The organism is Pelotomaculum schinkii, from assembly GCF_004369205.1.
In the GTDB taxonomy this organism is placed as follows: Bacteria; Bacillota; Desulfotomaculia; order Desulfotomaculales; family Pelotomaculaceae; genus Pelotomaculum_C; species Pelotomaculum_C schinkii.
The window spans coordinates 403700-865072 of record NZ_QFGA01000002.1 but is presented as its reverse complement, the minus strand read 5'-3'; the positions used below and the strand labels follow the sequence as shown (position 1 = coordinate 865072).

409 protein-coding genes, 1 tRNA gene, 9 pseudogenes, 4 CRISPR repeat arrays, 3 riboswitches and 3 other annotated features (2 of these 429 only partly in view) are annotated in these 461373 nt (G+C 48.4%); of the genes and pseudogenes, 333 read left to right on the top strand and 86 right to left on the bottom strand.

Features of this window, described 5'->3' with window-relative positions:
- Window positions 1-1193: the 3' portion of a long-chain-fatty-acid--CoA ligase gene (locus Psch_RS14970; RefSeq protein ID WP_190258649.1), read on the top strand. Its footprint begins 439 nt before the window's first position; 1193 of the gene's 1632 nt are visible here — the last part of the coding sequence; its start codon lies off the left edge, out of view; it ends in the stop codon at window positions 1191-1193.
- A 198-nt stretch (window positions 1194-1391) separates the two neighbouring features.
- Here the strand turns inward: Psch_RS14970 and Psch_RS14965 are convergent, their stop codons facing one another.
- Window positions 1392-2582 (bottom strand): M24 family metallopeptidase, encoded by a 1191-nt coding sequence (locus Psch_RS14965; RefSeq protein WP_134219569.1) that lies wholly within the window; start codon window positions 2580-2582, stop codon window positions 1392-1394.
- Window positions 2583-3001: 419 nt separating this feature from the next.
- Between Psch_RS14965 and Psch_RS14960 the strand changes: the two genes are divergently transcribed.
- The 3 genes from Psch_RS14960 to Psch_RS14950 are packed head-to-tail and all read left to right on the top strand — an operon-like array spanning window position 3002 to window position 5976.
- Window positions 3002-4093: a TRAP transporter substrate-binding protein gene (locus tag Psch_RS14960; RefSeq protein WP_243120728.1), complete on the top strand. Its 1092-nt coding sequence runs from the start codon at window positions 3002-3004 to the stop codon at window positions 4091-4093.
- Between the two features lie 20 nt (window positions 4094-4113).
- On the top strand, window positions 4114-4665 hold the full coding sequence (locus Psch_RS14955) for a TRAP transporter small permease (RefSeq protein ID WP_134219568.1): 552 nt from the start codon (window positions 4114-4116) through the stop codon (window positions 4663-4665).
- A 3-nt stretch (window positions 4666-4668) separates the two neighbouring features.
- On the top strand, window positions 4669-5976 hold the full coding sequence (locus Psch_RS14950) for a TRAP transporter large permease (RefSeq protein WP_190258648.1): 1308 nt from the start codon (window positions 4669-4671) through the stop codon (window positions 5974-5976).
- Window positions 5977-6355: 379 nt separating this feature from the next.
- On the opposite strand, the gene Psch_RS14945 is transcribed toward Psch_RS14950, so the two are convergent.
- A complete protein-coding gene (locus tag Psch_RS14945; protein WP_134220426.1) occupies window positions 6356-7477 on the bottom strand; it encodes an IS91 family transposase in 1122 nt (373 codons plus the stop codon).
- Entirely contained in the window at window positions 7474-8346 is an 873-nt protein-coding gene (locus Psch_RS14940; RefSeq protein WP_134220427.1) for a tyrosine-type recombinase/integrase, read from the bottom strand. Before Psch_RS14940 ends, Psch_RS14945 begins: the two co-directional genes overlap by 4 nt.
- A gap of 214 nt (window positions 8347-8560) precedes the next feature.
- Here Psch_RS14940 and Psch_RS14935 point away from each other — a divergent pair, with 214 nt between their 5' ends.
- Window positions 8561-10324: a vanadium-dependent haloperoxidase gene (locus Psch_RS14935; RefSeq protein ID WP_243124142.1), complete on the top strand. Its 1764-nt coding sequence runs from the start codon at window positions 8561-8563 to the stop codon at window positions 10322-10324.
- An 84-nt stretch (window positions 10325-10408) separates the two neighbouring features.
- On the opposite strand, the gene ald is transcribed toward Psch_RS14935, so the two are convergent.
- The 5 genes from ald to Psch_RS14910 all read right to left on the bottom strand — a co-directional run bounded on the left by ald (window position 10409) and on the right by Psch_RS14910 (window position 15422).
- On the bottom strand, window positions 10409-11536 hold the full coding sequence (ald, locus tag Psch_RS14930) for an alanine dehydrogenase (RefSeq protein ID WP_134219974.1): 1128 nt from the start codon (window positions 11534-11536) through the stop codon (window positions 10409-10411).
- 386 nt (window positions 11537-11922) lie between these two features.
- Window positions 11923-13512, bottom strand: coding sequence for a sigma 54-interacting transcriptional regulator (locus tag Psch_RS14925; protein WP_134219975.1), 1590 nt, complete (start codon window positions 13510-13512; stop codon window positions 11923-11925).
- Between the two features lie 109 nt (window positions 13513-13621).
- Window positions 13622-14536 (bottom strand): alpha/beta hydrolase, encoded by a 915-nt coding sequence (locus Psch_RS14920; RefSeq protein ID WP_134219976.1) that lies wholly within the window; start codon window positions 14534-14536, stop codon window positions 13622-13624.
- 188 nt (window positions 14537-14724) lie between these two features.
- A complete protein-coding gene (locus Psch_RS21725; RefSeq protein ID WP_427910112.1) occupies window positions 14725-14856 on the bottom strand; it encodes a helix-turn-helix domain-containing protein in 132 nt (43 codons plus the stop codon).
- Between the two features lie 44 nt (window positions 14857-14900).
- Window positions 14901-15422, bottom strand: a complete 522-nt coding sequence (locus Psch_RS14910; protein ID WP_134219977.1) for a hypothetical protein — start codon at window positions 15420-15422, stop codon at window positions 14901-14903.
- A gap of 448 nt (window positions 15423-15870) precedes the next feature.
- Here Psch_RS14910 and Psch_RS14905 point away from each other — a divergent pair, with 448 nt between their 5' ends.
- On the top strand, window positions 15871-17043 hold the full coding sequence (locus Psch_RS14905; protein ID WP_190258647.1) for a putative sulfate/molybdate transporter: 1173 nt from the start codon (window positions 15871-15873) through the stop codon (window positions 17041-17043).
- 172 nt (window positions 17044-17215) lie between these two features.
- Complete coding sequence (locus Psch_RS14900; protein WP_190258646.1) at window positions 17216-17839, top strand: 50S ribosomal protein L25; 624 nt, start codon at window positions 17216-17218, stop codon at window positions 17837-17839.
- Window positions 17840-18051: 212 nt separating this feature from the next.
- Here Psch_RS14900 and typA read toward each other — a convergent pair whose 3' ends face one another.
- Complete coding sequence (gene typA, locus Psch_RS14895; RefSeq protein ID WP_190258645.1) at window positions 18052-19878, bottom strand: translational GTPase TypA; 1827 nt, start codon at window positions 19876-19878, stop codon at window positions 18052-18054.
- Between the two features lie 516 nt (window positions 19879-20394).
- On the opposite strand from typA, the gene cas6 reads away from it, so the two are divergent.
- The 8 genes from cas6 to cas2 (Psch_RS14855) are packed head-to-tail and all read left to right on the top strand — an operon-like array spanning window position 20395 to window position 28602.
- Window positions 20395-21117, top strand: a complete 723-nt coding sequence (gene cas6, locus Psch_RS14890; protein ID WP_190258644.1) for a CRISPR-associated endoribonuclease Cas6 — start codon at window positions 20395-20397, stop codon at window positions 21115-21117.
- Window positions 21118-21129: 12 nt separating this feature from the next.
- The gene (gene cas8a1, locus Psch_RS14885) at window positions 21130-22872 is read left to right on the top strand and encodes a type I-B CRISPR-associated protein Cas8b1/Cst1 (protein WP_190258643.1); all 1743 of its coding nucleotides are present in this window, start codon (window positions 21130-21132) and stop codon (window positions 22870-22872) included.
- Between the two features lie 2 nt (window positions 22873-22874).
- Window positions 22875-23774, top strand: a complete 900-nt coding sequence (gene cas7i, locus Psch_RS14880; RefSeq protein ID WP_190258642.1) for a type I-B CRISPR-associated protein Cas7/Cst2/DevR — start codon at window positions 22875-22877, stop codon at window positions 23772-23774.
- On the top strand, window positions 23755-24531 hold the full coding sequence (gene cas5 / locus Psch_RS14875) for a CRISPR-associated protein Cas5 (protein WP_190258641.1): 777 nt from the start codon (window positions 23755-23757) through the stop codon (window positions 24529-24531). The genes cas7i and cas5 overlap by 20 nt, the downstream gene beginning before the upstream one ends.
- A gap of 11 nt (window positions 24532-24542) precedes the next feature.
- Entirely contained in the window at window positions 24543-26813 is a 2271-nt protein-coding gene (gene cas3, locus Psch_RS14870) for a CRISPR-associated helicase Cas3' (protein ID WP_190258640.1), read from the top strand.
- A gap of 9 nt (window positions 26814-26822) precedes the next feature.
- The gene (locus tag Psch_RS14865) at window positions 26823-27329 is read left to right on the top strand and encodes a CRISPR-associated protein Cas4 (protein WP_190258639.1); all 507 of its coding nucleotides are present in this window, start codon (window positions 26823-26825) and stop codon (window positions 27327-27329) included.
- Window positions 27326-28318: a type I-B CRISPR-associated endonuclease Cas1b gene (cas1b, locus tag Psch_RS14860; protein ID WP_190258638.1), complete on the top strand. Its 993-nt coding sequence runs from the start codon at window positions 27326-27328 to the stop codon at window positions 28316-28318. Before Psch_RS14865 ends, cas1b begins: the two co-directional genes overlap by 4 nt.
- Before the next feature lie 5 nt (window positions 28319-28323).
- Window positions 28324-28602, top strand: a complete 279-nt coding sequence (gene cas2 / locus Psch_RS14855) for a CRISPR-associated endonuclease Cas2 (protein ID WP_190258637.1) — start codon at window positions 28324-28326, stop codon at window positions 28600-28602.
- Between the two features lie 165 nt (window positions 28603-28767).
- Window positions 28768-31727: a CRISPR direct-repeat array (repeat unit 30 nt; unit sequence GTTGAGATTGAACCATAGTGGAATGTAAAT).
- Between the two features lie 331 nt (window positions 31728-32058).
- On the opposite strand, the gene Psch_RS14850 is transcribed toward cas2 (Psch_RS14855), so the two are convergent.
- Window positions 32059-33206 (bottom strand): IS3 family transposase gene (locus Psch_RS14850; protein WP_243123975.1). Its coding sequence is split into 2 segments (ribosomal slippage): window positions 32059-32954 and window positions 32954-33206, totalling 1149 coding nucleotides; the frame shifts between segments, so codons are not numbered across the junction.
- A gap of 117 nt (window positions 33207-33323) precedes the next feature.
- Window positions 33324-34005: a CRISPR direct-repeat array (repeat unit 30 nt; unit sequence GTTGAGATTGAACCATAGTGGAATGTAAAT).
- 22 nt (window positions 34006-34027) lie between these two features.
- Between Psch_RS14850 and Psch_RS21720 the strand changes: the two are divergent.
- The 3 genes and pseudogenes from Psch_RS21720 to Psch_RS14840 form a co-directional block, all read left to right on the top strand.
- Window positions 34028-34177: pseudogene (locus tag Psch_RS21720) on the top strand (DDE-type integrase/transposase/recombinase); the annotation flags it as partial.
- 575 nt (window positions 34178-34752) lie between these two features.
- On the top strand, window positions 34753-35136 hold the full coding sequence (locus tag Psch_RS14845; RefSeq protein WP_243124140.1) for a reverse transcriptase N-terminal domain-containing protein: 384 nt from the start codon (window positions 34753-34755) through the stop codon (window positions 35134-35136).
- Window positions 35137-35224: 88 nt separating this feature from the next.
- Entirely contained in the window at window positions 35225-35446 is a 222-nt protein-coding gene (locus Psch_RS14840) for a hypothetical protein (protein ID WP_134220457.1), read from the top strand.
- On the opposite strand, the gene Psch_RS14835 is transcribed toward Psch_RS14840, so the two are convergent.
- Both Psch_RS14835 and Psch_RS14830 read right to left on the bottom strand, forming a co-directional pair.
- Entirely contained in the window at window positions 35447-36337 is an 891-nt protein-coding gene (locus Psch_RS14835; RefSeq protein ID WP_134220456.1) for an IS3 family transposase, read from the bottom strand. It lies immediately after the preceding gene.
- 41 nt (window positions 36338-36378) lie between these two features.
- Entirely contained in the window at window positions 36379-36705 is a 327-nt protein-coding gene (locus Psch_RS14830) for a transposase (protein ID WP_134220455.1), read from the bottom strand.
- Window positions 36706-36731: 26 nt separating this feature from the next.
- On the opposite strand from Psch_RS14830, the gene Psch_RS14825 reads away from it, so the two are divergent.
- The 7 genes and pseudogenes from Psch_RS14825 to Psch_RS14800 all read left to right on the top strand — a co-directional run.
- Complete coding sequence (locus Psch_RS14825; protein ID WP_345789096.1) at window positions 36732-37508, top strand: reverse transcriptase domain-containing protein; 777 nt, start codon at window positions 36732-36734, stop codon at window positions 37506-37508.
- A 33-nt stretch (window positions 37509-37541) separates the two neighbouring features.
- Window positions 37542-38084, top strand: coding sequence for a DUF6431 domain-containing protein (locus Psch_RS14820; RefSeq protein ID WP_190258636.1), 543 nt, complete (start codon window positions 37542-37544; stop codon window positions 38082-38084).
- A gap of 144 nt (window positions 38085-38228) precedes the next feature.
- On the top strand, window positions 38229-39518 hold the full coding sequence (locus tag Psch_RS14815) for a DDE-type integrase/transposase/recombinase (protein WP_243120839.1): 1290 nt from the start codon (window positions 38229-38231) through the stop codon (window positions 39516-39518).
- The gene (locus Psch_RS14810; RefSeq protein ID WP_243124139.1) at window positions 39515-40318 is read left to right on the top strand and encodes an ExeA family protein; all 804 of its coding nucleotides are present in this window, start codon (window positions 39515-39517) and stop codon (window positions 40316-40318) included. The genes Psch_RS14815 and Psch_RS14810 overlap by 4 nt, the downstream gene beginning before the upstream one ends.
- 315 nt (window positions 40319-40633) lie before the next feature.
- Window positions 40634-40792, top strand: a pseudogene (locus Psch_RS21245) (group II intron maturase-specific domain-containing protein); the annotation flags it as partial.
- Between the two features lie 90 nt (window positions 40793-40882).
- Window positions 40883-41083, top strand: coding sequence for a hypothetical protein (locus Psch_RS21240; protein WP_243124171.1), 201 nt, complete (start codon window positions 40883-40885; stop codon window positions 41081-41083).
- A gap of 28 nt (window positions 41084-41111) precedes the next feature.
- Window positions 41112-41396: pseudogene (locus Psch_RS14800) on the top strand (IS3 family transposase); the annotation flags it as partial.
- A 245-nt stretch (window positions 41397-41641) separates the two neighbouring features.
- Window positions 41642-41996: a CRISPR direct-repeat array (repeat unit 30 nt; unit sequence GTTGAGATTGAACCATAGTGGAATGTAAAT).
- A gap of 9 nt (window positions 41997-42005) precedes the next feature.
- Here the strand turns inward: Psch_RS14800 and Psch_RS14795 are convergent.
- Both Psch_RS14795 and Psch_RS14790 read right to left on the bottom strand, forming a co-directional pair.
- Window positions 42006-42221 (bottom strand): type II toxin-antitoxin system HicA family toxin, encoded by a 216-nt coding sequence (locus tag Psch_RS14795; RefSeq protein ID WP_190258635.1) that lies wholly within the window; start codon window positions 42219-42221, stop codon window positions 42006-42008.
- A gap of 50 nt (window positions 42222-42271) precedes the next feature.
- A complete protein-coding gene (locus Psch_RS14790) occupies window positions 42272-42643 on the bottom strand; it encodes an exoribonuclease R (RefSeq protein ID WP_243124138.1) in 372 nt (123 codons plus the stop codon).
- A gap of 267 nt (window positions 42644-42910) precedes the next feature.
- Here Psch_RS14790 and Psch_RS14785 point away from each other — a divergent pair, with 267 nt between their 5' ends.
- On the top strand, window positions 42911-43090 hold the full coding sequence (locus tag Psch_RS14785; RefSeq protein WP_282432471.1) for a Dna2/Cas4 domain-containing protein: 180 nt from the start codon (window positions 42911-42913) through the stop codon (window positions 43088-43090).
- Window positions 43091-43103: 13 nt separating this feature from the next.
- On the opposite strand, the gene mntR is transcribed toward Psch_RS14785, so the two are convergent.
- Window positions 43104-43541, bottom strand: a complete 438-nt coding sequence (gene mntR / locus Psch_RS14780; protein ID WP_190258873.1) for a transcriptional regulator MntR — start codon at window positions 43539-43541, stop codon at window positions 43104-43106.
- 248 nt (window positions 43542-43789) lie between these two features.
- Here mntR and nifU point away from each other — a divergent pair, with 248 nt between their 5' ends.
- The 3 genes from nifU to Psch_RS14765 all read left to right on the top strand — a co-directional run bounded on the left by nifU (window position 43790) and on the right by Psch_RS14765 (window position 44864).
- Window positions 43790-44158: a Fe-S cluster assembly scaffold protein NifU gene (gene nifU / locus Psch_RS14775; protein WP_190258634.1), complete on the top strand. Its 369-nt coding sequence runs from the start codon at window positions 43790-43792 to the stop codon at window positions 44156-44158.
- Between the two features lie 60 nt (window positions 44159-44218).
- A complete protein-coding gene (locus Psch_RS14770) occupies window positions 44219-44404 on the top strand; it encodes a hypothetical protein (RefSeq protein WP_134219347.1) in 186 nt (61 codons plus the stop codon).
- Between the two features lie 85 nt (window positions 44405-44489).
- Window positions 44490-44864, top strand: coding sequence for a PaaI family thioesterase (locus tag Psch_RS14765; RefSeq protein ID WP_190258633.1), 375 nt, complete (start codon window positions 44490-44492; stop codon window positions 44862-44864).
- On the opposite strand, the gene Psch_RS14760 is transcribed toward Psch_RS14765, so the two are convergent.
- Window positions 44865-45215: a hypothetical protein gene (locus Psch_RS14760; protein ID WP_190258632.1), complete on the bottom strand. Its 351-nt coding sequence runs from the start codon at window positions 45213-45215 to the stop codon at window positions 44865-44867.
- Between the two features lie 174 nt (window positions 45216-45389).
- On the opposite strand from Psch_RS14760, the gene Psch_RS14755 reads away from it, so the two are divergent.
- The 21 genes from Psch_RS14755 to Psch_RS14660 all read left to right on the top strand — a co-directional run bounded on the left by Psch_RS14755 (window position 45390) and on the right by Psch_RS14660 (window position 73401).
- Window positions 45390-46628 (top strand): BaiN/RdsA family NAD(P)/FAD-dependent oxidoreductase, encoded by a 1239-nt coding sequence (locus tag Psch_RS14755; protein ID WP_190258631.1) that lies wholly within the window; start codon window positions 45390-45392, stop codon window positions 46626-46628.
- A gap of 437 nt (window positions 46629-47065) precedes the next feature.
- Window positions 47066-48064, top strand: a complete 999-nt coding sequence (locus Psch_RS14750) for a sodium:calcium antiporter (RefSeq protein WP_190258630.1) — start codon at window positions 47066-47068, stop codon at window positions 48062-48064.
- Window positions 48065-48146: 82 nt separating this feature from the next.
- On the top strand, window positions 48147-48989 hold the full coding sequence (gene htpX / locus Psch_RS14745; protein ID WP_190258629.1) for a zinc metalloprotease HtpX: 843 nt from the start codon (window positions 48147-48149) through the stop codon (window positions 48987-48989).
- Window positions 48990-49280: 291 nt separating this feature from the next.
- Window positions 49281-50174 carry a putative sporulation protein YtxC gene (gene ytxC, locus Psch_RS14740; RefSeq protein ID WP_243124136.1) on the top strand — a complete coding sequence of 298 codons (894 nt, stop codon included), beginning with the start codon at window positions 49281-49283 and terminating at the stop codon, window positions 50172-50174.
- A 108-nt stretch (window positions 50175-50282) separates the two neighbouring features.
- Window positions 50283-50500, top strand: a binding site (T-box leader).
- A 46-nt stretch (window positions 50501-50546) separates the two neighbouring features.
- Complete coding sequence (thrS, locus tag Psch_RS14735) at window positions 50547-52472, top strand: threonine--tRNA ligase (RefSeq protein WP_282432470.1); 1926 nt, start codon at window positions 50547-50549, stop codon at window positions 52470-52472.
- A 469-nt stretch (window positions 52473-52941) separates the two neighbouring features.
- Window positions 52942-53057 (top strand) — a sequence feature (ribosomal protein L20 leader region).
- A gap of 25 nt (window positions 53058-53082) precedes the next feature.
- Window positions 53083-53598: a translation initiation factor IF-3 gene (infC, locus tag Psch_RS14730; RefSeq protein ID WP_134219351.1), complete on the top strand. Its 516-nt coding sequence runs from the start codon at window positions 53083-53085 to the stop codon at window positions 53596-53598.
- 15 nt (window positions 53599-53613) lie between these two features.
- Window positions 53614-53805 (top strand): 50S ribosomal protein L35, encoded by a 192-nt coding sequence (gene rpmI, locus Psch_RS14725; protein ID WP_190258628.1) that lies wholly within the window; start codon window positions 53614-53616, stop codon window positions 53803-53805.
- A gap of 33 nt (window positions 53806-53838) precedes the next feature.
- Window positions 53839-54192, top strand: coding sequence for a 50S ribosomal protein L20 (gene rplT / locus Psch_RS14720; protein WP_190258627.1), 354 nt, complete (start codon window positions 53839-53841; stop codon window positions 54190-54192).
- 306 nt (window positions 54193-54498) lie between these two features.
- Window positions 54499-55296, top strand: a complete 798-nt coding sequence (locus tag Psch_RS14715; protein WP_190258626.1) for a TrmH family RNA methyltransferase — start codon at window positions 54499-54501, stop codon at window positions 55294-55296.
- A 138-nt stretch (window positions 55297-55434) separates the two neighbouring features.
- Window positions 55435-55527: a YqzL family protein gene (locus Psch_RS21540; RefSeq protein WP_345789085.1), complete on the top strand. Its 93-nt coding sequence runs from the start codon at window positions 55435-55437 to the stop codon at window positions 55525-55527.
- Window positions 55528-55568: 41 nt separating this feature from the next.
- Entirely contained in the window at window positions 55569-55769 is a 201-nt protein-coding gene (locus tag Psch_RS14710; protein ID WP_190258625.1) for a hypothetical protein, read from the top strand.
- Between the two features lie 126 nt (window positions 55770-55895).
- On the top strand, window positions 55896-56918 hold the full coding sequence (gene pheS / locus Psch_RS14705; protein ID WP_190258624.1) for a phenylalanine--tRNA ligase subunit alpha: 1023 nt from the start codon (window positions 55896-55898) through the stop codon (window positions 56916-56918).
- Window positions 56919-56958: 40 nt separating this feature from the next.
- Window positions 56959-59379: a phenylalanine--tRNA ligase subunit beta gene (pheT, locus tag Psch_RS14700; RefSeq protein ID WP_190258623.1), complete on the top strand. Its 2421-nt coding sequence runs from the start codon at window positions 56959-56961 to the stop codon at window positions 59377-59379.
- Window positions 59380-59564: 185 nt separating this feature from the next.
- Window positions 59565-59843 carry a cell division protein ZapA gene (locus tag Psch_RS14695; protein ID WP_190258622.1) on the top strand — a complete coding sequence of 93 codons (279 nt, stop codon included), beginning with the start codon at window positions 59565-59567 and terminating at the stop codon, window positions 59841-59843.
- A gap of 140 nt (window positions 59844-59983) precedes the next feature.
- Window positions 59984-61687 (top strand): DNA polymerase/3'-5' exonuclease PolX, encoded by a 1704-nt coding sequence (gene polX, locus Psch_RS14690; RefSeq protein ID WP_190258621.1) that lies wholly within the window; start codon window positions 59984-59986, stop codon window positions 61685-61687.
- A gap of 17 nt (window positions 61688-61704) precedes the next feature.
- On the top strand, window positions 61705-62313 hold the full coding sequence (locus Psch_RS14685; RefSeq protein ID WP_190258620.1) for a DNA-3-methyladenine glycosylase: 609 nt from the start codon (window positions 61705-61707) through the stop codon (window positions 62311-62313).
- Between the two features lie 169 nt (window positions 62314-62482).
- A complete protein-coding gene (locus Psch_RS14680; RefSeq protein ID WP_190258619.1) occupies window positions 62483-63445 on the top strand; it encodes a Nif3-like dinuclear metal center hexameric protein in 963 nt (320 codons plus the stop codon).
- Window positions 63446-66004: a U32 family peptidase gene (locus Psch_RS14675; protein WP_190258618.1), complete on the top strand. Its 2559-nt coding sequence runs from the start codon at window positions 63446-63448 to the stop codon at window positions 66002-66004.
- A gap of 186 nt (window positions 66005-66190) precedes the next feature.
- Complete coding sequence (locus tag Psch_RS14670) at window positions 66191-66568, top strand: YkvA family protein (RefSeq protein WP_190258617.1); 378 nt, start codon at window positions 66191-66193, stop codon at window positions 66566-66568.
- 9 nt (window positions 66569-66577) lie between these two features.
- Window positions 66578-68935, top strand: a complete 2358-nt coding sequence (locus Psch_RS14665) for an endonuclease MutS2 (RefSeq protein WP_190258616.1) — start codon at window positions 66578-66580, stop codon at window positions 68933-68935.
- Between the two features lie 545 nt (window positions 68936-69480).
- Window positions 69481-73401, top strand: a complete 3921-nt coding sequence (locus tag Psch_RS14660) for a choice-of-anchor Q domain-containing protein (protein ID WP_190258615.1) — start codon at window positions 69481-69483, stop codon at window positions 73399-73401.
- A 25-nt stretch (window positions 73402-73426) separates the two neighbouring features.
- Here the strand turns inward: Psch_RS14660 and Psch_RS14655 are convergent, their stop codons facing one another.
- Window positions 73427-73774, bottom strand: a complete 348-nt coding sequence (locus Psch_RS14655; protein WP_190258614.1) for a cupin domain-containing protein — start codon at window positions 73772-73774, stop codon at window positions 73427-73429.
- Between the two features lie 850 nt (window positions 73775-74624).
- Between Psch_RS14655 and ltrA the strand changes: the two genes are divergently transcribed.
- Window positions 74625-75893, top strand: a complete 1269-nt coding sequence (ltrA, locus tag Psch_RS14650) for a group II intron reverse transcriptase/maturase (protein ID WP_190258613.1) — start codon at window positions 74625-74627, stop codon at window positions 75891-75893.
- Window positions 75894-75994: 101 nt separating this feature from the next.
- Here the strand turns inward: ltrA and Psch_RS14645 are convergent, their stop codons facing one another.
- The 4 genes from Psch_RS14645 to Psch_RS14630 form a co-directional block, all read right to left on the bottom strand.
- Window positions 75995-76306, bottom strand: coding sequence for a carbohydrate-binding protein (locus Psch_RS14645; RefSeq protein WP_190258612.1), 312 nt, complete (start codon window positions 76304-76306; stop codon window positions 75995-75997).
- A gap of 246 nt (window positions 76307-76552) precedes the next feature.
- Window positions 76553-78835 carry a transglycosylase domain-containing protein gene (locus tag Psch_RS14640; RefSeq protein ID WP_190258611.1) on the bottom strand — a complete coding sequence of 761 codons (2283 nt, stop codon included), beginning with the start codon at window positions 78833-78835 and terminating at the stop codon, window positions 76553-76555.
- Window positions 78836-78968: 133 nt separating this feature from the next.
- Complete coding sequence (locus Psch_RS14635) at window positions 78969-79370, bottom strand: LysM peptidoglycan-binding domain-containing protein (protein WP_190258610.1); 402 nt, start codon at window positions 79368-79370, stop codon at window positions 78969-78971.
- Window positions 79371-79591: 221 nt separating this feature from the next.
- On the bottom strand, window positions 79592-80710 hold the full coding sequence (locus Psch_RS14630; RefSeq protein WP_190258609.1) for an Ig-like domain-containing protein: 1119 nt from the start codon (window positions 80708-80710) through the stop codon (window positions 79592-79594).
- Between the two features lie 463 nt (window positions 80711-81173).
- Between Psch_RS14630 and Psch_RS14625 the strand changes: the two genes are divergently transcribed.
- The 16 genes from Psch_RS14625 to Psch_RS14550 all read left to right on the top strand — a co-directional run bounded on the left by Psch_RS14625 (window position 81174) and on the right by Psch_RS14550 (window position 112096).
- Window positions 81174-86348: a fibronectin type III domain-containing protein gene (locus Psch_RS14625; protein WP_190258608.1), complete on the top strand. Its 5175-nt coding sequence runs from the start codon at window positions 81174-81176 to the stop codon at window positions 86346-86348.
- Window positions 86349-86596: 248 nt separating this feature from the next.
- Window positions 86597-94195 carry a fibronectin type III domain-containing protein gene (locus Psch_RS14620; RefSeq protein WP_190258607.1) on the top strand — a complete coding sequence of 2533 codons (7599 nt, stop codon included), beginning with the start codon at window positions 86597-86599 and terminating at the stop codon, window positions 94193-94195.
- 188 nt (window positions 94196-94383) lie between these two features.
- Window positions 94384-98682, top strand: coding sequence for an S-layer homology domain-containing protein (locus tag Psch_RS14615; RefSeq protein ID WP_190258606.1), 4299 nt, complete (start codon window positions 94384-94386; stop codon window positions 98680-98682).
- A 93-nt stretch (window positions 98683-98775) separates the two neighbouring features.
- A complete protein-coding gene (locus Psch_RS14610; RefSeq protein WP_190258605.1) occupies window positions 98776-99930 on the top strand; it encodes an S-layer homology domain-containing protein in 1155 nt (384 codons plus the stop codon).
- 193 nt (window positions 99931-100123) lie between these two features.
- Window positions 100124-100966, top strand: coding sequence for an energy-coupling factor transporter ATPase (locus tag Psch_RS14605; protein ID WP_243124133.1), 843 nt, complete (start codon window positions 100124-100126; stop codon window positions 100964-100966).
- Window positions 100939-101787, top strand: a complete 849-nt coding sequence (locus Psch_RS14600) for an energy-coupling factor transporter ATPase (protein WP_190258604.1) — start codon at window positions 100939-100941, stop codon at window positions 101785-101787. The genes Psch_RS14605 and Psch_RS14600 overlap by 28 nt, the downstream gene beginning before the upstream one ends.
- Complete coding sequence (locus tag Psch_RS14595) at window positions 101784-102623, top strand: energy-coupling factor transporter transmembrane component T family protein (protein ID WP_243120627.1); 840 nt, start codon at window positions 101784-101786, stop codon at window positions 102621-102623. Before Psch_RS14600 ends, Psch_RS14595 begins: the two co-directional genes overlap by 4 nt.
- 60 nt (window positions 102624-102683) lie before the next feature.
- The gene (locus Psch_RS14590) at window positions 102684-103526 is read left to right on the top strand and encodes a hypothetical protein (protein WP_134218934.1); all 843 of its coding nucleotides are present in this window, start codon (window positions 102684-102686) and stop codon (window positions 103524-103526) included.
- A 13-nt stretch (window positions 103527-103539) separates the two neighbouring features.
- Complete coding sequence (locus Psch_RS14585) at window positions 103540-103983, top strand: hypothetical protein (RefSeq protein WP_134218933.1); 444 nt, start codon at window positions 103540-103542, stop codon at window positions 103981-103983.
- 34 nt (window positions 103984-104017) lie between these two features.
- Complete coding sequence (locus Psch_RS14580) at window positions 104018-104599, top strand: hypothetical protein (protein WP_134218948.1); 582 nt, start codon at window positions 104018-104020, stop codon at window positions 104597-104599.
- 55 nt (window positions 104600-104654) lie between these two features.
- Complete coding sequence (locus Psch_RS14575; protein WP_134218932.1) at window positions 104655-105389, top strand: hypothetical protein; 735 nt, start codon at window positions 104655-104657, stop codon at window positions 105387-105389.
- Window position 105390: 1 nt separating this feature from the next.
- A complete protein-coding gene (locus Psch_RS14570) occupies window positions 105391-105654 on the top strand; it encodes a hypothetical protein (protein WP_243120626.1) in 264 nt (87 codons plus the stop codon).
- A gap of 74 nt (window positions 105655-105728) precedes the next feature.
- Window positions 105729-107717 (top strand): (Fe-S)-binding protein, encoded by a 1989-nt coding sequence (locus Psch_RS14565; RefSeq protein WP_190258603.1) that lies wholly within the window; start codon window positions 105729-105731, stop codon window positions 107715-107717.
- 362 nt (window positions 107718-108079) lie between these two features.
- Window positions 108080-110185: an acetate--CoA ligase alpha subunit gene (gene acs / locus Psch_RS14560; RefSeq protein WP_190258602.1), complete on the top strand. Its 2106-nt coding sequence runs from the start codon at window positions 108080-108082 to the stop codon at window positions 110183-110185.
- A 9-nt stretch (window positions 110186-110194) separates the two neighbouring features.
- Window positions 110195-111244, top strand: a complete 1050-nt coding sequence (locus tag Psch_RS14555; protein ID WP_190258601.1) for a phosphotransacetylase family protein — start codon at window positions 110195-110197, stop codon at window positions 111242-111244.
- 147 nt (window positions 111245-111391) lie between these two features.
- The gene (locus Psch_RS14550) at window positions 111392-112096 is read left to right on the top strand and encodes a FadR/GntR family transcriptional regulator (RefSeq protein WP_190258600.1); all 705 of its coding nucleotides are present in this window, start codon (window positions 111392-111394) and stop codon (window positions 112094-112096) included.
- 37 nt (window positions 112097-112133) lie between these two features.
- Here Psch_RS14550 and Psch_RS14545 read toward each other — a convergent pair whose 3' ends face one another.
- The 4 genes from Psch_RS14545 to Psch_RS14530 all read right to left on the bottom strand — a co-directional run bounded on the left by Psch_RS14545 (window position 112134) and on the right by Psch_RS14530 (window position 117900).
- The gene (locus Psch_RS14545; RefSeq protein WP_134218928.1) at window positions 112134-112631 is read right to left on the bottom strand and encodes a hypothetical protein; all 498 of its coding nucleotides are present in this window, start codon (window positions 112629-112631) and stop codon (window positions 112134-112136) included.
- Window positions 112632-112835: 204 nt separating this feature from the next.
- On the bottom strand, window positions 112836-113261 hold the full coding sequence (locus Psch_RS14540) for a hypothetical protein (protein ID WP_134218927.1): 426 nt from the start codon (window positions 113259-113261) through the stop codon (window positions 112836-112838).
- 681 nt (window positions 113262-113942) lie between these two features.
- Window positions 113943-115052 (bottom strand): DUF7986 domain-containing protein, encoded by a 1110-nt coding sequence (locus Psch_RS14535; RefSeq protein WP_190258599.1) that lies wholly within the window; start codon window positions 115050-115052, stop codon window positions 113943-113945.
- 91 nt (window positions 115053-115143) lie between these two features.
- Window positions 115144-117900 carry a PAS domain-containing protein gene (locus tag Psch_RS14530; RefSeq protein WP_190258598.1) on the bottom strand — a complete coding sequence of 919 codons (2757 nt, stop codon included), beginning with the start codon at window positions 117898-117900 and terminating at the stop codon, window positions 115144-115146.
- A gap of 581 nt (window positions 117901-118481) precedes the next feature.
- Here Psch_RS14530 and Psch_RS14525 point away from each other — a divergent pair.
- The 13 genes from Psch_RS14525 to Psch_RS14465 all read left to right on the top strand — a co-directional run bounded on the left by Psch_RS14525 (window position 118482) and on the right by Psch_RS14465 (window position 133793).
- The gene (locus Psch_RS14525) at window positions 118482-119777 is read left to right on the top strand and encodes a PucR family transcriptional regulator (protein ID WP_134218924.1); all 1296 of its coding nucleotides are present in this window, start codon (window positions 118482-118484) and stop codon (window positions 119775-119777) included.
- Window positions 119778-120027: 250 nt separating this feature from the next.
- Window positions 120028-120567: a PadR family transcriptional regulator gene (locus Psch_RS14520; RefSeq protein ID WP_134218923.1), complete on the top strand. Its 540-nt coding sequence runs from the start codon at window positions 120028-120030 to the stop codon at window positions 120565-120567.
- 175 nt (window positions 120568-120742) lie between these two features.
- A complete protein-coding gene (locus Psch_RS14515) occupies window positions 120743-121516 on the top strand; it encodes an electron transfer flavoprotein subunit beta/FixA family protein (RefSeq protein WP_134220449.1) in 774 nt (257 codons plus the stop codon).
- A gap of 15 nt (window positions 121517-121531) precedes the next feature.
- Window positions 121532-122521, top strand: a complete 990-nt coding sequence (locus tag Psch_RS14510) for an electron transfer flavoprotein subunit alpha/FixB family protein (protein WP_190258597.1) — start codon at window positions 121532-121534, stop codon at window positions 122519-122521.
- A gap of 14 nt (window positions 122522-122535) precedes the next feature.
- On the top strand, window positions 122536-122715 hold the full coding sequence (locus tag Psch_RS14505; RefSeq protein ID WP_134219028.1) for a hypothetical protein: 180 nt from the start codon (window positions 122536-122538) through the stop codon (window positions 122713-122715).
- 36 nt (window positions 122716-122751) lie between these two features.
- On the top strand, window positions 122752-123684 hold the full coding sequence (locus tag Psch_RS14500) for an AAA family ATPase (protein WP_243124132.1): 933 nt from the start codon (window positions 122752-122754) through the stop codon (window positions 123682-123684).
- The gene (locus Psch_RS14495; RefSeq protein ID WP_190258596.1) at window positions 123663-124646 is read left to right on the top strand and encodes a VWA domain-containing protein; all 984 of its coding nucleotides are present in this window, start codon (window positions 123663-123665) and stop codon (window positions 124644-124646) included. Before Psch_RS14500 ends, Psch_RS14495 begins: the two co-directional genes overlap by 22 nt.
- Window positions 124647-124679: 33 nt before the next feature.
- Window positions 124680-125243: a hypothetical protein gene (locus Psch_RS14490; protein WP_134219026.1), complete on the top strand. Its 564-nt coding sequence runs from the start codon at window positions 124680-124682 to the stop codon at window positions 125241-125243.
- A gap of 685 nt (window positions 125244-125928) precedes the next feature.
- Window positions 125929-127383 (top strand): FAD-binding oxidoreductase, encoded by a 1455-nt coding sequence (locus Psch_RS14485; protein WP_190258595.1) that lies wholly within the window; start codon window positions 125929-125931, stop codon window positions 127381-127383.
- 19 nt (window positions 127384-127402) lie between these two features.
- Window positions 127403-128779: a (Fe-S)-binding protein gene (locus tag Psch_RS14480; protein WP_134219025.1), complete on the top strand. Its 1377-nt coding sequence runs from the start codon at window positions 127403-127405 to the stop codon at window positions 128777-128779.
- A 12-nt stretch (window positions 128780-128791) separates the two neighbouring features.
- Window positions 128792-130399, top strand: a complete 1608-nt coding sequence (locus Psch_RS14475) for an FAD-binding oxidoreductase (RefSeq protein WP_190258594.1) — start codon at window positions 128792-128794, stop codon at window positions 130397-130399.
- A 150-nt stretch (window positions 130400-130549) separates the two neighbouring features.
- Window positions 130550-132073, top strand: a complete 1524-nt coding sequence (locus tag Psch_RS14470) for an acyl-CoA dehydrogenase family protein (RefSeq protein WP_190258593.1) — start codon at window positions 130550-130552, stop codon at window positions 132071-132073.
- 100 nt (window positions 132074-132173) lie between these two features.
- A complete protein-coding gene (locus tag Psch_RS14465) occupies window positions 132174-133793 on the top strand; it encodes a CoA-transferase (RefSeq protein WP_190258592.1) in 1620 nt (539 codons plus the stop codon).
- 1018 nt (window positions 133794-134811) lie between these two features.
- On the opposite strand, the gene Psch_RS14460 is transcribed toward Psch_RS14465, so the two are convergent.
- Window positions 134812-135090, bottom strand: a complete 279-nt coding sequence (locus tag Psch_RS14460) for a CC/Se motif family (seleno)protein (protein ID WP_190258591.1) — start codon at window positions 135088-135090, stop codon at window positions 134812-134814.
- Window positions 135091-135162: 72 nt separating this feature from the next.
- On the opposite strand from Psch_RS14460, the gene Psch_RS14455 reads away from it, so the two are divergent.
- From Psch_RS14455 to Psch_RS14430, 6 genes are all read left to right on the top strand, one after another.
- Entirely contained in the window at window positions 135163-135345 is a 183-nt protein-coding gene (locus tag Psch_RS14455) for a hypothetical protein (protein WP_190258590.1), read from the top strand.
- A gap of 460 nt (window positions 135346-135805) precedes the next feature.
- Window positions 135806-137446 (top strand): acyl-CoA dehydrogenase family protein, encoded by a 1641-nt coding sequence (locus Psch_RS14450; RefSeq protein WP_243124130.1) that lies wholly within the window; start codon window positions 135806-135808, stop codon window positions 137444-137446.
- 217 nt (window positions 137447-137663) lie between these two features.
- Entirely contained in the window at window positions 137664-138953 is a 1290-nt protein-coding gene (locus Psch_RS14445) for a PucR family transcriptional regulator (protein WP_190258589.1), read from the top strand.
- A 458-nt stretch (window positions 138954-139411) separates the two neighbouring features.
- Complete coding sequence (locus Psch_RS14440) at window positions 139412-140866, top strand: FAD-binding oxidoreductase (RefSeq protein WP_190258588.1); 1455 nt, start codon at window positions 139412-139414, stop codon at window positions 140864-140866.
- A 20-nt stretch (window positions 140867-140886) separates the two neighbouring features.
- On the top strand, window positions 140887-142215 hold the full coding sequence (locus Psch_RS14435) for a (Fe-S)-binding protein (RefSeq protein WP_190258587.1): 1329 nt from the start codon (window positions 140887-140889) through the stop codon (window positions 142213-142215).
- Between the two features lie 14 nt (window positions 142216-142229).
- The gene (locus Psch_RS14430) at window positions 142230-143849 is read left to right on the top strand and encodes an FAD-binding oxidoreductase (RefSeq protein ID WP_190258586.1); all 1620 of its coding nucleotides are present in this window, start codon (window positions 142230-142232) and stop codon (window positions 143847-143849) included.
- A 128-nt stretch (window positions 143850-143977) separates the two neighbouring features.
- Here Psch_RS14430 and Psch_RS14425 read toward each other — a convergent pair whose 3' ends face one another.
- Window positions 143978-145537, bottom strand: coding sequence for a malonate decarboxylase subunit alpha (locus tag Psch_RS14425; RefSeq protein ID WP_190258585.1), 1560 nt, complete (start codon window positions 145535-145537; stop codon window positions 143978-143980).
- Between the two features lie 85 nt (window positions 145538-145622).
- Between Psch_RS14425 and Psch_RS21715 the strand changes: the two are divergent.
- Window positions 145623-145883: pseudogene (locus Psch_RS21715) on the top strand (acyl CoA:acetate/3-ketoacid CoA transferase); the annotation flags it as partial.
- A 93-nt stretch (window positions 145884-145976) separates the two neighbouring features.
- Here the strand turns inward: Psch_RS21715 and Psch_RS14415 are convergent.
- The 3 genes from Psch_RS14415 to Psch_RS14405 form a co-directional block, all read right to left on the bottom strand.
- A complete protein-coding gene (locus Psch_RS14415; protein WP_190258583.1) occupies window positions 145977-147227 on the bottom strand; it encodes a cation:proton antiporter in 1251 nt (416 codons plus the stop codon).
- A 3-nt stretch (window positions 147228-147230) separates the two neighbouring features.
- Window positions 147231-147728: a cation:proton antiporter regulatory subunit gene (locus Psch_RS14410; protein ID WP_190258582.1), complete on the bottom strand. Its 498-nt coding sequence runs from the start codon at window positions 147726-147728 to the stop codon at window positions 147231-147233.
- 204 nt (window positions 147729-147932) lie between these two features.
- A complete protein-coding gene (locus Psch_RS14405; RefSeq protein WP_243124129.1) occupies window positions 147933-149354 on the bottom strand; it encodes an aldehyde dehydrogenase family protein in 1422 nt (473 codons plus the stop codon).
- 74 nt (window positions 149355-149428) lie between these two features.
- Window positions 149429-149548, bottom strand: a riboswitch (molybdenum cofactor riboswitch).
- A gap of 312 nt (window positions 149549-149860) precedes the next feature.
- Between Psch_RS14405 and Psch_RS14400 the strand changes: the two genes are divergently transcribed.
- From Psch_RS14400 to Psch_RS14375, 6 genes are all read left to right on the top strand, one after another.
- Entirely contained in the window at window positions 149861-150025 is a 165-nt protein-coding gene (locus Psch_RS14400) for a hypothetical protein (RefSeq protein WP_190258580.1), read from the top strand.
- Window positions 150026-150345: 320 nt separating this feature from the next.
- Window positions 150346-150813, top strand: a complete 468-nt coding sequence (locus Psch_RS14395; protein ID WP_190258579.1) for a hypothetical protein — start codon at window positions 150346-150348, stop codon at window positions 150811-150813.
- Window positions 150810-151466, top strand: coding sequence for an accessory gene regulator ArgB-like protein (locus tag Psch_RS14390; RefSeq protein WP_190258578.1), 657 nt, complete (start codon window positions 150810-150812; stop codon window positions 151464-151466). The genes Psch_RS14395 and Psch_RS14390 overlap by 4 nt, the downstream gene beginning before the upstream one ends.
- Window positions 151450-151581: a cyclic lactone autoinducer peptide gene (locus Psch_RS14385; RefSeq protein WP_190258577.1), complete on the top strand. Its 132-nt coding sequence runs from the start codon at window positions 151450-151452 to the stop codon at window positions 151579-151581. The genes Psch_RS14390 and Psch_RS14385 overlap by 17 nt, the downstream gene beginning before the upstream one ends.
- 62 nt (window positions 151582-151643) lie before the next feature.
- Entirely contained in the window at window positions 151644-153272 is a 1629-nt protein-coding gene (locus Psch_RS14380; protein ID WP_190258576.1) for an ATP-binding protein, read from the top strand.
- A 325-nt stretch (window positions 153273-153597) separates the two neighbouring features.
- Complete coding sequence (locus tag Psch_RS14375) at window positions 153598-154005, top strand: hypothetical protein (protein ID WP_190258575.1); 408 nt, start codon at window positions 153598-153600, stop codon at window positions 154003-154005.
- Between the two features lie 132 nt (window positions 154006-154137).
- Here Psch_RS14375 and Psch_RS14370 read toward each other — a convergent pair whose 3' ends face one another.
- The 4 genes from Psch_RS14370 to Psch_RS14360 form a co-directional block, all read right to left on the bottom strand.
- The gene (locus tag Psch_RS14370) at window positions 154138-154254 is read right to left on the bottom strand and encodes a toxin-antitoxin system HicB family antitoxin (RefSeq protein ID WP_345789095.1); all 117 of its coding nucleotides are present in this window, start codon (window positions 154252-154254) and stop codon (window positions 154138-154140) included.
- A 228-nt stretch (window positions 154255-154482) separates the two neighbouring features.
- Window positions 154483-154866 (bottom strand): GNAT family N-acetyltransferase, encoded by a 384-nt coding sequence (locus Psch_RS14365; RefSeq protein WP_190258574.1) that lies wholly within the window; start codon window positions 154864-154866, stop codon window positions 154483-154485.
- Between the two features lie 692 nt (window positions 154867-155558).
- Window positions 155559-155642: a putative holin-like toxin gene (locus Psch_RS21710; protein WP_427910111.1), complete on the bottom strand. Its 84-nt coding sequence runs from the start codon at window positions 155640-155642 to the stop codon at window positions 155559-155561.
- A gap of 250 nt (window positions 155643-155892) precedes the next feature.
- Window positions 155893-156831: a copper amine oxidase N-terminal domain-containing protein gene (locus Psch_RS14360; protein ID WP_190258573.1), complete on the bottom strand. Its 939-nt coding sequence runs from the start codon at window positions 156829-156831 to the stop codon at window positions 155893-155895.
- A gap of 114 nt (window positions 156832-156945) precedes the next feature.
- On the opposite strand from Psch_RS14360, the gene Psch_RS14355 reads away from it, so the two are divergent.
- Both Psch_RS14355 and Psch_RS14350 read left to right on the top strand, forming a co-directional pair.
- Window positions 156946-157122 (top strand): hypothetical protein, encoded by a 177-nt coding sequence (locus Psch_RS14355; RefSeq protein WP_190258572.1) that lies wholly within the window; start codon window positions 156946-156948, stop codon window positions 157120-157122.
- Between the two features lie 154 nt (window positions 157123-157276).
- Window positions 157277-157603, top strand: coding sequence for a hypothetical protein (locus tag Psch_RS14350; protein WP_190258571.1), 327 nt, complete (start codon window positions 157277-157279; stop codon window positions 157601-157603).
- A gap of 414 nt (window positions 157604-158017) precedes the next feature.
- Here Psch_RS14350 and Psch_RS14345 read toward each other — a convergent pair whose 3' ends face one another.
- The 3 genes and pseudogenes from Psch_RS14345 to Psch_RS14335 all read right to left on the bottom strand — a co-directional run.
- On the bottom strand, window positions 158018-158428 hold the full coding sequence (locus Psch_RS14345) for a type II toxin-antitoxin system HicB family antitoxin (RefSeq protein WP_190258570.1): 411 nt from the start codon (window positions 158426-158428) through the stop codon (window positions 158018-158020).
- Between the two features lie 63 nt (window positions 158429-158491).
- Window positions 158492-158626: pseudogene (locus Psch_RS21455) on the bottom strand (type II toxin-antitoxin system HicA family toxin); the annotation flags it as partial.
- A gap of 65 nt (window positions 158627-158691) precedes the next feature.
- Window positions 158692-159036 (bottom strand): annotated as a pseudogene (locus tag Psch_RS14335) (type II toxin-antitoxin system HicB family antitoxin); the annotation flags it as partial.
- 1072 nt (window positions 159037-160108) lie between these two features.
- Here Psch_RS14335 and istA point away from each other — a divergent pair.
- From istA to Psch_RS14320, 3 genes are all read left to right on the top strand, one after another.
- On the top strand, window positions 160109-161647 hold the full coding sequence (gene istA / locus Psch_RS14330; protein WP_134220420.1) for an IS21 family transposase: 1539 nt from the start codon (window positions 160109-160111) through the stop codon (window positions 161645-161647).
- Window positions 161641-162387, top strand: a complete 747-nt coding sequence (gene istB, locus Psch_RS14325; RefSeq protein WP_134220419.1) for an IS21-like element helper ATPase IstB — start codon at window positions 161641-161643, stop codon at window positions 162385-162387. Before istA ends, istB begins: the two co-directional genes overlap by 7 nt.
- A gap of 540 nt (window positions 162388-162927) precedes the next feature.
- Window positions 162928-163524: a DUF6338 family protein gene (locus tag Psch_RS14320; protein WP_190258569.1), complete on the top strand. Its 597-nt coding sequence runs from the start codon at window positions 162928-162930 to the stop codon at window positions 163522-163524.
- 577 nt (window positions 163525-164101) lie between these two features.
- Here the strand turns inward: Psch_RS14320 and Psch_RS14315 are convergent.
- From Psch_RS14315 to Psch_RS14305, 3 genes are read right to left on the bottom strand one after another with little or no spacing between them, the layout of a single operon-like run.
- Window positions 164102-164326, bottom strand: coding sequence for a type II toxin-antitoxin system HicA family toxin (locus tag Psch_RS14315; protein WP_190258568.1), 225 nt, complete (start codon window positions 164324-164326; stop codon window positions 164102-164104).
- Complete coding sequence (locus Psch_RS14310) at window positions 164323-164550, bottom strand: type II toxin-antitoxin system HicB family antitoxin (RefSeq protein ID WP_190258567.1); 228 nt, start codon at window positions 164548-164550, stop codon at window positions 164323-164325. The genes Psch_RS14315 and Psch_RS14310 overlap by 4 nt, the downstream gene beginning before the upstream one ends.
- Window positions 164513-164767, bottom strand: a complete 255-nt coding sequence (locus Psch_RS14305; RefSeq protein ID WP_190258566.1) for a helix-turn-helix domain-containing protein — start codon at window positions 164765-164767, stop codon at window positions 164513-164515. Before Psch_RS14305 ends, Psch_RS14310 begins: the two co-directional genes overlap by 38 nt.
- A 324-nt stretch (window positions 164768-165091) precedes the next feature.
- Between Psch_RS14305 and Psch_RS14300 the strand changes: the two genes are divergently transcribed.
- From Psch_RS14300 to Psch_RS14285, 4 genes are all read left to right on the top strand, one after another.
- Window positions 165092-165451, top strand: a complete 360-nt coding sequence (locus Psch_RS14300) for a hypothetical protein (RefSeq protein ID WP_190258565.1) — start codon at window positions 165092-165094, stop codon at window positions 165449-165451.
- 50 nt (window positions 165452-165501) lie between these two features.
- Window positions 165502-165726, top strand: coding sequence for a helix-turn-helix domain-containing protein (locus Psch_RS14295; protein ID WP_190258564.1), 225 nt, complete (start codon window positions 165502-165504; stop codon window positions 165724-165726).
- 271 nt (window positions 165727-165997) lie between these two features.
- Complete coding sequence (locus Psch_RS14290) at window positions 165998-166258, top strand: Arm DNA-binding domain-containing protein (RefSeq protein ID WP_190258563.1); 261 nt, start codon at window positions 165998-166000, stop codon at window positions 166256-166258.
- Between the two features lie 10 nt (window positions 166259-166268).
- Entirely contained in the window at window positions 166269-167156 is an 888-nt protein-coding gene (locus tag Psch_RS14285; RefSeq protein ID WP_190258866.1) for a tyrosine-type recombinase/integrase, read from the top strand.
- A 91-nt stretch (window positions 167157-167247) separates the two neighbouring features.
- Here the strand turns inward: Psch_RS14285 and Psch_RS14280 are convergent.
- Window positions 167248-167336, bottom strand: a tRNA-Leu gene (locus tag Psch_RS14280).
- 263 nt (window positions 167337-167599) lie between these two features.
- On the opposite strand from Psch_RS14280, the gene Psch_RS14275 reads away from it, so the two are divergent.
- Window positions 167600-170035, top strand: a complete 2436-nt coding sequence (locus tag Psch_RS14275; RefSeq protein WP_190258562.1) for a Lon protease family protein — start codon at window positions 167600-167602, stop codon at window positions 170033-170035.
- Window positions 170036-170141: 106 nt separating this feature from the next.
- Here Psch_RS14275 and Psch_RS14270 read toward each other — a convergent pair whose 3' ends face one another.
- The 3 genes from Psch_RS14270 to Psch_RS14260 all read right to left on the bottom strand — a co-directional run bounded on the left by Psch_RS14270 (window position 170142) and on the right by Psch_RS14260 (window position 171927).
- The gene (locus Psch_RS14270) at window positions 170142-170516 is read right to left on the bottom strand and encodes a hypothetical protein (RefSeq protein WP_190258561.1); all 375 of its coding nucleotides are present in this window, start codon (window positions 170514-170516) and stop codon (window positions 170142-170144) included.
- A 149-nt stretch (window positions 170517-170665) separates the two neighbouring features.
- The gene (locus tag Psch_RS14265; protein WP_190258560.1) at window positions 170666-171076 is read right to left on the bottom strand and encodes a universal stress protein; all 411 of its coding nucleotides are present in this window, start codon (window positions 171074-171076) and stop codon (window positions 170666-170668) included.
- A gap of 179 nt (window positions 171077-171255) precedes the next feature.
- Complete coding sequence (locus tag Psch_RS14260) at window positions 171256-171927, bottom strand: SanA/YdcF family protein (protein ID WP_190258559.1); 672 nt, start codon at window positions 171925-171927, stop codon at window positions 171256-171258.
- Window positions 171928-172099: 172 nt separating this feature from the next.
- On the opposite strand from Psch_RS14260, the gene Psch_RS14255 reads away from it, so the two are divergent.
- Together Psch_RS14255 and Psch_RS14250 are read left to right on the top strand one after the other, a co-directional pair.
- Complete coding sequence (locus Psch_RS14255) at window positions 172100-173245, top strand: trypsin-like peptidase domain-containing protein (RefSeq protein ID WP_243124128.1); 1146 nt, start codon at window positions 172100-172102, stop codon at window positions 173243-173245.
- Window positions 173246-173275: 30 nt separating this feature from the next.
- Window positions 173276-173806 carry a hypothetical protein gene (locus Psch_RS14250; RefSeq protein ID WP_190258558.1) on the top strand — a complete coding sequence of 177 codons (531 nt, stop codon included), beginning with the start codon at window positions 173276-173278 and terminating at the stop codon, window positions 173804-173806.
- Between the two features lie 480 nt (window positions 173807-174286).
- Here the strand turns inward: Psch_RS14250 and Psch_RS14245 are convergent, their stop codons facing one another.
- From Psch_RS14245 to Psch_RS14225, 5 genes are all read right to left on the bottom strand, one after another.
- Complete coding sequence (locus Psch_RS14245) at window positions 174287-175498, bottom strand: (Fe-S)-binding protein (protein WP_190258557.1); 1212 nt, start codon at window positions 175496-175498, stop codon at window positions 174287-174289.
- Complete coding sequence (locus Psch_RS14240; protein WP_243124127.1) at window positions 175491-176921, bottom strand: FAD-binding oxidoreductase; 1431 nt, start codon at window positions 176919-176921, stop codon at window positions 175491-175493. Before Psch_RS14240 ends, Psch_RS14245 begins: the two co-directional genes overlap by 8 nt.
- 323 nt (window positions 176922-177244) lie before the next feature.
- Window positions 177245-178585, bottom strand: a complete 1341-nt coding sequence (locus Psch_RS14235; protein WP_190258556.1) for a polysaccharide deacetylase family protein — start codon at window positions 178583-178585, stop codon at window positions 177245-177247.
- Between the two features lie 15 nt (window positions 178586-178600).
- Entirely contained in the window at window positions 178601-179794 is a 1194-nt protein-coding gene (locus Psch_RS14230; RefSeq protein WP_190258555.1) for an MFS transporter, read from the bottom strand.
- A 478-nt stretch (window positions 179795-180272) separates the two neighbouring features.
- Complete coding sequence (locus Psch_RS14225) at window positions 180273-180416, bottom strand: hypothetical protein (RefSeq protein ID WP_190258554.1); 144 nt, start codon at window positions 180414-180416, stop codon at window positions 180273-180275.
- Window positions 180417-180640: 224 nt separating this feature from the next.
- Here Psch_RS14225 and Psch_RS14220 point away from each other — a divergent pair, with 224 nt between their 5' ends.
- The 21 genes from Psch_RS14220 to murA all read left to right on the top strand — a co-directional run bounded on the left by Psch_RS14220 (window position 180641) and on the right by murA (window position 208342).
- Complete coding sequence (locus Psch_RS14220) at window positions 180641-180859, top strand: FeoA family protein (protein WP_190258553.1); 219 nt, start codon at window positions 180641-180643, stop codon at window positions 180857-180859.
- A 306-nt stretch (window positions 180860-181165) separates the two neighbouring features.
- Entirely contained in the window at window positions 181166-183112 is a 1947-nt protein-coding gene (feoB, locus tag Psch_RS14215) for a ferrous iron transport protein B (protein WP_243124126.1), read from the top strand.
- 111 nt (window positions 183113-183223) lie between these two features.
- Window positions 183224-184462: a D-alanyl-D-alanine carboxypeptidase family protein gene (locus Psch_RS14210; protein WP_190258552.1), complete on the top strand. Its 1239-nt coding sequence runs from the start codon at window positions 183224-183226 to the stop codon at window positions 184460-184462.
- Window positions 184463-184704: 242 nt separating this feature from the next.
- Window positions 184705-185151, top strand: coding sequence for a Fur family transcriptional regulator (locus Psch_RS14205; RefSeq protein ID WP_190258551.1), 447 nt, complete (start codon window positions 184705-184707; stop codon window positions 185149-185151).
- 89 nt (window positions 185152-185240) lie between these two features.
- The gene (locus Psch_RS14200) at window positions 185241-188051 is read left to right on the top strand and encodes a 1,4-alpha-glucan branching protein domain-containing protein (protein ID WP_190258550.1); all 2811 of its coding nucleotides are present in this window, start codon (window positions 185241-185243) and stop codon (window positions 188049-188051) included.
- A 269-nt stretch (window positions 188052-188320) separates the two neighbouring features.
- Window positions 188321-189211, top strand: a complete 891-nt coding sequence (locus Psch_RS14195) for a quinate 5-dehydrogenase (RefSeq protein ID WP_243124163.1) — start codon at window positions 188321-188323, stop codon at window positions 189209-189211.
- 880 nt (window positions 189212-190091) lie between these two features.
- The gene (locus Psch_RS14185) at window positions 190092-191171 is read left to right on the top strand and encodes a uroporphyrinogen decarboxylase/cobalamine-independent methonine synthase family protein (RefSeq protein ID WP_190258548.1); all 1080 of its coding nucleotides are present in this window, start codon (window positions 190092-190094) and stop codon (window positions 191169-191171) included.
- Between the two features lie 2 nt (window positions 191172-191173).
- Window positions 191174-191977: a histidinol-phosphatase HisJ family protein gene (locus tag Psch_RS14180; RefSeq protein WP_190258547.1), complete on the top strand. Its 804-nt coding sequence runs from the start codon at window positions 191174-191176 to the stop codon at window positions 191975-191977.
- Window positions 191978-192142: 165 nt separating this feature from the next.
- Entirely contained in the window at window positions 192143-192580 is a 438-nt protein-coding gene (gene mraZ, locus Psch_RS14175) for a division/cell wall cluster transcriptional repressor MraZ (protein WP_134216604.1), read from the top strand.
- Window positions 192581-192645: 65 nt separating this feature from the next.
- Window positions 192646-193581: a 16S rRNA (cytosine(1402)-N(4))-methyltransferase RsmH gene (rsmH, locus tag Psch_RS14170; RefSeq protein WP_190258546.1), complete on the top strand. Its 936-nt coding sequence runs from the start codon at window positions 192646-192648 to the stop codon at window positions 193579-193581.
- A gap of 77 nt (window positions 193582-193658) precedes the next feature.
- A complete protein-coding gene (gene ftsL2 / locus Psch_RS14165; RefSeq protein ID WP_190258545.1) occupies window positions 193659-194291 on the top strand; it encodes a cell division protein FtsL in 633 nt (210 codons plus the stop codon).
- On the top strand, window positions 194182-196305 hold the full coding sequence (locus tag Psch_RS14160; protein WP_190258544.1) for a stage V sporulation protein D: 2124 nt from the start codon (window positions 194182-194184) through the stop codon (window positions 196303-196305). Before ftsL2 ends, Psch_RS14160 begins: the two co-directional genes overlap by 110 nt.
- Before the next feature lie 181 nt (window positions 196306-196486).
- Complete coding sequence (locus tag Psch_RS14155; RefSeq protein WP_190258543.1) at window positions 196487-197971, top strand: UDP-N-acetylmuramoyl-L-alanyl-D-glutamate--2,6-diaminopimelate ligase; 1485 nt, start codon at window positions 196487-196489, stop codon at window positions 197969-197971.
- Between the two features lie 19 nt (window positions 197972-197990).
- A complete protein-coding gene (locus Psch_RS14150; RefSeq protein ID WP_190258542.1) occupies window positions 197991-199409 on the top strand; it encodes a UDP-N-acetylmuramoyl-tripeptide--D-alanyl-D-alanine ligase in 1419 nt (472 codons plus the stop codon).
- A gap of 14 nt (window positions 199410-199423) precedes the next feature.
- On the top strand, window positions 199424-200413 hold the full coding sequence (gene mraY / locus Psch_RS14145; RefSeq protein WP_243124124.1) for a phospho-N-acetylmuramoyl-pentapeptide-transferase: 990 nt from the start codon (window positions 199424-199426) through the stop codon (window positions 200411-200413).
- Between the two features lie 369 nt (window positions 200414-200782).
- Entirely contained in the window at window positions 200783-202138 is a 1356-nt protein-coding gene (gene murD, locus Psch_RS14140) for a UDP-N-acetylmuramoyl-L-alanine--D-glutamate ligase (protein ID WP_190258540.1), read from the top strand.
- 53 nt (window positions 202139-202191) lie between these two features.
- Window positions 202192-203295, top strand: a complete 1104-nt coding sequence (gene spoVE, locus Psch_RS14135) for a stage V sporulation protein E (RefSeq protein WP_134216596.1) — start codon at window positions 202192-202194, stop codon at window positions 203293-203295.
- 20 nt (window positions 203296-203315) lie between these two features.
- Window positions 203316-204425, top strand: a complete 1110-nt coding sequence (murG, locus tag Psch_RS14130) for an undecaprenyldiphospho-muramoylpentapeptide beta-N-acetylglucosaminyltransferase (protein WP_190258539.1) — start codon at window positions 203316-203318, stop codon at window positions 204423-204425.
- Window positions 204426-204778: 353 nt separating this feature from the next.
- Window positions 204779-206164, top strand: coding sequence for a UDP-N-acetylmuramate--L-alanine ligase (gene murC, locus Psch_RS14125; RefSeq protein ID WP_190258538.1), 1386 nt, complete (start codon window positions 204779-204781; stop codon window positions 206162-206164).
- Window positions 206157-207068 carry a UDP-N-acetylmuramate dehydrogenase gene (gene murB / locus Psch_RS14120; protein WP_190258537.1) on the top strand — a complete coding sequence of 304 codons (912 nt, stop codon included), beginning with the start codon at window positions 206157-206159 and terminating at the stop codon, window positions 207066-207068. Before murC ends, murB begins: the two co-directional genes overlap by 8 nt.
- A gap of 14 nt (window positions 207069-207082) precedes the next feature.
- Window positions 207083-208342, top strand: a complete 1260-nt coding sequence (gene murA / locus Psch_RS14115; RefSeq protein WP_190258536.1) for a UDP-N-acetylglucosamine 1-carboxyvinyltransferase — start codon at window positions 207083-207085, stop codon at window positions 208340-208342.
- A 107-nt stretch (window positions 208343-208449) separates the two neighbouring features.
- Here murA and Psch_RS21450 read toward each other — a convergent pair whose 3' ends face one another.
- The gene (locus tag Psch_RS21450; protein ID WP_282432469.1) at window positions 208450-208578 is read right to left on the bottom strand and encodes a hypothetical protein; all 129 of its coding nucleotides are present in this window, start codon (window positions 208576-208578) and stop codon (window positions 208450-208452) included.
- A gap of 391 nt (window positions 208579-208969) precedes the next feature.
- On the opposite strand from Psch_RS21450, the gene Psch_RS14110 reads away from it, so the two are divergent.
- From Psch_RS14110 to Psch_RS14045, 14 genes are all read left to right on the top strand, one after another.
- On the top strand, window positions 208970-209713 hold the full coding sequence (locus Psch_RS14110) for a cell division protein FtsQ/DivIB (RefSeq protein ID WP_190258535.1): 744 nt from the start codon (window positions 208970-208972) through the stop codon (window positions 209711-209713).
- A complete protein-coding gene (locus Psch_RS14105) occupies window positions 209706-210422 on the top strand; it encodes a DUF881 domain-containing protein (protein WP_345789084.1) in 717 nt (238 codons plus the stop codon). Before Psch_RS14110 ends, Psch_RS14105 begins: the two co-directional genes overlap by 8 nt.
- 12 nt (window positions 210423-210434) lie before the next feature.
- Window positions 210435-211127 (top strand): DUF881 domain-containing protein, encoded by a 693-nt coding sequence (locus tag Psch_RS14100; RefSeq protein WP_243124122.1) that lies wholly within the window; start codon window positions 210435-210437, stop codon window positions 211125-211127.
- Window positions 211128-211146: 19 nt separating this feature from the next.
- A complete protein-coding gene (locus Psch_RS14095) occupies window positions 211147-211488 on the top strand; it encodes a small basic family protein (RefSeq protein ID WP_190258860.1) in 342 nt (113 codons plus the stop codon).
- Between the two features lie 75 nt (window positions 211489-211563).
- Entirely contained in the window at window positions 211564-212709 is a 1146-nt protein-coding gene (locus Psch_RS14090) for a cell division protein FtsA (protein ID WP_190258534.1), read from the top strand.
- Between the two features lie 84 nt (window positions 212710-212793).
- The gene (gene ftsZ, locus Psch_RS14085; protein ID WP_190258533.1) at window positions 212794-213843 is read left to right on the top strand and encodes a cell division protein FtsZ; all 1050 of its coding nucleotides are present in this window, start codon (window positions 212794-212796) and stop codon (window positions 213841-213843) included.
- A 441-nt stretch (window positions 213844-214284) separates the two neighbouring features.
- A complete protein-coding gene (gene spoIIGA / locus Psch_RS14080) occupies window positions 214285-215202 on the top strand; it encodes a sigma-E processing peptidase SpoIIGA (RefSeq protein WP_190258532.1) in 918 nt (305 codons plus the stop codon).
- 74 nt (window positions 215203-215276) lie between these two features.
- Entirely contained in the window at window positions 215277-215984 is a 708-nt protein-coding gene (sigE, locus tag Psch_RS14075; protein WP_134216649.1) for an RNA polymerase sporulation sigma factor SigE, read from the top strand.
- Window positions 215985-216180: 196 nt separating this feature from the next.
- Window positions 216181-216954 carry an RNA polymerase sporulation sigma factor SigG gene (gene sigG, locus Psch_RS14070; RefSeq protein ID WP_134216587.1) on the top strand — a complete coding sequence of 258 codons (774 nt, stop codon included), beginning with the start codon at window positions 216181-216183 and terminating at the stop codon, window positions 216952-216954.
- A gap of 653 nt (window positions 216955-217607) precedes the next feature.
- Window positions 217608-217889, top strand: coding sequence for a YlmC/YmxH family sporulation protein (locus Psch_RS14065; RefSeq protein ID WP_134216586.1), 282 nt, complete (start codon window positions 217608-217610; stop codon window positions 217887-217889).
- A gap of 215 nt (window positions 217890-218104) precedes the next feature.
- Window positions 218105-218563 carry a transcriptional regulator NrdR gene (gene nrdR, locus Psch_RS14060; protein WP_134216648.1) on the top strand — a complete coding sequence of 153 codons (459 nt, stop codon included), beginning with the start codon at window positions 218105-218107 and terminating at the stop codon, window positions 218561-218563.
- 20 nt (window positions 218564-218583) lie between these two features.
- Window positions 218584-222009 carry an anaerobic ribonucleoside-triphosphate reductase gene (gene nrdD, locus Psch_RS14055; RefSeq protein ID WP_190258531.1) on the top strand — a complete coding sequence of 1142 codons (3426 nt, stop codon included), beginning with the start codon at window positions 218584-218586 and terminating at the stop codon, window positions 222007-222009.
- Window positions 222010-222105: 96 nt separating this feature from the next.
- Window positions 222106-222612 (top strand): anaerobic ribonucleoside-triphosphate reductase activating protein, encoded by a 507-nt coding sequence (gene nrdG / locus Psch_RS14050; protein ID WP_190258530.1) that lies wholly within the window; start codon window positions 222106-222108, stop codon window positions 222610-222612.
- 331 nt (window positions 222613-222943) lie between these two features.
- Window positions 222944-224059 (top strand): DUF7974 family protein, encoded by a 1116-nt coding sequence (locus tag Psch_RS14045; protein ID WP_190258529.1) that lies wholly within the window; start codon window positions 222944-222946, stop codon window positions 224057-224059.
- Between the two features lie 100 nt (window positions 224060-224159).
- Here the strand turns inward: Psch_RS14045 and Psch_RS14040 are convergent, their stop codons facing one another.
- A complete protein-coding gene (locus Psch_RS14040; RefSeq protein WP_134216583.1) occupies window positions 224160-224384 on the bottom strand; it encodes an FmdB family zinc ribbon protein in 225 nt (74 codons plus the stop codon).
- Window positions 224385-224571: 187 nt separating this feature from the next.
- On the opposite strand from Psch_RS14040, the gene Psch_RS14035 reads away from it, so the two are divergent.
- From Psch_RS14035 to Psch_RS13920, 24 genes are all read left to right on the top strand, one after another.
- Window positions 224572-226128 carry an MBL fold metallo-hydrolase RNA specificity domain-containing protein gene (locus Psch_RS14035; protein WP_190258528.1) on the top strand — a complete coding sequence of 519 codons (1557 nt, stop codon included), beginning with the start codon at window positions 224572-224574 and terminating at the stop codon, window positions 226126-226128.
- 25 nt (window positions 226129-226153) lie between these two features.
- A complete protein-coding gene (pgeF, locus tag Psch_RS14030) occupies window positions 226154-226963 on the top strand; it encodes a peptidoglycan editing factor PgeF (protein WP_243124120.1) in 810 nt (269 codons plus the stop codon).
- Window positions 226964-226992: 29 nt separating this feature from the next.
- Window positions 226993-227709, top strand: coding sequence for a response regulator (locus Psch_RS14025; protein ID WP_134216581.1), 717 nt, complete (start codon window positions 226993-226995; stop codon window positions 227707-227709).
- Window positions 227703-229097, top strand: a complete 1395-nt coding sequence (pnpS, locus tag Psch_RS14020) for a two-component system histidine kinase PnpS (protein ID WP_190258527.1) — start codon at window positions 227703-227705, stop codon at window positions 229095-229097. The genes Psch_RS14025 and pnpS overlap by 7 nt, the downstream gene beginning before the upstream one ends.
- A 167-nt stretch (window positions 229098-229264) precedes the next feature.
- On the top strand, window positions 229265-230224 hold the full coding sequence (locus Psch_RS14015; protein ID WP_190258526.1) for a biotin/lipoyl attachment domain-containing protein: 960 nt from the start codon (window positions 229265-229267) through the stop codon (window positions 230222-230224).
- Between the two features lie 62 nt (window positions 230225-230286).
- The gene (locus Psch_RS14010) at window positions 230287-230973 is read left to right on the top strand and encodes a YggS family pyridoxal phosphate-dependent enzyme (protein WP_190258525.1); all 687 of its coding nucleotides are present in this window, start codon (window positions 230287-230289) and stop codon (window positions 230971-230973) included.
- Between the two features lie 71 nt (window positions 230974-231044).
- Entirely contained in the window at window positions 231045-231470 is a 426-nt protein-coding gene (locus Psch_RS14005) for a cell division protein SepF (RefSeq protein WP_190258858.1), read from the top strand.
- Between the two features lie 21 nt (window positions 231471-231491).
- Window positions 231492-232322 (top strand): pyrroline-5-carboxylate reductase, encoded by an 831-nt coding sequence (proC, locus tag Psch_RS14000; protein ID WP_190258524.1) that lies wholly within the window; start codon window positions 231492-231494, stop codon window positions 232320-232322.
- A 12-nt stretch (window positions 232323-232334) separates the two neighbouring features.
- Entirely contained in the window at window positions 232335-232598 is a 264-nt protein-coding gene (locus Psch_RS13995) for a YggT family protein (RefSeq protein ID WP_134216576.1), read from the top strand.
- The gene (locus Psch_RS13990) at window positions 232547-233383 is read left to right on the top strand and encodes a YlmH family RNA-binding protein (protein ID WP_243124119.1); all 837 of its coding nucleotides are present in this window, start codon (window positions 232547-232549) and stop codon (window positions 233381-233383) included. The genes Psch_RS13995 and Psch_RS13990 overlap by 52 nt, the downstream gene beginning before the upstream one ends.
- Before the next feature lie 308 nt (window positions 233384-233691).
- Complete coding sequence (locus tag Psch_RS13985; RefSeq protein WP_190258522.1) at window positions 233692-234240, top strand: DivIVA domain-containing protein; 549 nt, start codon at window positions 233692-233694, stop codon at window positions 234238-234240.
- Between the two features lie 106 nt (window positions 234241-234346).
- The gene (locus Psch_RS13980) at window positions 234347-234970 is read left to right on the top strand and encodes an NUDIX hydrolase (RefSeq protein WP_190258521.1); all 624 of its coding nucleotides are present in this window, start codon (window positions 234347-234349) and stop codon (window positions 234968-234970) included.
- Window positions 234971-235007: 37 nt separating this feature from the next.
- On the top strand, window positions 235008-235850 hold the full coding sequence (locus Psch_RS13975; RefSeq protein WP_190258520.1) for a DUF2889 domain-containing protein: 843 nt from the start codon (window positions 235008-235010) through the stop codon (window positions 235848-235850).
- 1 nt (window position 235851) lies between these two features.
- A complete protein-coding gene (locus tag Psch_RS13970) occupies window positions 235852-236136 on the top strand; it encodes a DUF167 domain-containing protein (protein WP_190258519.1) in 285 nt (94 codons plus the stop codon).
- A gap of 372 nt (window positions 236137-236508) precedes the next feature.
- Window positions 236509-236750: a binding site (T-box leader), on the top strand.
- A gap of 69 nt (window positions 236751-236819) precedes the next feature.
- On the top strand, window positions 236820-239609 hold the full coding sequence (gene ileS / locus Psch_RS13965; protein WP_190258518.1) for an isoleucine--tRNA ligase: 2790 nt from the start codon (window positions 236820-236822) through the stop codon (window positions 239607-239609).
- 904 nt (window positions 239610-240513) lie between these two features.
- The gene (locus tag Psch_RS13960; protein WP_190258517.1) at window positions 240514-240993 is read left to right on the top strand and encodes a hypothetical protein; all 480 of its coding nucleotides are present in this window, start codon (window positions 240514-240516) and stop codon (window positions 240991-240993) included.
- A 5-nt stretch (window positions 240994-240998) separates the two neighbouring features.
- Complete coding sequence (locus Psch_RS13955; protein WP_134216568.1) at window positions 240999-241841, top strand: sensor histidine kinase; 843 nt, start codon at window positions 240999-241001, stop codon at window positions 241839-241841.
- The gene (locus Psch_RS13950) at window positions 241842-242462 is read left to right on the top strand and encodes an accessory gene regulator ArgB-like protein (protein ID WP_134216567.1); all 621 of its coding nucleotides are present in this window, start codon (window positions 241842-241844) and stop codon (window positions 242460-242462) included.
- 5 nt (window positions 242463-242467) lie between these two features.
- On the top strand, window positions 242468-242608 hold the full coding sequence (locus Psch_RS13945; RefSeq protein WP_134216566.1) for a cyclic lactone autoinducer peptide: 141 nt from the start codon (window positions 242468-242470) through the stop codon (window positions 242606-242608).
- Between the two features lie 5 nt (window positions 242609-242613).
- Window positions 242614-243339, top strand: a complete 726-nt coding sequence (locus Psch_RS13940) for a LytR/AlgR family response regulator transcription factor (RefSeq protein ID WP_134216565.1) — start codon at window positions 242614-242616, stop codon at window positions 243337-243339.
- Window positions 243340-243749: 410 nt separating this feature from the next.
- Complete coding sequence (locus Psch_RS13935) at window positions 243750-243902, top strand: hypothetical protein (RefSeq protein ID WP_190258516.1); 153 nt, start codon at window positions 243750-243752, stop codon at window positions 243900-243902.
- A 182-nt stretch (window positions 243903-244084) separates the two neighbouring features.
- Entirely contained in the window at window positions 244085-244387 is a 303-nt protein-coding gene (locus Psch_RS13930) for a hypothetical protein (protein WP_134216564.1), read from the top strand.
- Between the two features lies 1 nt (window position 244388).
- Complete coding sequence (locus Psch_RS13925; RefSeq protein WP_190258515.1) at window positions 244389-245792, top strand: B12-binding domain-containing radical SAM protein; 1404 nt, start codon at window positions 244389-244391, stop codon at window positions 245790-245792.
- A gap of 125 nt (window positions 245793-245917) precedes the next feature.
- Entirely contained in the window at window positions 245918-247363 is a 1446-nt protein-coding gene (locus tag Psch_RS13920; protein WP_134216562.1) for a PqqD family peptide modification chaperone, read from the top strand.
- Window positions 247364-247848: 485 nt separating this feature from the next.
- Here the strand turns inward: Psch_RS13920 and Psch_RS21230 are convergent.
- Window positions 247849-247986, bottom strand: a pseudogene (locus Psch_RS21230) (transposase); the annotation flags it as partial.
- A gap of 440 nt (window positions 247987-248426) precedes the next feature.
- Here Psch_RS21230 and Psch_RS13915 point away from each other — a divergent pair.
- The 4 genes from Psch_RS13915 to Psch_RS13900 all read left to right on the top strand — a co-directional run bounded on the left by Psch_RS13915 (window position 248427) and on the right by Psch_RS13900 (window position 253794).
- Window positions 248427-249323: a hypothetical protein gene (locus tag Psch_RS13915; RefSeq protein WP_134216561.1), complete on the top strand. Its 897-nt coding sequence runs from the start codon at window positions 248427-248429 to the stop codon at window positions 249321-249323.
- Between the two features lie 16 nt (window positions 249324-249339).
- On the top strand, window positions 249340-250668 hold the full coding sequence (locus Psch_RS13910) for a radical SAM/SPASM domain-containing protein (RefSeq protein WP_134216560.1): 1329 nt from the start codon (window positions 249340-249342) through the stop codon (window positions 250666-250668).
- A gap of 690 nt (window positions 250669-251358) precedes the next feature.
- Window positions 251359-251889, top strand: coding sequence for a helix-turn-helix domain-containing protein (locus Psch_RS13905; RefSeq protein ID WP_134216559.1), 531 nt, complete (start codon window positions 251359-251361; stop codon window positions 251887-251889).
- Between the two features lie 732 nt (window positions 251890-252621).
- Window positions 252622-253794, top strand: coding sequence for a TraB/GumN family protein (locus tag Psch_RS13900; RefSeq protein WP_134216558.1), 1173 nt, complete (start codon window positions 252622-252624; stop codon window positions 253792-253794).
- A 201-nt stretch (window positions 253795-253995) separates the two neighbouring features.
- Here the strand turns inward: Psch_RS13900 and Psch_RS13895 are convergent, their stop codons facing one another.
- Window positions 253996-254460, bottom strand: coding sequence for a DUF4070 domain-containing protein (locus Psch_RS13895; protein ID WP_134216557.1), 465 nt, complete (start codon window positions 254458-254460; stop codon window positions 253996-253998).
- Window positions 254461-255313: 853 nt separating this feature from the next.
- Here Psch_RS13895 and lspA point away from each other — a divergent pair.
- Both lspA and Psch_RS13885 read left to right on the top strand, forming a co-directional pair.
- Window positions 255314-255775, top strand: a complete 462-nt coding sequence (gene lspA / locus Psch_RS13890) for a signal peptidase II (RefSeq protein ID WP_134216556.1) — start codon at window positions 255314-255316, stop codon at window positions 255773-255775.
- Between the two features lie 8 nt (window positions 255776-255783).
- Window positions 255784-256716 (top strand): RluA family pseudouridine synthase, encoded by a 933-nt coding sequence (locus tag Psch_RS13885; protein ID WP_190258513.1) that lies wholly within the window; start codon window positions 255784-255786, stop codon window positions 256714-256716.
- Here Psch_RS13885 and Psch_RS13880 read toward each other — a convergent pair.
- On the bottom strand, window positions 256681-257091 hold the full coding sequence (locus tag Psch_RS13880) for a DUF441 domain-containing protein (RefSeq protein ID WP_243120406.1): 411 nt from the start codon (window positions 257089-257091) through the stop codon (window positions 256681-256683). The two genes, Psch_RS13885 and Psch_RS13880, sit on opposite strands and share 36 nt — an antisense overlap.
- 228 nt (window positions 257092-257319) lie before the next feature.
- Here Psch_RS13880 and tnpA point away from each other — a divergent pair, with 228 nt between their 5' ends.
- Together tnpA and Psch_RS13870 are read left to right on the top strand one after the other, a co-directional pair.
- Window positions 257320-257718 carry an IS200/IS605 family transposase gene (gene tnpA / locus Psch_RS13875; RefSeq protein WP_190258512.1) on the top strand — a complete coding sequence of 133 codons (399 nt, stop codon included), beginning with the start codon at window positions 257320-257322 and terminating at the stop codon, window positions 257716-257718.
- Window positions 257719-257722: 4 nt separating this feature from the next.
- On the top strand, window positions 257723-258820 hold the full coding sequence (locus tag Psch_RS13870; protein WP_190258511.1) for an RNA-guided endonuclease InsQ/TnpB family protein: 1098 nt from the start codon (window positions 257723-257725) through the stop codon (window positions 258818-258820).
- A gap of 706 nt (window positions 258821-259526) precedes the next feature.
- On the opposite strand, the gene comA is transcribed toward Psch_RS13870, so the two are convergent.
- Window positions 259527-260339, bottom strand: coding sequence for a phosphosulfolactate synthase (comA, locus tag Psch_RS13865; protein ID WP_190258510.1), 813 nt, complete (start codon window positions 260337-260339; stop codon window positions 259527-259529).
- Between the two features lie 230 nt (window positions 260340-260569).
- Between comA and Psch_RS13860 the strand changes: the two genes are divergently transcribed.
- The 19 genes from Psch_RS13860 (at window position 260570) to pyrE (ending at window position 281895) form a co-directional block, all read left to right on the top strand.
- Entirely contained in the window at window positions 260570-260839 is a 270-nt protein-coding gene (locus Psch_RS13860) for a YqhV family protein (RefSeq protein WP_190258509.1), read from the top strand.
- A 202-nt stretch (window positions 260840-261041) separates the two neighbouring features.
- Complete coding sequence (locus Psch_RS13855; protein ID WP_190258508.1) at window positions 261042-261365, top strand: transposase; 324 nt, start codon at window positions 261042-261044, stop codon at window positions 261363-261365.
- Between the two features lie 1737 nt (window positions 261366-263102).
- Window positions 263103-264701, top strand: a complete 1599-nt coding sequence (locus Psch_RS13850; protein WP_190258507.1) for an S-layer homology domain-containing protein — start codon at window positions 263103-263105, stop codon at window positions 264699-264701.
- A 425-nt stretch (window positions 264702-265126) separates the two neighbouring features.
- The gene (locus Psch_RS13845; protein ID WP_190258506.1) at window positions 265127-265321 is read left to right on the top strand and encodes a hypothetical protein; all 195 of its coding nucleotides are present in this window, start codon (window positions 265127-265129) and stop codon (window positions 265319-265321) included.
- Between the two features lie 233 nt (window positions 265322-265554).
- Window positions 265555-266100 (top strand): bifunctional pyr operon transcriptional regulator/uracil phosphoribosyltransferase PyrR, encoded by a 546-nt coding sequence (pyrR, locus tag Psch_RS13840; RefSeq protein WP_190258857.1) that lies wholly within the window; start codon window positions 265555-265557, stop codon window positions 266098-266100.
- Between the two features lie 131 nt (window positions 266101-266231).
- The gene (locus tag Psch_RS13835; protein ID WP_190258505.1) at window positions 266232-267170 is read left to right on the top strand and encodes an aspartate carbamoyltransferase catalytic subunit; all 939 of its coding nucleotides are present in this window, start codon (window positions 266232-266234) and stop codon (window positions 267168-267170) included.
- Entirely contained in the window at window positions 267154-268452 is a 1299-nt protein-coding gene (locus Psch_RS13830; RefSeq protein ID WP_190258504.1) for a dihydroorotase, read from the top strand. Before Psch_RS13835 ends, Psch_RS13830 begins: the two co-directional genes overlap by 17 nt.
- 105 nt (window positions 268453-268557) lie before the next feature.
- On the top strand, window positions 268558-269637 hold the full coding sequence (gene carA / locus Psch_RS13825; protein ID WP_190258503.1) for a glutamine-hydrolyzing carbamoyl-phosphate synthase small subunit: 1080 nt from the start codon (window positions 268558-268560) through the stop codon (window positions 269635-269637).
- Window position 269638: 1 nt separating this feature from the next.
- Window positions 269639-272851 carry a carbamoyl-phosphate synthase large subunit gene (gene carB / locus Psch_RS13820; RefSeq protein WP_190258502.1) on the top strand — a complete coding sequence of 1071 codons (3213 nt, stop codon included), beginning with the start codon at window positions 269639-269641 and terminating at the stop codon, window positions 272849-272851.
- 393 nt (window positions 272852-273244) lie between these two features.
- Complete coding sequence (locus tag Psch_RS13815; RefSeq protein WP_134216547.1) at window positions 273245-274072, top strand: dihydroorotate dehydrogenase electron transfer subunit; 828 nt, start codon at window positions 273245-273247, stop codon at window positions 274070-274072.
- Window positions 274069-275013, top strand: coding sequence for a dihydroorotate dehydrogenase (locus tag Psch_RS13810; RefSeq protein ID WP_134216546.1), 945 nt, complete (start codon window positions 274069-274071; stop codon window positions 275011-275013). Before Psch_RS13815 ends, Psch_RS13810 begins: the two co-directional genes overlap by 4 nt.
- A 183-nt stretch (window positions 275014-275196) precedes the next feature.
- Window positions 275197-275535, top strand: a complete 339-nt coding sequence (locus Psch_RS13805) for a diguanylate cyclase (RefSeq protein WP_243120399.1) — start codon at window positions 275197-275199, stop codon at window positions 275533-275535.
- 24 nt (window positions 275536-275559) lie between these two features.
- The gene (gene pyrF / locus Psch_RS13800) at window positions 275560-276282 is read left to right on the top strand and encodes an orotidine-5'-phosphate decarboxylase (RefSeq protein WP_134216545.1); all 723 of its coding nucleotides are present in this window, start codon (window positions 275560-275562) and stop codon (window positions 276280-276282) included.
- A 560-nt stretch (window positions 276283-276842) separates the two neighbouring features.
- A complete protein-coding gene (locus Psch_RS13795; protein ID WP_134216544.1) occupies window positions 276843-277331 on the top strand; it encodes a hypothetical protein in 489 nt (162 codons plus the stop codon).
- Window positions 277332-277337: 6 nt separating this feature from the next.
- Window positions 277338-277982 (top strand): accessory gene regulator ArgB-like protein, encoded by a 645-nt coding sequence (locus tag Psch_RS13790; protein WP_134216543.1) that lies wholly within the window; start codon window positions 277338-277340, stop codon window positions 277980-277982.
- Complete coding sequence (locus Psch_RS21705; protein WP_134216542.1) at window positions 277924-278103, top strand: AgrD family cyclic lactone autoinducer peptide; 180 nt, start codon at window positions 277924-277926, stop codon at window positions 278101-278103. Before Psch_RS13790 ends, Psch_RS21705 begins: the two co-directional genes overlap by 59 nt.
- Window positions 278104-278160: 57 nt before the next feature.
- Entirely contained in the window at window positions 278161-279879 is a 1719-nt protein-coding gene (locus Psch_RS13780; protein WP_134216541.1) for a bifunctional diguanylate cyclase/phosphohydrolase, read from the top strand.
- Between the two features lie 191 nt (window positions 279880-280070).
- Window positions 280071-281234 (top strand): metallophosphoesterase, encoded by a 1164-nt coding sequence (locus Psch_RS13775; RefSeq protein ID WP_190258500.1) that lies wholly within the window; start codon window positions 280071-280073, stop codon window positions 281232-281234.
- Between the two features lie 88 nt (window positions 281235-281322).
- A complete protein-coding gene (gene pyrE, locus Psch_RS13770; protein WP_134216540.1) occupies window positions 281323-281895 on the top strand; it encodes an orotate phosphoribosyltransferase in 573 nt (190 codons plus the stop codon).
- Between the two features lie 629 nt (window positions 281896-282524).
- Here the strand turns inward: pyrE and Psch_RS13765 are convergent.
- Window positions 282525-284318: an Rqc2 family fibronectin-binding protein gene (locus tag Psch_RS13765; RefSeq protein WP_134216539.1), complete on the bottom strand. Its 1794-nt coding sequence runs from the start codon at window positions 284316-284318 to the stop codon at window positions 282525-282527.
- A gap of 340 nt (window positions 284319-284658) precedes the next feature.
- Here Psch_RS13765 and Psch_RS13760 point away from each other — a divergent pair, with 340 nt between their 5' ends.
- The 9 genes from Psch_RS13760 to coaBC all read left to right on the top strand — a co-directional run bounded on the left by Psch_RS13760 (window position 284659) and on the right by coaBC (window position 292461).
- The gene (locus Psch_RS13760; protein WP_190258499.1) at window positions 284659-285114 is read left to right on the top strand and encodes a RidA family protein; all 456 of its coding nucleotides are present in this window, start codon (window positions 284659-284661) and stop codon (window positions 285112-285114) included.
- Between the two features lie 148 nt (window positions 285115-285262).
- Window positions 285263-286099, top strand: coding sequence for a diaminopimelate epimerase (gene dapF, locus Psch_RS13755; RefSeq protein WP_190258498.1), 837 nt, complete (start codon window positions 285263-285265; stop codon window positions 286097-286099).
- 222 nt (window positions 286100-286321) lie between these two features.
- On the top strand, window positions 286322-287500 hold the full coding sequence (locus Psch_RS13750; protein ID WP_190258497.1) for an LL-diaminopimelate aminotransferase: 1179 nt from the start codon (window positions 286322-286324) through the stop codon (window positions 287498-287500).
- 214 nt (window positions 287501-287714) lie between these two features.
- A complete protein-coding gene (locus Psch_RS13745; RefSeq protein WP_190258496.1) occupies window positions 287715-288908 on the top strand; it encodes a pyridoxal phosphate-dependent aminotransferase in 1194 nt (397 codons plus the stop codon).
- 251 nt (window positions 288909-289159) lie between these two features.
- Window positions 289160-290038, top strand: coding sequence for a YicC/YloC family endoribonuclease (locus Psch_RS13740; RefSeq protein WP_190258495.1), 879 nt, complete (start codon window positions 289160-289162; stop codon window positions 290036-290038).
- 31 nt (window positions 290039-290069) lie between these two features.
- A complete protein-coding gene (remA, locus tag Psch_RS13735) occupies window positions 290070-290345 on the top strand; it encodes an extracellular matrix/biofilm regulator RemA (RefSeq protein WP_190258494.1) in 276 nt (91 codons plus the stop codon).
- 17 nt (window positions 290346-290362) lie between these two features.
- Entirely contained in the window at window positions 290363-290977 is a 615-nt protein-coding gene (gene gmk, locus Psch_RS13730; RefSeq protein ID WP_190258493.1) for a guanylate kinase, read from the top strand.
- A gap of 25 nt (window positions 290978-291002) precedes the next feature.
- Window positions 291003-291209, top strand: a complete 207-nt coding sequence (rpoZ, locus tag Psch_RS13725) for a DNA-directed RNA polymerase subunit omega (RefSeq protein WP_190258492.1) — start codon at window positions 291003-291005, stop codon at window positions 291207-291209.
- Between the two features lie 49 nt (window positions 291210-291258).
- On the top strand, window positions 291259-292461 hold the full coding sequence (coaBC, locus tag Psch_RS13720) for a bifunctional phosphopantothenoylcysteine decarboxylase/phosphopantothenate--cysteine ligase CoaBC (RefSeq protein ID WP_190258491.1): 1203 nt from the start codon (window positions 291259-291261) through the stop codon (window positions 292459-292461).
- A 16-nt stretch (window positions 292462-292477) separates the two neighbouring features.
- Here coaBC and Psch_RS13715 read toward each other — a convergent pair whose 3' ends face one another.
- Window positions 292478-293605 (bottom strand): amidase domain-containing protein, encoded by a 1128-nt coding sequence (locus tag Psch_RS13715; RefSeq protein ID WP_190258490.1) that lies wholly within the window; start codon window positions 293603-293605, stop codon window positions 292478-292480.
- Window positions 293606-294029: 424 nt separating this feature from the next.
- On the opposite strand from Psch_RS13715, the gene priA reads away from it, so the two are divergent.
- The 18 genes from priA (at window position 294030) to Psch_RS13625 (ending at window position 313676) form a co-directional block, all read left to right on the top strand.
- A complete protein-coding gene (gene priA, locus Psch_RS13710) occupies window positions 294030-296276 on the top strand; it encodes a replication restart helicase PriA (RefSeq protein WP_190258489.1) in 2247 nt (748 codons plus the stop codon).
- A 14-nt stretch (window positions 296277-296290) separates the two neighbouring features.
- On the top strand, window positions 296291-296758 hold the full coding sequence (gene def / locus Psch_RS13705) for a peptide deformylase (RefSeq protein WP_190258488.1): 468 nt from the start codon (window positions 296291-296293) through the stop codon (window positions 296756-296758).
- A gap of 11 nt (window positions 296759-296769) precedes the next feature.
- Entirely contained in the window at window positions 296770-297705 is a 936-nt protein-coding gene (fmt, locus tag Psch_RS13700; protein WP_190258487.1) for a methionyl-tRNA formyltransferase, read from the top strand.
- A gap of 19 nt (window positions 297706-297724) precedes the next feature.
- Window positions 297725-298615, top strand: coding sequence for a DUF116 domain-containing protein (locus Psch_RS13695; protein ID WP_134216525.1), 891 nt, complete (start codon window positions 297725-297727; stop codon window positions 298613-298615).
- Entirely contained in the window at window positions 298563-299927 is a 1365-nt protein-coding gene (rsmB, locus tag Psch_RS13690; protein ID WP_190258486.1) for a 16S rRNA (cytosine(967)-C(5))-methyltransferase RsmB, read from the top strand. The genes Psch_RS13695 and rsmB overlap by 53 nt, the downstream gene beginning before the upstream one ends.
- A gap of 43 nt (window positions 299928-299970) precedes the next feature.
- Window positions 299971-301011: a dual-specificity RNA methyltransferase RlmN gene (rlmN, locus tag Psch_RS13685; protein ID WP_190258485.1), complete on the top strand. Its 1041-nt coding sequence runs from the start codon at window positions 299971-299973 to the stop codon at window positions 301009-301011.
- Between the two features lie 184 nt (window positions 301012-301195).
- The gene (locus Psch_RS13680) at window positions 301196-301957 is read left to right on the top strand and encodes an FHA domain-containing protein (protein ID WP_190258484.1); all 762 of its coding nucleotides are present in this window, start codon (window positions 301196-301198) and stop codon (window positions 301955-301957) included.
- 2 nt (window positions 301958-301959) lie between these two features.
- Entirely contained in the window at window positions 301960-302457 is a 498-nt protein-coding gene (locus Psch_RS13675; protein ID WP_190258483.1) for an FHA domain-containing protein, read from the top strand.
- On the top strand, window positions 302435-303148 hold the full coding sequence (locus Psch_RS13670) for a Stp1/IreP family PP2C-type Ser/Thr phosphatase (RefSeq protein ID WP_190258482.1): 714 nt from the start codon (window positions 302435-302437) through the stop codon (window positions 303146-303148). The genes Psch_RS13675 and Psch_RS13670 overlap by 23 nt, the downstream gene beginning before the upstream one ends.
- Before the next feature lie 99 nt (window positions 303149-303247).
- Entirely contained in the window at window positions 303248-304564 is a 1317-nt protein-coding gene (locus tag Psch_RS13665; RefSeq protein WP_190258481.1) for an FtsW/RodA/SpoVE family cell cycle protein, read from the top strand.
- Entirely contained in the window at window positions 304561-305955 is a 1395-nt protein-coding gene (locus tag Psch_RS13660; protein WP_190258480.1) for a peptidoglycan D,D-transpeptidase FtsI family protein, read from the top strand. Before Psch_RS13665 ends, Psch_RS13660 begins: the two co-directional genes overlap by 4 nt.
- A gap of 191 nt (window positions 305956-306146) precedes the next feature.
- A complete protein-coding gene (gene pknB / locus Psch_RS13655; RefSeq protein ID WP_190258479.1) occupies window positions 306147-308036 on the top strand; it encodes a Stk1 family PASTA domain-containing Ser/Thr kinase in 1890 nt (629 codons plus the stop codon).
- Window positions 308005-308913, top strand: a complete 909-nt coding sequence (gene rsgA, locus Psch_RS13650; protein WP_243124116.1) for a ribosome small subunit-dependent GTPase A — start codon at window positions 308005-308007, stop codon at window positions 308911-308913. The genes pknB and rsgA overlap by 32 nt, the downstream gene beginning before the upstream one ends.
- 2 nt (window positions 308914-308915) lie before the next feature.
- Window positions 308916-309581 (top strand): ribulose-phosphate 3-epimerase, encoded by a 666-nt coding sequence (gene rpe, locus Psch_RS13645; RefSeq protein ID WP_190258478.1) that lies wholly within the window; start codon window positions 308916-308918, stop codon window positions 309579-309581.
- The gene (locus tag Psch_RS13640) at window positions 309581-309706 is read left to right on the top strand and encodes an RCKP-type rubredoxin-like domain-containing protein (protein ID WP_190258477.1); all 126 of its coding nucleotides are present in this window, start codon (window positions 309581-309583) and stop codon (window positions 309704-309706) included. Before rpe ends, Psch_RS13640 begins: the two co-directional genes overlap by 1 nt.
- Before the next feature lie 138 nt (window positions 309707-309844).
- The gene (locus Psch_RS13635) at window positions 309845-311170 is read left to right on the top strand and encodes an AAA family ATPase (RefSeq protein WP_190258476.1); all 1326 of its coding nucleotides are present in this window, start codon (window positions 309845-309847) and stop codon (window positions 311168-311170) included.
- 329 nt (window positions 311171-311499) lie between these two features.
- Window positions 311500-312411, top strand: a complete 912-nt coding sequence (locus tag Psch_RS13630; RefSeq protein ID WP_190258475.1) for an LSm family protein — start codon at window positions 311500-311502, stop codon at window positions 312409-312411.
- A 2-nt stretch (window positions 312412-312413) separates the two neighbouring features.
- Complete coding sequence (locus Psch_RS13625) at window positions 312414-313676, top strand: radical SAM/SPASM domain-containing protein (RefSeq protein WP_190258474.1); 1263 nt, start codon at window positions 312414-312416, stop codon at window positions 313674-313676.
- Between the two features lie 61 nt (window positions 313677-313737).
- Here the strand turns inward: Psch_RS13625 and Psch_RS13620 are convergent, their stop codons facing one another.
- Window positions 313738-316125 (bottom strand): beta-propeller domain-containing protein, encoded by a 2388-nt coding sequence (locus Psch_RS13620; protein WP_190258473.1) that lies wholly within the window; start codon window positions 316123-316125, stop codon window positions 313738-313740.
- A gap of 189 nt (window positions 316126-316314) precedes the next feature.
- On the opposite strand from Psch_RS13620, the gene Psch_RS13615 reads away from it, so the two are divergent.
- The 5 genes from Psch_RS13615 (at window position 316315) to ribH (ending at window position 320564) form a co-directional block, all read left to right on the top strand.
- A complete protein-coding gene (locus Psch_RS13615) occupies window positions 316315-316731 on the top strand; it encodes a GntR family transcriptional regulator (protein WP_134216511.1) in 417 nt (138 codons plus the stop codon).
- A gap of 85 nt (window positions 316732-316816) precedes the next feature.
- Window positions 316817-316948, top strand: a riboswitch (FMN riboswitch).
- Between the two features lie 121 nt (window positions 316949-317069).
- Window positions 317070-318170, top strand: a complete 1101-nt coding sequence (ribD, locus tag Psch_RS13610) for a bifunctional diaminohydroxyphosphoribosylaminopyrimidine deaminase/5-amino-6-(5-phosphoribosylamino)uracil reductase RibD (protein ID WP_190258472.1) — start codon at window positions 317070-317072, stop codon at window positions 318168-318170.
- Window positions 318171-318172: 2 nt separating this feature from the next.
- A complete protein-coding gene (locus Psch_RS13605) occupies window positions 318173-318823 on the top strand; it encodes a riboflavin synthase (RefSeq protein WP_190258471.1) in 651 nt (216 codons plus the stop codon).
- A gap of 18 nt (window positions 318824-318841) precedes the next feature.
- Window positions 318842-320050 (top strand): bifunctional 3,4-dihydroxy-2-butanone-4-phosphate synthase/GTP cyclohydrolase II, encoded by a 1209-nt coding sequence (locus Psch_RS13600; protein WP_190258470.1) that lies wholly within the window; start codon window positions 318842-318844, stop codon window positions 320048-320050.
- A gap of 43 nt (window positions 320051-320093) precedes the next feature.
- Window positions 320094-320564 (top strand): 6,7-dimethyl-8-ribityllumazine synthase, encoded by a 471-nt coding sequence (gene ribH / locus Psch_RS13595; RefSeq protein WP_190258469.1) that lies wholly within the window; start codon window positions 320094-320096, stop codon window positions 320562-320564.
- 229 nt (window positions 320565-320793) lie between these two features.
- Here the strand turns inward: ribH and Psch_RS13590 are convergent, their stop codons facing one another.
- The 11 genes from Psch_RS13590 to Psch_RS13540 all read right to left on the bottom strand — a co-directional run bounded on the left by Psch_RS13590 (window position 320794) and on the right by Psch_RS13540 (window position 336507).
- Window positions 320794-321054 (bottom strand): hypothetical protein, encoded by a 261-nt coding sequence (locus tag Psch_RS13590; RefSeq protein WP_134216507.1) that lies wholly within the window; start codon window positions 321052-321054, stop codon window positions 320794-320796.
- Between the two features lie 218 nt (window positions 321055-321272).
- A complete protein-coding gene (locus tag Psch_RS13585) occupies window positions 321273-322250 on the bottom strand; it encodes a glycyl-radical enzyme activating protein (RefSeq protein ID WP_190258468.1) in 978 nt (325 codons plus the stop codon).
- 6 nt (window positions 322251-322256) lie between these two features.
- Window positions 322257-322670, bottom strand: coding sequence for a GlcG/HbpS family heme-binding protein (locus tag Psch_RS13580; RefSeq protein ID WP_190258467.1), 414 nt, complete (start codon window positions 322668-322670; stop codon window positions 322257-322259).
- Between the two features lie 266 nt (window positions 322671-322936).
- On the bottom strand, window positions 322937-325483 hold the full coding sequence (hpfG, locus tag Psch_RS13575) for a (2S)-3-sulfopropanediol dehydratase (protein ID WP_206663779.1): 2547 nt from the start codon (window positions 325481-325483) through the stop codon (window positions 322937-322939).
- A gap of 98 nt (window positions 325484-325581) precedes the next feature.
- Window positions 325582-325725 carry a hypothetical protein gene (locus tag Psch_RS13570; RefSeq protein WP_190258466.1) on the bottom strand — a complete coding sequence of 48 codons (144 nt, stop codon included), beginning with the start codon at window positions 325723-325725 and terminating at the stop codon, window positions 325582-325584.
- A 19-nt stretch (window positions 325726-325744) separates the two neighbouring features.
- Entirely contained in the window at window positions 325745-326140 is a 396-nt protein-coding gene (locus Psch_RS13565) for an iron-containing alcohol dehydrogenase (RefSeq protein ID WP_190258465.1), read from the bottom strand.
- 29 nt (window positions 326141-326169) lie between these two features.
- Complete coding sequence (gene hpfG / locus Psch_RS13560) at window positions 326170-328701, bottom strand: (2S)-3-sulfopropanediol dehydratase (RefSeq protein ID WP_190258464.1); 2532 nt, start codon at window positions 328699-328701, stop codon at window positions 326170-326172.
- Between the two features lie 305 nt (window positions 328702-329006).
- Entirely contained in the window at window positions 329007-330185 is a 1179-nt protein-coding gene (locus tag Psch_RS13555) for an MFS transporter (protein WP_190258463.1), read from the bottom strand.
- A 267-nt stretch (window positions 330186-330452) separates the two neighbouring features.
- Window positions 330453-332156, bottom strand: coding sequence for an aldehyde ferredoxin oxidoreductase family protein (locus Psch_RS13550; protein ID WP_190258462.1), 1704 nt, complete (start codon window positions 332154-332156; stop codon window positions 330453-330455).
- Window positions 332157-332521: 365 nt separating this feature from the next.
- Window positions 332522-333673 carry an iron-containing alcohol dehydrogenase gene (locus Psch_RS13545; protein ID WP_206663778.1) on the bottom strand — a complete coding sequence of 384 codons (1152 nt, stop codon included), beginning with the start codon at window positions 333671-333673 and terminating at the stop codon, window positions 332522-332524.
- A 776-nt stretch (window positions 333674-334449) separates the two neighbouring features.
- Window positions 334450-336507, bottom strand: a complete 2058-nt coding sequence (locus tag Psch_RS13540; protein WP_190258461.1) for a sigma-54 interaction domain-containing protein — start codon at window positions 336505-336507, stop codon at window positions 334450-334452.
- Window positions 336508-337165: 658 nt separating this feature from the next.
- Window positions 337166-337282: riboswitch (molybdenum cofactor riboswitch) on the top strand.
- Window positions 337283-337308: 26 nt separating this feature from the next.
- Between Psch_RS13540 and Psch_RS13535 the strand changes: the two genes are divergently transcribed.
- The 3 genes from Psch_RS13535 to Psch_RS13525 all read left to right on the top strand — a co-directional run bounded on the left by Psch_RS13535 (window position 337309) and on the right by Psch_RS13525 (window position 342777).
- Window positions 337309-340140: a molybdopterin-dependent aldehyde oxidoreductase gene (locus Psch_RS13535; RefSeq protein WP_190258460.1), complete on the top strand. Its 2832-nt coding sequence runs from the start codon at window positions 337309-337311 to the stop codon at window positions 340138-340140.
- Window positions 340141-340282: 142 nt separating this feature from the next.
- A complete protein-coding gene (locus Psch_RS13530; RefSeq protein WP_190258459.1) occupies window positions 340283-342577 on the top strand; it encodes a pyridine nucleotide-disulfide oxidoreductase/dicluster-binding protein in 2295 nt (764 codons plus the stop codon).
- Window positions 342574-342777: a DVU_1557 family redox protein gene (locus tag Psch_RS13525; RefSeq protein ID WP_190258458.1), complete on the top strand. Its 204-nt coding sequence runs from the start codon at window positions 342574-342576 to the stop codon at window positions 342775-342777. The genes Psch_RS13530 and Psch_RS13525 overlap by 4 nt, the downstream gene beginning before the upstream one ends.
- 596 nt (window positions 342778-343373) lie before the next feature.
- Here the strand turns inward: Psch_RS13525 and rpmB are convergent.
- Window positions 343374-343565 (bottom strand): 50S ribosomal protein L28, encoded by a 192-nt coding sequence (rpmB, locus tag Psch_RS13520; RefSeq protein WP_134219466.1) that lies wholly within the window; start codon window positions 343563-343565, stop codon window positions 343374-343376.
- A gap of 103 nt (window positions 343566-343668) precedes the next feature.
- Here rpmB and recG point away from each other — a divergent pair, with 103 nt between their 5' ends.
- From recG to Psch_RS13495, 5 genes and pseudogenes are all read left to right on the top strand, one after another.
- On the top strand, window positions 343669-345741 hold the full coding sequence (gene recG / locus Psch_RS13515; RefSeq protein ID WP_190258457.1) for an ATP-dependent DNA helicase RecG: 2073 nt from the start codon (window positions 343669-343671) through the stop codon (window positions 345739-345741).
- A gap of 44 nt (window positions 345742-345785) precedes the next feature.
- Window positions 345786-346673, top strand: coding sequence for a PhzF family phenazine biosynthesis protein (locus Psch_RS13510; RefSeq protein ID WP_190258456.1), 888 nt, complete (start codon window positions 345786-345788; stop codon window positions 346671-346673).
- Window positions 346674-346787: 114 nt separating this feature from the next.
- Window positions 346788-347435 carry an IS607 family transposase gene (locus Psch_RS13505; protein ID WP_190258455.1) on the top strand — a complete coding sequence of 216 codons (648 nt, stop codon included), beginning with the start codon at window positions 346788-346790 and terminating at the stop codon, window positions 347433-347435.
- On the top strand, window positions 347398-348870 hold the full coding sequence (locus tag Psch_RS13500) for a transposase (protein ID WP_190258454.1): 1473 nt from the start codon (window positions 347398-347400) through the stop codon (window positions 348868-348870). Before Psch_RS13505 ends, Psch_RS13500 begins: the two co-directional genes overlap by 38 nt.
- A 435-nt stretch (window positions 348871-349305) precedes the next feature.
- Window positions 349306-349593: pseudogene (locus Psch_RS13495) on the top strand (RtcB family protein); the annotation flags it as partial.
- Window positions 349594-349625: 32 nt separating this feature from the next.
- On the opposite strand, the gene Psch_RS13490 reads toward Psch_RS13495, so the two are convergent.
- Window positions 349626-350519: a DUF4349 domain-containing protein gene (locus tag Psch_RS13490; protein WP_190258453.1), complete on the bottom strand. Its 894-nt coding sequence runs from the start codon at window positions 350517-350519 to the stop codon at window positions 349626-349628.
- Window positions 350520-350760: 241 nt separating this feature from the next.
- On the opposite strand from Psch_RS13490, the gene Psch_RS13485 reads away from it, so the two are divergent.
- The 5 genes from Psch_RS13485 to Psch_RS13465 all read left to right on the top strand — a co-directional run bounded on the left by Psch_RS13485 (window position 350761) and on the right by Psch_RS13465 (window position 356909).
- A complete protein-coding gene (locus Psch_RS13485) occupies window positions 350761-352665 on the top strand; it encodes a tyrosine-type recombinase/integrase (protein ID WP_190258452.1) in 1905 nt (634 codons plus the stop codon).
- Window positions 352662-353636 carry a tyrosine-type recombinase/integrase gene (locus Psch_RS13480; protein WP_190258451.1) on the top strand — a complete coding sequence of 325 codons (975 nt, stop codon included), beginning with the start codon at window positions 352662-352664 and terminating at the stop codon, window positions 353634-353636. The genes Psch_RS13485 and Psch_RS13480 overlap by 4 nt, the downstream gene beginning before the upstream one ends.
- On the top strand, window positions 353626-354663 hold the full coding sequence (locus Psch_RS13475) for a tyrosine-type recombinase/integrase (protein ID WP_190258450.1): 1038 nt from the start codon (window positions 353626-353628) through the stop codon (window positions 354661-354663). Before Psch_RS13480 ends, Psch_RS13475 begins: the two co-directional genes overlap by 11 nt.
- Window positions 354664-354918: 255 nt before the next feature.
- On the top strand, window positions 354919-355791 hold the full coding sequence (locus Psch_RS13470) for a tyrosine-type recombinase/integrase (protein WP_190258449.1): 873 nt from the start codon (window positions 354919-354921) through the stop codon (window positions 355789-355791).
- Window positions 355788-356909 (top strand): IS91 family transposase, encoded by a 1122-nt coding sequence (locus Psch_RS13465; protein WP_190258448.1) that lies wholly within the window; start codon window positions 355788-355790, stop codon window positions 356907-356909. Before Psch_RS13470 ends, Psch_RS13465 begins: the two co-directional genes overlap by 4 nt.
- A gap of 418 nt (window positions 356910-357327) precedes the next feature.
- On the opposite strand, the gene Psch_RS13460 is transcribed toward Psch_RS13465, so the two are convergent.
- The gene (locus tag Psch_RS13460; RefSeq protein WP_190258447.1) at window positions 357328-358719 is read right to left on the bottom strand and encodes a sensor histidine kinase; all 1392 of its coding nucleotides are present in this window, start codon (window positions 358717-358719) and stop codon (window positions 357328-357330) included.
- Complete coding sequence (locus tag Psch_RS13455; RefSeq protein ID WP_190258446.1) at window positions 358716-359435, bottom strand: response regulator transcription factor; 720 nt, start codon at window positions 359433-359435, stop codon at window positions 358716-358718. The genes Psch_RS13460 and Psch_RS13455 overlap by 4 nt, the downstream gene beginning before the upstream one ends.
- A 148-nt stretch (window positions 359436-359583) precedes the next feature.
- On the opposite strand from Psch_RS13455, the gene Psch_RS13450 reads away from it, so the two are divergent.
- Genes Psch_RS13450 through Psch_RS13440 form a run of 3 tightly spaced genes read left to right on the top strand, consistent with a single transcriptional unit; the run spans window position 359584 to window position 361985 of the window.
- Window positions 359584-360498, top strand: coding sequence for an ABC transporter ATP-binding protein (locus tag Psch_RS13450; protein WP_190258445.1), 915 nt, complete (start codon window positions 359584-359586; stop codon window positions 360496-360498).
- The gene (locus Psch_RS13445; protein WP_190258444.1) at window positions 360495-361247 is read left to right on the top strand and encodes an ABC transporter permease; all 753 of its coding nucleotides are present in this window, start codon (window positions 360495-360497) and stop codon (window positions 361245-361247) included. The genes Psch_RS13450 and Psch_RS13445 overlap by 4 nt, the downstream gene beginning before the upstream one ends.
- Before the next feature lie 3 nt (window positions 361248-361250).
- Window positions 361251-361985 (top strand): ABC transporter permease, encoded by a 735-nt coding sequence (locus tag Psch_RS13440; protein WP_190258443.1) that lies wholly within the window; start codon window positions 361251-361253, stop codon window positions 361983-361985.
- A gap of 107 nt (window positions 361986-362092) precedes the next feature.
- Here the strand turns inward: Psch_RS13440 and Psch_RS13435 are convergent, their stop codons facing one another.
- Together Psch_RS13435 and Psch_RS13430 are read right to left on the bottom strand one after the other, a co-directional pair.
- Window positions 362093-364534, bottom strand: coding sequence for a M56 family metallopeptidase (locus Psch_RS13435; protein ID WP_190258442.1), 2442 nt, complete (start codon window positions 364532-364534; stop codon window positions 362093-362095).
- Entirely contained in the window at window positions 364531-364917 is a 387-nt protein-coding gene (locus Psch_RS13430) for a BlaI/MecI/CopY family transcriptional regulator (protein WP_190258441.1), read from the bottom strand. Before Psch_RS13430 ends, Psch_RS13435 begins: the two co-directional genes overlap by 4 nt.
- 489 nt (window positions 364918-365406) lie before the next feature.
- Between Psch_RS13430 and Psch_RS13425 the strand changes: the two genes are divergently transcribed.
- The 3 genes from Psch_RS13425 to Psch_RS13415 all read left to right on the top strand — a co-directional run bounded on the left by Psch_RS13425 (window position 365407) and on the right by Psch_RS13415 (window position 367667).
- Window positions 365407-365628, top strand: coding sequence for an ATP-binding cassette domain-containing protein (locus Psch_RS13425; protein ID WP_427910105.1), 222 nt, complete (start codon window positions 365407-365409; stop codon window positions 365626-365628).
- Window positions 365629-366126: 498 nt separating this feature from the next.
- The gene (locus tag Psch_RS13420) at window positions 366127-366606 is read left to right on the top strand and encodes an RNA polymerase sigma factor (protein ID WP_134219455.1); all 480 of its coding nucleotides are present in this window, start codon (window positions 366127-366129) and stop codon (window positions 366604-366606) included.
- On the top strand, window positions 366606-367667 hold the full coding sequence (locus Psch_RS13415; RefSeq protein WP_190258440.1) for a DUF4179 domain-containing protein: 1062 nt from the start codon (window positions 366606-366608) through the stop codon (window positions 367665-367667). Before Psch_RS13420 ends, Psch_RS13415 begins: the two co-directional genes overlap by 1 nt.
- 44 nt (window positions 367668-367711) lie before the next feature.
- Here the strand turns inward: Psch_RS13415 and Psch_RS13410 are convergent, their stop codons facing one another.
- Window positions 367712-368587 (bottom strand): DUF1848 family protein, encoded by an 876-nt coding sequence (locus Psch_RS13410; protein ID WP_190258439.1) that lies wholly within the window; start codon window positions 368585-368587, stop codon window positions 367712-367714.
- Between the two features lie 118 nt (window positions 368588-368705).
- Here Psch_RS13410 and Psch_RS13405 point away from each other — a divergent pair, with 118 nt between their 5' ends.
- The 3 genes from Psch_RS13405 to hepT all read left to right on the top strand — a co-directional run bounded on the left by Psch_RS13405 (window position 368706) and on the right by hepT (window position 370419).
- The gene (locus Psch_RS13405) at window positions 368706-369419 is read left to right on the top strand and encodes a DNA alkylation repair protein (RefSeq protein WP_190258438.1); all 714 of its coding nucleotides are present in this window, start codon (window positions 368706-368708) and stop codon (window positions 369417-369419) included.
- Between the two features lie 150 nt (window positions 369420-369569).
- Window positions 369570-370004 carry a type VII toxin-antitoxin system MntA family adenylyltransferase antitoxin gene (mntA, locus tag Psch_RS13400; protein WP_190258437.1) on the top strand — a complete coding sequence of 145 codons (435 nt, stop codon included), beginning with the start codon at window positions 369570-369572 and terminating at the stop codon, window positions 370002-370004.
- Window positions 369991-370419 carry a type VII toxin-antitoxin system HepT family RNase toxin gene (hepT, locus tag Psch_RS13395; protein ID WP_190258436.1) on the top strand — a complete coding sequence of 143 codons (429 nt, stop codon included), beginning with the start codon at window positions 369991-369993 and terminating at the stop codon, window positions 370417-370419. The genes mntA and hepT overlap by 14 nt, the downstream gene beginning before the upstream one ends.
- Before the next feature lie 97 nt (window positions 370420-370516).
- Here the strand turns inward: hepT and Psch_RS13390 are convergent, their stop codons facing one another.
- Window positions 370517-371053 (bottom strand): flavodoxin family protein, encoded by a 537-nt coding sequence (locus tag Psch_RS13390; RefSeq protein ID WP_190258435.1) that lies wholly within the window; start codon window positions 371051-371053, stop codon window positions 370517-370519.
- A 167-nt stretch (window positions 371054-371220) separates the two neighbouring features.
- On the opposite strand from Psch_RS13390, the gene Psch_RS13385 reads away from it, so the two are divergent.
- Complete coding sequence (locus Psch_RS13385) at window positions 371221-371937, top strand: site-2 protease family protein (RefSeq protein ID WP_190258434.1); 717 nt, start codon at window positions 371221-371223, stop codon at window positions 371935-371937.
- Window positions 371938-372134: 197 nt separating this feature from the next.
- Here Psch_RS13385 and Psch_RS13380 read toward each other — a convergent pair whose 3' ends face one another.
- Window positions 372135-372404 (bottom strand): hypothetical protein, encoded by a 270-nt coding sequence (locus Psch_RS13380; protein WP_190258433.1) that lies wholly within the window; start codon window positions 372402-372404, stop codon window positions 372135-372137.
- A gap of 41 nt (window positions 372405-372445) precedes the next feature.
- Between Psch_RS13380 and Psch_RS13375 the strand changes: the two genes are divergently transcribed.
- The 15 genes from Psch_RS13375 to Psch_RS13310 all read left to right on the top strand — a co-directional run bounded on the left by Psch_RS13375 (window position 372446) and on the right by Psch_RS13310 (window position 387828).
- The gene (locus tag Psch_RS13375; RefSeq protein ID WP_190258853.1) at window positions 372446-373048 is read left to right on the top strand and encodes a tyrosine-type recombinase/integrase; all 603 of its coding nucleotides are present in this window, start codon (window positions 372446-372448) and stop codon (window positions 373046-373048) included.
- 76 nt (window positions 373049-373124) lie between these two features.
- Window positions 373125-374024, top strand: coding sequence for an Rpn family recombination-promoting nuclease/putative transposase (locus Psch_RS13370; RefSeq protein WP_190258432.1), 900 nt, complete (start codon window positions 373125-373127; stop codon window positions 374022-374024).
- Between the two features lie 155 nt (window positions 374025-374179).
- Window positions 374180-374746 (top strand): IS607 family transposase, encoded by a 567-nt coding sequence (locus Psch_RS13365; protein WP_190258431.1) that lies wholly within the window; start codon window positions 374180-374182, stop codon window positions 374744-374746.
- Entirely contained in the window at window positions 374736-374915 is a 180-nt protein-coding gene (locus tag Psch_RS20985; RefSeq protein WP_206663777.1) for a helix-turn-helix domain-containing protein, read from the top strand. Before Psch_RS13365 ends, Psch_RS20985 begins: the two co-directional genes overlap by 11 nt.
- Window positions 374908-375804: an RNA-guided endonuclease InsQ/TnpB family protein gene (locus tag Psch_RS13360; protein WP_206663776.1), complete on the top strand. Its 897-nt coding sequence runs from the start codon at window positions 374908-374910 to the stop codon at window positions 375802-375804. The genes Psch_RS20985 and Psch_RS13360 overlap by 8 nt, the downstream gene beginning before the upstream one ends.
- Window positions 375805-376503: 699 nt before the next feature.
- Window positions 376504-377400 (top strand): LAPAL motif-containing putative phage structural protein, encoded by an 897-nt coding sequence (locus Psch_RS13355; RefSeq protein ID WP_190258430.1) that lies wholly within the window; start codon window positions 376504-376506, stop codon window positions 377398-377400.
- A 286-nt stretch (window positions 377401-377686) separates the two neighbouring features.
- Window positions 377687-379468, top strand: coding sequence for a DUF6119 family protein (locus Psch_RS13350; RefSeq protein ID WP_190258429.1), 1782 nt, complete (start codon window positions 377687-377689; stop codon window positions 379466-379468).
- 78 nt (window positions 379469-379546) lie between these two features.
- Window positions 379547-380077 carry a hypothetical protein gene (locus Psch_RS13345; protein ID WP_190258428.1) on the top strand — a complete coding sequence of 177 codons (531 nt, stop codon included), beginning with the start codon at window positions 379547-379549 and terminating at the stop codon, window positions 380075-380077.
- Between the two features lie 175 nt (window positions 380078-380252).
- Window positions 380253-382685 carry a transcriptional repressor LexA gene (gene lexA / locus Psch_RS13340; RefSeq protein ID WP_190258427.1) on the top strand — a complete coding sequence of 811 codons (2433 nt, stop codon included), beginning with the start codon at window positions 380253-380255 and terminating at the stop codon, window positions 382683-382685.
- An 85-nt stretch (window positions 382686-382770) separates the two neighbouring features.
- Window positions 382771-384243 (top strand): McrB family protein, encoded by a 1473-nt coding sequence (locus tag Psch_RS13335; protein WP_190258426.1) that lies wholly within the window; start codon window positions 382771-382773, stop codon window positions 384241-384243.
- A gap of 8 nt (window positions 384244-384251) precedes the next feature.
- A complete protein-coding gene (locus tag Psch_RS13330; RefSeq protein ID WP_205079628.1) occupies window positions 384252-385715 on the top strand; it encodes a 5-methylcytosine restriction system specificity protein McrC in 1464 nt (487 codons plus the stop codon).
- Between the two features lie 157 nt (window positions 385716-385872).
- The gene (locus Psch_RS13325) at window positions 385873-386211 is read left to right on the top strand and encodes a hypothetical protein (protein ID WP_190258425.1); all 339 of its coding nucleotides are present in this window, start codon (window positions 385873-385875) and stop codon (window positions 386209-386211) included.
- A 37-nt stretch (window positions 386212-386248) separates the two neighbouring features.
- A complete protein-coding gene (locus tag Psch_RS13320; protein ID WP_134220033.1) occupies window positions 386249-386947 on the top strand; it encodes a hypothetical protein in 699 nt (232 codons plus the stop codon).
- 22 nt (window positions 386948-386969) lie between these two features.
- Window positions 386970-387290: an ASCH domain-containing protein gene (locus Psch_RS13315; protein WP_243124113.1), complete on the top strand. Its 321-nt coding sequence runs from the start codon at window positions 386970-386972 to the stop codon at window positions 387288-387290.
- Window positions 387291-387507: 217 nt separating this feature from the next.
- Window positions 387508-387828, top strand: coding sequence for a nucleoside triphosphate pyrophosphohydrolase (locus tag Psch_RS13310; RefSeq protein WP_190258423.1), 321 nt, complete (start codon window positions 387508-387510; stop codon window positions 387826-387828).
- A gap of 152 nt (window positions 387829-387980) precedes the next feature.
- Here the strand turns inward: Psch_RS13310 and Psch_RS13305 are convergent, their stop codons facing one another.
- Window positions 387981-388112, bottom strand: a complete 132-nt coding sequence (locus tag Psch_RS13305) for an ATP-binding protein (RefSeq protein WP_427910104.1) — start codon at window positions 388110-388112, stop codon at window positions 387981-387983.
- Between the two features lie 200 nt (window positions 388113-388312).
- On the opposite strand from Psch_RS13305, the gene Psch_RS13300 reads away from it, so the two are divergent.
- From Psch_RS13300 to Psch_RS13290, 3 genes are all read left to right on the top strand, one after another.
- On the top strand, window positions 388313-388537 hold the full coding sequence (locus tag Psch_RS13300; RefSeq protein ID WP_134220030.1) for a DUF1659 domain-containing protein: 225 nt from the start codon (window positions 388313-388315) through the stop codon (window positions 388535-388537).
- Between the two features lie 41 nt (window positions 388538-388578).
- Complete coding sequence (locus Psch_RS13295; RefSeq protein ID WP_190258422.1) at window positions 388579-388809, top strand: DUF2922 domain-containing protein; 231 nt, start codon at window positions 388579-388581, stop codon at window positions 388807-388809.
- Between the two features lie 199 nt (window positions 388810-389008).
- The gene (locus Psch_RS13290) at window positions 389009-389191 is read left to right on the top strand and encodes a YvrJ family protein (RefSeq protein WP_134220029.1); all 183 of its coding nucleotides are present in this window, start codon (window positions 389009-389011) and stop codon (window positions 389189-389191) included.
- Between the two features lie 64 nt (window positions 389192-389255).
- On the opposite strand, the gene Psch_RS21445 is transcribed toward Psch_RS13290, so the two are convergent.
- Entirely contained in the window at window positions 389256-389384 is a 129-nt protein-coding gene (locus tag Psch_RS21445) for a hypothetical protein (protein ID WP_282432468.1), read from the bottom strand.
- A gap of 339 nt (window positions 389385-389723) precedes the next feature.
- Here Psch_RS21445 and Psch_RS13285 point away from each other — a divergent pair, with 339 nt between their 5' ends.
- From Psch_RS13285 to Psch_RS13265, 5 genes are all read left to right on the top strand, one after another.
- Window positions 389724-390113 (top strand): GntR family transcriptional regulator, encoded by a 390-nt coding sequence (locus tag Psch_RS13285; protein ID WP_190258421.1) that lies wholly within the window; start codon window positions 389724-389726, stop codon window positions 390111-390113.
- Window positions 390110-391012: an ABC transporter ATP-binding protein gene (locus tag Psch_RS13280; RefSeq protein ID WP_190258420.1), complete on the top strand. Its 903-nt coding sequence runs from the start codon at window positions 390110-390112 to the stop codon at window positions 391010-391012. The genes Psch_RS13285 and Psch_RS13280 overlap by 4 nt, the downstream gene beginning before the upstream one ends.
- Window positions 390999-391745 (top strand): hypothetical protein, encoded by a 747-nt coding sequence (locus Psch_RS13275; RefSeq protein WP_190258419.1) that lies wholly within the window; start codon window positions 390999-391001, stop codon window positions 391743-391745. The genes Psch_RS13280 and Psch_RS13275 overlap by 14 nt, the downstream gene beginning before the upstream one ends.
- Entirely contained in the window at window positions 391736-392443 is a 708-nt protein-coding gene (locus tag Psch_RS13270; protein ID WP_190258418.1) for a hypothetical protein, read from the top strand. Before Psch_RS13275 ends, Psch_RS13270 begins: the two co-directional genes overlap by 10 nt.
- 160 nt (window positions 392444-392603) lie before the next feature.
- On the top strand, window positions 392604-392786 hold the full coding sequence (locus Psch_RS13265) for a YvrJ family protein (RefSeq protein WP_190258417.1): 183 nt from the start codon (window positions 392604-392606) through the stop codon (window positions 392784-392786).
- A 24-nt stretch (window positions 392787-392810) separates the two neighbouring features.
- Here the strand turns inward: Psch_RS13265 and Psch_RS13260 are convergent, their stop codons facing one another.
- Both Psch_RS13260 and Psch_RS13255 read right to left on the bottom strand, forming a co-directional pair.
- Window positions 392811-393815, bottom strand: a complete 1005-nt coding sequence (locus Psch_RS13260; protein WP_190258416.1) for an ImmA/IrrE family metallo-endopeptidase — start codon at window positions 393813-393815, stop codon at window positions 392811-392813.
- Window positions 393790-394155, bottom strand: coding sequence for a helix-turn-helix domain-containing protein (locus Psch_RS13255; protein WP_190258415.1), 366 nt, complete (start codon window positions 394153-394155; stop codon window positions 393790-393792). Before Psch_RS13255 ends, Psch_RS13260 begins: the two co-directional genes overlap by 26 nt.
- A gap of 114 nt (window positions 394156-394269) precedes the next feature.
- Between Psch_RS13255 and Psch_RS13250 the strand changes: the two genes are divergently transcribed.
- From Psch_RS13250 to Psch_RS13025, 46 genes are all read left to right on the top strand, one after another.
- Complete coding sequence (locus Psch_RS13250; protein ID WP_243124112.1) at window positions 394270-394557, top strand: helix-turn-helix domain-containing protein; 288 nt, start codon at window positions 394270-394272, stop codon at window positions 394555-394557.
- A gap of 128 nt (window positions 394558-394685) precedes the next feature.
- Window positions 394686-395042, top strand: coding sequence for a DNA replication protein (locus tag Psch_RS13245; protein WP_190258414.1), 357 nt, complete (start codon window positions 394686-394688; stop codon window positions 395040-395042).
- A gap of 22 nt (window positions 395043-395064) precedes the next feature.
- Complete coding sequence (locus tag Psch_RS13240; RefSeq protein WP_190258413.1) at window positions 395065-395979, top strand: DnaD domain protein; 915 nt, start codon at window positions 395065-395067, stop codon at window positions 395977-395979.
- 11 nt (window positions 395980-395990) lie between these two features.
- On the top strand, window positions 395991-396440 hold the full coding sequence (locus tag Psch_RS13235; protein ID WP_190258412.1) for a RusA family crossover junction endodeoxyribonuclease: 450 nt from the start codon (window positions 395991-395993) through the stop codon (window positions 396438-396440).
- Window positions 396441-396541: 101 nt separating this feature from the next.
- Window positions 396542-396913, top strand: coding sequence for a hypothetical protein (locus Psch_RS21225; protein ID WP_243124111.1), 372 nt, complete (start codon window positions 396542-396544; stop codon window positions 396911-396913).
- Between the two features lie 545 nt (window positions 396914-397458).
- Window positions 397459-397608 (top strand): hypothetical protein, encoded by a 150-nt coding sequence (locus Psch_RS13225; protein WP_190258411.1) that lies wholly within the window; start codon window positions 397459-397461, stop codon window positions 397606-397608.
- 416 nt (window positions 397609-398024) lie between these two features.
- Window positions 398025-400487 (top strand): CRISPR-associated helicase Cas3', encoded by a 2463-nt coding sequence (cas3, locus tag Psch_RS13220; RefSeq protein WP_243124110.1) that lies wholly within the window; start codon window positions 398025-398027, stop codon window positions 400485-400487.
- A gap of 19 nt (window positions 400488-400506) precedes the next feature.
- Window positions 400507-401250, top strand: a complete 744-nt coding sequence (cas5c, locus tag Psch_RS13215) for a type I-C CRISPR-associated protein Cas5c (protein ID WP_190258410.1) — start codon at window positions 400507-400509, stop codon at window positions 401248-401250.
- On the top strand, window positions 401247-403352 hold the full coding sequence (gene cas8c, locus Psch_RS13210; RefSeq protein ID WP_190258409.1) for a type I-C CRISPR-associated protein Cas8c/Csd1: 2106 nt from the start codon (window positions 401247-401249) through the stop codon (window positions 403350-403352). The genes cas5c and cas8c overlap by 4 nt, the downstream gene beginning before the upstream one ends.
- Window positions 403349-404203: a type I-C CRISPR-associated protein Cas7/Csd2 gene (gene cas7c / locus Psch_RS13205; protein ID WP_190258408.1), complete on the top strand. Its 855-nt coding sequence runs from the start codon at window positions 403349-403351 to the stop codon at window positions 404201-404203. The genes cas8c and cas7c overlap by 4 nt, the downstream gene beginning before the upstream one ends.
- A gap of 32 nt (window positions 404204-404235) precedes the next feature.
- The gene (gene cas4, locus Psch_RS13200) at window positions 404236-404907 is read left to right on the top strand and encodes a CRISPR-associated protein Cas4 (protein ID WP_190258407.1); all 672 of its coding nucleotides are present in this window, start codon (window positions 404236-404238) and stop codon (window positions 404905-404907) included.
- Complete coding sequence (gene cas1c / locus Psch_RS13195) at window positions 404904-405935, top strand: type I-C CRISPR-associated endonuclease Cas1c (RefSeq protein ID WP_190258406.1); 1032 nt, start codon at window positions 404904-404906, stop codon at window positions 405933-405935. The genes cas4 and cas1c overlap by 4 nt, the downstream gene beginning before the upstream one ends.
- Window positions 405936-406213: 278 nt before the next feature.
- Window positions 406214-407827, top strand: a complete 1614-nt coding sequence (locus Psch_RS13190; RefSeq protein ID WP_190258405.1) for a ParB/RepB/Spo0J family partition protein — start codon at window positions 406214-406216, stop codon at window positions 407825-407827.
- 295 nt (window positions 407828-408122) lie between these two features.
- Entirely contained in the window at window positions 408123-408476 is a 354-nt protein-coding gene (locus Psch_RS13185; RefSeq protein WP_190258404.1) for a DUF7768 domain-containing protein, read from the top strand.
- Window positions 408469-409176: an antirestriction protein ArdA gene (locus tag Psch_RS13180; RefSeq protein WP_190258403.1), complete on the top strand. Its 708-nt coding sequence runs from the start codon at window positions 408469-408471 to the stop codon at window positions 409174-409176. Before Psch_RS13185 ends, Psch_RS13180 begins: the two co-directional genes overlap by 8 nt.
- A 50-nt stretch (window positions 409177-409226) precedes the next feature.
- Window positions 409227-410015: a DUF6674 family protein gene (locus Psch_RS13175; protein WP_190258402.1), complete on the top strand. Its 789-nt coding sequence runs from the start codon at window positions 409227-409229 to the stop codon at window positions 410013-410015.
- A gap of 75 nt (window positions 410016-410090) precedes the next feature.
- Window positions 410091-410564: a PcfB family protein gene (locus Psch_RS13170; protein ID WP_190258401.1), complete on the top strand. Its 474-nt coding sequence runs from the start codon at window positions 410091-410093 to the stop codon at window positions 410562-410564.
- Window positions 410551-412383, top strand: a complete 1833-nt coding sequence (locus Psch_RS13165) for a VirD4-like conjugal transfer protein, CD1115 family (RefSeq protein ID WP_190258400.1) — start codon at window positions 410551-410553, stop codon at window positions 412381-412383. The genes Psch_RS13170 and Psch_RS13165 overlap by 14 nt, the downstream gene beginning before the upstream one ends.
- Before the next feature lie 90 nt (window positions 412384-412473).
- Window positions 412474-412686: a Maff2 family mobile element protein gene (locus Psch_RS13160; RefSeq protein ID WP_190258399.1), complete on the top strand. Its 213-nt coding sequence runs from the start codon at window positions 412474-412476 to the stop codon at window positions 412684-412686.
- Window positions 412687-412697: 11 nt separating this feature from the next.
- Entirely contained in the window at window positions 412698-413564 is an 867-nt protein-coding gene (locus Psch_RS13155; RefSeq protein ID WP_190258398.1) for a VirB6/TrbL-like conjugal transfer protein, CD1112 family, read from the top strand.
- A gap of 48 nt (window positions 413565-413612) precedes the next feature.
- A complete protein-coding gene (locus tag Psch_RS13150) occupies window positions 413613-414083 on the top strand; it encodes a SpoVG family protein (RefSeq protein ID WP_190258397.1) in 471 nt (156 codons plus the stop codon).
- A gap of 52 nt (window positions 414084-414135) precedes the next feature.
- Window positions 414136-414531, top strand: coding sequence for a DUF7007 domain-containing protein (locus tag Psch_RS13145; RefSeq protein ID WP_190258396.1), 396 nt, complete (start codon window positions 414136-414138; stop codon window positions 414529-414531).
- 60 nt (window positions 414532-414591) lie between these two features.
- A complete protein-coding gene (gene cpaB / locus Psch_RS13140; protein ID WP_190258395.1) occupies window positions 414592-415305 on the top strand; it encodes a Flp pilus assembly protein CpaB in 714 nt (237 codons plus the stop codon).
- On the top strand, window positions 415295-416032 hold the full coding sequence (locus Psch_RS13135; RefSeq protein ID WP_190258394.1) for a P-loop NTPase family protein: 738 nt from the start codon (window positions 415295-415297) through the stop codon (window positions 416030-416032). The genes cpaB and Psch_RS13135 overlap by 11 nt, the downstream gene beginning before the upstream one ends.
- Complete coding sequence (locus tag Psch_RS13130) at window positions 416029-417417, top strand: ATPase, T2SS/T4P/T4SS family (RefSeq protein ID WP_190258393.1); 1389 nt, start codon at window positions 416029-416031, stop codon at window positions 417415-417417. Before Psch_RS13135 ends, Psch_RS13130 begins: the two co-directional genes overlap by 4 nt.
- The gene (locus tag Psch_RS13125) at window positions 417414-418328 is read left to right on the top strand and encodes a hypothetical protein (protein ID WP_190258392.1); all 915 of its coding nucleotides are present in this window, start codon (window positions 417414-417416) and stop codon (window positions 418326-418328) included. The genes Psch_RS13130 and Psch_RS13125 overlap by 4 nt, the downstream gene beginning before the upstream one ends.
- An 11-nt stretch (window positions 418329-418339) precedes the next feature.
- Complete coding sequence (locus Psch_RS21220; protein WP_243124109.1) at window positions 418340-419245, top strand: hypothetical protein; 906 nt, start codon at window positions 418340-418342, stop codon at window positions 419243-419245.
- Window positions 419246-419298: 53 nt separating this feature from the next.
- Window positions 419299-419550, top strand: a complete 252-nt coding sequence (locus Psch_RS13115) for a hypothetical protein (protein ID WP_243124108.1) — start codon at window positions 419299-419301, stop codon at window positions 419548-419550.
- 160 nt (window positions 419551-419710) lie between these two features.
- Window positions 419711-419920: a hypothetical protein gene (locus Psch_RS13110; RefSeq protein WP_190258391.1), complete on the top strand. Its 210-nt coding sequence runs from the start codon at window positions 419711-419713 to the stop codon at window positions 419918-419920.
- A gap of 115 nt (window positions 419921-420035) precedes the next feature.
- Window positions 420036-420245: a hypothetical protein gene (locus Psch_RS13105; protein ID WP_190240612.1), complete on the top strand. Its 210-nt coding sequence runs from the start codon at window positions 420036-420038 to the stop codon at window positions 420243-420245.
- A 118-nt stretch (window positions 420246-420363) separates the two neighbouring features.
- Window positions 420364-420573: a hypothetical protein gene (locus Psch_RS13100; protein ID WP_190240611.1), complete on the top strand. Its 210-nt coding sequence runs from the start codon at window positions 420364-420366 to the stop codon at window positions 420571-420573.
- A 40-nt stretch (window positions 420574-420613) separates the two neighbouring features.
- On the top strand, window positions 420614-421096 hold the full coding sequence (locus Psch_RS13095) for a DUF4320 family protein (RefSeq protein WP_190240610.1): 483 nt from the start codon (window positions 420614-420616) through the stop codon (window positions 421094-421096).
- 25 nt (window positions 421097-421121) lie between these two features.
- Entirely contained in the window at window positions 421122-421607 is a 486-nt protein-coding gene (locus Psch_RS13090) for a TadE/TadG family type IV pilus assembly protein (protein ID WP_190240609.1), read from the top strand.
- A complete protein-coding gene (locus tag Psch_RS21215; RefSeq protein WP_243124106.1) occupies window positions 421604-424720 on the top strand; it encodes a DUF8195 domain-containing protein in 3117 nt (1038 codons plus the stop codon). The genes Psch_RS13090 and Psch_RS21215 overlap by 4 nt, the downstream gene beginning before the upstream one ends.
- Window positions 424720-425130, top strand: a complete 411-nt coding sequence (locus Psch_RS13080) for a prepilin peptidase (RefSeq protein WP_282432467.1) — start codon at window positions 424720-424722, stop codon at window positions 425128-425130. The genes Psch_RS21215 and Psch_RS13080 overlap by 1 nt, the downstream gene beginning before the upstream one ends.
- A 36-nt stretch (window positions 425131-425166) precedes the next feature.
- Window positions 425167-425739, top strand: coding sequence for an MT-A70 family methyltransferase (locus Psch_RS13075; protein ID WP_427910103.1), 573 nt, complete (start codon window positions 425167-425169; stop codon window positions 425737-425739).
- Window positions 425740-425786: 47 nt separating this feature from the next.
- The gene (locus Psch_RS13070; protein ID WP_190240608.1) at window positions 425787-426176 is read left to right on the top strand and encodes a PrgI family protein; all 390 of its coding nucleotides are present in this window, start codon (window positions 425787-425789) and stop codon (window positions 426174-426176) included.
- Complete coding sequence (locus tag Psch_RS13065) at window positions 426130-428502, top strand: VirB4-like conjugal transfer ATPase, CD1110 family (RefSeq protein ID WP_427910102.1); 2373 nt, start codon at window positions 426130-426132, stop codon at window positions 428500-428502. The genes Psch_RS13070 and Psch_RS13065 overlap by 47 nt, the downstream gene beginning before the upstream one ends.
- 292 nt (window positions 428503-428794) lie before the next feature.
- Window positions 428795-430471 (top strand): C40 family peptidase, encoded by a 1677-nt coding sequence (locus Psch_RS13060; protein ID WP_427910110.1) that lies wholly within the window; start codon window positions 428795-428797, stop codon window positions 430469-430471.
- A 35-nt stretch (window positions 430472-430506) separates the two neighbouring features.
- On the top strand, window positions 430507-430776 hold the full coding sequence (locus Psch_RS13055; RefSeq protein ID WP_190240606.1) for a DUF4315 family protein: 270 nt from the start codon (window positions 430507-430509) through the stop codon (window positions 430774-430776).
- Complete coding sequence (locus Psch_RS13050) at window positions 430773-431432, top strand: DUF4366 domain-containing protein (protein ID WP_190240605.1); 660 nt, start codon at window positions 430773-430775, stop codon at window positions 431430-431432. The genes Psch_RS13055 and Psch_RS13050 overlap by 4 nt, the downstream gene beginning before the upstream one ends.
- On the top strand, window positions 431429-431638 hold the full coding sequence (locus Psch_RS13045) for a hypothetical protein (protein WP_190240604.1): 210 nt from the start codon (window positions 431429-431431) through the stop codon (window positions 431636-431638). The genes Psch_RS13050 and Psch_RS13045 overlap by 4 nt, the downstream gene beginning before the upstream one ends.
- 5 nt (window positions 431639-431643) lie before the next feature.
- A complete protein-coding gene (locus tag Psch_RS13040; protein ID WP_190240603.1) occupies window positions 431644-432027 on the top strand; it encodes a cysteine-rich VLP protein in 384 nt (127 codons plus the stop codon).
- Between the two features lie 137 nt (window positions 432028-432164).
- On the top strand, window positions 432165-432935 hold the full coding sequence (locus Psch_RS13035; protein WP_190240602.1) for a defense against restriction DarA-related protein: 771 nt from the start codon (window positions 432165-432167) through the stop codon (window positions 432933-432935).
- A 52-nt stretch (window positions 432936-432987) separates the two neighbouring features.
- A complete protein-coding gene (locus Psch_RS13030; protein WP_190240601.1) occupies window positions 432988-433173 on the top strand; it encodes a DUF4316 domain-containing protein in 186 nt (61 codons plus the stop codon).
- Window positions 433170-433517: a plasmid mobilization protein gene (locus Psch_RS13025; RefSeq protein ID WP_427910101.1), complete on the top strand. Its 348-nt coding sequence runs from the start codon at window positions 433170-433172 to the stop codon at window positions 433515-433517. The genes Psch_RS13030 and Psch_RS13025 overlap by 4 nt, the downstream gene beginning before the upstream one ends.
- Before the next feature lie 56 nt (window positions 433518-433573).
- On the opposite strand, the gene Psch_RS13020 is transcribed toward Psch_RS13025, so the two are convergent.
- Window positions 433574-433792, bottom strand: coding sequence for a hypothetical protein (locus Psch_RS13020; protein ID WP_190240600.1), 219 nt, complete (start codon window positions 433790-433792; stop codon window positions 433574-433576).
- A gap of 132 nt (window positions 433793-433924) precedes the next feature.
- Between Psch_RS13020 and Psch_RS13015 the strand changes: the two genes are divergently transcribed.
- The 9 genes from Psch_RS13015 to Psch_RS12975 all read left to right on the top strand — a co-directional run bounded on the left by Psch_RS13015 (window position 433925) and on the right by Psch_RS12975 (window position 444548).
- Window positions 433925-434146: a helix-turn-helix domain-containing protein gene (locus Psch_RS13015; protein WP_190240599.1), complete on the top strand. Its 222-nt coding sequence runs from the start codon at window positions 433925-433927 to the stop codon at window positions 434144-434146.
- 119 nt (window positions 434147-434265) lie between these two features.
- Window positions 434266-434559, top strand: coding sequence for a CD1845 family protein (locus Psch_RS13010; protein ID WP_190240598.1), 294 nt, complete (start codon window positions 434266-434268; stop codon window positions 434557-434559).
- A gap of 116 nt (window positions 434560-434675) precedes the next feature.
- Entirely contained in the window at window positions 434676-436088 is a 1413-nt protein-coding gene (locus Psch_RS13005) for a relaxase/mobilization nuclease domain-containing protein (protein ID WP_190240597.1), read from the top strand.
- Window positions 436089-436547: 459 nt separating this feature from the next.
- Window positions 436548-437120, top strand: a complete 573-nt coding sequence (locus Psch_RS13000; protein ID WP_190240596.1) for a TetR/AcrR family transcriptional regulator — start codon at window positions 436548-436550, stop codon at window positions 437118-437120.
- A complete protein-coding gene (locus tag Psch_RS12995) occupies window positions 437113-437772 on the top strand; it encodes a class I SAM-dependent methyltransferase (protein ID WP_190240595.1) in 660 nt (219 codons plus the stop codon). Before Psch_RS13000 ends, Psch_RS12995 begins: the two co-directional genes overlap by 8 nt.
- Before the next feature lie 8 nt (window positions 437773-437780).
- A complete protein-coding gene (locus Psch_RS12990; protein WP_190240594.1) occupies window positions 437781-438284 on the top strand; it encodes an AAA family ATPase in 504 nt (167 codons plus the stop codon).
- A gap of 804 nt (window positions 438285-439088) precedes the next feature.
- Complete coding sequence (gene cas2 / locus Psch_RS12985; protein ID WP_190258842.1) at window positions 439089-439382, top strand: CRISPR-associated endonuclease Cas2; 294 nt, start codon at window positions 439089-439091, stop codon at window positions 439380-439382.
- Between the two features lie 168 nt (window positions 439383-439550).
- Window positions 439551-442175: direct repeats of the CRISPR family, unit length 32 nt; unit sequence GTCGCTCCCTACATGGGAGCGTGGATTGAAAT.
- 12 nt (window positions 442176-442187) lie between these two features.
- A complete protein-coding gene (locus tag Psch_RS12980; RefSeq protein ID WP_427910100.1) occupies window positions 442188-443081 on the top strand; it encodes a cysteine desulfurase family protein in 894 nt (297 codons plus the stop codon).
- A gap of 444 nt (window positions 443082-443525) precedes the next feature.
- The gene (locus Psch_RS12975) at window positions 443526-444548 is read left to right on the top strand and encodes a hypothetical protein (RefSeq protein WP_190240592.1); all 1023 of its coding nucleotides are present in this window, start codon (window positions 443526-443528) and stop codon (window positions 444546-444548) included.
- 170 nt (window positions 444549-444718) lie between these two features.
- Here the strand turns inward: Psch_RS12975 and Psch_RS12970 are convergent, their stop codons facing one another.
- A complete protein-coding gene (locus Psch_RS12970) occupies window positions 444719-445963 on the bottom strand; it encodes an IS4 family transposase (RefSeq protein ID WP_190240591.1) in 1245 nt (414 codons plus the stop codon).
- A gap of 306 nt (window positions 445964-446269) precedes the next feature.
- Between Psch_RS12970 and Psch_RS12965 the strand changes: the two genes are divergently transcribed.
- The 9 genes and pseudogenes from Psch_RS12965 (at window position 446270) to Psch_RS12920 (ending at window position 459353) form a co-directional block, all read left to right on the top strand.
- The gene (locus Psch_RS12965) at window positions 446270-447295 is read left to right on the top strand and encodes an SIR2 family protein (RefSeq protein ID WP_190240590.1); all 1026 of its coding nucleotides are present in this window, start codon (window positions 446270-446272) and stop codon (window positions 447293-447295) included.
- A 13-nt stretch (window positions 447296-447308) separates the two neighbouring features.
- Window positions 447309-449018 (top strand): ATP-binding protein, encoded by a 1710-nt coding sequence (locus Psch_RS12960; RefSeq protein ID WP_190240589.1) that lies wholly within the window; start codon window positions 447309-447311, stop codon window positions 449016-449018.
- Window positions 449019-449103: 85 nt separating this feature from the next.
- Window positions 449104-449571, top strand: coding sequence for a helix-turn-helix domain-containing protein (locus Psch_RS12955; protein ID WP_190240588.1), 468 nt, complete (start codon window positions 449104-449106; stop codon window positions 449569-449571).
- Window positions 449572-449679: 108 nt separating this feature from the next.
- Window positions 449680-450177: pseudogene (locus Psch_RS21210) on the top strand (transposase).
- Between the two features lie 60 nt (window positions 450178-450237).
- A complete protein-coding gene (locus tag Psch_RS12940) occupies window positions 450238-451128 on the top strand; it encodes a hypothetical protein (protein ID WP_190240586.1) in 891 nt (296 codons plus the stop codon).
- A 132-nt stretch (window positions 451129-451260) separates the two neighbouring features.
- Window positions 451261-452118, top strand: a complete 858-nt coding sequence (locus Psch_RS12935; RefSeq protein ID WP_190240585.1) for an AAA family ATPase — start codon at window positions 451261-451263, stop codon at window positions 452116-452118.
- Window positions 452119-452284: 166 nt separating this feature from the next.
- A complete protein-coding gene (locus Psch_RS12930) occupies window positions 452285-455860 on the top strand; it encodes a TerB N-terminal domain-containing protein (protein WP_190240584.1) in 3576 nt (1191 codons plus the stop codon).
- Between the two features lie 2 nt (window positions 455861-455862).
- Window positions 455863-457182: an ATP-binding protein gene (locus Psch_RS12925; protein ID WP_190240583.1), complete on the top strand. Its 1320-nt coding sequence runs from the start codon at window positions 455863-455865 to the stop codon at window positions 457180-457182.
- Window positions 457179-459353, top strand: a complete 2175-nt coding sequence (locus Psch_RS12920; RefSeq protein WP_190240582.1) for a DEAD/DEAH box helicase — start codon at window positions 457179-457181, stop codon at window positions 459351-459353. The genes Psch_RS12925 and Psch_RS12920 overlap by 4 nt, the downstream gene beginning before the upstream one ends.
- Window positions 459354-459791: 438 nt before the next feature.
- On the opposite strand, the gene Psch_RS12915 is transcribed toward Psch_RS12920, so the two are convergent.
- Both Psch_RS12915 and Psch_RS12910 read right to left on the bottom strand, forming a co-directional pair.
- On the bottom strand, window positions 459792-460943 hold the full coding sequence (locus Psch_RS12915) for an IS91 family transposase (protein ID WP_190240581.1): 1152 nt from the start codon (window positions 460941-460943) through the stop codon (window positions 459792-459794).
- A protein-coding gene (locus Psch_RS12910; RefSeq protein WP_190240580.1) for a tyrosine-type recombinase/integrase crosses the window boundary here: on the bottom strand, window positions 460936-461373 show its 3' portion. The gene runs 429 nt beyond the window's last position; the window shows 438 of its 867 coding nt (coding positions 430-867); its start codon lies beyond the right edge, outside the window — the gene reads right to left on this strand; it ends in the stop codon at window positions 460936-460938. The genes Psch_RS12915 and Psch_RS12910 overlap by 8 nt, the downstream gene beginning before the upstream one ends.

The window sequence follows — 461373 nt, the reverse complement described above, 5'->3', positions numbered from 1 at the left end:
TAATCATCGTGCCTGACCCCGGAGCCGGCAGCAATTTGGAGAGTATGCCTGAGACATACGGATTTGATACGCTGTTAGCGGAAAGCGCAGACCTGGAACCGGATATCGTTGTCGAGCCGGAGGACCTCGCGGTGCTGCAGTATACGGGCGGGACTACCGGGATTCCCAAAGGCTGCATGATCACCCATGCCAATATGGCCGTCGCCGCGAAACAAGTCGGCATCTGGTATGGCGCCGGGATCCCCTCCGGCCAAATCCGGACCCTGGCCACCATCCCCCTGTATCACTCTTACGGCAGGGCTTGCAATATAGATTTGTCCCTTTTTTCAGCCGGGACCATAGTCCTGGTGACTCAGCCCACAACGGATAATATTCTGGCGGCAATCAATCAGCATCAGCCAAACATCTGGGCGGCGGTCCCCGCGATGATCCACGGTATTATTAACCACCCCGATACCGGCAAGTCAAAAATCAGGTCTGTAAAAGAAGTACTAAGCGGAGGGTCGCCCCTGGCCTTAGAGATTTTGAGGAAGTTTGAGGAACTGTCCGGGGCTCCTATTATTGAGGGGTTCGGCCTGTCCGAAGTCCCGTATGGGATTGCATACAACCCTGTCAATGGGGTCCACAAGCCTGGCAGTGTGGGTGTGCCCATGCCCAATGTAGATGTCCGTATCGTAGATGTGGAGACAGGGACAAAAGATATGCCGGCCGGTGAGCCTGGAGAAATGATTTTTAAGACACCGCAAGCAGTGTCCGGTTATTGGAATAACCCGGAAGAGACCGCCTGTGTCCTGCGGGATGGCTGGCTGTACACGGGAGATATTGGTTATATGGACGAGGATGGTTATATCTTTATTGTCGACAGGAAAAAAGATGTACTACTTTGCAGCGGCTTCAACGTATACCCCAGGGAGATTGATGAAGTTCTGTACACCAATCCCAAGGTCCTGGAGGCTTGCACAATAGGCGTTCCGGACGAAAAACGGGGTGAGACGGTCAAGTCATATGTGATCTTAAAGCCCGGCGAAAGCGCGACTGAGCAGGAACTGATTACTTACTGCCGGGAGCGGTTGGCTCCTTACAAGGCGCCGAAAATACTGGAATTTATCGGCCAGCTGCCGAGGACACCCCTGGGCAAGCCCGACCGCAAGGCTTTAAGGGTCCTAGATGAAGCAAAGCGAAAACAATCGTAGACACAAATGAGACAGGGGGCGTCCTCTGTCTCATTTTGCATAAAAATTTATGCTGGAAACTCAGCAATACAAGGTGCGATTTCAATCGCACACGGCGCGCAACGCCGCACTTGGGTATCTGATGTAACCACCTGCATTTTTTTAGGATTCAGAAATCCCAATTAAATTTGCGACAGAGAAACGTCTCCTGTCGTATCCTTACAGTATCTGAATTGCGTCGTCAAGCGCGGGGATGAACGGCTCCAGGCCGTTTTCCGTCACCAAAAAGGTGTCTTCAATGCCTACCGTTCCTTCATCCGGGAAGATGAACTTTGGTTCCAGCGCTATAGTCATGCCCGGCTGCATCTTGATCGAATAATTTCTGGCTATGACCGGCAGTTCGTCCAGTTCCAACCCGACCCCGTGTCCGATGAAACTAACACCATAGCCCATGAAATGTTGGGCAAAACCTGACTGCTCCGCCATGCCAATGGCAATATCATACAGGTCTTTGCCGTCAAGGCCGGGCTTTGCTTCTCTGGCAATCCTGCGTTTGATTTCGAGGGCGGTGTTATGGGCTTCCATCAATTTGTCAGATAATGGCCCGAAAGAATAAATCCTGGTATGGTCCACCATATACCCATTGAGAACAGGACCGTAATCAATCAGGATGGGTTCGTTGCGGCCGATTTTTTTATAGCCGGAGCCAATAGGTGAAGAAGAATTGACTCCACTGCCGCCGGTCGGCCCGTCAAAATAACTGGGATAGGCCGCGTTCCACCCCGACAAAATGTGGATGGAGAGCTCCTGGTTAAAGGCCCTTATGCGGGGGTACTGGTTTCCCCTGACTCTCAGGAACAGTTCAATTTTTCCCGACAGCTCTATTTCGGTCATGCCTTCTTCTATAAAATTAGGAATCTCTGCGAACATTTCAGCGGTCAGACTGGCGGCGTCTCTTAGACAGTCTATCTCATACGGGGTCTTAATCATCCTGATCTCTCGGATTACCCCCGACACATCAACAATTTCCAGCGGCTCAAGCATCTTTTTATACCTGGAAAAAAGATTGACCGGCAAAACATCCAACTCCATCCCTATTTTGCCATTGCCGGTGAGCATGCCGGCTATGTTGCTGCCAATATCTTTGAAGCTCCGCACGGCAATAATCTTTTCCAGGGCGCTATCCTCAAGCGCTCTTTCATAGCTTTTTCTGACCATCAAAAGAGGTTCTCCCTGGGTTGGAATCAAGAGATGGGCATCCTGGCAGGTGCCGCTGAAATAAAACAAGTCGGCTTTTTGCACGACCAGGGCTGCCTGAATACCGGCTTTACGCAGGCGTTCCTGGAATTTCCCAATCCTTTCGTAAAGTTCCTCCCTGGGTGTGCAGGAAGTTTGTTTTTGCTCAGTCATGTTGTGCCCTCCTGGTAAAAAGTTGTCCTGTAAGAAAGTATAAATCAAAAAAAAGGTTCTTGCAAAAATAATTGATTATGGTTAAATTTTAGTGGCTGAAGATAAAAGAAAGAAATTAATAACAAAAAAGATTTTGTTGCCGGAAGGAAATATTTTAAAGCTGCCGAATATCAATATTTATGTAGAACAGCTAGTATGGCAGAATGGTTAGGAACGGCAAGACAGTTAAGAAGTAGAACAGTAGGACGGTAGGTAAACGTGGGCGCGGGTTTACCGGGCATTTCCTTGTGGATGTGTCTGCAGTATTTTCGCTCTCAGGTATTGCTCCTATGGTTGAAGAGGGGCTTTATCGATCTTTGAACTAAACTCCTACGGGAGTTTTTTTGTTTTTCAAATAAGAAAAGGAGGTAATTTAAGAATTGAAAGGATTTTGTAGTTGGCATCATTGCAGGGAAGTGGTAAGGACGAAGAAAAAGCTATTATTCATATCGCTGTTATTGTTGATGGTTGTTGCTGTGACTGCTTGTTCGTCCACGGAGCAGGTTAAAAAACAAGGGACTGTAGAACTTAAACTGGCCCATTTCTTTCCCAGCACCCACCCGGCTGAAACACAGTTAATCCAACCCTGGGCAAAAGCCATTGAGGAAGCTACCGGCGGCCAGGTGATAGTAACCAGTTACCCCGGTGAAACCCTGCTCAAGGCGGATGGGATCTATGACGGGGTGGTCAGTAGTGTCGCTGACCTGGGTCTGTCCTGTTTCTCTTATACCCGCGGCCGTTTCCCGGTGCTTGAGGCTTTCGAATTGCCTGGTGTTATATATAACAACTCCAAGGTAGCAAGTTTGGTCGCCTGGGAAGGGGTTAAGCAAATCAACCCCAAAGAAATCCAGGATACCAAGCTCATGATGGTCTTTACCACCGGACCTGGCGACTTGTTTACAAAAGTGCCGGTTCGTAGCCTGCAAGACCTGCAGGGACTGGATGTGAGAGCTACCGGGTTGAGCGCTAAAACTCTCAAAGCATTAGGAGCAAATCCCGTGGCCATGCCCCAGTCCGAAGCCTATGAAGCCCTATCAAAAGGGGTCGTCAAGGGCAACCTTGGTCCCGTTGAGGTACTGCAGGGCTGGAAGAATGCCGAGGTCACCGAATACTTGACCAGGACGCCGTTTTTGTATAACACCCTGTTCTTTATCACCATGAACCTTGATAAGTGGAACTCCCTGTCCCCGGAGAACCAGGAGGCGATTGAAGAGGTCAATAAAAAGTACTTTGAAGAGGTGGCCGTCGGTTTATGGGACAAACAAAACGAAGCTGCCTTGAAATATGCCGTGCAAGAAAAGGGCATGAAAGAAATCAAGCTTTCGGAAGAAGAAGCAAACAAGTGGATAGCAGCCGTTAAACCGATCCAGGACGAGTTTGTCGCCGGTATGAATCAAAAGGGATTGCCGGGCCAGCAGGCTTTGGATACAGTGAAAGCGCTGGCCGAAAAGTACAATAAGGAATATAAATAAGGCTACCGGAGGTACTTCAAATGAACAAGTTTACAGGTTTGGTAACGGGACTGAGCCGGTTGCTGGACCAAATAGCCGGGTTGTGCCTGGTAGCGATCATGGCGCTGATTGTGGGCAATATCCTGCTGCGCGCTATCTTCAAAAGTCCCATTGTGGGAACTATTGATTATGTGACCTTTTTAACTGCAGTGATGATTGGGCTGTCTTTAGCCTACTGCGCGGTCCAGAGCGGCCACATCGCGGTGGATTTTGTGGTCGACCGCCTGCCGTTAAAAATGCAGGCGGCGGTAGATATGGTGACGGGTTTGCTGTCCTTGTCTTTCTGGGGCCTTTGTGTCTGGCAAACCGGTATTTACGCCAACAGGATGGCGGTTACCGGCGTAGCTTCCCCTACGACCCAGACGCCGGTCTATCCTTTCATCTATCTCGTCGACTTTGGCCTGCTGGCGCTTTCCCTGGTATTGCTGGTCAGGACAGTGGGGGCTTGCCGGAAGCTATTTTCGCCTTCTGCTGTGTCATTTGGTACGCCTAAGGTCAGGGCGATTGAAACTATACAGAAGGCGGCAAGTTGATAAATGAGTCCACTCAGCATTGGTTTACTCAGCATCATCGGTTTTTTTGGGCTTTTGATTTTACGTGTACCTATAGCCTATGCCATGGCCCTGGTGGGGTTTGCCGGGTTTGGTTACCTGGCCTCACCGGCTGCGGCCTTCAGCATGGTAACCAAGGAAGTCTACTCCACATTTTCTTCGTATTCGCTGGGCGTTATCGCCATGTTCGTCTGGATGGGGTTTTTGGCCTATTATTCAGGTATCGGCTCCAGGTTGTTTGTTTTTGCTTATAAATTGATCGGGCACTATCCAGGCGGTCTGGCCATAGCCACTCAGGCAGCCTGTGCTGTTTTTGGCGCCATCTGCGGTTCAAACACAGCTACGGCGGCGACCATCGGCGCCATTGCCTTGCCGGAGATGAAAAAGTACAAATATGATCCATCGCTGGCTACGGCCAGTGTCGCCGCCGGCGGAGTCCTGGGGGTCCTGATTCCGCCAAGTGTCATTTTTATCGTTTACGGCATGGCGACGGAACAATCCATCGGCAGGCTTTTTATCGCCGGTATAGTGCCCGGCATCCTCCTAATGCTGCTATACATGGGTGTCATCTATCTAGTGGCAGGCCGCAACCCGGCTCTGGCGCCTCCCGGCCCCAAAGCGGATTGGAAAGAAAAGTTAGAGGCGCTGCGCGGGGGACTGGGCGAGGTCCTGGTGATCTTTGCTGTCTCCATGGGCGGTCTGTTTGCCGGCTGGTTCACTCCTACGGAAGCGGGCGCTGTAGGCGCGGCAGGCGTCTTGGGTGTGGCTCTCCTGAAAAGGAGCATCACCCGGGAAGGTTTTCAAAAGTCTTTGATGGACGCTACGCGGACCACCGCCATGATTATGCTGCTGATAGCCGGGGCCATGATTTTCGGCCGCCTCATGGCGATCAGCAGGCTTCCCTTTGAGGTGGCGCAATGGGCCGGCGCCCTCCCCCTGCCGCCTTTTGCCGTGATGGCAATTATCTTGCTGATCTATTTGATTCTGGGATGTTTTATCGACGCGCTGGCCATGATTCTGCTGACCATACCCATCTTTTATCCTATTGCGATCAATACACTTGGCTACGACCCTATCTGGTTCGGAGTGATCATTGTTTTGGTGGTGGCCATGGGCGTCATTACACCGCCGGTGGGCATGAACGTTTATATTCTCAAAGGGATCGTTCCCGAGATACCCCTGGAAGTAATTTTTAAGGGTATATGGCCTTATCTGTGGGCGATCATCATATGTTTGGCTATATTACTGGTCTTCCCGCAGATTGTTACTTTTTTACCCAATATGGTTTCATAGTGAAAAAAATATGTTGTAAATACTGCCGGGTAGGTCCGCAATGACGGATTTACCCGGTTTTTTTACGGTTAAACGAACAGGTTTCATTTGTTATCATAATGAATAGCAAATTATCTGAAGCCCAAAAAAGAAACCCCATGTAAGCAGAGGCTACGTAGGGCTTCAGATAATTTGATTGAACGGAACCGCCGATGTCGGTAGGTGCTATGGGGAAAAAGGAACTGTATAAGTTGCAGAATTTCTGGCGCTAAAAGGGTTCCGATGTTATGGGGCGAAATCTCAGTCAAAGAACAGGGTCATTATTGGGAAATTCGCCTGTCGATGGGCATAGTTTCCCCCTCCCCCATAGAAGGGGCTTTTTTGTATAAGGAATTTGTTTTTACGGAAGAGGAGATGCGCGTATCATCATTCCTATTCTGCAGCAGGGACATTTACGAAATGTATCATTGAACTTGTCAATGAGGATTTCGAATAATGAACGCGGCTTAGAGAATATGCTAAAAGGTGTATTCGTAAGTTGCCGGCATAACTGTATCCGTTTGGTTTTCCCTCCGGAAGCCAAAAGTCCGTAGTGTCGTATCTTCCGGAATCCTCGAGGCAGTACATGGAGCATAAAGCGGCGGATAAATTCTTCGGCTGTAATAGTCATCTGCTTGACCTTGTTATGGTCGGCATAGTCCCGCCAACTAAATGTGACTTTATCATCTTGAAGCGCCAGAATCCGATTGTTGGAAATAGCCACGCGATGTGTGTAGCGGCTTAAATATTGAATCACCTTGCCGGTATTGCCGAAGGGCGGTTTGCAATAGGTTACCCAGTCCTTGTTATACAAATCCTGCAGAAAGAGGGCATATTCTCTCGAACTATTGAGTTTGTTCGTAGATTCATCGAAGCGTAATTGAGCCGCACGCATGAGAGCGAGAAATTTCCCCCGGAATTTCTTGGACAATACCTTAACCGGAATGAAGAACTTCTTGCGCGAGTTTTTCCAATGACCGGCGCTGGTCAACCCGCCGCCCGGTACAACACAATGGATGTGGGGATGATACAGAAGGTTCTGCCCCCATGTGTGGAGAATTGCGGTTACTCCGAGTTTGGCGCCGAGATATTTTGGATTTTGGCCTAACTCTAACAAGGTTTCCGAGACAGCTTTGAAGAATAAAGTGTACATCGTTTCCTGGTTCTGCCGGAATACCATATACAATTCGTTCGGCACCGTAAACACGACATGGAAATAGCCAATGTTAAGCAGGCAACGTTCCTGGCTTTCGATCCATTGTTCTTTGGCAAGCATTTGGCATTTGGGGCAATGTCTGTTTCGGCAGGAATTATAAGAGATACGTTGATGGCCACATTGGTCACATGTATCTATATGCCCGCCCAAAGCATGAGTCCGGCAGTTCAAGATAGCGCGATATGCCTTTATTTGAACGGTATTAAGCGGATGCTGGCGCAAGTATTCATCGCCATGTTCCCGAAAGATGTCCTGCACTTCAATCATAATGGGCAGTCCACAAACTTCTGAGGCATGTTGTCCGCCGGACTGGTTATTCCGTTCGTGGTGTTTGCCAGATGAAGATAGATCGTGGTTGAGGAAATGCTGGCGTGTCCGAGCAAAGCCTTTATTTGGAGTAGACTTAGCCCGTCCTCTAATAAGTGAGTGGCGAAACAGTGCCGAAGGGTATGCGGCGACACACTCTTTTGGATAGCTGTCTTGGCAAGCGCTTCTTTAATCGCTCGTGCTACTGCGCTTGTTGTGATATGCCCAACATTTTTGATTCCGGGAAAAATGTATCCATCTGAGCTTTTCGGGCGGTACTTGCGCCAATAGTCACGCAACGCGAATAAAGCGCTTTCGGGCAGAAGAGTATAGCGATCCTTTTGGCCTTTGCCGCCGCGCACCAAAACCCGCATGGATGCCGAATCAATATCCGTCGTTTTGAGACTGGCAAGTTCGCTGACTCGTAAGCCGGAACCGTACGCCATTAAGAGCAGGGCTTTGTGTTTGGCATTCGTTGTCTGGGAAATTAGTTCTGCAACTTCATTCCGCGTTAAAATCTCCGGTAGCTTCTTAGGCCGCTTAAGGCGTGGAATTTGTAGATAGTTCATCGTCCGGTTCAGCGTAACTGCGAAGAAGAAGCGAATGGAAGCACTGTAAACATTGACCGTGCCTGGCGATAATTTCTTTTCGACAATCAAGTGTCCCAGGAAACTTCGAACGTCCATTTCATTGAGCTTCTCGATAGGTTTTTTGAAGTGATTAAGGAAGATCCCAACATGAGTCGTATAGGAATCGAGTGTGTTTCTGGATAGCCCCCTAAGCTGGATGTCAGCTTTCAGGCGTTGCAGCGCCTGACGGTTAGTCATCATTAAATAAACAACCCCTTTGTTTGATATTGCGGACAGGCCGCATTCTCATTTTAAAGGGGTTGTTTTGTGTTAGCCATGACTTTTGTATCTACTATGAGCAGATCGGATCATTTCGCTTTGATACTATCTTGGGTTTCTATCCACCGCGGAGCGGTTTCGTTCAATATAAATTATGGCTAAATTAAAATAATATGGAATCTGGAGTGAGGCCAAAATGAGCGGTGATATTTTGTTGCCTGAGAAAAAAGAGGTTAATCAGGGGGCCGCGGCAGATTTGCAGTTAAACATGGAGGAACCGTGTGAGCTTGAGCCGGTTAGTGTGCGGAAACGTTGTCAAAAGGAGTGTCAAGTTCATCTGAATGCAGCTGAATTTGAAAAAAATCTTCCACATGTATTTTCCAATAAAAAAAAGGCTTGTCAGGGAGATACAGCAGACTTGAACTTAAACCTGGGGGATTCGTGTGATATTGGGCCGGAAAATACCCGGCAGCGCCGTCAATCTGCCTACCAAGTTCGTCTCAATGCAGCTGGATTTGAAAGGGATCTTCCACTTCCAGGCCATCCGTGTAATGGTGATGAATTGCTATATGTAAATAAGATTGGCAACTATTCTAAGGCCTTACCGCACAATCATCTGGGTGAGGTTAACCTCAATGCCTATCAAGCCTATATTGAGACATTAACCACCGGAGACCCGGCGGATTTTGCAACCATACCCTTGGGAGGCGTGGTCAAGCTTACCAATCCTCAGGCCGCTTATGCTTATGAGATGGCGGGACCTGATTCCCATCACTTGGGAACGGTTCCACCGCCGGCTTTCAGCAGCGCCTGGGAAGCCGGTGAGATGGCTGAAGTTTACTGGCAGGCCTTAACCCGTGATGTGCCTTTTACAGACTACGACACCAATCCGCTGACACTGGCGGCTGCTTCTGATTTATCGGGATTTTCAGATTTTAGGGGACCAAAAGCAGGTGGTTTGGTAACTCCGGGAACCCTGTTTCGCATGGATATCCCCGGAGACCTGGTGGGGCCTTATGTTTCTCAGTTTCTGTGGAAAAACATTCCCTACGGGGCTACGAGCATCACCCAGCGCTATCAAGTTCCTGTGGCCGGTGTGGACTACATGACCACGTATGCGGAATGGTTGAACATCCAGAACGGTCTGCCGCCGGCTGCAGCGATTCAATATGAGGGCACGCCCCGTTATATCCGCAATGGCCGCGATATGGGAGAATATCTGCACAAGGATTTCTCCTGTGAGGCTACACTTTCTGCTTGCTTAATCCTGCTCGGATTAGGAGTGAATGCCCTGGCCCCAACCAACCCTTATCTGCATTCTGATACCCAGGTTGGATTCAGCACTTTCGGCGCCCCGCATATTCTGGATTTTGTGATCCGGGTGTCGCGGGTAGCGCTGGAGGCCGCCTGGTTCCAGAAATTCCTGGTGCACCGCCGGCTCCGGCCCGAAGAATTCGGGGGCAGTGTGCAAAACCGACTGACAGGCGCCGCCTGCTATCCGATTAACCCGGAACTGCTCAATTCCCAGGCGGTTTCCGAGGTTTTCAACAAGTATGGCGTCTACCTGCTGCCACAGGCCTATCCGGAAGGCTGTCCAACTCATCCGGCTTATCCTTCCGGCCACGCCACTTATATCGGGGCCGGGGTGACGATGCTAAAGGCATTCTTCAAGGAGTCCTTTGTACTGCCCAATCCGGTTGTAGCCGGCCCGGACGGCCTCTCCCTGCTTCCTTACGAGGGACCGCCTTTAACAGTAGGCGGGGAATTGAACAAGCTGGCCGTCAATATTGCCATGGGCCGTGACTTCGCAGGCATACACTGGCGTACCGACGGGAGCGAGGGCCTCAAGCTGGGTGAAACAGTGGCGATCAGGATTCTGCAGGATTACAGGGATACCTACAATGAGGATTTTATCGGATTTTCATTCACCAAGTTTGACGGGACCACCATAATAATCTAAGTAATGGGCCGGGAGCCAAACGGCCAAAAAACGAGTCAGGGGACCGTCCCCTGACTCGTTTGCACTGACTCTCTATTCGATTATTCAACGGGCTGAATCTATAATCTGTGCCAAAGGTGTATACTCCAGATGCAAAGCCTCTGCAACTGCTTTACAAGTTAACATCCCGTGGATGACATTGACACCGAGGGCCAAGGCCTGATTTTCTTTAATCGCTCTCAGGTAGCCCTTGCCGGCTATTTCTAAAGCATAGCTCAGGGTGGCGTTGGTCAACGCGTAAGTGGAGGTCCGCGCTACAGCGCCCGGCATGTTGGCGACGGCATAATGGATAACTCCGTGCTTGATAAAGACGGGGTCGTCATGTGTTGTTTCCCTGTCAATCGTTTCAACAGAGCCGCCCTGGTCAATTGCTATGTCCACGATCACCGAACCGGGCTTCATTTGCTTAACCATTTCTTCAGTCACTATATGTGGCGCCCTGGCCCCAGGGACCAAAACAGCCGCTACCAGGAGATCGGCATATCTGACAGCTCTCTCAATATTGTAGCTATTGGAAATCAGGGTCGTAATCCTTCCGCCGAAAATATCGTCCAGGTAGCTTAGCCGTTCAGCGGATTTATCTATGACGGTAACCTGAGCGCCCATACCAACAGCTATTTTGATTGCATTGATACCTACCACGCCGCCGCCGATGATAACTACATCGGCGGCAGGCACTCCGGGAACCCCGCCTAACAGAATTCCTTTCCCTTCCGAATGCTTCTCTAAATAATGAGCGCCAATCTGTATCGCCATCCGTCCGGCGACTTCACTCATGGGAGTAAGCAACGGTAAAGAGCCGTTGTCCAGTTGGATGGTTTCATAAGCGATACCTACTACTTTTCTGTCCAACAGAGCCCTGGCTACCTCAGGTTCGGGAGCCAGGTGCAGGTAGGTGAAGAGTACTTGCCCTTCCTTAAAAAGATTGTATTCCGGGGGTTGCGGCTCTTTAACCTTCATAATCATGTCAGCCCCGGCAAAAACCTCTTTGGCAGTTGCAACAATTTCTGCACCGGCTTTAATATACTCCTCATTGCTGATTCCGCTGCCGGTTCCCGCCTGATCCTGAATCAACACCTGGTGGCCGGCCTTTACAAAAGCTGCTACACCGGCAGGGGTAATGGCTACCCTGTTTTCATTGTTTTTAATTTCCTTGGGTACTCCGATAATCATGTTGCCAACCTCCTTTGTTCTCCAGTACTATCCTTATAATGGGTGCTAATTCATTCGCGCATAACCCTACAGGAATGTAGGATATCATAAGCCCTTTAACTACTAATCAGTTTTTAGTGATTGATATCGTACCCACATTGATAATTCATCTTGCATTCGTGCTTCGATATATATGCTCAGTTACATTTTATTTTGCAAAAACGGTACCAGTTACATAGAGACAACAAAAAACCCCAAACTATATTGCTTGAGGTTGTTGCAGCATATGCTTGCCGAACTCCTATGTGGCAACATATCGTGACACTCTCAGGAGAACGTTCTTTTTTCCTGTTTATTTGCCATGGCAACTTTATTTGCCATGGCAAATAAAGTTGCCAGAGGGATTTTTATATAGGAGTTACCTTAAGTCCATACTTTTTTATTTTATTCATTATAGTTGTATGGGAAACCCCCAGGACTTTAGCTGTATGCCGGATACTCCCATATTTCAGAAGAGCTTGTTCAATAAATTGCTTTTCAAAGCCATCCACAGCGGTGTTAAGGGTGTCACTGTTCTCATCATTCCCCGGGAAGTGGGCCGGAGAAACGTCCTCTTTCTCACCAGCATAAGTGCGGTCTAAAATGATTTGTTCAGGTTTGATTTCCATATCCTGCGCCAAAATCATCGCCCGCTCCAGGATATTCTCCAATTCCCTCACGTTTCCAGGCCAATTATATTTATTCAGTTTATCCATAGCAGCGCTGGAAATTTTTTTTATGTTTTTACCTAAACGGTGGTTGAATTTTTGGATCAGGTTGTCGGTTAAAATTGGTATATCTTCTTTGCGCCGGCGTAATGGGGGAATATGAACAGGCACTACATTAAGGCGGTAGTACAGGTCCTCCCGGAAATCCCCGTTTGTGATCATATTCTCCAGATTACGGTTGGTTGCTGCAATCACCCGGACGTTGACGGTGTTCTCCACCCTGTCGCCGATCCGCCGTACCCGTCCTTCCTGTAAGACCCGGAGTAATTTAGCCTGCAGGTGGGTTGACATTTCCCCGATTTCATCCAACAAGATGGTACCGTTGTTGGCGAATTCAAATAGTCCTAATTTACCTTGCTTTTGTGCCCCGGTAAAGGCCCCCTCAACATAACCAAACAGTTCGCTTTCCAGCAGGCTATCAGGCAGGGCGGCGCAATTTACCGGCACGAAGGGTTTATTCCGCCGGCTGCTGGCCATGTGAATAGCGCGGGCAAATAATTCTTTCCCGGTGCCGCTTTCACCCCGAATCAAAACTGTGGAATTACCTTGCGCTACCTTCCGGGATAGAGTTAAGGCTTCCTTGAGAGGTAAACTTACTCCGAGAATGTCATCAAAGGTGGTCATAGCAGGCTTAGTCATGGAATAGACTAACTGCTTGACATCGGACATGTCTTTAATACAGGCTACCGCGCCGATAATATTTTCACCGTCGTCCTTTAAAGGCCTGGCCGTGCTGAGAAAGTTCAGGCGACCTTTTGGGGTGTTGATGCTGATTTCCAGGTGATTATATGGTTTACCGTCCTTGAGGCAGCGCAAAATTGGTACTTCAGAAGACAAAACCCCGGCGATGTTTCTCCCAAGAAGTTCAGCGGCAGTATACCGGAAGATTTCTTCTGCCACCGGATTGATACTGGTGATTATCCCATCTGCATCCACCGACAGGATCCCTTCGCTTACCGTGTCCAGGATCGCCTGGAGCTTTTTTTCTCTTTCCTCCGAAGGCATCATGGGTACCCGGTATATCTCTAAAACCCCCGGAATTCCGTTTAATTCATTCATTAATCCTGCCAGTTCGCTGGTTTCGATCTTCTCAATATGAACATAAAGACTGCCTGAACGGGTGATTTCAATGGACACAATATTCAAGCGCCAGGCAAAGATAACCCTGGATATGTCGAATACAAAGCCTACCCTGTCTTCAAAGCTGATCCACAGCCGGGGGTTATCCATTGTTTTCCCACCTCACCACAGGACGTTAAGAAAAAATTCTATACTCTCAACAGTTTGACCTTCAACTGAAACCGTACACATTGCAAAACCAACAGGGAATATGTTCCAGTTATCCTATTACGCTGCCGGTATGGGTATCGAAACGTTTTTGCACCCACCTGCCAACATTATCAATAGCCTGTTTAGCCTCGGACAAAACTGCAGCAAGGCTTTGAAATACGTGCCACATATTGTCCCATATTTCCAATGTAACATCAACACCGTCTTTTTTTGCGCGCTCGGCCAATCTGGTGGAATCGCTCAATAATGCCTCATGGTCGCCAACCTGAATAAATAACGCGGGCAATCCGGACAGGTCCTGGTTTATTGGTGATAAAATAGGTGGTTTAACAGTTAAGTGATCGATATAGAAGCTTGCCGCCATTTGTGAGCCTTTAAGGTGGGTTACCGGATCTAATTCTGCGCGACTGGTATAGGATTCACCATCAAAGTTGACCAGGTCTGTCCACGGAGAAAACATAAATGCGGCTGCCGGCAGTGGAGCGCCTGCATCGCGTAACGAAAGCAAGGTCATAACTGTTAGGGCGCCGCCTGCAGAATCCCCGCCTATGATAATATCCTTAGCCGGGATGCCGTTTTCGAGCAGCCACCGGTAGGCTGCCAGACAATCGTCATTAGCGGCAGGATACTTGTGCTCCGGCGCCAGACGGTATTCAACTAATAAAACTCTAACACCACTGGCTCTTGAAATAAAAGCTGCTAAATTACGATAAGTAGCACAGTCGCCACAATATAAACCACCGCCGTGGAAATATAGAATCACCTGTTTGCCGCCTTCAGGAACATTCGCCGCCTTAATCCACTCGCCGGGTAAATTCGCCACCATAACTTGCTCAACGATAGTGCCGGGGGGGAGTTCCGCCTGTTGTTTTAAAGATAGTTCATGGCGGATCTGTTCAACCGTATTTATTGAAGGGTCCATTTTTCTCATTGCTTTTATATAACGTTCTTTTATAGCTGACATAACTTTCCTCCAAAATACTTTTCTTAACAAGCCGTCAGGACAAAGCTTATATATCTAACTATAATCCCGGGCACTGCTAAAATAAAGCCCCAGGGGCAATCTCATTACCCTTAAAATAAAATGGTATATATTCTTGATATATACCATAAGCCACCACAGCGCATGGACACTGAAGGTTTTTTCTATTATTATTCTTCAATTTCTTCTGCCTTTTCAGTAGGCCATGTCCCATATATTCTTTCCATAGCAGTTCTGGACACAAGCCAGGTACCGCCGCTTTTACGGGCGGTAATTCTTCCTTGCTGGCAGGCCTTTTTCAGGCTGTCCGGGTGCAGTCTCCATAGCCGGGCCGCTTCAGGGGAGGTCAGGACTTTCCCAAGTCGGCCAATTCTACTTTCTGTGTTTCTGCACGGCCATATTCGCTGGCATGTTTTAGTAATTCCTGCATAACTTTGTCAGCCCAGGCAGGCGCGTTGTCGGCAGCATATTTTTCCGTGTATTTCTTCTCAAGCCTGTCGGCAATGTAAAAATTCCACTGCCGTAATTTATGGAGGGTAAGGTTTTCACCATCCAGATACCGTGTGAAGTCTTGCAGTTCCTCTTTTGTCAGGTATGATGAGATTACTTCCGCTTCGTCTGTGAAGTCCAAAGGATTGAACCAGGCCATCCTGGCGAGCTCAATCGCATTGCCGTTCCAAACAGCGCTGGAGGTGTTGTCTGCAGTGCTGGTGTGATGAATAAGGGTGCCATCGCTGTTCATTTTAAGCACCTGACAGATTTCGCTGTTTGCATTCAAACAACAGGCTTCATCATAAACTGCGGTTAGGGCGTCAAGAATGTTGTCACTTTCTTCTTCAATAATCTCCAGCCAGTTAATTTTTTCCATTTGACATGCTCCTTTTTACCCGTATTCGGGCTACTCAGCTATAGTATCATACCCGTTTTCGGGCGTCAACGCCTTTCTTAACTGTAATAAAATTTTCAACTGCACCATTGCCTAATAATCAATATAAATCATATGTCTTTTGATTAGCTCTTTGGAGACTAGCTCTTTTAGCTTGAAAAGCAGTGGTTGTTAATTTATTATTGATAAGACGGAAAAAAGTACGAACATTTTCTTTCCAATAGATGGTTTTACCGACGGTAATTATGAAGAAGTCATCTCAGCGCGCGATGAATTAGCCCGTTCGCTGAAAGAGTTGTTTAATTGTGAAGTTGTGACTGGATATGTTGATGTGGATAATAAAACAATGCTATTATAGGTAATTTTAATCAAATTCTGATATAATTAAAAAGTATCATAACACATGGCTGCAACTAGAGGAGCTATCGGAATGTTGGCCAATAACGTCAGTTCAGAAACAGTATCAAGCTTAGCCCAACCGCTGCGCAACCGCTTTGACCGTTCAGAATGGGCCGGCGCCTTTGGTGACCTGGGCACATTAATCCCCTTTGTGGTCGGCTATATAACGGTTATGAAACTTGACCCGCTTGGTGTTCTATTTACGTTTGGAATGCTTTTAATTCTATCAGGCTTTTATTATCGAACACCAATCCCTATTCAACCAATGAAAGCCATTGGCGGCGCAGTGATAACCCAGGCTGCTTCGATAACGCCGGGTATGCTATGGGGGGCAGGCCTGTTTACCGGTTTCTTCTGGCTGACCATGGGTCTTACAGGTGTTCTTGATGTTATATCCAGAATAACAACAAAACCATTGGTTAGGGGTATAGTTCTGGGTTTGGGCCTGTCCTTTATCATGGAAGGAATCCGGATGATGCAATCGGATTTCTTCATTGCTTTAATAGCTTTATTTATGACTTTTTTATTGTTAACCAGTAGACGTATACCTGCCATGTTTGCCTTAATAGTTTTTGGAGTGGCGGCGGCTATAATTAAAACGCCCGGCATTATCAATGAGCTGGCTGCTATGCACGTTAATTTTTCGTTGCCCCACCTGGCGTTGACACAAGTTTCCTGGCAGGACTTTATAAAAGGCACACTTATACTTGGCATCCCCCAGATCCCTTTAACTTTAGGTAATGCTGTCATTGCCATTACCGCCGAGAATAACAGGCTGTTTCCCCAACGCCCTATCACAGAAAGAAAAATGGCTATTTCAACGGGGATTATGAACCTTATTTCTCCCTTATTCGGTGGTATTCCCATGTGTCACGGCGCCGGGGGAATGGCCGGTCACGTGCGTTTTGGCGCTCATACCGGAGGCGCCCTGGTAATTCTGGGAACATTGCTGCTTGTTGCCGGAGTATTTTTCAGCAGTTCTTTTCTCGTGATTCTAAAGTTCTTTCCCTTAAGTGTACTTGGTGTAATTTTATTTTTTGCCGGACTGGAGTTAGCGGTCTCTGCCCGTGATGTAGGGCGGGAAAGAGAAGACTATTACATTTTGCTGGTCACGGCAGGTTTTGCAATTTGGAACATGGGCGCCGGGTTTCTCGCGGGTGTCTTAATGCAGGAATTGTTAAAAAGGAAAATTTTCAAAGTATGATCAAGCTGCTTAAGCCCTCCAGAGCCCGGAGGGCTTTAAAAATAGATTATGCCGGTGTATAAGTAGCCAGACGGCATATTACAGCAGTATAACGCAAGTTATGGGAAATGGTACGCCTTGACAAAACATGTCGGAAAGAGGGGATAATGGACAGAAGGGAGTCGTGAGAAAAATGGAAGCAATTAAATTGGACGCACAGGTTAGATTGGAAAAAAATAAGTTTCATAAACACAACTTGCGTAAAAACGGTTTTATCCCGGCGGTAATCTATGGGAAAAGCATGAAGAGCATGGCTATAGCGGTCAATACCAATGAGCTGCAGAAAATCCTGGGCCAGGCCGGTTCAAACGCCCTGATCCACATGAACGTAAAGCGGGACGGGGCAACTGAAGACCATCAGGTACTGGTTAAATCGGTACAGCGCGATGCGCTGCGCGGTACCTTGATCCACGCCGATTTCCACCAGGTTTCATTAAAAGACATGGTGACCGCCACCGTTCCCGTTCACCTGGCCGGCTCCGCGCCGGGGGTTTCTAAAGGCGGCATCCTGGCCCAACCGATGCGGGGGGTCGAGGTGGAATGCCTCGCCTCAAACATTCCCGACGCGATCACGGTCGATATCTCCAACCTGGATATCGGACAAGAAATTACCCTGGCGGACCTGGTTTTGCCGAACGGTGTGAAGGCAACCGGAGAAGGGCACGCCCATGTAGTTGCAATCTATACAACACGTGCCGCCGACGTTGAAGAGGAGGCCAAGGAAGAAGGAGAAGAATCCAAGGAGAAGGATGAATAGGCACAGGCTGCCTTTTAAAAATAAAGTATTTTACAGGGAAGCGCCGGCGGCAACATGCCACCGGCGCTTCCTTTTGGCCAACAAGCGGACTTGTCTTATGACTTCATAGAATTGCAGCACTATTAGATATGTACTAGCGTGGGCATGAAAAACCCTTCTTCCGGTTGGATGAAGGGTTCTCATTTATATCCCTGTTTTATAGTAGCGCCGCTTTACGCGGACTGGAAGTTTGCCTGGTTTCGTTTGCGGTCGTGCTTGCTCAGTATCCGCTTGCGCATGCGCAGGCTTTGCGGGGTTACTTCCAACAGTTCGTCCGTGCCGATGTATTCCAGAGCTTCTTCCAGGCTGAAATTCAGGGACTCCTCCAGGCGCAGGGCGGTCTCGGCGGTGCTGGAGCGCATGTTGGTCAGGTGCTTTTTCTTGCAGACGTTGACCTCCAAGTCCTGTTCGCGGGAATGCTCCCCTACAACCATGCCCTCGTAAACCTTGGTGCCGGGCGTAATAAACAGTATGCCGCGGTCCTGTACGTTGTGCAGGCCGTAAGTGTTGGCCTCACCGGATTCAAAGGCGATCAGCACGCCCTGGTAGCGCCCCCGGATGTCCCCTTTGTAGGGCTCATAACCCATGAAGATATGGCTCATCACCCCGTGGCCCCTGGTCTCGGTCAGCAGCTGCGAGCGGAAGCCGATTAAGCCCCGCGCCGGTATCTTGAATTCCAGCCGGAGCTGGTCCGGGCCAAGGGAGGTCATGTTAAGCATTTCCCCTTTCCTGGCCCCGGCGATTTCCATAACCGGGCCCATTTTTTCCTCAGGGATATCCACCATCAGGAGCTCCATGGGTTCCATCTTCTGGCCCGCTTCCCACCTGAAGATGACCTCCGGTTTCGACACCTGCAGTTCAAAACCTTCCCGCCGCATCGTCTCAATCAGGATCGACAGGTGCAGTTCACCTCGTCCGCACACCTCGAAGACGTCCGTGCTTCCGGTTTCCTCCACCCGGAGGCTTACGTTCTTCTCCATCTCTTTAAAGAGCCGGGCTCTCAGATGGCGTGAGGTTAAATATTTGCCTTCCTTGCCGGCGAAAGGACTGTCGTTGACCATGAAGCTCATCTTCAGGGTCGGTTCATCCACGGTGATGGGCTCCAACTGTTCCGGCTGGTCCTTATCGGCCACTGTTTCGCCGATCTTGATATCTTCCAGGCCGGAAAAAGCCACAATCTCACCGCAGACAGCCTCTGAAACCGTTACTCTTTCCAACCCTTCATAAGCGTAGAGCGTACCGATACGGCCCTGGCGCATGTTGCCGTCGTGGTCAAAAATATTTACCTGCTGGCCGGTTGCGATTTTACCGCGTTTGACGCAGCCGATGCCCATCCGTCCCACGAAGTTGTCATACTCGGTGTTGTTTATTAAAAGCTGCAACGGTCCATCGTCATCTCCGGCCGGAGCGGGAATGTATTTGATGATCCCCTCGAACAGCGGCTGCATGTTTTGCCCCGGTACGGCAGGGTCAGTGGTGGCCGTTCCTTCCTTGGCCGAAGTGTAAAAAAGGGGAAAGTCCAAATGTTCGTCGCCTGCTCCCAGGTCGATGAACAGGTCCAGCACCTCATCCACCACCTCTGATATGCGGGCGCCTTCCCGGTCGATCTTGTTGATGACCACAATGGGCTTTAAGTTTAGCTGCATAGCTTTGCGTAAAACAAACCGGGTCTGGGGCATGGCGCCGTCAAAGGCGTCTACCAGCAGCAGAACGCCGTCAACCATTTTTAGAACCCGCTCAACCTCTCCTCCGAAGTCGGAGTGACCCGGGGTATCCACTATATTAATCTTGATATCGCCGTAACGCACCGAGGTGTTTTTGGCCAGGATAGTGATGCCGCGTTCCTTTTCCAGGTCGTTGGAATCCATGACCCTCTCGGCCACGTGCTGGTTTTCCCTGAAGATACCGCTCTGTTTGAGCAGGGCGTCCACCAGGGTGGTCTTGCCGTGATCGACGTGGGCTATAATGGCGATATTTCTGAACATATTGTTGCCAGACATTTAAGTTAAATCCTCCTTCCAAACCCTATAAGTATATCAGGTTTGCGGAATGACCACAACTATAGAGGGAGTGATTAGTTGAATAACATATAGTTTTTGAAAGGTACAAGTGTGCTATTAGGAAACGTGGTTAAAATATTTTTCTCATTCTCCTCGATTACTGACAGAAGGCTGTCCTGCAATTCTGGTAATATTGTGGCAGCAAAGGCAAAATGCGATAATTGCTGTGATATAATAGGTTTATTGGTAGATAATTGGGAAACATACCTGGATTATAATTTGTCTTCTCAACTCTGGGATAAATCTAAACTTATCATCCGCTGGAGCGACATATGGTCGATACGGCAGCATGGCCCAGGCTCTGCTAACTGTGACAAGATAATTTCCTATCATAATAAAGAGTCATCATTTTTATTAATTAGTAAAAGAGGTGTTTGTATAGCAAATAATCATTGTTAGCGTCTAAAAGAGAAATATATTATTGAACCATTTTGGCTAAGCGGAGGAGGGATGAGTATGAGAATGAAGCTGCAATACGAATTGCAGAATTGTACCCTTGATTTGGATTACCGGAGAATGTTTTTAAGCTTTATAAAGAAGTCATTAGAAGAAAGTGATAATAAATTTTACCAGGAAATGTATGTAAGTAGCTTAAAAACAAAACGCTTTACTTTTTCTGTCCAGCTATACCGGGCTAAGTATATGGAGAATTCCGTCTTATTGGAGGAGCCAAAATTTGATGTTCTTCTTTCAACTGCTGATTACGGAATTTTCCTGAGGTTTTATAATGCTTTTCTAAGGCAGAAAAACATATCATTTCCAGTAAAACACGAGAATGTGATGAAGCTCTCAAAGATTTTCTTAGAAAATGAAATTACTATTACTTTAGAAGAGATGTTAATTTCATTGGCTAGTCCTCTGGTCGTCAGGGAACATATTAGGGAAACCAATAAGGACAACTATTATATCCATTCTGATGAAAAATTTCTTTCCTGCCTGAAAGCTATTATTAAAAATGATCTAGAAGGGCACGAACTTTTAACAGAAACCATGGTTGATGAACTGGAGGTTGAGTCTGTTGCCTGCAAATTTGTGCTGGTTAAGGCTTTCGGCTCAAGAATTCCGGCAAGCCTGGGCAAGTTTAGGCTCAAAGGGGACAAGCGGCTCTTGAAATATCTTTATGACTGTGGAATGGGGTCACGGCGGGGAGAAGGGTTTGGGATGTTCAGTTTAATGTAAGGAGGTGGAAGGATGAATGACTTTCTCAGGGTAGGTCTGCAAAATTTTCTGTATAATGCGGGCATTTTGGGCTTTATCGCGGTTTTAGATAAGGGGAAATGCAGCCATTACTATGAGATAAAGGGCTCCGATTTGTATATCGGTAAAGCATTGTTTTTAGATGATAATATTGATTTGGCCGTTATGTATTATGAGGCTTTACGGGAAAGATTTCAGGATGGAACTGTTTACCAGCGTATTGTTAATATGAATGACCAGCTGAAAAACAGCTCAATAGATGACGATTCTCTGGAAAAGTTAATGCAGGAGCTTAAAACATATCTGCAAAACAAAAGATATAAGTCCGGCTTTGAGATTGCTAAACAAAAAGGTGTTCAATATAACCCGTTGGAAGGTTTAAAAGCAATCAATGAGATGGAAAATGATGATGAAAAAATAAAAATGGCTATTGAAATTACAGATTACATTTTAAAATTCCCGGAGATATTTTGTTTTAAAGATATTGCAGAAATCAAAGTATCTAAGATATGGAACAATATTTCTTTTCTGTTACCTCATTACAAAATAAAAGATATGATTGACACCCATCGTAATGTATTTATCAAGCCGCTGAAAAACTGGATTAGTAAGTCGTATAAAGCAAAAGATTACTGCATTGAATGCGGAATATCCCTTCCCACCTCTCTCTCAAAAGGTTTGTCATGGTTAAATGATATGGGGGTGGATCATAAGAGGAAATACTCATATTTCTGGAACTTTAAACCTGATTCCTATTTATGTCCTCTCTGTGCCTTTATTTATTCCTGTACGCCTCTAGGTTTTTCCTATTCAGATTATAATGATGAGTGTGTATTTATTAACAATAGTGAAAGTATTGAAGCGCTTCAAAGAGACAATATTAGTGCAAAGAGTGACATTGATCATGAGGCTGAGAAGGAAAACATCGGCAGGCTGACATACCGGTTGATTAACAGGATTATAAATGAGCAATTACGACAGAAGCAAAAATATGAATTGAGCAATATACAGGTCATTATTAAACGACGGGATGGTCACTATGACATTAACTTGCTGTCTAGGACACACCTTAAGGTAATAAAAGAATGTGGAAAGGAGTTGGAGAGGTTAACGAAAGCCTATTTAACCATTTCCAACAAAAAAAAATCAAAGAGAAATTCAAACAAAAATTCAAAAAAGGACTCAAGTAAAGATCGATTGTACGTTTTTCAGGAATGTATTCGAAATTTGATTAATGGATATTACCAGTATGGCATTATTAATATGGCATTACGCAAGGGATTTTCCGATGGGGAAAACGTAGGATATGTCCGGCAACTACTTAAAGTTCAATTAGTTTCAAAAAAATATATAAAAGGGGGAAGCGCTATGGTTTCTGATGGGATGCTCTTTGCAGTTTCACAGGATGGAATACGCTTAAGGAAAAAATTTGAAAATAAAGACAAAAGTGACACCAAAAAGGATAGTGCAGACAATAAACTTAGAGGATTTGCCTATCAGTTGCTAAATGCGTTACAAGTGGGAGATTGTAATGGCTTCTTAAATATCGTAAGCCGTATATATATAGGTATGGGTGAGCCGATCCCCAATTTGTTTATGAAAATGCTTAATAATGAAGAAGCTTTTAAAAGTCTGGGATATGCCTATGTTTTAGGCTTGAAAGGTACAGCAGAAGAGTATAGCGCGGATAAACAGAAAAATAGTTATTCAGATGAAAATAGTAAGGAGGTTAAATAAACATGAAGTCAAAGGGATTAACATTATCAATGATATTTGAGGCGCAAAGCGGAAACTATGGCGAAGGTTTTGGCAATATCCAGGTGCTAAAAAAAATTTCCCGGGGTGACGGTGGGGTCTATAGCTATATCTCCAGACAAGCATTGCGTTATAACATCATCAACCAATTAGGTTGGGATAACACGCCGGTTGAAGGATCCGGAAGCGGTGACAAAAAGGTTGTTCAGTTTGCTCCAAGTACTAGAATATCCGATTATCCAGAGATTGATTTATTTGGCTATATGAAAACGGAGGAAGGCGAATACGGTATTAACCGTCCAGCAGTAGTACGCCTAAGTCACGCAATAGCCCTTGAAACTTATCATGCAGAAATGGATTATCTGACAAATATGGGCCTTGCTTTAAGAGGAAAAAACCTTGTTAACAGCATTTCTCAGAGTGAGATACACAAATCCTTTTATGCCTATACAATTACAATTGATTTAGACCGTGTGGGAAAAGATACCGACCAGGCAGGAGGAGTGACTGAAGAGATACCGGATGAAATAAAAGCTGCAAGAGTCGTGGACTTGCTAAAAACCGTCCAATTTCTTTACCGGGATATTAAAGGCCGCAGGGAAAATCTGGCGCCGGTATTTGCTATAGGGGGCGTTTACAACAGGAAAAATCCTTATTTTGAGGGCAGACTTAAGCTCAATAAATGCAGTCTGGATACTGATATCATCAAAGAAATGTTAAAGGATGAGGATGTCAAAGAAAATACATTAATTGGGTTATTAGACGGTATCCTGGACAATTCCGTTAAGATAAAAGCTGATCTTGCGCCGGTTGACATAAACAGCCTGTTCAATGCACTGATCAAGAAAGTTGAGGCGTATTACAATGAAAGCGGTAAAAATTAAGGCTTACGCAAGTTCAGCAAATTTTCGCAAGCCTTCCAGCTTTCAGATTAAAGAATCCTTTCCGCTACCGCCTTATTCAACAGTTATCGGCATGGTGCATACAGCGTGCGGTTACCGGCAATATGTACCCATGCGGGTTGCTGTGCAGGGAAGCTATGAATCTGTTGTGAATGATTTGTATACCCGGTATGAGTTTCTGGCTTTTGATAAAAATGATCTCAGCCGGCACAACCTGGTTATAGAAGACAACGGGCAAACCTTCGGGTTGTATTCTGTAAATAAAACCATCGTATCAAAGGGAAAAAAGGATTGGAAAAAATACGGTGTCAACAGAGGCACGGGCTATGTTGAGACACTAATAGGTTTAAAGCTGATTTTGCACATATGCCCTGACGAACAAGCCAGGATCGATGAGATATATAATGGTATCAAGTATCCGCAAACCTTTCTTGCCCTGGGCAGGCATGAAGATTTGCTGTGTATAGAAGATATTGCAATTGTTGAGATAACGGAACAGGATCATGATGTTATATTGGAACATGATTTATATATACCGGAACTTTATTTAGATAGATGGGATTACGATTTAAGACCAAAAGGTACTTTTTTTAAGCTGAATAAGGTGTTTGCAATTGACAGCAAAACTGGTGTGAGAAGGTGGGACAAGCCAATCAGAGCTTGCTACGCGGCACAGGGGAGCTCTCTTGAAAACCTGCTTCCCGTCGACAGCGAAGGAGATGTTGCTTTGATTATTTAGGGGGTCTTTAGATGGTCTTTTATGCTAAATCGGATGGCAAAACTACCATTGAAATGCATACCAGGGATTTGCTTAACCATCTCAGTAGATTTTTAAGCTGTTATCCTGCTGCCTTTGTAAATATAGACAGCAGGATAGCTGCTGCCATAAAAGTGGCTGCCCTATACCACGATCTAGGTAAAATCAATACAAGATTTCAGAACTCCATGTATAAAACAGCGTTGCTGCCGGATCTTTTGAAAGCTGCCTATAAAGAAAATCAGCTAGAGCAGATACCGCATGGTGTGTTGAGCCTGGCCTTTATGGATATACAGGAACTGAACAGGATGTTTGGAGAGGCAATAACCAAAGCTATCAGGCTGGCGGTCTGTTATCATCATGATAGAAAGTTAGTATACGAATTTAAAAACTATAAGACTTTGATATATGAAGTCATTGAAAAAGACCTGACAAGAAATGTTAAAGAACTGGATTTCACGCTGCTGGAATATCTGGTGCCCGTAAAAAGTGGTATTCTCAGGATGCCGGAGCCGGAGCGCATATCGGCTGAGCAGTGGCTGATTTATGCTATTATCAAAGGCATGCTGAACAGGCTGGATTATGCCGCCAGCAGCGGTCTGGAGGAAAATACTTTTGAAATTAAACACAATGATGGCGGGACAAACCTGCCTAAGCAAATACGTGCTAGATTTGCTCAAGAATTTAAGGCAGATTTAAATCAAGTCCAAAGATATATGCTGAATAATCGTGATAAAAACCTGGTCGTCAGGGCTTCTACTGGGATAGGCAAAACAGAAGGCGCCCTCTTATGGATTGGTGAGGACAAAGGTTTTTATACCCTTCCCCTTAAGGTGTCTATCAATGCGATCTATGACCGGATAGCTTCAGACTATAATTATAAAAATGTAAGGCTGCTCCATTCGGATGCTTTAACCAGGTATATTGACCAATCAGACAAAGATGGGGATACGGACCCGATGGTTTTATACAGCCAATCCCGTCTTTTCTCCAGTCCCCTCACCGTGTGTACAGTAGACCAGTTATTTCCCTTTGTTTTTAAACATAATGGCGGCGAACAATTGATTGCTACGCTGGCATACTCCAGGGTCGTTATTGATGAAATACAAATGTATTCCAGTGATATTGTTGCAGCGTTGGTATGCGGCTTGAAACTAATACAGGACGCAGGCGGTAGATTTGCTGTTATAACTGCCACCATGCCCGCAATTATAACAAATTTAATGAAGAATGAAGGGATTGACTTTACCTTGTCGGAGTCCTTCTTCCCTGAAAGTCCGGCCAGGCATTTTATGAGGCTTTACGATGGAGAGATTGATCTTGAGGCTATCAAAAGAGATGGCAAGGATAAAAAAGTGCTGGTGATAGTCAATACTGTTGGTAAAGCGCAGGAGTTGTATAGACAGTTAAAAGGCGAAAATGCAAGACTCTTGCATAGTCTTTTTATTAAGCGTCATCGTAAGATGCTGGAAGAGGCGATTATGAACTTTTCCAAATATGATGAAAAGGGTATCTGGATTACGACTCAGCTTGTTGAAGCCAGTCTGGATATTGATTTTGATGTGCTATACACGGAGATGTGTACCGGCGACAGTTTGCTTCAGCGTCTTGGCAGGTGTAACAGGCGGGGCAGGACAGTACCGGAAAAGCCGAATGTTTTTGTGTTCAATACAAAGAACGGGAGGCAAACGGGTAGTAATAAAGGCATCTATGACCGGGTTTTATATGATGTGTCGTGGGAGATGCTTAAGCCCTATGCGGACAGATTATTTGAGGAAAAAGAAAAGTTTGCATATGTAGATAGTATCTATGATGAGAATAAAAATAAGCAACTTATTGACAGCGGGTATTATAAGGATATTGTAAGAAAGCTGGAGGTGCTTAAAAACATCAAGCCCTTTGATAAGTCAAAAGAAAGAGTGCAAAACGAGTTCAGAGAAATTTTAAGCGTTACACTGATGCCGGATGCAGTCTATGAACAGCTTGGTGTGGCTGATAAATTGGATGAGTGGCAGGCGAGACTAAAAAAAGACAGCGGACTTGCAAATCATGATAAAATTAAATTGAAAAGTGATATACAGGACTATACTGTTAGCGTAAGTCTGAGTTACCGCAACGACAGAAGAGTTGACAAGGGTGCCGTTGAAATTATTTATCAAAATAGCGGTATTTTTAGAAGTATGAATGAGTATGAGTTTGATGAAGAGAGTTTGTTGGGTGTGGGCTTTGTCAAGGGAAAATTTAAGCCTGATAATAGTTTGTAGGTGCATAGTATGAAACGAAAGATCACCGGGATGATGTATGCTTATTTTCACTTATGTAAACGCAAGCTATGGTATTCAAGCTACAACATCGACATGGAACAGGACAATGAAAACGTACTCATTGGCCGTTTTATTGATGAGGGCAGCTATTCCAGAAAGGACAAACATCTATTGGTGGATGGCGTCATTAATATTGATTATATTGATAAAGGCATTATCCATGAGATTAAAAAAACAAAAAAGATGGATCAAATGGCGATAGCCCAGGCCAAGTATTATATTTATTATTTAAAGAAAATGAACATTGATGTCACCGAAGCAGTTATTGATTATCCCCTGTTGAAGGAAAAGCAAAAAGTTTTATGGAGTGATGCCGACGCACTGGAGATTGAACGGAATCTATTGGAAATAGAGGTTATTCTGGGGAGAGAATTTCCGCCTAACGATTATCAAAAAAAGTCAGTATGTCGGAAATGCGCTTTTTTTGATATTTGCTATATTGGGGGTGACTTATGAAGCAAGCCTATTACATTTTCTCAAATGGAATCCTTAAACGCAATGATAACACTTTGCAACTCGTTTACGAAGATGGTCAGAAAAAGGATATCCCTATTGAACGGGTTGACGAACTCTACATTTTAGGTGAAACGTCTGTCAATACCAAGCTCTTGGATTTTTTGGCTAAAAACAATATTTGTATTCATTTTTATAATTATTACGAGTATTATGTTGGCAGTTTTACACCGAGAGAAAGCTTGGTGTCAGGGAAGGTTTTGATCTGTCAGGTTCAGCACAATCAAGATCATGGAAAAAGGATGGCATTGGCTAAAGCGGTTATTCAAGCAGCTTCCTACAATATATATAGAAATATCAGATACTACAATAAACGGGGTAAAGACCTTGAAAGCCACATGGCAAGAATTGAAAATCTTCGTGACAGCATTAATTATTGTGAAAACATAGAGGAATTAATGGGTGTGGAAGGAAACATCCGTAAAATATATTATGATACATGGGAAACTATTATCAATCAGCAAATTGATTTTAGAAAAAGGGTTAAGCATCCCCCGGATAATATGATCAATTCCTTGATATCTTTCATAAATTCCCTGGTGTATACCAAAGTTCTAAGTGAAATTTATAAAACGCAATTAAATCCCACCGTCAGCTTCTTGCATGAACCAAGTACAAAAAGATTTTCACTGAGCCTTGATATTGCTGAAGTTTTTAAACCATTAATAGCGGACAGGCTGATTTTTACTTTGTTGAATAAGAATATGATTAATGAAAAATCCTTTGATGTGGATCAATATTATCTGAGGTTAAAGCCACAAGCATTAAAATTAATTACGAATGAGCTGGATCAGAAACTAAAGACAACTATAAAACACAGGGATTTAGGGCGGGATGTTTCTTATCAATACTTAATCCGGCTGGAGTTGTACAAGCTTATCAAGCATATCATTGGGGAAAAACCTTATCAGGGTTTTAAGATTTGGTGGTGATTGGTTTGTATGTCATACTGGTCTATGATATAAGTAATGAAGAAAACGGGCCGAAGACATGGCGCAGGGTTTTTAAAATTTGCAAGAAATATTTGACCCATATTCAGGACTCAGTATTTGAAGGAGAGCTTAGCGAGTCCCAAATATTTAAGCTAAAAGGCGAGTTAAAAAAACATTTACGCACTGATTTAGATTCATGCATTATTTTTAAGAGCAGGAATGAAAAATGGCTGGATAAAGAGTTTTGGGGAAGGGAGGACAATGCGACTAGTAATTTTCTATAAACATATATGCATGATTGTCTTATGTCGAACCTATATAGTGTAAAAATTCTGGTGGTTCGACATATAAATATTTGAAAAAAATGATATATCTTTAGCTGTAATGCATATTAAGTGTAAGATATACAAGATTTAATGCATATCCTGTATAATATACATTCTTTTCGGGTTGAGATTGAACCATAGTGGAATGTAAATGCAGATGGTTTGGGACGGTAGTTTTAAAGATGTTCGTTGAGATTGAACCATAGTGGAATGTAAATCCAGGGGTACTCATACATTTAGCACCATCACCAAAGTTGAGATTGAACCATAGTGGAATGTAAATTTGGTCTGCCGTATCGGACAAAAGAACGATGGTTCCGTTGAGATTGAACCATAGTGGAATGTAAATTGTCGATTTCCCCGTCACCTTCAACCTCATGATACCGTTGAGATTGAACCATAGTGGAATGTAAATCCGTAAGCTGCTGGATTGTCAGCCTGGTATTCTCCGTTGAGATTGAACCATAGTGGAATGTAAATGCCAGCTGATGAGGGAGCCCGCTATGAGATAGCTAGTTGAGATTGAACCATAGTGGAATGTAAATTAGATTGCTGCTGTTGCTGCATCCATTTTTTAACGTTGAGATTGAACCATAGTGGAATGTAAATGAAGGTATTTGGACTGAGGCGGTCGGGGCGCTTAAGTTGAGATTGAACCATAGTGGAATGTAAATTCGATTAGTGCCTTGATGATTTCCACCCGGAGCTCGTTGAGATTGAACCATAGTGGAATGTAAATGCAGAAAATTGAAGACATGATGGGGTACGCATACCGTTGAGATTGAACCATAGTGGAATGTAAATTAATACAAACCAGGCTGAGCGTTTGTGTCGCCGGTAGTTGAGATTGAACCATAGTGGAATGTAAATGGCAGCAAGTGGAGGCTGGCTGATTGGATAATTAGGTTGAGATTGAACCATAGTGGAATGTAAATGAAGAAATATTAAAGGTAACAGATAGGCTTATAACGTTGAGATTGAACCATAGTGGAATGTAAATTCGCTAATGGCAGCCTGGACGTTCCTGGAGGCGAGTTGAGATTGAACCATAGTGGAATGTAAATTTAGCATGGCAACCGGTGCTGCTGCCGGGCTTAAGTTGAGATTGAACCATAGTGGAATGTAAATACAGAACGCATGTACATGTTTGTAACGTAACTGAGTTGAGATTGAACCATAGTGGAATGTAAATTAGCTTGTGAAGTTTGCCGTCTCCGTCAGTGGCAGTTGAGATTGAACCATAGTGGAATGTAAATGAAAATATCTCCGTTGATTAACTTGCGAAGGAATGCGTTGAGATTGAACCATAGTGGAATGTAAATGATTTCACTGCGCTGCTGGTTAAATTGAATCTTTTGTTGAGATTGAACCATAGTGGAATGTAAATACATGTCAGCGTAAGATTAAGGCATCTCAGCGAAGTTGAGATTGAACCATAGTGGAATGTAAATCTTCCTGCTCAGTCTTCAACCCAGGCAGCGCCTTCAGTTGAGATTGAACCATAGTGGAATGTAAATGGAGAAATACGAGAAAAAGAAGCAGCAGTTGTTTGAGTTGAGATTGAACCATAGTGGAATGTAAATTTGCTGATCTCGGTTATCTCCGGCCGCCCCGGTATCTGTTGAGATTGAACCATAGTGGAATGTAAATTTGTCAACCACCAGCCGCAGGTGCGGCCTCTCTGGTTGAGATTGAACCATAGTGGAATGTAAATACACTTGAAAGATTGTACAATGATGGCAAACTGAGTTGAGATTGAACCATAGTGGAATGTAAATGGACCTATAAGGTTGACAACTTCCTCGTGCCCACGTTGAGATTGAACCATAGTGGAATGTAAATCCTTTATCGTATTGTGATTGAGGCTGGTCGCAATCCGTTGAGATTGAACCATAGTGGAATGTAAATCCTCTAAGCCCGTCAATAACCTCCCACTGAAAAGCGTTGAGATTGAACCATAGTGGAATGTAAATGCCCATACCTAGACCCAAGGCGTAGACGAATTTAGGTTGAGATTGAACCATAGTGGAATGTAAATGAATTTAGTGAAATAATTAAAAACCTCCCTGGTTTGTTGAGATTGAACCATAGTGGAATGTAAATTTGAATAAACCCATTATTTAGCACCTCCTTAATTAAGTTGAGATTGAACCATAGTGGAATGTAAATTGAACTGTTCTACCCCTATCTACCCTGTCAGCGTCGTTGAGATTGAACCATAGTGGAATGTAAATAAATAAAAATAATAATTGACAGTATATTATTAGTAAGTTGAGATTGAACCATAGTGGAATGTAAATCCTCATAAGAAAGCCCCTGACCGGAGCCTGCCAGGGTTGAGATTGAACCATAGTGGAATGTAAATTCCTTGCTTATTCTTTCAGAGCCTATCGGCACCCGTTGAGATTGAACCATAGTGGAATGTAAATTGTTGTCTATGAACAGGATAGATTTAACCGGAACATGTTGAGATTGAACCATAGTGGAATGTAAATTCGCCGTTAATGATTTTCGCGTTCATTAAGGTTTCGTTGAGATTGAACCATAGTGGAATGTAAATTGGTTTCGATGGGTTTTTCCTTGAGCTGGCGTTCAGTTGAGATTGAACCATAGTGGAATGTAAATATGCTTGAGCTCGCTCAACTCCAGATACAGCGGCCGGTTGAGATTGAACCATAGTGGAATGTAAATCTGTCCTTATGATTGACAGAGAGGAGGCGACATTAAGTTGAGATTGAACCATAGTGGAATGTAAATTCGCCACAGGGGAGAGCATGGCGCCCCTTTCACATAGTTGAGATTGAACCATAGTGGAATGTAAATTGGCCGCAAAAGGAGCAGCAGCCGAGGAAACTAAAGTTGAGATTGAACCATAGTGGAATGTAAATCTTAATATTCGTATGAGTATGTGGTATATTTGTTTGGTTGAGATTGAACCATAGTGGAATGTAAATCCTTTTATCGCCCACATGACGGCATCGCGTTGGTGGTTGAGATTGAACCATAGTGGAATGTAAATTAAATTATAGGCTAAACTTATCCACCTACTTTGAGTTGAGATTGAACCATAGTGGAATGTAAATTTCGACAAAATAGATTCTTCCAGCAAGGTCATATTGTGTTGAGATTGAACCATAGTGAGCTTGCCCCATTAAAATAGACATAGAAAATGGCGGATTATCTTCTGTTTTCACAGATTTTCAATTTTAGGCTGGGAATGAGGCTTAGCAAATTCTTTCTCATGTTCGACCAAGTATCGAATAAGAGCCGTGGCCGCCCTTGACATGGAGCCTCGCACCCGTGTTGCCAAGGACCAAGGGGCCAGTATCGCTTTGCTTATGGCCCTTGCCAATCAAGGCTAACACGGGCATTCTCCATGTAAAGGGTCTTCGCTTCGCTACGATGAACGGCCACTTACGCTGCTGTTTTAAAGGATTGTTCGTATTCGACTGGCGACATATATCCAAGGGCTGAATGCAGCCGAACCCGGTTGTAAAAGACTTCAATATATTCAAAGATGGCTTGACGGGCTTCAGCTCTTGTTTTAAATCGGGTACCATAAATCAGTTCCCTCTTCAGGGTTCCAAAAAACGATTCCATACAGGCGTTGTCATAACAATTACCTTTGCGGCTCATACTGGCGTTCATTTCGTAGTCCTTTAAAGCTTGCTGGTATTCATGACTGGCATATTGACTCCCGCGGTCTGAGTGATGAATAAGTCCTGCTGATGGCCGATACCGCCAAACTGCCTGTCTGAGAGCATCCAGGACCAACTGGCGAGTCATTGTACTGTCCATAGCCCAGCCCACAATCTTTCTTTGGAACAGGTCTTCAATAGCTGCAAGGTATAACCACCCTTCATCCGTTGCGACATATGTAATATCAGCAACCCAGACCTGATTAGGATGGCTGGCAGTAAAGTTCTGATTAACAATGTTTTCAGCAACCGGATAATGGTGCTTTGAGTTAGTGGTAGCCTTAAATTTTCTCCTTGTCTTGGCGGCTATATCGTTCTCCCGCATCAGGCGGGCCACCCGGTTCCGGCTGCAAGTAATGCCTTGTTTCTTCAAGGTCCTGGTTATTCTCGGACTACCATAAGTACCCCGGGAAATCTGATGAACCTTACGGATCTTTTTAATTAGTTCTTTATTCCGGATTTTTCGCCGGCTTTCCGGCCTTTTCAGCCAAGCATAGTAACCGCTTCGAGAGACTCCAAAAACCTGGCACATCTTCTCCACCCGAAATTTGAAGCGGTGCTGATTAATAAACTTATAAGCTATTTCTGGTGTCTTGCGAAGATGGCCGTGGCCTTTTTTAGAATGGCGTTTTCCTCTTGTAAATCAGCTATCATTTTTTTTAAACGCCTGGTTTCTGCGTCCTCTGGCAGTAGATTGCCGCTGCCTGGAAAAGCGTTTTCCTTATGTTCTTTATACTGACTAACCCATTTGTGCAGGGTGTTCTCATGGATACCGAGTTCTTTGGCCACCGTTGCCACGGATCGCCCCAACTCTACTACCAGGCGGACCGCTTCTTCTTTAAAATGCTTATCGTAACGTTTCATGATGGACACCTCCACTGGTTTTATTGTACCAGCCATTTACCGTGTCCATCAAATCGGGTCAGGTTTATAGTGGAATGTAAATATATTCACAGTGACGAGTATACACTTGAAGGATTAGTTGAGATTGAACCATAGTGGAATGTAAATACATTGAGGTCAAGGTGAATGGGGCTACTGTTACCTCCGTTGAGATTGAACCATAGTGGAATGTAAATTAGTTCCACTTAGATGGCATCATCTACCTCCATCAGTTGAGATTGAACCATAGTGGAATGTAAATTAATCATCAGAAACATAAATAGCCGCTGCACTACGTTGAGATTGAACCATAGTGGAATGTAAATATATATTCACCTTTTGGATAAGATACTGCCCTTGAGTTGAGATTGAACCATAGTGGAATGTAAATCTAGTAGAATTAATTTGGGCACCTTTCCTGTTTTGGTTGAGATTGAACCATAGTGGAATGTAAATGGGTACTGTAGCTACCACGACGAAAACCTGAGTTAGTTGAGATTGAACCATAGTGGAATGTAAATGCGAACTCCTGGCGCTATCCATGGCTAACTGGAAGTTGAGATTGAACCATAGTGGAATGTAAATTATCATGTCAAGCCCTTTTTGAAACTTTTTGTAGCAGTTGAGATTGAACCATAGTGGAATGTAAATACAAATGGAATGAGGTTCAGTTGTTAATCCATGGAGTTGAGATTGAACCATAGTGGAATGTAAATCCGTCGAACCGGTCGCTCTCTCAGAGGCTATCCTAGTTGAGATTGAACCATAGTGGAATGTAAATGTTGGTGAGATAGCTTCAACCGGTGTCGCCCTGGATGTTGAGATTGAACCATAAGATTGTTGGCTGGGCTATGGATAGCACCATGACCCGCAAGTTGGTCCTGGATGCCCTCAGACAGGCAGTTTGGCGGTATAAACCGTCAGCAGGATTGGTTCACCACTCTGACCGTGGGAGCCATGCGCGACAAGAAGTCGCTTGATATATTGCCGAAAGGCTACCCTATCCATTCGGGGTAACTCTATTGCGACTAGCGCAGATGGTAACGTCTGGGTTAGAAAGCTCGCAAGACAATGTGGAAATCCGAGTAGCCTAAAACTGGGATAACTGCTAGAGTAAGAGAGCTATGGAGAACGTAAAGTGAACCACTGTAGGAATCGTTACGCTGGAGGAAGCGAAATAGGCTGAAACGCTTCGACCAAAATGGTAAGGAGTCGAGCAACGGCTAACTGGCAAACCAATGCGAATGGATGAAGAACTCCCGGTTTAAAGGTGGCTCCTAAGGCTTTCACAATTATGTATCATGCGGAACTTGGTAACCCCTATATGCTCCTCACGAGAAACTGAAACGGATAATGAAATGAGGTATCTAACCGTAAGGAAAAGAAACGGCATAGAGGGCAGAAGAAAAGGATAAAAAGCAAACGCTACTTTTGTAATGAAAGAAGATAGGGGTTCAAGCTTTGCCCTAACCTGAAAGGGTGCTGACTTATCCTATGGTATTTCTTGGCAGGAAAGGACAGTAAGCTTATGAATTTTAGTAACTCAACGACGGATAAAACCGAGAGGCTAAAAGACAAAAAGACACTGGCTGCTCAATGGGAATCCATTGACTGGACGCGGGTGCAAAAAGATGTGAATAGGCTACAGACCAGAATTGCCAAGGCAACAGTGAAGGGCGACAAGAACAAAGTCAAAAGGTTACAATACTTACTAACCCATTCATTTTGTGCAAAATCCTATGCGGTAAAGAAAGTAACTTCGAACAAGGGGAAAAACACTTCTGGCATAGACAAAAAGTTATGGTCAACATCATCTTCAAAAATGAAAGCGGTGTTAACACTTTCAGATAAGCACTACCGGTTTAAACCCCTAATTTTAGAGTCTACTCCCCTTATTCTCTTGTTTACATAGAATTAATAAATATTGCTCACGGAACAGGAAAACCAATAAGCCTCAATTCATTTATTGTGAACAGCTAAGGCGACATGACTGGCAAGCCTTGACTCGCCGTGAGGTTGTCGAATCAGGGGCGGGCGAGGGTACGGTAGACGGTATCATTGATTATCTCGCCCGCCCCCGGTCTAGTATTCTGCCACGGCGGTCAAGGCCAAGCCGCTATGCGGTTGCCAGCCATGTCTGGGCCAAATGGTCAAGGCGAAACCTCTTAATTAAAGGGGAACAAGCTCTGGTCCCGGCATCCGGTATCTTAAGAGGCAATTAGCTAAACTCTAATGATAAAGGGTTTGAGTTCACCTGCACGCAGTCTCTGCCGGAATTCGTAAGGCGAAAAGTCATACAAGCTACCATGTATACGCCGTTCATTATAAAACTGAATGTATTCACTAACTATCTGATAGGCTTCTTGATATGATGAAAATTCGTACCGACTCAAACATTCTAACTCAAGTAAGGCGTGAAAAGACTCTATATGGGCATTTTTATTCGGTGTTTTAGGTGGAATCCGCTCATGTTCGACAGTAAATTTCACACAGGCCTCTTCGAACACATGGCTTATAAATTGGGGACCGTTATCGCTTCGGATGACTGGTCGGATATCAGTTTCAAAGAGCTGCCGTTTCCACAAAGCCCGTTGCAGGATCTGGGCGGCATGTTTCCCTTCACAAGATAGTCCCAGGTGGTAATCTACAATCATTCGGTCATAAACATCAATGAAGCTCATCAGGTAGAAAAAACGGTCTTCTTTAGCAACGTAGCAATACTTTAAGTCTACTTCCCATAGTTGATCAGAGACTGTAATCTGGCGATTGGCTGCCAAGCGTCTGGGGTGATTAACCTTAATCCGCCGCTGTGGCGCCAGTATATCTAGCTCTTTGCAAAGCCTGTAAACTTTTTTATGGTTAATTATCAGGTTGTGCTGCCGGCGCAGGCAAATAGCTAATTTCCGGTATCCGTAAGTACTTTCTTCCCCGGCAACCAGTTCCATCAACCATTCCTTGATTTGTTCATCACTTACCAGCTGCCGGTCCTTTGTCCAAGAATATATGGTGTTGGGCCTTCCGCTTCTTGGGCTATGTTTTTTGGAAGTCTGACTCTCTGATTTTTTTCGATGGTAGTAAGTTGCTTCAAGAACACCAACAATTTTCAATACCATTTTGCATGCATGTCCCCGAGCAATCCACTTGTTGGCTATTTCTATTCTGTCGGATAGCCCGGGCGAGTCTTTTTTACCAGGTCCCTAAGTATGGAAATCTCTAAATCTTTTTCACCAAGCAACTTCTTAAGAGTGTTATTTTCCTTTTCTATTTGCTTGAATTCCTGGGGTGATGGAATGTATGCCGCTACCTTTTTAGCATTTCCATCCGTTTCCTTCCAAGCTTTGTATTTAGATTCTTGAATCCAGCGGTATAATGATTTTTCACTAATTCCGTGCCGCTTGGCAACTGAAAGAGCATTACCGACTTCCTGGGCTTCTTTAACAAGCTGCTCTTTGAAATCCTGAGGATATCTTTTACGTTTCATCCATACCCCTCCGTTAATATTAGTTTATATTAATAAGGGGGTATGGCTCAAACTCAATTAAGGGGCTTAATAGCTACAAGGCCAAACCCCTTAGAAGAGTCTACATTGAAAAGAAAGGGAAAAATAAGAAACGACCGCTGGGAATTCCCACCATGTACGACAGAGCCATGCAGACATTGTATGCACTAGCGCTCGAACCAGTAGCCGAAACTACAGGAGACCATGTTTCTTTTGGTTTTCGTAAGGGAAGAAGTGCTAAAGATGCCTGTGAACAGATATTTTGTGTATTAGCAAGAAAGTGTTCCCCTGCCTGGATATTAGAAGGGGATATTAAAGGCTGCTTTGACAACATCAACCATGATTGGCTACAAGATAATATACCAATGGATAAAAGAATTATGAAGCAGTTCTCGAAGTCAGGATTCATATACCAAGGAAATCTCTTTCCTACGGTCTCAGGTTCGCCGCAAGGAGGAGCCATTTCCAGTCTTTATGCAAATATGACACTAGATGGTCTTGAAAAACTAATTCAGGATAAATACCATCGGAACTCAAAAGGTAAAGTAGAAAACCATTATCGAGCAAAAACCAAAGTAAATTTGGTGCGATATGCGGATGACTTCATCATTACTGCGAATACAAGAGAAATAGCGGAAGAACTCAAAGAGATAGTCGGTCAGTTCCTTGAAAATCGAGGATTAACTTTATCCTGTAATCTTGCTCGTAAAGTAGTCCTGGCAGGCAGGATTTTTTTGCACATTGATTATCTAAAAGATGATTCAGAACCCTCCCCAATCTGCTAAAATATTTGCAGTTTCTTTGGGGAGGTTATTATTTTGCAAATTCCTTGGAATCTACCTGTTAAGCTATCAATCTATGCCAAGGACAGATACTCAGTGGTCTTTCCCGTACTTATCAAGTGCCCTTGCTGCAATTCTGCAGTCAAGCTGAAACGGCACGGCTTCTATGAACGCAATGCACTAGCCAACAAACGATGTTACCGTATCAGCATCTGCCGGTACCTGTGTCCTGCCTGCTTAAAGACGGTATCTCTTTTGCCCTGGTTTCTTCTGCCTTACTTCCAACATAACCGTAATACCATATTAAAAAGCCTGCGGGAGAGTTTTAGAAAAACAACTGCTGCCGTTGGCCGCCAACTAGCCGCTTTTTACCATAAGCGCTTCTTAGCCAATACCCCCGCCATTGTCAGTGCTTTAAGAGAACAGCACTGGCGAGAGCGACTTCCTGCGGATAAAAACAAAGGGGCCATAAAGATAGTCCGCCGGTTAAACTTCACTCGGGCAAGTGAAACGACCTTGGCAGAGGTCAATAGTTTATCCAACCGGATCTTGGCTAACTTTATGGCAAGATCATTTTAACATCTCCCCTGGGGTATGCGGCAAGTATATTTTATCCACACAACTTTTGCATGGCGGTATATGGCCTTTTTACCATATAATTTTCACCGTGAGGTTAACCGGTTATCCTCCAATACATCTGTTGGAGGTGCTTTAAAAATGGCTTTGACCGAAGAGCAGAAAATGGAGGTGGCCCTTTTCCGTTTCGGCTTGATCGCTCCCTTGCTAAACAATCAAGTTGATAATCCGAAAGTCTACCTGGAGAAGGTTTCCGCCCTAGTCTATGACGTCCCCTACTACGGAAGAAAAGAGTTCTGTGACAAAACCTTTCGCCGTTGGCTTTTGGACTACCGCAAAGACAATCTGGAAGGGCTTAAGCCTCAAAACCGTAAAGACAAGGGACAGTCAAGAGTAATCAGCGAGGACCTTGCTGAGAAAATTATAGCTTTTAGGCATGAAAACCCAGGCTTGAGCGTTATGCTTCTTTACGACCAAATGGCCAAAGAAGGGCTAATCTTGCGCTCCGAGGTTTCTTACCATTCGGTCTACCGCTTTCTCAAGAAGAAAAATCTGGCCAAACCCCTGGCGGATAAAGTCGTGGTTAAGGACCGCAAGCGCTTTGCCTACGATGAGGTAAACCGGATGTGGCAGGGCGATATGATGACAGGCCCTTATGTCATAGTCAATGGTAAGAAGAAGCCTACTTATCTTTTTGCCTTTATTGATGACTGTTCCCGTTTGGTTACTTTCGCCCAGTTTTCTTTTGAACAAAATTTCGACGCCATGAAAAAAGTCTATATCGAAGCGGTTATTCGCCGGGGTATACCCAAGATTGTTTACCTGGACAACGGTAAGGTTTACCGCTCTCAATTATTTCACTGGGCCTGTGCCCAAATGGGTACCACGGTTTCCCATACCGAGCCTTTCGATGCACCCAGCAAGGGGAAAATCGAACGGATTTTTCGTACGGTAAGAGAACGTTTCCTGCCACTTCTGTCTTATCCGGTGACATCCCTGGATGAATTGAACCGTGCTTTTGGAAAATGGCTGGAGGAAGACTACCATCGACGTGTTCACTCATCCCTGGGTATGTCTCCCCTCGACAAGTACTTGAGCTTGGTAAACCAGGTTAAGTTCGCCCGGGAGCCGGATTTGGTCCGGGAGTTATTCTTAAAAAGGGAGTCCCGCCGGGTTCACAATGATGCCACCGTCTCTATCGGGGGTAGGCTCTTCGAAGTGCCGCCCGCTCTAATCGGCCAGAAGGTGGAGGTGCGGTTTGAACCAAACGACTTAAGCAAGATATTGATTTATGCTAATGACAAGTTTGTAGGTAAGGGTTTACCGGTTCAATTGGCGGATAACGCCAGAATGAAGCGCAACCGCAGTGAAAATGATATTTCTCCCCAGGTATTATCTTTTCATGAAGCCCTTTTAAAAAAGGAGAGTGGTAAATGATGTTTACCGCCTTCTACTCCCTTGCTGCCAGACCTTTTGCGAAAGATATCAAAGCAGAGGAGATGTACCTGTCATCTTCCCACCAGGAACTTCTGGCCCGGCTAAATTATCTAAAACACAGCCGTGGTATCGGCATGGTGGTGGGCGAACCCGGTTCCGGCAAAACTTCCGGTCTGCGTACTTTTGTGGTTTCCCTCAATCCCTCTCTCTACCGGGTGGCCTACTTCCCGCTTTCTACGGTTACTGTTACGGATTTCTACAGGGGGCTGGCTTTTAGCCTGGGTCTTGAACCTGCTTTCCGCAAAGTGGATTTGTTCAATCAAATTCAGGAGGCTATCCAAAACAACTATTCCGGCAAGAAAGTTGTTCCTGTTATTATTCTGGACGAACTGCAGTTGGCCAGTACGAAGTTTTTCAGTGACCTCCATTTGTTGTTCAATTTTTCGATGGACTCTGAAAACCCATTTGTATTGGTACTCTGTGGAATGCCTGCTCTGGCAATTAAAATGTCGTTGACCCATAACCAACCTTTAAATCAAAGGTTAATTATGCGCTACAAGATGGCTCCCTTGACAAAAGAGGAAACAAAAAATTACTTGGAGAACCATATGCGCCTAGCCGGCTCCAACTACCCGATCTTTTCAGACACTGCCGTAGAAGCTATTGCTACAGTGAGCCGGGGCTGGCCCCGCTTAATTAACAACCTTGCTACTACCAGCTTAATCTTTGGCTGTCAGAAGTTGCTTAAATATATTGATGAGGAGGCTGTGAGGCAGGCTGCTGTTGAATTAGGCATGTAACCATTATCCTATTTCGGGTCGGTCGTTGGCCGGCCTTTTCCTTAACTCATACATTTTGCAAAACATATATTGTGCAATTTTTAAGTTTTTCCAAACAAAAATTGTGCAAATTTTGCAGTTTGAATAGAAATTTTAAGCCTAATTATTGTGCAAATCGCTAGGACAAAGATTCTGCAAAATTACATTATCCGAAGAGAAAACAAGGATTACGCATATAGACGATGGATTCGACTTTCTTGGTTGGACATTTCGAAAGTTCAAGGGAAAATTAATTGTCAAACCATCAAAGAATTCCATCAAAACCCTGACAAAGAAATGTGCTTCTATCATCCTGAAAGAAGGAAAGGCAGATGTCAATCCGAACTCATCCGAAGGTTAAATCAAGTGATTAGAGGATGGACAAACTATCACAGACATGTTGTGGCAAGTCAAGCCTTTTCTTGCGTCAATAACACACTATATCTTTTATTACAACAATGGGCAAAACACCGACACCCAAACAAAAGTAAATGGTGGAGATTGAACAAATATTGGCATGAAAAGAATGGGAAAAGATGGTTGTTTATGACAGATGAGTACAGTCTTATCAACCTGAGAAGAATAAAGATCATCCGCCACCCTAAATTGCAGATTTCTAAAAATCCCTTTATACACGAAGAGTATTTCGTGAAAAGGAAAATGAAACTGAAATCACTGGTTGCCGCCAGAAATGGTGAAGAAATGCTTGAGCCGTATGAGCGGGAAACTCTCACGTACGGTTCTTAGACGAGGGAAAGGGAGCAATTCCTTTTCTTTAGTCGATTATGCCAGCCATGAATACCAGCAAGCTTTAAAGGACTACGAAATGAACGCCAGTATGAGCCGCAAAGGTAATTGTTATGACAACGCCTGTATGGAATCGTTCTTTGGAACCCTGAAGAGGGAACTGATTTATGGTACCCGATTTAAAACAAGAGCTGAAGCCCGTCAAGCCATCTTTGAATATATTGAAGTCTTTTACAACCGGGTTCGGCTGCATTCAGCCCTTGGATATATGTCGCCAGTCGAATACGAACAATCCTTTAAAACAGCAGCGTAAGTGGCCGTTCATCGTAGCGAAGCGAAGACCCTTTACATGGAGAATGCCCGTGTTAGCCTTGATTGGCAAGGGCCATAAGCAAAGCGATACTGGCCCCTTGGCCCTTGGCAACACGGGTGCGAGGCTCCATGTCAAGGGCGGCCACGGCTCTTTTTTCGAAATCCTATGAAAACAGGAGAAAACCCGCCATTTCCCGTGTCTATTTTAACGGGGCAAGCTCATTTCGTATGTCTTGCATGTCTGCGGTTGAGATTGAACCATAGTGGAATGTAAATCTGTATCTCCGGGTTACTCTCGCATTGCACCGGGTTGAGATTGAACCATAGTGGAATGTAAATAGGATTAAAACTAATCTCCAACTATGCAGAACTACTGTTGAGATTGAACCATAGTGGAATGTAAATCTGTGATAAGTTACATTATATACGTCGTAGTGTTCAGTTGAGATTGAACCATAGTGGAATGTAAATATCTATGATATGAAAGCGAGTGATATTTATGACAAAGTTGAGATTGAACCATAGTGGAATGTAAATCGGCTCGGTGAAGTAACCGACCACCCTGGTCATGGTTGAGATTGAACCATAGTGGAATGTAAATACCTAATTGTTACCAAAACTCTTCTTCCGTAACCCTTAGTTGCTGTTTTAAAATTTTCCGCCATAAGTTGTCCGGGAGCTCTTTACTAAGTGCATGGCTGACCCTTGTGCGAAGGATATCACCATTTGTCAGCACCTTTTCATAATACCAGTGGTCTGTGTCCCTGAGCAGAGTCCAGCCGTTGTTGTCGCAATATCGTTTTAAATCTGCAAATTTAGGAGGCATTTACTCTAGCTCCAGTAGAGATCTGATCTCACTGTCGTCGTTACAAAGCGTTACCCGCAAGACATATGGAAATGCCCTTTGCGGTTGGGCGCGTTTAAGAAGAGTTGGCTCCGGTCCAGGTAATCCCTGGCGTAAAGCTTTAGCTCCTTAGCTAGTTCATCAAGCGCAGCTTCCTTATTCGAAGCGTTAACAGCGATGTCTAACTCGTTTAAAGCAGCAGTGACAGAGCCGTCCTCTTCCGGCAAAATCTCCGGCTTAACGTGATAGGCTTGTAAAATATCCTGCTGCAATTCGCGCCGCAATACGATGACTTCTTCATTTTGACGCCGGTTGATAATAACCGGATGATATCTGTGCCAGACACCGTCATAGATTTCACTAAGTGTCTTTCGGGCATTAGTAAAACTAACTTCCGTCAGCATAGTCAATCTCCTTTCACCTCCAGCCTAACATAAAATGTACATTATGTACAAATTAAGATATGCTGGAATTGTTTAAAGTAATGCTCATTATTAAACAACGGGGATTTATTGCCGGTGTGCAAGGATTTCACTATGGCAGATGCGCTGACACTGTTACAAAAACAACCGGTAATACTACTTGGGTAACAATAGATGAATAAAGAACTGTTTGCAAAGTGGTGATTAGCTATTGATGATAACCAAGAACTGCTCGTTAGTGGCACCCTGGTGTGGTACTACTATATCTGCCCACGGGAGGTGTGGTTACATCGGTGCCAAATCATTCCCGACCAGGATGACACCAATGTTTCGCTGGGGCGTTTCATTCAGGATTACTCCTATCCCAGGGAACGTAAAGAGCTGGCTGTGAGGAACAGCAAAAGGGATGTTTTCAGGGGAAAAGAATAAATGGAAGTCCAGTTTACTCGGACTTCCATTTATTCTTTCTGTAGGTTTCAAATGCTTTGATTAAATCAGGTCTGTTTTTTAAGAATTGGACAAAATCGGCTATACACTCCAGGGTTTTAGTACTGATGGTATGCTCGATTTTTTCGGTTTCTTCAAGCACGTTTTCGGTTATTCCCAACAGCTTTAAAAAGTCTTCGATAATCTGATGCCGTTCCAGTAGGGCTTCGCCTATTTCCTTACCCTTATCGTTTAATAATACTATGCCGTATTTCTCATAATTGACAACCCCTGCGTCAGCAAGCTTTTGGACCATTTTGGTAGCGGAAGGAGGTTGCACGTTTAGGGCCGCCGCCAGGTCATGGATCCTGGTGAAACCAATATATTGGGACAACCGGTAAATCATTTCCAGGTAATCTTCCATGGATGCAGTCAGCAGGTCGTCTTTTTTCATATATTCACGAAAGGTGAAAAATCCTTTTTTCAATGGATCACCCGCTTTAGCTACAAAGGTTGTAAAGTATATATTCTAAAGGGTGAAAAAATAGACTTAATCTTTTCAATATGACCGTCATTTTTCGCTATTAGACTCTATGGCAGTCAGTTATTGACAATACCCGAGTGCCGTGCTACGATATGCCAAGACGGAAGGCTGTACAATTGGTATTTTTGAATTTCTTCATAAATGAGGGGGCCTCTATAATGTATACCGAGAAGGTAATCGACCATTTTACTAATCCGCGCAATGTGGGGGAAATCCCTGACGCTGACGGTATTGGAGATGTAGGGAACGCTGTTTGCGGCGATACCACGAAGATTACGATTAAGGTTGAAGACAATAGAATTAAAGACATCAAGTTTAAAACCTTTGGCTGCGGAGCCGCTATTGCCACCAGCAGCATGTTGACAGAAATGGTTATAGGGATGACTCTCGAGGAAGCCCTGCAGGTTGATGATGTAGCGGTAGCGGACATGCTCGGCGGGCTTCCGGAACAAAAAATGCATTGTTCCAACATGGCTGCCCATGCGCTGCACACCGCTATTGAAGATTACAAGAAAAAACAGGGTTAATGAGCCATCGGCCTGGAGGAATTTTGCAAATAATGTAGAAGTTCAAACCGGGTGATGAAATTGAAAAAAGTTGGAAAAAAAGAAGCTGCCAAATGGAGCTGGCCGGTTTGGGCGGTAATAGCTCTGGGTTTCATAGTTTTCGCCCTGCCCATTAACGAAAGGCTCAAGCTGTGGTTGATGGTGCCGCTGTATGGGTTGTTTATCTTTGTTTACTATAAATATGTCCATAAAAAGAGATCTTCATGAGAAGGTCTTTTTCTGGTAGAATGATGCGTGTATTTGGAAGGTGTGAGTTAAGACGAAAGACAGTTTTGAAACGGGCAGGGAACGCTTGGCCAAGGATGCCTTCGCCCGGCGCCTGGGAATTGAACTTATTGAGATGAAGGAAGGTTACGCCCGCGCTACCATGAAAGTTACCCCGGAGCTCTTAAACGGCGCCGGGGTTACGCACGGCAGCGCCGTATTCGGCCTGGCGGACCTGGTATTCGCGGCGGCCAGCAACTCGCACGGTCCCGTAGCGCTGGGCCTCAACGTGAACATACACTATCTAAAGGCCACTACCAGCGGCGCGTTGCTTACCGGAATTGCCCGCGAGGAAAACCAGACCAGGAAAACCGGCTTATACCGCCTGGAGGTAACGGATGAAAAGGGCGACCTGGTAGCGCTGGCGGAGGGTCTGGCCTACCGTCCGGGCTCCGGGAAGTGATTAAGCATCGACATGATCGTAGACGCGGGTTAGCTTGACTGTCCCTATGTGGTCAATCAACCCGCGTTCTTTCATTTTCAACCAGAAGGGCAGCGCCTCCTCATAGATCTCGTTTACCGTAATGGTCTTGAAGCGGGGCCGGAGCTGTCTTAGCGCCCCTTCACCAAGCCCTTTTCGTTTGTGGTTGTTGCCTATGGTCAGTACTCTAAGATCCAAATGGTTACCGTACTTGAAACCTATAATTTTGATACCCCAGCCAAACTTGTAGACTACAGCCAGCTTATCTCCAAAATATTTTTCCGTCTCCGTAACACCCTGGATCAGGTCGTACATCCCCAACCCTTCCCTCATTATTTTGATACCTATACATATTGTAACAAATGACACTGGATTAACAACGTACCAGGGATCTAATGCTCCGGTTTTATTTTGGTTGTATTGCAGCGTTTCTCCGGCATATTTTGTTTTTGCCGTTTTTGCGTTTATAATGAAAGAAAAAAATGGAACTTACCGGGGGTGAGGCCGGTGGAGTATGACCTGGTTGTTATAGGCGGCGGACCGGCCGGTATGTTGGGGGCGGCCACTGCTGCCAGAAGGGGTTTAAAGGTTGTTCTGCTGGAGAAGAATGACAGGCTAGGCAAAAAGCTGGCAATCACCGGCGGCGGCAGGTGCAATTTTACGAACGACAGCGACGGTGATGCTTTTAGCGGAAATATAGTTACGAACGGGAAATTCTTATACAGCGCTCTAAATGCTTTTGCCGGCCGCCATTTAGTGCAGCTCTTCAAGACTCTGGGCCTTCAAGCCAGGGTAGAGGCGGGCGGCAGGGTGTTTCCCGCCTCCGGCCAGTCCGGCGATGTTCTTAAAGCCCTGCAAAAACACCTTCAGGACAGCGGAGTGGAAGTCCGGTATAATTCCGGGGTGAGGCAGTTGCTGTCCAGGGACGGGCAGGCCGCCGGCGCCCTTCTGTCTGATAACAGCACGGTAAAAAGCCGGAGCGTGCTGGTTGCTACCGGTGGCGCCTCTTACCAACAGACCGGCTCAAGCGGGGACGGCTACCGGTTTGCCCGCCGGTTGGGGCACACCATTGTTGGACCACGGCCCGCTCTGGTGCCGCTGGTAGTACGGGATGGCTGGGTGCGGGAGTTGCAGGGGCTGGCTCTGGATCATGTGATGCTGCGCGTGGCCGCTGGCGGCCGGGCCAAAGCGGAGCAGTCCGGTGAGCTTCTTTTCACTCATTTCGGCCTGTCCGGTCCGGCAGTTTTAAACCTCAGCAGCTTTTTGACCAAACATTTCAGTTTTCCGTTGGACTTAATAATTGATTTAAAACCCGGTTGGCCGGGTGAACGGCTCAATAAGCTCCTGCAGGATCATTTACAGCAAAACCCGGCCAGGTCTCTGAAAAACACCCTGAGCGTTATTCTCCCTCAACGGCTGGCGCCGGTTATACCCGTCCTGGCGGGTGTTGACGGCGGCAGGCAGGGAGCCCAGGTGACCAGAGGCGAACGGGAGGAGCTGGTGAGCGCCCTGAAAAACCTGGCGGTGACAGTGACCGGTACCCGGTCGCTTAACGAGGCTATTGTGACAGGCGGCGGGGTTAGCGTCAAAGAAATCAACCCCTCCACGCTGGAGTCGAAAATAATCAGGGGGCTATATTTTGCCGGCGAGGTCATCGATGTAGACGCTTTGACTGGGGGCTTCAACCTGCAAATCGCTTTCTCCACCGGCTACTTGAGCGGGAGCAGTGCAGGCGCCGGGCGGTAGCGGACAGGGAAAGCATATACGCTGTATTGTCAATGTGGTTGCGAATTCATTTGCACATGACCCCCGAGAAAAGTAGTATTATAGTATATATAAGGATTAGTAGAAACCCCTTACTTGCAGTGCGAGTGTGATTTGAAATCGCACCCACATCAAGCCAATTCAGAATGAATGTTTTTGTTTGTAAACTATTTTATACCGTCTCGTTAAATACTTCTTGACTTGTCCTTAAAATGCGGCAATAATAGTGTATAGACAATCTTACCAGATACAAGGGGAGTAGCCACCGGGTTTATCCCGGAGCAGGGGTCGTCAGTACGGTGTTGGATAACACCCGGCTCTTGCGTCTGCAAAGGTATGGCAAGACCTTCGTAATTTTCAGCAGTGGAAATGCGGAGGTTTTTTTATTTTTAAATTTTGCAAAGGAGGTGTTAGCATAGATGGTTGTGAATATTATGGTGCTGGCTGCAGGTCTGTTGGCCATCTTGTTGGGGGCTAAAACCTTCACCAACGGGATCGAGTGGCTGGGTAAAAAGTTGAACCTGTCCGAAGGGGCTGTAGGGTCGGTGCTGGCGGCGATCGGCACGGCGCTGCCGGAAACCATGGTCCCGATCATCGCGATCCTGTTCGGCCCGGTCGGGAGCGCCCATGAGGTGGGTATTGGCGCTATTCTGGGAGCTCCGTTCATGCTCAGCACGCTGGCCTTCGGGGTAGTGGGGATCTCCAAGATGTTCTACTGCCGGGACGGAGGAAGCCGCTGTATAGACGTAAAAAGTTCCATATTAATGAGGGACCTGAAATATTTTATCTTCTTCTATAGCCTGGCGGTGGCGGCGGCCTTTTTGCCCATCCAGCCCCTAAAGATTATGGTAGCGGTTATTCTGCTCCTGGGGTACATTTTTTATGTTAAGATCACCCTCGGGGACGGGGACACTTTGTCCGAGCTGGATATTGATCCGCTGTATTTCTGGAAAAGAGAAGGGGAGCCGCCCCTTTGGGTGATGCTGTCCCAAATCGCGGTGAGCCTGGCGCTTATCGTCGTCGGCGCTGATTATTTCGTGGGAGCTCTGGGCAACCTGGCGACCAGCTTGATGGCTCCAGCCTTGATCCTGTCTCTGATAATCACACCGGTAGCTACCGAACTGCCGGAAAAATTCAACAGTGTGATCTGGGTAAAAGGGGGTAAAGATACCCTGGCTATGGGCAACATAACAGGAGCCATGGTTTTTCAGAGCACGATTATCCCCATCATCGGTATTTTATTTACCCCCTGGATAATTTCCCCCCTGGCCGCACTGAGCGCTGGCCTGGCGTTGTTATCAAGCCTGACGATTTTCCTTTTTGTCAAAAGGCAAAAAGAGCTGAAAGCCACAGTGATGTTTTACCCGGCAGCGATTTATGGGATATTTTTGCTTTTGGCCCTGACGGTGGTATTATAAAAGGAGGGAATGGACGTCTTCGGAACTTAATTGGTTAAAATGTTAGGAAACTGTTAAAACTTGAGATAAGGAGGCTTACTTAATGAATAACTTCAAGGTCTGGTTGATGATGGCAGGCCTTTCCGTCATCCTTGTACTAATCGGAAATGCAGTCGGAGGCAGTAACGGCGCCATGCTGTTCTTCCTTATTTCGCTGGGTATGAATTTTTTCAGCTACTATTACAGCGACAAAGTGGCTATTAAAATGACCCGCTCGCAGCCGGTTTCTGAGGAAGAGGTTCCGGAGCTTTACGCCATCGTGCGCCGGTTGACCCAGCGGGCCGGGCTGCCTATGCCCCGCATCTATATCACTCCTTCACCGCAGCCCAATGCTTTCGCCACAGGCAGGAACCCTGCTCATGCGGCGGTAGCCGTTACCGAGGGGCTTGTGCAAATACTAAACAAAACCGAACTGGAAGGTGTACTGGCTCACGAACTGGCCCATGTTAAAAACCGGGATGTCCTGGTAGGGACCATTGCCGCTACCTTTGCCGGGGCGATCTCCATGCTGGCCAACATCATCCAGTGGGGCGCCATCTTCGGCATGGGCCGCGATGACGAAGAAGGTGGAGGCAGCATGATCGGAGGGCTCCTGCTGGCCATTATCGCGCCCATCGCGGCTATGATCATCCAGATGGCCATTTCCCGCTCGCGGGAATACATGGCGGACGAGGACGGAGCCCGTTTTGCCGGTAATACCGGAGGCCTTGCCAACGCCCTTTTGAAGCTGGAAAGCGCGGCTCACAGGATCCCGATGCAGGTAAACCCGGCGGCATCGCACATGTTCATCGTCAACCCGCTTTCCGGCGCATCCATGGCCAGGCTCTTCAGCACCCACCCGCCCATCGAAGACAGAGTCAAACGGCTGAGCGAGTTGAGAGTCTAACGAATTCATTCGCACATAACCCCATAGAAATGCAGTATACATTACGCCCTACGCCCTACGGCTTACGCCTTACAGGTTTGTAGGGCAAATTTATCCGCACTTTCAGATCTTGAAATTTGTATGAATTTATAAGCCCCTTTTATATTAAGCCAAAATTTCTGGATTTCTTAAAATAATTTGCATGGCATAGGGGCCGTTCTTTCTGTCTATACTGAACCAGGAAGATTTAAAAAGCCGGCTGACCTGTTTTTCCGCGGCAACTGGTGTAGTAACAGGCAGGGAGTGATAATAGTGGCGCAGACCATATCCATCGGAGCCACGCAGCACATGGAGCTTTTTAAGGCCAAACTCGGCAGTCAGCTGAAGCTGTGTGAAGGACAAGGTCTGAAGGTGGACCTGGAAGAGTCTCCGGCTGGTAAATTCACCTTTCTCTCCTGCCGCATTGCTGGAGAGGCTCAGCGCGGGTCAAACGACGAGCATATCCAAACCCTTCTTAGGCAGCAACTGGCTGAAATAATTTCTGACGTCATTCTCAATCACTGGGAGGATGCCCTTTTAAAAGACATTATCCGGGAAAACTATTATTACTTTGGTGACGAAGAAAAGAAGCTTATTTTTGACTATTCGTTGCGCCACATCAACCGTGAGGGCAGGGAAGCCCAGAACACGCTCTATTGGCTGAGCCGGAAGAACCGTATTAATCAAAAAATCATAGATTTCTTAAACTATAATAACCGCATTATCGTCGACGGATTCATCCGTTTCAGGCTGAAGGAATACCTGGCCGAGCTGCGGGACGCCACCGAAAAAGCGGTTGACGAATTTTTAATGGAGAGGGAGTACCGTGAATTTATTCAGCTATTGCAGTATTTTGTAGAAGTTCAGGAACCGCGCATGGAAATGGTCCATTTGTGCATCTCTGAATCCGGCAGCTTCAAGCTTTTTGACGATAAAATGCAGCCGGTCCGGAGTGATTACATGGATGGTTTTTTTCTGGATATGCTGGAAAATGAACTAAACTACGAAGACCTCCTGATCAGCGCTCTGATCACCATCGCTCCCAGGAAAATAAACATCCACCGGGCCAGTAAAGAAAACCATAACGCGACGCTGGAAACGATTAAAAGTGTTTTTACCGGCCGGGTGAGCGAGTGTCCTGGTTGCGCTCTGTGTACAGAGCCTTGAATAAATGTCTGAAGCATTTCTTTCACAAGCCATTGGTCTTGAATTGAACCGATTTGCTTTTGTTGACAATGAAGGATTTAGCCAATATAATACTGTAAGAATAGTGATAAACGAGTGATGATAAGGACGAGTAAGTTTCACACCGGCCAAAGAGAGAAGGCGCCATAAGGCTGAAAGCGCCTTTGGATGCGGGTGGACTGAAAAACCACCTTGGAACTGCCGGCCGAACTGACGAGTAGGCCGCGACGGAGGCAACCGTTATCTGCGTGAGCGAGGAATTTGTATTTTCCTAACCAGGGTGGAACCGCGGAAATCCCGTCCCTGACTTTTTGTCAGGGGCGATTTTGTTTTTCATGAAAGGATGTGTTGGTTTTGGGTGAAGCCGGCAATATTAAAGTAACCCTGCCGGACGGCTCGGCCAGGGAGTACCAGGCGGGCACAACGCTTATGGATATTGCCAGGAGTATCAGCCAGCGTCTGGCCAAGGAAGCGCTGGTAGCCAGGGTGGACGGCCGGCTGGTCGACCTGGGGGCGCCATTGAACAGTGACGCCAACGTTGCATTTTTGACCTTTGAAGACGATGAGGGCAAACAGGTTTTCCGCCACAGCACGGCCCATGTCATGGCCGAGGCGGTGCAAAAGCTGTTCCCCGGCGTTAAGTTTGCTATCGGCCCGGCTATTGCCGACGGCTTTTATTACGACTTTGACACCAAGGAGCCCTTCAGTCCGGAAGATCTGGCCAAGATCGAAAAGGAAATGGAGGCCATTGTTAAGGCCGATAAGCCCTTTGAACGCTCCGAACTGACCAGGGCTGACGCGCTGGCTAAGTTCGGGGAGGCAGGCCAGGACTACAAGGTGGAACTGATTGAGGACCTGCCTGTGGATGTTGGCCTGTCCTGCTATCGCCAGGGTGATTTTACCGACCTCTGCATGGGGCCGCACGTGCCCTCGACCGGGCGCTTGAAATCCTTCAAGCTGATGAGCGTGGCAGGCGCTTACTGGCGGGGCAGCGAGAAAAACAAGATGCTCCAGCGGATTTACGGCACTTCTTTCCCCAAGAAATCCATGCTTGACGAGCACCTTTTCCGGCTCGAGGAAGCCAAGCGGCGTGACCACCGAAAAATCGGCGCGGAACTGGATCTTTTCAGCATTCATGACGAGGGTCCGGGCTTTCCGTTTTTCCATCCCAAGGGAATGATACTGCGCAACGAACTGGAGGACTTCTGGCGGCAGGAGCACAAAAAAAGGGGCTACCAGGAGATTCGCACGCCGATTATTTTGAACAGAGCCCTCTGGGAGCAGTCCGGGCACTGGGACCATTACCGCGATAATATGTATTTCACCAAGATCGACGAGGGTGATTTCGCTGTCAAGCCGATGAACTGCCCTGGCGGCATCCTGATTTACAAGAGCAAGCTGCACAGCTACCGTGAGCTTCCCATTCGCATGGGTGAACTGGGGCTGGTGCACCGGCACGAGCTTTCCGGCGCATTACACGGTTTGATGAGAGTCCGTTGCTTTACCCAGGACGACGCCCACATATTCATGCTTCCCTCCCAGGTTAAGGATGAGATCATCGGAGTCATCAACATGGAAGAAGATTTCTATAAGGTGTTCGGTTTCTCTTTTCAAGTGGAGCTTTCCACCAGGCCGGAAAAAGCCATGGGCTCCGAAGAAACCTGGGAGAAGGCCACCGGTGAGCTGCGGGACGCCCTGGAGGCCAGGGGCCTCGATTATAAGGTAAACGAGGGGGACGGCGCCTTCTACGGGCCGAAGATTGATTTTCACCTTAAAGATTCCCTGGGCCGCACCTGGCAATGCGGGACGATCCAGTTGGATTTCCAGATGCCGGAGGTGTTCGACCTTACCTATGTCGGTGAGGACGGCCAGAAGCACCGGCCGGTGATGATCCACAGGACGATATTCGGCAGTATTGAAAGGTTTATCGGCATTCTCACCGAACACTTCGCCGGAGCTTTTCCGGCCTGGCTGGCCCCTGTCCAGGCCCGTGTCCTGCCCATTACCGACCGCCACCTTGCGTACGCCCGTAAGGTTGTGGACAGCCTTGAGCAAAAGGGTATCCGGGTGGAGATGGACGCCCGCAACGAGAAAATCAACTATAAAATTCGCGAAGCCCAGGCGCAAAAAATTCCCTATATGCTGGTTGTCGGTGACAAGGAGGCCGAACAGGGAGCGGTGGCCGTCCGCCACCGCGGCCGTGGCGACCTTGGAGCCCTCCCGCTGAGCGAGTTCGAAGACAAACTGCTCAGTGAAATTAAAGAGAAGGTTAACGCCTAGAGTTCCGGTTAATTACCATAGTTATCCGTGCGCATGTTCTAAGTAAGGTGTGACACGGGGACGGGGTTCTTGTCAACTTTTATCCCCCAAGAGGAAGTTTTCGAAAAGGCTTGACTTGCGGGCAGGTGGTTTTCCGGAGCGAACGGAGCACTTGGATGCGTTCCTTAGCGCGTGCGTTGCTTGCAGAAAAGCTAAAATAGCGCGTAGCTACCAGGCTGCAGTCTGTTGATGCGGTCGATATGACGCCCTTCTTACTGAAATGTAGAATTGCAAAGTGAGCGGAGGATAACCACCTGACCACTACCCCAAAGGCTTTTCGAGAACGGCAGACAGAAGGACCGTCCCCTTGTCTAGCCTTGTCTACCGCCAAAGCGGTATGTGGAGCTGCTTTTCTAACTCTTGCAGTATTGGAGATAATTTCTTGACGTGCCAGGTGGGGTATGCTATAATACTTTCGTCCAATTGCACACTTACAAAGTAGAAGCCATCCGCTTCTCACCTTACGACGCTTGTATAGCAGTCCATAAGGTTCTTGATAGTTTAGATATTTAAGCGGGTGGATTTTGCCCGCTTTTTTATTTGGGTAAATTTTGATGGAGGTGAACCAGCTATTACAAAAGATTTCCGAATCAACGAGGAGATCAGGGCGAGGGAAGTCAGGGTTGTAGACAGCGAAGGGAACCAACTCGGCATAATGTCCGGCAGGGATGCCTTGCGACTCGCGGAGGAGAAGCAGCAGGATCTGGTTGAAATTGCCCCTGCCGCCAAACCCCCGGTTTGCAGGATTATGGATTTTGGGAAATATAAGTATGAACAGAGCAAGCGTGAGAAAGAGGCCAGGAAGAAACAAAAAATAATCAGCGTCAAGGAAATCAAGATGCGTCCCAATATTGAAGACCACGATTTTGAGGTCAAGGCCAAAAACGCGATCCGTTTTTTAAAGGATGGCGATAAAGTAAAGGCGACCGTTATCTTCCGCGGGCGCGAGATCGTCCATACCCAAATCGGACAGCAGCTGCTGAAAAGACTGGCGGAAGATTTAAAAGAGCTGAGCAATGTTGAAAGAGTGCCCAAGCTAGAAGGAAAAAACATGATTATGATCCTGGCGCCGAAGCAAGAAAACTAGAAGGGAGATGCAGCAATGCCTAAAATTAAGACCCACCGCGGTGCTGCGAAGCGTTTTAAAAAGACAGCCACCGGGTTGCTAAAAGGTTCTCATTCTTTTCACAGCCATATTCTCGGTAAAAAGAGCTCCAAGAGGAAACGCGGCCTGCGCAAATCAACAATTGTAAGCGCGGCCGATATGAACCGCCTGAAAAAGTTGATGCCTTAAATTCATAACGTTGTTAAACAGGAGGAATGTAATATGCCACGGGCTAAAAGCAGTGTGGTTTCACGTAATAGGCATAGAAAAATACTTAAGTTGGCCAAGGGTTACCGGGGCGCCAAAAGTAAACTTTACCGCGTAGCCAACCAACAGGTGATGAAGTCGCTGGTTTACGCTTACCGCGATCGCAGGGTGAAAAAGCGCGACTTTCGCAAGTTGTGGATAGCCAGGATTAACGCCGCTGCCAGGATGAACGGCATTTCCTACAGCCGCCTTATGAACGGCCTGAAACTGGCCGGTGTCGATATCAACCGCAAGATGCTTTCTGATATGGCCACTAATGACGCCCAGGCTTTCGGGCAATTGGTGGATATAGCCAAGGCAAAACTATAAGCAGGTAACGGGCATTATAGATTACCATGCTAAAGTTTTCCCATAAACTGTATTTTAGTGCAAGGTTGCTGTTCTTACGCAGACAACCTTCCCAGCAAGTCCCGGCATGGTATAATTACCATGCCTATTCTTTACCCGGGGTTGACAGGGGGACGGAGTTCTTGTCACCCTGTCAACAATCGCATAACGGCGCGTCAGCGCCGCACTTGGGCATCTAATGCAACTTTTGTGCGAATAAATTCACAGCTGCATTTTTTGGAAGCGATCTGTGTGTATTTTCAGAGATGGAGGAGAAGGTGGATCGGGATGTCGCCGGGTAAAAACAATCCGCATGTCAAATACCTGCGACGGCTGGGAGGGCGGCGCTTCAGGGACCAAGAGGGCAAGTTTCTGGTTGAAGGCATTCGTTTTGTTGAGGAAGCCCTTCATTCCACCTGGCCTGTGGAAATGCTGGTTTACTCCCAAAAAATTACGGAGGACGGGCGGGGCGAGAGACTCCTCAGCAATGCCTCCAACCGGAGGATAGCCCTGCTGGAGGTGGAGGAGCCACTGCTTAAGGAGTTGGCATTTACCGAGACACCCCAGGGAATCCTGGCGGTGGTTCGGCAGCGGAGCAACTCTCTGGAGGAACTGGCCGATACCGGTCAACCCGCCCTGCTGGCGCTGGTGGACGGGGTCCGTGACCCGGGCAACCTCGGCGCCATCATCAGGTCGGCGGATGCCGCGGGAGCAGACGGAGTCATTTTGCTGAAAGGCACTGCGGATATCTACAACCCCAAGACACTACGGGCAACGATGGGGTCGATTTTTCACCTGCCGGTGATACAGGGCTGCGCGGCAGAAGCGGTTATGGATTATCTCGAAGATCGAGGGATAAAAACTGTAGCCGGCGAACCCAGGGCGGCCAGAGCTGTCTACGAATGTGACCTGAGCGTGCCCTGCGCATTGGCTGTTGGGGGAGAAGCGGCTGGGGCTGGCGAGACCGTACTGGGCAGGGTGTCCGAGCTGGCTCGCATCCCGATGCCGGGCCGCGCCGAATCCCTGAATGTGGCAATTTCCGCCGCGATCCTTCTCTATGAAGCCGTAAGACAGCGACAAACGTAGTAAAATAGAGACTTTTCCACATTTTTAAGGAGCCGGACGGGGTTCGATTTTTCTGTAAACTTCCTTGTCATCAATTTTTGCTTATGGTATAATCAAACCCAAAAGGTCCCCAAAAAACTGAGGAAAGGTTGTGGTTAAATGCTTTTAACCGCCGAATTTTTTTGGAGGCTGTTTGAGGCAACCGGTTCGGTAAGGGCCTACATACTTTACAGGAGGTTAGCCGTTCACTAATTTTATAAAAATAGACGAATTGTGATGAAGGGGAAAAGTAGGTGGCCGGCGTTCTTCAGGGAAGGAGGGTCGATGGACTGGAAGCCCTCCCAGAATTGGGTCCATTGAAGTTCACCCCGGAACTGCAGCTGAACGTTTTACCAGTAGGTGTCGCCGGAGCTTCTACCGTTATCGGAAGACAGTATCGGGCGCGTCAAGCCCCGTACGGTATTGAGGGTTTATGCTCAGCGGGTATAAACTAGAGGGTGGTACCGCGGAAAAGAAATAATCCGTCCCTGTAGAGGGGGCGGTTTTTTTATTGTTAGGCAAAATTTGTTATTTTTATAGGATTCGTAATACATTTATATAGCAGCCAGGAGGTTTGTCATTTGGAAGAAAAGTTAAAAAGGCTTCATGAAGAGGCGCACAAGTCTCTGGCAGAAGCGCGAACCATGGATGAGTTGAATGAAATCAGAGTCAGAATACTGGGCAAGAAGGGTGAATTGACCCAGATTCTGCGCGGCATGGGAGGGTTAAGCTCCGAGGAAAGGCCCCGTATCGGCCAGGTGGCCAACGAGGTCAGGGATGCCATCGAAGGCGAGCTGGCGGTAAGGACTGCCGGTTTAAAGGAACTGCTCAAGGAGCAAAAACTGCGAGAAGAGGGGATCGATATTACCCTTCCCGGCACACCGGTGCTGCGCGGCCGTAAACACCCCCTGACTATTGTACGGGAAGAAATCCAGGACATATTTTTGGGCCTGGGCTTCAGTATTGCCGAAGGGCCCGAGGTTGAGACCGACTACTACAACTTTGAAGCCCTTAACCTGCCCAAAGATCACCCGGCACGGGATATGCAGGATACCTTCTTTATCAGCCCCGAAACTCTCTTGAGGACCCACACCTCGCCTGTCCAGGTGCGGACGATGGAGAAGACCGCGCCGGAGCTGCCGGTTAAAATCATAGTCCCGGGGAAGGTCTACCGCCGTGATGATGACGCCACCCACTCTCCCATGTTCAACCAGGTAGAGGGACTGGCAGTTGATCGCAGGATTACTTTCAGTGATTTGAAGGGTACCCTGGACCTTTTTGCCAGGCTTATGTTCGGCATGAAAACCAGGACCCGCTTCCGGCCCAGTTTTTTCCCGTTTACCGAGCCGAGCGCCGAGGTGGACATCTCCTGCGTGATTTGCGGCGGCGATGGCTGCCGGGTATGCTCCCATACCGGATGGCTGGAAATCCTGGGATCGGGTATGGTGCATCCACGCGTGCTGGAAGTGTCCGGTTATAATTCGGAGGAGGTTACCGGGTTTGCTTTCGGTATGGGGGTCGAGCGCATCACCATGCTGAAGTACGGCATTGACGATATGCGGCTGCTGTTTGATAATGATTTGAGATTCTTGCAGCAGTTCTAATAGATTGTCATTAATGATAACATGGGAGGTTAATAGCACTGTGCGTGTATCCTATAAATGGCTCCAGGAATTTGTAGAAATTGATATTACCCCGCAGGAACTGGCGGACCGCCTGACCCTGGCCGGGGTTACCGTGGAAGGCGTCACGGAACTTGGCGTCGGTATCAGCAATGTGATTACCGGACGTATCGAATCGATCAGCCCCCATCCCAATGCAGACAAGCTGGTTGTTACCAGTGTCGACACCGGTGGGGAGAAACGGCAGATAATTACCGCCGCCACCAACGTGCGGGAAGGGGACGTCATCCCGGTAGCGGTGGAAGGCGCCAGGCTGGCCAGCGGTTTGGTTATTAAAAAAGCTAAACTCAGGGGTGTTGAGTCCAGGGGGATGATGTGCTCCGGTCAGGAACTGGGGATCGACCCGAAGACAATGGTCGCCGAACAGGCCAACGGCATCATGATCCTGCCTCCGGGCACGCCCCTTGGAAAAGACGCGAAAGAAATACTGGGGCTGGATGACCATATCCTGGAACTGGACCTCACCCCCAACCGGGGCGACTGCTTATCGATGATCGGTGTGGCAAGGGAGGTAGCCGCCCTGCTGGGACGTCCCTTGCGCCTACCGCAGCCTTCTTTTAAGGAACTGCCGGAAAGCATTGAAGGGCAGGCGCGGGTGGATATTGAAGATACAGATCTGTGCCGCCGCTTCTGTGCCCGGCTGGTTAAAAACGTCAAGGTGGGGCCCTCTCCCCTGTGGATGCAGCAGCGCTTGCGCAACGCCGGTATCCGGCCCATCAGCAACATCGTGGATGTAACCAACTACGTCATGCTGGAACTGGGCCAGCCCATGCACGCCTTTGACTACAATCTGTTGAAGGACGGGCACATTATTGTGCGCCGGGGCCGAGCCGGGGAGAAAATGTTATCCTTAGACGGCAACGAACGTGTTCTTACACCCGACATGCTGGCGATCACGGACCCGTCCGGTCCGGTGGGTATCGCCGGGGTGATGGGGGGGCTGGCCACCGAGGTCACCGCCAAAACGGTCTCCGTACTGCTGGAGTCGGCCTTCTTCAACCCCATCAGCATACGTAAAACCTCAAAGGCCCTGGGGCTGCGGTCGGAAGCTTCACAGCGTTTCGAGAAGGGCATTGATATAGGAGGCTCAGCCAGGGCCGCCAACCGGGCGGCGCAGCTGATTACGGAGATGGAGGCGGGCGATGTTGTATCCGGCATTATCGACGTTTGCCCGGAACCCCTGCAGGAGAAAATCATATCTCTTAGGCCGGGCAGAGCCACCTATATCCTTGGTGTGGAGGTGCCAAAGGAGGAAGCTGCCGGAATACTGACCGGTCTGCAGTTTAAGGTCAGGGAATCCGGCGCTGATCTGCTGGTTACGGTACCCACCCACCGTGTTGATGTGAACCTGGAAATCGATCTGATTGAGGAGATTGCCCGTATGCACGGGTACGACCGGGTGCCGGGAACCCTCCCCTATGGCCAGTCCATTCAGGGCAAGCAGACCAGGGAACAGTCCCTTACCGCCGGGATCCGCAACAGCCTGGCCGGCGACGGGTTATATGAGGTCATGACCTATAGTTTCACCCACCCGAGGGTTCTGGAGCAAATGAATTTGCCTGCAGATAGTCCTTTTAGAGAAATGGTCAAACTGCAAAACCCCTTAAGCGAAGAGCATTCTGTTATGAGGACGATGATGCTGCCCGGTTTGCTTGAGACGCTGGCCAGGAACTTTAGCCGCCGGGTGCAAAACGGGGCCGTATTTGAAATCGGGCGTGTTTTTTACCCGCGGGAAGAGGGCTCCCTGCCGGAGGAGCGGCAGGTTTTGGCCGCCACCGCCATGGGCCGGACCGTGCCCGGGTGGAACGCGCCTGCGCGAGAACTCGATTTTTACCACCTAAAAGGCGTGCTGGAGAACCTCTTCGACTATTTGCGCACTGAGCCGGTCAATTTCCAGCCGGAGCTTGAAAACCCCAGTTTCCACCCGGGCAGGTCCGCCTGGTTGGAGGCCGGCGGTATCAGGTTGGGCGTTGTTGGTGAGCTTCACCCCGATGTCCTGGAGCAATTTGGGCTGCCGGACCGGGTGGTAGCCTTTGAACTGGACCTGGAGCAACTGCTTAAGGTATCCGGCCGGCCGTTCGTATACACTACCCTGCCCAGGTTCCCGGCGGTTGAGCGGGATATAGCGGTTTTAATCAAGCAGGGGACGCCGGCCGCGCAGGTTGTGGAAGCGATTCGCAGAGCGGGTGGCGAGCTGTTGCGATCGGTCTTTCTGTTTGACGTATACCGGGGCGGGCAGGTGCCCCAAGGCTATCAGAGCATGGCCTTCTCCCTGAGGTTCTATGCCGAGGACCGTACCCTTACCGATACCGAGGTTGCGGAAAGAACCGCTGCGATAGCCAATGCTCTGGCCCAAGGGTTCGGAGCCGAACTGCGCGCCTGAGAAATTCGAATAAAGAATTCAAACTTTGGGGCCTGCCGTTACGCAGGCCCTAAAGAATAATTACCCAGCATTTAAGCGACATTGTAGCGGTCGAAATGTTTCCAGGGTAGAAATATTATGGTCTGGTGCAGGAGAAAAAGGAAATATGGCGAAACTAAACATAAATTTTAACCTGGAGGATTACTATGGCTGGTCAGGAGTCCCGGGTGGAAGTCGAGATATTCGGTGAGTATTACACCCTGAAAGGGGACAGTTCACCTGAAGAATTGATCATGCTGGCTAATTACGTCAACCGCAAAATGAAGGCCCTGTCAGGACGCAATCCGCGGTTGAGCAGGATCCAGACGGCCGTTCTGGCTGCCCTCAACATCGCTGAGGAATTGAAAAGAATCCAGGAAGAACATGATAATCTGGTTAAAATTATTGAGCCTCCGGAAGAACATAACAAGAAAAAAAACTCATGAAAGCTTTCATGAGTTTTTGGTTTGACGGCTATATATAAATTAAGAGACCGCAAAACTCATGGGCCTCCTGCATGAGTTTTTTAATACTGCTTGCTTTTTCTGGAGATAATTATCTTAAGCGAGAAATGAGGCAGTCCTATATGCAAAACGAAGAAATAGCCTGGATATTTCACGAGCTGGCTGACCTTTTGGAACTCAAAGGGGAGGAATATTTTAAAATAAGGGCCTATCGCAACGCCTCCAGGATCCTGGCCGGTCTGGACGAGCCGGTTAAAGATGCCTGGAAGGGCGGCAGGTTGAACAAAATTCCCGGCATCGGCAAGAACATTGCCGCCAAAATCAATGAGCTATTGACAACGGGCAACCTGAAAAAATACCAGGAACTGCTGGAGGAATTCCCTCCCGGCCTGCTTGCGATTATTACCCTGCCGGGCCTTGGACCCAAAAAGGCCGGTATGATCAGAGAAAAGCTGGGCATAACCAGCCTGGAGGAGCTAGCTGCAGCCGCGCGGGAGAAGCGGTTGCGGAACCTGCCCGGGCTGGGCGTCAGGACCGAAGACGAGATTCTGAGAAATATTGAACTGCGCCAAAGTCAGGCCGGCCGCGCACTCTTGGATCTGGCCAGAAATATTGCCGCAGAACTCAAAGGCTATCTGGAACTGCTGCCCGGTGTTGCCAGAGTTGAGGCGGGCGGCAGTTTGCGGCGCTGGAAGGAAACAGTAGGGGATATCGACCTGGTAGTGGCGTCAGATGACCCCAATACCGTTATCGACAGCCTGGCCGGCCACTACAGGATTAGTCATATTTTGGAAAAAGGTTACGACGGGGCCAAGTTTCAAACCAAGTGGGGTATCGCCGTCGAACTGGAAATTGTGCCGGAAGAGGTCTTTACCCTGGCATTGTTCAGGAATACAGGCAGCCATGCCCATTTTGAAAAGCTGCAGGGTCTCTTTGAAAAAAAGGAAAACTCAGCGGCCGCCGCGCTGCTGGGCAGGAACCGGGGCGAGATGGCAGAGCAGGATATCTATGCCATGCTTGACCTTCAATACATACCGCCGGAACTCCGGGAAGACCGGGGGGAAGTTGAAGCGGCCCTGGAGAAGCGTTTGCCCGACCTGGTGAAACTTGAAGCGATCAAGGGGGACCTGCACGTTCACAGCACCTGGAGCGATGGTGTGGCGGATATCGAGCAACTGGCCGGCAGGGCCAAAGCCAAGGGTTACCAGTATATGGCGGTGACCGACCACTCCCGTTCCCTGCATATTGCCAGGGGTCTTTCCCTGGATAAGTTACACGAACAGCATGAGGTGATCCGGGAACTTAATAAGAAACAGGAGGATTTCCGGATACTCACCGGGATCGAGGTCGATATTCTGCCAAAGGGAGAGTTGGACTGCCCGGATGAGGTTTTAAAAGAAATTGACGTGGTGGTTGCCTCGGTACACAGCGCCTTTAAACAGGACCGGGAGACGATGACAGCCCGCCTGCTCTCCGCTATGGAGAACCGTAACGTGGACATCATCGGCCACCCAACCGGGCGCCTGCTGAACCAGCGTGAGGGATATGCCCTGGATTTGGAAAGAGTATTGGAGGCCGCTGCCGGTTATGGTACTATATTAGAGATTAACGCATCCCCCAACCGGCTTGACTTAAGCGATGTCAATGCGCGCCGCGCCAAGGAAAAGGGCATTAAGCTGGCCATCAATACCGACGCTCACGACCTGAAGAGGCTGGACGAAATGCCCTATGGGGTGGCCGTGGGACGCCGGGCCTGGCTGGAAGAAGAAGACGTGGTAAATACCATGCCGGCCGGGAAACTGCTCAAATACTTACGGAGAAGATGAGATGTATGGGTTAAACAATGGCGGGCCGTGAACCTGACCGGGACTACTTGAGAGGCGGCATCCTGCCCCGTTCTTTTTATGCCGGGGATACGGTTGACGTGGCCAGGAAACTCCTCGGGAACATCCTGGTCCATGAGACTCAGGATGGAGTAACCGCGGGAAAAATCGTTGAAACAGAAGCTTACATCCAGGGTGATCCCGCCTGTCACGCCTCCCGCGGCATGACTCCCCGCAACCGGGTGATGTTCGGCGCGCCCGGCCACGCTTACGTTTATTTTATTTACGGGCTGTACTACTGCTTTAACGCTGTAACCGCCCCGGCCGGGGTCGGAGAGGCGGTTTTAATACGCGCCCTGGAGCCTCTGCAGGGGATACAATTGATGCAAGCCAGGCGGAAGCGTGAACGGTTGAGGGATTTATGCAGCGGGCCGGCCAGATTGGTGCAGGCAATGGGAATTACCCGTGAGCACAACGGGGCCGATCTCACCTGGGGTCATCTATGTGTGTGCGGAGGGGCAGCCACGCCGGGTAAATTTGTAACCACAACCCGCATTGGAATTAAAGAGGGGGCGGAAATGCCCCTGAGATTTTACCTCGAGGGAAGCCCCTTTATATCCAGGAGGTAGAAATTAGATAAAAACGATTGAGCGCCCAGTTCCACACGCCGCTACCGCGGCGCCCGTATATAAGTGATGTAGGTGCGATTTTAATCGCACAGCGGCGCGTTAGCGCCGCACTTGGGTATCTAATATGACTTGTGTGCGAATGAATTCGCACCTAAGGAGGAAAATCAGTTTGAAGATCAAGGAGATTTACCAGCTGGCGGTTGAAAAGGGCATAGAGCAGGATCCACGTGCCAGGGAAACGGTAATGAAGCTGCTTGAAAAAGAAAGGAAGCTCTATGATGAGCTGAAGGAAGACGAAAAAAAGGAATTTGACCAGGATAAATTGTTTAACCCTTACGGTGATACCAGGCTCCTCTACGGAGACCCGGAGCGTGAGGTGACCAGGGTTCTCTCCGGGATCGATATGGAAACGGCGGAAGTGCTCCTGGCTGACAGGCTGAGTACCCGCGGGACCAAAATAGACCTGATTATCGCCCATCACCCGGAGGGCAAGGCCATGTCGGCGTTGTACCAGGTTATGTCCCTGCAGGAGGATGTGCTGGCCAAGTTCGGGGTGCCGATTAATGTCGCCGAGGGTATTATGGCCTCACGGATTAACGAGGTGAAGCTCGGCCTGATGCCGTTGAACCACAACCGCGCGGTGGACGCGGCAAGGCTTTTGGATATCCCCCTCATGTGCATCCACACGCCTGCGGACAACCATGTCAACACTCTTCTCCAGAATATGATGGATGAAAAGCAGCCGGAAACACTCGACGACGTGATCAAAATACTCAAGGAAATACCGGAGTATGCCGAGGCCGTCCAGTACAATGCCGGACCGGCCATCGTCCTGGGCAACAAGAAAAACAGGGCAGGTAAAATTATGGTGGACATGACCGGGGGCACCAGCGGCTCTGAGGACGCCTACGCCAAGCTGGCCACGGCTGGTGTCGGCACCCTGATCGTGATGCACATCGGTGAAAAACACCGTAAGGAAGCAGAGAAAAACCACATAAAAGTCATCATTGCCGGCCACATGGCCAGTGACTCACTTGGTCTGAACCTGGTGCTGGACCAACTGGTACGGCGTGGTGTCGAGGTGGTGCCCTGTGCCGGGTTATTGAGATACGAGCGGAAGGAGCAGCTGTAGATGCAGCGGAAGCCGGAGCTGCTGGCCCCGGCCGGTACCTGGGAGTCCCTGGTGGCTGCCGTGGAAAACGGCGCCGATGCCGTTTATCTGGGCGGCACGTTGTTTAACGCCAGGCAGTCCGCGGGAAATTTTGACCATGAGGAAATCGAGCGGGCTGTTTATTTTGCCCACGTCCGGGGAGTCAAGGTCTACGTTACCGTGAACATACTCCTGGATGAGCAGGAACTTCCTCAGGCTGTCCGGTTCCTGCATTTCCTCCAAAACTGCGGGGCGGACGCCGCCATTGTGCAGGACCTGGGCCTGGCAGGTCTGGCCCGAAAGGTAATTCCGGAACTCCCTGTCCATGCCAGCACCCAAATGACCATTCACAACCTGTCCGCGGCCCGTCTTTTAAAGGAGAATGGGATTAACCGGGTGGTGCTGGCCAGGGAGCTATCCCTTGATGAAATAAGTGAAATTGTCCGGCTTAGTGGTTTGGAAATCGAAGTTTTTGTACATGGCGCCCTCTGTGTCTGCTATTCCGGACAGTGCCTCATGTCCAGCCTGATTGGCGGCCGCAGCGGGAACAGGGGCCGCTGCGCCCAGCCCTGCCGGCTGAAATATGCCCTGGTTGATAAGGCGGGCCGGCCTCTGGCCGATCCGGCTCAGACCGGAGAATACCTTTTAAGTCCCCGTGACCTCAACATGAGCGGATATTTGCCGGATCTGGTCAAAGCCGGCGTTACCGCTTTAAAGATTGAGGGACGGATGAAAAGACCGGAATACGTCGCGACAGTAGTGCGAATTTACCGGGGACTGCTCGACCGGGCGGTATCGGGCGGCGATTTTTCTGTCAGTCCAGAGGCGGCCAGGCAGTTGGCCCAGGTTTTCAACCGGGAATTTACCACCGGCTATTTTTACGGGCGTCCGGGGCGAGAGTTGATGAGCTGGAAGCGCCCCAACAACCGGGGCGTCCGCTTGGGCAGGGTTAAGGGCTTTAACCGGCACAACCGCCTGGCGGAAGTGATCTTAGAAAGCCCGCTGCGGGTTGGTGACGGTATCGAAGTCTGGGTCAGTGATGGTGGAAGGGCGGTAGGAAAAGTCGGCCGCATCATGCTGGGCGGCAGGTCAGTTGAGCGTGCGCCCGGCAAAGCGGTAGTGCAGCTGGACATTAATGGCCGGGTTTTCCCGGGTGACCGGGTCTTCAAGACCCATGACGCCGATTTGATCGAGCGGGCCCGCGCCAGTTTTACTTCCCCTAGAGAAGTTAAGAAAATCCCGCTGGCGTTTACAGTTGCAGCCAGGGCCGGGGAACCGCTGCGGATACGGGTTCAAGACCCCGCGGGGTTTACCGGGGAGGCTGCTACGGTTTCCAAGGCAGCTGAGGCGGTGAACCGCCCGCTGACCTTGGCCTACCTGGAAAAGCAGCTGGACCGTCTGGGAAACACACCTTTTGGGTTGGGGTCTCTGGACTGCCGGTTGGACGGGCAGGTGATGGTTCCTGTTAGCGAGCTCAATGAAGCCCGGAGGGAGGCCCTGGCGCAGTTGGAGAGACGGCGGGCCGCGGGTTTAAAGGCTACGGTAGTGCCGGAAGATGTCTTCAACAGCCGCCTGTCGCAGGCGCTGGCACGGGATTTATCATCCGGCGGCGCTAACACAACCAGGACCGTGCTTTCCGTATCGGTCGGAGACCTGCCTTCGCTGCGCGCGGCGGTTAAGGCCGGGGCAGGGGAAGTGAACTTTGGTGGGGAGCAGTTCCGTTCCAAACCAATGCTTAGTATGGAGGATATTTATGCAGGTAGTGAGATTTGCCGGAAGTCGGGTATCCGGTTTATCCTCGCCTCTCCCCGGATCATGCGTGAACAAGAACTCGAAGACTTTTGCCGGTTGTTGGAAGGAGCTTCCGGGGAGTGTCTGGACGGTTTGCTTACCGGAAACCTGGGGTTAATACATAGAGCCGGGGAGATTACCGGAGTGCCGGTTTTCGCTGATTTTCCCCTGCATGTTTACAACCATGCCGCAGCCTTATTTTTGCAGGAAGCCGGTGTGGCCGGGCTGACCCTTTCCCCTGAGCTCACGCTGGAGCAGGTGAGGCGCCTGGTTCCGCTGTTGTCGGTTCCGGCGGAGGCCGTTGTGCACGGGGCGCTGCCCCTGATGGTGTCCGAGTACTGCGCTCCGGGCAGCCTCCTCGAAAACGGAAGCAGGGGGACGGTTCTTTTGCTTCCAAATGAAAAGACTTGCGGCGTATGCCGCCGCAATACTTTCGCTTTAAAGGATCGCAAGGGGGTAGTATTTCCGGTGGAGACGGACCGGCACTGCCGGATGCACATTTTTAACTCGCGTGACCTCTGCATGATTGAGGACCTCGCCGCCCTCAGGAGCGCAGGTGTCTCCGTATTGAGAATTGAGGCCGGACGGCAGGGACCCGATTACGTGCGGGACGTGGTGAAGTCATACCATACCGCTCTCGAGCTGCCTGCTTCGCAAATCCAGGAAAGAACGGCCGGCTTAAAGGATATGATGCTCAAGTACAGCCCGGCAGGTTTTACCAAGGGCCATTACTACCGTGGAGTTGATTAAAAAAACAGGTGACAAACAACATTTGTCACAAATTAGTTTTTTGACCTATGAGGAATGCAGTAAACCTACGCCCTACGCCTTACGACCTACGACTATTTACCGTAGGTGAAATCCGTTTTGCCCAGGAATCAAATCATGCAGCATGCATTGGGATTAGCAAAGAGGTTCTTATCCGGAGGGATATTCATGGATAGAGACAAAGCAAAATCATTGCTCATGGAGTTTATCACAGAAATCCCCAATTTTCTCAAACTGATGTACCGCCTGGTTAAAGATCCCCGTGTTTCAACCGCCGACAAGGCGATCCTGGGGGCTGCCATCGCCTACGTCTTTTCTCCGGTGGATCTGCTCCCTGATTTTATCCCGTTTTTAGGTCAGGTCGACGACGCTTACATCGTGGCCATTGCCCTGCAGAGGCTGTTGAATTCCGCAGGGGAGGACGTTATCAAGGAACACTGGGAAGGCAGTGCGGGGGCCATTGCTTCCCTGCAAAGCATTATTGAATCGGCTCTGTTCTTTTTGCCAAAGAATGTGGTGGAAAAACTTACTAAAAAAATCATTTAGGGTATGCATATGGAAAGAAAGACTTTGCAAAGGCTGGAATACCAAAAGATACTGGAACAGCTGGGCTCCTTTACCGGTTCTCCTTTAAGCCGTGAGCTGGTGATGGAACTGGAGCCGGTTGACGATCTGGCTGCAATCCTGGGGTGGCAGGCTGAGACCAGCGAGGGGCGGGAACTGCTGCGGCTGGATCCGACCGCGGAAATCGGCGGCTGGAAGGACATCAGGGTGCAACTAAAACGCGCCGGGAGCGGCGCCGTCCTCGAGCCGGGTGAATTGCTGGCGGTGGCGGATACGCTTTCGGCCGGCAGGGCTATAAAAGCTTTCCTGCAGGAAAAACAGGAGCGGTACCCCATCTTAAGCCGGCTGGCTGATTCCCTGGCCTCCCTGCCGGATCTGGAAAGACAAATAAAAAAGGCTATCCTGCCCGGTGGCGAGGTGGCTGACGGAGCTTCCGCCGAACTCGCTCAGGTGAGACGGAAAATTATGAACCATCAGCTCCAGATCAAGGAACATCTGGAACACGTCATTCGCTCTCCCAATTACCAGAAATACCTCCAGGACCCGATTGTGACGGTCCGGGAAGGGCGGTATGTGGTACCGGTCAAAATTGAATACCGCACCCAGGTGCCCGGTATCGTGCATGATCAGTCCGCCAGCGGCGCCACCCTGTTTATCGAACCGATGGCGGTGGTGGATAAAAATAACGAACTGCGCCGTCTGCTGCTGGTGGAAAAGCAGGAAGTCGCGCGAATACTTTCGGAGTTATCCGACGGTGTTTCCCGGCAGGTAGACAGTATATCCATATCCCTTGAAGCCCTGGGCGAGTTCGATTTTATTTTGGCCAAGGCCAGATACAGCCGGAAACTTGACGCCTGGGCGCCTGTGCTGCAGGGCGAGGCCTACATGGATATCAGACAGGGCAGGCATCCCCTGCTGAAGGACGAGGCAGTGCCGGTTAACCTCCGCCTGGGCGAGGATTTCGACACCCTGGTCATAACCGGTCCCAATACCGGCGGCAAAACAGTTACGTTGAAGACCGCGGGCCTTTTGGTCCTGATGGCCCAGTCGGGTTTGCACATTCCCGCCGGAGACGGCTCAAGGCTGGGGATTTTCAGGCAGGTCTTTGTTGATATCGGTGATGAGCAGAGCATTGAGCAAAGCTTAAGCACTTTTTCTTCACACATGACCAACATCGTAGACATCGTCCGGCGGGCCGGGCGTGACAGCCTGGTTATTCTGGACGAATTGGGGGCGGGGACAGATCCGACCGAAGGCGCGGCGTTGGCCCAGTCCATCCTGGAGAAGCTCCACGCCTCGGGGGCCAGGACCATCGCCACCACGCATGCCAGTGAGCTAAAGAACTTTGCCTATACCCGCGAACGGGTTGAAAATGCCAGCGTGGAATTTGACGCCGTAACCTTAAAGCCCACCTACCGCCTTTTAATCGGTAAGCCTGGCCGCAGCAACGCTTTTGAAATAGCGTCAAGGCTGGGGCTGCCGGACGAACTGGTGAAAAGGGCCAGAGAGTTCCTGACGGTAGAACAGGTCCGGATCGATGAATTGATGCGCAACCTGGAAAGGACGCAACAGGAGGCGGAGGCAGAGCGGGAAAAGGCGGTGCGCCTGTCGGAGGAAGCCAGGCTGCTGAAAGAGAAGTGCGAGAGGGCGGAAAACGAGCTCAAACAAAAGAAGGAGCAGATCCTGTCCAAAGCCGGGGAAGAAGCCAGGTTACTGGTCCGTGAGGCCAGACAGGAGGCCGAGGCCGCCATCAGGGAACTTAAAGATAAGATGGCCGCAGAGGCGGGCCACGCAAGAGAAAGCGCCATTCAGGAGGCCAGGGCCCGGCTTAAAAAAACCCAGGACCGGGTCAACCGGGCATCGCCTGAGAAAACAGCGGCAGGAGAGGCTCCGCGGCACTTAAGGCCGGGTGAGGAGGTATACCTGCCCAAATTCAACCAGAAGGGCTATGTGCTTAGCCCTCCTGGCCCAAATGGCGAGGTGCAGGTACAGGTGGGTATTATGAAGGTTAATGTACCGCTTAAAGATCTGCGCCGGGCAGAAAAGCCCGAACCACAAAAAGGTCAAAACAAAGTGGGTGGGGTGCTGCTGGACAAGGCCAGAGAGATATCATCCGAACTTGACTTGAGGGGCCTGTATGCGGACGAAGCCCTTTTATTGGTAGAAAAGTACCTTGATGACGCTTACCTGGCCGGCTTATCAAAGGTTTGCCTGATTCACGGCAAAGGTACCGGGTCGCTCAGGACGGCCATCCACAGGGAACTGAACGGACACCGCAGGGTGAAGTCTCTACGCCTTGGTGAACAGGGCGAAGGGGGCTACGGAGTCACGGTGGTGGAACTGGCCTGATATTAACTATTGTTTCTGTGGGTTCTCATAAAGTTTGAAAATGATTTACCCCTATCAGATTTGAGAACCGATAAAAGCATAGCTTGAGATGTCTCTTTTGTCACACTCAAAAATACTATTAACGGCTTTGAGCAGTGGCATGCCCGGATGGGCGCGCAGTTTAGAGTTCGTTTAGGTTGACAAGATAGTTAAAGAGAGAAAGAAATTTATTAGTAAAAGTTTGAAAAGAGCCTTTTTCCTCGTGAATAAGGCTCTTTTTTTAACAATTGTTTGGTATATATAACAGGTTCCAAAAGAGCGTAAGGTAAAATATTTTGGTTCTTCTCAGCATTTAGAACAAGATGTTTTTCAGCTTCAGCCTGAATCCATTTCTTCTTCCTTTTTAGTCAGTTGCGAATCCAGACAAGATTTTGTGAGAAATAGACACGATTTTACTAATTTTAGATAAGAATTATAGACATTTTTTCATAAGCTGGTAACCTTAAATAGCCAAAAAAGGGAGATGTGAATGTAAAGGTAAATAATTTCTTTAAGGAGAGTTAGGTATGAGAAAAAAATTAACCATGATACTTGTGGTGGTATTTGCTCTTTTGGTTTGTTCTGCCGGTACTATGGCCGCTAGCGAAGGGCGGATAATCTATGTGAATTGCAACGCCACCGGTGACAACACCGGATCCTCCTGGGTTAACGCCTTCACCAGCCTGCAGGCAGCGTTGGATGTTGCGCAGCCCGGTGACGAGATTTGGGTGGCTGCCGGGACATATAAACCGACCAGCGAATATGGCCTGGGTATTGGTGAGCGTGGCAAGCACTTCGAAATGAAGAACGGGGCGGGTATCTACGGTGGCTTTGCCGGGACGGAGAGCACGAGATCCGGGCGCGACTGGACTGCGCACTCGACCATCCTAAGCGGTGATATTGGTGTAGAGGGTAATGCCAGCGACAACTGTTATCACGTATTTTATCATCCGGCTGGTCTTGCCCTCAACCAAACCGCCGTACTGGATGGGTTCACTGTTACCGGAGGCGTTGCTAATAGCGGGTTAAATGAAAGTTCCCCCAATGTACACGGTGGCGGGATGTACAACTATAACAGCAGCCCCACGCTGACCAACGTGACCTTCAGCAAGAACTCCAGTCGTAGCGGCGGCGGTATATACAACTATAACAGCAGCCCAACACTGACCCACGTCACCTTCAACGGGAACAGTACCCATAGGCGTGGCGGCGGGATGTCCAACGATCATTACAGTAACCCAACGCTGACCAACGTCACCTTCAGTGGGAACAGTACTAGTGGCTCCGGCGACTACACTGTCTACGGCTTTGGCGGCGGGATGTACAATAATGATCACAGCAGCCCAACGCTGACCAACGTCACCTTCAGCGGGAACAGAGCCGGTGTCTACGGCGGCGGGATGTATAACAATGATTCCAGCAGCCCAACGCTGACCAACGTCACCTTCAGTGGGAACCACTCCGATTATGACGGTGGCGGGATGTCCAACAATAAGAACAGCAGCCCAAAACTGACTAGCGTCACCTTCAGCAACAACTCCGGTGGCTCCGGCGGCGGGATGTATAACTCTTCCAGCAGCCCAACGCTAACCAACGTCATCTTCAACAACAACTACAGTAGGGGCGGCGGTGGGATGTGGAACTCTTCCAGCAGCCCAACGCTGACCAACGTCACCTTCAGCGGGAACAACTCCAGTGGGTTCGGCGGTGGGATGACCAACTATTATTACAGCAGCCCAACGTTGACCAACGTGACCTTCAGCGGGAACAGTGCCAGTGGCTCCGGCGGCGGGATGTACAACTATGCCAGCAGTTCGAGGCTGACCAACTGCATCCTGTGGGGTAATAGCGGCATCCAAATCTACAATACAGATGACAGCAGCGCCACTGTCACTTACAGCGACATCCAGGGCGGTCATCCCGGGAACGGCAACATCGACGCCGACCCGCTGTTCGTGGGGCCCGGCAATTTAAGGTTGCAGGCCGGCTCGCCCTGCATTAACACAGGCAGCAACGACGCCGTAACTGTAACTTTCGACCTGGACGGCAACCCACGTATCGTGTCATTTAACGTAGACATGGGGGCATATGAGTTTTCAGAGCCTTTCCCGCCCGGTTCGCCCGCCTGGCCGTCCGGTAGCAGCCTGACTGCTGGCAATGTAACCCAGAACGGGCTGACCTTGACCTGGACTGCCGCCACGGATGACGTGGGTGTAACAAGCTACAAAATCTATAAGAACAACAACATATTGGATACTGTTAACTTGGATACTGTTGACGGCACACCCACACCCTACAACGTAACCGGCCTCACTTCAGGAACCCGGTATGTCTTCAAGGTGGAAGCAGGTGATGCTGAGGGCAACTGGAGCGCCACCGGTCCCAGTGTTACCGTAACCACTGCAGCCAGCAAACAAATAATCTATGTGAATTGCAACACCACCGGCGACAACACTGGAGCCTGCTGGAGTAACGCTTTCACCACCTTACAGGCAGCGTTAGATGTTGCGCAGCCCGGTGACGAGATTTGGGTGGCTGCGGGTACATATAAGCCGACCAGCGACTATGGCCTGGGTATTGGTGAGCGTGGCAAGCACTTCCAAATGAAGAACGGGGTGGGTATCTACGGTGGCTTTGCTGGAACAGAGAGCACGAGATCCGGGCGCGACCGGACTGCGCACCCGGCCATTCTAAGCGGTGATATTGGTGTAGAGGGTGATGCCAGCGACAACTGTCATCACGTATTTTATCATCCGGCTGGTTTAGCTCTGAACCAGACTGCCGTGCTGGATGGGTGCACTGTCACCGGAGGCAATGCTAATGGCGGGAACAGTGCCAGTTACACCGGCGGCGGGATGTACAACTTTTACAACAACAGCCCAATGCTGACCAACGTCACCTTTAGCGGGAACAGTGCCGTTTACGGCGGCGGGATGTCAAACTTTAACAGCAGCAGCCCGACGCTGATCAACGTCACCTTCAGCGGGAACTATGCCAGTAACCGTTCTGGCGGCGGGATGTGGAACGATAACAGCAGCCCAAAACTGACCAACGTCACCTTTAGCGGGAACAGTGCCGGTATCCACGGCGGCGGGATGTCCAACGATCATTACAGTAGCCCAACGCTGACCAACGTCACCTTCAGCGGTAACCACTCTGATTACGCCGGCGGCGGGATGGAGAACTTTGACAGCAGCCCGACGCTGACCAACGTCACCTTCAGCGGGAACACTGCCAGGAACTCCGGCGGCGGGATGTACAACCATAACAGCAGCCCGACGCTGAGCAACTGCATCCTGTGGGGTAATAGCGGCGCCCAAATCTACGATGGAAGTTTCAGCAACCCCACTGTCACTTACAGCGACATCCAGGGCGGTTATCCCGGGAACGGCAACATCGACGCCGACCCGTTATTCGTGGGACCCGGCAATTTAAGGCTGCAGGCAGATTCGCCTTGTATCAATGCCGGCACCAATGTCCCCTTCGAAGCCGGCGGAGTAGCCCAGGGCGTAACTACTGATTTGAACGGCAGCCCGCGCATCACCGGAGACAGGGTGGACATGGGGGCGTATGAGGCAGGAATTACTGATCTTATCAGCAATGTGATCAGCAAGTTTCAGAAATTGAGCGCTCAGCAGGTAAAAGACGCTCTGGCGATTGGCCAGAGGATCATCGAAAGCGACACAATACCGGATATCCTTAGCCCCGCTCAAAAAAGCCTGCTCAATAATTTGGGTCTGACCAATGCCCAGGTGAAAAGCGCTTATAACAGCGTAATAAGTCAACTGGACACTGAAGAAAAGATCAAAGATTTACAAAGTGGCGATTTAACGAAGTTGGCCAATTTTTTAAAAACGGTTGAAGGTAGTTTTGATCCAGGCTTGAGGAATACTCTTGAGGCAAAAGGTATTACTGTTTTTAAAGCAGTTAAGTTGACAATTGATATTGCTGCGTTGACCTTTGACCCCTTTAGTAATATACCTAAAGCAGATCTTGAGGCAATTCTCGAAGGTGATTTGGGAATAGCTTCTGAGACCGCGGCCAGCTACGGCTTAAATTGGGCCAATATTGAAGCGTTAAGGGATTCCCTGCGTCCTCCTGAGAAGCGTAAGCTTAAAGATATTCTCATTACCATTGGAAGCTTAAGCGATAGCGCCAACCTGAGCGGATTAACTTTAAGCGCAGGAACATTGGATCCAGTCTTTGCGCCAGACATCACCGAGTATACGGTTCTTGTGGGCAATGATGTTAGCGGGTTTACCGTCACCCCAACCACCGCTGACGCCAATGCTACGGTAGAGGTTGACAAAAAGACTGTACAAAGTGGGAATGCGTCCGAGACCATTTCTTTCAGCGGGAATGCCAGAAGGGTTAAAGTTACTGTTACGGTAACCGCACAAAGCGGCACTGAAAAAAAATACACCCTGATAGTACTCAAACCTAAGTAGAAGAGACACCTTATTACCTGAAGCTTTATTTATCGCCTTCTTCAGGTACGATGCAGATGAAGTCAAGCTCCTCGTTTGAGGTACTGCTGAACTGATGGAGTGAACCGGCGGGCACGTATGCAACCGAACCTTCTCCCAGGAGAGTCTCCTTACCGTCGACGAATAAAACCCCCTGCCCGCGCAGGATATAATTTATATGCGGCCAGGGATGGCTGTGGCGGGGCGACTTGCCGCCGTCTTTCAAAGAAAAAAGGCGCATAACCCAGCCTTCCCACCCCTCCTGTGGGCCGATCAAGGTCTTTTTGAAAGCATTTACCGCACCGGGGGCGTTAACTTTTATTTCTTCCAGGTTTTTGACGCTGCCAACGAACACGTTAGATTCCTCCCAAGACTTTTTTCTATTAATTCAGGGTACAAAAAAAAATCCCTGCAGGGGATTTAAATTTGTTTGTTATTAGGAAAAATAAAACCGGGACATGCCCGGTTTTGTTGCTGTTCACCCGGCATGTCTGCCGAGCCGATGGGTTGAGAGAAACCCTGTTACCTAACTAGCGGGAAGACAACCTGTAAGCAAGGGCACCACTGGTAACGGTGGGGTCCGGAGGAAGCCGACGGGGGAACTTGGAACATAGCGCAAGTGATACCGGAGTTGGCTCATCAGGTGGGTAACCTTGCAACAAGTGGGAAAGCCCGAAAGCTAGAAGACCTGGTGAGTTAGGACGGATGAGTTCAAGTTCAGGCAAGCAGACTTTACCGGGGAAGCCCTGTATCATCCTGATAAAACAGGTAAGCTCAAACAAGTGGAAACACAAGGAAGAGAAGACGTGGTGCAGGGTGGCAGATGAGTCCGTAGTAGCGAGAAACCCCCAGCCAATGAAGGCTGGTAACAGACTGGAGGAGAAAACTGAGGGGACATTGCACCTGGTTGCAATGAGGACTAAAGAGCCAAAAGCCTTTAGCACCTGCGAAGGGACGAAGACAAACCAAGGAATGCAAGCAACGTAAAGGTAGTGACGGTTCAAGTGAAGACAACCGCGGCTGAAATGCCAAGGGGTACGGTAGCACCGGGGATGACGAATTTGCTGGCGCAACCGACCGCACAGGACGGAGTAGTCCAAGGAGGCGAGGTATATTGCGAAAGCTAGAGAAGCCCGCAAATTGGACGAAGAAACCGGCAACCGGAACGAGAATGCGAAGGCGAGCATGGCGAAAGGGAGAGAATCATGCGGAAATGGTACAGTTTGAGAGACAAAGTGTATCAGATGGAGAACCTGAGAAAGTCATTTCAGGCGGTGAAGGCCAATAAGGGAGCCCCAGGAATGGATGGGGAGACTATTGAAGCCTTTGAAGCCGGGCTTTCGGAGAACCTCCAGAAGCTGCATGAAGAACTCAAAACCGGCACATACCAACCACAGCCGGTGAGAAGAACCTACATCGAAAAAGAGGACAAAAGCCTAAGACCATTAGGAATACCCGCGATCCGGGATAGAGTGGCGCAACAGGCCCTGAAAAACGTACTGGAGCCCATCTTCGACCCGGATTTCCATCCGTCAAGCTACGGGTACAGGCCGGGGAAATCCTGCCAGCATGCGATAGCCAAGGCGGAAAGGTTCATGAATAAATACGGACTCACATATGTTGCCGACATGGACCTGTCCAAATGCTTTGACACGCTGGACCATGAGTTAATAATCAGGGCAGTAAACAGGAAAGTCAGCGACGGGCAGATTCTGAAACTGGTGAGGCAGTTCCTGAAATCAGGAGTGATGGAAGAAGGAGTGGTAAAAGAGACGGAACTGGGCGCAGCCCAGGGCGGACCAATCTCCCCATTGCTTATGAACATCTACCTTGATGAATTTGACCAAAAGATGAAGGCAGCCGGGATACGAATAGTGCGTTATGCAGATGATATCCTGATTTTCGGAAAAAGCCGGAAACAGGTAGGTCAGTACATGGCCTGCGCCATAGAGATACTGGAAAAAGACCTGAAGCTAAAGGTGAACCGGGAAAAGACCTGCATAACCAGCGTACATCAAGGTGTGGCCTACTTGGGAGTTAACATATACGAAAAGTGGGTGGCCATACATCCAAAAAGAATCAAACGCTTCAAGGACAAGATCAAGAAACTGACCAAAAGGAATCAGGGAAAGAATCTGGAGAACGTCACAAAAGAACTTAATCCTGTATTGCGCGGTTGGGTTAACTATTTCAGGATAGCCAACTGCAAGGCATTGCTGGAGGATCTGATGGGCTGGATAAGAAGGCGGCTCCGGATGAAAAAGATGAAGGAATGGAAGTCATGGAAAGCGCTACACAAGCAGTTGCGCCGGATGGGATATCACGGAAATTTCGAGAAAATCTCTGTAACACTCTGGAGAAATTCAGCGAGCCCGTTAATCAGCATGGCGCTTCCAAACCGGTGGTTCGACACGCTTAAGCTGTTTGATATGACAAAGGTAAAAGTCGGGATTTTGCCTTGTTATTATGAATGATAACGACCGAGGTTTGTCAGGAGCCGTATACGAGGCCCGTACGTACGGTTCTGTGAGAGGGATAATGCTGCAGAGAATTACTGCAGCATTACCCTACTCGATTAGGTTATTCTGTAAGTCCAGTTGTTTCCGTTGTTATTGTCCCAGTTGTTGCCCGAATCCCGGAAACAAAAGGAAACGGTATTGTCTTCCATGTTGAAGCTCTTTTTCCAACCTTCCGGTGTACGCTGCATGCGGTAATCTTCCGTGACGCTCCAGTGCTTGGGGTCGCCAAAACCCGCATGAAGAAATACCTGGGTTGCTCCTGCCTTATTTAGCAGGCCGGTATAATAAACCGTAATGTCACTGGCTTGAGGGTTAAGGGCCTTTACCTGCACACCGCGTTGCTGGTCGGACCATCCCTGATTGTACACTTGTGTCACCTCCTGAATTTTATGATAGTTAGGGTTCGTTTATTATTCTAAACAGAATGCGACTTACTATGAGTACCTTAAAATGGCATCCGGTTCAAGCATTTCAAGTGAAATTGAAAATTGAGAGGCCTTTGTATACTGCATTTCTACGGGGTCAGGTGCGAATGAATTCGCACCTGCATTTTTAAGGTAGAAAAAAGCAAAACCCCCTTCGAAAGGGGTTTTGCTTTTTTCTTTTAAATTATTTTACTGGCTTTTATCTTTATCGCTTTGGTTCTCAGTCTGGTTGGTTTTGTTGGGTTTTGTAACCGGGATGGCCGGGTTGACCGGAGCTCCGGTCTGTTCCGGCGTAATACCCTGGCCGTGTATAGTGCAGGTCTCAGTAGGTACACGCTGGGCGTAATCCAGTACGGTGGCAGGGACCTGGTAGGGCAGTTTAATCAGTGGTTTGATAATCCGGTCAGGACAGTACTGGTTGGGGAGCTGCCCGCTGGCCGCGCAAACTTCCACAAAGACATGCACATTATCCTGCTCCGTTGGCACTGTTCCTTCAGCAAACAAGTCCGTTACCAAAGAGTCGGCAGGTGTGTTTGGCCCCGGCAAAAGACCGGACTTGCTGTCGACCGTTGCCGAGACCACCCCGGTCGGTGGGGTGAAGCCCTGGACCGGAAGGCCGCTTAAGGCTTTGCTCATAATTTCCTGCCAGATTTTGGCCGGATACATGCCGCCATAAGCCTGCTGCATGGATGTGGGAGTATCGTAGCCGATCCACACTGCCGCCGTAAGCTCGGGGGTATAACCAACAAACCAGATGTCCTTACCTTCGTCGGTGGTCCCGGTTTTACCCGCCGCCGGTCTCCCGATTTGGGCGCCGGTTCCGGTACCGCTCTGGATCACCGAGCGCAGCATGTCTGTAATCAGATAAGCGGTGGTAGCCTTCATGGCCGATCGCTGCTTGGAGACATGCTGATCGAGGATGATCCCGTCTGCTTTTTCAACTCTAATGATGGCGGTAGGCTCAATGTACACACCATGGTTGGCAAAAGCGCCATATGCAGCCGCCATCTGCAGCGGTGTCACCCCTTCATGCAGGCCGCCAAGCGCCATGCTGAGGCCGTGCACGTCCGGATCAAGATTTATGCCAAGCCCGGATGCAAACCGGACAGCATTATTAATCCCGGTGTCATTTAAAAGTTTTACGGCAACTATGTTCACTGAACGGGTAAGAGCCTCCCGCAGGGTTAGCAAGCCCCGGAAGACACCGTCAGAGTTGCGTGGCGAGTAGGAGCCATAGCTTACCGGGACATCGTCAACCACCGAGGCAGCCCCGCGTCCAAGGTATTCAATGGCCGGCCCGTAAGCGGCGATGGGTTTGAAAGCAGAACCCGGCTGGCGTGTTGTCTGGCTGGCCCGGTTCCAGGACCTCTTCTGGGTATGTTCCCGCCCACCCACCAGAGCAACGATATGACCGGTTTGAGGGTCGAGGACTACCACTGCCCCCTGGGGTTGCACGACACCGTTGGCGTCTGCGCTTGAGGAGGGGAAGTTGGAGGACCTGCTCATAGCTGCCTCGGCAATCAGCTGTATTTTAGGATCAAGGGAGGTGTATACCTTAAGACCTCCTTTGAATACCTCAGCCTCGCCGTACTTTTCAATCAGTTGTTCAGTTACGTAATCAAGAAAATATGGATACGGGTACTGTCGTTGGGAAACCTCATTGGTGTCCAGCTTCAGTTCCGTATCCTTGGCCTGGTTAGCTTGCTCTTGAGAGATAAAATTGTTCTTGACCATGCTGTTTAGTACAGCGTTACGCCTTGAAATAACGGTATTAATTTGTTTTTCTTTTTCCTGGCCTTCCAAAGTATAAATTTTAAATGGGTTGTAGGCGCTTGGCGCCTGAGGAAGTCCGGCCAGCAGGGCTCCCTCCTCAAGGGTAAGCTCGCTTACATCTTTACCAAAAAAGGTCTGGGCAGCGGCCTGAATGCCGTAGGCGCCTTCACCGAAGAATGTATTATTGAGATACATCTCCAAGATTTCATCCTTGGTGTAGCGCCTTTCCACCTGGAAGGCCAGGATAACTTCCTGGATTTTTCTCTTGACGGTTTGGTCAAGGGTCAGAAAAGAGACTTTGACCAGCTGCTGGGTAATGGTGCTGCCTCCCTCAACGATTTGCCTGGAGGTCAGATCGGACCAGGCGGCCCTGGCAATACCGCGGATGCTGATGCCGTGGTGTTGGTAGAAAGCCGGGTCTTCTATGGCCAAAAAGGCGTTCTTAACATTGTCGGGGATTTCCTCTAAATCAACCGGAACGCTGTTTTTAAGACCAACATTGGTAACCAGGTTGCCGTCCTTGTCGTAAATCATGGTGGAGGCGCCGGATTCCAGGGCGCCCGGGCTGATCACCGGCAAATCCCTGATACTGGTAAAGAGCACGGCCGCCAGCACGCAGCCGGCGCCTATGATGGCGATGCCCAGCAGAAGAAAAAAGAACCGTGAAAGTTTTAACTTCCTTTTTAACCTTCTTGCCAAGTCTTTGATCCTCCATTTAAACAATTTACTGAATTATAACATATCCTTAAGGGCATGTAATAAACAAATATTACCTGTTGGGTAAAGCAAAAAATAAGGCCTCCTGTGGAGGACCTTATCGGAAATTTTATCATCAAAAGGGGTCGAAGGGTGGAAAGTTGGGAGGCAAGTTCGGTTTTTGTATTGGGGTCACCGGCATCTGTGGTAAGGCTGCATAAGGCAGGGGAATGGTAATAATCTGACCGGGGTAAATCAAGTTGGGATTGGTAATTTGGGGATTGAACTGCAATAGCGCCCCCGGCGGGATATTATACCTTAATGCGATTGAAGTCAACGTATCTCCAGGCTGGATAATGTAAAGCGACCCCTTTGGTATGGGGCTTACACCTGCGATTGGAATATGGATAATCTGCCCGGGGTAGATGGCATTCGGATTTACAAGTATTGGGTTGACTCTGACAATGTCTTCAACAGTGACACCAAAGCGGGCCGCGATGGATGTTAACGTATCACCGGGCTGGATGACGTAGTCCATAAGGACACCTCCTTTTTCCCTATAATATTCTTCAGTGGTAGAAAGTGTAACCAGAAGGGACCCTGCTTTCAAAAAAGCCCTCCCTGACATCGTTCACGGTTACAAAGATATGGTCCCGGCGAGGAGAAGATCCGCCTGAAGATGGGCATAAAAAAAACGGCTCAAGATAACCTCGATTATCTGGCCTTGCTTGAGCTTCACCCTCCGGCGCCGCTCTCCATCTACGCAATCGATGAGCCGTCTTGTTCATCGGTACCGGTGATGTTGGCATTGCCGGTGGTGAAGGTGATAACTTTGTCGGTTCCCAACAGCTTTTGATTGGCGCCCTGAAGGTTTTCGGAGATGGTCAGGATATAGACAGTATTTCTATGTAAGCCGTGCCGGGGATGGATAATGATTTCCTTTTTCTTCTCGGAATTATCATTCGGTTCAGCCATGGTAACATCTATCTCAACGGGCTGCTTCTTGCTGCTTTCCATAGAAAAGCACTGCAGATTGTGGTTCCGCACCGCATTGGCAACGACGTTGCTGGAAAATGTCAGCCTGATATCGGTATTAACCGGAACATTCTCGTCGCCGGATGAGATATTGCTGCCGTCCAGTGTCAGTGAAAGATAAGGACTGCACAGTTTCTTGTTAAAGGGCGTGATGTCTATGATTTCGTACGTTGAAAATGTGATCGTGTGGTTTTCTTTCAGATATTTGTAGTTATTGGCTTGCAAGAGTTTGGATATGTTCAGCTTATACGCCCTTCCGTCAGTAAGCCGGATCTGGGGCCTAACAATAAAGGTTCTTTCAGCTCTCTGCCCAAGCATTTTTTTGTTTCCGGGTATGACATCGATAGGCACTTCTTTCATCCCGTCGTCAAACAGATGGAAGCCCGTCATATTCCTCTGTGTGCCGTCCGGGATCCGGTGATCCATGATGGCGGAAACATTGGCAGAGAAGACCAACTCAATTTCAAAACGATCCTGATCAGGGTGGTTAAGATTAATTGCCTGTAAGGTTAATGGGTTCTCACCAGCCGCGTGTCCCTGGGAAAGCGAGGCGATAAATAAATCAAGCGCATCAACCTGTTCGACCGGGAGTTTTCGTATATTGCCGACGATCCTGTTGATCTTCGGCGATTCAGGTTCACTCAACAACTCTTCACCGAGCAACTCGCCTAAACTCATCCCCAGCCCAAGTGATAGTTTCCTTAGAGTCTCAAGCGTCGGCTGCTTTTCTCCGGATTCAATTCTCCAGATAAACGACTGGCTTAGACCGGATTGTTTGGATAACTTGGATGTTGAAAGCATCTGGCGTTCTCTAATCTGTTTCAAGCGATTACCAAAGTTCATGGATGCAGGTCATCTCCCTAGTAAGGATTATGCCATAATTTCAGACAATAAACAATATTTGGTTGTCTGATTCGGTTGCTGCATTTATCAGAATATCTTATTGCTCATTTCATTACTAAACAAAAACATACATAACAAAATAAAATAATTTAATATGTAGTTTTTCATCATGTTAAATTATGCTATAATATATATTGCCTAAAGGCATATGGTTTTGATGCCCACAAGGATGGGCCGTGCAGCTCAATTTAAAATGACGAAAACATATATAACGAGACAAAAATACATCTAAGCATCTTCTTGCTGGATAGTTTGTTTTTTTGGGGGGGGGAAGCCGGGAACACAATTGCTGTACCAACGGGATATTAAAAGAAAGAGGGGGGATAAAAACGCCTTCAGATAAGGCTATTGTATTGGATAGTTAAGCAATTAATCATCAATTAAAAAGGAGGAACTAAGGCTAATGCGTTTTAAAGCAAAGTGTCGCGCCCTGTCCTGGCTGCTCACGGCATTGATGTTGCTATCGTCGTTCCTTAATATCATGCCGTTGACTGTAGCAGGCGCAGAAACGGATACAACTCCGCCCGCCTGGGAAAACGGTACGCTCAATGCCACCGCTGTGACTGATCAAAGCCTGACCCTGGACTGGTCCGGCGCCCAGGATGACACCGGGGTGACGGGCTACATAGTATATGAGAACAGCTCTGTGCTGACCATGGTGTATGGGGCCGATACCTGTGACGTCAGCGGCCTGCAGCCCGCAACATCCTACAATTTCGCAGTGCAGGCGCTGGATGCGGCCGGCAATGAAAGCGCAACCGGACCCGGCGTCACAGTAACAACAGCAACAGTTGCTTCGGGTTCAACAGATCAAACTGCACCCGCCTGGACTGACGGAGTGCTCGACACGGCCAATATAACAGCGACCGGCTTGACTCTGAATTGGTCAGGAGCAAGCGATGACACGGCTGTAACCGGTTATAAAGTCTATCAGGGGACAGAACTTTTAGTTGCGCTGGGGGATGTTGCAACTTATGACGTCAGTGGCCTGAGCGCTGCCAGCGCATATACCTTTACAGTACAAGCCCTGGATGCCGCCGGCAATGAAAGCAGTAACGGACCTACGGCCGCTGCAACAACTGCAACGACTGCAACAACAGCAGCAACACCTGAAAGCGATGCCACAGCGCCCGCATGGCCGTCCGACAGCACCTTGACAGCGAGTAATGTGGCTCAAAACAGTCTGACCCTGACTTGGACTGAGGCCACCGACAATGTGGGTGTGACGGGCTACGAAATATACCAGGACAATACGGTTCTGGCGACAGTCGATGGAAACACGTTGAATTACAATGTCACCGGGCTAACCGCCGGCACTCCATATAGCTTTAAAGTCGAAGCCGGTGATGCGGCGGGCAACTGGAGCAGCGGCGGCCCGTCTGCTGATGCGACTACAGCAGCTGCTGTAACCGCGGACACCAGAGTCACCGCTTATCTGGCTAGCATCAACAGCGATAACATTACTTCAACGAATATAGAAGCAATTGACAGCAGTGTATTGGCGCCGCTAAACCCCATTATTAAACTGAAGTTTGCCTATAATGTGATAGCTAACACTGCCCAGAATATCAACTGTATTACTTTGCTGGACAGCAGCGGCCAGCAGGTGCCAAACGTGAATGTATTTAGTTTGGGAGATACAAGTAATACACAAAATCCCGAGAAAACCAACTTATTTGTTCAACCCCAGACCCAGTTAACTCCCAACTCAACTTATAAGATTGTCGTATCACCGGACGTTACCTTTAAAAATGGAAGTACACTGGGTGAGCCTGCGGTGGAGATTCCCTTTACCACAGTGGCGGACATCCCTGACGTTGCTTTGACAAGCGCCTTGCTGTCCGGCCAGACATTAACTTTGACCGGACTACCTGATGGAGCCGAACTGGAATACCGGATTGTTACCGGCAGCACCTCCGGTGACTGGACTGCCCTGCCCTATACGGGAACGACGGCGGCAATTGACGCTGCTGCATTAAGCATCCTTACCGGAACCAGTCAGGTGGAAGTGCGGGTCAAAGGCGGGGATGGCGCAACAGCCAGCAAGACTGTCTTCCTGACCGAGGACGGGAACCAAGTGGAGATGCAAAACGGCGTTCCTCTTTGTTTTGAAGACAATGTCACCGTCACGGCGGAAAACCTTGATCCTGCTGCGACCAACCGGGTCAGTCTTAAGCGTACTGTGATCAATAGAAAGTATTTTATCACTCCAGTAGGGTTTGCTTATGAGTTTTATCTCCAGGGTACCGGAGACGGTAAGAAAGTAACCCTTACTTTCCCGGTGGACCCGAGCCTGGATATCAACAAGATGTCTGTATATACCGGGGATCTGCTGTACCTGACCCCGGACCGCAGTCAGGCTGATAATCACCTGATTAGTGTAACCGCCACCGATGTGCCGGAAGCGGGCGGGACTTTTGTCTATCAAGTCTTCTACGACAATACGGCACCCGGACCGGTGGCTTTTACAGCCCCTCCCACTGTTGATATCGAGAATTATAAAATTGTCTTCCCGCAGATCCAGTGCTATGACAATGATTGTATCAGTTATGTTGAAGTGTACCGGGACGGCAAAATGGTGGGTTACGTTGACGGCTCCGGAGGGTTCGGAAGCGCTACCTTCACAGACGCCGACTCCACTCTGCAGGTAGGTCAGACTTACGCCTACAATATGAAAGCCTATGACCCCATGGGCAATTGGAGCTGGTGTGCTAATAATGCAACCCCGGAGGATGAAGAGCCCAATCTCACAGGGGGCGTCAAAGTATTGTTCAGTTCAGACGCCGATGTGTTTGCCACGATTAGGCAACAGCTTGAAGATGGGACTATTCCCATTGTTTATGCGGACGGGGACAGTGCCGACCACGTGGTTACCGATATCCAACTGCCTTTTACGACGTCCGTGGATGAGCAAGTCCGTATTTGGTGGACTTCCAGTGATCCGGAAATTATTAAGATGTCATCTGCAGAATCTGCTAGGGTGATTAAAACAGCTGACGGTAGTGATAAAGTGGTAACCTTAACGGCAACGATAAAACGCGGTGAAGTAATTGATCCTGTCACTGTATCGAAACAGCTGCGGGTGACCTGGGAACCCTGGGCCAACGGGGTTATGCCTGTTCATACCTTGTCTGAACTCCAGTATGCTATAAATCGGGACAATATTCAGACGATTATTCTTAAAGATGGTTTTCCTGATTTTCCCAATAATGTCTTTGATGCCAAGGGCAAGACCCTTGTAGTGGAGCCATTTGCAGTTAATGCTATTAACAGCGCCGGTGTTAACATAATTATCAAAAATGCCGTGATTGACGCCAACCAGACCTCAGACCCAAGTTTATCCTCAAACCCGGTTTTAAACTATTCCTTTGTGGCTCTGGCGCAAAGCCGGTGCGGTTATAACTTCGAAAACGTGGAATTCAAGGGCGGGGAAAACCTGGACAGTTTCATCCTCTCCCACGGCGGCAGCCTCGTGCTTACCAATTGCCGCTTCGGCAGCACCAAAGTGGCGCCTGTCATCGTTACACAGGGTAATGCGGTCAATGAGCCAACGGGCATCAGGATTGAGAACTGTACCTTCGACGGCGCCGGCAAACCTGGCTATGGTGTACTCTACGATAAAATCGGAACCCTTACCGCTGTTAACAACACCATTACAGGATACCAGGGAACCATGACCAGCGGCGGACCTTCGGCGGGATTACTGATCACCCCGGGCCGTACTGCGACCCTGATCGGGAACAAGATCAGCAATTGTGATGACGGCATTTTAGTTCAAACCAAGTCGACAGCCAATACCGTCATCAATGGTGTAAAGATCACCGATGCGGCGTCTGCAGCGACTGCGGGAACAGCCTTGCTGACAAATAATGAACTGACCGCCGGCAGCGGACCGGTAGTTGTTGTCAACAACGTGGACAGTGTTTTCCATCCGGTGGTCTTGTATCAGGCGGCAACGGATGACCAGACTGCCTCCTCCCTGGGAGCGCCTGCCTGGGCGGCGAACAGTACCCTCACCGCCAGTGCCATTGATGAAACGGAACTGACTCTCACCTGGAGCGGAGCCAGTGATACCGTGGGCGTGACCGGATACCGGGTGTACCAGGGAGCTGACCTGATCGCTATAGTCAGTAATACTTCCTGCCATGTCACCGGCCTGCGGCCCGGTCAAACCTATCAGTTCAGAGTTGAAGCCGGCAATGCCGAGGGGAAATGGAGTCTGGACGGTCCTGTTACCACTGCTGCGACTCTGCCCAATACTCTCCCGGTCTGGCCGGAAGGCAGTAAGGTCACTGTAACTGCAGTAAACCCCAACAGTGTAATACTGAGTTGGACCCCGGCTACTGATAAAGAGGGGCTCCACGCCTATTGGATCGGTGTTAATGGTCAAAGGACAGCCCGCTGGACTGCACCGGGCTGCCTGGGCTGTGAAGTTAATGAATTACAACCGGATACCGAGTATACTTTCCAGATCTATGCTGAAGACGCGTTGAGCAGGTTGTATAGCCCCGGTCCCAGTGTAACCGCCAGAACAGCAGCCAGCTCCGCTATGAACTGGTCCATAAATAACAAAATTATTGTCAGCAACCTCAAAAGCACCAGTCTTACCTTGAATTGGGCGCAGCCCTGGCAAAGCGCCAGTTCAGGATTGCAATACAAACTGTACCAGAATGGCGAAGTATTGACTACTTTCACCTACGGCTACACCCTTCTTCCCTTTACCTGCCGCTACAATGTAACGGGACTGCAACCAGGGACGACTTACAACTTCAAGTTGGAGTTAATGGATACAGAGAATTCCGAAACCACAGATGGGCCCAGCATCTCCGTCACCACTCCGGCTCAGGGCAGCCAGAGCGGATACATCGGGCAGCCGGTGGATATCTATTTTCAGGGCGATACGGAATGGATGAATTCAATCAGTGACGTGCTCCTGGGAGTTCAGGGCGCCTGGCCGGATCTCGGTACTTCTGTTTTCAATCAGTGCACCATAACCCCGGGCCATATCCTGATTGCTGCCGGTGTGTTTGAAAACCCCAAGAATGATACGGTAGTGATCAGGGCCAACGGGTATCCGGATATTTTTGTCAACCAGATCATGGTTGCAGATTCCTCTTCAAAATTATTGGCGCCATCCCTGGCAGCTGCTGTTAATAACACCGTCGGCCTGTCAGTGAAGCTAACCTTTGCCGACAATGAAGCCTGGCGGGCGGCCATTACCGGCATAACCGTAGACGGTGCGGTTGTGGACAAGGCCAGGTACAGCGTCGCTGCCGGTGTCATCACCATTGATCCGAGTGTTTTTACTGCAGCTAAAGACTATGCAATCGTAGTAAACGCCACAGGTTATAACGACGCTGCGGTTACCCAAACCATGAAGGCATTAGCTAGCAATACCTGGGGTGATGTAAACAATGATGGTACAGTTAATATCCTGGATGTTGTGCAGGCAGTTAACTTCGCTTCAGGTAAGACAACTCCGACTGCGGCGCAGTTAAATGCTGCCGACCTCAATGGTGATGGTAATATCAATATCCTGGATGTGGTGCAGATGGTGAAAAAGGCTGTAGGAAATTGATGGCAGGATAAGCAACTTTGGTAAACCATTAAAAAATTGCAGGAAAAGGCATACCGCAGGGCAGGGGGGGGGATAGGTGATTCCCTTAATGGGTTAAACAATTTATTTCAAGGGAATAGACAACTCCCCCTGCGCGGCTTGCCTTCTTGTGATAGCAGGCGGCTCATAACTATGGATGACCGATAATTGATATTACGCAATCTATGTAAAAGAAGAAGCTATATCAATTTGCTGAAGGTGATTATTAAGTGAAAAACAAACATAAACCTCTTATTTTAATTGCCATCATGTTGTGTTTCCTGGTTGCGGCTGGCAGCATACCTGCTTTTGCGGCAGGGAACACAGTGGATGTGGTCAGCACTGTGGCCGGTACTGGAATTAACGGTTATGCAGGCGATGGCGGACCGGCTGTTAGTGCGCAAATATCGAGTGTTTACGGGCTGGCGGTTGACAGTGCAGGCAATATCTATATACCTGATCAATACAATCATCGAGTCCGCAAGATTGACACCGACGGCAATATCAGCACCGTAGCGGGTACCGGCAATTCCGGTTATTCAGGTGACGGCGGTTCAGCCCTGAATGCAGATCTGAAAGCTCCAACAGCGGTGGCGGTAGACAGCTCTGGAAACCTCTACATTGCCGGTTATAGAAGTTATCGAATTCGCAAAGTTGACGCCAGCGGCAACATTAGCACCGTGGTGGGTACCGGGAGTTCCGGTTATGCAGGCGATGATGGACCGGCTGTCAATGCGCAAATATCATCGTATGTTTACGGGCTGGCGGTAGACGGCGCAGGCAACCTCTATATTGCTGATAGTAACAACTACCGGATTCGCAAGGTAGATAACAACGGCAACATCAGCACTCTAGCGGGGACTGGAAGCAACGGTTATTCGGGCGATGGCGGGCCGGCTGTGAGTGCGCAAATATCGCAGGTTTATCAGCTGGCCGTAGATAGCGCAGGCAATCTTTACTTTGCAGATAGCCAAAATAACCGAATTCGCAAGGTGGATACCGCTGGTGTTATTAGCACCGTGGCAGGCAACGGCGCCGGTGGTTTTGGCGGCGACGGTGGTCCGGCTACCGCCGGGCAGCTAGATTATCCTCATGGAGTGACAGTGGACAGCGCAGGCAATATTTACATTGCCGATAGTAATAACCAGCGAATCCGTAAGGTGGACGCCAGCGGCAATATCAGTACTCTGGCAGGTAGTGGAACTTATGGTTTTTATGACGGACTGGCTACCGCCGCTGAATTTTTTTCACCGTATGGTGTGGCGATTGACGGGACCGGTAAACTTTATATTGCGGATAATAGCAACTATCGAATTCGCCTGGTTAAGTCTGTTGAATTTGATCCAACGATACCCAGTTGGCCGGACAGGACTTTCACTGTTTCGGACCTGACCGCCACCGGCCTGACTTTGAATTGGAACCCGGCGGCAGATGATGTGGCTGTCACCGGCTACAGGATTTATGAGGGCACAACTTTACTGACGCCTGACCTGGTAACTACGACCACTTACAATGTAAGCGGGCTTACGCAGAATACCAGTTACACCTTTACCGTTCAGGCGGTGGACGGGGATGGGCACGAAAGTCTCTACGGACCCAGGGTTTCGGCAACCACATTAGACGCCACTCCGCCCGCCTGGACCAGCGGCAGCCTCACGCAAACCGGGCTGGTTGCGGACAGCGTAACCCTGAACTGGAGCGTAGCAACCGACAACCAGAATCAACTAAAGGGCTACAAGCTCTACCAGGGCGCCACTTTATTGACGCCTGACCCGATCACGGCAACTGCTTATACTGTGAGCGGTCTCACTCCCGCTACCCAGTATACTTTTACCGTCCAGGCAGTGGATACGACCGGGAACGAGAGCACTGATGGCCCCAGTCTCACTTTGACCACCAATGCTTATGACGTGACCCCGCCCGCCTGGACCAATGGCAGCCTTACCACTGCCGATCTGGGCCCGCAGAGTGTGACGCTGAACTGGAGCGGGGCCTGGGATAACATCGGGGTGACAGGCTATAAGGTTAAGCTCTACCAGGGCAGTGATGCCAGTACTCTGGCGGATGAAACAACCGTTACCGATGCCAGCTGTACACTGCCGCTTTTTTCCGGTACGGATAACACTATAAAAGTGGAAGCGCTTGACGCCAATGGCAACGAAAGCAGTGACGGTCCCCAGGTAACTGTTACTACCCCGAAACTCAATCCCGGAAGCACTTACCCGATTTATACCGGCCGCCCGATGATCTATGAAGGTGGACTTGTCATCGACCTGTTGAACTTAAAAGTTCCTTCAGGTGCTACTATGACAGTTACCGAATACACACCGGATCCTGTCCCAGGTCTTAAAGTGGCTGGCAAATTTATACATGCGGAATTTACCGGTTTTGAGTTCAAAGGCGCGATGAAGATAACTTCCCCCCTGGTAGAGGGAGTAAACCCTGAAAAATGTACGGTTTACCCGCTTCAAGGAAAATGGGTCACCGGCATCGTTCCAGAGGTGCAAGGCAGCAATATAACCGGAACGGCGTATTATGATTACCGGTTTGTTAAAGACTTTGGCGTCTGGGAAGATACGCAAGCACCGGTGGGGTATGCCTTTGATACGCCTTCGATTTCGTCCGATAAAGTACGGCTTGACATTAAAGAGCCCAAAGCTGGTACAGATGTGTACCCGGACCCCGCCGGCATCGTTAGCTACAATATTTACCGTGATGATGTCCTGCTGGGTCATTACGATGTCAACAAAGATTATATCGGTAATTGGTGGTGGTATTTTAGTCCTGTAACTGCCCCAGGTTTCTATGATACCAGCGTTGAGGCAGGACATACCTATCGCTATAGCGCAGAAGTCATAGACTGGTTCGGCAATATATCGGCGAAGCTGCCGGAAATCAGTGTATACGTTCCGCTGGATGATGCCGATATCGTGGCAGCTATTAAGGCCATGGACCTGGTTACTTTTGCCGCTGGGGACAGCGCTGATAGCGTAACCCAGAACTTAAGTCGGAAGCAACAACCTTATTCCAACGCTACGGTAAGCTATACATCTTCAAATAGCGCAATTCTGGATCCTAACAGCTTCTATGTAACCAAACCGGCCGACGCTGATTCCGCTGATGTCACATTGACTGAAACCATCACATGTGGGTCAGTAACGGACACCAAGGTGTATAACTTAACCGTGCGCTGGACGGAGACCACCCCAGCCAGAACCTGGGACGAATTTAAAATCGCACTCGACAAGCCCCAGGTGAAAAACATCGTTCTGACTAATGCAATGATGGTAGGAGGCACATATGACTTCAAGGGTAAATCAATCTCGGCAAACTTTAGTGGTGAATATATCTTCTGGCCGGATTGGCAAAAGGGTCTAAACCTGGGCAACTTTACCTTTGACGGTAATGGAGTATCAACGATAAACAAATTTGCTTCTGTGCCCGACTACCTTTTCATTAACCTGGATAGCATTAATTTCCAGGGAATGGATAATTACGGTTATATTATTAATGCTGTCGAGAATAATACCACACAGCAATATGAAGTAGTTCTCAATAATTGCCAGGTTTCCAAAACGAAACAGTATGCCGTTTTTGCTACCGCTTCTACATTGGGAACACCTGGCACAGGCAAGAAGCTGACCATAACCAACAACACTTTTGCCTCGGGGGCCAATAACTGCATTGAGGCCGGTGTCGTGACTATAACCGGCAATACCTTTAATTCCCGGCTGGAAGCCGTTGCCGGCGCCACCCTCAACGGGGTTGCCATCACGGATGCAGCTTCAGCCCAGGCCGCGGCGCAAGCAGTGCTCGACGCCAACACATTTACAGGTTCTGACGCAGAAATCATCATCTATGATACGCAAAACAATATCCTGTACCAGTCAACAGCAGCGGCTGCTGCGCCCACCTGGCCGGATGGCAGCGGCCTGACGGCATCCAACGTTACCAGCAGTGAGTTGACCCTGACCTGGACCCCGGCCGCCGATGATACCGGGGTGACTTCCTATGCCATCTACCAGGGCACAACACAGATTGGCACGGTTGCAGGCGCCGTATACAGCTACAGCGTTACCGGCCTGTCGGCAAACACGACATACACCTTCACCGTGCAGGCGGGGAATGCCGCCGGCAACTGGAGCACTACCGGCCCGAGCACCTCGGTGACTACGGCTGCCGCTGCTTCATCCGATATCACCGCGCCCACCTGGCCGGATGGCAGCAGCCTGACGGCATCCAACGTCACCAGCAGTGAGCTGACCCTGACCTGGACCCCGGCCGCCGATGATACCGGAGTGACTTCTTATGCCCTCTGCCAGGACACAACACAGATTGGCACGGTCGCCGGCGCCGTATACAGCTACAGCGTTACCGGCCTGTCGGCAAACACGACATACACTTTCACCGTACAGGCAGGCGATGCCGCCGGCAACTGGAGCACTACCGGCCCGGCAACCACGGTATCCACGCTGTCGTCTAATACCGGTACGGCTCCGGTACTGACAGCCGGCAATGTCAGCGGCGTTGCCGGGGATGTGATTCAGGTGCCGGTTACTTTAACAAGTTCGGGTGAAGTAACCGGACTGCAGTTCGACATAAGCTATGACCATACCCAGCTGGTTTACCAGCAAACCAGCTTAGGAAGCCTTGCAAACGGCTTTTCCCTTATCACCAATCCGGTAGGTGATAGCTTAAGGGTGATCATCTACAACGGAAGCAACACACCTGTTCCCAGCGGCAGCGGCACGGTAGCGCAGCTGCAGTTCCAGGTTGCCGCAGGAGTGCAAACTGGACAAACAAGCACACTGGGGTTAAGCGGGGTAATTCTTTCCGATGCCCAGGGCCAACCTATTACGGCAACAGTGAACAACGGGCAATTCAGCGTACCCCAGCCTGCTGACACCGCAGCGCCCACCTGGGCAAGCGGCAGTTCGTTAACCACGAGCAATGTTACCCAGAGCGGCTTGACCCTGACCTGGAGCACCGCCACGGATAACGTGGATGTAACCGGGTACAAGGTCTATCAGAACGGTACGGTACTGGATACAGTGTACGGCAGTACCCTGACTTATGATGTTACCAGATTAAGCGCTGGCACTCAGTACTCCTTCACGGTGCAGGCGGGCGACGCCGCCGGCAACTGGAGCAGTGACGGCCCGGCTGCCACGGTATCCACATTGTCGCCTCCTGTTGGTACGGCTCCGGTGTTGACGGCTGGTAACGCCAGCGGCGGTGCCGGAGATGTGATTCAGATACCGGTCACCTTAACGAGTTCGGGTGAAGTAGCCGGACTGCAGTTTGATTTAAGCTATGACCATAACCAGTTGATTTACCAGCAAGCCAATACCGGGAGCCTGGCAAACGGCTTTACTGTTAGCGCCAACCTGGTAGGAGACAAATTAAGGGTAATCATCTACAGCACCAGCAACACACCTGTTCCCGGCGGCAGCGGCACGGTAGCGCAGCTGCAGTTCCAGGTTGCCGCAGGAGTGCAAGCCGGACAGACAAGCGCACTGGGATTAAGCGGGGTAATTCTCTCTGACGCCCAAGGCCAGTCCATTGCGGCAACAGTGAACAACGGTCAATTCAGCGTACCCCAGCCTGCGGACACCATGGAACCCACCTGGCCGGATGGCAGTACTCTGACGGCTGGCAATATAACCCAGACCGGACTGACTCTGACCTGGACCACCGCCACGGATAACGTCAGCGTAACCGGCTACAAGGTTTACCAGGGCGGTACGGAAGTGGCTGCAGTTGATGGTAACACCCTGACGTATAATGTTGCCGGTCTGACCGCCGGCGCCCAGTACACCTTCACCGTGCAGGCAGGCGACGCGGCAGGCAACTGGAGCACGGACGGCCCCAGCGTCACGGTGGCGACAAGCAATGCCGTAACGATTACTGATTCGAGTGTGACGATCACGGATGACGGCGCCAATAAAGATCTTGCCGTAACCGCGGATACACCGGCCGATGTCAAGATCACAGTACCTGCCAGTGTAACCGACGCGACGGTTAGCGTGTCGGCATTGCTCAACGCGCCTGTCGCAGGTACGGTAACCACAACAGCTTTACCGGCGCTGGACATAGCAGCCAATACTTCCGTCAGCGCCGACCCAGTGCAGGTAACCATTCCGGCAGGAGCCACCGTAAGCGCTCCCGAAGGGTGGAACGGCGCCATTCATATGCCGGCAGTTCGGTCTAACGGTTCCGTAACGGTAACACCGGACACCGGAAAAACTGCTACAGTCAACGCTGTCATAGAAATTGGCTATGGCGATGTGCCATTGACCTTCAATAAAGCTGTAAGGATCCTGATCCCAGGTCAGGCAGGCAAAGATGTTGGTTATAGCAGGGGAGGCGTGTTCACCAAAATAACCAACTTCCTGAGCTCTGACAGTCAGGAGGCGGGTGACGCTCTGACCTCGGGCGGTGATGGTAAGATTGACGCTGGTGATGATCTGGTGGTTTGGACCAAGCACTTTACCCAATTTGTCACTTACACCCAAACTGCGGTTGTGTCCGACACCACCGCGCCGAGTTGGAGCAGCGGCAGCCTGACGACTTCCAGCGTGAGCCGGACCAGGCTGACCTTGACCTGGAGCGGCGCCTCAGACAACGTCGCCGTGACCGGGTACAACGTTTACCGGGGAACCACCCTGCTGACCGCGAGCCCGGTTGCTGATACCAGCTACAATGTAACCGGTCTGAGCGCGGGCGCCCGGTATACCTTCAAGGTGCAGGCGGTAGACGCGGCCGGCAATGAGAGCGCGGATGGTCCCAGTGTCACCGTGACGACAACTAGTTACAGCGGCGGCGGTAGCTCAAGCACATCGAATACGGTTAACTCCACGACAGGAGCGGCAATTGTAACACCCAGTAAGGGTGGTACAATAAGCCTTGGTGATGAAGCTACTGTAGAAATTCCGGCAAACTCACTGCAGGGAACCAGTACTGTAGAAGTAAAAATACAGAAAGTAGACCAACCTCCCGAAGTGTCTGAAGGCTTCAAACTGGTTGGTAGTGTATACGAGTTCAGCGTAGACGGCCAGGACAACTACAGCTTTGCCAAGGATGTAACCTTAAAGTTTAGCTTCAACCCGGCGGACCTTGCTTCGGGCGAAACCCCGGCTGTCTACTATTATGACGAGACTGCAGCTAAGTGGGTGAGCCTTGGCGGAGCCGTGTCGGGCTCTACCATCACCGTGAAAGTTAACCACTTCACCAAATTCGCCGTACTCGCTGCTGTCAAACAGGAAGAAGAGACTACAGTCGCTAAGGATGATATCCCCGGCCAAGAGACTACGCTCACCCTGAATGATATTGCCGGTCACTGGGCTGCGGACAACATCAATAAGCTGGTTGCCCTCGGCGCCATTAACGGCTATTCTGACGGCAGCTTCAAGCCCGACAGCAACATCACCCGGGCCGAATTTGCCACTGTGCTGGTAAAAGCATTCAAGCTGACCCCCCAGAGCGGCAAAGTGTTTGCAGACACCGCCGGCCATTGGGCCAAGGATTACATTGCCACGGCAGTTTATTACGGAATTGCCGACGGGTACGATACCGATACTTTCGGGCCGGACGATTTGATTACCCGCGAGCAGATGGCGATGATGGTGGTCAAAGCCGCGAAGCTTCCCGTGGGAACTGATGAAACCACCTTCGCGGACAGCGCGGACATCTCCTGGTGGGCCAGGAGCGTCGTAGCCACGGCTGTCGAGAACGATGTTATCAAGGGGTACCCTGATAACACCTTTAACCCTCTGGGCAGCGCCACCAGGGCCGAAGCTGTCACTGTGATCGTCAACGCCCTCAAGTAACAAATTAGCTCAAAATCATGTATGAAGGCGCAGAGGGAATCCTATACGGATTTCCCTCTGCTGGTATATTAATAACTCGACAATAACTCGACAATAACTCGACGGTCAACCTATGAAACATGCTTTGGAGCAATAACAAACCTTGCAGAATTGGAGCTGAAATGATCTGTATTAAGGAGGGTAAGGCATTGAAAAACATCAGAAATAAAGCTATGGGCATACTGCTCTTCGCATTAATTTTACTTGCTTCATACATAGGCGTATTACAACCGGCTGAAATTGCGGCAAATGCTGGTACGGCTCCGGTACTGACAGCCGGCAATGTCAGCGGCGCTGCCGGGGATGTGATCCAGGTACCGGTTACTTTAACAAGTTCAGGTGAAGTAACCGGACTGCAATTTGACTTAAGCTATGACCATACCCAGTTGATTTACCAGCAAACCAGCGCAGGGAGCCTGGCAAGCGGCTTTTCCGTTATCACCAACCCGGTAGGTGATAACTTAAGGGTGATCATCTACAACGGGAGCAACACACCTGTTCCCGGCGGCAGCGGCACGGTAGCGCAGCTGCAGTTCCAGGTTGCCGCAGGAGTGCAAGCCGGACAGACAAGCGCACTGGGATTAAGCGGGGTAATTCTCTCTGACGCCCAGGGCCAGTCCGTTGCGGCAACAGTGAATAACGGGCAATTCAGCGTACCCCAGCCTGCGGATACCATGGATCCCACCTGGCCGGATGGCAGTACTCTGACAGCCGGCAGTGTAACCTCGACCGGCCTGACCCTGACCTGGACCCAGGCCACCGACGATACCGGCGTGACCTCTTATGCCATCTACAGGGATGGGACGAAAATTGGTACGGTCGACGGGGCCTTATACAGCTACAGCGTTACCGGCCTGTCGGCAAATACATCCTACACCTTCACCGTGCGGGCGGGGGATGCCGCCGGCAACTGGAGCACTGCCGGGCCGGGCACGGGCGCTACCACCCTGGTTGCTTCAGCCGGCCTGACGCCGGTCAGCGCCGCCACCGATCACCTGGGCAAGGAGGTCATTCTGCAGTTTGACCGGGCGATGGCCGATCCCAGTGGGACCCAAAACCAATTCACGGTTAATAACGGTACGACCTCAGACCCGGTCACAGGAGTGGCCCTGGGAGCTAATACCGACCAGATCGTGCTGTTCCTGGCCAACTCTGTCTCCAGCGCCGCTACCGTTACCCTGAGCTATGCCCCGGGCACGGTTACCGCAGCCGACGGGAGCGAGCTGCAGTCCCTCACCGTTCAGGCGGTAACCAATAACGTGCTGCCTGTCAGCTCAAGCATGGTAGGCTTCGATGGAAACGCGGTGGAGACATCCTACGATGCGACCGGCGCTGTCCTGAAGTACCGCTACGTCGACCCGGTGGACTACGACAACGTCCAGCTTGCCTGGTACTTTACCAACGGGTTCGCTAACCCCATGGTGAGCAACCTGAACAGCTATGTGAAGATCTACGAGAAAGACAGCGGCGCCCCGGTAACGCTCCCGAATCTCATGACCCAGCCCAACACTCCGAAGACGTATAACGGGCCGCTGGCGGCATACTACGGACAGACCATCAACGAGCAGGTGGTTACCGACTGGTACTTCTGGCAGATAGGAGGCAACTCTCCCCTCGGCCTCGACCTGGTGAGCCGCGCTCTCAAGCCTTCCACCACCTACATCGTGGAGATCGACAAGGGCTTTACCTTCAACAGCGGAAAGTCGACCGCCACCACCTATACCTTCGAGTTCACCACGACAGCGACCTCGCAGTACGCTCCGTCCTGGGCTGATGGCAGCAGCCTCACGGTCTCAAATCTCGGAGATACCAGCCTGACTTTAAGCTGGCCGGCCGCTCAGGATAACCACGGAGTGGCTTATAATGACACTTACAGTGGTCAGTACATTCCTAACATTAGTTATAACATCTACCAGAATGGTACTCTGCTGGCCACAGTTGACGGTAAGGCCACTTCCTATGATGTTTGCCGTCTTAGCCCTGACTCATCCTATAATTTCAAGGTGGAAGCCACTGATTTTGCTAATAATCATAGCCTGACTGATCTGCAGACTACGGCCAAAACGAATGAGCAGAGCCCTGCAGTACCTATCACCAGTCCAATTGTTACTATTGATGAGAGTGGCAGCAATAGGAATCTGGCGGTAACCGCCAGTACTCCCTCTTTCCAATTGACCGTGCCGGCCAGTGTAAGTAATGCCACCCTCGATCTATCTTCATTGCTGAATACCTCCGGTGTTACCACAGCTACCAGTGCATTACCGGCGATGGACATAGCTGCTTACACGGGTATTAGCAGTTCCGCGGTAGTTGTACGCGTACCTGCCGGGACCACCATCAGCGCTCCGGCTTCATCCAATTGGGACGGCACCATCAACGTGCCCGCAGTACAGCCCAACAACACCGTGACCGTAACCCCGGATACCGGGAAAACCGCCACAGTTAACGCGGTAATAGAAGTCGGCTTTGGTGACGTGCAGCTGACATTCAGCAATGCCGTCAGGATCCTCATTCCCGGCCAGGCCGGCAAGGATGCAGGTTACTACAGGAACGGGACATTTACTAAAATAACCAACGTCCTGACTTCCGACAGCCAGGACGTTGGTGACGCGCTGGAGCCGGGTACGGACGGCAAAATCGATGTTGATAATGATCTCGTAATCTGGACCAAACATTTCACCGGGTTTGTCACTTACACCCAAACTGCTGCGTCTAGCGGTGGCGACAGTGGTGGTAGCCACAGTGGCGGGTCTGATACACGGTCGCCTGAATGGCCGGACAATGCCGCGGTGACAGTCAGCAGAAATCAAACCGAAGCCACCCTGACCTGGCCGGCAGCCACGGACAACGTAGGTGTCGTCAACTACAGAATCAAACGTGACGGGGTAGTATTGGGCAGCGTAGACGGCAGTACGACCACATACACCGACACAGGGTTGCAACAGGGCACGAACACATATGTCTGGTCGGTTGAAGCGGTTGATGCGGCAGGCAACTGGAGTACGGCCATTACCGGACAGGGTTTGTCCGGACAAAATCCTTTGTCTTTCGTTGCCGCAAGCTCCACACTGACGACAGTCAACGGTGACAATTCCACCGACGACGGCCCCATAGAGGGGAGTACCACTGTGCCGGTGAACCCCACGGTCAGGCTTTACTTTGACCGGGGTGTGACGACCGATGCTGTCTGGAGCAACAACCAGCAATGTCTTACCATGCAGGACAGCACAGGCACAAAGGTACCCATAAATGTTTTCAAATTAGACTCTACAACAATTAACGATAACTTACACTATATCTTCATCACCCCGAAGAGCAATCTGACTTCCGGGAAAACGTACAAAATCATCATCAGCAAAAATTTGACGGCCAATAACGGACATACACTCGGCGAAAACAACGGAAACACGAACGAAGTCGTTACCTTCACTGTAGCGGCAAGCTCCGGCTCTCCCACTTCCGGTGGCAGTGGGATCTCTGTTACCACCAACGGCCCCACCTATACCAACGGGAGCGCCTCTGTTGACCCGGCTGTCGGGGCGACAGTCGGATTGGGCGACCTGGCCAGGGTAGTTATACCCGCCAATGCTCTACAAGAAACCGGCTCTGTTACGGTTGACATCAAGAAGGTAACCTCGCCGCCGGAAATTCCCGCAGGCTTTAAAGCGGTAAGCGACGTGTATGAGTTCAGCGTTGGAGACAAGACTGCCTATAGCTTTGCTGAAAAAGTTGCCCTGACGTTTGAATTCGACGCTTCCCAAATCGGATCGGACGGGGTACCGGCCGTATTTTACTACGACGAGTCCCAGGCAAAGTGGGTCAATATCGGGGGCACGGTGTCCGGTTCGACCATCACTGTGGAGGTGGAGCATTTCACCAAATATGCCGTGTTTGCCGTACCAAAGGCAGCGACCCCGGTTGTCACACCCACGCAGGAAACCTTGAATGACATCGAGGGCCACTGGGCTCAAAACAACATTGAAAAACTGGTGGCCTTAGGGGCTGTCAGCGGCTATCCCGACGGCAGCTTCAAGCCCGACGGTACCATCACCAGAGCAGAATTTGCCACCATACTTGTAAAGGCGTTCAAGCTTACCCCCAAAAGCGGTAAAGTCTTTGCGGACACCGCCGGTCACTGGGCCGAAGACAATATTGCTACGGCAGCAGCCAACGGAGTACTCAGCGGTTATGACGACAACACTTTTGGTCCGGACGACCTGATTACCCGCGAGCAGATGGCCATAATGGTTGTAAAAGCCGCGCGCTTAACCATGATCTCCGAAGGAACCTCTTTTGCGGATAACTCCGGTATATCCGAGTGGGCTAAAGGCGCTGTTGCCACGGTGGTAAAGAACGGGCTTATGAAAGGATACCCGGACAACACCTTCCAGCCCCTGGGCAGCGCTACCAGGGCGGAAGCGGTGACGGTGATCGTCAACGCACTGTAACCACCGCTAATAACTAGTTGTAAAGCACAAGGGAGGAGGAAATTTGCAGTTTTCCTCACTCCCTTGTGCGCCTGGGAAAGGAAGGTAAACGATATGTTAATCAGGAGCATTTCGTGTCGTTCCGGGCTGATTGTTGTAATGCTCATCACGCTCCTGCTGGGAGCTATACCCCTGGTTGCCTACGGAGAGAGCGGCACGGATCAAGGACAGGGCGCCGGTAGCGCCGCTCGAATGGCAAAACTGCTTGGATGTGAGCCGGCGGCTACTTTAATTAGCGACCAGGGTTCTAAAATGGAATATCAGTTTGACGATTTAATTGATTACAATCACGTGGAACTGGTCTGGTATTTTCCCTTCGGTTTTTTCAAAACCTTGGAAGCCAACCTGGAAAACAACGTGAAATTTTACAATAAACAAACCAGCCAGCCTGTTGTATTGCCTAATATAGTAACTGTGCCGATTACAGTTGACAATTACTACATGGAAGTTACCGACTGGTGGTTTAAAAGAATCACTGCGCACGCCCCGCTGGGGTTGACGCTCAAAAGCACCTCGCTTCAGCCGGCCACAACCTATGTTATTGAAATCGGTCCTGATTTTGAATTCAACAACGGGCTGAAGCTGGGGAAGACCTATACCTTTGCGTTTACTACCAAAGGAATAGACCCGGGCGGCACAACCACTTCCGTACCCTCTGATGAGCAAGCCACAAATCAAATGACGCCCGGCCAAACGCCAGGCTGTAGCGACATAGGCGGCCACTGGGCTGAAGCCGGCATTAAGCAGCTTGTTGCGGCAGGGATCATGAACGGCTACCCGGATAATACATTCAAACCGGATGATACAATCACACGGGCGGAATTTTGCGCCATACTGGTAAAGGCGCTCAAGCTGACCGGAGAGGCCGGTGCGGCCTTTGCCGATACCGGCGAGCACTGGGCTAAGGACTATATCGCCACCGCCGCCGCCAACGGTATCGTGCATGGTACAAGCGGGAATAATTTTGCGCCCGATGTTCCGGTCACCCGTGAACAAATGGCGCTCATGATCTGTCTGGCGAAAAAAATGACTGCGCTGGATAGCTGGCAAGACTTCAGCGATGCTGATCAGCTTTCCTACTGGGCTATGGACGCGGTGAAAACGGTTAGCGCGAAAAAGCTCATGTCGGGCTACCCGGATAACACCTTCCGGCCGCAAGACTTTGCCAGCCGGGCGGAAGCAGCAGCCGTTATTGTGAAATTATTGTAGTTGTCCATGTCGCTTACGCGGCGCCAGCATAAAACCAAAACTTGAGCCAATGTAGGCGCCATTTCAATCGCACAAAGGCGCGTTAACGCCGAACTTGTGGCAGCCAATGTAACATTTGTGCGAATGAATTCGCACCTGCATTTTGGGGTATCGCTTCGTATGCCGGACTAAAAGGGGGTGATGCGCTATCAGTTTGCAGGGGATTCAACTGCAAAATGTCACCAAAGAATATGCAAACAGCCAGGGTCAAAAAATTTGTGCTTTAAAGGCAGTTAATTTATCCATAAAACCCGGCGAGTTTATAGGCATAGCCGGAAAGAACGGCTCGGGTAAAACCACCCTTGCCCGTCTATTAAACGGTTTGCACCTTCCATCCACCGGCAGGGTTATAGTGAACGGCATGGACACCGGCCGGCGCCGGCAGATCAAGGAGATACGCCGCCAGGTGGCTATGGTTTTTCAAAATCCGGACAACCAGCTGGTAAGTCCGGTGATCGAGGAAGAAGTTGCCTTCGGGCCGGAGAATCTCGACCTGCCTGAGGAGGAGATCGAGCGCCGTGTTGACCAGGTCTTGCAGATTGTAGGACTGAGCGAACTGCGGCATACGTCGCCGCACATGCTGTCCGGGGGACAAAAGCAGCGGGTTGCCATAGCGGCAGCCCTGGCCATGCGGCCTGCTTACCTGGTTTTGGACGAACCGACTTCCATGCTGGACCAGACCGGCAGGCAGGGAATTCTTGACTACTTACGGGAGCTGAACAAGCGGCAGGGGATTACCATCATCCTGATCTCCCACAACATGGAAGACCTGGCCGGGGCGGCCCGTATGATCCTGCTGCAGGAAGGCAGTATTGTTTGTGACGCCCCTCCCTGGGAAGCTTTCAACCGGGAGGAAAAGAACCTTGACTTAAAGCCGCCGAATATCGTTCGCCTGGCTCAAATGCTTAGGAAGAGCGGTTACCTGCTGGATGAGCAAATCACCACTTTGGAGCAGATGGAGAACAGTATATGCCGGTTATTGAAATCAACAACTTAAGCTATGTATACAATAGCGGGACGTCAAATGAGAAGAAGGCTCTTGATAACATCACCCTGTCGGTGGAAAAAGGCGAATTTCTGGGGGTTGTCGGCGCCAACGGTTCCGGCAAGTCAACTTTAATTCAGCATTTTAACGGGCTTTTATCCCCGCAATCCGGAAGCATATCCGTATTGGGCATTGATCCGCGGGACAAGCACAACGGAGCGCAGCTATGGAAATCCGTGGGACTGGTGTTTCAATTCCCCGAACAGCAGATTTTTGAAGCGACAGTATTTGAAGAACTGGCCTATGGGCTAAACAACATGGAGTTGGACAAGGCGGAAATTCCGGTTCGGGTTAATGAAGCACTGGCAAGTGTGGGGCTTGTCCCTGAACAGGTGCGGGATCTGTCGCCGTTGTGCTTGAGCGGGGGGATGCGGCGTCGCATTGCAGTGGCCAGTATCCTGGCCATGAAGCCCGATATTCTGATCCTGGATGAACCGACGGCAGGCTTGGATCCAGAGGGCTGCGCCCATATTCTTACTACCGTCAAAAGATATCAGCAGGAACAGAAAGTGACCGTCATTATGGTTTCGCATTATATTAACGAACTAATTATCCTGGCAGATCGTGTCGCCCTGCTGGATCAAGGCCGCCTCAAGGCCTGGGGCCCGACCAGAAAGGTTCTGGAGCGGGATGAGCTGCCTTATGAGCACCTGTTGCTGCCTGACTATATGAAATTACTGCATAATTTAAAAAAGCGGGGGCTGCCGATAAACACAGGGGTGCTGACTGTAGAAGAAGCGGCCGGTGAAATCGACAGGTTGTTGAAAGCATGAAAATGATGAAAAGAATGAAGTTGGGAAAATACACGCCCGGTACCTCTATCATTCATCAATTGGACCCTCGGACCAAGCTCCTGGGGTGGCTGGCCATGGTTACCGCCATATTGGTTAGTTATAGCTGGCCGGTGCTCCTGCTCAACACAGGGTTGATTTTTGTGGTGATTTACCTGTCGAAAACAAGCCTGTCTTCGGTCTTGCACGGAATTAAATGGCTATGGATTATTTTTATCTGTAGTTTTCTGGCCCAGTGCATCTATACCCAGGGAGTTTCTCTATTCAGCCTGGGGCCGCTGACCGTGACTGTAGAAGGCGTATACCGGGGACTGTCAACATTTTTGCGCCTGCTCATTCTATTCTTGAGTTCCACCATCCTAACCATGACTACTTCACCAATGAAGCTGGCAGGAGGCCTGGAGGCTCTGTTTGCGCCTCTGGTCCGCCTGGGGGCGCCGGTAAATCAGTTTGCCATGCTGATTACGATTTCTCTGAGGTTTATACCCACCCTGCTGGAGGAAGCGGAGACCATCACCAGGTCCCAGAAGTCCCGCGGCGCGCCATTTACATCACCAAAGAAACTGGTGCGTTTGAAAACTTCTCTGGCGGTGCTCATACCTCTAGTGGTGAGTTCGCTGCAGCGGGCCACCGACCTGGCCGCGGCTATGGAAAGCAGGTGCTACACGGGCGGGCCGCACCACAGCCGGACCAGGAAACTGCGCTTTTGCCGCTGTGATCTGGCGGCGCTGCTCATAAGCATAACGGTAAGTATTTTACCGCTAATCTGTATCTATGGCATGGGCCTGCAGGTTCAGTCGCTTCAGAATTTACGTTAGGCCGGCCAGACGCTGGATGCAGCCGCCTGGCGCAAGACTACAGAAAAGGGAAGGAACATTATGAGGCATAGAAATACAGGGCAAAGAACGGGGTTGCTCATGCTGTTGCTCAGCGCCCTTTTGGTCGTGCTGCCTTTAGCCGCCTATGGCGATGGTGGCGACGGCTCGGGCAATACGCAAGGTGTGTTTAAGCCACTAAGTCTGGTGTCAGCCACCCTCGATGATGGAACCAGTGTTATAGACGCGGAGAATGTGTCGTTGAAGCCAAAGATCACCATGCATTTTGACAAGAATGTCGTTTATTTAATCTACTGGGAAAGAAATAAACGTTGTTTTCATCTTTATGATGAAAACGGCAATGAAAAAGCTCTTAATTTGAGTAAAATTGATGATACGGTGGATTTTTCCAAAAGGCAATATATCTGGGTGGAACCGGCAACAGCCCTTTCGCCGGGGACCAACTACAAGTTATATGTTGCTCCGGATTTGCTGGCCAAGAATGGGGGTTCCACGCTGTCCATGAGCACTAACAACCGGGGGGTAACGATCGAGTTTAAAACGGCCGGGGAGAAAAAGGCTAATAATACCGGGTCTGTCGTGTCTACGGGTAGTGCTCCCGCGGCAGCGGCTGCCGGCAGTGAAAGGCCGTCAGCTGATCAGGTCAAGGAGCAAAGCAATGCAACCGTTGAAGATACGGCCGAGTCCGGTGTCACAGTGGCCGCAAATCAAAACAATGAAGTGTCGCCAGGCGGGGCTGCGGCGCCCAGCGAGGCGGATACGGCCAAGGTTGCAGCTTTCGAGGAAGGACTGCGGGTGCAAAATGAGGTGGCTGTAGGCGCCGGGATTTTACTGGTTGGCTGGGTGGCTGTAGAAGTTTTAAGAAGAAAAAGAAAAAAGGGATAGCAAGGGGAGCGGCATGACTATTAACAAACGCGTCGGGATCGGGCTCCTGCTTCTTGTGCTGGTAGTCGGGGGCGCCTTTCTTTTTGAACAGCTCACCAAAGCGCAAGGCAGCCAAAACGGCAAACTTGTACCCGTCGTACAGTATGATAAAATCGCTGTTTATCTGGATGCCGGGGTGATCAGGCAGTTGGGTGAACAGGAACGGGAACTCAAGCAGAGCACGGGAAATTCTAATGAAGTATCACTTGGCTTTGTGCTTGGCTCAGCGGGGATTAGTGATTATAAATCCATCGAGGTGAGCGGGGTAGGCGACAGCGGGGAATTTACATTGAGCTCCAGGGAGATTGGGAGCATTGTCCTCTCTCCAAATAGCAACAGTACCTTTGCGATGATCAATAAGGCGGATGGAAACCGGGTCATGCTTAAAGAGGTCGCCAAATTTTATGTCGCCAATTAATTGAATTTGAAAAGAGGAAACAAACGTGGAAGACATGGAAAAAGAAAAGACGGCTGCTGATTTGAAAAACCCGGTGGACAACTTTATCTTTCACATAGGGCTGGCCGATGTGATCAGACTGACCATGTTCGGGACTTTAATCAGCGTCAGCAGGTTTGTGTTCCAACTCCCCATCGGGATACCGGGCCATACCAGCGTATACTGGATGGGCTTACTGATGTTGGGCAAGGGCTTAATCCCCAAATTCGGCGCCGGAGCCATCATGGGCATTATTTCCGGGATCCTGGCCATTGTTTTCGGTTTGGGTAAAGAAGGCCCCTTACTGGCTTTCAAGTGCATTGTACCGGGGGTGTTGCTGGATATCCTGGCGATTCTATTTTTGAACAAGCTGGAATCCATATGGGTGGGCGTTATCATCGGGGCCTTAATCAGCTGGTCCAAGCTGCTGGCCAGCATTGTTCTGGGCGTCATGCTTGATATCCCAATGGTGTTTCTGGCTATGGGCTTTGGTTATGCGACCTTGCTGCATGTCGTTTTTGGCGCTGCCGGAGGAGTTCTGGCAGCAGTGCTGATTAAGCGGTTAAAACCGCGTCTGGCCGCTTCCTGGCAAACCTGACCTTAACCGCGGCGCCAGGAATTATTATACTATCAAGAAGGGAACGGCGTGTGGAATGAAAATCTATGTAGGGATCGATGACACAGACAATATCGACCAGGGCGCGACCGGGATATCAGCTAAACATATCATCAAGATTATTGAAAATCAGCGCTGGGGAAGTTGTCAGGGCCTTACCCGCCATCAACTGCTCTTGCATCCGGAGATAGCCTATACTTCCCACAACAGCTCCATGTGCTTCACTGCTGATATTGAAGCCGCTTATCTGCAGCCGCTGATCGAAGAAGCCGGCAGATTTTTGGAACGGGATAGCGCGCCTGGTTCCGACCCCGGCCTTTGCGTAGTGGTAGAGGAACAGTTGCAGGATGCAGCGGGTCTGATCGCTTATGGTTATGAAACCAAGAAAAGGATCATGACCAAAGAAGAAGCCTACAGACTGGCAAGAAAGCTGGGTGTACACCTGTCTGAACACGGTGGTACGGGTATCGGCGTGATCGGGGCGCTGGCGGGAGTTGGCTTAAGAATGACCAATAATGACGGGCGCTTCCAGGGCCGGCTGAAACTCAAAGCCCCCGGAGCGATCATAAATGTGGCTGAGATTTTAAACAGCAGTTCTGTGGAAAGGGTACAGAGCCTGGACGGTTATATCCTGCACGATAATGAAGAGGTGCGACTGGGAAACAAATTAAAGACCGTACTGCTGGAAGGGAAACGTATCCTTCTGGTTTATCGCCGGGAAGACGGACTGGAGTGGGAAACCTGTACAACTGTTCACCTGGAGGATTATTGAGGTGATGGACATGGATTTTTGGAGTAAAAATGAAAGAGGCCAGGCGCAGTTCAATGGTGGCAGGCATGACTGGCTGCTGGCCGCCGGAATAGCGGGCAACTGCCCTCATTTTTTACTGGATGACGAGGACGAACTGGTGGCGGAGGAGGAAAGATCCTGCTACAACTGCCGGTTCAGGCGCTGGACCGATCGTTCCTTTATCTGCATGAAACGCCAAACAGTGGTGAATGTACAGAGCGATGAGTCGTCTACCCTGACGAAATGACTGCATTGTGAGGCCTGACCGGGTCGTTGTCCTGCATACGAATTCAGCTGGAACGTCAAATAAGGAATGATGTTATGGAAAGATATTTGTTCTTTTTCTTGATGTCCGGATCGTGCATGTATTTCTTTTATAAAATATACCGGCGTATTCGTTATATCCGCCTGGGCAGACCGGCGCAGCATACCGACCGGCCGCTTGAGCGCTTGAAATATTTTGCCGTTAACGTATTGGGTCAAAAGAAGATCCGCCGTTATCCGCTCTTTGGCTTATGCCACGCCTGCATCATGTACGGTTTTGTGATCCTGTTGCCGGGTATTCCCAACATGGCCGCCGAAAGGCTCTTTAACACCGGCATTCCTTTCGTGGGGAAAAACGCGCTGTATCTCTTTGTAAAAGATCTGTTTATCATATTGGTTATTGCCGGCATAACCGGCTGTCTCTTGCGGCGGATGATCAAAAAACCGGAATGGCTGAAAAATAACACCGAAGCTATTGGGCTTTTATTGCTCATTTTTACTATCGTCTTAACTGAAGCGCTGTATCACGGGACCAACCTGGCGTTGCAGTTAGGCGGCGGTAAGCTTTGGCCCGCTCCCCTGGCCGGAGCGCTCTCCGACTTTTTCGTTAATAAGCCGCCAGAGGTCATCGGGACGGCAGCGTCCATTTTCTGGTGGGCGCACTTCCTGGCCATTTTTTCTTTACTCTGGATTGTCCCCAACTCCAAGCACCTGCACCTGCTCTTTGCTCCTTTCAACACTTACTGGCACTCGCTGGAGCACAGGGGGGCGATTAAGCCAATCGAGCTGGAAGGTGCAACCGACGAGAAGGCCGGGGTCCATAAGATGGAGGACTTTACCTGGAAACAGCTTTTCGAGGCTTACACCTGCACGAAGTGCGGGCGCTGCAACGACCAGTGCCCGGCCCACCAGAGCGGCGAGCCGGTAAAGCCCAAGCCGCTGCAGGGCCGTTTCCGCAAGCACATCGAAGAGAGGGCGCCGCTTCTGCTTAAGCAGAAGTCCAGGCAGGACATCAAGCTGGCTGCTGCCGAACAGGCAATCTTAAAGAAGAATATCATCGGCGATGTCTATAAAAAAGATTTTATCTGGGGCTGCGCCATGTGCGGCAGCTGCGAGGAGGCCTGTCCGGTTTCTGTCGAGCATACTCCCAAGATTATTGCAATGCGGCGTCATCTGGTCCTGGCCAAAAAAGATTACTCTGACGAGATGCGGCAGTTTTTTAGCAACATCAAGTCGCACGGCAACCCCTGGGGAGTGGCCCGTCACGATAATAACTGCTGGTCGGCAAGCTCCGGCAACAAAGCGATAGCAGGCAGTAACCTCGCGGAGTATGTTTTTTTCGCAGGCTGCGCCGCTTCATTTGACCCAAAAGCCGGACGTGCAGCCGCAGCCCTGAACAATATGATGAGGAAGGCCGGATTATCTTTTACAACTCTTGGCGCAGACGAGTGGTGCTGTGGTGAAACAGCACGCAGGATGGGCCACGAAGCGCTCTTTCAGCAAATTGCAAAAAACAACATCAGAAAATGGAATCAATTGGGCGTCCGGAAGATTATCACCTCTTGCGCCCACTGCTATAATACTTTAAAAAATGAGTATCCCCAGTTCGGCGGTAATTGGGAAGTGATCCACCATTCCGTCTTACTGGCCGGTTTGTTAAAAGAAGGCAGGTTAAAGCCCACCAAAAACAACAATACGACGATAACCTACCATGATCCATGTTATCTCGGACGTTACAACGATGTCTACCGTGAGCCGCGCGAAATATTGAGGGCATTGCCCGGCGTCCGGCTGCTAGAGATGCAGCGCTCGGAGAACTGGTCGTTTTGCTGCGGGGCAGGCGGCGGCCGGTTCTGGACCAAGGCCGTGTCAGAAAACCTGATTGCTGCCGGCCGGGTACAGCAGGTGGTTGCTACCGGGGCATCCGTGCTGTGCACTGCCTGCCCATATTGCCAGATGCTGATGGAGGAGACGGCTGCCTGCCGGGGGATGCAGGAGCAAATTCAGGTCCTGGATATCGCCGAACTCCTGGAAATGGCCATGTAATCCGGCCGGTATGATTAATTCCATACTTTTAATATTCTCCTTACGGCTGGGGAAGAGAGGTCGCAGGAGCTGACATAAGTTATAATGTAGAAAACTTCAGAAAAAATTTGTATTGACTAGTTAGTTTAACTATGATTATACTTTGGATAATGATGGTCATACCACTATACCACTTTGGCCAAAAGTTTTTTAAAGGGGGTGCCATATGCCCCGTTGTTCTTTCAGTCACAACCACATGGTGAGCTAAGGCTGAAAAATAACGGGTTTTTCTAATACGACATCGTATTCCGGTGAGCACAAGACAGAATTTTTTATTTTGACAAAATATTTTTTTTTGCTGGAAAGGAATGTGACATAAAGCAGTGGCTGACTTAACAAGTTTTTTTCGACCCAATTCCGTAGCAGTTGTGGGGGCCTCTAAAACTCCCGGAAAAATCAGCAACGCGATTATGCGTAATATTATTTCCTCCGGTTATCAGGGTGCTATTTATCCCGTCAATCCAAGAGAGAGCGAAATAGAGGGACTTGCCTGCTACCCGTCGGTGGGCGCTATACCAGACTCGGTTGATATGGCAGTTATGGTCGTACCGGCGTCGAAGGTAGTGGCGGCAGCCCGTGAATGCGGTGAAAAAGGAGTCAAAACCCTGACCGTAATCACAGCCGGCTTCAAGGAAATCGGTAAAGAAGGGCTGGAGCTGGAAAAGAAACTGACTGAGATCTGTGAAGAGTTTAACATGCGTATGCTGGGACCCAACTGTGTTGGCGTGATGGATACACATACACCTATTAACGCCTCTTTTACCGCTGCAGCTCCGGTCAAGGGAGAAATCGCCTTTCTTTCCCAGAGCGGCGCTATCCTGCTGGCCATTTTGGACTGGAGCGCTACTGCCGGGCTCGGCTACAGTAAAGTGGTCAGTCTCGGGAACAAGGCCAACCTTTCCGAGATCGATTTTATCGAGGAAGCAGCGAATGATCCTTATACCAAGGTTATTCTGTGTTATTTAGAGGATATTGTGGATGGCGCCCGCTTCCTCAAAGTAGCAGGAGAGGCCGCCAAGAAAAAGCCTATTATCGTCCTGAAGTCCGGGGTCAGCCAGGCCGGAGCCCAGGCAGCTTCCTCTCACACCGGCGCTTTGGCCGGCAGCGATCTGGCCTATGACACCGCGTTTGAGCAGTGCGGGATCATCCGGGCTACTACCATGACCGAGCTTTTCGATCTGGCCATCGCATTTACAAAATCCCCCATTCCCGCTGGAGACAGGGTGGCTATCGTCACCAATTCCGGGGGACCGGGGATTATCGCTACAGACAATGTAGAGGACATGGGGCTCAAAATGGCCCGCTTCGACAAGAGTACCCTTGATGAATTCCGTACCAACCTGCCCAAAGAAGCCAACATCTATAACCCTGTTGATGTTCTGGGAGACGCCAGGACCGACCGTTACCAGTATGCCCTGAACAAGGTGCTGGATGACCCCAATGTCGACAGTGTCCTGGTCCTGATGTGCCCGACCGCCGTTACCGAACCGGTCGAAACTTCAAGGAGCATCGTGGAGGCCAGGGACGCACATCCGGATAAGCCAGTCTTCGCGGCCTACATGGGAGGACCTCTTCTTGCCGAAGGCGCGGGCATTCTGGCTGAAAACGGGATCCCTTGCTTCACCTTCCCTGAACCAGCCATTTTATGTATAAACGGCCTGAATAAATATAAACGGTACCTAGACACGGTGGACAGCAAGCAAGCGCGCGACCAATTGGAAGTCGACCAAAAGACGGTCAAGGCCATTTTTTATGACGTAACCAGGGAACGTCGCCTGAACCTGCTGAGCAGCGAGGCGTCCGCGGTAGCCGAGGCTTACGGTATTCCGGTCGCCCCTATCGTCCTGACTACCACTGCCGATGAGGCGGTGGCCGCTGCCAATGAGATGGGATATCCCGTGGTGCTCAAGGTGGCTTCGCCCAAAATTCTGCACAAATCCGACGTGGGCGGGGTGAAAGTGGGAATAAACTCCCCTGAGGAAGTCCAAAAGGCCTATCTGATGATTATGGAGAGTGTGCACCGCTACCTGCCCAAGGTCGTTGTGCATGGTATTGAGGTGCAAAAAATGATGCCCAAGGGAACAGAGCTGATTATCGGCATGACCAAGGATGTGCAGTTCGGCCCCCTGGTTGCTTTCGGATTGGGCGGGATCCACGTCAACCTCTTAAAGGATGTATCCTTCCGCCTTGCGTCCAGCCTGAACGATGAGAAAGTAGTTGGCGCAATGCTCTCAGAAACCAAAGCCTATACCCTCCTGAAGGGCTACCGTGGAGAGGCCCCGCGGGACATGGCGGCAGTGGTGGATGTAGTTAAGCGGGCAGCCAGGCTGGTCACAGATTTTCCCGAAATCACCGAGATGGACATCAACCCTGTGTTTGCTTATGAGAATGGTGTTTCAGCCCTGGATATTAAAATAACGATTTCTTGAGGTGATAGAATGAAAAGTCTATATATTATGGGCACACCGGGCAGCGGTAAAACGGTGGTTGCGCTGGGCCTGGCGCAGAAGTTGCAGCAGGAAGGCTACAGGGTGGGATATTTTAAACCGGTAGCCAACGGGCGCAACATGACCGGGAAAGTCGACCTGGATTCTGTTCTTATGAAGGAAGTACTACACTTGAATATCTCCCTGGAAAAAATCGCCCCCATTACCGCTAGCCCCTTTTACCTGAGCGCGCAGGCCTCTTTAAAAGATGGCCCGGCGGTCATTATGGATGCTTATGATGAGATAGCAAGCTTTTCAGATATTGTTATTATCGATGGGGCGCTGTCTATTGACATTTTGGCAAGTTACGGGCTGGACAGCGTCAGCCTGGCCAAAAAATTTGGTTCTAAAGCCCTCATGGTGCTTAAAATTGAAAACGATTACAGCCTTGACAACGCCATCTTTATGAATAAGCACCTGGCCCTGGCGGAAGTCCCCATTATGGGCACCATCTTCAGCAATGTACCAAGGCCGCTTTACGCCAAAACAGGAGGCGTATACAGCCCCATCCTGGAACAGGCCGGCTACAAGACCCTGGGGGTAATCCCCACCAGACCGGAAATTGCCTCACCCACGGTTGGCGAATACTTCGATATGCTGGGCGGTGAAATTTTAACCGGACACGAACGGCTTGACCTGCATGTGGAGGATATGGTTATCGGCGGCATGACCATGGCCAGCGCCCTGACCTATCTCAGGAGAGCCGCCAACAAGGCCGTTATCCTGGGCGGCGACCGGGCTGATTTGGCTCTGGCAGCTCTTGAGACCAGTACATCCGTTTTAATCCTTACAGGTGGATTGTACCCCGACGTTAAGGTTATTGCCAGGGCTGAGGAAATGGGGGTCCCCATTATTCTGGTTCACTATGACACATATACCACCGTCGAGAAAATGGGCCAGGTAAGCCGGCATATCCAGCCAACCGACAAGACCAGCATCGGAGTCGCGCTGGAGAATATTGTTACCCACTGTAACTGGGAGCATATTGTAAATAATTTATAGAAATGCTGTTCCGCGGTACTGCCCAATAGCTCACCAGCTAAGATGCCAGGCTGGCCTGTCCGGTCCAAAAGGAATGGTCAGCTCTGGCCCGTAGGCTTGATGCTAGTTTTGCATAGCGGCTGGATAACTATAGGAGGGACCAAGGTTATGCCTGTGGAGTTAAAGCCAATTAAGACCAAGAAAATATACGAGGAAATAATCTACCAGGTAAAAAAGCTGGTCACCGATGGAACCTTAAGGCCAGGGGATAAGCTCATGTCCGAAAGGGAAATGGCTGAACAACTTCAGGTTGGACGTTCGGCCGTAAGGGAGGCCTTTCGGGCTCTGGAGGCGTTGGGAATTATCGAAATAAGGCAGGGCGGCGGGACTTTTATCAGGGAGATCAGCACCCATTCGCTGGCGGAAGCGCTGGCGCTTACCTTGATGACCCAGAAGTACACCTCACGCGAACTGCTGGAGCTGAGGAAGATACTGGAAGTTGAGGCTGCCGGCCTGGCCTCGCTGCGGCATAGTAAAGAGGACCTGGTAAAAATGGAGGCGACCCTCAAGGAGATGTCTGAGGCCCTTCTAACAGGTGATTTGGGACAGCAGGCGGACTGGAATTTTCACTATGTGGTGGCGGAGGCCGCCCACAATTCCTTGCTGTTAAGGTTCATGGACTCAATTGCCGATACCAGGTGCAGGGTCCTGCAGGCAGCCCGGGAAGAGCTTTACCGTACGCCTGGCATGCCACAACAGCTGCTCAAAGATCACCACGCTATTTTTGAGGCAATCAGGGCAGGACGTGACAGGGATGCCAGGCGGGCCATGTACAAACACCTGGTCAGGGTGGAGAAGGCTACTTTAAATTGAAAGCCTTGTGACTTATCGCTGCGGTATTCGCAGGCCTTTAAGCCCTTTTTCCCCAGGGCTTGAGGACCGAAATAAAAACCACTATAATCAGCAGCAGTACCTGAATGCTGCCGAAGTAGTTGTTCATTTCCCGGAAATACAAATACTGAGCATTGTAGAGTGACTGGGCGCGTTCGGCATTCGCAATGGCGGTGGCGCCGTTGGTCCACGGTCCCAGCCAAAATGTGCCGAAAAGGATTTGGGCCACGGTGGCAACCCACTTGAAGATAACCCAATTAAACTTGAAGAATCCCCAGTTGGTAAAAAGGGAAAATAAAAGCCCGGTAATCAGGGAGCCTAAAGCGGCCGGGATGATGATGAAGTCATCGAGGAGTTTGACACAAGCGTTAACGGCATAAAGCTCATCTCCATTTGGAATATAGCCTTTGACCATGGTCAGGACCAGCATGGAGATCCCCGTACCTATCCAGGCGCAACAGAAGAAAAGATGGAATCCTTTCAGCCAGGCTTTACCCTTGACACCAAGTTTTTTCACTATGCCAACGCCTCCTTATGGATCCTTTCCATTATTATATTGCGAATGTAGGCGCCATTTCAATCGCACACGGCGCGCCAGCGCCGAACTTGTGGCAGCCAATGTTGCATTTGTCCAATGAATTTGCACCTACAATTAAAATTTAAACAAAAAGGAGCTTTAAGCTCCTTTTGTATGTTTACTTATATAGTGTGTAACTCAAGGTTAATGCAGTTTAGGCATAGGGTCGCCTGTCACATACAGCGCGTCAAGCATTTGCTTGAATAATTCTTCTGTGAGAGGCTTCCTCTGATCGAAAAACAACCAGCCTTTGCTTCTGGAATACAGCAGGGTGAAAGAACGCTTGTGGTTGGTAATGTCTACACGGCCTATTGACCCTATGGCAAACCTGCCCACGGGAATGATTTCTATAGGGGTTTGGTCTGTGGTAAGTATGAGCATCGGGGCCTGGTACTCTCCAACAGGTTCTTCAGATTTATTGACCATCAAATCAACAGCACTGAAGCTATCCTTTTGGGGATATGACGAAACCCACTGCTTAACCTGGCTAATCAGGCTATGAAGCGCTGCAATCCATTCCTCAATAATTCTTTGGTTGTTTACCCTAATCGTTTCATCGAGGTCAGACATGACGATCATCCTTTATATGATAATTTCGCGCCGGCCGGCGCCACATTATCATTATAAAAATAAACGCCAAGTTTGTCTATGCAGGGTTAATTGAAAAAGCTCTTGTTGATGAGGACAAACGCAGTCCACTTATCTTACCGCCAGAAGCAGCAGAATAAATATTAAAAAAAGGACAAAAGCGTCATTGCCTGGTAATCCAGTCAAGGCTCCCTCGGTTTTTAACCTTTGGCCCATAGCTTTAACCACCTTTTTATTTGCTAATATATGCTTTAATTAGTCATTTTGTGCAATATCAATAGTTCCACTCGATTTTTGCGAGCCTCAGGTATGGTTAGACATATATTTTTGAAAGGAAGGAACAATAGGTCTGGTGGGCCGGTAAGTCGCGCGCTGCTAAGCGCTTCATTGAAATAGTCTTGCCGGCCGGCCGACTAATAAAGGAAACGGGGTAGCTGCGCAATGGACAAAGAAGAGATAGACAGGTGGATGGAGTTAATCACACTGGTTAATGATCTCCCCATAGAAAAGCAAAAACCTTTTGCCGACCGCATTGAAGGTATGATCAGGGGTGAAGTCTAAACCGCTGACAACCTGGATAATGGAAAATACCGGTTAATCTTACGAGGCGATCACATCGCCTTGTTTTCGTTATAAGCATATATCTTGTCTCTAAGACCCCTGTTATATCATATTGAAAGGCAGTGTGGCGGGCTCCCATTTTTTCTTCAAGAAAGCTCCCTTGTGCTTTTCCATTAATTCATGAAAATCCTTGTCATTATCCCAGTTTGGTTTAGCAAACAAAGCTGCAAAAGCCTGCCGGGAACTCTCCGGGTATCTTTCAACCATTTTACGGAACGGCAATGTGGAGATGCTGTCACTCTCAAGGTAGCCCGTAATCACTTCCCTGTGCTCTTCATCCTCCAATAGACGCGGATTTTTAAAAGGCGCCATAAACGACTCAAAGCCGGGATAAAAGTTCAGGCCTTCCCTCTCGTCAAAAATTAAGCCAACGTTGTCATTACGAGTAAGGGCTTCAGGAAATTCCATCTTCGGCGCCGCAGCCGGATACTCGCTCTTTTTCTCCTCCGGCATGTTGTGCAGGGTTTTCTCAATATGATAGTGGTTGAAATTGTCAAATGCTTCGTCCAATTTGTGGCCGGGAAGTGTGATTAAATCGTCACCGAAATAAGAGATGAAACTATCTCTGTATTTCCTTTGTATTTCCCAGGCCTGATCATATTTCGCGGATGAATTGGACTGCGCTATTTTCGCAGCCAGGTCCTGCAGGGCCTTTTTATCGCCGGGAGGCAAAAGGTACATATTTCCGCTGAATAAATATATATCATCTAATGGAATAAGCCTCGACATAACCAGACCGCCGGGTTTTAAACGCTCCAGTGTCTCCGGACCCGTTATGGAGGCCGCGGTATATTCCTGCTGATCAACCAGGTTAAATAGCCTTACCGAATCAGCTTCCAGAGCTTTCACTTCAAAGATGCCTTCAAATGAGTCTTTCCAGCGCTCAAGGATTTGAATTTCCAGCCCGGATAATGCCCGGTGTTTTTTTATAAAGCGGTCGATCAGTGTATCGCCTTTTTGGAAGCGGAAGCAATGGATCAGCCAGTCGATGCCGTTTGCCATGACGTCTTCACGGAGCGCATGGTTTTTTGCGTATCTGGTCAGGATAATCGGTTTATACTTTTGCTCTCTTTTTTTATAATAATTTACTAGATCGCTTTTTAATTGTTGCGCGGTTGCAATGTGTTCCAAGGTTTCTTTTGCAAGTACCAATGACTATCGCCACCTCTCTAACTTGGGTTGCAAGTTCGGCTTTTATATATTTCTATTGGATATGTTAAGTTCCTTTTTCCTATATAAATATTCACATCTTAAACCTTACCGAGAAAGTGGTCCCGGTAGGCCCGGTCTCTACTTGGATGGTAGCATTGTGTCTGGCGGCAATACTGTAACACATTGCCAACCCCAGGCCGGTTCCATTGTCTTTAGTAGTGAAGAAGGGGGTTCCCAATTTTTCGAGGACGGCGGGTTCAATACCTTTTCCCGGGTCCCGCACTGCCAGGACTATGACGTTTTCGTCTTGGAATGTTTTTATTTTCATTTTCTGACCGGGGGACATGGCCTCGAAACCATTGCGTACCAGGTTGAGGATTAGCTGGCGGATCTCTTTGTCGTCCAGGGCTATTTCCGGTATAGCATTTAGTTCAAATTCAATGTGTTTATCAGCAACCATGCCGTCAGCCATAATTAATGGAGATAAAGCCTGTACGATATGGTTAAGGTTTTGGGCCTTTTGCACAACTGCTTTGTTTTTGGCGAGGGAAAGAAACTCTGTAATAATTGTATTGGCCCGGTCCAGTTCTTCTATCATAAGGTTCAGATGTTCCTTATATGGGGCAAACTCTTTTCTTGTGCAAAATATTTGTAAAAAACCACGTACACTTGTCATCGGGTTTCTTATTTCATGGCCGATACCCGCCGCCATTTCTCCTACCAGGTCCAGCCTGTCGAGACGTGCCATTTCCTTTTCAAACTGCATTTTTTCTGTGATGTCCCTGATCACAGCAAGAAAACACCTTTCACCACCGAGATATATTTCGTCTCCTGAAAAGAGGCCGGCTCTCTTCTCACCGGTTTTCGTGTGAAATACGAATTCCATATTATGTATTGGCCACTGGTCACTGGATTTAATAATATTTTCATATAGCGCTATGTTTTCATTTATGTACCTTTCGTAAATGGTATGGTTCAACAGCTCTTCACGCTTAAAACCCATTGTCCTCAACCAGCTTTCATTTGCGTCAATGAAACATTTTCTGGACAAGGATATGATTGCCTGAAGAACAGGGCTGGCATTAAAGGCTTTGTTAAAACGTTCTTCCGATGTGCGCAGGGCTTCCTCCACTTGCTTTTGTTGAGTAATGTCAAACATAATGCCCTGCACATAGAGGGGGCGGCCATCAAAGTCCCGGGTTATATTGGCTTCATCTTTCATCCATAAAACACTGCCGTCATGGGCAACCATTCGATATTCTGATTGAAAAGGCTTATTGTTTACATGGAAAAGGGACAGCTCAGCCAAGACCCGCTCCCGGTCATCCGGGTGCAGTTGTTTATGCCAGGTATCCGGTTCGGCCTCAAAATCTGCCTGAGTAAAACCAAGTATTCTTTCTATTTGAGGGCTTACGTATATAGTGGTGCTGGTTTTATCAAGCCGGGTGATATATGTTATCGCGGGAATTCGCTCTACCAGGGTCCGGTATTTTGTTTCTGACTCCTGTAATGCTTGTTCCGCCAGCTTACGCTTGGTTATATCATGCCCTACGGATTGGAACTCAACCAGATGGCCCTGTTCGTTAAATATCCCCCGGTTGGTCCAGTGCTGCCAGCGATTTTCACCCCAGGACATTAAAACATTCAGTTCAATAGTTGCAACAGGGTTTTTGGTATTAATGGTTGAAAAATGTTCTTCAAGTTGTTTCATGGCATTTACACCAATAAATGTCCTAAGATTGCTTCCTAGCAGTTCCTCTCGTTTTATGCCGAAGTAGCGACAGTAAGCTTCGTTAACAAAGGTTATAGTTCCCCCCGGCAGGTGACGGCAGATAAACTCGGTTTGGTCTTCAACTATGGCGCGATAGCGGGCTTCACTCATTTCCAGGTCTTCTTTTATTTGTTTGCTTTCGGTAATGTCAACCATTAATTCCAGCGCCAGCCTGGAGCCGTCCATATCATTGTAGGGATAGTCATAAACCTGGTACACCCTGCCGTCTAAACTGGTCCACTCCCATTCCACGGTGGTTTTAGTTTTAAGCACACTTAGTGTCGGGCAGTGTGAACAAGGTTTATTTTGTTTTCGATAGACTTCATAACAAGGTTTTCCTATGGAGTCGCCAAAACGCTCGCGGAAGTAAAGGTTGGCAAAAGATATCGAATAGTCTTTTGTGATCAGACAAACAAAGGCGGGCAGCCTGTCCAGTACGTAATAAAGCCTTTGCCTCTCGGCCTTCAGCGCTGACTCCGCCTGTTTATGCTTGGTAATATCCCGTATTGATTCGACAGCTCCTACGAGACTGCCATGTTTATCAAATAGCGGCGCCGCAACGCCCCACATAATGGATTCAATGCCGCTAAAGGGAAAACGGGAGTATTTTTCGGCAAATATTTTATTGTCCTGTCTATCGATATACATATATTTTTTTTCAATTTCCCGGTCATTCGAAAAAATGAGATCAATCAGGATTGGTTGTGGGCTTCCGTAAAAAGGTACAGCGTAAGCGTATTCACCTTTTCCCATAACAGCTTCTTTTGGCACGCCTGTCATTTCCGCAATGGCACGGTTCCAGGCGATAACTTTTTTATCCTGATCGATGACAAATGTCGCGTCGGGGAGAAATTCGATTATATCAAGAAGCCGCTGGTGGGCGGCGCGCAGCTTGTCCTCCGCAGGCTTGCGATCTGAAACAGCAGTCATAAAGGAATTAAAATACTTTATTTTTTCCTTGCAATCATATAACAATGACTCTGTTTGCTTGAGCTTGGTTCCCGTTTCTATAATATGCCGGCGCATTTCGACCAGTTCGTTGATAAGTTGTGCTTTTGGCTTGTTTTCATCTCTCATTCTTTAACCTCCATTCCGCCATTGGAGTAAATACCCAAAGTCAAGCAAGCTTCATTGTTTGACAATCACACCCCAATTACCTTCGGGAATTATGTCGAACCTTATTAGTTGAAAATTATTTTAAATGGATTAAAGATATTTAAGTATTAATTTGTATTATTGTTTTTTTAAAATAAACTCTAATGGATATTGTTTGTTTAACTTTATATAGCAAATTAATTGGTAATAGTACTATACTTTATAGTACTATATACTATATTGAAATTATTTATGGATACTATTTATTTTTTGTTCGGACTACTATATAATGTAATAAATTCAGTAATTATTAAACACAATAATAGTTCATTGTGGATAGATGTTATCCCGTCCAAATATTGTGAATTGAAAACTTCCCGAGCCAGTCCTATAAATAAAAATATTTTATAGAATGGATGCGGAGGTGTTCTTCACTAATACTCGTCCAAGTTGAAGACTTCAGAAGTGAAACCCCATAGTATGGTATCAATTGGGTTTAGACCATGTGACTTAAGGCTGTAACCTTTGTTTTTCTCACATGATTAACGTTGGGGGGTAAGCATATGTTGATGGCTAGAGATTTACTTCAGGCTGACGACGTTGATGTGGATTCACTTTACGACGAGTTTTTGCAAATAATAATTCACGGCGGTGGTTACAAGGGGATTGCCGATTTACTGGCACAGAAGCTTGAGGTAAGTGTCCTTATTGAGGATGAATTCTTCTTTGTGCAAGCGCGTTCTTTTTTTAATACCTCCACCTTTTCCAAAAAACAGAAGAAAAACGGAATTAAATATTGGAAGCCCCAGTATTTGGACCCAAGGATAATTGAATATGTACGCATGCTGCAAAATACTCTCCGGCCTGTGGTGATTCCAGAGTTGCCGGAGTACGGGATAACTTCAGCCAGACTGGTGTTTCCTGTGGTAATTAAAAATAAAATCAAGAAATACTTAAACATTTTTAAAAAAGATTTAAACTGGGAACAGATGAGAATTGCCAGAGCAGCGCTGCACAGCCTGGCGGTTATGGAAACCTGCCGCTATGCGCAAGTGGAACTGGAAGATAGAATTATGAAAAGTTTGGTCCTTGGCCTTATATCGGATAAAGATGAAGCAAGTAAAATTCATGGAGAAAAACAGGTCCTTGGTTTTGATCTGTCCCGGGAAGCTGTTTTTGCGGTTGTGCAAATTAAGGAGGCGCCGGGGAAATGGCAAATAGAAGAGGTTTTACGCAGCATAATCAGCGACCTTTATATAAATGCCAGCGCCATCGCCATTAATGATGAGCAGGCGGTGCTGCTGGTCCAACCATCGGAAGGCTACACGTTGGAATCAACGGTAGTGAATGAATCCCTTCAGGTGATATTTGAGGGCCTGAAGATGATTTTTTCCGGCTGTAAGGTTAAGATAGGTGTTGGACGCCAGTGCTTTAAGCCACGGGATTATAAGGTCGCTTATAACGAAGCCTGCCAGGCTCTCTCTTTTACGGGGCCCAAACAAGGGAGCGAAGAAGGCGTAATTTACTATCATTCTTTGAGGTTGATGGGAGTCCTGCTGCATCCGGTAAATGAGCAAACCTTGCCGGTATTTGTGCGTCTTATTTTGGGAAAACTGCACGATTATAGTATCGCCCATAATATCAACCTGATTGAGAGCCTGGAGTGTTATCTAAAGCACAATTGCTGTATCCAAAGTGCGGCGAGGGAGTTATTCATTCATCCCAACACTTTGAGGTACCGCCTGGAAAAGGCTGAAAAAGTATCCGGTCTTGACTTGGCGGACAATGATACAAAGCTGGAGCTTCAGCTGGCTATTAAGCTCTACAGGTATCAGGGAGATCTTCTCTGGAAGGTCTAACTTACAAATAATTAAAAGGTCCGGTTGTCCGAAAATCTGGCAGCCGGGCCTTTTTGTATGAAGTTAACAAAAACAAAGTATCTTTATGTGTAAGGTTTGTCAGAAGAGCTAATAGATTATATGAATTGTTTGCATTACAATTTATATATATAATGAAATGTCATGGTTTAACGCATTTCATAATAAGGTAAAAAAATCACAATAAAATGTCTTAAATAGGTAGTTAATAATATTATAGGGCGTATGAACAATGGAGCAATTATTATCGAATATAGAGGTTATTCTTCTCCATATTGTAAATGAAAAACCATCCTACGCCTATGAAATTGATAAGGCTATTGAATTGCGGGAAATGAAGAGATGGGTCAGGATCGGTGTGGCCTCTATCTATAGGGTGTTAATAAAGTTAGAAGAAAAAGGCTTGGTTTGCTCAAAAAATGAAAAAGAGGGTAAAATGCCTGAAAGGAAAAGGTATTATATTACAGATTCCGGCCGGGCGGCTTTGGTTGAAGTTTCGAAAAGACTGCTTTCTAATCTCGAATGGTATTACCTGGATCTTAATGTTGGGCTTGAAGCCTGCAATTTGCTGTCTCCAGGCGAAATAAACAGCTGTTTAAAAAAAAGGCTTGCGAAAGTTAGAGCAAACATACAAGGAATGAAAGAAATCTATACATCTGAGGAAGATCTCAAAAATAAGAAAAGAATCATTATTAAAAATCTAATTTATTTACGCGGAGCAGAAGAAAAAATTTTACAGGATGTTATACGAAAAATAGGTATCGATGAGTAAGCATTTGAACCATTTAAATAAATCAATATCGTTCAGTCTAAAAAGGTGTAAGCGTGGAAGAAAATTCCTTGTTTACGCCCTGTCTTGTTATGCTGGGCTCCTGGAATTGGAATAGGCGTTTGAAAATGATTGTGATAGGAATCACTTTTTTCGAGCTATGTCGAGGAGGAATAATATGAGGATTGCGGTTCTGATGAAACAAACTTTTGACACTGCGGCAATAATCAGTTTGGATGCCAGTGGGCAAATTGAGCGCCAGGGTGTCAACCTGATTATCAATCCCTACGACGAATTTGCCGTTGAAGAGGCTCTGCGGCTTAAGGAGAAGCACGGCGGGGAAGTTACAGTCATTTCGGCAGGAGCGCCGGAAACCCAGGACGCCATGCTCCAGGCCCTGGCCATGGGGGCCGATAAAGCAATACTGGTTACTGACGACAATATGGCCGGCAGCGACGAATATGCCGCCGCTCTGGTACTGTCCAAAGTACTGGGCGGCCTGGAGTTTGACCTGTTGCTGGCGGGCTGGCGCGCTGTTGATGATGGTTCCGCTCAAGTGGCGGTAAGAGTGGCCGAATTGCTTGGCTTGCCCCAGGTAAATGTTGTCACCAGGCTCACCATTGAGGACGCCAAAGCTGTTGCCACCAGGGATATTGAAGGCGGCAGCGAGGTCGTGGAGGTCCCCCTGCCGGCCTTGATTACCGCCCAAAAGGGCCTCAACGAGCCACGCTACCCTACCATGCGAGGGATCATGCAGGCCAAGAAAAAACCTTTCCAAAAGCTTTCTTTGTCCGAACTCGGCCTTGATGCCGCTCAAATCGCGCCAAAAGTGAAGGCGATTTCCTATTTCCTGCCCGCGCCCCGGGCCGCCTGCAAGCTTGTGCCCGGCGAAGCGCCGGAAGCCGCGCGTGAATTATGCCGTATCTTACGGGAAACAGCCAAAATTATCTAAGGAGGGAAAAGCCACATGGCAAAGGGTATCTGGATTTTTGCAGAGCACCGTGATGGAAAAATAAAAAAAGTAACCCTTGAACTGTTAAGCGCCGGCCGCAAGCTTGCAACAGAGACCGGTGAAGAAGTGAGCGCCCTCCTTTTCGGCAAAGGAGTTTCCGGTTTGGCTTCCACGCTGGCAGAATATGGCGCCGATAAAGTCTACCTGGCTGATGACGATATGCTGGCCCAATATACTACCGACGCCTACAGCAAGGCGCTGGGCGACCTGATTATGGAAAAAGAGCCTTCCGTGTTGTTGCTTGGCTGCACCGTGCTGGGCCGCGACCTGGCCGCCAGGGTGGCCCAGAAAGTAAAGACCTGTCTTATGTCCGATTGCACCGGCGTGGAACTGAGCGGCGGGCAGCTTGTCTTTGTGCGTCCGGTTTATGCCGGCAAGGCTTTCGTAAAGGCGGTATGCCCCGAGCTAAAGCCCGTGATGGCCACGGTTCGCCCCAATGTGCTCACTGCTGACGAGCCGCGGGCCGGGCGCGGCGCTGAAGTGGTAAATGTAGCTGTTCATCTGGAAAAAACAGACTTAAGGCAGGTTATCAAAGACGTTGTGATGCAGATTTCCACCCGTCCGGAACTGACCGAGGCCAATATTATCGTTTCCGGCGGCCGCGGTATGAAGGGGCCGGAAAACTATAAAATTCTGGAGGAACTGGCTGATGTCCTGGGTGCGGCGGTGGGCGCTTCCCGGGCCGCTGTCGACTCCGGCTGGATTCCCCAAAGCTTTCAGGTAGGCCAAACCGGCAAGACCGTTTCACCTGCCTTGTATATTGCCTGCGGTATTTCAGGCTCAACCATGCACCTGGCCGGGATGAGCTCATCCAAATGCATCGTGGCCATTAACAAGGATCCCGAGGCGGACATCTTTAAGGTAGCGGACTACGGCATCGTTGGCGATTTGTTTGAGGTGGTGCCTCTCCTCACTGAAGAGTGCAAAAAACTATTGGCGTCATGAAAGGGGTGAGTGGTATGTTGAAAGCCATTATTCTTGCTGCGCTATTGGGGATGTCGTTCCCGGTTGCAGGGCATATCTTAAGCCGCAGCATCACAAGTCAATGGCAGCGATTTGGCGTCTCGGTCATCTGCCTGTTTGTCTCCATCCTTGTTACTTACAGCATTGCCCTGATATTTCACTGGGGAGCATCTTAATTCACCTATAATATTGACAAAGGAGTTGATAAAAAATTGAATATCAGATTGGCTAAGTCAGCGGTCGATACTGTGGGCAAGACCGGCCAAACGGAGGGGCTGCAGCATTTGATCAGTCAAATGACGCCCCAGTCGCTAAAAGAAAGAATGTTAAAGGAATGTTCCTATATCTGCTCGGATGAAGAGGCATTCACTGTTTATATGGCGCTTGGGTTGGGCAAGCCTCTTTTGGTTGAAGGACCGCCTGGCAGCGGCAAAACAGAGGTAGCGAAAGTTTTGGCGACACTCCTGGATGCGGAGTTGATTCGCCTGCAGTGCTATGAAGGACTGGATGAGGGAAAAGCGCTGTATGAATGGAACTACCAAAAACAAATCCTTGATATCCAAAGAGGCGGCAAAAACGATGTCTTTGGGGCGGATTATTTACTCCCAAGACCTCTGCTGGCCGCCATTCAGGCTGAGAAAACCCCTGTTTTGCTTATTGATGAAATTGACAAAGTGGATCCGGAGTTTGAGGCTTTCCTTATGGAGATCCTTTCGGACTTTCAAGTATCAATACCGGAATTTGGTACCGTAAAGGCTGCGTCTCATCCCCCGGTAATATTAACTTCAAATGCTGTGAGAGACTTAGGTGACGCGCTGCGCAGAAGGTGTGTCTATTTATATATTGACTTTCCGACGATGAACCGGGAGGCTACCATCCTGATGCGCAAGGTTGATGGTCTTCGCCCTGCTTTAGCTCTGCAGATTGCCCGTACCATGCACTTGTTGCGGGTAGAGTTGCAGCTCTTAAAACCCCCGTCCATATCGGAAAGCCTGGACCTGGCCCAGTCTGCAGTAAATATCAAGTTGTCCGCCTTAGAACCTACGTTCCTGAATACATTGAACTCGCTCTTTTTAAAGACCAGGGAGGATCAAGAGTCGTTTAGGAAGAAAGGTGGCGGGAAATGGGTGTGCAAAAACCTCTAACTCTTGAAATTATCAGAGAGCAATGCCAGAACTACTGGGAATGGCTTGCAGCACTTTTCAGGTTGCCTGTTAAAAAACTACCCACTGATACCCAGAGGCTGAAGTCCGGCCCCGGCGGTGTTTTAGCAATACCTGCCGATGAGCCTGCCGTATATCAGGGCCGCAAGGGTACCAAACCCTTATCAGGAGAGGGGCTGGTCGTTAATACTGAACGAGTCAGCAGTGGGTATTTGACAGTTCAGGAAGACGAGATAACTGAAGATGACGTGCAAGATGCCAGAATCCAGATGCGTAAAATTGCGCAACGGCTGGTTTCTACGCTGTCCCGTAACCGCAGGCGCAGCAAAGTGAATGTGCAGATTGACTACAGGAGGTCTTTGCGACGTTCCATCCAAACGGGTGGAGTAATGATTGATCTTAAGTATAAAACCAGGGTTATTAAAAAACCCCGGCTCGTAATCATCCTGGACACTTCCGGTTCGATGCAGGTATGGATCAAGATGCTGATCCAACTAATTCAGGCGGTTGGCCTTGAGTTGTCGAAAAAGGAAATCTTTATCTTTGCCCAGGATCTTGAACATGTAACGAAAGATCTCGGGAAGACCTGGCAGGACACTGTCAGTGTCATGCAGTTAAGGGAAAACTGGGGCGGTACAACGAGTATTTACTATGCTCTAAAAACATTGCAGGAAGATCATCATGACAAGTTCTCACCTCAAACGGTTGTGCTCATGCTATCAGACCTGTTTACTTCAGAACCCGAGAAATCTTCTCTGGAAGTAAGAAAACTTTACCGCAAGACAAAAGCCTTCTATATCTTCCGCGTAGTTGTAGACGAGGAGGAGGATATGTCTTATTTTGATACCTATGTCCGTCCCTTTATCGGATCAGCTACAGGACTGTTTGATGTTAAAAACCTGGAGGGTATGGCCGAGGCGGTTAGAAGAGTGTGTATCAGGTAGTTCCCCAATTTTTATGAGAGAAGGTGCTTAAAATTGTCCTATGACCGTGAAATAGATATACCTTTTGACGTCTTGAGGCTTGATGATTATACTTATGTGGTGCCGCACGGCATTCCGATAAAAACCGAACCGCTGATTAAGGCTGGTGTCGACAGGATTTCACTGGCCAATAGAAATGTTACGGTTGGTCCAACAGACCCTGAGGATACAACTGAGGAATTTGCTTCTCATCCGCTATTTCCGGCCGATGAATATTTGTCGGTAAAAGCGAATCCACCAATGCTTACCAGGTTCTCCAATGACCTTTTGGATTTGCTGGGAATTACCATTGAAGTAATCTATGATTATTTTTCCGAGGCGAACCAGAGAATACTGAATGTGGAACCATCTCAACTCTCTATCTCCAAGGGCCGACTTATTATTGGTGAGATCCCTGCAGAGCCGATGATGATAATCTGGACCGGGGCTAGTTTTGCAGTTGTCCCAACTTCAACCAGGCTTGTTTCTCCGGAGGTGGCAGTTGAGGAAGTAGATGGTTCCATTGCAGGAGGCCAGTTTCGGTGTAAATATGGGATGCTTGACATAATCCGGAGATGAAAAGCTTATCGAATCGCGGGGAATGTGAAACCATATTTGTATGATAATAATACAAATAAATTACTTCGGATAGCCGTTAAGCCCCTGGTCAGTCAGGTTTATCCAACGAAATATACAGTCCGGCTGCCGTTATATCTGGCAGCCGGACTGTTTTGTATAGTGTTAACAAAAATAATTTCTGTTTATGCTTAAGGTTTGTCAAAAGAGTCAATAGATTGGGCGAACAACTGTAGATATAATTTAGTTGTAATAGTTCTCAAATGTACAAAGCGGGCAGTTAAACTAATACATCTAATACTACTATATATTATACTACAGCGCAATATTTTTTTGATAATTGAATATAGAAAAAGGATTATTTGAAAGCTGTTATTTTTTTCATGTATTACTATAATCAATATTAAAACTTAGTATTATATTACAGCCAATAATATAGCCTGTGAAATTGTTGCTAATTTGCGAAACGTAACTGTATTTGAAGAAAAGGAGGCTAGCGTGACGCAATGGTGAAAGGGGGAATGGAAGAAATCTAGCCAACTGAAAGTTTATGCAGCAAATTTAATAGGCAGTTATTTAAAACCCAGTTTGGTTTCCATTCAGTGAGAGGGCTTCTTGTAGAATGTTCTCAAAAACTGGTCTATGGGAATACATGGTTAAAGTTTTTTTATCTGAAAGGAGGAACAAAATGAGCATCAAGGACGCGTTAGCAAAGATTGTTGGGAAGGAGAACGTCAGCGACACAGTGGAAGACCTTCAACTGTATGCTAAAGATTTGAGTCTCCTTCCGTCAGGCATGGCAGACGCCGTGGTATGGCCTGGTAGCTCGGAAGAAGTAGGAAAGGTCGTTGCATACTGCAACGAAAATAACATCCCTGTAGTGCCCGTTAGTTCCCGGACACACTTGTACGGTTCCAGCATACCGAAACAGGGTGGCGTTGTTGTCGATATGAAGAGGATGAATAAAATCCTCGAGATTGACAAAGCCAACCGCTTGGCCAGGTTTGAAGCCGGTGTAACGTGGGGCCAGTACTGCGCTGCTTTGAAGGAACAGGGTATGCGGACTATTATGCCGCTGCTGCCCCGCCCGGACCGTTCAGTATTATCCGACACCTTGGACAGGGCTGTTCCGACGAATATCGTTTATGATTATGGTGAGCCGACCCAGTCGATGGAAGTTACCTGGGCTGACGGTTCCATCTTTAGAATGGGTTCTGCATCCGTTAACGGTTTCCCCGATTCAAAATCAAGAGGCGCCAATCCCTCCGGCCCAGGCCTTGACTTCTACCGTTTTATGCAGGGCTCCCAGGGCACCATGGGTATTGTCAACTGGATGAGCGCCAAGATTGAACACCAGACCAAAATAGACAAGATCTATTTTGCTCCGGTTACCGATCTGGAATATGCCAACAACTTCCTGCACAGGATCCTTCCGAGAAGGATTGGCCAGGAATGCCTCCTCCTCAACAACGTTGACCTCGCCGCAATCATTGCCGACAAGGCTGAGGATTTTGACGAACTCGCCGCCAAGCTCCCGCCGTGGACACTCATCCTGACCATCAGCGGCGTTATGAGAAGGCCGGAAGAAAAAATCGCCTACGAAGAAAAATTCCTCACTGAAGTTTTACGTGGTGAATTCACCGATATGCCGCTTTCTGATAAACTGCCCGGCTTCCCCGGCCTGGGAAGAAAACTTATGCCGATGCTTAGGTCTCCGTGGCCGGCAGATGTCAAGTACTGGAAGGATCGCTTAAGAGGCGGCGTCCAGGATATCTTCTACATCACCAGACCTGGCAAGGCAAAAGAACAAGTTGCGATTATGGATGCAATCGCCGCCAAGAACGGTTATCCCATCGCCGATATCGGCAAATACATCCAGCCGATCGAGCACAACCGTGCCGCCCAGGTTGAATTCAGCCTGTTCTACAACCCGGAAGACGAGCAGGAAAAAGCCATGGTTGCCAAGATCAACCGTGAAGCCGCAGCTGCTCTCATGAACGCCGGCGCTTTCTTCTCAAGGCCTTACGGCGAGATCGCTGACATGGTATACGACAAAGCTGCCAGCTACACCATGACCTTGAAGCGTGTTAAGAAAGTATTCGACCCCAACAATATTATGAATCCCGGAAACTTGTGTTTCTAAGGAGAAAGGAGGAAGAAACATGGCAAAATATGATCAGTTGGCGGGCCCTCATAATTTAGGAAAAGAAGCATCTGTAGTTGATAAACTAGGTGACCGCTATGATACGCCAAAAACGCCACTCACTTTTGATATTACCAACCTGAAGAATTTTGTCTATGACATGGAGCACTGCATTAAGTGCAAAGGGTGCTACTGGGTAGAGCATACCTACAACCCCGGCATGTCTTTCCCGGTCAGATGCGCCAGCAACCTCTGGAATGACTTTGACGCTTACGGCGCCATGGGCAAAATGAGAATCGGCCTGGCCATTGAAGAAGGCAGACTGCAATGGACGGACAAGCTCCTGGAAATCCTCTATGCCTGTACGCTGTGCGGAGCCTGTGACGTGGGTTGCAAACGTAACCTCGACCTGGAAATCGAGTTGTCCCTTGAGGCCCTGAGGGTCAAGGCTGTCAAAGACGGCGCCGCTCCTCTGCCGGCTCACAAGAAGGTCGTCGACAATATCGCCAAAAAGAATAACTATTTCGGGGCCACTGAAAGCAGAACCAAGTGGGTAACGAAAGACATCAAAGTTGCCGACAAGGCCGATGTCCTCTACTTTGTAGGGTGTTCTTCCGCCTATGTCAATCCCGCTATCGCACAGGCGACGGCGAAGATCTTCAACGCCACCGGCACTCCCTTCATGCTCTTGAAAGACGAGAAGTGCTGCGGCAACACTCCCTTCTCCATTGGTATGTTTGATGAAGCCAAGAAAATGGCCGAAGCCAACGTTGCTGCAGTGAAGGCCACAGGCGCTAAAACCCTGGTGACCAGCTGCGCTGAATGCTATCGTATGTGGAAGGTCGATTATCCGAAGATGCTCGACATCGCCACGGAAGACCTTGGCTTTGAAGTCCTGCACCTGATTGAATTTGCCGACAAAGCGCTGGCAGCAGGCAAGCTGAAGTTGACCAAACCGGTTGACGTGCGCTTCACCTACCATGACGCATGCAGCGTCAGCAGACTGTGCGACCCCTGGAAACCTTATAAGGGCGAACGCGGCTGGATGGGTATGATTTATCCCGGAATGCTGAGAAGGCGTGGCAGACAAGGCCTCTATGCGCAAACCCGCAACCTGTTGAATGCTATCCCCGGCGCTGACTTCACTGAAGCGATCAGGATCCGTGAGAATGCGTTCTGCTGCGGCGGCGGTCGTGGCACGAAAGAAGCTTATCCGGAATTCTCCAAATTTGCGGCCAACCATCGCTTGGAAGAGGTTAAAGCAGTTGGAGCCGAGGTTCTTGTATCCGCTTGCCCGTGGTGCAAGAGCAACTTTGCCCAGGTTGCCAAAGAAGACGGCGGCAGCGTGAAAGTTATGGATATAGCTGAGCTTATCGCTGCCTCAGTTGAAATATAAGGAGGTGTAACAATGAGCATCAATAGACAAGCATACAACGCTATTAAAGCGGTTGTGGGAGATAGGTATATTTCCGAAGATCCGGCTGTTATGGAAGGATACCGTTCAGGTCCGGCCGGCTATGAAAACGGTACCGGTTATGAGCGTGTTATGACCGTTCTGCCGCATGCTGTTTGTCTCCCCAAGAATACAGAAGAAATCTCGAAGGTCGTGAAAATCTGCGCCCGCTATGATGTACCGTACGTACCGTACTCAACAGGTTTCTATGGTCCCCGTACCCACTGCCACGTGGAAAACGAGCTGATTATCGACCTGAAGCGGACCAACCAGTTTGAATATGATGAGAAACACTTCTACTTTGATGTGGGCAGCGGCGTAACCCTGGCAGCCTGCCAGCAGGAAGCCCTGAACAAAGGCGCCTACTCCGTTATCGGCGGCGGCGGCGCACAGTGCTCGGCCATTTGTAACCTCATCGGTGACGGTTGGTCCCCCCTGAGCCACAGGATTGGTCTGCCGCACAGGCGTATCCTCGGCACCGAACTGGTTCTGCCCGAGGGCGACGTAGTGAAGATGGGTTCACTGGCAGTCATGGACGACCCGTTCTGGGGTGAGGGTCCCGGCCCCGACTTAAGAGGTCTGTTGAGAGGTTTCACCGGACTGCGCGGCTGCCTTGGTATTGTCAGCAAGATGGCGATCAAGACCCTGCCCTTCCAGCCTGAGAAGCTGGAGCCGAGCGGTATTGCTCCCAACACTGCCCTGGCCCTGCCGCCGCGGGTAAGATGGTTTAACTTCCTGATGCCCTCCAAGAAAGAACAGGTTGAGGCCATGTATCAAATTGGCCATGCTGAAATCGCCGCCGCATTGACGAAGGTTCCCAAGTTCTGGAGAGCTATCGCCAAGGCTGAGGACAAAGAAGAATTCTGGAAACTCTGGCTGGTTGAAAATGAAGAAAGCCTCAGGAACTTCTTCATCGTCAGGGTGCTGGTGGTAGGCTATACCTCTCAAGAAGATTTCGACTATCAGGTAAGAGTCTTAAACGACATTATGACGGAACTGGGCGGAACTCAGACTCGCACCAAGCCTTCAGACGAGTCCTGGATTAAAAACGCCGACTCGGCAGGCATGTGGCTCATGTGCGGTTCCTACGTATCAGTTGACTATATCATTGAATCTCTCACCCAGGCCACACAGCATGGTGAAACCTATGCCGAACTCAAGCGGAAATACACACCGCCGCTCATGCCGGACTTCGGCGATCCCGGTTGGTTCCAGGGCTTCGAAATGGGCCACCAGGGTTACTCCGAGTTCCTCATTTACTGGGACCATCGCGAAGACATCAAAGGTGTGGACCAGTTCTATGTAGACACCTCGAAGATGAACATCAAACACCGCTACTATACTTCATTGTTAGGACCTCACCAGCCGCTGTTCCTGACCGGACCGATGTATGGCCCGAACTATCACACCTGGCTTTTGAAGGTCAAGGAAGAATTCGACCCGCAATGGATCAGCCACCCGCCGGTGCCCCTTGCTCATGACGAATTTGTCAACAGGGCGCCGTGGATGCAGGAAATCAAAGATTGGGAAGTTCCGGAAGAACTGCCAATGCGTAAGTGGTAAGAATATAGTACGTTTAATTACCTGGGCTATTTTAACAATAGCCCAGGTAATTCTATAATGAGGTGATTCTCACATATAGTATTATCAGATATAGTAATATTCAGTATATTACTATCAAAATCCGGTATTTACATTAAAGGAGGTAGTAAAATGAAAGGATTTCCCTGGTGGACAGAAGAGCAATTAGCTTTTCAACAAGAGGTAAGAGCATTTTGTAACGAAATCGCGCCAATTGATGCGAGAACCAGATGGACCAGAGAATTTCCCTTTGAAATATATAAAGAGATAGGCAAAAGAGGCTACATCGGCGCTGCTATCCCCAAAGAGTACGGCGGCTTGGGACTGGGCGCGACAGGCGCCTGCATCCTGGCTGAAGAATTGCACACATTAATGCCGGGTATTGGCCGGATCGTCGTGGGCAATATGAACGGCGGCTTGCGGCAGATTATCGAAGCCGGTACGGAAGAACAGAAGAAGAGATTCCTGCCCGCTATCGCCAGCGGCGAAATTGGGGCTGTTGTTATCACTGAAATGACAGCCGGAACTGACGCTGCAGGAATAACCTTAACCGCCAAAAAAGAAGGAGATCATTACGTCCTGAACGGTAAAAAACGCTTTATCGTTGCAGCTGGTGTCGCTGATCGCTATTTTGTGTATGCCAGAACAAGCGATGCTCCGGAAGATTTCAAAAAGCGCCGTCACCTCACCGCTTTTGTGGTTAAAAAGGGCACACCCGGTTTCAGCTGCGAAAAGCTCAATGAGATTCTCGCGTTTGAGAACGTGCAGAATGGCTCCCTCGACTTTGATAACGTGATCGTCTCGGAAAAAGACAGGATCGGTGAAGAGGGTGAAGCCTGGAAGATAATGATGGCGGGACTTAATTTTGAGAGAACTGTAATTTCCGCCGGCACAATCGGCTGGCAGAGGCTTTTATTGAACAACGCCGTTCCTTATTCACAGCGGAGGGTCCAGTTCGGCAAAGCCACCATCGATATTCCCGCTAACCAGGACAAAATTGCCAATATCGTGACCAGGTTAAAGGTCTCGCGTATTGCAGTATACTACACGGCATACCTTTGGGATATGGAAGAGGATGTTACCATTGAAGCCAGTGCCGTTAAGGCCTATGGCGCTGAAATCACCCTGCAGTCGGCAAATGATGCCACGCAAATTATGGGAGGAGACGGTGTGAACCGCTTCTACCCGGTACAGAACGTCTTTGAAGTTTCCAAGACTGAGCACGTGGCCGGTGGTACCGTGGAAGCCTGCAGGCTGACCATATTCAGGTCTGCTCTTAAATTGATGGCGGAGGATATTCAGATGCCGCGCCGTGTCATCGACGAAAAACTGGGCGTTCCTGTGCCTGCAGTGGGACCTGTTGAGAAGAAACTGGCTGTGAGTGAAGATAATCTTCTGGCCGTATTGGCTGAAGACTACAAGATCAACCCCGGTTTGCATATGACGCTGGGCGATATCAAAGAATATATTGCCGCTGATGACGCTGCCCTGGAAAAAGCCATTGTCGCCCTGGAAGAAAAGGGCTATGTCATGGTATTGCGGAACAAAAAAGGCATCCAGCTTGTCAAGGCCACCTACGATGGCCTGAAAGTGGCGCATCCGAAGGAATACTACAGGTGGTTCCCGACTTGGGCAACTGAGGAGCGGGTATTCTAGAAAAGGCTTTATAAGGTTGCTTAGATGCAATAATCACATGTGATTATTGCATCTATCAGTAAAGATTTTTGAAAATTCAGTAAACGGAGGTTTGTGTATAATGTCAAAACCGAAATTTATCACGGCTAAGGAAGCCGCGTATTTGATCAATGATGGCGACAACATTGCAGTTGCCACATTTGGATGCTCCGGGACGCCGGAAGAAATTTTAATGGAAGTTGAAAAGAGATTTTTGGAGACCAGTCATCCCAAAAGCATCGGCTATACCCACGCGGCAGGCGGCGGGGGCTTTGCAGCTACTAAAGAAAATGGTTTTTGCCGGTGTGAAGACCATCTGGCGCATACCGGTTTGATGGAAAGATGGGTTTGCTCGCACTCTGCCTGCTCCGATTTCTTAACCGAGCAATTAATGAGTAATAAAATAGCAGGCTGGAACCTGCCCTTGGGTACCCTGTTACAGGTTTACAAGGAACAAGCCAGAGGCATGAAGGGCGCCTTGTCCCAATGCGGTCTTAACACCTTTGTCGACCCCCGTGTGGACGGCGGAGCAATCAACCAGTTAGCTAAAGACAGCAAAGAGCAATTTGTTGAGTACATCCCTGATTTCAGGGGAGAAGAAATACTGTTCTTCAAAGGCATGGACCTCAATGTCGGTTGGATGAGAGGAACCAAGGCCGACAAAAACGGCAACATCTCTACCGACAGAGAGCCCTACAATCTTGAAATGTTAACAATTGCCCAGGCTGTTAGGGCTAACGGCGGCAAGGTTTTTGTCCAGGTAGAAGAAGTCGTTGAAACCGGCACAATCCATCCCAAGATGGTTAAAGTTCCCGGAATCTATGTAGACTATATCGTTGTTGAGACGCAGCCGGAAAGACGCCTCAGCACTACAGGCGGAAAATATAATCCCGCATTCACAGGGGAAGCCAAGGTCGACGTATCAACCGGGGCAGATGTAATCCCGTTCGATGGAGTTAAAGTCGCATTAAGAAGAACTGCCATGGAAGTAACTCTTGGCGCAAAAGCCAACTTCGGTCTGGGTATGCCCCAGATGGTTGGCAGTATATTGGCTGAAGAGGGCATCAGCGGCGCCCTTACTCTGATTTCAGAATCAGGCGCAGTTGGCGGAGTACCCGCCGCAGGCATAAACTTCGGCGCTCACTACAATGTCGAATCCTTATCCGACCAGGGCGACCACTTCAACTTCTTCGACGGCGGCGGATTGGAGTTTGGCGCTTTCGGTTTGGGCGAAGTGGACCAAAATGGTGACTTGAATACAAGCTTAATGGGCGGCGTATTAAAGGGTGTAGGTGGATTTATGAACATTTGTGCTACATCCAGGCTCGCGGTATTTATAGGCACCTTTACTGCAGGCGGCATTAAAACACATATCGAGGACGGCAAGCTGGTTATAGACAAAGAAGGCAAGTTCAAGAAGTTCGTTAAAAAGATTCCACAGAACTCCTTCAGCTTGAAGCAAGCCGTGCATGACGGACACAAAATCCTGTATGTAACAGAAAGATGCGTATTCGTAGGGACTGCTCAGGGCCTGCTTCTGTCAGAAATAGCGCCTGGCATCGATCTGCAGACTCATATTTTGGATCAAATGGAATTCAAGCCGATCATCCCCGAAGGCGGTCCGAAATTGATGCCGGCTGAGCTGTTCCAGGAAAAATGGGGCGGCTTGAAGGCTTACCTGGAAGCTAAGGGTGCAATCTAAGAAGACGCATAAATATTTTTAAGCCTTAAGATTGTATTATTGAACTGGGGGCCACTTTATGAGAGACCCCCAGTTATCTTTAAAAAACGTTATCAGATAAAAAATTTCGGTGTTGGTAATGCCTATCTTGCATTTAAATAACTTCAGGAATTGCTTTAATGTAGAAATACTATAAAGCATAGCAAAATCCCTTAAAATATGGTAATATAATTGTGCCATACTCATTTCAGTATTTTTTGTGTAACCGCCTAAACATTAGGTGGTTTTTTTGTCTGCTCAGCAAGTTTGAAACGTATACGTTTCAAAAAAACTATTATAAAGACAAGTGGTATTAGAGGGAGGAAAATTAAAATATAGTGTAGAATATCATATATTACTAAGAAAGTAAAAAAGAAGGAGGGATGACTTAATGCTAAAGGTTGAGTTCACCGATGACGCCATGGATTATATCCTCCAAAAAAACGCCGACTCGATTACAGTGGATATGATGAATTTAGGCGGATGAGGAGGCAATTTCTGGGAACCTGCCGTGTCAGCAGGCAAACCGCTTTCTACTGCAAAGTACGATTTAGTGAATGCGAACGGGCTCGAAGTCTATATGTTTAAAGGCGCCGAAAGCGAACCGGATGGAATTAAAATATTCCTGGAAGTTGAGCCGAGTGCATTTAATTGGCTGCGCGTATCAGGGTTAGTATATGCACAAACTGATTTGGGATAAGTGTTGAGTAAGTGAGGAATAAGCCCGGCTTATTCCGGCCTGGCCGGAATAAAGCCGGGCTTACTTTTAACTTGGGGAGAAAAAGCTACTGGAGGTCGTGAGAACGGTCTCTTTTTAATTGAATGTTTAAATCGGAAAGGCGGACGGTTCTAAAAAGGGTAATGCGTAAAATTTTGTGGAGGCGATGCCTTGCAAGCACTCTTCCCTGGCTCAAAACGCAGAATTAAAGCGTATGCAATGCAATCAGGCTGCCGGCTCTTATATGTTAGATTTTTCTTTCCATTACTTTAACCCAGTTTGTCATAAACCAACCCCTGCTACATGCAGTCTTTGATTACCTTCTGCTACGGATATTGTAATCCCATCCGGTTCGGTTTCGGCGCCTTTAAAAATATAGACTTTAATCCCGTTTACAACTACTAAGTCGTAATTTTGAGGTGAAGTTGGTTTACCGTGTGATACGACAGGTTCATTGTATTGGCCCCCATAGTAAAATGACATCATATCTACGGTAATGGAATCGGCGTTTTTTTTGCGGATATAATCCTTAGCGTCATCGGTAAACTCAATCTTTATCATTTAGTCACCTTCATTCATATCTTAATTCTTACTTTCCTTAATTTATTATACAAGATCAACCCCGGCCTGCATATGACGCTGGGCGATAGCAAAGAATATATTGCCGCTGATGACGCCGCCCTGGAAAAAAAAGGCTATGTCATGGTCTTGCGGAACAAAAAGGACATCCAGCTTGTCAAGGTTACCTACTGGCCTGAAAGTGGCGCATCCGAAGGAATACCACAGGTGGTTCCCGACCTGGGCAACAGAGGATAGAATATTGGTAAAAGCGCAGAATATCGTATAAGAAGTACACGCAGGTTGTACTTAAAAGTCCTGTCCAGCTGACTCTGAGGACAGGACTTTTAAGTTGGTAAAGCCTGCCTGGCGCACCGTTTAAGATAAATTTAGACTTGATCTTTTAAATACACTACTATACAATTACTATTGTTAATAAAAGATCTATCTAGCCTTTGTAGATGTTGTTTGACCTGAACATCTTCTAAAATAGTATCATAGAAAGTGTTTTATTTAACATGCTTCTGTTTTTGAAATAGAGCTTTTTTTCTGCGGCAACTACTATAGGTGATACTAAAACCATTGATTATACTATCAACTATAGCAGTCATTCTAACCCCTGGGGAAATAACCAACTGTTTATCGAAAAGACTTCCCTAGAGTTAAATTAAGCAGCAAAGGGGGAAGGACAACAAGACCGTTACCGGGAGCGTAAGAGTTGGGGCTAAGGGATAACCTGGAAACGATCGACTTAAACCCCGGCCACATAGGAATACGCATTATCAATGGCAATCTGCAATCAATCACTATAATCTTAAAGGAGGAAAAAAATATGGATTTCTTTCCCTGGTGGAGTGAAGAGCACAAGCAGCTGGCAAAAGATGTAAAAGCATTTATGCAAAAGATCGCGGGTCGGGAAATGGAAACCAGATGGGCGAGAGAATTCCCCTTCGATTTATATGAAGAGTTTGGCAAAACAGGATTTACAGGCGCTGCCATCCCCAAGGAATATGGTGGAATGGGCCTGGGTTGCACAGGCGGTTGCATCGTGGCTGAGGAAGTTCACAGCTATAGTCCCGGTATGGGCAGGATCATCGTAGGAAATATGATGGGCGGCCTGATGCAGTTTCTTGACTTCGGTACGGAAGAACAAAAGAAAAAGTATCTGCCGCGTATCGCCCAAGGTGAGCTTGGGTGCGTTGCTATTACCGAGGTGACTGCCGGCACTGATGCTTCCGGCATGGAAGTGGAAGCAAAACTGGAAGGCGACCATTATGTCCTTAACGGCAAAAAGCGTTTTATCGTCGGTGCCGGCGTGGCGCAGCATTACATCGTGTATACGAGGACGAGCAGCAACCCTGAGGATATCAAAAAACACCGCCATCTCACCGCTTTTGTTGTTGAAAAAGGTACACCCGGTTTCTCCTCGGAAAGGATCAATGAGATCCTCGGGTTCGAGAATGTACAAAATGGTTCTCTGGATTTCGATAATGTAATCGTACCGGTGGAAAACAGGATTGGCCAGGAGGGTGAAGGCTGGAAAGTTTTGATGCACGGCCTCAATTTTGAAAGGACTCTGATTTCTGCTTCCGCCGTTGCCTGGCAGAGAATGTTGTTGCAGTATACTGTACCTTACTCTCAAAGACGGGTCCAGTTCGGCCGGCCTACCATCGATATCGCCGGCAACCAGACCAGGATCGCGGACATCATCTCGCGGCTCAAAACGACGCGTATATCTGTCTACTACACGGCATACCTTTGGGACCTTGGTAAGGACATTACGATTGAAGCCAGCATGGTCAAGGCCGTTGGCGCTGAAAACACATTTGCCTCAAGCTGTGACGCCACACAGGTTATGGGCGGTGACGGGGTAAACCGTTTCTACCCGATCCAGAACATTTTTGAAGTTGCCAAGACGGATTATATTGCAGGCGGTACTTTGGAAGCTTGCAGGCTGGTTATTTTCAGGTCCGGCCTCAAGCTGATGGCGGAAGACATGCAGATGCCGCGCCGGGTTATCAGCGAAAGGCTGGGTGTGCCGGTGCCGGCGGCAGGACCTGTTGAGAAGAAATTGGCTCTGAGCGAAGACAATGTTCTGGCCGTGTTGGGCGAAGACTACAGGGTCAACCAGGGTCTGCATATGACCCTGGGCGATATTAAGGAATACATTGAGGCTGATGACGAAGCTCTGGTCAAGGTACTAGACGCTCTGGAAGAACAGGGCCTGGTCATGACCTACCGGACCAAAAAAGGCGGGCTGCAGCTCGTCAAGGCCAACTACAAAGGCCTGAAGAAAGCCTATCCCAAGGAATACTACAGGTGGGCTCCGGAATTTGTAACCAAAGATAGAATGTTTTAGTGGCTCAATAACGTTTTAGCATACAATACCAGCATTTTGATGCGCAACTGTTTTACTGATAACCCTGTCTGGTTTCTGCCCCGGACAGGGTTATGTTTTTTTAAGCTTCAATGATATAATGACATTAACACGTATTGTTGGGTTTAGGAATTCCGTCGGCATCTTCTTAATGTCTTATGCGCATTTTGCACAAATAACATTGGGGGTAAACGAAATTATGGGGACAAAGTTGCTTAATCCCAACGATTTTGAAGTGGATGCGTTTTATGATCAATTTATGGAAATCATTGTGAATGGGCGAGGCTATCAAGGTATAGCTGATCTACTGGCCAAAAAGTGTCAGACGAGCATCCTTATCGAGGATGAATTTTTCCGTGTCCTTGCACGGTCTAATAATAATGAGACCACCTTTACACACATTAAGAAAAGAGAAGGGAAAAAATATTTAAAGCCTCAGCGTGTTGATCCGAGGATCATTAATTATGTCCACCTGGCGCAGAGTTCCGGACAGCCTATAGAATTACCGGAGCTGCCGGATTACGGGGTAACCTACCCCAGACAAATATTCCCTTTTGTAATAAAAAACAAAATTAAAGGATATCTACACGTATTTATAAAAGAATTAGACTGGAATCAAATGAGATTGATCAAAGCTGCGCTGCACAGCCTGGTCTTTTTGGTGACTCTGCGGCATGCGCAAGTGGAACTGAAAGATGAAATGAGGAGAACATTGATCCTCGGCCTTATCAATGATAAAGGCAAGGACGATATCATTCAATGGGAAAAAGGGATCCTCGGTCTGGATCTGTCCAGGGAGATGGTTTTGGCTGTCATCCAAATCAAAAATGCGACCGGACAGCAGCAAATAGAAGATGTTTTGTTTAGTATTACCAGTGACCTTGATCTGAATGCCAATGTAATCGCTGTTAATGATGAGCAAGCGGTACTGTTGGTTCAATCAACTGACGGAAGAAAACTGGAATCATCAGTTGTAACTGAGTACCTTCAGGTTATATTTGAAGCGCTCAAAATAACCTTTACGCAATGTAAGGTAAAAATAGGTGTAGGCCGCCAGTGTTTTTATCCGCGGGACTATAGGGTGGCCTTTGCCGAAGCCTGCAAGGTTATATCATTTACGGGCCCCCAACCGGGTACTGAAGAAGGCGTGTTTTACTATCATTCCCTGCGGCTGATGGGCATTCTGCCGCAGCCAGGCAACGATCAAACCCTGTCAGAGTTTGTACGGCGCATCATTGGAAAACTGTACGAGTATGGTGTTGAACATAATACAAACCTGATTGAAACCCTGGCCTGTTATTTGGAACAAGATTGCTGTATTCAAAGCGCGGCAAGGGAGCTGTTCATCCATCCAAGCACTCTTAGATACCGCCTGGAAAAAGCTGAAAAAATATCCGGCCTTGATTTGAAGGATAAAGATACAAAGCTTGAGCTCCTGTTGGCCATTAAGTTGTATCGATATTATGGAGAGACCCTGTTAAAGAGATAAATTCTCACCAAGTGAACGATTGTAAAAAAGGTCCGGCTGCCTTGATATGGGCAACCGGACCTTTTCGTATGAAGTGAAGAAAAACCAAGCTTTTTTCCGGCTCGGATTCCTCGGAAACGTGAATAGATTATAGTTTTTCATCCATTTATAATTTAATCAAATAAATAAGGGAGGCGCCTTACTGATATAAGAATTTGGGTGCTCGCAAAAAGGCCCCATATTTATAGAAGTGGTTATGACAATTTTCACAAACTACTATAACCTATAATAGATTACCCGATAATAGCATAGGGATTATTGGAACTTAAAAATCTTCTTATTCATCCCGGAGAGAATTAACCAACATCAAGGAATCTTCACTATTGGAGGTGGTTTTATGAAGATTGTGCTGTAAATTAACTATTAAAATTTCCATGGAGATCCACAATTAACGCTTTTTCAATTGAAAGGAGGACACCATGAGCATAAAGGACGAGTTGGAAAAGATTGTTGGTAAGGAGAACGTGAGCGACTTAAGGGATGACCTTCTGCAGTATGCACAGGATTTAAGTCTCCTGCCTGCCGGAATGGCCAATATTGTGGTGCAGCCCGAGTCATCGGAACAGGTCTCAGCGGTGGTGAAATGGGCCAACGAGAACAACGTTCCGGTGGTGCCGGTCAGTTCAAAGGTGCATTTCCATGGCAGTACTATACCCAAGCAGGGCGGAATCGTCATGGACCTTGGCAAAATGAACAAGATTATCGAAATTGACGTCTTTGACCGCCGGATTCGCATTGAACCTGGTGTAACCTGGGGGCAGTTGGCGCCGGAACTGGATAAGCAGGGGATGCGGATGGTTATGCCGCTTTGTCCGCATAAGGATCGTTCAGTCCTTACCGATTATCTCGAAAGGGAAGTGCCGACCAATACAGTTTATGAATATAACGAGCCCATGCAGGGTTTTGAAGTTGTCTGGCCCAACGGTGATATTTTTAGAGGCGGTTCAGCCAGCGTACACGGGTACCCCCAATCCAAAGCCCATGGTAGTAACCCCTCAGGCCCAGGCCTTGACTTCTACCGTTTAGTCCAGGGCGCACAGGGTACCATGGGTGCGTTAACCTGGTCAAACCTTAAAATCGAACACAAGCCGCAGATAGACAAAGTTCTTTTCGCGCCTATTACTGATTTGGCTCGCGGCCAGGAATTCCTTTATAGAATTCTACCGAGAAGAATTGGCGAGGAGGTCCTGCTGCTCAATAATGTTGATCTGGCCACGATTCTTGCCGATAAATGGCCCGATGATTTTGCAGCACTGCGGAAGGCCCTGCCGCCCTGGACCCTGGTAGTGGTCATTTGCGGCCTCGTGCGCCGCCCCGAAGAGAAAATAGCCTATGAAGAGAAATTCCTTAACGGGGTAATGAAGAATGAATTCAAGGATATTGCTCTTACCGATAACCTGCCCGGTTTCCCCGGGATCGGGAAAAAGCTTCTGCCTCTATTAAGAAATCCCTGGCCCAAGGAAGTATATTGGAAGAACCAGTGGAAAGGCGCTTCCCAGAGCCTCTTCTTCATCTGCAAGCCGAAAGCCACCCCGGCTTATGTGAAAACGGTCCAGGCTGTGGCTGTTAAGTACGGTTACAAACCTGAAGATCTCGGTGTGTACGTACAGCCCATCGAGCACAACAGGGCCTGCCAGTTGGAGTTCACCTTTTTCTATAATCCCGCAGATGCAAGCGAAAAGGCAAACATCGCCAACCTATACAAGGAAGCCGCAGCAGCTCTTATCAACGAAGGGGCTTATTTCACCAGGCCCTATGGCGTGCTGGCGCCAATGATGTACGAGCGGGCAGGCTCCTATACTTCATTATTGAAGCGGGTTAAGAAGATCTTTGACCCCAACAACATCATGAATCCCGGAAACTTGTGTTTCTAAGGAGAAAGGAGGAGAAAAATATGTCCAGAATTAACGAACTAAATAAAGAGCGCTATGATACACCAAAGGAAAAAGTAGCCCTGGATGTCAAAAACCTGAAAAACTTCAGATACGATATGGACCACTGCATCAAATGCAAGGGCGGTTATTGGGTAGATCATACCTATAGCCCGGGTATGAAATTCACCACCAGGTGTCCAAGCGGTGTGTGGAATGATTTTGAGGCCTACAATTGCGCAGGCAAAATGAGAATCGGTATTGCCCTGGATGAGGGGCAGCTGCCATGGTCGGATAAGCTGTTGGAGGTCCTTTACGCCTGCACGCTTTGCGGCGCTTGTGACGTGGGATGCAAGAGAAATCTCGACCTGGAGATAGGATTAACCCTTGAAGCAATGAGGGTCAAGGCCGTCAAGGATGGGGCCGGTCCCATGCCCGCCCATAAAAAAATTGCGCAAAATATCGAGAAAAGCCATAACCAGTTTGGCTCTCCACATGGTAACCGGGGCAAATGGCTTACCAAGGATATCAAAGTTGCCGAAAAAGCAGATGTACTTTATTTTGCCGGCTGCTCCGCTTCCTATACAAATCCGGAGATCGGTCAGGCGACCGCCAAAATTCTTAACGCCTCAGGTACTCCTTTCAGCTTGCTGCAGGACGAGTGGTGCTGCGGCAATACGCTGTACTCGGTGGGTATGATCGACGAAGCCACAGCAATTGCCAGGCGCAATGTGGAAGCAGTTAAGGCAGCCGACGCCAAAACCCTTCTCACCTCCTGCGCTGAGTGCTACCGGATGTGGAAAGTGGATTATCCGAAGATGCTGGGTATCTCTACCGATGACCTGGGCTTCAAAGTCGCGCACCTGTTGGAGTTTGCAGATGAGGCGTTTGCCGGCGGCAGCTTGAAGCCGGCCAAGAGTGTCAATCTCAATCTTACCTATCATGACGCCTGTGGCGTCAGCAGGCTCTGTGACCCGTGGACCCCGTGGTCCGGCGAGCGGGGCTGGATGGGCTGTATTGAACCAAGGCTGCACAGGCGGCGCGGTACGTCAGGGCTTTATGCGCAGCCGAGGAATATCCTGAAGGCCATTCCGGGGCTTAATTTAATCGAAATGCCGCGTTTAAGGGAAAACGCCTTCTGCTGTGGCGCAGGCCGCGGCACTAAAGAGGCCTTCCCTGATTTGGCCGGTTCCTCAGCCAGGGAACGTCTGGATGAAGTACGGGAAGTAGGAGCGGAAGCTCTTGTGGCAGCCTGTCCTTTCTGCAAGAACAATTTCTCGCAAGCCGCTAAAGCAAATGGTGAAAAACTGCAGGTACTGGATATATCTGAAGTCATCCTGGCTTCGTTATAAAGGAGGGTTAGAATATGGCCATCGTTAAAGAAGCGCTGCAAGCACTGGAAACTGTCGTTGGCGCAAAGTATCTTTCTGATGATCCGGTCATCATGGCCGCATACAAGTCCGGAGCTGGCGGCTACGAAGCTGGAGCCGGCTATGAGCGGGTAATGACAAAGTTGCCTGCCGCCGTAATTCTGCCAAGGACAACAGAAGACGTGCAGAAAATAGTGAAAATATGCAACCGTTACAAGGTGCCCTATGTGCCGTATTCAACAGGGTTCTACGGTCCACGCTCCCACTGCCACGAGGAAAATGAGCTAATCATCGACATGAAGAGGATGAAGGACTTTGAGTTCGATGACGCTCACTTTTATGCTACCATCCAGCCGGGTGTCGTTTTCTCACCCTTCCAGGAGGAATGCATGAAGCGCGGCGCTTACACTGTTGTCGGCGGCGGCGGCGCCCAGTGCTCGGTCATAGCCAACCTTATCAGTGACGGGTGGTCCCCATTAAGCTTGAGGGTGAGCCTGCCGATGCGGCGGATCCTGGGGCTTGAGCTGGTGCTGCCGGATGGGGAACTGGTCAAATTGGGTTCGTTGGCTGCAGGTGATGATGGTTTCTGGGGTGAAGGGATTGGCCCCGACCTGCGGGGTATTTTGAGAGGTTACACCGGTGTGCTGGGTTGTTTGGGCATAGTTACCAAAATGGCCGTTAAGGTCATGCCCTTCCAGGAAGAGAGGCTGGTTCCGGAAGGAATTTCACCCAGTACCGCGTTGACCCTGCCGGAGAAACGGGTCAAATGGATTAATTACCAGGTGCCCAGCAGAGAAGCAGAGAATAAGGCCATGTACGAAATAGGCAAGGCCATGGTAGGCGGCGCGGTTACCAAGGTACCTGTATTCTGGCGTGTAATTGCCAAGGCGGAAGACAAGGAAGAGTTTTGGGAATTATGGGATAAGGAGTCGCCTGAAACACTTAAGAATTTCCACCTGGTACGTGTATTGATTATCGGTTTCACCTCGGAAGACGATCTGGTATATCAAGAAAACGTACTGAATGATATTTTTATTAAGGAATTGGGCGGCAAGCCACGGCGCACCAAGCCTTCAGACGAGTCATGGATCAAGAACGCCGATTCGGCGGGTATGTGGCTCATGTGTGGATCTTATGTTTCAGTTGACTACATTCAGGAGTCCATCCCCCACGCTGAAACCCACGGTCCAACTTACGCGGAATTGAAGGCAAAGTATACGCCGCCCCTGATGCCGGATCATGGTGACCCGGGCTGGACCATGGTTTGCGAAGGCGGCCACATGGGTTACTCAGAGTATCTGATTTATTGGGATCAGCGCGAGGATACCCACCCCGTGGATCAATTCTACGTGGAAACATCTAAGATGAATATCAAACATGGATATTACACGTCATTACTGGGTTCCCACCAGCCCCTGTATTTGACCGGGCCCAAGTTAGGACCGAATTACCACGAGTGGATGCTGAAAATCAAGGCGGAACTTGACCCGCTATGGGTATGCCACCCGCCGGTTCCCCTCGGCACCGACGAGTTCGTAGAACGGGCGCCCTGGATGATGGAAATTAAGGATTGGGAAACACCAAAATATCCCGAGGAATGGCCCAATAAAAAGTAATAGTCAATTAGTGACAACTTGATAAGTAACTACAGTTATTGCCTGGGGGCCGGCAAAAGGCCCCCAGGATGCTCGTATCAACTAAATTTGAAATCAATATTCCTGCTAGTCAGACCAAAGACCTAACGCTATTCCTTGAATAGTTCAGGATCCATCAGTTTAGGACCGCCGTCAGGTATTATTAATTTAAACTCACACTGGTCAAGTATCTGTGTTTGAATATCTATACCCGGAGCAACCTCTTCAAGAACCATGCCTCTTTTATCTCGTCTTATTACGCATCTTTCTGTAATAAATACAATATCGTTGCCTTTTTTCAGCGATTCCTCAGCAACAAAAGTTGTCTTATCACATTTTTTGATAAACTTTTTGAATTTCCCTTCTTTTACAATTATCACTTTGCCATTTTCAATTTTGGTTTCTATCCCAACGGCTGTAAATGTGCCTATAAAGATCAAATGCTTTGATGACAAAGAAATATTAGCAAATCCGCCTACCCCGCCAATTTTTCCATTTAGATGACTCGTGTTTACATTACCTTTTTCATCGACCTCGCTCAATCCAAAAATTCCCGCGTCGAGGTTTCCTCCGTCAAATAAGCTGAAATGATCACCATGATCACATAAAGCTTCTACATTCCAGCTGCATCCGAAATCCTTTCCCAAGGCAGGGACTCCTCCTATGCATCCTGTTTCGGTAATCATTGTAACCATATCGCTTTGCCCCATTTCATTCAGGACATTTGGGATAGATGTTGGCATGCCAATTCCGAAATTTATTACGTATCCAGGTTTAAATTCCTTTATAGCTCTTCTGCACATAACTTTCACATCGTTTAACGGCATTGGCTTAATTTCTTCCAATTCGGCAATTGCTTCACCTGTGAATGCTGGATTATATCCATCTTTATTGCTTCTAATCCAGTTCTGCATAATTTCGTCAGGCTTTTCCGCAACCACAATATAATCAATATATATACCCGGAACCTTGACCATTCGAGGATGTATTTGATTGACTTCGACTATTTTTTCTACCTGACATATTACTATTCCACCGTTTGCTTTTACCGCCTGTGCTTGTGAAAGTAGTCCAATATTTATAGGCTCCTTTTCACAGCTTATATTTCCGTGTTTATCAGCCGTCGTAGCTCGCATGAGACCTATATTTAATTTGGGAAGCGTATAGTAAAGGTATTCTTCACCCATAAAATCAGGAACATATTTAACGAGATCTTCACCTTTATCTATTGTAAGTTGATTTAATTTACCGCCGTCATTTCTCGGATCCATAAATGTGCCAAGTCCAACCTTTGACATGGCGCCATTCATGCCTCTGCCGATCTCCCGGTACATCTGATAAAAAACTCCTAGCGGCAGCATCCAGCCCATAATTTTATTATCAGTTATTTTCTTTGCAAGATCCGGACATACACTCACGAATGATGAAATACTTTTCGTCATCATTCCTTCATGCAAATATTGAGATTCTGCAGTCGGTGAAGTAAAATTACCTCCTCCAGATGCTCTGATAGAGGTAATGTTCTTTGGATGTCCTTCACGTAAAAAACGTTCCTCTATAGCATCCACGATTTCCTGAGGCCATCCGGTAAGACCATCGACTCCTGTAACTATTACATCCCCGTCATTAATCAGATTTGCAGCTTCTTTTGAAGTTATTATTTGAGCCATATTATCACCCCTTTACATTTTCGGTTTTATTGTACCATTTTTTGTACTATTATTACACATCTTAATATGGACTATAGTAGCTTGTGAGCAGATTGCCTTCAGCGGGAAGTACGCGCAAAGTATTAACAAGCCTGCCATGTATATTACAGAACGGGCTGTATTTAAACTTGAAAAGGAAGGCATGACCCTAATCGAGATTGCGCCCGGCAGCGATCTGGAAAAAGACGTTTTGGCCCACATGGATATCAAACCGGTTCTATCACCTGATTTGAAGCTGATGCCGGAGGGAATATTTCAACCTGAATGGGGTCAATTAAAAGAAATAATCAACCAAAAGACCAGCTAAGGAGAAAGGACGACGATTCAGTCGTCCTTTCTGTGCGCGACGGGCAGTGCGCCTCCAACTGGACTTAAATATATAAGAGTTTCTCTTTATTTGTCAGTAACTTTCTGCGACTGCTTTCTTTTGTTTTTGCTTTGGTTTTTCTTTGTCTTTTAATGCGGGCCATCTGAATATTCGACTCAGGCTGATGTAGATCCACCTGGATTCCTTGGTCAACAAAGGTCCCAGCACTGCTAAAATAAGGACATAAAGAGCCGCAAAAGGTTGCAGGATAGGCAACAGACCTCCGGCCATGGCGAGTTTTGCTAAAATAATGGAGAACTCACCACGCGATGTTATGGTCAAGCCTACATTGGTAGAGGCCATATGGGAATATCCAGACATACGGCCGGCGATCATCCCGGAGGCAAAGTTGCCGGTTAATGTCAAGCCAACAGCCGCTAAAGCAGGCAAGACAGCCCCACCAAGAGCAAGGGGATCGATGCTGAGCCCAAAACTAAAGAAAAATATTGCCCCAAATAAGTCTCGAAAGGGAACCACAAGCTTATCAATCCGTTCCCGGTGCTCAGTCTCACCAAGTACCAGACCCACCAACAAGGCCCCGATAGCTTCTGCAACATGGATGGTTTCCGAGAACCCGGCAATGATTACAAGAATTGCAAACAACACCAGCATAAATACTTCATCAGAGGGAATATTTAATAATCTGTTTAACTGTGAGAGAAGCTTACGTCCCAGGAAGACAATTCCAATAATAAATCCCAGCGCCAGTCCTGCTGAAGCCAATACATTCATGGTAGACGTTGCCCCAGTTAAGACAAGGCCTGATACAACAGAAAGATAAACAGCTACAAAAACATCCTGAAACATCATAAGGCCAAGGATCATTTCTGTCTCCGGCCTAACCGTACGCTTTAAGTCAACAATCATTTTGGCAACGATGGCGCTTGACGAGATTGTTGTAATCCCTGCCACGATTAAGATTTCCTTAAACGGCCATCCCAGTAAAAAGGGCAACAGCAATCCGAGGGTCAGGTTGATTGCCATGTAAATAATTCCACCCCGAATAATGGAACGGCCCGCCTTTACCAGCCTTCCGACGGAGAACTCGAGTCCCAGGTGAAACAAAAGAAAGAGTATACCCAAACGTCCCAGGAATTCAATTAATGGAGCACTATCTATGAAGCGAAAATCAAGAACCCCAAAATGTGGCGTTTGTGGTCCAACAAGCATCCCGGCCAGTATTAACAACGGTACAATTGAAAACCGCAAGCGGGAGGATAATAGGCCGGCAAACGCAATAATGCCCAGGGCCAGCCCAACTTCAAAGAGCAAATGCTGCTCCACTACCTAAAGACTCCCGTGCTGGATTAAGTGTTTACAGGCTTTTACCTTTGCCCTCTCGCCCAATATCACCAGGGTTGCCCCTTCCCTGATTATTTGCTCCGGCCCGGGATTGATTATTTTGATCTGGTCACGTTTCACAATAGCAATAATAGTGGCGCCTGTTCTTTTGCGAATGCCCAAATCGCCGATCGTCATACCAGCCGATTTGGCGCCCGGCTCAACTTTGTACCATTCAATAAACATTTCATCAAAACACACATCAACCGATTCCAAATCCCTCGGCATATAGGACATGCCGCCGATAATACCTGCCACACGGCGGGCCTCGGCATCATCAAGTGTAACCATTGATATGCTTTCTTCGGGGTCATCGTTATCAAAATGATAGATTTCACGCCTTCCGTCATCGTGAATAACAACAACGAGCTTATCTCCACTGCGTGTATTGATTTGAAACTTTCGTCCGATTCCGGGAAGGTCTGACTCTCGAATTAAATCCATACTATCCCCCATTGGTATAATTGTATTTTATTCTTATTTTGTCTTATTTAAATTATACAATAAAACTATAGCTGAAGCACTTGTATTGTATATTTTGTCATGTACTGGTGAAGTAATCATAAAGAAATATTATAAGAAGCAAAACCCCGGCACTTTGGCCGGGTAGTTCTGGGACGGTTGGGTATATTCTTGCTGATGCCGGCACTAGAGTTTTATCACAACGACTTTTTCTTCAGTCATCTCCTCTATTGCATAACGAGGCCCCTCTTTACCTGTGCCGCTTTCCTTCCAGCCGCCATAGGGCATAAGGTCTGTACGGAAGGTAGAAACATCATTTATAATTACCCCGCCGGCTTCCAGTCCTTCAGCGCAACGGCATGCAATCTCAAGGGAATTAGTAAACACACCCGCTTGCAGTCCATAACGGGAATCATTGGCTAAAGCGATGGCTTCATCAATTGTATCATAGGCAATAATGCAGAAAACGGGGGCAAAAATCTCATTACAAACGCACTTCATTTCAGGAAGAACATTGGTTAATATGGTAGGTTCCAGGAACGGTCCGCGGCGGCGGCCGCCAATCAATATCTCGGCGCCTCCGGCAACGGCTTCATGAATCCATTCCTCAGCCCTTGCTGATTCATTTTCACTGATCATGGAACCTAAATCGTTGGCTGGCTCCAAAGGATCGCCGACTTTTAAGGTCCCGGTCAGGGAGACAGCCCGCCTGCAAAACGCATCATAAACCGGGCGGTGAACATATACCCGCTGCACGGATATACATACCTGCCCCGCGTTGGCAAAGGCAAAACGGACACAGGCCTCAGCCGCTGCGTTTATATCCGCGTCACTATGCACTATCGTGGGTGAGTTGGCGCCAAGTTCCAGGGAAATAGGCCTTAAGCCAACTGAAGTCTTAAGCTTTATCCCCACCTCAGAACTTCCTGTAAAACTATAGTAAGCAATACGCTTGTCTCTGGCCAGGGCGTCGCCGACCAAAGCGCCAGGCCCCATAACCATATTTAAGCAGCCTGCAGGCAAGCCGGCCTCCGCCATGATCTCGCACAATTTGGCCCCGATGATGGGAGTTGCACTGGCCGGCTTATAAACGACAGTATTTCCAGCTGCGATGGCCGGGCCAATTTTATGACAGGTAAGGTTGAGTGGAAAATTAAAGGGTGTAATGGCGCAGACCACCCCCCGGGGGACGCGTATGGTCCATGCCCGGCGGTTTTCATTGCCGGGAGAACCGGCGATAGGAACGATTTCTCCTTTGATCCGTTTGCTTTCTTCTGCGGAAATCAATAGCGTCTGGGAAGCGCGGGCAACTTCTCCCATTGCCTCTTTAATGTTTTTCCCAACCTCCTGAGAAATTATGGAGGCCAGTTCGCTTTGCCGGTCCATTAATAGTTCGCTTGCTTTTTTGAGTATCTCAAAGCGACTGTAAGGAGATAACTTCTTCGTCCTGGACGCTTCCAGCGCAGCGGCAACAGCAGCATCAACTTCCGCCGGTCCGGCTAAAAAAAACTCAGCTATAGCTTTACCGGTTGCCTTGTTTATTACTTTTTCCTTCTGCCTGGTAGTCATCCAGTTTCCATTGATAAATAAACAGACTTCTTGAACCACTATCCCAATCCTCCAACAAGTTTGAAATTTTTCTTGCAAAAACAAAAACCGCACGCACGTGCGGTAAAAAAGCATAGCAAAAAAAACATGCTCCTTTCCACACGGGAGGCTTGCCCGTTTCCAAGCAAACCCTATCGGTCCGGGACCATAGCGCTTCATACCTTAGGTCTCCGGACTCGGAGTAACAAAAAGTAAATTCTATGCATATTGAATAAAACCTTTATTCTGTCAAAACATTTATGCTGTAAACTTTTACCTTCTACCGCCCTTGTTTTGGTTCTGACCGACTGTAGTAAACTTAGGCCCGCCATTTGAGACGGTTTTTTCGCGGGATATCGCCTCGCTCTCCGGAGCGGGGCTTTTTGTGCTTTATGGTTATTATTCCAGGTTCTGTGGCCGGAGCTTTTTTCTTGGAATTATTAATGAATTACAATCGTATGTCATAGTATATTTTAAGACAAGGGTAGTCAGGAATTCATTTCAAAAAAAGGAGGGAGCATATACCGGTGGTAATTGGGAAGGAAAAAGAATACAACTGCCGCATAGAAATCGAAGATAGTATTGTTGTGATAATTTGCGGAGAAATTGAGACCGATCAATTGAAAAAATGCCTTAAAACAGTTGAAGAAACAGAGGCAATAAAAATATTAGCAAGTGAGGAAAAACAATAAACTTTGCCCCCTCTATGGAGGGGTTTTCCATCTGGCTGAGCGGGATAACCAATATCCCCCGGCGGATATTTCCACCATGAAACAATGTGTTTTGTTAGGGATCCGGATGAACCAATCCGGTTTTTTTTATTTTTATAGAAATATGGTATGGACAATCCAAAGAGACGTATAGAAACCAGTCAACTCATGAGGAGTGTATGGTCCCCGGAATAATGTCGAGATTTATCGAAATGTGTCTGAATATTTTAAGTTATATTGCTAGGTGATATCAGCTTTTTGTCGAAACAATAAGTAAGACGTCTTGTGAGTGAGGCAGACCCATGGACACAAAATTTGTTTGGTTTCTGCTGCAGGGCATCCCCGAAATGACTGGCACATTTGCCTTAGTGTTAGCTATTTTAAGGGTCCCGATCAGGTGGCTGCTTGTTATACCCACAGCAACTATCATTTGTATAGCCATATATCTAATTAGGACAGCCGGCGCGTCTTTTGGGGTGCACACGGCGTTCTTAATCCTTTCCATGGTTGTTCTATTGTGCAAAGCAACCAGATCAAAATTATCAAGTGTATTTATTGCTTCTTTTGTCACTGAAGCAATAGTAGCGACAGTTGAATCATTAAACAACATCATATTTTCACACTTTTTAGATTTAAATATAAGCACCCTGCCGGACACGAATTGGGTTCTGTGGAAAATGATTGGCTTCCCGCAGAATGTAGTTATAATTCTGCTCGCGATCTTGTACGCGAAGTTTAAAAGACCCAGGGAGGGTATGTGGAGAGTATGAGTTACATGGCCGTCAGCAGGCGCTTGGCAAGCTACTTGCGCGCGAAAACCGGCGCTTCCCAGGAAAAAGAAATGGTCCTGGCCTATGCCACCGACATCATCATCATCAACTCGCTAAACCTCTCCGCTATATTGCTGATCGGCTTTTTGCTGGGGATTTTACCGGCCACTATTGCCATCCTGGCCACTTTATTTTTATTCCGGCACACCGCCGGCGGCGCGCACTCCGACTCTCCCTGGCGGTGCGCTTTCATTACAATATTGTCGACTACCTTAATGTCTTTGGGCGCTATGTTTTTTCCCAAATACAGTCAAATTGGTCTTGATATCATCGCTTTACTTGCATTATTAATAGGTTTTACCGCGATCATTAAATTAGCTCCGGTTGACAACCCCGCCGCGCCGATTGTTTCACCGGTCAGACGGAAAAAACTTAAAATATACTCCCTGTTGGTTTTTTTGCTGGCTGCAGCAATCACGATCATATTGCGCGACAGTGTCTGGGAACACGCCAAAGTGGTACAGGCAAGCCTCGCTTTTTGTCTCATCTGGGTCAGTTTTATGTTGACCGGGCCTGGACATCAATTGATGAATTTTATTGACCGCACCTTTATTTTGAGACAAGGAGGTGAAAAAAATGAAGGGTTTGGCTAATAAGCTGTTTCTTTTGGCGGTAACGGTGATGACATTCCTCGCCGGGATAGCTTCCGCCAGCGCTTGTGGTTTTGGCCAATACCAGCCTGAAGTCCCTGAATCTCTCAGAAAATAATACATAAAAAGGGGTGGGCAGCCACCTCTTTTTATGATATCTGTTAAAGGGGTAATAGTTACATGACGGATATCAAAAAAACCAGGGAGTGGGAAATTTTTGAATATATTATCGGGGTTCAGATGGCCTGCATATTGATTTTTTTTATTTCCTTTTCTTTAGGCAAAAGCTTTAGCTCTATTTTAAATCTTTATTTTGCTCTTATTACAGGAACAATAGGTGTTGTGGCAGCTTTTTTGTATAAGTTTTTGGAAAGATTGTTAAATCAAAAGAAAATTCTATATATCAAAATAGCTTATGTTATTTTTCCCATTCTCGTTACCGCATTTGTCTTGCTGCAATTCCCGCACGACCCATACAGCAAACAGGTGGCAATACTGCTGCCTGTTATTGTGGCTGCCACCGTACTGGGCAAAAACGGCGGCCTGTTCATTGCTTTTTTGGGTTCCGCCTTCCTGACGTTGAGCAGCATGTTGTTCTATCACGAACCCGTTATAAAGGCATTTGAACAAAATCTTATTCTCATCAGCGTAATGTTTTTGATGGGCTGGTTTATCGGCAGCATCACCAATCTTGAAGCGGAGAGCCGGAAGCGGCTGCAGGAAAATTTGGACGAATTACAGGGAGAAATTGAAAGGCGTAAGTTTGCGGAGGAACAGACCTTTAAATTATCCCGCATTGTGGAACAGAGCCCGGCGATAATTGTATTAACGGATACAGATGGAAATATTGAATTTGTCAATCCGCAGTTTACCCGGGTTACCGGATATGCAAGTGAAGATATAACCGGTTTAAATATAAGCCGCCTGGGAAGTGAGCCCGCTGAATTTTATGAGCAGATATATGAAGAAGTACGGGAAGGGAAAGAATGGAGCGGTGAACTGCTTATCAAGAAAAAGAACTCCGATTCATTCTGGGAGCATACTTATTTTACTGCTTTTAAAAACGCCGATGGTATGACAACCAATTTCCTTAAGATATCAGAAGATATTACAGAAAAGAAGGGCTTGCAACTTGAGATGGCCCGTTTGGACAGATTAAACCTGGTGGGTGAAATGGCTGCGGCAATAGGCCACGAGGTCAGGAACCCAATGACAACGGTAAGGGGATTTTTACAGCTGCTTGGGAAAAAAGAACTTTACTCTGCGGACAAAGAATATTTCACACTGATGATGAATGAACTGGATCGGGCTAATTCGATTATAACCGAGTTTTTATCTCTGGCTAAAAATAAGGCGATAGAAAAAAAGATGAATAACCTTAATAGTATTATTAGTTCGATTGCTCCTTTACTGCAAGCCGATGCTACTAAAAGCGACTATAACGTTGTCTTCGAGCTGGCTGAAATTCCGGATATGTCTCTTGATGAAAAAGAAATAAAGCAAATCATCTTTAACCTTGTGCGCAACGGGATGGAGGCTATGGAACACCGGGGTACAATTACGATAAAAACTTACCAGGACGCGGGGGAAGTTGTTTTAGCAGTTCAGGATCAGGGTAAAGGGATCCCGGATGATATACTGCCAAAAATAGGAACACCGTTTTATACCACAAAGGAAACCGGCACAGGTCTAGGGTTGGCTGTTTGTTACAGCATTGCTGAACGTCATAATTCCAGGATTGAATTTAAGACAAGTCCTGACGGTACGCAATTTTTTGTCAGGTTTAAAGACTCCTGTGAAGCTGATTAGCCGCAGTTTTCGTATTTCTCGCTCGAGCTTTCTTTACATAATCTGGAGCTATGATCACGCCGGTTACAGGGAGCTCCCCAGAACCGGCATCCTACGCAATACACCTACTCAATTGGGGCGCTCCGCTGGAGTATATCCAGGGCAATCTTGGTCACTCAAAGCTCTAGATACCTCCAGGATATACGCCCAGGTAAGCTACTATTCAGGTGAAATAATTTTGCCGCCGGGAAGGCGGCAATTTTGCTAAATTTTCATATCCAAAAAGGCAGGTATAGTATAATGTAGTATTACCAACTTAAAATAAATTCTACGGGGTGCGCTAAACTTGGAAAAAGCTTTATTGATTTTGGTTAACGTCATAAATTACTTGCATGATTTTATAGTAAACATTTTTAGATTCCTGGGCTTCGGTTTAACAGATAAAGACCTTCATTTCTGGTTTGTTGGGATTATTGGCACAGCAATCTTTGTACTATCTGATCTAATTTTCAGGTATGTTACCAGATGGAGTATCTCAGTTATTTCTTTCATTTATACTTGTACGGTCCTGATAGTGGTCGTGTTTGGATTGGAAATTGAGCAAAAAATAACCGGAAGAGGCGCCATGGAATTTGCCGACATCGTTTCAGGACTATGGGGGTTTATAGCTATACTTAGCGTGTTTTTGGCGATAAAAGCAACACTCTATTTGACTAAGAAGTTCTACAAAAAATTCAGTAGTAAAGCGAGGTAGAGGTTGAAGCACAACCGACATCCATTGTGCCTGTGCTATACACCTAGTCTCTCTTTTAGAGCATCCTGTAGAACCTTGTTACAGCCCCTTTGTTTTGCAAAAAATAAAGGCGACCCTTTATGGCTCTCCTGCTTACTTAACCGGTTTAACCGGATGCCCGACACTGCGGGCCAATTGGTAGTTAATGTATTGATTGAGGCTGACGTTCTCCTCTTTGGCCTTAGCGACTAAAGTGCGGTGAAATGGGATTAACTAATTTTTTTGTAAGAAGGTGGAGGCAATGGGTCGGACTGCAAAACACAACTGGAAAACTATTCAAGGAGTTTTGTTAGGATGATTATGCGACCATATCGACCTATGCCCGCAAGCACAAGTTAAACCCGAACCAGGTCAGGAATGAGTTACAGAAGGATGGAATTTAATGGATTATTCTAAAGGTTTATTGGTTATCTAACTAATTTTGGAGCAGATGAAAAATCAAAAACGGTATACACCTTCAGCTTCACTATTAGATAATCTTCTTACAGTAAAGCCATTGTTTTCGTAAAATTTTATAATTCCTTCAAGTTCCTCACATTCATCAAAATATTCAAGAGATGATATATTGGGAACAATTATCGGAACAGAATTATGCCTTGTTCTAGTTATCTCTTTTAAGTAGTTAATCAGGAATGTACCTAAACCATGACGCCTAGGTTCAACAACAATAATCTCCTGCAGATTTACTTCAATACTAGACTCAGGGTTAGGTTTAGTATATTTTAAATATCCCATTTCATATTCACAATCATTATAACAAACTATTGTTACCAAGATATTACCATCAGCACGTCTTTCTCTTTTTGTTTCTCTTATGTGCATATGTAAATACCTCCAGTTTTTTGTTAATTATATCATTATAAAAGTGATTTAAGAACTGATAGAAGAAGGTGAGGTGATGGGCCGGACCGCAGCACATAATTGGTCAAAATTGTTCCTGGAGTACAACCAGGGTCGCTCCAGTGCTGCAAAAGCGGTATTAAATAGGCTCAATAAGGTTATGACGGGCGCCGAAAAAATCGACAATATTATATAAATGTTTATAGCTGAAAAAGGAAGTGCCGATGAGCGCATCCTTACCAAGGATGCGCTCATCCCCTGGTGTACATTGAAGCGGTTGGAGGAGAGCGCTTGAAATTTATGTTAATAAATGTTTAAATAGATGTAGGTCGATTCGGCGTCCTATAGGCGAGAAGTGCCGCAGAGAACTTCGTGCAGCGCGGTAACGCTCGCCAAGCCTCCGCCGCAAGGTGGGAAACCTCTGGCCTGAACTCCCTGGGAAGGCGGGCCAGACAGCCACAAGGTTGGAGCGTAACAATACGTTGCAAATAGCTGCCTATGATGATTTGAAACTTAGTAACAATATGTTGCAAAGTGTGGTATACTGAATTTAGAAAATGTGTAAAATTAAAAGAGGAACCATGTTGGTAGCATGGTTCCTCACAACAGCCGCTTTATGGGCGGTCGGCTTTAAGGTAGACGGAATAGACCGCTAACCTTTGCGATGGGGCGGTCTATTTCCTATTATGGAAAGAAAGTATCAAAACCACCAATGCTCCAAAGGAGATCATTAGTGTTAACGTTTGATATACTTCCATGGCACCACCTCCTTCCGGAGGGAATGCCGACCGCCCTGAGCCTTTCTGTTGTAAAATTATTATAACATAAGAGGAAATAATTAGGTAAAAAATTAACAGGTCATTATAAAGCACTCTCACCCGAGGGTGTTTTTTGTTTTACCGCTTATCGGGCGGCTATTTTGTTGCCGGAGGTGGGGGGGATTGGAGCAATGGATTATTCATATTACGCCCTATGCTGAAAAAGATTCTATAAAAGAAGGAGCAGGGTCTATTGACCCTGCTCCTGAAGAAGCTTAATCGTCACTTGCTGAGTGACTTCATTCCATAACGCTTTACCCCCAAGCGGCTCAGCAACCCAGTGGGCGGGGAGCATGGTTCTGCCGCCCGTTTCAACATCTTTAATATAGGGAGCGACATCCATCTGTACAGGTTCACCGTTTACGATTTCGATGTTGCTACCGATAGTCAGACTAATAGTTGTATCATCTTTAGTGATAGTGACTGTTCTTGTTGCACCGTCCCACTGGACACCTTCTTCCGGAACGCCGAGAGAATACGCCAAGAATCGCACTGGAACATATGCCTTATTGCCAATAATTTCTGGAGTTACGTCCATAGTGACAATAGATCCGTCAGGGGTAGTATAAGTCTTGCTGTTAATTGTAAAGATGCTGGCGGCTATGGTTGACCCTATCTGAGCTGGAGAATATTCATCAATCCAAGAACCGTTACCATCTTCGCCGTTATTATCATTGCGGCCAACAGGAGGATTATTCAAGCAGTCCGGCAAGCCATTAACAATAGCCCACATAGCCTCATCTTTCATGGCACCATAAGTATAAACATGGACTGTGGGTAAATAATCACCACCGCTTAACGCTAAATCTGTATCCGGGCGGTAACGATTAGTCAATTCAAAAACATATCTTGTTATCTTGTCCTTGGCTTCCATATACGTTTGTTCCTGAACACTAAAACTGTCTATCGTGAGCGATTGGGCGGCTCCAAGGTAGGTATGAGCAATCACTGAGTTGTTAGATACATTTGATAGGTCTATATAAGTGTGATTAATTTCAGCAGTGCTTTCTGCTCCCAAGGGGTTAAAAGGCGTAATTTGGTAGATTAAGTCAGTCCAATATGCCCCAGCTACCCCAGCCCAACCCAGCACCATCACCGTAACCGCCAACGCTACGACAAGTTTTCGCATAGGCAAAACCTCCTTTTTGTCTATATTTTACCAGGAGAGGGGGTGATAAACAAGAAAATAATCTGCTTATTTGCCGCCGTAGCAGGACGGCTATTTTTATAGGTGGTGGGATTATTGGAGCAACTTAGACACATCTACAAGCCTTTGTTGATACGGTTTGAAAGGGAGAAGGAGAAGGCTATTCAGGGGGCAGGAGATCTGGTCAGCAGCATCGTAATTACTACGACCACCGACGTAACGGCTGCCGTAGACACATCTGCCTCAACCGTTGCCCCAGAACCGATTGAATAATTGGACAAACTAAATCCGCAGACATACGAAAGCCGCTTACCTCTCGGGGTAGGCGGCTTTTTTTGTGTTTGTTCTACTGAGTGTATCTTATAGACAGTATATACCTAAACGGTATATACTACAATGTATCAATAAATAGGAAGAAGGGCAATGAATGATTATCCTAACAAATGAGGAGTTGCAACAGCTGGAACTAGATAGTTTCCTTCCCATGGGTTTTATGGGCGTTACATCAAAAGCAACACTTTCGGGTTATGAAATGACCCTCAAAGTAGAACCGCTCCTAGTAGAAAAAATTGCAGAGGAATATAACAAATCGTCTCAAGAAACTCCTGTTAGAATTAAGATTCTTAATACAGAGTTTATTATTAAAGGTGTGGAAACAAAACCACCATATAGGCTAATGCTGGTGACAAATGGTAATGCTGATACCTTAAGCGATCTAATAAAGGCTGGTTTAAAAGTATCAACCGTAAAATAATAGTGAAGGCCTCGCTCTTAAGCGGGGCTTTTTGGGGAATAAAAAATAAACCATCAAAACATTTCAGTTTTTTTACTGTCTAACTTAATCTATTGTCACATTTAAAAAAACTTTGTCATTATCTTTCTCAAATTTTACGATAGAATTATTCATTGCTCTAAAGGTTTCTATTACTCTAAGTGTAGTTAATATTTTGCCAGTGAGGGTGACGAGGTAATTATTGAATTATCATATAATGAGTAAAAACATTTTTCCAGGGCAAGGTTGAGGTGCGAAAAGGAGCTAGAAGTCAATAGTAACTATAATAAAACTAACTGTTAAAGGGCCAGCCAAATTATTGAGTTCGGAAAGCTTTCTTATTTTTATCTCATAGCTTAGGTTCAGGTAGTAATTTAGTTTTTTCATCGTTCATTCTTACTTATAAGCTTTAACGCCGAGATGGTTTTTTAAGGCATCCTGGAGAACGTGCGAGAAATTGACTTTGTTTTCCTCGGCCAGGTCGTTAAGCCACTTGGGGATAGTAAGAGTTTTCTTAACCGATCGATTCTCAATTGCATCTCTAATAGTAGGCATCCAAATCTCAACAAGAACCACTACCTGGTTTTTCTTAGCCTTTAGTTTGTTGACCGGCGTTGGCTCGGGGATCATATCTTTATCCCGTTCCATTCCATAGAGATGCAGGCCAAGCGCTTCTTTAGCATTTTTAAGAGCCTCTTCTGTATCTTGAGCACAAGGCAAGCAGCCTGGCAGGTCCGGAAACTCAATAGATATGCCGTCATCGGCATAGTCAAAGATTGCTGGATAAACATACCTGTCTTTAAACATTTTTTCTCCTCCAAATATTATTAGGTGAGAATTACTTGATGGAAATTCCCGCTTGTATATACTTTTTGCGGTCTTGATGGGAACGTCTTTCACGAGATGGGTTACCGTCACCTTGCCTTTTTTGGTGGGGTGCTTAAACTGGTGATGGTCGCCTATCGTTTCGATATGGTACCAGCCGTCTTTTAGTAGTATTTGTATAATCTCTCTGGATGAGTAGCTTTTAAAAAGGCACCTTAAAGGTGCCTGCTAGGTCTTATCTATTTTTATGATTTTATATTATTTTTACTTTTGACAGTGTTGAAAGGATGTCCAACCCCGCGAGCAAGCTGGTAGTTAATATATTGATTGAGGCTGACGTTTTCTTCTTTGGCTTTTTCGACAAGTGTCCGGTGGAGGGACCTGGGCATACGAATATTAAACTTGCCAGAGTATTCTTCCGCCCTGGTTGGCTCGGGGATTGTTTCTCCATCTTGCAGGGCAATATCAAGCCAGCCTCTTTTCGCGTCTTGTATCATTTCATATGCCTCTTCCAAGGTTTGCCCCTGGCTGATGCATACGGGAAGTTCCGGGATTTCGATGGCATAGCCGCCTTCTTCGGCAGGGTAGAGGACTACTTTATAAGGAGGATATTATACGGGCAGGTAACTATGAGCCGCAAACAGAAGAAGAATTATCAAAACATAACGAACTGAACGAACAGAAGCACACTGAACTTTTTTATAGCCTTCTTCGGATGAATGTTTACTGGTGCGGAAAAATCTTGGCAGAGCTTGAGGATGAGGCGCTAACTAGTTCGAGCTTAACATAAAACTGGCTATTGAATCTTGGGGAATTTTGTTGAAAACGCTGGGATAAATTTATATAATTGTATTAACAACCCTTTTGGGGGAGATAGGAGTTGGTCTTTTTGGCCCAATTTTTGAATTCCCCCTGTACCTCAAGGGAGGACAAGCAATACTAGCTAACCCAAAGAGGGCGCATTGAGAGAACTCGCCCCCTCTCCGCCGACGGGCGTAAAACGGACCCAATCCGGGAAGGTTAGTAAGCCCCTCTGACTGTTAGCGACGGGGGTTGATTTGGCCGGGCCACAGCAGCCAAAGTAATAGTCTACCTCAAGAAACTAGGGAAGGGACCCTTAGTGACCAACCTTTTGGATAACTCAGAAGATACCATCTTTTGAGCCCAAAAGGAGTCTGCAGGGTATGTTGGGGTAAAAAAGCGTGGGGCATAGCCAAGGGGAGTCCCTTTTCCCTTGGCTATTGTTATTTTATAATCCAGGAAGAATATCTTTTTTAAATGAAGAGTTATCGCCTACAAATCCTTCGCAACCAGCATAAATATTATGTCGCAATATGTCAGTATTTTTGTCAAGGATAAAAAACCATCTTGTCGAATAGCAAAGATAAAAGGGAGGTGAAAAGCGTGTCTGAGGAAATCAAGGTTAAACCAACACCAATCCAAAGAAATACTTTAGATGTTGCTACTGAATTAACACAATTATATTATTCTGCTATTGAATATGCCGGGTCAAACTGAACAGTTTGACCGCTGAGATTGAACAGTGTCTCCGTTTGAAACTGGACACCCTTTCCGGCAAAGTTGAACACCGGATATGACCTTTCTGCTAAATTGAATTTATGCATCTGAAAGGTGCAAATAAATTCAAGGAGGGTCATAGAGATGACCAGTTACAAAGAGATTCTGCGGCTACATAGCCTCGGAATCAACAACAGCCGCATTGCGTCTGGATGCGGATGCTCTCGAACCACGGTTATTAACGTGCTTCAAAGAGCAAAGGATCAAGGGCTAAGTTGGCAGACAGTGGCCGAAATGTCCGACAAGGAGTTGTCACAGCGCCTTTTTTCTTCGGAGAGCGCTAAGCCCGCGTACAAAATGCCGAATTACGACTACATCCATCGTGAGATGGCGAAAAGCGGTGTGACCTTAACTCTGTTATGGCTTGAATACTGCGACCAGTGTCGCGAATCCGGGCAAGTACCGTACAAGTCGACCCAGTTCAACAAATATTACGCTGACTATGTGAAAAGCACCAAGGCAACCATGCACATTCACCGTAAGCCTGGGGAAATCATGGAGGTAGACTCGGCGGGACAAACCGCCAGGATCATCGACACAGACACGGGAGAGATTATCCAAGCCTATGTGTTTGTGGCTGCCCTGCCATACAGCGGCTATGCCTATGTGGAAGCCTTCCTTTCACAAAATCAGGAGAGCTGGATTACCGCCCATATCAACGCCTATCGCTTCTTCGGTGGAATCACTCGCATTATGGTACCGGACAACTTAAAAACCGGCGTGGAGAAGGTGACGAAAGGCGAAGCAGTTATTAACAAGACCTATCAGGAGATGGCTGAACATTATGGTACAGCGGTTATTCCATGCAGAGTTAGGGCTCCCAAAGATAAACCCACGGTAGAAGGATCGGTCGGCATCATCTCAACATGGATACTCGCTGCTCTGCGTAATCAGCAGTTTTTATCGTTACGAGAGCTGAATGCTGCCATTCGGGAAAAGCTAATGGTTTTTCTAGAGAAACCTTTTCAGAAGAAGAACGGGAGCAGAGCCACCTTGTTCGATGAGGAAAAACCCTTCTTGCTGCCGTTGCCCTTAAAGCCATTTGAATTGGCGACCTGGAAGATTGCCACTGTTCAATACAATTACCATATCAGTGTGGAGACCCAGAAGTATTCGGTGCCGTTTGAATACATCAAGCAGAAAGTTGATGTCAGGATTACCCGCAATGTGATTGAGGTCTTCTTCCAAGGCAATCGCATTTGTTCTCATCCCCGGCTCTATGGTAGGAGCAATCAATACAGCACCCTGGAAGCCCATATGCCACCAGATCATCAAAAATATGTGTCTTGGAACGGCGACCGCTTTAAATCCTGGGCAGCCAAAATCGGTGAGAATACAAGCGCTGTCATTAACCTGTTTTTAGGAAGTCACAAAGTCGAGCAGCAGGGCTACAAGGCTTGTATGGCTCTTTTGAAACTGGCCGACAAATATTCGGTGGAGCGCCTTGAATCGGCCTGCACCAAAGCATTGTCCTACACTGTACAGCCTAGCTTGAAGAGCGTTCAGGCCATCTTAAAATCCGGTCAGGACAAGCTGCCGAAAGAAACCCCGGGCCATTCCTCCTCTGAGTTTGGACTCACACGAGGAGCCGATTACTACAGCAGGAGGGATGGAAAATGCTAAACGATTCAACCGTAGCCAAGCTTCACGAAATGAAGCTTAGTGTCATGGCTGCAGCATTCCGGGAACAGCTCAAAAACGCAAACTTGTCTGACATGGCTTTTGAAGAACGCTTCGGTCTGCTGATCGATGCCGAATGGGCAGCCCGTAAAAACAATCGGCTGTCGCGCTTGATCAAAAACGCGGGTTTTGCCTTCAATGACGCTTGTATTGAGAACATTGAGTATCATGACGATCGCAAACTCGACAAAGCTCAAATCATCCGCTTGGCTAGCTGTAACTACATCCAAGAAGCCCATAACATCATAATCCTTGGAGCCACGGGTAGCGGAAAAACCTACCTCTCAAATGCTTTTGGCATGGCTGCCAGCCGAAACTTTTACACGGTTAAATATGTACGGCTTCCCGATCTGCTGGGTGAATTGGCCATTGCACGCGGTGAGGGGACATACCGCAAGGTCATCAAAGCTTACAAACAGGTAAAGCTGCTCATTTTGGATGAATGGCTTCTGTTTCCGCTCAAGGAAAGCGAAGCCCGCGATCTGCTTGAGATCGTAGAATCTCGTTACAAAAAAGCTTCTACCATATTCTGTTCCCAGTTTGAGATCGGCGGTTGGTATCATAAAATTGGCGAACCGACACTGGCCGATGCCATTTCAGATCGCATTGTGCATGATTCCTACACCATTTTTATCGACGGTAAAAACTCTATGCGGGAGCGCAAGGGTATTGCCAACAGATAATTCAAAACAGCCTTACGGCTATTGAGGGCTCTGCCCTCAAACTCCCGAGGTTTATCGCTTAGTTTTCCAAAGAGAGTGATGTTATGTTGCTTTTAACAAAAAAAGAGCGACGCTCACCGGCATCACTCTCCCCGCAAAACTCTTAAGCCGCTCGGGTCACTCCTCAGTGTTGCCCTATCCTGCTTAAAAGTAAAAGCAGTTTGAGTATACCATGTGATCCTTTAGTTATCAATGTACAGCCACTACGGAATGATTGTTCAATTTAAACGGTCTTAGTGTTCAACTTCGGCGGTCTAGGTGTTTTTTCTTAGCGGAATATACAGCTATCTCACCAAGCTCTGTTGAAGATATACAAAACACATTTTTGAAATTTCACACTGTAGCAGAATTAGCTGAACGTACTTCTTTTAGGAGCCTTACTATGTTTTTACCTGATAACATGAAACAAGTAATTAAGTAAATAATATAGCTACTAAGAGCCTTTGGCTCTTTTCTCATGTTAGAGTAGGATTTAAGTTTGTTATGTAAAGGTGATTGAGGTTGGCTGTTATTAATGGATTAAATAATGTTCTCCAAATAATTGTCTTTTTACTTCCCGGTTTTTTAACTACCTTAGTAAGAGACGCTTTAGTAGTGAATAGACCAAAGGATAGTATGGAAAGAATTACTGAGAGCTTATCCTATAGCTTGATTCTTAATATACTATTTAATTTTGTTTTTTCATCTAGCATTTTTCCTGTTATATACACAGATAATACCTTACAGATTACAAGCAATATGATGCTTTTATATTTGGTTTTTTTAAGCATATTGCTCGGGTTATTTATTTCATTAGTAATTAATTATGATATTTTATATAATCTTTTAAGGTATTTAAAGATAACTAAAAAATCATCCCGTATCAGTGTTTGGTACGACGTTTTTGTAAGTAACCCCAAAAAGTGGTTAAGAGTAACTTTAAACGATGGAACTGTATTAATTGGTTGGGCAGATTATTATTCTGACGATCCTAACAATAATGAAATGTTTCTTGCTGATGTGTCTATTACTGAAAAAGAAGGTGACGAGAGGGAGGTTAAAGGCCCAGGTGTATATGTAAATGGAAAACAAATAAAAATAATAGAATTTCTAGATTAATAGAAGGAGGCGTTTAAACTGGCAGATAAAAATAATCCCAAACCTATACAAGAAGGGCGAGGTCAAAAACCTACAACACCTAGACCGTTACCACCAAATATTGACAAGAACTCATCAAGAGGGGCTCGGCCTAGCACTCCTAAACCACCAAGTAAATAAATAATAATTTCATGTATTTGAGCCTCAGGGCTCTTTTTTCTTGTAATAAAATGTGAATAGATGTCAATTGTTACTGGTCTTCTAGGCACGCCTAGAAGACCAGTAAACAGCCTGGATACACCTCAAATCCGACAACGTTGGCGAATCTGAAAATCTTTTGCTACTTGCATGAAACTTTGGTTTTTGCACATCGGGATAAATTGGTCAACGTTGACCAATTTAGAAATCGGACGGTTTTTGAACAATGCCAAATTCCACATCAATGTGGAATTTGTGCCCAAAGGTAAATCTGACAACTGCGTTTTTGCATTGCAAAGAAATTACCTGTTTATAAAAAAAAACCATCTGCGTTCCCTTCTCTGTAAAAGGCGTGTTTCCTAACCGTTAAAGGAAAGGCTCGGCACCGGGAGGAGCGGGGTTATAACAATTCTATGAATTCTTCAATGGTGAGGCCCGCCTGCTCTAAAATGCTTTTGATAAGCATAGGGCTTAAGGTCTCCCCGGCGTGAACAGGTACTGTTACCAGGTTGCTACCCGGCTTATATAAGTGGTGATGGCTTCCATTTACTCTGACCACAATAAATCCAGCCCCTTTAAGGGCTGTTACAACCTTCTTACCGGTAACCCTGGGCATCCTAGTCATGAAACACTGACCTGCACTTCAGCAAATTCAACATCTCCCTGAGGGATCGGCTGTCCTATTAGCTTTAGAGCTTCAATATGGCCTGTTATGGCTTCCTGGACCCGCTCCAGCGCTTCCTCCCTGTCCTTGCCTTGGGTAAGACAGCCCGGTAAAGCGGGAACGGTTACAACATAGACCTGAGCGTCATTATCCCAGGTAAGGATAACTTTGAACTTGCGTGGCATCGGTGGCAGCCTCCTCCTTAATATATTCAAACAAGTCTCCTGGCTGGCAGTCAAGGGCAGCACAAAGTTTGGCCATTACCTCAAACGTTATTCCTTTTGCCTTTTCATTATATAGGGAGCTTATTGTATCCCTGGCTATACCCGTTAGATTGTGAAGGTCCACGATTTTTAAGCGTCTTGAACCCATAATAGTACTCAAATTACATTTTATTTCCATAACTAGCATTCACCTCAATGTAATTATAGCAAATACTATGCATTATGCAAATTAATTTCTACATTATGACGACACATAACTGCAAAATGTAGTTGACAATTTATAGCTCAGGGGCTACAATGTGAAGTAACTAGTAGGCATATTGCAGTTTATGGTATGCATAACGAGGGGGATGATAGTTTATAAAAATAAAAACAGGAAGGCCAGCCCGCCAAAGCAAGTCCTTCCTGTGTCCACCCCCAAAGGAGTTGTTCATATTATAAAACCTCCTGCGGGAAAATGTCAAAATACAATGTTTCCAATTATTTGACAGGAGGGTTCACTATGGCTATTAAAAATTTAAACAACAGGGTAACCGTAGCATTCGGAGCAGAAGATTCTCAAAATGATATTAAGAAATCAAAAGAAGAACTCTTTGAGCAAACCGTTGCTATTGAGAACGCTCTTTTGAAACTTGAAAAGGCAGACACGTTATTAAACCATTGGTTGCAGGAATATGGGTTTCATGAAAAACCAGATCCCAGTTTAATATCTAGTGCCAGGACCCCAAGTAATGCTATGCGCAAGGCCCAAGCTCAAAAATGGTATTGGGAATATGATTACATTTTTAAATTTATTGACATTGTAAGTAATTATGTTGATGAGAGCAAAAATCTATTAAGTCAGGCTATAGGGGTCGAGTAAAAATTCCAAACTTTAGGCTACCATCAAAGTGAGGGGGGGGTTAGATTAAAATGCCCAAACAAAACTATACTGCTGAATCATTACCCGATATCTTGACAGCCCAACATATTTCTGACTATCTCGGTATTTCGCGTCGCAGAGTGTATGAACTGTTCCAACTAAAACCAGATTTCGGTGGTATACCTAATTTTGAAATAGGGTTCTCAAAGCGAGTCGACAAACAGGACTTTCTCCAGTGGATTGAGGCCAAGAAAAAAGAAAAGGCCGAGAAATAGTTTTCTAGCCAGGTTATTGGATGTGAATAAAAGCAGGGGCAGACGCTATTCACGTTAAGGAAATGTTTCCTTAACGTGGCGGGCAATGTCCCGCTCCAATAATATTAAAATGACGGTTGTAAGCCTTCACTGTGAAGGTTCATTGAAAGCAACCTTCAGTAAAAAATCCAGCAACGGCACGGTTTGTGAAGGTTGAAAGGTTGTGAAGGTTTTACTGCTACCTTAGCGGGGGCATGTGTGTACGCATATTTTTATGCGAGGAGGGTTTATTATGCGAGGAACAGTTATTAAAAATGAAGGTAAACGCGGTGACACCTATAGTGCTATGCTGAGAGTGCCGGATCCTGTGACCGGCAAGGAAAAGCTTAAGAAGAAAACCTTCAAGAGCAAAAAAGAAGCTGACAACTGGTTAACAGAAACTATCAACGATGTTAATAAGGGAACCTATAGCGAACCAGCTAAAATGACGCTGCGGGAATGGCTAACTGTTAAAATCCTACGGGAAGCAAAATCTTGCTCTCACCACCTATGAAGGTCATAAAATGATTATCGAAAAACACCTTATTCCGGAGTTGGGTATGATCCCATTAAAGGACTTAAAGCCGAAGCACATAAGGGACTATTACGATAAGGCCCTGGAGAGTGGCCGGAAAGATGGCAAAACGAAAGCCCTGGGCGTTGGTTTGAGCCCTACGACAGTAAGCCAGCACCACAGAGTGTTAAGGGAAGCCCTACAACATGCCCTCGAATTGGAAATGATACCCCGTAACCCTGCCGATGCGGTAAAGCCCCCGCGGAAGGTTAAGCATGAAATTAAATTCCTGCCGGTAGCTGATGCCAACAAAATTATAGACCTATTTAAAGGAATTTATATGTATATGCCGGTGTTCCTGGCGGTAACAACCGGAGCACGGCGCGCTGAAATACTGGGGTTGACCTGGAATGACGTTGACCTTAAAAAAGGAATTATTCATATTAGGCGAGGCCTTTACGTTACAAAAGAAGAAGGAGTGTTCTTTAAGGAGCCCAAGAACAAAACAAGCCAGCGGTCGGTTGCAATATCACCAAACGTAGTTAAAACGCTAAAGGCCTATAAAACAGAGCAGAAAAAGAAAAAGCTTGCTTTTGGTGAGGGCCACGAGGACAAAGATATTGTTTGTTGTTTGCAGGATGGGCGACCTATTATTCCGGCCACAGTGACAAAGAGGTTTCAGGAGACTACCGAAAATGCAGGCTATAAAGTAACCTTTCACCAACTACGGCATGCTCACGCGAGTTTCCTCCTGCAGCAAGGAGAACACCCAAAGGTAGTATCTGAACGGCTAGGGCATAGCAACATAAGTATAACTATGGACCTGTATTCCCACATTGCACCTAATTTACAGAAGGAAGCCGCTGATAGATTAGATGATATTCTTTTTAAAAAGTGACTCCCAAAAAACAAATGTTACTGAAATGTTACCGAAAATAAAAAAATAGGCAAAAGGAAAAGGCTTCCAAAACCCTGGAAGCCTTGATATTTGGTGCCCGAGACCGGAATCGAACCGGTACGGGGTTTAATCCCCGCAGGATTTTAAGTCCTGTGCGTCTGCCAGTTCCGCCACTCGGGCATATGGCTCTTACATAGCGCATAGATATTTTAGCATTTGCCGCTGCCTATGTCAATGACAGCAAATCTACCTTTGGCACCGTTTCGTGGTAGTGTCATCCTTTTGAAGCGGGTTCGCCTCATGGCGGGCTTATTATTTTTGAGAACCAGGGTATCTAAGCCAATAAAAAAAGTTAAAAAGGCGGTAAAGAAGGTGGTCTTCAAATAACGTAGTATTTATATCATTAGCCTTAGAAAAAAGTCTGATACTGAGGGGGCTCCGTTATGAATAATTTGGAATTGCACAGGGTTCCAGTTGAAAGGCTGAGAAGGGCCTGTAAGCCGGAGGAACTTGATTTCTGCATGACTACTGAGGATGTGCCGCCTCTTGACGGTTTTATCGGACAGGAGCGGGCTGTGCGCGCGATGCAGTTCGGCTTGGCCATGGATGCCCCCTGTTACAATATTTTTGTGGTGGGCCAGCCCGGCACCGGCAAGAGCACTTACGTTCAAGCGGTTGTTGCTCAGACGGCGTCAAAACGGTCCCAGCCCAGTGACTGGTGTTATATTTACAACTTCGCCGAGCCGGACCGTCCCCTGGCTGTTGCCCTGCCGGCAGGCGAGGGCCGTGGTTTCCAAAAGAGCATGGAAGAGTTTGTGTCCGACCTGCGCGTAGCCTTACCAAAGGCCTTTGAAGGCGGGGACTATGAACAACAAAAGGACGCCATCGTACAATCGGTGAGCCAGAAAATGGCCGGCTATTTTCAACAGCTTGAAGAGGAGGCCGGAGAAGCCGGCTTTAACGTCAAGCAAACATCCAAAGGGGTGGTGTTTATACCCCTCAAGGACGGAGAGCCGCTGTCCCAGGAGGATTATGAGAAACTGCCTCCCCAGCAGAGGTGGGACATGGAAGAGAAAGGCCGTAAACTGAGGAAAAAGCTGGAAGGCGCCTTCCATACCGGTCGGATGCTGGAAAAACAGGCAAAGGAACAAATTGACGAACTGGAGAAGCAGATCGCTCTATTTGCAGCCGGGCCACTGCTCGGCAAACTACAGGAAAAGTACAAAGAATTCCCTGCTGTTCTCAATTACCTTGAAATAGTCCTGAAAGACTTAACTGGTAAACTGGATTTGTTCAAAAGCTCCGAATCTCATCCTGCCCAGCAGCTATTACAGCTCTCCCAGGAGGAAGTGGACCCTTTTAACCGTTACAAAGTAAACCTGTTCGTGAATAACGGGCTGAACGGAGGAGCTCCGGTCGTTATTGAGCCCAGTTCCAGCTATTACAACCTTTTCGGGAAAATTGAATACCGGAGCCAGGTACTGTCCATGAATACGGACTTTATGATGGTCAAGCCGGGCGCCATTCACCGTGCCAATGGCGGGTACCTGATCTTGCAGGCAAAAGACGTTTTGGCTGACCCCTTCATTTGGGATACACTAAAAAAAGCGCTGAAATACCGCCAAGCCATGGTCGAAAACATTGGAGAGCAGTACCGTCTGGTACCTACGGCTACCCTCAGGCCGGAGCCTATTCCCCTGAACGTTAAAGTAATCATGATCGGCAATCCGGTATTGTATCACCTGCTTTACAGCTTGGACGAAGATTTTCAAAAGCTGTTCAAGGTAAAGGTTGACTTCGATACGGAAATGCTCCGTAGTCCGGAAAATCTTCGCCATTATGCTTCTTTTATTAGTTCGGTCTGCCGGCGGGAAAACCTGAAACACTTCAGCAGGGAGGGGTTGGCCAGGCTGATTGAACACTGCTCGCGTCTGGCTGGAGCCCAGGACAAGCTCTCCACTCGCTTTAATGAGGTGGTTGAAATAGTCAGTGAGGCCGCGGCCTGGGCAAAGGTGGAAAATTCCAGGTATGTGGAAAGCTCACACGTCAACAAGGCTATCAAGGAAAAGATTTATCGCTCCAACAGGATCGAAGAAAAGCTGCAGGAGATGGTACTGCAGGAAACTATAATGATTAATACCGACGGCGCTGTAGTGGGTCAGGTCAACGGCCTTTCTATAAGCAGCTCTGGTGATTACACTTTTGGGCGGCCAATCCGCATTACGGCCAGGACCTATATGGGGCGCGGCGGTGTGATAAATATTGAGCGGGAAACGAACTTGAGCGGTAACATCCACAACAAGGGAGTGCTAACCCTTGGAGGTTACCTGGGCGGCAAGTTTGCCCAGGGCAAGCCGCTGGGGGTTACGGCCCAAATTACCTTTGAGCAGTTGTACGACGGGGTGGAGGGGGACAGCGCTTCCAGCGCGGAACTATATGCTATTTTGTCCAGTCTGGCGGGCCTTCCTTTGAAGCAGGGTCTGGCTGTAACCGGTTCGGTCAACCAATTCGGTGAAATTCAACCGATCGGCGGCGCTACTGAAAAGATTGAAGGCTTTTTTGACCTGTGCCGGGCCAAGGGCCTGTCCGGCGACCAGGGCGTGGTTATCCCGGTGCAAAACCTGAGCAACCTGATGCTCAAAGAGGATGTGGTAGAGGCTGTAAAAAATGACCTGTTTCATATTTACGCAGTCAGAAACATCGAAGAGGGGATTGAGCTTCTAAGCGGCGTGCCGGCGGGTCAGCCGGGGGAATACGGCAACTACCCGGACGGCACCGTGTTCCGCCTGGTCGACCAAAAAATCCACGCATACAACGAAGGTCTGCGCAAGGCGGGGGCTAATACCCGGCGCAAAAAAACGGCGGGTCAGGTGAAATAAAAAGAGCCCCTCGGGGCTCTTTACAGCGTCAAGCCGAAAAGTTTTTCAAGTAACTGCGCCGAAAACATTTCGGCCGCTAAAATGTTGCTCAAATGTGGGTGAGAATTCATGCTTTTTTGTGTTCTTCTTTCTGCAGCAGCCTGAGCAGGGCTGTGGCTGCCGCATCTTCCGGGTTGTCGTGGCAGCTTTCGAAACAATCGTCTTGATAGCGCCACTTGTCGGTATCCTTGTCGTAAGAGAGAGAAAAGCCTTTACCGGCTCGTTTTTTTAGCTCGTAGAGCAGCATGGTAAGCCTGGGAAGCCAGATCAGGTGGCCAACGTTGCGCAGGGACAGGACGATTTTGTTCTCCTTTTCATGCTTGGGTATAATCGGTTCAATGATCTCTTCTCCACCATCACCGTAGACTATGGTAAGGTCGCCAACCTTTGGCTCCCAGGGTAAATACTTTGCCAGTTCTTTAGCCAGCTCAACACTGATCACCGTTTAAGACCTCCTTTCTCGCGGGGACTGATTCCGTTGGTCATTCTATTATATATCTATTAACATAGGAACACTATATATCATAATATGGAGGGGAGCTTGAGACGGGGCGCGCCCCGCAGACATTTTATTGCGGCTGCGTTTTTTTATCAACGTACTATAAGAACCGAGCAAGGGGCATAACGGGTAACGGCGCTGCTAACGCTCCCCATCAGATAACCTTTAACGCCGCTGAGACCTCTGCTGCCCATGATAATCAGGTCATATTTGTCAACTCTTGCTTTCAGGCAAATTGCATCTGCCGGATGGCCGGGAACCATGTCAGTGTCAATTGTGATATTGAATTGGTCTAATTCCTTTCTTGCTTGCTCCAGCAGTTCTTTACCCTGGAGCCTTGACTCCTCAATCACTATACTGCGAAAACGATCCACCGGCAGGATCGGCACCACGTGAAAAAGCGTAACCTCGGAGCCAAGTATGGAAGCCAGTTCGGCTGCCTGACGGGCAGCCAAAGACGCTTTTTCGGATCCGTCCACGGGGATAAGTATTTTTTTATACATACCTGCACCCCTTTCTTTGATTAAATATTACTTCCTTATACTCTTCCAAAATCCTGCAAGTTAGGACCGGACTGGATCCAAAAACATGTTCAACTTTAGTGCAGCCGTTGTTGCGTATTATTTTTCTTCCCCCCAAAAAGACTACATCCAAAATGCTAAAAGCGGTCAGGCCGGATTGCTTAAAGCCCATCCATTGTTTGCCGTCCGTCCCCGCTGACGGGAATTACTTCTCCCAGAAAGCGTGGTTTGGCATGGAGCAGGTGGATTTGGGCAAAAATTTTAAGGCGGGCAGGTATTTCTCGCAGGCTGTAGAACCAGGCGCCGGCGTACAATTGCCTGTCGGCGGACACGCCGGCCGCCTCAATACCTAGAGCCCTGGCGGCGTATACTGCCCTCGGCAGGTGGTAGGACTGGGTTACCACCACCGCGGAATCCACCAAAAATACCTGCCTGGCCCGGTACAAGCTGTCAAAGGTGGAGAAGCCGGCGTGGTCCATGAAGATATCCTCAGGCGGTACGCCCAATTTTTCCGCGTACCTGCGCATCTGGTTAACCTCGTCGTAGTCTGTACGGCCGTGGTCGCCGGACATGATGATTTTTTGCACACGCTTGTCCTTATATAGCTCCACCGCGGTTGTTACCCTGTCCGCGAGCATAGGGCAGAGCCAGCCGTCCGGCGAAGCGTAAGCGCCCAAAACGACAGCCGCCTGCAGGTTGGGGCAACTGCCCTGAGCGACGATATATGCCGCTCCCCTTTTCTGGACAAAACGGTCGACGGCAAGCAGTCCGGCAGTTAATCCTGCAGCGATAAGCAACAACCACAGGACTACCTTTTTTGACCAAAAAGTCATCGAATAATCCCACCTTTTTTTACCTGTAGTATATAACCCGGCTCAGCGCTTTTTTGTGACATTGGTACAAAACAATATTGCCTGGGGTGGTCTTATTTTGAGAATTTCTTTATTGTTCAAAAAAAAACTTGTGCTATGATAATTAAGGAATACTACGCAGGGGGGAAAGAGTTTGTATACAAACTGGAGACGTACTCTTGTTATTGTTGCGGTGGCAGCTTTAATCGCTGGAGTGATGTTCGCCGGAGGTTGCCAGCTTGTCAAGGATTTATATCCCGCAAAACAGGGGGATGAGGGAGGCGGTCTTGCTACTGCTGAACAGTTGCCGGGGGTGGGGCCTGACGCCATCGCTGATGTAGTGTCTCAAACCAGCCCTGCTGTGGTGAAGATATCGACCCGGATAAATACCGGAGCTTCCGGCAATCCCTTTGTGGATGACCCGTTTTTTCGCCAATTTTTCGGGCTTCCCCAAAGGCAACGGGAGCAAGAGGGCCTTGGCTCGGGGTTTATTATATCGGCTGACGGCTATGTTTTAACCAATGAGCATGTTGTTGACGGAGCTGATGAGATTACCGTCACTGTGACCGGTTTTGATCAGGATCTGCCGGCCAGGGTGGTGGGCGCGGACTACGATTTGGACCTCGCCCTTCTAAAACTGGATGCGGGTAAAGACTTGCCTTTCCTGCCCATGGGCAACTCAGACCAGATCAGGGTCGGCAACTGGGTCATTGCCATTGGCAATCCTTACGGCTTGGATCACACGGTCACGACCGGTGTAATCAGCGCCAAGGGACGACCGATTGCGGTGAACGACCGCCAGTACGAAAACCTGCTCCAGACCGACGCCTCCATCAATCCCGGCAACAGTGGAGGGCCTCTCTTAAACCTGCGGGGTGAAGTGGTGGGGATTAATACGGCCATCAACGCCGAGGCCCAGGGGATCGGTTTTGCTATTCCTACCAGTACCGTTGCGCGGGTGCTGGAGGACCTCAAAAATAACGTTATTGCCGTACGGCCCTGGATAGGTGTGCAGGTCCGTTCCGTGGACGAGGACGCCATCCGTTCCCTGGGGCTGGATAAGGCTGAAGGAGCGCTGGTGGTAGGAGTTATCAGCGGCAGCCCGGCTGATAAAGCAGGTTTGAGACAGGGTGACGTGATTATGGAATTCAACGCGAACAAGATCGGCAACGCAGACGATCTGGTCGCTGCGATTAAAGCCTGTCAGGTCAACGCCAGTGTCAATGCCCTCGTGGTTCGCAAAAAGGAGCTTCGTAGCGTGAGCATAACCATCGCAGAGAAACCCAGGAATATCAATTAAAATATGTGTAATAGCTTTGGGAGTACATGGATGATTAACTGGAAAAGAATTTACAGGCTTTTGGAGGATGTAACGCCCCTCGCGGCGGATTGCGGCAAAATCTGTGGCGCGGCCTGCTGTTCGGAGTGGGAGCAGGGGGTGGGGATGTACTTGCTGCCGGGTGAGGAGGTAATGTTCAACAAAAACGAGGAATGGTTATGCTGGCAGGAGCACTCTACGGAGGAATACGAGTTTTGCCCGAGTTGGACCGGCAGCGTTAGCTTTGTCAGTTGTAACGGCGCATGTCCCAGAGATAAAAGGCCTTTTGCCTGCCGGACTTTTCCCGTCGTACCTTACCTGACTCCTGACGGAAATCTTGAGATGAGGCTTGACCAGGCGGCCTCCCTGCTTTGCCCGCTGGTTAAGGCAGGCGACCTGGGTCTTCTTGAACGACGTTTTCTGGTCCGGGCCCGGTTGGCCTGGGAGGAACTTTTGCAGGAACCGTTGATCAGGGATGATGTGGAGTGGGAATCGCGGCGGCTTGACCGGGAACAAGGGGAACCCTGGAAGAAAATCTTCTGACGGCCCTTTCCAAAATATTATTCCAACAAAAAAGCCGGGTTGTTCCGGCTTGAATTTTTAACCAACCAACCGGTTGAGTAAACGGAAGAAAAACTTAATTACTGATAGGATAAAAGAAAAAAAAGCTAAGAAATTGGCAAAAAATGTTTGCCTGCGCTGAACGAATGAAGAATCCATTAACGAGGCCCCCTTGTTAAAAAGTTTATAATTATGTAAATGTGCCCTGTTCCTATATTTGCTATAATATGTTACGACGTGCAGTTCAGTTACAATATGTTTGCAAATATGCAACGGACTGCTGGTCAACAAAACAGTCCGTACGAATGCAAATTCATAAAAAAGAATATATTTGATGGTGGGCTTGTATTCCCACTGTCACGAACCGTCCCCCTGCCATGAAGCTAATAGGAATGCAGTATACAACAACATATTCCGACGTCGGACATCTGACGACCGGCGACTGAAAAATATACCCACGTCTCACGTCTCACGTCCCAATGTCTTTCCCAGCAGCTCGACCGTATGGACCACATCGGTTTTACAGCCGTGGGCGGCCAGTCCGTGGCGCAGTTGCATAATGCAGGTGGGACAGGAGGTTGCGACGATTTCCGCGCCGCTTTTTTTTATGTTGGCAATTTTCTTATTCAGGATGGACATACTGGTCCGGTAGTGGTACAGGGCAAAGGCGCCCCCGCTGCCGCAGCAGTCCGCGGCGCCGTCCATTTCCCTGAAATCCATGCAGGTAAGGCGCAGCAGTTCTCGCGGCGCGGCCGTAATCCCCTGCGCTTTGGCCAGGTGGCAGGGGTCGTGATAGGTTACCGGTTTTTGAATTTGTTTTAGCCCCGGGCTGTACTTTTGAATTAATTCAAGCAGCAGCTCCGACAGTTCCGTCACCTTGAGCCCGTCGAATTCCGGACTCTCTTTGAGGGTTGCGGTGCAGGAAGCGCAGTCGCTGACCACGGCCTGCACATTAAGACGCCGAAAAACTTCGCTATTGGCTGAAGCGAGGGCGGAGGCGGCAGCTGCTTCGCCGCTTGCCAGTTGGGGCAGGCCGCAGCATTTTAATTCCGGAGGAATGACCACTTCACAGCCGAGGCTGGAGAGGACTGCCACTGTACTTGCCGCTGCGGCGGGGAACAGGAAGTTGGTGGAGCAGCCTAGAAAATAGCCCACCCGCAGCCTGGTTTCTCCGGTGGCCGGTGTTATAGCGGGGATGATGGTGTGCGCGGGCCGGCGGGGCAGGCGTCCCGGCAGGGCAAAACCAGGCGGGAGCAGGCGTAAGTAAAGGCCCAGTTTGTCCAGGCCCAGGGCCTGGATATTGCGGGTTACCCCCGCTGCAAGAGCCAGGCGGCGCGGCCTGGTCCAGATTTTCCTGAATACCAGCCTTTTCACCGGGGAAGGCACTTTTACGGCGAGCTCGGCACGGGCAGCGGTAACGATTTGGTGGACTGGAATGGCGGAAGGACATTCCTTTGAACAGGAACGGCAGAGGAGGCACCGGGAGAGTTGGGCTTGTACTTGTGAGTTCGCTTCTATTTCACCGGTTGCCAAAAGGTGTGCCAGAAAAACCTTGCCGCGCGGGGTGGCAGTCTCGTTCTTTACCACCTCGAAAACAGGGCAGACCGAGCGGCACTGCCCGCAGCGCACGCAGCGCAGGTATTGTTCTTTTAACCCTTCCAGGTCCTCAGGCACGGTCCTTGCCCCCTTCCGGGGGCAAAAGTTTGCCTGGGTTCATAATGTTAAGGGGGTCCAATGTTTCCTTCAGTTGTTTCATGACAAGCGCCGCTTCACCATGCTCGTCCATGGTATACTGGTTTCTTACGGCGCCAACCCCGTGCTCACCGGTAGTGGAGCCTCCCATGGCAATGGCCAAACGGTGTATATCATCCACCAGGGCATTGGCCCGCTGCACCTCAGCGCTGCTGTCCAGGTTGATTACGGGGGCCGTATGGATGTTGCCGTCGCCGATATGGCCGTAGTTTACCACTGCCACGTCGTGTTTCCGGCTCAATTCCTTGATCCGGCGCAAAGCTTCGGTTACCCGGCTTAAGGGGACGCTGATGTCCTCGCCGGCGAAGATCCTGCTGCCGTCCGGACGCAGTCTGGCTGCGGCGACGGCCACAACGCTGCGGCCCCGCCAGAGGTCGGCCATCCTGGCCGGGTCGGTGGCCCATTCCACAGAAACAGCGCGCCTGCCAACTATTTCAGCAATCTGCTGCCCTTCCCAGGCTACCCCCGCCGGGTTGCCGTCCACTTCGAAAATAAGGATGGCCTCGGCGCTGGGGAGATTTATTTCGGGTTTGTACATATTAATGGCTTGAATGGCCGAAGTATCGAGGATTTCAATACCGGAGGGGAGAATGCCGGACTGATACACGTCGAGAACGGCCGCCGGGGCCTGTTCCAGTTCGCTGAATACTGCCATGGCCATGCCTCGCGCCTTGGGGCGCGGCCATACCCGCAGGCGGATCCTGGTGATAATACCCAGGACACCTTCCGACCCCACGAACAGTTTGGTCAGGTTGAGTCCCGAGACGTTTTTCAAAGCCCGGCAGTTGTTGGAGCCCCCGGTCTGGATCACCTGTCCGTCCGGCAGGACCACCTCCAGGCCGAGCACGTACTGTTCCGTAGTCCCGTACTTAACCGCCCGCAGGCCGCTGGAGTTATTGGCGACCATCCCGCCGACAGTGCACATGCGGGTGCTGCCGGGGTCGGGGGGGAAGAACAGTCCGAAGCCTGCCAGGTGCTCGTTCAGCTTATAGTGGACCACCCCGGGCCTGGCAAAAACCTGCATGTTGGCGACGTCAACCTCCTCGATGGCGTCCCAGGCGGAGAGGTCGACCACAATTCCGCCGCGCACCGCCAGGCAGCCGCAGGTCTCACCGCTGCCGGCGCCGCGCGGAATTACCGGTATGCGCCGCTGTGAGGCCAATTTCATTAGGGCGGACACTTCTTGAGTGGATCGGGGCAGTACCACCGCGTCCGGCACGAAACTGTGGAACCTGGCCATGAACGAGCTGTCGTAGCTGTACATCCTGCGTTCAAGTTCAGAGGTGAGAACCCGTTCCGGGGGAAATATCCTCTTAAGTTCCACGCCAAGGTCCTGATGGCCCAAACTCTCCACCTCGTTTGTTAACTGAGAAGTTGATAAAATAACATTTTACTCTGAAAACACACACAGATCGCTCAAAAAATGTAGGTGCGAATTCATTCGCACATGACCCGAAAGAATGCAGTATACTAAGGACTTAGTGGTAATCCCTTAAACTGCTCCGCAGTTTTATGCCGATTGAAATTGCACCACATTATAGAAGTCAGGTGTTACCATAAGGTTGCCTTTCTAATTGGAAGTTTGTTGAAAAATAATATTTGGTTCATGCGCACAAATCTTTGGCCCCATAGGAATGCAGGATATTCCCACGTCCCACGTCCCACGTCTCACGTCCCACGACCCACGTCCAATTCACCTACGCCCAACCCGGCAGGGAGGTAGCGCTGCATCAAATCCTGCCTGGTCATAACAATATATTTGGGTACAAGCTTATCCCGGTAAGCCCCCAGCTTTTTAAAACCGCCGGGGTGGTATAGTCCGAGCATCCAGCGTTCATACCAGCTGATCAGAGTACGTAAAGGTCCTTTAGGCATATCATAAGCGGTGAACCCGAGGTGTTCGGTACCGCGGTGGAGCAGGGTGATGGCCAAGAGCGCCTTTATATGGCGATAACGGTTGTCTAATTCCAGTAACCTGGCTATGACAGGAAGCTCGCTGCGGACTTCCCGCAACGCGATCAGGGCTGTACGCTCGACTTTAACATTGTCCCCGATGGTATCAAGCAGGCGCTCATTGTTGATATGGAGTTCCATGTAAGTTTCTCCGGCTTTCAACACGCTGCCGTCCGGCATGGGCCAGTCCTTACCTCTGTATCGCCTGAGGGCGATCCTGAAAAAAGAGCTTTTGCCTTCTCGCAGGTCCCGGATTCCGCTTAACTTTCGAATAGTCCAATCGTATACGCCCCAAACCCGCCGGAAGCAGCTTTTAACAGTCAGACGGTGCTTTTTCATGGTGAATTCCTCCAAGGGGACAAGCCGCAAGCCTTTTTGCTGCAGTCCCCGCAAAATTGCGGGAAGGGCCTCAATCACATGAGCCGGGCCGCCTCTGGCCGCTCCGGCGGTCTTATCGCTGTCGTGCAGGATGAGAATGGCCCCGTCACGAACCCGGTTCAATACTTTCCTGGTGATGCTTTCAGGCGAGGTTCCTTTTGTCCAGTCCCAGCTCATAAAGGTCCAGAGCACCACTTTCAATCCCTTAAGCTGGTAATAGGCGATGGAAAAAAGGTTGAAGAGCCCCCAGGCCGGGCGGCAATACCGCACTTTTTGCCCGGTGAACTCCTCTATAGTACGGTTGGTCTCAATAATGTCTCTAGCAGTTGATACCGGTCCCAATAACCAGACCGGCTTATGCCAGAAACCATGGTTGCCAATCTCATGACCGGCTTCTACGATTTGCCTTACCAGTTCAGGGTTGGCCCTGGCTTTTGAACCGACCACAAAGAAACAGGCTTTTACCTGGTGGTCCCTGAGAATTCCCAGGATCTGCGGTGTATAGAAAGGGTCCGGGCCGTCATCGAAGGTGAGAGCAACCCTGCCGCCTCCTCTGGGGGCGCGGGAAATAGCGCCGATCCTGCCGAAGCGGATTAGAACAGTCGGCGCAACGGCGTAAGACAAAAACAGCAGTAACAAGATTTGTATGAAAGGCGTATCTATGAAAGGCGTATCCAAGGCATACAACTCCTTTTAGCTGGTCCTTGCAAACAGCTTTTCAACCGGGTAGGCAAAATAGAAGCAGGCCATTGACGCCAGGAGCATTACGGTAAGCATTATGACGGCCGAAATCCCGAAGGACCGCGCTACCAAACCGCCCAGGGCAGGCCCGATGGCAATGCCCGCGCCCTCAATAGTTGCAAACACGCCCCAGCCGGTAGCCTGCCGGTCAGGCGAGATAACTTTGGCCAGCAGGTTGTTCCAGGCAGGCAGGACGATAGCGTATGAAAACCCCAGCAGGGCAGCAAGAAGAAAGACGCTGACCATTCCCCTGGCCGCCGAAAACAGGGCAAGTGACAAGGCTGTCATAGCGAATCCTGTGCCCAGCAGGGTTTTAAGCCTGACCCGGTCGGCCAGACGGCCCATCGGCAGAAAGGAGATTGCCGCCGCTGATCCGGCGGACAGGAGAAGAAAGGCGTACTGGTTGGGGTTAAGACCGAGTTCAGTCTGAGCGTAGATGGGCAATAGCGGCAGCAACAGCCCCCCCGACAAGGTCTGCAGGAACATCCCTGGCAGAAGTATTTTTTTGACGGCCTGGTTCTGCGCCAATTTTACAATTTCTTTGTTAAAGGAAAAACCGGCGCCGCCAACAGTGATCCCTCCGGGTCCCCTTAGTGTTACTGCGGCAACCAGCATGGCTAAAATCCAAAGGCCGATCAAGAGCCAGAAAGCCAGCCCGTAGTCATTTACAATAAAGAAATTGATCGCCACCGGACCACCGCCGCCTCCGGCCAGCCACACGGCAAAGACCACGCCCACGCGAGCGGCCCGGTCGCTTGACTGAACCGGGGCCACATTGCTGATAACAGCCAGCCAGACAGGTGATACGGCCAGCCCGAAAAAAGCCGAGCCGGCAATCAGTACGGAAGTCGTTGGCTGTAATTTAATGATAAACAGGGCGAGCAGGCCCAACAGGAGCCCCAGGTGGATGACCCACAGGCCGCGCCGGTCCAACTCCCAGCCGGCTGTGCTTTTAAACAGCGTTTCGAACAAGTAGTGGGCTGATACGGCCAGCCCGGCTGCCGCCACCGATATGCTCAGGTAATTCACCGCATAGAGAGGAAGAAAAGTAAGGAAGAAGGCGCCTCTGGTGAATTCCATTAAAAAAAGGACCATCAAAAGGCCAAGATCTCTTTTAGAGGAAAGGATTATTTTCAGTTCATGCAAAAATTGAGCAACTCCTCCCCGTAAGAACTGGAGGTCTGTCTTAAGCCGTTTATTAGAGTCATTATACACCATGGAAGGTGTGGTAACAATTAGAACCAAAGAGTATTGAAAGGTTGTAAAAAAAATTAGGTATAGGGATGGTTTCCTTGCCATGCCTCTTCATACCAGTCAAGTTATAATAACCCTATAATGATGAAGTAATGGTGTCATAAAAAAACTGATAGTATGAAAGCGGGATGAGCTGAAATATGACATAAACCGGGGGATAGCGTGAAAGAATGGTGTACTTGTATATTGGCTGTCCTGGTATTTGTTTTCCTTCCCCTATGCTCTTTTACTCAGCGGTTTTTGATGTTCGCTGTCAACAAAACTTCTTATGAAAGATTAAATTATTGGCCGGGGGCGCCGGAGGCGTAAAACCGGCAGACCCCGGGGGTGGAACTAGACTTAACTAATGCTGATTTATGTCTAGTTCTTCTTAGCGTCTGGTTACAGCCAGCAAGTAAATTTCCTGTTGGTTGCCGCTCGCGTTATTCAAATTCTGTTCCAACTTACGCAGTTGGGTAAATTGTTCGTCGGTCAATTCCGCTACCTGCATACCTTTGGTATCGATGCTGGACATGTAAAATGCCTCCCCTTCCTCTTATTTTTTTGTAATCGTGACCCAGCTGTAGAAAAGCAGGGATTCAGTATATTTTGTCCCTTTGCGTCAAAAATAATTATTGCTAATCCTTAGCAGCTCCCTTATAATTTAAGTGAGAATGGTTCTCTTTATCACTGTATAATGATAATGATTATTATCTCCATTGTTCTTCATCGTTGTCATTATTTGGGGAGGTGACAACCGTGCAATTAGACAAGGCCAGTAGAGGACAGGTTGTTAAAATTACGGAAATTCCCAACGACCGTGTCCGGGTTCAGGCTATACGCTTCGGTTTGTCGGAAGGAGCGGTTGTAACCTGCCGGGAGGTTGTTCCCGCAGGGCCGGTAGTGGTGACCCGCAACAAGCAGGAAATAGCCATCGGCCGCAATCTGGCCAAAACCATCTCGGTTGAGCCATGCTAAAAGCTATCTGTATTGCATTGGTAATCACAGGAGGATGGAAAATGTGTATGATATTATCTTGAAAAGCACACGAAAGGTCGTAGGGCGTAAGCCGTAAGGCGTAAAAAGAACATCGCATTATCTTTTACCTGCCGGTCAGAGTTATGAGAAGCCTTAAAGATTAAGAACTGCTCAAATATTTACGCCCTACGCCCTGCGCCTTACGACTCTTCTGAGCTATGACCTGAAAAACCGGTTCATTTGTTCATACCGAATTCCTTGGACTCGGAGCTTATTACTGAAAATTTTTATTAAGGGTGTGACCCGGTGAACGATGGAATTGAGTCCAGGATTCCGGCAGGCGGGAAGAAAATAGTCCTGGCCGGAAATCCCAACGTAGGTAAATCTGTTTTCTTCAATGCTCTCACAGGATTATATGCGGATGTCGCAAATTACCCCGGGACCACTCTCGACATAGCCTGTGGCCGTTATAACGGTGATGTCGTGATTGATACGCCCGGGGTTTATGGTGTTTCGAGCTACAGTGAAGAAGAAGAAATCACCCGTGACATTATACTCGCGGCGGATATAGTGGTAAATATCGTCGATACGGTCCACCTGGAGCGGGATTTGTTCCTTACTTTGCAGATAATTGATATGGGCGTCCCGATCATAGTGGCCCTTAATATGGCGGATGAAGCAGAGCGGGGGGGGATGAGGATTAACCATGCTCTCCTGGAAGAACTCCTGGGCATCCCCGTTGTCCGTACAGTGGCTGTCCACCATACGGGTATTGATGAACTCAAGGAAAAAATCTACCAGGCGCGGCCCGGGCTGGTGGACAGTGCTCTACTGGAAAAAATAAGCCAGGTCAGTACCCCTTGCAGCAGGGGCGAGGCATTGCTGATCCTGGAAGGGGATCCCGCAGTCAGCCAGCGCTGCGGGGCTGCTCCCGGCGCTGAGCTGGAGTCGATTTACCGGAGCCGCCGGGAAAGGGCCAACCAGATTGCCTCTCTGGTAGTTAAGGAAGCCGGTGAAAATCAGGGATTTGCCGACAAGCTGGGGCGCTGGATGCTGCTTCCTGTTACCGGCTTTCCGCTTCTGTTACTGACCCTCTGGGGTATCTACGAATTGGTTGGTGTCTTTATAGCCCAGTATCTAGTGGGCTTTACCGAACCAATGATGAGTGGCTACTATGAACCGGCGATTCAATCGCTGCTGGGCGGCTTGCTGGGTCCCGGGTCGGTGCTGACAACTATTTTAGCGGGCCAGTACGGTGTGCTGACCCTCACCGTGACCTACCTGATCGGCCTCCTTTTGCCGCTGGTACTGGGGATTTTCCTCGTCATGGCCATTCTTGAGGATTCAGGCTACCTCCCGAGGATCGCCACCCTGGTTGACCGGAGTCTGAGCGCTCTGGGGTTAAACGGGCAGGCTGTCATTCCACTGATCCTGGGCTTTGGCTGCGTTACTATGGCCTGCATCAGCACCAGGTTGCTAAACTCGGACCGGGAGCGACGCATTGCCATTTTTTTACTGGCCTTTGGTGTTCCCTGCTCTGCCCAGATGGCAATTATTATGGCTGTGTTTGCCCGGCTGGGTCCAACTTACCTGCTCCTGTATATTCTAATTCTCTTTAGCATCCTGACTACCACCGGGACGTTTTTGGCGCGCTATCTGCCGGGTGTTCCCGCCCCGCTTCTGATTGAACTGCCGCCGTTGCGTTTGCCGCAGCCGAAAAATTTTATAAAAAAGGCCTGGACAAGATCTTATAATTTTATAAAAGAAGCCTTGCCGCTTTTTGCAGGGGGAGCTCTATTCTTAAGTATTCTGGAGGTTACGGGACTCCTGCAGGGTTTGCGCGCGCTGCTCACGCCGCTTACTGTAAACTGGCTGCACCTGCCGCCGGAAATTGCCGATGTCTTCATCATGGGCGCTATCCGCAAGGAATTTGGAGCGGCCACCATTATGAACCTGCATATGCTTCCCATCCAGGATTTCGTGGTAATGCTTACCTTGACCCTGACTGTCCCTTGCATTGCCTCAACCATGGTCATATTAAAAGAACGTGGATGGCGCGAGGGGATCCTTCTCTGGTGTGTCATTTACGCTCTGGCATTTCTCATCGGGGGAGTGACGGCACACCTGCTGGAGGCCTTTAGTAAATCCGGCGCTCTGAACGCCTCATCCTCATTGTTGTTTGGTTTAATAATTTTTATAACGGGCGCTGTACTGGTCCTGTCCATGTGGTTCCGGCCGCGCAAGGCAGATTGATCTTTTTTTATATACTGTGAACACAATAACCAATATGGTATAATATATTTTGGTTTTTCAAGTTTCCGATTCTTTTTGTATATGTGTTAAAATTTACCTCCAGGTGATGCAATGCAGACTAAGACAGGCCTGTGCACCATACTGGCCGTTATTATTATGCTGTTATTCCACAGTCCCCGGCCTGCCGTTGCTGTTCCTGAGATTTCCGGTGAAGCGGCAGCGCTAATTGACGGCAGGAACGGGCAATTCCTATATGAGAAAAATCCGTATCAGCAGATGTACCCGGCCAGCACCACCAAGATCCTCACTGCTGTTATTGCTCTTGAAAACAGCAAGCTCAATGACATGGTAACGATAACGGCCGAAGCCTGCAACGTTGAGGGGTCGGCTCTTGGCCTCCTGGAAGGGGAAAAGATGTCGCTGGAAGACCTTCTCTACGCCTTGATGCTGAATTCAGGCAATGATGCGGCTGTTGCGATTGCCGTTCACGTAGCAGGTTCGGTGGAAAAGTTTGCTGATCTCATGAATGAAAAGGCTGCCGAGGTAGGGGCGGTGAATTCTCACTTTATTAACCCCAACGGCCTGCCTGACCCCAATCACTACAGCACTGCCCACGATATGGCTTTGATTTCCTACTACGCCATGCAGAACCCTGAATTCAGGAAAATAGTGGCCACTAAAATCAGGACCATCGACAGGGGTGACCCCATGGCCCAAACCTATCTTGAAAACCACAACAGGCTCCTGTGGAATTATGAAGGGGCTGTCGGGATAAAAAACGGATATACGGAAATAGCCAGGCAATGCCTGGTTTCGGCTGCGAACCGCAACGGCAGGGAACTGGTGGCGGTGGTCCTGAAGACCGAAGGCGCCAACATCTGGACCGACTCGCAAACTCTCCTTGATTACGGTTTTAACGATTATAACAACATTTGTCTGACTGAAGCGGGCAAGTTTGTTGGGGAGGTTCCCGTCCGCTACGGGTTGGACGAGTCCGTGCCTGTGCAAACGGGCTGTTCCTTAAACTACAACTTCCCGACGGATAATCCTGCAGATTTCAGGCCGGAAGTCAAGCTGGCAGCCAATGTTAACGCGCCGGTAAAAGCCGGTACAAAGTTGGGTGAACTGGTCTTCTTTGAAGGCGACCGCGAGTTGGGCAGGGTCGACCTGATCGCACAAAAACAGGTTGATCGAAAATTACTCGTCCAGATTTGCCCCTGGTTGATAGCGGCGCCGGTCCTGGCTCTTTTACTGGTAATTGTCAGAGTCCATAATAATGCCCGCCGCAGGCGCTGGAAAAGATACAAACAGAAATATTACCTATCGCAAAACAACCAGAGCCTCAGGTAGTTTTCAACTTTATAATTTAAGCAGATAAACCTGCAAAATATTCTTTATAGGCTTTTGTTTTTGGATATTTAGAATAAGACGTATTATTAAGGAGAAGACAGCATAAAGTAAAAAGACCCCAAAGGAATGCTTGCATTCTCACGTCCCACGTCTCACGACCCACGTCCCAACAATATCCTTTAATTGACACTTTCCCCAACTTTCATTATACTAACAAAAAGGACAGTTCTGGTGGTGTAGTAATGAAAAATTTAATCTCCGATGTTGGTGATAAACTAAGGCAAAAAGAGTACAAACTTACTTCCCGGCGGGAACTGGTTTTGAGAGTGCTGCTGGAAAATAAGGACAAGCATTTAAGCGCCGAGGAAGTCTACAATTTAGTCAAGTCAAAGGCGCCTGACACGGGACTGGCCACGGTTTACCGGACCCTGGAATTGTTCCACGAGTTTGAGATTATCCACGCTATTGATTTCGGTGACGGGCGCAAGCGCTACGAGTTGGGAGCGGGTTTGGGGCACAGCCACCAGCACCATCATCTCATCTGTACTCAGTGCGGCAATATCATCGAGGTTAATGAAGATCTATTGGAAGAACTGGAGAATCGCGTCTGCCAGCAGCATGAATTTACAATTACAAACCACCAGCTTAAAATCTTTGGTCTTTGCAAGAACTGCTCGGCGCCAAAATAAGTCTCGGACTTTTTGAATAGTTACGTACCGGGAATTCCAGCCATGCTATAATCTTAGTATGGATTTTTATTTTTAGGGGGGTAAGTGATTTGCCTGACGGATACCTGGCGATGGTTTTGCACGCCCACCTGCCCTACATCCGCCACCCGGAAGACCCCGGTATTATGGAAGAGCGATGGCTCTTTGAGGCTATCACTGAGTGTTATCTTCCGCTGGTCCAGTCCTTTGAAAAACTGGTAAAGGACGAGGTTCATTTTAGTATCACCCTGTCCCTGTCACCGCCGCTGGTCGCTATGCTGAACGACCACCTTTTGCAGGAGAGGTATTTACGACACCTGGATGCCTTGATCCGCCTGGCGGAAGCCGAGATTTACAGAAATAGAGACAATACAGCCTTTCGTGACCTGGCTGTGATGTATTTTGAGCGCCTCAATGTGGTCCGTCGCCTGTTTGAAGAAGATTACGGCGGCAATCTTCTCCTGCCCATCCAGAGCCTGCAGGCCCTGGGGGTGTTGGAAGTGATTACCACCTGCGCGACACATGGCTACCTGCCGCTGATGCAGACGCGGGAGGCCAGGAGAGCCCAGGTGCAGCTTGGGGTGGAACAATACATAAGGCTTTTTGGCAGGCCTCCGGCAGGCATGTGGCTGCCGGAGTGTGGTTATGTGCCGGGCATTGATGAGATTTTGAAGGAATTCGGAATCCGCTACTTTTTTGTGGAAACGCACGGTATTACTAACTCCAGCCCCTCTCCACGCTACGGTGTGCACGCTCCGGTTTACTGTCCCTCGGGTGTGGCGGCGTTCGGAAGGGATCCGGAGAGTTCAAAGCAGGTCTGGGATCGTGATACCGGTTACCCCGGGAATCCCTTTTACCGCGAGTTCTACCGGGACATCGGTTATGACCTGGACTTGGATTACCTGGCTCCCTGCCTGCCTGGCGGTAATATCCGCTGTGACACCGGGATAAAATACTATCGCATTACCGGCAAGGGGCACAATAAAGAGTCCTATCAACCAGGTCTGGCTGAGCAACGGGCAAACATGGACGCCCGCAATTTTGCTTTCAACCGGGGGGAGCAGTTAAAATACCTGTCCGGACGGATGGACCGTAAGCCTATCGTGGTAGCACCCTATGACGCTGAGCTGTTTGGCCACTGGTGGTATGAGGGTCCCATATGGCTGGAAAACTTGTGCCGCGCCTGCGATACCGGGGAATATGGGGTGAAGATGACGACCCCCGCTAACTACCTGGGCGATTATATGGATAACCAGGTGGTGAACCTGGCTGCCTCCAGCTGGGGTGAAGGGGGTTACAACCTGGTATGGCTAAATCCCACCAATGACTGGATTTACCGGCATATTCACCGTGCTGAAACAGCTATGGTAGACCTGGCGGATCTCCACCCGGCTGCCGGCGGAGCGGTACGGCGCCTGCTCAACCAGGCCGCGCGGGAGCTGGTCCTGGCACAGAGCAGCGATTGGGCTTTTATAATAAAAACAGCTACTGCAGTGCAGTATGCCGTGCAGCGTATCAGCGATCACATCGGCCGCTTTAACACCCTGGCTTTGCGTCTCAGTGAAGGAGAAATCAACGAGGACGAATTAGCGGATTTTGAAAAAAGAGACAATATTTTTCCGGAAATGGATTACAGTATATACAGCCGCCATTACCGGGTCAAACACTTACGCTCCGGTGAGAAAGGAGAAGCATTGAAAATAGTGATGCTCTCCTGGGAGTTTCCGCCTCGTACGGTAGGCGGTCTGGCTCGTCATGTCAACGACCTTTCGCGGGCGCTGGCCCGCCTCGGGCAGAATGTCCATGTGATCACCTGCCCCGCGCCGGAGACGCCATCTTACCAACTGTTGGAGGGTGTCCATGTCCACCGTGTTGACCAGTCACTGCTCACTTCCAAGGACTTCATGGAATGGGTAGGGCAGTTGAATGTGGGGATGGTTGAACTGGCAGGCGAACTTATGGGGGGAGAACCGTTTGACCTGGTCCACGCGCACGACTGGTTGGTCGGGGACGCGGCTATAACACTGCGTGATCGCTACGGGCTGCCCCTGGTGGCGACCATCCATGCCACGGAATACGGTCGCAACCGGGGCATCCATAATGAGCTTCAGCAGCGCATTCACCAGTTGGACGCCCGCTTTGCCCTACAGGCTACACGGGTAATCTGCTGCAGTAATTATATGGCCAATGAGGTCAACACCCTGTTCAAAGTCCCCCGCAGTATTGTGCATGTCCTTCCCAACGGGGTGGATCCGTCCAATCTGGGCAGGCCCAAACAGTTGGTGCCGGGCAAACCCGACACTGTGTCCGGTGAAAAAACAGTCTTCTTTATTGGTCGCCTGGTTCCAGAGAAAGGGGTCCAGGTACTGCTTGAAGCCATTGCCCTGCTCCTGCCGCACATACCGGAGCTGAAGCTGCTGGTGGGCGGTATTGGCCCTTATGAAGCTTATCTCAGGTCTAAAGTTCGGGAACTGGGTCTGAATGACCGGGTGGTCTTTCTTGGCTATCTGGATGAATCCAGGCGGAACCAGTATCTAAAGCTGGCAGATGTCGCTGTTTTCCCCAGCCTTTATGAGCCTTTTGGAATTGTGGCGCTGGAAGCAATGGCCGCCCAGGTCCCTGTAATTGTTTCGGATACCGGGGGCTTAAGCGAGGTGGTCTCACACGGGATGGACGGTTACAAGGCGCCCCCGGGCCGCCCGGACCTCTTGGCCTACTACATCCGGGAAATTTTAATCAACCCTGGTCTGGCCCGGGATTTGAGCAGGCAGGCCTGGAAAAAGGTGCTTACGGTCTACGATTGGCAGAGTATCGCCCTGGGGACTCTTGAAGTGTACCGTGAAGCAATAACTTCATACAGCGAGGCAGGACAGGCGGGATAAATTTATTTTGCACAATCATAATAACTAAAAATAAAACGGAAGCAGGGGGACGGTTCTTTTGCTTCCCTGAAAATAGCTGTTCAGCTCGCAGAGCGAATCCCAAAAATGTATAAAAGGTGCGAATTCATTGGGCACAAAAGGTACATTAGACAACCATGCTGCTGATGCGGCATCAGCAGAAGGATGAAAATTTATATTTTCAGGATAAATGCTTTGTGCGTCATTTGTACGAGCTGACAGTAAAGGCGGGAGCGGTTTTGTTGAAGCGGGTGGTTAGTGTCAGCCTGGGCTCAGCCGGGCGCGACCATGAGGTTGAAAATGAGGTTTCCGGTTGCCGGCTGCTCATTCAGCGTTTCGGTACGGGCGGGGACCTGGACAGAGCGGCAAAACTCCTCAGTGACCTGGACGGCAAGGTTGACGCGCTTGGTCTGGGGGGAGTGAATCTCTACCTGCGGGCGGGAACCAGACGCTACCAGCTCAGGGATGGGGCGCGCCTGGCCGCCCAGGTCCGCCGTACGCCGCTCGTGGACGGCAGCGGCATAAAGGATACCGTAGAAAAGGAACTGGTCCGGTTTATCCAGAACCAGGCCGGCTGGCCGCGGCAGGGGCAGGTTGCTTTAATAGTCTCTGCGCTTGACCGCTGGGCTCTGGCAGAATCCCTGGAGGAGGCCGGTTGCCGGCTGATAATCGGGGACGCGCTGTTTGCCCTGGGGCTGCCGGTACCCTTTCACTCCCTAAAAGCTTTCAGCGCAGCCGCACGGGCGTTCTTGCCCCTGCTGTGCCAGCTTCCCATAGGTTTCCTTTATCCCCTGGGTAAAAGGCAGGAGACCTCGCGGCCGGGATTTGAACACTTCTACCAAAAGGCCGACATTATTGCCGGTGATTTCCATTTTCTGCGTTACCACCTGCCCGCCGACCTCAGTGGGAAGAGCATCATTACAAGTACCGTGACAGCCGGGGATGCTCTTGAACTGAAAAGAAGGGGCGCCCGGTGGCTGGTTACAGCGGCGCCTTCTCTGGAAGGCAGGTCTTATGGTTCCAACGTGCTCGAAGCAATTTGTGTCGCCCTTCTTGGCGGGGGCCCCGCGGCAAACCCTACGTTGTATCCCGGCCTTTTAAAAGAGATAGGCTGGGGACCGCGCTTGGAAAGACTAAACTGAAGTTGGACGTGAGTCGTGGGACGTGGGAATATTCTGTATTCCTATGGGGTCAGGGTTTTGAGACCGATATGCGAAGCTGTACCCCAGCAAATGTAGGTGAGAATTCATTCCCGCACACATCGCTAAGTTTTCATATCTGCTGGCGAGCTATAGCGAAATGTGCAACTAACAATGAAAATGCACTTTGTGGGGACAATGGGCGACATATGTCTATGGAAGGCAATGAGAAGGCAATACGTAAGCAATAAGAACCGTCCCCTAGGCGTCCTTGTTTCACCTGTCACAAAAAGTGTGCCCGAAAAGGCTTGACTTGCGGGTTTGGGGTTATCCGGAGCGAACGGAGCACCTGGGTGCGTTCCGTAGCGCGTGCGTTGCATGCAGAAAAGCTTATATAGCGCGTAGCTACCGGATGGCTGTCTGTAGATGCGGTCGGCACAACGAGCTTGAAGCACAAATGGAGAATTGCGAAGAGAGCGGAGGATAACCCCAAGCCCACTACCCCAAAGGCTTTTCGAGAACCAGCCCCTATGCGTCCTTTGAGCTAAGACAACATTATATTTAGTGGGACAGGAAACGAACATCTTGTCTCACCTGTCTCAAAAAGTATGCCTGAAAAGGCTTGACTTGCGGGTATGGGGTTATCCGGAGCGAACGGAGCACCTGGTTGCGTTCCTTAGCGCGTGCGTAGTTTGCAGAAAAGCTTGAATAGCGCGTAGCTACCGGGTGGCTGTTTGGAGATGCGGTCGGCATAACGCTTTTGTTGCACAAATGTAGAATTGCAAAGAGAGCGGAGGATAACCCCATGCCCACTACCCCAGAGGCTTTTCGAGGACCAGTTTTAGTGCTGGCGGGATTAAACAGCTAAAATAAGGAGGTCAACATGATCTTTGAACCTAACGGACAGGCCACAGGCATCGGGAGTATGCCGCAGCATGACCCGGCTGATGCTCTTGACATGATTAAAAAGCACCTGCCGGAAATTCCCCACTGGCCCCAGTTGCCGCAGCGGGGCAGGGAGGAGCATTTTGTCAACCAGTTCCTCAAACCGCTGGTAAAGATTGGACTGCTCGTCGATGACGGGAATAAAACCTTTTTTGACACCACCAAAGATGACTGGGACACCCGGCTTACAGAATTTTATACCACATATCTTGCTGCTGAAGAAGGTGACCTTGCGGCGCTTAACGAATTTGCCTTTCCCGTGGAAGCGGCGGCCGGGTTTTACGCCTTTCTGGAAGATTTGCAAAAAGGCGCAGGAGATGCCCGCATGCTGAAAGGCCACGTGGTGGGTCCTATTTCAGCTGCTTTCCAGGTTAAGGATGAGCGGGGCCGTTTCGCCTATTATGACGAGCAGTTGAGAGATCTGGTCGTAAAATCAATAGCCACCAGCGCGGCCTGGCAGGGGACGGAACTGGGCCGCTTCGGTTTACCGGTAATGATTTTTATTGATGACCCCGCGCTGGGTATCTACGGGCAGTCCAACTACATAACAGTCACCAGAGAAATGATCCTGGAGGACTTCAGTACTATTTCGCAAGCTATTCATGGAACAGGCGCGCTGGCCGGAGCGCACTCCTGTGACGCTATCGACTGGTCCCTCCTTTTTGAATCGGAACTGGAGGTGGTCAGCTTCGACGCTTATAATTACTTCAGCTCACTGATTCCTTTTATCCCGTCGCTAAAAAGTTTCCTCGGCCGGGGGGGCTCGCTGGCCTGGGGCCTGATCCCAACCACTAATGAACGCGCCATGGACGAGGATGCGGATTCATTGCTTGGCATCCTGGATGGGGAATGGTCGGAACTAACCGGGCGCGGGATTGACCGGGATACTATTTTAAAGCGATGCCTGATCACTCCGGCCTGCGGCGCCGGTTTGCTTGACCTGGCATCCGCTGAAAGGATCTACCAACTGACTTCTCAGGTCTCACAAAGAATTCGCGACAGGAAAGGACTTCGGTAAAAGTGATACCTGTAGATTACCACCTGCACACCAACCTGTGCGGTCACGCCTCCGGCGGGATCGAAGATTACCTGAACCAGGCTGTCAGGAAAGGTATAAAGGAAGTTGGATTTTCCGATCACTTTCCTCTTTATTTCCTGGCGCCGGGGGAAATCATACCTGATTATGCCATGTCCGAAAATCAACTCCCGCTTTATGTGGAACTGGTAAAACAGGGCGCCGGAGTATCTCCTATTAAAGTAAAGCTTGGAATTGAGGTGGATTATGTCCCCGGATTCGAGAAAAAGCTGGCTTTCGAACTTGCCGCCTACCCTTTTGATTATGTTATCGGCTCGGTGCACTTTATTGACGGGTGGGGGTTTGACAACCCTGCTGAAATAGGGGAGTACGGCAAAAGGGAATTGGGAGCAGTCTACGAGCAGTATTTTAAACTTGTTCAGCGGGCAGCCCTGAGCGGGCTTTTTGATATTATGGCCCACCCTGACCTGATCAAAAAATTCGGTTTTCGTCTGGAGCGTGACCTGTCACCTCTATATGAAGAAACGGCGCGGGCTTTTAAGAAGGCCGGGGTTTGCGTGGAGGTGAATTCGGCCGGGCTCAGGTATCCGGCCCGGGAAATATATCCGGCCCCTTCCCTGCTTGCGATATTTTACCGGCATGGCATTCCCGTAACTTTGGGGTCGGACGCCCATGCCCCCGATCAGGTTGGCGCGGGTCTGGATGAGGCCCTGAAGTTGGTAAGAGCAGCCGGATACAGGGAGATTACTTCATTTAATCGTCGGAAGAGGAATTTGATCAGAATATAATCAGCTTCAAAAATTAGGGTCGCCCAGTTGCGGCCTTTTTTTGTTGTTGGATAAAAAAAATAATAAAAATGCATTTTGGATGAAGGATATCATCTTCATATATAGAATAAGTGGGTTAAAGTGGTGATTAGTGGTGTAAGTTGAAGCGTACTGGAGCTGCCTGCCATGTTCATGGGTGAATACCAGCATGCAATAGATAGCAAAGGAAGACTCTTTATCCCAGCCCGCTTCCGACAAGGCCTGGGGGACCATTTTGTGTTGACAAAAGGTCTCGACGGATGTCTTTTTGCTTACCCGCAGTCTGAATGGGATGCGCTTGAGCAAAAACTGAAGTGCTTGCCCTTTACAAAGGGTGATGCCCGGGCCTTTGTTCGGTTTTTTTTCTCAGGGGCCGCCGAATGTGAAGTTGATAAACAGGGAAGAATATTAATCCCGGGAAATTTACGTGATTACGCCCGCCTGGAAAAGGACGTGGTGGTAATCGGGGTTTCATCACGCGTGGAAATCTGGGCCGGCAATCAGTGGGAAAATTACAGTCGACAGGCGGCTTCTTCTTATGAGGAAATTGCTGAAAAAATTGTGGATTTGAACCTTGATATTTAACCAGGTTGGTTTATATTTAAAACTAGGGTTTTTTATTGGTAAGTAATGGTCTAAAAGGAGGATTTATGGATTTCAGTCACCTGCCGGTTTTAGCCGCTGAAGTTGTCCAGGGGCTTAAACTAAAGCCGGGCGGTGTTTATGTGGATTGCACCCTGGGTGGGGGCGGGCACAGTGAACTGATTCTTAAAGGAAGCGGGCCGGACGGCCGCCTGGTGGCTTTAGATCAGGACCCGGAGGCGATTCTCGCTGCGGGGAAAAGGCTGATTTCCTATAAGCCAAGGGTGATTCTGGTCAGATCCAACTTCAGCCGGCTGGTTGAGGTGTTGGACGACCTTGGCATTCTGACCGTAGACGGAGTTTTATTTGATCTTGGAACATCCTCTTACCAGCTTGACAACCCGGCCAGGGGATTCAGCTACCAGCATGATGCCCCGTTGGATATGAGAATGGATCCGGAGCGTGAAATCACGGCCGGGATGCTGGTTAACAATATGACAGTGGAGGAACTGACTGAAACAATCAGAAAATACGGGGAAGAGCGCTGGGCCTCCAGGATTGCGGAATTTATAGGTGAGGAGAGAAAGCGGCGCCCCATTGAAACAACCGGAGCACTGGTTGAAGTTATAAAAAAAGCGGTACCCGCCGGGGCTAGGCGGGAAGGTCCTCACCCGGCCAAACGTACTTTTCAGGCCTTGCGCATAGCTGTAAACGGTGAGCTGGAGATTTTAAAGGCTGCTGTCAAATCAGCCGTGCATGTCTTGAAACCCGGTGGACGGGTCTGTGTAATCACCTTTCACTCTTTGGAGGACCGGATTATTAAGGACCTGTTTCGGGAACTGGCCTCGCCCTGCATCTGCCCGCGGGATTTTCCGGTGTGTGTTTGTGGGCGTAAAAAGGCGCTGCAGATTGTTACCACCAAGCCGGTTCTCCCATCAGAAGAGGAATTGGCGGTTAACCCCAGGGCTAGAAGCGCCAAACTTAGAATAGGTGAAAAAGTTTAAAAGATTAACCACTATAAGACGATCATGGAACAATCTACCTTGGCTGAAGTTCTATTCACTCCGGAGGTTGAATAATATTGATCGTAGCTCAGGATAAGACAGGCTTCTACGGGTTGTCAGCGGACCGGCCCAGACCGAAAAAAAATCGCAGGCTCAAGCGCTCGTCAAGGGGACCCAAGATTTTGCTGATTGGGATGGTTTTATTGGGTTTTGCCCTTGGTATCATGATCACATATTTTCAAGCCAGAGTATTCAAGCTTGGGTATCAGATCAGTAGTTTGCAACAAGAGCTGGCCGTCTTAAGGGTGGAAAACCATGACCTGGATGAGAGAGTCCAACAACTGGCTTCGCTGGATCGGGTCGAGACGCTGGCAGTCAATAAACTAGGAATGGTCAAGCCGGACAGCAGCAATGTCCTTATGCTGGCTGTTGCCGATAAGACGCAGCCGCTGCCCGATGCCGGTGCGAAAGCCGCCGGCAGCCCCCTTACCGGTGATAGCGGGAGCCTTCTGGTCAGAGCATTCAACGAGCTTGTTAACCGGTTGGAAAACAAGACCTGGCCGGGTCGTAACATCGGGGCAGGCTCCAAGGGGGTAACATATGCAAACAACGAATCTCTTAATCCGGAAAAGAATAACCGGACTCTTTCTGATAGCGGGAGGAATGTTTCTTATTTTAATCGTTCGACTGGGTTGGCTCCAGCTTGTTGAAGGAGACCGGCTCAGGCAGGAAGCTCTTGAGGTTCGTATGCGGGATGTTCCGGTGGAAGCCAAGCGGGGGACCATATTTGATCGCAACGGTCAGGAACTGGTAACCAGTGTCAGTGTTGATTCCGCTTACGCCTTCCCCCCCCAAATTGAGGACAAACGGGCTGCGGCCGACAATATTGCCTTGGCCCTTGGTATGGATAAGGAGGATGTCTACAAGAAGCTCACTCAAAATGTGGGCTTTGTCTGGCTCAAAAGGCGAATTGATTACCAGTCGTCCCAAAACTTAAAAGCCTTAGATCTTAGCGGTGTTGAACTGGTGGAAGAGAATCAGCGCTTTTACCGCCAGGAGAACCTGGCTGCCCATGTCCTGGGTTTTGCCGGTGATGACAACCAAGGTCTGACCGGGCTGGAAAGCGTCTACGACAATGAGTTAAAAGGTACGCCGGGACGTATTGTTATTGAAAAAGATGCCGTGGGCAATAACATTCCCCAGGCGCTTCACCAGTTCATCCCACCTGTGCCGGGCAATAATCTGGTACTAACGATTGACCAAACTATTCAGTTTTTTGTCGAAAGAGAACTGGACAAGATCGTTGAACAGCATCACCCGAAGCTGGCGGTGATCATTGTAATGGACCCGAAAACAGGCGAAATATTGGCTATGGGCAACCGGCCGACTTTTAATCCCGGAGACTGGCGGAATTATCCCCAGGATGTCTGGGATCACAACCCCAGCATTTATTATAATTATGAACCGGGTTCCACTTTCAAAATTATAACCGCTGCAGCCGCACTGGAAGAGGGGGCGGTAAGGACATCCGACACCTTCTTTGATCCCGGCTATATCAAGGTGGCGGACCGCGTGATCCATTGTTGGTATGATGGGGGGCACGGTTCCCAGACTTTTGAAGAGGTAGTGCAAAATTCATGCAACCCGGGGTTCGTAACAGTAGGCTTAAACCTGGGCAAGGAAAAATTTTATAAGTATATTAACGCCTTTGGACTTGGCGACAAGACTTCGATCTGCCTGCCCGGCGAGGCAGTTGGCATCCAGATCCCTGAGAATGAAGCTACCGACCTAAACATAGCCACCATGTCCATTGGCCAGTCCATTGCCGTGACACCCATTCAGCTGATAACCGCCGCGTCGGCTGTTGCCAACGGTGGCCTTCTGCTGAAACCGACCCTGGTTAAAGCAGTTACCGATGTGAATGGCAAAGTTGTCAAGGAATTTAAGCCTGAGCCTGTCCGGCAGGTGATCTCGAACAATACCGCCCAGACCTTGATGGGCCTTCTGAAAAATGTAGTCCTTAAAGGATCCGGCCGGAACGCTTTCGTGGATGGGTACGGGGCTGCGGGAAAAACCGGTACGGCTCAAGTTGTTGAGAGAGGCGGCTATGCCGACGGTAAATATGTTGCTTCTTTTATGGGTTTTGCCCCCGCCGACGACCCTCAACTGGCCTGCCTGGTGATGGTCGCCGAGCCCCAAGGGGGTAACTATTACGGGAGTCAGGTAGCCGCTCCTGTTTTCAAAGCCATCGCTTCAGACACCCTGCGCTACATGAAGGTACCTGAAAGGCCGGCTCTGGAGAAGCCGAATTCTCCCTTTATTTTTGAAGAGCCCAAACTGAAAACTACTGTGCCCAGCGTAGTTAATTACCCGCTGGAAGACGCCAAAAAGGTGTTGAATAACAGCGGTTTGGCCGTACAAGTGCAGGGTGAAGGGAATATTGTTTACAAACAGGTGCCAAACGGAGGCGCCGAGGTGCTCAGCGGAACCACAGTAATTCTCAACCTGAACCCGCCCGAGGCTGTTCCGGCAGACCAGGTTACCGTACCTGACCTGAAAGGTTTGACCATCAAAGAGGCCGGCGGTATCCTGGAAAAACTGGGCCTGCACCTGAATCCGGCCGGCAGTGGTATTGCTGTGGGGCAAAAAGAGGCGCCTGGCGCCAGGGTGCCCAAAGGGACAACTATTACGGTGGATTTTCAACCCCAGGAATTACACGATTAAACAATATCTAATAGACGGTTTTATGATACCAAGAGGTTGGCCGGGTTTCGATCAGGAAACGGGCCATCCTCTTCAACTATAACAGTGGATATCGTAGTTGGAATAATTTAACTGAAGATGGAAATAATAGTATATCATATGTAACTGATAGCTCTAAGCTTAAAAGTTAGGAGGCGACAACGTGCTTTTTCAGGAATTGCTTAAATCGGTCGAGGTCCATGCCGCGGATGGTCCCCAGAATACAGTGCTTACCGGTATAACCTATGATTCCCGTAAGGTTGAGCCTGGTTTTCTGTTTGTCGCGGTGCAGGGCTTTAAGCATGACGGCGCCGAATATATACCCCAGGCGGTGGAAAAGGGAGCGGTCGCTGTGGTGGCGCAGAAAGCTGTTACCGTACCGCCAAACGTAGCTTGGGCGCTTGTCGCAGACAGCAGACAGGCGCTGGCGTTAATGTCAGCCAGCTTTTACGGCAACCCCTCCACCAATATGAGAATGGTTGGTGTAACGGGGACGAACGGCAAAACCACCACGACCAACCTGATTGCCTCCGTGCTTGACGAGGCAGGCCGTAAAACCGGTCTGGTCGGTACAATTCACAACCGTATCGGCGCCAGAAAACTGGTGGTTAGTCATACCACTCCGGAATCCACGGACCTGCAGGAACTCCTGCACGAGATGGCGACAGAACAGGTGAGTGACTGTGTGATGGAAGTATCATCCCACGCTCTGGCCCTGCACCGTGTGGATGGCTGTGAATTTGATACGGCCGTCTTTACCAACCTGACCCAGGACCACCTTGACTTTCACCCTGATATGCAAAGTTATCTGGAAGCGAAACAAGCCTTGTTTCGCAAACTGGCGGAACCCGGAGCCAAGAGAGGTAAATGCGCGGTGGTCAACGCCGACGACGCTTACGCCGGTTCCATCATCGAGGCCGCAGCTGGTGTTGAGGTGTATACCTATGGGATTAAAACTTCCGCAGATGTGCGGGCGGAGGATATCGATGTCAGCGCCAGAGGGGTCAGTTTTACCGTTACCGGAAAATGGGGCCGCTGTCCCCTGGATTTGCGAATAACAGGACTTTTTAACGTGTACAACACCCTGGCTGCTTTTACCGCCTGTGCGGCAATGGGTATACCTGTGGAGGTTATCAAGAAAGCCCTGGAAGGTATGCCGGGTGTCCCCGGCCGTTTTGAACTGGTTGACGCGGGTCAGGATTTTGCAGTTATTGTAGACTATGCCCACACACCGGACGGCCTGGAGAATGTCTTAAAGACCGCGCGCGAAATCACGACAGGCAAGCTGATTACAGTCTTCGGCTGCGGCGGTGACCGCGACCGTACCAAGCGCCCTCTGATGGGCCGGATAGCGGCCGGTTATAGTGATTACATGCTGGTTACTTCAGATAACCCGCGTACGGAGGCGCCGCTGGACATTATCAGGGATATCGAAAAAGGACTGGAGCCCGTGGCGGAGAATAACAGCTATACAGTTGAACCGGACCGGCGCCGCGCCATCCAACTGGCTGTCAGAATGGCCCAAAAGGGTGATGTGGTGGTTATAGCCGGTAAAGGCCACGAGGACTACCAAATCATAGGTACGCAAAAGTATCCTTTTGATGACCGCAGTGAGGCGGCGGCCGCCTTGGGAGCGCTGCAGGCTTAAAGCCGGGAGGTAACCTGTTTTGATCTCAACTTCCATTAGAGAAATAGCGTCAGTCCTAAGGGGCAGGGTGATGCAGGGAGACCCTGCGGCTGTTTTTACTTCGGTAGCCACCGATACCCGTAAGATGAGAGCAAACGCCCTGTTTTTCGCGCTGGTTGGGGAGCGGTACGATGCTCACAGCTTCCTGTCTCAGGCCGTCGCAGCCGGGGCCGGAGGATTGGTGGTAAGTCGCCTGGAGGATTTGCCCCCCGGTGTGCCGGTGGTTATGGTGGAGAATACTCTATCTGCTCTGCAGTCCCTGGCCGCCTATAACAGGCAGCGGTCCGGAGCGTCTCTGGTGGGGGTTACCGGGAGCACCGGCAAGACTACAACCAAGGACATGATTGCCTCGGTTTTAGGCGCACGCCTGCGCACTCTGAAAAACGAAGGCAACTTTAACAATGAAATCGGACTTCCACTAACGCTTTTGGAACTGGATGAAAGCTATGAGGCGGCGGTGGTGGAGATGGCCATGCGTGGGCCGGGACAAATTCACACCCTCTGTGAAATCGCGAGGCCAATGGGAGCTGTAATTACCAACATCAATGAAACCCACCTGGAACTTTTGGGAACTTTGAGCAATATCGCTGAAGCCAAAGGTGAAATCCTTGAGCAAATTCCTTCCGTCGGGTTTGCCGTCCTGAATGCCGAAAGCCCGTTTATTCAACGGGAAGCGGGCCGGTGCCGGGGCAAGGTGATTTATTATGGGATTGACCAACCTGCTGAGATCAGAGGCGAAAATATTAGGGCCGAAGGTACGGGAAGCCGTTTTAACGCCGTTATTGGCGGTCAGACCCGGGAGTTTTACCTGCCGCTGCCCGGCCGGCATAATGTAATGAACGCGCTGGCCGCAATTGGCGTAGGCCTGGAAATGGGCCTTACAGTGGAGGAGATTGCCGGTGGTCTATCTTCAGTAACTCTGACCGGAATGCGGCTGGAGGTCATTGAAGGCGGCAGCCTTAAAATAATCAATGACGCCTATAACGCCAGCCCGGCATCAACCAGGGCGGCCCTGGGTGTATTGAAGGATTTGGCCGGAGGCCGCCGCACGGTAGCTGTGCTGGGGTCCATGCTGGAACTTGGCGCGCGGGCCCGGGGAGGCCACCGTGAGGTGGGAGAAACTGCCGCCGCGCTGGGCCTGGACTATCTTATAACTGTAGGAGAACTCGCCGGCCATATTGGAGAGGGAGCGGTCGACGCCGGTTTCCCGCCGGAAAAGGTTTTCCGGCGCCAGGATTACGATAGCGCGGTGAAAATACTGGAAGGGCTGCTGCAGGAAGGGGATGTGGTTCTGGTCAAGGGTTCCAGAGGCATGAAAATGGAGAGGTTTGTCCAGCGCCTTTTGGAACGCTCCCAGAGCTTATCCGGACCAGGAGCTCCAATTATTACCGACAATTAAGCATGGAGGCATCAATGGAATTTTTAGGGAAGGCGTTCGCCATCGCCCTGGTTGTTACACTGGCTATGGGCTTGCTGCTGATCCCCTGGCTCAAAAGGCTGAAGTTTGGCCAGAACATCCGCTCGGACGGGCCTTCCAGGCACTTGCAAAAAGCAGGTACGCCGACTATGGGCGGGATTATTTTTCTGGCGGGAATTTTTGTCGCGGTTCTTCTAATAGCGCCGGAGCGGGTCGATGCCCTGGTTGTGTTGGCGATAACTCTGGGCTATGGTCTAATCGGTTTTCTTGATGATTATATTAAGATAGTACTGAGGAGGTCACTGGGCTTAAGAGCAAGGGAAAAGCTGCTGGGGCAAATAATCCTGGCAGTGCTTCTGGCTTATGGGGTTGTCTTTTGGTGGGACCGGGGTACGGCCCTGGTATTGCCGTTTTCAGGTTATTTCATGTCCGGGGGTATCCAGTTGGAACTGGGCTGGTGGCCCTTTTTGGCCTTCACCCTGCTGGTTGTGGTCGGAACGGCTAATGCAGTCAACTTGACTGACGGGCTGGACGGGCTGGCGGCAGGTACGAGCCTTTTAGCGGCAGCGGCAATGATGTTGATTGCCTTAAAGGTTGACAAATACGGGGTGGCGGCAGTTATGGCGGCATTGTCCGGCGGTTGCCTGGGCTTTTTATTCTACAACCGCCATCCAGCCAGGGTATTCATGGGTGACACCGGTTCCCTGGCTTTGGGCGGGGGGCTGGGCGCTGCGGCGGTAGTCACCCGGAGCGAGCTTTTCTTTGTGATTATCGGCGGGATTTTTGTGGTTGAAGTACTCTCAGTGATCATCCAGGTTATTTCCTTCCAGACCACGGGCCGCAGGATTTTCCGGATGAGCCCGCTACACCACCATTTTGAACTCGGCGGCTGGAGTGAAAACAGAGTGGTGCTGACTTTCTGGGTGATAACACTGCTATTGGGGATAACTGGACTGGCCGGGTTGTACAGGCTAGGCTCACCCTAGACCAGGGTTTGACAATGGGGAGACATATTTCACATAATTTGTCTCGCCTGTCTAAGAGTATTGCTCAAAAAGGCTTGACTTGCGGGCTTGGGGTTTTCCGGAGCGAGCGGAGCACCTGGGTGCGTTCCTTAGCGCGTGCGTAGCTTGCAGAAAAGCTTAAATAGCGCGTAGCTACCGGATGGCTGTCTGCAGATGCGGTTGGCATGATGTTTTGTTTCACAAATGGAGAATTGCGAAGCGAGCGGAGGATAACCCCAAGACCACTACGCATAAGGCTTTTCGAGAACCAGTTAACAATGATCAGCAAATACTTTACTATAAACAGCAATAAATTCAGCATTTATCATATAATCTGAGAGGCGATATTAAATGGAGCTTAAAGATAAACGGGTTTTGGTGGTTGGCGCAGGAAAAAGCGGTCTTGCGGTTGCTCATTTCCTGACAAATAAAGGCGCCGCAGTGGTGCTGGCCGATTCTTTTAATCCGGCTTACCCGGGAGGGGAACTGAACCGGCTGGCCGCAGCCGGGGTGAATCTTTCCCTGGGAGGATACCCGGAAGTTAAGCGGGAAAGCTTTGACCTGGTGGTTATGAGTCCAGGTGTCCCTCTGACGGTAGAGCCTGCCCGGTTGGCGTTAGAGCATGGCATTGAGTTGACCGGAGAACTGGAACTGGCTTACCGTTTCAGCAGTGCGCCGCTGGTTGCTGTTACAGGAACAAACGGCAAAACGACCACTACCACCTTGCTCGGTGAAATCTTTAGAAATGCAGGCAAAAACACACTGGTGGGGGGGAATATCGGTACGCCCCTGGTTACGGAGGTGGAGCGTTACGGTCCGAAGGATATGATCGTGGCTGAAGTATCAAGCTTCCAGCTGGAAACTACAAATACTTTTAAGCCTAAGGTGGCGCTGGTTCTTAACATCACCCCCGACCACCTTGACCGCCACATAACGATGGAAGGGTACGTGGACGCCAAAGCCAAAATATTTGCGAACCAGGAAGCGGGCGACTTTACAGTATTAAATTACGATGACCCGCGAACGGCGGCCCTGGCCGGCAGTACCCGCGCCCGGGTGATCTTTTTCAGCCGGCGCACAGCGGTTCCGGAGGGTGTTTACGTAAAAGAAGGTCGAATCACAGCCAGGCTTGGCGAGGTCGAGGAGTATATCTGCGGGCAGGATGAACTTGGCATCCCCGGCGCTCATAACCTTGAAAACGCCCTGGCGGCGGTTGCCGCGGCCAAGTCTCTGGGGGTGGCGACCACTTCCCTGGCACATACTTTGAAAACGTTTAAGGGAGTTGCCCACCGCCTGGAATTCGTTGCCGACATCAATGGGGTACGTTACATTAATGACTCCAAAGGTACCAATCCCGATGCCTCGATCAAGGCGCTTGAAGCCTACCCGGAAAAGATCGTGCTGATTGCGGGGGGGAAAAACAAAGGCAGCGATTTCGGCAGCTTCGCTGAAAAAGTCAAGGAACGGGCCAGAGTGCTGGTGGTACTGGGGCAAAGCGCGGGGGCTATCGCTGATGCTGCCAGAGCCAGGGGTTTTGACAACATTCTCTATGCGAATGACTTTAAGGATGCTGTGGTCCTGGCCCACCAGGCAGCCAGGCCCGGCGAGATTGTTCTTTTATCGCCGGCCTGTGCCAGCTGGGATATGTTTAAGAGCTTTGAAGAAAGAGGGGACCTGTTCAAGGAGGTCGTATTGGGTTTTAAATAGGTAATATTTGGGACCTGAGCGGAAACGAAAAGGGGAAGGGGGCTTAAGGAAGCATGCGGCCTAAAAAAAGTTCGGCGGATTTTCTTCTTTTTTTAACGGTATTGAGTCTGGTGAGCCTTGGTGTTATTATGGTTTTTAGCGCCAGCGAGTACAGTACCCTGATTTATTATAATGACAGCTTTTATTTCTTTAAGCGGCAATTGTTATGGGCCTTGCTGGGCTTGACCGCCATGTATATCATGTCAAATTATGACTACCAACGGCTCAAGCAGTACGTGATCCCTTTTATGGTCGTCTCCTTTATCATGCTGGCTCTGGTCCTGGTCCCCGGGATTGGCCGCGAGGTTAACGGTTCCCGCCGCTGGATTGGTATAGGACCGCTGCCTTTTGCCCCGGCCGAACTGGTCAAGCTCAGCGTCATCCTCTTCACGGCCTATGGCTTGTCACGACAAAAGGAACGGGTCAAGCAGTTCAGCAAAGGGGTCCTGCCTTACATGTGTGTTTTGGGGCTGGCAGCAATCCTGATCATGCTGCAGCCCGATCTGGGTACCACCATTTCACTGGGCGGTATTGTATTTGTCATGATTTTTGCCGCCGGCGCCAGAATGTCTCACCTGGGCGGCATCGGGCTGGCCGGCCTTGCCGCCGTTGGCTTGTTGATTATTATGGAGCCCTACCGGTTGAAGCGCTTTCTGGCCTTTTTGGATCCCTGGGCGGACCCCCAGGGCGACGGCTTCCATATTATTCAGGGGCTCTATGCCATCGGCTCCGGAGGCCTGTTCGGACTGGGCCTGGGCCAGAGCAAACAGAAGTTTCTCTACCTGCCCGAGAACCACACCGACTTTATCTTTGCCATCACCGCTGAAGAACTTGGCTTTATCGGAGCTGCCCTGGTAATCATACTATTTACTTTGTTTGTATGGAGAGGCTTGAAAATTGCAGTGACTTCCCAGGACCCTTTTGCCTGTTTGCTGGCAACCGGTATTACTGCCTGGGTGGGAGTCCAGGCCATCATTAATATAGGAGTGGTAACCGGGTCACTGCCTGTTACCGGTATCCCCCTTCCCTTTATCAGTTCTGGCGGCACCTCCCTGCTGTTCACCATGACAGGGGTGGGCATTCTTCTTAATATTTCCAAGTTCAGCAGGGCAAGATGACGGCGCGGGTGGTGAAAACATTGCGAATTGTTGTTGCGGGCGGGGGCACCGGCGGTCATATCTACCCCGCCCTGGCTATTGCCCGGGGGCTTAAAGAAAGACATCCGGAGGCGGAAATCCTCTATGTCGGAAATAACCAGGGCATGGAGGCGGATATCGTTCCCAAGGAGGGGCTTCCTTTTAAAGGTTTGGCGGGGGCCGGGCTGGAGCGGAAACTCTCAATGCGGAATTTTCTGGTGTTATGGCGGACCGGGCTCGGTTTCTGGCAGGCGGCCAGGACCTTGCGCAACTGGAAGCCGGATGTGGTAATCGGTACCGGCGGCTATGTCTGCGGGCCGGTGGTCCTGGCAGCTGCCTTAAGTAGAATACCGACTTTAATTCACGAGCAAAACGCGCTGCCCGGGGTAACCAACCGTATCCTGGCCAGGTTTGTGGACCGGGTGGCGGTTACCTTTAAAGAATCTGTTAAATATTTTCCCCGGTCTCATAAGGTGATTCTTACCGGCCTGCCTGTTCGACCGGAAATATTGCGCGCAACCAGGCCGGAAGGCCTGAAGAAGTTGGGCATCGGCGCCGATCGTTTTCTGCTCTTCTCCTTTGGCGGCAGTCGCGGCGCCCGCACTCTCAATAAAGCTATGGTTGATGTAATCAAACAGTTCGGTGGAGATCCGCGGCTAAGCATCCTGCACGTAACCGGGAGCGCGGGATACGAGGAGTTCCTGGAGGACTGCGCCGCTAAAGGTATAGACCTGGCTAAAACTGGGAATGTTACCATTATATCTTACCTCTACAGCATGCAGGATGCTCTGGCGGCGGCAGGCCTGGTTATCAGCAGGGCAGGCGCTGCCACCTGTGCGGAAATTACTGCCCTGGGTATTCCTTCGATCCTGGTCCCCTATCCTTTTGCGGCTGAAAATCACCAGGAACATAACGCCCTGGCCCTTGAAAAAGAGGGAGCCGCGCTTATGTTTTTGGATCGCAAAGTGAGCGGGGACTTGCTTTGCACTAGGATCGCCGGGCTCCTGGAGGACAGGGGCAAACTGGCGGCCATGGCTGAAGCCAGCAGAAAGATGGGCAAAACCCGCGCTCTGGAGGATATCATCGACTGTGTTGACGAACTTGTCAGGTAACCAGGCCGCTGCACTGTTGCTCAAATGCAGGTGTGGTGTTTTCATAATACGCGGCGCCGCCGGCGGTGTGGACAACTTACCCGGGAATAGCTGCGCTGCATCAGGCATATGGTACTACCCCGGAGGTCGAATAGAATTGTTGTGGACGAATATGAGCTTATTGAGTCATAGGTCGCGCACAAGGTGAGTTTATTCCTGGGGACAAGCTCCAAATTAACGTCTGTAACACCTTTTTGGAGCTATGCATACTATATTTATGAAATACAGCGCTAGCAGCCATTTTTCCACTAAATAGATATAATGATGGCCGGCGGCGACAAGGGAATTGAGCCACAAGGGAGGAGAGGTAATCAGTGCAACAAGCGCAGCATGTTCATTTTATCGGGATCGGCGGCTCCGGTATGTGCGGCATAGCCAGGATTATGCTTGGCCTGGGCTACCGGGTAACCGGCTCGGACCTGAAAGGTTCAACCGCCACCGAGAGTTTGGAAGCCCTTGGGGCGACCTGCTTTAGAGGGCATGCTGGTGAATATCTTGGTGACGCCGACCTGGTTGTAGCATCCACTGCCATTCCCTTCAGCAACCCGGAATTGTTGGAGGCCAGGGAAAGAAGGCTCCGCATTCTGCACCGCAGTGAAATGCTCGCATGGTTGATGCAGCGTCAAAAGGGTATTGCTATAGCCGGCGCCCACGGAAAGACCACTACAACTTCCATGGCCGCACTGGTTCTGGAGCAAAATCATCTGGATCCCACCGTTATTATTGGAGGCGAATTGAAAGAAATTGGCGGCAACGCCAAACTGGGTGGGGGAGAATACCTGGTTGCCGAAGCGGACGAAAGTGACGGATCTTTTTTAAAGCTGGATCCCTTTATTGAAATTATTACCAATATCGAGGACGACCACCTGGACCATTATAAAAGCGTCGAGAATATTGAAACCGCTTTTCGTGAATTTATCGCCAAGGTTCCTGCAGAGGGGCTGGCGGTGGTCTGTCTTGATGATTCCAGAATAAGAGAACTGCTGGCAGGCTACAATGGTCCTTGCCAGACCTACGCTCTGGACCATCCGGATGCGGATTATACCGGGCGAAACCTGCGTATGGTGGGAGAGCTTACAATAGGGGAAGTGTATTTTCGCAACAGCTATTTAGGCGACCTGGAACTGCGTGTGCCGGGACGTCACAACTTCTTGAACGCGCTGGCTGTAGTGGCGCTGGGAAGGTTCGTGGGTCTTCCCTTTGAGGGTATTTCTGCTGCCCTCAGTAACTTCCGGGGAGCCGGGCGCAGATTTCAACTTACAGGTGAGGTCGGCGGCGTCAAGGTTATTGACGACTATGCCCATCACCCCTCTGAAATAAAGGCCACCCTCAAAGCAGCCAGGCAGCTGAAAACCGGGCGCTTGATTGGTGTCTTTCAGCCTCACCGCTACACCAGAACAGCAATTCTTGGTGAGCGCTTCGGCGAAGCTTTTTCAGACGCCGACGTGATTATCGTGAGCGATATTTACAGCGCCGGTGAGCAACCCATTGAAGGGGTGACGGCAGATATAATCATAACCGCTATCGAAAAATTTGAGGGCCGTAAAGTCATTCATCTGCCAACCAGGCAGGAGATCGTAGACTATCTGGCTCGGACAGCCCGGCCTGGGGATATGATCCTGACCATGGGCGCCGGCGATATATGGAATGCAGGTGTTGAACTGGTCAACAGGTTAAAGGAGCGTCAAAAAATTGGTTGATACCTTAGTATACCGGGAGCTGCAGAAACTTGTATCCGGTCGCGTAAGGATCGGGGAACCCATGAACAAGCATACCAGCTGGCGTATCGGGGGACCTGCCGATTATTTTATTGAGCCCCAAGGCCGTAAGGAACTGCAGTCTGTGGTTTCTTTCGCCAACCGGCGTAAAGTTCCGCTGACTGTAATCGGGAACGGTTCCAACCTGTTGGTTAGCGAAAAAGGAATCAGGGGTATTGTGCTAAAGATTGGCTCCGGCCTGGCCAGAGTCTCCATCATTGAAAAAGATGTCGTGGCTGAAGCGGGAGCTAAACTCTCGGCGCTTGCTGCGGCAGCCAGGGACAGTGGCCTGGGGGGGCTGGAGTTTTCAGCGGGAATACCAGGCACTGTTGGCGGCGCGGTGGTTATGAATGCCGGAGCCAACGGCTCTTCGGTCGGCGCCCTGGTTAGGGAGGTGCTGCTGTTAAACTTAGAAGGACGATTGTTCCACAGAACTGGGGAAGCATTGAATTTTCGTTACCGTTCATGTGATTTGCAACAGGAGCCTGCGATTGTGGTTGAAGTCAGGTTTGCCTGTTATCCACGGGAAAAACAACTAATCCAGGAAGAAATGGAGAGGTTTGTAGCCAGGCGCCTGTCGACCCAGCCGCTAAGACTGCCCAATGCCGGCAGCGTTTTTAAAAACCCGCCGGGTGATTCGGCGGGAAGGCTGATTGAGGCTGCCGGCTTGAAGGGCTTGAGGGTAGGGGATGCTCAGATATCTTCCCTGCACGCGAACTTTATCGTCAACCTGGGTAAGGCTACAGCCTCGGACGTTCTGGCGCTCATTGATAAGACCAGGGAAACTGTACTGGCCCGCAAAGGGGTAGAGTTGCTGCTGGAAGTGCAAATTATAGGTGACGTTTAGGCGGAGGTGAAAATGTGCAGAAATTTATGATAGTTGGCGGCAACCGCCTGAAGGGTATTATTCGCACCAGTGGTTCCAAAAACGCAACATTGCCGTTGCTGGCAGCATGTATTCTGAATGCCGGGAAAAGTGTTATCCATGAGGCCCCCAGGCTGAAGGACGTGGCAGTGATGCAGGACCTGCTCATGTACCTTGGGGCAAAAGTAAACTGTGACCGCAATACGATCGAGGTTGACACATCAAGTATTCAATCAGTTGAAATATCTGAAGATTTGATGCGGCGGATGCGGGCTTCCAACCTGGTGCTGGGGGCGCTTTTGGGCAGGTTCGGCCGGGTCAGGACGTCCTACCCCGGAGGTTGCCAGATCGGCAGCCGCCCGATGAACCTGCACCTCAAGGGTTTAAAAGAGCTGGGAGCCAAAATCCAAGAAAAGTTCGGTTATATCACGGCAGAGGCGGAGCGGCTGAGGGGCGCCGACATCCATCTGGATCTTCCCAGCGTTGGCGCGACGGAGAATATATTAATGGCGGCAGTCCGGGCAGAAGGGGTGACCACGATCAGGAACGCGGCTAAAGAGCCGGAAATAGTGGACCTGCAAAACTTCTTAAACAAGATGGGCGCCAGGATCGTTGGAGCCGGCACCGATACCATAAAGATAGAGGGAGTCACGCAAGGTGATTTGAAACCGGTGGCGCATACGGTCATCCCGGACCGTATTGAGGCCGGAACCCATCTGGTGGCCGCAGCCATAACGGAAGGTGACGTGACGGTCACCAACGTTATACCGGAACATCTGGAACCATTGCTGGCAAAACTGCGTGAGGCCAATGTCAGTTTTACCGTGGGTGAGGACCAGATCAAGGTGCAGGGAAACGGGAAGATTAAGGCCGTCGATATCAAAACCATGAGCTACCCCGGTTTTCCGACCGACATGCAGCCCCAGATGATGGCCTTGCTCAGCCTGGCGGATGGCACCAGCATCATCACCGAAACCATTTTCGAAAACCGCTTCAAACATGTCGGCGAGATGAGGAGAATGGGAGCCGATATCAAGGTAGAGGGACAGTCGGCCATTGTCAAGGGTGTAGAAAAGCTGAGCGGCGCCTACATTGAAGCGAGTGACTTGAGGGCCGGCGCGGCGCTGGTGCTGGCGGCCCTGGCAGCCGAGGACGGTACCGTCATCGAAAACGTGGCGCATATCGACCGTGGTTACGAGCGGCTGGAGCTAAAATACAATGCTCTCGGGGCCAGAATTATTAGAGTTCACAACTAGTGACTCTTTTTTTAGTTGGTTTGGGGACAAGGGGAAGAAATAAAATCCACTCCCGAAAAACAGAAAGCCGCCAGGGGGCGGCCTTCCCGGCGAATCAGTTTAGAGTTTTAAATACAACCACCCCAGAACCCTACTCCGAATATCAGCAGGATGAAGATCAGAAAAATGATAAATCCCCAATTGCCGAAACCGGCAGTACCAGCACAGCCTGCGCCGCCAGCGGCTCCTAACGCCATAATAACAACCTCCTTTCAATATTAGTCAGAGTAACACAATCCGGTATATAGAGCTAAGCTTTACCCTGGGACACAGTACCTAGATACAGCCTCCTCCCCAGAAGCCGACTCCGAAAATTAATAGGATGAAAATCAGGAAGATAATAAAGCCCCAGTTGCCGAAGCCCGCGCCGTCCGCTATTGATACTGCCCCCCTTCTATCACTGCTACCATATGCTATGAAGAAATCCAGATAAAGGTTACTGTAAATTGTAAAGTTATAATCCTAACATTTTAAATTCTATTATTTTCAGGATCTTTCTTTTTTTAGAATGTCCTTGGACAAGTTTCATTCGATTGGTATAATTACATATAAGTAGACTTATCCTATAATTGTGAAAGTGTGAAGGTCGTGTCGGGAAGTGTGATAGGACGCAGGCGCCAGCGTGGATGGAATATCTTTGAGAGTGTTTTTTTTATTTTTCTGGTACTAATTACAGGTTTTGTTTTGCTGCGTTCCCCTTTTTTTGAGGTGCGCAGTATTCTGGTGCAGGGAAACCAGCTTCTTGACCAGGATCAAATAAAATCTGTCAGCGATATTGCCCCCGGAGTCAATATATTTAAAGTTGACCTTGCAGCGGCGGCTGCCAGGCTTAAACTTATCCCCTTGGTCAAGGATGTACAGGTGACCAGGTCGCTACCGTCGACTGTGGTGATCGGGGTGGAAGAGCGAAAGCCGGTAGGCCTCTTGCCTACCGGGGAGGGTTTTATCGAGGTGGACGGTGAAGGTGTCTATCTGCAGAAGGCCAACGCCGGCGCCCCCGGACTGCCGGTGGTAACTGGTATTAATTTTAACCTTCCCAGCCCGGGAGACGCGGTCGATGCAGCGGGGTTAGGGGATGCCCTGACTGTTATCAGCGGTCTGCCCGGTGAGACCGTGGCGGAGCTCTCCGAGGTCCATGTTGACAATGACGGACAAATTAGACTCTATACCATTGAAGGCATGCAGTGCCGGTTTGGTCTGGCTGAAGATATTCAGGAAAAGGGAGATATCTTAAATCAGCTGTTAATAGAACTGCGCGCTGTACAGGATAAGATAAACTATATCGACCTGTCCTGCGCCGGCAAACCGGTGGTCTATTATAAGCTTGATTAGGGGGAGATATAGTCTGAAGACCTTTCATTGGGTTCTTATGACGGTTGGGTTGGCCCTGGGGGTATTGTTGGCCGTACAGTTCCGGGTAACCCGGGAAATACAAAGCACCGAGCCTGTACAAAGAACAAAAGAACTTGCTGCCCAGGTAAATCAAGCTAAGGATGAGCGGGACGCTCTTCAGGGACAGGTTGACAACCTGCGTGCCGAGCTGGATAAAGCCATGTCCCTGCCACAGACCGCTGAAATCATGGAAGAACTGGACCGGGCCAGGATTGAGGCCGGGGTTACTGAATTAACCGGCCCGGGGGTAGAGATTACCTTAAACGACAGTATAGTCAGTTTAAAACCCGGACAAGACCCAAACCTGTATGTACTCCATGATGAAGATGTTTTACGGGTGCTCAACGAACTCCGCGCAGCCGGTGCGGAGGCTATTTCCATGAACGGTCAGAGGCTGTTGGCCACCACGGAGGTCCGGTGTACGGGTCCTACCGTCCTGCTGAATAAAAACAAGCGTCTGGCGCCGCCTTACGTGATTACAGCCATTGGTAACCCCGATACCCTGGAAAGTTCCTTGAAGATGAAGGGCGGGGTTGCTGAAACGCTCCAGTTCTGGGGCATCCAGGTTACGGTTAAAAAACTGCCGCAGGTCGTTGTACCGCCCTACAGCGGCGGAATAAAGTTTGAATATGCCAAAGCTGCAGTCTAGGAGATAAGGACTTTGAAACAAGCTCTGAATAAAACAACATATTTATCAATCAGCATGGTTGCTTTGTTTGTGGGACTAATGATAGCCATGCAATTCCGTACCAACAGCAGTGTAGAACAGGCGGTCCCTATTGACAGGGTGCAGGAGCTGACAATTGAAAAAAAACAGGTGGAAAGAGACCTCAACCAGTTAAAGGAAGAGTCCGTTGACCTGCAAATTAAGCTGGCGGAAGCAGGGAAGAGCCACACGGCAGCTACAGGCGCGCTGGAGAGCGAGCTTTTCAAAAATAAGCTTTATGGCGGCCTGGTTCCGGTTGAGGGGCAGGGGGTTGAGGTCTTGCTCGACAACCAGGAAGGCAGCTTTTACAATATCAAAGACGACGACTTATTAAAGGTATTGAATGACCTGCGTGGGGCCGGGGCGGAGGCAATCGCTGTTAACGACCAGCGCATCCTTGCCACCAGTGAGGTGCGGCTGGCCGGCAGTCACATCAATGTAAACCTTACCAGGCTTTCACCTCCTTACAAGGTGGTTGCCATCGGACCCTCAGGCACACTCAAAAGCAGTCTGGAGATAAGAGGAGGATTGACGGAGTACTTAAGCGACCTCGGTGTTTCAGTTACAGTACAGTCAAAAGACAGGGTGCTGGCGCCGGCCTATACCGGTTCCTTGCGTTTTGATTACGCCAAACACACCCAAAGATAAGAAAGAGAGGGTAATTTTGATGTGGTTAGGTCTCTGGCTGGCGTTAATCAGCCTGGCGGCAGGTGTTGCCATGGGTCTGAACCTGCCCCTGGTGCTTCCCCAAGCCTATGCCAAGTATATGTCGGTAGCCGCCCTGGCTGCCCTGGACTCGGTGTTTGGGGGTATCCGTGCGGCTATGGAAGAACATTTTGACAATACCATTTTTATTACCGGTTTCTTCAGCAATGCTCTTCTGGCTGCAGGTTTAGCCTTTTTTGGGGAAAGGTTGGGAATGGACCTCTACCTGGCTGCCGTAGTGGCATTTGGGGTAAGGCTGTTCCAGAATTTAGCGATCATTCGCCGCTATCTCCTAAAAAAATAACTTTAATAAAAAGGGAAATTTTTTTCAATGTGGAATCTTAACAGGACAAGTAATGATTGGGCGGGAGTTGCCGGGTTGGCCAAAAAGAGCCCTATTACACTGGCCGGCCTTGACATAGGCACTTCGAAGACGGCTGTGGTCATCGCGCAAGTAAGAAGCGGCTTCCCCCAAATACTTGGGTCGGCGGAAGCTCCGAGTATAGGTGTGAGCAAAGGATGTGTAACCAGCCCCGAAGCAGCCGCTAAAGCAATCTTACAGGCGCTGGAGCAAGCGCAAAGGCATGCCGGGACCAGCAGGCCATCAACTGCATATGTGAGCTTTAACGGGGATACGACAGCTGTAAAGAACTGCCTGGTGGACCTTAAACCAGGGAGATACTCTGCCGGCCGCAGCAAGCGCAACGGCCTTCAGTCTGTACCGGCTGGTTTGGCGGAAGGAGACAGCGCCCTTCAACTAATTCCCCCCAGAGACCTCCCTGGCCGGTCTGTATTTGAGGTGGAAGCGGGAGCCAGGGTGGTTACAGCGCCAACCCGCAATATCAAAGATATATCTAAAGCCGTCCACCTGGCCGGTTTAAAGGTTGAGGATGTGGTATTCGGTCCGGTGGCCGCTGGGGAAGCACTGTTAACGACGGCGGAGAAGGAATTCGGTACTATCCTCATCGATATTGGCGCCGGTACCACCTCCGTAAGCATTTTTGACCAGGGCTCGCTAAGGGAAACTGCGGTTTTTCCAGTAGGAGGCGAACACCTGGCAAGTGATTTGGCCATTGGCCTGCATACTTCCCTGAACCAGGCGGTAGAAATACTCAGTGATTGCGAGTTATCCGGGTCCGGGGATAATAAGTTGGATCTGGCAAATTCGATTATCGAAGCCCGCCTCTCAGAGATCCTGCATTTAACCGCCAGTGTGATTAAAAGCTTCCAATACCCCGGACTTCTGCCGGGTGGCGCTGTTTTTAGCGGAGGGGCGCCTCTGTTAGGAGGTTTTGCCCCGTTTGCTGAAAATATACTTCAGATACCGGTAAGGGTAGGGGACATCCAGGTTGACGGGCAGCCACTGAGTCTCAGCCTGGCCAATGCTTTTGGTCTGGTTAAGTACGGCGCGCAGCGCTTGACCGGCTCCGGGTTGAGACTGGCAGCAAACTGTGAACCAGGCGCATTGATGGACAGGTTGATCAAATGGTTGCAGGGTAGAATGAAAAACGGGAGCAGGCTGTAAGCCCGCTCGTTGGTTATATGAAATAAATCGGGTCCTTGCAGATACCACTAAACCTGGTGAGTGATAACAGAGGAGGACAAAAGTATGCTTGATTTTGAGCTTGACCTTGACCAGTTTGCCAACATAAAGGTGATAGGGGTCGGGGGTGGGGGCAACAACGCGGTAAACCGGATGATCAACGCCGGGCTCAAGGGCGTGGAATTTATCGCGGTTAACACCGACGCCCAGGCGCTTTTCCTGGCCCAATCCAACCACAAGATTCAAATTGGCTCCAAACTTACCAAGGGACTGGGGTCTGGAGGCAATCCCGAAATTGGACAGAAGGCAGCCGAGGAAAGCCGTGATGAAATCCTGCAGGCTCTTAAAGGCGCTGATATGGTATTTGTTACAGCAGGTATGGGCGGCGGAACGGGGACAGGGGCCGCGCCTGTAGTTTCTGAGGTGGCCAAGGAACTGGGCGCCCTGACAGTAGGGGTGGTAACCAAACCTTTTACTTTCGAGGGCCGTAAGAGAGCCACGCAGGCCGAAAGCGGCATTGAGGACTTAAAAGCAAAGGTGGATACCTTAATAACCATTCCCAACGACCGGCTCTTACAGGTAATCGAAAAGCACACTTCCATCGTGGAGGCCTTCCGCATCGCTGATGATGTCCTGCGTCAGGGGGTCCAGGGGATTTCCGACCTCATTGCTGTCCCCGGCCTGATTAATCTGGATTTCGCAGATGTTAAGACCATTATGAGGGAAACCGGCTCAGCTTTGATGGGCATCGGCACAGCCAGTGGTGAAAACAGGGCTACCGAGGCGGCCAGGGCTTCCATATCCAGCCCTTTGCTGGAAACCTCCATCGAAGGAGCCAGGGGTGTTTTACTTAATATAACCGGGGGGACCTCCCTGGGGTTGTTTGAAGTCAATGAAGCGGCGGAGATTATCGCCCAGGCGGCAGATCCCGACGCCAACATTATTTTTGGCGCGGTAATTGATGAACGCATGGAAGAGGAAGTAAGAGTTACCGTGATAGCAACCGGCTTTGACCAGCGGGTACCCAAAAAGGATCGTACCAAGGTTGAACTGGAAATTAAGCCGTTTTCCAGCCATGACGACCTTGACATCCCTGCCTTTCTGCGGCGCCGCTAAGAAATACATAGGGTTTGTGCTGCAACAGGACTAATGTTATGTATGGATGAGTTGGCAGTAGCATGAAAAGAGTATTACCCGGTATGCCGTGACTTTGTTTTCAGCTGCAAAAAGCCTTCTAATGGCCGGAATATCTCCCGGCTTTTGGAAAGGCTTTTTTATTTTCAGCTCAATCTGTCCATAACAGCTCTTTAGCGCATCATCAAAAGGTATCCTGTCGATTTATTACTCCTGGCGGTTGTTGGTGTTCAATCAATATGGTAATTATTTACTGATCGCCAAACAAGGGACGACAAATTCCCAGGTGCCCCTGGTGTTATAATAGACATGGCTCTAATAATAACCAGATTGTCATAAAGTTATAAAAAGAGAATTATACTGGTAGCATAGGAAGATTTATATTTTAAGGCAGTTATTTTTTGGGGCCGGGGGTCTTAGTTGATGCCGGTTTATAAGGTCTACCTCGACCAGGTTTTCCTCGGCAACTTGGTTATGAATTATGCCATACTGTGGGCTGCCGCCAAACTCAGCCGGGTTCCTGTCCACACTGCGCGTTTGGTTGCCGGGGCGGCGCTGGGGGCTGCATATGCTCTGGCGGTCTTTATTCCCGGAGCAGGCTTTCTGCAGTCGGTATGGTTTAAGACCGTTATTTCCGCGGGAATTGTAGCGGTGGCCTTTTCCCCTGTAACCGTCAGGATGTTCCTGACCTGTCTGGGGTGCTTTTTCCTGGCTTCCTTTACCCTGGGGGGGCTGGCTATAGGAATAATTTTTTACCTTAATTCCGGCCGCTTGTCAAGTTGGGACGGCATTGGCAAAGTAATTGAAGGTAATTTTTGGCCGGGTATATTATTGGGACTAATAGCTCTTTGGGCAGCGGGCAGGGGTTTTGCGGCGCTCCTCAAAAAAGGCAAATTTGAAAACCTGTTCAGGATTCCTATCTTAATCAATTCCGGAGGCAAGCAGGTTAGGGTAGAAGCCCTCCTGGACACCGGGAACCAGTTAAAGGACCCCATGACTCAGAGTCCGGTAGTGGTAGTGGAGTACAACAGCCTGAAGTCTCTTCTGCCTGAACAGGTCCAGGCCGGTCTTGAGCGGGACGGGGAAGCGGATATCTGGAACATTTTAGGTTCTTTGAGCGAAAGCAGCCTCAGCTCACGCTTTAGCGCAGTGCCCTTTCAATCCCTGGGGCGCGCCAACGGGATGATGCTGGGTTTTCGCCCGGACGAGGTAGTTATTGAGAGGCAAGGGAAGTTGGCCAGACCTGGCCGTGTGGTGGTGGGCATATACCGTAATAAGCTTGATCCGGAAGGCTCTTATCACGCTCTGCTAGGACCAAATGTACTGGAACTGACCGGTTAACCGGTATATGTTTGAGATTTCAGCTTGAGTGCTGGTTAGGGGGGATTGGTTTGTCTTTAGGGTTCTTTGGCCGCATGAGGTGGCTTGTATACCTGGCCGTGCTCCGGCTGTTGGTCAGGCTCGGCTACCGCCCAAGGGTGTTTTATGTCGGTAGCAGTGAAGCGCTGCCTCCGCCATTAACCACCGATGAGGAATCCTTCCTGATTAACCGGCTGGAGTCAGGCGACGCGGCGGTAAGAAGCATATTGATAGAGAGAAACCTGCGCCTGGTGGTTTACATCGCCCGCAAATTTGAAAACACCGGGGTGGGTATCGAGGACCTGGTTTCCATCGGGACCATCGGCCTGATTAAAGCGGTAAATACATTTGATCCGGCTAAAAAGATCAAACTTGCGACATATGCTTCCCGCTGCATAGAAAATGAAATTTTGATGTACCTGAGAAGGAACAATAAGACTCGCGCCGAGGTGTCTTTTGACGAGCCGTTGAATATTGACTGGGACGGCAACGAACTCCTGCTGTCCGACGTTTTGGGTACGGAAAATGATGTTATTTATAAATATATTGAGGACGAGGTTGATAAAAAGCTTTTGCACCTTGCGCTGCAAAAGCTGACCGGCCGGGAGCGCAAAATTATGGAGCTCAGGTTTGGCTTGAACAACGGGATGGAAAAGACACAAAAAGAGGTGGCTGATATGCTGGGTATTTCTCAGTCATATATTTCCAGGCTGGAGAAAAGGATCATCAATAGACTTAAAAAGGAAATTCACCGTATGGAATAAAGGGCGTCAAAAGGTGGAAGAGCTTGGCCAAGCTTGATTTTTCCAGGAAGCCGGGTAAGTATAACGCCTAACGGTTTTCATGTAACCGGGGCGTTTTTGTTTGGCGCGGAGTAAATGTATATTTCAATTTTCCCATGGAAATAATGTGACTGGAAGCAAAACGCATACAGAACGAAAAAGAGGTGGTCAGCCTTTTATGCTGGTGAATAAGGTGGAGATCTGTGGTGTTAACACATCAAAGCTCCCGGTACTGACAGGCAGCCAGATGAAAGTTCTCTTTGAAACTATGCACAAGGGAGACCCCTCCGCCAGACCCCAGTTGATCAACGGCAACCTTAGACTTGTACTTAGCGTTATCCAGCGCTTCACAAACAGGGGAGAGTACGTGGATGACCTCTTCCAGGTTGGTTGTATAGGCTTGATGAAGGCTATTGATAATTTTGACCTTAGCCAGAATGTAAAGTTCTCCACCTATGCGGTGCCGATGATTATCGGAGAAATCCGCCGTTATCTTAGAGACAATAACCCTATCCGGGTAAGCCGTTCCCTGCGGGATGTCGCTTATAAAGCGCTCCAGGTAAGAGATACACTGGTTAACAAGCACTCACGGGAACCTTCTATCAATGAAATCGCCGTGGAATTAAAAATGCCCAGGGAAGAAGTTGTTTTTGCCCTGGATGCCATCCAGGAGCCAATTTCCCTGTTTGAGCCGATTTACCATGACGGCGGCGACCCGATTTTTGTCATGGACCAAATCAGTGACGAGAAAAACCAGGACTTGAACTGGTTGGAGGGTATAGCTATCAGGGATGCCCTGAGAAAGCTCAGCGACCGTGAAAAGTTAATCCTCAGCCTTCGTTTTTACGAGGGGAAAACCCAGATGGAGGTGGCCGAGGAAATCGGCATTTCCCAGGCACAGGTCTCACGATTGGAAAAAGCGGCGCTCAGCCACATGCGCAAGCATATATAAAATTATTCGGAATAATAAAGTGATACCCCAATAATGTGGATGCGAATTAAATGAAACATCCGAAAAGGCTTGACTTGCGGGCTTGGGGTTATCCGAAAGCGTTTCGGAGCACCTGGGTGCGTTCCTTAGCGCGTGCATTGCATGCATCAAAGCTTAAATAGCGCGTAGCTGCCAGATGGCAGTCTGCAGATGCGGTCGGTATAACTCTCTTGTTACACAAATGGGAAGCAGGGGGACGGTTCTTTTGCTTCCCTGAAAATAGCTGCACAACTGTTCAGCCCACAGAGCGAATCCAAAAAATACAAGGTGCGAATTAATTATGAAACATAGCATCGCAGCAGCTTGGCCTAAAATGTAGGTACGAATTCATTCGCACAGACCCACAAGGAATGCAATAGAAATCCCTTAAACTGCTACGCAGTTTTTGTGCGATTGAAATCGCTGAAAATGAAGGTAAAGCCATTTTTCATAGACCCGATAGGGATGCAGTATATACTTGTGCCCTACGCCCTACGGCTTACGCCTAGTAACTACGGGTGTCAAATTTAATCGCATAGTAGCTTTTGACCGGCGGCTATTTTTTAGCCGCTTAAATTATTTTTTGTTCAGATGCAGGTTATTTGAACATATAAATATGATAGGGGGTGGCATGGATGGTAAAGATATCTGACCTGCGGGCGCGGGAGATAGTTAACATAGTTGATGGACGAAGGCTTGGCTTGATTAAGGACATCGAGATAGACATGGAGGAGGGACGGGTTACCGCCTTCATCCTGCCTGGTGATGGTGGCGGCGGCAAGTTCCTGGGCTTTCTTGGCAGAGAAGAGGAGCTTGTTGTTCCGTGGGAGAAAATCAAAAAAATAGGTATGGATGTAATTTTGGTTGAGGTCAACAACTTTTCTGATCCGAGGCATGAGTTTAAGATCAATTATTAGATTAGAAGGGAAGAAATAATCCAAAAGTGCAAAAGAGTAAATGTGAAGCTGGGTGGGGGAGCATATGCTCCCTAAATTATTTTTTTGGAATTGTTTACCGTTGGGTGCCTATTATCAATATATAGTATAATCTTAAAAGGCTCGTCCACTATATTATGTGTTTTCGGGCGGGGCCGGAGGGTTTGTTAAATACAGTCCGGGAGAGTGAGATTCCTATGATGTGCCCGTATTGCGCTTATGCCGACAGCAGGGTATTGGACTCCCGTCCTACTCTGGAAGGCAATTCGATCCGCCGCCGGAGGGAATGCGGCGGCTGCGGCAAACGGTTTACCACTTATGAAAAGGTGGATGAGCTGCCGCTCATGGTGGTAAAAAAAGATGGACGCAGGGAAGCGTTCAACCGGCAGAAACTGCTCTCCGGTCTGGCCAAGGCATGCCAAAAGCGTCCGGTTTCCACTGCGCAACTCGAAGCTGTGGTGGAGTTGATTGAAAGAGAGCTGCGCAATACCATTGAAAGGGAGGTAAGAAGCCATTATATCGGAGAACTGGTGATGAACCACCTGCGCGGGCTTGACGAGGTCGCTTATGTCCGTTTTGCCTCTGTTTACCGGGAATTCCGGGACGCTGAAAGTTTTATGGAGGAGTTAAAAAATCTTCTCAAGAAGAATGGCTAGTTGAAAGGGGACCAGGATTCATGTTTAAGACCATCCAGAAGAGGGACGGACGGATAGTTCCATTTGACGAATCTAAAATAACCGACGCTATCTTTAAAGCTGCCAGGGCCGTAGGCGGAGAGGATCGCCAGACTGCCATGGAGCTTACCATAGAGGTGCTGAAGCTCTTGAAGAAGCAGTATAACGGCAACCTCTTCGGGGTGGAGGACGTCCAGGACCTTGTAGAAAAGGTGCTTATTGAAGCGGGACATGCCCGCACCGCCAAGGCCTACATACTTCACCGCGACAGGCGGACGCGCATGCGGGACGCCAAGGGCGAATTAATGGACGCGGTGGAGGAGATCCTTGAGGAAACCAACCGGGAAAACGCCAACATCAGCAATTCTCCCTCGGCCAAGATGCTTCAGATAGCCAGCGCTGCCAGCAAGAGGTATTACCTGACCAGGCTTATCCCCGAAGAGATGTCTCTGGCCCACCAGCGCGGAGACCTGCACATCCACGACCTCGACTTCTACGGAAAGACATTGACTTGTGTGCCCGATTTTGAGTATACACTGATACGCGACAGCCAAGGTGAAGTTAAAAGAGTAAAATTTGATTTTTTCAATTGCTTAATTGATAAGTTGGATGCAAACGTTAATGTGATCGAGGGAGCAGAGGTATTAAATCTAGATGGTTACCAAATACTAGGCCGAGCCGGCTGGACCAAGATTAATAGTGTTATGCGTAGAAAATTACGTGAGGGAGAGAATTTATATAGGATTAAAACCAGGAAGGGACTGCCGTTGCATTTAACTGGTGAGCATAAGGTCCCTGTTATAAGAGTTGGAAAAGAAATATTAGTTCAGGTCAAAGATATCAAAAAGGGAGACCAGTTGCTTAATGGCGCCCGGGAGTTCGAAGCGTCTTCAGAAATACCTGTCTTAGATTTATTTGTTTCAAAACGAAAGGAAATTCCCTATGGTATAACAATTAGAAATGCACAGAAATTGATTCACTGGTTACGTTATAAGTATGATGATTTCAAATTCAAGCTGACCATTGGAACCAAACAAAGCTCTAAAGGTGGCAATTTCTTAAGCGGAGATGAGTACGCCAAACTCGCTGAAACTTATTATATTCCGTATGAAGTCAAGCAGCAGCTAACGGTTACTACCACAAAAGGAACCAAGAGTTTACCGGCTTTCCTGCCTATTACACCTGAATTGATGAGGCTGTTAGGGTATATTCTTTCCGAGGGACATATTAATATAGCAACATCAAACAGATCAATAGCTATAGTTAATCAGAACCCTGATATACAGGCTGATATTGAACATTGTGTTAATAGTGTCTTTAATGATCATACAACAGTTTTATATACAAGCAAGTTTAGAGATAAACAAAAAGGCAGGTTGTTGAATGGTTCGGTTTATACAGCCCTGTTTCGGTATGTGTTAGGAGCAAAGACAAATGAATTTAATATTGATATACCCAATTTTGTTATTAATGCTTCTACACAGCTAAAAGCTCATTTTCTACAGGGCCTTTTTGACGGTGACGGACATTATGGTAAAAATAGAATTGCATATAGTACAGTATCGGAACAGCTTGCTAGCAAGTTATCATTGCTGCTTCAAAGCATTGGAGTGGAAACTACCTTATACCACCGGGAGACCAAGGGAACGGGTTTAGTTGTCAACGGAAACGTTGTCACTACTAGGAATTATGATAGTTATACCCTAAATATCCTTGAAACTGTTAGTCTACAAAATTTCTTTGATAAAGTTCAATCGCTTAAGGATAATTCTAAGACGAAGGATTATGCTTTTTCAGTTCCAGGAAGGAATTTATGTCCGCAGGATGTGGTAGCAGTAGATGAGGCAACAGGTTATGATCGCTACGTATTTGACCTCGAAACTGCGGAGCACTGGTTTACCGTTAATGACTACGTTGTTCACAACTGCCTGCAAATCCCCCTCTTCAAGCTGTTGTCGGAAGGATTCAACACCGGACACGGCTATATCCGGCCACCCAAGAGGCCGTCAACGGCTACAGCGCTTGCGGCCATCATCCTGCAGAGCTCCCAGAACGACATGCACGGTGGCCAGTCGTATGCATTCTTTGATCGTGACATTGCTCCTTTTGTTCAGGAAGCATCGGACTCAGAAACCTATCAGGCCATGGAGGCTTTAATTCATAACCTAAATTCTATGCACAGCAGGGCCGGCGCGCAAGTGCCCTTTTCAAGCCTGAACGTCGGTACCGAGACCTCCGAACCTGCCCGGCGGGTAGTGAAGAACCTTCTGCTGGCGTACGAGGCCGGTCTTGGTCACGGTGAGAACCCCATCTTCCCCAATATCATCTTCAGGGTAAAAGATGGAATAAATTATAATCCCGGCGATCCCAACTACGACCTGTTCAAGCTGGCTCTCAAGGTGGCCGGCAGGCGGCTGAATCCCACCTTCAGTTTTATGGATTCCTCTTTTAACAGGGAGTACGGCGACCAGGTCAGCTATATGGGCTGCCGCACCAGGGTGATGGCCAACCGGCGGGGGCCTGCGGTGACCGACGGCAGGGGCAACCTGTCCTTTACCACGATTAACCTGCCGCGTGTGGCGATTATGGCCGAGCGGGATCTCTCCGATTTCTACCGCAGGCTTTCAGCCATAATGGGCCTTACCGTCCGCCAGTTATATCACCGTTACGGTGTGCAGTGCAAGCTGAAAGTCAAGGATATGCCCTTTATCATGGGACAGAAGCTATACCTGGAATCGGAAGGGCTAAAACCCGACGATCCTATTGAAGAGGCCATCAAACACGGTACACTTTCCTTAGGTTTCATCGGCCTGGCCGAAGCCCTCACCGCTCTTACCGGGCGCCACCACGGTCAGAGCGAGGAGTCGCAGGCTCTGGGCCTGGAAATAGTAGCTTTCATGCGCCAAAAAATAGACGAGGCCGCGGCGGAGTTCGACCTCAACTATACCCTGCTGGCCACTCCGGCTGAGGGACTGTCCGGGCGCTTTGTGAATTTGGACCGCAAGGAATTTGGGTTGATTCCCGGTGTCACCAACAAGGAATACTATACCAATTCTTTCCACGTGCCGGTCGATTTTCCGGTGTCCAGTTTCGATAAGATCCTTCTGGAGGCTCCGTACCATAAATACTGCAATGCCGGGCACATCAGCTACGTGGAGATGCCTTCGCCACCTGTGCACAACCTGGAGGCCGTTGAGACCATTATCAGGCACATGCATGATCACGACATGGGTTACGGGGGCATCAACTACCCGGTGGATTTCTGCGTCGGCTGCAACCTTACCGGGGTATTTAATGAGGACAACTGTCCACGCTGCGGTTCGGCCAACATCCGGCGGGTGCGCCGCATCACCGGTTATCTAAGCACTACTGATCGCTTCAATGACAGTAAGTTAGCCGAACTTAAGGACCGCGTCACACATAGATGAGGACAGGTCGTAGGGCGTAAGGCGTTGGGCGTAGGATATACTGCATTTCTAAGGGGTCAAAGATAAGATTAGCTTTTTAAAGAGATGTGATGAATAATGGAATTAAGGATAGCGGGGATAATTAGCGAAAGTGTGGTGGACGGGCCGGGCTACCGTTTTGTAGTCTTTGCGCAGGGCTGCAGGCACGCTTGCCCCGGCTGCCACAATCCACATACCTGGGATCCGGCAGGCGGTACCGCCGTCAGGGCGGAGGAGTTGCTGGAACAGGTTAAGGCCGCCAGGATGCTCAAGGGGATTACCATCACGGGCGGGGAACCATTTCTCCAGCCGGCGCCGCTGGCCTGGCTGGCGCGGGAGGTTAAAAAGCTGGGACTGGATGTGGTCACTTACTCAGGGTACACCTGGGAAGACCTGCTGGCAATGTCGCAGAAGAAGAAGGATGTAAAAGAACTGCTCCTTAGCTCAGACTACCTGGTGGACGGTCCTTTTATCCTGGCGGAAAAGGATCTGGAACTTCCCTTCCGTGGATCGAGTAACCAGAGGATACTGGACGTGCCCCAATCTCTCCAGGCGGGCAGGCCGGTAAAAGCTTATTTTTCTTGAAATGAATTTTAAGCGGGTACGTCTAAAATGACTGTACCCGCTGTTCAATTTCATGCAGGAGACCTAAAGTTGTGTATGTTCCAAGAATTTATCTAAATACCTTAAAGAGTATGAATCAGCCAGTGTTCTTTGTGGTTTCATCGCAATAGACCCATAAATAGCCAATAATATCATTCTATATGGATATATATGGTTATTATGTCATGGTTTATCCGCTCTCTTCCTAATACATTACACTACACCTGATTATTACTATTCGAGTAACCTTTTTCTTTATACAGCAATAGAATAAAAAAAATGTTTCTATATGTATTAGGAAGGAGTGAAATGAATGGCTATAAGCTACACGGTGCAGACAGGCGACACATTGTTCCTGATCGCTCAGCGCTATGGTACCACCGTAGAAAGAATAGTACAGGCTAATAATCTTGCCAACCCCGACGTGATTAGTATTGGCCAGGTTCTTACCATCCCCGATGTTGGGGATAATGGTGAGGGAGAAGGCATAACCCAGGAGGAGGGTAGCGCAAACGAATCCAGGAGTATAGGAGGGCTTCTTTATACCTTATCAACCGACAGGAGGACATATGGGCAGGGTGAATCAGTAAGAATCACCCTTACCAAGAGAAATATAACGAATAGGACCATTGTGCTCCGCTACAGGACCACGCAACGGTTTGAATTTGTAGTAAGACGAGGGACAGAGCTGGTCTGGAGATGGTCTGACGGCCGGAGTTTTGCCCAGGCGACGGCCACGGTTAGACTGGCGCCGGGTGAAAGCCAGGTGTTTCGGGCTACATGGAACCAGAGGAACACCCGCGGACGGCAGGTTGCTCCCGGGAGCTACACCATCGAGGGTAGGAATGTGGCAACAGGCCTGGCTGGCCAGGCGGTATCTACCAGGATTAGAATCCGGGGGGTAGCGCCGACTCCAACACCGACTCCCACGGCTACGCCTTGTCCTGACGTCAATATCCTGGTAAACCCCAGTTTTGAAAGATGGCCTAACCCGCAATCACCGCCTACCGGTTGGACCGGCAGCAACCTTAGCCGCAGCACCCGCTCCCTTTCCGGCAACTACGCTGTGGAGATGGGCGCGGCCAGCGGAGAGAGAGCTGTTCTGGCCCAGAGAGTGGATATCGAGGCAGGCAGATTATACGACCTAATTTGGCGGGCTGCGGAACATATCAGGGGTATTGGCGCCGGCAGGTTTGTCCTGTTGGTAGAAATTTTTTATTATGACCGGGCCGGCACTTTTGTAGGCAGGACTGAACCCAGGTACTCGCAGGAGAATATTCCGAATGACCGGTACCAGCGCTACAGCATCTCCACCGGACGCGTCCCGGCGGGAGCCAGGGTTGCCGAGGTCAGGTTTAGTTTTGAGCCGTCTGGTAATAACACAAATACGGTACTGATTGATGATGTGGAACTCCGCTGCCGTTTTTAGAGGAATTTAAGGAATCTAATTGGTAGCATGTTGGCGGAGTGTAAGTTTACTCTAATGGTATGAGCGAAAGGAGACAGACATTCTGCCTCCTTTACTGTTATTACGAATGACCGCAAGAGCTGCAGTTGCCCGAGCTGCAAGAGCCGCATTTTGAGCTCGAGCTCCTTCCACCGCCTGCTCCAGCAGCGAAAAAGGAAGACATTACGCGGGTGAGACCAAGCTTTTCGCATTGGGGGCACTTCAGGTTTCCCCCGCTTTCCCCAATCGGGCACATTTTTTCCATGCGGCTGCCGCAATTGCCGCACCTGAACTCATAGATAGGCATTTCAGACATCCCTCCTGTGGGTCTTACCTTACTTGAGAGTTGCGAAACGACACTTTTAGATTAAGCCCGGCTAATCCCTGTGTCAAGAGCGCTCTAGACTTTTTGTCGATAAAAAGAGGGTTTTTGCATGCAGGAGGGGAATATTTTTAGGTTAAACGAAATTAATCTAAACCACGGAGGATAACTGATGAAACTGCGATTTCTTGGGGCGGCAGGTACGGTAACCGGCTCATGTTTTCACTTGGAAACCGCACAGTCAAGCATACTGGTTGATTGCGGCTTGTTCCAGGGCACTAAAGATATCAGGGAACGCAACTACGGAAGCTTCCTGGTACCGCCTCGTAATATAGACGCTGTCCTGATTACCCATGCCCATATCGACCATTGCGGCCTATTTCCCAAACTGGTGAAATATGGCTTTCAAGGCAGGGTATACGCCACTTACCCTACTGTTGAGCTCATGAAGGTGCTTTTGCCCGACTCCGGCCATATCCAGGAGATGGAAGTTGAGCGAAAAAACCGCAAAAACCGCCGTGCCGGCCGTCCGCTGCTGGAGCCCATTTACACTGTCAACGAGGCCTATCAAAGCCTTTCAAACCTGCAGGGTGTCGGGTATAAAGAGAGTATCCAGGTTGCGCCGGATATACGGGCGCGCTTCGTGGATGCCGGTCATATTTTGGGTTCGTCCATGATCGAACTTTGGGTTCAGGAGAACGGCAAGGAGATCAAGTTGGTTTTTTCCGGTGATATCGGTAACAATGCGCAGCCCATTGTTAAAGACCCTTCCACCATTGACACAGCCGACTACCTGATTATGGAATCAACTTACGGAAACCGCCTGCATCATGAGCTGCAGGATGAAATAGAACTACTTCGCGAGGCTATCCAGGATACTTATCAAAAAGGCGGCAACTTGATTATACCTGCCTTCGCGGTAGAGCGTACCCAGGACCTTTTGTATCATTTAAGCTTGTTGATTGAACAAAATAAGATCCCTCCCATGCCCGTATATATTGACAGCCCTCTGGCTGCGGCTGCCACCGGGATATTCCAAAACCATCCGGAGTACTACGATCAAGAGACATCCGATTTGATCAACAGGGGCGGCAGCCCTTTCCAGTTTCCCGGCATTAAATTCACCCAGACCGCAGAGGAGTCCAAAAGCCTGAATAATATTAGCAGGGCTATAATCATTTCCGCGAGCGGTATGTGCGATGCCGGCCGGATCAGACACCATCTCAAGTATAATCTCTGGCGCCCGGAAAGCACGGTGCTTTTTGTGGGCTACCAGGCGGAAGGCACCTTGGGCCGGCAAATTGTGGACGGGGAGAAAAAGGTGCGTATTTTTGGAGATGATATAGCTGTGAAAGCCGATATCAGATTTATAGATAGTTATTCAGCCCATGCCGATCAGGCCGGACTGATCGCCTGGGTCAAGAAATTTAGCGTGCCACCGGGGGAAGTCCTATTGGCGCATGGTGAGCCGGAGTCTACCAACACCCTGGCCGGCCTGTTGCGGGCGGAAGGTTTGAAGGTGACCGTACCGGAATGGCGGCAGGTTTTGGAACTGCTTCCGGGCAGCTATATGAAGGCCGCTCTTGACCCGGTTCACACGGCTATCTTCGCCCTGGACGAAAAAATTAAAACAGCTCTGGCGGCAGGTATTGAAGAATCGCGCAAGGATGAACTCCTGCGCCGGATTGCGGAGCTCCAGCAATTTGTCGAAGAAAATGCAAGAAAATAGCCCACAGGAAAAGGGGTCAAAGGTATTGCCGCTCACCTTTCGAAACAATATGCAGTTTTTTGTCTTTCGTCATTTTGAGGCTGCCGGCCTGGTTGTACACGGGTTTACCACCCGTAACGGCGGTGTCGGCAGTGACCCGTATGGTTCACTAAACACAGCTTTTCACGTCGGTGATGATCCGGAAAACGTTAGGGCCAACCGTTTAAACGCCTGTAAAGCTCTGGCTATAAACCCGGGCGCCCTGGTAGCTGGAAAGCAGGTGCACGGGGACAACGTTGCAGTTGTTGATGGCAAGGACATGGGCAAAGGAGCTCTTTCCTACGCGGATGCCCTGCCGGACACCGATGCTCTGGTGACCGGTACCCGGGAGGCGCCGCTGTCAAGCTACTATGCCGACTGTGTACCCATTTTCCTGCTTGATCCGGTCCGCAAAGTTGTGGCTCTGGCCCATGCGGGATGGAAGGGAACAGTTCTAAAAATCGGTAAGAAGACAGTAAACAGGATGAGGCAGGCTTTTGGCACAGACCCGGCGAAGTGCCTGGCCGGGATCGGCCCTTCCATCGGTCCCTGCTGTTATGAGGTGGATGATCGGGTGATCGTCCCTTTGCGGCAGGAGTTTCCCTGTTTTTCTGATTTTATTGAGGCACTCTCACCGGGCAGGTGGCGCCTGAACCTGTGGGAGGCCAACCGCAGGACACTTTTGGAGGCAGGGCTATTGCCTGCAAATATCGAAACAGCTTCCATTTGTACCTGCTGCCATCCCGAAACCTTCTTCTCCTACCGTGCTCAAAATGGTACTACCGGCCGGATGGCGGCCTTGCTTATGCTCAAATAATCAAACTATTGTTAGAAAGGAGATGGGGTATGTCCAAGATACTGGTTGTGGACGACGAGAAAAATATACTGGAACTGGTCCGCTTTAACCTGGAAAGGGAAGGCTATCAGGTTTTAACATCTCTCGACGGTATGAGCGCCCTGGGACTGGCCCGCAGCGAAACCCCGGATTTAATCCTCCTTGATATCATGCTGCCTGAAATGGACGGTCTCGAAGTCTGCCGGGAACTGCACCGGGACCCCCTCACCAAGGATATCCCCATTGTTATGCTGAGCGCCAAAGCTGACGAACTGGACCGGGTGTTGGGTTTGGAGATGGGCGCCGATGACTACATTACCAAACCTTTCAGTCCGAGGGAACTGGTAGCGCGGGTCAAGGCCCGGCTGCGCCGGAGTCCCCGGGGGGAGGGCAAAACCGGGGAAGTCCAGACAGCGGGACGGATGGATTACGGGAGGATGCTCATCGATGAGGAGCGTTTTGCCGTTTACATCGACGGTGTAAAACAAGAATTTACCTTGAAGGAATTTGAATTAATCCGTTTCCTGGCCCGCTACCCGGGCAAAGTTTTTTCCCGGGACCAGCTTTTAGAGCAGGTCTGGGGGTACGACTACGCGGGTGACTCGCGTACAGTTGACGTCCATATCCGTCATATCAGGCAAAAACTCGAACAGCTCCCGCAGGGGGATCACATTATTGAGACGGTCCGCGGGGTTGGGTACCGGTTTAAGGAGGGCGCCATATGTTAAACAGGTTGGGCGCGCTCTGGCGCCTGGGCTGGAGTCCGATAGCCAGCTATTTTATTCTGCTGCTGGTTTTTTTCGCCCTGGCCCTGCTTACTTCAGCCAACCGGCTCAACCTTTGGAGCGCGGTCCTCGTGGCCTTTTTGTTTTCTACCGTTTTGGCTCTGATCATGTATGCAAGGTTAATCAGCCCTCTGGAGGAAATGGCCAGTATTGCCCAGGATATGGCCAGAGGCAACCTGGAGCAAGAAATCAGAATCTTTGCACAGGATGAAATCGGTGACCTGGCGCGCTCCATCAATTATATGGCCAGGCAGTTGAAAACAAACATTGACGATATAATCGCTGAAAAAAACAGGATCCAGGCGATCCTAGCCAGTATGGCCGATGGGGTGATAGCCATGGATCCCTGGGGACGCGTAATCCTGGTTAATCCGGTGGTGGAAAAACTTTTCGGGATAACCCAGGAGGCCAGCAGGGGTAAAAATATACTCCGGATTATCCGCAACAACGAATTGGAGAAAATGATCAATCATGCTCTTGAAACCGGCCAGCCGATAGATAAACTGGTGGAAATTCAGACCCCGGATCCTTTCATATTTTATGTTAACGTAACCCCCCTCAAAAATGGCGGGGCCGAGCAGGGAGGGTTGGTGGCTGTTTTAAAAGATATTACGGAACGCAAAAGAGTTGAGGAGATGCGCAGCGATTTTGTCGCCAACGTCTCTCATGAGCTCAGGACCCCCCTTACATCTATCCGGGGATTTGCTGAAACCCTGCTGGATGGAGCCGTGGAAGACCCCAAAGTAGCCAGGCCGTTTCTGGAAATTATCAATACTGAAACGGAGCGGCTGTCCAGGCTGATTGACGAACTTTTAAACCTTTCTAAAATAGAGGACAAGAAGACCATCCCCAACTGGCAGACTCTGAACATCAGTAACTTGATTGACAGGGCCGTTACCATTCTGAAACCAAGGGCCATAGAAAAAGAAATTACCATTGATGTTGAAGCTTCTGAAACCATTCCGGTCTTTGAAGGCGATGCGGATATGATGTGCCAGGTCCTGATTAACCTTATCGACAACTCGATTAGCTATACCCAGTCCGGTGGTGAAATCCACATCAGAGCTTCTGCCGGGGCGCATGAATTAAAAGTGGACGTGCAGGACAATGGTATCGGAATCCCACAGGAAAGTTTGCACCGTGTTTTTGAGCGTTTTTACCGGGTCGACAAGGCCAGGTCCCGTGAACATGGAGGCACAGGTCTCGGTCTCTCCATAGTGAAACACATCATTGACGCCCATCATGGAACAGTACAGGTCGAGAGTAATTTGGGCGTTGGCAGCACTTTTTCATTTGTACTGCCTTTAGCCATACCCAACCATAGTGAGTAGCCTTTATATATTTTCTTATTTCCCGGATAAAACTTCAGGGATTATTGTCCAGCGTGAAGTATTTATTGCCGTTAATTTTAAAAAAGCGCTAATCCGGCGCTTTTTTACGCAGGAATTGCCTTTCTACCGTCGAATAAACTTTCCATTTGAAGGTAAAATACACGCCTATGAAAAGAGATATGTCTGACCCGAAGTCTGCTAAGCGGAGGAGGCGACGGACGGCTATATTTCGCAGGGGCGCCGGCTTACTCGTGTTGCTCCTGGTATTGGGTTTTGTCTTCTGGGGACGGTTTGTCGCAAAGGTCTCAAATGTTCAGTTTCTGACCAGGCAGGAGGTAGCCCAGGTCGTTGCCCTGGAAGGAATATTGCTTAAAAACGAAATTGTGCTCCGGGCCCCGGTGGGGGGGAAGCTGCATCTTGCCGCTGCCGATGGAGACCGGCTGGAAGCCGGCGCCAAAGCTGCCCAGGTCTTAGCGGTGCAGCAGGAGGTTGGTGGAGAAACCTATGATATCGCAACACCTGTTGCAGGTATTTGCTGCACGCACCTGGACGGATTGGAGCAGATCCTCTCTCCCGACAGTATAGACGTATTAGGTATTCCAAAATTTGAAAAAATAGATGACAAAGCCACTTCTGAGGGAGTCCGGGTTGAGAAGGGACAGCCGGTCTTAAAGATTATCGATAACCTGAGCCCGGTGTATATCTATGCGGAGACGCCCAAGTCGTATTTTCCGGACTTGAAGATAGACAAGCCCACCTGGTGGGAGGCTAACTGGGAAGGTTTAGCTCTCTCGGTCAAATCACTCAAAGTGACGGACAAAGGTGACATGTGGGCGGGATACTTCATGTTGCCGGCTTACCCGGATCAGTTGCTGCATCAACGTACAATACGGTTAAATATCACCGCCCGTACTCTTAAAGGCTTTCTTGTTCCACAGAGGGCGATCGTTTTTCGGGGAGAGCAGCCCGGTATTTTCCTCTCTATCAAACAGAAGGCCTACTGGAAACCGGTCACCATTGAAGGTGAACTGGAAGGTATGCTGGCTGTATCCGGGCCGGGATTGACCGAAGACAGCCGTTATGTAAATAACCCCTTGCTGGCCAGGGAGGAACACTGGGTCGAATAGGCGCCCTGTTCAAAAGGCCGGACCTGCAGGGGGCTGATCTAAAAACCAAGGAGTTAGTTCATTTGGATGTTGTAAAGAATCTAAGAAGGTTGCAGGAGCGTATTGTTGCGGCAGCCATGCGAGCCGGCCGCAATCCCGGCGAGATTAAGCTGGTGGCTGTAACAAAGACTGTTCCGGTTGAGAAAATCAAGGAAGCACTGGACTGTGGCGTTAACCGGCTGGGAGAAAACAGGGTTCAGGAGTTCCTGAACAAGTACCAGCAATTGCCGCCAGGGGTTGAATGGCATTTTATCGGTCACCTGCAGACCAATAAAGTAAATAAAATAATCGGCAAAGTACATCTAATCCATTCCCTGGACCGTTGGGAGCTGGCCGAGGAACTCCACCAGGCGGCCATTAAGAGGGGCCAAGTCGCCAAAGTGCTGGTGCAGGTAAACGTGGCAGGAGAAAAATCCAAGTACGGCCTCGCCCCATCGGAAACCGTGGATTTTGTCGCTTCTGCCGCGGGACTGGCCGGACTTTCCGTGGAGGGGCTGATGACTATCGCGCCCTGGTCGGCAAACCCGGAAGAGGTCCGTCCGGTATTCAGGCAGTTGAAGGATATAGCACGAAAGGTTGAAGACAGGGCGCCAGGCTCAAAGATGGACTACCTTTCCATGGGCATGTCTGGAGACTGGGAGGTAGCAGTTGAGGAAGGGGCCAATATCCTGCGCATCGGAACGGCTGTTTTTGGTGAGCGGGATGTTTAAACTATTACATTAAATTATTTACGGGAGGGAAGACAGTGGCCGTCAAACTTGTAGATAAAGTACTTGGCTTCATGGGCTTTGAGGATGAAGACATAGACCAGGAGGAGAAACAGAATCGCGAGGAAGTCCAGGAGGAACCGGGTTGGCAGAGAAAAAGGGATAGAGGAGATAGAGAAAAGAGTACTGTGGTCAGCCTGCAGCACGCTCAGCGTCAGGTAAGGGTAGTTGTGGTTGAGCCCCGGTCTTTTGAAGAGGTCAAAGAAATTACTGACAACTTGAAGAACAGGCGTCCGGTCATCCTGAACCTGGAACAGGCCGACGCCGAACTGGCGCGGCGGGTGGTTGACTTTGTCATGGGGGCCACCTATGCTTTAAGCGGCAGCCAGCAAAAAGTGGGTAACGGTGTTTTCCTCTTTGTGCCCGCCAATATGGATATCGCCAATGAGTTAAAAGAGAGCAACCGTGAAAAAGGAATTTTTTCCTGGGTGCGTTCATAAACTGCGTAAGGAGGTAGTACCGTGCCTTTGCGAGATCAAAAAATAGGCTTTTTAGGCGGGGGCGCTATGGCTGAGGCTTTAATTGCCGGCCTTTTGCGTTCAGGCCTGGTGGAGCCCGCCTCTGTCTATGCCAGCGACATCAGTGCCGCCAGGCAGGAATACCTGGAACAAAAGTTTGGAATTAAAACAGCGGATAATAGCTCTGTTGTCAGCGCGGCCGATATTGTAGTCCTGGCTGTCAAGCCACAGGCAATATCCGGTTTATTGGAGGAGATAGCTCCCGCAGCTCGCCCCGAACTAACTGTCGTTTCGGTTGTGGCGGGTATATCCACAGATTTTATTGAAGGCTTTTTCAAGACTCCCGTTCCGGTGGTGCGGGTGATGCCAAATACCCCCTGTCTGGTAGGTGAAGGCGCCAGCGCGTTATCCCCCGGCAAGTTCTGTTCGCAGCCAAATATGGATAAGGCGCTGGCAATTTTAAAGGCTTCCGGTCAGGCGGTGGTAGTTGATGAGTCGATGATGGACTGTGTAACAGGCTTAAGCGGCAGCGCACCGGCTTATATGTACCTGATTATGGAAGGGTTTATTGATGGTGCGGTGCGGCTGGGACTCTCCAGGGATGTCGCCAGGGTTTTAACCGCCCAGACCATGCTGGGGTCGGCCAAAATGGTTTTGGAAACCGGCGAGCATCCGGCCAAACTGAAGGACATGGTCACGACACCGGGCGGGACGACCATTGCCGGACTTTATGCGCTTGAGGAGGGGGCGCTGCGTTCCGTTCTGATGAAAGCGGTGGCTGAAGCGGCCTTGCGCTCCAGCCAATTGGCTCCCGGAAAAAATAGCAAAACTTAGTGTGAGGTGGACATGGGGATTATTATTACGGCTGTTAATGTGGCCTTTCAGGTATATATGTACCTGTTAATTATTCGCATCCTGCTTTCCTGGGTTCGCCATAACCCGTATCAACCTCTCATCCGGTTTATTTATGAGGTAACCGAACCCTACCTGAATGTTTTTAAGCGTTTCATCCCACCCTTTGGGGCTGTGGACTTCTCCCCCATCGTGGCCTTTTTTGTATGGCACCTCCTTTGGAACCTCGTGAACAAAATTTTAATAGCCTTGTTATGAAACCGGATCGGGAAAAACTCCTGGCCCACGCTTCTAACGGGGAGGAGCGGGCTATCCTGGCCAGGACACTGGACCAGGCCGAAACAGTGCTCAAAAGCGGCCGCACCCAGGTTACTGATTTCTTGGACCCGTACCGGACGGGCCTTATCATATCTGTAGTTCAGCGTTTAGAACTGGTGGCTGCGGCTGATGGTGGTTACCCGGGCGCCGAACGGAAGAGGGTGGCCATCTGCCTCAATGGCGTTACCCCGCTGCCGGAAGAGTTTAATTTAGGTTTTATTGTGATCAAAGGCAATTTTAAACACTGCAGGGCCACACACCGGGATTTTCAGGGAGCCCTCCTGGGACTCGGGCTGAAAAGGGAAAAGTTTGGGGACATCATCATGACCGGGGATAACGCCAACGTGGTGGTGGCCGGGGAAGTGGTCCCATATATCCTGACCAACCTGCACAAAGTGGGTCAGAACGGAGTGTTGGTGTCCGAGCTGGGACAGGATGATTGTCAGCCTCCGGCAGTCAAATACCGGGAAATCAAAGCTACTGTTTCCTCATTGCGCCTGGATGCAGTGGCGGCAGCTGGTTTTGGAACATCCCGCTCCAAGATGGCGCGGGAAATTGAAGCAGAGCGGCTAAGTATTAACTGGCGCGTATGCCCGGATCCTGCCGCACTTGTAAAAGAGGGTGACGTGCTTTCCGCGCGTGGTAAAGGCCGGGTAATTGTTGAATCTGTCAAGGGTCCGCTCAAAAGCGGCAGGACAGGGGTCCTCCTGCACAGGCTTGTTTAATCAAAGGCCTTTGGTACTTTAGACACGAAAAACATTTCAACCGTATACGTGGCGCCTCGATAGCGGCGTGTGGAATAACTCTGAACATAACTGTACAGCTGTTCAGCCCACAGAGCGAATCCCAAAAAATGTAGGTGCGAATTCATTCGCAAAATGTTTCATTAGCCACACAAGTCCGGCGCCGGCGCGCCGTGTGCGATTGAAATGGCGCCTGCACCGGCTGGTATTTTCATCATATGTGGCGCCGCCGGCGGCCGTGGGCAACCACGCTCCAATAAAAAGTTAAGCCAACCTGAGGTGAAGAGGCATTGATTACACCGCTCGATATTCAAAAAAAAGAGTTTCGCAAGGCTATGCGCGGGTACCGGGAAGAAGAGGTCGACGCCTTTCTGGATCAGGTTATCCAGGACTATGAGGCGCTGTTCCGGGAGAACCAGACCCTGAAAGAAAAGCTGGTCCTGGCGGAGCAAAGCACGGCCCGCTACCGTGAAATCGAAGAGGTGCTTAAAAACACCATGATCATGGCCCAAAAGAGCGCCGATGAGCTGAGACAGAATGCCGAAAAGGAAACCTCGTTGCGTCTGGACCAGGCCAGGATTGAGGCGGAGCAGATAACCCGTGAGGCGGAACAGGAAGCGGCGGCGCTAATTCAGGAGGCAGACCTGAAAGCCGCCGGCATGATCAAAGACGCGGAAGAAAAAGCAAAGCTTATCTATGAAGAGTACCACCGGATGGAACGGGATGCCCAGGTATTCAGAATGAAATTCCGCGCTTTTTTGGAAGCTCAAATGAAATATCTGGATGGCGAGGAAGATAGTATCCCCGCCGGGGATGAACACAGGGAAGAAACTGCCTGAATGAGTATGGTGTACTGTTCTATTCCCTTTTTTAATTTGATAGTTTTAGGCTCAAAAAGCCTCCTGGCATGGAGGCTTTTTGAACACGCATTTAAGGAGGATTAAATTGGAACTTATCAGGAGGATAGCCGGTAGGCGACCGAGAATACACAATGAAAGTGAGTGTCTGGTATCGGCTGTTCTGGTGCCCATAGTGAAAAAAGAGGGGATACCGCATGTCCTTTTTGAGGTCAGGTCTGAAAATCTCAACAGGCAGCCGGGTGAGATTTGTTTTCCGGGTGGTAAAGTCGAGCCGGAAGAAATGGCACGGCCGCAGGAGACGGCTATCCGCGAGGCTGTTGAAGAACTGGGTATTCGCCGGGACCAGGTGGTTTTGATTGGCCCCCTGGACTACCAGATTACCCCGCCCGGCACGCTGATCTATCCTTTTTTAGGGCTGATTGAGGACCTGGATATAATCAATCCCAACCCCAATGAGGTTGCAGGTACTTTTTTAGCTCCGCTGGAACATTTTATCTCTCCGCCCATGGCAAGCACGGTTGAAGTAGCGACCCGCTACCCCGCTGATTTTCCATTCCACAAGGTGCCCGAAAGCTATAAAGAGAAAGAGAATTGGTCGAAACAGTGGTCTTTCCCCGTTTACTTTTACGAATACGGTGAATATTTTATCTGGGGCGTGACGGCCCGGATCCTGAATAATTTTATCACCCTCTGCCGCCCGGGGGTGTAGGCTTTAAAAAAAGTGGACCAACAAGGGGTTTTATCATATGAAATTGATCTACCAGAAAAGCTGGTTTTGTTCGGTGAAACGGATTCATTCCGGTGAATTGCTGGCGGAGGCGTCTGTCCTGGGGACAGAGCTGGAAGCAACCGGCAGGCTTAAGGCAGACCAGACTTCTTTTGAAATTAAAGATGCCCGCTGGGAAGTATTTCGCTCGCCCGCAGGGATTTTTAACGGCAGTCAAGAGGCGCCCGGCCTGAAAGGAACAACTGCTTATTTTAATGTAGGTCGTGACCTCCGCAGAGAGGTTGGAGAACATGCCGGCGGGCTGGCCCGGGAGTTGCTTGCCGAATGCGTCAAGGGTATTATCCAGTCGGAAACTTTTCTCTTCCGGGAGAGAGGATTCCCCACCCTGAAATCCTATTGTGAACACTGGCGGAAGTTTCAGGTTGACACCTGCCGTTATCAAAGCAACCTCCATCGTGTTACACGCTGGTGGAACGAGTATGTGGACGGGCTGCAGCACGGTTTAAACCTTTTCAACCGCTCCAAAAACTGCGCTGTTTACCTTTTGGCGGACGGTCTCATCGTTCATAGCGGCTTTAGCGACTCCTACCACGAGCTGGGCCTGTTGAGCCGCCTGGACCTTGCCGGCCGGGTTGAAGAATGCTCCGGCAGCTTTCTCAGGGCGCCGGATCAGGTGTGTTTTGAGTGTGCTTTGCTCCCCGGTAGATTGAAAGGTCTGGTCCTTACAGAATGCGCCAAGAAACAGTTGTCTGAAATAGTCGGCGGGCCACAGGGTTGTGAACACCTGGCGGACCTGGCTGAGGAACTGCGTAAAGCAGTCGCCTATACGCTGGCAAATATCCGTAAAGGAGGAGTTGTATAAGGTGCTGCCGCTAAAAGAAGAAAAGGACGGCGTGTCCTTCAAGGTAAGGGTCCAGCCTCGGGCATCCAAAAACCAGGTGGCGGGAATTTTCGAAGACGCTCTCAGGGTACGGCTGACGGCGCCTCCGGTGGATGGGGAAGCTAATGAGGCGTGCCGCGCCTTCCTGGCCGACCTCCTGTCGGTCGGCCGCGGCCAGGTAGAAATCCTGTCCGGTCTGACCGGACGCAATAAAGTTGTCAAGATTAAAGGAGTCAGTGTGTCAGAAGTCCAAAAACGCCTACCTTGAAAACTGGTTCTCGAAAAGCCTTTGGGGTAGTGGTCTTGGGGTTATCCTCCGCTCGCTTCGCAATTCTACATTTGTGCAACTAGAGCGTCATATCTACCGCATCTGCAGACAGCCATCCGGCAGCTACGCGCTATTTAAGCTTTACTGCAAGCAACGCACGCGCTACGGAACGCACCCAAGTGCTCCGCTCGCTCCGGAAAACCCCAAGCCCGCAAGTCAAGCCTTTTCGAGAACAATTTTTGTGATAAGTGAAACAAAATGCAGTATATTTTACTAAGGTTGGGCAACTAATTTTCTGTTGGTTGGGGAAATTCACTTGGCAAGTTGACGCACCAGGGCCTTTTCTATATAATATTGTCTGTTAAGGCTCGATAGCTGCCTGTGAGCGGGACGAGTAGGCGTGTAATTCCGGTAAAGAGAACCCGGGTATGGTGGGAACCGGGTACGGATAAACGTTAAAAATCACCCGTGAGGCGCCGGCTGAAACCCTGCGGGGGATTAAGCCAGGCCGGATCGCCACCGTTACCGGGCGACTGGAGTGGCAGGCCTTAGCAGCTAATAACTGGCGGGCCGGCATTTAGGGTGGTACCACGGGTTATAATCCCGTCCCTTTGGGGGCGGGATTTATTCGTTCATAATAGTCAAGTTCATATATGTTTAAATTTTGGAGGGGTATTAAAAAGATGGACTACAGTAAGACTTTAAACCTGCCTAAAACAGATTTTCCGATGCGGGGCAACCTGCCCGAAAGAGAACCGGAGATCTTAAAATTCTGGGAAGATATTGACATCTACCGGCTGGTACAGGAACAACAACGTGATTGTCCCAAGTACATCCTGCACGACGGGCCGCCCTACGCGAATGGCCACATTCACCTTGGTCATGTTTTAAATAAAATATTGAAGGATATCATAGTCAAGTTCCATTCCATGTCGGGCTTTAACGCACCCTATGTGCCGGGATGGGATACGCACGGCCTCCCCATCGAACAACAGGCCATCAAGGCCTTTGGGCTTAACCGCAATAATATCCACCCGGTAGAGTTTCGCGGCAAGTGCAAGGAGTTCGCTCTGAAGTATGTCGATATTCAGAAAGAGGAATTCAAACGGCTGGGGGTACGGGGGGATTGGGACAATCCTTATCTGACCTTGATGCCCCATTATGAGGCCCGCCAGATCGGTGTTTTTGGCGATATGGCCAAGAAAGGTTACATTTACAAGGGACTCAAACCGGTATACTGGTGCGCCTCTTGCGAAACCGCTCTGGCTGAAGCCGAAGTGGAGTATGCCGACAAACAGTCTGCTTCGATTTTTGTGAGGTTCCCGGTGCAGGACGGCAAGGGGGTACTTCCTGAAGACAGCACCTTCGTGGTAATCTGGACCACCACCCCCTGGACCTTGCCGGCCAACCTGGCTATCACTCTCCACCCTGATTTTGAATATGTGTTATTCAGGGCAGGCAGTGAAAAATATCTGGTTGCCTCCGAATTGATGGAGAGTTTTGTTAAGACGGTTGGCCTTGATGACGTTGAAACCATAAAAACATTCAGGGGTACGGAGCTGGAGCAAATAGTGTGTAAACACCCGTTTGTCGACCGGGCTTCCCTGGTAATCCTGGGCGACCATGTAACCCTCGACCAGGGCACCGGTTGTGTGCATACCGCCCCTGGCCACGGCATGGAAGACTTTATAGTGGGCAAGAAGTACGGTCTGCCCGTCCTCTCACCGGTTGACGCCAAAGGACGCTTTACGGAGGAAGGCGGCATCTTTGCCGGAGAATTTTATCTGGACGCCAATAAGTCCGTCATTGAGGAACTGGAAAACCGCGGCCATCTTATGGAGCATTCTACCATCCAGCACCAGTATCCTCACTGCTGGCGCTGCAAGAAGCCTGTTTTCTTCAGGGCCACGGAACAGTGGTTCGCCTCCATTGACGGGTTTCGTCAGGCCACTCTGGACGCCATCCGGACGGTGCGCTGGATCCCGGGCTGGGGGGAGGAGCGGATTTATAACATGGTGGCCAACCGGGGCGACTGGTGCATTTCACGCCAGCGCAGCTGGGGTGTGCCAATTCCGATCTTTTACTGCCGGGACTGCGGCAAGGAATTGATCAACGACCAGACGATCAGCCACCTGCAGGGACTTTTCCGGGAACATGGTTCCGACGTCTGGTTTGCCCGGGAAGCTTCAGAATTGCTGCCGCCGGGGATGAAATGCGCTCATTGCGGCTGTGACGGCTTTACCAAGGAAACCGACATCATGGATGTCTGGTTTGACTCCGGCACCAGTCACTTCGGTGTGCTGGATGAACCGCAGGTGTGGCCCGACCTGCAGCGCCCGGCAGACCTTTACCTTGAGGGCAGCGACCAGCACCGGGGTTGGTTTAATTCTTCCCTTTCCACCTCGGTGGCCGTCACCGGGCAGGCTCCCTACCGGGCGGTCCTGACACACGGGTTTGTTGTAGATGAGAAGGGCCGCAAGATGTCCAAATCACTGGGCAACGTGGTTGATCCGGCCAAGGTTATTAAACAACTGGGCGCCGATATCCTGCGCCTGTGGGTCAGTTCAGCGGATTACCGGGGGGATCTGGCGGCTTCCCCCAGCATTATGAAGCAAATGACCGAGGCCTACCGCAAAATAAGAAACACCTGCCGCTTCCTGCTCGGCAACCTCCATGATTTCGATCCGGCCGTACACAAGGTGGACTATGCTCAACTGCCCGAAATCGACCGTTGGGCGCTGTCCAAGCTGCAGAACCTGGTGAAGAGGGTTACCGGGGGCTATCAGGACTTTGAGTACCACGTCGTTTACCACGCCGTCCACACCTTCTGTGCTATCGACATGAGCGCGCTTTACCTGGATATCATCAAGGATCGCCTCTACACCATGCCGGCCGGCTCAACAGAGCGCAGAGCCGCCCAGACAGTTCTCAACGAAGTCCTGCAGGCGCTGGTCCGGCTGCTAACCCCCGTGCTTGCCTTTACCTCTGAGGAAATCTGGCGCTACGTGCCGGGGGACAAAGGAAAGGCAATCAGCGTACAACTGGCCGGAATGCCGCAGGTTGTAGATGAATATCTTGACGAGGAACTGGAACAAAAGTGGGAGCGCCTCCTGGCCGTGCGCGGTGAAATTACCAGAGCTTTGGAGGAGGCGAGGCGGGAGAAGGTGATTGGCAACTCTCTGGAGGCTGCTGTGGAACTATACGCCGGACCCCAATTGTATGATTTCCTGAAACCCGCCGCGGATGACCTGGCCGCAATTTTCATCGTGTCGCAAGCAGCTCTCAAGCCCATGGCTGAAGCCCCGGCGGGAGCCCGCGCCATTGATACGATGCCGGATTTGTCTGTTGTGGTGAAACCCGCTTCGGGCCAAAAGTGCGAACGCTGCTGGATGTATCACGAAGAAGTAGGGCTTGATCCGGAACACCCGGCCATCTGCCCGAGGTGTGCGGGCGTTATTAAAAAACAGGAATAATCATATTAAAAAAAACCATGAAAATAAATTATGATGCAATTTTTTTGTTGAAGATACGGTAAGGCAACTAAGGCTTTATGTTTTGGAAACAAGAAACCTTCCTCACTAAGAGGAAGGTTTCTATGTTAAGAGCCCGCAATGACCTACGCTACAGCCACTACGCATCCCTGCATAGCCCATGACAATCTTTCGACTGCCATAGACCATTACGGAACCCGTAATGACCTTTGCTCGACTACCATGCATGCCTAGGAAGCCCACAGCAATCTTTCGACTGCTGTAAACCTCTTGCTGTACCGAAGTAAAAGCATGCCGACACCCATGGTAATCTTAGCTCGACCGATGAATATCCCTTACGACCCTGCAGCAATCGTTTTGGACTGCTGCAGAACCTGCCGGAACATCCACCGATCTTCCCTCCGGCCGATATCGAACCATTATGACCCGATACCGACCTTTGGCCTACAGAGCCGTTTGACCCTGTAACGCTCTTGGCTCGGCCATTATAGTATCATGCCCATAAAGGATTTAATTATTATCGAAACAAAAAATTGTACGTGGCAATGAATTGTCTGAGTGAATCAGCTGCAATTTTTTATTTTTGCGTAGAAAGATTGATGTAGCAAAACCGCCAATGTTTTTTGCATGGCAATCATCCGTTTCATTCACTTCTAACCCAAGTTTGGTTATTTAAGCCCAGAATTGGGTTATTTGCGCCAAGCGGCAGGAACTTGTAAGTAAATGTAGAAGTTTTTGGAAGGACATCAAAGCAATGCTGGCGCATCTTTTAGAGGGAAGTCCAGAATCTCTTTTTGAAGAATGCTGCGGACTGCCATGGACAGTCCCTCATACACACCGGTCTTGTTCAGTGATAAATTTACCCGTTTTTTCAGAGGGGGTTGCCATGCATCCGACACCGTTGCCCTGGTATATCGTTCTACTGCTTTCAATCCCGCAAACATTTCTCATCATTAAAATCGGGTTTCGGCTTTTCAACCTGCCCGTAAGCTGTTCAAAAGCATTATTGTTGTCCCTGGCAGTTGGTGTTGTGTCGATCTTTGCACGAGGATTGCCCCTCCCGTTTGGCGTCCACACAATAATACTTGCGGTGTCCTCAACACTTTTAGCAACTGTTGTTACAGGAACAAATCTGTGGCACTGCTTTATTTCAATTCTTACCGGATCGTTGATTCTCGGAGTCCTGGAGGGAGTGTTAGTGCCTGTACTGCTCAAGATAACAGCTGCCACTACAGATAGCCTGGCATCGGAGCCCTGGTTGAACGTATTATACTTCCTGCCTTCAGGTACCATTATGGCGGTTGTTTATCTTCTAGCGAAGAAACGCAATTATGCGCTCTTCGATTTGAGACTGAATAAGGATTGATTGCATTGTTTAAAAATGGTAGATTGCTAATCATTTCTACCATACTCCTCGAAGCATGGTTTATTGTTATGATTAATCAGCAAATATACCTTGCCAATGGCATCGACGATTTAAAGGGGTTCCTGCCATTTGTAAACCTGGTGGTTTTAGCTTTGAGTGTTCTTGCCGTTTTTTCAATCAAAAGACTTGAAGAGGGTACCAGGAAATTAATAGAATTGAACCTTTTGAAAACGCACCTCCTGCATGTGGAGGACATTCTGAGCGCTTCGCAGGCCCAAAAACACGAGCACAGCAGGCACATCCAGACCATACAGGCGATGTTGTACCTGGAAGAAACGGATCAAGCACAGGAATATATTGAGGGAATAGCGGAGAGTTACAGACATACGGAAGGATTAATTCACGTAGGACATCCAGCACTTACCGCACTCTTCAACAGTAAACAAAAAGTAGCTGAGGCCAAGAAAATCGGCTTTGCTTTTGCCGTAAAATGTGATGTTGCCAATATTAATATATCCCCCTGGGACCTATGCAGTATACTGGGCAACCTTCTGGATAATGCCTTGGAGGCCGCTCTCCAGGACCCTTTCAACCGTCGGGTGGCCGTAGAAATAAAATACGAAAATGCGAATTATGTCATATATGTGTATAATACCGGGTCTAAAATCTCAGAGGAGGCAAGGCGGCGGCTATTTAAAGAAGGGTACACTACCAAGGGTTCCAAAGCTCGCGGGTATGGCTTGTATTTGGTTAAAAAACTGGTGGACAAGTACGGAGGAAAAATCGATGTCATATCAGGAGAACGGACAACATTTATAGTACATCTTCCAGACAGGGGCAGGGAATAAATGATGAAGGCGTTTGCCCGGAGAATTGCCGTGACCATGGGAACGCAGTTGCAGGTTGAGCGGGCTAAAATAGATATTTTTGCTTACGGATTGGAAATCATACTTGGAACACTTGTGCAGCTAACGCTTTTAATATTGTTATCATTCATTATCGGTGCCTTTAAAACAACCATGGTATGCCTGGTAGCCTTTGCATCGCTGCGCTATTTCGGAGGAGGCACTCATTTAAGTACGTATTCAGGATGCCTGATTGTTGGTACCGCTTTGCTTTTGGGCCTTGGTAAACTGGCGATGACTATAGATGTAAGCCTTGCAGCGTTAACAGGTATTTCGGCATTAACCATATTGACAGGCATTTACATCATCTTGCGGTGGGCTCCCGCAGGTACGGAAAAGAAACAGATTAAAGACGAGTCAATGAGACTGCGGCAAAGAAATAAAGCTCTCTTTGTTTTAACAGTATGCTCTGCTGTTACAATGGTACTGATACAACATGAATTGACCGTTTACGCTTTTGCAGCAGTCCTGGGAACCCTCGGCAGCTTATTTCTCATAACACCCTGGGGATACAGGGCGGTTAAAGCCCTTGATAATATCCCGAATATATTCTTGAGGGGGTGAAAACAATGTTGAACAGATTGGCAGTGATCATGGTCAACACCCTGGCCGCAGTGCTGGTTTTTGTCGCCCAGACCGGGGTAAGCCCGAATTGCTGGTGGATCACTTATGAACCCGACATTCCTGAGGGCTTAAAACACGGGGACTGATATAGATGGTAAGCATTTTACTTCTCGAAGATGAGCATTACACCAGGCGGTTTCTCAAGAAGTTGGTATCTGAAAATCCTTTCGTTGACCAGGTAATCGACACTTCGAGCAGCCAAGAAGCAATCAGTCTCGCCAGGCAACACAAGCCCAGCATTGTCCTATTGGACATAGAGCTGGCGCCTGAAGAAGAGTTGAACGGCATACAGGTCGCAAAGAATATATATGATTTCAGTTCTGAAACATATTTTGTCTTTATAACCGGATATGCCCAATACGCAATTGAATCCTTCGCTGTCCATCCCTACGACTATATTCTCAAGCCGGTGAAAAAGGACAGAGTCAACGAAGTCATAAGCAGCCTTGCGGACAAGGTAAAAAGAAAGCAGGACGCCGGGAGCAGTCCCGAAAAAATGATGTTCAAGGCCGGGAATGAAATATTCATGATAGCTCCGGGCGAGATCCTGTTTATTGAGAAGCGGGATAAAGTCAGTTTAATCCACACTGGAGGCAACGTTTACAGGGTGCAGCAAACCCTGGGCGAGTTGGAGGAAAAGCTGGGAGATAATTTTTCCAGAGTTCACAGATCATTTATTGTGAACCTGAACAAAGTCAGCAGAATAGAAGAGGTAAGCAACAGATCGTATGAGATCGGCTTTGCCGGGTATGGTAAAACGGCCTTGATGAGCCGGTACAAATTTAAAGAATACAAGCATAGATTCACCCCTTTGTAATGAGAGAAGGGGTGTTTTTTTGTTCTCGCGGCCTGCCTTTTGGTTATTCACGCCCATAAATTGGCTATTAAGGAAAAAGTACTAGATATATGAAATTAATTGATTATAATTATGAGTAGCTGTAGTTCTTCCTTCCGGTGAGTGCTCGATTATACGGTACGGTCAACTGGATATACGGGAATTAAATAAATACTGATATGCTCTATTTTCGTATAATGTCAAAGTGCATTGAAACCATTTTTTCATAAGATGCTTTTATATTTTAGTATTAGCAGGGCATCGACGACAGAATTAACAATACAAAGTCAGGTTAACAACTGATGATATTACCGTCCGACGTATTGTTAATATTTAATCATATATCGATGAGGTAAAGGTAGGCAAATACCCTTTGAAGGAGGTGTAAATTCATGAATAAGATAAAGCGATTAATATATAGAACGCCGTGGTTGGTCAGTAACCGTGACGATAAGAGACTGGAATTCGAAGCCGGGTGCGCACAATTCTTTATTGCCACAGCTGCCTGTGCAATGATAGGTGTAGAATCAGGCGCGCTTTGCTAGAATAATTTTATGGCATGTCCTTGAAAATATGGTTTTGGAAAAATCTAAAATACTGGAGACATAATGATTAGAATAACTCCCTTATAAGTCTTACCTTTACCTCAGTCATTTCTGAAAACTAAAATCTATCAATGAATAGCATTACTTAAGTGTTTAAATGTTTATATAGTGAGGTGAATCCGATGTATAAGGAGTTAAAAGATATATACCATTATTTCCCTATAATGATTCCTATTTATTGGATGGAAGATGAAAAAATGGGACAAATAGTAATAAGCTTGGAGGATCGAGGGCGGATGATTTTAGATAAGGATGCTTCAACGGTGTGGAAGGAACTGGACGGGTATAGTACTGTATCAAGGATTATTGAAACGACTGGGATTTCTGAAGATGAAGTTATAAGCATACTAGAAGAATTAGCCGAGCAAGAATTAATCGTTTTGAAGACTCTCGATGCAAGGATATGGAAATCGGAGGGAAAATAGTGTGGCTGATGTTGTTTTAGTAAACCCTATAATACCATCATGGTATACGGAAGTATTGGAAGTTCACCCAGAGAAGGATTGGTTAAAACCTCCAGTGGGTAGCCCTCCATTGGGTTTACTTTATATCGCCGCTTATCTTGTTTCCCGGGGGTATAAAGTAAAAGTATTAGATATAATGCGAAAAAAGATAAAGAAGAGTGAGTTTATTGGTTTTTTGGAACAAGAACAGCCTAAAATTGTTGGGTTAGTTGTCTTCTCTGAAGCAACGGTATCCGTATTTGAATTCTGTTCTTCTGCTAAAGAGTGGAACCCGAATGTGATTACTGTCCTAGGTGGCCCACACGTAACTTTCATGGATGAAGAGACATTGCAACACGAAGCAGTTGACATTATCGTCAGGGGCGAAGGTGAACTGTCCATGGCAGAATTGGCTGATTATTTTCTTCAGCAGCGAGGTTCGCTGAATGAGATTAAAGGAATAACATACAAAATGAACACTGGAAAAGATGTAGAAATAGTTAGAAATCCAGGCCGACCCTATATTAAAGAATTAGACCAGTTACCCTTTCCACTCCGCACTGCAATAGATATGGAAGAATACCCGATGCCAGGGACTATTATTACGAGCAGGGGATGCCCCGGAAGCTGTATCTTCTGTGCTGCTGGAGCAATATCAGGTGGAAGATACCGAACAAGAGGGATAGATAATGTGATATTAGAAATAGAAGAAATGAGGCGTATTTTTAAAATCGACTATATAACAGTAGTCGATGATACATTTACGGCTTTTCCCGAACGAACAAGGGCTTTCTGCCACTACTACAACAAAAGTAACAGCGGTTTTGCTTGGGGCTGCGAATCAAGGGTTGACGACGTATCGAGGGAACTACTTACATTAATGGTTGAAAGTGGTTGCGATGCAATACAATTTGGCGTTGAGTCGGGAGTCCAAAGCGTTTTGTATTCTATAAGGAAGAATATTACAGTAGAACAGATAGAAGTTGCCGTTAGGTGGGCTAGAGAGGCAGGAATCAGGTTTATTGCTTGCTCATTTATAATAGGACATCACTCAGATACTCATGACACAGTACGGCAGACGCTAGAATTTGCGAAGCATCTACGTGACAGTTACGGAGTTACCCCATTTTTTGGCATGTGTACACCTTATCCCGGAACATATCTTTACAGAAATCGAGAAAAGCTAGGTGTTACGATTTATTCTAAAGGTTGGGATACTCACCAGCTCATTTATTCCAACATAAGCACTAAGTACTTAACTAGACAGGATATTCAGAGATGGTATTATAAGGCCTCCGAGTTGTTTCGTGACGACATAAAGAAAATAGAAAATATTCGATTAAGGCGTTCGAAACACAAATCACAATCCCCAAACATAATAGTATGAGGTGTGCGATTTGTTTTCAGGGTGTATAGGAGGGAATAAAATATATTGGGGAACACTGAAAACATAATGGTTTTCCAAAAGTCTAGGAATGAAGAGAAGCTGGATTACTTGGAGGGTATAGAGTTATGAAAAGTCAAGATAATAAGTTAATAGCTAATATTTTAAATTCACGCCCGGTTTCCCCTAAAAATATAATATTTAGAAATAAAGGCGATGAATACTTAGCGGTAGATCCTGAGACTATAGCATGGATCAGAACAAATGACATTGGTCATTTAATACTATCATGTTGTGACTCGAATTATACGCTTGATGGGATAGTTAATAGAGTCGCTGATGAATATGCAGTTCCAGTTGAACTAATAAGAGAAGATATAATCCAATTTGTTCTTGATGCCAAAAAAGCGGGATTAATTTTGGGAGAACAAACTACAATAGAATCGCAATCAGGCCTAGAAAGCGTCACCATCAATGTAACTAATCAATGTAATTTGAAGTGTGCTTATTGCTATTATCAAGCAGGTAACAAGCTAGAAGACGAGATGAACACTACGACTTTACGCAATCTAATATGTGATTTGCTTGAGATGGAGGTAAGGCAAATTAATATCTCTGGGGGAGAACCTTTGCTTAGGAAAGATCTTTTTGAAATTTTGCCAAAAGGAATCGAAGCTGATACTGTTTTGGTTACAAATGGGACTCAGATAGACGAAATGAACGCGAAAACTATTGCCGAGAAATTTAGTAATGTACATATCTCATTAGATGGTCCTGATCAACAGACGCATGAATCAATCCGCCCTGGAACCTTCAATTTAATTATATCAGCCATACAGTCGTTAAAGGCTAGCAAAGTAAGAAAGATCACTTTATCGATGGTTGTAAACAAAAATAATGTCAATAAGACAGCAGAGATGGTAAAATTTGCCCATGATTTAGAATGTAACTTGTCGCTTATTCGGCTCATACCTGTTGGAAAAGATACAGAAGGTCTGGAAGTGTCAAATGCGGAATACGTACATGCTTCAAATCGTGCTTACCGAGCCTATGTGTCTACTATACGGGAAGCCGGTGAACAATTTAGATCCATAAGAGAAATTATTGAACAGCATAAGCCTATTTTTTCATTGACGGTGGCAGATCTCCCCTATGATTTCATCTATCATAGGATTCCTAAGAAGAATTGTGGTCTAGGAATTAATCAACTTAGCATTTCACCCGATGGGTTTGTATTTCCCTGCCATGCATTACAACAGAAACAGTATGTACTTGGCACTTTAAAGCAGGAATCAATAAGAAATATTTATGAAAGAGCTGCTGACAAATACAGCAAGTTTAGCGTAGATACTTCTATAAAGGGATGCCAAGCTTGCTGGCTCCGGCATTTCTGTGGTGGTGGTTGTCGAGTACGGGCATTATGGCATACTGGTAACATTGATGGACATGATCCAAGATGTTCTGTTCTTAAAAGTAGCATTGAAACTGCTATGTGGCATAAAGGGCACAAAATGGAGAGACTATTAGAAGATATGAATCAACAAATAGTAAAATTGCATGACTTATCAATTTAATGTAATAATATCACAAGTCAGTTGGGACAGAACCAACAAAATCGTTATATTAAAAACCTATTCTATATAGCTTATCTCTAGCGTTGCATAAAAAGCGACGGCTCTTGTAAACAAGAAGTTTTAGGTTACTCGCAACAGAAGAGCGTCTAATTCGCAATATTTAGACGAATTTTTTTACCAGATTAAAAGGACAACGGCTCCATAAAAGATAACTCTGATCCACATTTTCTGCCTATATTTCTTTCTACGATGCGGCCTATAAGTAAAATAGCTCTACATCAACAGTATTTAAGAACTCAGTAGCCTCAACATCAATTTGTTTTACCAATAGATTAAAGCTTTCATGATGCTCTTTTCTTCACCTGCCACGGGATGGCCTGACCGGAGACTTTTTCAGGACCTCAATTAAGACAGCATAGGGACTATAGAGTTGGTCGGCAATAAGACGCAAGATAGCCAAAAAGTTATTTTCACAGGCAGGTCAAGCGTGTCATCATCAGCAAGCAATACGTTATAAGAGCTATCCATATCTGGCCGTATACAGCGCTATCACTGGTACCAAAGAACCTTTTTATCTTAAGGTGTTGTTTTAGCCATTAAAAAAACAGCTCTCCTTGCCATCTTAACGGTATATTTCTGAATCTCAAAAGTGTCCATGCTAAAATCGGTTGTTAGAATAAAATGGGGTTTCCTTCACTGTCCCGGGTTTTATGACTGACTGATTCATACGTGATCGGTTAGTAATATGTGTTAAGAAATTTTGATACTTTAAAACGCATCCAATAAAAAATCAGATTTTTGCTCTGATTACACCTATTGCTAGTTTTATGTTTTGTTTTTTACGGTAATCAGCATGTTCATAACACGGTTATTGTAATAAACTGGTTAACCGAGCAGGGTGCTGACTAATTATGTTGATATATTATTAATTAGTGATATATTGAAACATCCTCTTAATCTCTAAAATACCTAGTATTTTGGTGGATTTACACGATTGGGTTGTCAAATGGGGGCTGAGCTGGAATCGAACCATTAAGGACTATTTCTATTAGGAAGATAATTAATGAATATTGCTAATATTAGAGCGTATAATATATCCGTTGAAAGTAACTCAAAACCATGGAAGATATTTTTATGCATACTTATTGAAGCTTTGGTCAGACTTCAACGGGTTTATTCGTTAATATTAATTTTAATGATCCTTGTTGACTTAACGAAACAACAGTTCATATTATTAAATCTAGTTAAGTATTATGTCTTTGCTGTATTGATTATATGGTTTCTTTTAGCTATCCACGAATTTGGGCACGCCGCGATAGCCATTGCAGAAAGCAAGGGTTTAGTACAGGTTAGCATTCGTTATTATACTTGGGGACTATGGCAAGCCATATCAACTGACTGTATATTTGGAATTCCTGCATCACCTTCGATCCAGTACCGGTATTTCGCTGGAGGCCCAATAGCGATGGCTACTTTTGGGTGTGTTTTTTTAGTTATTTTTATTCATCTTGGTTTAGTTTTAGGGTTTTTTGAGTCGAGCAAACCTAGAATCTATTTTCTTCCCATTCTTTTGCCGATAACTATGGCCATTAGGTTTAAATGGGCTGACATAAACGGCAATGATGACTTCAGTCGTATGAAAAGACTATCCAGACATGGTTTAGATACTGTAAAAGAAATTATTTATGTTTTTAAGTGCATCATCGGCTATATTTTTGGTATGTCTGAAGTCATATCATACCAATGTCTACTTAATAAAAAGCCTGTAAAAATAATTTCTCGTTGGAACGAAAATTATGTGTTTTCTGGTTTGCCGCATATTGGGGAAAATAGTAAGATATGGGCCATGATAGATAGCAGTACAACAATCGGGGAGATCATCCAACATTTTGGAAGCAGTGCTTTAAGTTCTCTTTTTATTATGTTGAATCATAGACTAATTAAGCTTGAGGATAAATAGCGCGGAGGGAGAATATTTGGAAAGCTCATTATTGAGATTATCTGATAATTTTGTTGTCATAGAAGATAGTTTGGGCGAGCGAGGTAGACTCTATCATGTTCCTTCGTTAACCCAAGTAAACTCTGTAAGTCCACTTATGCTAAAAACCATCAAACTATTGATGCAAGGCCAGAGACCAAAAAAAGTTCCTGTTTATGCTGCTCAAAAATGTGATATATTCCTTGAAACAGAAATCTTGGACTGCATCTCAGATATGTTTAGAGTAGGAATACTAGTTGAAGGACAACCAAAAGAGTATTGCTATGGAATGAGAAAAAGTTATACCAAGCCGCCCCTTGATATGATTTCTCTAGAGCTCACTACGAGATGCAACCTCAAATGTATTCACTGCTATGTACCTCCAATTGCTGGAGCAAAAAGTAAAGAGTTATCTAATGAAGAGATCAAGAGATTAATCGATGATGCGGTAGAGTTGGGTGTGTGGCGTTTTTCTTTGACAGGTGGTGAAATATTTCTGCGTGATGATATCCTTGATATTCTCCATTATTTGCGCTTTAAAGGCATGGTCATTGACATTTTTACCAATGCTACGTTAATTGACGATGCAATGATTGGAGAGCTTGCAAAACTAAAACTCCGCCAATTGGCAACTACTATAACTGGTTTAGGCCCAACACATGATCGCTTCCAAGGGACTAAAGGAGCTTATAATAAGGTTTGTCGAACGATAGCGAAATTGAAAGAAAAAGGAATCGCGTTACGTATTAATGTGATACTACATAAATCCAACAGAAATGAATTTTATGAGTTAATACAGATCATTAGACGCCTAGGTTTTTCGTGGAGAATATCAAATATTATGTCGCTCGGCAGAGGAAAAGAGAGCAACTATCTTAATTTACCTGAACAACAATTTGCCGATATGCTCGCATCAGCATATGAAGCAAAAATTACTAGCAATATTGTAATTCAGGGCAGACACCCTGTAGAGCAAATCGATAATGATGGACCTATCGCCCCTAGTTGTGGTGTAGGCTCTTTTCGTATGTTTATATCTGCAGTTGGGGAGACTGGCTTATGCGAGGTGTTAAGCCATTCTACGAATCCTAAATTTGGGAGCGGAAATATTCGCGACAGAAGTATAAAGGAAATTTGGGAGTATGGTGAAGGATTTAATCGTTACCGTAATTTTCAATGTAATCGTATCGATAGATGCCAACATGCATCCTTATGCAGAGGTGGATGCAGAGCTCGTGCTTATATTGAAGGTGGATCAGTAGAAGAACCCGATAAGATTGCTTGCTTTGTCCTCCCCAGAATTAAACATGATTCGGTTCCTCGCTAAATCGTGTGGGTAAACAAATGTTAGCATCAAAATTAAAGAAAAACAATATTTCTTATACGATTAGAGCTAATTGGAAAACTGTAAGCCCTTGATACAGCAGGACTTCTAAAGTATCAAAAATTAGCTTTTATCCCCAAAAAAAGAATAAGGCAATGGTAGTCATTCCAAAGCTGGTAAGTGTAAATTCCACTTGATTTTCCTTTAAACCATGTTTCCATCCGTCAATTTGCGTTCTGAAATAATTTTAAAAATAGGAGGGTGAATCTATTGGTTATTGAACTTAGAAAGGTGCGGCGTATTGTAATCCTAGTTCTTTTAGTAGTTGCTTTCGTAATAGGACCTTTAGTGATAATTTTTATGCCTTTCGGAATATTTAAGTAATACAAGGGAGATATGGTAGCAGATTTCTTATCACTATTATGCGGAGCAATGCCTTAAATCAGGTTTAATGTAATAATTCCAAGCACTAGCGTTGCAAAAAAACTGACGGTTTTTGTAAACAAGAAGCTTTAAGTGAATATGCCGCCGCAGAATGTGCAAGTTAACCGCCGAGATTGAGCACTCTGACCGCTGAAATTGTGCATGGTCACCGCGCGGATTATGCATTGGAAAATAGTGTCTGCATGCCTCTATATAATGAATTTATGTGTCATAATTTCGACGCAAATAAATTCATAGGAGGTCATGCGGATGACCAATTACAGAGAGATCCTGAGACTTGGAGACCTTGGGATCAACAAGCAGGACATAGCAACCGCCTGCGAGTGTTCAAGAAATACTGTGGCAAATGTTCTGAAACGTGCAGTTGACTGTGGTCTTGACTGGAAGCATGTGCAGGATTTGAGCAACAAGGAGCTTTCAGAAAAGCTGTTCCCACCCAACGCACTAAAGGCAAACTACAAGATGCCAAATTATGAGTATATCCATCGTGAGATGGCCAAAAGCAGCGTCACACTTACTCTTCTTTGGGTGGAGTACTGCGATCAATGTCGTGAGGCTGGGGAGATTCCGTACAAATCCACCCAGTTCAATAAATACTACAACGACTATGTCCGCAAAACCAAAGCGACCTTGCACCTAAACCACAAGCCCGGCGAAGTTATGGAAGTGGACTGGATGAAATGTAAAGCTTTACATTTGGCCCAATCGACCTCGACCTCTTCACCGGTTTTATGTTCCTTGTGCATGGTAATATCGTTAGCCTTCTTGAAGTTCCGGTAACGCTCGCAGAATTGAGTATACATGATCCCGTCAGGATGTTTGGCTTTGTATTCTTCCCACAGGAGCATAAGTGTGACACTTTTTTTCTTCATTTCGCAGAAAACATATTCCATGTTGGGTTCCTGTGGTGAATTCTTGCTTTCTATCGGAGGATAGAGCAGTGACATTAGTTGTTTGTCGCTCATCTGTATCGGCCAGGCTATTTTGGCTTTTTCTGCTCGTTCAAGTACCTCAGAAACGGTGCTTTTACCACAATTGCACGATTTGCCAATTTCCCTCAGGGACAAGCCTAAATCGTGTCTGAGCCTTAGAATTTCTCTTGCTTTCAGCATGTCGAGTCTCCTCATATTCTGGCCGCCTTTACACATTCTGCTACAAGGGTACCAGTAATTTGATAATCTCGACAAGGTGTCCGGACTATTAAGCCGAAATGCTGTCCGAATAATTCCGTTACACTGTCCGGATACTACCGGAATTCGTGTCCGGATGCGGCCGAAATACGCACGTGACAAGCTCAAGATTCTACAGTTAGTTTTTTAGCTTGTTATGCAGGTTTTCCTCAGCCACTATCATGCCCGGCAGCATCACCCGCCTGCAGTACAAATAGCTCTGTTAAAGCGGAGCCGGTGACGATAATCCCGTTAATCGCATAGCCAAGGCGCACTTTATTATTGTATAATGATTGCATTGGTAGTAAGTTGTTGCATAAGAAGAGCGTAAAGGAAGGTATCTATGTCTGAAGAAAATGAAAACATTACGAGACTATACTTAGATGGTAAAGAATTCATACTTATTGGAACTGTTCACGTATCAAAACACAGCGCAGAACAGGTAAAGGAAGTTATTGAGTCCGAAAGGCCGGACTCTGTATGTATCGAATTGGATGAGCAAAGGTATCAAACAGTAACAGAAGGGAACAAATGGAAAGATACCGATATTTTTAAAATTCTTAAAGAAAAAAAAGCCACTTTGCTTTTAATAAATCTTGTGATTTCATCCTTTCAAAAGCGCATAGCCAGACAATTTGGTATTAATGCCGGACAAGAAATGATTCAGGGAATTGAATCAGCAAAAGAAATAGGCGCCAACTTGGTATTAGCCGATCGAAACATTCAAATAACCTTTTCCCGTATTTGGCATAGTGTTGGGCTCTGGGGAAAAGTCAGGCTTATTACCGAGATCATCCTTAGTATTTTCAGTAATGAAAGTATAACGGAAGAGGAACTGAAAAAATTGAAATCTCAGGATATGCTTAACTCCATACTCAATGATTTTACAAGATCCTTTCCCAAGTTAAAGCTCCCCTTAATTGATGAGCGCGATCAATATTTGGCCCAGAAAATCAAAGAAGCTCCGGGAAACAAGGTCGTTGCTGTTCTGGGAGCTGCACATGTTCCCGGTATTAAAGAAGAGATATACAAAGAACATGATTTAGCGGCATTATCTCAGCTTCCTGCTAAATCCAAAGTACCTATGATTATTGGGTGGACAATTCCCATCCTGATTCTTGCACTTATTGTCTATACCTTTATTCTCAACCCTTCTGTTGGAGCCCAGCAATCAATGAGTTGGGTGTTATGGACAGGAACTTTTGCAGCACTTGGAACTGCGATTGCTTTTGGACATCCGCTTTCCGTTCTCACCGCCTTTGTTGTAGCACCCATAACTACCTTGCATCCTTTGATTGCAGCGGGGTGGTTTGCCGGACTTACGCAAGCCTATATACGTCGACCGAGTGTAAGAGACTTTGAGAATCTCAGTGAAGATGTTTTTAGTATTAAAGGATTCTGGAATAATAAGGTAACCAGGATTCTACTAATAGTTACTTCAGCAAACTTAGGAGGCTCAATAGGAACATTGATAGGTGGGGCCGATGTGGTACGGTTATTTATTAAAAATTTGTAACTTGGCCCCTGCTGACAAAAACATCCGGCCACTTTATTTGGAAGGCGATCATGCTCCAACACAGTTGACCTGGTATATCGTTTTACTGCTTTCTATCCAAAGTCACCGGACTGCCATTGCATATTGTAAGAAAGCAGAACCTGGGACGCACATGAGAACCGTCCCCCTGTGCGTCTGATGGCGGGTCGGGTGGCATGATGCTTAGACCTCTCCCTCCAAACGCACCATTTGCCTGAACATCTTCCGGTAGTGGAAGCCTTTGATGGAAAAGCTCACCGCTTCCGGTAGGAAGCGCGGGTAGCGGAAGGTGGTTTTGATCAGGAGCTTCCAGTAGTGGCGCCGGCCTTTCTCCAGTATGCCCAGATAGAACATCGCCTTCAGTAGTGCCTTGATGTAGACCAGTTGGAAGCGTTCGGCACGCTTCCGCTTAATCGGCTTGAACTCCTTGAAAAACTTGTATACCCGATCGTAGAAGGCAGCCGGGTCATAGATGGCGGTGATGATGCTCTGATAGCCCTCCAGCAGCTTCTGAGGGTTCATTTTGGGGATGAAGTTTAAAGAAGAGAAGTCAGTGTTGTTACCTGTAAAATCGGACAGCAACCGATTCTCCCGCTTCAGGCGCTCAAATAGCCGCGTCCCGCTGGGAGCGCTCAGCAACCCCACCATGGCGTTGATGATGCCGCTCTGCTTGATGAAGTTGATCTGCCGCTCGAAAATGGATGGGTGTCGCTGTCAAATCCGACGATGAAGCCGGCGCTGACCTCCATCCCGTTGTTCTGGATCGTCTTCACTGAAGCAATCAGGTTGCGGTTGATGTTGTTGAACTTGTTGCACTCCTTGAGGCTCTCCTCGCAGTAGAGCTTCGCAGGCTATCGCTCAGGTTTAAACAAGAAACCTTCCTCAAAAGAGGAAGGTTTCTATGTTAAGAGCCCGCAATGACCTACGCTACAGCCACTACGCATCCCTGCATAGCCCATGACAATCTTTCGACTGCCATAGACCATTACGGAACCCGTAATGACCTTTGCTCGACTACCATGCATGCCTAGGAAGCCCACAGCAATCTTTCGACTGCTGTAAACCTCTTGCTGTACCGAAGTAAAAGCATGCCGACACCCATGGTAATCTTAGCTCGACCGATGAATATCCCTTACGACCCTGCAGCAATCATTTTGGACTGCTGCAGAACCTGCCGGAACATCCACCGATCTTCCCTCCGGCCGGCATCGAACCATTATGACCCGATACCGACCTTTGGCCGACCATTACAGAGCCATTTGACCCTGTAACGCTCTTGGCTCGGCCATTACGAACCCTTGTGATAGTATCATGCCCATAAAGGATTTAATTATTACATAATTATTTGTTAATATTTTACTGGGCAAAAATTTCTCAGATTATTTTCAGGCAGTTTTGAGGAGACACTGTCACCGGAGAACGATATAGGTTGATGACTAAATGTCTCCTGGACGGGATGCGCAGAGCCTGAAAAAATGGTAAAATTAGTATTGGTGATGAAATGTTCTTCTTAATGATATTGGCAACCTTTTTGTTGGATCAGGTCTCTAAAGCCGCCGTGCAGCTTTGGATGTACCAGGGAGAGTCGATCCCGGTAGCGCCGCATTTTTTTCATTTGACCTACATCCTTAACCCCGGCGCTGCTTTTGGTCTGATGGCTTACCAGACTCCCCTCTTAGTGACCGTTACGGTAATAATGCTGGCCGGGGTAATTGTGGGATACCGGCGAATTCGCGCGGGGAGTCCTTTACTCCGCTATGGTCTGAGCTTGATCGTGGGCGGAGCCCTGGGGAACCTGGCCGACCGGTTGCGATACGGCCAGGTCGTGGACTTTTTGGACTTCCGGGTCTGGCCTGTATTCAATCTGGCGGACACCGCCATAGTGATCGGCGCGTGTCTGCTGGTCCTGGAGCTGGTTAAGGACCGGTCCAAAAAAGAACCTGAAAAGGAAAGTGGGTTGTAGCAGCATAGATGGAGAACTCCTTTACCGTTGATGATGAAGACGCTGGAAAAAGACTGGATGTTTACCTGGCAGAGCAGGTGGATGAGCTAACCCGTTCATATATCCAAAAGCTGATCTCGGAGAGAATGGCGACAGTCAACTCTCAACCGGCGCGGGCCAATTGCCGCTTGAAGCCGGGGGATTTGGTCTGCCTCCAGACGCCGGAATTGGAGGCGCTTGAGGTAGTCGCCGAGCCGGTAGCTCTTGACATTTACTATGAGGACGCCGACGTGGTTGTAGTCAATAAACCCCGCGGGATGGTGGTGCACCCGGCCGAAGGGAATTACTCGGGTACCCTGGTGAACGCCCTTCTTTACCACTGCCGCGATCTCTCGGGGATCAACGGCGTGATGCGTCCGGGAATTGTCCACCGGCTGGATAAGGATACTTCCGGCCTGCTCGTGGCGGCCAAAAACGACGCCGCCCATGCCTCCCTGGCCCAGCAATTTAAAGACAGGCAGGTCAACCGCCGCTACCTGGCGCTGGTGCACGGGCGGGTCAAGGAGAAGGCAGGCGAAGTAGACGCCCCTATCGGGCGCGATCCCCGTGACAGACAGCGGATGGCCGTGGTGCAGAAAAACAGCAAGCAGGCTGTAACCACCTACAGGGTTCTGGGCCGCTATCATGGTTATACTTACCTCGAATTAAAGCTAAAGACCGGGCGTACCCACCAGATCAGAGTGCACATGTCGTTTATCGGATATCCGGTGGTAGGGGATCCCAAGTATGGTCCTGCCAGGGCCCATTTTAACCTGCACGGGCAGTTCCTGCACGCGGGGCTGCTTGGCTTCAGCCACCCGCGCAGTGGACGGTATCTGGAATTTAAAGCCCCCCTGCCTAAAGTTTTGCAGGATGTTCTTGATCACTTAACGCCTGAGGAAGCGTGTGAACCCGGTGAATAGGGCTGCTATGCCGGCGGCCATCAGCGGCCCGACCGGCACCCCGTGCAGGAAAACAATGCCGAAAATCGACCCGATCACCAGCCCGAATACTATTTCCGGGTCAATTTTCATAAGCCTGATCCCGATGGTGTTCAGGTAAGTGGCCAGCGCCCCTCCGGCGATGGCCAGGAGTCCGGGCAGGGAAGTCATATTATAGATGATGTCCCGTTCGGATACCCGGCCGTTAGCCAAAGGCACCAGGATCGAGAGAATTAAAAAGAGCAGCCCCAGTTCCAAGCCGCGTCGCTCAAGCAGTGGAAACATCATTTTCAGGTTGGTGAATTTTAAAATCAGAAGCAGACAGGCGGCTGTAGCAATCAGGTTGCTTTTTGCCATTATTCCGATTAAAAGCAGGCCTACAAGTATATTTACCCCGGACAACAGCTTCCACCCGGCTTTCAACTATCACTCCTCATGTAATATATGAAAACCCAGGCTTAATATTGCCAACTCCTTACAGAAACGTAGCCGAAAGCCCCCGGTTTTAATCGAGGGATGAAGGCGGCTCCCGATTAGTCCCTTTGGTTTTATTGCGTAGTATCAATCAAATGATACAATATAGTCATGGGACAAGAGTATAGAAGAACACAAACCACAGTATCTCTAATCAACTATCATTTTGTTTTCTGTCCACGGTATAGGCGAAAGGTGTTAGTCAAAGAGGTTGAACAGAGGTTCCGGAAACTTCTTCAAGAGATATGCCGGGAACACGAACTCATCATTGTGGCGCTTGAAGTAATGCCGGACCATGTCCACCTATTCGTAAACGCCTTGCCGTCTATTAGTCCCTCAGAGATTATGGCAAAAGTGAAAGGAGTGACTTCAAGAAGATTGCGGCAAGAATTTAAACACTTGCAGCATTTGCCCAGTCTATGGACACGCTCATTTTTCTGTTCTACAGCAGGAAATGTATCCAGCGATACGATCCAACGGTATATTGCAGAACAAAAGACAAGGGGGTGACAAATTGCAAATCACTGTAAAAGTCAAGCTGCAGCCCACAAAAGAACAGTCCAAATTGCTAATGGAAACAACCAAACACTATATCTATTTGGTCAATCAAATCGTATCAGACTATGCTGTGGCGGACAGAAACCTTAAATACTCAAGCAAAGACGTGATCGCAGACCTTCCTAGCGCTGTTAAAAATCAAGCTATTCGAGACGCCAAGAGTGTTTTTGCGAAATATAAGAAGGCAGTCTGGGCTAACGCCAGACTAAAGCCCGATGAGCAAAGAGAAGTCAAGCTCCCTGTTCTCAAAAAGCCCGTGGCTATTTGGAACAATCAAAACTATTCTTTGAAAGAAGATGTTCTCTCTTTTCCTGTGTTTGTCGAAGGAAAATCAAAACGCATGGAGATGAAAGCTATCTTGACCGGCTACCAGAAAAATCTATTGAATAACAAACCAGGCAGCCTGCGCATCACTCAAAAGTCCGGCAAGTACATAGCGCAAATTGCCGTACAAGTGGCAGAAAATACGGCCGCTGACAGTCAAATTATGGGGGTCGACTTGGGCCTGAAAGTTCCCGCTGTCGCTGTCCTGGAGAGCGGCAAAACGAAATTCTTTGGCAATGGCAGACAAAACAAGTTTATCAAACGCAAACACCGTTCAGTACGCCGTAAACTTGGCAAATTAAAGAAACTCAAGGCGATCAAGAAACTGCATGATAAAGAGCAGCGCTGGATGACAGATCAAGACCATAAAATAAGCCGGCAGATAGTTCGTTTTGCTCAAGAAAACAATGTAACGACGATCCGCTTGGAACAACTTTCCGGCATACGTCAGACGGCAAGGACAAGCCGTAAAAACGAAAAGAATTTGCATACCTGGTCATTCTACCGGTTGGCACAGTTTATTGAGTATAAGGCAAAATTGGCGGGTATCCATGCGGAGTATGTTAACCCCAAACATACCAGCCAGAAATGCCCTGTATGTGGAGGACTCAATAAAGCTACCGGTAGAAAATACAGATGCGGTTGCGGATATAAAACACATCGCGACAGGTTAGGTGCGATTAATATCATTTCTGCAACTGTGGCAGACGGTAACAGTCTGCCAGCCTAGTCTGCTATATGCACTGGACTAGGACGGGCTGATGGCACAGCCCTGAACTTGGGGTCATACTCCGATACTGGAAACAGACTTCGGTTTAATCACCCAAGAATCCCACGGCTTCAGCCGTGCGGAGTGTCAAATTGACGCCAGTATTTACGGGAGGGTATGTATTAAAGCAGGCCTTGCTCTACCGGTTAAAGGCCTGCTTTAATTTCTTGCAGAAGGATATAGCCTGAAGCTCAGGTTTTCACTTATTCGGAAGCGTCTGTTTTTGTTTTAGCTATGGTCCGCAGTGAATCGGCCATGTCTTTTCCCAGGAGAATAAACGGGATGGTCATAGCTGCCGAAGCCAAAATAAAAAACGTCATTTCTGAGCGGGACATTCGATCATGATAGATGTCAATCACCTCCCTGCATATAGTTTTAGCAGCTTTATCCCAAAAAAACATTGAAGATCATACCGGGGGATCCATTTGCTAAACAGTATGGAAAATAAAAGTAGTAATTGAAAGTATATCATCTGTGTGATTGAAATTACAACTGCATCACCGGTGTTTATGATGCGTGACGCTGTGATACGGTATGAGCAGGATCAGTTGAAGTCTCTTGAACTGCTGGGCAGTGCGGGTGCGATTGAAATGGCGCCCGCCATAAACAGACCGGGGAAGGCGTTTTCGCCTTCCCCGGTCTGTTTATGGCATTCATCTGATCAGGTTTAGACGCTTTCCCGGCAAATCGGCCGGAGCGTGTCTCCCCGCAGCCCAACCCGCAGGGCTTCCAGTGACAGCAGCTCTGCCGGCGCGATATTTCCCAGGTTGACGTTCGGGCCGAAGCGGAGGATTAATTCCAGTTGCTGCTGTTTCAGCGGGGCCTCCCAAATCAACGGCTGCGGGTCGCCCACGGCCGCGAGCACTTGTTCCACATCGTCGGCCAGGAAGCGTCCCTCCGGGTCATAAAAGCCGGCGCCTTTGCCCGACTCGCGGCCTTCCAGGATGACCTTGAAGGCGCCTTGTTCCAGGTCACTCAGAATTTGTTCGATATAGCGGCCTACTTCGACCCGGTCCCGCGGGTCTTTATTGCCAACCTCGGTCAATACTTTTAAATCATGTTCCAGGGCCATACATATAGCCCGCTCTCTCACCTCTGGTGGTATTTTAATGGTGCCGTCGGAAATTTCCACGGCGGTGTAGCCGAGGTCCTTGGCATAAGCCAGGTAATCTTTAAGCTTTCCCTGCAGCACCGCAATCTCCAGGAAGGTACCGCCGGGGTATATGTCAATACCGCAAGCCTTGACCATGTTGATTTTCTCTTCCAGGAGATCCTGGGGATACAGGCCTGATGTCCCGAAGCCGAGTTTTATAAAATCTATGTATGCACCGGCCGTATGCAATAAATCTTTTGTTTCATGCAGGCCCAGGCCCTTATCTATGACCATGGTAAGCCCCTGGGTCCTTGGTTTGCTTAACCTCCCTGGCAGAGGAAAATCCAGCAGTTCCATCCACATACTGGAATGTGCTTGTCCCCCCATATACCAATGCTCCTTTCCCTGCCTATCATGCTTTAGGCGTATGGCTGCCATCCCCGTTGCAATATTAGGGGAAGGCCTTCGGTTCAGGATATTCATTGCTAAACAAAAGTGTTACCTTACTGAAGACGTATACGGCTTGTGACAAAATCAATCAGCTGTAAATTAAGGTCCGGCATTTATCTCCCCGGACTTGCATATGAAATGTAAAAAGCAGGGTGGAGGGATTTTCAATGTTTATTGAAAAAATAGTGTTCGGGATGGCGGGGTTAAGGATCCTGTCCGCTACCATAGAATTCACGGCGGCCATGTTGATGCTCAAGTTTGGCCGGGTCGAGACAGCTTTTAAAATTAACGCCTTGCTGGCTCTAATCGGCCCGACGATCCTGCTCACCGTGACCAGCCTGGGCCTGGTGGGCCTGGCCGGTAAGGTTTCATCAGGCGGAATAGGCCTGATTATGCTAGGTGTCGCCCTGATTTTTTTGGGAATAAACCGTATTTGAGCCGTTTCCGTAAGCCGTGATGCCATGGCAGTCATGAATCAGAACCTCCGCACCCGATCCCCGGAGCCCTTGCAGCCAAAGAAGGCCGGCATTAAAGAAAAACCCGCTAAATTCTCATTTTTTCAAGATCATCGAGACCAGGCACGGCTATGCAATAGTAGGTGGCAAACGCCAGGAGGCGATCAGGTAACGGGAGATCCTGGTGGCCACCACCCTGAGCAAACAGGAAGCGACCCCGGATCTAGTCCGGGAGATCATTCATAGGAGGTGGGATATCGAGAACACCCTCTTTCACGAACTCAAAGGAAACTGGAACATGGAGCACTGCTACATCCACCAGGAGATCGCCTTCCAGGTCATACTGTGGATCATGTTTCTGGCGGTCAACCTCCTCTGGCTGTTCCTTCACAGGAACAGGCGCAAGGACAGCGGCTTCAGCGCCCGGGAGATAGCGGAGAAGATGCGGAGCGCCCTGGAATACATCAGGGACAGGAGCCTGGCCCGCTATCTCTTCGACACGAGCTAGCATGAAGGCGGCCTCTCGATGATGTAGCAGGCGCCATGACAAAAGGATAACCGTTGTTCCTTTCCTGAAAGACGATGACTTCCGGGAAGTGAATGCTTTACACTTCTTGCCAGCCATGATAACTGGAAGCCTGATGGTGGTTGGTTTACGTGACTGTTAATAACTGGGAGCGCGAGCTCTTTTTTTTAAGGTTTTTTTAAGTTTTCTTTCAGGTTGTTGGTGTATTATACAAATAATACTTGGTAAACATTAATTGCTGTCAATCTCATCAAGAACACTGAAAGAGTCATCCATACTAAGAGATTTTTAAGGTAATAGAGGACTTAACCTTGCCCGGCGCTCGATCTTGCCCGCCTAACCACCCAAGATAGTGGGCGGTAGGACGAAAAATTCCAAAATACTTTCCGTGCGAGAGTTTTTCGCCTACTCGTTGGGAAAATATGTATTTACATTTTAACGGAAAGGGTATATATTAAGGTGTACTAGTTGTACTAATACAGGTCCAGGGATACGGCTTTTGCCATTAATAGAAGGGAGGAATTCGATGTTCGAGTTGGACTTGCGTAGCCGTGCACCGCTATTATGAACAACTGGTCGAAAGAATCAAGGAACTGATTATCAACAATGTACTGAAACCGGATTAATGAACTCTGTTTTCATTCCGATATAAGATCTGAAAGCCTTACAGATACTCGATTGTTAGAAATATAAAATTAGTCTATATTAGTCTACACATAAAAAGTTGCTGGAAACCAGTGGTGTCAATACTTATCACGATTTGTTCAGAAGTCACGCTAGCAACTTAAAAAAATTCCAACAGATGCGGCGAGAAGTCCCCTTCCACCAAAGGGAGGGGTAAATCGTCATTTTCTTCGGTAGTTCCAACTCCTGAAAATGGAGGGATGGGTCTACCGGTAAAAATATGGGTATCTAAACTATAAATGCATTAATTTACCACAGATGGCTAACCCGCTCCGCCGCGCCCGGCGCCCAAAGGGCACCCGGCACCCGTGGGCTACGCCCAGCCTTAACGCAGGCTATGAAGCTTCGCTTCATACTGAAAGCCGCCTGCGCGTCAGGAAAACGGCGTACATAATGCCCCCGCCTCTTCAAGGCGGTGGGAAAATTGCGATGCGAATTGCAAAGCCGGGTGCCCTTTGCGGACGCGAAGCAACAGCAATTCCCCCTAAGGGCGGATAACCACTATTAACTGGCTCTAAGCTCCAGTGGGGGCCACAATCCCCCGACCCACCTGCGGCGGGTACCCCAAGCTAAGACCCAGTTGAAGAAGCGGGGGCTTCCAAGAGAGCATTATTGCGTTGGTTGTTCACATAAATTATAAAGTTGTGTAGGAGTTGTGTATGGGTTGTGGGCACAACGTAGCCAAGCCTGATGAGGCGCAACAACGCAGGAGGTGATGTGATGAACCGAGAGACAGAGCGAAGCGGAGGAGGTGAGCCAATAAACCAGGTATGATGCTTTACGGGACGGCCCGGCATGCGGATGCGACCAAGGGCATGAGGTCTATGAGCCGGGTATGGTAAAACCGGTATTTCAGTGACTACGACAACCTGAGTCCAGGCAGGCCGATCATCATAATGGGCCCGGTAAAAAATCTAAGGTAAGGCGAAGTAAAATTGCGTGCAGAGCAAGTTTTCAAGAAGCGAAACCGTTGCTTACCGGTCCGTAAATCCTCGGTCTGTCCGGGGGATGAGGGAATCGAAGGGGGACGATAGCTTGATATTGACAAGGAAGACGAAGAAAGGGAGGGGAAGGGCTCTGGCGGTCTTGCTGGCTGCCATGCTCATCCTGTCCTGCCTGCCGGCGGGGATGGCTTTCGGCGCCACAGCCGCTCCGGCGGCACCGACGATCAGCCCGAACGGCGGCAGCATTACCGTGTCCACCACTGTGGGCATCGAGGCCAGCACGACAGTCAGTCAGGACGTCTACTACACCGATGATGGGAGTGACCCATCTGTCAGCAGCCCCGTCTACACGGCACCGTTCCACGCACCGTCAGTGCCGAGCACCTATACGGTGAAGGCGGCGGTGTATGATGCGAGCACCGGGCAGTGGAGCGAGGTGGCCAGAGCCTTGTTCCTGGTGGTGGATAACGCCACAGGCGCTCCGGATGCCCCGGTGATCAACCCGAACGGCGGCAGCATCACCCTATCGACCAAAATAGGTTTCGATGCCGCCCTGACGGTCAACCAGGACGTCTACTACACCACGGATGGGAGCTGGCCCTATACGGATACCGGCTCAGTCAACGCCACTGTCTACGCGGCGCCATTTACCCTGCCGACGGGCACCTATACGGTGAATGCGGCGGTGTATGATGCGGGTGCCAAGCTGTGGAGCGAGGTGGCCACAGCCGCCTTTACCGTCAGGTCTTCCGGCGGCGGCGGTGGCGGCGGTGGTGGTACGTCGACGGACAAGCCCAGCGTGAAGACGGAGGCGGCCACAGAGATCACGGATACCTCCGCCGTCCTGAACGGCAGCATTACCTCCAACAAAGGATACGACATCACCGACTACGGCTTCTACTGGGGCACCACCTCCAGCGCCCTCACCGACAAGCTGGCCGTGGGCACGGATGACCAGGAAGGCGATTTCACGGCGACCCTGGACGATCTGACCGCAGAAACCACCTACTACTTCAAGGCCTATGCCACAAATGAGAAAGGGACATCGTACGGAGCGGTGAAGAGCTTCACTACCGAGGAGTCGGGTTATACTGAGCCGACGACTCCCCCTACAAGCGAGGCATTCTCCGACGTCCCCCTGTCTCATTGGGCCTATGACGTCATCAGCCAGATGAGCAGCGCCGGCTATGTGTACGGCTACCCGGACGGTACCTTCAAGCCCGACAACACCATCACCAGGGCGGAGTTTGTCACCGTCATCGACAGGGTGCTGGAGCTGCAGGCCTATAACCCGGCCACGCCCGACTTCTACGACGTCTCCCCGGGGGACTGGTTCTATACGAGCGTGGAGAGCTCGTTCAATGCGGGCATCATCAAGGGTTATGGCGATGGCATCTTTGGCCCGGGCAGATCGATCACCCGGGAGGAACTGGCCACCCTCATGGTCAACGCCCTAGGCAAGCAGGGCGAGGCTGCGGCCAGCATCAGCGAGAGCACCGCCTTCACGGATGATGCCCAGATTTCCTCCTGGGCGAGAGGCTCCATCGTGGTTGCGGTGAAGTACGGATTGCTGAAAGGCTACCCTGACGGCAGCTTCCAGCCGCAGAACAATGCCACCCGTGCCGAGGCCTGCACCATGATCAGCAATTTCCTGAGCGCGAGAGGCGGCACAGACAGCCTCTCCGAGTAAGTAAAGCTTCCGGTAAACAGCCTTCCCGGTAAACGGAATCAGGCGGCTTCGGGCCAAGAGCCCGCGCCGCCTGATTCTTTTTTTATGGCAATTCGTTCTACCGGCGTCGAGAGGATGCCAGGCCGCCGGATAGCAGGTCCTGGTGGCCGGGTCAGGACGACAACCCGCAGCATCTTCCGGCAGCTAGACGACAGCGACCCGGCAATTCGACTTTACGGTTCGCCCCGACAGTTTGCCCATATGGCAATCAGAACCTCCGCACCCGATCCCCGGAGCCCTTGCAGTCAAAGAAGGCCGGCATTAAAGAAAAACCCGCTAAATTCTCATTTTTCAAACTCGAATAGGCAGGAAAAGCCTCCACAAATAGCAAAAACCTCCTGGGAAACACAAACGCCAATTCACCATCTCAGGAGGTGTCACCACCGATGTCACAACGGTGGCTCAAAGATTTTCTTCGATACGTCCACAAGGTTTTCCTGCCCAAGGGTTGGACCAAGTGGGCGAGAGACGAAAGAAAAGATCCCGACATAGAACCCGGCACCATCTGGGCGACACTCCTGATCGGCTTCGCCCTCCAGGCACAGAGCCTGGAAGAACTCGAACGCAGAGCCAAACCATGATAACTGGAAGCCTGATGGTGGTTGGTTTACGTGACTGTTAATAACTGGGAGCGAGAGCTCTGGTCATGAATAGTTTTAATTGACACTTTTCCTGTTTTACTGTAAGATATATGGAAGGAAAAAAGCCTTGAAGTCGGCCCCGTGAGGCCGGTAAGGATTCATAGCCAGCTTTTAGCCAACTATGGCCTGCTTACCGGTGGTTAGCAGGCTTTTTTGTGGACTGGAGGTTTTCCATGACCAAGGAAAAGGCTCAAATCCTGGATCAGGAAGGTATCCGCCGGTCTCTGACCAGGATTGCCCACGAAATCATTGAACGCAATAAGGGGACCGGCAATCTTGTGCTGATCGGCATCCGCCGCCGGGGAGTGCCTCTGGCCGAACGGCTGGCGGAGCGGATTAAGGATATCGAGGGCAGCTCAGTGCCGGTAGGCACCCTTGACATCACACTTTACCGGGATGATTTGACCACCATGGCCTACCAGCCGCTGGTCCGGTCGACCGAGGTGCCTTTTTCGGTATCCGGCAAGACGGTGGTGCTGGTAGATGATGTGATTTACACCGGCAGGACCATCCGGGCAGCCTTAGACGCGGTGATAGACCTGGGCAGGCCGAGGGTCATCCAATTGGCGGTCCTGATTGACAGGGGCCACAGGGAATTGCCGATCCGGCCTGATTACGTTGGTAAGAATGTTCCGACGTCCAGAAAAGAAGAGGCGTTAGTCAAATTAAACGAAATTGACGGTGAGGAGAGGGTGATTATCCTTGAACTCCCGGACTAAATCTGGTACCACCTTTAAAGAACGGTCCTGTGAGGCCGAAAAGGGAGGGTCCATAGAGTTTTCCCTTTTACGGCCTTGGCCCGGTGTTTCGGGCAAGGTCTTTATTTTTAAGCTTCAAGGAGGGTAGTTTTATGGCCATAAACGGGAAGGATCTGATCAGCCTGAAAAATATCCCGGCTGAGACAATCAAGCTGATCCTGGACACGGCTGAACCCATGAAGGAAATCATAAAAAGGCAAATAAAAAAGGTCCCCACCCTGCGGGGGCGGACGGTGGTGACGGTCTTTTACGAGGCCAGTACCCGTACCAGGACGTCCTTTGAACTGGCGGCAAAATACTTGAGCGCCGACGTGGTCAACATTGCCGCGGCGACCAGCAGTGTCAGCAAAGGAGAAAGCCTTAAAGATACGGCCCGTACTATCACGTCCATGGGAGCGGACGTGGTGGTGCTGCGCCACCCCATGGCCGGGGCTTCGGAACTGCTGGCCCGTACCGTGGACGCTTCAGTAATAAACGCTGGAGACGGCGCCCACGAGCACCCGACTCAGGCGTTATTGGACCTATTTACGGTAAGGGAAAAGAAGGGCCGGCTGGAAGGACTCAAAGTTGCCATAGTTGGTGATATCCTGCATAGCCGGGTAGCCCGCTCCGACATCTGGGGCTACACCACGATGGGAGCCGAGGTGAGGCTGGCCGGTCCGGCCACCCTGATGCCGCCCGGTATCGAGAAGACAGGCGCCCGCGTTTACAACGACCTCGAGGAGGCTCTGGAAGGAGCCGACGTGGTCAACATCCTCCGGATCCAGCTGGAAAGGCAGCGGCAGGGCCTGTTCCCGGGCCTGCGTGAGTATGCCGTCATGTTCGGCATTAACCGGGACAGGCTCAAACTGGCCGCCCCGGACGCCCTGGTGATGCATCCGGGTCCGATGAACCGGGGAGTGGAGATATCTCCCGAGGTGGCCGACGGCCTGCAATCGGTTATTAATACACAGGTTACCAACGGGGTTGCTGTGCGTATGGCGCTATTATACCTGTTGACAGGAGGTGCCCACATTGAAGCTGCTTATTAGAGGCGGTACAGTGGTCGAGCCTGTGGATGGCAGAATGCTTGAACAGGATGTTTTGTTGTCTGACGGCAGAATTGCCGGGACCGGCAGGAACCTGAGCGCCGCCGGAGCCGAAGTAATTGACGCGTCAGGCAAGCTGGTTGTGCCGGGTCTGGTTGATATGCATGTGCACCTGCGCGAACCAGGCTATGAAGCTAAGGAGACCTTGCTTACCGGCGCCCGCGCCGCCGTGCGCGGGGGCTTTACCTCCGTAGCCTGCATGCCCAACACCAACCCGGTAGTCGACAACGCCGCCCTGGTATCCTATATAAAGAATACCGCTGCGGCGCTTGGCTTGGCCCGCGTTTATCCGGTAGGCGCCATTTCCCGCGGCAGCAGGGGGGAAGAGCTGGCCGAAATGGGCCATATGAAAAAAGCCGGCGCGGCGGCCTTCTCCGATGATGGACAGCCGGTGGCCGACGCCGGTCTGATGCGCCGGGCCATGCAGTACGCCCGGATGCTGGGCATGACCGTCATCTCTCACTGTGAAAATAAAGAGTTGTCTTTGGGTGGGACGATGCACGAGGGTTACGTGTCTACCCTGCTGGGCTTAAAAGGAATACCCGCATCCAGCGAGGAGGTAATGGTGGCCCGCGACCTTTTGTTGGCCGAAGAGACCGGCTGCAGGCTGCACATCGCCCACGTCAGCACTGCCGGTTCGGTGCGGTTGGTCCGCGAGGCCAAAGCCAGGGGGATCCGGGTAACCGCCGAGGTTACCCCTCACCACTTCACCCTTACCGATGAAGCGGTAGTCGGCTACGATACTTCGACCAAAGTCAACCCGCCCCTGCGCACAGCTTTTGACGTGGCTGCGGTTAAAGAAGGGCTGGCCGACGGGACCATAGATGTAATCGCCACCGACCATGCCCCGCACACCATTGAGGAGAAGGATGTTGAATACGAGCGCGCGCCGTTTGGCATGGTCGGGCTGGAAACAGCGATGGGGCTGGTCTGGACCGAACTGGTGGTTGGCGGCGTGCTGACACCGCTGCAGGCAGTGACGAAGATGACACTGCATCCGGCCCGGGTGCTGAACATACCCGGAGGAACCCTGGGGGCCGGCGCCCCAGCCGACATCACCATAATTGACCCAGCCGCGTCAGAAACAGTGGACCCGTCCCTTTTTGAGAGCAAGGGCAGGAATACACCCTTTGCCGGCCGGGCGCTAAAAGGCTTGCCTTGGGCTGCCATTGTGGGGGGACGGTTAGTGATGGTGGAGCGCCGCATAGCGGATAGCTTGGAATAACTTATTGCCGCAAGTGCCTGTCTTATTAGGCTGCTACAAAGACGTTTTAGCCTAGAGGTAGTTTATTTCATAAAAAATAGTCTTTTAGATAGCGGAGGTGTTTTTATGCAGGCAATGCTGGCTCTGGAAGACGGAACCATATTTACCGGCGAAGCTTTTGGCTCAACCGGTGAGAGATGGGGGGAAGTTGTATTCAATACCGGTATGACCGGTTACCAGGAGGTCCTTACCGACCCCTCCTATTGCGGTCAAATTGTGGTGATGACTTATCCTCTCATTGGCAACTACGGTATCATGAAAGAGGATTTCGAGTCCAAAAGATCGTTTGTCCGCGGTTTTGTGGTACGGGAAGAGTGCAGGCATCCGAGCAACTGGCGCCTGGCCGAAACCATCGACAGCTTCCTTAAAAAGGAGAATGTGATAGGTCTCTCCGGCATCGATACCAGGGCTCTGACCAGACATCTCCGTAGTTTCGGGACCATGCGCGGCGTAATCAGTACCGGTACCAACGACGTGCAGGCACTGGTGGAGCGGGCCAAAAACTGCCCCCAGTTGACCGGGCAGGAGCTTGTACCCACCGTGGCTACGACGAAAAGCTACACCTTTCCCGGGCCGGGGCGCCGGGTGGCGCTGATCGATTTCGGCGCCAAACAGAACATCATTCGCTGCTTGCAGGAGAGGGACTGCGAAGTGGTAGTGGCGCCTTACAACATCACCGCTCAAGAAGTCATGTCCCTGAACCCGGCCGGGGTGGTCCTTTCCAACGGACCCGGCGATCCCACCGACGTACCATATGCGATTAAGACCGCCAGGGAACTGGTAGGTCACGTGCCCATCCTGGGCATTTGTCTTGGCCATCAGATTTTGGGTTTAGCCATGGGTTGTAAAACCTACAAGATGAAGTTCGGCCACCGCGGAGCCAACCACCCGGTGAAAGATTTGATTACCGGCCGGGTTTACATTTCTTCACACAACCACGGTTTCTCTGTTGACGAGGAATCAATGCGGGGCTTGGATGTCATTGTCTCCCACCGCAACTTGAACGACGATACGGTGGAAGGGCTAAAGCATAAATTCCTGCCCGTTTTTTCAGTGCAGTATCACCCTGAAGCCTCACCAGGGCCGAAGGATTCAGAATACATCTTTGATCAATTCATGGACATGATGACCGGGAAGGAGGCGTAACATGCCGCTCAAGCAAGATATCAAGAAGGTTATGGTAATTGGCTCCGGCCCCATTATTATCGGCCAGGCGGCAGAGTTTGATTATGCCGGCACCCAGGCCTGCCGCTCCCTGCGGGAAGAAGGACTGGAAGTGGTCCTGATTAATTCCAACCCGGCCACGATCATGACTGACGCCAATATGGCCGACCGTGTCTATATCGAGCCCCTGACCCTGGAATTTGTAACCAGGGTTATCCGGCAGGAAAAGCCGGACGGTTTGCTGCCCACTCTGGGCGGGCAGGTGGGCCTCAACCTGGCCCTCCAGTTGGCCGAGTCCGGCGTACTGGAACAGGAGGGGGTGAAGCTCCTGGGCACCCCTCTGGACGCCATTAAACGGGCCGAGGACCGGGAAATGTTCAAAGATATGCTGCAGGCCATCAACGAGCCCGTCCCTGACAGCGCCATCGTATCCACCCTGGATGAAGCAATGGCCTTTGCCGAAAAAGTAGGCCTGCCGCTGATTGTCAGGCCGGCCTATACCCTGGGCGGCACCGGCGGCGGCATTGCCCGCACCATGGAGGAACTCAGGGCCATCACCACCAAAGGTCTGAAATACAGCATTATCAACCAGGCGCTGATCGAGCAGTGTGTGGTGGGGTGGAAGGAAATTGAGTACGAGGTGATGCGGGACGGCGCCGACAACTGCATCACCATTTGCAATATGGAAAACATTGACCCCATGGGAATCCATACCGGGGACAGTATCGTGGTGGCGCCCTCCCAGACCTTGAGTGATAAGGAATACCAGCTTTTGCGGACCGCCTCGCTGAAAATTATCCGCGCCCTGGGTATCGAGGGCGGCTGCAATGTGCAGTTTGCGCTTGACCCGGCCAGCTTCCAGTACTATGTCATTGAGGTCAACCCGCGGGTGTCCCGTTCCTCGGCCCTGGCTTCCAAGGCCACCGGCTACCCTATCGCCAAGGTGGCCGCCAAGATCGCTATCGGCCTGAACCTGGATGAAATCAGGAATGCCGTTACCGGCAAAACCTACGCCTGTTTTGAGCCTGCCCTCGACTACGTAGTTGTCAAGTACCCCCGCTGGCCCTTTGACAAATTTGCCAAGGGGGACCGTACACTGGGCACGCAGATGAAGGCCACCGGAGAGGTCATGTCGATCAACCGCACCTTTGAGGGGGCGCTTTTAAAAGCCGTCCGCTCCCTGGAAATCGGCCTCGATCACATGGATCTGCCCGGTGTGGAAACATTAAGCCTTGAGGAACTTGAAGCAAGGCTGGCTGGCGCCGACGACGAGCGGTTGTTCCTGGTGGCGGAGGCGCTGTACCGGGGCATGACCTGTGAGAAGGTCCACGAAATAACCAAGATTGACCACTTTTTCCTGGAGAAAATCCAGGGCATACTGCTCCTTGAGGAAGAAATCAAGGCCGCCGGAGCAGCAAAGCTTAGCCCCGGGCTGCTGGAGAGAGCTAAAAAATTCGGTTTTTCCGACGCCTACCTGGCTAAAAAGACCGGCCTGAGCGTCACAGATATACGTTCCCTGCGCAAAGAGCAAGGAATCCTGCCTACGTTTAAGATGGTCGACACCTGCGCCGCCGAGTTCGAGGCTGAGACGCCCTACTACTATTCATCTTACGATCAGGAGGACGAAGCGGAGGCCTCCACCCGCCGTAAGGTGGTGGTGCTGGGTTCCGGGCCCATCCGCATCGGTCAGGGAATTGAATTCGACTACTGCTCGGTGCACTCGGTGTGGGCGCTGCAGGAGGAAAATTATGAAGCCATCATCATTAACAATAACCCGGAAACTGTCAGCACAGATTTTGACACGGCCGACCGGCTGTATTTCGAACCTCTGGTTGCGGAGAATGTGCTGAACATTTTGGACCGGGAAAAACCGGAGGGGGTTATCGTCCAGTTCGGCGGCCAGACCGCCATCAACCTGGCCAAGCCCCTGGAAAACGCCGGTATAAAAATCCTCGGCACCTCCGTTGAAGATATTGACCGGGCGGAGGACCGTGAGAGGTTTGATCAACTTCTGATTGAGTTGGGCATACCCAAACCGCCCGGGCGGACTGCCTTTTCCGTGGAGGAGGCCGTGGTTATAGCCAATGATATAGGCTACCCGGTGCTGGTCCGGCCTTCCTATGTCCTGGGCGGGCGCGCCATGGAGATTGTATATAACCACGAGGAACTTTTAGGCTACATGTCCAGCGCCGTCAAAGTTACCCCCGAACACCCCGTGCTGGTGGATAAATATATCTCCGGCAAGGAACTGGAGGTTGACGCCATCTCTGACGGGACGGACGTTTTAATCCCGGGCATCATGGAGCATATCGAGAGAGCCGGGGTGCACTCCGGTGACAGTACCGCTGTCTACCCGCCCCAGACGCTGAGCCGGCGCACCAAAGAGCAGGTGGTGGCCTACACTACCCAGCTGGCCAAAGCGCTGAACGTCAAAGGCCTGATTAATATTCAGTACGTCCTGCAGGGGGAACAGCTGTATGTGCTCGAGGTAAACCCTCGCTCCAGCCGGACGGTACCGTTTATTAGCAAGATTACCGGTATCCCCATGGTCAACCTGGCGACCAGGCTGATTATGGGCAGGACCTTAAAGGAACTGGGCTACCAGGGCGGGCTTTACCCGGAAAGTGAATTTGTAGGCGTCAAGGTGCCGGTCTTCTCCTTCGCCAAGCTGCTCCAGGTCGATATTTCACTGGGGCCGGAGATGAAATCCACCGGTGAGGTGATGGGGGTTGACCGTGATTTTTACCGGGCGTTTTATAAGGCCATTTTGGCGGCGGGCAGAATGTTCCCCAGGGAAGGGACCGCCCTGGTTACCATCGCCGACCGGGACAAGGAAGAGACCCTGCCCATCATCAAGGGGCTGGCGGAGCTGGGCTATAAAATCCGGGCCACCGCGGGAACCGCGGCTATGCTGAAGGAGGCAGGGCTGCCGGTCGACCAGGTCAAGAAGGTACACGAGGGTTCCCCGAATATAGTTGACTGCATCAGGGCCAACAAGGTCAACCTGGTCATAAATACCCTGACCAGGGGCAAGAACCCGGAGCGGGACGGCTTCCAGATTCGCCGCACGGCAGTGGAGCATGGTGTGCCCTGTATGACCTCACTGGACACCGCACGGGTGATCCTGGACGTGCTGGCCGGCCATAAAGAAGACGGTGATTTCAAAATGGTCCCGCTGCAGGAGTACCTCCGGTAATATGGGACGTGAGACGTGAGACGTGGGACGTGAGACGTGAGAACCATCCCTTGTCTCACGTATGCGAGCACGAAATATCGGCAAAGCCTTATTAAACTCATTAGAAATGCAGTATATACCCATGTCCCACGACACACGACTCACGAAAAAAATGTAGGTGCGAATTTATTCGCACAAATGCTACCTCCGATCCGGCAAGTGCGGCGCCGGCGCGCCGTGTGCGATTGAAATCGCACCCACACCGGCTCACGTTTTCATCCTACTGCCGGCGTAACTTCTGCGGCAGGTTATCTAATCTATTAGAAATGCAGTATACCCATGACCCAATAGAAATGCAGTATATACCCACGACTCACGACCCACGTCCCACGACCCAAAAGGGGGGTTTCAGATTTGTCTCTTGTCACTGACGCAAAGGTTATTCAAAACAAACAAGTCATCCCGGGGTATTACCGGATGGATTTGGCAGCTCCATCCGTGACGGAACGGGCCAGGCCGGGGCAGTTTCTGCACGTGCGCTGCGGCAGTACGCATGACCCCCTCCTGCGCCGGCCAATAAGTATAAACGCGGTGGACAGGCGTACCGGCGAGGTGTCTCTGCTCTACCGGGTCGCCGGCAGGGGAACATCTCTTCTGGCCGGGCACAGATCCGGCGATATGGTCAGCATCGTTGGTCCCCTGGGGCGCGGCTTTACAATACCTGAGGGGAATGAAAAAGTTATCGTAGTGTCCGGAGGCATTGGAATTGCGCCACTTTACTTCTTTTTGCAGGAGCTTGCCGGCCTGGGCATCAAAGCCACTGTCTTTCAGGGCGCCGCTACCTCCCAACAGGTCCTTTTGGGAAACGAGATTAAGGAGCTTGGCCACAGCGTATTTATAGCGACTGATGATGGTACCAGGGACTTCCACGGGAGTGTAACTACACTTTTTGAAAACTATCTGCAAAATAGTGACTTTGCTCCCGGCCCTGGAGCAGGTGAGAATTTAATTATGAATAAAAGTTATGCCTGCGGGCCACACGGCATGCTGAGAAAGCTAAGTGAGATTACGGCACGGTGGGGGATACCGTGTGAAGTATCCCTGGAGGAACGGATGGGTTGTGGCGTGGGCGCCTGCCTGTCCTGCGCCTGTAAAGTAAAGACCGGGGATGGCGGGTCCGTATACCACCGGGTCTGTGTGGAAGGCCCTGTCTTTCAATCAGGGGAGGTGAGCTGGGAATGATTTCAGACAGTGACAATGCTTCAATATCCAAGCCTGACCTTTCCGTCAACGTCGGCGGCATCAGGATGAAAAACCCGGTGACCACAGCCTCGGGGACCTTTGGGTTTGGGCCGGAATACGCTCCTTATATCGATTTAAACCGGCTTGGCGCTATAGTGGTAAAAGGGACAACCCTGGAGCCGCGCGCCGGGAACCCGACCCCCAGGTTGGTGGAGACGCCTGCCGGGGTGCTCAACTCAATCGGCCTGCAGAATCCCGGTGTTGAGCATTTTATCGACGAGGCTTTGCCCTACCTGGCCGGCTTCGACGTCCCGGTCATTGTTAATATTTCCGGTGACACATTGGAGGATTACGCCGGGCTCGCTGCCAGGCTCAGCCGGGCTGGTGGTGTGGCCGGGCTGGAGGTTAATATATCCTGTCCCAATGTCAAAAAGGGCGGCATGCAGTTCGGCGGCGACCCGGCCATGGCGGCTGAGGTAACCCGGGCGGTCAAAGAGAACAGTGAGCTGCCTGTGGTAGTCAAGCTATCTCCCAATGTCACCAGTATCGCGGCTGTTGCTGAAAAAGTGGCGGAAGCCGGAGCGGACGCTATTTCCTTGATTAATACCCTGCTGGGTATGTCTGTTGATATCAAAACCAGGCGTCCCATACTTGGCAACACTATGGGAGGGCTTTCTGGTCCCGCCGTCAGGCCTGTTGCGGTGCGCATGGTCTGGCAGGTCTACCAGGCTGTAAAACTGCCCATTATCGGCATGGGCGGCATTGCAACCGCTGCAGACGCGTTGGAATTTATATTAGCCGGAGCCACCGCCGTAGCCATAGGCACCGCCAACTTCGTCAACCCTCGCGCCACTATCGATGTGCTGGAGGGTATTGAAAAATACTTAAGCGAAAATGGTGTCGGCGATATCAAAGAACTTATCGGGGCTGCGCACGGTTAATTGGCCCTGTCGCTGCAACTCTTAACGAAGTAGACTGTACCGCTGAGAAGTGCCGGCGAAGAATGAAGACTTAGGCAATCATACTGTTGATGCAGCACCCGTAGAAGATAAGATCGCGATGCGTACCCGGAACATTTTTTTTGGGATATTGAGGTTATTTCTTTAAGGATAGGGGTTGTTTTTATGCATATGGAAGATTGGGTTAGAGATGCCAATGTTGCAGTTACCATTTGCGATCCCGAAGGAATAATTTTGGATATGAACGAAAAATCCTGCCAGGTTTTTGCAAAAGACGGGGGTAAGCTGTTGATAGGCGCCAACCTGCTGGAGTGTCATCCGAAGGGCGCTCGAAAAAAACTGGCAGCGATGCTCAAAGATCAGACTGTAAACTGTTACACGACCGAAAAGAACGGTGTCAAGAAGCTTGTGTACCAGACTCCGTGGTACAGAGACGGTCAGTATATGGGATTTGTTGAAATGTTAATTGAAATACCTTTTGAGATCCCTAATTATCTGAGATAGCATTAATTTAGTACGGAGGACGAGATGCACAGTTTTAAAAACCCGCTAATTATTGCCCTTGACGTTGACAATGTCGAGGAAGCGCTAAAGCTCGCTGAAAAAATTGGACCTTATGCCGGTGGGTTTAAGGTTGGCATGCAGCTTTATTACAGTGCCGGACAAGAGGTCCTGCTCCGGCTGAGGGAGAAAGAATTACCCGTGTTTGTCGACCTGAAACTGCATGACATCCCCAACACTGTGGCCGGGGCGACCCGGGCTCTCACCAGGCAGGGAGCTGCAATTTTGAATGTACACGCTGCAGGAGGCAAAGCGATGATGCGGGCAGCGGTTGAGGCTGCACGCGATGAGACTGAAAAAGCCGGTACAGTTCGCCCTCTTGTAGTGGCAGTTACGGTCTTGACCAGCTTTGACCAGGAATCATTCAAACAAGAGATGGGTCATTCCGGTACAATTCAGGACCGCGTCGTTGCCTGGGCTTTGATGGCGCGGGAGGCCGGCCTGGATGGGGTGGTAGCTTCACCACTGGAGATAGCTGCGATCAGGAAAGCCTGCGGACCGGACTTCACCATCATCACGCCCGGTATACGTCCGGCAGGAACGGCGATTAATGACCAGAAGAGGACCCTGACACCCGGGGAGGCTCTGAAGCAAGGGGCTGACTACCTGGTTGTCGGAAGACCGGTCACTGCGGCTCATGACCAGCTAGAGGCTGTAAAAGCCATACTAACTGAAATTCATAGCATGTAATGAATATGTATAGTGATAGCATTTGGCAAGCAGTACAGCAATGGGCCAACACTTAAGCGGTGTGGCCTTATTTATTTCTTGGAAATAGGAGTATATTCAAATGTGGTGGAAATTTATTTAGGACTCCGGTAAGTGTATTACATAAATTGTGAATTTGTTGAAAATAGCTCACCGTATCGGTCTTGTCATGGTAATTTATTGAAATTAATTAAAGACTTAATTATTTATTACAATGAGGTTAACGAGAGATATTATTTTGATTTTACGTTGTTATAGCTTGTCAGGCTGATGATTAAGTTTTGTATGTTGGCTATTTATTTGAACGCTTTCCCACAAGTTTTATTAAGATTTAAATATAATTTGAAGGAAAATATAGGAGTTAGTAGAATACTTAAATTTCAAAACAGCACAGTAGTTCAAGTGCCTTATTTTTGCAGTAATGGCAAGGCTCATTATTAAATGGGATTCAATTATTATAATGTTATTATTTGGTATATTTAATAGTGCGAGCTAATTCCGAATTACATTACAATTTAAGGTAAAAAAGCAGGGGGCTGAAGATGCTGCAGTATCAAAAAGAGTTGCTTTCACTACTGTTTCAGGACTTTCCTGAAAGTTTTATATTTGCGTTAGCAGTTTTTGCCTTGCTGCGTCTAAGGTTTGATTATAAAAAGATATTAATTGTAGCCATATTACAGACCTTTACCAACCTTATTCGTCTTTTACCGATAGCTTTTGGAGTACATACATTAATTTTGATCATCACACTTGCTGTATATGTGAGATTGGTTACCAAAGAAAAAATTACAAAAATATTTGGCTTTACTATTTTAGTTTTTGTAATATTGCTATCTATGCAGATATTGTATGCGGAACCATTACTTAATATTACTCACCTGTCATATGAGGATGTTAATGTTTCACCGCTTTTGAGAGGTATTTTTTGTTTGCCTTACGAAATCGTTTTACTTGGACTTGCTATATTTCTAAACTATAAGAATAAGAAACTTAACCGGTTTAATACAACAACAAGTGAAAGAAGGTTATGATATTTAATGGGTATTAGCCAGCGTATCGCATCCTATATGGGTGATGCACTCAACCTCGACAGTGATAACCGGGAAGTTGTGGCTTACAGTCTAGAATTAATATTTCATACATCCGTAACATTACTTTTGGTGTTGCTAATAGCATGGCTTATAGGACCACTTAGAGAAGCTGTCATTTTAATAATAGTTATGTTTCTTTTTAAGAATTTTGCCGGTGGCGCCCACTGCAGCTCTGCAACTAGATGTACGATATTAAGCATGTTGTTAATACCTTCTTTTGCCGAGCTTTCATTCATTGCCGGCCAATACTTTACATTATATGTTTTAATAATCCTTACAGTCCTTAGTGTTTTATTTTCTTATACTATAGTTTACAAGTTGGCTCCAGTTAATTTGCCAATTGTTTCGGAGCGGCACATTCAAAACCGGCGGTATTTTTCTTTTCTGTTGCTTGTGTTGATAACAATAGCGCAAGTCATCTTAATTATCCTTATTTCTGATAGAACTGCTTCATTTATTATCGCAATTGATATAAGTATATTCTGGCAGTCTTTTATGCTAACAAAACCAGGACATGCTCTTGTAGGTTATTATGATAGGTTATTGCTTTATTTTACTGATAAAGGAGGTGATAAGAATGAAACATATTAAAAACGCCGTTCTTTTTAGTTTATTTACACTTCTTGTATCATTTGCTAGTAGCGGTGTAATAGGACCAATGTGTGCTAACATGTGGTATCAACCCAAGGTTCCGTCTTCTTTACTAAAATAAGGTGTCCTTTTAAACGAGGCCGGGATTACCCGGCCTCGTTTAAAATGGGGTGTATTTATGAAAAGATGGGAAGAAATAAGAAAAGAAAGCATCTCTGAACACATCCTGGTAGCACATGTTATAAGCGTGCTTATTTTTTTCATGGCCTTTCTTACTATGACTAATGTTCCTTTGGATGGTGGTCTCTATAAATTAATACTTATTTCATTAATGGGAGCTTTCATTGGACTGGCGGTCTTTTATTATATCGTGAATAGGATTGTTTCGGGTGTATTGCTGGCAAGTAATCCCAACCTAACTGATTCATTTTTACTTTTGTTTTCTTATATAACCGCTGTCAGTATTTTGTTTTTGACCGGAAAAGCTGACAGTATCGTTAAAATTATCTTTATTATACCGGTTATCATTGCCTCGACAAGCCTTGGTAAAACCGCCGGGCTTATAACTGCGGGTTTTTCCGGTGCAATCCTGTTTTATTTTGATTTTAAAGCCGGTTTTGAACCCGGCCCAAGTGTCAAGTTTCAGGCGGATATCATCAACAGTATGGTTTTATTTACGCTGGCCTGGCTGTTTGGGGGTTTTGCCGATACCGAAAGGGTGGCCAGGGAAAACCTGACCCTCTTAGCCAACACCGATGACCTGACCGGTATGTCAAACCACCGGCACTTTCAGGAAGTCCTGCGTGAGAGCGTTGAGTCGGCGGAAAAAAACAACAAGTCTCTCTCATTAATTAAGCTGGATATCGATTACTTTAAGTTCTATAATAAAAACTACGGCTATCAGCAAGGGGACGAAGTGCTCATACAGGTCGCTGGTATTATTAATAGTGTGGTGAAATGGCGGCCATGCTTTGCGGCACGCTACGGTAGTGACGAATTCACTGTAATAGTGCCGGACACAAATAGTGAGGGACTGAAAATAGCAGAGAGAATTCGTAAAAAAATAGAAACACATTCCTTTCCGGGAGCGGAAGTCCTGCCCAATGGGAGAATTACGGTTTCTCTCGGTGTGGCCGGCTTTCCGGAGCAAGGCAGTACCCCCGAGGGGCTTCTCCGCCTGGCCGATGAAGCAATGTATAAGGCCAAGTACAGCAGGAACAGAGTACAGTTGTACTTTTCAGTAATAGATGACCTTCGTGATAGTTTTAATGGCGCTGAAAGAGATTTTTTTCATTCCATCAAAACCTTACTGACGATAATCAACGCTAAGGACAGGTACACCTTCGGCCATTCCGAAAGGGTGGTGTATTATTCCCTTAAACTGGCGGAGAAACTGAATTTCACCACCGAAGAAATGCTTATACTGAGATATGGCGCTATCCTGCATGATATCGGCAAACTCGAAATTAGCCGCGATATATTGAATAGTACAGAGGCCTTAAAACCTTCAGATTTGGCAATTCTACAAAAGCATCCGGAATGGGGCGGCGATATAGTACGGCCAATAAGTTCCTTGAAAAAAGTAATCCCCACTATAATTCACCATCATGAAAATTACGATGGAACGGGTTACCCGGAAGGACTAGCCGGAGAGGGGATACCTCTGCAGGCAAGAATCCTCCGGATAACCGACAGCTTTGATGCCATGACTACAGACAGGCCGTATAAAAAAGCAAAAAATTTCGTTGAAGCATGCGCGGAGTTAAAGAGCTGCAGCGGCTCTTTATTTGATCCAGGATTAGTTGATGTGTTTTTAAAATTGATTGCTGAAATAAAAAATGAACACCCGGACTTTAATTACTTGAGCTCAACGCAAGCCGGGTTTACATACACTTAGATTTAAGAATAAATACAAGGGAAAAAAACTCCTGCCGGTGACAATTGAACTGGCGGGTTTTAGTCTTATCAGGGAAGTGTTGTTTTTTATGAAAGACGAAAAAACTCTTTAAAGGGCAGTGTGAAATTTCCGGTGAGCAAGTTATAATTAGTTTTAATGATTTTCGCAATTCCATTACAGACGGGTTGGTAATGAAAACACAACTAATGCTGTTCCTGGCCGCATTTATCATGATTTTTGCGGGTCTAAACTACTATATCGGTATCCGCGGCTGGCAGGCTTTCGGCAGGCTGATACCCGCCGGGTATGGTGTGGTTTACTGGATTGTTTTTTCTTTCCTGGCCTTTTCTTATCTGATCGGCCGGTTTGCGGCTCAATTCATGCCGGACTCGCTAAGCGCGGGCTTGACGGTGGTAGGCTCATACTGGCTGGCTGCCATGAATTTTTTTGTACTGGCATTAATCCTGGTCGACCTGTTACGTCTGGCAGACCGCTGGCTGCATTTTTTACCGCACGGCCTGAAGCAGTTTCCGGCTGTAACAGGCCTTGTTGTAGTCGTGGCGGTGTTGGGGATTGTTCTGTACGGCTCCTGGAATGCAAGGAACCCGCAGCTCACCAGTTATGATCTTACCATTGATAAACAGGCCGGCAGTCTGCAGTCGCTTCATATGGTAGTGGTGTCGGATATCCATCTTGGTAATATTGTCCACAATGGCAGGCTTATGGCCATGATCAACAGGGTAAACAGCCTTGACCCCGACATAGTGTTGTTGCCGGGAGACATTATTGATGAAAATATAGGACCCTTTGTAGAGCAAAAGATGTCGGAAAGCTTCTTAAAGCTAAAGTCCAGGTACGGGGTCTACGCTGTCTTCGGCAACCACGAATACATCGGGGGGCATGCGGAAGAGGCCTGCCATTATCTTTCGGAGGCTGGGGTTACGGTGTTGCGCGATGACTGTCTTAAAGTTGCGGGCAGCTTTTATATCGCCGGACGCGACTACAGCTCGAGAGAACGTTTCGGAGGGTCCGGCCGCAAAGAGCTGTCAGCAGTGATGGCTGGCGTTGACCGCTCCTTTCCGGTGATTTTGCTGGACCACCAGCCTAGCCATCTGGAAGAAGCCCGGCTGCAGGGCGTAGACCTGCAGCTATCCGGACATACTCACAGGGGGCAGTTGTTTCCGTTTAACCTGATCACCAAGAGGATTTTTGAAACCGACTGGGGGTACCTCCGTAAGGGGGATTTCCAAATTGTCGTGTCGTCTGGGTTCGGGACCTGGGGTCCGCCGATCCGGATTGGGAACCATCCGGAGATTGTTGATATTACGATTCACTTCACTGGCGAGGGGAAATAGCATTATTTCATTCTCAGCAGATGCTGCTCATGCGGCATGAGTGTCTAAGATATCAGTGTTTACGGATACTTGAATAGAGAGGTGCGTCATGTTATCACAAAATGAGGTTGTTAAAATCTTTCAAGATTCCGGGGCTTTGCTGTCCGGCCATTTTCGCCTGACTTCGGGCCGGCACGGGGACCGGTACTTTCAGTGCGCCCTGGTTTTGCAGCATCCCAATTATACGGAAACACTCTGCCGTGAGTTGGCGGAACGGTTTCAGGGGGAAGGGGTGTCGGCAGTTATCGGTCCGGCCATGGGCGGCATTATCGTTTCGTATGAAACGGCACGGGCGCTGGGTGTGCGCAGCCTGTTTACAGAGAGAGAAAACGGCATGATGAAACTCAGGCGGGGCTTTTCTATTGAACCGGGGGAAAAAGTCCTGGTCGTTGAGGACGTGGTTACGACAGGCGGCTCGGTACGGGAGGTCATTGAAGTTGTGCGCGGTCTGGGCGGCGAGGTCGTGGGCGCGGGGGTGCTGGTTGACCGCAGCAACGGCACGGTGGACCTGGGGGTCAGGACGGAAGCGCTCCTGACCATGGAGGTAGTATCTTACGAGCCAGAGGAATGCCCGCTCTGCCGGCAGGGCATTCCGGCAATCAAGCCGGGCAGCAGAACTTAAAGACAAGTACTGTTTATCGCGCAGGATTAAACACAGGTTAAGATAGAAGCATTACGCTGTTCTATAAACAAGTATAAGCTACCAATGAAAATGCACACTGGAGAGTGACAATGGGGAGACATATTCCACGTCATTTACCTCACCTGTCTCAAGAATATTGTTCGAAAAGGCTTGACTTGCGGGCTTGGGGCTAAAATAGCCGTAGGCCGTAAGGCGTAAGGCGTAAAAAATAATACCCGGGGATCATCACCTTACGCCTGACCCAGATACAAGTCAGTATAAGCCTACGCCCTACGACTGACCGGTAAGAAATGCAGTATAAGCCTGCACCTGGGTGCGTTCCTTAGCGCGTGCGTAGCTTGCAGAAAAGCTTGAATAGCGCGTAGCTAGCGGATGGCTGTCTGTAGATGCGGTCGGCATGACACTCTTGTTGCACAAATGGAGAATTGCGAAGAGAGCGGAGGATAACCCCAAGCCCACTACGCATGAGGCTTTTCGAGATCCAATTAACAATGACCTTTACATTGCGATACACTCGTATATATCGGGCTGTAAACAATTTCACATTAATTCATACCAACATTTTTTGGGTTTCGTTATGGTATGATGAATATCTATTTTCAGCTCTATTAGGCTTGACTTTGGTCCGGCTCCGGGGCTCTTAGCATTTCAACTTTATCCTCATCGGGCGCCGCCATTATGGTCTTTTGGTGTTCGTAGATGACCATGCCGGGCCTTGCTCCCTTGGGCTTGTGTACATGCTTGACCAAGGTGTAGTCTACCGCCACCTTTGTCGAAGAGCGTCCTTTACTGAAGAAGGCGGCCAACCCGGCGGCCTCCTCCAGCGTCCTGGCAGGGATTTCCCTCCCTTCCGCACGGATAATCACGTGCGCTCCGTGGATATCCTTGGTATGCAGCCAAAGATCGTCCTGGACGGCCATTTTCAAAGTCAGGTAGTCGTTCTGCTTGTTGTTTTTACCCACGAAAACTGTAAAGCCATCGGAAGAGCGGAAGGAGTGAGGCTTGGGTATAAGCCGCTCCTTCTTGTTTTTCTTTGTGCCCGGTCGTGGGACGGGCATTTTCAGGTAACCCTGCTCGGTTAGTTCCTGCCTGATTTCATCCAGTTCGGCCTGGCTGCCGGCCTGCTCCACGGTTGTTTTAACCCCTTCCAGGTAGCTGAGCTCTTCCCGGGCCAAGGCCAGCCTCGACTCTACCGCAGCACGGGTATGCTTTGCTTTAACATATTTTTTGAAATAAACCCGGCAATTTTCCAAAGGCGTTAACTGCGGGTCGAGGGGTACGGTTACGAGGGGGCAGGAGGGATCGTAATAATTTTCCAGGCGAGCTTCCGCAATCCCTTTATCCAGGCGGTAAAGGTTGGCCGTCAGCAGTTCACCGTATAGCCTGAGCCGATCAGCCCCTGCTGTATCATCCATACTCTCGTTATATATAGACACCTTTTTGGCCAGCCGGGTAATCTCTTTGTTCAGCAAGCCGGTAACAACGTTTTTCTGAAGGCTGAATTTTTGCTGGTGGCTGCGGGCGGTGAAAAAAAAGTCCAGCAGCGCATTCATGCCGTTGTACTTGCTATTCTTACCTGTGTGGCTGAGGTCGATTGCCGCGAAGTCCAGGGGTTCCCTTTTCTTGCCGGTAAGCAGGCAAGGTTCAAATTCTCCCTTTCTGGCGGGGATGATTATTGTGCAAAGCGCTGTCCACAGGGCTCTCAGGTCATAATCACCGCACTGGTCCAAAGGCAAGTCGAGGGGCAGGTTGGCCCGGTGCACAATTTCCCGGCAGGTGACAGGGCTTAAGCCTTCCAGACGTTTCTGCAGCAAGTTTGGCAGGGTGGTTTCCAGCGGCGCGTCAAGACAAATCTGGCGGAATCCATCCTCGTCCAGCGCCAGGGGATTGAGCTTGCCCTGGGCAGGCGGAGGGAGGTAATCCCGGCCCGGCAGTACTTCCCGGTAACGGCTGACCGAGTGCGAGTAGCGCCTGATCCCGTCAAGGATAATTCTTGAGTCCGGGTCTAAAAGGATAATGTTGCTGTGTTTGCCCATAATCTCGCAGACCAGGTGTTTTTCAGATAAACGTCCCAGTTCATCGCGGGATTCAATCTTAATAATCAGTACCCGCTCCAGTCCAGGCTGTTCAAATGCAAGAATTCGCCCGCCTTCCAGGTGTTTGCGCAGCACCATGCAGAATAGGGGAGCGCTGACGGGATTTTCTTTTGCGGTTGCCGTCAGGTGGACCCGCGCGTCCCGGGCATGGGCCGAGAGGAGCAGCCGCTGCCGCAGGCCGGGCTGGTGCAGGATAAGAGCAAGTTCATCCCTCTCCGGCTGGTAGATTTTTTCTATGCGGGCACCTAAAAATCTTACCTCAAGTTCTTGGCGCACGGCAGCCAGGACCAGGCCGTCAAAAGGCATGGTATATTCCTCCGTTTGAAGACTAAAACTGTTCTTAGGGGATTCGACAAGATAGTAACCTGGCAGATCCTGTTACATTATATTACATAGAGGCCGGTAGATAAAGGGCATCTCGAAAAACAAGCCGGGGTGGCTCCCCGGCTTGGCTACCAAAAGGTATTAAGAACTGGGGTTGACGGCAGGTCCCCTGGGTCCGGTATGATCCGGCACAGGCATGCTCCTTTCTTGGTCAACATCCTTTATAGTATAGCCCGCCTATAACAAAGCATGAGCCAAACGAAAAAGAATCTCTATAACTGTAATGGGCATGTTATTATGTGATTACGAAGGAGATGAGCATATGTATGAAGCAAAGCTGGAAAGTATGGGTTTGAGACTGCCCCCGGTCCCCAAACCTGTAGCGGCCTATGTACCGGCGGTTATGGTCGGCAAGTATATCTACACTTCGGGCCAACTCCCCCTGGTGGATGGGAAGCTTGCGTACAAGGGCAAAATGGGGTGTGAACTGACGGAAGACCAGGGCTATACAGCGGCAAAAATCTGTGCCGTCAACTGTTTAAGCGCGGTCAGGGAGATGACAGGCAGCCTTGATCATGTGGAAAGGATTGTCAAAGTAACCGGTTTCGTCAACAGCGCAGCGGGTTTTGTCAACCAGCCCAAGGTGATCAACGGGGCTTCAGAGTTACTCGGTGAAATTTTCGGAGAGGCGGGACGGCATGCCAGGTCCGCCGTCGGGGTAAGTGAACTGCCGCTGGGAGCTGCCGTGGAAGTTGAAATAGTTGTAAAAATTAAATAAGTTCAGACACTTATAACAAAACGTTGTATATGTATGGCCTAAAAGACAGTAAAAAGTAAATTTGTAGGATAATATGTACCTGCGTGTGCAAATAGGGTAAAATATATGGCGGATCAAGTTTTAAAAGCTAAAGGAGGTTCCTGTAGGCTTGCGATTTACTAAAGTGCAGGGTCTGGGCAACGATTTCGTTTTGGTCAACGGTTTTGAACAGGAGCTGGATTTAGACCGTTTTCCAGAACTGGCCGTCAAAATTTGCGATCGTCATTTCGGAGTCGGCGCAGACGGTTTAGTGCCGCTGCTCCCCTCGCGTACAGCCGATGTTAACATGCGCATCTATAATTCCGACGGCAGTGAGGCCGAGATGTGCGGCAATGTCATCCGCTGTGCAGCCAAATACCTGTTTGAGCACGACCTGGTTAAAAAGAAAAAAATACGGGTGGAAACCCTGGCCGGCATTCGCATTCCAGAGTTGATCATAGAGAACGGCCAAGTAACGCTGGTCAGGGTGGATATGGGTGAACCGCGCCTTGAGCGGGCAGATATCCCCATGTTGGGGGCTCCCGGCCGGGTTGTTGATGAGGAATTGGAGATCGATGGGACAGCTTACCGGATTACAGCGGTTTCCATGGGGAATCCCCACTGCATTATCTTTGTCCCTGACGTTGAGGCAGTTTCTCCGTCCCGGTTGGGTCCCCGTTTTGAGACTCACCCAGCCTTTCCCCGCAAGACCAACGTGGAGTTTGTACAGGTATTGAACCGTTCCGAAGTGAATATGAAGGTGTGGGAAAGAGGGGCTGGCATAACCATGGCCTGCGGCACCGGCGCTTGCGCGACCGGTGTAGCCAGCGCTTTAAACGGGTACACCGGCCGGCTGGTTACGGTCCATTTAAGTACGGGCGCCCTTTTAATCGAGTGGGCAGGTGATAACCATGTCTACATGACCGGACCGGCCGAAGAGGTGTTCAGCGGGGTATATCCCTTCTAATACAATTCTGTTGCACACCGCTTCGACAGTCTCTTGTTTAAAGCAGGGTTTTGCTGGCAATTTAGTTGGTTATTAACGGTACATCAATTTCATAAAAAATTCGTCATAATAACGTAATGATTTTATAAAAATGTTGCAAGTTGAGGTCGCAGTGATAAAATGTATTAGGTAAGCTTGAATTAGCTTGACCTTGATAATACATATATGAAAGGAAAGTATAGGTTGAAATTTACAGAAGCGCAACGTATCCGCAACCTGCCGCCCTATCTTTTTGCCAGGATTGAGAATCTTATTGCCGCAAAAAAGGAAGAGGGAGTCGATGTAATCAGCCTCGGTATCGGCGACCCGGATCGCCCGACACCGGACCATATTATTGAGGAACTGATAAAAGAGGCCAGAAATCCTGCCAACCACCAGTACCCGTCTTCGGTTGGTATGCTCAGCTACCGCCAGGCTGTGGCTTACTGGTACAACCAGCGTTTCGGGGTTGGGCTCGATCCCCGTACCGAAGTTGTGTCCCTCCTTGGCTCCAAAGAAGGTATCGCCCACATATCGTGGTGTTATCTCGATCCCGGAGATACGGTCCTGGCGCCCGATCCGGGTTACCCGGTCTATTCCGGCGGAGCTATTCTGGCCGGAGCGACGCCCCATTATATACCTGTTTGCGAGGAAAACGGCTACCTGGTCGATTTCGACGCGATATCCCCCGATGTGGCCAGAAAGGCCAAAATGCTCTTCTTAAACTATCCCAACAACCCAACCGGCGCGGTGGCCGGCGGTGATTTTTACCGCCGGGCCATTGACTTTGCCAGGGAGTATGAAATCCTGATCTGCCATGACGCCGCATATTCCGACGTTGCTTATGACGGCTATAAGCCCCACAGCTTTCTGGAATTTCCCGGCGCGAAAGAAGTCGGTATCGAATTTCACTCGGTATCCAAGACTTACAACATGACCGGTTGGCGGATCGGGTGGGCCGCAGGCAATCCGGAGGCGGTTGAAGCTCTGGGCAGGCTCAAGTCCAACATCGATTCCGGTGTATTCCAGGCCGTTCAGTATGCCGCAGCGGCAGGTCTCACGGGTCCACAGGAAATTGTTGATAGACAGAACGCAATCTACCAGGAACGCCGCGACATTCTGGTTGACGGATTGAACAGCCTCGGCTGGAACCTGACGAAGCCCAAGGCGTCCTTTTATGTATGGGCGCCGGTCCCAAAAGGGTATACCTCCGCGTCCTTTGCCGAATTGGTACTGGAACAGGCAGGCGTAGTCATCACCCCGGGCATCGGGTATGGCCAAAACGGAGAGGGGTATTTCAGGATGGCCCTGACTATTGAGAAACAACGGATCCGGGAAGCGCTGGACAGGTTGGCTGCAAATATCGGCCGGGTTTCGTTTTAACGGATTGTTCCATAAAGTATTTTTACATTACATTATTGAACAGTGTGGTTCAAAGAGCTTTAAGCTATGCAAGGCAGAACTGTGAAGTCGCAAGATTAAATTTAAGCGCCTGGTTGAACACGGTAGCTGCTAATCGAACCACGAAGGCCGGGAAACATAATTTATACTGGCTTATAACAAGCCGGCCCTCATATATACGAAGGAGGAAGTACCTGTGAAACTAGCTGACCGGGCGTTAAATATCAGTCCGTCCCCGACCCTTTCGATCGACGCGAAAGCTAAAGAGATGAAGTCAAACGGTGACAGCGTGGTTACCTTTGGGGCCGGGGAACCGGATTTCGATACACCCGACCATATTAAAGAAGCGGCCATCGCGGCAATCCGTTCGGGTATAACCAAGTATACAGCAGTTTCGGGCACCAAAGAACTAAAAGAGGCTATCTGTCACAGGTTTCAGATTGACCAGGGGCTTGACTACCAGCCAAAGCAGATCGTTGTATCATCGGGGGCTAAGCACACCCTTTACAACGCCATGCAGGTACTGGCGCAGGCAGGTGACGAAGTAATCCTTCCCGCTCCATACTGGGTAAGCTACCTGGAACAAATCAAGCTGTCCGGCGCTACCGCCCGGATTGTAGCCACCAGGGAAGAAAACGGGTTTAAGTTGACGCCGGACGAACTTGAAGGCGCCATTAATTCCCGTACCAGGCTATTGATCCTGAACAGCCCCAGCAACCCCACCGGGGCTGTATATAGCAGAGAGGAACTTGAAAAACTGGCCGGGGTTATCGCCCGGTACGACTTTATGGTCTTGTCCGATGAAATCTATGCCAAGCTGATCTATAGCGGTGACAGGCATGAAAGCATAGCCTCCATTTCTCCTGAACTCAAAGAGCGTACCATGGTTATCAACGGCGTATCAAAAGCCTATGCCATGACCGGCTGGCGGATCGGTTACGCCGCCTGCAGCGCCATAGTGGCCAAAGCCATGGGAGACCTGCAGAGCCACTCGACGTCAAACCCTAATTCCATCGCCCAGGCGGCCAGCGTGGCGGCTCTGACCGGAGACCAGACACCCACCGAACTCATGAGAGTAGAGTTTCACCATAGAAGGGATTACATGCTGGAGCGGTTGCGGGCGATTCCAGGTGTCAGCTGCACCCGGCCAAACGGCTCATTTTACCTTTTCCCCAACGTTAAGAACTATTTTGGAAAATCCTATCAAGGAACCTTAATTCATAACGCCACTGACCTTGCAGCTTTGTTATTGAAAGAAGCGCGTGTTGCCGTGGTGCCTGGTGTCGCCTTTGGGAATGACGACTACTTCCGTCTGTCCTATGCCTGTTCCATGGAAAACATCAAGGAGGGCCTGGACCGTATTTCCAGTCTGATGGAACAAATTAGATAGAATATAAGACTCCAGTATTTTTCCTTGAAATACTGGAGTTTTTGTCTTTATGAAAAGGATTTTCTTTTTTTGGGTAGAAAAATAATTTCATGGTAATTGCCAATAATAATGAGTAGTGGGGACAGACCTTTAAAGAATGAAGGAATGTCCCCGATTAAAATGTCCCCGATTGGGGAATGTTTCCATTAGATGGGTTTTGGTGATGGACTTTTATTTTGCTGTGCTGGTATCAACTGACAGGTGGTGTTGAATTGATTAAAAGCATGACCGGCTACGGCCGTGGAGAGGCTGTTGCTGCCGGGAAAAAATTCATTTTCGAGCTGAAAGCGGTCAACCATCGCTATAATGAGGTTGTCTTACGGTTGCCGCGCTCACTTTCCCCCCTGGAAGACCGGATCCGCCGGTTCATCCAGGCCCGCATCGCCCGTGGCCGGGTTGATGGCTTTCTCGGAGTGGAGGAGTGCGGGGAAAAAAACGCCACAGTGAAAGTTGACAAAGCCCTTGCTGCGGCGTATTATAATGCAATGAAAGAACTCCAGGAAACCCTTGGCATTGGTGGAGAAATACAGTTTCAAGAGCTGGTTGCCTTACCCGGGGTAGTGACCGTGGAGGAACCTGCCGATGATGTCGAAGAATGGTGGCCTTCCATTCAGAACGCGGTGCAAGAAGCGGTTGATAACCTGGTCCGCATGAGGATGGTGGAAGGTGAGCAGTTGGCAAGGGATCTTTTAAGCAGGTCGGAGCGGCTTTTTTATCTCAACCAGAGCATCAGGGAGCGCTCGCCGTTTGTCGTGGAGGAGTACCGGGAGAGACTGGTCGCCCGTTTGAATGATTACATGCGTGATGGTATTATAACTCCCGACCGGCTGGCCGCCGAGGCCACGATCTTTGCGGAGCGCTCCAGCATAACCGAGGAAAACGTTCGCCTCGAGAGCCATTTGCAGCAGCTGAAAAGCTGCCTGACAGCAGGAGAATCAGTGGGAAGAAAGCTGGATTTTTTGATCCAGGAGATGAACAGGGAAATCAATACTATCGCTTCTAAGGCAAGCGACCTGGAAATAAGCCGGGCAGTGGTCGAAGCAAAAAGCGAGCTGGAAAAAATAAGAGAACAAGTACAGAACATAGAATAATAATAATAGAAAGTATTAAGGGGGAAGCAGTATGGAGATTAAATTAATTAACATCGGTTTTGGCAATATCGTATCGGCCAACCGCATTATAGCTATTGTAAGCCCGGAATCTGCCCCCATTAAGAGGATTATAACCGAAGCCCGCGATCGGGGTATGCTGATCGACGCAACCTACGGACGCCGGACCAGGGCGGTTATCATCACCGACAGCGATCACATTATCCTTTCCGCGGTACAGCCGGAAACAGTGGCCCATCGCCTGGTTTCCAAAGACGCTCCGGTACAGGCTGAGGAACCCGGCGAATAAAGCATGGAGAATTAGCTGTGGGTAAAAAAGGTTTATTATTGATCATATCCGGTCCTTCGGGGGCCGGTAAGGGGACTATCGTGAAAGCGCTGCAGCGAGAAATCCCAACCTTAATCGTATCCATTTCTGCCACTACCAGACAGGCCAGGGGCGGCGAGGTGGATGGGGTTGATTATTTCTTCCTGGAACGGGACATCTTCAATAAAATGATTGACGAGGGCCAGCTTCTTGAGTGGGCTCAGGTTTACGGAAATTATTATGGCACACCCAGGCATTTTGTCCTGGAAGCCCTTGAGCGGGGTAACGACGTTATATTGGAAATTGATATCCAGGGCGCCCTTCAGGTTAAGAAAAAACTGCCTGAGGCGGTGCTGATTTTTATTGCCCCTCCATCCAGAACAGAGCTGCAGCAGCGCTTATTTGGCAGGAAATCGGATTCCCGGGAAGAAATTGAAAAACGTTTGCAATGTATGGCCGGGGAGATGAAACTGGCGGCGGGCTACGACTACATCGTAGTAAATGACAGTATTAGAAGGGCAATTGATAACATCCGGGCTATCATATTAGCCGAAAAGTGCCGTACCTGGCGCCTGCAGCCAATCATTGACCATCTCTCCCAGTTGGGCGGTTAGATTTTTTTGAAGATGGAGGAACGCTATGAATGCACCAACTCTTGATGAGCTAATGCAAAAGGTTGACAGCCGGTATACCCTGGTCGTGGTTGCCGCCAAGCGGGCCAGGATACTGACCGAGAGGGGAAGCGCCAAGGCCGACGAAGCTTCCAGTAAGCCGGTAACTGCCGCCCTGAAGGAAATAGCCGGCAACAGAGTTGGATACAAAAGGACCCACGCTGGTATCAAGTGACTTTTGTGCGAATGAATTCACCCCTGCATTTTTAGATAGGAGGAAGCCCATGCTGGCTGGAAAAACGATCACCCTGGGAGTGACCGGCGGCATAGCTGCTTTTAAAGTTGCCCAATTGGCAAGCAATCTTAAAGCAGCCGGCGCGGAGGTCCATGTGGTTATGACCAGGTCGGCCCAGGAATTTGTCCGGCCTCTTACCTTTCAGGCGCTTACGGACAACCGGGTCTACACCGATCTCTTTGACCGGGCCTCCGGCTGGAACGTTCAACACGTTGAGCTTGCAACCCAGTCCGACCTGATCGTTGTTGCCCCCGCCACCGCCAATATCATTGCCAAGGCGGCAGTTGGTCTTGCCGACGACCTCCTGTCCACCGTTATAACAGCCGCAGCCTGTCCGGTCCTTTTTTGCCCGGCTATGAACAAAAACATGTACGAAAACCCGGTTGTCCAGCGCAACCTGACTGTCTTACGGGAATTGGGCTATCATTTCGTCGAACCAGGCCGGGGGAGGCTGGCCTGCGGGGTGGAAGGGATTGGCAGGTTGGCCGAGATAGAAGCTATTCAAGAAAATATAGAAGTCCTTTTGGCTTCTGATCAAGATTTGAGCGGCATGAGCGTGCTGGTAACGGCAGGCCCAACTGTCGAACCAATTGACCCGGTGCGCTACCTGACCAACCGCAGTTCGGGTAAGATGGGCTACGCGGTGGCAGGCGCCGCGTTGCGCCGGGGGGCCAGGGTTATTCTGGTCAGCGGCCCAACCGCATTGAAACCGCCCCACGGGGTCGAATTTATTGGAGTGGAGACCGCCAGGGAAATGTTTGACGCCGTGCTGGCACATTATCCCCACGTCGATGTGGTTGTTAAATCAGCTGCTGTTGCAGATTATAGACCTAAAGAAGCCGCTCAGCATAAAATCAAAAAGAATCAGGATCAAATGACCATAGAGCTCGAGAAAAACCCGGATATCCTGGCAGAACTGGGACGGAGAAAGACCCGCCAGATCCTGGTGGGCTTTGCGGCTGAAACCAAGGAGCTCGAAAAAAATGCCCTCCGCAAGCTGGAGATGAAAAATCTTGATCTCCTGGTCGCCAACGATGTGACCAGGCCAGGCGCGGAGTTTGGTGCTGATACTAATATTGTAAAACTGGTTTATCCGGGACAAATCATTGTCCAGTTGCCCAAAATGGATAAGAAAACTTTGGCTGACCGGATCTTGGATGAGGCGCTTAACTTGAGAGCATCCAGCCAGTAAATACAATACTTCATTTTTAGTCGTTCACCTGATAAAGATGAAAAAACGTTGTTTTGTCATAACCCATATCCCATGGGCAATGGTAGCGGTCAACGTTATGGGCGTTGACCAGGGGATAACCTTGTGAGTCGGTCCCCACGACTATAGCCAGGTGCCTGGAATAACCCGTCTCTCCATAACCGATAACATCCCCCGGCGCCAACTCCCGGACAGCTCCTCCCGGAAATTTGCTGGTGGGTTGATTTAATTCAGAGAAAGTTCCCCGCGCCAGCCGCCGCCCCCTCCCGCTGTAGAGGATCCAGTCGCCGAAGGACTCAGCCCGCACCCAGCTTTGGCTCCCGGCATTTTCCTGCCGGTCGTAATACCAGAGGTCGTCCATCACCATTTTGCCGCCATCCTGGTCGCCCAGGCATTGGGATACGAAGTTGGCGCAGTCTCCGCCACGGTCATTAAAATCGCGGTAATTCCGGTTATAACTATTGTCATTGCCGGCGCCCCAGGCCAGCCCGGCATATTTATCGGCATATCGAACAGCTCCTTCGCGGTCGAAAACTACCGGTGTACTATTTTTTGCTGCAGGCCTTTTTCCCGGCTGCCCTACCACTGCGGCGCCGTCTGCCGGCGTGGGGTTGGGTACCTGGAAATTATCACCCAGACCATCGGTATAAAAGTCCTGCAGAATTAACCACTTGCTCCCCCGGCACACCAGCTTTAACCAATGCCTGGAGCCTGTACCAAAGCGGTTGACAGTGGGGCTGCCGGGATAAACATAGCCAAGTTGGAGGGTCTCGTTGACCAACAGCTCGGCGTAATTCCCTTCCATCCTGTACCAGGGGATGCTCAACGATGATTTTGCTTCAGTAAAATGTACACCTCTTTTTTTCGCCCACTGCTGGACGTAGTCCAACCTCTCGCGCTCATGGATTTGCGCCCAGAGTCCCAGTGTTTCCGAGGTTTCGTAAGCGGCCAGGACAGGCGCCGGGTCCGCGCCGGTAATTATAGCCAGGGCGCGGGCCTCAAACATTTCCCTTACGCCATTTTTTAGTTGGTTTTCCTTATATTCAGAGTTGGCGTGGGCTGTCCCGCTTACAAATCCCACCGTGAAAATGATTAATAAAACCGCCGCGATCCTGCATGTAGACATAAATCTCCTCCTAAAAAGCCTATATCCCTTATGTTGTTTTGCTTCAGGCGGAAAATACATGTTTTTTTATGCCATAATCCATATGATTTATCGCTATCAGTATGGCCTGCGTTGATGTCGCTGCTTGTGAGGATTAAGCGACGGAACAAGATGATAAACTAAGGAAAAATGGATAGGGGCGTGCTCATTGTGCGCAAAGCTGACGGAAAAAGGTTCACCAGGCCCGAAAAAGGCGTATGGCCGCTTGTTCTGAAACGTCACAATATGGAACCCGGTACGCGGGAGTTGACAGCCTTGTGCTCCCATCATAAGCCGGCGCGTCAGGATTAAAAGAGGTACGGGAATAAGGATTGACCCTGCCGGTATGGCGCCTTTTTTGTTATAATAAGGCTGGTATTTGTAAACATGTTCCCTGGAGGGTATAATGGTAAAAAACGGTCTCTGTGCCGAGATAATCGTCGATTTGGCTGTCAGGAAGACTGACCGTGTGTTCCATTACGCCGTGCCCAAGAAATTTGAAAACGTCCTGCAAATTGGCGCGCGGGTACTCGTCCCTTTTAGGGAAAGGTGTTTGACGGGCTATGTGGTGGGTTTCGGGGCGCCGGAGAGCCAGGTTAATATCAGAGAAATAGCCGGGGTACTGGACGAGGAGCCTGTCTTCAGCCCGGAGCTTTTAGAGCTGGCCCGCTGGATGTCGGAAAGTTATCTCTGCAGCACAGCTGAAGCGTTGCAGCGGATTATTTCCCCCCGCTTGCAGGTAAAGTCAGGCCGCGGGGTAAGAAGGATCATTCCCGCCCTTGACGGGGAGAAACTTGAACAAGCAGCAGCCTCCCTGGCCCGCGCGCCCAGGCAAGCAGCCGTGCTGCGGGCAGCCATGGCCAGTCCGGGGCTAACTGTAAAGGAACTGGCGGCTGCTGCGGAGACTACCGGCAAAACAGTGGAATTGCTGGTGCATAAAGGGTATTTGGCGGCTGTTAACAATACGTCCCAGGCGCCCCCCGGGTATGGCGGACCGCAGTTCACAGCCGGTTACGGCGAATTGCAGCTGAATGCGGATCAGGCAACAGCCTTAGAGCAGATTGAAGGCGCCTTAAAGGCCGGCAGGTTCAGCGTGTTTCTGCTGCATGGGGTTACCGGCAGCGGCAAGACCGAGGTTTACCTGCGGGCCATTGCTGCCGTGTTGCAGGAAGGCCGCCAGGCGGTGGCTCTGGTCCCGGAGATTGCGCTGACCCCTCAGATGATCGAACTTTTTCGGGCGCGCTTTGGCAGCCTGGTAGCGGTACTGCACAGCGGCCTGGCCGGTACGGCAAGGTACCAGGCCTGGCGGCGGGTCAAGAGCGGTGAAGCTCCGGTGGTCCTGGGCACACGTTCGGCAGTATTTGCGCCGGCGCCCCGGCCTGGACTCTTTATTATCGATGAAGAGCACGAGTCAAGTTACAAGCAGGATGATCACCTGCGCTATCACGCCAGGGAAGTGGCTCTGAAAAGAGCGCAGCAGTCCGGGTCGGTAGTAATCCTGGGGAGCGCCACTCCGTCTCTGGAATCCTACCTGAGAGCCGGGCCAGGCGGCCTCTACCGCCTCCTCAAACTACCCGTCAGGATTGACAACCACCCCCTCCCGCCGGTGCAGGTGGTCGATATGAGGGATGAATTAAAACGCGGCAACCGGGGCATATTCAGTGTACCCCTGGTTGAGGCCATAAACCGGCGTCTGGAAAGACACGAGCAGGTGATCCTGTTTTTAAACCGGCGGGGCTATGCCAACTTTGTGGTATGCCGCCAGTGCGGGCTTGTGATCAAGTGCCCGAGCTGCGACATATCCCTCACCTATCACCTGGACGGCACCCTGCGATGTCATTACTGCAACTACAGCACAAACCGGCCTGTCCTGTGCCCCCGCTGCGGCAGTGATGATATCAGGCATTTCGGAGTGGGCACCCAGAAGGTGGAAGAAGAGGCGCGGCGATTGTTCCCGGAGGCGAGAGTTTTACGCATGGACAGCGACACAACCTCCCGCCGGGGAGCGCATGAAAGGCTTATCAGTTCTTTTCGGGATGGTCGCGCCGACATATTGATCGGTACCCAGATGATTGCCAAGGGCTTGGATTTGCCGAAGGTGACCCTGGTTGGTGTAATCAATGCGGATACGACTCTGCATATGCCGGATTTCCGGGCCGCCGAGCGTACTTTTCAGCTTTTGACGCAGGTTGCCGGCAGGGCCGGGCGCGGCAGTCTGGCCGGAGAGGTCCAGATTCAGACATACACACCGGACCATTACAGTATCATAGCTGCGGCAGCTCACGATTACGAGAGCTTTTACCGGAGCGAGGCGCCGGTCCGGCGCGCGCTGGATTACCCCCCCTTCAGTCACCTGGCCAGGTTGCTGTTGACCCATACCGACGAGGAAACATTAACAAAGGGAGCGCTGCTGGCGAAAGAAGTGCTGGAGAAAATAGCGGCAGGTGTGAATATACCTGTCGATGTCCTGGGCCCGGCCCCCGCCCCAATGAGCAGGATCAAGGGGCAGTATCGCTGGCAGTTGGTACTGAAAGGACCGCGCCGCAATACTTTGAAAGATGTGATCAAAGAAGCCTTAAATATTCTGGACAAGGAACGACCGGCTTTTAAGCCGTCCGTCCACGTAGATATTAACCCACAGGGTATGGTTTAAAGGAGGCTCCGGTTTTGACTGTATACAATATTGTTGAATTGGGAGACGATGTCCTGAGAGAAAAAGCCAGGGCGGTGCCCAAAATTACCCCCAATATCATTAAGCTTCTGGATAATATGGCCAGGACTATGTACATGGCGAAAGGCGTTGGTCTGGCCGCTCCCCAGGTCGGGATATCCAAACGGGTGATCGTTGTGGATACCGGGGATGGCCTGCACGAGCTGATTAACCCGGAAATTGTCCGCTCCGAAGGACAGGAAATTGATAACGAAGCTTGCCTCAGCATCCCCGGACTGATGGGGGAAGTGGCCAGGGCAACCCTGGTTGAGGTAAAATCACTTGATCGCAACGGCAAGGAATGCCGGCTCCGGGCAAAGGGTTTTTTTGCCAGAGCCCTCCAGCACGAAATCGACCACCTCGACGGGGTGCTGTTCATAGACCGCGCGAAAAATATATCAAAAATCAAGAAGAAGGAAGATTAGAGGAGTTGCAGATGCGGGTTGTATTTATGGGGACCCCTGATTTCGCGGTCCCCACCTTGCAAGCCCTGGTACAAGCCGGCCACGACCTGGCTGCTGTTGTAACCCAGCCTGACCGGCCCAGGGGAAGGGGTAAAAAGGAGGCGGCGTCCCCGGTTAAAGTCGCCGCTCAAGCTTTCCAGACCCCGGTTCTTCAGCCGCAGCGGGTTAAAGATCCGGACTTTATTGAGGTTTTAAAAAAACTGTCGCCGGAAATAATTGTGGTAGCTGCCTACGGGCGCATCCTTCCCCCGGCTGTTCTTTATCTTCCCGTATACGGCTGCGTCAACGTACACGCTTCCCTGCTGCCGAAATACCGGGGCGCCGCCCCGCTGCACTGGGCTGTTATGAACGGGGAAAGGGAGACGGGGATAACTATCATGCGTATGGACGAGGGAATGGATACCGGCGCAGTTCTCCTTCAGGAGGCCGTGCCGATTCGTGAGACAGACAATGTCGGAGCGGTCCACGATAAACTGGCCGCCCTTGGCGCGCGGTTACTGCTGAAGGGGCTTGCCCTGACCGGCAGAGGCGAGCTTGCAGGCGCGCCGCAGACCGGGGAGCCTTCTTACGCTCCCATGCTTAAGGCAGAGGATGAAATAGTTGAGTGGGCGAGGCCCGCACGTCATTTATTTAACCAGATCAGGGGTATGGACCCCTGGCCGGGCGCCCGTACTACCCTTTGGGGCAGGGTACTCAAATTATGGCGGGCGGAGGTATTGGATGAGGACGCTATGGGTCACGTTCCAGGCCAGGCGCTGGCCGCCGGCCGGGAGGGTATCACGGTTGGTACCGGGCAGGGCCTGATCCTGCTCAAGGAACTTCAGCTGCAGGGCGGCAAGCGCATGAGCGCGGCGGATTTTGTCAGAGGCAACCCACTCCCGGCTGGAACTGTGCTGGGCAGCAGATAAACACCGGAGGTGATCCCAAATGTTCGTAAGCAACTTAATTCCGGTGCGCAAAAGGCTATTTATAGGCCTTCTCGCCGTCAGCTTGCTGTCAGCGGCCCTCTTTCTGGGCGGTATATACTACTTGGCCACTAACCCCAACAGGACGGCGTTTAACCAGATCCTGCTGCTGACACTGGCAGGCATGCTGTTTGGCGGGATGGTCGTAGCCGCTTTTGGCATTGGCGGAATAGTCCTGACCATCCTCTACGCCAGGGATATTAACGCCCTGCACGGCCCGATGCGGATTGCCGTCAGCCTTTTCTTTCCTATTGTCCTTACCCTCGGCAGGATTTTTCATATTGATGTGAACAGGATTAAAAGTTCATTTATTGAAGTCAACAACCACCTGGTCCGGTCCAAGGAGTTGAATATCCTGCCGGACCAGCTCCTGCTGCTGGCGCCTCACTGCCTGCAGAACAGTGATTGCCCGCATAAGATTACGGTTGATATCGACAACTGCCACCGCTGCGGGAGATGTCCGGTCAACAGCCTGCTTGACCTCAGGGACCGCTATGGTATTAAGGTGGGTATGGCCACCGGCGGGACCCTGGCCCGCAAATTTGTGCAGGAATACCGGCCCCGGGCCATAGTCGCCATAGCCTGTGAACGTGACCTGACCAGCGGCATTCAGGACTCAAACCCGCTTCCGGTCCTCGGTGTCGCCAACGAACGGCCATTTGGGCCCTGTTTTAACACGAATATAACCCTTTCCAAAGTGGAGGAGGCAGTCCGTTTTTTTATACATGACAGGTGGCAGCCTCTCACGGGGACAGGGAAGGACATAGGTATAAACGACAATATGGAAGGGGTTAGCGTGGTTGCCCAGAATATCAGCCAGAGGACTGGCGCTAAGAGTACTCATAGATGTTGAGCAGGATGGCGCTTATGCCAACCTGGCGCTGCATAAGGTCCTTGAAAAATACAGGCCCGGCAAGCTTGACCGGGCCTTTGCCACAGAGCTGTCCTATGGCGCTCTGCGTTCCCTGAACACGCTGGATTGGGTCCTGGCACAGTTTGTCAGCCAGCCCCTGGCCCGCCAGTCGCCGGCTGTGCGCAACATCTTGAGGCTCGGAGTTTACCAGCTGATGTTTATGGACCGGGTGCCTCCTGCCGCAGCCTGCAATGAAGCGGCGGAACTGGCGCGCCAATACGGCCACCAGGGGGTGGTACGCTTTGTCAACGGCGTGCTGCGCAACGTAGCGCGGCGGCTTGGCGACATTAAATACCCGGCGCTGGAGGAGGACCCGGTGGAGCATATTGCGCTGAAATACTCCCACCCTGTCTGGCTGATCAAACGCTGGCTGGAAGAATTTGGACTTAAGGATACTATTGCCATCTGCCGTGCCGACAACGAGCCCGCCCCCAATACCATACGCACCAACACTCTAAAAATTAACAGGGACGGCCTGGCGGACAGGCTCACCCGGGAAGGACTGTCGGTTGTTAAAACCGGTTTTGCTCCGGAAGGACTGTATATAGAGGGATTCCTCTCCCTTGGTGCTCTTGACAGCTTCCGGGAGGGACTCTTCCAGGTCCAGGACGAGAGCTCCATGCTGGCCGGGAGGGCGCTCATGCCGCTGCCCGGCTCATTTGTAATTGACGCCTGTGGCGCTCCCGGAGGGAAAACCACCCACCTGGCCCAGTTGATGGAAAACCGGGGCAGGATCCTCGCCTTTGACATCCACCCCCATAAACTGGACCTGATTAAAGAAAACTGTGCCAGGCTGGGGATCGGAATAGTAGAGGCGGCTGCCGGTGATGCCAGAGAGCTGCCCGCCGGACTGCATGGACAGGCTGATTTCGTGCTGGTCGACGCCCCCTGTTCCGGGCTGGGCGTGCTCAGACGGCGTCCCGACGCCCGCTGGCGCAAGGACCCGGGCGAGATCCCGGCTGTTGTTCAGCTGCAGTCGCAGATTCTGGAAAGCGCTTCCCGCTGTGTGAAAGCCGGAGGCGTCCTGCTTTACAGCACCTGTTCCATAACGCATGAAGAAAACCTGGGGCAAGTGGAAGATTTCCTGAACGGAAACCCGGAGTTTGGGTTGGAAGGACTGAGTGCGACCCTGCCCGGCGAGTTGGACGACAATGGGACCTTGAGCCGCGGCTACATCCAGCTTTACCCCGGCTGCCATGGTATGGACGGCTTTTTTATCGCCAGAATGAGAAAAAAGGATCGGGTAAAATGATGGAGAATAGTTTGTATATAGGCATAGAAGAAAGGATTCTAAAGTGAGCTCAGCAAAGGTTAACCTGAGGGACCTTACCCTGCCGCGGCTTGAAGTTTTTTTTACCGGGTTAGGGGTTGAAAAATACCGGGCCAAACAGGCAGCTGAATGGATTTTTAAGAAGGGCGTATCCAGCTTCGGGGAAATGACCAATCTCTCGAAGGATTTAAGAGAACGGATAGCCGGCGCCGCCTGGCTCAGCCATCCGGAGATCCATACCAGGGAGGTTGCCCAACAGGGGGACGCCATCAAGTACCTTTTCCGGCTGCATGATGGTGAGGCGGTTGAGAGTGTTTTTATGAGGCATGACTATGGCAGCGCCGCCTGCGTTTCAACCCAGGTGGGGTGCCGGATGGGATGCCGCCTCTGTGCCTCCGGACTGGGGGGACTGGTCAGGAATTTGAGCTCCGGCGAAATGTATGATCAGGTCCTCGGGATCCAGCAGGACACCGGAGAGCGGGTGAGCCGCGTGGTCTTGATGGGTGCGGGCGAACCGCTTGATAATTACCGGGCTACTCTTGATTTTATTACCAATATCACCGCCGGATACGGCTTAAACATCAGCGGTCGCCACATCACCGTATCGACCTGTGGTTTGGTCCCGGCCATTAGAGATCTGGCTGCTCAGAAGCTGGCCCTGACCCTGGCTGTTTCTCTGCATGCCCCTGAAGATACCCTGCGGGATACTCTCGTGCCTATCAATAAAAAGTATCCCCTGAAAGAGCTGATAGCGGCCTGTCGTGATTATGCCGGACAAACCGGCAGGCGGGTAACCTTTGAGTATGCCCTGATGGCAGGGATCAATGATCGTGAGGAACAGGCGCTGCAATTGGCCCGCCTGCTTGAAGGAATGCTGTGCCATGTCAACCTGATCCCGGCCAATCCGGTTGCCGAGAGGGGTGTCGTACCTTCTGCACAGGCGCAGGTTGAACTTTTTAAAGGTGTTCTCGAGCGCCATGGTATTGCTGTCACCGTCCGCCGAAAACTGGGCGCCGACATCAATGCCGCCTGCGGGCAACTGCGGCGCAGATTACCGGCGCCTTAATAAAATCTTCTACACTTTATTATGTGTACGGTTGCTGGTGTGGTCCAGCACGGATTTCAATCGCACTTGCACTGCGAAGCAGTTTAAGGGATTTCTACCAATGCTTGTATATACTGCATCTCTGCGGGGTCTGTGCGAAGGAATTCGCACCTGCTGTTAGCGTATTGAAGGAGTGGTGAGCGTCATGGGGGTTTTCTCCGGCTTGGAGGGAAGCCTGGAAAAATACATTGATAGTTTTTTTAAGGATAATTTTGGGGGCCGCGTCCAACCTGTCGATATCGCCAAAAAACTGGCGCGCGAGATGAGGGACGCACGGCGGGTCAGTATTAGAAACATATACGTACCAAACCTGTACACTGTTTTTCTTCATCCCGCCGATTGTGAAAACATAGCCACTTTTAGCTCGCTGCTGGCCAAAGAGCTCGGGGACTATGTTACCAAGAAGGCGGCAGAAAAAAAATATACGCTGACCGGGCCGCCGTCTGTGAAATTTGAACAGGACCAGGCACTGCCTGCCGGGGGACTGCGGGTAGCCGGTGAATTCAGTGAATCTCCTCCCGAAAAGGAGCATACGGCCCCGGATGAGAAACCTATCGAACATACCCAGCGTTTTCGCCCGGTCAAGGAATATTCCAGGGGGGAAGCAGTATCACCCGCCTGCGGGTCCCTGCGGGTGAATGACGGGCCCGACCGGGGAAAGGTTTTTCAGCTTAAGGCGGCTTCTATTGTCTTGGGAAGGCATGAAAGCTGTGACATCGTCCTTAACGACAGCAGTGTATCCCGCCGCCATGCCAGGCTGGAACTGCACCGGGGGCGGTATACAATCGTGGACCTGGGAAGCACCAACGGTACCATGGTTAACGGTGTCAGGATCGGGACAAAGGTCCTGGAACCGGGTGATACGGTTATACTTGGGACAACAACCTGCTCCTTTAAGGTGGAATAACATTGTTAAATATCGCGATTATGGCTTTGCGCTACATTTTCCTGGTGTTCTTGCTGGTGTTCATCTTCAGGCTGGTTAAATGGATGGTTGGCGACCTTCAACAAACCAGGCGCCACTATTCCGGCCTGCGCCAAAAAACCGGGCAGCCGGCAGGGGTAGGCAATGCCGCCAGTGGCGGCGCTCTGCTGGCTGTAAAGGATAGCGCCTCCCCTGATTTCAGGCCGGGGGATTTCCTGCCCTTAGGCCGGCAAAACCTGCTTGGCCGGGGGGAAGCCAGTGATATCCTGATCAGGGATTCGTTTGCTTCCAGCAGACACGCCAGGGTCTTTTTTAACGAAGAGCAGTACTGGCTTGAGGACTTGCAAAGCACCAACGGCACGTTTTTAAACGAGGTTAAGATTGACCAGCCTACTCTGCTGGCCGACGGAGACATAATCAAAATCGGAGGCATTATTTTTCAGTTTGTGAGGTGGGGACATGAGGTGGGCTCAGCTAACTGATAGAGGTCTGGTCCGGTCTCTTAATGAAGACAGCCTTTGTGTTTCGCCGGAAATCGGCCTCTTTGCCGTAGCCGACGGGATGGGTGGTCATTTGGCCGGTGAGGTGGCGAGCGCCACAGCGCTGCAAATGTTGGAGCAGGACCTTGGCAAGCGGCTGCAAAACGGAGAATTCCCGCAGCATGCTCTGGTTAACGCAGTTCAAGGAGCAAACCGCAAGATATTTGAACTGGCAGGCAGCAACCAGCAGTGGGCGGGTATGGGCACTACGCTCACGGCCTGCTTAAAGCGGGAGGAAGTAATTTATATAGCCCAGGTAGGAGACAGCCGGGCCTACCTGTTACGCGAAGGCCGGATCGCGCAGCTTACCGAGGACCATTCTCTGGTGCGGGAATTGGTCAAAAACGGGGGGCTAACGGAGGAACAGGCCTTGCAGCACCCGCAACGCAACGTCCTGACCAGGGCTTTAGGGACTGCGCCTTCCTTAACCGTTGATCTTTATCTTCACAAGGTAGGCCCGGGCGACCTGCTGCTGCTCTGTACAGACGGGCTCACAGGGCACCTTCGCCCTGAAGAAATTATGTTCACCGTCCGCACTTCACCCAACCTGGATACCGCTGCCCGTGTTCTTGTGGATAAGGCGCTGGGCGCCGGGGGGAAGGATAATATAACGGTTATCCTGCTGGAAATGTAGTGGGACGTCATAATTCAAGATTATACCAAGTTATTTGTGCCGAAAAGACCTACAAAAAAATGATATCAACATCGTATTTAATGTTTACGGAGGTATTGCATGAATTCTGCGGACCATGACAGGCCGGGCTTGTTGTCCAATGCCGCCTCTCTTTTCGGGAGCCGCAAGGCCGAGCAAAAGCTGCTCTTCCTGACCGGGGTTTATACCCTGGCCGGAATGCTGGTGATTTTCCTGACCATGCCCGGCGCGACCGGCCGCATCGCGCTGCAAGCAGGGTTGGCGACGGTCGCAGGTTTTTTCCTGGTGCATATCTATTGGCATTTTACGGGTTTTAAGGGTGATTGCTTTTTACTTCCGGTAACTGCGGTTCTTTCAGCTACAGGTCTCGTCTTTTTGTTCCGGCTCAACTCCGCCTATGGAACACGCCAGTTTATATGGCTATTGGCCGCGCTGCTGGCGCTGCTGCTGACCACCAGGCTGCTAAAAGATTTCCGGTTTCTTGGCGACTATAAATATATCTATGCCCTGGTGGGACTGGTGGCCCTGATTTTGCCCATATTTTTCGGCAGGGAGCAAGGCGGGGCCAAAAGCTGGCTGGACTTCGGCCTCTTCCAGTTCCAACCTTCTGAGTTTGTCAAAATACTGGTAGTCCTTTTCCTGGCCAGCTTTTTGGATGAAAACAAGGAGGCTCTGGCCGCAGGCACGAGGAGTGTGGGCTGGCTCAATATTCCAAGCCCGCAGGAATGGGCGCCGCTGGTGGTGATGTGGGGAGTATCGCTTTTGCTCCTGGTTTTCCAGAAAGACCTGGGTACAGCCCTGATCTATTTCGGTACTTTTTTGGCTATGGTCTATGTGGCCACTTCCCGCATTGTTTACGCTGTTTTTGGCATGGGGCTCTTTTTGACGGGGGCGTCGGCGAGTTATTTTCTTTTTGACCACGTGCGTTCCAGGGTTGAAATCTGGCTCAACCCGTGGCCCCTTATTGACACAACCGGGTACCAGGTTATCCAGTCCATCTTTGCCATCGGTTCAGGTGGGGTAATCGGCGCCGGCCTGGGTCAGGGCTTCCCCAACCTGATACCTGCCGTCCATACCGACTTCATTTTCGCTGCCATATGCGAAGAAATGGGACTGGCCGGCGGTGTGAGCGTCATTATACTTTTTATGATTTTTGTTTACCGCGGGATTAAAATTGCTCTTAAGACCAAAGACGATTTTGCTTCCCTGGCGGCTGCGGGACTGACCGCGCTCCTGGGCCTGCAGGCTTTTATCATTCTGGCGGGGGTGACCAAAATGCTGCCGCTTACCGGGGTAACCCTCCCTTATATGAGCTACGGCGGCAGTTCCCTGGTTGCCAACTTTATCCTGCTGGGACTATTGTTAAACATATCTCACGAGGCAGAAATGCGCCTATGAAACAAAATATTTTAAAACTGGGTTACCTGTTGCTGGGGCTGTTGGCGGTTCTGGTGATATATCTATCCTATATGCAGTTGTACAGGGGGCCTGCTCTGGCGGACAACCCTTACAACCGCCGCTATCAGGAATACGAGGCCCAGGTAAAAAGGGGCACAATTTATGACACCAAAGGGATAGCCCTGGCCAAAAGCGATTACAGCCAGAGTAAGAACAGGCGGGTCTACCCGGCCGGTCAAAACACGGCTCAGGTTATCGGGTACATTAATGAACGTTACGGCCGTGCCGGGCTCGAATCAGCTTACGATCGCAACCTTCTGGGTATGGAAGGCGCCGACCGTTTCAGAAACCTGCTCAACAGGCTTTTAGGCAGGGAACAGCTGGGCGGCGACGTTACCCTGACGGTGGATTCAGCCCTGCAAAAGCTGGCCATGGATATGCTGGGCGGCCGGCGGGGAGCAGTGGTACTGCTGGATCCCAGGACCGGGGCAGTGCGGGTGATGGCTTCGAGCCCCAGCTACGACCCCAACCGCCTGGAAGATATCTGGCCCCAGCTGCTGCAGGATCCCCAGGCGCCCCTTATCAACAGAGCAACCCAGGGCGCCTATCCGCCCGGATCGACTTTTAAAATCATTACCGCGGCTGCAGCGCTGGCGACCGACCTGAGCCTGGCTGAAAAAAGGTTTGACTGCCCCGGCTATCTGGTGGTGAACGGCTTCAAGCTCGATGATACAGCCGCGCACGGCGAGGTTGACTTGACCAGAGCGCTTGCTGTTTCCTGCAACACAACTTTTGCCCAGCTCGGTTTAATAGCCGGGGCGGAAGGTCTTCAAAGGGCTGTCAAAGCTTTCGGATTGCTCCAGGAGCCTCCGGTAGGTATTCCCGCCCGTGCCGGGACAATGGCCGCCGCCGGGGCGATGACCCCCACCGAACTGGCCAGCAGCGCCATCGGCCAGGGGGAAGTACTGGTAAGCCCGCTGCAGATGGCGCTTTCTGCCGCGGCCATAGCCAACAGGGGTATCATCATGCAGCCCTATCTGGTCGATACAGTCAAAGATTCTCTGGGAACAACGGTAAAGCAGCAAGTGGCGCGAACCTGGTTGACTGCGACCACCCCGGAGATAGCGGAAAAAATTAAAGCCGGGATGACAAGCGCGGTCAAAAACGGTACTGCCCAGGCCGCGGCTGTTTCCGGCATGCAGGTGGCCGGCAAGACCGGCTCCGCCCAAAACCCCCAGGGACAAACACACGCCTGGTTTATCGGTTTTGCCCCGTCTGACCAGCCGAGATTGGCAGTGGCGGTAATATTGGAAAATGCCGGTCCGGGCGGCGCAGTGGCCGCGCCTGTGGCGGGAAGTCTCCTTGCGGCCGCCGTGGCGGCCGGCTACTAGCAAGCCGGCTGGAGAAAAGAGGACTGTTTCGTAAAACAGAGATTGTCTCCAAGAGCTTTAAGTTAAAATAGCAACAGCCTTCTGCTTTGGCGGGAGTCGTGGTAAGATTACATCAGAATGCATAATGGCGCATCGCATAACCGGATCAATGGGCACAGGACTCTTTACATAATGAATTAGGGGTGAATAGATTGATCGGGACACTATTGGGGAACCGGTATGAAATCCTGGAACAGTTGGGCGGCGGTGGTATGGCTATCATTTATAAGGGACGGGATACCTTATTGAACCGCCTGGTTTCCATCAAAGTTCTCCGGCCTGAATTCACTTGCGATGAGGATTTCATTCAACGGTTTCGCAGGGAGGCCCAAGCCATTGCCAGTCTTTCCCACCCGAACATAGTGAGTATTTACGACGTTGGCTTGGAGGACAAGGTCCACTACCTGGTCATTGAGTATATTGAAGGAGACAACCTGAAGAATTTAATCAGGGCGCAGGGTACAATCCAGACGGAGCGGGCGGTGGAAATTGCCCGGCAGATTAGTGACGCCCTCCAGCATGCCCATGAAAACAATATTGTGCACCGGGACATAAAGCCCCAGAATATCTTGATCACCAGGGAAGGGCGGGCCAAGCTGACTGATTTTGGTATTGCCAAGGAGGCGACAACCGCCACACTGACCCAAACCGACACTATCGTAGGATCAGTCCATTACATCTCTCCTGAGCAGGCACGGGGAGAAACCGCGGGTCCCCGTTCCGATATCTATTCTTTGGGTATAGTATTATATGAAATGGTTACCGGCGCACTTCCTTTTGAGGGAGAAACGCCCATCGGCGTAGCCCTCAAACATATCCGGGAGGCTCCGCCCCGCCCTTCCAGCCTTAACCCGGCAGTTTCACCGATGCTTGAAAGCATCATTGCGCGGGCAATGGCTAAAAATTCGGTGGAGCGCTATGAGACGGCGAGGCAGCTGTCCCTGGATCTGGATAAGGTAGCTAAACCGGTTTTCCAAAAGGCGGTCAAAGCTGATACAGACGATGAATTTGCCACCAGAGTGATCCCGACAATAACCAGAGGAAACTTATCTCCCCAACCCGCTTCCGCTGCGCCGGCGCCCGAACAGAATAATCCGGGCAGACGCCGTACGGCCTGGTTGTGGGCGGCGCTGGTGGCCCTGGGATTACTGGCTGCAGGAGTTGCCGCCTTTCAGCTTTATATAAATGTTCCGGAGATTCCAATGCCCGCGGTGGAAGGAATGACCCAGGAAGAGGCGAAGAGCGAACTCCTGGCCAAGGGTATAAAAGAAAAAAATATTCAGATTACCTTGAGCGCCCACCCGACCGTACAGGCGGGCCGGGTGATTTCCCAGGACCCTCCCGCGCAAACAAGCGTCAAGGTTACCCGTACCGTAACCCTTACGGTCAGCCAGGGTCCGGAAGTCAGGACTGTCCCTGATGTTGTAGGGTACTCTGTAAGCGATGCCAGAATCAAAATCAGTCAAAATGAGCTCAATGTTGCCGAACCCCAGCAGGAACGCTATTCCGACGAATACCCGGAGGGGGTGGTGATGGACCAGGACCCCGAACCCAACACCAAACTGTCCAGAGGCTCCGGGGTTACCCTGTATGTAAGCAAAGGACCACAGCCGTCCGACATTCAGGTGCCCGGCCTGGCAGGCATGACCGTCGAACAGGCCCGGTCGGCACTGGATAAAGTAAAGCTAAAGCTGGACGACAATTTTACCAAGGCTTCCAGTGCTGCCTACATGGAGGGGCAGATTATCAGCCAGAGCCCGGACAAAGGTACAGCTGTGGTAGAAGGCTCCACGGTCCAGGTAACTGTCAGCAACGGGCCTGGCCCATCCCCGCGCACGTACAGGGTGGAATTCAGAGTTCCGGATGACGATAAAACCCATGAGGTTAAAATCGTGGTCAATGACGTCAGAGGAAGCAGCACTGTCTACGTCGATACCGAGCAACCGGGGAAAAAAGTCGTTAGAGATATTCAGTGCTACGGAAAAGCGGAGGTCCAGGTGTATATCGATAATGAGCCGTTTTCCAAGAAAACAATTGAATAGCAGCGGCAGAATGATGGAAGGAATAGTTGTCAAAGCCTACGGTGGTTTCTATTACGTCCTTGCCGGTGAAACAGAGTGGGAGTGCTCGCTCAGGGGGCGTTTCCGCCACGAGAAACAGCAGGTGCTGGTGGGTGACCGGGTAGAATTGACCCCGCGCCACGGGCGGGCCGGAGTGGTTGAGAAAGTGCTGCCCCGGACCAACGCTTTGGTGCGGCCGCCGGTAGCCAACGTCGACCAGGCCGTGATGGTCTTTGCCCTCAGAGAGCCCGAGCCCAACCCGGGTCTGGTAGATCGTTTTCTCATCGCCGCTTCGGTTAACCATATAGAACCCATACTCTGTTTTAACAAATCAGACCTTGGCGGGGATACCCAGCTTGAGTTTGTTGCCAGGTATGGGCATCTTTTTCGTGTCCTGGTGACCAGCGCCAAAACCGGTGATGGTTTAAACGAGTTGCTTCAGGCGCTCCAGAACAGGGTTTCGGTTTTTGCCGGGCCGTCCGGAGTCGGCAAGTCCACCCTGCTTAACGCTCTAATACCAGGCCTCAGGCTTAAAACAGGGACCATCAGCGATAAGACCAAAAGAGGAAAACACACAACCCGGCATGTGGAATTGATTAGCCTGCCTGCAGGGGGTCTGGTGGTTGATACACCGGGTTTTTCCAGCCTTGATTTACCTGATATGAAGCTGGAGGACCTGGCGGGTCATTTTCCGGAAATAGCCCAATTGCAGGGGGAGTGCTACTTCACCGGGTGCCTGCATGACCAGGAGCCCGGCTGTGCGGTTAAAAAGGCCGTTGATGCCGGCGCCATCCAGCAGTCGCGTTACCTGCAGTACCTGGAGTTTTTAAATGATTTAAAGGAAAGGAGGAGATACTAAGCGTGGTAAAGCTGGCCCCTTCTATTTTGTCCGCCGATTTCACAGCGCTGCTGGCAGACGTGCTGGAAGCGCAGGAAGCCGGGGCGGAGTACCTGCACATTGACGTTATGGACGGTCATTTCGTGCCCAATATTTCGATCGGGCCGCTGGTAGTTAAAGCTTTGCGGCCAAAAGTAAAGATGTGCCTGGACGCGCACCTGATGATTGAGAACCCGGACCTTTATATAGGAGACTTTATCAAGGCCGGGGCGGACCTGGTCACCGTCCACGCGGAGACAGGAACGCATCTCCACCGGACGCTGTCTTTGATCAAGGGTCAAGGCGCTCTTGCCGGTATAGCCTTGAATCCGGCCACTCCTCCCTCAGCCATTGAATATATCCTGCCGCTGGTTGACCTGGTTTTATTGATGACGGTAAACCCGGGTTTTGGCGGACAGACCTTTATACCCGAGGTGCTGCCAAAAATACGGGCCGTCAAAAAGATGCTGGAGGAGCGCGGCCTGGCCGCCGAAATCCAGGTGGACGGGGGCATTAACCGCGAAACGGCAGCGGCTGTGGTCAAAGCCGGGGCTACTGTGCTGGTGGCCGGTTCAGCCGTATTCGGCGGGAGAGACATAGCGCGGTCGATCAAAGAGATTAGAAGAGCAGCGGAAGGTGGTGAACTCTGATGGCAGTTTTTAAATGCGCTGCGTGCGGCGCTATCCTGGAGGCAAGGTGTAAGCCCGCCAAATGTAAAAGCTGCGGCGCCGAAAAGGACAAGCTGGTCAAGGAAGCCGCCCCAAAAAAAGGTTAAGTTCGGGAAGCAAGGGGACGGTTCTCCTGCTTCCAAAGCATTGCTTTGGAAGCAGGAGAACCGTCCCCTTGCTTCCTTTTTGGATAGACTTGCGGACTTTAGGCAAAACTTAAGGCATATAAGGGGAGGCTGCATAAGATGCCGTCCATATCTATACCAAACAACACCCTCCTGGTTTTAAGCGGGCCGCCGGGTTGCGGTAAATCTACTTTTGCCTTGAGCCACTTTGAGGAGACGGCTGTAGTATCCTCCGACCGCTGTCGACTTCTCGTCAGCGATGATGAGACAAATATCTCCGCCTCTAAAGAGGCGTTCAAACTCTTCCGCTCTCTCATTGAATACCGCCTGGCTCTCGGGCGCTTAACGGTCGCTGACTCCACCGCCTTGACCCGGCGGGCCCGCAGTGAACTCCTGGCCATAGGCAGAAAATACAAATTCCACGTGGCGCTCCTGATATTCAATACTCCTGAGCCGGTCTGTCTGGAATGCAATGCGGGCCGGCAGCGGCAAGTGCCCCGCAAGGTGATCGGAGCTATGAGCAGGCAGCTTGGCAGAACTCTGCAAACAGCGGAGGAAGAAGGCTTTAACCAGGTCTTAACGCTTTCCTGGGAGGACCTGCAGGACCCTGATTTCAAGGTGGATATACGAAGCTTTGAGGTAACTTATCCGGGGCCTTTTGACTTGATTGGAGATCTGCACGGCTGCTATGATGAACTGATTATGCTCCTGGGTAAACTGGGTTATCTCAGGCGTTTCGGCCGTTTTTTTCACCCGGCAGGCCGCAGGATTGTGTTTCTGGGTGACCTGACCGACCGAGGGCCGCACAGCCTGAAATGCTTCTGGCTGGTGAAGGCCATGGTCGACGCCGGCAGCGCCCTCTATGTGCCGGGCAATCACTGCCGGAAACTTGCTCGCTTTCTGGAAGGAAGAAACATCAAGGTTGCCCACGGCCTGGAAAAAACAGTAGCTGAAATAAAAGAACTGCCGGAGGATGAAAGGCGGCATTTGAAGGAAAACTTCCTCTCCCTGTACCGCCAGGCTCCTCCGTACCTGGTTCTTGATAATGGTAAACTCGTGGTGTCGCACGGGGGTATCACAGAAGAAATGATTGGGAAGGTCACGGAACGGGTGAAAAACTTCTGTTTCTTCGGAGATACCACCGGGGAGGTCACGGACGAAGGCCTTCCGGTCAGGCGAGACTGGGCCGGGGATTACTCGGGGGATGCTCTGGTTGTCTACGGGCATACCCCCGTGCCTGAGGCGGTGTTTGTGAACAATACCATAGACATTGACCAGGGTTGCGTATTGGGCGGCAAACTTACGGCGCTCCGTTACCCGGAAATGGCAGTGGTCCAGGTCCCTGCGCTGGCCGCCTACTATGAAAGGGCCGGTTTTAACAGTGAAGCTGTTGAGACCGGTGAGGATCGGTCCAAATATGAGGAGCAGCCTTACCATAGTATTTGATTACGCAACCATAGTATTTGATTACACACCCACCGGGTGTATTTTTTTTGCACTTAAAACAATGCAATAGTAATCCATCCAACTCTGAAAATGTGTTAAGCATATGGAGCGATATCCCAAAAATGTGGGTGCGAATTCATTTGCGCAAATATGACATTAGCCACACGAGTTTGGCGCTGGCGCGCCGTGTGCGATTAAAATCGCACCTAAATCGCTGGTGTTTTCATGATACGTGGCGCCGCTGCCGGCATGGCGACTATCCTACACCAAATCATAGCTGCAAACATATTCTGGCAGAAGGATGAATTTATTTGAAGGAGTGGCTCAACTTGTTGGAACAATTGAAAGCCAGTCAAGGGAAAAAAATTGTTCTTGAACTGGTTAACGGAAGAATAATAGGCGGGACCATTGTAGCAGTAGATGAAACTTTATTACGTATGGAAACAGAAGAGGGAGTCGGGATCATCCCTGTCAGCGCTGTTCAAATTATCTGGGACACTTTGAAGCGATCTTTAACCGGGGAGGATATGGAGCAATTAGCCCAACAGCTAAAGGATAAACTTCAGGTTCAAATCGCCTGTTCCGGTTTCCAATTCAACTGCCGGCAATCGTACATCTGCAGGCCGCCGGATTTCTGCACAAGCGCCTTTGGCTGCCCGGGCGGCTACGCGCCCTCCCAGGGAGGTTCTCAGTGCCCCATTACCTTTGGTTGTGGGAGCGCACAGTTCTACGGCTTTGCAGGGCCGCAGGGAAGCGGGCAAACGTATGCCGGTGAAGCGCCTAAAGCTGAGATCGCCTGCACCGGCTTCCCCGGTTTCTCCTGCGCCAGGAGCTATATCTGCAGGCCCCCGGATACCTGTACTTTCTCGTTTGCCTGCCCGGGCAGCTATGTGCCTAGTTTCCCATCCGGTGGCGGAGCATGTCCCATCTTCTTCTGTGGCCCCTTCCAGTTCGGGCAGCCCTGCGGCCCCTTCCAATTCGGGCAGCCGTGTGGTCCCTTCCAATTCGGACTACCCTGCGGTCCCTTCCAGTTCGGACAGCCGTGCAGTCCTTTCGTATTTGGGCAGCCCTGCAGTCCCTTTGTCTTCGGCGGTTCGCAATGCGGCGTTCCAGGCGGATTTGTTTGCCCGGGCCAGCAGTTTATAGGTGTGGCGCCAATGACAGGAACAAAGTCTCAGGAACCGCCCCTGCCGCCTGCTGACTTTGCTGTGCATAAGCAAAATAAAGATCACAAGGAATAGTTATGAGTAAAAAAAGCCGGGGCGGTTGGTTAAACCATATCGTTGACTTTATCGGAGAGTACACCGGAACAAATCCGGTTTACTCTCCCCTGGATTTAACCGGGGTTTTGCAGGCAAAATTTTTCATAGGACCGGAGGATGCCGGAAAACTCGTCAATATTGTGGAGAAAGAACTGGCCAAGAGAAAACTTGGCCTGGCTGCTATTGAGTTGAATTTGACCTTTAATTGCAACTTAACCTGCGCCTATTGCTTTATTCATGAAAAAGACCCCCTGGAAAGAATGACCCTGACTACAGCTAAAAATGCAATTGACCTCCTGCTGGAGCGGGCGGCATTTCCGGCGGTAAACATAACATTAATCGGCGGCGAGCCCCTCCTGGAGTTTGATTTAATTAAACAAATTGTACCCTATGCCCAGGCGGCTGCGGGAAAGCGCAGCCTTACTGTCACCTGGTCCGTTACCACCAACGGGACGCTGATCAACGAAGAAATCCTAAAATATTTTGCCATAAATAAAATCAACATGCTTTTAAGCATGGACGGTGGGGAAAAAACCCACGACCGCTACCGCAGGACGAAGAGCGGCAAGGGTACATGGCATAAAATCGCTGAAATGATACCGCTCATAAAAATGTACCAGCCCTGGCTTGGTGTGAGGATGACTGTCAGCACCGAGGCCATAAGCGATATGAGAGACGATTTCAAGCAGTTGGTGGGTTTGGGTGTCAACCAGTTTATTATTGCTCCGGCTCAGGGCGCAATGTGCTGGAGTAAAGAGCAGATCAGGCAGTACGGGCTTAACCTCGTAGATATACTTAGGGACTACCATGAGTTAAAACACAGGGGAATCCCCATATTTATAGAGGAATTTGAAAAGGATGAGAATGAGTACACAGGGTGGGGCTGCCGTGCCGGCAGTACCTCATTGGCCGTGGCGCCCAACGGGGATGTAAGTCCCTGTTCAAAACTGCTGGGATTGACCAGTGCGGAAGGTAAATATATAGCCGGCAATGTCAATACCGGTGTTGATGTTAATATGCTGGAACCTTTTCGCAATCCAATCACCAGGCAGCCGAGGCACTGTAAGCAGTGTACAAGGAAATGCAGCGGGGGTTGCTACGCCGTAAACTTTGAGCAGACCGGTGACCATTTTACCGCATCCGAGGAAAACTGTCTGTTCTGGGTGGTTTGCCAGGAAACCAAGAGGCTGTCAAAAATGATACGCATGGGTGCCCAGAGTTATTTGTCAGGCGGCAAATTTTAAGTTGCAAGCGCCGGGGGTGATTAACCCCGGCGCTTGTTCTCTATAAACGAAAGCTATGCTGTTATTTAATCTCAAGCCGTTTTATCTCCTGAAGGTCATCCAGCCGGTTCGCCGCGATATAACTGTTGGATAACGTGTAAAGGTCGTCATTGATATAGAGGATGCGTGCAACGTTCTTGTCGCTGTCATACCAGTAATTGCCTGCTTTAAGGTAGTCTTCCGCAGAAAGGTGGGTAATCTTCCCTTTCATGGAAAAGCCGTGGGTCAAATCCAGGTTGTAAACATACGCCCCCTGGAAGGCGAAGGTCCCGTACTGGGGTATTGCGCTGTCAGGCGCCGCCTGGCTATCGTCCACAACCATCACCCTGACCGGGAAAGCCAGCAGGTTTTTGTCTTTGTCAAACAACAGCGCTTTATGGTTGTGCAGGAGCTCGGAGTCCGTGCCCCTGTCTCCGATTGTTTCCCTGAACATCTCAACCGGGTTATTGACATCGGTCACATCAAAAAGCGCCATTTTCATGCCTGTGTAGAACGCCATGCTCTCGTCTGCGCTGAAAGCGTTGCCGCCGCTTAGCTCGACCGTGTCCTTGCCGAATCCGATGACGTGGTTTTCGTCGTACGGGTGGAGGTAGTCACTATAGCCCGGTATCTTCAGGGCGCCGAGGATGGCGGGGTTGCCCGGATCTTTTAAATCCAGCACAAAGAACGGGTCTACGGTTTTGAAAGTTACCAGGTACCCGCGATCACCGATAAACCTTGCGGAATAAATCTTTTCACCGGGCGCGATGTTTTCCAGCCTGCCGGTAATGTTAAGGTTTTCATCCATGATGAAGACATTGTTACGGGAGGTATATTGGTCGGTCCGCCAAATATCACCCTGGGTAGTGGCGATCCTGAAATTGCCGAGGTGCTCATCCATGGAAAACTGGTTCAGGATATGGCCCGGCGCCTCTCCTTTAGCCGCGTAGCTCACCCGGCCTTCACTGAGCGTAAACCTGTAAATTCTGGTGACATTGCTGCTATAGGGCGCCGGCAGCAGTTCCTGGTCTGCTTCTTTAAATTGCCGGTATCCGGTCACCGCGACGTAGAGGTTTGCGGTGGAGGCGTAGATATTATCGCCGGAACCCAGGTAACTGGAGACACTGGCTTCCTGATCCGGTTGGTCCAAATTGATCCCGGCCACGAGCAGGTAACCTGGCTGGATGAAATCAGGAAAGCATTTTATGTTGGGATAGTCGATTTCGATGAAGCTGTCCTTTACCGCTGTGTCGCGGTATAAAGGCCTGGGGTTTTCAATTTCACTCCCCGGGGAATAATAGAGGTGCTGGTTGGTGACCAGGTAAAAGGATGACCCGATCTTGCGCGAGGATATGTAGCTGCCGTTCAGCTCCAGTTCGCGCAGTTGTTTAATACCGGACTTATCCTCGATGTTGTAAATGATAGCCTTGACCGTATTCCGGGAGTAAGGGGGCATAATCCCGATTCTTTTCTGTCTTTCATCCTTATACATGGGCTCGTACACCTGGCTGTGGGTGGTCCCGATCACCACCAGGTATTTTGCATCCACATACATCTCCAGGGGAGAAAAGTCCTTGCCGGTAAAGTCGAGGGTGCCGGCCACCGTCATATCTGCGGCGGGCTGCGCCCTGGTGACCACTACCCGCTCCCGGTTAACCTGGTAGATGTAGACTCCGTCGGTTTTGACGATATCCGCTTCGTCCACACCCTCAACCTGAATATTGGTTTTAGAATAATCGGCGTCAGACTGCGGGGCGGCGGCCCCGGTTGCCGAAGATTCAGCTTTTTGGTTGGCAGACTGCGGCGCCCTTAACGTGAGGGCCTGATCAACAAGAACTTCGTTGTAAAAGCCTCCGCTGCGTGACTGTGCATTTGCCAGCAGGTCTTTTAAGTTTTCGTAGGAGCCTATGGAGGGTAGAGGCGCGGCTTCATTAGCCGGTTTATGCGCTATACTGCCGGGCGGACCCACCAGAACGGTCGAGGTGGCCTCATCCCAACCCACCTCATACCCCAGGGCTTGCGCCAACCATCTGACCGGCAGAAATATCCGCCCTTCCTTGAGGAGGGGAGGCGCATCTATAGCCTGTTCACTGCCGTCCACGGTCAGGACCGCCCGTCCAACGGTAATGATGATTGTTTTCCCATCTGTGGAAGTGAGGGTTGCTGATTGGTTAAGAGCGTCCCAAATGACACCGTTCTCCGGGATACCCAGGGCGTAGGCCAGGTAGCGCGCCGGGACGTAAGTGCGGTTGCCCTCAACAAAGGGAACTACGTCCATTGCTCTGGCCTGCCCGTCTGCTATGAATGTCGCCTGATTAACCACAAAGCTGGCGTTATGGTCCGGCGCCGCGCTTGCGCCCCGCTGCTGGTTTAATATGATTGCCGCAGTGAGGGCCAGGACCAGGACTCCGACAGGTAACAGTTTTTTCATGAAAAGAACCTCACTTTAAATGGTTTTATCTGTTAGACAACGGGCGCAATGGTTTGGTTCAAGCTGCTGGAATTAATTCTTTATCCGGCTGGCAGCTTTTTAACACCAAAGTAAAAATATAGCTATTTTTTTGCCTTAATTGGCTGTATAATTTAATACGGATTTTTAAAATAAAAGGAAAGGTGAGTAATGGAAAACGGGAACACAACATCACCCCTGCATACCGCCCGCTATATCACCATTGCCATGGATATTGCGGAGAGAGTGCTTAAGGGTGACTACAAAGAGGGTCAGAAAATCTCAGGACGATCCACTCTGTCCGGCCTTTATAATGTCTCACCGGAAACCGTGCGCCGGGCTCTGACCCTGCTGCAGGAGGCGGACGTAGTGAGGGTACTGCCGGGGGCAGGTGTGCATGTAAATTCTGTAGAGGCGGCGCGGGATTACCTGGCTGAATCCGGCCAATATAAGGTGGTCAAGGAAATGCAGGAGCGTCTCGCCAGGATGGTCTTGGAGCGCAACCAATTAAACGCTAAAATTGAGCATCTTACCACAGAGCTTTTGGAATATATCTCCAGCATCCTTTCGGCAAAACACAAAATATGATACAATCAGACTATAGGCCTTATCGAATTGCTTACTGTTGACATTCGACAGAATGTCTCATATAATAACACTATAAGTGAATACGGTGGACCTTCAGGGACGGGTGTAATTCCCTACCGGCGGTATGGCTGCCAAGCCGAGCCCGCGAGCCCTTGCATGGGGCTGATCCGGTGAGATGCCGGGGCCGACAGTAAAGTCTGGATGGGAGAAGGTGGAAGCCGGCCGCGAGAAAAGACTTTTTCCGGGTCTGTTTTCCTTTATTGTCCAAAAAGCCCTGAGGCGACGAGCTCAGGGCTTTTTTACGACCCTTTATAATAACAGTGAGGCTCTATATTAATATGGACAAAAGCTATATGAAATTAGCCCTCAAGTTAGCGGCCAGGGCGCGGGGCCGGACCAGTCCCAATCCCATGGTGGGAGCTGTGGTCGTTAAAGACGGCAATATTGTGGGACGCGGTTTCCACCAGAAGGCCGGTACGCCTCACGCGGAAATCCATGCTCTAAGAGAGGCCGGGTCAGAGGCCAGGGGAGCTACCATCTATGTGACCCTGGAACCCTGCTGTCATTACGGACGCACCGGTCCCTGTTCCGAGGCGGTAATCCAGGCCGGTATTGCCAGGGCGGTTGTCGCCATGGCCGATCCCAACCCTCTTGTAGCCGGGAAAGGTTTGAAAAGGCTTGAAGAAGCCGGGATCAGCGTGACACTTGGAGTAATGGAAGAAGAGGCCCGCCGGTTAAATGAGGTCTTTCTCAAATACATAGCCACACGGCTGCCTTTTGTAGTGGCCAAGGCTGCTGTCAGCCTTGACGGCAAGATTGCCACCCGTTCAGGCAAGTCCAGGTGGATTACCGGCCCCGAAGCGAGGGCTTACGGCCATCTGCTGAGAGACAGGTACGACGCTATCCTGGTCGGCATCGGCACGATTTTGGCCGACGACCCTGCTCTGACTACCCGCTTGCCGGGTGGTAGAGGCCGTGACCCGGTGCGGGTTGTGCTTGACAGCAGGGGCCGTACTCCTCCGGGGGCGAAGGTTTTAAACCAGAGTTCAGAGGCCCCCACCATTATTGCCGTGACCAAAGAAGCTCCTTTTGAGCGTATTGCGGCATTACGGGGAGCAGGGGCGGAAGTGCTGGTGGTTAGTGAGGGACCCCGTGTCGACCTGCCTGCGTTAATGAAGCTCTTGGGCGCAAGGGAGATTACCTCGGTCCTGATCGAAGGAGGAGCCGGTGTGCACGGCTCCGCCCTCGAGGCCGGGATTCTCGACAAAGCGGCCTGGTTCATCGCCCCGAAAATTATCGGCGGGAGCGAGGCGCCCGGCCCGGTTGGCGGGTTTGGCGTTGACGACCCGGCAGAGGCTCCGGAATTGGAACGGGTTAAGATGAGGCGACTGGGTAAGGATTTTTACCTGGAGGGGTATTTTAAATATCGAGGTGGATAGATTTGTTTACCGGGATCATTGAGGAAATCGGGACTCTGCGCAGCATCAGGCGCGGCTCTGATTCTGCCCAGCTGGTCATAGAGGCAGAAAAAGTTTTGCAGGGCAGTCAGGTCGGCGACAGCATCGCTGTTAACGGAGTATGCCTGACGGCTGTTCGTTTTGAAACCGGCCGGTTTACCGCCGACGTCATGGCGGAGACGCTGGACAAAACCAACCTCGGCCTCTTGCACAGCGGAGACAAGGTCAACCTGGAACGGGCTTTGCGCCTGGGGGACAGGCTTGGCGGCCACCTGGTCAGCGGCCATATCGACGGGGTGGGGACCATAACCAGGCAGGAAAGACACGACATCGCCACTCTGGTAACGGTCAGGGCGCCCAAAGAGATTATGCGCTACATGATCAAAAAGGGCTCGGTGGCCATTGACGGAACCAGCCTTACCGTGGTTGATTTGGAAACTGAATATTTTCGGGTGTCCCTGATCCCTCACACCGCTCATGCTACCGTACTGGGCCTTAAACGGGTGGGGGACACGGTCAATCTGGAAGCCGATATCATTGGAAAATACGTTGAAAAACTGGTCTCCCCCAAAGAGGAAGCCGGGAGGGAGTCCAGGCTTAATATGAGTTTTCTTACCGAACATGGCTTTTTATAAACGAAGGAGGCGCACGTTATGAAATTCAGCAGCATACCAGAGGCAATCGAAGATATCAGACAGGGCAAAATGATTATCGCCGTTGACGATGAGGACAGGGAGAACGAAGGCGACCTGATGATGGCCGCCGAAAAGGTGACACCGGAGGCAATAAATTTCATGGTGACAAATGCCCGCGGCTTGGTCTGCCTGCCCATTGACGGCAAGCGCCTGGATGAACTGGAAGTGCCGGCCATGGTCACCCGCAACACCGACAACCACGAAACAGCTTTTACCGTCTCCATTGACGCCAAGGACACTACCACCGGTATTTCGGCCCATGAAAGGGCCATGACGGTCAGGGCCGTGCTTGACCCCGACACCAAGCCCACCGACCTGCGCCGGCCCGGCCATATTTTTCCTTTACGCGCCAAAGACGGAGGGGTTCTAAGGCGGGCCGGACATACCGAGACAATCGTGGACCTGGCCAAAATGGCCGGCCTTTATCCTGCCGGGGTAATCTGCGAGATCATGAATGAAGACGGTACCATGGCCAGGACACCGGAACTGGTAGAGTTCGCTCTCATACACGACTTGAAAATCATCACCGTCGCTGACTTAATTGAATACAGGCGCCGTAACGAGCGACTCATCCGCAAGGTAGATACGGCCAAGCTGCCGACCAAATACGGGGAATTTACAGCAGTCGCCTACGAGAGCCTTTTGGACCAAAAGGGGCATCTTGCCCTGGTCATTGGCAATCTTCAAAATGTTGAAGCGCCGTTGGTACGGGTTCACTCTGAATGTTTGACCGGTGACGTTTTCGGCTCGCTCCGTTGTGACTGTGGTGACCAGCTGAGGCACGCTATGGAGATGATCGCCGGGGAGGGCACAGGCGTACTTCTTTACATGAGGCAGGAAGGCCGCGGCATTGGCCTGCTTAACAAAATCAGGGCCTACAACCTGCAGGACAAAGGCAAGGATACGGTAGAAGCGAACCTGGCCCTGGGCTTCCCGGCAGACCTCAGGGACTACGGTTTGGGCGCCCAAATCCTGGCCGATCTGGGACTGAAAAAAATCAGGCTGATAACCAACAACCCGCGCAAGATCGCCGGGCTGGAAGGTCATGGCCTGGAAGTTGTAGAGCGGGTACCGATTGAAATTAAACCGGGCAGGTCCAACAGTTTTTACCTCAGCACCAAGCAAAAGAAAATGGGGCACCTTTTACACATCAGCGAAATACGTTAAAACCTGCCGCTAATTATATGATATGATACGAGGGGGATTATTGATGCCAAAAGTATACGAGGGGCACCTTTTAGGCCAGGGTTTGAAGTTTGGGCTGATTGCCGGCCGCTTTAACGAATTTATCACCAACAAGCTTTTGAGCGGTGCGCTTGATGCTCTCAAACGGCACGGCGTGGCTGACGAGGATACAGAGGTGGCCTGGGTGCCCGGAGCCTTTGAAATACCATTAGTAGCAAGTAAAATGGCTTTAAGCAAGAAATACGACGCGGTGATCTGCCTGGGCGCGGTAATTCGCGGGGCAACCCCACATTTTGACTACGTCTCCAGCGAGGTGACCAAGGGCGTGGCCAAGGTCGGTCTGGACAGCGGGATCCCTACCATTTTCGGGGTGATTACAGCAGACACCATTGAACAGGCCATCGAGCGCGCCGGCGCCAAGGCCGGCAACAAGGGCTGGGACGCCGCGGTAACCGCGATAGAGATGGCTAATTTATTGCGCAATATCGCCGGCTGAAAGTCTTAAAAAGCTTTTTCTTGACAAATAGGAGAACAGATAATGATTTAATCATTCAAAGATGAAATGCCGAAGGCCCCGGAAAAAGCCGGGGCCTGTATAATAGGCGGCCCCCCGCATTTCATGACTAAACCAAAAAAAGGACAATAGAATGTAACCCAACAATGCTCATTGAAAATGGAAATGCCATAACCATATTAAATTTAGGATTGTTCTTGTTTGATGTTACTTAACCTCCCCCAATTAAACTATATGCATATACAATATCTCCATCTGATAAAGTACTGTTTTCTTTAGCAAGTTTCCCATTAATTGCAATAAACCCAATAGCATTTCTATTTTCAAAAAATAATTGTTGTAAAAAATCTTCTAAAGTTGTATTATATTCCACCCTGATTTGAAATGGTTTTCCAAGTTCGAAATCCTTAATATTAGCTGATGGAGCCACGTGTGATCTAAGGGTTACAGTAATGAAATTATTTTGGGACATATGACTTACCTCCCGGGAAACATAAATTATGGCCTTAACCTTATTATTTCCTGATTATTTCACATAAGGTGTGCATAAGTAGTTGTCCATGCCGCCGGGGCACCCCATAGCATGAAAACACCACAGCAATGTTTGGTGCATAAGCCATCATCAGGTACGATATGCCGAACAGGAAAAGACCAATTGAAAGTGTGGGATTCTTAGCCGACGCCGCAACTTCACATATTAATTTTATTTGTGGTACCGGGTACCGCAGGAATACCGTATGATTTCATTATCTCCACCAGATGCTTGATATTTTGTTCCCATACACTTCTTTCCACGGGTTTAAAATCAGCCATAGGATATTCGATGCCCAGAGAGGTATACTTTTCTGTTCCCAATTGCCGGTACGGTAACAACTGTACCTGGTTAACCCGGTTGTTCAATTCTTTAACTATGAATTCAGCTGTTGCCCTGATATTTTCTTCGCTGTTATTGTGCTCCGGCACCACAGGGATACGAATCACAAGGGGTTTATTCAGTTCAACAGTTTTCTTTATGTTCTTTAAAATGAGCTCGTTGCCTACTCCCGTGAATTCCATATGTTTCACCGGATCCATGTGTTTGATGTCAGTGAGCACTAAATCCACATAAGGATAAATCAGCCCCAAAATATTAGTTCTGCAATGTAAGGCTGACTCAACACAAGTATGCAGGTAATTTTTTTTGCACTCTTTTAAGAGCTCCCGGGCAAATTCCCATTGTATGAGAACCTCGCCACCAGATAAAGTAACCCCGCCGCCAGATTTTCGATAAAACTCGCGATCGGCTAGAATTACCTTCATCACATCAGGAATGGACATTTTTTGACCCCAGGTCATCAACGCGTTTGCCGGACAACTTTCCGTACATTTGTTGCAATTTGTACACTTCTGCCGGTCAATTCCTGCAACCTTATTATCAGCTGTAATAATAATCCGATCTTGATATTGAGGGCAGGTAGATAAACAATAGCCACATTTATCAACTCCAATGCAGCGGTCGGTATATACCCCCACCTGAAGTTCTGTTTTCATGCTTTCGGGGTTGCTGCACCACTTGCACCGTAACGGACATCCTTTAAAAAACACTTCTGTTCTTATTCCGGGGCCATCATGAATTGTATATCTTTGGATGTTAAATACGGTTCCCTCTATCCCAAAATCATTTTTCATGCTAATTTATACCGCTCCTTTTTGGAAACTCTTCAATCCTGCTTCAGCAATTTGCATGTCCTGCTCTACAGTACCTCCACTGCAACCTATTGCTCCAATAACCTCATCTCCGTCAACAATAGGAAAGCCGCCGCCAAAGACAATAAACCGGCCCCCGTTAATGGTATTAATTCCATAGAGTTCCTGTCCGGGTTGACAGAGGTTGGCAAACACATGGGTTGGCAGCTTTAGCACAGCCGCCGTGTAAGCCTTGCCTGTTGAAATCTGAATACATCCAATCGGGGCGTTATCCATACGATGCACGGCAATAAAGTGGCCTCCTTGGTCAACTACAGTAACAACAGATGGAACAGCGATAGTCTTTGCCTTTTCTTCGCTCGCCTTGATCATGCTTAACGCATTTTCCAGGGTTATTTTCATTTCTTGTTCTCCTCATGTACTTCAGTTTGTACCTGGTACCTAAGTTATTATTTTTAAGTTTATATGCACCCATATCATCATCTTTAAGCTGGTTTTGATGTGGGTGCGATTTCATCGCACAAAAACTGCGTAGCAATTTAAGGGATTTCAACTGCATCCTTTGTGTGTCTGTGTGAATGAATTCGCACCTACATTTTTGCAAAAAGGGCGGCAGAATACTATTCCACCGCAGTACGCCCATAAAAATCTATCAGTACTTATCCGATTTAGTCGAAAGACAACTCGGTTCTTCCAATAATATCGTCCTGCAGCTCTTTACTCAGTTCTACGAAGTAAGCGCTATATCCGGCTACTCGTACCAGCAAACCTCTATAATTATCCGGATGGGCCTGAGCATCTAGAAGGGTATCCCGGCTTACAACTGTAAACTGGCTATGCATACCCTTTCTTTGCACGTAGGTCTCCAGTAATGAGATGAGGTTATCACGGCCGGTTTCACCGGTTAGAGTTGTTGGTGTAAACTTCCAGTTGAGCAGGGTTCCGTTGGCGCACCTGCCATGGTCCAGTTTGGTTACTGATTTACATATTGCACTCGGACCCTCAGTATCATGACATGCCTTGTGGGTATGAACCGCTCCCATGCAGTCTGAAATCGGCTCAAAAGCTTCTCTGCCTTCAACCGATGCCCACTGGAACCCGCCAAATGCAACATTAACCGCTACGGAATAGGAACCCGGCTGGAACCAGCCACCATGCGCATTTGGTCTTTTTTCAATGTGTTTACAATAGGTATCCAGTCCAAATTTGGCAAGTTTATCTACATAGTCATCGTCATTGCCATAATGGTGAATTTTATCGCTGTTTACCAGAGCATAAAGAGGCTCATAGCCTTCCCAGTTCTTTTTCACTGCAGTGAGCAGTTCTTCACCGGTTACTTTTTTTTCTTCAAATACCAGCTGTTTTATTGTTGCCAGTCCATCGCCTACCGTCCCTATGCCAACCGCCTGGGGCCCGCTAAAGTTGTATTTGGCGCCGCCGGCAGTGACATCCATACCTTTTTCAATGCAGTCTTCGTTCAACAAGGACAAATACGGTAATGGTTTTATTTCCTGATGGACAATGTCAATAGCATTCAGGAATTTAACCATCCTGTCGCACCAGTATTTCATCTGTCTATCATAAGCCTCAAGAACCTCATCAAAGGTCTTAAAGTCGGCTAAACTTCCGGTCTGAAGTCCTAGTCGTTTGCCTACACTTCCGCATTTTTCCCAACGGGGGCAAGTGGAACTGCATTCCAGACATCTACCGTCGTTGATGGCTAATTCCAGAACCTTGGCCATATTAAAATAAGCAGCATCATGCCAGCCATACTCTTTACCTGTTGCATCAGGCTCGACACAGCCAACAACCTGGTAGTCACGGCAATCTTCAACGGATCTGCCATTGGAAAGCATGCTGGGAATGGTAGCTTCATCGTTAAAGATCTTGGGTTCACCAGTTCCCAGTTTGATTAGATTGGCCAGCTTGACTTTCAACTCCCAGGGAGTATTGTTATGAAGTCTTACCGCCATCCATGGGGTTGGTATTCTGGTGTGGACGTGCGCGTCCATGGTCATGAAAGTAAGATCATTGGTTGCATCCAAACCATCTTTACCAATACCGCCAACCGTCAGGCAAGGTCCGCCAATTCCTCCATTGGCGAAAACGGTAATACTGTTAATATCCCTGACCTTGTTCTGCTCAAAAATTTTGATAAAGAAACACTCGATCAATTCCTGCATAAATTCTCTGGTTGCTGTGCCATTCTTAATGTCGTTCTTATAAAAAGGATACATGTATTGATCAAATCTGCCGTAAGAAATTGAATGTCCATTTGACTCCATCTGAACCATATTATTAGCAAGTAGTTGAAGTTGAATTGCTTCCCAGAAAGTTCTGGGCGGGTTTGCTGATATCCATGCTAAATTATCTGCCATTTGTTGCAATTCCTTTTTCCTGCCAGCAGATGGTTCACTGGCTGACATTTTCCTTGCCAAGCGGGAGAACCTCATAATATATTCTGTTGCTGCATCACAGGTTATTAACGTTGCCTCATAAAAATTGTTTTTCTTGATATCTTCCGGCAAGCATAAATCAAGCTTTCTCATCTGCTCCTCAATCTGCTTTCTAATACCACCGAAACCTAACTTGAATAACTTTTCATAATTGATGCTTGTATGGCCGGCTCCTGAGTAAATGTAGGCATTGGGCAAGAACAGGCCTTTGCCCAAATAGGAACCTTTTATTTCTTCATCAGTTAACATGGGAAGTGTTACATCTTCAATACACTGCCCGTGCCAAAAGTCTCTTATTTCCTTAAGGCTTTTTTCAGTCTCAGCAGTATAATCAAAAAAGTCGTGGGTTCTCTTTTCGCTGTAGTTCAAAAGACCGTTATCAATTTCACCTAAAAGCCAATCAAGGCCGAATTCCGGAAACACCGGTGCATGTTTTTTAGGGACACCCAATCCCCCAACCAGCAATTCGTCCTGGTAAATAAAAATAGGAGTATTTCTCAGCATATTGGAGACGCCATGGGCAACCTTAACAATTTGGGGATATCCTGCATATTTTTTATATGCTTCAGTTACCAATAATGCCCTGTTAGCGTCAATTGTCCCGCTGGTGGTTTTTGCAGTATCCTTTAATATTCTGTTAACACGTGGAAAAGGTGAAGGGTTATCGACCATACCTGAAACGCCGACACCCCAGTCCTTATCAAAGGGCTCAATAGCACAAGGTTCCGTACCGATTAATTTCTCAGCAACACTCATCATCGTTCCTCCTTAGGGTTTAGGTTTAGATTAAATATAATTTAAAAACGTCGTGTTCTTTACAACACCTCCCTTCCATTGGTTCTCCTCCAAAAACAGTTTTACATTACCGGTAACCCGGCCTTAATTCTTTTACCCATGGCATCTGCGCTAATTACGGCTTCATAGATCATCTGACCTGTAATAGGGAAAGTATGATTATGAATAGGCCTGCCCGGTTCGGCTGTAATAAAGGCCGCTTCCATAAGCTTTTCCGCGCCAACCTTAGCGCATAACGCTTGGTATTTTCAAATTATTTGCGACTGCTTTAGCTGCGTCTATTGCCTTACCTCCACCACAGGCAACAAGCACATTGCAGTTATGCTGTTTGGCAATACCGGTTAACCGCTCAATTTCTGAATTGCAAACTTCTCCGCGAAACAATTCTTCTACCTGAAAAATTTCTTTTTCAGTAAAGCTTTTATTTCGACCTTCTCTGGTTACTGCCAGTCCTCTCTTTCCCCCAATAACCAATACCCTGTCACCCAATAAAGAAACATGTTCCCCAATTTCATAGATAGCGTTCCTGCCTTGAACATATCTACCGGGAGCTATAATTATTTGAGTATGTTCTCCCATGATGATTGCATCTCCTAACTTACTATCACCTGGATAGGGCACTGCAGCACCACATAACTTATTTTTAAAGCTTAATCAAACGACAACTCGGTTCTCCCAATAATATCGTCCTGCAGCTCTTTACTCAGTTGTACAAAGTAAGCGCTGTAACCGGCAACTCTGACCAGCAGGCCCTTGTATCTTTCCGGATTGGCTTGAGCGGCTAAAAGTGTTTCGCGGCTTACAACGTTAAACTGGCTCTGCATTCCCTTTTTCTCGAAAAATCCGTCAATCACGGAAATCAGGTTATCCCGTCCGGTTTCGCCGGTAAGGCAGGTAGGTGTAAATTTCCAGTTGAGAATAGTTCCGTTACCGACTCTTTCAAGATCCAACTTTGATACGGAGTTGGCAATCGCAGTAGGACCATTTACATCGTGAGACCCGGCATATGTGTGAACCGGTCCCAGGCAGTCAGAAACCGGTTCAAAGGCTTTCCTGCCATCAACAGATGCCCCACAGAAAAAGCCTGCCCCAACATTAACCGATACGGAAAAGACACCCGGTACAAATACACCGCCGTGGGCATTGGGTCTTTTTCCCAAATTTTTGCAGTAGGTACTCAGGGCGAAATTTGCAAGTTCGTCGGCATAATCGTCGTCATTGCCGTAATGGTGCACCTTCTTGCTGTTTACCAGGGCATACAGGGGTTCATAACCTTCCCAGTTGTTTTCCACTGCTTTAAGAAGTTCCGCTCCGGTAACCTTCTTTTCTTCAAACACCAGTTGCTTGATGGTAGACAGTCCGTCCCCGACGGTGCCTGTACCTACACCCTGAGGTCCGCTGAAGTTATACCTTGCTCCACCGGCAGTCACATCAACACCCTTTTCTGTACAATCATCAATCAATAATGACAGGTAGGGCAGCGGTTTAAGAGCCTGATGGGTTAAATCCATGATGTTAACCATACTAACTAGTCTGTCGCACCAGTAGTTCATCTGTTTATCATAGGCGTCCAGTACTTCATCAAACGATTTAAAATCAGCAAGGCTGCCGGTTGGGGCTCCAAGCCTCTTGCCTACGCTGCCACATATTTCCCAGCGCGGGCAAGTTGAACCGCACCCTATACACCTGCCGTTATTTATGGCCATTTCGAACACTTTGGCCATGTTGAAATAAGTTGCATCATGCCAACCATATTCTTTCCCCGCAGCATCAGGCTCTACACAGCCAATTCCCACATAATCCCTGGCATCTTCCAACGTTCTACCATAAGCCATGGCAGCGGGAATGTTAACCTCATCATTGAGAATCTTGGGCTCCCCGGTTCCAATTCTAATAACATTGAACACCTTAATTTTGAACTCAACCGGTGTATTGGCATGAAATCTGACCGCCATCCAGGGATTGGGTATTCTTGTGTGGGCATGGGCGTCCAACACCATGAAGCTGAGATCGTTCGTGGCGTCATGTCCTTTCCTATCGACCCCACCTACATCCAGAGCCGTTCCGCCCATTCTGGTATCGCTGGCGACCATTGTATTTCCGGTATCCCTGAGTTTATTTAGCTCATGCAATTTAATGAAAAAGTTCTCGATCAGTTCCTGTACAAAGTCCTTCGTCACGGTTCCATTCTTCATGTCGTTCTTGTAGAACGGATAAAACAACTGGTCGAATCTGCCATAGGTAACGGAGTGTCCATTGGATTCGATAAGAATAATATTGGTGGCAAGGTGATAGAGCTGAATTGCTTCCCAGAAGGTCCTGGGCGGGTTTTCCGATACCCATGCACAGTTATCTGCTATTTGCAGCAGTTCTTTCTTCCTGGTTGCGTCCTGTTCTTTTACAGCCATCTCACGGGCCAGCCAGGCATACCTTTTGATAAATTCAATTGAAGCATCCACGACTATCAATTGGGCCTGGTAGAAATTTCTTTTCTTAATATCTTCAGGTAAACTCGGGTTGATGCCGGCAAGCTTTTCTTCAACCTTTTTTTTAAGCCCGCCGAAACCTTGTTTAAACAGCATTTCGTAGTTAGCACAAACATGCCCGACCCCGCCGTACATATAAAGGTCCGAGAAATAAACTCCCTTTCCCATTTGGCAGCCCTTCAACTCTTCGTCGGTGCAAGTGCCCTTGATCTGTTCTTCCACCGTCTTGCCGGACCAGTAGTCGGCCAATTCAAGCAGCCGCTTTTCCGTTTCTTCTGATATTACATGAACGTCATGCGTCCTATTTTCCCAGGGGTTGTTTTTGATTTCATCCACAATCCAATTGAAGGAGAACTCGGGGAATACCGAGGCACTCTTGGCCGGAGCGGCTATTTCGCCAACAATCAGTTCGTCGGGATAAATTCGTACGGTTACATTCCTCAGTACGTTGGAAAGCGCCTCAGCACACTTGACAATTTGCGGCTTATAGTTGTGTTTTTGGTACGCTTCAGTGACCAGGCAGGCTCTTTCGTGGTCCGCGCCGGGCGTAACTGCATCCAACCATTTAAGCATCCTATTGATCCTGGGATACGGTGACGGGTTGTCCACCATACCGGAAACACCGACTCCCCATTCCTTGTCATAGGGTTCAACACCACAAGGTCCGGCATAAAATGATTTCTCAATAGCGCACATTATTTTTCCCTCCCTAAGAATTAGTTAAATTTGTGCAGTTCCTTGGTAAAACAAGCTACCCTTGACATAGAGGGTACCTATGTTATTCTTTGCCGGGTCTCCATTAACCAGGAAAACATAGTAAAAATCTCTATACAAGGGTAGCTTAAGAATCTAAAAATTTAATTGTTCCGCAATATCCCGTTATGTTATTGGTTCCGAATTGTTTTGCTAAAAAACAATCTTACTTCCCTCTATGCCAAATAATCTTATTTAACCAAGAGAATATATAAAATTCGTTTTTTTAGACAGTTTTTAAATACAGGCTAAGCAGCTAAATGCTGCTGCTTTCTATCTTTTGCAATACCCCAGAATACTGCCCAGACAGCCATGACAATGCCCAGGGCTGCGGCAAATAGATAAGCTGATTTATTGACGTCTCCACCCATCGCTGCTGCAATAGGCGTCGCGATATAAGGGCTCACGAACTGTGCAAGGTTCTGGGCGCATAGTACAACTGAAATAGCCATAGGTGCAGAAAATGCATCAACTGATTGCGATGCCCCAACGATAACGCAGGGCATAACGATGGAGAAGGCAAAACCACAAACTAAACTGCCGGCATATACCACAGCAATGTTTGGTGCATAAGCCATCATCAGGTACGATATACCGAGCAGGAAAAGACCAATTGAAAGTGTGAAATTTTTCGCTGAGGTCGCTACCTTTCCGAAAACCAGACCCATTAAAAATCCGCCTAAAGCAAAGAACATGAGTGTTTGTCCGGCCTGTGCGGGAGTTCCCAGCTTTTGACTTTCTACAAGGAAGGAAATAAATACGGAAAATATTTGACCGGATATAAAGAATAAGAACATCGTGATTACCCAGCCGTACACTCCGGAAAGATTAACCTTACCGGCCGGTGCACCCTCCGCTGCTGCATTTCGGGCTGGCTTGTCATGCGGCAAACATATCAGAACTATAATTAGTGAGATTATACCGATAAGGTGCAAATAAAAGATAGTCTGCCAACCTATTACAGCAAGATAGCCACCTAAAAGAACCATTACAGCGCAGCCCAGCATTTGGGCCGCAGTTTGCTGCCCCATAACCTTTGAACATTCGTCGCCCTCGAAGTATTCTACTACAAGAGCCGAAGATAACGGCTGCGTAATTCCGATGCCGACTCCGAGGATTGCTCTAAGTACCAGTATTACTGTGAATGATGATATGAATGCAGGAAGTGTACCACCTACGATGAAGCAAAGGATACCAATTATAACAAGCGTCTTTTTTGACACATATTCTTGAAGCTTGCCTGCTAAAAAGCTAAAAACAATAATCAGAATACATGGGAGCGATATGAGCAACTGGATAGATGTCTGAGGCAAATTGCTAAAATGTTTACCAATAACACTAAGTCCGCCGGCAATACCGATGATGCCCATCAACAAAATGGAAAAACTTAATATGGCTAATTTGATTTTACCTTTTTCGTTTTCCATGATCCTGCTCCTTTCTATTTTGCAACATTACTTGGAGTCCCAGCCATAAATACCAGTTCTGCATTTATGAAGCCATGCAGTGCCCTGAGCAAACGCTGCCGTTGTTCTAGTCGAAGCCATTATGGGTTGCCGGCCATTTACATTGCATTGGTTTGATACGATGCAATGTAAATGGCGAATCCCGATCGAAGTTTTATAGATTAATTTGATGAAGATAGTTTTAGGCTGATCGTATGTCTTGCCCTAAATCTGGCATGAACGATAAAATCATACAGCCTGTGTCATCTCTTCCTGGGAAATATCAAATTTACAACCAGTTGACGGCAAAACTTCTTTGTACATGAAATCCGGCAATTTGTCATCCTTAGCCGTGAAGCCGGCGCCTTTATTGAATGCTTTCTCCAGGGCCAACGTCTGTTTGCCGATCTGATATAGCTTACCGGCATCCCATTCGCCACCAAATCTTCCGCCCATCAGTTCAAGAAGTAACGTTAAATTCGCAGGATCCTGGGAAGGCATATATATATGCATACAAAGACCCAGACTGTCGCAGGTGGCCATAAACGGTTGCAAAAAGGCAGATACTTCAACCTGCCCCTCTTTTTTGTATGGATCAACCGTGGGATTTCCGATCGGGTTGCCTGCTGTGTGATCAGCGCCCATGGGCGAGGTGGCATAGGTAACGCCTATTCCCTTTAGCCCTCTTGGATCATAACCCGCCATTGTTTGACTTTTGGCTACCGGAATCCGTTTAACCCCAAGGTAATTGCCGGCGTATTCCGCACCATTGCCGAGGATTTTTCCAAATTCCGTATCATCCATCATTTCTTGTATTAATTGAATGGCTCCCTTGTCATCACCAAACTGTATTTTTCCAGCCTCCATACATACACCAAGCATACCGCCTGTTTCTATGGTATCTACGCCCAAGTCATCACAAAGCCTGTCAATCGTAGCAATTGCATCCAGGGAATCAATCCCTAAATTGGAGCCATTCAGGGCGATTGTTTCGTATTCAAGGCTGCCTGTCACGTAGTCGCCGTTTTCATCGTTAATTAAATTTGAACATGAGATTATGCAACCAGGCATACATTTGTGGCCATTTTTTCCCCCTCTGCTTTTTTGGATCTCTGCCAGTTTTTCTCCACAGATATTTTCCGCCTTATCCCATCTTCCGTCGCTGAAATTAAGCGTCGGCATCGCACCCAGACCGTTAAGCATATTCACCAGCCCCGCAGTGCCTATTGCAGGAAACAGTTGTCCTCCTACAGGATCTGCCTTAACGGCTTTAACATAAGTCCGGGTAGCGGCTGCAAATTTTTTCTTATCGGTGTATTCTACCTGAGCAGGGCCCGCTGCATCGAGCACTATAGCTTTGATTCCCTTTGAGCCCATAACTGCTCCAAGGCCCCCACGTGCTGCTGACCGGCAGGGACGGCCTTCCATATCGGTAACCTGTACAGAAGCCATCCGGTACCCTCTTTCGCCCGCCGTACCGATCAAAATCATCCCAATTTTTTCACCGAAATCATTGCGCAATTGTGCGCTCAAAGCGTAGGTGTTCATCCCGACATATTGATCCGCCGGTAAAAGCTCTGCCTTATCTTTATCGATCTTCAAAATGGACCACTCATTGTTTAGAGGTTGATTCTCTATAATAATCGCCTTAATCCCCAATCTAGCCAACATCAGGCCGGCTGTACCCCCGGAGTTAGCTTCTTTGATCCCGCCGGTTAACGGGCTTTTCCCGCCCACCGACAACCTGCCGCTGCAGGGAAACGTTGTTCCATTTAACAGGCCGCCACATACAATAAATTTATTTTCGGGCCCTAATGCATTGCATTTTGGATTGACCTCATCATTTAATATTTTAGCGATTAAGCCACGACCGCCATACATTGCATATTCTTCATTAACAACTTCGGTTAAAATTGATTTTGTATCTGTCTTTACCCGTAAAAATTTTGACATAGCATTACACTCCTAATCGAAATAATTAAAAGGTAAATTTTGTTGATCGAGGCATTGGTTGCAAGAATAAAGAATTTGAATATTCAAATAATTATATTATCAACACCCTTCACAACCGCACTTCCTTCTTAAAACATTGAACTTTGGTGCTCCACTAAAAAAGAACAACGTACGCTATCCAGTTTGCCTATAGCAGTATAAAAGGGTACAACCGAGTAGAGGTGCAGGATGAGAGCATACCATCTAGCTGTCAGAATGTCCACAACCTGCACCACACGGTACTCATTGCTGCTATTAACTTGAATAAGAAATTCTTATGCAGTCACCCGGATTACCGCTAAAATACCGCCCTGGGAGTACCAGGCTTAATAAGCTTTTTCAAGTATTGCGAGAACATCTGCTGCAGTTACTTTTCTTGGATTAAATTGTGTTGGGGGTTCATAGGTCATAGCATCGTTAACAATATCCTGGAATACTGATTTCTGCACCCCTGCTTCCTTCAAAGTGGGGATCTTGAGTGTCTTATTCAGATCGAAAATTGCATCTACAACCTTTTTACAGGCTTCCTCTCTGGACAACCCTTGTAAATTAAGTCCCATAGCAACACCGACATCAATAGTTCTTTCAGGACACACCGGGGCATTGTACTCCATGACATAAGGCAGAACAGCAGCGTTGGCCGCACCATGACCCAACCCGCAACGGGCGCTTAAAGGATGGGCAATTGAGTGTGTTAATGCCACCATTGCGTTATCAAACGCTACACCAGCCATTAGACTTCCCATTAACATATCGGATCTTGCTTCGAGGTTTTCACCATCATAAGTTGCTTTAACAAGGCTGTTAGAAATCAGCTCGATTGCCTTTATAGCAAAAATATCTGAAATAGGAGTGGCTAATTTACAGGTATAGGCCTCAATAGCATGTGTTAAGGCATCCATACCAGTTGAAGCAGTCACGGGAGCGGGCAAAGGTATGAGCAGCTCCGGATCAGCAATAGCAGCTTCGCAGGGAACATGTCGCCCGCCAACTGCATATTTTCTTGAATTCTTTGGTGAAGTGATAATTGTCATGCTTGTTACTTCGCTGCCGGTCCCCGATGTAGTCGGAATGGCAATTAATGGCGGCGTGGGGTTCTTGACGGTACCCATGCCGAAGTACTGATAGAGTGGCGCCGGGTTTGTCAATAAAACCTTGACCCCTTTTGCCGTGTCAATTGTACTGCCCCCGCCAACAGCAAGGACTAGATCAACATTAGCGTCCCGGCCAATTTTAGCTGCCTCTTCCATCATTTCTTCCGGAGGATTCGGGACAATTTCGTTAAATTCTAAAACATCGAGGCCATCATCTTTTAGAATTTTCGCAATACCCTTGGGCATTTCCCCGAGCGCCTTGTCGTAAATAAAGAAAACTTTCTTTGCTCCGTATTCGAGCGCGATTTTCCCAACGTTTTTTGAGACTCCCGGACCAAAATGGATAACCGGTGGAAGATTAAACATACGTTGTTGCATTAACATAAACATAGCCCCCATTCATTATTTTTTGACAATATTTTTTTACTGGATAACCTTGCCTTGTCACCTCCACCAGCATATAAAAGCAAGATACATGCCAACAGTAATTCCATATTCAATAGCCTAATATAATAACAAGTTTTCAAAATTTTAACAAAGGGAAGCTCGACTTTTTAAAAATGAACGGTTTCTTTTTTGTCTTGCCAATCTTATGTGTTAAACTTCTTTACTAATTTTAATGCATCATTAATTTTTTACTACCTTGGCTGACATCTCCCTAGAAAAATATGATTTTCTGAAATCAGCCGATGAAAGAATTGGTGATAGATGAAATTAAATTTATCGGAAAAATAAAATAAAAGTCAGTTTATTACCATAAAAAGGATGATATGGTCAATCTACAAAGGATGATACAATCAGATTTTACTATTATTACCATGACAAGATTATAATTTTTAGCTCATATCGACCATTGCAAGTATAAAAAATCTTTGCAATTTCGAGTATATAAAATTAATTTGCTATCTTCCTATAAATTTATGTGTGATATTTATAAGCTTTTTTTTATTCAATTTGTTAAAAGAAAAAAACACTTACCTTCTTCCGTTAGAATAGTAAGTGCTTAACTATTACAAATAATACTTATAAAAGAAAAAAGATTTAAAATTGGTAACAGTATCTAATCCAGAAAACATCCGTTAATTTGTATGTCTATCTTGCATAGTGCAAAAGAGACCTGGATGATTAACCAGAGTAATCCTTTAGATCTTTTTCTATTCTTATTCTAATCTAAATTTTAAAACCGTGTTTTTGAGTTTTTCATTGCTATTAATTTTATTACACAAAGTTGGTCTACTAATACCTAAGCGATTGGCAGCTCTGCTGAGATTACCATTTTCCTCGTTTAATACTGTTTCAATGATTATTTCCTCACCTAGCTTCATTAAGTTGTTGCTTTTCTTATCTTTAATTGATCTTAATTTGTCCTTTAAATCTTTATAGCTATAGGCTTTAACTATTTTTTCCGGCAATTGGTTTAGAGACAATTTCTGTCCATCATCCAACAAAATAATTGATCTTTCAATTACATTTCTTAGTTCACGGATATTACCTCGCCAGTGATAGCATGATAATGCTGTAAAGAAGTCATCTTCCACTTGAAGTTTTTTTAAGCCATATTCTTTAGAATAAATATCAATAAAGTATTTTGCTAATACAGGTATATCATCTTTTCTTTCACGCAAAGATGGTAGATTTAGTGTGATTGTACCAATTCTATAATACAAATCCTCACGAAAATTTCCTTTATCAGCCTCTTTTAGCAAATCATTTTTTGTTGCTGAGATAACCCTAATATCGATGGGTATATCTTTTATTCCACCAACCCTACAGATTTTACTTGTTGAAAGAGCCCGTAATAATTTTATTTGGGTATTTAAAGGCATACTTTCAATTTCATCCAGAAACAGGGTGCCTCCGAAAGCTATTTCTATTTTACCCGGTTTCCCATTTGCTGAAGCTCCTGTGAATGCGCCCGGTTCATAACCAAACAATTCACTCTCGGCTAAATCGTGAGGTATAGCTCCACAATTTATTGCAACAAAGGGTTTACCCTTTCTTGGACTGGCATTATGAATAGCCTGAGCAAATAATTCTTTACCCGTTCCACTCTCCCCAAATATTAAAACTGAACCATGGGATTTAGCAACTTTTTGCGCTATCATTTTCATTTCGTCGAATTTTTCATTGCTACCAACAATATCATCAAATGTATAACTAGCCCTATTGCCTGGTAAATTTTGATCTATATTTTCCAGTAATATTACTTTATCTTCATACTTTTTATTAAATATTTTTCTAGTAGACATCAAAAATGATTTTCTTTTGCCTTTAATATCTAAAATAATTTCTTTTTTTTCTACACAATCATTATTGTCATATTGTAGCAGCGTGGAAACATATTTTAAAAGTTCCGGTACGATATCTTGTTCGTTAATGTTCAACATATCAATTATTTTATCATTATAACGGTTAATTGAGTTTTTATCATTAATATAAACAGCACCTTGAGGTAAATACTCAAAGGTTTTACTTATAGCTAAGTCATAGATACCCAATTTATCCAGGGTATCCATGGTAAAAGATACATTGTCAAGTATTCTTGCTAAAAATGTTACCAAGACTAAAGTATCTATTTTGTTTTGTTTATAACTGTAACTGGCAATATTTAAAGCGCCGATTACCTTTCCACTGCTGTTATGGACAGGAGCTGCCGAACAATAAGTATCATGAAGATATTTATTGAAATGTTCAGGTCCTAGCACCTGCACAGATTTATTTTCACGTAAAGCTATACTAATTGCAGTAGTTCCAATATCCATCTCAGATGAGCTGGCTGGAACGGGAAACATATCCCGAAGTTCTAACCCTTGATGCAAATAACTTGAAGCAAGCACTTGGACATTCCTGGCTTGGTTATCGAAAAGTTGTATATTCAAACCTTTTTTTCTGGCCATTCTTTGTAAGGCCAAAACAATATTGCCAAATCTATCGATCATGCCCTTACTATCTGATATTTGTTTTTTTATCTCTTCTGGAGATAAAATTTTTCTGTTGTTTAGGTTAGGATTAACCCCATATTCCACACTTCTCTGCCAGGATTCATAAATTAGCTTGGGAACTATATCTTTATTTATTGGTTTGCCATGAATAAACTTTTCCCATTCATATTCTATTTTGTAGAGCTTGGGCAATGTTAGATCATCAATAACCATATCTGTCTTTTTCATTAATTCATTAAAACAATTATGCAGACTTATAGAACTTTCAGCTTCCATACTTTCACATCCTTGTAAAATATGTCAATATACTGGAAGGTTAGTTCACGGATTAGTCCAAAAATACATGTAAGGAGTTTCTGCGTCATCCTTATATTGTAATAATTAAAAGATTATACCTTGGCAACGTCTATATTACCTATTCTTGTAAGAAATTCTATTATTTATTTTCTGTTTCTCCTTCTACCTTATATAAGTATACTCTATTGTGTAATAATTGCAAAAAGTATTAATACAAAGAGCTTCCCGAATATTAGTTCCAATCCCTTAAAAAGAAATCTTTGCTTCCCAAAGCTGCTCTGGAGATTGCCATTGGGGAGCAGGTCGTTGACTTGGAAAGCTGATAATATTCGAAGATGTATAAATTTTTCTTACAGTGTAAAAAAGATTTATACCTCGGTTAGATAACTCAAAAATAAAAAGTAGCCTTTTTATAAGTAAAAAACCAGGATGTAATTTTCGAAGAATTAATTTAGTCAAAAAAATAGGCTCTATCCTGGATTGAAGATATTCATTTTTCATAAAAAGCTTTTACTGGCATGCAACTTGCTCTTTATAGAGCCGGGCGAGGAGGTGATAGTGAAACATTCCCCATCTATTTCTTATAGGCCGGGTTATAATTTTGGCGTTTGACATTGGCGATGCAGTGGGTCTGATTCTAATTTTATAGCTCCGATCTTGGCGGGCTAATGCTATGCTACGACTGCCAGGACGTCAGGTGTGCGGGGAAACCGGCATGCCCTCCAGTGTGGAAAGGAGTACAGAATTATCTATGGTGATAAGCATGAAGGGTGGAAAACAATGGCAACAAAGAAGATGATGCTGTATATTAACGGCTCCGAACGTATGTTGGTTTGCGATCCCGAGACAGATACTCTTGCCGACGTTATAAGACGTCTTGGCCTTACCGGTACGAAGGTGGGCTGCCGCGTTGGACAGTGCGGCATCTGTTCCGTCATACTGGATGGCGCAGTTGTTCGCTCCTGCGTTAAAAAAATGAAAAACATTAAAGACGGCAGCAAGATTACAACCATTGAAGGGATAGGCGCCCCGACAAATCTGCATCCTCTGCAGTTGGCATGGATCATACATGGTGGAGTGCAGTGCGGGTTCTGCTCGCCCGGATTTATTGTTTCTGCAAAAGCGTTGCTTGATACCAATCTCAATCCCACAAGGCAGGAAGTTCGCGAATGGTTCCGGAAGAACCACAATGCTTGCCGTTGCACCGGCTATAAGCCGCTGGTCGATGCGGTCATGGCGGCCGCCAAGGTGATGCGCGGTGAAATGACCATGGAGGACCTTAATTACAAAATACCGGCAGACGGGAGAATATACGGTACGGGATATCCCAGACCGGCTGCCCTGGCTAAAGTAACCGGAACCTGCGATTACGGCGACGATATCGGCATGAAAATGCCTGACGCCCTGCACCTGGCTGTAGTCCTTCCCGGGGTTTCCCATGCCAGGCTGCTTTCTATAGATACTTCGGAAGCGGAAAAGATGCCGGGCGTTGAGAAGGTTATTACCCATAAAGATGTGAAGGGGAACAACCGTATTATGTGGCCCTGTGGCCATATACTCGCCAAAGCGGACGGTTTTGATCGCCCGATCCTGGCTGAGGATATGATCTATCACCGTGGTGATGTTATTGCTGTAGTGGCCGCCAGGACCAGAGCTGAAGCGCGCGCAGCAGCAAAAAAGGTTAAGTTTGAACTGGAGCAGCTGCCTGAATACTTAAATATTCTGGAAACAATGGCTGCTGACGCGCCGCAGGTAAACAAAGAATACCCCAATATTTATATTGAAGCTCCTTTAATTAAGGGACAGGATACCAGGAAGATCATTGAAAAAACCCCTTATGTTGTTGAAGGCAGCTTCTATTCCCAACGCCAGCCACATCTGGTTCTCGAACCGGATACCGACCAGGCGTATGTTGATGCTGACGGGGTTCTTACCATCCATTGCAAGAGTCTTTTCCTGCACATTAATATATTTACATTAGCTCCTGGTGTTGGTCATCCCGCCGAAAAAATCAGGATTATTGAAAACCCGACCGGCGCAAGTTTCGGATATTCGCTATCCCCTTATATGCCGGGCATAGTATCGGTTGCTACCCTGGCAACCGGAAAGCCGGTTACTATTACCTTGAGTTATGAAGAACATCAGCATATTACAGGGAAACGCGCTCCTTCTTTCTCAAACGCGAGGCTGGCATGCGACGAGAAAGGGAAGATTACGGCCTTGGAATATGAAATTGCTTATGATGAAGGGGCCTATACCGAATCTGCAGACGTGATCGCCCAGAAAGGACTTCGTTTCGTGGGCGCTCCGTATAAAATCCCCAATGCGATTGGTCTTTGCAAAACTGTTATATCCAACAATGCGGTTTCTACAGCTTATAAAGGTTTTGGTTCGCCGCAGTGCTACACCTGCTCGGAACAGCTCATGGATATGATGGCGGAGAAAATCGGAATGGATCCGTTGGAGTTCCGGTATATCAATGTCTATCGTGAAGGCGACGAGAGCATAAACGGCAACAAGTTCTCCGTTTACCCGATGCCCCAAATACTGGACAGGCTGCGTCCATATTATAAAGAAGCTCTGGAAAGAGCAAAGAGAGAGTCTACGCCTGAGAGAAAACGCGGCGTTGGTATCGCCTGCGGCGAATACAATGTAACCAGCGCGCCAAACGACCATACGGAAATTATTCTTGGGTTAAATCCGGATGGTACTGTGACGCATTATAACAATTGGCAGGATCAGGGACAAGGCGCGGATGCCGGCGCAGTTGTTCATACCTATGAAGCCCTGAGGCCGCTTGGATTGCGTCCGGATCAGATTAAGCTGTGCATGAATGATACGGCTTTGGCTCCTATGCACGGTCCCTCTGCGGGAAGCCGTTCCCATTATATGATCGGAAATGCTACCATCCACGCCGCTGAGCAGCTGATGAACGCTATGCGTAAACCCGACGGAACTTATCGTACTTACGATGAAATGGTTGCCGAAGGGATTCCCACAAAATACACAGGCGTATTTGACACCACCGGGATGACGTCCGACCTTGATCCGAACACTGGACAGGGGAGCCCGACTGCTGAATATACTTTCGGCACATTCCTGGCGGAGGTAGAGGTAGAGGTCGCCACGGGGAAAACCAAAGTGCTGAGGATGAAGTGCATTGCTGACGTAGGTGTCATCGGAAACATAGTAAATGTTGACGGTCAGGCGCTCGGAGGTATGATGCAGGGTATCGGAATGGCGCTGTCCGAAGACTATGACGATTTTAAAAAGCATACCAACCTTGCCGGCAGCGGCTTTACGTTTATCGATGCGACGCCGGACAATCTGACGACTGAATACATTGAAACCCCAAGACCCAGCGGACCTCACGGCTCATCCGGCTGTGCGGAACTATTCCAATCGTCGCCTCATGTTGCGGTAATCAATGCAATCAATAACGCTTGCGGTGTTCGAATTTACGAATTGCCTGCCAGGCCTGAAAAAGTGAAAGCGGCGCTTGAGGCTAAAGCCAGAGGTGAAGAAATCAAGCCCAGGAAGTACTATATGGGTGGCGACCTGCATGAAAAGATTGACTATATCAAAGCCAATCCTTTTACACCCAAAAATTAATTTCAAGACATTATTACCCTGAAACTAGTGGCGCCTAATAGATGAGTCGTGTCGCATCCGGACTGCTGCCAAAAAAAGGCCGCAGTCCGGATGACGGTTATGCAAATAGTTCATTTCAGGTAAAGCGTGTGAGGATAATGCGATGGAATTAAAGGATTTTAAAAATTGGGGGAGCCTCTGCACCCGGGATGAGCCTGTATTTTGCACAAATCAGTGCCCGCTTGGCGTCGACGTAAAAGGGATGGGGGCGAAGCTCAATGCCGGCGATTTTACAGGGGCCTATAAAAACTATAGCAGTCAGGTGCTTTTTCCGGGTATTGTCAGCAAAATATGCGACGAGCCGTGTAAAAGCGCCTGCCTGAGAAAAAATATTGATGAATCCATCTCGGTGAGGATGCTAGAAAAAGCGTGCTGTGATTTTACCGCCACCAAAGACATTCCCTCTTTTTATATGCCGCCCAAAAACAAACGCATTGCCGTAGTCGGCGGAGGTTTGGGCGGCCTAAGCTGCGCCGTAAAACTTGTCCGCAAAGGCTATGATGTGCACCTGTACGAAGAAAAGGACAGGCTGGGGGGAAGCCTTTGGGAACCGGGCAGCCATATAGCCCCGGAGGTCCTTGAAGAAGAGTTTGGCCGCATTACCCGTAACGATGATATCAAACTGCATTTAAATACAAAAGTAGGCTCTCTTGATGCGCTTGCGTTTGATGCTTTGTATATTGCTACAGGAAGAAGAGGGGAAACATTCGGGCTTGCGGGGGGATTTGACCCAATATCTCTTGCTACCGCTCAAAACGGCGTGTTTATGAGCGGAAAGACGGCAGGAAGAGAGGAAAGTTCGGTCCTCATTCCTATACGAGAGGGGATTAGGGTAGCCCAGTCAATTGAGTCCTTTTTAAAGGCAGGGAGGATGGGCGGTGAGGCGGGCAATCACGAGGTGGTTCCATCGCGGCTCAGTGCGGATATAGCCGGGGTGAAAAATAAAGCCGGCGTAAAGCCTGCCGGACCGGCCGGATATACCCCCGAGGAGGCTGTCGAAGAGGCAAAAAGATGCCTGCGCTGCGAGTGCAAAGCTTGTGCGGCAGCTTGTGAACTGATAGCGTATTATAAAAAGAAGCCCAAAAAAATTATTGAAGATGTTAACGCCACTTTGAATAAGGTTGAAGCAATTACAAAAAGAGTAGCCTCACGCCAGATCAACTCCTGCAATCTCTGCGGACTATGCAAAGAGGTATGCCCAACCAGTCTTGATTTTGAAGAGATATTTCTGGCCAGTCGAAGAGAACTGCACAGGGGAGGAAGCCTTCCCCTGGCTTTTCACGATTTTTGGATGAGAGATATGGACTTTTCCAACTCGGAGGATGCTTTTCTTGTCCTAAATCCCTTGGGTAAGGATACAAGCAGATATTTGTTTTTTCCCGGCTGTCAGTTGGGCGGCTCCGACCCGGGTTATGTCACCGCCACCTATGATTATTTGCTGCAGCGGCTTGAAGGCGGCGTATCCATCATGGTCGGGTGCTGCGGCGCCCCTGCCGAGTGGGCCGGAAGGGAAGAGGAACATTCTGCTGTTATTGCCCAGATTAAGAAGAACTGGGAGGCAATGGGGAGTCCGGGGGTGATACTCGCCTGTCCGACCTGTAAGAAGATGTTTGCGCAATATCTTCCCCACATTACGGTTACATCGCTGTGGACTATTGTGGCGGAGAAGGGTATGCCGGAGAACAAAAAGAGCGGTGAGGGCCAAACGGTGACTGTTTTTGATTCCTGCGCCAGCCGCCACGAGCCTGATGTGCGGCGCAGCGTAAGAGCCATCCTAAAAAATTCCGGTTATCAACTGGAGGAACTGGCATACAGCGGAGAGCGCGCGCAGTGTTGCGGATATGGAGGCCAGATTCATGCGGTAAACCTGCCGCTCCTTGATGAGATCGTCAGCAACAGGGTGAAGGGGACGCCTTATGATTACATTACCTACTGCACGAACTGCCGCGACACCTTTGCCAACGCCCAAAAACCGGCGGTTCATATGCTTGATCTGATGTTCTACGACAATATCAAAGCCCGTGCAGCCAGAAAGCCCCCTACCCTTACGCAGCGCAGGGAAAACCGGATTCAGCTCAAAAAACAGCTTCTTAAGCAGATCGGGGGAAGGGAGATGCAGCCGTCAGTCAGCGATTATTCCAGGATAAAAGTTTTCATATCTCCCGAAGTTATTGAGAAGATGGACAGAAACCTGATCGTTGCCGAAGATGCCCAGAGGACAATCCATTATTGCGAGTCCACCGGAAACAAAATACAGGATACCTCTACCGGGAACCTGATAGGTCACCTGCAGAACGAAGTGATCACCTATTGGGTTGTGTACAGGCCGGAAGGAGATGGGTTCAGGCTGGAAAGCATCTACAGTCACAGGTTGAACATAGAGGAGCATGTCACATGAGTGCACCGTTAGAGAAGCCGGCGCTGATCTGCCTGAAATGCAATGTCCAGCTTGAGCTGCGCAAAGCCTTCTTTACCTATCTTGGCTTTAACTTCAATACCGAGCTGCCAAGGTGCCCGGTCTGCGGGCAGATGTACCTGTCGGAGGAACTGGTCAAGGGAAAAGTAACTGAAGTAGAAATGTCTCTTGAGGACAAGTGAGATTTTTCGCTCAGGCCTCCGGTAATGCTGTCTTTTGCCTCGGAGAGCTTTGACCATGAAGCCCGCTTTAGAACAACGCTTATTTTTCATCAGAGAATTAAGCGTTTTTTTGTCGTACCCATAGCCACGCTCCCCCCCCAAAAAGAATAGAGATAAGGCTATAACCTGCTTAGCAGGTTTACAATACCACCAGGCAGTTAGAAATTTTTTAGTGACATTATTTAATCCAAGGGAAGCCAGCAAAGAAGACATTCTCGATATTTTGGAAAAGGCTTACTAGGGCAGATAATTATTGGGCTTTATACCGTTGAATTGGCTGCCGCGCCAGGGCGATAAACAGGTATATAACCCAGCGTATATTGTTGACTTTTGGTTAACCCGGTCCTATAATAACCCTGAAGTAAACACGGTGGGTGGAAGAATTTGAAGTCTTTTGTTATTAGGCCGGTCCGAGTTTGTCCAAAACCCCTGAGGTGTAAAAATCAGGGGTTTTGTAATCGCTTCATAAATTTGGCTATACTCAAAAGGTATTGGCCAATACAATGCAGAAGTAACAAAAAAACGGCCCCACGGCCGCTTTTTAAAAACTTCTTTGCTTATATAGCACGCTGTATCTTGCCGCTCCTCAAGCAACGGGTGCATACCAGAATTCTACGGGGACTACCGTCTATGATGGCTTTGACGCGCTGCAGGTTGGGCATCCAGGTCCTTTTAGTACGAATGTGTGAGTGGCTCATATTCATACCGACGCTAACGCCTTTGCCGCAAACGGCACATACTCTAGCCATAGATAACCACCTCCTTTGCATCACCACTACATTCTATCAAAAAACAAAAGGCGCCGCAAGGCCGGCTTAAGTTAAATTCCAGTTATTTTCCGAAAGGATTGCCATGCCTGCTGACTTTTTCGCAAAACCAGTACAGTACCTCAAGATGATCGGACCCCGGCGGGCCGCAGCCATGCAAAAGCTCGGCCTCTTTACGGTGCGGGATCTGCTGTATCATTTTCCACGGCGTTATGAAGATCGCTCCAGGCTTCTGGCGGCCGGCGCCTGCCCCCATGGGGAGACGGCCACCATCAGGGGGACCGTGCTGGCCGCGCAGGATTTAAAGCCAAGGCGCGGCTTAACTGTTACCAAGCTGGCTGTGCATGACGGGACGGGTATTTTCTACGCGGTATGGTTCAACCAGCCATTCGTCAAGAAAAACCTGTCTACAGGAACCAAACTTTTTGTAACCGGCAAAGTTGACAAGAGCTTTGGGCCGGTGCAGGTTATGGTCGAGGATTACGAGGTTGCGGAAGGCGGCGACCCTCTGGGCGCAGGAAGGCTGGTCCCCATCTACCCGCTGACCGGGCAGCTGACCCAGCGACTATTGCGTGCCGTCGTAAAAACAACTCTGGATGAGGCACGCTCAAATGCAGGTGAATTTCTGCCTGCTGAATTGCTTGGAAAATATAAGTTGCCGGTATTTGGGGACGCCCTGGCAAGTATACACTTCCCGGAATGCCGCGAGGACCTGGAAAAAGCCAGAAGACGCTTTATCTTTGAAGAGCTTTTTCTTCTGCAGTTGGGACTGGCGGTCCGGCGGGCAACTGTCGCACCCCGTCACAAGGAATACCGCTGCCGGCCGGACGGCAGGCTGACCAGTTCCTTTATCAATAATCTGCCTTATCGCCTGACCGGAGACCAGGTCAGAGTGTGGGGTGAGATCGCAGCCGATATGGAGTCCTCTTCTCCCATGCAGCGTCTCCTCCAGGGGGATGTCGGGTCCGGTAAAACGGTAATTTCCATACTTGCGCTGCTTAAGGCAGTGGAAAACGGCCTGCAGGGCGCCTTGATGGCGCCCACTGAAATCCTGGCCGAACAGCATTATCTGGTCATGAAGAGGGCGCTTTCATCTATTGACGTTGAGGCCGGTTTGTTGACCGGCAGCACCCCTAAAAAGGAAAAGGAATTACTGCTGCAAAGGCTGGCGGAGGGTGACCTGAAACTGCTGGTGGGGACGCACGCCCTGATTCAACAGGATATTTCTTTCCAAAGGCTGGGACTGGTGGTGGTTGACGAACAGCACCGCTTTGGCGTCCGCCAGCGGGCGGCCCTGCAGTACAAAGGAAACTGCCCCGACACCCTGGTTATGACCGCCACCCCGATCCCGCGCACCCTGGCCTTGACCCTGTACGGGGACCTGGATCTTTCGGTGATCAGTGAGACGCCTCCGGGCAGGCTGCCGGTCAAAACCTACGCGGTCCTTCCCAGCGCGCTTCATAAGGCCTATAAGCTGGCGGCAGACCAGCTTCGCCTGGGGCGGCAGGTTTATATTGTCTGTCCCCTGGTCGAAGAGTCGGAAAAAGTTGATTTGCAGGCAGCCACCGATATTGCAGAAAAGCTGGCGGCGGGTGAATTCCGCAACTACCGGGTCAGGCTTTTGCACGGCAGGATGAAAGCAGGGGAGAAGGAGGAAATCATGACCGCCTTCAGGCAGGGGGAGGTCGATGTCCTGGTAGCCACCACGGTCATTGAGGTGGGGGTGGACGTCCCGAATGCCACGATGATGGTGGTCCTCGACGCCGATCGCTTCGGCCTGGCCCAACTTCACCAATTACGGGGACGCGTCGGCCGGGGCGGCCACCAGTCTTACTGCATCCTCACCGGCAATCCCCGGACGGAGGAAGGCAAGGCCCGCCTGAAAGCGATGACGCTGACCGCGGATGGCTTTGCCCTGGCTGAAGAGGACCTGCGCTTGCGGGGGCCGGGGGAATTTCAGGGCACCCGCCAGTCCGGCTTGCCGGAGTTGAAAATTGCCGATCTCCTGCGCGATGTTCAAGTTTTCCAGACCGCCCGCCAGGAAGCGATCGCCCTGGCCGGGTCCGACCCAAACCTGACCCGGCCGGAGAACAGCAGGCTGCCGGCCGAGATAAAAGCCAGATATAGCGGGTCTGGCGGTTACATGGGGATTGGTTGAGGTCAACAACTTTGTTTTATTTTTATATCCGGGGAGGTAATTAAATGGCGAAGCGCGCCTTTTACATTGTGGATGTGTTTGCTGAAGAAAAATATGCCGGCAACCAGCTGGCCGTGATTAGAGCTGCCGGGACACTTTCCGGCGCCGAAATGCAGCGGATTGCCAGGGAGATGAATTATTCAGAAACAACCTTTATTTTATCTGACGACATAAAAGACGGCGGATATGACGTGCTGATTTTTACACCGGCAGAAGAAGTGCCTTTCGCCGGTCACCCTACATTAGGCACGGCCTATGTTATCCGACACGAGATACAAAAAGAACCCGCAGAAAAAATTATATTGAATCTGAAAGTCGGGCAAATTCCCGTTACATTTGACTCCAGCAGCAAAGACCCGGATACTTTGTGGATGAAGCAAAAGCAGCCCGTTTTTGGCCGGGTCCTTGAAGCAGGGCCGGTTGCTCAAGTCTTAAACATTGAAGAAAGTGAGATTGACTCCAGATTCCCTATTCAGGATGTTTCTACAGGGCTGCCTTTCTTTATCGTTCCCTTGAAATCGCTGGCTGCTGTGAAAAAAGCCAGTATAAACAGGGACAAATACTTCGAGTTAATCAAGAATACGCATGCCAAGGCGATATTCATTTTCTGTCCGGAGACGTACAACCGGGAAAACGACTTGAATGCGCGGGCCTTTGTTGACTGTTACAGTATACCGGAAGACCCGGCAACGGGCAGCGCCAACGGCTGCCTGGCCGGGTACCTGGTAAAATACCGGTATTTTGGAACAGACCGGATTGACATCAGGGTTGAGCAGGGTTATGAAGTTGCCAGGCCGTCGTTACTCTTATTGCATGCTGAAGAAAAAAATGAGGCTATAGATGTGTCCGTGGGCGGTAAGGTTGTAATGGTCGCCAGAGGAGAATTGCTTTAGGTTGGTGGAGGTTGAAACAGCTACTAAATAATTAGATATAATTATATAAAAAATGATAAATTCATTGACACCAAACAGGTGTTCCTGTTAAGCTATTAACAGGAGATGGTGTTAATGGAAAAATTATTAACCTCTCACCAGCTAGCTAAACTATTGAATGTTTGGCCTGAAACATTGCGCCGCTGGGAAAGAGAAGGAAAATTAATTCCTTTGCGCACACCCGGCGGACACAGGCGCTACAAAGAATCACAAATAATGGCTTTAATAGGCGAAGAGATTACTGTGAACGGAACAAAACAATGCGCTATTTACGCCCGCGTATCCACAGCAAAACAAGCCGAAGCCGGAAATTTTCAACGGCAAAAAGAACGTTTAATAGCCTATGCGGTAGAAAAAGGTTATCAGGTTAAAGCAGTATATACCGAAATCGCATCCGGTCTGAACGAGAACAGGCGGGAGCTTGCCAAAATAGCCAAAGTAGCCACAAAAGGTGAAATAGACGTGATTGTCATCGAATACAAAGACCGATTGGCCCGTTTTGGCTATAAGTATTTGGAGCAATACTACCGGTCATGCGGTGTTGAAATCGATATCATGGAATTTGACGAAGAGAAATCACCTCAAGAAGAACTGGTAGAAGATATGATCGCCATAGTAACCAGTTTTTCCGCCAGGATTTACGGCAAGCGCGGCGGGCGTGTGGCAAAAAAGCTAACTGAACTTATTGAGCAGGAGGTGGAGTCTTGCGAAAACCACGGTTAGAGGCGTGATCCTCCAGCTCACGGATATTCAGAAAGTTTTCCTCGATAACCTCTTGGAATGCTACTGTGCCGCAGTGCGATGGTCGTTTAAAAGGCTGCTGGATGGTTGGAAAACCCAGGACATACGACTATCCGTGCAAAGTAATTTCAGTCTTAACTCCCGCCAGGCTAACGATGCTGTATATGATGCCAGTGCAACAGTGAAATCACAGAAAGAACTGGTTAAGCTTAACCACGCAGGCGCCGCAAACAAAGTGGAATTCACCCGAAAGCGTCTTGAGAAAGCCAAGTTCTTCGGGAAAAAGGCAAATCTAAAAAGACGCCTGGGCAAAGAAGAAAGGAAGCTGGCATTCTGGCAGAAGCATATTGACGCCGGCACATTTCCTCCCGTGGTATTTGGTGGTAAGAAACTCTTCCGTGAGAGATGCAAGGGCAATATTACCCGCGAAGAATGGCAAGAAGCCCGGAGCAACCGCTACCTTTCCAGGGGTGATAAGACCAAGGGCGGCAACCTGAACACCCGGCTATACACCAAAGACTGCAACATCTACCTGGACATAGCTGCAGAGCCGGTCGGGACAGAAAAGTCCGTCCGCTACAGCCGGATCACAGTCCCGGTCTACCTGGCCTGTAAGCCTTCCAAGAAGACCGGACTAATCAACGGGCGCAACTACCGGCAGATGGTGTTGGAATATCTTAAAACCGGCAGCGCCTATCAGGTGGAAATCATCCGGGAGAACGGCCGCTATTACGTCCACGTTACCATCGAAGAAGAAGTGCCGGCGCCATACACAGCCCATAACGGAGCAATCGGAGTGGACACCAACCCCGACGGGTTGGGAATAACCCATGCAGACTATCTGAGCCGGTTCAAAGAAAGCCTGTGGCTGCCGCAGGGCGAATGGACATACGCCCGAAGTAACCGGCGGGACAACCTGATTGGAGAAACCGCCGTCCTGGTGGTGGCTATGGCGAAACAGTTCAATTGTGCCCTTGCTGTTGAGGACCTGGAGTTCAAAAACGACAAGTCTGTGACAGCAAAATTTAACCGGATGAGCCACGGGTTCGTCTGGTCGAGCTTTTTAAAACAGGTAGAGCGTAGGACCGCCCGCGAGGGAGTGCCCCTGGTAAAAATACCGCCACCGTTCACCTCAGTCATCGGCATCCTGAAATATCAACAACAGTACGGGATCTCAAGCCACGAAGCAGCGGCATATACCATAGCCCGGCACGGCTTGGGATACGGAAATGAAAAGGTTCCTAAACAATTGGTACAAAGGTTTGTCAAGAAAAGAGATACCTTCGCGTTGTTAACCAACTGGAAGCAGTGGAGTGCAATAAAAAAATCGGCAATTGCTGCGATTAAAAAACAAACCGAAAGGGAAGTGAAGAGTCTGGTTTCCTGGCAGCACCATAAAAAACAACTGTTGAACTAAGGTAAACCCTTTGCCATAAGTTTGCGATGCGGCACAGTACACGCAGCGAAAGGCTGTTGTCGCAAGTCAAGACCAGGCGGTGGGCAACACCCCCTTCCGGGCAGCACTGGCCTCCGGGCCAGGCGGTAAATTGATAGGTAAGCCACCCGGAATATGGACGAGAGTCCATAGCTAAGCAGTTGAATCCTGTGACACTGCCTCCCGTTAGTCGGCGGGAGAGAAATCTAAATATTTCTGGATTATCTTGTATAAATCAGATATGTTTAGCTTTCAGAAACCAGGTTGCATTTGGATAAGATGACTATGGAACTTGTGCGGGAAGGCCGCAACCGGTACATCTTAAGACGTCAGGGCAAAATGCTTGTAGAGGGCATTGTGTATGTAATCACCACCTCTTGCCGTTGGTAAAAGGGGACAAGTCCCTGCACGGCCTCGTATGTATTGACAGGCCCCGAAAAAGCCGCCGAGTCATTTTATTCGGCCAACCACGGCGCCGGCCGGACGCTGTCCCGTTCGGCCGCAATAAAGAATATCTCCAGAGAGCAGTTTGAGAAAAGCATGGCCGGGGTTATTTACAACAGCAGGAACTACAAAGACCTTTTGGACGAAGCTCCAGGCGCCTACAAGGATATCGACCAGGTCGTGGACACCCTAACTGAAATCGGTATGACCCGCCCGGCGGCAAGGTTATTGCCGCTGGCGGTAATCAAGGGTAAAGATTAGAAAATGTCTGTTTGAGAATCCGCAGCTAGCGACTAAACCGCCCCCCTATCGGTGGGGCTGTCTTTACTCTTAAGTCTTCTTTTCCTGACTATGTAGTAGAACAGCAAATAAGCCGCCGCCAGAAAAGGAGTATAAGGCAGAAGAACCACTCCGAGCAGTAAAAGGCCCTCCGAAAAGTTCACCAGCCCGTTGACGCCCATTTGCCAGGCAGCCTTCAAACGTGTGCCCAGGGGCTCCTTTAGCGTTGAACCGGTGGAGATACCTCCGGGCGCCCGTAGTTCAACCGTTATTGTAGCCAGACTGATCAGATTATCCAGGACATTGAGCCGTGCCTGCAGGGACTCTATTTCGCCCCGCACCCTGGTCAGCTCGTTTTCAATTTCCAGGATGTCTTTCACTGTCCCAGCTTTGTTATATAGCTCTAAGAGTCTTTTTTCCTGTCTTTCCAGGTTTGCCTTGCGGGCGGTCGCATCATAATATTCCTCGGTGACATCTTGTCCGGAAATGTTTTTGCCTTCAACCTTACCCAGGGGTTCCAGGGCAGACAAAATTTCTTCCAGTTTTGCTGCCGGCACCCTTAAGGTCAACGTGCTCCGCATTTGTCCGTCTGCCGAATGAATGTCGGCATTTTGCAAATAGCCGCCACTTTCATTAACTATGACCTGAATCTGATTATAAGACTCGGTAACATTGGATACGGCCATGACCAGGGATGCTTTCCTGGTAACTTTTCGCTCCACCGGCGCTTGTCCGTCGGCATCATTTGCTACGGTTGAAAAGGACTCTGAGCCTGCGCCGGCAACAGCTCCATTCTCATAGGATTTTTCACTTGCCACCGGCGCCGCACCCTGTTTGGGGGCGCCGCATCCGCCCAACAACAACAGTACCGCCAGTAAAATGATAGCAGCGTAAGTCTTATTCATCATGTTCCCTCCCTGCAGTGTTTTATATTTAGACGTAAGAATCTCAAGTAAGGTTGAATTGGCAAGCGCGAAATGATCGTATTATTGATAAAAACATAGCATTATCCCCAGGAATATATAATCCTCAGGATTGGGTGAAAGTAGCTTAAATCAAGGAAGTCTCCCCTCAATCCTGAGGATTTTATTGTACCACTCCACAGATTGCATGATACTGAAATTACCAAAAAATCAAGGAGGTAATTTCATGTATCAAGATTATGACAACGCAGTTGGTAAGGTAAATAAATATCTTATCGAAAATCATTTTTCAACGTCTGTCATTTACGGTCATTTACATTGTTATCGTTCGTTCAAACAGTATCTGGAAGAAAAACAGCTTCCTTATTCACATAAAGAAGCGGAAAAGTGGTTAAACAATAACAGACCGGGCTGGAAGCATTCTAAATTTAAAATGTCTAGACTTTCACTTTTTCGGCTTAATGATGTCATGAAAAATGGGTGTATTACTACCGATAGCTATGTATACGAAAATTCCTGCAACTATGACAGGCTTCCTGAGTGGTGCCGATTGTTGCTGGATGGTTACCTGAATGATCTTTCGCATTCATTTAGTGAAGGCTATGTAGTAGAACACAGGGTAGCCTGTTCTAAATTCCTGATTTACATTAGCAGCATTGGCGGAAAGAATACAGAGGATATCAACCACAAAAACGTTATAGGGTATTATTACCAAAGCCAACACAGTACTGTGCAGGCTAAAAACTTATACAATCGTAACATACGGCATTTCCTTAAATATCTGGCCGATAAAGATTTGATACCTGCATCGCTAAAGTATTCATTGGATCGATTTATCGTTCCGAGGATAATTATCATAGATGAACTTCCTGATGAGAAAAAAGAAGCTTATATACATTGCTTAGACCAGACTTCAGGCAAAATTTCCGCAACTGAGTACTATTCCATTGCTAAGAAATTGGGAGATACTTATCTTGACCGTCATAATTATTCAAAAACAATGAAGAAAATATTCCGTAAAGCATGGAGAGAATTGTATATTTTTCTGGAGGCAAACGGACTTAGTTATTCATACGAAACAGCAGAATACTGGTGTATCTGCCTTAAAAACTACACTGTCCAGTGGAAATCTTACAGGCGTGCCATAAAACTTTTTGAACAGTATAGGGCATATGGGGATATAAAGCCAAATATCGTATATTCGTATAAAGAAGATTCCATTAACATACTACCCGAGTGGAGCCGTAGCCTGCTTCTCGGCTTTCTGTCAAAGAAGCAGAAAGAAGGAAATTCCGTCTCCACAGTCAGTATGTACCGTTCTTCGTGTCTGAGGTTTTTGAAATTTCTTAATAGGAAAGAAATCAGGTGCTGTGCTATGATAAGCCCTGAAATCATAAAGGAATTCCATATTTCAGATCCTCATTCAACAGCAGAAGCAAGAAATGCTTACAGTGTGAGGATACGTGGGTTTCTGGATTATCTTGCCGACATGGGATATTTGCCTGTAACGCTTCAGTTAGCTCTGACCACTGAATGCGCACAAAAAACAGAAATAGTGGAAACACTTACGGAAGAAGAAGTCGCTTCTGTTTACAGTTTCAGAACAAATGCAGAAAAACCTATGGAGTTAAGAAATACGGCCATGGTTCTCATTGGGCTTCGTATGGGACTGCGTGCCTCTGATATTACAGGAATGAAACTTGCGGATATTTCATGGGAGGAACGCACAATTTCTGTACAGCAGCAGAAAACCGACAGGTTTGTAAAACTTCCCATGCCGGTGGATGTTGGAAACAGTCTGTACAGGTATATCATGAACGGAAGGCCCCGCGTGGATTCCGATAATGTATTTATTACCCACAGGGTTCCTTACGGAAAACTTGACACAAGCTGTTGCCGCCGTGCGTTAAACAAAGCATTGAATAAACAGAAACAAGGCTTTCATATTACTAGAAAAACATTTGCATCCCGAATGCTCAAGAGTAGAACAAATACCGATACGATAGCAGATTCGCTCGGGCATAGCAACACTTCGACCGTCCTTAAATACCTGGCAACAGATGGTGATACCATGAGGCAGTGTGCTCTTTCCCTCAAAGGCATTGAAGTAAAGGGAGGAATGCTGTCATGAATAAAAACTATGTTTATCATAGCAGCCTTGCTCCATATATCGAAGTACTGATCTGTCAGAAAAGGGCTGATGGTTTCCTATATGAGTATGAAGCATATATCCTGAAAACTTTTGATGACTTTTGTATAGATAAAGGATTCTGTGAGCCAGTCATAACAAGGGATCTGGTAATGGAATGGGCTATCCAAAGACCAACAGAAGGAGTTAATTATCGCAACCAAAGGGTTTCTTTCATCCGGCAATTATCCCTATATATGAATTCTCTCGGAATCAACTCATACATACCCCGACAGACAGCATCAACAGCTACCACAGTTCCTCATATATTAAGTGCAGACGAATTAAAGAGCTTATATCAGGTAGTCGATTCCTATCTTCCCGATAATGAAGAATGGCACCGTTTTTCCATGGAGTACCAAGTCATCTTGAGGCTTTATTACTGCTGCGGTTTACGGCTGGCAGAAGTATGTAATCTTAGAGTAAAGGATGTAAATCTTGATGATGGTATTTTAAAAATCATACAGTCGAAAGGAAACAAGGACCGGCTGGTATACATGGCAGACGACGTTACCAATCTGTGCAGGAATTATCATAAAAGGATGGCGTCCTTACTGCCCGGTTCTGAATGGTTTTTCCCGGGCAGAGTCCCGAGGCAACCAATCCGGAAAACAAGCATGGATAAGAAGTTCAAACAGTTCTGGAACATGACACCGTTTGCGGATTCCTGTGACAAAGCTCCTACCATACATGCATTAAGGCATACTTTTGTTGTCAACAGGATGAACGAATGGATGCTTAAGGGAATCAGCTTGAACACCATGATGCCGTACTTGAGCAGATACCTTGGTCATTCCAGTGTGGAAGACACCTTTTACTATTATCATCAGGTGGACAAGGCGTTTCAAATTGTGCGCCAGAAAGACTTCTTGTCAGGCAGAGTGATTCCGGAGGTGGTTCCTTATGAAGAATAAAGGAATGCAGACCGGAACATTGTTTTTTTCAATGACTTTAGAGTTCCTTCAAACATATCTTCCACGCCAATTAGGAAGAAGCCCTAAAACCATTAAATCATACAGAGATTCTCTGACTGTTTTTAGGCGGTATCTGTATGATGAATGCCACATATCCGTTGGCACCTTTAAATTTGATGACTGCAGTCAGAAATGCATCCAGGAATTTATCATATATCTAAAGGATAATGGAAATAGCCCCGGAACCTGCAATCAGAGACTTACCGCATTAAAGTCTTATCTATGGTTTGCTGCTGATAGAAATATTGCAGTCCAGTCAGTTGCGTTGAGCATTTCCAGAATACCACAATGCAAAGTTCCTAAAAAGGAAAAAGAAACATTAAGCGAAGAAGCTCTGACTACCATCCTGCAGCAACCCCCGAATACGAAAATGGGATTACGTGACCGTGTTATTATGATACTTCTTTACGATTCTGCAGTAAGATTGGATGAGCTGCTATGCCTTACACTAAAGGATCTTTCCCTGCAGACTGATAATCCTTATATCCGAATTTCAGGAAAAGGGAACAAAGAACGTATAGTTGCTATCACTCCGAAAACAGCAGATCATCTGAAGCAATATTTGTCGGTATATCATAAAAAGGAATTAAACGTGAACGAATATGTATTCATTACTAAAATCAAAGGAATCACAGACAGGATGTCTCCCGGAAATGTAGAACGTTTTATTAAACAATATGCAGAAAGCGCAAGAAAAAAATGTATTCAAATACCGTTAAAAGTACATCCACATATGTTTAGGCGGACAAGAGCAACCGATCTCTACCAAAGTGGCGTGGAACTTGAACTTGTGTCAAGAATTCTCGGGCATTCATCTACAGAAACAACAAAAGTCTATGCAAAACCATCATTAGAAATGCTTAGAAAAGCAATCGAATCCGTAGAAACACCGGAACAAGCAAACGAAGAACCATTGTGGTCTAAATGTTGCGAAGAAGAAATGGCTATGCTGTGTGGTTTAAGATAAAAATTAATCCTCAGGATTGAACAAAAAACCTCTTGTTTTAAGCTGCTTTCATACAATCCTGAGGATTATATATTCCTGGGGATAACGATAATTGAACGAAACCGCTCCGCGGTGGATAGAAACCCAAGATAGTATCAAAGCGAAATGATCCGATCTGCTCATAGTAGATACAAAAGTCATGGCTAACACAAAACAACCCCTTTAAAATGAGAATGCGGCCTGTCCGCAATATCAAACAAAGGGGTTGTTTATTTAATGATGACTAACCGTCAGGCGCTGCAACGCCTGAAAGCTGACATCCAGCTTAGGGGGCTATCCAGAAACACACTCGATTCCTATACGACTCATGTTGGGATCTTCCTTAATCACTGCAAAAAACCTATCGAGAAACTCAATGAAATGGACGTTCGAAGTTTCCTGGGACACTTGATTGTCGAAAAGAAATTATCGCCAGGCACGGTCAATGTTTACAGTGCTTCCATTCGCTTCTTCTTCGCAGTTACGCTGAACCGGACGATGAACTATCTACAAATTCCACGCCTTAAGCGGCCTAAGAAGCTACCGGAGATTTTAACGCGGAATGAAGTTGCAGAACTAATTTCCCAGACAACGAATGCCAAACACAAAGCCCTGCTCTTAATGGTGTACGGTTCCGGCTTACGAGTCAGCGAACTTGCCAGTCTCAAAACGACGGATATTGATTCGGCATCCATGCGGGTTTTGGTGCGCGGCGGGAAAGGCCAAAAGGATCGCTATACTCTTCTGCCCGAAAGCGCTTTATTCGCGTTGCGTGACTATTGGCGCAAGTACCGCCCGAAAAGCTCAGATGGATACATTTTTCCCGGAATCAAAAATGTTGGGCATATCACAACAAGCGCAGTAGCACGAGCGATTAAAGAAGCGCTTGCCAAGACAGCTATCCAAAAGAGTGTGTCGCCGCATACCCTTCGGCACTGTTTCGCCACTCACTTATTAGAGGACGGGCTAAGTCTACTCCAAATAAAGGCTTTGCTCGGACACGCCAGCATTTCCTCAACCACGATCTATCTTCATCTGGCAAACACCACGAACGGAATAACCAGTCCGGCGGACAACATGCCTCAGAAGTTTGTGGACTGCCCATTATGATTGAAGTGCAGGACATCTTTCGGGAACATGGCGATGAATACTTGCGCCAGCATCCGCTTAATACCGTTCAAATAAAGGCATATCGCGCTATCTTGAACTGCCGGACTCATGCTTTGGGCGGGCATATAGATACATGTGACCAATGTGGCCATCAACGTATCTCTTATAATTCCTGCCGAAACAGACATTGCCCCAAATGCCAAATGCTTGCCAAAGAACAATGGATCGAAAGCCAGGAACGTTGCCTGCTTAACATTGGCTATTTCCATGTCGTGTTTACGGTGCCGAACGAATTGTATATGGTATTCCGGCAGAACCAGGAAACGATGTACACTTTATTCTTCAAAGCTGTCTCGGAAACCTTGTTAGAGTTAGGCCAAAATCCAAAATATCTCGGCGCCAAACTCGGAGTAACCGCAATTCTCCACACATGGGGGCAGAACCTTCTGTATCATCCCCACATCCATTGTGTTGTACCGGGCGGCGGGTTGACCAGCGCCGGTCATTGGAAAAACTCGCGCAAGAAGTTCTTCATTCCGGTTAAGGTATTGTCCAAGAAATTCCGGGGGAAATTTCTCGCTCTCATGCGTGCGGCTCAATTACGCTTCGATGAATCTACGAACAAACTCAATAGTTCGAGAGAATATGCCCTCTTTCTGCAGGATTTGTATAACAAGGACTGGGTAACCTATTGCAAACCGCCCTTCGGCAATACCGGCAAGGTGATTCAATATTTAAGCCGCTACACACATCGCGTGGCTATTTCCAACAATCGGATTCTGGCGCTTCAAGATGATAAAGTCACATTTAGTTGGCGGGACTATGCCGACCATAACAAGGTCAAGCAGATGACTATTACAGCCGAAGAATTTATCCGCCGCTTTATGCTCCATGTACTGCCTCGAGGATTCCGGAAGATACGACACTACGGACTTTTGGCTTCCGGAGGGAAAACCAAACGGATACAGTTATGCCGGCAACTTACGAATACACCTTTTAGCATACTCTCTAAGCCGCGTTCATTATTCGAAATCCTCATTGACAAGTTCAATGATACATTTCGTAAATGTCCCTGCTGCAGAATAGGAATGATGATACGCGCATCTCCTCTTCCGTAAAAACAAATTCCTTATACAAAAAAGCCCCTTCTATGGGGGAGGGGGAAACTATGCCCATCGACAGGCGAATTTCCCAATAATGACCCTGTTCTTTGACTGAGATTTCGCCCCATAACATCGGAACCCTTTTAGCGCCAGAAATTCTGCAACTTATACAGTTCCTTTTTCCCCATAGCACCTACCGACATCGGCGGTTCCGTTCAATCAAATTATCTGAAGCCCTACGTAGCCTCTGCTTACATGGGGTTTCTTTTTTGGGCTTCAGATAATTTGCTATTCATAATCCTCATATGAGAATAACTCGCGGAGAACGGGGAAAAGCCCTGTTGTCTGCTGTGTTTTACTCTGCGCTGTTTTGCATCGCGGCGACTTCCTTCACTGCGTACAAATTTGCCGTTAATTGTCTGGGATTCCAGACTCATCGATTTTTTGGACCGCTTACGTCCGCAACGCTTACGGGCAGGCAGAGTACAACTGTGCAGCCGCCTTCGGGCAGATTATGAAATTGCGTGGTTCCCCCGTGCGCTCTTATGATCTGCCGGACGATGGTGAGGCCTAAGCCATGGTTTTGCAGCCCGGCAGAACCTTCAGGATGATTCAGGTTTTCGAGAATTTCCTGCGGGAAGCCTGCTCCGTTGTCGGAAACAGTGAGAAAGCAATTGCCCAGGCCCTTTTCCAGAGCTGCTTTTATCGCGCAACCCTTTGGGTTATGGCGAATGCTGTTCGCGATCAAATTGGCAACCGCGCGTCGCAAAAGCTCCTCATCGCCGGTGACTGCGGCATTTTGTGCCTCTTTACCGATCGTTACGTCCATTGCATAGCGATGATCAAGTCCACCGTTTAAAAAATCGGCGACAACGCCACGCAAGAGCGCAGCCAGCCCAACGGAGTTTCGACGCAGCGGCTGCATGTCGTATTCCAACTTGGAAGCAAGATTCAAGTCGCTGACCAGCACCTTGATCCGTTCGCTCTGCCTGCGGATAATACCCGCCTGTTCCCGCTTGGCCGGCGGCAGCTCTGAGTCGTCCTCAAGCTGGCTTGCATAACCCATGACCAGAGAAAGCGGTGTGCGGATGTCGTGGGACACGCCGGCAATCCATGTTGTGCGGGCATTGTCCCTCTTATTGAGAGCGGCCTCCTGTTTTGTTAGCTGGGCAGAAGTTTTGTTGAGCCCGGCGGCAAGATCGCCGAGAAGACCACGTGTGGAAAGCTCTACCGGACGTTTTTCGGCCATATCCTCAATGCCCTTTGCAAGCGGCTTCAGGGAACGGAACAGCCGCAGGCCGAACAGCAGGGCAAGCAGAACGGCCGTGACGACGTTGAGAATTAAAACAGCCGGAATCCACACCAGAGTATTATCCATTACCTTCTGCGGCATGTCAATATCATGCTTCCACACACTGCCCCTGGCGCGGCCCAGCACAAAAAGACCGTCCGGATGCCGCCAGACATAAACCGGATAGTCGTTTAAATACCAGCGGGTAAAGCCGGCCACATCGGAAACGGTAAACTTAAGCGGCACGTCGCCGGGCAGATTTTTGCTCCATATCACACTGCCGTCATCGTCCAGCAGCATCGCCCACTGAAACCGCTTGTCAATCGTCTCCCCTGCGGATTCGGAAAGCGTGTAAACGCCGTCTGATTTGGTCAGACCATCCGCGATCTGTGAGACACTGTAATCCCTTTGCTCTATTTTGGCAGCCTGAACCAACCACGCTGCCAATACCGCAAAATTGATGATGAGCAGAATAAGCGCTACCCCGGCAGCCGAGAGCACATAACGGGACAGGATTTTCATCATGCTTTTCATTTGCCTTCAGCCCCCGTCAACTTGTAGCCAAGTCCCCGCACAGTGAGAAGATAACGTGGGGAAGACGGTTCTGGTTCAATCTTCTCGCGCAGACGGCGGATGTGCACCATCAGCGTGTTTTCATATCCGTACAGGTCGTCACCCCACGCGGCGCGGCACAGGCTGTCGCCGGTGACGATGTTTCCCCGGTTTTCATAGAGCTTTTCAAGCAGTGCAAATTCCTTTGCGGTGAGCATAAGCTGGTCTTTTTTTGTTGTAACTGAGCCGCTGTTTAAGTCGATTTCCGTTTCGCCCAAACGGAAGACCGGCTTTTTATTTTGCTTTAGCACGACCGGAAAATAGGCGCGGCTTAACACCGCGCGGAGTCTTAGCGTCAGTTCGCGGGGTAAAAAGGGCTTCGTGATATAGTCGTCCGCGCCGAGACCAAGTCCGAGCAAGCGGTTTTCATCCTCGTCGCGCGCGGAAAGAAACAATACCGGAACAGCCGACGCGGCGCGAAATTCCCGCATCAGGGAAAAACCGTCTCCGTCCGGCAGGGAAACATCCAGAATCACACCGTCCGGCTTCTCCGACGCAAAGAGCCGGCGCGCCTCTTTGCAGTCGGCGGCGGAAATGATCCGCATAAAACCTTCCCGCCGCAGTATTTCAGTTACCATCCTGCGCAGCTCCGGCTCGTCGTCTATGATAAGAAGCTTACAGGCAAAAATATCGTCCATTGTTATCACTGCGATCCATTATAGTATAAATACAGAACAAATTGGATGTTTTTCCGCGATCTTAAGGTAAATGTAAGCTTAAGTACAGGCTCATGTAAGGCAGGCCTGCTATGATGTTCCCGGCCTGAAAAAAAGGGGGGGCATCAAAATGTCTGATATTATCGCAACAACCGGCCTTTGCAAGCAGTACGGCAAGGTACTGCGGGTGAAGGACCTGGATCTGAAAGTGCCGGAAGGGACTGTTTACGGCTTTCTCGGACCGAACGGCGCGGGCAAATCCACCACAATGAAAATGATCCTGGGACTTGCGAGGCCGACAGCCGGAACCGTTACCGTGTTTGGCAAACAGCTTAATAGACGGAACAGGCTCGCCATCCTGAAGGACGTAGGATCCCTGATCGAATCACCCAGCTATTACGGACACCTGACGGGAACGGAAAATCTCCGGATTATCTGTGTGCTCAAGGGTGTGCCGGATAAGGATATAAACAGGGTCCTGCACATTGTCCGACTGGAAAACCAGAAGGAGAAAAAGGTCTCGCAGTACTCGATGGGCATGAAGCAGCGACTTGGGCTTGCTTGCGCGCTGCTGGGCAACCCGAAGCTTTTGATTCTCGACGAACCGACAAACGGCCTTGACCCGGCGGGTATGCAGGAGATGCGCGAGCTGATTTGCTCCCTGCCGCAGCAGTACGGAATGACGGTGATGGTCTCAAGCCATCTGCTCAGCGAGATCGACCAGATCGCCACAAATGTCGGAATCATCAGTCGCGGCGAGCTTATTTTTCAGGACAGTTTAGCAACACTTTATGAAAAAAGCAGAACCAACATTGCCGTCCGCACGCAAGATAACGAGGCGGCGGCAAAAATACTCGGCGAGCGGGGCGTTTCCTGCCAGCCGCAGGATCACTATCTCTTGTTGCCCAGGCTTTCCGACAACGAGCTTGTCGTCCATATCTCCCGGCTTTTTGAAAGAAACATAGGCGTTGTACGCATCGAAGAACGGCGCAAGAGCCTTGAGGATATCTTCCTCGAACTGACCGGAACGGCGGTGAGCTTATGATCAAGGCGCTTGCCATGGAATTTCAGAAAATCCGCCGCAGAAGGGTCTGGCTGATAGTCGCCGCCCTGATTATCGTGCAAATATTGTGGTCACTGTGGGGAGTCAGAGGAATGGACGCGCACGACCTTTCTCAGGGCTGGATGTATTTTCTATATCAGTTCCCGCTCTTAAACTCCATCATGATGCCGGTCATCGCGGCCGTGGTTGCGTCGCGGCTCTGCGATATCGAGCACAAGGGGCAGACGCTGAAGCTTTTGAATACCGTAATGCCCGCCGGGCGTTTGTTCGCGGCCAAATTTTTATGCGGCTCTCTGTACATGCTCGCCGCGGTTCTTTTACAGGTTGTTGTCATTATTGCCGTGGGGCGCCTGGTCGGGTTTGCAGGAAGCCCGCCGCTCGCTAAGTTATTTTATTATCTCCTCTTTACCACGGCCGTAAACCTGACCATTCTTTTGCTGCAGCAGGTTCTGTCGCTTCTATTCAGAAACCAGATGATTGCTCTTGCCGTGGGCATTATCGGGAGCTTTGCCGGACTTTTTATCCTGTATTTTCCGCAAAGCCTGGAAAGATTTCTCCTTTGGGGATATTACGGCGTGCTGATGTTTGTGGGCATGAACTGGGACAGGGCGACGCGCGTCACCGATTTTTACTATGTGCCGATTGATTGGGCCGGGTTTGTCACCCTGATCATCGTCTTCTGTGTGATGTATATCATTGGCCGCGCGCTGTTTATTCGAAAGGAGATGTGAAATATGTTTCTGCGGACGCTTCTGGCCGAAAGGATGAAGCTTCATCACAGCCCGGTCTGGCTTGCTTTTTTAATTATTCCCATCCTGCCCGCTGTCATGGGCACCTTTAATTATCTGCAAAATATCGGCATCTTACAAAATCAGTGGTACAGCCTGTGGACGCAGCACACCATCTTCACCTGTTACTTTTTTCTCCCTGCCACTATAGGTGTTTACTGCTCTTATTTGTGCCGCCTGGAACATAGCAATCACAACTGGAATGCTGTCATGACGGCGCCCGTACCGGTTTCGTATGTTTATCTTGCAAAGCTCATATCCGCCTCCGTTATGGTTCTGCTGACACAGGTATGGATCGGTATGCTGTTTGTGATTTCCGGCAGGCTTTCGGGTCTGGCCGCTCCGGTTCCGCCGGAGCTTCCGGTTTGGCTTCTGTGCGGCGCTGTCGGCGGGATCGTGATCTGTGCTCTCCAGTTATGTGTTTCGCTTATAATCCGCAGTTTCGCCGTACCGGTGGGAATCGCGCTGATCGGCGGTGTCGCGGGGTTGGCGGCGCTGGCCAAGGGTTATGGTGTATGGTTTCCGTATTCCCTTTTATGCCTGGGCATGCGCGCAAACCAACCTGGCGGAGCAATGCAGTGCAGTACGGAACAGTTTGTTCTCAACAGCATTTTCTATCTTATGGTTTGCATTCTATTTGCTGTTATATGGCTAAAAAAACGAGATGTGTCAGCAGGGTAATTGGCAGACGCAGATTATTTACTGTCTTTAGTATTGACTGGACTGTCTTGGGGATGTGATTTGGAAACGGGATAGCGGCAAGTATTGCCGGCTATCCCGTTTCAATTTCAATAAATATTCTTATCCAACATTTGCAGTAAAATGGCGGTTTTGGGATAATTCTTTTCCATAAACTCCATTGAGTTTGCATCGCGCAGACTCAATGCGTTATCTTTCCATTTGTCAAACCATTTCTGCGCCGGGCCGATATCCTTTCCAATATTCTCCTCGCCGAGCAGCTCACGCATGGCGGACAGCAGAATTTGACCCCGAAGGTCTGTCTGCCCGCCCTTTAGAAACTCGGCATACGCGTATCTTAGCGTGTAATCGCCGTAGTACAGAAGCGCTCTGTACTCGATCGGGTGCTCTTCGATATAGGCTCCCGGATTTGACGCCTCGGCGGGAGATGAACAGATGGTATCAACGAGCTTTGAGAGGACGGCATCCGTGTTCACCTCGCTATATTTAACCGCCTGTGCGTAGCAGGCCTGTGTCTGAGCCAGGATGTATTTCTGTGTGTCAAGCGCGTTCTTATAAATATCGGAGGGGAATTTCTCTTTAATGGAGGGAGCGTAATAGGTTCCGTCCTTCGGCATCCAGTATTCTTTCAGATCGTATTTTCCGGCGGCATTTTTCTCAAAGGTGACCGCTACCGGCATGTGGCTTCCGCCAGTTTCTGAAAAACCGCCGTTCGCGTAGCCGAACTCCATATAGAGCGCCATTGCGTAGACCGTGGTTGTGTTACCGCTTTCCACGGTTTTGAGAACCGTATGGGCTTCGGCTGAAAAATCGCCGCTGTGGTATTGATCGGTATTGGCGGTAATAATCGCGTCGGAGACGCAGGCGTTAAGGTCGCTGCGGTCAATGTTTACAGTGGTGTTGGTTGATCCCTCCACGCTGCCGGCCGCTGCCGTAATGCCCTGCGCCAGATCAGCCAGTTTTTCATAAAGCCCGTCATCTATCCGGCTGTAATACCCGTCAGTACCCTGTTGCATGACGGATTTTCCGTCATGCAAATAGGCATAGTAATCGGTTGCCGTGCCATCCGGATAGGTTGCGCGCAGCAGATAACATTCGTTGAGCGTTTTTATATCAACACCCGGCCACGCGGCGGATTTTACCATATAATCAAAGATTAAATCTTCAGCAAGCTTTGCTTTGTCACCCGACAGCGGCGAAAGGGACGATTGGACCTTGCCGTTTTTGAGTTGGGTCAATGAGTAGGACACGGAAAAAGAAGGTGTGTTCAGCAGATTAACGGTCTTTTCCAGCGTTTTCCCGTTTTCACCGGGCAGATATGCTGTAAGCGTCAGCTCTGTATAATGATCATTTAAGGGGAGGCTGTAGCGCTCTCCCGGTTTCCATGTTTTAGAATCGTTTACATCTTCAAGCAGATGGACGCTTTGTGAAAACCCGTCCGATTCAAGTCTGCCAGCTATATGAATATTCCATTTTTCAGGCTTTTCATAGCCTTGCGGGATTCGGAAGCTTACTTCGTCTTTTGTATGGTAGGCGCTTGCCGCAAGCTGTGTAAGCGCTTCCTCAGCGGAAAGGGAAGCAGCTTTCGCCCCGGTAAAGGTGCCGCCAACGCATACGGCGACGGCCAGGAGAACGGTAACCATAGCGGGTATAAAAGTTTTTGGTTTCTTAATAATCATATTCAGTCTCTCCTTGATGCCCCGTTTTCCGGAAATCATCGTGGTTGCAGCATATAGGATACCGGAAGGAGCTTTTTTGACGGTAATCATATCGACAAGCGTATGCCCGTAAGCCAGGCGCTTTTCCTCACCAATCTGTTTGATCACCGACTCGTCGCAGGCCAGCTCGCTGTCAGCGCGAGAGAGGATTGCCGCGGCCCAGACAAGCGGGTTCCACCAGTAAGCCACAAGGCATACGCCCCTCAGAATTGACCAGATATGGTCGCCATGGCGGTAATGGCACAGCTCATGCGCGAGGACATAGCTGGCATTGTTTTCGTCTTCCGCCGCTTTCGGCGTCAGATAAACCCCCGGATGAATGATACCGAACAGGCAGGGCGAAGCGATATGTCCGCTGACATAGACCGGCAGTTTGAAGTCAGCGGCGTCATAAGCTCTGCGTGCTTTATGAAGCCGCCTGTAAAATACAAAATTTGTGCCGAGAATCCACAACCCAGCCACGATGGCACCGACTATCCAAATAAGGCGCAATATCTCATTTGCGCTCATCGTTTCAGCGTAATGGACGCCGGTTGCGTTCCCCGCTAAAACTGAATTGTCAGAGTTGTCGGCAGTGTCTCCAATACCGCCGGACGTTCCGCTGATATGCTGTCCTGAAATTGGCATGCTGTCCGGTATTGCGTTCATTACGCTGAGCTGGCTTCCAAGCAGCGGAAACGGCATCAGCAGTCGGAGCAAAACCAACCCCCACAAGGCATATTGCAGCCTGCAGCTGATTTTTCCACGGAACAGGAAACGCAAAGCAATCATAACCGCAATCAGCACGGACGAGGTGATGATACACTCGATCATTTGCCCGCCTCTTTTTCCGCCTCGCGCAAGATGGCGTACAACTCGTCAATGTCCTCTTTGGTCAGCTCCTTTTGCCCTGCCATGGACGCCACCATCAGCCCGATACTGCCGCCGAAGACCTTACTAAGAAAGCTCCCGGTTTCGTAGGAGGTTGCATCCTCCTTTTTCAATACAGGATAATAGAGCTTGGAGCGCTCTCCAGTTTCAAAGCGAACCGCACCCTTGTCATTCATTCTGGAGAGCATCATAAAAATGGTTCCCTTCGTCCATCCGGTATCATCCTTCAAAGCGTAAACAAGCTGCGCAATCGTACGCGGCGCTTCCTCCCATAAAAGATTCATCAGTTTCCATTCGCCATCGGACAGGCCGATATTTTGAGCCATAATAAATCCTTCCAATATTAGTTAACATTTGTTACCCTTAGTATAGTAGAACAGGATAACAAATGTCAACCGTCTTTATGCAAGATTTGCCTGGTCTATTCTCGGCATGTAAGGGAGTGAGAAGGCCGCCTCCTTGCTTTACGGAGTCGGTCTGCTCTCCAAATTCATTATTATACGGATTAGGAAATTGGATTATTTACTTTGTCCTGAGATTTGCCGGGATTGATATGCATGGAGATAATGCGTGTCGTGGCCAGTGAAACGTCTTCCTGTTTCAAGAAAATTGGAGGCACATCGAACCTCCTGAAATAACTAAAATTAAAGGCAGCAAGCAGTGATGTCGCTCATAGCCTCGGTGCGTTTTCAATCTTTCAATTAATATTTGTGTCTGACCATGCATAGCATACGCGATTTCTTACACCAACTGTAAGTGTTATTCCTCTGCGGCACTTGCTATGATTAGGATTAAGAAAGTCAGGAGGCCATAAAATGAATTCAAATAGAGTTTTACAAGTCGAGAGTATCACAAAAGTCTACGGTAAGGGAGACAATAAGACAGAAGCCCTCAGAGGAATCAGCTTTGATGTGCTTGAAGGCGAGTTTTTGGGCATAATGGGGGCTAGCGGCTCCGGGAAAACAACATTGCTAAGGGGTTTACCGGAAACCATCCAGATCGACAGGACGCAACAGGGATGGGTTTATACCTCGTAAAAAAATATGCCGAAGCATTATCGGTTGTGGTAAATATTGAACCAATATCGTCATCTGGCCAAGGGTTTGGTATTCAACTCATATTTCCAAAGGTTATATAAATAATTAGTAAGTTAAATTCTTGCCTATCATACATTGCGACACGTTTCTACCATCTTTATGCAAGGATTGACGGCAGATACTTGGTATGTAGTAGTAAAAAAGGCCGGGCATCTATGATTATATTCCCGACCTTTTTTATAGCTTATAAATTTAGTCCGCTAAATACGCCTGCATATGACGGAAATAAAGTTCATATATTTGCCGGCTCCGGCATTCATAGCGCGACGGTCTGAAATTGCATATGGATTGTCACATGACAGCCAGTCATTCCAGCACTCTTCAAAGCAATTCATTTCCGAGATGGAGACGATGTCAATTTGATATAATAAATATTCAAATCCTTTGTAGCATTTCGGAGGGTTGCAAGGTATTCGTAGTGAAAGGAGGTTTTGCCGAATGGATTTCGAGTCGCAGTGCACGGCGACGATAGCGTCAGTTGTGAGAGAATATGCCGATATGGTTTATCGGCTTGCGTTCGCGCAGGTTCGCTCAAAGAGTGATGCTGACGATATTTTTCAGGAGGTCTTTCTGAGATATGTCCGAAACAATCCGGCCTTTGTTAGCGAAGAACACAGAAAAGCTTGGCTGATACGCGTCACAATCAACTGCGCAAAAAAGTATTGGTCATCGGCATGGCAGCGAAATACGGTACCGTTGGATGACAATTATAGATTCTTAATGCCGGAAGAAAATGAACTCGATGAGGTACTCAGAAAACTCGCTCCCAAGTATCGCTCGGTAATACACCTATATTACTACGAGGGGTACTCTATCAGCGAAATCGGCAAAATCCTCAGTATCAAGGAATCAACCGTCAGAACACAGCTTACAAGAGCAAGAACGCAGCTATCCAACATGCTGAAAGGAGAAATCTAATGTTTGAAAAAACATATAAGAGTATGAACGATCAGATTACACCCACCCCGTCGTTGGTAGCCGATACAGTTAAGCTGATACAAAGCCACCACAGACCCAAAGGATGCAAATCCAGACCATTTTATCGCAGGCTGTTTATGATTGCAGCAATGCTTGCGCTATGCATTGTTCTTGCAACGCCGGTTCTGGCTGCAAGGATACCTGCCATATATGAACTTATGTATTTGGTGTCGCCGGAGGTTGCCCAATTATTTATGCCGGTACAGGAAGCCTGTGAGGACAACGGAATCCGCATGGAGGTGGTGTCGGCGTATCTCCACGATAATACGGCAGAGATATATATTACACTTCAAGACCTTACCGGTGACCGCGTTGACGAAACGACAGATCTGTTTGACAGCTATTCCATCCATCGCGCATTTGATTCATCTGCCACATGTCAGCGTGTGGGCTATGACTCGGAAAGCAAAACGGCCACATTTCTGATTCTAATTACCGAGTGGGGTGACCATGATATCTCGGGAAGCAAGCTCACCTTCTCGGTGCGGGAGTTTATCAGCCATAAAACTTCATTGGAGGATGTTCCGGTTGATATAAACCTTGCTAGAGTGGAAGAGTCCTCGGCAACGCAAACCATATACGCTGTAGGTAAAAGCGGCATAAATCTTTCCAAATATACAAGCGCGACAAATGACTTTGTTGTGCTGAATCCGGGGATGTCTATTTGTGCTCCAATAAGCGGCCTTGATGTGACCGCAATTGGATATATTGATGGAATGCTCCATATTCAGTTGGCAACCTCCGAAAAACGAACTTTGGACAATCACGGGTATTTCTACCTCGTTGATAAAGACGGCAATCAGACTCAATACGACTACAGCGTATCTTTCATTGAAGGCATGGACAGCAACGACAGAATGGACTATCAGGAGTTTGTGTTCGACATTCCGAAGGATGAAATCGGAGACTACACCCTGTATGGCTCCTTCTACACAAGCGGTCTTCATACCGAGGGTAGATGGCAGGTTACTTTCCCTCTGATGGTGAGTGAGGATAACTGAATTCCGTCTTTGAATACAGATAGTTTTCTTGGCCGATCTTTGATTTAGTCTATATAATTGGCATGAGCATAGCAGTAGTCGCACCCGGTATAACATAATTTGGGAGGCCACCCGCCGATATCTATGGAATACGTGCACCCGCATTGCGGCCTTTTCCTCGGTTGTCTTGAATCAGCCGGTTCCTGACGGTCATGAAGCTGCTGTAATAATTCACCGTCAATACATTTGCTGTCAGGAAATCCAGGCACACAGCAGGCACTGATAAAAACTCCGTATGCTGATTCCACTTGCTTTAACCAATGAAAAGTCCTGTGCCGTTCCTCCTCATCAGGGGGAACAATTTGGCATCCCATCTCTCGAAATCTTTTATCTACCTTCTGATGCATATTCTTTTCAAGAAAACTAAAACTAAAATATTTTATACCATATTGAGCGGCTGACTTGATAATAACCGGCAGGAATTTGAGGCTGGAAAAAGTATTTCCTTTACTATCTTTAATTCTGACTATTGGATCGACTCTCAATCTTATTCTATCAGGGCTGCCGGCAAGGTAAATAATATCAGGCAATGCCGGTAAGGAGTCTTGCAGGGAAGGAGCTTTTGGCTCCAACACCAAAGGCTTTCCGTTTGCTTTTATCCCTATACTTAAACCTCCCAACCCGGTTATAGTAAGCTGAACATAGAGTTGTATATTTTTATTTTTTAGTTCTTCGAGATATGAACGCAAAGGGTCAATTAATAAACTTGCCGGATGCTTTGTCCATAAAACCAGGGTGTGTATTTCCAAACCACGTGCAAGTCTATTATCTACCTCTTCCATCAATTTGTCCGGGTAGAATTTGGGCATGTCGGTCATGCGCGAAGCGCTCAGCACTATCTTTGGGTTCATTGCAATGGGTTTGCCGTCGAATATCGACATGAAAATCCCTCAACAATATCGTATTGAAGAAATATATTTGCTTTATAAAATTATATTATACCAATAACCTTATTGAGTGAAAAGGTTCAATTCAACAACCAGATTTGGAGTGAAAACAATGAAATCCATTCAGGCCGTCAAAGACGAGTTGGGAAAATACAAAAATGCTGAGAAGGCTGAATTTTTACCGAGGTATTTTAAAGCTGCCCCGGGTGGGTATGGTGAGGGAGATCAGTTTATTGGTGTAACGGTCCCCCTGCAGAGGAAGGTTGCCCGGAAATATTACCGGGAAGTCAGCCTGGATGATATAGAAATATTGTTAAAAGAGTCCGTACATGAATACCGTTTAACCGCGCTTTTTCTTCTGGTCCTTAAATATGAGAAGGCAAAAGACGAAGAAGAACAAAGGGCCATTGTGGATTTGTACTTGAACAACATACCGTACATAAACAACTGGGATCTGGTGGATTCTTCCGCCGATAAAATACTGGGCCCGTATTTTTTGGAGCGGGAAAAAGACCTCCTGTACGCATTTGCCCGCTCGGATCACCTCTGGAAACAAAGAATCGCCATCATCACCACCTTTTACTTTATCCGCAATGGACAGTATAATGACACTTTCAATATCGCCAGGATTTTGCTGCAACATAAGCACGACCTGATCCATAAAGCCGTCGGCTGGATGCTTAGAGAAACCGGCAACCGGGATCTTGCAGCAGAATTAAGTTTTCTGAAAGAACATTACCGGGAAATGCCCCGGACAATGCTGAGATATGCTATAGAAAAGTTTGATGAGGGCTTAAGACAACAGTTTTTGAAAGGGGAGGTTTGAGCAGTTTTAGGGCTTTGTTATTGACTTATGATTTGTTTATTAATAAAAGCGAACTACCTGCGAAGTAGTACAGCATTTCTTTTTGTTTCAGGAAGGAATTTCCACAAAGAGGCAGAATGGTATTTGTATATCTTATATGGTGGTAAATTAATGAAAATTAAAAAGTATAATATTAATAACTATGAAAAAGAAAAAATTCTTGAAGCCATCAAATATGTTTTAACCAGTATACCGGAAATCATTTTTGCCTATGTCCATGGCTCTTTTGTGGAACAGCAAAGCTTTAGAGATATCGACGTAGCTGTTTATTTAAAAGAAGAAAACTTGAACGAATTGGTCATAAACTACGAAATAGAACTGGAGATTAAACTGGAAGAGAAATTAAACTATCCTGTAGATGTCAGGGTATTAAACTTTGCCCCTCTTTCATTTCAATATCATACTATTAAGAGTGGGGTCTTGTTGTTTGAGAAAGACGAAGACAGGCGTGTTGAATTTCAAACAAAAACACTGGATTTCTACTTCGATTTTGCCCCTTTCCGGAAACAATATTTAAAAGAGGTGCTTGGTTTTGGGGATAAATGAAGACAAGGTAAGAAAATTATCCCATGAATTAAAGAAAGCATTAACCAGGTTAAAAGCTTTATCGTCCCTCCCAAAAGAAGAATTTGTAAGTGACCCTGATAAAATTGGAAGCGCCAAATATCACTTTCTGGTTGCCATCGAGGCTGCCATTGACTTGTGCAATCACATCATAACAAAAAATAACTACCGGCCCCCGGAAGACTATGCGGATACTTTCCGGGTCATGGGAGAAGCAGAAATTTTTAACGGGGCTTTCGTAAAGGACCTGGTCAGTATGGCCAAGTTCAGGAACAGGCTTGTACATATATACTGGGAAGTAGATGATGAGCTGCTTTACAAAATATTGACGACAAACCTGAGTGATATTGAGCGTTTTCTTAAGGAATTGGGAGCGCAATTAAAGATGAATATATAACAGACACTCGACGCTGAGTACGCCAACCACCCTGAGCATATAAAACTGCTCAGGGTGGTTGCGAATACTTGATGCTGGTTGTAACCATTTAATATAATTAGAGACGGAGAACCAGATTCTTGGCGCTTTCCTTAATTCTCTCCAAGTCTTCCTTACTGGGCAGCCCCTTGATGTTGCCCATTCTTCCCAGGGTGCTGTTTTCTTCAGAACCATGAAATTCACTGAGTATATACCATTCATCCACCACAGTAAAACCGAGATGCTCAAAAAATTGGCCCATATATTTTCCTGCCGGTACCGCCTCTCTGATCCCCGTATGCGGGCCGGAATAAGTACAGAATATCAGGGCATTTTTCCCGGGTATTTTCGGAGCGTTTACCTTCACCCGCCCTTCTTTTTTATAACTGTTAAATTTCCCCTTCAAGTAATCAACAACCGGTTTGGGGGGATGCCAGTTATAAGACGGAGCACCGATACACACCAGGTCGAAATTATAAAAATCGATATCTCCCGCTTCCTGCACTTTCAGTAGCGAGGTTTGGAAACCGCCTTCTTCCATCCCTTTTTGCATGTGCAAGGCTACTTTTTCTGTATTACCGGTATTAGACCAAAACAGAATAACAGCTTTTTTCATTTTTTGCGCTCCTTCTTTTTTTATCCTGTAGTCTTCCTTTTCACTATAACACGCAATGGGGGACGCCGCAAACAGTAATCAGATTCCAAGCAGGTATTTCAATTTGATTAAACCTGGGAGATAATTAAATAGTAAAGCGAAATTTATATTAAGAAGGAGTTTGAAAAATGAGTTATATCGTTGCACTCTTGTTGATTGGCTTGATCATCTTTTTCCATGAATTCGGTCACTTTTTAGCTGCTAAATTAGCCGGCATCCCTATTCAGATTTTCTCAATCGGATTTGGTCCGAAAGTGTGGGCTATGAAGAGAGGGGCTACAGAATATAGAATTTCATTAATTCCACTTGGCGGCTATGTCCTTCCCGAAGTATTGGATGAAACGGAGTTTTTTAATTACCCTGTTGCAAAGCGGATTACAATGTCTGCCGGTGGCCCTCTGGCCAGCATTATCCTTCCAATATTTTGTTTTATTATTATCAATATAATTGTTTTGCCATTTTCATTTAATAATATTGTGATTCAGCCGATATACCAGACCATTTCTGTTCTTTATCAAATGATTTTGGCTATTCCATCTGCCTTTTCGCATACCGAAAATCTCTCGGGTGTTATTGGTATCGTTGTTACGGGTGGTGATTTCATTGGTATCAACAATTTAAAAGCTATGCAATTTACAGCCTTAATGAGCCTCAATCTGGCCGTTTTAAATTTAATTCCGATCCCCGCATTGGATGGAGGCAAAATGCTACTATACTTGTTAGAATTAGTCTATCCAAAGTCTTTACGTTTCCATTATCCGCTGGCTCTTGCAGGATGGGTAATGATTCTTGGTTTAATGGTTTATGTAACAGCAGCAGATGTGGGAAGGTATTTTGTTGCCTAAACCCGTTTGAGCTCTAAACTAACTAATTGTGATGGACTTAGCAGCAGTCCCACTCAAACCCTCCAATTCTCAAGCTAAATCAATGCCTAGTGGTGTTCCATTTAAATAAAAATTCCCGGCACACCTTGCAGGATATTTTTGTTATCATATCGAACATATATTCTGCGAACAAGAGTTCCGGGAGTGCTGAACGTGTTTCATCCCTTGTATCCTCTGATCCAGGAGTTTTTGGCCGATTTGCAAAACTGTGGTCGGGCTAAAGTACTGTTACCGCCTACCGTGGTACACTGCGCAATTTCACCCGCTTTTTTAACGGTTCTGTCACGGAAATCAATGCCGGCACACTTCGCCGTTATCTGGCCAAAGTGGGCGGAAGTCCCAACAACCGTGCCCGGCATTTCTCCAACCTGAAAATTTTCCTGAACTGGTGCTACCGGTTCGAATACATCCCCGTTAATCCTATCCACAAGCTGGAGACTCCCGGAGCTACGCATATCCGCCCCGGCCTATCCCCACGACACATCTGGAGCTTATTGCAGAGGCCATTCAAAAGACAGACCAACGTACGCGTCTCCTTTTTACCCTGCTATTGGAAACAGGCATGCGTATCAGGGAGACCCTATCTATCAGATTTTGTGACATCGACCTGTCGCACGGTGAAGAGAAAATAATCGTGCGCGGCAAAGGTGACCGGCTGCGGGCAATTCCTTTAGTGCCGGGGCTTTTATCCCTGGAGCTGCTCAGAGAAGAAGTGAACAAATATGGAGCGGATCAGATCTACCTTTTCCCCCAACCTGGTGATATCAGTCAACCTCTTTCGTATAATGATGCCAGTGCTTTGTGGCGCCAACTGCAAAAGCAAACCGGCACGCGCTATCACGTCCACCAAATTCGCCACAGTTGCGCCACAAGTTTGCTGAACGATGGGGTGGATATTGAAATCATCCGCCAGCTCCTGGGGCACCAGGACATCCAGACCACCAGCCACTATGCCAAACTCGATATCCGCGCTCTGAGGAAGGAACTCATTGCTTACGTACAACGCCGGGAGAGAGGGCTTGTCCGGGAGGACTCCGCGGTGTGGGGAAACACTTTGCAGGTGTTGATATGAAATAGGCTTAAACAACGTCGCTCTATGACTATAAAAGGGATTTCTGTTATAATATGAACACAAGGGAGGACTACCGGTGGCCGAATATGATCATTTAATCAAGGCCATTACCCAGCGGTATACCCAACACATAGCTGCTCTGGTCCGTGGCATGGAAGTTATGGTAGAGCATGTTATAGAGCTAGACAAAGAGGCAGTATCTATACAGCGTATGTCGGATGCTCTCTTCAAAGTTAATGAGGATGGTTACGAATACCTGATGCTGGTTGAATTCCAGACCAGACCTGACCGGGAAATGTCCATGAGAATGATGGAATACACAGCCATACACCACCGGCGGTACGGGAAACCAGTATATCCCGTGGTGGTAAATCTGACCGGCAGAGGTATTAAGGAGAGGTATAGTTTCGACTGTCTGGACCTCACTGTCATGTCTTTCAAATACCACCAAGTCAATCTAAGAGAATTAAGCGGTACAGAGTACCTGTACAGGGGATTGATCGGGTTAATCCCTTTTGTGCCCCTGATGAAACATAGGGAATTGCCTGAAAAAGTACTGGAAAAATGTGCGCAGCGATTGGAAAGTGAAGTCCCGGATGAGGAAGAAAGGTCCACGATGTACCTGGCCTTGGGTGTTATGGCATCGCTTAAGTTTCCGAAAAATTTGATTCTTAGAGTGCTGGAGGTGAGCAGAATGGAAAACTCCCCGCTGTTTGACGGTATCCGGGAAGAATGGGAAGCCAGGGGCATTGAAAAAGGCCGTATTGAGGGGGAAAGAAGAGGCGAAATAAGAGGTGAACTCAGGGGACGGTTGGATTTGCTTTTTGATCTTATTGAAACAAAATTTGGTGCAGTCCCAGATAGTTTACGGGAGCAACTGATTGCTTTGAAAGAACCTGATGCTATCAAAGAAGTTGTGCGTAAAGCAGTAAGTTCAGGCACTATAGAAGAGTTTATAGCAACTTTAAAACAATGATATGCAATCTGATTCTGTACATCTTACCTGCCCTCCGGGGAAAAGAAAACCTTTTTACTGGGTGATGTAAAAGGATCTGGCCCTCCCCCGGGTAGGGGTTCCAAGCTGTTAATTAAGATATAGAAATATATTGCCTTTCATGGTACAATGCTTCCATGAAGCTAAGTGAATGGGCAAAGAAAAACGGAATTACCTACAGGACTGCCTGGAAATGGTTCAAGTCAGGAAAATTACCTGTTCCCGCAGAACAAACCCCAACAGGAACAATCCTGATCAAAGAAAGCGGAGAATCATCAGGAACAGTCGCTTTGTATGCGAGAGTATCCAGCGCAGACCAGAAAAGCGATCTGGACGGTCAAATTTCCCGCCTGCTAACCTATGCAAACGAACAAGGTTGGGAAATCGGTAAAGCCGTAACAGAGATCGGTTCCGGCCTGAATGGGCGCCGCCCGAAATTAATGAAATTGCTGTCAGATCCAAAGGTTCGAGTGATCGTGGTGGAACATCGTGAGCGTCTCATGCGATTTGGCTTTGAATACGTGGAAAGCTGTCTTGCTGCCCAGGGTAGACGTGTGATCGTGATGGAGCAGTCTGAAATGAAAGATGACTTAGTTCAGGACATGATTGAAGTCCTGACATCTTTCTGTGCCAGGCTGTATGGCCGCAGAGCAGCTAAAAACAAGGCCAAAAAAGCAATGGAGGCTATAGAGCATGATCATTAACCGTGCCTATAGGTATGAGCTAAAGCCAAATGTGCGAGAGCGAATCCTCATGGCCAAACATGCCGGATGCGCCCGCTTCGCCTACAACTGGGGTTTAGCCCGCCGGATAGCGTTATATCAAACGGAAAAAGTCTACCAATGCCATGGCGCAACACCGGGAATTGAATAAACTCAAGCAAACGAATTTTCCCTGGATGTACGAGGTATCCAAGTGCGCTCCCCAAGAAGCCCTTCGGGATCTGGACCGGGCTTTCAAGAACTTCTTCGCCGGCCTGAAAGCTGGAGAGGGCGTGCATGACTCTTTTCGATTGACGGGATCGATCAGAGTTGAAGACAAGGCCGTCCAGCTTCCCCGTCTGGGGGTGCTCCGCCTCAAAGAAGAACCAGGGATAGGCGGCCGGATTCTGTCGGCCACTGTCAGCCGGGAAGCGGATCGCTGGTTTGTCAGTTTAACCTGCGAGGTGGAGATTCCAGAACCGGAACAAGTCAGCGGCGAAGTTATCGGTATTGATGTTGGACTTAATCATTTTGTGAGCATTTCTGACGGGACAAAGATCGAAGCCCCTAAACCTCTGGGCAAGTATCTGAAAAGACTCAAGAGATTATCCAAGAAACACAGCAGGATGCAAAAAGGCTCCAACAACCGGAAGAAAAGCGCTCTTGGATTAGCCCGGCTGCACCGGCGCATCCGCAACAGCCGGCGGGACTTCATGCACAAGCTCACGACAGTTCTGGCGAAAACCAAGTCGGGGATCGTGATCGAAGATTTGAATGTCCGCGGGATGTTGCAAAATGACCGGTTGTCCAGGCATATCGCAGACGTGGGCTGGGGAGAATTCCGGCGGCAATTAGCATATAAGACTGTGTGGTACGGGTCAACACTGATAGTCGCTCCCCGATTTTATCCCAGCAGCAAGACATGCTCATCTTGCGGTTATGTGATGGATAGCATGCCCCTGTCTATTCGTGAATGGGACTGTCCTTGCTGCGGAGCGCATCATGACCGTGATGTTAATGCAGCTGTCAACCTGAAGAAATATGCAATAAGCGTTGCTTAAAATTTGAGTACCGGAAGTTCTCCGGGAATTTACGCCTGTAGAGATCCCTCTGGCGGGGATGGGAAACCATCTAGTCACGGTTCGATGATGCAGGAATTTCGGAGTAGAAATATTTTTCTATGAAGAAAGGAACGGGACTAGCCTTTATTAGGAAAAGGAAAAAATTAATGTCCCGGTCAAGTATTTATAAACAAACGCCCCTGAAACCCACCGATGCGTACCGCGGGTTAAAAGGGGCGTTGTCTTTTTTAAGATAAATCGTAGGGGTATTATACGCAATATTAGAACGTTCTGGTATTGGTAAATAGTAACGCTATCCATTTTTGAATTGTTTACCTAGTTTTTTCTCTATGTTGATTTGCCGAGATTCCCTTTTCGCTAAATTCTTGGGAAAAATGACAAGGATACATAGGAGATTTTATTCAGGAGGTAGAAGTATGTAAGCAAGTAAACATTAACCAATTTGATAACGGGTACAAAGTTATTCAATATTCCGCCAATCAGACCATAAGTAGTATCCCTTAGTCATTATGCTCCTAAAGTATAATAATAGCAAAATTCATTCAATTAATTAGTTTTTAAATATAGCCAACCTTGTTGGAGAAAATGAGGTTTTATCAAATTAACTAATGGCCAAATTTATAGCATCAGAGAGGGTACTTAAGAGGAAACTTGAGAACCTATTTTAGGAGGATTTGTATGTTATTGAGTACCGATCACTATCAAATATTTGAAGTTAAATTAAGTTATGTTGTTAATAGTAAGAATCCCTCAAGAATATTCAAAACAATGTCTGAGATTATTGATTCATTATATGAAATTGATAAAGGTTTATTAGATTATTTTTCAGTTAAAATTGAGCCAGAGTTTTTATTAGAAGATATTCTATCAGGCTCTTTGAGAACTATAGTCAGGACTATTGTTAGTTCTGTTGATGATGAAGCTTTGAAAGAACTTGATTGGAAAAAGTTTGTTGGTAGTTTTCTTGTTAAAGCCAAACACAGAATACTCAAAATGTTAGAAGATAAAAAGGAAATCATTTCAATTGATGAAGTCCAGCAGATTGAAGGAGAAATACTTGAAATTGCACAGGAAACGGATGTACAAAGGTTACCTAATTATTCCCCCGGCTCTACTCAAAGATTTCTTGTAAATATTTCTCGACTAAGTAATGCAACAAAAAGCTTATTACCTGGTGATGAAATTTTTTACATTAGTCCTGAGGGTCAGGTAACTATAAATAAAGAATTCAATATCTCACCTGAGTCAATACAAGAGTTACTAACCAATAAGATTGTAAGGTCTGAAGTGGAGTTAATTCTTAGGGTTAAAAAACCAGATTATCTCGGCCAATCAATGTGGGACTTACATTATGAGGGGAGGACTATTCAGGTCAAAATTTTAGATTGGGTATGGCTTCGAAAATTTCATTCTAGAGAAATAGATTTAAGACCGGGTGACTCTTTGAAGGCAAAAGTTGAAATTGAATTATGGCTAGATTCTGATAATAGCATGGTTGCTGAACGTTACATTATAACGGAAGTATTAGATGTAATTCCCAATTTACCATCTATACAGCAAAAATTTTTTAATTAATAGGAAAATCGCCTGAGAAGTATGGGGGATAGGCTTTTTACTTAGAATGTTTACAAGTAATTACATCAAGAAATATTTCTTATATAACACGGGCATGATTTTTTAGTCATAAGACGGTTTAGGTTTGCTGATATTAAAATCACAAAGGAATTACCCGAATATTGTAGAGAGTGTTGACAAAATTTGCAGGAGATAACAGACGATAAGGCTAATAATTGGAAATTTAGATGAGATAAAATTGCGTTGCTTTTTCATGCAGAAACTATGTGTAGTTGGGGGTACATTAATGAGCAGTACTAATACACCAGAGGCCCAATTTAGTATTTATCAAATTGACTACGAACGAGTCAGCGAAATCATGCCTATTGTTAGAAAACAAGGCAAAAAAGGGTACTATGAAGAAATTAAAGCTGCAATAATTAACTCAACATTAAAAATTTTGCAAGAAAAGCGTAATGCTGAATATAAAAAAGTAAAATATCTTGGTTTTGAAGGAGTCATTTTCAAAACAATACATAACCCAGCGTGGCAAGATGTTGTAGTGCAAATACTAAGTAATAATGAGCTTTCAGAAAATGAGAAGGACGAATCAAGGAAATTTCTGTTGAATGTGAATGTTTCATATATACTCCTTTATCAAAACGGGAAAATACTATATGGAATGACAGGTGGATATGGAAGCAAGTATATATCAAAATTTGTCAATAGAAATTTTGGATTATATTTAATTCCTAAAATCATTGAACAAGATAATCCTGTTCTCAAACAAATAATTCAGAATAATCTTACGGGTAATCAATTATCAATACAAAGGGCAAATAGACAAACAACAAATTTTCTTGTGGAGCAGGACATGAGTAGCATATATCGACAGTTAAATATCGAGGTTGATAGAAAAATTGCTCAAGAATTTGGCATCAAATTTGATGAAGACGAGTCAGAAAGGAAAAAAATCAATATAGTTAACAAGGATTCTTTAGTTATACGAAGATGTTTTACATTATCTCAACTGATTATAGTACTAAAAAAAATCGATAAGTTAACAAAAGCAGAAGATAATTTTGCATTGAATTATTTGGTCCTTGCGAAGAAAAAGAACTACAAAAATTCTGAGTTACTGGAAATCCTAAAAAAGATATTTAAAGAGAAAAACTATGGGGCGTTTGTACTTGTGGGAGATGAATTTGAAGATTACATTCTGAATGCAAGTAAGTATATTGTTAAGGATGCTAAAGGAAATGTATTTATTGAAAGTACACAGCCTATAAAAATAAACGACATATACGATAAATTTGAAACCAATGGAATAAGATTATCGATGGCGTTCATCTATGAATTTTTGAAAAAGTGGACGATTAGTACAGAAGATGAATCGGGAATTCTGGCACTTCCAGCAACACACATATTTGACGCTATACAAGGATTTGTTGAAGTTAGGGATACTAAAGATCCTGTTTATTTGTTTAATGGAGAATGGTATGTTTTTGACACCCAATATACGACGGCTTTGAACAACGAATATGGGAGCATATTTGAAAACCATCTTAATAATTTTGGAATTATTTCAAATAAATTTTCTTTATTACATAAAGCCGCAACTGAAACCGAATATAACAAAATTCTCGAGTCTCAAAAAAATATTTTAGTTGCACATACGGTACTTATGAATAATGTCGAAATTGCAGATGCTATTTTTTGGGATGACAGTACAGTATATCTTATGCATAATAAAGGAAAGTTTGATGGCGAAGGTGTCAGAGATGTAATTAATCAAATTCTAACATCAGCAGAGTATATGCAGAAAATTCTTCAAGGAATTTCTAAGGATGAGTGGCTCAAAAAATATTACAAAGGGATAGTAGCTAAACGTCCAATAATAGTCCACAAGATAAGTGCAGAGGAATTTACTTATGTTATGACAAACAAAAACATTTGTTATATAGCTGGGTATTTGTCTGGATTTCGAAAAAAGACTACGGCCACTTATGCGAAATATCTCACTATAGAAGCAGAAAAGCGCCTTTCGGCAAAGGGGTATGGTTTTATATCTATGAATGTAACAAGATGAAATACGAATATAGATTTTAAGGGACTGAAACGTCCTATTATCCATATAATATTTAAAATAGATAACTAAGGAGTTGCAATGGAACTATACCAGGTAAAAAGGAGACTAAATCTAGCCATTGATACTTTACGAGTCAATGATAATTATCTATTAAAAAACAATGTTAATGAAAGAAGTATAATCCACAAACTTGCCACATATATGGCGCAAACTTTTGGGAAAACCTATGATATCGATTGCGAATATAATCGTAATATTAATAATATAAAGAAGATCAACCTGCTTAAATCTAAGTGGCATGAGTTAATCAATACGTCAGTAAAATACGAAGATGAAATATCTAGCGGAATACTGGTTGAAAAAACTGTTTTCCCAGATATTATTGTTCATAAGAGAGGAAAGCATAGAAGTAATTTGCTCATCGTAGAGGTTAAAAAATCATCTAGTTCAATCAGCGAAGAATATGATATAGAAAAGCTTAAATGCTATACAGCTCCAGATAATAATTTAAATTATAAATATGGTGTTTTCATTGGATTTTATACTTTAAGAGAAAAATATAAATCCCCGGACGTCAGATATTTTAAGGAAGGAATAGAAATATCATAAGAAGATTTAAAAGCATACTTATCTATTTCCCAATATTCATATTGTGTCAAGTTGATAATATAGTGAGATATATTAAATTCCCCTGGTAGGGTATACAGATAGAAATATTTAAATTTTTATGTCAACATCCTGTTCCCCCTGAGCCCTTGGAAGCATGAAACCTGGAGGTAGTATTATGCAGTTAAACCTCGAACAGAAAAAGCTGATCTTGATGGAACCTTCCGGACATATTTTAATTAAAGGTGTTGCCGGTAGTGGAAAGACCACGGTGGCTGTGCATCGGATTTCTCATCTTATGAAGAGGTATTGTCTTGAGAAGGACGACAAGGTTCTACTGGTCACCTTTAATAAAACTTTGCGGAACTATATCAAGTACCTTTATAACAAGGTTGAGAACCCTGAAGACCAGATCAGCATAGGAGAGCTGCTAAGCACTGAAGGGAAGGTAGATATTAAAACTATCGATAGCATCGTTTATTCATATTATCGGAAATGTTGCTCAGATACTAATATCAAATTTGCCTCTAATAACGATAAATTCAGCCTGATGTCGAAAGCGATTTATCTTTTAGCAGAAAAAGGACCGGCAACTAAGATAATCAACCATAAAAATGCAAACTTTCTCATTGATGAAATAGAATGGATTGACGCCTGTTTAATTGAAACGCTGGAAGAGTACCAGCAAGTGGACCGGACCGGCAGGGCTACCAATGTGATGCAGAAAACGCCTCAGAAGCTTTTGAAAAACTCTGAGATCCGATCCTCGATTTTCGAACTTAAAGAGATTTATCAAGAATTAATGACAAAGGACAAACTTACGGAATTCCGGATGTTAAATAAAATTGCCTTGACATCCCCGGTGAAAGACGCGGAAACCTATACCCACATTATTATTGACGAGAGCCAGGATCTGACGAAGGCACAGCTGGAAATGGTTAAACGCATCTATAAGCCTAAGCCTTATTCTAGCATTACATTTATTGCCGATAATGCGCAGAGCATTTATACGCACTCCTGGTTGGGTAAGGGCAGGAGCTATACTACTCTGGGTTACGATATGAGCGGTAAAAGCAGGACTCTTTCCAAAAATTATCGGACAACCACCCAGATTTCTGAGGCGGCTTATTCGCTGCAGGAAAAAGATGAAACTCTGAAGAACGACACCGATTTCGTCAAGCCTTTGCTAGTGGACCGTAAAGGCCATTATCCAATTTACCGGAATTTCGCCACTTTAAAAGAAGAATTGGATCATATAAAAGTGACCATCCATGAACTATCAAGTGAATATAAGCTTTCGGAAATATGCATAATTGCCAAAGAGAGGCGGATAGCTCAGGAAGCTCAGCATTATCTAGCACAACAGAAGTTGCCATGCGAGATTTTAGACCGCGACAACCCGAATTTTGAAAGCGATATGGTGAAGGTGTGCACCATGCATTCAATTAAGGGATTGGAATTTAAAGTAGTACTGATTATCTGCATCAATGAAGGAGTAATCCCGTTTACTGGAGGAATGAGTGAAGATGATGATAAAGTGCTTGAGTCTGATGAAAGGAAGTTGCTCTATGTCGGTATGACTCGGGCTAATGATTTGCTCTACCTGAGCAGCCACCAAAAACCATCTCGCTTTATCCAGGAGATCGACACTGCTTATCTGCGTTTCCGGAGAAATACATGCCTCAAACCTCTATACCCGATTAGTATAACTGACTATCTAAAAAAGGATAAGATCCTGGATGTTTATGCAAAAGAAGAGACGATCCGGCAGTGGATTCTGAGAGAGTTGATAGATTCATACGGTTATAAAGAAGAAATGCTGGAAGTGGAATATCCGGTAATGGATTTTTCCCGGAAAGGATTTGCCGATATTATTGTTAAAATTTATTTCCAGGGAAAGTGGGTTCCCTACATACTGGTAGAAACTAAAAAATACCGGGCGGGTATTGTTGATGCAGAAAAACAGGCCGCCTCCTATATGCGGTTGTTAGATACGGTGCGGTACTGCTTAATTACGGATGGCCACAGCTTGAAAATTATGGACAGGGATTTAGACGAGATAGAGGATCTGCCACGTTTTAATAATTTAATGTTGCCGGATACATTGCAAAGGTACTGTTATAAAAGCTACCGTAACCAGCCGGATATGATTTACGAACGCGACAGTGAAGAGCCTGGAGTTATATCATTAAAACGCTGGGATTCAGAACTGGCTATCCCAGATGTTGAAGTTATGGACATTCCTGTTTTGGGTGATGTGATAGCTGGCAGCCCTTTAAAAGTGAATGAGGAAATCAAGGATCGCTTCACGCTACCGCTAACCTGGATGAGTCAGCCCAAAAATACATTTATGCTGGAGGTGGTTGGTGATAGCATGAAGGATGCAGGCATTGATGTGGGTGATTATGTTATTGTCAACAAACAGTCTACGGCGGATAACGGACAGATTGTGATTGCCCTGCTAGATGATGAAGCGACATTGAAGCGATACATGCAGATGGGTGACAGTGTACTGCTGATACCTGAAAACTCAAGGTATGAACCAATAAATTTAAACCCTGACCAGGTTCAAATTAATGGTATTGTGATTGGTCTGCTTAAGAAGTTATAGAGGAAATAGATGAAGGGATTTTAACATTAATAACCGTGTATATATGCTGGCCATATTTCAGAGTAAGGAGATTGAATGGATACATATGAATCAACTAATTAATCTTGTTCACGACAATGGAACTGAAAGCTGGTCAGATAAAGCTAAAAGCGCCTTTGCAGAAATATTTGGTGCCAGCGGGGGGCGTTATCCCGATAAGGCCAATAAGGTAGTAACCCTTCGTGCCCCTGAATTTAAAGGAGGGACCGGGGTTCCATTTGTCTCATTGATTCATCCCTCCAACCCTGACTCTGGTTCCTATGGAGGAATGAGCTTTGGTATATTTCCCATCACCGATGGCCCAAGTGTGTTGGCAATGAGTATTGGGACGCAGGGATTAAGCCCCGATGAAGAGGTTCTGGCGCGACCCGGCCACGGTCGGAAAGTCTCAGCCATTTGTAATTGGCTCAATAAAAAATATGGCCAGGGGAATCTAGTTGCTTGGGCTAAACAGGAGCCGGTGAGAATAGACCTGGATGTGCCGGGTAACATCAAACGGTTTTTTCCAGGGTACAATTCCGTCTTTGAACGCTATGGCAAGGTGATCTATGGTTTTTTTGTACCTAACGCCAATTTAGATGCTACTGCAGATGCTCTAAAGGCTTTTCTGGATTTGATGTTTGAAGAACGTGGCATCTATCCGTTAAAATCCGCTGCAGAAGATGGTGAGCGGATTCGCTCCGAATATTTTACCCACTTAATGCCGGACGTCACTGAAGAGGAGGTATATGGGCTTCTCCAGGAACGCCGCTTTGTTGCTTTACAGGGACCTCCGGGTACTGGGAAAACTCGTATGGCTTTGCAACTTTTACATAAGGCCTATAAAGGTAATGGTTTCTCCATTCAGTTTCACCCCAACACCACCTATGAGAATTTTGTGGGCGGTTTGGCACCCGTGCAAACATCTGACGTCATGGGTTTCCGCTTTGCCCCACAACAAGGGTTTTTAATGAAGGCAGCCAATATGGCTTTCCAATACCCAGGCAAGCCGTATTTGCTTCATATCGACGAGATTAACCGGGCCGATTTAGCGAAGGTCCTTGGGGAAGCTATATTTCTACTGGAATCACGCTCTGATGAACAAAGAGAATTAGAGCTGCCTTATGATTTTGGAGAGCCTTTTCAAAACAAACTCCAATTGCCAGATAACCTTTACATATTGGGTACCATGAACAGTGCTGACCGTAGTATTGCCATTGTAGATGTTGCTGTCCGGCGCAGGTTTGCCTTTGTTAAACTCTGGCCGCAATTGAAAGTGGTGCAAGAGAATGCCGGAGAGCTAATGAATAAGGCGTTTATGGAACTGGTGACCATTTTTATTGAATATGCCAGCGATGACGCTTTAGCCCTGGTACCTGGACATTCATATTTCTTGGAAAAAGACGATGCGAAAGCTGCCAGATATCTTAAAGTAAATTTGGCGCCGCTCTTAGAAGAATACCTCATCCAGGGTTATGTGGCAGGCTTTGCCGACCCGATCAATGCCTATCTGCAATGGATAGAGAGCTTGCAGGGATGAAGGCTGCAATGAAACGACGCAGAAGTGTTAATAGAAACCCCATTGTACCGATAAAACCGGGTGAATCCCCTTGTTTTGAAGTTGTTGACTCCTCTATGGCCTGCCTTCCGGCCGTTTCCTTTCTAAAAGGTAATCTGCCCCGAGAACCACAATCCATGGCGGCTCGCCTGGCAAAGCAATTCATCCGGCAAAATGAGGGCATCCTTAAGAATTTCGGTATTTCGGCTGGGTTAGATTATGATGGTAGCTCGGTAGATGTAGTTCTTCAAACCGGCACGAGGGTAGGTGCCATTCCACTGTTATCACCTACCTCAGGTAAACCGGATTACGGGCTCATTATTAAGCCTCGTTTTGATTGGCCGGGCATCGGCTCAATGCTTGGCAAGATGGGGTGGCGGGTAGTCCCGTCTTTACTGCAACTGCCCTTGTTGCCGCGTTCTGACCGTAAAATTCCTCAATGGGTGTTGTCGACAACTATCCTTTTGCGTATCAAGGAACTGCTGGATTGCTTGGAAAGAAGGTTTGAGTTAGCCGAGTCAAACCTTCAGGCACCACGCGGCAACATACGGTGGTCCCGTTATATTACATCCAATATCTCTGCAGCCCGGTTTCTGGATGTGCCCTGCCGTTATCCCGATCTGCGAGATGACAGAGAATTAAAGGCGGCGGTCCATTTTACCCTGCGCAAACAGCTGGCTAGTTTAGAAGGCCAGAGAAATGCCGGGGCTATTGTATTGCAGTTAATCGGTATCTGCCAATCCTTGCTGGAGCGAGTGCGAAGTGTTATCCCGAAACAGCCTACCGCTGTAACATTGGGCGCCTGGTACCGGGGTTCGGTCCGTACCAGGGTTTTCCATGATGGCTTGCAGGCAATGGAATGGGCTATTGAAGACAGGGGGTTGGCCGGGCTCGGTGATATGCAGGGGTTGCCCTGGGTAATGCCAATGGAGGAGTTTTTTGAAGCCTGGATGGAAACCGTTGCAGCGGCGCTTACCAGGCGCATTGGGGGTGTCCTGCACGTGGGCCGCAAAAGGGAGACTGTTGCCCCGTTGGTTTGGGACCCGCCTTATATCGGATCCCAAAAATACTTATTGCCGGATTTAACTCTGGAGCGTTTATCTGCACGGGGTGAAAAGGAGACGATCATCTTTGATGCCAAGTATAAAGGGCACTGGGAGGATTTGAACCAAGAACGGTGGGGCAGGCTCGATGAGGAATTACGTGAGCGCCACCGAGCGGATTTGCTGCAAGTGCTTGCCTATTCCACACTGTCCGAAGCCAGTAGAATAACCAGTTGCCTGGTGTATCCCTGCCAAAAGCATACCTGGGAGTCCTTGAAAAAACGTGGCATGCTTTACCACCGTGCTGCTCTCAACGCCGGCAGAAGAAGCGTCAACCTGGTACTGATGGCCATTCCCATGGAAGCTGATGTGGAGGAAATGGTCCAAACGCTAGCAGTGGCAGTAAGTTGAGGAAGGATGGTAATGAATGATTTAAACATATTATATAAATATGTTAAAAACTTAAATGAAGCGGTTTTATTAGGGTTATTTTGATGATATGGGACTTGACCACTTGAAATTTCAGCAATTAATAGTCCACATTGAAAATAAATAAGGGGGTATTACAATGGCTGGTAAGTTTGAGTGGCGCAAGTTTTCAGAAGTTGATTTGCGAGACGTATTCTTCGATTCGCTTAAATCAGACTATGAGGAATTTACAACATGGTTCAAGAAAAAAGGAGAAGGAGGTGAGCGTGCACTAGTTTTCAATGATGATCGTGGGGTCGGTTCATTTGTTTATCTCAAAGAAGAGAATGAGCAAATTTTACTAATAGATAAAATCTTACCAGCAATACCGCGAATAAAGATCGGCACTTTTCGTTTAGCAGAGAGGTTTAGAAGTACAGAGATTAGGAGAAGGTGCACTTGGTGTTTCGCTTTGGAAATGGCAGGAACTAAGATATGATGAAATCTATCTTACAGTATTTAAGAAGCATAAAGAATTGATAAATTTATTTGAAAGATTTGGATTTGTATGTGTTGGTATGAATCCACGAGGTGAGTGCGTATTTCTTAAGAGTAGAAAACATATTGATTATACAGATCCCTTTAAATCGTTTCCATTTATAGAACCAAATTTTAAAAAAGCCGGCATGATTCCTATCGAGGACAGATATCATGATATTTTATTCCCTTACTCCGAACTAAAAGGAAATAAAAATGAGATTGAAGAAGAAACAGCAGGTAACGGTGTGTTAAAGGTATATATAGGGGCGCCTTCTTCACCAATGCATCATCAAGTAGGCGAACCAGTGATAATTTATAGAAAATATACCGGTACAAAAGGAAGAGCTGCTTTTAAATCTGTTGCAACATCCTTCTGCACGATTGCTAGTTTAACTGTAGTGAAAAGATCAAATACATCATTAATGAGCGTTGACGATTTTGTCAGTCTGGCTGGTAATAAAACAATATTTGACGAAAAGTCCTTAAATAGTATTTACGCTAAGAAAAAGAACCTGGTACTATTAGAACTGCTATATAATGGTTACTTTGGTAAGGGGCACAATGTTAATTTTAATAGTTTAAAACAAGCCGGGCTTTTTGAAGAATACCCATATAATATAAGGTACACTCCAAAGGAATTTTTTAGTATACTAGAAATGGGTGATATAGATGTGCAAAATGTTATTATCGATTAATCCAGAACATGTGGAAAATATAATGAATGGGAACAAATTGTTTGATTTTAGAAAAGTGCGCTGTCGTGAGGATGTTGACAAGATTATTATTTATGCAACTTCTCCTGTCATGCAAGTGGTTGGTGAGGCTCAAGTAATGGAGATCATTGTAGATGAACCCGAGCAAGTATGGCAAATTACATCAGAATATGCGGGTATAACAAAGGTTTTTTATGATCAATATTTCCATAATAAGGAAAGAGCGGTTGCCTACCGTTTGGGCAATGTCAAAAAATACAGTAAGCCACGTAGTCTTTCTGACTTTGGATTGAATTTTGCACCCCAGTCATTTGTTTATGTATAAATAAAAAAAGCAGGGCATGGATTTAGTTAAATTCCGGAGCCCTGCTATATTTATGTCAATCTTTGACCACCTGAGTATAAAGGGCATTGGGAGGATTTGAACCATGAGCGGTGGGGCAGACTCGATGAGGAATTACGTGAGCGCCACCGGGCGGATTTGCTGCAACGGGTATCCGTAACATCTCAACTTATATTATGAATAGCTAGGGCGTGCATAAATGAAAACCATTACATATAACAAGCTTGTGCGGGATAGGATTCCGGAGATTATTAAAAAAAGCGGCAAGAGGGCCGTGGTTGAGAGTCTTACTGATAAAGCCTACAAGGAATTTCTTGATCAGAAACTCGGTGAAGAGCTGCAGGACTATCTGGCTAGCGATAGTGTTGATGAACTGGCTGACCTGGTTGAGGTAATCTACTCCATTTTAAAGTATAAGGGTGTTGAAATCAACGATTTTCATAGCCTGCGGGAGAAAAAGGCTGCAGAGCGGGGCGCTTTTGAAAAAAGGCTGTTATTAAAGGAAGTCATTGAGGATTAGGAGTGTGCCCAGCTTGTGGTGTACCACAACTGGAAAGTATACCGGTGGGCATACAATCAGTTGCATAGCCAGCGGGTCGTAGTGTCAAGCGAAAAGTTTACCACCGTGACAGCCAAAAAATTGACCACCCTAAGGCAGTTACTTTGCGTACTTTAGTTTGTTAGCTCCAGTTTTTCTCTGCTTTCCTTAAACCGGTAGGACTCACCGATGAAGGGGATGATAACATGAGCATGGTGCGTTATCCGATCCAGTAAAGCCACGGTTAAGGCATTGTCACCAAACAACTCCCCAAACAGAAGGGGAAAATCGAGCTAAAAGACTTTGCCCGTAGGGTAAAAAAACAAGAATTAACACTTGACGAACATACGTACGATTGGTATACTATAACTGACCGGTAAATTCTGCCGGTCTTTTTGTTTTGGCGGGTCCTTGCTTACCGGTTGGGACCTGCCCACAAATAAAGCCGCAAGGGGGGGATAATGAAATGGCAGTCACTAAAGTGCCCGGAAACTCTGTTCTCAGGCTGGTACTGCATGTTGGCGATAGCGAGAGCGGCAGCCCGATCCTGCGGAGCAAGAGTTTGAACAATGTCAAATCAGCTGCGCTAGATCAAGACATTTTTGATGTGGCAGGCGCCCTTGCTGCTTTGCAGGATTATGAACTAAACGGTATTACCAGAGTGGATAATGCTGCATTGATCCAAGCTTAAGTAAAAATACCTCGTAACACTTGAGAGAGGAGGGAAATTCATTGGCGACAACTACAACCCTGCGGATGAGTTTTAAGAACCAGACAGGCAATACCGTCAATATCAGCCTGGACAATCCCAAACCAGATCTTACAGCTGCTGCGGTTGAAACGGCTATGGACCTGGTTATCGCGAAGAACATTTTCACCACTTCCGGTGGCGATTTGGTCAGCAAATATGACGCTAAGATCATTTCTACAGAAACGACTGATCTTTATACGCCGCCTGTTTAAAAGCACTGCCGGAGCTTAATATGGATGTGCAACCGGCCGGAAAGGGAGGATAATTCCTCCCTTTTTCTGCAAGGAAGCCGGACATGGCGGTCAATAAATAGGATGATTGCAAATATGCACAAGATAGATGCCCATGCTGCCGACGCGGTATACAAGGGCAAACCCGATGCAAGCCATGAAAGTGTAAGGGGGGAAAACGATGGAAGAAATCTTCAAACTTGCAGCCAATTACGGCTTCCCGATGGTGGTGGCCGGGTACCTGCTGATCAAGATAGAGCCTGTGATGAAGGATTTGCAAAAAAGCATTAACTCCCTGACGATTGTTGTGGCCAGGCAAAGCGGGATTGATGCGGAAGAAATCGGCAAAATTATCAGTGGGTGAGTCTTTTGTGAGCGCAAATGTCCGCTATCTATGAAGATATAGAGGCGGACATTTCCTTTAAGTTTTACAGCTGAATTTTATCCTCGTTTAGCGGCGGCTCTGTCGGGACTGTGGTCTCGTTTTCGCCGGCTGAGGCAATTTCTCTAATCTTCTCAACTTCATAGCCCAGGCTTTCCATTTGTTCGCAAAGCATCGTTTTGGCGCCGCAGTGCTCACAGTAAAGAGCATTAGCAACATTGGCCCGCCCGCATTCAACTTCGTAAGGAATATCGAGGGTTTTTTTGTGCTATTTAAAAAGAGTACCTTTCTTGTGCCGAGTAATCTTTGAACTGTGCAGCAACATTTATTGTTTATGGCGCAGGACGAAATGCTCATCCTGCAACCTTAATCCCTCGGTCAAACCGGCGGTCTTCCAGGGGGAGATAGGATGATTTATCAGCAGTTTTCTATTGACATCAAAGCAGAGATCGTAGTATAGTGCATTACATTAGTAATTCACTATACTACCAGCAGGTGATGGGGAGGTGAGCGTTTGCTGCTGGATACAGACAGTCTAAAGCCGATTTATGTCCAGATTGCAGAATGGCTTGAAATGGAGATTCTAAACGGCAACATCGCCAGCGATGAAAAAATGTATTCCCAGTACCAATTGGCGGACATGTTTAACGTCAACCCGGCCACCGCTGCCAAAGGGTTGAATATTTTGGCCGACGAAAAACTCTTGTATAAGAAAAGAGGGCTTGGCATGTTTGTATCCTCCCACGCCAGAGAGGCCATTCGCAGCAAACGAATAAAACGCAATTTAAAACAACTGGTGTTGGAGTTGGTCGCCGAAGCAAAGCGCCTGAACGTTAGTAAGGACGACCTGATTAAAATGCTAGTAGCGGCAGAACTTCAGGCAAAGGAGGAGGGAGCACAATGAATGTCGTTGATTGCAGCGGGCTGACAAAAACATTCGGGCGAACCACGGCGATCAACAACCTGTCTTTCACACTGGCACCCAATAAAATCACCGGACTAATCGGACGAAACGGCGCCGGAAAAACCACACTTTTGAAGATGATTGCCGGATACCTGCTCCCTAATGCAGGCAGTATACAGGTTTTCTCAGAAAACCCATTCAACAATATCAAGGTTTCCGCCAACATGATTTTTGTGGATGAAAACATGGTCTTGCCTGCATCAATGAATCTCGGTGAAATTCTGGAATCCGCGGGCCGCTTCTATGCAAATTGGGATCATAAATTAGCCGTGGGGCTGTTCACATACTTCAATCTGCATCCCGGGCAATATCACAGCAAGCTTTCCAAAGGTATGCGCAGCGCCTTTAATGCGATTCTCGGCCTCGCCGCCCGCTGTCCGCTGACCATCTTTGATGAGCCCACTACCGGCATGGACGCGGCGGTGCGGAAAGATTTTTACCGTGCACTGTTAAAAGACTTTATGCAGCATCCGCGTACCGTCATTCTATCCAGTCACTTATTGAATGAAATCAACGACATTTTAGATGATCTTTTACTGATCAAGGACGGCGAAAAATGCCTGCATATACCTATCGATGAGTTGAAAGAATACGCCGTCGGGCTGCAGGGCAAAGAGGAAACTATTGCGGAGATGGCCGAAAAAGCCGAGGTCTTATACCGGAAAAAGCTGGGGAAGGACAGCGTGTATATGGCCGTCCGCAACCAATTTGCAGAAGAGGAAATGCAAAAGGCCCGCCTCGAAGGCGTGGCGATTTCACCAGTAGCCACCGACGATCTTTGTATGTACCTGACAGCGCGGAACAAAGGAGGGATCGATGATGTCTTTGACCGAAACTAGCATACTTGCCGTGGCAAAAACGCAGTATCACTATAAGACAAAAGCCCACGCGGGCCTGTTCTACACCTTGATTGCAGTGCAGTTGCTGGCGTTTCTCTTCTCCCTTAATGGCGTGGGCTCCTCGGGGGGCAGCAATCAGGGCATATCTTACACCATAAAATATGTTACCGGCGATATGATCATCATCTTTACTTTAATCTGGGCTTTCAGTATCGGAATCAGTATGGCCAACAACGGGTTCAAAACGGATTTTACCTTTGTTTCAAATCGTCTGAGCAGCCACCTTTCCAGCCTGGCCTTTCTGCTCACCGCCGCCGTCATCGCCGGGGTTACCGCCACATTATGCGGCCTACTGTTGCGTGTGGTCATGTTCCTTTCCCATGGCGGGGTAGATGCCGGTCCCGCCTTTTGGATTGCGCCGCCGGCTTTACTAAGCGGCATCTTCGCCGCCACCCTTTATGCGGCGCTTCTCAGCATCATCGGGTATCTCATCGGCATGCTGACGCAACAGCACCCTGCTTTTGTCGTGCTGCTACCGGGCCTGTTTTTTGGCACATTGTTTATGGAGGCCCGAAGTACCGGCCAGGCCCGGACACTAATCAGCGCTATTGAGTTTTTTTCCACAGAAGGTTCCCACGCGCTCCTCGCCCTGAAGGTTGTTCTTGTATCGTCCATCGTTTTTGGATGTGTAATTCTGTTTTTCAATAGAATGGAGGTCAGGAAATGGCATTGATTGCTTCGTTGATAACCCTGCTGCTCCTTCTGCTGATTATCATTGCGTTTGTTGCCTTCAGCAAAGTCCGCATTTCGCTGGGTAAGACCCGCCTGGTGGTCGGCTTCTATATGGCCCTTTTATTTGTCTCCGTCCCTGTGTTTTACGCGATTGCGAAATCTAGTACGCCGGAGCCGTTCGAAGTTATTGAGATCGGGCCGGGACAGTATTCTTATCATGATTCCCAGATCAATGCGTTTTACGATGCGTTCAATGAAGGCCGGTTGGACAATTACGAAGGCGCGGAGATCATTGCCCGGTGGAGTTTTGATTATCAGGAAGAACGCCTGAAAATAACAGCCCCTGATTATGAACGGTATTCTACTCGCATTGTCCTGGAGAGAAAAGATGTCCGCGACGGCAAGCTGGAGGTATTAAGCTACGCCCCAAAATCATCAAACCGTTTAACGCTGGCTAATCCGCCGGATATCCGGCTGAAAGATAATCAGTTAGAAATACTTCAGCCGGAAAGGATTCATCTGGAAGCGATCCGGTTTTATCATGACTTCACTATGGCTCAGTTCAGCGGCACGGGTTTTTCTATGAAAAGAACGGACTACTTCTTTGGTGATACGGTTCTCTATCTGCGAATACCGGAAGACCTCCTGATTGATACGGACGAAAGCACGGAAAACGATATTCATTTTTTAAACGAGTAGTCCGGATTTCGGAACACCATACTGTTTGCTTGTGAAATACATAAACGGTTGGTACAATTAAGCCAAAAATAAGGTAGGGGATTAACCCCCTACCTTATACATTCCGTTAAGGTGGTAGTATAAGTCACCGATAGATGAAAGTGTAAGGTGGTGAAAACCTGTGGAGGAAATCTTCAAACTTGCAGCCAATTACGGCTTCCCGATGGTGGTGGCCGGGTACCTGCTGATCAAGATAGAGCCTGTGATTAAGGATTTGCAAAAAAGCATTAACTCCCTGACGATTGTTGTGGCCAGGCAAAGCGGGCTTGATGCGGAAGAAATCGGCAAAATTATCAGCGGGTGAGTCTTTTGTGAGCGCAAATGCCCGCTAGCTGTGAATTTTATCCTCGTTTAGCGGCGGCTCTGTCCGGACTGTGGTCTCGTTTTCGCCGGCTAAGGCAATTTCTCTAATCTTCTCAACTTCATAGCCCAGGCTTTCCATTTGTTCGCAAAGCATCGTTTTGGCGCCGCAGTGCTCACAGTAAAGAGCATTAGCAACATTGGCCCGCCCGCATTCATCTTCGTAATCCCTCCTGGGGTCGTATGGAGAGCGGAGGCAGTCGTTGAAAAGATAAAGGCCGCATATTTTACAAAAGCTTGCGTCATAAGAAAAGCGATTATTGCCGCACACAGGGCACTCCAAAAATCTCATTTTCGCGTCATTGCGAGGGATTTTAAATGGAACTGTCATCGCGATGGCCCTCCCCGGCTTCATAGAAGTGCAATAATTTACCTCGATAACATACTGATTAACCGGTTTTTTGTCCTCAATAAAATTATAAGGGAGATACGTTATGCTATCTCCCTTGCTGTCCCAATCATAAAACATTTCGTCTATATCTAATTTTTTACATATGCCTAATTCATTGAATCTGTAACTGATTGCTTCCCACGATACATCAAATTTCTCTTTCAATACCCCCATTTGAGGCACTGTAACAGGTGGATAATAATACTTTATAACCCAATCCTCCGGCATAAGCAGCTCACGGACGAATATATCCGCTTCCCGGTTGAGAATTTTTTCCTCCCAGGGGGTCAGGTTAGCCATGTCATATTTATTAAAGTGGTCAAGGACGATGTGTCCCAATTCATGGCACAAAGTCCAGCTAAGTCTGCCCGGCATAGTCTCCGGATTAATAAATACACAGTAAGTATCCAGTTTTTCGTAATAGATTGTAAAGCCATTGCCCGCGTTTGGGTCCCACACTATTTTGCCGTGTTTTTCAATTAACCGGATAACATTGACGGGTGGGCTTGTAATGCCGCTCTCTCTCAAATAAATCCGGGCCCTTGACCTGGCAAAACTACTTCTTACCCTTCTCGGCCTCATCTTCCGCCTCTTTGATAAAAGCATTTATTAGCCTTAACATTCTTTCTCGTTCAGTGTCGCTGAGCTTATTATGCGCCCGGCGAAGAACCTTGATCCCTTCCGGCCATAGCTGCTCAAAGTCATGGTCTGGTCCCTTTGTAGTTTCAAGGAGGTAATCAACGGAGGTTTCAAGTACACTTGCCAGTTTTTTTAGCGTGGACGGGTCGGGGCTCCTTAAGTCCTTTTCGTAGCGGTTGATTGTCGCATCGGTAACGCCAATAAGCCTGCCCAGCTCTACTTGGGTAAGTTCCCTGCTTTCTCTCGCTTTTTTCAGTCGCCTGCCAAGTGTCATCTCCATCATCCCATCTAGCTTGCCAATTTGGTAGTTTTATCTTAGCACAGGAAAAAAAATAAAACAAGACCTACCATAATGGAAAATGATATATTGACATCTACCATAATGGTAGGTTATGATATGCTTAACTTATTACTGAAATGGCAGGTGAGGAACATGCGCCGGGTTAATTTAGAAAAAATCAGAGGTTTGCGCAAGCAAAAGAATTTAACACAGCGGCAAATAGCCCAAAAAATTGGTTATAAGACCGGAATCGGCTATCACTACCTGGAGACGGGCAGGTGTAAAATCACAGCGGAACAACTTGATGTAATAGCCTCAGTGTTAGGGGTTACTACAGAGGAATTGTATGAGCAAAATACTACCAAATTGGTAGGACCGCCAGCAAACTATTTGACAACTGAATAGCCTCGCTCCATACCGGTCCAACCAGGGGGCGGGGCAATTCACGATATATGCTGAGGCGACACATTTCTACATTTTTATAAGGCAGCGGGAGAATGTTATTTTCAGGATAAGCAAGGGGGGAAGTGAAAATGGACAAGCTTATTTGCCAGGGTTTAAGCCCGCGGGAGCAGGCAGTCCTCGACTGCATCCCGGCCGGCCACAAGAACGCCATCAGCCGCCGGTGGTTGACCAGGATAGCCTGCCTTGATGACAGGTTAATTCGTGAGATCATCTACCGCCTGGTGGTGGAACGGGGCCTGCCCATCGGCAGCAGCACCGGGCCGGAGGGCGGCGGCTACTTTCTGATTGAAGACTTAGAGGACCTGGAGGTGGCCATCCGGCACCTAAAGCCCAGGGCAAGGGCCATCTTCCGGCGGGCGAGGGCGCTGGAGAACATCGCCCGGACAAAGTTTGGCTGCCAGTTAAAGCTGGTGGCGTCCGAATGAAACAGCGGGGAGGCTTAAAGCATTGGCGGGCTGGATCAAGCTGTGGCGAAAACTAAAAGACAACGGGCATTTAAAGATGCCGGGCACGGCTTTCAAGCTGTGGATCTATTGCCTTCTGGAGGCTGCCCCTCGTCCCGACCGGGCGCGGGAGCTGGAAGTCGGAGAGCTGTGGCTCAATTACGAGCATATCCGGCAAGTCCTCGGTGAAGCCCGCCGGCAGATGAGCAAAAGCACTGTTTCAAACGCCCTGAAATACTTGGAGCAAAACGGCTATCTCAAGCTGCAGGCCAAGCCGTTCTATGGGGTCAAGGTCTGTGTGGCCAACTGGCAGGATTACCAGTCGGGTACAGTTGCTGTACCCGTGGAGAGCGCATCGCGTACATCTGCCAGTACGGAAACTATATCCGGTAAAAACACAGCCATGACACTGGTTGATGCGTTACCGGGTACAGCAACGGTACCCTTGGAGAGTGCCTCGAGTACACCTATGGGTACGGAAACTGTACCCGTACCTGTACCCGGGACTGTACCCGTGAGGAAGTCTGGGCACTACAGCGGCAAGCCTTCCCAAGCGCCTAAGAATTTAAAGAATAAAGATCTTAAGAAGGTAGTAGTAGTCGTTGATTTGACAGAGCGCTTTGCCAAAGAATTCGGCAGGCCGCTTTCACCGTTAGAAGCTAGCCAGTTAACCAAATGGCAGCGTGAATTTCCAGAGGAATTGCTCCTGGCCGCCCTGGCCAGAGCAGCCCTCCAGGACAAGCGGACCCTGGCCTACACCGGCGGTATCCTGGTCAACTGGCAGAAAGCGGGTGTTCGCACCGTCGCTGAAATCCCCCAGGAGAAACCGGTGAGAAGCCCGCGGGAAAGTGGACAAGCCGGTCAGCAAGATGCGTATGAAAGTAAAAAGAGAAAATTTATCAGGTCCTTATACCTTTAAGGGAGGTTTCTATGAACGAAGTAAAAATAACCATACCAGGCCGGCCGGTGCCCAAAGGCCGCCCCCGCATCGGCTATCGCGGGCGCAGCGTGATCTTATACACGCCACCGGAAACTGAAAACTACGAAAAAGGCGTGGCTAGGGCTGGAAAAGAGGCGTGTACAAGCCCGGCGACCGGGACGGTGGAAATGGAAATCGCCGTGTATTTCAACCCGCAGGCCAAAGGTTACACCAAGGGCGGCCGGCGGCGGCCCGGAACTCTGCCGGATCTGGACAATTGCGTCAAGTCTATTGTGGACGGGTTAAACAAAGTGGCGTATGTGGATGAACGGCAAGTCACGCGCATCCTGGCCGAGCGCAGGATCGACCAGGTGGAGCGGGCCGAAGTGGTGGTAAGGGAAGAGCTTAAGGGCACATCTCCAAAAAATGTAGGTGCGAATTCATTCGCACAGACCCCATAGAAATGCAGTATATATACACCCACATCGTTAGATTTCCATCCTCTGCTGTCACGGTGCTAGCGGCAGGTGTGTCTAAATAAAGGTAAAATAAGGAGTAAGCGATGAGGAAAGCAGACTTTACAGCGAGAGTGAAGAAGATCGAAATCGTCAACCGGGTGCTGTCAGACGGCTGGGCGCAGTCCATCCGGGTGATTCTGGAGGACATTGAGCTAACCGGCGAGAACCTTTTAGAGCTAAAGCAATTCAAGCCCAACGAGCAGGTGCTGGTTGAGCTGAGCCGGGTCCAGGTCAGCCTGCTCGACTTCGACGCCAAAAAACAAGCCGCAGCAAACACGGAGCAAAAAAGCCAGGAGCTGCTTGGCAGTGATAGCTTGTGTGTTGAGGAAAAGGAATTCATGGACCTCACGGAAGGTGACGAGCCCCTGGGGGTGCATGAGAAGGTGGAAAAGGAGTGGAAGTTTGATGCAGGTTAAACGCGCTAAAATACCTGCCTATTCTACGAAAAAACAAAGCATGTCGCCATACGCGGTACCACGCAGCATGAAAATACCAGTCGGTGTGGGGGCGCGATAGCGCCGTACTTGCGCAGCTCTAATGTAATTTTGTACGAATGAATTTCAGAGTATATATGCCTTTCCCCAAAAGCCCGCTCACCTGGGCGTGTGCAAGCCGCACATGCCAGGTGAGTGGGCCTATTTTTTTGGCTGCCACCTATCCCCGCACACTACACTTTAAAATTGGCTACCCTTGTCAGCAAATTTCCAATAATATCTATCTCGGTCCTATTCAAAGATAATTCCTCATTTAAGGATGAATTGTCGAATATTTCAAGAAATAGGTTGACATCAATGCATATCATTTAAGGCGGCGTGACTGTTAATCTTGTGACTGCTTAGTGAGGTTCCCGGTTTAAGCCGGTTACACCAACATAGTAAGTGAGATTACGAAAATTTAATCCAAGAGTTAATCGGCAACCTTCCATACAGATGATTGGGGCAAGAGAAGGAGAGAACTATTTATGGATAAAAAGAATATGGATTTGAATAATTTTGCTGACAAGGATGGTCTCTTCAAGGTTAAAGACCTGCAGGTTAATATAGACATTAACGGTAATTACACTTTTAGGTTTCACAAAACTCTACCTAATCAACCATCAAAAATAAGGTGAAAAATATCATTTCTTTGAAAACAGTCACATGATGAAAACCAGCCAGTGGTGCGGGTTGTATGGTTTGAGAATTTTAGGAATTGAATTAAAAAGAGGTGCAATGTTTTCTACCTACGTCCCAGGGAACATGTTGATAAGTAAGACAGGCCAAAAAACGCCCAATAATGTGTCACAGTGTCAAGGGGGCCTTGGGACTGTGGAAGCGGATTATGTTATTTGTGGTAATTGTCTTGGTAATATATTCTATTAGTGTAATAACCGATTCAACTCAGACTATAACCCAAACATCAACCAGTCAACCGCTGAAGTACAAAGTGCTAGAGAGCACCTGTACCGTGTGGCTGAATTAGCCAAAAATTTAGCTCAAAAATCTTTTTATAAGACAAGTAATAATCTAAGCTGGAAGTAAAGAGTTATTGGTAAGGCAGGAAGAGATGAAAAATTGCATGCATTCTAAGCGTTTTATTGCTCATATTCGTAAAGCCGATAAGAGAGAACAATATGTGGATGAGCACAATGACCATGTAGCGGATCTCGCTGCTGCCGTGGCACTGCAATACGGCGTTGCAAAGATGGCGAAGCTTGCAGGACGGCATCATGATGATGGCAAAAACACACCGGGATTTGCTGCATATATTCAGGCTGCAGCTGAGGGAAAGCGGGTTGTCCGCGGTTCAGTCATCCATTCGACCCATGGCGCGATACTTGTTAATGAATTGGCTTCCCCAAAGGATGTGTATTCTAAACTAACTGGGGAAATAATCCGAACAGTCATTATGAGTCATCATGGACTGAGAAACTGCCTTTCTTTAGACGGCGATGCTGTTTTTGCGGAGGGGGCAGAAAAGGTTTCCGATTCCTATGAAGGTGTAAAAAAGGTGATATATCAGCATTATGGTGAGGATTTTATCAACAATGAATTTGTAGGTGCCTGCCGCGACGCCCGGTCTATTGTAGAGAAAATTCGATTGTTACAGGGCAAAAGCGAGTTTTTAGGTTCGCAGCATTTTTATTTGTCGATGTTCACCCGCTTACTTACCTCTATTGTCATTGATGCCGATCGCACAGATACCGCTTGCTTTGAAGATAAGACCTCATTGCCGCAGATCAAAACGCCGGCCGAGCGCAAGGAAATGTGGGAGAATTATCTCAAATATTATGAAGCAAGACTTGAAGAACTGCAAAAGGGGAAAAAACCATCCAGTTTGGATCCACACCGAGCGGAAATATCAAGGTCCTGTGCAGAATTTGATGCGGGTGAGGCCGGAATTCTTCGGTTGGTAGTACCCTGCGGCGCAGGAAAAACCTTAGCCGCTCTCCGGTATGCTTTACATACTGCCCGGCGTTATGAGAAACAGCGCATTTTATATATTGCGCCCTTTAATTCCATTCTGGAACAAAACGCATCGGAAATTTCTAAATTTATTGGGAACGCCAATGCTGTGCTTGAGCATCATTCAAACATTATCTTTGATTCTGATGAGAGTGAAGACGAGAAGAGGTATCAATCATTGATTGAAAACTGGGCACAGTCACCTGTTGTGGCTACCACAGCCGTTCAGTTTCTGAATACGTTGTTCGCGGGAAAAACATCCTACCTGCGCCGTATGCAGGCACTGGGAAATTCAGTGATTATTCTGGATGAAATTCAAGCTCTGCCGATAAAAGTGTTAAAGCTCTTTAACGCAGCAATGAATTTCTTGGCGTCTTTTTGTAAAACCTCGGTAGTACTTTGCTCAGCCACCCAACCCCTTTTGGACAGACTTGATAATTACCGCATTCTGCAGCCGCAAAGCATTATTGAAAATGAAGAAAAATACGGTGAGGCCTTCCGGCGTGTACAAATCACAGACTGCATGACTGAGCAGGGATTTTCAATGGAAGAAGCAGCCGGTTTTATTGTCAGACAACTGGATAGCGCAAACTCGGTACTGGCTATTGTAAACACCAAAGCGTGTGCTCGTAAAATTTTTAAGCATATTCGGGACATGGTTAGAGAAAAAACTCAATACCGGATTTTCCATTTATCCACCAACATGTGCCCTGCTCATCGCAGCAACGTATTGCAGGAAATGTGCAAACTGCTTGCGCAGAAAGATTCCAACGAAAAAATCATTTGCATCAGTACTTCTTTAATAGAAGCGGGAGTGGATGTTTCTTTTGAAAGGGTCGTCCGTTCATTGACCGGCCTGGACAGCATTGTACAAGCAGCGGGACGCTGTAATCGCAATTATGAAACGTCCTATGGAATAGTCTCAATCATCAATATTCGGGATGAACATGCAGGCAGGCTGGGATATCTCAAAAAAGCTCAAGAGGCTACACGGGAATTGCTGTACAGCATGAAGCTATCTCCGGAGCGTTATCCGGGAGGGGCTTTGTCCAAAGCCGCGATGGGGGAGTATTACGCGAGATATTTCAAACCTTTGCTGACGGAAATGGCATATCCCCTCAAGTTTGATCCAGAGCACACCATGCTCGATTTGCTGACGAGCAATCCTTCCGGCAAAAAGGGATTTAAAACAAAATACCCTCAACAGCAACCCCCTCAGATGAAACAGGCTTTCAGGGAAGCCGGTGAAGAGTTTTCAGTCATTGATGATGACGGAAAAGTGGATGTTTGCATTGAATACGATGGTGATGCCGGGAAATGGCTGCAAAAGCTGAGATCGGCGGCTACTTTTCAAGAAAAACGTCTGGCCCTGCGGTATTTGCAGCCATACACAGTGCAGTTAAGAGAAAATGACTGGATCAGGAAGCAGCGATCTGCTCTTGCACCGGAAGATGCGGGCATCCTTGTACTCCCGCAGGGCTATTATGACAGCGAATATGGAGTGGATGAAACCCTGGATATTAAGATGGAAACGTTAATCATTTAAATCAAGGGAGGTGATGGTTATGGAAGTAAAGAGAAATACCGTTGAATTTCTGGTAAGCGGTGACAGAGCCCTGTTTTCCGATCCGGTCACGCGTGTGGGAGGGGAAAAAACAAGCTATTACGTGCCGACTTATGAAGCATTAAAAGGCATACTGGCTTCAGTCTACTGGAAGCCTACGATCATTTGGATTATAGATGCAGTTCGTGTCATGAACATGATTCAAACGCTGTCAGAGGGGATCCGCACAAAGAATTACTATGGCGGAAATGATTTGTCGATCTATACCTATCTTAAAGACGTCCGGTATCAAGTCCGCGCCCATTTCATATGGAACGAGAACCGTCCTGAACTAGCGGCAGACCGCAATGAGAACAAACACCATAATATTGCCCGGCGCATGATTGAACGGGGTGGACGGCGGGACATTTTTCTGGGAACGAGAGAATGCCAGGGAACGGTTGAACCTTGTGTGTTCGGAGAAGGCTCTGGAACATATGACCTTGTGGATGAGCTTAATCTTGGCTATATGCTCCACGGTTTTACCTATGCGGATGAAGCGGTGAGAGATGCTGAAAAGGGGCATATGAGCGTGCGCTTCCATCATGTTGTTATGAAAAAAGGCGTAATTGAATTTCCAAACCCGGAAGAGATTCCGGACAAGGACAGACGTATCCTCCATAAAATGCCGGTCAAACCTTTCGGAGAAGCAATGGGCAATTTTTCTGGACTGGGTGAATTTGCTGCTGAGGAGGTAAGTCAATGAACTGGGTATCGTCGCTTTGTGCCTTGTATGATGCCAACGCCTATCGAGCCGGGGCAGTAGAAAGGTGGAAGGGAAGAGATTTAGTGCTGCTTCCCATTGGATACGATACCATGGAGGCACAAATTGAAATCCATATTGATCAAAACGGTAACTTCATAGGCGCGCGAACGCTGGAAAAAGATGAGGCGGAAACCCTTGTCCCTTATCCCGAAAGCAGAACCAGCGGAATCAAGGCATTGCCTCTTTTTGACTGCTTGCCTTATATAGCCGGTGATTTGCTGGAAACGGTAACATTTTATTTTCCCGGCGCAAAAAATGAAAAAGACAAACAGAACAAGAGGGAAAGGCTGAGAGAATCCTTTCCACTTTACATTGCGGCCCTCAAAGCATGGTGTGAATCGCCTTTTTCCCATCCGAAGGTGATGGCAATCTATCACTATGTTGCGAAACAAGCGGTCGCAGAGGATTTAATCAACAGTCAGGTACTATTGGCTGATGAAAATGGCATCATTTCTGACAGGATTAAAATTCAAAATGCGTCGGTTGAAAAGGCCTTTGTACGCTTTCGGATTTTTATGAATGACAATAATTCTCCGGATAGTATCCTTAGCGATCCAGACAATGCACATGACAGTGCCGTATGGTTTGACAAAACGGTGCAGCACAGTTTTATAGACTATTATTCATCTACTTTTCAAAAAAAGGACCTTTGCTATATGATTGGGGAACATATGCCTATTGCTAAAACAAATCCGGTAAAAATACGGGGCAAATGGGATACCAAGGCCAAATTGATTTCTGCTAACGATGACAGCAATTTTTCGTATCGGGGACGTTTTAATACGAAAGAGAAAGAGACTGGCTACAACGAAGCTCTGTCCATAGGTTACATCACATCCCAGAAAGCGCATAATGCACTAAAATGGATTATCCGCCGGCAAGGATTCAGCAGAGACGGTGTCTGTATGGTGGCCTGGGAAAACGCATTGAGGGATTTGCCCAACTTCTATGACAGTGCGGCCGGTATTCTAGCCAAAGTATCCGACGAAGGTGAAGACGATGAGGCGGAATTCGAGGAAGTGGCACTGTTTGAGGAGGATGAAGCCGACGTTCCAGTGACGAATTATGTCAGTGCGGCGAAGTTTAATGCGGCTCTGAATGGATACGCTTCAAAATTGAGCGATATTTCAAATATGGTGGTTCTTGCCCTTGACAGCGCGACTCCCGGGAGATTGGCTATAACTTATTATAAAGAACTGGATTCTTCCCGTTATCTTAAGAATCTCCGCACATGGCATGAAAGCTGCTGCTGGAAACACGAATATATCCAGGACAAGAAATTGAAGGTTTACGAAGGAATGGCTTCTATTCAGGAGATTGCTTTGGCGATCTATGGTACGGAACAGGGGGAGGATAAAAGCAATCCGCAACTTAAGCTTTCCAAAAACAGTGATAATAAATCTCCCATGCTGGTATCCGCTTTTGAACGATTGCGCCCGTGTATTATTGAGGGCGCTGCAATTCCTCGGGACATGGTGCGTACTGCAGTTCTGAAGGCCTCCAATCCTTTGGCTTACGAGGCGAAATTTAATTATAATAAAGTCCTTCATATCGCCTGTTCAATGGTAAAACGACTCTATTGGGAGAAGAAGCAAAGAAATGAACGAGAAGGAGTGATTTTCAAAATGGAGCTCGATAGAAGTAACCGGAATAGGAGTTATCTTTACGGGCGCCTGCTTGCTGTAGCGGAACGAGTGGAGAGATCTACCTATGAAAAAGGGGAAACACGCGTTACAAATGCGGAACGGTATATGAAGGCCTTTTCGCATGCTCCTTTCCGCACATGGACAATGATTTGGAATAATTTGCAGCCGTATATGAGGCAGCTGAAACCTTCCGGAAGAGAATTCTACAAGAACTTGGTCGGTGAGATCACAGAGCTATTTAAATATGAGGAGCGTATTTCCGTCGATCCCCTCGATGGGAAATATTTGATTGGATATGATTGTCAAAGGTCAGAACTGAAACGCAAGCCTAATGGGCAGTCTTCTTCGGAGGAAGAAAACAAAGAAGAAAATAATGAAGGAGAGGAACGAAAATGAGCATTCTGCAAAATAAGATTGATTTTGCGGCCATTGTCTCGGTTACGCGGGCAAATATCAATGGAGATCCCCTCAATGGAAACCGTCCCCGGGAAGATTATGAGGGATATGGGATCTTTTCGGACGTGGCTATCAAGCGCAAACTTCGCAACCGGCTTCAGGATTTGGGCGAATGCATTTTCATCCAGTCGGATGACCGTTCGGATGACGGACATAAGAGCTTGAAAGATCGAGCGGATGGTTATGCGGAATTTAAAGCTGAAATGAGCAAGGGGAAAAAAGCTGATAAAGATAAATGCATGCAAATTGCTTGCCGTAAATGGTTTGATGTACGTGCATTCGGCCAGGTGTTTGCTTTTAAAGGGGATGAAGTATCCCTTGGTGTGCGCGGCCCGGTATCGATTCAGCAAGCCGTCAGTGTTTCCCCCATTGACATTGTGGATATGCAAATTACTAAAAGCGTGAACAGTGAGGCAGGAAAGAGCGGCAAATCATCGGACACGATGGGGATGAAGCATTATGTTAATTTTGGGTTGTATGTGATCCGCGGCAGTATTAATTGTCAATTGGCTGAGAAGACTGGTTTCACTGACGAGGATGCGAAAAAGCTCAAAGAGGCTTTGTGCACGTTATTTGAGAATGATGCCTCCTCGGCGCGACCGGACGGCTCCTGCGAAGTATGCAGGGTTTACTGGTGGGAACACGCTGAAAAAACACCGAAAGAAACATCGGCGATGATCCAGCGCGCTTTGCATATCACCCCCAAAAAAGATGTTCCGGAATCCTTTGGCGCTTATGAGATTGTTCTGGACAGAACGGAATGCGTTCTTGAAATCATCAATTTGGTTTGAAAGAACTGAAGATTTGCGATGAGGTATTAACGATGGAATATCAAGAGGAGGATTTTTTGCTCTTGTCCGGGATCCAGCACTTCGTCTTTTGTAAGCGCCAGTGGGCCTTAATCCATATCGAACAGCAGTGGCAGGAAAATTTGCGCACTGTTGAGGGCGGAATCCTGCACGAGAAAACCCACGATAATACCATCAAGGAAAAGCGGGGAGATTTGATCATATCCCGGAGTATGAGAATTTTTTCCCGTACGTTAGGGATTACCGGAACTTGTGATGTGGTGGAATTCCACAAGTCCCGGGACGGAGTCACCCTCTATGGCCGGGAGGGAAGGTACAAACCGGTTCCTGTGGAGTATAAACGAGGCAAGCCCAAGCAGGGCAATGCGGATGTTCTGCAATTATGCGCTCAGGCTATGTGCTTGGAAGAAATGCTCTTGTGTGACACTACCGAAGGGTATCTGTATTATGGGGACCCCAAACACAGGCTTAAAGTGCTGCTTGACGAGGAGATCCGGGAACAGGTAAAGGCGATTTGCCAAGAGATGCATGAACTGTACGACAGAAGGTATACGCCCAAAGTAAAGCCGACAAAGAGCTGCAAAGCTTGTTCCCTCAGTGAGCTTTGTCTGCCTAAGCTGTGTAAAAATCCATCGGCTCTGGCCTATATGAAGAAGACTATTTCGGAAATTGAGGTTGATAAATGAGAAAATTATTAAATACCCTCTATGTGACTTCGCCCAATACTTATTTATCCCTTGATGGAGAAAATATTGTGATTTTAAAGGATGAGGCAGAGGCTCTGAGAGTTCCCCTGCATAATCTGGAGGGTATTATTGCCTTTGGCTACACCGGTGCCAGTCCAGCCCTGATGGGTGCCTGCGCAATGCGCAATATTGCCTTGAGTTTTATGAAGACCAGCGGAAAATTCCTGGGCAGGGTGGTTGGCGAAGTTAAGGGCAATGTTACCTTGCGAAAGACTCAATACAGGCTTTCGGAGGATGAGGGGGAAAGTCATAAAATTGCCAAATCCTTTATCTTGGGAAAAATATATAATGCCCGCTGGGTGGTTGAGCGGGCAACAAGGGATCATGGGGCCAGGCTGGATGTAGATAAATTGAAAGGAGTCTGCCAAACCCTGGCTAACGCTTTGAAACTGGTTGAAAAAAGTCAGGATTTAGAGCAGCTGCGGGGATTTGAAGGGGAAGCTGCGGCCCAGTACTTTCGAGTATTGGACGATTTGATTCTTCAGCAAAAAGATGACTTTTATTTTAATTCCCGGAATAAACGTCCTCCCTTGGACAATGTCAATGCCATGTTGTCCTTTGTCTATACCCTTTTAGCCCATGATACTGCGGCGGCGTTGGAAACGGTTGGGCTGGACCCCTATGTGGGATTTCTGCACCGGGACAGGCCGGGGAGGATTTCCCTGGCCCTGGATTTAATGGAAGAGCTGAGGGCCGTGTATGCGGACCGGTTTGTTATTTCTTTAATTAATAAAAGAGAAGTCAATGACGGCGGTTTTACCCGGATGGAAAACGGAGCGGTCATTATGGATGATGATACGAGAAAAGCTATTCTTAAGGCTTGGCAAAGCAGGAAACAGGATGAGATAAGGCATCCCTTTCTGCAGGAAAAAATGGAATGGGGACTTGTGCCCTATGCTCAGGCTATGCTGTTGGCCCGGTTCATCCGGGGGGATTTGGATGGGTACCCGGCCTTTATGTGGAAGTAGGTGAGATGAGATTTTAGTGCTTATCACATATGAGCCAAACGTATTAGGAAAACTGCAAAATAGCCCGGAACAAGGGCAAAAATAAAATCAAATTTGAAGCTATCACATTACACAAGACACCGCCTTAGTGAGACTATGGGCGGTGTTTTTGTATGGTAGCGGTCACTTCGGGCCAATATGTCCCGAAGTGGAAAGGAGGGATTGCAATATCCCCACCGGGCTTGATTGAAAAATCAGGCCTTTTTTTATGCCATTCAAAGATGAAGGAGGTATAGCGCATGGCAAAAAATGAACCCAATAGGCCGGACGATGTAAAAACCACGCCCGTAAATGAAGCTCCGGCAGAAGAACAAATCGCTCCTGCCACCACACCGCCAGAGATTGCCGGTGACAATCCGGCTCCTGAACTGACCGCCGAGGAAGCGGCAACACCGGCCCATGAGGGCGAAGCGGCATTGCAGGAAATGGGCGAATCAGAAATTGAGCCGTCCACACCGTTAGATATTGGCGGCGAACATATCCCCGACCCCGGCGACGTTGTTGTGCCGTTTGACAAAATCAATGAGCTTGTATCAGAAAAGCAGAAGGCGGCGCGTGAAGCCAAACAGACCGCCGCCCCGGAAAAACAGGTAGGGCAACAAGACAAAGCAACCCCGCAGGAAGCAAAGGACAGCGAAAAAGAGGATACCCGGCAGGAGTGGGAAAAACCGCTTTCCGAAATTGAAGCAAAAAAGGAACGCAAGCCCCGCGCCGAAAAGCAGAAACCCGTCGCTGAGAAAAAAGCTCCGGGAAAAGAGCCGGAGCTTACCCCTGCCCAAAAAGGTGGAAAGACACGAAAGGCCCGAAAAGCAGAAGTTCTTGACTTCATGGAAGGAAAACGTACTTCCCCACTGCCGGACGGCAAGCCTATTTCAGATGCAAAGAAAAAGGCCCCGGTTAAAGAGGAAGCCACTACCCCGGAGCCGGAGAAGCCGCCGGAACCGAAGGAGGCCCCGCGCAAGGGTGAACCGGAACAGATTGTATATATTAACCTGTCCGAGCTACACGCCTTCAAAAATCACCCGTTCGCAGTCCGGGACGATGAAGAAATGCGGGCTATGGTGGAAAGCGTCAAAGACAAGGGCGTTACGCAGCCAGCTATTGTCCGGCCCCGTGAGGATGGCGGGTATGAAATCGTGTCCGGCCACCGCCGCCAGAAAGCCAGTGAGCTTGCCGGATATTTTGAAATGCCCTGTATCGTCCGCAATCTTACCGACGAGGAAGCCATCACGCAGATGGTGGAGGACAACACCAACCAGCGTGAAAATATCCTGCCAAGTGAACGGGCCAAAGCCTTGAAAATGCAGTTGGAGGCTATCAAGCGTCAGGGTGCGCGCGCCGATCTGTCCACTTCGGGCCAAGATGCCCCGAAGTTGGAAAACGGGCAACGCTCCAATCAGGTTGTGGCCGAGCGCAACAAAATGACGGTCAAGCAGGTGCAGCGGTATATCAAGCTCAACGACCTCGTACCTGACCTGATGAAAATGGTGGACGAGAAAAAAATCGCGTTCACTCCCGCCGTGGAAATGGCATATATCAAGCCCAAAAATCAGCGGTATATCGCCGTTGCCATTGAAGGCCAGCAGTCAGCCCCGTCGCTGTCACAGGCACAGCGGATGCGGGAGCTTGACGGAAAAGGCATTTTAAATGCCGATGTGATTGACGGTATTATGTTGGAAGAAAAAAAGGAGGCAGACAAAGTGATTATTTCCAGTCAGGAATTGAGCCAGTATTTTGGCAAGGACAAAACACCCCGCGAAATGAAGGACACCATTATCAAGCTGTTGGACGAATGGAAAGGCCAGCAGAAGGATATTGCCAAGCCGGAAAAACAGGCCGAACAGGAAAAGTAACATCGGGCCAAGTTGACCCGATAGGGTTTTGCGGGGCGCTGCCCCGCGCCCCGAAGCTCAAAGGATATAATATATTCCCCGTCGCCATATACGGGATAGCATAACCGGGAAAGTCTGTCAAGAGCTTGCCGCCGTAGGCGGTGCTTCGCACTCTTGACAGGCTTCTCCCGGTTGTGCTTTTAGTCGGTCAAGCGACGGGGATATATTCCTTTGAGCCGCTCCCTTTCCAAGCGTGGAAAGGGCGGGGGGATAGGTTGACAAATTCAGCGCAACAAGAACGGAGGTACTTAAAATAATGAAACGACCTTTAGCATACATCACAGCCGCATGGAGCGGCGACCATACCGCCGATACCAAAAAAGCGGCGCGGTATTGCCGGGCGGTATACGAAGCGGGCTTTTCCCCTGTTTGCCCTCTCCTGTATCTCCCGTTATTTCTCAATGACGCGATCCCGGAGGAACACAAAAGCGGTATTGATATGAGCCGCGACCTTTTACGCCGTTCCCATGTGGTGGTTGTCTGCGGCAACGGCATGAACGAGGATATGAAAAACGACATTGCCATAGCCGGACGGCTGAACATTACGGCTACCACTCTGGATGGTATCTTGACAGTCAAGGGACAGGGCCGGGCGAAAGACCATGCTTGAAGCCTATGTTACCAACCTTGGGAGATATAACGAGGGGCATTTGGACGGGGAGTTTTTAAAGCTCCCCGCTACCACCGAAGAAGTGCAGGCCCTTCTAAAACGGATTCATGTGGATGGAGTACGGTATGAGGAAATCTTCATTACCGATTATGAAACGGACATTCCGGGCCTGCATGACTGTTTGGGCGAATACGAAAGCATTGACGAACTGAACTATCTGGCTTCCCTGCTGGATGATATGGAGGAATGGGAAGCCGAAAAGTTCGCCGCAGCTATGGAGTTTGGAGAACATACCGGGAGCGTCAGGGACTTAATCAACCTCACGCAGAATCTGGATTGCTTTGAGCTTTATCCGGGTATCGAGGACGAGGATGATTTGGGCCGCTACTACATTGAGGAAATGTGTACGCTGGAAATCCCGGAGCATTTGGAAAACTACATCGACTATGAGGCATACGGGCGTGATATGAGCATGGACGATAACGGGCTTTTTGTGGACGGCGGTTACATCGTAAATAACGGTGACAACTTCATTGAGCATTACAACGGCAGGGATGATCTGCCGGAGGAATACAAAATTTTCGCCTATCCCGCGCCGGAAAAGTCTATCCGCAATACGCTCAAACAATATCAGCAGATGATTGACAACGCACCGCATCCCGCAAAAGACCGCCCCGCCCCGGCCTTTGAGGAACGGTAAATCCACTTCGGGCCAAGTTGTCCCGAAGTGAGAAAGGAGGATAACACCTTATGGCAAAAGGTAAAACGGTTACTGCCCCTATTATGGAAAACGAGCATGTGAAAGAGCTTTTGGCAATTCTGCGGGAAAACAACGCTCCCTCTACGCAGGATTTTCTTGCGGTTCTGAATCAGGTAGGGGCAATGGAACGCCAGCTTGACGCGGCGGTAAAGGAGCTTGCCGCCATGCACCGGGAACTGAACGAGGCGCGGGAACAGGCCCATCCCGTTAAAACCGCCCTGCAAATCGCGGTCAAGACGCTGGATAAAAACGTGTCTGTACTGCGGGAACGGCTGGATGCTGTAAAGCAGACTGTAATTGAGGGCTGCAAAACCGCCGTGGGCGCTTTCCGGGAAAAAGGGATTTCCGCACTGGATAACATCGTCCGTTTTTTCAAAATGCGGCCCATGCTGGAAGCCATGCGTGACGATCTGGGCAAAAGCATCCGGTTTAGCGAAGCGACAATTTCAAATATTGAACTTGTGAGTACCGAGTATCATGAGGCCGGGCTGCACATTAAAAATATGGTTCGTGCTATGGCGGGAAAGGAAGCCATACAGGACGCTAAATCGGTGGGAAAACTGGCTAAGGCGCTGGAAGCTCCCTTCAAAGTGGAACGCTCCTGCCTTGTTTCCATGAAAAAGACTGTGGAGGCTGTTATCGGCAATCTGGCCCGGCTGGAAGAACGGGCAAAGCCGTCTATCCAAAAGGCCATCCAGACCCACAATGAACAGATTGCACAGGCGAAAAAAGATGCTCCGGCCATTGAGCGTCCCCGCCCTGCCAATGCGGAAAGGTAACCCACTTCGGGCCAAGTTGGCCCGAAGTCCCCCGCTTGTATGGATTGCACTGTATGGCAGGAAAGGAGGTTTTTCATGCAGGAAGATATTGAACGCCGGGCGGTTGCCGTTTCGGTAAACGCGGCGAAGCTCTCCGCTAAAACGCTGGCAAAAGCATTGGCGGCGGCGTTGCGGAAGATCCAAAGGGATTATCACAAGGCGCAGACCCCCCAGGGCAGACAGAGCGTCAAAAAGCTGATGAACCACCGTGTTTCCACAAGCGCCCTTCCGCTGGACGGCGAAACCAAACTGTTTGACCGCGTGGCCCGGAAATACAATGTTGACTATGCCTTTCACAAAACCGGGCCGAAAAAATACCTGCTGTTCTTCAAGGCCGGGCAAGCCGACGCAATCACGGCGGCGTTTTCCGAATATACCAAGCTCGTTATGGGCCGGGGTAAAAGCAAACGCCCCTCTATCCTGCAACAGTTAAGGCAGTTTGGGGACAAAATACACTCACGCCCCCGCGAACAGCAACGGAAACGGGAGGTGGCCCATGAGGACAGATAAAATCAGGATGTATGTGCTTCCGAACATTCCCTACCTGTTTATTTTTTGGTGCTGTTTGAAGCTCGGTACAGCCTACCGCCTCGCGGCAGGGGCCGGTTTCGGGGAAAAGCTGATCGGCATGATGAACACCACAGGCCCAGCGTTTGGAACAATAGCGCCGGGTCTTGTCGTATCCGATTGGCTGATTGGCCTTGCCGGGGCCGTGATCATCCGGCTGGTGGTGTGGAACAAGGTAAAAAACGCAAAGAAATTCAGAAAGGATGTGGAATACGGTTCGGCCCGGTGGGGAACGGCAAAGGACATCAAGCCGTTTGTAGACCCCGTTTTCAAAAACAACGTCATTCTTACCGGGACGGAGTTCCTTACGATGAATACCCGCCCGGCAAATCCCGCCAACGCCCGAAACCTTAACTGTTGTGTCATTGGTTCCTCCGGCTCCGGCAAAACCCGCTTTTGGCTGACCCCACAGCTTTTGCAGGCTCATTCTTCTTATGTGGTGGTTGACCCGAAAGGCGGTATTTTAGGGCAGGTCGGTTTCTTCCTAAAGAGGAAAGGCTACAAAATCAAGGTATTCAACAGCATCGACTTTTCCAAGTCCATGCACTATAACCCGCTTTCCTACATCAAGACGGAAAGCGACATTCTGAAATTCGTCAACGCCCTGATTACCAACACCAAGGGGGACGGCAAAGAGGGTGACGAGTTCTGGACAAAAGCCGAAACCCTTTTGTACTGCGCTCTTGTGGCGTACATCGTCTTTGAGGGGCCGGAGGAAGAACGCACCATGAATACCCTTGTGGATATGATTAACAGCATGGAAGTGAAAGAAGATGATGACAACTTCAAAAATGCTGTGGATTACATGTTCATGGGGCTGGAAAAACGCAATCCAAATCACTTCGCTGTCAGGCAGTATAAGAAATATAAGCTCGCCAGCGGTAAGACAGCAAAATCAATCCTGATTTCCTGCGGAGCCAGATTAGCCCCTTTTGACATTCCGCAGCTTCGGGAGGTTATGAGCTACGACGAGTTGGAGCTTGACCGCATGGGCGACCGGAAAACGGCGACTTTCTTTATAATCTCCGACACCGACACGACCTACAACTTTATCGTAGCCCTTGCCTTTTCGCAGATGTTCAACCTGTTATGCGAACGGGCCGACAACAAATATTCAGGCCGCTTGCCCCATCATGTACGGGTACTGTGGGACGAGGCTGCGAACACGGGACAGGTGCCACAGCTCGAAAAACTGGTGGCGGTCATCCGCTCCCGTGAAATATCCCTGTGCCTGTTTTTACAGGCGCAGAGCCAGTTGAAGGCTCTGTACAAAGACCACGCCGAAACCATCATGGGGAATATGGATTCAGTTATCTTCTTGGGAGGCCGGGAGCATACCACCGTTAAGGAGCTTTCGGAGGCTTTGGGGAAAGAAACGATCTCCATGTATACCGAGAGCATCACGCGGGGAATGCAGCAAAGCCACGGTCAAAATCTGCAACGGCTTGGAAAAGAGCTTATGACGGTGGACGAACTGACCACAATGGACGGAAGCAAGTGCATTCTACAGCTTCGCGGCCTCCGTCCCTTCCTTTCCCCGAAGTATGACCTGAAAAAGCACCCTTGCTATAAATATACTTCCGAAGCCGACAAACGCAACAGCTTCGATATTTCTACCCTGATAAACCGGCGCATGGAGGTAATGCCGGACGAGCAATACACCGTATATGAGGTAGACGCGCCCGGAAAGGACACCGCCATTGACGCAGACGAGGACATTCTCAACTATGACGATGTGGACGATCCGAATGCGTTTGCATAACTTCGGGCCAAGTTGGCCCGAAGTCCTACACCGCCAGAAATGGCGGTTTTTTCATATCCAAAATCAAAATAGAAAATGGAGGTACATGCTATGCAATTCTTTACAAGTGCAGTAAATACCCTGCAAACCCTTGTCGTAGCCCTTGGCGCGGGCCTTGCCGTATGGGGCGTTATTAACCTTCTGGAAGGGTACGGGTCAGATAACCCTGCCGCAAAATCTCAAGGGATCAAGCAGCTCATGGCAGGAGGCGGCGTTATCCTTTTGGGTACTACCCTTGTGCCGCTGCTGTCCGGCCTGTTTTAAGGTAAAACAGTATGGATTTTCTCACCGACTGGATTACCAATTGGCTGAAAGGCGTACTTATTGACGGCATTATGGGGAACCTGAACGGCCTTTTTGACAACGTAAACAACCAGGTCGGAGAGATTGCAAACCAAGTGGGAACTACGCCGGGGAATTGGAACCCCGGCGTGTTCTCCCTCATACGGCAGCTTTCCGAAACGGTTGTCTTACCGATTGCCGGATTGGTTCTTACTTTTGTCATGTGCTACGAGCTGATCCAGATGATTATTGACCGGAACAACCTGCATGACATTGATACATGGATGTTCTTCAAATGGGTATTCAAAACCTTTGCCGCCGTGCTGATCCTGTCCAATACCTTTAATATCGTCATGGCAGTATTTGATGTGGCGCAAAGCGTCGTAAACCGCGCCGGAGGACTGATTGGCGGCAGTACGGCGGTCAGCCCGGATATGTTAAATACGTTGGAAGCCCAATTAACAACAATGGACATAGGCCCGCTGCTTGGCTTATGGCTCCAGACCGGTATTATCGGTGTCACCATGAACGCGCTGAATATTGTGATTTTCGTAATCGTATATGGCCGGATGATAGAAATATACATGCTGACCAGTTTAGCGCCCATCCCCTTTGCCACGGTGGTAAACCGTGAGCTTGGAAGCACAGGCCAGAACTATTTCAAATCTTTAATGGCGGTCGGCTTTCAAGGGCTTCTCATTCTGGTATGCGTCGGCATTTACGCTGTGCTGATCCAGAGCATTGCCGTAAGCGGCGATCCCATCGGCGCGGTATGGACGGTAGTTGGCTACACGGTGCTGTTGTGCTTCACGCTCTTTAAGACCGGAAGTCTTGCCAAATCTATTCTGGGAGCGCATTAGGAACTTCGGGACATGTTGGCCCGAAGTGAGAAAGGAGAATTTTTCAATATGAGTAACGAAAAAACGACAGCCGGGCAGGCCCCGGAACAGGAGGCCGCCCCCATCCTTCCGATCAAGCTGGATGTTTCTGTCCGGCCCATTGAACCGAAGGGAAATCTTGTAGGCTTTGCAAGCCTTAAAATCAATGACAGCTTTGTGATTGACGATTTTAAGGTGTTGCAGAGTGACAAAGGCATTTTTGTGGGGATGCCGAGCAAACCGGATAAGAACAGCAAGACCGGCTATCGGGACACCGCCCGGCCCATTACCAAGGAATTTCGCGCGGAGCTGACCGAGGCGGTGACAGCGGCTTACCGTGCGGAGGTTGAAAAATTGCAGGCCCGCGCCGCCGCTGTTACTACCCCGGAAAAGCAGTCTATCCCGAAGCAACTTGCCGAGGGTGCGAAACAGGCGGCAAAGGAGAACGCCGCCCGTCCTGCCCCCGCAAAGACCAGTAAAACGAAAAATGCGGAACGGTGACTTCGGGCCAACTTGGCCCGAAGTCCTGTTTTTACCGGGAAGGAGGAAATGAATGTTCAATAACCCCGAAAACTCGCCGTGGGGAAAGGTGCAAACCTGTGATGTGCTTTGTCCCGGCGTGTTCCTTGTCAGCACCGCCAGCCACGGCGGTACGATGGTTTCCAAGGAGGTTTCGGCTCTGCTTTCCCATGCGGCTCAAAAATGCGGCTTTAAGCAGGGCGGCTATCTCTGCTTTGAGGAAGATTGTCAGGAAAATGTTGTTCTGCGGGAGCTTTTGGATAAAAAGCTGTGGAGCGTTCCCGACCGTATCAAGGACAAAGCGGCCTTTGAGGAAAACATCAACAAGTCCATCCGGGAGTACAACCCGGAATACTGGCGGGCGCGTCAGGCAGGGCTTGAAAAAGCCCCGGCCCGGCAGAGTGTTCCGGCTCACAGCGCCGAACGTTAAACCACTTCGGGCCAACTTGGCCCGAAGTGCCATTTTATCCGAAAGGAGGAACTAAACCATTTGAAGCTACTCAAAAATCGTATCTTTTTAAGCGCCCTTTGCCTCATTCTGGCGTCGGCTGTGTCCTTTTTGCTTTTGCCGCGCTTCTATGCGGATAAGAGCGCAACGGTCACAGTTTTGCGGGCTGCACAGGACATTCCCGCAGGTACGGAGCTTACGGAAAACCAGCTTGTCAGTGTAGAGGTTGGCAGCTACGGCTTGCCGGAGGGCGTGATAAACGACAAGGCACAACTGATCGGCAAGGTGGCGCAGACCGCCATTGCCAAGGGGGATTATCTTTTTCCCCAAAAGGTGGGCGACTACCTTGCCGATGCATTGCTTGACCGTATTGTGAAAAACAATCAGCGGCTTGTTACCGTCAGCGTTCCGAGTATCGCCGCAGGACTTTCCTCCCATCTGCTGGCAGGGGATATTGTCACCGTAGCCGTCTTTTTGGAAAGCACCGCAGACGGGCAGGATTCGTCCCCGCAGGTCATTCTTTATCCAGAGCTAAAGAGCTTGGAGGTATACAGCGTAGAAAATGCCAAGACGCAGGACACCGCTGAAATGCGGGAACAGCTAAAGGAAAGCCAGTCCGGCTCCAGCGACCCGGTAGTAAAGGCGGTCACGCTCATTGTAACGGAGGCACAGGCCAAAAAGCTCATTGAAGCCGAGTATACAGGTAAATTGCATCTGATTTTCGAGAAACGGGGGGTGAGTATCCATGAGCAGTAAAATTTATACGGTTTGGGGCGGGAAACACAGCGGCAAAACCACCTTCGTGGTCAGCCTTGCCTGCGCCCTCTCTAAAAGTGATAAGCTGGTGGGCCTGATTTCCTCCAATCTCACCTATGGGGAATTGCAGACCTTTTTTGGCCAGAGCGTTCCCGAAGAAAAAGGCATCTTTGAAGCATTGAGCGAAAAAAGCCCCAATATCGGGGAACGGTTTTCGGAGTATACGGAAAGCAAAAACCTGTTTTTCCTTTCCGTTCCTACCTCATATACCGGGATGCTTTCCGAAAATGTGACCCTTGAAGAAACGGAACAACTGATCAATGCCGCCTCCCTTGTGTTTGACATTCTGATTATCGACGGAGCCGCCGAGATTAACAATCCTGTTTCCGGCGTTGGCCTGTGGCTCTCCAACGCCATTTTCACCCTGCACAGGCCGTCTATCGCGGCGCAGATGTGGTACAGGTGCGTTTCAGACTTTATGCGGGAGCTTCATATCACGGAAAAGCAAAAACATATTCTGCTGGCTCCCAATGGTGAATTTGATACCAAAACCTATCAGGATATGATGCAGTTGCCGTTCCCCTATGAGCTTCCCTATATCAAAAGCGCGGGTGAGTTGGAAAATGCGGGAACCCCTTTGTATTTTGCCAGTGACCGCCCATGCAGACGCTACGGCAGAGTGACGGAACAGATCGCCGGGAAAATCTGCGGAGGTGGTAAGACATGAACAGCAAATTTTCTGTAAACGACCTGATATACCGCGCCAACAAACGGCGTTCCGACAGCGGGGAAAGCAGTAAGGCACAGGATTACGGGGAAATTCTCGATAAGCTCCAACGGCTGATCGCCAAGCACCATTCCGCAGAGCTTGCCGAAGTGCTGTATTCCAAAGAGGCCGAAGGAAAGCTCAAAGACCTTATCATGCGGTACTTAAATCAGGAACAGTTGGTTGCCAAAGACCTGCGCAACATTTCCGAGCTGGTGGACGCCGTTTATTACGACATGGCCGGAATGGGCCTGTTATCCCCTTATTTGCAGGATGCGGACACGGAGGAAATCAACATTGACGGCTCCGGGGGTGTTTGGGTACTCTACCGGGACAAAAAAATACGCCTGAAGGAAACCTTCAGCAATGCGGAAGCCTGTGCGAATATCGTGCGGAAAATGAGCCGCTTCGGAAATGTCATTCTGGACGGCTCCAAACCCCTTGGGGACAGCTTCATTGCCAAAGGCATCCGTATGTCGGGAGCCATTACCCCTTGCGTTGACCCAGATGCAGGGGCTATCGCTTCCATCAGAAAGCAAAAGCCCCTGCTGATTACAAGGGAAAACCTGATTGAATGGGAAACCGCAACCCCCGATGAACTGGATTTTCTAACCATGTGCGTGAATCATGGTGTATCCATCGGAATTGCCGGAGCTACTGGAAGCGGAAAAACCGCCGACATGGGCTATATTCTAAGCTGTGTCCCCGAAGCAAAGCGTATCGTCACCATTGAGGATACCCGCGAATTGTCGCTGGCGCGGTATGACGAAAACGGCGTGATGATAAATGACGTGGTTCATCTTCTCACAAAGGAAGAACCCAATCCCGTTACCATGCTGGATTTATTGAAACTCTCCCTGCGGCTCCACCCGGAAATCCTTGTGCCTGCGGAAATGAGAGGAAAAGAAGCGTTGACGGTTCAGGAAGCCGGACGTACCGGGCATACCGTTGTCAGCACCTTACACGCCAACAGCGCCCGGACAGCCTATGACCGTATTTTAACCATGTGTTTAGAGGCCGGAACCTCACTTTCCGAGGAACGGCTATTAAAAAACATTGTGGAAGCCTTTCCGGTGATGGTGTTCAAACGGCAGTTACCGGATAAGTCCCGCAAATACATGGAAGTGTTTGAGGCCACGGGGGTACAAAACGGCGAAGTCACCGGAAGCACCCTGTATCAGTATGTGGTTGACCATTATGAAAGAGACAAGGAGGGCCGGATTACAAGGGTTGTCGGCAGTCACCGCCACATGGGGAATATTTCTCCGGCTCTTGCCGAACGGTTGTTAATCGGCGGCGTTCCCGAAAGGGAGATCCGCCGCTTCATGGAAGGAGGCGCGGCATGAACCCGATTACCTGTACCCTTGCCGCCGTGTTCCTCCTGATAAGCCTTGCCCTGCTTTTTCTTTTCCGTCTGAACCCCTTTTCCATAGCGGAAAACCCTTTGAAAAAGCGCCGCCTGATTTTGGCGGGAACAAAGCTGAAAATAACGGAACGGATTGCCCTGCACTTTGCCACTCTGTTCCGTCAAACCCGGTGCAGTAGGAGGAAATTTTTCATTCTGCTGATTTTATCGGCATCCGGTGGGTTTATTGCCGGGCTTTTGCTCTTTTCCAATGCGGGGCTGGCGGCGGTGATGGCAGTCTGTGTCCTTCCGGCTCCGTACTTTTACCTGACAGTGAAAAGCTCTGCGGCGGCAAGGGAGGAAATCGAAGGGCTGGAAAACACCATGTCCATCATTACCAACGCCTACGCCGGAAACGATGACATTATCAAGGCGGTGGAGCTTTATGTAAAGGAAAAGAACCGCTATGTCCCGGCGCATTTGAGAACACCCACACCCTTTGACGAGTTTGTATCGGAAATCCGGCTCATCAATCCCAATGTGGAGCATGGGCTTTACCGCCTCTCCGCGAAAATCAAAAACCATTACTTTAGCGAATGGGTAAAGGCCCTTATTCTCTGCCATCAGGACAGGCGGCTCAAATTTGCCTTGTTTCCTATTGTCAAAGCCATGAACGATGCCAAGTCAATGCAGGTGGAAAGCGACGGCATGATGGTTCGGGTATGGCGGGACTATCTGCTGACGGCGGGCCTTATGTTCTCCGTTATTCCCATGATGCGTTTTGCAAACAAGGAATGGTTTTTTCTCCTGACCCATACCACCGTCGGGAAGCTGCTGATTATTCTTATGATGGTGACGGCTCTTGCCACAGCTTTTTATGTGATGAAGGCAACCAAGCCGTCCAACCGATAGGAGGAACGCCCTTGTTTTACCAAGTGATTATTTTTATCCTGCTGACTGCGGCAGGTTTTTTACTGTGCAGACAGCTTTTGAAAATCCCGAAGCGGAGTATAAAAAAGAACATTAAGCATCTTCAAAAGGAAAGGGAAACGCCGGGCAGACGGTTGTTGAACCGCGTTATTATGCCCCTTGCAAAGCCTGTTTCCCGGCTGATTCCCCTTGATCCGGTGAAGGAGGCGCAAATGGCCTCCATGCTCCGGCGCGGGGGATCGGCGCTTACCCCCAAGGAGTATCAGGCCAGAGCCATCCTGTGCGCTTTGTTTACTCTGCCCCTCGCGCTTTTGTTTGTCATCATCGGTGCGCCGAACCTTGCTCCCATCATTCTGCTTTTTGCTCTCTTGATTTACCGGCATTTCACAACTGACTTAAAAGACCAGTTAAAAGCAAAAAAGAAGCGCATTGAAATGGAACTTCCGGGCTTTGTCCGTTCCATCCTGTACCGTCTGGAGGATAACCGCCATGACGGAAGCCAAAGCACCGTACAGGTAGATTTAATCCAGATTTTTGAGGATTATCTGCGCGTGGCAAGCGAAGCGTTCAGAGAGGACGTTGCCATTTTAATTGTGGAAATGAAAGCAAAGGACATTGAAACCGCCCTGCGGAACTTCAACGAGCGTCTTGGCCTGACGGACGTTTCCTTTTTGGTAAACGCGCTGATCGGCCTGCACCGTGGGGAGCATCAGGGCGAAGCCCTTTCCTATCTTGCACGGGATATGGACATTAAGGCGAAGGAGGCCATGCGGAAAAAGCTGGACAGCCTGCCCCGCAGGGTAAAAATCGCCTCCATTCCCCTTGTCGGGATAACGATTGCCAGTCTGCTTTATGTGATCGGCTCCCACCTGATCCGCTCAATGGGTGGGCTTTTTTAATGTGAAAACGGGGCTATGCCCCTTTTCAAAATAAACTTTACGGAGGTATGACCATGTTTAAGAACAAAACCGCAATTACCATCTTCAAAGAAAGGAGAATCCATCCCATGAAAGAACATATGTCGAACGCCCTTTTGAGAGCAAAGGCCGCGCTGGCGAATCCGTCCGGCGACCAGATGACAGGCTGGCTTATTGTGGTGCTGGTGGTTGTCGTGGTAGGCGCGGTCTTTATGACGCTCTATCAGGGTTCCATCACAAGCATCTGGAACAGCATCGTGGACAAAATCACGGGCCTTTTGAGCTGACAGAGGCACAGGCACACAGGAGAAGCAAAGGCTTCTCCTTTTTCTTTCCCCGGATTTACATACCGGGAGCGGGCGCGGCTCCCTCCCGGTTCACTTCGGGCCAAGTTGGCCCGAAGTCCTAAAACCTGAAACCAAAAACAAATTTATGGAGGTATGTATCATGTCGAAAACTTTGAAAAACAAAATGCAGATGGCGGCTATGAAGGCCCGTAATGTCCTCACCAATCCGCGCGGCGACCAAATGACGGGCTGGCTCATTGTTGTGCTGATCGTCGTGGTGGTGGGCGCTGTGTTTATGACGCTCTACCAGAGTTCCATCACACAGATTTGGAACAGTATTGTTTCCAAGATTACCAATCTGTTGAGTTAAGAGTTACCAGCCTGTATAAACCGGGAGGGACACAGTTCCTTTCCGGCCCACTTCGGGCCAAGTTGGCCCGAAGTCCCTTTTAAAACCCAAAATTAAATTTATGGAGGTATTGATTATGATGAAAACCCTGAAAAACAAAATGCAGATGGCGGCTGTGAAAGTCCATAACGTCCTGACAAATCCGTCCGGCGACCAGATGACGGGCTGGCTCATTGTCGTGCTGATCGTCGTGGTGGTGGGCGCTGTGTTTATGACACTCTACCAGAGTTCCATCACGCAGATTTGGAACAGCATTGTTGCGAAGATCACCAACCTTTTGAAGTAAGGCCCTGACGGCCTGTGTAAACCGGGAGGGGGCGCTGCTTCCTCCCGGTTTCACTTCGGGCCAAGTTGGCCCGAAGTCCCTTTTGAAACTCAAAATCAAAATTATGGAGGTATGGATTATGATGAAAACTTTGAAAACCAAAATGCAGATGGCGGCTGTAAAAGCCCACAGCGTATTGACGAACCGTTCTGGTGATCAGATGACGGGCTGGCTCATTGTGGTACTGGTGGTTGTGGTGGTGGGGGCCGTGTTTATGACGCTCTATCAGGATTCCATTACGACCATCTGGAACAGCATTGTCAGCAAAATTACCGGTCTGTTGAAATGATAGCCGCAGGCACACCGCTTATACGGGAGGTGCAAAACCCATGAACAAGAAGCACCGGGGCATGAGGGGGAGATTTTCTCCCCCTTTGCCTTTTAAGAAGCTGCTTTCCAATCAAAACGGAAGCAGTTATTTTGACCTGATGGTGAAAACCCTTGTGGTGATTACGCTTATGCTCACCGTCATTTCTTTTCTTAGCGTTTTTACCACTTACTTAAATCTCAATCATATCTGCCGCCGCGTGGTGCGGGTGGTGGAACTGGAAGGGCAGGTTTCCGACCGGGCCAACGATGTTTTTTACCGCCTCAAACAGCAGACGGGGCTTTCCCCGGATATGACCGTTGAGGATGTGGAGTATTGTGACGGACAGAAAATCCAGCTACGGGACACCTTCACCATCACAATGACCTATAGCTACCCATTTACCATCTTCACGCCGTCTTTTGCGCCCCCGGTGGAAATTCAGATTCCGATGAAGGTCAGCATCAGCGGCATGTCGGAGCATTACTGGAAGCTCCCGGAATGAGAGCGCCGGAAAGGAGGCAAATGCTGTGGGTGCTATCAAGCGAACCCTGCAAAACCGCAGAGGCGATGCCTTTGTGTTTATCCTGATTCTCGTCTTTTTTATCCTGACCCTTGCCGTTATCCTGATTGAATATTTCCGCATGGAGAGCTTATATCAACAAGTCGAATATGTTCTCCAGCGCGGCGTAAACAGTGCCGTGGAATATGCCATGAAGGACGAATACCGCAGGGACGGCTATGCTCTTATGGATACGGAGCTTGCAAAAGAAACGCTGTATGACTACCTGCATGAGAGCATGGAACTGGATTCCGGGCTGAACAAATATGCCGGGGACGAGTGGGTATATGAATTGGAAATTGAAAATCTTCACGCAACGGAAAGCCCGCCCCGGCTGACGCTGGACGGGGTAATAAAGACGCACAGTATTTTTGCTTTCCTGCCCGGCGAAATAGAGCTGCCCTTTTCCATTTCCAGCGTCAACACACAAATTACGGAAGGAGGTTCCCAATGAAACGAAACTATTTGTTTACCCTGCCGTTTGCTTTTCTGTGCTGTCTGTTTTTTTCCGTGACGGCCTATGCCGCTTCCAGCGACATGACCATATGTGTGACATCGCCCATAGACAGCCTGACAAACGAAAGCGGCATGATAGCCGTCGAGCAGTTCCCGGCTGAAATCCCCATCCGGGTGACAGCCGAAACCGGAACGCTCACGGATATTACGCTGGAATACGGCGGTCAGAGCCGGACGATACCGCCGGATTATACGCTGACGGTAGACAGCAAGGAGCAATGCGGCCCCTATACCATTACCGCAAAGACCGATCAGGGCGCGGTGCTTACCGTCACATCCAATGTGGTATTCCAAGTCAAAGCGACCTATGATACCCGATACCGAACAGTCGGAATGCTGATTACCGATATTTACGACGGTGATACCCTGCTGAAATCCTTTTCCGAGCCACAGCGCATTGATGTGGTGAACGCAAATACCGTTGCCGACTATGAGCGGGAACGCATTGCCGGATGGATTGACCGCTACGACGGTAAGACCTATACCCTAAAGGGCAGCCTTGTGGTGGAAATCCATAATATCGTCACAGGCCAAATTTACGGCACTTATGACACCGCCGCCGACTTTGAAGAACTGACTACCCGCTTCGGCTGGACGCAAAAAACATTGATTGCCTTTGAAACCATGCGGGATACGGAGCTATCCTATCAAGCTCCGGTCAAAATAGATGTGGAAGCGACATGGTGTGACGAAAGCAAGCAGGAGGTTTACGGCTCCCTGACCGCACAGGACAAGGGAGTGCCGGAGCTTCTTTATCCCTATCAGACTACCTCTGTGACCTTTACGAAGGACGATCTGCCGCTTTCCAGAAATTTTGTGTATATGGAGCTGGAATGGGATTATACCCCGGAAACGAACACCTTTACCGATGGAGAGAGCAAAACGCAGACGCAAATCACACAAAAAATTCAGTATCAAATTCCTGCCGCAGACTTCTTTTTCAAGTTTAAGGCACAGGACGGAAACGATCTGTCGGTGATTATCCGCGCTCCGGCAACCGTCCAGCGCGGCGCGGATTATTCTTTTACGGTAGTGTTTATGAACAGCGGGAACAGCCCGGCCTACGACGTACCCCTAAAAGGGACGGTGGACGGCATACCGATTGGGGAAATTCCCGCCGTCATGGACTTTTCGGCTAATGAAAGCAAAACCTATACCGTCAATCGTACTGCGGATACCCCCGCAGACGAAATCAGCCTATGGGCCAACATCGGAGTGCCGGAGGGCTTTATTGACAGTAACCTTGCCAACAATACCGCTACGGCGGTGATCAAGGTGGTTGACCCGGAACCGGAAGCAACCCCGGATAACCCCGACACGCCGGACAATCCAAGCAATCCCCCGGACGAACCGACCGAATTGCCAACCCACTGCGATCTGTCGGTAAGCATTTTCGCCCCGCCAACGGTCTATGAGCAGGAGGAATACAGCTTTATCGTGAGCTTTACCAATCAATCCTCCCTGCCGTTAAAAGGCGTAACCTTGCAGGGAAAGAACAACGAAACCACCTTAACGCAAATCCCTGCATCAGCGGACTTTGCAGCAGGGGAAACCAAGTCTTATACCGTTACCGGCACGGCTGGCAATGCCGGGGAGGTTTACCGCCTGTGGGCCAATATCACGGAGCCGGAGGGCTTCACGGACGATAACCCCACAGACAATACCGCCGTTTCCAGCATTACGGTCATAGAAAGGCCGGATAACCCGGACAATCCTGATAACCCCGACAACCCGGACAATCCCGACACACCGGATAATCCTGATACACCTGACAATCCCGATAACCCCGACACACCGGATGATCCCGGCGACCCCGAAGCTCCGCCAAGCGCCACCTGTGACGTTTGGGTAAACCTGTCCTCCCCGCCTACGGTCTATGAACAGGAGAAATACAGCTTTACCGTATATTTTGCCAATTCCACCGATAAAGCACTTTCGGATGTGCGCCTGAATGTTACGATCAACGGCAAGACGGTATCTGCCGTCCCTGCTACCGCCAATTTCAGCCCCTATGAGAAGAAAGCCTATCTTGTGACCGCTACCGCAGGAGAAAAAGGCACTCCCATACGGCTAACGGCAGAGGTTTCGCCGCCGGAGGGCTTTACAGATACCAATAAGAGCAACAACCGGGTTTCAGCGGAAATCATGGTACTGGAAAGGCCCTATGATCTGGACGTACAGCGGATAACCCCTGACCGCTACAAGGAAAACCAGTCGGTTGTAACCACCGTAAAGGTAGGCAATCAGGGAAGCCTTGATTTTACACCGGGACAGAATGTAACGGTGCTGTTCCAGATTCCCGAACTGTCCTATGAAAAGCGCATAGACGCGGTTGTGATGGCAAAGGACACTTGGAACGTGGTATCCCTTCGATGGGATACGCCCAATGTTCAAGCCGACAAGGACATTACGCTGATTGCCGTTATTAACCCCGACCAGTCCTTGGATAACGAGGGAAGCACCGACAACAACACCTACACCCAAAAGGCAGTCATTGAAAATGTTGCCTACACCGAGCCGGAGGAAAGCCGGGAGCTGCCCGACCCGCCGGAACGCTCTGACCAGTCCAGGGTAACATGGTGGGAACAGCGTTATGAAAACGGTCAATTTATATGGTGTGAGTTTTACGCCGAGCTAAAGGTCAGCGCCGTTCTGGATTATGACACGAAGGTAAAAGGCTACCTAAAATCCGGTTACGGCTATTCCATCAAGGTCAATGCAACCGTAAACACCAACTACGACAAAGCGGAGCTAATCACCGTCCCGCAGACGGCAGAGGTCTATTTGCCCGAATACCGTTATGAAACCGCCATTCCCTTAACCAAGGAGGGCGGCCAATTTGTTTTCCGGGAGAATCCCGCATCTCCCTTCAAGTACCGGAAGCAATACGTTCCCGTCTGGTTCCCGGACGATAAGGACTACATCGTGCAGTTACTTGTCACCGATGTCCATACGCCGGGCGGCACACTTTCCAAGTGGCTGACGGACGGGGAGCTTCAAATCCGGGTGGTGGACAGCATGTATTCCGATGATGTCACCACGGGAAATTGATGATTGCGTTACTATGCGCCGTCCCTCTGCTATGGGCGGCGATTATGGATTACCAAAAGCGGATTATCCCTGACTGGACATGGATTGTCCTTGTTCTGATCGGGCTTGTATCCGCTTTTTTGCTGCCCGCCCCGGCTTTGTATGAGCGAATCGCGGGATTGCTCCTGCCGGGGATCTGCCTGTTACTGCTTGCCGTGCGGTATGGCGGGATTGGCGGCGGCGACATTAAGCTGACGGCGGCAACGGGCTTCTGCTTCGGGCTGAACGCTCTTGCTCTCATTCTCTTTTTTGCCCTGATACCCGCCTGTATCTATGCGGCCGCAACACGGCAACGGAGCGTACCACTGGCGGTGTTTCTGTGTACCGGCGCTTTTGTCTATATGGGGATTTGCTTCGCCGTACTGCGTTGAGGGTGGGTTTCAGAACATAATCCACTTCGGGCCAAGTTGGCCCGAAGTCAGAAAGGGGGCTTCACCACGATTCCAAGAGAACAATTCAACATCATATACGCCGATCCGCCGTGGCGGTACGCCAACAAAGGCGGTCAGGGCGTAGCCGAAAATCATTACCCCACCATGAGCTGTGATGAAATATGCGCGCTTCCTGTGGCAGAGCTTGCCACAAAGGACAGCGCGCTTTTTCTATGGGCAACCTTCCCGCAACTGCCGGAAGCCCTGCGCGTCATTTCCGCGTGGGGCTTTCGGTTCAAAACAGTAGCGTTCGTATGGCTCAAGCAGAACCGCAAGGCAAAAACGTGGTTTTACGGTATGGGGTTTTGGACACGGAGCAATGCGGAAATCTGCCTGCTGGCGACACGGGGCCATCCCAAGCGGCGGGATAAAAGCATCCATCAGTTTATCATTTCCCCCATAGAGGCCCACAGCAAAAAGCCCGACGAGGCACGGGAACGCATTGTGCGGCTCATGGGCGACCTGCCCCGCGTGGAGCTTTTCGCCAGACAAGAAACCGAAGGCTGGCAGGTTTGGGGAAATGAGATCACAAACAGCATTACGATTTGACTTCGGGCCAAGTTGGCCCGAAGTCCCGAAAGGAGGTTTTCAGCCAGATGGCCTATGTGAATGTACCAAACGATCTATCGAAAATAAAAACCAAAGTAGCGTTTAATCTCACCAAGCGTCAGCTTATCTGTTTTGGCGGCGCGGCGGCAGTCGGTATCCCGGCCTATCTTTTTACCCGTTCCGCTATCGGCAACACAGGGGCTATGCTCCTGATGATTGCCCTCATGCTCCCGTGCTTCCTGATTGCCATGTATGAGCGTGACGGGCTTCCCTTTGAAAAGGTTGTGCGGAATATCGTCCGTGCCACCTTACTATGGCCCCGGACGAGGCCGTACAAGACAGATAACCTTTACAGCTATTTCAGCGATTCCCGAAAGGAGGTAACACGGCTTGAAGCAGGCAAAAAAGAAACCGCCCGTTCCCGCCAAAAGCGGTAAGAAAAAGCGCGGGCCGCAGACGGCACAGCAGACTATTCCCTATAAAGAAATGTTCCGTGACGGTATCTGCAAGGTGCGGGAGGGTTTTTACACCAAAACCATTGAATACGAGGACATCAATTATTCCGTAGCTTCCACCGACGATCAGGCTACGATTTTTGACGGCTACTGTGCATTTCTCAATTATTTTGACAGTGCCCTGCCGTTCCAGCTTTCCTTCATCAACCACCGTTCCCGCCCGGAAAACCGCTATAACGTGAACATTCCCCCGCAGGACGATGATTTTAACAGCATTCGGTGCGAATTTACCGACATGCTGACCAATCAGATTGCCAAGAGCAACAATGGCATTATGCGCTCCAAATACATTACCTTCGGCATCCATGCGGACAGCATCGGGACGGCAAGACCCCGGTTAGAGCGTGTGGAGGCCGATGTGACCGGAAACTACAAAAGGCTTGGCGTACAGTCGGCTTCCCTCAATGGACGGGAACGCTTGGAGGTGCTGCACAGCCAGCTACACCCCGGAGGCCGGGAGCCGTTTTTCTTCTCATGGGATATGATTCCGAAAACGGGCATGGGGACAAAGGATTTTATCGCTCCCACGTCCTTTGACTTTCAGCAAAGCCGCGCCTTTCGTGTGGGAACCACATGGGGCGCGGCTTCCTACATGCAAATCATGGCCTCCGAGCTTTCCGACAAGCTCCTTACGGAGCTGTTGGAGGTAGACGCGGAAATGACCATCACCCTGCATGTGCAGACCGTTGATCAGACCAAAGCGGTGAAAACGGTCAAGGCAAAGCTGACAGACATTGAGCGCATGAAGGTGGACGAACAGAAAAAGGCGGCGCGCTCCGGGTATGACATTGACATTTTGCCGCCCGACCTTCTCACCTACGGTAAGGACGCGGCGGCGCTTTTAGCGGATTTGCAGAGCCGCAACGAGCGGATGTTTCTGCTTACCTTCCTTGTGGTGAATACGGCCCCGACAAAGCAGCAGCTTGAAAATGATATTTTCACCGTATCGGGCATTACACAGAAATACAACTGTTTTCTCAAAAGGTTGGATTTTCAGCAGGAGCAAGGGTATCTGTCGAGCCTGATTCTTGGCGATAACGCCATTGAGATACAGCGCGGCATGACTACAAGCTCCACGGCAATTTTTGTTCCCTTTATGACGCAGGAGCTTCGCATGGGCGGGCAAGCGCTGTATTACGGTATGAACGCCCTTTCCCACAACGTTATCATGGCAGACCGCAAAAAACTGAAATCCGCCAACGGCCTGTATCTTGGCTCCACCGGCTCCGGCAAGAGCTTTGCCGCCAAACGGGAGCTGATTAACGTTTTCCTCACCACCAAAGACCGGATTATCATTGTAGACCCGATGGGCGAATATGCCCCGCTGGTGAAGCGGCTTGGGGGACAGGTCATTGACATTTCCCCTGACAGCCCTCTTGGAAATTACATCAATCCGATGGATATTCAAATGAGCATGGCAGACGAGGACAGCCCCCTTTCCATGAAAGCGGATTTTCTGTTGTCCCTGTGCGAACTGATTTTAGGCGGTAAGGACGGCTTGCAACCCATTGAAAAAACGGTCATTGACCGCTGTGTGCGTCTGGTGTACCGGGAGCTTGCCCTTGGCATCGGGGATGGGAAAATACCGCTTCTGCAAGACCTGTACGAAACTCTTTGCAAACAGATGGAGCCGGAAGCCAGACGGGTAGCAACCGCACTGGAGCTTTACTGCACCGGCTCCCTAAACCTCTTTAACCATCATACCAATGTAAGCCTTGATAAGCGCGTGGTGTGCATCGTGCTAAAGGGCATGGGGGAAAATCTGCGTAAAATCGCTATGCACATCACCAACGAGCTTGTGATACAGGCGGTCAATACCAACTTTGCCGCAGGGCTTGCGACCTGGTGCTTTTTCGATGAATTTCATATCCTCCTGCAAGACGCATTGAGCGCGGGTTATTTCGTCCGTGTCTGGAAGATGCTTCGTAAGAAAGGCTGTGTACCGAGCGCACTTACACAGAATGTGAAAGACCTTTTAGCCAGCCGGGAGATAGAAAATATCCTTGAAAACAGTGATTTTATGATCCTGCTTTCACAGGCGCAGGGCGACCGGGCCATACTCGCCAAACAGCTTGGTATCTCCGAACATCAGCTATCCTATATCGCCCACAGCAATTCCGGTGAGGGACTTTTATTCTTCGGGAATACCACCATTCCCTTTGTTGACCGCTTTCCGAAGAATACCGAGATTTACAGGCTGCTCACCACCCGCCCGGAGGACATAGCGAAGGAGGCTTCCAATGCGTGACGGGAACCGCAGGCCGGAGCATGGCCCATCCAGCCGTTTGCGGTTTGAGGATAATCCCGGCACTTCGGGCCAAGTTGGCCCGAAGTCCACCCCCCGGCCCAAGAAGAAAAAGCAACCGCAGAAAATCCACTCACAAAAGGAACCGTCTTTTTCGCAGGAGGAAGCAAAAAAGGCTGTCAGCCCGGATACTGCCGACATTCCTGATGCGTCTCCTACTTCGGGCCATGTTGACCCGAAGTCCCCAAACAGCAAATACCGCCAGTACAGTGAACAGTCCCGGCCCTCCGACCGTCTGCGAAGCGATGATACGCCGCCCCATAGGGACGGCTCCGGTTCGGAAGAAAAAGCATCCGGTTCGTCCGGCAAAAAGGCGGCGCGGGACGCTGAAAAGCTGAATCAATCCAAGTTTCGCGCGGAACGAAGCGGGGAAAAGCTGAACGCCTCCCGTGAGAAGTTAGCGGCACAAAAGCCGCCAAAGAAGCCCGGCCCGGTGAAAACCGCAGGCCGGGCGGCGCGTTTTCAGGCATGGCGGTATGTGCATGGAAAAATCCATGAAGTAGAACGTGAAAATGTAGGGACAGAGGCCGCGCACCGAACGGAGCTTGCCGGGGAAACGGCTGTCCGTGGTACGACCCGCTTTATAAAGCACCGCGTCCGTACCCACCCTGCCCGGCAAGTCCGAAAATGGGAACGGCGGGACATCCGGGCAAAGGCAGATTTTCAGTACCGCACGATGGTACAGGAGCACCCGGAGCTAAAGAGCAATCCCGTTTCCCGCTTCTGGCAAAAGCGGAGGCTGAAAAAGCAATATGCCAAGCAGGCACGGGAGGCGGCAAAGCACGGTAAGCAAGCGGTGAAGTTTACGGAGAAAATAGCCCGGACGGTTACGGCCTTTGTGAAACGGAACCCGAAAATCCTGCTAATCGGGCTGGTGCTGTTTTTGCTGATTATCATCCTGCAATCCTGCGTGGCCTCTCTTGCCACCATCGGGAACGGATTGATCGGCGCTATCGGCGGCACGTCCTATGTATCATCGGACAGTGACATTGAAGCGGTGGAAGCAAGCTATACCGGGCTGGAAAAGGATTTGCGGGAAAAGCTGTCACGCATAGAAAGCGACTATCCCGGTTATGACGAATACCGTTATTCCGTGGATGAAATCGGGCATGACCCCTTTGAACTGGCCTCCTACCTGACCGCCAAGTTTGGAGAATACACCCCGGAAAAGGTACAGGCTGAATTGCAATCACTTTTCCGTCAGCAATATTCCCTGACCGTCACAAGAACTGTGGAGGTACGCTACCGCACCGAAACCCGGACGGACACATGGACGGACGAGAACGGCAATACCCATCACGATACCTATACCGTAGAGGTTCCTTACAACTATTACATTCTGAACGTCAGCCTAAAAAACAAGTCATTAGGCACGGTTGCCGCCGCGAATCTGGATACGGAGCAACAGGCGCGGTACGCCGTCTATCAGAAAACCCAAGGCAACCGCCCCAAGCTCTTTGAGGGCAATATTTACGCCCACCCCGGAGAATACACCGATTACGACGTACCGCCGGAGGCCCTTGCAGACCCGGATTTTGCCGCGCTGATCGGGGAGGCCGAGAAGTATTTGGGCTACCCCTACGTTTGGGGCGGCTCCAGCCCCTCCACATCCTTCGACTGTTCGGGCTTCGTCTGCTATGTGCTGGACAAATCCGGCGTATATCCCATGAGCCGGACAACGGCGCAGGGCATTTTCAACCAATGCGCAAAGATCCGCCCTGCCGAAGCCAAGCCCGGCGACATTATCTTTTTTACCGGAACCTATGACAGCTCCGGGGCAGTGTCCCACGTCGGCATCTATGTGGGCGATAACATGATGCTCCACTGTGCCAGCGGCGGCGTACAGTATGCCCGGATGGACACCAAGTATTGGACGGAACACTTTTATGCGTTCGGCAGATTATCAGGTTAAAACCCGGACGCAACATGAGAAAGGAAGGTGCTATTTTGAACGCAAAAATTGAGCGCGTCAATAAAGACATTGATAAAACTAAGGAAAAAATCAGTGAGTTTCAGGCCAAGCTGCGGGAACTGGAAAAGCAGAAAACCGAGCTTGAAAATACGGAAATTGTGGAGGCGGTACGCGGTATGGATATTCCGATGACAGACCTCCCGGCCATCTTAAAGGCGCTTCGTGAGCAGAACGGAGCGCCTTTTACTTCGGGCCAACTTGGCCCGAAGTCCACCAATACGGAGAAGGAGGAAACCGAAGCATGAAAAAATTTCGTAAGCTGGCGGCGCTCTGCGCCGTTTTTGCTCTGATGTTCTGCTTTACCACCGTGGCCTATGCCAGCGGCGGGGAGGAAGCCCCGGAAGTGACAGAAGTTCCTGTCCCGGAGGCGACGAGTGAACCCAATCCCTTTACCCCTGCCGGAACCGGCACGGTAGTCAATACCGCCACCGACGAGGACGGCAAGCAGTTTTATACCATCACCACCCCCGATGAAAATGTATTTTACCTTGTGATTGACCTGCAACGGGAAACGGATAATGTGTATTTCCTGAACGCCGTTACGGAAAAAGACCTGCTGGCTCTTGCCGAAAAGTCCGGCGATGCACAAGAAAACGAAACGGTTGTAACTACCCCGGAGCCGGAAGATACGCCTGATAGCACAGCCACCCCGGAAAGCGATACAAAGCCGGAATCCCAAAGCAATATGGGGATGCTCCTGCTGGTGCTGGCTGTCGTAGTGATCGGAGGCGGAGCCGGATATTACTTTAAGATTTACCGCCCGAAGCACGAGCAATCTGATCAAGAGGATGATTTTGATTACAGTGAGGAAGCTGATCTTTATGATACGGAGGATATGGAGCAGGCCGACGAGCTTTCGGCGGTGGATGAGGAAGATCAGGACGGGGACGGTGAAGCATGAACTTTACAAACAGCCCCTACGAAAAAATGATGAAGGAAAAGCCCCGGCCCCCGCGCCGGGGTACGGTGAGTAAACCGCCGAAAGGCTCCCCCTGCCGGAACTGCGGATACTGGAACGGCGCTCCCTGTGTCGGCGTTTGCTACCGGGATGTCATAATCTCGCGGGAAAAGGAGGCGGTAACTTCGGGCCAAGTTGACCCGAAGTGAAGCCTATGGCAAAAGACCAGACGGAAGCCCGCGAACTGACCCGGAGCGAACGGGCGGCAATCCGCAGGCTGGTGGTTGGCATGTGCGCCAACTACGACCCGGAATACGGTTGTCTGCCGCTGGATTGCCCCTGCTATATGCTGAACAAATGGTGGACGGGCGCATACTGCAAGTATTTTCAAAACGCCGTCCTGCCGCTTGATTCCGTGCTGGAAGCGAAGCTGACGGGAACAAACGCAGCATTTTCCCAAAAGATTTGTCCGGTCTGCGGCGCGGCTTTTATTCCGGTCACAAGTCAGGCGTATTGTTCGGAGGCTTGCCAGTATGAGGGCAATCGCCGCAAGAGCCGGGAACGGATGCGAAAAAAGCGGCAAAACAAAAGGGTATAGCGTTACGATGTTCGCCTGAAAAAGTGCCGGTTTCAGCGGCTTTCCGGCCCCGGTTTTAAAAGGAGAGGCATAAATGTCTTACTCCCCTCATTCCGGGGATAACTTCGTAACATTTCCCTATGGAATGGAGGTAAAAAATGAGCGATAACCCAAGTAAGGAAAAGGTGCATGGCTATGAAATCAAGCGGTCAGTCCTCTTTGACAATGACCGCGGCTTTGCCCTTGCGGAAAATCCCAATGCCCCACAGCCCTTTGTCACATGGCAGTTTACCGAAGAAAACGGTAAGCGCGACTATTATTGGGGTCACTACACCACCAATAAGGCCGCTGCCATAGGGGATTATGAGAACCGCGTTTCGGAGTATCAGCATGATTATGGCGTATCCGAAAAATTGGCTTACAAATATTATTCTACACAAAGGCCCGTGGATATTGGCACTTTTCCCAAAACAGAGAACGGCCCTTTGCGCCTTGTGAACTTCGATAAGAGGGAAAATGTGGAACAAGGCCATTTCCAAGCGTGGGGCTATCTTATATATGACGCGCCCCTGACGGGAAAGCAGATGGGCGATTACGAGCTTCGGGCCGCGCCCGATAATCCCGATCAGCTTCGTCTGTCGCCGGAGCAGTTGGAACAGCAGGTGCAGACTGTCGGCAAATGGGAACAGGCCAAACGTATCCCTGATGTGAGGCGGCTGACTTGGTGGTATCCTGACTTTGGTTCCTTTGTGAAAAAGGAGTTTGTCACAGATGCGGAGCTTTCCGGGCGCTATGAGAAAATCATGGATAGTAAAGCCCGGAACGAAAAGAAACCCATTTCCGAGCGTTTAAAGGAAGGAGCCGAACAGGCCGCAAGGGACAACGCCGCCCGTCCTGCTCCTTCCAAGAATACGGAAAAGGACAGATAGCAAAACTTCGGGCCAACTTGGCCCGAAGTCATAGAAGGAGGTATTTTTATTTATGAAAAAAGACAACTATCTGAACAATGCGGAACTTTCCACCGAACAGAACTGCAATATGATTGACGGTATCCCAAACAATACGGCCTTGCCGGTTCTTCCGTCTGTCCCTGTCCCAGAGGAAAAACCGCTGGACAAGGTAAAGGAACCGCCCCGACGCAAGCGGAGCCGGGAACTGGAACGGTGAGCGCCCATAAGCGCAAGCGCGGGATTCATCTGCATGTCATGGTATCGGAGGATGAATTGGATACCATTCATCAGCGTATGGCCGAGGCCGGGATAACCAATGCCGGGGCCTATATCCGAAAAATGGCCCTGAACGGTTATGTCCTGAACGTTGACCTTGCCCCTGTCCGGGAACTTGTTTCCTTGCAACGCAGGTGCGCGAATAATCTCAATCAGGTTGCCATTCATGCCAATACCTACGGTGTTTACCCGTCCGAGATTGCGGCTCTGCAAAAAGATTATGCAGAGTTGTGGGGCCGGGTATCCGACGTTTTAAAACAGCTTACGGCAGTGGTGGAGCTATAACGGCGGCGGGGAGCGTTGGCATCGTGCCTCCGCTCCCCGCTTTTTTTATATCAGCATCATTCTTTTACCATATCCGCTATGTAGGCAATGACTTCCTCCGGCGTTAGCTGTTCCCCCTTATGGGGAATAGATTTCCAAAATGCCTGTGCCTGCAGTTCAGGACTTTTCATCGCTTCCTCAATGGCAATTTCAATTTCTCGGCGTACTTCTTTTTCGCTGATTCCTTTTTGCTTGGCAAGTTTTTTCAACGCTCTTTTCGCTTTTGCAGTATCCATTTTTTCCCCTCCTTTTTACTGGTATGTGTAATTAGTCTAACAGGACTTGTTAGAGCTTACTAATCAATTCTACTTAGTGCATACTATATATGTCAATGTTGTGGATTTTTAACGGATAAAGGAGGGTTTCCGATGGAATACGGAACGATAAAAATAAAGCTGAATGAGCTGATTGAAAAAGAGGGCATCAGCAAAAACAAATTGAGCCATAAGGCAGAAATGCAGCGTTCCCAAATCAATCATTACTGCAACAACAGCATAAGCAGATTGGACATAGATGTATTGGCTCGGATATGCACGGTGTTGAACTGTGAGATTGGCGATCTGCTGGAATTTGTACCGCCGGAAAAGTGACTTCGGGCCAACTTGGCCCGAAGTTCCGGGACGAGATTCGCAAAGACGCAACAACATTGTTGTCCCCTTTCTCGGATGGTAAAATATAGGTAGAACCAAACAAGAAAGGGGTCATGATTATGAAGATTATTTTTAAAATCATTGCGATACCATTTATTATTGCATTAAGCATCACCGTCGCATTTCTGTATTTTATCTTCTGTGTTTCTGAATGGATTTGTACGGTTGCCGCCGTTATTCTTGCTGCCTTGGGAGTTTTAATATTTATCACGGGAGGCCCAACCCTTAACGGCGTGGCAATGCTCATATTAGGCTTCCTGATTTCCCCTCTTGGCCTCCGGGCTGTAATCGAGTGGTTCATCGACAGGCTGGCCGACCTGAATTGTTTCCTGAAAGATTACGTGATGGGATAAAAACAGAAACGACACCACACAAGGAAAGCGGGCCAAGCGGCCCGCTTTTTACATCTCAATCGTGGACTTCGGGCCAACTTGGCCCGAAGTGATACTGCCGGAAAGGAGGGGTGTTTATGGCAACCACGCGCCTGATCATTCATCACATTAGCAAGGGAGAAACCATTGCACAATCCCTTGCTGACCGTTTCGACTATGGGCAAAATCCTGAAAAAACACAGCAGGGTGAATTGATTTCCTCTTATCAGTGCGACGCGGAAACTGCCGACGCAGAATTTTTACTTTCCAAAGCTAAGTACAAAGCGATCACCGGACGGGAGCAAAAAAAAGATGCCGATATTTTGTGTTATCAAATCCGGCAATCCTTTGTTCCCGGAGAGATCACGCCAGAAGAAGCCAACCGGATTGGCTATGAAACGGCTATGCGCTGGACAAAAGGCAACTATGCTTTTTTTGTTGCCACGCATGTAGACCGCAAACACTTTCATAATCACATTTACTACAATTCCACCGCCCTTGACTGCACAAGAAAATTCAATAATTTTTGGGGTTCCAGCTTTGCCCTCCGACGGCTTTCTGACCGGATATGTATTGAAAATGGATTATCCTATATCGCCCATCCAAAGCTAAAAAGCAAGGGAAAATACAAGCATTACGGGCAATGGCTTGACGGTAATAAGCCGCTGACATTTCAGGAACGGTTAAAAACACAGATTGACATTTGCCTTTCTGAAAAGCCTACCAGCATGGAAGAATTTTTTCATGCTATGGAAGCTGCCGGCTATGAAGTCAAACAGGGGCGCGGCGGTACGGTCAGCTTTCGGGCTGAGGGGCAAGAACGGTTTACCCGGCTCCGATCCTCCACACTTGGCAAGGGCTATGGACTGGAAGATATACAGGCTATTATCGAGGGCCGGGCCTCTCCATCAGGGGGGCGCTTCGAGCCGCGCAGGGTCAATCTGATTATTGATATTCAATCCAGAATGAGGGCTGGAAAAGGCCCGGCTTACGAGCGGTGGGCCAAGGTGTTCAATCTCAAACAAATGGCGGCAACACTCCAATATTTGCAGGAAAATAATCTCCTGGAATATTCACAGCTTGCCGAAAAAACGGCACAAGCCGCAGACCGTTTCCATACTCTTTCAGATAAAATAAAAACTATTGAAGGCGCGGCGAACACCAATGCGGATTTAATGGTGGCAATGGTTGACTATGCAAAGACCCGCGCTGTGTTTGAGGGCTACAAGGCCGCGAAGTACAGCCAGAAATATTATGCGGAGCATGAGGGCGACATTACATTGCACCGGGCGGCACAGGCTACTTTCAAGCGTATTCTTTCCGGGGCGAAGCTCCCGAAGATGGACGCGCTCAAAGCGGAAAGGCAACGGCTGACGGCTGAAAAAAATGCCGCATACCAGGAGTACCGGGCGGCAAAAAAGAGTATGCAGGAGCTTATTACAGCAAAGGCCAATATTGACCATCTGCTCGGTCTGACGGATACGCAGAAAAATAAGGAAATGGAGCGATAGCGACATGACGCAACAAAGAGCGCAACGCGCTGACTTCGGGCCAAGTTGGCCCGAAGTGGCAGGGTTTGGGGAGGCTCCCCAACAAGCAGTTTTTCGTGACTGTGGCCACAGTCACATTGCTTGCCGTTTTGCGCAATTTCACAAAATGATGAATATCCCGGGACATCTATTTGACTATTTTGTTGGGCTTATCGGGTAAAATTCTTGACATTCTATGTATTTTTGATATAATGGTAACAGATGTTACGCAACGTGTGTTGCTTTTAGAGAAGGGAAAATAACATGACAATAAAAACTGCCATTGCTTTATTATAATTTGTCTATTCATGGGGATAATCATTCATCGATGTATATGGTTAATAGGTCTATTGATTTTGCATTTGACTAAGAGTTGGTCATTTATAAAATCCAATAGCCATCACTAAATTATATTCTTTGTAAATTAAGGGAGGATTTTATATGCCGCCAAAACCAACAATTAGTAAAGAGGCTATTCTAAATGCTGCTATTTCTTTAGTGCGAGAACAGGGTATGGAAAGTGTTAATGCCAGAAGTATCGCTTTTCTCTTGAACTGTTCGACTAAACCTTTGTTTCGTGTTTATGAAAATATGGAAGAGTTAAAGCAAGATGTAATTGTCCAGCTTGATATATATTACAATTCTTTTATGGAAGATCGTATGAATGATAAGAATAGATTATTGACACAAGGAATTGCCTATATTGAGTTTGCAAGACAAGAAAAAAACATATTTAACACTCTTTTTATGAACAAAAACTGTGCAGGAAAAAGTATTGAAGAAATACTTGATGCCGATTGGAACCAATCTTCAATTATGAATGCCAAGGAAATAACTGGCCTTAGTTTGGAGAACGCACGAAGTTTATTTAGAGATGTATGGCTTTATTCGCACGGAATTGCAACTCAAATTGTATCAGATGATATAAATTTGCCACATGAAGAAGTAGTTCAACTTATAAAAAATGCTTTTAAACGATTTTCTATCGTAATAAAGGAGAATGAATATGAATGAAATGCCAGAAGAAATGAAAACATTTTTTAACACACGAGCAGATATATATGACACTCAACAGATTAAAAATATTGATGGAGGGGAAAAATGCTATCACGAAATAGCCCAACATATTCCCTCTCATACAAAAACATTATTGGATTTAGGATGCGGAACTGGATTGGAATTAGAATCCATTTTTACAAAGTTTCCTGAAATAGAAGTAACGGGTATTGATTTCGCGGACAAAATGCTGGGGAAACTGGCTGCAAAATATTCAAAGTATTCGATCAATCTAATAAATAGCAGTTATTTTACCGTTGATATGGGTACACAAAAATATGATGCAGTGATATCGGTTATGTCTTTTCATCATTTTACGCATTCGCAGAAACTGAAGCTCTACACCAACGTTTTCCGCTGCCTAAAAGACGATGGCGTTTTTATTGAATGTGATTATATGATTGGTTCCAATGATAGCAATATAGAGGCGCAATTTTTATCGGAAAGAGAAAAGCTTATAATGGATTACAATCTCACGGAAAATTTCTATCACTATGACATTCCTTTTACGATAAAACATGAAATGTCATTATTAACGGAATCCGGGTTTAAGTCGGTCAAAAAAATATGGGGCATTGAGAACACGATTATGATTCTATCAACTAAATAGGAGAAGAAATGAAAAGATTAATTTTTATCAATGGAACAATGGGGGTTGGGAAAACATCTACATGCAAAGAACTTCTCGGTTTACTACAACCAAGTGTGTTTTTAGATGGCGATTGGTGTTGGTGTATGAATCCCTTTCGAGTTACTGATGAAACGAAACAGATGGTAGAAAACAATATTTGCTTTTTGCTAAACAGCTTTCTTTCTTGTACGGAATATGAAAATGTTATATTTTGTTGGGTTATGCATCAGGAATCGATAATAAACAACTTGTTGGAAAAGCTGAATTTTACAAATATTGAAGTATACAAATTCACGCTGTCCGTTTCGAAAGAAGCGCTTACGCAAAGGCTAAAAAGGGCTATTGAAAATGGTGAAAGAACGTCCGATGTTTTGCAAAGAAGTCTGGATAGACTTCCACTATATCAAGAGATGAATACTACACATATTGACGTAAGTAATATTTCACCAGTTCAAGCTGCCAAGAAAATAGTAGAGTTGGTTGGTAATTAGGGGGTATTACATAATAGACTATACAATCTGCCGTCTACGGCAATAAAAAAAACCGCAGTTTTGGCAGATGATTAAGTATGCTAAAATTGCATATTCAGAAACCAAGCAGCGGTTTTGAAATGAGAATTCAAAGCCGCTGCTTCTTTTTGAAAAAAGGAGATTGCAGAGGGCGTGATAATTGCGCTCTTTTTTAACCCTTGACAATAGTGACGGCTTTGGAATAGGAGGTTCTTATGTATCCAAAGCCGCTGCTTTTTATATGGGAGGAACCGTTGCTTTATTGTAACGGCTTAGCTTAGCCGATGTTCTAATTCTTCATAAATTCAAAAAAGTCATAAAAAGAATGGGTGGATACTGCGCCCATTTTTCACTTAACACCTTGCGGGAGCGTTCCTGTATAGGTGCTTTTTTGTCCTCTTTTTTGACTGCTTTTTTACTGGACAAGCCTTTCCACTTCGGGCCAACTTGGCCCGAAGTCCGCGCCGGGACTAAACACCATAGCGGCCCCGGTTGCCGTTCCCCACCCCCTCTCCGTTCATCAGCCATCAATCCATAAACATGATGAATGGAGGTAAAACAATGGACAAGTCATTTGTAACGATAACATATAAGCTCGCCAATGGGAGCCAGATTTGTATTGAAGTTTCAACTTCGGTCAAAGAACTGCTGGAACAGTCCGACCGGCAAATCCGCTCCCAAAGGCGGCAAGACAGACGACACCTTGACTTTGCGGTACATACAGATGAAGATTTGGCAAGCTCTCTGTTACCCGCATATGAGGATACCGCCGATCTGCTGGAAAGAATGGAACGCGACGCCCGGCTATATGACGTAAATACTCAAACAGCGGTGGGGAGAAAGCGGCTGCGTCAAGTTGCCAAGCAATGTGTGAACTATGGGCAGCGTGTTCAGAATTCGGTCTTTGAATGCGTGTTGGATATGGCTAAGTTCCGCGAGATTCAGCATAAGCTGGAGAAAATTATTGATACGGAGAAGGATAGCCTGAGGTTTTATTTGCTGGGAAATAATTACAAGAACAAGGTTGAGCATGTGGGTGCAAAAGCTTCTTTTGATGTTGAGGATACCTTGATTATTTAGTGCGAATGTGAAGCAAACATAAATCCCTGGGGGTTTCGCACCGCGAGATGGGAGGAAATTTGTTGAAATATGCAGGAAATGTCGGGAGGACAATGGTGTATTTTATGAAAAATAGAAGAAGATGAATGAAATCTATCTATTAAAAGATAGTTTTTATTAGTTTTTGCTGTCGCTCCCTACATGGGAGCGTGGATTGAAATAATAAACGAATCTCCCTCTGCCTGTATCATTTGGTGTCGCTCCCTACATGGGAGCGTGGATTGAAATAACGTAGACGATAAGTTGAAAGATATTGCGGTTATCGTCGCTCCCTACATGGGAGCGTGGATTGAAATCTGTCCGGTAGCGCGGGAGCCAAGACAATGACCGTCGCTCCCTACATGGGAGCGTGGATTGAAATTGCGAAATAACTTGAGTAGCTATCAGGCCTCATGTTGAGTCGCTCCCTACATGGGAGCGTGGATTGAAATCGCTCTGTGCCCAAGGGTAAATCCAATACCCTGTCGTCGCTCCCTACATGGGAGCGTGGATTGAAATCCGGATCCAACGTATATGTCAACACCATTCACAGTCGCTCCCTACATGGGAGCGTGGATTGAAATCGCTCTCTCACCGCCTGATACTCCGTCGCCGTCAAGGTCGCTCCCTACATGGGAGCGTGGATTGAAATCTGTTGCCTTCGTTGCGTTTTACAAAGGACGGCCAGGGTCGCTCCCTACATGGGAGCGTGGATTGAAATTATTTGAAAGCAGGTTCCCAACGACCCAAGTTTACGTCGCTCCCTACATGGGAGCGTGGATTGAAATGTTGAAGGTGAGTCCGTTAATGGCCCCGCTATAAGTCGCTCCCTACATGGGAGCGTGGATTGAAATCCTGGTTGGGGAGCCATACGGAAGGAGTTGTTGTCATGTCGCTCCCTACATGGGAGCGTGGATTGAAATAGTAATTCAGGGTTGTCGTGGATATTCCCGATAACGTCGCTCCCTACATGGGAGCGTGGATTGAAATACAGGCAATAATCCCGCCAAGACCTTCTATGGGTCGCTCCCTACATGGGAGCGTGGATTGAAATTTTGCTCCCCGGATATAAAAACCTTGCTGGTGAGTCGCTCCCTACATGGGAGCGTGGATTGAAATGCTTGTGACGCGGTTCCAAACCGTGTATTCTTTCAGTCGCTCCCTACATGGGAGCGTGGATTGAAATACGACCTGGCTGTCAATGTCATTGATCGTCTCAGTCGCTCCCTACATGGGAGCGTGGATTGAAATCTGGCGGCAGTGGACGTTTGAGAAATCGTTTACGTCGCTCCCTACATGGGAGCGTGGATTGAAATAAGATAAGGCAGTCCATGCTCTATGATGTACGCCGTCGCTCCCTACATGGGAGCGTGGATTGAAATTACCTCAGTAAACCTGCTGTTGGCTGGGTCGTAGGTCGCTCCCTACATGGGAGCGTGGATTGAAATATAGCTTTTTTGTGTATTTGCTTGATTGAATGGGTCGCTCCCTACATGGGAGCGTGGATTGAAATGTATTCGCACCGGCAACAAAAACACTGTCGTTGACGTCGCTCCCTACATGGGAGCGTGGATTGAAATCAGTGGACAGGATACTTATCAGCAGGAGATAAAATAGTCGCTCCCTACATGGGAGCGTGGATTGAAATTTGAATGCATCGGAGAGATCGCCCCGGCGACGTGGTCGCTCCCTACATGGGAGCGTGGATTGAAATTGGTCCATCCCTTCGCCAAACGACCCAAAACTGTGTCGCTCCCTACATGGGAGCGTGGATTGAAATTTCAAGCTGCCGGTCAAGGCCAAGGCCAAAAAGTGTCGCTCCCTACATGGGAGCGTGGATTGAAATTTTGAATTTAGCTTTACCCAGTAGTTCCTCCACCGTCGCTCCCTACATGGGAGCGTGGATTGAAATACGCTGCGCAAGGACCTGCTCCTGGGGTTAATCCGTCGCTCCCTACATGGGAGCGTGGATTGAAATAAAATTCCGTGGTTTGGAAAGGTTACACTATTTCGTCGCTCCCTACATGGGAGCGTGGATTGAAATCACTTGACCGGGGGATAACACCTGCTGGTTTAACTGTCGCTCCCTACATGGGAGCGTGGATTGAAATAGTAGAAAGTCAGCTGAAGGGGAAAAGCCAAAAGTCGCTCCCTACATGGGAGCGTGGATTGAAATATCGAAGCATTGGTATTTTCCGTAACAGTAAGCAGGTCGCTCCCTACATGGGAGCGTGGATTGAAATGCTCTATGTTTTGATTACAATGCGCCATTTAGCGGTCGCTCCCTACATGGGAGCGTGGATTGAAATACAAGCAGTCAATTGCATAGATTTTGTGAGCCGTGTCGCTCCCTACATGGGAGCGTGGATTGAAATGTGGGTATGTTTACATCCAAGCCCCCAGCGAATCAGTCGCTCCCTACATGGGAGCGTGGATTGAAATAGGCCGCTCATGATGTGTCGGCTATGGATTCTAAGTCGCTCCCTACATGGGAGCGTGGATTGAAATACAAGAGGAGCCGGGGAGCTTTATGCAGGAGTTGTCGCTCCCTACATGGGAGCGTGGATTGAAATCCATAGAGGAATGGGGTATTTACGGCAAGATAAGTCGCTCCCTACATGGGAGCGTGGATTGAAATACGGTATTGTGGATCAACTGCATTTCCTCCTCGGTTAACGTCGCTCCCTACATGGGAGCGTGGATTGAAATCGGAAGGCAAACAATTGGATTGCGAAACGACAAAGTCGCTCCCTACATGGGAGCGTGGATTGAAATTCCGGCATTATCATGCGACTTGGCTGTATGAAAAGTCGCTCCCTACATGGGAGCTCACACTTATCCTCCATTGAACATCATGCGGTATTGAATTCATGTACCTTTCTGGAAGACATGGGGTATCCGGTGGATTATTTACCTGTTACCAACAAGGGGATTATGATGTCAGAAACCTTGCAAAGTGTAATCGCAGACGACACGTGTCTTATTTCTGTGATGCTGGCAAATAATGAAATCGGTACCATTCAGGATATTCGAACTCTTGCAGATATTGCGCATCTCCACGGTGCCCTGTTCCATAGCGATGCGGTGCAGGCAGTCGGGCATATACCGGTAGATGTAAATACTCTGGGTGTTGACATGCTGTCAGCATCTGCTCATAAATTTAATGGGCTGAAAGGCATTGGCTTCCTGTACGTACGCAGTGGCACGGTTCTTATCCCCTATATTTCTGGAGGCGCACAGGAAGGTGGTAAACGTGCCGGTACGGAAAACATAGCAGGTGTGGTAGGAATGGCAGCCGCTCTTCAAAAGAATTTGGCGAACATAAAGAAAAATATGGCACACAAAGCTGCTCTTTCGGAACATCTGCTAAATCTGCTTCAAGACAGAAATATTGATTTTATCCTGAACGGTGATGATATAAATCGCTTACCGGGCAATGTCAACATTTCTATCCGAGGTGCAGACGGGGAAGCAATACTGCACCGCATGGACTTGATCGGAATTTGCATCTCAACTGGTTCTGCCTGTGATTCGGTTAACACACAAGTATCACATGTAATACGGTCAATTGGAGTTCCTCCAGAATATGCAGAAGGAACAATCAGAATAACATTTGGCAATGATAATTCTATTGAGGATACAGTGAAAATAGCAGATGCACTTCAAGCTATCTGCAAATGAGCGTGAGACTAAAAGCAAACCGAAGAGTATTACCAAAAGATGGTCACTCCGTCTTGATTTTTTTGTAGGCGTAAAACAATCCCCACCTTGCAGACAAGGCGGGGACTCAAATATTCTCAATTATTTACTCGACAAACAGGGGGTAAGTTAGGAGACCAAGCTTTGTCGAATACTGCATAAAACACAAGACCGCCATTTTTCTCATTGGCTGTCGTAATTGTTGCTGTTGGTTTTAACGATGAGCTATTGATAAGATTTCCAGTTTGGCCCAGCCATGCGTTATTCTAAGAAATTTCTGTTTAAAAAGGAGGAAATGTTGAAATATTCAATAATATAATAAATGAGGAAGTGTAAATCGTGTTAGTCTTTAAGCTAAATAGGATTGATCAAAGAGAGTCCTATTCTTAACAAAGTGTCATATTAGAACAGAAAAGAAGGGATATAATGCTTAGAGCACTGTTCACAAAAAGAAATATACCTTGCCATGATGCTGATGGTTCATGCAAATTTGCTATAGGACCACATAAACGTATATTAATTGAACAAATAAATAACGGATTGTCTCTATATCCCATTCAAATACCGCATTATGCATCTGTACATTATGTTGGGAGATGGGGTACTTTATCTGGCCGGTTTTGTAATGCTTTTCTAAATATAGCAGCCTCATTCGATGCACCACCTGATAGCCAGTATCTAACGCTAAAGAATGAGTATCATGAACTAAAAACAAATTCATCAGAGATAATAGGTGTTGGTCTTGCTACTATTAGTATGTGCAGAATATTTAACGCGAGGCTGCCTGAAGTTTCTCGTATAGATGGATCAGGGAAAAGATGTGACTACCGAATCTCAAAAAATAGAGAAATAATAATATATGAAGCTCGAGGGCGCGAACATAAATCTGATTTTACAAAAGCTGCAAAAGAAATACCGGCTAAAAAACAAGCCCATGTTGCTGACTATAAATATGGGATAATTTCCAGCTTGCCTCGTGATGGTATGCCTGTTCAAATTTATTTTTATGACCCCCCAGGAGATGAACACGTTAATCCCCCTTCACATTTCGAAATGCTTATAAACACTGCAAAGTACTATGAAAAAGCATCGAGACTTTCTGGATACTTTATTCTAGCTGATAAAATAAATAGTCGGATTAATAAATGTTTGGCACAAGGGGACTGGATTGAAGGAGAACTAGAGATACCAGAAAATGTAATTAAAATGGGCGACGAATATAGAATTCAAAATTTATCATTTTGGTCAGCAATGCAACCTGCAATAGCTCCCAGTAGAGATTATAAGATAGGGCTAAGATTCGGATTACACAATCGAGTTCGTAATTATCTAATAAGGTGGCAAATAAATTCTTTATTAGAATATACATGTCCCGAGATTATTGATTACGAAAAGAAAATCAGTATTGCACAAGATGGAACCTTACTCAAAATCACTAGCGTTGCATAAAAACTGACGGCTCTTGTAAACAGGAAGTTTTAAGGTCTCCACACCAGAAAAGTGCTTAATTCGCAATATTCAGACAAAGTTTCTTTACCAGATTATTTAAAAGGGCAACGGCTCCATAAAAGGTAACCCTGCTCCACATTTTTTACCTATAATTCTTTTTGCGGTGCGGCCTATAAGTAAAATAGCTCTACATCAACGGTATTTAAGAACTCAGTACCCTCAACATCAATTTGTTTTATCAACAGATTAAAGCTTTCACAATGCTCATTTCTTCGCCTGCCACGGGATGATCTGACCGGAGGCTTTTTCAGAACCTCAATTAAGGCAGCATAGGAATTATAGAGGTGGTCGGCAATAAGACGCATGGTATCCAATAGAGTTATTTTCACAGGCAAGGTCAGGCGTGTTATCATCAGCAAGCAATACGTTATAAGGGCTATCCATATCTGGCCGTATACAGCACTATCACTAGTACCAAAGAACCTTTTTATCTTAAGGTGTTGTTTTAGCCATTTAAAAAACAGCTCCACTTGCCATCTCAACCGGTATATTTCTGAAATCTCAAGAGTGTCCATGCTAAAATCGTTTGTTAGAATAATAATTGGGTTTCCTTCACTGTCCCGGGTTTGAATCAACCTTAATTGATATTTCATTCTGGTGGTTTTGGGATTACCCAATATTACTGTACTTTCAGTCATAGCTGTGCCGGCGATTTTGTGATGTTCAATAACATCAACCAGGGCGCCTTCTTTTAACCTGGTAACAAATCTAATGCCGGCTTGGCAGTACTCGTCCCATTTCTTGTAATCCACGTAACCCCGGTCAAAAACATTTAAGACGTCTGGATCGGTTGTTACCAACTCATCTAACTGAGACTTATCCGAGACTTTAGCAGGCGTAAGGATTGCTTTATCCGGATATGAGCATCCATTTTGGATTTGTATCCGTTGATGAAGCTTAATTCCGGATTTTGTCTTTCGGAAATCCGCCCATCTAAATTTGTTTAGACATAATGAAATGGTACTGGAATCAATGATATGGATCCTGTTTTCTTTGGGTTCCCGGTGAGCATAAGCAGCAGTTTTTACCAGCGTTGTTTTGGAAACGGCAATAAATGTATCAGCCCAAAAGGTGCTTTTTATGTCCCTTAAACGTCTTGATAGCTGCGAAGCGCTGATGGAGTCAAGCTTTAATAATTTTTGCAACTCAAGGTCATTTTTTACTTTACCGGCCAGTTCTCTTAATGATTCAATCTTACTGATTTGAGCAATAATGAGGATGTAGAGCAACTTGATTGTAAAAAGCTTTTTAATGTACTTATCGGCTCCGAAATCCTTAATAAACCTTAAAAAATCATCGTAGGGAAACTGTTTGAGAACTTGATTAAATGTGGACTGTGTGGTATCCTGATCCATGCTGATGCTCCTTATTTAGAGACTATGGACAGGATTACCTGCTATACCTCTATTATAAGGAGTTTTTCATTGACATGCCATGATATTCCTGGAAATTGACTGATTTTGAGCAAATTTAGATGTTGACAATATCGACATTTATTAATGCAACGTTAGTGACTCAAAATAGAAGAAATGTAATTTTATATAAAGGGCAATTTCGTACTGAGCACTAGATAGACAGAAACCAGAGAATATGTATGACTGTAATAAAGGGAAATTGGTGTTCCATAAAGTTCTGGCTGTCGAGAGAGGGTGGGCGCAAGTTTGAAACTGACAATAGATGAAAAACTTGAAAAATTTGCTACCAGCATTCAACAGAGATTGGATGGATGCCCCGCGTTATTAATTGGTAGCGGTGGGTCAATTCCCTATGGCCTACCATCAATGAAAGATTTGGCGACAGAAATCGTTAATCAGCTCGAAACGAAATACCAAGAAGAAGATAGCTGGAAAGCATTTGTTGCTGAGCTTAATAACACAAATAACCTAGAATTAGCTTTAGATAATATCATGCTGAAAGATGAAATACATACTTCAATAATAGCAACGGTTTGGTCATGTATTAGTAAAAAGGATCGTGAAGCCTTTTTGGATTTTATTAGACATGGAAAATATCCAGCCCTTACAATGATTATTAAGAAGTTTATCCAGAGAGCCGGAGTTACAAATATTATCACTACTAATTACGATAGACTTGTAGAGTATTCTATTGACTTTGCTCAAGGGGCAGTAGAAACAGGGTTCTCCGGTAACTACATTAAAAACTTCGGAAATATACAATCAACCTTTGTGAAAAGAACAGTAAACCTGTACAAGGTTCATGGCTCAGTAGACTGGTTTAAACATAAATCAAACCAAAATATCTTGGCAACACAATTTCTTGATTATGCTGATTTCTCAGATATTTATTTGCCGATGATTGTAACCCCAGGGAATGGAAAGTATAAAGAAACGCATAAGGATCCTTTTAGGACCGTTATAGCTGAAGCCGATAAAGCATTGCGTAGCTCTACATCGTATCTTTGCATTGGATATGGATTTAACGATGAGCATATTCAGCCTATCATTATTGATGAAAACAGAAATAAGAATAAGCCCCTTGTTATAGTAACTAAAGAACTTACTCCTAAAATCAAAGATTTATTTATACAAGCTGACAACAGCAATTGTCTAATTATATCCGAACTAAGCGGTGGTGGAACAATTGTTCACTATAGTAAATCGGAAACTGAAGCCTTTCCCGAAGACTATTGGCGCTTAGATTTGTTCTACAGATTATGGCTCGAATAAAGGAGGTAATCTTATGTCTATTTTTGACTTTGAAAAAGATTCTCCCGAGAGAATCGGCGTTGTTGAAAACGTCGACACTGCAAATATTGTAATTAAAATTGAAAATGAAGAAAAACTAAAAAGGATGCAGGTTAATCACCTTGTTGTTGTTCAAAGCTCTAAAGTCGGTCAACATCTTATCGCTTTAGTAAATAAAATAATGCGGAACTCTTTTGAGTCAGTTGATGATGATAATAAACCAATGTACATTATTGAAAATGTTGTTAAAGCAACACTCATAGGAACTCATCTCGATAAATTTGGAACAAAACCAAATGTATTCAAAAGAACTCTTGAAACCGTCCCTGAAATAGATGCTGATTGTTTCATGCTACATGGCGATAGATTAACAAGCTTTATGAAGGCTATTACTCAAATTGCGATAGAAGGAAAAAGTCCGCTCTCTTTAGGTCACTATGCTCTTGATGAAAATGCGGAAGCATGGCTTGATGGAAATAAGTTCTTTCAACGCCATGCTGTTATAGTTGGGAGTACGGGCTCAGGGAAATCATGGACAGTAGCAAAGCTTCTTGAACAAGTAGCTAAACTTCCATCGGCAAATGTAATTGTTTTTGACATCCATGGTGAGTATGCACCTCTTAATGGTAGCGGTTTTCAGCATGTAAAAATTGCAGGGCCGAATGACAAAAGTAAAGACGGAATATTATTTCTACCTTATTGGTTATTGACCTATGAAGAAATGATATCTTTGATGCTCGATAGAAGTGATAACAATGCTCCCAATCAAGCAATGGCTTTTTCAAATGCAGTTTTAGAACAAAAACGTAAAAATCTTGAAAGTCTTGGTAAAAAAGATATTGCCGGAATTTTTACTATCGATAGTCCTGTCCCTTACAAATTATCAGAAATACTTGTTGAGTTTAATAGATTGGATACAGAAATGGTTCCCGGTGCTAAAACGGAAAAACAAGGACCGATGCATGGCAAATTAACACGTTTTATTCAGCGTTTAGAATCAAAAAAAAGTGATAAACGGCTTAATTTCCTATTTAATGAAAGTAAGGAAGTACTGGCTTATGAATATATGGAGCATCTTAGCAAAGTCTTGATGCATTCTAGCAGTCTACAACTAAATAAAGGCGTTAAGATAATTGATTTTTCTGAAGTGCCTTCTGATGTTCTTTCTTTAATGGTTAGCTTAGTTGGACGACTTGTTTTTTCTATTCAGCAATGGATCAGTAAAGAAAATCGACATCCTATAGCAATTTTTTGTGATGAAGCACATTTATATCTTCCAGAAAAAACGAGAAGTTCTTTAGAAGATGCAGGTCTTCAAAACTTTGAACGAATAGCAAAAGAAGGTCGTAAATACGGAATAGGGTTAGTTGTTATCAGCCAGCGTCCAGCAGAAGTTAACCGAACTATTTTAAGTCAAAGCAATAACTTTGTTGCAATGCGGTTAACAAATGCAGAAGACCAGGCAGTTATTAAAAGACTCCTACCAGATAGTCTTGGTGGATATGCGGAACTATTACCAATTCTTGATATAGGTGAAGCCTTAGTTGTTGGTGATGCCTCATTACTTCCAAGTAGAATTAAGATTTCAAAACCATTTTATGAACCTAACAGTGCAACGGTTGATTTCTGGGATGAATGGCAGCGTGATTCTACAATAGATGTGATATCAGGTGCAATTGAAGCACTTAGAAAACAATCAAGATAAAATATAAGTTGTTACTCCTAGTAGTTGTTAAATCTTAAACTATGATAAAACTTATTATACTCTTCCCAGGAGGGAGGGGTATGCCTTGCCAAAAATAAGATACCATGTCCGTCTTTCTGATGAGGAGCGGAAGACCCTGCTCAAGATCGTTTCCAGGGGTTCCGCCTCGGCAAAAACCATCATGCATGCCAATATTCTGTTGGCAGCTGATGAGAACGGCACGGGCGGGCGAAAGAGCGAAGTTGAAATAGCAGCGTTGTTTCATGTTCACCCGCAGACCGTTCATACCATTCGAAGTCAGTACTCGGAACATGGGCTGCAGGTTGCGCTCGGCAGAAAGAAACGCGAGACGCCACCCGTTGAACCAAAGATTACCGGTGAAGTGGAAGCAAAGATCATCGCATTGAGCTGCAGTTCGCCCCCATCGGGACGATCCAGATGGACTCTAAGGTTGCTGACGGATAAAGCGGTTGAATTACAGTACATTGACAGCATCTCTTATGTGACCGTTGGACGGCTTTTAAAAAAACGAACTGAAACCACATCTCCGTAAATGTTGGTGTATTCCGCCTGAACAGAACGCCGCCTTCATCGCCTGTATGGAAGATGTTTTGGATCTGTACCAGCAGAGCAATATTGCAGACTATATCCGGTCGTCTGCATGGACGAAAAGCCGTACCAGCTCCTTGGTGAGGCCAGAACCCCGATCCCGATGAAGGCCGGAAGGCCTGAGTGTCAGGACGGTGAATATGTCCGCAACGGAACCTGCAGCATCTTTGTCTTCACAGAACCATTGGCAGACTGGAGGCATGTAACGGTCTCTGAAAGAAGAACTCGGATTGACTGGGCAAATCAGGTCCGGGAACTGCTTGAGGTTCATTATCCAATGCAAAATAGATCCGGCTAGTGATGGATAAACACTCATACCACGGCATCGCTTTATGAAGCATTTACACCGGATGTAGCCAGAGGCCTTGCTAAACGCCTTGAGATCCATTACACGCCAAAGCATGGAAGCTGGCTCAATATAGCTGAAATAGAGTTAAGCGTAATGCCCAAACAGTGCCTCGAACGCCGAATTTCTTCAATTGATTCTCTCCGCCTTGAACTGGCAGTCTGGGAAACTGCAAGAAACAGGAGTCAAAAGGGTGTTGACTGAGCGAAAAACAACATTTGACTTGACAAATGCCTAAACTACGGAATTAAGAAGGAGATTAAGTTGGCATTCGAAAATTACACGGAATATAGTTATTCCAATTTTAGCTCATTAAATCAAAGAGTTTCTGATTCTAAAGAGCAGAAAAAATATATTGATTCATGGAAAAATAAATATGCTGATTATTTTAAAAAACATCCTCCAGAAGAAAGCTTCTTGTGGAATATAAGGGTTCATAAGTCACTTAAAGAGGTATTTTCTTCATCTGCAATGTATCAAGAATCTTTAGTTGCCAAAGAGTCACGTTGTTGGGCATCTTTTTACTTTCTTAGCTACTACTCTCTATTTCATGCATTCCTTGCTTGTGTATATATGCTTCCAAATGAAAGCCTTGATAATTTATCTGAGATAACTCATTCAAAATTAGTGAATGTATTTAATTCAACCTTCTGTTCTGGTAGACCACAAATTATTGATGAAAGTGTTTGTGAAGTATTTTCAATCTTGAAGTATCTTAGAGAATATTACTCTTATCATATGCCTCCAAATCATTTTCTTTATGAGCATAAAGATAATATCAAGCCAGATATCGTTTTACCTGACTGTTTGAAGCCATGTTTTCAGCTAGCTAGCTTGCTGTCAGAAATCGTGGAATCAGCCTTCATTAAATATCATAAAAAAATCTCTAATAAAATAAAATATTTTCAGTTTGTTAGAGATAACTTTTACTTAGTAAACTGCCGGAAACATCCGATAACTAACCAGTATTTAATTGACTATGTTGATAAGGTTAGGCTAAAAGAAACATTTGAGTATCCTGGACCAGTACCGTTTGTTATTGAACTAGAACATTTTAGTGATGAATTTGGTCTTTATGAAGGTGCTGAATTTCCACGTTTTTTAGATGGAGCTGAAATCTCACCTTCAAGATTCGTATATGAAGCTATCATGTAATAAGCCCTTATTAGTATATAATACCGGTTTCAATCACCTCCAAAACATTTCGAATAAGATAATAATGGGTATATGAACAAACACAAGTGAATTTCTTATTGTTTATATAATGCTATACTTTAGGAGAAAAGAATGGTTTATTTAAATCTTTTTACATTTCCCAATGGGGATATGGAATTTGACTTTTTCATAAAAAAGGTAAAAAGAACGTGCTATGACTCTTTTTATCCATTTAAGATATTATCAGAACATGGTCTTGAAAGAATTGATTTTGAGCCAGTAACGATTTTATATGGCGGAAATGGTTCAGGTAAATCAACTGCATTAAATATTATAGCAGAAAAAACAGGAATCAGTCGTGACTCTATTTATAATAAATCTAATTTTTTTCCTGACTATGTTAATATGTGTGAGATGCACCTTAAAGCCAGTATCCCTGAAAATAGCAGAATAATTACCAGTGATGATGTATTTGACTATATGTTGAATATCCGTAACTTAAATGAAGGAATTGACCAAAAACGGGAAAAGCTTTTTGAAGAATATTTGGATGCAAAATATTCTAGTTTTCAGATGAAATCTATAGCAGATTACGAGCAACTTAAAAAAGTAAATAATGCCAGATTTAAAACGCAGTCCCGTTTTGTAAGAAATGAATTGATTGATAATGTGCGGGAATATTCGAATGGGGAAAGTGCATTTCTATATTTCACTGAAAAAATAGGTGAAAATGGTCTTTATATATTGGATGAGCCTGAAAACAGTCTTTCGCCAATGCGTCAGATGGAGTTAATGAAGTTTATTGAGGACTCTGCACGGTTTTTTGGCTGTCAGTTTATTATCTCCACGCATTCTCCGTTTCTGCTTGCCATGCGTGGAGCTAAAATATATGATCTTGATAAAAGCCCGGTTGATGTGAAACGGTGGACAGAATTGGAAAATGTACGTATATATTATGACTTTTTCAAAAAACATGAAAACGAGTTTTGATAGTATGGAGGTAGATTATGGGCATAATGGTAGTTTGTTGGTAAACAAATATTCCGTTTATTCATAAACGCTGAACTTTTGATGGTTCTCTGGTTTTAAACTCCTTCAATTTTGCTGCTTATTTACTGATATAATAAGATGAAATAACTCCCATTTGGAGCAGGCCATGTTATCATTTATATCTAGTCTTTTTGCACAAAAACCTATTATCTTTGAATTGAGCTATAGCAACAATACTGCAATGTTTACACTGCGTGCTGGAATAAAGGGCAAACCCTATCCCATCGGGGAAGCACTGTCAAGGTTTAGTCGCCTGCATTTTCCCATAAGCGTTAAAGATGTGAATGGAGCTATGCAAATAAAACCGCAAGACGTTGAGGCGGTACGTGCATGGCTTTTCCATTTGACAAAAGCTGTTGGCGAAAAACATGCGATTTACCGATGTGATGCGCTTTCAGAAGCAATTAAACAGGTAGATATACCCTCCAGCTTTATACTTTCCTTCTCAGAGAGGGAAGGGGGAGTTTTCTGTGCACCTCCAGAAGGCGTAACTGTGTTAGCAGAAAACGGTTGGTTTCTATCCGGAGATACCATGTGGCATGTGGCAGTAGGGGATGCTGTCTCTCAGTCACTGCATGATCCTGTAGTAGGCCATCAGCTTGTCGAACTTCTATCAAAGGGTGTGCCGGCCCTCATAAACAGCGGCATTCGTGTGGAGTGTCCCTACAGCTATGATCGCGCTCCATATTTATGGATCTCTATAAAAGATGTGACTAAGGACCACGTTGCCTTGCAGCGTGAAATGCACACCGGTGAATTGCGGCCGGTTTATGGTGCCCAAGATTATGTGTGGGACGGAAATACACTGCGGCCCAAACAGTATGATGCGTTGGTAGAGCGCATATTTGCGCAGGGAGATAGCGTCGTGCTTACGGGGGATGATATTCCAAAGCTTGTAATGGCAGCTTTTAGCACATGGAAATCATTTCTTAAAGGAGAAATACAACGCCTGCTGGAGCTCCATACTGTCTACGAAAATGGTGAACTTTTGCTGAATGCCTACTCTGAACAACACAATGGTATTGGTAAGGCCTATGCGCGTGCTGAAGTTTGGGCAGGAGGAAAACGTTTTTCCGCCGCGCAACTCTCTCGGGCGATTTTGCCGGACAATAAATTTGTACAGACGGACGACGGCTGGTTTAGTATTGAATTACTTGAGAAACTGGGACTGGGCCGGATGGGCAGACTTGCTGACGGCTGTTCTATTGAAAAACCGTTTACACTCAGCGCCGAGGAATTACTGTCTTGTGGCGGTGACCGCCTGTCGGGGCCTTGGAAACGCATGATAACTGACAGCCTGATTCGTGAGCAATCAGGGAAGACCCGCGCATATAGCCATTTGCGTTTTCTTGCTGAATGGGGACTGAGTGGCGGACTGAATGGCAGCGGTGTGAAACATATAAATGCTCTACTGGAGCTTATACATGAGCTATCCAGCAAATCGCCGCAATTACGGCTGCTCATTGTTGGAAAGAAGCAGCGCCTGGATGAAATATACACCGGCCTTCAACCACTGTCACCACTCTGGCTGGATGGGAGCAAAAAGGATTCTTCTGCGCCAGTCCAATCAAGCTTAATTATTATTGCAACAACCAATTCCATAACCAAAAACGAGGTGCCGCCATCCCTAAAATTCGATATCCTTGTTTTGATAGAACCAGACATCATGACTAAGAGTAACAGCACAAAGATTTTTGCGTCTCTTGAAAAACTCAAGGCCAGGATACGTATTGCCCTGTATGCAGATATGGAATATATGAAGAGGTATCAAACGCAGCTTGTTCAGCATGAATTACTGGGCATCACAAGGTGGTCCGTAACGGACTGCCTGATTATCAATCCATTTAAGCCTTTGCCCCATTTGCCCAAGCCGTATGTGTTTAAGCAAGTAGCATTAAAAACTCAGCAAACCTTTGCCGAGATTCAGCTGCAAGGTGAGCCAGCACCCAATAAGGGCGTCCCCATTCCACAACGAACTGAACTAACCACGAACATTGGGTTTCGGCCCCAAATAAACATAAGCTTCCGGACAGGAGAACAGTATTTTGTGGAGCAGGCTCAAAATTTCTCAACCAAGACGGTGAAGCAGGCAAGATTTACTCCGTTTATGACCTATTGGCCAACATACGAAAGCATGACCTCTACCCAATCACAGTGGTATTTTTACTGGCGCGCGAGGGTACGATGCGGTGAATATCCGAATACGGACTTGTCTTATATTTTTTTGTACGTTTATGAATTGATTAACCTTGTGGGTTGTGAATCGCCTCTTGAAGGCTATCAAAAGCTAATGAATGTTTGGCGCGCGTACCGGGCATTGTTTCCTAAACTGGACAGGTATTTAGCGGCATGGGTAAACGATTTTATCCTGGCACATGATCTTGAAGTTCCTGCAGACGAAATTTCCAATATGTGCGGCTGTCCGGTTGGTCAAAATACTTTGGATAATTTACTGCTAATGAAATTTGGAGAAAGGCCCCTTCGTATCGACCTACCCTTGCTGTCGCAGGCCGCCAATTATGATATTACACGCAGTAAGTTTTATCAAAGTGTGCATGCCTCTTTATGCGATGAGTATATTCCTAAAGCCGTTGCACTGGTCGATGCCTTTTTGGAAAAAAAACAAGGACGCCGTATTGTAGAAATGTTCAACCCCGGTTATGTGCAACGTGAGCGATACCTGTTCCAAAGCGCTTTGTATGCGGGAGAGCCGCGTACGATAAAGATAAACGCCATACCCCTAAGCACACATTCGCCGTTAAGGGATTTTCTGGCACAAGTCATACGCCATACGGAAAACAAGCTGCGTGAAATCAAAGATTTTTCAAGTAAGCTGCGCGGCATTGATCTGGAAGAAGACTTATGCAAATTGATTGATGCATACATGGAGCGTGAGTTTTTTAAAAAGCGAGAGGTACAGGAAAAAATCACCATAGACGCTAACAAACTGGCTCGTGCAGCGGCAGAGGCCGAGGAAACACAGCGCATGCTGATGATAGAGAACACAGAAGAGCAAATGGACGCACACGCGCCTGATTTAATAAAAGCTATGCCGGAAGATACAATGGTTACATCAATACCCGTACGCCCTGATGACACACCTGACGGATTGTTGACAGACCTTGCAGTTGTTGCAGAACTGCTCTCACAATTGGATGAGAGCGAATGCCTGCTTATTAATACGCTGTCAAAACATGGTTGGGAGATGACAAGCAGCGCACTGCAGGCCATCATGCCAAGTTGTATGACAGAAGAAGTCGTCGACCAAATCAATGAAAAGGCGCTGCGCATACTTGGAAGTTTATTGATTGTTCAAGAAAGTCAGTTGCATCTCATCGACGAGGACTATCGGGATGAGCTTGAATTTCTACGGACATATCCAGCACAGGAAGCACAAGTACATGCTGTATGGAACGCGGATGGGCTTGATGCTGAATGGCGGGAACTATGCCAGAAACTCTCACCTTGCCAGCTTGATACGCTATATGCTATGGTGCGAGGCGCAAGCCGGCAGGATCTGCAAAGCATAGCAGAAAAGGCGGAGACTATGGTAGAACCAGTATTAGACAGCATTAATGAAGCAGCTATAGAAACCGTTGGAGATCTCCTGATTGAGGATGGAGCTGTTCTCGAAGAGTATTTTGAGCCGGTCAAAAGATTATTTTCTGTGGAGGATGAATGATTATGAACCAGATGAAAATTCCTAAAAGGATATCAACCGCTTTGGTAAATTCGCTGACCTCCGGGGTTGTACCCCGGGTGGGGCTTGAATATATCACTGTCGGAAGGAAATATGAGATCGAAGCCTTGCTGCGGGACCTGGATAATACCGCGGAAGGCGGCGCAGCGTTTCGGCTAATTGTCGGACGCTATGGCAGTGGTAAAAGCTTCATGCTGCAAACCATTCGCAATTATGCCATGGATCGTGATTTTATCGTTGCAGATGCAGATCTATCTCCCGAGCGGCGTCTGGTTGGTACAAAAGGTCAGGGCCTTGCAACCTATCGAGAGCTGATGACCAACCTTGCAACACGTACGCGTCCTGATGGCGGCGCCCTGGAAGTTATTCTGCAAAAATGGATTTCTTCGCTGCAGCAGCGGATCATTCACGAGCAAGGCAGCCGGCCGCCCGAGGATGTTCTGGTACAGTCTGTGGAAGAGCGCATTCTTGAGGCGGCGGGCGAATTAGAAAGCATGGTGCACGGCTTTGACTTTTCATCAGTACTTGCAACCTATTGGCGCGGCTATAAGCTTTCTGACGATGAGAAAAAACAGGCTGCAATGCGCTGGATGCGGGGTGAATTTACGACTAAGACCGAAGCGCGCAATGCGCTGGGTGTCGGCGTGATTATAGATGATAGCAGCTGGTATGATTACATAAAGCTCTGGGCGGAGTTTATAACAAATTTAGGTTATAAGGGATTGATTCTTTTTATTGACGAAGGCGTCAACCTTTATAAAATCACGAATTCCGTTGCCCGCACAGCAAACTATGAAAAATTGCTTATGATGTTTAATGATACCATGCAGGGGAAAGCATCACATTTGGCTATTTTCATGGGCGGTACGCCTCAGTTTGTCGAGGATGAACGACGTGGATTATACAGCTATGAAGCATTGCGCTCCCGATTGATGGAGGGGCGCTTTTCCGGAAATGGATTGCGAAATTTGGCTGCGCCGGCACTCAAGCTCGAAATGCTCTCTAACGAGGAAATCCTTCTGCTTCTGCAAAAGCTGCGTGCTCTATACAGCACCCACTATCATCATGAAAGTCCAATTACCGATGAACAGCTTGTGGTATTCATGGAGAGTGCCGTTGGGAGAATGGGGGCGGAGAAACTGCTGACACCACGAGAGGTTATTCGTGACTTTATGGATATACAGGACATATTGTATCAGAACCCCGATAAAACATTTGAACAGCTTATGGAAGGACATAAGGTGGAGGCAGCAAAAGATGATCCGGACCAGGTAAGCGACTTCCTGACGGAGTTCGAACTATGAGTAACCCTTTTTACCGCTTGGCGCCGTTTATTCAGGAATATATCTATCGGAATAACTGGACAGAGCTGCGAAGTGTGCAAGTCGATGCCTGTCAGGTGTTGATGGATACCGAAGACCATTTGTTGATAGCATCAGCTACAGCCAGTGGCAAAACGGAGGCGGCACTTTTCCCTGCGCTGACTCAGCTTTATGAGCATCCATCCCGCAGTGTTGGTATCCTATATATCGGGCCGCTTAAAGCTTTGATTAACGACCAGTTCGAGCGGTTAAACGACCTTTTGCGCGAAGCGCAGATTCCCGTATGGCACTGGCATGGTGACGTATCCCAGAATGAAAAAGCGAAGCTTTTGCGGCGGCCTTCCGGCGTGTTGCAGATTACACCGGAATCGTTAGAGGGATTGTTGATGAACCGGCCCAATGCAATTCCACAGCTGTTCGGTGATTTGCGGTTTATAGTTGTTGATGAAGTGCACGCATTCATGGGACAAGATCGCGGAACGCAGCTTTTATGTCAGCTTGCCCGCATAGAAAGCATGGCCTGTTGTATGCCACGCCGTATCGGTCTTTCTGCAACGTTGAGCGACTATGAAACAGCAAAGAAATGGCTTAGTGCAGGAACATCGCGCGGTGTAGCGGTTTCCAATCCCTCAGGCGGCAGCAGATTGCGTCTTGCGGTTGAGCATTTTTCTATGCCGGATGCCCGTGATACCGAACAGGCCGAACAACTTGCCCAAGCACGGGCCACATTCTACGAGTATATTTACGATGCCACACATACTAAAAAAGCACTGATATTTACAAACAGCCGGACGGACGCGGAAGAAGTGACGAGGGAAATGCGAACCGTTGCCGCCCGCCGGTGCGAACGCGATGTTTTTTATGTCCATCATGGCAGCATCTCCGCCATGCTGCGTGAAGAGGCGGAGGCGGCATTGCGCGAAGGACCGGGGCCTGCCGTGGCTGCGGCCACGCTGACATTGGAACTGGGCATCGATCTGGGAAATCTTGAGCGGGTAATGCAGGTAGGCGCGCCGTATAGCTGCTCCAGCTTTGTACAACGTCTGGGACGGTCAGGAAGACGCGGACAACCCTCAGAAATGCTGTTTGTCTGTCCTGAGGAGGAAGATGAAAGCGCGCCACTCCCTTCACGTATTCCATGGACGCTGCTGCGTGCCATTTCGGTAATAGAACTTTACACGAAAGATCGTTGGATAGAACCCTTTACGTTGCGCCGTCAACCCATGGGATTGCTATATCACCAGACGATGAGCATTCTTAAAGCAATGGGCGAAGCTACGCCAAGAGATCTTGCATTTAAAGTACTGGCTTTGCCAGCTTTCCGAGAGATCGCTCCTGAGGATTACAAAACATTCCTGCGGTATTTACTACAAACCGATCACATACAACGTGTTGATGATGGTGGATTAATTATAGGCCTGACTGGAGAAAAAGTCGTTAATAATTTTCGTTTTTACGCAGTATTCAAAGACGAAGAAGAACATGCTGTTTATTCCGGCACCGAAGAAATCGGCAGCATTACGACAGTACCGCCGCCGGGTTATGCACTGACGCTTGCCGGACGTTCCTGGCGAGTCATTGAGGTGGACAGCAGGCATAAGGCGGTATACGTCGAACCTGTCCGCGGGCGCTCTGACACTTTGTGGCTGGGCGCTGGAGGAGATCTCGATACAAGGGTCGTGGCAAAAATGCGGGATATTTTGCATAGCAAAGAAATCTATTCTTACCTGCGGCCCAATGCCGTCAAGCGACTGGAAAAAGCCAGAAGGCTCGCATATGAAACAGGTTTGCTGAAGAATATTGTGGTAAACGCCGGGGGGGATTCACTTTTTATTCTGCCTTGGATTGGCAGCAGGCAATTCCGCACGTTGGTCCGGGTGCTTAAATTTATACTGAAAGAACCACTACGTATGCGTACAATACTACCTACTGAGCCTTATTATCTGACAGTTGCAGGACAATGCAGCGCCGAAGATTTGAAACGGGAACTTGAACGGCTTGCTGAACAAACAATTGATCCTTTGAAATTGCTTGATGAAGCGGAAGCCCCGTTCCTGGGAAAATACGATGAATTTGTATCTCCAGATTTATTGCGCAAAGCATTTGTTATCGATGGATTAGACTTGGAATTTTTCAATCATATCAATTATTGAGCTAAGCCAAGACATATGGCATTGCTAAGAAACATGCATTCATTAGTCCTTATCATATACATGCAATATTTATCGTTATAAAATATCTAAAAAATTGGCATTGAGGTAGCGTCTTATTATTTACAAATTAGCATATTGTCTAGCAAATTATCCGAAGTTAGGCGTAAAAAAGCTCAAACCCGAATCAGAGTTTGAGTAAATTAGAAGCAGGTTCTGGTGGAGATACTACTACTTACCTAACTTTGGATAATTACATTGCACGAAACCGCGGTTGATGGGTGGTCTCGCTATGGGGATTGAATATCTTATCTCCCGTCTAATTTATATGACTTAAAGGGAAACTCTGTAACAAAATGTATCAGAGCAGCGTTAAATCTTGGTGAAATAGATATAGATTCCCCCTCCCCATGACAGGGCAATTTCTTAAATACATTCAATTTAGATACTGATAGGGGGAGATTTACCCAAGCACATAAACCGTTTGAGTTTTTCCGATCCGCAGATAGGGCATTTAGATAAATCTATTCCAGTAAGCTTCTGGATGAGTTGAAGTGTAGATGCTTTTTCTTGAGTTAAAAGAGGCGTATGGGTAAGCTGTATGCAAATCTTCAGTTTGGTTGTCTTGTTACGATTGCCCAGCAAGCCGTAGTGTCTGATTTTCATAAAGCCACTCGGTAGGATATGAATAAGAAATCTACGGATAAACTCATCGGCGGAAAGCGTCATCACCTTATGCTTATTGTCATCCTTGTAGTCCCGCCATTTGAAGGTAACGGTATCATTATTAATGCTAACGATGCGATTATTGGATATAGCCACTCTGTGAGTATATCGACCCAGGTATTCAACAACACAAGCAGCATTTTTAAACGGTGGTTTGCAGTAAACAATCCAATCTTTGCCATAGAGTGAGGATAGAAGCTTTTCAAATTCCTTATTGTCGGCAAGATAGGTCTGACTGCCTTGGAATTCAAGTTTGTTTTGGGTATAGAGTTGTTTAAGGTAATATAGGAATTTGCCCCTAAATTTACGTGAGAGGACTTTTACCGGGATGAAGAATTTCTTTCTACTATTCACCCATTTTCCAATAGAGGATAATCCACCGCCGGGTACAATACAGTGAATATGGGGGTGGTGCATGAGGTTTTGTCCCCAGGTATGGAGAACAGAAGAGAAGCCAATCTTTGCCCCAAGATATTTCTTATCAGATGCTAATTCGGCAAGAGTTTCAGCAACGGCCTTAAACAAAAGGGTATATATAACTTTTTGATTTTGGTAGATGATTGAGTTGAGAGTATCCGGGATGGTAAATACCACATGAAAGTAACCGATATCGAGCAGATTTCTTTTCTGGTTATCAATCCAGCGTTCTTTGGCAAAAGCTTGGCATTTAGGGCAGTGTCTATTACGGCAAGAATTGTATGAAATTCGAGTATGACCACAATTGTCACAAACCTCCTTGTGGCCGCCTAACTTTGACGTTCTGCATTTTTGAATGGCTGACATCGCTTTATGCTGTACAAGAGTAAGCTTGTGATTGGTACGATAGTTATTGCCGTACTTCAGGAAGATATCTTGAACTTCAACCATTAGCTTTTTCCGATTGAGTAGTCATTTGATCAAGGGGACTTGTTGCGTTGAGAGATTCAATTTTAACCAAATGCAAGTAAACACAGGTCGTATTGATATTTGAGTGACCGAGCAGTTGCTTAATATGATAAATACTAGTGCCGGATTCCAGCAGGTGGGTAGCGAAACTATGCCTTAGCGTATGGACCGTAACGTTTTTAGTGATTTTAGCCTTATTTATATATTTGCGAAATAGATTTTGTACAGCTCTAGGTGTTATATGTGTGCCGGTATGATTTCTGCTGTAGAAAAGCCATTCTTTAGGGCGGTAAGCTTTCCAGTAAGCTCTGAGTATCTCAAGGTTGGCTTGAGAAAGTATAGCATATCGATCTTTACTTCCTTTAGCGTTGCGGATAAATAACTGCATTTTATCGCTTTGAATATCTGAAAC

What these genes read in the sequence shown, in the direction of transcription:
- Psch_RS14965 (WP_134219569.1), bottom strand. Translation starts at nt 2,582, where the DNA reads ATGACTGAGCAAAAACAAACTTCCTGCACACCCAGGGAGGAACTTTAC.
- Psch_RS14955 (WP_134219568.1), top strand. Translation starts at nt 4,114, where the DNA reads ATGAACAAGTTTACAGGTTTGGTAACGGGACTGAGCCGGTTGCTGGAC.
- Psch_RS14950 (WP_190258648.1), top strand. Translation starts at nt 4,669, where the DNA reads ATGAGTCCACTCAGCATTGGTTTACTCAGCATCATCGGTTTTTTTGGG.
- Psch_RS14945 (WP_134220426.1), bottom strand. Translation starts at nt 7,477, where the DNA reads ATGATTGAAGTGCAGGACATCTTTCGGGAACATGGCGATGAATACTTG.
- Psch_RS14940 (WP_134220427.1), bottom strand. Translation starts at nt 8,346, where the DNA reads ATGATGACTAACCGTCAGGCGCTGCAACGCCTGAAAGCTGACATCCAG.
- Psch_RS14935 (WP_243124142.1), top strand. Translation starts at nt 8,561, where the DNA reads ATGAGCGGTGATATTTTGTTGCCTGAGAAAAAAGAGGTTAATCAGGGG.
- ald (WP_134219974.1), bottom strand. Translation starts at nt 11,536, where the DNA reads ATGATTATCGGAGTACCCAAGGAAATTAAAAACAATGAAAACAGGGTA.
- Psch_RS14925 (WP_134219975.1), bottom strand. Translation starts at nt 13,512, where the DNA reads ATGGATAACCCCCGGCTGTGGATCAGCTTTGAAGACAGGGTAGGCTTT.
- Psch_RS14920 (WP_134219976.1), bottom strand. Translation starts at nt 14,536, where the DNA reads ATGTCAGCTATAAAAGAACGTTATATAAAAGCAATGAGAAAAATGGAC.
- Psch_RS14910 (WP_134219977.1), bottom strand. Translation starts at nt 15,422, where the DNA reads ATGGAAAAAATTAACTGGCTGGAGATTATTGAAGAAGAAAGTGACAAC.
- Psch_RS14905 (WP_190258647.1), top strand. Translation starts at nt 15,871, where the DNA reads ATGTTGGCCAATAACGTCAGTTCAGAAACAGTATCAAGCTTAGCCCAA.
- Psch_RS14900 (WP_190258646.1), top strand. Translation starts at nt 17,216, where the DNA reads ATGGAAGCAATTAAATTGGACGCACAGGTTAGATTGGAAAAAAATAAG.
- typA (WP_190258645.1), bottom strand. Translation starts at nt 19,878, where the DNA reads ATGTCTGGCAACAATATGTTCAGAAATATCGCCATTATAGCCCACGTC.
- cas6 (WP_190258644.1), top strand. Translation starts at nt 20,395, where the DNA reads ATGAGAATGAAGCTGCAATACGAATTGCAGAATTGTACCCTTGATTTG.
- cas8a1 (WP_190258643.1), top strand. Translation starts at nt 21,130, where the DNA reads ATGAATGACTTTCTCAGGGTAGGTCTGCAAAATTTTCTGTATAATGCG.
- cas7i (WP_190258642.1), top strand. Translation starts at nt 22,875, where the DNA reads ATGAAGTCAAAGGGATTAACATTATCAATGATATTTGAGGCGCAAAGC.
- cas5 (WP_190258641.1), top strand. Translation starts at nt 23,755, where the DNA reads ATGAAAGCGGTAAAAATTAAGGCTTACGCAAGTTCAGCAAATTTTCGC.
- cas3 (WP_190258640.1), top strand. Translation starts at nt 24,543, where the DNA reads ATGGTCTTTTATGCTAAATCGGATGGCAAAACTACCATTGAAATGCAT.
- Psch_RS14865 (WP_190258639.1), top strand. Translation starts at nt 26,823, where the DNA reads ATGAAACGAAAGATCACCGGGATGATGTATGCTTATTTTCACTTATGT.
- cas1b (WP_190258638.1), top strand. Translation starts at nt 27,326, where the DNA reads ATGAAGCAAGCCTATTACATTTTCTCAAATGGAATCCTTAAACGCAAT.
- Psch_RS14845 (WP_243124140.1), top strand. Translation starts at nt 34,753, where the DNA reads ATGAATTTTAGTAACTCAACGACGGATAAAACCGAGAGGCTAAAAGAC.
- Psch_RS14835 (WP_134220456.1), bottom strand. Translation starts at nt 36,337, where the DNA reads ATGGTATTGAAAATTGTTGGTGTTCTTGAAGCAACTTACTACCATCGA.
- Psch_RS14830 (WP_134220455.1), bottom strand. Translation starts at nt 36,705, where the DNA reads ATGAAACGTAAAAGATATCCTCAGGATTTCAAAGAGCAGCTTGTTAAA.
- Psch_RS14810 (WP_243124139.1), top strand. Translation starts at nt 39,515, where the DNA reads ATGATGTTTACCGCCTTCTACTCCCTTGCTGCCAGACCTTTTGCGAAA.
- Psch_RS21240 (WP_243124171.1), top strand. Translation starts at nt 40,883, where the DNA reads ATGACAGATGAGTACAGTCTTATCAACCTGAGAAGAATAAAGATCATC.
- Psch_RS14795 (WP_190258635.1), bottom strand. Translation starts at nt 42,221, where the DNA reads ATGCCTCCTAAATTTGCAGATTTAAAACGATATTGCGACAACAACGGC.
- Psch_RS14790 (WP_243124138.1), bottom strand. Translation starts at nt 42,643, where the DNA reads ATGCTGACGGAAGTTAGTTTTACTAATGCCCGAAAGACACTTAGTGAA.
- mntR (WP_190258873.1), bottom strand. Translation starts at nt 43,541, where the DNA reads ATGAAAAAAGACGACCTGCTGACTGCATCCATGGAAGATTACCTGGAA.
- nifU (WP_190258634.1), top strand. Translation starts at nt 43,790, where the DNA reads ATGTATACCGAGAAGGTAATCGACCATTTTACTAATCCGCGCAATGTG.
- Psch_RS14760 (WP_190258632.1), bottom strand. Translation starts at nt 45,215, where the DNA reads ATGAGGGAAGGGTTGGGGATGTACGACCTGATCCAGGGTGTTACGGAG.
- Psch_RS14750 (WP_190258630.1), top strand. Translation starts at nt 47,066, where the DNA reads ATGGTTGTGAATATTATGGTGCTGGCTGCAGGTCTGTTGGCCATCTTG.
- htpX (WP_190258629.1), top strand. Translation starts at nt 48,147, where the DNA reads ATGAATAACTTCAAGGTCTGGTTGATGATGGCAGGCCTTTCCGTCATC.
- rpmI (WP_190258628.1), top strand. Translation starts at nt 53,614, where the DNA reads ATGCCTAAAATTAAGACCCACCGCGGTGCTGCGAAGCGTTTTAAAAAG.
- rplT (WP_190258627.1), top strand. Translation starts at nt 53,839, where the DNA reads ATGCCACGGGCTAAAAGCAGTGTGGTTTCACGTAATAGGCATAGAAAA.
- Psch_RS14715 (WP_190258626.1), top strand. Translation starts at nt 54,499, where the DNA reads ATGTCGCCGGGTAAAAACAATCCGCATGTCAAATACCTGCGACGGCTG.
- Psch_RS21540 (WP_345789085.1), top strand. Translation starts at nt 55,435, where the DNA reads ATGCTTTTAACCGCCGAATTTTTTTGGAGGCTGTTTGAGGCAACCGGT.
- Psch_RS14695 (WP_190258622.1), top strand. Translation starts at nt 59,565, where the DNA reads ATGGCTGGTCAGGAGTCCCGGGTGGAAGTCGAGATATTCGGTGAGTAT.
- polX (WP_190258621.1), top strand. Translation starts at nt 59,984, where the DNA reads ATGCAAAACGAAGAAATAGCCTGGATATTTCACGAGCTGGCTGACCTT.
- Psch_RS14685 (WP_190258620.1), top strand. Translation starts at nt 61,705, where the DNA reads ATGGCGGGCCGTGAACCTGACCGGGACTACTTGAGAGGCGGCATCCTG.
- Psch_RS14675 (WP_190258618.1), top strand. Translation starts at nt 63,446, where the DNA reads ATGCAGCGGAAGCCGGAGCTGCTGGCCCCGGCCGGTACCTGGGAGTCC.
- Psch_RS14670 (WP_190258617.1), top strand. Translation starts at nt 66,191, where the DNA reads ATGGATAGAGACAAAGCAAAATCATTGCTCATGGAGTTTATCACAGAA.
- Psch_RS14665 (WP_190258616.1), top strand. Translation starts at nt 66,578, where the DNA reads ATGGAAAGAAAGACTTTGCAAAGGCTGGAATACCAAAAGATACTGGAA.
- Psch_RS14660 (WP_190258615.1), top strand. Translation starts at nt 69,481, where the DNA reads ATGAGAAAAAAATTAACCATGATACTTGTGGTGGTATTTGCTCTTTTG.
- ltrA (WP_190258613.1), top strand. Translation starts at nt 74,625, where the DNA reads ATGCGGAAATGGTACAGTTTGAGAGACAAAGTGTATCAGATGGAGAAC.
- Psch_RS14635 (WP_190258610.1), bottom strand. Translation starts at nt 79,370, where the DNA reads ATGGACTACGTCATCCAGCCCGGTGATACGTTAACATCCATCGCGGCC.
- Psch_RS14630 (WP_190258609.1), bottom strand. Translation starts at nt 80,710, where the DNA reads ATGAACTTTGGTAATCGCTTGAAACAGATTAGAGAACGCCAGATGCTT.
- Psch_RS14625 (WP_190258608.1), top strand. Translation starts at nt 81,174, where the DNA reads ATGCGTTTTAAAGCAAAGTGTCGCGCCCTGTCCTGGCTGCTCACGGCA.
- Psch_RS14610 (WP_190258605.1), top strand. Translation starts at nt 98,776, where the DNA reads ATGTTAATCAGGAGCATTTCGTGTCGTTCCGGGCTGATTGTTGTAATG.
- Psch_RS14600 (WP_190258604.1), top strand. Translation starts at nt 100,939, where the DNA reads ATGCCGGTTATTGAAATCAACAACTTAAGCTATGTATACAATAGCGGG.
- Psch_RS14595 (WP_243120627.1), top strand. Translation starts at nt 101,784, where the DNA reads ATGAAAATGATGAAAAGAATGAAGTTGGGAAAATACACGCCCGGTACC.
- Psch_RS14590 (WP_134218934.1), top strand. Translation starts at nt 102,684, where the DNA reads ATGAGGCATAGAAATACAGGGCAAAGAACGGGGTTGCTCATGCTGTTG.
- Psch_RS14585 (WP_134218933.1), top strand. Translation starts at nt 103,540, where the DNA reads ATGACTATTAACAAACGCGTCGGGATCGGGCTCCTGCTTCTTGTGCTG.
- Psch_RS14580 (WP_134218948.1), top strand. Translation starts at nt 104,018, where the DNA reads ATGGAAAAAGAAAAGACGGCTGCTGATTTGAAAAACCCGGTGGACAAC.
- Psch_RS14575 (WP_134218932.1), top strand. Translation starts at nt 104,655, where the DNA reads ATGAAAATCTATGTAGGGATCGATGACACAGACAATATCGACCAGGGC.
- Psch_RS14565 (WP_190258603.1), top strand. Translation starts at nt 105,729, where the DNA reads ATGGAAAGATATTTGTTCTTTTTCTTGATGTCCGGATCGTGCATGTAT.
- Psch_RS14555 (WP_190258601.1), top strand. Translation starts at nt 110,195, where the DNA reads ATGAAAAGTCTATATATTATGGGCACACCGGGCAGCGGTAAAACGGTG.
- Psch_RS14550 (WP_190258600.1), top strand. Translation starts at nt 111,392, where the DNA reads ATGCCTGTGGAGTTAAAGCCAATTAAGACCAAGAAAATATACGAGGAA.
- Psch_RS14540 (WP_134218927.1), bottom strand. Translation starts at nt 113,261, where the DNA reads ATGTCTGACCTCGATGAAACGATTAGGGTAAACAACCAAAGAATTATT.
- Psch_RS14530 (WP_190258598.1), bottom strand. Translation starts at nt 117,900, where the DNA reads ATGAGAGATGAAAACAAGCCAAAAGCACAACTTATCAACGAACTGGTC.
- Psch_RS14525 (WP_134218924.1), top strand. Translation starts at nt 118,482, where the DNA reads ATGTTGATGGCTAGAGATTTACTTCAGGCTGACGACGTTGATGTGGAT.
- Psch_RS14520 (WP_134218923.1), top strand. Translation starts at nt 120,028, where the DNA reads ATGGAGCAATTATTATCGAATATAGAGGTTATTCTTCTCCATATTGTA.
- Psch_RS14515 (WP_134220449.1), top strand. Translation starts at nt 120,743, where the DNA reads ATGAGGATTGCGGTTCTGATGAAACAAACTTTTGACACTGCGGCAATA.
- Psch_RS14510 (WP_190258597.1), top strand. Translation starts at nt 121,532, where the DNA reads ATGGCAAAGGGTATCTGGATTTTTGCAGAGCACCGTGATGGAAAAATA.
- Psch_RS14505 (WP_134219028.1), top strand. Translation starts at nt 122,536, where the DNA reads ATGTTGAAAGCCATTATTCTTGCTGCGCTATTGGGGATGTCGTTCCCG.
- Psch_RS14495 (WP_190258596.1), top strand. Translation starts at nt 123,663, where the DNA reads ATGGGTGTGCAAAAACCTCTAACTCTTGAAATTATCAGAGAGCAATGC.
- Psch_RS14485 (WP_190258595.1), top strand. Translation starts at nt 125,929, where the DNA reads ATGAGCATCAAGGACGCGTTAGCAAAGATTGTTGGGAAGGAGAACGTC.
- Psch_RS14480 (WP_134219025.1), top strand. Translation starts at nt 127,403, where the DNA reads ATGGCAAAATATGATCAGTTGGCGGGCCCTCATAATTTAGGAAAAGAA.
- Psch_RS14475 (WP_190258594.1), top strand. Translation starts at nt 128,792, where the DNA reads ATGAGCATCAATAGACAAGCATACAACGCTATTAAAGCGGTTGTGGGA.
- Psch_RS14470 (WP_190258593.1), top strand. Translation starts at nt 130,550, where the DNA reads ATGAAAGGATTTCCCTGGTGGACAGAAGAGCAATTAGCTTTTCAACAA.
- Psch_RS14465 (WP_190258592.1), top strand. Translation starts at nt 132,174, where the DNA reads ATGTCAAAACCGAAATTTATCACGGCTAAGGAAGCCGCGTATTTGATC.
- Psch_RS14460 (WP_190258591.1), bottom strand. Translation starts at nt 135,090, where the DNA reads ATGATAAAGATTGAGTTTACCGATGACGCTAAGGATTATATCCGCAAA.
- Psch_RS14455 (WP_190258590.1), top strand. Translation starts at nt 135,163, where the DNA reads ATGACGCTGGGCGATAGCAAAGAATATATTGCCGCTGATGACGCCGCC.
- Psch_RS14445 (WP_190258589.1), top strand. Translation starts at nt 137,664, where the DNA reads ATGGGGACAAAGTTGCTTAATCCCAACGATTTTGAAGTGGATGCGTTT.
- Psch_RS14440 (WP_190258588.1), top strand. Translation starts at nt 139,412, where the DNA reads ATGAGCATAAAGGACGAGTTGGAAAAGATTGTTGGTAAGGAGAACGTG.
- Psch_RS14435 (WP_190258587.1), top strand. Translation starts at nt 140,887, where the DNA reads ATGTCCAGAATTAACGAACTAAATAAAGAGCGCTATGATACACCAAAG.
- Psch_RS14430 (WP_190258586.1), top strand. Translation starts at nt 142,230, where the DNA reads ATGGCCATCGTTAAAGAAGCGCTGCAAGCACTGGAAACTGTCGTTGGC.
- Psch_RS14425 (WP_190258585.1), bottom strand. Translation starts at nt 145,537, where the DNA reads ATGGCTCAAATAATAACTTCAAAAGAAGCTGCAAATCTGATTAATGAC.
- Psch_RS14410 (WP_190258582.1), bottom strand. Translation starts at nt 147,728, where the DNA reads ATGGATTTAATTCGAGAGTCAGACCTTCCCGGAATCGGACGAAAGTTT.
- Psch_RS14395 (WP_190258579.1), top strand. Translation starts at nt 150,346, where the DNA reads ATGGACACAAAATTTGTTTGGTTTCTGCTGCAGGGCATCCCCGAAATG.
- Psch_RS14390 (WP_190258578.1), top strand. Translation starts at nt 150,810, where the DNA reads ATGAGTTACATGGCCGTCAGCAGGCGCTTGGCAAGCTACTTGCGCGCG.
- Psch_RS14385 (WP_190258577.1), top strand. Translation starts at nt 151,450, where the DNA reads ATGAAGGGTTTGGCTAATAAGCTGTTTCTTTTGGCGGTAACGGTGATG.
- Psch_RS14380 (WP_190258576.1), top strand. Translation starts at nt 151,644, where the DNA reads ATGACGGATATCAAAAAAACCAGGGAGTGGGAAATTTTTGAATATATT.
- Psch_RS14365 (WP_190258574.1), bottom strand. Translation starts at nt 154,866, where the DNA reads ATGCACATAAGAGAAACAAAAAGAGAAAGACGTGCTGATGGTAATATC.
- Psch_RS21710 (WP_427910111.1), bottom strand. Translation starts at nt 155,642, where the DNA reads ATGGAAGTATATCAAACGTTAACACTAATGATCTCCTTTGGAGCATTG.
- Psch_RS14360 (WP_190258573.1), bottom strand. Translation starts at nt 156,831, where the DNA reads ATGCGAAAACTTGTCGTAGCGTTGGCGGTTACGGTGATGGTGCTGGGT.
- Psch_RS14350 (WP_190258571.1), top strand. Translation starts at nt 157,277, where the DNA reads ATGATTATCCTAACAAATGAGGAGTTGCAACAGCTGGAACTAGATAGT.
- Psch_RS14345 (WP_190258570.1), bottom strand. Translation starts at nt 158,428, where the DNA reads ATGTTTAAAGACAGGTATGTTTATCCAGCAATCTTTGACTATGCCGAT.
- istA (WP_134220420.1), top strand. Translation starts at nt 160,109, where the DNA reads ATGACCAGTTACAAAGAGATTCTGCGGCTACATAGCCTCGGAATCAAC.
- istB (WP_134220419.1), top strand. Translation starts at nt 161,641, where the DNA reads ATGCTAAACGATTCAACCGTAGCCAAGCTTCACGAAATGAAGCTTAGT.
- Psch_RS14315 (WP_190258568.1), bottom strand. Translation starts at nt 164,326, where the DNA reads ATGACTAGGATGCCCAGGGTTACCGGTAAGAAGGTTGTAACAGCCCTT.
- Psch_RS14310 (WP_190258567.1), bottom strand. Translation starts at nt 164,550, where the DNA reads ATGCCACGCAAGTTCAAAGTTATCCTTACCTGGGATAATGACGCTCAG.
- Psch_RS14305 (WP_190258566.1), bottom strand. Translation starts at nt 164,767, where the DNA reads ATGGAAATAAAATGTAATTTGAGTACTATTATGGGTTCAAGACGCTTA.
- Psch_RS14300 (WP_190258565.1), top strand. Translation starts at nt 165,092, where the DNA reads ATGGCTATTAAAAATTTAAACAACAGGGTAACCGTAGCATTCGGAGCA.
- Psch_RS14295 (WP_190258564.1), top strand. Translation starts at nt 165,502, where the DNA reads ATGCCCAAACAAAACTATACTGCTGAATCATTACCCGATATCTTGACA.
- Psch_RS14290 (WP_190258563.1), top strand. Translation starts at nt 165,998, where the DNA reads ATGCGAGGAACAGTTATTAAAAATGAAGGTAAACGCGGTGACACCTAT.
- Psch_RS14285 (WP_190258866.1), top strand. Translation starts at nt 166,269, where the DNA reads ATGATTATCGAAAAACACCTTATTCCGGAGTTGGGTATGATCCCATTA.
- Psch_RS14275 (WP_190258562.1), top strand. Translation starts at nt 167,600, where the DNA reads ATGAATAATTTGGAATTGCACAGGGTTCCAGTTGAAAGGCTGAGAAGG.
- Psch_RS14265 (WP_190258560.1), bottom strand. Translation starts at nt 171,076, where the DNA reads ATGTATAAAAAAATACTTATCCCCGTGGACGGATCCGAAAAAGCGTCT.
- Psch_RS14260 (WP_190258559.1), bottom strand. Translation starts at nt 171,927, where the DNA reads ATGACTTTTTGGTCAAAAAAGGTAGTCCTGTGGTTGTTGCTTATCGCT.
- Psch_RS14250 (WP_190258558.1), top strand. Translation starts at nt 173,276, where the DNA reads ATGATTAACTGGAAAAGAATTTACAGGCTTTTGGAGGATGTAACGCCC.
- Psch_RS14225 (WP_190258554.1), bottom strand. Translation starts at nt 180,416, where the DNA reads ATGTCCAGCATCGATACCAAAGGTATGCAGGTAGCGGAATTGACCGAC.
- Psch_RS14210 (WP_190258552.1), top strand. Translation starts at nt 183,224, where the DNA reads ATGCAGACTAAGACAGGCCTGTGCACCATACTGGCCGTTATTATTATG.
- Psch_RS14205 (WP_190258551.1), top strand. Translation starts at nt 184,705, where the DNA reads ATGAAAAATTTAATCTCCGATGTTGGTGATAAACTAAGGCAAAAAGAG.
- Psch_RS14185 (WP_190258548.1), top strand. Translation starts at nt 190,092, where the DNA reads ATGATCTTTGAACCTAACGGACAGGCCACAGGCATCGGGAGTATGCCG.
- mraZ (WP_134216604.1), top strand. Translation starts at nt 192,143, where the DNA reads ATGTTCATGGGTGAATACCAGCATGCAATAGATAGCAAAGGAAGACTC.
- rsmH (WP_190258546.1), top strand. Translation starts at nt 192,646, where the DNA reads ATGGATTTCAGTCACCTGCCGGTTTTAGCCGCTGAAGTTGTCCAGGGG.
- Psch_RS14160 (WP_190258544.1), top strand. Translation starts at nt 194,182, where the DNA reads ATGCAAACAACGAATCTCTTAATCCGGAAAAGAATAACCGGACTCTTT.
- mraY (WP_243124124.1), top strand. Translation starts at nt 199,424, where the DNA reads ATGGAATTTTTAGGGAAGGCGTTCGCCATCGCCCTGGTTGTTACACTG.
- murD (WP_190258540.1), top strand. Translation starts at nt 200,783, where the DNA reads ATGGAGCTTAAAGATAAACGGGTTTTGGTGGTTGGCGCAGGAAAAAGC.
- spoVE (WP_134216596.1), top strand. Translation starts at nt 202,192, where the DNA reads ATGCGGCCTAAAAAAAGTTCGGCGGATTTTCTTCTTTTTTTAACGGTA.
- Psch_RS21450 (WP_282432469.1), bottom strand. Translation starts at nt 208,578, where the DNA reads ATGGCGTTAGGAGCCGCTGGCGGCGCAGGCTGTGCTGGTACTGCCGGT.
- Psch_RS14095 (WP_190258860.1), top strand. Translation starts at nt 211,147, where the DNA reads ATGTGGTTAGGTCTCTGGCTGGCGTTAATCAGCCTGGCGGCAGGTGTT.
- ftsZ (WP_190258533.1), top strand. Translation starts at nt 212,794, where the DNA reads ATGCTTGATTTTGAGCTTGACCTTGACCAGTTTGCCAACATAAAGGTG.
- spoIIGA (WP_190258532.1), top strand. Translation starts at nt 214,285, where the DNA reads ATGCCGGTTTATAAGGTCTACCTCGACCAGGTTTTCCTCGGCAACTTG.
- sigE (WP_134216649.1), top strand. Translation starts at nt 215,277, where the DNA reads ATGAGGTGGCTTGTATACCTGGCCGTGCTCCGGCTGTTGGTCAGGCTC.
- sigG (WP_134216587.1), top strand. Translation starts at nt 216,181, where the DNA reads ATGCTGGTGAATAAGGTGGAGATCTGTGGTGTTAACACATCAAAGCTC.
- Psch_RS14065 (WP_134216586.1), top strand. Translation starts at nt 217,608, where the DNA reads ATGGTAAAGATATCTGACCTGCGGGCGCGGGAGATAGTTAACATAGTT.
- nrdR (WP_134216648.1), top strand. Translation starts at nt 218,105, where the DNA reads ATGATGTGCCCGTATTGCGCTTATGCCGACAGCAGGGTATTGGACTCC.
- nrdD (WP_190258531.1), top strand. Translation starts at nt 218,584, where the DNA reads ATGTTTAAGACCATCCAGAAGAGGGACGGACGGATAGTTCCATTTGAC.
- nrdG (WP_190258530.1), top strand. Translation starts at nt 222,106, where the DNA reads ATGGAATTAAGGATAGCGGGGATAATTAGCGAAAGTGTGGTGGACGGG.
- Psch_RS14045 (WP_190258529.1), top strand. Translation starts at nt 222,944, where the DNA reads ATGGCTATAAGCTACACGGTGCAGACAGGCGACACATTGTTCCTGATC.
- Psch_RS14040 (WP_134216583.1), bottom strand. Translation starts at nt 224,384, where the DNA reads ATGCCTATCTATGAGTTCAGGTGCGGCAATTGCGGCAGCCGCATGGAA.
- Psch_RS14035 (WP_190258528.1), top strand. Translation starts at nt 224,572, where the DNA reads ATGAAACTGCGATTTCTTGGGGCGGCAGGTACGGTAACCGGCTCATGT.
- Psch_RS14025 (WP_134216581.1), top strand. Translation starts at nt 226,993, where the DNA reads ATGTCCAAGATACTGGTTGTGGACGACGAGAAAAATATACTGGAACTG.
- pnpS (WP_190258527.1), top strand. Translation starts at nt 227,703, where the DNA reads ATGTTAAACAGGTTGGGCGCGCTCTGGCGCCTGGGCTGGAGTCCGATA.
- Psch_RS14015 (WP_190258526.1), top strand. Translation starts at nt 229,265, where the DNA reads ATGAAAAGAGATATGTCTGACCCGAAGTCTGCTAAGCGGAGGAGGCGA.
- Psch_RS14005 (WP_190258858.1), top strand. Translation starts at nt 231,045, where the DNA reads ATGGGCTTTGAGGATGAAGACATAGACCAGGAGGAGAAACAGAATCGC.
- Psch_RS13995 (WP_134216576.1), top strand. Translation starts at nt 232,335, where the DNA reads ATGGGGATTATTATTACGGCTGTTAATGTGGCCTTTCAGGTATATATG.
- Psch_RS13990 (WP_243124119.1), top strand. Translation starts at nt 232,547, where the DNA reads ATGGCACCTCCTTTGGAACCTCGTGAACAAAATTTTAATAGCCTTGTT.
- Psch_RS13975 (WP_190258520.1), top strand. Translation starts at nt 235,008, where the DNA reads ATGAAATTGATCTACCAGAAAAGCTGGTTTTGTTCGGTGAAACGGATT.
- ileS (WP_190258518.1), top strand. Translation starts at nt 236,820, where the DNA reads ATGGACTACAGTAAGACTTTAAACCTGCCTAAAACAGATTTTCCGATG.
- Psch_RS13960 (WP_190258517.1), top strand. Translation starts at nt 240,514, where the DNA reads ATGCATCCGACACCGTTGCCCTGGTATATCGTTCTACTGCTTTCAATC.
- Psch_RS13950 (WP_134216567.1), top strand. Translation starts at nt 241,842, where the DNA reads ATGATGAAGGCGTTTGCCCGGAGAATTGCCGTGACCATGGGAACGCAG.
- Psch_RS13945 (WP_134216566.1), top strand. Translation starts at nt 242,468, where the DNA reads ATGTTGAACAGATTGGCAGTGATCATGGTCAACACCCTGGCCGCAGTG.
- Psch_RS13940 (WP_134216565.1), top strand. Translation starts at nt 242,614, where the DNA reads ATGGTAAGCATTTTACTTCTCGAAGATGAGCATTACACCAGGCGGTTT.
- Psch_RS13935 (WP_190258516.1), top strand. Translation starts at nt 243,750, where the DNA reads ATGAATAAGATAAAGCGATTAATATATAGAACGCCGTGGTTGGTCAGT.
- Psch_RS13930 (WP_134216564.1), top strand. Translation starts at nt 244,085, where the DNA reads ATGTATAAGGAGTTAAAAGATATATACCATTATTTCCCTATAATGATT.
- Psch_RS13920 (WP_134216562.1), top strand. Translation starts at nt 245,918, where the DNA reads ATGAAAAGTCAAGATAATAAGTTAATAGCTAATATTTTAAATTCACGC.
- Psch_RS13915 (WP_134216561.1), top strand. Translation starts at nt 248,427, where the DNA reads ATGAATATTGCTAATATTAGAGCGTATAATATATCCGTTGAAAGTAAC.
- Psch_RS13905 (WP_134216559.1), top strand. Translation starts at nt 251,359, where the DNA reads ATGACCAATTACAGAGAGATCCTGAGACTTGGAGACCTTGGGATCAAC.
- Psch_RS13900 (WP_134216558.1), top strand. Translation starts at nt 252,622, where the DNA reads ATGTCTGAAGAAAATGAAAACATTACGAGACTATACTTAGATGGTAAA.
- Psch_RS13895 (WP_134216557.1), bottom strand. Translation starts at nt 254,460, where the DNA reads ATGGTGGGGTTGCTGAGCGCTCCCAGCGGGACGCGGCTATTTGAGCGC.
- lspA (WP_134216556.1), top strand. Translation starts at nt 255,314, where the DNA reads ATGTTCTTCTTAATGATATTGGCAACCTTTTTGTTGGATCAGGTCTCT.
- Psch_RS13885 (WP_190258513.1), top strand. Translation starts at nt 255,784, where the DNA reads ATGGAGAACTCCTTTACCGTTGATGATGAAGACGCTGGAAAAAGACTG.
- Psch_RS13880 (WP_243120406.1), bottom strand. Translation starts at nt 257,091, where the DNA reads ATGGCAAAAAGCAACCTGATTGCTACAGCCGCCTGTCTGCTTCTGATT.
- tnpA (WP_190258512.1), top strand. Translation starts at nt 257,320, where the DNA reads ATGGGACAAGAGTATAGAAGAACACAAACCACAGTATCTCTAATCAAC.
- comA (WP_190258510.1), bottom strand. Translation starts at nt 260,339, where the DNA reads ATGGGGGGACAAGCACATTCCAGTATGTGGATGGAACTGCTGGATTTT.
- Psch_RS13860 (WP_190258509.1), top strand. Translation starts at nt 260,570, where the DNA reads ATGTTTATTGAAAAAATAGTGTTCGGGATGGCGGGGTTAAGGATCCTG.
- Psch_RS13845 (WP_190258506.1), top strand. Translation starts at nt 265,127, where the DNA reads ATGTCACAACGGTGGCTCAAAGATTTTCTTCGATACGTCCACAAGGTT.
- pyrR (WP_190258857.1), top strand. Translation starts at nt 265,555, where the DNA reads ATGACCAAGGAAAAGGCTCAAATCCTGGATCAGGAAGGTATCCGCCGG.
- Psch_RS13835 (WP_190258505.1), top strand. Translation starts at nt 266,232, where the DNA reads ATGGCCATAAACGGGAAGGATCTGATCAGCCTGAAAAATATCCCGGCT.
- carA (WP_190258503.1), top strand. Translation starts at nt 268,558, where the DNA reads ATGCAGGCAATGCTGGCTCTGGAAGACGGAACCATATTTACCGGCGAA.
- carB (WP_190258502.1), top strand. Translation starts at nt 269,639, where the DNA reads ATGCCGCTCAAGCAAGATATCAAGAAGGTTATGGTAATTGGCTCCGGC.
- Psch_RS13810 (WP_134216546.1), top strand. Translation starts at nt 274,069, where the DNA reads ATGATTTCAGACAGTGACAATGCTTCAATATCCAAGCCTGACCTTTCC.
- Psch_RS13805 (WP_243120399.1), top strand. Translation starts at nt 275,197, where the DNA reads ATGCATATGGAAGATTGGGTTAGAGATGCCAATGTTGCAGTTACCATT.
- pyrF (WP_134216545.1), top strand. Translation starts at nt 275,560, where the DNA reads ATGCACAGTTTTAAAAACCCGCTAATTATTGCCCTTGACGTTGACAAT.
- Psch_RS13795 (WP_134216544.1), top strand. Translation starts at nt 276,843, where the DNA reads ATGCTGCAGTATCAAAAAGAGTTGCTTTCACTACTGTTTCAGGACTTT.
- Psch_RS13790 (WP_134216543.1), top strand. Translation starts at nt 277,338, where the DNA reads ATGGGTATTAGCCAGCGTATCGCATCCTATATGGGTGATGCACTCAAC.
- Psch_RS21705 (WP_134216542.1), top strand. Translation starts at nt 277,924, where the DNA reads ATGATAGGTTATTGCTTTATTTTACTGATAAAGGAGGTGATAAGAATG.
- Psch_RS13780 (WP_134216541.1), top strand. Translation starts at nt 278,161, where the DNA reads ATGAAAAGATGGGAAGAAATAAGAAAAGAAAGCATCTCTGAACACATC.
- Psch_RS13775 (WP_190258500.1), top strand. Translation starts at nt 280,071, where the DNA reads ATGAAAACACAACTAATGCTGTTCCTGGCCGCATTTATCATGATTTTT.
- pyrE (WP_134216540.1), top strand. Translation starts at nt 281,323, where the DNA reads ATGTTATCACAAAATGAGGTTGTTAAAATCTTTCAAGATTCCGGGGCT.
- Psch_RS13765 (WP_134216539.1), bottom strand. Translation starts at nt 284,318, where the DNA reads ATGCCTTTTGACGGCCTGGTCCTGGCTGCCGTGCGCCAAGAACTTGAG.
- Psch_RS13760 (WP_190258499.1), top strand. Translation starts at nt 284,659, where the DNA reads ATGTATGAAGCAAAGCTGGAAAGTATGGGTTTGAGACTGCCCCCGGTC.
- remA (WP_190258494.1), top strand. Translation starts at nt 290,070, where the DNA reads ATGGAGATTAAATTAATTAACATCGGTTTTGGCAATATCGTATCGGCC.
- rpoZ (WP_190258492.1), top strand. Translation starts at nt 291,003, where the DNA reads ATGAATGCACCAACTCTTGATGAGCTAATGCAAAAGGTTGACAGCCGG.
- coaBC (WP_190258491.1), top strand. Translation starts at nt 291,259, where the DNA reads ATGCTGGCTGGAAAAACGATCACCCTGGGAGTGACCGGCGGCATAGCT.
- Psch_RS13715 (WP_190258490.1), bottom strand. Translation starts at nt 293,605, where the DNA reads ATGTCTACATGCAGGATCGCGGCGGTTTTATTAATCATTTTCACGGTG.
- priA (WP_190258489.1), top strand. Translation starts at nt 294,030, where the DNA reads ATGGTAAAAAACGGTCTCTGTGCCGAGATAATCGTCGATTTGGCTGTC.
- fmt (WP_190258487.1), top strand. Translation starts at nt 296,770, where the DNA reads ATGCGGGTTGTATTTATGGGGACCCCTGATTTCGCGGTCCCCACCTTG.
- Psch_RS13695 (WP_134216525.1), top strand. Translation starts at nt 297,725, where the DNA reads ATGTTCGTAAGCAACTTAATTCCGGTGCGCAAAAGGCTATTTATAGGC.
- Psch_RS13680 (WP_190258484.1), top strand. Translation starts at nt 301,196, where the DNA reads ATGGGGGTTTTCTCCGGCTTGGAGGGAAGCCTGGAAAAATACATTGAT.
- Psch_RS13670 (WP_190258482.1), top strand. Translation starts at nt 302,435, where the DNA reads ATGAGGTGGGCTCAGCTAACTGATAGAGGTCTGGTCCGGTCTCTTAAT.
- Psch_RS13665 (WP_190258481.1), top strand. Translation starts at nt 303,248, where the DNA reads ATGAATTCTGCGGACCATGACAGGCCGGGCTTGTTGTCCAATGCCGCC.
- Psch_RS13660 (WP_190258480.1), top strand. Translation starts at nt 304,561, where the DNA reads ATGAAACAAAATATTTTAAAACTGGGTTACCTGTTGCTGGGGCTGTTG.
- rsgA (WP_243124116.1), top strand. Translation starts at nt 308,005, where the DNA reads ATGAGCCGTTTTCCAAGAAAACAATTGAATAGCAGCGGCAGAATGATG.
- Psch_RS13640 (WP_190258477.1), top strand. Translation starts at nt 309,581, where the DNA reads ATGGCAGTTTTTAAATGCGCTGCGTGCGGCGCTATCCTGGAGGCAAGG.
- Psch_RS13635 (WP_190258476.1), top strand. Translation starts at nt 309,845, where the DNA reads ATGCCGTCCATATCTATACCAAACAACACCCTCCTGGTTTTAAGCGGG.
- Psch_RS13625 (WP_190258474.1), top strand. Translation starts at nt 312,414, where the DNA reads ATGAGTAAAAAAAGCCGGGGCGGTTGGTTAAACCATATCGTTGACTTT.
- Psch_RS13620 (WP_190258473.1), bottom strand. Translation starts at nt 316,125, where the DNA reads ATGAAAAAACTGTTACCTGTCGGAGTCCTGGTCCTGGCCCTCACTGCG.
- Psch_RS13615 (WP_134216511.1), top strand. Translation starts at nt 316,315, where the DNA reads ATGGAAAACGGGAACACAACATCACCCCTGCATACCGCCCGCTATATC.
- ribD (WP_190258472.1), top strand. Translation starts at nt 317,070, where the DNA reads ATGGACAAAAGCTATATGAAATTAGCCCTCAAGTTAGCGGCCAGGGCG.
- Psch_RS13600 (WP_190258470.1), top strand. Translation starts at nt 318,842, where the DNA reads ATGAAATTCAGCAGCATACCAGAGGCAATCGAAGATATCAGACAGGGC.
- ribH (WP_190258469.1), top strand. Translation starts at nt 320,094, where the DNA reads ATGCCAAAAGTATACGAGGGGCACCTTTTAGGCCAGGGTTTGAAGTTT.
- Psch_RS13590 (WP_134216507.1), bottom strand. Translation starts at nt 321,054, where the DNA reads ATGTCCCAAAATAATTTCATTACTGTAACCCTTAGATCACACGTGGCT.
- Psch_RS13585 (WP_190258468.1), bottom strand. Translation starts at nt 322,250, where the DNA reads ATGAAAAATGATTTTGGGATAGAGGGAACCGTATTTAACATCCAAAGA.
- Psch_RS13580 (WP_190258467.1), bottom strand. Translation starts at nt 322,670, where the DNA reads ATGAAAATAACCCTGGAAAATGCGTTAAGCATGATCAAGGCGAGCGAA.
- hpfG (WP_206663779.1), bottom strand. Translation starts at nt 325,483, where the DNA reads ATGATGAGTGTTGCTGAGAAATTAATCGGTACGGAACCTTGTGCTATT.
- Psch_RS13570 (WP_190258466.1), bottom strand. Translation starts at nt 325,725, where the DNA reads ATGGAAGCGGCCTTTATTACAGCCGAACCGGGCAGGCCTATTCATAAT.
- hpfG (WP_190258464.1), bottom strand. Translation starts at nt 328,701, where the DNA reads ATGTGCGCTATTGAGAAATCATTTTATGCCGGACCTTGTGGTGTTGAA.
- Psch_RS13555 (WP_190258463.1), bottom strand. Translation starts at nt 330,185, where the DNA reads ATGGAAAACGAAAAAGGTAAAATCAAATTAGCCATATTAAGTTTTTCC.
- Psch_RS13550 (WP_190258462.1), bottom strand. Translation starts at nt 332,156, where the DNA reads ATGTCAAAATTTTTACGGGTAAAGACAGATACAAAATCAATTTTAACC.
- Psch_RS13545 (WP_206663778.1), bottom strand. Translation starts at nt 333,673, where the DNA reads ATGTTAATGCAACAACGTATGTTTAATCTTCCACCGGTTATCCATTTT.
- Psch_RS13540 (WP_190258461.1), bottom strand. Translation starts at nt 336,507, where the DNA reads ATGGAAGCTGAAAGTTCTATAAGTCTGCATAATTGTTTTAATGAATTA.
- Psch_RS13535 (WP_190258460.1), top strand. Translation starts at nt 337,309, where the DNA reads ATGGCAACAAAGAAGATGATGCTGTATATTAACGGCTCCGAACGTATG.
- Psch_RS13530 (WP_190258459.1), top strand. Translation starts at nt 340,283, where the DNA reads ATGGAATTAAAGGATTTTAAAAATTGGGGGAGCCTCTGCACCCGGGAT.
- Psch_RS13525 (WP_190258458.1), top strand. Translation starts at nt 342,574, where the DNA reads ATGAGTGCACCGTTAGAGAAGCCGGCGCTGATCTGCCTGAAATGCAAT.
- rpmB (WP_134219466.1), bottom strand. Translation starts at nt 343,565, where the DNA reads ATGGCTAGAGTATGTGCCGTTTGCGGCAAAGGCGTTAGCGTCGGTATG.
- recG (WP_190258457.1), top strand. Translation starts at nt 343,669, where the DNA reads ATGCCTGCTGACTTTTTCGCAAAACCAGTACAGTACCTCAAGATGATC.
- Psch_RS13510 (WP_190258456.1), top strand. Translation starts at nt 345,786, where the DNA reads ATGGCGAAGCGCGCCTTTTACATTGTGGATGTGTTTGCTGAAGAAAAA.
- Psch_RS13505 (WP_190258455.1), top strand. Translation starts at nt 346,788, where the DNA reads ATGGAAAAATTATTAACCTCTCACCAGCTAGCTAAACTATTGAATGTT.
- Psch_RS13490 (WP_190258453.1), bottom strand. Translation starts at nt 350,519, where the DNA reads ATGATGAATAAGACTTACGCTGCTATCATTTTACTGGCGGTACTGTTG.
- Psch_RS13485 (WP_190258452.1), top strand. Translation starts at nt 350,761, where the DNA reads ATGTATCAAGATTATGACAACGCAGTTGGTAAGGTAAATAAATATCTT.
- Psch_RS13480 (WP_190258451.1), top strand. Translation starts at nt 352,662, where the DNA reads ATGAATAAAAACTATGTTTATCATAGCAGCCTTGCTCCATATATCGAA.
- Psch_RS13475 (WP_190258450.1), top strand. Translation starts at nt 353,626, where the DNA reads ATGAAGAATAAAGGAATGCAGACCGGAACATTGTTTTTTTCAATGACT.
- Psch_RS13470 (WP_190258449.1), top strand. Translation starts at nt 354,919, where the DNA reads ATGATGACTAACCGTCAGGCGCTGCAACGCCTGAAAGCTGACATCCAG.
- Psch_RS13465 (WP_190258448.1), top strand. Translation starts at nt 355,788, where the DNA reads ATGATTGAAGTGCAGGACATCTTTCGGGAACATGGCGATGAATACTTG.
- Psch_RS13460 (WP_190258447.1), bottom strand. Translation starts at nt 358,719, where the DNA reads ATGAAAAGCATGATGAAAATCCTGTCCCGTTATGTGCTCTCGGCTGCC.
- Psch_RS13455 (WP_190258446.1), bottom strand. Translation starts at nt 359,435, where the DNA reads ATGGACGATATTTTTGCCTGTAAGCTTCTTATCATAGACGACGAGCCG.
- Psch_RS13450 (WP_190258445.1), top strand. Translation starts at nt 359,584, where the DNA reads ATGTCTGATATTATCGCAACAACCGGCCTTTGCAAGCAGTACGGCAAG.
- Psch_RS13445 (WP_190258444.1), top strand. Translation starts at nt 360,495, where the DNA reads ATGATCAAGGCGCTTGCCATGGAATTTCAGAAAATCCGCCGCAGAAGG.
- Psch_RS13440 (WP_190258443.1), top strand. Translation starts at nt 361,251, where the DNA reads ATGTTTCTGCGGACGCTTCTGGCCGAAAGGATGAAGCTTCATCACAGC.
- Psch_RS13435 (WP_190258442.1), bottom strand. Translation starts at nt 364,534, where the DNA reads ATGATCGAGTGTATCATCACCTCGTCCGTGCTGATTGCGGTTATGATT.
- Psch_RS13430 (WP_190258441.1), bottom strand. Translation starts at nt 364,917, where the DNA reads ATGGCTCAAAATATCGGCCTGTCCGATGGCGAATGGAAACTGATGAAT.
- Psch_RS13425 (WP_427910105.1), top strand. Translation starts at nt 365,407, where the DNA reads ATGAATTCAAATAGAGTTTTACAAGTCGAGAGTATCACAAAAGTCTAC.
- Psch_RS13420 (WP_134219455.1), top strand. Translation starts at nt 366,127, where the DNA reads ATGGATTTCGAGTCGCAGTGCACGGCGACGATAGCGTCAGTTGTGAGA.
- Psch_RS13415 (WP_190258440.1), top strand. Translation starts at nt 366,606, where the DNA reads ATGTTTGAAAAAACATATAAGAGTATGAACGATCAGATTACACCCACC.
- Psch_RS13410 (WP_190258439.1), bottom strand. Translation starts at nt 368,587, where the DNA reads ATGTCGATATTCGACGGCAAACCCATTGCAATGAACCCAAAGATAGTG.
- Psch_RS13405 (WP_190258438.1), top strand. Translation starts at nt 368,706, where the DNA reads ATGAAATCCATTCAGGCCGTCAAAGACGAGTTGGGAAAATACAAAAAT.
- mntA (WP_190258437.1), top strand. Translation starts at nt 369,570, where the DNA reads ATGAAAATTAAAAAGTATAATATTAATAACTATGAAAAAGAAAAAATT.
- Psch_RS13390 (WP_190258435.1), bottom strand. Translation starts at nt 371,053, where the DNA reads ATGAAAAAAGCTGTTATTCTGTTTTGGTCTAATACCGGTAATACAGAA.
- Psch_RS13385 (WP_190258434.1), top strand. Translation starts at nt 371,221, where the DNA reads ATGAGTTATATCGTTGCACTCTTGTTGATTGGCTTGATCATCTTTTTC.
- Psch_RS13365 (WP_190258431.1), top strand. Translation starts at nt 374,180, where the DNA reads ATGAAGCTAAGTGAATGGGCAAAGAAAAACGGAATTACCTACAGGACT.
- Psch_RS20985 (WP_206663777.1), top strand. Translation starts at nt 374,736, where the DNA reads ATGATCATTAACCGTGCCTATAGGTATGAGCTAAAGCCAAATGTGCGA.
- Psch_RS13355 (WP_190258430.1), top strand. Translation starts at nt 376,504, where the DNA reads ATGTTATTGAGTACCGATCACTATCAAATATTTGAAGTTAAATTAAGT.
- Psch_RS13350 (WP_190258429.1), top strand. Translation starts at nt 377,687, where the DNA reads ATGAGCAGTACTAATACACCAGAGGCCCAATTTAGTATTTATCAAATT.
- Psch_RS13345 (WP_190258428.1), top strand. Translation starts at nt 379,547, where the DNA reads ATGGAACTATACCAGGTAAAAAGGAGACTAAATCTAGCCATTGATACT.
- lexA (WP_190258427.1), top strand. Translation starts at nt 380,253, where the DNA reads ATGCAGTTAAACCTCGAACAGAAAAAGCTGATCTTGATGGAACCTTCC.
- Psch_RS13335 (WP_190258426.1), top strand. Translation starts at nt 382,771, where the DNA reads ATGAATCAACTAATTAATCTTGTTCACGACAATGGAACTGAAAGCTGG.
- Psch_RS13330 (WP_205079628.1), top strand. Translation starts at nt 384,252, where the DNA reads ATGAAACGACGCAGAAGTGTTAATAGAAACCCCATTGTACCGATAAAA.
- Psch_RS13325 (WP_190258425.1), top strand. Translation starts at nt 385,873, where the DNA reads ATGGCTGGTAAGTTTGAGTGGCGCAAGTTTTCAGAAGTTGATTTGCGA.
- Psch_RS13315 (WP_243124113.1), top strand. Translation starts at nt 386,970, where the DNA reads ATGAATGGGAACAAATTGTTTGATTTTAGAAAAGTGCGCTGTCGTGAG.
- Psch_RS13310 (WP_190258423.1), top strand. Translation starts at nt 387,508, where the DNA reads ATGAAAACCATTACATATAACAAGCTTGTGCGGGATAGGATTCCGGAG.
- Psch_RS13300 (WP_134220030.1), top strand. Translation starts at nt 388,313, where the DNA reads ATGGCAGTCACTAAAGTGCCCGGAAACTCTGTTCTCAGGCTGGTACTG.
- Psch_RS13290 (WP_134220029.1), top strand. Translation starts at nt 389,009, where the DNA reads ATGGAAGAAATCTTCAAACTTGCAGCCAATTACGGCTTCCCGATGGTG.
- Psch_RS21445 (WP_282432468.1), bottom strand. Translation starts at nt 389,384, where the DNA reads ATGCTTTGCGAACAAATGGAAAGCCTGGGCTATGAAGTTGAGAAGATT.
- Psch_RS13280 (WP_190258420.1), top strand. Translation starts at nt 390,110, where the DNA reads ATGAATGTCGTTGATTGCAGCGGGCTGACAAAAACATTCGGGCGAACC.
- Psch_RS13270 (WP_190258418.1), top strand. Translation starts at nt 391,736, where the DNA reads ATGGCATTGATTGCTTCGTTGATAACCCTGCTGCTCCTTCTGCTGATT.
- Psch_RS13260 (WP_190258416.1), bottom strand. Translation starts at nt 393,815, where the DNA reads ATGAGGCCGAGAAGGGTAAGAAGTAGTTTTGCCAGGTCAAGGGCCCGG.
- Psch_RS13255 (WP_190258415.1), bottom strand. Translation starts at nt 394,155, where the DNA reads ATGATGGAGATGACACTTGGCAGGCGACTGAAAAAAGCGAGAGAAAGC.
- Psch_RS13250 (WP_243124112.1), top strand. Translation starts at nt 394,270, where the DNA reads ATGCTTAACTTATTACTGAAATGGCAGGTGAGGAACATGCGCCGGGTT.
- Psch_RS13245 (WP_190258414.1), top strand. Translation starts at nt 394,686, where the DNA reads ATGGACAAGCTTATTTGCCAGGGTTTAAGCCCGCGGGAGCAGGCAGTC.
- Psch_RS13235 (WP_190258412.1), top strand. Translation starts at nt 395,991, where the DNA reads ATGAACGAAGTAAAAATAACCATACCAGGCCGGCCGGTGCCCAAAGGC.
- Psch_RS21225 (WP_243124111.1), top strand. Translation starts at nt 396,542, where the DNA reads ATGAGGAAAGCAGACTTTACAGCGAGAGTGAAGAAGATCGAAATCGTC.
- Psch_RS13225 (WP_190258411.1), top strand. Translation starts at nt 397,459, where the DNA reads ATGGATAAAAAGAATATGGATTTGAATAATTTTGCTGACAAGGATGGT.
- cas5c (WP_190258410.1), top strand. Translation starts at nt 400,507, where the DNA reads ATGGAAGTAAAGAGAAATACCGTTGAATTTCTGGTAAGCGGTGACAGA.
- cas8c (WP_190258409.1), top strand. Translation starts at nt 401,247, where the DNA reads ATGAACTGGGTATCGTCGCTTTGTGCCTTGTATGATGCCAACGCCTAT.
- cas7c (WP_190258408.1), top strand. Translation starts at nt 403,349, where the DNA reads ATGAGCATTCTGCAAAATAAGATTGATTTTGCGGCCATTGTCTCGGTT.
- cas4 (WP_190258407.1), top strand. Translation starts at nt 404,236, where the DNA reads ATGGAATATCAAGAGGAGGATTTTTTGCTCTTGTCCGGGATCCAGCAC.
- cas1c (WP_190258406.1), top strand. Translation starts at nt 404,904, where the DNA reads ATGAGAAAATTATTAAATACCCTCTATGTGACTTCGCCCAATACTTAT.
- Psch_RS13190 (WP_190258405.1), top strand. Translation starts at nt 406,214, where the DNA reads ATGGCAAAAAATGAACCCAATAGGCCGGACGATGTAAAAACCACGCCC.
- Psch_RS13185 (WP_190258404.1), top strand. Translation starts at nt 408,123, where the DNA reads ATGAAACGACCTTTAGCATACATCACAGCCGCATGGAGCGGCGACCAT.
- Psch_RS13180 (WP_190258403.1), top strand. Translation starts at nt 408,469, where the DNA reads ATGCTTGAAGCCTATGTTACCAACCTTGGGAGATATAACGAGGGGCAT.
- Psch_RS13175 (WP_190258402.1), top strand. Translation starts at nt 409,227, where the DNA reads ATGGCAAAAGGTAAAACGGTTACTGCCCCTATTATGGAAAACGAGCAT.
- Psch_RS13170 (WP_190258401.1), top strand. Translation starts at nt 410,091, where the DNA reads ATGCAGGAAGATATTGAACGCCGGGCGGTTGCCGTTTCGGTAAACGCG.
- Psch_RS13165 (WP_190258400.1), top strand. Translation starts at nt 410,551, where the DNA reads ATGAGGACAGATAAAATCAGGATGTATGTGCTTCCGAACATTCCCTAC.
- Psch_RS13160 (WP_190258399.1), top strand. Translation starts at nt 412,474, where the DNA reads ATGCAATTCTTTACAAGTGCAGTAAATACCCTGCAAACCCTTGTCGTA.
- Psch_RS13155 (WP_190258398.1), top strand. Translation starts at nt 412,698, where the DNA reads ATGGATTTTCTCACCGACTGGATTACCAATTGGCTGAAAGGCGTACTT.
- Psch_RS13150 (WP_190258397.1), top strand. Translation starts at nt 413,613, where the DNA reads ATGAGTAACGAAAAAACGACAGCCGGGCAGGCCCCGGAACAGGAGGCC.
- Psch_RS13145 (WP_190258396.1), top strand. Translation starts at nt 414,136, where the DNA reads ATGTTCAATAACCCCGAAAACTCGCCGTGGGGAAAGGTGCAAACCTGT.
- Psch_RS13135 (WP_190258394.1), top strand. Translation starts at nt 415,295, where the DNA reads ATGAGCAGTAAAATTTATACGGTTTGGGGCGGGAAACACAGCGGCAAA.
- Psch_RS13130 (WP_190258393.1), top strand. Translation starts at nt 416,029, where the DNA reads ATGAACAGCAAATTTTCTGTAAACGACCTGATATACCGCGCCAACAAA.
- Psch_RS13125 (WP_190258392.1), top strand. Translation starts at nt 417,414, where the DNA reads ATGAACCCGATTACCTGTACCCTTGCCGCCGTGTTCCTCCTGATAAGC.
- Psch_RS13115 (WP_243124108.1), top strand. Translation starts at nt 419,299, where the DNA reads ATGTTTAAGAACAAAACCGCAATTACCATCTTCAAAGAAAGGAGAATC.
- Psch_RS13110 (WP_190258391.1), top strand. Translation starts at nt 419,711, where the DNA reads ATGTCGAAAACTTTGAAAAACAAAATGCAGATGGCGGCTATGAAGGCC.
- Psch_RS13105 (WP_190240612.1), top strand. Translation starts at nt 420,036, where the DNA reads ATGATGAAAACCCTGAAAAACAAAATGCAGATGGCGGCTGTGAAAGTC.
- Psch_RS13100 (WP_190240611.1), top strand. Translation starts at nt 420,364, where the DNA reads ATGATGAAAACTTTGAAAACCAAAATGCAGATGGCGGCTGTAAAAGCC.
- Psch_RS13095 (WP_190240610.1), top strand. Translation starts at nt 420,614, where the DNA reads ATGAACAAGAAGCACCGGGGCATGAGGGGGAGATTTTCTCCCCCTTTG.
- Psch_RS21215 (WP_243124106.1), top strand. Translation starts at nt 421,604, where the DNA reads ATGAAACGAAACTATTTGTTTACCCTGCCGTTTGCTTTTCTGTGCTGT.
- Psch_RS13080 (WP_282432467.1), top strand. Translation starts at nt 424,720, where the DNA reads ATGATTGCGTTACTATGCGCCGTCCCTCTGCTATGGGCGGCGATTATG.
- Psch_RS13070 (WP_190240608.1), top strand. Translation starts at nt 425,787, where the DNA reads ATGGCCTATGTGAATGTACCAAACGATCTATCGAAAATAAAAACCAAA.
- Psch_RS13050 (WP_190240605.1), top strand. Translation starts at nt 430,773, where the DNA reads ATGAAAAAATTTCGTAAGCTGGCGGCGCTCTGCGCCGTTTTTGCTCTG.
- Psch_RS13045 (WP_190240604.1), top strand. Translation starts at nt 431,429, where the DNA reads ATGAACTTTACAAACAGCCCCTACGAAAAAATGATGAAGGAAAAGCCC.
- Psch_RS13040 (WP_190240603.1), top strand. Translation starts at nt 431,644, where the DNA reads ATGGCAAAAGACCAGACGGAAGCCCGCGAACTGACCCGGAGCGAACGG.
- Psch_RS13035 (WP_190240602.1), top strand. Translation starts at nt 432,165, where the DNA reads ATGAGCGATAACCCAAGTAAGGAAAAGGTGCATGGCTATGAAATCAAG.
- Psch_RS13030 (WP_190240601.1), top strand. Translation starts at nt 432,988, where the DNA reads ATGAAAAAAGACAACTATCTGAACAATGCGGAACTTTCCACCGAACAG.
- Psch_RS13020 (WP_190240600.1), bottom strand. Translation starts at nt 433,792, where the DNA reads ATGGATACTGCAAAAGCGAAAAGAGCGTTGAAAAAACTTGCCAAGCAA.
- Psch_RS13015 (WP_190240599.1), top strand. Translation starts at nt 433,925, where the DNA reads ATGGAATACGGAACGATAAAAATAAAGCTGAATGAGCTGATTGAAAAA.
- Psch_RS13010 (WP_190240598.1), top strand. Translation starts at nt 434,266, where the DNA reads ATGAAGATTATTTTTAAAATCATTGCGATACCATTTATTATTGCATTA.
- Psch_RS13005 (WP_190240597.1), top strand. Translation starts at nt 434,676, where the DNA reads ATGGCAACCACGCGCCTGATCATTCATCACATTAGCAAGGGAGAAACC.
- Psch_RS13000 (WP_190240596.1), top strand. Translation starts at nt 436,548, where the DNA reads ATGCCGCCAAAACCAACAATTAGTAAAGAGGCTATTCTAAATGCTGCT.
- Psch_RS12995 (WP_190240595.1), top strand. Translation starts at nt 437,113, where the DNA reads ATGAATGAAATGCCAGAAGAAATGAAAACATTTTTTAACACACGAGCA.
- Psch_RS12990 (WP_190240594.1), top strand. Translation starts at nt 437,781, where the DNA reads ATGAAAAGATTAATTTTTATCAATGGAACAATGGGGGTTGGGAAAACA.
- cas2 (WP_190258842.1), top strand. Translation starts at nt 439,089, where the DNA reads ATGGAACGCGACGCCCGGCTATATGACGTAAATACTCAAACAGCGGTG.
- Psch_RS12980 (WP_427910100.1), top strand. Translation starts at nt 442,188, where the DNA reads ATGCGACTTGGCTGTATGAAAAGTCGCTCCCTACATGGGAGCTCACAC.
- Psch_RS12975 (WP_190240592.1), top strand. Translation starts at nt 443,526, where the DNA reads ATGCTTAGAGCACTGTTCACAAAAAGAAATATACCTTGCCATGATGCT.
- Psch_RS12970 (WP_190240591.1), bottom strand. Translation starts at nt 445,963, where the DNA reads ATGGATCAGGATACCACACAGTCCACATTTAATCAAGTTCTCAAACAG.
- Psch_RS12960 (WP_190240589.1), top strand. Translation starts at nt 447,309, where the DNA reads ATGTCTATTTTTGACTTTGAAAAAGATTCTCCCGAGAGAATCGGCGTT.
- Psch_RS12935 (WP_190240585.1), top strand. Translation starts at nt 451,261, where the DNA reads ATGGTTTATTTAAATCTTTTTACATTTCCCAATGGGGATATGGAATTT.
- Psch_RS12930 (WP_190240584.1), top strand. Translation starts at nt 452,285, where the DNA reads ATGTTATCATTTATATCTAGTCTTTTTGCACAAAAACCTATTATCTTT.
- Psch_RS12925 (WP_190240583.1), top strand. Translation starts at nt 455,863, where the DNA reads ATGAACCAGATGAAAATTCCTAAAAGGATATCAACCGCTTTGGTAAAT.
- Psch_RS12920 (WP_190240582.1), top strand. Translation starts at nt 457,179, where the DNA reads ATGAGTAACCCTTTTTACCGCTTGGCGCCGTTTATTCAGGAATATATC.
- Psch_RS12915 (WP_190240581.1), bottom strand. Translation starts at nt 460,943, where the DNA reads ATGGTTGAAGTTCAAGATATCTTCCTGAAGTACGGCAATAACTATCGT.